Below are 457,147 nucleotides of genomic sequence, written 5' to 3'. Positions count from 1 at the left end.
ACCACTCGGCCCGTTGCGCCTGCCGCAGGTAAAGTTCCTGCAACCGCTGCTGCCTGGGGAGGAAGCGCGCATCGAACTCGAAGGGACAGCGCCGCGCTGGCGTTTCCGCATCCTGCGCGGCGACCTGCTGTTGGCGACCGGGGATGTGGTGGTAGACGTGGTGGTGGACGCATGAACGCGGCGGACTGGAAGCAGCGTCCCGAAGGCGGTGGTTTTGCCGCCATCTGGCTGATCCGCGCCATCGCGCGCGGCGGCGGCCGTCTGGTCGCGCGCAGCCTGCTGTGGCCGATCACGGCGTACTTCCTGATGCTGCGGGGACCCGAACGCCGCGCCTCGCGCGCCTACCTGCGCCGCGTCCTGGCGGTGCGGCCGAACCTGCTGCATGTCGCGCGGCACATCCATACCTTCGCTTCGACCATCCTCGACCGCGTGTTCCTGCTCAGCGGCCAGTTGCAGCGCTTCGATTTCACGGTGACGGGCCTGGCCGGGCTGGAGGCGCAACTCGAACGCGGCCAGGGCGTGCTGGTGCTGGGTTCGCACCTTGGCAGCTTCGACGCGCTGCGCGCGCTCGCCACGCGGCGGCCGGACGTGCGCGTGCGCGTGCTGCTCGACAAGGGCCACAACCCGGCGATGCAACAGCTGCTGGACACGCTGAATCCCGAGCTGGCGCGCGACATCATCGACGCGGGCCAACCCGGTCCCGCGATCGTGCTGGCGATGAAGGAAGCGCTCGACCAGGGCGCGCTGGTGGCGATGCTGGCCGATCGCGCGGTCGCGAACGAGGCCACGGTCAGCGCGGAATTCCTCGGCGACACGGTGCGCTTTCCCGCCGCGCCATGGCTGATCGCCGGCGTCCTGCACGTGCCCGTCACGCTGGCCTTCGGCCTGTACCGGGGCGGCAACCGCTACGAGCTGGTCTTCGAGCCGCTCAGCGACGGGCTTTCCCTGCCCCGCCATGAACGCCCCCAGGCCCTGTCCGGCCTCGTGCAGACTTACGCGACGCGGCTGCAGCATCATGCGCGGCGCGCGCCGTACAACTGGTTCAATTTCTACGACTTCTGGCAGACCCATGACGCGACTACCGTCCACGATGAAAACCCTGGGCATGGTCGTGCTCCTGCAGGCGATGATGGCGCCGCTGTACGCCGCCTCTCCTGAGCCGGCAGCCGCCGACAGCGACTGGATCCTCGCCCGGCTCGTGCAGCCGCCGCCGGCGCACACGTCCTTCGTCGAACTGCGCGGGTCGAAACTGCTGAAAAAGCCCCTGCGCCTGCAGGGCGAATACCTGCGTCCGGACGCCGACACGCTGGTGCGCAAGGTCGCCGTGCCCTATGCGGAAACCACCACTATCCGCGCCGGTGAGGTCGAGATCGCCCGCGAAGGCAAGACGCCGCGCCGCTTCTCGCTGGCGCGCGTGCCGGAGATGGCGGCGCTGCAGGCCAGCTTCGGCGCGCTGCTCTCCGGCGATCGCCACCTGCTCGAACAGCACTACCGCCTCGACACCCAGGGCACGCGCCAGCGCTGGACGTTGACGCTTACGCCCAAGGATCCTCTGGTGCTGCAGAAGCTCGAGGCGGTCACGCTGTATGGCAGCGGCTCCGAATTGCGCTGCATCGAAACCCAGCCGGTCAATGGCGAATCCCAGCGCACCCTCCTCGCCGGCGCCGCGCGCGCGGCCGGAACCGTCTTCGCGCCCGGTGCGCTGGCGACGTTGTGCTACGGCGGCGCCAAAGCGCAATGAAACTGCCGCCGATGACGCCGCGTTCGCGCCTGACGCTGGCATTGCTGTGGCTGGTGGTGCTGGCGCTCGCCGGCTGGTGGCTCGGCAGCCGCGTCGAGCTCAGTGGCGACCTGCGCAAGTTCATGCCGGCCGCGGAAACCCGCGCGCAGAAGCTGTTGATCGACGAGCTGGGCGAGGGCCCGGGTTCGCGCCTGCTGCTGGTGGCGTTGTCCGGCAGCGATGCGCAGACGCTCGCGATGCAGTCTTCGGCGCTGCGCGAACGGCTCCTGCCGCAACCGCAGTTCAAGCTGGTCGCCAACGGCGGCGATTCCGGCCTTGAAGCAATTCCCGAGGGCCTGCGTCCGTACCGCTACCTGCTCTCCGATACCGTCGACACGCATCGCTTCGACCGCTCTTTCCTTAGCGCCGAACTCGGCCAGCGCGTGCAGGACCTGGGGTCGCCCGCGGCGGCACTGGTCGAGCCGTTGCTGCCGCGCGATCCCACCCTGGAAACGATCAAGCTCGCGGAAGCCTGGCAACCCGCGAACGCGCCCCAGCGCCTGCACGGGGTCTGGTTCGACCGGGCCGGGCGCGAAGCGCTGCTGGCGATCGAAACGCGCGCCGCCGGTTTCGACCCCAAGGGCCAGCAGGCCGCGGTCGATGCGATCCGCGCCGCTTTCGCCGAGGTGGCCGGCAACAGCGGCAGCCGCCTCACCCTCAGCGGCCCGGGTGCGTTCTCGGTGGAGATCGGCGGCCGCACCGCGAAGGAGGCCGGTTGGATCGGCACCATCGACAGCGTGATTTTCGCCTTGCTGCTGTGGCTGGCGTACCGCAGCTGGAAGGCGCCACTGCTCGGCGGCCTGCCGCTGGCGAGCGGTGGCCTGGCGGGACTGGCCGCAGTCACCTTTTTCTTCGATGGCGTGCACGGCATCACCATCGCCTTCGGCTTCACCCTGATCGGCGTCGCCCAGGACTATCCGATCCACCTGTTCTCGCACCAGCGCGCCGGCCTGTCGCCGTGGGCGAGCGCGCGCGCGCTGTGGCCGACGCTGGGCACCGGCGTGGCATCGACCTGCATCGCCTACTTCACCTTCCTGGTGTCGGGGGTCGACGGCTTGAAGCAGCTGGCTGTGTTCACCATCGCCGGCCTCGGCGTGGCCGCGCTGACCACGCGCTTCCTGTTGCCGGGCCTGATCGACCCCACGCCGCGCGACGCCGCCGACTCCGTGCGCCTGGCCGGGTTGTGGGAGCGCTTCGCGCGCTGGCCGCGCCTTAGCGGCCCCGCGTATTACCTGCTCGCCGCCGCCGCGATCGCGATCGCCTGGTGGGCGCCGGGCCCGTTCTGGCAGAACGACCTGTCGCGCCTCACGCCCGTGCCGGCGCCCGCGCTCGCGCGCGATGCGCAGTTGCGCGGCGAACTCGGCGCACCCGACGTGCGTTACCTCGTCGCGGTGGAAGCACGCAATGCCGAAGTGGCACTGCAGGTGCTGGAACGCCTGCAGCCTGCGCTGGCCAAGTTGCGCGCGGACGGCGCGATCGCCGGCTTCGATTCCGCCGCGCGCTACCTGCCCAGCCAGGCGATGCAGCGTGCGCGCCAGGCCAGGCTGCCCGAACGCAGCGAGCTGCAGCGCGCCTTCAACGGCGCGGTCGCCGGCAGTGCGTTCACGGCCGACGCGTTCGACGGCTTCGTCGACGATGTCGAGACCGCGCGCACGGCGCCGCCGCTGGCGCCCCATGATCTCGATGGCACACCGCTGGCGGCCGCCATCGGCGGGCTGCTGCTCGAACACACCGACCACGCCACGGCACTCGTATCACTGAATGGATTGAAAGATCCGGCCGCCGTGGCGCGGGTGGCCAAAGAGCACGGCGCGGCGCTGCTCGATCTCAAGCAGGCCTCCGAATCGCTGGTCGCCGCTTACCGCGAACGCGTGCTGCTGGCGTTGGCGCTGGCGTGGGTGCTGCTGATCATCACGGTCTGGATCGCACTGGGCCAGCCGCAGCGCGTGCTGCGGGTGCTCTCGCCGATGGTGCTGACCACGCTGCTCATCCTCGCCGTGCTGCGCGGTTTTGGTGTCGAGCTCAACCTGTTCCACCTGGTCGCGTTGATCCTCGCGGCCGGCCTCGGCCTCGATTACGCGCTGTTCTTCGACCACGCCGGCGACGACCACGCCGAGCAGCTGCGCACCCTGCACGCGATCATCGTCTGCAGCCTCACCACGCTGCTGGTGTTCGCGTTGCTGGCGCTTTCCTCGATTCCCGTGCTGCGCGCGATCGGCAGCACGGTGGCGCTGGGCGTGGTCTGCAACTTCGTCCTGGCCCTGCTGCTGGTGCGGCAGCCGGCGACGCGGAAAGCGTTCAACACATGATCGGCCGCGCGGACATCCAGGCGCTGATTCCGCACCAGGGCGCGATGTGCCTGTGGGACGAAGTCGTCGCCTGGGATGACGCACGCGTCCACCTGCGTGCGCACGGTCATCGCGACCCCGCGCACCCGTTGCGCAGCGGTGGCCGGCTGCATGCCGTGCATCTGTGCGAATACGGCGCGCAGGCGATGGCGGTGCACGGCGGATTGCGTGCCCGCGCGGGCGCTGGCGTTGCCAGGGCGGGCATGCTGGTCGCATTGCGCGGGATCCACCTGCACGTGGCGCGCATCGATGACCTCGCCGGGGCCATCGAGTGCGAGGCGCAGCCGCTCGCGGAGAGCGAGCACAGCCAGCAGTACGCATTCCGCATCACCCATGCCGGCGCCCTGATCGCAGAGGGGCGGGCCGCGGTGATGCTGCACGGAGACACGGCATGAATGAGATCCGCAAGCGCGCGCTGGTCACCGGGGGCAGCGGCGACCTGGGGTCGGCGATCTGCATGCAACTCGCGGCCGCGGGCATCCACGTGATCGTGCATGCGCACGGCAATCTCGCCCGCGCGGAAGAGGTTGCCGCCGCGATCCGCGCCGCCGGTGGCACTGCCGACGCCGTGGCCTTCGACGTCACCGACGCCGACGCCAGCCGTGCGGCGATCGATGCGCTGCTCGAAACCGGGCCGGTCCAGATCATCGTCAACAATGCAGGCATCCACGACGACGCGCCCCTGGCGGGCATGACCGCGCAGCAATGGAAGCGCGTGATCGACGTGTCGCTGCACGGCTTCTTCCATGTCACCCAGCCACTGCTGTTGCCGATGGCGCGCACCCGCTGGGGCCGCATCGTGAGCGTGTCGAGCGTGGCCGCCGTGCTCGGCAACCGCGGCCAGGCCAACTACGCCGCCGCCAAGTCGGCATTGCACGGGGCGACCAAATCGCTGGCGCGCGAGATGGCGTCGCGCGGCATCACCGCCAATGTCGTCGCGCCCGGCGTGATCGCGGGGCGGATGACGTCGGAGCTGTTCCCGGCCGAAACGATCCGCCAGATGGTGCCCGCCGGCCGCGCCGGCACCCCTGAGGAAGTGGCGCACCTGGTGGCCTTCATCTGTTCAGATGCCGCCGGCTACATCAACGGCCAGGTGATCGGCATCAACGGCGGCATGGGCTAGCCACGACCGGGCCAGCGGCCGCGTGCTGGACCATTCACGCCAATGGGTGCAGGCTTCAGGGATCCGGAGCCACGAGAATCCCGCCATGCGCATCCTGTCCCTGCTCCTCCTGCTGGCCGCACTCACCGGTTGTGCCAGCACGTCCAAGGTCATGGTCGGCCAGACCCGCGCGCCGATCACGCCCGACCAGGTCCGCATCTATTCCCAGCCGCCGCCGCACTACCAGGAGATCGCGATGCTGGAGACGCAGAGCGGCGGGTTCACCTATGGCGAGCAGAAAAAGATGGACGAGGTGCTCGCCAACCTGCGCAAGTCCGCGGCCGAGCTCGGCGCCAACGGCGTGCTGCTGGAAGGCCACGGCAACGTGTACAGCGGCAGCAGTGTCGGCGTCGGTGTCGGCAGCTCCAACTACGGACACAGCAGCAGCACGGGCGTCGGCGTCGGCTTCAACATCAGCCCGTCGCCCAAGCACGCGAGTGCGATGGCGATCTGGGTCGATCCGGCCGATGTGCCGACCTTGCCGGCCACGCCCGCGCCGCCGACAACGCCTCCGCCGCCACCCCCGCCCCCGCATAAGCCCTGACGCGGCTCAACCGGCGCGCGGCATCCGCGTCGCGTCGAATACCGTGCCGAACCCACCGCCGGGATCGTGGATCACCGGCGGATGCGCGCGCGTGATGCGGTACTCATGCACGACGTTGCCGTAATCCCACACCTGCTTCATCACGTGCGAGGTGATGCGCCACACGAGCCGCGAAATGGCTGCAGCCACGGAGCGGTGACTCAGGGGTGCTCACTATGGTCGTAAGGGTTGTTCGTAAATTGCGACCCCGGCGTTGCTCGAATTGCTCTGGACGGACGCTGGATGGCATGGGAACGTCGTCGCTCAATCCGCAACGACCTGCCGATGACCATCGACGCTTCCACTCATGCAACGCCCCCGCTTTTGCCCGTCGACACACGTGAACAAGGTTGGAAGCCGCTAGCGCACTTCGGGCTGGACGCGCTGCTGGCCATCGTGTTGTCGCAGGGGCTCAGCCTGGTAGGGCTGGTGGGGTGGGCGGCGGCTCGCACGGTGCAGTTGAGTATCGAGCACCAAGGCGCGGTGGATCCTTCGAAAGTGGCATCGCAGCTGGGCATGCCAGGCGGCATGGCCATGCTATGGATAGTTCTGTTGGCGTACCCGCCGACGGCTGTGCTGCTCTACTTCTGGCGTCGCCGTGCCAGTGCAGCCGAACGTATCGCATCGGCGATCGCAGCGCGGCGTGCGCGCACTTTGCTGTGGGCAGTGATCGTCGGCCTTGCGACGGCCCTCGGTGGCGCATTGGTCGCCTGGCTCGCCCAGCGCAGTGGTTTGCGGATGGAGGCGAGCAATATCGCGATGATCAAGGAGATCGCCAGCCGCCCGTTGCTCTTGTTCGTGTTCGCGGTGCTGTTGGCGCCAGCCTATGAAGAACTGCTGTTCCGGCGCGTGCTTTTTGGCCGCCTGTGGGCCGCGGGCCGGCCATGGCTGGGGCTGCTGTTGAGCTCGATCGCCTTTGCGCTCACGCACGAGCCGCCGGGTTTGAGCGGCAATCGGGGCGGGGCGCTGGCGTTGCTGTTGCTCATCTACACCCTGATGGGCGCTGCCTTCGCTTGGCTCTATCGTCGCACCGGCACCTTGTGGGCGCCGGTGGTCGCGCATGCGACCAGCAACCTGATCGCATGCGGTCTGCTGTTGATGGGGCTGGATGCGTAGGAGCTTGCAGCCGAAGCCGTCGCGGCGCGGCCCCAGTCAAGCGCTACGCGAAGCGCGCTCCAGCGGCAGCTTGGCGAACTCCCCGCTGGGATCGTGGATCACCGGCGGGTGCGCGCGCGTGATGCGGTACTCGCGGACCACGTTGCCGTAGTTCCACACCTGCTTCACCACGTGCGAAGTGATCCGGTACAGGTCGCGCAGCGGGCGGAAGTGGCTTTTGCGGAACTGCGGGCCCTCGGGTTCCGCGCCCTGGTAGCGCGATTCGATCGGTACCGACACGCAGCGCACGCCGAGGCGGCGTGACGCGGTGATCAGGATCTGCGCTTCGTACACGAAATCCTCGCCCGGCACGTCGCGCAGCGCCGCCACGCTGGCCGGATAGAAGCGCTGGCCGCTCTGGGTGTCGGCAACGAGGAAGCCGCAGCCCCAGGAGATGCCCCAGTCGCCGAATTCATTGGCGAGGCGGCGATAGGCCGGCTGCGAGGCGCGCTTGCGCAGGCGTGCGCCGATGACGATGTGGTCGGGATAGGCATTCGCCGCCGCGATCAGGCGCGGAATGTCGGCGGCATCGTGCTGGCCGTCGCCGTCCATGGTGATGACGCCGCGTGCGCCGCGCCGCAATGCCTCGGCGAAACCGTCGCGCAATGCGGCGCCCTTGCCCATGCGCTGCGCATGGCGCAACACGGTCACCGGCAGGTCGGCGACCCGCTCGCCGGTGCCGTCGTCGGAGCCGTCGTCGACCACGATGACGTTGGGGCATTCGCGCAACGCGGCTTCGACCACGCCACGGATGCGCAACGCCTCGTTGAGGGCGGGAATCACGATATGGATATTGCTTCGATCGATCACCAGTGGATCCTGACGGTGAGGGCGCGGCCGGGGCCGGCCGGGAGTATCGCGGTATCTGGAATATCACGGATGCCGTCGAGGGCGAGTGCATCGAACAGCGGCAGCATCGGCGCCATCGCATTGCCTTCGGCATGTCGCGCCAACGGCCCGGTGCCGCGCGTCGTGCCGCCGGCGCCCAGTTCGACCGACAGTACCGGGGCGCCCGCGCGCTCGTGCTGCGACAGCACCAGCGCAGCGCCGAGCAGGCCCTGGCTGGGCGTGACCTGCCTGAGCGGACCCACGGAAGCGCTGTCGTAGGCGACCAGCAGCACCGCGTCGCTGCCGCTCTCGAGCTGCGCCAGAGCCTCGATCAGGGCCTGGGCGAAGCTGGCATCGCCGGCGCTGATCGCGGTGGCCGGCTGCATGGCGCCGGCGCCGATGGTCCAGTAACCCGCGGCCGCGTTGTGCACGCTGTTGTGGAAGCGCGTGGGCGACACGCTGCGCGGATCGCTGGCCAGCGTCGTGCACATGTAGTCGGTGATGGCGAGGTCGCCGTGCGCCGACGCGAACACCGATGGCAGCGCGGCCGGTTCGCGTCCCGCCGCGGTGCAGGCGGCGAGCGCGACATCGAGGGCGACGGCGACGGTTTCCGGGGCGCGGCGGCGTTCGTTGGCGGCGAGCAGTTGCGGTGCGGGCCGCACGGGGGCATCGGCGACGAGGACGCCGCCGTTCGCATACGCGCGCGCCGCCGTCCATGACGGCAAGCCGCCGGCCCAGAAACCGATGCCTTCGATCGTTGCGCGCAGTGGCTTCATGCGCGCGGCCGGCCGAAGACCAGCGAGCAGTTGTTGCCGCCGAAGCCGAAGGAGTTGTTCATCGCGAGCGCGATGTCGCGGCGCGCGTTGGCGAAACGGATCTGCGGGCCACAGGCGGGGTCGGGCGTGTCGCTGTTGAGGATGCCGGGCAGTTCGCCGTGCTCGAGCGCGAGCAGGGCGATCACCGATTCGACGATGCCCGCCGCGCCCAGGGTGTGGCCGGTCCAGCCCTTGGTGGAACTGGCGTGCAGCGAGTCGGGGAACAACGCCGCGACCGCCAGCGCCTCCACGCTGTCGTTGGCCGGCGTCGCGGTACCGTGCAGGTTGAGGTAGTCGATGTCGGCCGGCTCGACGCCCGCGCGCGCCAGCGCATCGCGCATGGCCAGCTGTGCGCCCAGGCCCTGCGGATGCGGCGTGGACATGTGGTGCGCGTCGCTGGACTCGCCGTAGCCGTGCAACTGCAGCGCGGTGTCGCCGTCGTGCGTGCGTTCCAGCAGGGCGTAGCCGCCGGCTTCACCCAGCGACAGGCCGTCGCGCGCCGCATCGAACGGCCGGCATGGATCCGCGGACACCAGCTGCAACGAGTTGAAGCCGAACAGCACGCTGCCGCACAGCGTGTCGATGCCGCCGACCAGCGCGGCATCGCACAGGTCGGCCGCCATCAGCCGCGAGGCCTGCGCGAACACCTTGGCGCTGGATGAGCACGCGGTCGCCACGGTCACGCACGGACCGCGCAGCCCGGTCATGGCCTGCACGAAGGCGCCGGGCGAGTGCGGCATGTGCACCATCGGCAACTGCAGGTCCGCGGGCATGGCGGCGTTCTCGAGCCGGGCGTAGCCCTCCTCGGTGGCGCCGATGCTGGCGGTGGACGTCCCGATCACCACCGCCACGCGTTCGGCACCGTGGCGCGCGGCGGCGGCCGCGACCGCTTCGCGCATGCCGTCCTGCTGCAGCGCCAGCCAGGCGAGGCGGTTGTTGCGGCATTCCCATTCAGCCCATTCAGGTGGCAACGCGGCGGCTTCGAGGCCGTCGACGCGGCCGATCCAGCAGTCCAGCGCGGTGTGTCCCGGGGCCAGCACGGGCAGGTCGTTGCGGCGCAGGCCACCGCGGCGTTCCCGCAGGGCCTGGAGCTGGGCGTCGCGGCCACGGCCCAGCGCCGTGGTGGCGGTGTACGCGCGGATCGCCAGCGGCGCCATCGGCGGCGGGCGGACATGCGACGACATCGGCGACACGCGAAACTCCTCAATGACAGGCGCGGGAGTATAGCCAGCGCTCACCGGAGGCACCGCGAACGGGTGCGTGGATTTATCCTGTGGCAGGGACGCGCGAACGCCGTTCCGACCAGCACCGTACCCGCCATGAGCAGCCGCACCTCCCATCGAATCTCCCTCGCGATCGACCGCGACGTGCTGCATGCCGGCGCGGTGGCCTTGTCGGCGTGCGTGCTGAGCGCGGGCCTGGTGTACGTCGGCTACCTCGTCCATGTCGTGCGCGTGGCCCGGCGCGCGCCGTGCGAACCCGTGGGCGGCGAGTGCGTGCTGCTGTTCGGCAAGGATGCGCCCGGCGGCCGCATCGACCGCGACTTCGCCGCGCGCCTGGATCGCGCGGTGTCGCTATGGCAGCACATGCCGCGACGCAGCCTGGTGCTCCTGGGCGGCGGCGCGCAGGGCGAAGCCAGCGAAGCCGAAGTGGCCCGCAATGGCCTGCACGCGCGCGGCTTCGCCCGTGATATTCCGCTGCAACTGGAGTCGCGCTCGCGCGACACGCTGCAGAACCTGCGCAACGCGCGCCAGCTGCTGGGCGACGGCATGCGCACGCGCGTCACCCTGCTCAGCAACCGCTACCACCTGGCGCGATGTGCGCTGTTCGCGCGCCAACTGGGCTTCGACTGGGAACTGTGCGCGGCCGAACCGGAGTTGCGCTTCGGCCCCCGCACGCTGTGGCGGCTGGCGGGCGAAGCGGCGTACCTGTGCTGGGCGGATCTCGGCACGCGCTGGGCGCGATTGATCGGCCATCGGCGGATGTTGGAGAGGGTGACCTGACCCATCGCGCTGATCACCGAAAAAAACGGGATGGCGACGCATGGCCGCCATCCCGTCGTGTGTTGCCGTGATGCGTTACTTAGCCTTCTGCGCCGGCACGAATTGTTCGCGCACCGCCTTCGCCAGCAACGCCGGCGGCAGCAGGCCCTGGTCGAGCAGGAAGTCGTTGAAGGCCTTGCGGTCGAACTTGTCGCCCAGCGCCACTTCGGTCTCCGCGCGCAGCTGCATGATCCGCGAGTAGCCGTAGAAGTAGCTGCCTGCCTGGCCCGGCGACTGCACCGAGTAACGGTCCACTTCCTGGCGCGCCATCGCCTTCGAGTAGCCGGCTTCTTCGGTCAGCACGCGGACCACGGTGTCGCGGTCGGTGAGGCCGAGGTTGATCATCGGGTCGAGCATCGCGCGCGCGGCGCGCAGCAGGCGGAACTGCAGCGCGATCAGCTGGCCTTCGAGCGGCTCGTACGGAACCATCTCGGCTTCGGCGTACAGCGCCCAGCCTTCGACGTTGACCGAGTTGAACGCATACATCGTGCGCGCCAGCGACACGCCGCGCTCGACCATCGCGGTGAACTGCAGCTCGTGGCCGGGGCGGCCTTCATGCGCGGTCAGCGTCCACGCGCCGGCCGGGTAGTTGAAGTCGTCGTACGGACCGTCCGCGCCCGCGTTGGGATTGCCCAGCGGCAGCACGAACGTGCCCTGCTGGCCGGTGTTGCCCACCAGTGGCGCGGGCAGGAAGTGCGGCGCGGGCTGCGCGGCGTTCTCCGCCGCCGAGCCCAGGCGCATCTGCATCGGGCGCTGCGGCAGCGACACCACTTTGTTCGCGGCGATCAGGCGATCGAGTTCCGGCATCACCACGTTGCGGTAATGCGGTTCGACCTGGTCGTCCTTGAACTGCGGGTGCTTGAGCTCGTTGATGACGCCGATGTAATCGGTCGACTTCAGGCCCTTCGCCTTGGCCACCAGCGGTGCCAGCTGCTGCATGGCGTTGCGGGTTTCCATGAACTCCAGCTGCGCGCGTTCGATCAGGATGCGCGGATCGATGTCGATGCCGAAGCCCTTCAGCTGCAGGGCGTACAGCTCATCGGGCAGCTTGTAGGTGGTGCGTGCGGTCGGCAGCACGGTCGACTTCGACCACGCCGCGTATTCGGTGAGCTGCTTGTCCAGCGCGTCGAGCGCGGCGGCCGCTTCGCCGTCGAGCTTGTACTTGGCGAAGAGGTCGCGGATGCCCTGCTGGTAGGTCTTCACGTTGTCGAGCGACTGCTGCACTTCGATCTGGGTCGGCTGCACCAGGCCCTTGTCGTTGCGCTCGTCGTAGCGCTGCTGCGCCAGCGTGGTCAGCGGCGTGGTGCCGGGCACCATGCCGACGTAGCGCTGCAGGCGCTGCACGGCCTTGGCGCGGCGGTCCTGCGGGGTCTGGTCGGAAAGCAGCGACTGGATGCCCGAGAAGATGGTCTGGCCGGCGTCGAGCCACGGCCGCGTCAGGCGCTCGTTGACCTCGCTCGCCTTGATCTGGTCGTCGGCGGCCTGCAGCAGGATGGCGATGTCCTGCTTCACGTTGGCGTCGGTTTCCTTCGCCGACTTCGCGACGAGTTCGGCCTTGGCCTTGGCCGTGGCGTCGCGGAAGCGCTTGGCATAGCCAGGACCGAAATCGAATACCTGGTCGTCGAAGCCCGGCACGCCGAAGAACGACACCTGCTCCGGCTGGAACGGCGCCTGCGCGAGGATCAGGATCTGGGTGTATTCGTTGCTCCTGGCCACCCAGGCCGGCGCGGATTTGGCGGCCGGCTTGGCCGGTGTGGACTTGGCCGCCGGCGCCTTCTGCGCCAGCACGACGGACGGCGCGAGCGCCAGGGAGACAGCGAAGAAGAGCGGCGCGAGAACGAGCGGCTTGGTCATGGGACACCCCAGTGGAAGACGCCGCAGCATGGGCCTGCGGGTCGAAGGCCGCCATGCGCCGAAGGTCATGAGGTCCTGTTTCGGCGGCAGGCTTGGCTGCCACCGCGATCACGTTTCGCCGTAGCAAACCTTTCACTGCCTCGCCCGCCGGCGCACGCGAAGCACGCCCATTGCCGTTACGCGGCTTGGCGGCGACGCGCCGGAGCGTCGTTTGCCTTGCTGCACGCACCTGCAGCGGACGTTCCGCACAACGCGATCTTCGAAGAGCCGAAGCGACTTTCGTTGGCGGCCAATCTCCTTCGCAACACACCCCCACCCCAACCCTCCCCCGCAAGCGGGGGAGGGAGCAACGCTTGCGGCTTGCTCCTTGGAGGAGGGAGCAATCTTTCCTTCGCGCTTGCGGCTTGCTCCTTCCCCCGCGCGCGGGGGAAGGCCGGGTTGGGGGCGCTCTGCAAGCACTACCCAGGGAAAAGTCTGATTTCCAGCAGCGCGTGATGCGAATCCCAGATCGTCGTGGCATTGAGGCGTTTCATTGGTCCCGCAGCAGGAGAACGCGCCAATGACCGCCGGCATCCCAGTACGCCATCGCAAAGATCACGTCGAACCAGCAGAGCGGTGGGTCCTGGGCGTTGCGCTGATCGCCGGCGTGCTCTGGGCGTTGATGCCAGGGGGCGCGCCACTCCCGCTGTTCTCATGATCCAGGGTGGTTGGGGTTGGGGGTGAGGCATGCCGCCGCGTATTGGGCGGCATGCCTCGGTGGGGTGGGACCCGACCAGCTCGGAGCGACGCATCGCCGGCGATGGCTTCCAGTGTCAGGTTGATCGGCGCCACTGCGTTGGGCCCGGTTTGGGCGTGCGCGCTCACGGCGAATGTGACGGCGGCAAGGAAAGCGGCCAGCGCATGCGATGCGATTCCGGTGGATGGGTAGGATGGCGGTCCTGGAGTGGCTGCGCGCTTTCTTTCCCATTGCGGCCACGGGAGTAATGCGCCATGCAATGGTTGATCTACGGTGCCAACGGCTACACCGGCCGCCTGATCGCCGCCGAAGCCGCCAAGCGCGGCCTGCAGCCGATCCTCGCGGGTCGCGACGAAGCCGCTGTGCGCGCGCTGGCCGATGAGCTGGGCCTGCGCTGGCGCCAATTCACCCTCGACCTTCCCAGTGCCGTGGTGGAAGGCCTGCGCGGCATCGACCTGGTGTTGCATTGCGCCGGCCCGTTTTCCGCGACCAGTGCACCGATGCTGGAAGGCTGCCTGGCCACGCGCACCCATTACCTCGATATCACCGGCGAGATCGACGTCTTCGCCCATTGCCACGCGCAACACGCGCGCGCGCAGGAGGCGAGCATCGTGGTCACGCCGGGCGTCGGCTTCGACGTCGTGCCCAGCGATTGCCTCGCCGCGCAGCTGCATCGCGATTGCCCGTGGGCGACGTCGCTGGTGCTCGGGTTCGAGGGCGGCGGCGGTTTCAGTCCCGGCACCGCGAAAACCAGTGTCGAAGGCCTGGGCAACGGCGGCCGCGTCCGCGAGAAGGGCGAGCTGAAGCGCGTGCCACTGGCGTGGAAGACGCGCACGTTCACCCGCGACGGCGCCGATCGCATGGCGATGACGATTCCGTGGGGCGATGTCTACACCGCCTTCGTCAGTACCGGCATTCCCGATATCGAGGTCTACACCACGGCCTCGCCGAAGGCGATCGCCCGTGTCCGCCGCCTGCGCCTGCTCGGGCCATTGCTGCGCATGCGGTTCGTACAGCGTTGGCTCAAGGCGCGGGTCGAACGCAGCGTCAAGGGGCCGGATGCGCAGACGCGCGACAGCACGCAGGCCTACTTCTGGGGCGAGGTGCGTGGCGGCGGCCGCGCGCAGGTGCGGCGCATGGTCACGCCGAACGGCTACGCGCTGACGGTGAGCGCATCGCTGGGCATCGTGCAGTGTTTCCTCGACAACCCGGCGCCCGACGGCGGCTACTACACGCCCTCGCAACTGATGGGCCCGGATTACGTGCTGGAGTTGCCGGGCGTGGCGATTGACGCGCCGCGCAACGACGGTCCACACGTGGCGACGGCATAGAACGCGCCGCAGCGCGTCGACGCACTGGCCTGCGGGCTTTGCCGTTTGTGCTGCAAACGCCTCGACTCGGCAGTGGCATGCGTGGTCGCGCTACCCTGCGGATTCCCCCGCTTTGCGTGCCGCCCATGTCCGATGTCCGCTCCGATGCCCGCCTCAATCCGCTGCCCGCGCTGATCTTCTCCTCGCGCTGGCTGCAGTTGCCCTTGTACCTGGGCCTGATCGTCGCGCAGGGCGTGTACGTGTTCCTGTTCGGCAAGGAGCTGTGGCACCTCATCCACGAGACGCCCAGGCTCAACGAGCAGGACATCATGCTGATCGTGCTGGGCCTGATCGACGTGGTGATGATCTCCAACCTGCTGATGATGGTGATAGTTGGGGGCTACGAAACCTTCGTCTCGCGCCTGCGCCTGGAAGGCCATCCGGACCAGCCGGAGTGGTTGAGCCATGTCAACGCCAGCGTGCTGAAGGTAAAGCTCGCGATGGCGATCATCGGCATCTCCTCGATCCACCTGCTCAAGAGCTTCATCGAAGTGGGCATGGTCAATGGCCTGCCGCTGTGCCAGTCGGTCGAAGGCCTGGCGGCGCTGCAGGCGATGGCCGCGAGCGCGCAGAACTTCAAGGCCTGCACCTCGGTCACCGCCGATGGCGTGATGTGGCAGACGATCATCCATGGCCTGTTCATCGTGTCCGCGATCGGCATCGCCTACACCGACAAACTCATGACCGGGACCACCAGCAAGCGCGAGCACGCGCACGCCCACTGAGGGCGTCAGCGCCGGCCCATCACGGCGCGCCGCAGGCGCACGGCGTCTTTCTGGTCGGAAAAGTGCAATTCACCGGCGGTGCCGCTGAGGCCGAGCTTCGCGTAGGCCGCGTCGAGCGACGGGAACTCCCGCGACGCGGCGTAGCGCCGGTAGGTCCGCGAGAAGATGTCACCGCCGGCGAGCCGGTCCAGCTGCGCGACGAAGTCCGCCGGCGCGACTTCGCCGCTGCCGCTCAGGCAGCAATCGGCGTAGCGCGAAAGCACGGCATCGAGGCTGCTGCCGCGTTCGCGCAGCGCCAGGTCCGTTTCCAGCCAATAGGCGGCGCCGGCCCAATACACGCGCATGGTGCCGTGGCGCGTGCCGGACAGTTCGTCCAGGCGCATCCCACTGTCCTCGCGACGGCCGCGGCCGAAACCGGCATCCAGCCGTCGCCAGGCCTCGGCTTCGTCCAGCAGGCCGCTGCGCGCGCGCAACACATTCTGGTAATAGCTCGCCAGACCCTCCGCCAGCCAGCGGCCGTCGTCGCCCAAGTAGGGATGGAACAGGTGCGAGAGCTCGTGCACCGCGGTCCAGTCCGCGCGCAATTCCGCGAGGCTGGCGCCCTTGCGCACGTACAGCAGCACGGCGACGGAGTTGCGCCGCGAGGTCTGCCCCCAAGGCACCGGGCTGCTGCCGCGATCGTCGACTTCGCTCACGCGGATCGTCGCATCGGCAAGCGGGAAGCGGCCGTAGGCGGCCAGCGTGGCCTGCGCCGTTTCCGCCAGCCAGGCGCGCAGCATGCGGGCGCGCTCAGGTTTGATGTCCGGCGCGATCTGAATATGCAGGACGTGATCGCCGCTGCGCAGTTCATCCTGGTCGATCCGCAGCCGCGCGGCGGTCGTGTCCGCGGCGGCGACCTGCCCGGCGCAGGCCAGCAGCAGCGCGATCAGGCACGGGATGGAAGGTCGCAGCGTGAGAAGTCGCAGGGTTAGAGCCGGTCGAGCCATGGACGGATCCGCGCTCCGGGGAACGACGGCCACACTGTGCCTGCGCATGCGTGAAGCCGGGCTTTCTCAGCCTGCGATACTCCATGGCCGGTAGAATGCGCGCATGGATGTTTCGCATTTGCTCGACGCGCTGAACCCCGCCCAGCGCGAGGCCGTCAGCGCACCGCCGGGCCACTATCTCGTGCTCGCCGGCGCCGGTTCCGGCAAGACCCGCGTGCTCACCCACCGCATCGCCTGGCTCAACGAGGCCTTTGGCGTGCCGGCGCACGGCATTCTCGCGGTGACCTTCACCAACAAAGCCTCGGGCGAGATGCGCGCGCGCGCCGAGCACCTGCTGCGCCATGGCGCGCGCGGCATGTGGATCGGCACCTTCCACGGCATCGCCCATCGCCTGCTCCGCCTGCACTGGCAGGAAGCCAAGCTGCCCGAAGGCTTCCAGGTGCTCGACAGCGACGACCAGCTGCGCCTGGTCAAGCGCGTGGTGCAGCAGCTGGAGCTGGACGATGCGCGCTTCCCGCCACGGCAGATCGTGTGGTGGATCAATGCGCAGAAGGACGAGGGCCGGCGCCCGCACAACATCCAGTCCGAACGCAACGACGAATGGCTGGACGTGATGCAGCGCTGCTACGCGCTGTACCAGGAGCGCTGCGACCGCGCCGGCCTGGTCGACTTCGCCGAGCTGCTGCTGCGCGCGCACGAGCTGCTGCGCGACAACCCGGCGCTGCTGGCCCATTACCGCCATCGCTTCCGCGAGATCCTGGTCGACGAGTTCCAGGACACCAACGCCATCCAGTACGCCTTCGTGCGCGTGCTGGCCGGAGATACCGGCCATGTGTTCGTGGTCGGCGACGACGACCAGTCGATCTATGGCTGGCGCGGCGCCAAGGTCGAGAACATGCAGCGCTTCCTGCGCGACTTCCACGATGCGCAGACGATCCGGCTGGAACAGAACTACCGCTCCAGCGCCACCATCCTGGACGCCGCCAACGCGGTGATCGCGCACAACCCGGACCGCCTGGGCAAGAAGCTGTGGACCGACATCGGCCATGGCGATCCGATCGACGTGTATGCCGCCTACAACGAGATGGACGAGGCCCGCTTCGTGGTCGAGCGCATCCGCCAGTGGGTCCGCGACGGCGGTGACCACGGCGATGTCGCCATCCTCTACCGCAGCAACGCGCAGTCGCGCGCCTACGAAGAGGTGCTGCAGGAAGAGCCGAAAATCCCGTTCCGCGTCTACGGCGGCATGCGCTTCTTCGAGCGCGCGGAAATCAAGGATTCGCTGGCCTACATGCGCCTGATCGCCTCGCGCCTGGACGATGCCGCGTTCGAACGCTCGGTCAACACGCCCGCGCGCGGCATCGGCGACCGCACGCTGGAGGAGGTGCGCAAGCGCGCCCGCGCCGACGGCGTCGCATTGTGGGAAGCCGCGCTGCGCATCACCCGCGACAACACCCTGGCGGCGCGCTCTCGCAATGCGCTGGCCGGGTTCCTGTTGCTGGTCGACGACCTCGCCAACGAGGTCGAAGCGCGTCCGCTGCCGGACAAGATCGACCATGTGCTCGGCCGCTCGGGCCTGCGCGAGCATTACGCCAACGAGTCGCGCGGGCAGCTGGATTCGCGCACCGACAACCTCGACGAGCTGGTGTCCGTGGCCTCGCGCTTCAGCGGCAGGGAGGACGAGGACGAGGCGGCGGCGATGCCCGAACTCGTGGCCTTCCTCAGCTACGCCGCGCTCGAGGCGGGCGAGGGCCAGGCCCAGGCCGGCGAGAACAGCGTGCAGCTGATGACGCTGCACAGCGCGAAGGGACTGGAGTTTCCGCTGGTGTTCCTCGGCGGGCTGGAAGAGGGCTTGTTCCCGAGCCTGAAGTCGACCGAGGAATCCGGGCGCGTGGAAGAGGAACGCCGTCTCGCGTACGTGGGCATCACCCGTGCGCGGCAGAAGCTGGTGCTCAGCTACGCCGAAACGCGGCGCATCCACGGCATGGACATGTACGGCACGCCGTCGCGGTTCCTGCGCGAGATCCCGGCGGCGCTGCTGCACGAGGTGCGGCCGAAGGTGCAGGTGTCGCGGCCCATGTATGCGCCGCAGCCGCGGCGCGACCTCGGCCATGCGGCCATCGACCTGCCCGCCTTCCGCCTCGGCCAGGACGTGGTGCACCCCAGCTACGGACATGGCGTGGTCACCGACTTCGTCGGCAGCGGCGCCTACGCCAACGTGCAGGTGAACTTCGAGAGCGCCGGCAGCAAGTGGTTGAAGCTGGCGTCGTCGAACCTGCAGCCGGCCTGAAAAACGGTATTGATGGGCGGCCAATCGCCGCCATCCGTCGCCGTGGCGCGAAAAAAAACCCGAAAAATGCGAAAAGACGCTTGGCGTCGCGGCTTTTGTGCCCTACATTCCGCTTGCCGAGGGGTTTTTCCAGGCATACCTCAAACCAACTCTCCATCCGGGGGATTTAGAAAAATGGCGAAGAAGAAAGCTGCTCCGAAGAAAGCCGCTGCCAAGCCGGCAGCCGTCAAGCCGATCAAGGAAGTGCTGGGCAAGTCCGGCCTGGTCGCTCACCTGTCCGAAACGACCGGCGTGGTCGCGAAGGACGTCCGTGCAGTGCTTGGCGCGCTCGAAGGCGCGGTGCACGCTTCGGTCAGCAAGAAGGGCGCGGGTGCATTCACCCTGCCGGGCCTGCTGAAGATCAACGTCGTGAACGTGCCGGCCAAGCCGAAGCGCAAGGGCGTCAACCCGTTCACCAAGGAAGAGCAGTGGTTCGCCGCCAAGCCGGCCACCGTCAAGATCAAGGTCCGCGCGCTGAAGAAGCTCAAGGACGCCGCAGCCTGATCTCCGGTTGCAACACCTGCTCCAGTAACAAGGCCCGCTTCGGCGGGCCTTGTTTTTTGCGGGATTCGCAGTGGTTTTGAAGCGGTGCGGTCAGTCCCGCCAGGCCTTCAATCCCACTGGAACAGCTTCCACATCACCGGCGACACCGGGCCTTCGCCCTTGCTGCTGTCGAGGCGGCCGTCGCCGTTGCGGTCGATGAGGTAATAGGGCGCGCCGCGCTTCGGCGTCACCTTGACCACCTGCAGCTGGCCCTGCACGCGGTATTCCTCGACCCGGTCGCCGTCGATCATGCGGCTGGTGACATCGGCGCCTTCCAGTCCGGCGGTGGGATCGCTGTCCATCGTGGCGCAACCGCCCAGGCACAGAACGAGCAGCAAGGGGGCTAGCGCACGCATGGCAGTTCTCCGGAAGAGGGCAGAGCGAAGCATACGCGTCCGGGTGTAATGCGGCCGCATGTGCCGCCGGGCATCCGGACGCGACGTGGCGCCATGCCCGCCCGCGTAGAATTCGAAGGATGAAACGACTCGTCCTGATCGATGGTTCCAGCTACCTCTACCGCGCCTTCCACGCGCTGCCACCACTGAACAACGAGGCGGGCGAACCGACCGGCGCCCTGTTCGGGGTGGTCAACATGCTGCGTGCGCACCTGAAGGAGCAACCCGATTACATCGCCTTCGTGGTCGATGCGCCCGGGCCGACCTTCCGCGACGACCTCTACCCGCAGTACAAGGCCAACCGCAAGGCCATGCCCGACGACCTGCGCGCGCAGGTCGAGCCGATGTGCGAGATCGTGCAGGCGCTGGGCTTCCGCATCCTGCGCGTGGGTGGCGTCGAGGCCGACGACGTGATCGGCACGCTGGCCATGCAGGGCGCGGGCGAGGGCCTCGAGGTAACGATCTCCACCGGCGACAAGGACTTCGCCCAGCTGGTGCGCCCGGGCATCGCCCTGGTCAACACCATGAGCGGCAGCCGCTACGACTCCGAAGCCAGCGTGGTGGACAAGTTCGGCGTGCGCCCGGAACAGATCATCGACTTCCTCGCCCTGATGGGGGATGCCGTCGACAACATTCCCGGCGTCGACAAGTGCGGCCCCAAGACCGCGGCCAAGTGGCTGGGCGAATACGGCACGCTCGATGGCGTCATCGCCCACGCGGACGCCATCAAGGGCAAGATCGGCGACAACCTGCGCGCCGCATTGCCACGCCTGCCGCTCAATCGCGAACTGACCACGATCAAGACCGACGTGGCCCTCGAGTACCGGCCGCAGGACCTGGTGCTGCAGCCACGCGCCACCGACGCGCTGCGCACGCTGTACGCCCGCTACGGCTTCAAGCAGGCCCTGCGCGAGCTGGAAGGAAGCGCTGCGGGGGCGGATGCCGACGCGGGCAGGATCAGCGTGCGTGGTACCGCGGCGGGCTATGCGCGCGCGCCTGCGCCGGCTTCCGCCGAACCGCTCGATCCGGCGCTGGCCACGCAGGGCGAATACGAATGCGTGCTCACCGACGCGCAACTCGCGGCGTGGATCGCGAAGCTGCAGGCGGCCGATGCGTTCGCCTTCGACACCGAAACCGATTCGCTCGACCCGATGCGTGCACGACTGGTCGGGATCAGCCTCGCGGTCGAGACCGGCCACGCTGCCTACGTGCCGCTGGGCCACACCTATCCCGGCGCGCCGGCGCAATTGCCGGGCGATACCGTGCTGGCGGCCTTGAAGCCGCTGTTCGCCGATCCGGCGAAAAGGAAGATCGGCCACCACGGCAAGTACGACCTGCACGTACTGCGCCGTCATGGCATCGAAGTCGCCGGTTATGCGCAGGACACGATGCTCGAGAGCTTCGTCCTCAACGCCACGGCCACCCGCCATGACATGGATTCGCTGGCCAGGCGCTATCTCGGCTACGACACCATCACGTACGAACAGGTCGCGGGCAAGGGCGCCAAGGCGATCTCCTTCGCCCAGGTCGCGCTGGACGACGCCACCCGCTATGCGGGCGAGGACGCCGACGTCACCCTGCGCCTGCACCATGCGCTCGCGACCAAGCTGGCCGCAGAACCCGCACTGGAGCGCGTCTACCGCGAGATCGAGATGCCGCTGGTGCCTGTGCTCGAGCGGGTCGAGGCGAACGGCGTGCTGATCGACGCCGACGAACTGCGCCGGCAATCCAACGACCTCGGCAAGCGCATGCTGGCCGCGCAGCAGAAGGCGACCGAACTGGCCGGCCGCAGTTTCAGCCTGGATTCGCCCAAGCAACTGGGCCAGTTGCTGTTCGAAGAGCTCAAGTTGCCCGCCCTGGTGAAGACCCCCAGCGGCCAGCCGTCGACGAACGAAGAAGCACTGGAGGCCATCGCCGAGCTGCACGAATTGCCGCGCGTGATCCTCGACTACCGCGGCCTGGCCAAGCTGCGCAGCACCTACACCGACAAATTGCCGGAAATGGTCAATGCCGATACCGGGCGCGTGCACACCAGCTACCACCAGGCTGGTGCGGCGACCGGCCGCCTTGCCTCCAACGACCCCAACCTGCAGAACATCCCGATCCGCACCGACGATGGCCGCCGCATCCGCAATGCCTTCGTGGCGCCGGCGGGGCGCAAAATCGTGTCCTGCGACTACTCGCAGATCGAACTGCGGATCATGGCCCACCTGTCGCAGGACGCGGGCCTGCTGCGCGCGTTCGAATCCGGCGCCGACATCCACCGCGCCACCGCGGCGGAAGTATTCGGCAAGACCCTGGACGAGGTGAGCGGCAACGAACGCCGCGCGGCCAAGGCAATCAACTTCGGCCTCATGTATGGCATGAGCGCGTTCGGCCTGGCGCGCAACCTCGGCATCGCCCGGGGCGAGGCGCAGGATTACATCGCGCTGTACTTCTCGCGCTATCCCGGCGTGCGCGAATTCATGGAGCGCACGCGCGAACAGGCGCGCGAGCGCGGCTACGTCGAAACCGTGTTCGGGCGGCGCCTGTACCTTGACAACATCACCGCGCGCAACCAGGGCCTGCGCGCCGGTGCCGAACGCGCGGCGATCAACGCGCCAATGCAGGGCACCGCCGCCGACATCATCAAGCGCGCGATGGTCGACATCGACGGCTGGCTGGCGGCGCATCGTGACCGTGCCTTGATGGTGCTTCAGGTACACGACGAACTGGTGTTCGAGGTCGACGCCGCCTTCCTGGACACGCTGCTGGCGGAGGTGCCACAGCGGATGGCGGCGGCGGCGCAATTGCGGGTCCCGCTGGTGGTCGACAGCGGGGTCGGCGACAACTGGGGGCAAGCCCATTAAGACCGCCAAACGCGGTCCCGGTGCGGACACGGCCGCCAAAAAATGGCACCTGACCGGGTGAGAGAAGGGTCGGGCGCGGGCATTGGCGGCTTTTGCCGGCCGCAATGCGCCGAAGGCTGCCGGTTGCGCGACGTTTGTAGAAGTTGGCGGAATGAATCAGTCCTGAACCCAACAAATTGTTAACTATCCTCTTCACGAACTATCCATGTGGAGGATGGTCTTATTACTCGCGACAGGTGCAACGCCTGTCGCTGATCTCTCCCTCCCCTGGAGTGATCCCAGGAGCGACGGCCCCTCCCCAGGCCCCGCTTCTCCAGCCCCGCCGGCCCCCCCTGCCTGCGGGGCTTTTTATTGCCTGCGCTTTTTGCGCAGGCAATAAAAACCCAAAGTTTCGCGTTGCAAAACTTTGGGCCCCGCTATGCGCTTCCAATCCCCGCGGCTGTCGCCGCGCCCCCTTACTAAGGGGGCTCCCCTCCAGAAAGGGGGCTCTCCTCCAGAAAGGGGGCTCTCCTTCAGGGAATTTCCCGCGAGAGAGAGAATTTCCCGCGAGAGAGCATGTCCCCTCTCCCCCGCTTGCGGGGAGAGGGCGCCCGAAGGGCGGGTGAGGGGGAGCGAGCGCAGCGAGCGTGCTCTTGCTGTTGCTCCTGTCCCACCGCCGGCTGTGCTTCCATCGCCGCTGCGTTACCTTCGCGGACAAACGGGGAGAATCGTATGAGCGATGGCGCTGCCAGCCTTTTGCAACTGAGTTTGCCCTGGTATCAGTTCGTGCTGCGGGCCGTGCTCGTGTACTTCGCGGTAATGGTGCTCGTGCGCCTGTCGGGCAAACGTGCGGTGGGGCAGTTCACGCCGTTCGACCTCGTGCTGCTGATCCTGATCGGCAACGCCGTGCAGAACGGGATGAACGGCGGCGACAACTCGCTGACGGCCGCCCTGATCCTTTCAGTGACCCTTATTGCGCTGAACTACGGCGTCGCCTTCTTCTCGGCGCGCGTCCCGGCGGTGCGCAAGTTTGTCGAGGGCGAATCCGTGGTGCTGGTGCGCGACGGGCACGTATTCCGCAACGTGCTCAAGCGCGAACTGGTCAGCCGGGCGGATTTCGACAAGGCGATGCGCGAAGCGGGTATCTCCGAGGTGGACGAGATCCAACTGGCCGAACTCGAGACCAACGGACACATCACGATCGTTCCGCGGGAAGCGCCTCGCCCGGAAGGTCCGGGCGCGCATTGAGCACGGTTCAGCCCAGCTCCGCGATCCAGTCGCGCGGCCGCAGGTAATCGGCCAGGCGCGCCTCTTCGCTGCCGGCTTCGGGCGCGAAGCCGTATTCCCAGCGCACCAGCGGAGGCAGGCTCATCAGGATCGATTCGGTGCGCCCGCCCGATTGCAGGCCGAACAGCGTGCCGCGATCGAACACCAGGTTGAATTCCACGTAGCGGCCGCGCCGGTACAACTGGAACTGGCGTTCGCGCTCGCCGTAAGGCGTATCGCGGCGGCGATCGACGATCGGCAGGTAGGCGTCGAGGAAACCGTCGCCGACCGCACGCAGGTAGGCGAAGTCGCGATCGAAGTCCGTGTGCAGGTCGTCGAAGAACAGCCCGCCGACGCCGCGCGTCTCGCCGCGATGCTTGAGCAGGAAGTAGTCGTCGCACCAGCGCTTGTGCGCGGCGTAGCGCGCGTCGCCGCCGAAGGGCTCGCACAGGTCGCGCGCGGTGCGGTGCCAGTGCAGCACGTCCTCGTCGAAGGGATAGAACGGGGTCAGGTCGAAGCCGCCGCCGAACCACCACGCCACGGTCTCGCCGTCGCGCTCGGCGCGGAAGTGGCGCACGTTGGCGTGGGTGGTCGGAAGGAACGGATTGCGCGGATGGAACACCAGCGACACGCCGACCGCGCGCCATGACGCACCGGCGAGCTCCGGCCGCGCCGCGCTCGCGGAGGGCGGCAGCTTGGTGCCCGATACGTCGGAAAATCCGATGCCTGCCTGCTCGAACACCGCGCCGTCGCGCAGGATGCGGGTGCGGCCACCGCCGCCTTCCTCGCGCTTCCACGGGTCTTCGATGAAGCGGGCGCCGCCGTCGGCGGTTTCGATGGCGTTGCAGATGCGGTCCTGCAACCCGGTGAGGTAATCGCGGACGCGTTCGAATTCCGGGGTGGAGGCAGGTGGCTTGGCGGTCATGGGCCCGCATTCTAGGCGGGAGCCACGAAACGCGTGCCATTCAATCGATGCAAGGTCGTGCCCGGACGCGTTGATTGCGTGCACGCGCGCGCCCGCGGCGCGCAGTCGTTCATGTCCATGTGAATCGGGATTTAACGACGCGGGGACTATGATCCGGCGGCAAATCGAAGCCTGTTCGAGCTCGATCCCGCTACTGCTGACGCCTCTGCGATGGGAGTTCCCAATGCGCATCCCGGCTCGTCATGTCCTGCTAGCCGCGCTGTTGGTGGTGGCCGCTTGTTCGAAGGAACCCGCTTCGACCCCAGCGGCATCGGCGCCTACCGCGACGCCGCCGCCACCGGCGACGGCGCCCGCACCAGCCGCGCCTGCCGCTCCCGCGGCGCCGACGCCGAGCGAGGAGGTGTTCAGCCGCGCCGAGCTCGATCAGATGGTGGCGCCCCTCGCGTTGTATCCGGACTCGCTGCTGGCCCAGGTGCTGATGGCCTCGACCTATCCGGGCGACGTGGCCGACGCGGTCGCCTGGTCGAAGGCGCATCCAAAGGAGGAAGGCGACGCGGCGGTGAAGCTGGTCGCCAATGAGCCCTGGGATCCGAGCGTGCAGGCACTCGTGGCCTTCCCGCAGGCGCTGGCCACCCTCGGGCAGGACCCGGGATGGGTGCAGCGCCTGGGCGACGCGTTCCTGGCCCAGCCCAGTGACGTGATGGATGCCGTGCAGCGCCTGCGCCACCAGGCCCAGGCCGCCGGCAACCTCGAATCCAACCAGTACCAGAAGGTGTCGATGGAACCGGCGCCAGCGCCGGCACCCGCTCCCGCCGCGGAACCGGCCATGGGCACCGTGGTCGAGCAGGCGCCGCCGCAGACCATCGTCATCGAGCCGACCGACCCCGAGGTCGTGTACGTGCCCAGCTACAACCCCACCCAGGTCTACGGCACCTGGGCCTATCCGTCGTATCCGCCGCCGTACTACCCGCCGACGCCGTACTGGTACCCGGGCAGCGCGCTGATGACCGGGCTCGCCTTCGGTACCGGTATCGCGATCGCCGACTCGCTGTGGGGTGATTGCGACTGGGGCGGCGGCGATATCGACATCGATGTCGACCGCTACAACAACATCAACAGCAACCGCCAGATCAACCGCACCGAGAACACCTTCCGCCACAACGCCGCCAACCGCGACGGCGTCCCCTATCGCGACCGCGCCAACCGCGAGCGCAACGGCCGGCAGCTGGCGGACAGCGGGCGCCGCGACTCATTCCGTGGCGACGACCCCGGCCGCGCGCGCCAGCGCGAACAGGCGCGCAGCTCGATGCAGCAACGCGGCATCGAGCCGGCCAGGAGCAACCGCGAAGCGCGCGACCGTGCGCAGACGGCGTCGCGGGACATGCGCGAGCGGCCGCAAGGGCAGGCGCGGGACCAGCAGCGGGAGCGGGCTGCGCAGACCACGCGCGACCGCCAGCAAGCCGGGGCGCGCGACCGGCAGCAGGCAGGCGCGCGCGACAGTCAGCGCGCGCAGGCCGCCCAGGCCAGCCGTCAGGGCGGCGACCGCGCACGCGCACAGCAGCAGTCGCGGTCGACATCGCAGGCTCGCCAGCAGCGCGGCCAAAACAACACGCAGGCGCGCAACACGGCGCGCCAGCAGCAGGCACGAAGCCAGGGTTCGCGCAACAACGCATTCGAAGGGTCGCGCAACCCGTCGCAGTCGCGTGCCCAGGCCAACCGCGGCCGCTCCAGCAGCGCCTCCGCGCAACGTTCGTCCGGATCCCGCGGCGGCGGTGGTGGTGGCCACCAGGTCCAGCGCCAAGCTCCGCAACGCCAAGGTGGCGGCGGGCGTCATCGTTGATAGGGGCCTTATGAATACGACTCTGCGCACTCTTCCTGTTGCTGCACTGGCGTTGCTGGGCCTGGCGTTGCCCGCGCTGGTCCGCGCCCAGCAGGCCTACCCCAGCCCCGATGCCGCCGCCGATGCCCTGGTCGCCGCGCTGGGGACAGACCATGCCGACGCCGACAAGCTGGCGGCCCTGCTCGGCAAGGACTGGCGCGACTACATCCCGCCTGCAGGCGGCCAGCGCGCCGACGTGGACGCGTTTCTCAGCGGCTATCGCGAGCGGCATTCGATCAAGACCGCTGCCGACGGCCACGCCAACCTGGTCGTCGGCAAGAACGACTGGAGCCTGCCGATCCCGTTGACCAAGGGAAAGGACGGCTGGCGTTTCGATCTCCGCGCCGGCGCCACGGAGATCCGCGAGCGTCGCATCGGCCGCGACGAGCTGGCCGCGGTGGAAGCGGCGCGCGCCTATGACGACGCGCAGATGGAATACGCCGAAGTCGATCGCGACGGCGATGGCGTGCTGGAGTACGCGCAGAAGATCCTCAGCACCGATGGCCAGCACGACGGCCTGTTCTGGGCCGACGACGACAGCGGTGAGATCAGCCCGCTCGGTCCGCTGTTCGCGGACGCCTCGCCCGGCAGCGACTGGCACGGCTACCACTACCGCATCCTCACCGCGCAGGGACCATCGGCGCCGGGCGGCGCCTATAACTACATGCTGGGCAAGAACATGAGCCGCGGCTTCGCCCTGATCGCGTGGCCGGCGAGGTACGGCGACAGCGGCGTGATGAGCTTCATGATCAGCCACGACGGCGAGGTCTTCGAGAAGGACCTCGGCCCCGGCAGCGAGAAGCTGGCGAAGGCGATGACCCGCTTCGATCCCGACAGCAGCTGGCAAGAAGTGAAGGACACGGACACTGCGGCCGCCGCCGCGCCCTAGCTGCACGACCCTGCGTCTCCCCGCACCGACGCGTCATGCGCGTCGGCGGATCGCTGGCTGATCGTTGGCCGATCGTGAACGACAGCTTGACCGGCAGGGACCAGACCTTCGCGCGTGGGATCAAAGTCCAATATCCCCGCATGCCTGCCCCGCACTAAGGTTTCCATCACGCCGGACGATCGGGTCCGGCCCGCAAAGTGCCGCCCGCGAATCCGCCTTCCGGTGTGTGTGGCGCCATCTGCGACTGGAGATTCCCAATGCGCATTCCAGGGCCGTATCTCACCGCATTTGCATTGATTTTCGCCGCGACCGCCGCGCATGCCGCGCCGCCGGCACCCATTCCCCTCGCGGCCGCGCAGGCGGCCGCCGCGCCCGCGTCGACGACCGCGTCCGAAAAAGTATTCGGCGTCGAGGAACTCGACCAGATGACGGCGCCCATCGCCCTGTATCCCGACGCGCTGCTCGCGCAGGTGCTGATGGCGTCGACCTACCCGGGTGATGTCGCCGACGCGGCCAAGTGGTCCAAGCAGCACAAGGACGTCAAGGGCGAGGAGGCCGTGAAACAGGTCGAGAACCAGGCCTGGGATCCGAGCGTGCAAGCGCTGGTCGCCTTCCCGCCGGTACTGGAGACGCTCAGCCAGGATGCGGCCTGGGTGCAGAAGCTGGGCGACGCCTTCCTCGCCCAGCCCGATGACGTGATGGGATCCGTGCAACGCCTGCGCAACAAGGCGCAGCAAGCCGGCAACCTCAAGACCACCGAGCAGCAGGTGGTCAAGACCGAACCGGCGACCGGCGCCGTCGCGGCGGAATCGGTACCGCAGACCATCATCATCGAATCGGCCGACCCGGAAGTCGTCTACGTACCCAGCTACAGCTCCAGCGTGTACGGCCCCTGGGCCTACCCGGCCTATCCGCCGTACTACTACGGCTACTACCCCGGCGCGGCGCTCTTCAGTTTCGGCGTCGGCATGGTCGTGGGCGGCGCGCTGTGGGGCAACTGCAACTGGGGCGGCGGCGACATCGACATCGACGTCAACAACAACTTCAACCGCAACACCAACCGCGAGCGCAACACCAATCGCACCACCAACCGCGGCGAGGGCGGCAAGTGGCAGCACAACGCCGCCAACCGCGACGGCGTGCCCTACCGCGACCAGCGCAGCCGCGACCAGTTCGGCAAGAGCCGCGAAGGCGTCGCGTCGCGCGATTCCTATCGCGGTCGCGATCCGGCGCGCAATGCAGAGCGCGATCGCGCCCGCCAATCGATGTCGAAGAGTGGTTTCGAGGCGCCGGCGGCGAGCAACCGGGAGGCGCGCGATCGCGCCGGCCAGGCCTCGCAGCAGATGGGCCAGGGCCAGGGGCGCGTCAGCGACTTCGATCGCGGCCAGCAGCAGCTGAGCCAGCAACGCAATGCGCAGGCGCGCCAGTCCTCGCGCGACTCGTTCAACGGCTCCCAGGGAGCGCAACGCAACAACGCGTTCTCCGGAGCGAGCAATCCCAATGCCTCGCGCGCCTCGTCGAACCGCGGCCGCAGCAGCTATGGCGCGTCGCAGCGTTCCGGCTCGCGCGGCGGTGGCCACCAGATGTCACGTCCCTCACGCGGCGGCGGCGGACGACGCCGTTGAACAGGAGATCGAGCATGACCGCTACCACTCGCTTGATTTCGTTCGCCGTCCTGGCATTGCTGGCGCCGGTGGTCTGGGCGCAGCAGGCCTATCCGTCGCCGGATGCCGCGGCCGAAGCGCTGGTCAGGGCCTTGGGCTCGTCGCAACGCGCGGAGAAGCCTGATGAACTCCGCCTCGCCGCGCTGTTGGGCGCGGACTGGCGCGATTACGTACCGGTCGGCAGCGTCGGCAGCGACGACGTCGACGCCTTCGTCGCGCGCTATCGCGCGCACCACGAGTTCAAGACCGATGCCGTTGGCCGCGAGATGCTCTCGGTCGGCAAGGATGCGTGGACCCTGCCGGTACCGCTGGAGAAGCGCAAGGGCGGCGGCTGGGCCTTCGACATGAAGGCAGGAGCGCAGGAAATCCGCGTTCGCCGCATCGGCCGCAACGAGTTGGCGGCGGAGCAGGCCGCGCGCGCCTACGAGGATGCGCAGGACGACTACGCCAAGGTCGACCGCGATGGCGACGGCGTACTCGAGTACGCGCAGAAATTCCTCAGCAGCGACGGCATGCATGACGGCCTGTATTGGCCCGACCAGCCCGGTGAGGAGGAAAGCCCGCTGGGACCGCTGTTCGGCGATGACACTCCGGGCGGTGACTGGCACGGCTACCACTACCGCATCCTCGCCGCGCAGGGGCCGTCGGCGCCGGGCGGCGCCTACGACTACATGCTCGGCAACAACATGAGCCGCGGCTTCGCCTTGGTGGCATGGCCGACGAAGTACGGCGACAGCGGCGTGATGAGCTTCATGATCAGCCACGAAGGCGAGCTGTTCGAGAAGGACCTCGGCCCCGACAGCGAACGCGTGGCGAAGGCGATGACCACCTTCGATCCGGACAGCAGCTGGCAGGAAGTGCCGGACACGGCCACCGCCGCCGGCGCGCCGAAATAAGCGCCGCGACTTCGGGGTTGCGGCGCCGGCGCGCTTACTTCAGCGTGCGCTCGAACAGTTCGTAGATGCGGCGGTACTCGTCGTACCACGCATCCGGATGCGCGAAGGTGTGCCGCTCCATCGGGTACGGCGCGATTTCCCACTTGTCCTTGTGCAGCTCGATCAGGCGCTGCGACAGCATCACCGAGTCCTTGAAGAACACGTTGTCGTCGATCATGCCGTGCGCGATCAGCAGGTGGTCCTGCAGTTTGTCGGCGTATTCGATCGGCGACGAGACGCGGTAGGCCTCGGGGTCGAGTTCGGGCGTATTGAGGATGTTGCTGGTGTATTCGTGGTTGTACTGCGACCAGTCGCTGACCGGGCGCAGCGCGGCGCCGGCCTTGAACGTGCCGGGCGCGCGGAACAGCGCCATGAAGGTCATGAAGCCGCCGTAGGAGCCGCCGTAGATGCCGGCGCGATCCTTGTCGCCCTGCTTGTTCGCGACCAGCCAGTCGAGGCCGTCGAGATAGTCCTCGAGCTCCGGATGGCCCATGTTGCGGTAGATCGCGGTGCGCCAGTCGCGGCCGTAGCCTTCCGAACCGCGGTAGTCGAGGTCGAGCACGACGTAGCCGTGTTCGACCAGCAGGTTGTGGAACATCTGCTCGCGGAAGTATTCCGGCCAGCGGTCGTCGACGTTCTGCAGGTAGCCCGCGCCGTGCACGAACATCACGATCGGATACTTCTTGCCGGCTTCGGGCTGCCTGGGACCGTAGTACTTGCCCCAGACGGTACCGGCGCCGTGCTTGCTGGGCACCTGCACGTATTCGGGCTGCATCCAGTCGCGGGACTTGAAGGCGTCCTTGCGCGTGTCGGTGAGCTGCCGGGCTTCACCGCCATTCGCCGGGACCACCGAGACCTGCGCCGGCATGTAGGCGCGCGAATGGCGCACGAGCACCTGGGTGCCATCGGGCGACAGTGCGAAGTCCTCGACGCCGCCGAGGTCGGTGAGCTCGCGCACGGCACCGCCCTTGCGGTCGGCGGCGCACACCTCGTAATCGCCAGGCCACTTGCGGTTGCACAGGAAATAGAAGGTGCTGCCGTCCGGCGACAACTGCGGCGCCGAGGCCTCCCACTTGCCCGTGGTCAGCGCGCGCGGCGTGCCGCCATCGCTGAGGTAGATGTGCGAATAGCCGCTCTGTTCCGACAGCAGCCAGAGCTGCCCGTCAGGGGTCCAGCCGAAATCGTTGAAGCCCCAGTTGATCCAGGCCGGATCGGTGAGGCGGTGGCGCGGCTGCAGCTTGGCGGTGGCGAGATCGACGCTGGCGATCCAGCGGTCCTTGTTGTCGATCGCGCGCACCATCATCGCGACGCTGTGGCCGTCGTCGCTCCAACGGATCGACGGCGCGCCGCTGTTGTCGCCACTGGTGAGCACCTGCACGGTGCGGTTGCCCTTGAGCGCGTCCTGCTTGGCCGCCTTGCGCAGCGCCGCCAGCGGGTCGTCCTTGATGCCGGGGAGCGTGTCGAACTTGAGTTCACTGACCTTGGCGGCGTTCACGTCCACCAGCCACGCCCGCTGCGGCAGCGACGCATTGCGGCCGACGCGGGTACGCACTTCCTCGAATTCCTCGTAACCCGACTCGGTCACGTACTTGGGCATCTTGCCGGCCTGTCCGGCATCGGCGTCCTTGGCGGTGGTGACGACCAGCAGCCAGCGCGCATCCGGCGACAGCAGGCTGTCGACGATGGCGACGTCATTGCCGAGATAGGCCGGCAGCGGCGCCCGCGTGGCATCGTCGCGCCGCCATTGTTCGTCCTGCACGCGTGCGGCGTCGCGCCGCGCCTTGTCGTCCTGCAGCGTGCGGATCATGTGCATCTGGCGATCGCGCAGGTCGTCGGCCTTGGGCGCGGCGGCGGGATCCTTCTCGGCCTTGACGACCGCGGCCTGGCTGACCCCGGCGCCGGCGCGCCAGCGGAACCAGTCGTTGCCGACGCGGAATACGAGGTTGCCATCGCGGCTCCACTGCGGCAGCGCTTCGGCGGCATCGGTGCGCGTCACCTGCGTCAGCGCACCGCTGCGCAGGTCGCGCACGAACACGTCGCCATTGCGGACGAAGGCCATGCGCGTGCGCGCCGCGTCATAGGCCGGGTTCGCCGCATCGAGTTCTGCGCGCGCGGCACCATCGACCCTCTGCGCCGGACCGCCGCCGACGGGCTGGCGCCAGGTGTCCTTGATCGTCGCGCCCTCGCGCTTGACCTGGTATTGCACCTGCTTGCCGTCCCACGACCACCAGGCCTGCTCGACCGGCGGCCCGATCCAGTCCGGATCGGCCATGACCTGTTCGAGCGTGAGCGGCGGGGTGGTCTGGGCCGCGACCGCGGCGGGCAGCAGGAGGAGCAGGGCGAAGGGCAGGACGGCAATACGCATCGGGCAGCGGACTGTAGGAAACCGGGGCCGCAGGGTAACAGTCCGGCGCTTTGCGCAATCGGGCCGTCGGTCATGCCCTGGCCGTGCCGGCGGCCCGGGCCTGCAAGCCCCGCGGGCCCGCGCCGGCTGCGCCGGTCCGGCCAGCCGGAACTGATCCTGTTCGTGGCCAATGGCGCGGCGCACAATACGCGCCGCGACGCACCCCCGCGCGTCGCGGAGTCGCTGCGTGGATGCACTGTTCTCGCCGCTGTTGCTGTCGCGGATCCAGTTCGGGTTCGTCATTTCCTGCCACATCCTGTTCCCGGCCTTCACCATCGGCCTCGCCAGCTGGCTGGCGTTCCTCGAATTCCGCTGGCTGCGCACGCGCGATGCCCTGTGGCGCGACCTCTACTTCTTCTGGCTGAAGATCTTCGCCGTGTCGTTCGGCATGGGCGTGGTCAGCGGCATCGTCATGAGCTTCCAGTTCGGCACCAACTGGGCCGTGCTGAGCGAGAAGGCCGGCAACATCCTCGGGCCGCTGCTGTCGTACGAGGTGCTGACCGCGTTCTTCCTCGAAGCGACATTCCTAGGCGTGATGCTGTTCGGTGCCAGGCGCGTATCCGACAAGCTGCATTTCTTCGCCACCTGCATGGTCGCGCTGGGCACCCTGATCTCGACGTTCTGGATCATCTCCGCCAACAGCTGGATGCAGACCCCGCAGGGCTACACGCTCACCGCCAACGGCGTGTTCGAGCCGGCGAGCTGGTGGGCGATCGTGTTCAACCCGTCGTTCCCGTACCGGCTCACGCACATGGTGCTGGCGGCGTTCATCACCACCTGCTTCGTGATCGGCGGCGTCAGTGCGGGCTATCTGCGCCGCGGCGTGCACGTCGAAGCGGGCAAGCGCATGCTCCGGCTCGCCGTGGTATTCGCGGCGATCGCGGTGCCGCTGCAGGTCTTCGTCGGCGACCAGCATGGCCTCAACGTCGGCGAGCACCAGCCGATCAAGCTCGCGGCGATGGAAGGACATTGGGAACAGGGTGAAAAGGGCGCCGGCGTGCCGCTGGTCCTGTTCGCGCTGCCCAACCAGAAGGCCGAGCGCAACGACTACGAGATCGCCGTGCCGAAACTCGGCAGCCTGATCCTGACCCATTCACTCGACGGCGAAATCCAGCCGCTGAAATCGGTGCCCGCCGACGACCGCCCGCCGGTGGCGCCGGTGTTCTTCGCCTTCCGGGCGATGGTCGGCCTCGGCACGGCGATGCTGCTGCTCGTGCTGGCCTCGCTGTGGATGTGGCGGCGGCGCCGGCTGTTCGAATCGGCGTGGCTGTTGAACGGCTGGCGCGCGATGACCTTGGCTGGTTTCGCCGCGATCCTCGCCGGCTGGTGGGTGGTCGAGATCGGCCGCCAGCCGTACGTGATCTACGGCCTGCTGCGCACCGCGGACGCGGTGACGCCGACGCTGGCCACTGGCAGCGTGCTGACGTCGCTGATCGTCTTTGCCGCGGTCTACTTCACCGTGTTCGGCGCCGGCATCTGGTACCTGCTCAAGCTCATCCGCAAGGGACCGCAGCCGCACGAGCCGGCGCCGCGGACCGAAGGCGGCGACAAGACGCCGGCACGGCCGCTGTCGGTGGGCGGTGCCGAAGGGGAGGGCGCGTGATGGCGTACTGGCTACCCGTGCTGTGGTTCGGCGTGATCGGCTTCGGCGTGCTGATGTACGTGCTGCTCGACGGCTTCGTGCTCGGACTCGGCATCCTCGCCCCATTCGCCGAGGACGAGCACCAGCTCGACCACATGATGAATACCGCCGCGCCGATCTGGGACGGCAACGAGACCTGGCTGGTACTCGGTGGCACGGGCCTGCTCGCGGCCTTCCCCAAGGCGTACGCAGTGGTGCTGTCGGCGCTGTACCTGCCGGTGCTGCTGATGCTGATCGCGCTGGTGTTCCGCGGCGTCGCCTTCGAATTCCGTTTCAAGGCGCACCGGTCGAAGCCGGCATGGGGCGCGGCGTTCGCGCTGGGCTCGATGTTCGCCGCATTCGCGCAGGGCGTGATCCTGGGCGCGCTGGTCGAGGGCATGCCGCTGCAGGGCGGCAAGTACATGGGCGGTGCGTTCGGCTGGTTCAGCCCGTTCTCGATGCTCACCGGCGTGGCGGTGGTGTTCGGCTACGCGCTGTTGGGATCCACCTGGCTGATCCTCAAGACCGAGGGCCGCATGCAGCTGATCGCGCGCACGCTGACGCGTCCGCTGGTGCTGGTGGTCGTCGCCTTCATGGGGCTGGTGAGCGCGTGGCTGCCGTTCCTCGACTCGCGGATCATGGCGCGCTGGTTCGAAAGCGGGAATTTCTGGTGGCTGGCGCCGGTGCCGGTGCTCGCGCTCATCAACGCTTTCGCGCTGTGGCAGGCGACGATGAAGCAGGGGCGCGACGCAGCGCCGTTCCTGCTGACGCTCAGCTTCTTCGTGCTCGGATTTGCCGGGCTGGTGCTGGGGATCTGGCCGAACATCGTGCCGCCGTCGCTGACGATCTGGGATGCGGCGTCGCCGGCGTCGTCGCAGGGTTTCGTCGGCGTCGGCCTGATCGTGCTGCTGCCGGCGATCCTCGGGTACACGTGGTGGTCGTACAGCGTGTTCAAGGGCAAGGTCGCGGCGGACGCCGGCTACCACTGAAGGCTCCCATTGCGGGGCGCTGAAAACCCCGCAAAAAAAGCCTGAACGCGCGTGTCGCGCAGCGGCGGGGCGGTTATGCTGTGTGCGTTGTCACGCGGCGAGCCGTCCCCCGAAGCATGCAAGCCTACGTTTACAAAAGCCTCCGCAAAGCCGACACCTACGTCTACCTCGGCGCCCGCGACGATTTCGAGCGCCTGCCCGCACCGCTGCGCTCGCAGCTGGGCAACCTGCAGTTCGTGCTGGAACTGGCGCTGACGCCGGAGCGCAAGCTCGCCCGCGGGGATGCGGCCGTGGTGCGCGAGAACCTCGCCCTGCGCGGCTTCCACCTGCAATACCCGCCGACGGTCGAAGACCCGATGACGGAGGACTGGGGCACCGATGCCTGACGCCATCGCGGCGACGCCAGATACGCCTGCGGCCATGCCAGCGGCTACGCCAGCACGCCGTGTCGGCCCGCGGCGGCTGCCATGGGCGACGCTGGCGGTCGCTGTCGCCCTGGCGGCGGTGGCCGGGTTCGGTGGCATCGCCGCCATTGCCGCCTTGCTGGCGCAGCCCGCCTTCGCGCTGGCCGTCGCCCAGTTCCGCGGACGCCGCTTCGCCACGCCGCGCGCGCTGCTGGGCGAAAGCGGCTGGCTCGCGCTGCTGTGGGGCGGGGCATTCGCGCTGGCGGTGGCCGTCGTCACCTGGCCCCTGTCGGCCCTGATCGAAGGCGGTTCGCTGTCGTCGGCGCTCGGCCTGAGCCTGATGGCCGGGGTGTTGCTGCTGGGCGCGTGGCGCCTGTGGCCGCTGTGGCACGGCATGGAAACCGAAGGCGGCACGCTGGCGCAGCATTGGAGTGAGCTGGGCGAACTCGACGCCGGTGCCTGGCGCGGCCTGGGCGTGGCCGGGATCGTGGTGGCGCTGCTCGGCGCGATCCTGGTGCTGGCGTGGCCGGGCCTGCTCGGCGCCAGCGCGCGCTGGGGCCTGGGCGTGTCGCTGGTCGTCGCTTCGCCGCTGCTGCACTGGCTGCTGCAGCGCACGGCGCCCGCCGATGCGTTGCCCGAGGCCGACGCTGTCGTCGAAACCGACAACGACAGCGCCGCCGAGTTGCCGCTCGGCGCGCTGCCGCTGGAAACCGAACTCTATGCCGCCGCCCGCGCCGGCCGCGTCGAACAGGCGCTGCAACTGATCGATGCGGGTGCCAACCTGCACGCGCCGCCGCCGCACGAGGAGCGCGACCAGCGCAACCTCGCCGTACTCGCGGCGGTACTGCCCGACCTGCGCCTGCTGCGCACACTGATCGCGCACGGCGTCGACCTCAACGCCACCCACGCCGGCATGACGCCCCTGCTCGCCGCCACCCGCGACAGCTGGCACGGCCGTCCCGATGCGGTGATGACGCTGCTCGCCAACGGCGCCGATCCGCGCGCCGTCGACCACGACGGCAACACCGCCCTGCACCACGCCGCGCGCAGCTCCGATCCCGGCGTCGCCGCGCTGCTGCGCGATGCCGCGGCGGAAGTCGACGCGCTCAATGCCGAGGGCCTGTCGCCGCTCGGCGTTGCCTGCGCCGCGGGCAACTGGCGCCTGGCGAAATTCCTGCTCGAGCGCGGCGCGAAACCCGAGCCAGCCGGTGGCCAGCCGGCGCTGCTCGCCGCCGCCGGCACCGAGGAAGACGACGCCGCGGGCGTGCAGCTGCTGCTCAAGCAGAAGGCCAAGGTCGACGCGCGCGACGCGCACGGCCGCAGCGCCCTCCACGAAGCGGCCTTCGCCGGTCACGCCGAGATCGTCGAGGTCCTGCTCGCCGCCGGTGCCGATGCCGCCGCCGCCGACCGCCTCGCCCGCACGCCGCTGCTCGAAGCAGCGCGAGGCGGCCGCGTCGCCGTGCTCGACCGCCTGCTCGCCCAGCTGCGCGACTCGTCCAGGACCGGTGGCGGCATGAGCGAAGCCGCCGCCGTCGATGCGCATGGCCGCGGTGCGCTGATGCTCGCGGCGATGTCGGAGAACGCCACGCCCGCCCTGATCGAACGCCTGCTCGCGCTCGGCCTCGATGCCGACGCGCGCGACTTCGACGACAAGCGTGCGATCGACCGCGCCGCCGAAGCCGGCCGTTGGGCGCTGGTCGCCGCGCTCGACCGCGCCTACCCGTTGCCGTCCGCGGTCAGCGACGCCGCGGAAACGCCGGACGCGCCCCTGCCCGACCGCGCCCCCGCCGCGCTGCTGCGCGAGGGCCTGCACGAACGCCGTGGCGCCGAGCTCACCGGCCTGGCGCAACTGCTCAGCGCCAGCGAACTCGGCGCCCTGCTGCACGACGAGGCGCCCGCACCCAGCGCGGAACAGGTCGAGCGCCTGCTGCACTGGGGTGCGGATCCGGGCGTGCGCGATGGACAGGGCGACACGCCGCTGTTCGCGCTGCTCACCCGTGGCCCCGCGGCGCTCCCGGCCCTGCAGGCGCTGGTGCGCCGCGGCGTTTCGCCAGCCGGCGGCGGTGGCCTCGCACGCTTCCTCGCCGCATGCTCGGCCAGTGAACAGGCCGCGCGCGGCCTCGAATATTTCGCCCTCGACCTGATCGAGCGCGGTGCCGACCCGTTCGCGGCATCGCCCGCCGGCGATCCGCCGCTGGCCCTCGCCGTGCGCCTGGGCTGGTCGCGCCTGGTCGATCGCCTGCTCGCCATCGGCGTCAGCCTCGACGGCCGCGACAGCCACGGCATGAGCGCGCTGCACCTCGCCGCCGCACTCGGCCGCGAGGCGATGCTGAGGAAACTGGTGGCGCAGGGCGCCGCCCCCGACCTGCTCGCCGCCGATGGACAGACGCCGCTGGGTGTCGCGCTGTCGTCCGGACGCCGCGATCTCGCCGACTGGCTCGACTGGCGCGGCTGGCCGTTGCCGAAGCGGCCGCTGCGCGCGCAGGACGTACCGGCCGCGGCGATCGTGGGGGACGCCGATGCGGTGCGCCGCCTGCTCGACCTCGGCCTGCCCGTCGATGCCGCCGACAGCCAGGGTTGCAGCGCGTTGCTGCGCGCGGCCGGTGGTGGCCATCGTGCCGTGGTCGACCTGCTGCTGGCGCGCGGCGCCGATCCGCAACTCGCCGCGCATTCCGGGGCCACGCCGCTGTCCGCCGCGGTGAGCATGCGCCATGCCGAAGTGGTCGACCGCCTGATCGCCGCGGGCGTCTCCCTGGAACAGCGCCTGCCCGGCGACCTCACCGTGTTGATGGTCGCGTGCGCGCTCGGCCTGCCCGACATGGCCGCGCGCCTGCTGGCGGCCGGTGCCGACGTGCATGCCACCGATGCCCAGGGCCGCACCGCGCTGCATTGCGCGGCGATGTTCGGCTTCACCGCGCGCGAGCGCGCACGCCTGGTCGCACTGCTCGACACCCTGCTGCTCGCCGGCGCCGAAGCCGACCTGCCCGCCGCCGGCGCGACGCCGTTGCTGCTGGTGCTCGGGGCGCGCGCTGAACCGGGCTCGGCCGCCGACGAGGACGTGCTGATGGCCGGCCTCGACCAGCTCCTCGACCACGACGCCCAGCTCGATGTGCAGGACCCGCGCGGTTTCGGTCCGTTGCACCTGGCCGCGCTGCACGGCTTGATGCGCGTGGTGCAGAAGCTGCTGCGTGCGGGTGCCGATCCCGCGTTGCGCGACACGCTCAACCGCACTCCGCGCGAGATCGCGGTGATGCGCGGCTTCGTCGACATCGCCGCGGAACTGGCGCCGGTGCCGTCCCCGGGTTCGGACGTGTCGATGGCGCGGTTCCTGCGCGAGCCGTGACGAGCCGGCGGCGAAGCCGGTAACCCGGCTCGCCGCGCAAGTCCTACTCCTCTTCTTCCTCGCTGGCGATCTCGCCGAGCACGCCTTCGCCCATGTCGGCGTTGAGCAGCTCCTCGAGCTCGCGCCGGGCATCCTGCACCGACTGCTTCAGTGCGTCTTCGTCGTCGCGCACGTGGTACTGCGCGTGCAGCAGGCGTTCGTCGAGCTCGCGGAAACGCTGCGCGTGCTGGCTCGCGATTTCCGGTGCGATGCCCAGCTCCGCCAGTACCTGCTCGCCGAGGAGGAGGCTGGAATGGAAGGTCTCGCGCATCGGTTCCGCGCCCAGGTCCATCAGCTCCCACGCGTGGCGGCGGTCGCGTGCACGCGCATGCACGATCGCATCGGGATACAGGCGGCGGATGACTTCCACGGTGCGCAGGTTGCGCTCCTGGTTGGCGATCGCGACCACGAACACCTTCACGCCCGCCGCGCCCGCCGAGCGCAGCAACTCGGGCTTGGTCGGGTCGCCGTAATAGATCTGGTTGCCGAAGCGGCGCGAGAAATCGACCTGGTCGATGTCGTCCTCGATCACGAGGAATGGTGTGCGATGCGCCGCGAGCAGGCGTGCGACGATCTGGCCGAAACGGCCGAAGCCCGCGATCAGCACCTGCGGGTGGTCATCGGGAATCTTGTCGAATGCGCGCTTGGCTTTTGGCACGGGATGCGCGGCCAGCGCGCGCGATACCGCCACCACCAGCAACGGGGTCAGTGCCATCGACACGCCGACCGCGGCTACCAGGCGATCGCGCAGGACATCGTCGAACAGGCCGGCCTTCTTCGCTTCGCCAAAGACCACGAAAGCGAATTCGCCGCCCAGCGCGAGTACCGCCGCGAGTTGCAGCGCGCCGCGCTTGCTCAGGCCGCCGGGGCGCAGGCCCACGGCGAACAGCAACGCGAACTTGATCGCCATGAAGCCCATGACGACCGTGGCGATCAGCAGCGGCTCCTGCAGCACGCGACGCAGGTCGATGCTCATGCCCACGGCCATGAAGAACAGGCCCAGCAGCAGGCCCTTGAAGGGGTCGATCTGCGATTCGAGCTCGTGCCGGTATTCCGAATCGGCCAGCAGCACGCCGGCGAGGAACGCGCCCAGGCCCGCCGACAATCCCGCCAGCTCCATCACCCAGGCCGCGCTGAGGACCGTCAGCAGCGTCGCACCGGTGAACACCTCCGGCGTCCGCGTGCGCGCGACGAAGCGGAGGAAATGCCGCAGCACGATGCGACCGCCGATCACCACCGCGGCGATCGCCGCCACCGCTTTGAGGATGGCGATCCCGATCGGCTCGCTGGTCTGCGAGTGCGCATGGCCCAGCAACGGAATCGCCGCGAGCAGCGGGATTGCGGCGAGATCCTGGAACAGCAGGATCGCGAAGGCGAGGCGGCCATGTTCGCTGGCCAGTGCCTTGCGCTCGGACAGCAGCTGCAGGCCCACCGCGGTGGACGACAGGGCGAGGCCCGCACCGGCGACCAGCGCCACCTTCCAGTCGAAGATGCTGGCGAGCGTCGCATCGCCCAGCAGTGTCGCCATGCCCATGGAGGCCGCGGCGAGCACGATCCCGGTCATCAGCACCTGCGCGCCGCCCGCGGCGAAGACCGGCTTGCGCATCACCCGCAGGCGCGAGGGCGACAATTCCAGCCCGATCACGAACAGCATCATCACCACGCCGATCTCGGACGCGGTCAGCACCGGATCGGCGTCGCGGATGATGCGGATGCCGTGGGGGCCCAGCACCACGCCCGCGACGAGGTAACCCAGCACCGCACCCAGGCCGAAACGCCGGAACACCGGTACCGCGATCACCGCGGCGAGCAGGAATACCAGGGCGAGCTCAAGACCGGCGTGCATGGGGGATACCTCCGTTGCCGCGATTATGCCGCCGCGACGAGGTTATGCTGCGCCGGTTGCCACTTAACAGGGACAAGGAGAAGCAATGAACATCCGCATTGGCGCAGGAGCGGTATTCGTCGCAATGTCATTGCTCGCCAGCGCCCCGGCCTTCGCCGCCGGCCCCGGAGCGGTGCGCAAGCAGATCGAAGCCAGCATGCTGGTCACCGGCAAGATCCAGGTCGACACCGACGGCAAAGTGGCCGGTTTCTCGCTGGACGAAAAGGACAAGCTGCCCGCGGGCGTAGTGAGCCTCATCGGCACAGCGGTGCCGACGTGGAAGTTCGAGCCCGTGCTGATCGATGGCAAGGCGGCGAACGTAACGACCGACATGAACATCCGTGTCGTGGCCAAGAAGGTCGACAAGGACAGCTTCACGATCACCATCCGCAGCGCCGGCTTTGGCAACAGGACGGGCAAGCCGGAAGAGAGCACGCGCCCGGTCAGCATGGAGCCGCCGAGCTATCCGGAGAGCGCGGCGCTGAATGGCGTGTCCGGCACCGTCTACCTCGTGGTCCGCGCAGGGCGCGATGGCAAGGTCAGTGACGTGTTTGTCGAACAGGTGAATCTGAAGGCGGTCGCGGACGAGACGACGATGGCGAGATGGCGCCGCATGTTCGAGGTCGCCTCGGTGTCGCAGGCCAAACGCTGGGCCTTCGCCCCGCCCACCGAAGGCGACGATGCGCGATCCGACTTCTGGGTGCTGCGCGTACCAGTGGTGTTCTCTTTGGATGATCCGCGCAGCGCGAAGGCGGCTTACGGTCGCTGGGAAGCCTACGTCCCCGGTCCGCGCCAAGCCAACCCCTGGAAAGAAGACAAGGAAGGCGCGGCGTTCAGCCCCGACACGCTGGCGCCGGGCGGGGCCTATCTCGCGGGATCGGGCCTGAAGCTGCTGACCCAGCTTTCCGAGAGCTGATCGATTACAGCCGCTTCGCTGCAATGCCCGAGCGGTGCATCATCGACGTACCCATCCATCATCCGTTGCCACGAGAAACACAATGCAGTCCAGCGGTCTGTCGTTCCACCATCCCATCGCCTTCTGGTTCGGCTGCACGCTGATCATCGCCGGCGTGTTCTCGCATGCACCGATGTTCCTGATGGGGCAGTACACGCACTGGCAGATGGTGGGCATGCCGATGGACAGCTGGATGCTGGCCGGCATGGCCGCGATTCCGGTGGGCCTGGGTTTCGCCGCCTACGGCCTGATGCCGCGGCTGGCATTGATGCAGCAGGCGCTGCACGGCGACGCGCGGCACCTGCACTTCCACATCGCCGACGGCGTGCCGCTCAACATCGAACACTGGAAGCTCGTCGGCGTGCTCGTCGTCGCGCTGGCGGTGGATGTGATGAAGCCGGCGACGCTCGGCTTCGTCATGCCGGGCATGAGCGCGGAATACGCGATCACCAAGCCGACCGCGAGCCTGCTCGCGCTGGTGGCGCTCACCGGCACCACGGTCGGTTCGGTGTTGTGGGGTCGCGTCGCCGACGCCTTCGGCCGCCGCGCCGCGATCCTGCTCGGCGCCCTGATGTTCATGGGCACCGCGATCTGCGGCGCGATGCCCTCGTTCGGCTGGAACCTGGCGATGTGCTTCCTGATGGGCGCATCCGCCGGCGGCCTGCTGCCGATCACTTTCACCCTGATGGCCGAAACCGTACCCGCCGCGCACCGCGGCTGGCTGCTGGTCGCGCTGGGCGGCATTGGTACGTCCGCGGGCTACCTGCTCGCGGCAGGCGCGGCGGCGACGCTGGAACCGATGTTCAGCTGGCGCGTGCTGTGGCTGCTCGGACTGCCGACCGGCGCGATCATCCTGGTGCTCTACCGCTTCATCCCCGAATCGCCGCGCTTCCTCTCCAACGCGGGTCTCGCCCACCAGGCGCGCGCGGTGCTGCGCAAGTTCTCCGGCCAGGCCGCCGATGCGCTCGAAATCGATGACGCCCAGCACCCGGGTGCACCGAGGATCGATGACCAGCATCCGGTCACCGGCATGCGCCAATTGCTGCGCGGACGCCATGCGCCGATCACCTGGGGGCTGGTGGTGTGCGGGCTGGCATGGGGCCTGGCGAACTTCGGCTTCCTGCTGTGGCTGCCGGTCAACCTCACCGAACTCGGCGTCGATCCGAAGGCCGCCAGCCGCCTGCTGGCGAAATCGGCGCTCTACGCGCTGCCGGGGATCGCAGTGGTGATCTGGCTGTACCACCGCTGGAGCAGTTTCAAGTCGCTGGTGGTGTTCATCGCCCTGACCACGCTGTCGCTGCTCGCCTTCTTCGCGATGGGAGTCCTGCAGATCCGCTCGGAGGCGCTGACCATCGTCGCCACCGCCTCGCTGCTGATCAGCATCAGCGGTGTCATCGCGATGCTGATTCCGTATGCGGCCGAGATCTACCCCGTGCATCTGCGCGGCACCGGCTCGGGCGTGATCGCCGCGAGCTCCAAGTTCGGCGGCATCCTCGGTGCGGGCCTGGGCGTGCTCGGTTTCTTCAGCCACTTCGCATGGTCCGCATTGCTGATCGCGGTGCCGATGGCGGTGTCGGGCGTGCTGCTGCTGCGCAGCGGAATCGAGACCCGCGGGCACCGGCTGGAAGAGATCCAGGACGCGTTGGCGGGCTGAGCGGCCTCGGGAAGACAGGGCTTATGGCGCGCGGCGGCGCGTTTGACGGCGTCGCGGCGTGAAGATCGTCGCGGCGCCGTGTAATCGTTTGCACCCGCGCCGTGGACGACCGCAGTATTAGGCTGTCGTGATCCTTTATGGAATCCCGCGATGCGCAGCCCCGCTTCCCTGCTGGTCATATTCGGCGCCACCGGCGATCTGGCGCAGCGGATGCTGTTTCCCTCGCTTTACGGCTTACAGGAAGACGTGCTGTGCCCGCAGGCGCTGCGCATCCTCGGCACCGGCCGCAGCGAGATGGACACGACGGCCTTTCGTGCGCTGGTCGCCGATGCGGTCCGTCGCAACACGCCAGCCGGCGAGTGCCACGAAGGCGCCCTGCAGGCACTGCTGGAACGCATCGACTACCACGCCGCTGATGTCTCCAATGACGCCTCGCTGCAGGCGCTGGGCCAACGCATCCACGAACTGCGCGCCACGGCGAGCGGCGATGTCGTCTACCACCTCAGCACCGCGCCGCGCTTCTACGCGCCGATCTGCGAGTCGCTCGGGCGCAGTGGCCTCGCCGGCCCCGGCACCCGCGTGATGCTGGAGAAGCCGATCGGCCACGACCTCGCCAGCGCGATCGCAATCAACGATGGCGTCACCCGCGTCTTCGACGAGGAACGCGTGTTCCGCGTCGACCATTACCTGGGCAAGGAAGGCGTGCAGAACCTGCTCGCGCTGCGCTTCGGCAACGCCATGTTCGAACCGCTGTGGAACGCGCGTCACATCCAGCAGGTGCAGATCACGGTGGCCGAGACCGTCGGCGTCGAAGGTCGCGGCGACTACTACGACCATTCCGGCGCGATGCGCGACATGCTGCAGAACCACATGCTGCAGCTGCTGTGCCTGACCGCGATGGAACCACCGGCGCGCTTCGAGCCGTCCGCGGTGCGCAACGAGAAGATCAAGGTGCTGCGCTCGCTGCGTCCGATCGGCCGCAACGAGGTGCTGACCGAGACCGTCGCCGGCCAGTACACCGCCGGCGCGGTCGATGGGAAAGTCGCGCCGGGCTACCTCGAGGAACTCGGCCGCCCCAGCCGCACCGAGACCTTCGTCGCCCTGCGCGCGCACGTCGACAACTGGCGCTGGTCGGGCGTGCCGTTCTACCTGCGCACGGGCAAGCGCATGCCCCGTCGCAGCACCGAGATCCACCTGCAGTTCCGCGCGGTGCCGCATTCGATCTTCCCCGGCGCGCAGGTCGAGCCCAACGCGCTGACCATCCGCCTGCAACCCGACGAGCGCATCGAACTCAAGCTGATGAGCAAGACGCCAGGCCTCGACCGTTCCGGGCTGCGCCTGTCGCAGGTCGCGCTCGACCTCGACATGCACGAGGAATTCGCCACCTTCCCGCGCCGTCCCGCCTACGAGCGGCTGTACCTGGACGCGATCGAGGGCAACAGCACGCTGTTCGTGCGCCGCGACGAGACTGAAGCGGCATGGGAATGGATCGACGCCATCTTCGACGGCTGGCGCCACGCCGACGTAACGCCCCGGCCGTACCCTGCGGGCACCTGGGGCCCGGCTGCCGCGGTGGCGATGGCCGAGCGCCACGGCCACAGCTGGCGCGAATGAACGCTGGCGCGCGCGGAGTGCGGTGATGGCCTGGATCGAACATCTGTACGTCGATGCCGACGCGCTGGCCGCGTCACTCGCGGCGCGGCTGGAGGACATCGTGCGCGAAGCGATTGCCGCGCGCGGCCACGCGATGCTTGCGCTCGCCGGCGGGCGCACGCCGTTGCCCGCTTACCGCACACTCGCGGCGTGCGCGCTGGACTGGCACAAGGTCGTGCTGATGCCCACCGACGAGCGCTGCGTTCCGCACGACCATCCCGCCTGCAACCTGCGCGAGATGCGTGCCGCGTTCGCGCCAGCCGAGGGCGTGCGCTTCGCTTCGCTGACCGTCGACGACGGCGATCCGGAGCGCTCGCTGGCGCAGGCACACACGCTGCTGTCGCAGCATGCCGGTGCCTTAGATGCGGTCGTGCTGGGCATGGGCAACGATGCGCATACGGCGTCGCTGTTCCCCGGCGCGGAACGGCTGGCGGAAGCGCTCGACATGGCCAAGCCGGTCGATGCGTGCCGGATCGATCCACGACCCCTGCCGGCGGAAGCGCCATTTCCACGCATCACCCTGTCGGCCGCACGCCTGCTGCACGCGCGTAGCATCCACCTGGCCATCACCGGCGAGGGCAAGCACGCCGTGCTGCGCGAGGCGCAAGCGACGAACGACCCGCTGCGGCATCCGGTCGCCGCGATCCTGCATGCGCCCGTGACCGTGCTCATCCATTGGAGCGAATGATGTCGCTGCATCCCGTACTCGAACGTGTCACCCGCCGCATCGCCGAGCGCAGCCACGCAACCCGCGCGGACTACCTGGCGCGCATGGACGCCGCGCGCGAGTCCTCGCCCGCACGCGCGCGCCTGGGCTGCGGCAACCTCGCCCATGGCTTCGCCGCCGCGGGCGAAGACAAACCCCGGTTGCGCGGCGCGCGCGGCGGCAACATCGGCATCGTCACCGCGTACAACGACATGCTGTCGGCGCACCAGCCCTACGAACCGTATCCGAGCCTGATCCGCATGGCGGCGCGCAATGCTGGCGGCAGCGCGCAGGTCGCCGGCGGCGTGCCGGCGATGTGCGACGGCGTGACCCAGGGCCGCACCGGCATGGAGCTGTCGCTGTTCTCGCGCGACACCATCTCGCTTGCCACCGCGGTATCGCTCTCGCACGACATGTTCGACGCGGTGCTCTGCCTGGGCATCTGCGACAAGATCGTGCCGGGCCTGCTGATCGGCGCGTTGAGCTTCGGCCACCTGCCGGTGATCTTCGTGCCCGGCGGGCCGATGCCATCGGGCCTGCCGAACAAGGAAAAGGCGGCGGTGCGCCAGCGCTACGCCGAAGGCAAGGCGACGCGCGAGGAACTGCTCGAAGCCGAGTCCGCGTCCTACCATTCGCCCGGCACCTGCACCTTCTACGGCACCGCCAATTCCAACCAGATGCTGATGGAGGTGATGGGCCTGCACATGCCCGGCAGCGCCTTCGTCAATCCGCACACGCCGCTCCGCGATGCACTGACCGTCGCGGCGACCGAGCAGGCCCTGCGCATCACCGCGCTGGGCGAGGACGGCGTCTCCGATAACTACCGCCCGCTCGCGCGCACCATCGACGAGAAGGCGATCGCGAATGCGATGGTCGGCCTCGCCGCCACCGGCGGCTCGACCAACCATGCCCTGCACCTGGTGGCGATGGCGCGTGCGGCGGGCCTGATCATCGACTGGGACGATCTCGACGAACTCTCGCGCGTCACCCCGTTGCTGGCACGCGTGTATCCCAACGGCAGTGCCGACGTGAACCACTTCCACGCGGCCGGCGGCATGGGCTTCGTCATCCGCGAGCTGCTCGATGCCGGCCTGATGCACGGCGACCTGCGCTGCGTGCACGGCGGCGACCTGCGCCAGCAGATGATGGAACCCTGGCTCGATGGCACCCAGCTGCGCTGGCGCGATCCGCCGCCACAATCGCGCGACGCCACGGTGGTGCGGCCGGCGGCGGAACCGTTCGACAGCGAGGGTGGCCTGCGGCGCCTGCAGGGCAACCTCGGCCGCGCCATCGCCAAGATTTCCGCGGTGGCGCCGGAGTTCCGCGTCATCACCGCGCCGGCGAAAGTGTTCGACACCCAGGACGCACTGCTCGATGCGTTCAAGCATGGCCAGCTCGAGGGCGATTTCGTCGCCGTGATCCGTGGCCAGGGCCCGCGCGCCAATGGCATGCCGGAACTGCACAAGCTCACGCCGCCGCTGGCGGTGCTGCAGGACCGCGGCCAACGCATCGCGCTGCTCACCGACGGGCGCATGTCGGGCGCATCGGGCAAGGTGCTCGCGGCGATCCATGTTTCGCCTGAAGCCGCCGATGCCGGTGCGATCGCGCGCATCCGCGACGGCGACATGCTTCGCATCGACGCCGAAGCGGGCACGATGGATGCGCTGGTCGACGCGTCCGAATGGAACGCGCGCACGCCGGAACTCGCATCGCTGCAGGGCAACCGCACCGGACTCGGTCGCGAACTGTTCGCGCTGATGCGCACGCAGGTCGGCACGGCGGAGCAGGGCGCCTGCAGCCTGTTCGTGGCGGAGGCGCCATGAAGGCCAATTCCCGCCCGCTCGCGCTGATCGCCGATGTCGGCGGCACCAATGCTCGCTTCGCCCTGACCGATCCGGCCTCAGCCAAGGCCGACATCATCGAGCCACGCGCGCTGATCAACGCCGAATTCGCCAGCCTGCAGCACGCGGCCGAACACTACCTCGCCGAGGTCGGTGCGCACCCGCGCAGCGCGGCGATCGCCGTGGCCTCGCCCGTGCACGGGGAGGAAATCCGCCTGACCAACCGGGCCTGGTCGTTCACCCGCAGCGAACTGAAGCAGGCGCTGGGCCTGCAACAACTCTCGGTGATCAACGATTTCGGCGCGGTGTCATGGGCGATCCCGGCGTTGCAGTCGACCGAATACGTCACCCTGCACGGCCGCGACGACGCGCCGCTGCGTGGACCGGTGAGCGTGATCGGCCCGGGCACCGGTCTCGGCGTCGCGTTGCTGGTCGGCGACGCGCAACGCGGTTGGGACGTGGTGGAAACCGAAGGCGGCCACGTCAGCTTCGCCCCGCTCGGCGACGAGGAGCAGACCATCGCGCGCTGGCTCACCGCGCGTTTCGGCCGCACCTCGACCGAGCGCGTGCTGTGCGGCGCGGGCCTGTCGCATGTCGATGCCGTCCTGCGCAGCAACGGCAATGCGCCGCACGATGTGGCACTGCGCGGTTTCGAGATGCGTGAACCTGCCGACATCGTCAAGGCCGCGCTCGAGGGTCATGACGTGGTCGCGCGCCGGGCGCTGGCGCGGTTCTGCGCGGTGCTCGGCAGCGTCTGCGGCGACACCGCGCTGATCCATGGCGCGCGCACGGTGATGATCGCCGGCGGCATGGTGCCGCGCTTCATCCCGTTCCTGCGCAGCAGCGCGTTCCGCGAACGCTTCCTCGCCAAGGGCCGCTTCGCTCCGTATCTCGAATCGGTGACGATCCGCGTCATCACCCACCCCAATCCCGGCCTGCTCGGAGCGGCCGTCGCCGCGCGTGCGGCCCTGCAGGCGGAGGCGTCGCGATGAACCCCCCCATGGAGCTGCATGCCCAGCGCATCGACCAGGTGCTGGCACGCGCGCCGGTCGTGCCGGTGCTGAGCATCGCCCGCGTCGAGGATGCGGTGCCGCTCGCCCGCGCGCTCGTCGACGGCGGCCTGCCCGTGCTGGAAGTGACACTGCGCACCGACGCCGCGATCGGTGCGATCCGCGCGATCCGCGAGCAAGTGCCCGGCGCGAGCGTCGGCGCCGGCACCGTGCTGAGTGCGCGCGACCTCTCCGCGGTCGAAGCCGCCGGTGCGCTGTTCGCGATCTCGCCCGGCGCCACCGATGCCCTGTACGCCGCAGCCAGCGATGCGCGCATCCCGCTGCTACCCGGCATCGCCACCGCCAGCGAACTGATGCACGGAATGGAGCTGGGCTACCAGCGCTTCAAGTTCTTCCCCGCCGAATCCAGCGGCGGCATCGCCGCGCTGAAATCGTTCGCCGGGCCATTCGCGCAGGCCAGGTTCTGCCCCACCGGCGGCATCGACGCGGCCAAGGCCCCGGCGTACCTGGCGCTGCCTAACGTGATCACCGTGGGTGGTTCGTGGATGGTGCCGGCGGATGCATTGGCTGCGGGCGACTGGCAGCGCATCGCCAACCTCGCGCGCGAAGCGGCGGTGCTGCGGGGGCGCTGAGCGGCGGCGTTAGCGCCACCCTAAAAAAGAAAAGCCCCGCCATGGCGGAATTTTGCATGTGCACAAAAAAGCCCTGCCGGTGGATGCCCAATGCGGGCGCGGCAGGGCTTTCGGCCCTGTGCGTACAGCAGAAGTGATCGGCACGCGTCCTGGCGCATCCCCGATCCAGTTACCGCTAACCGGCCCCTGCGGCTCATGGTCCCATTGCCCGGCTGTGGCGCCGACTCACCGCCGCCTGTCGCTCGTCCGGCCGCGCTTCCCATCGACGAGCACATACTCGCTGCCGGCGCCTTTCCACATCGGCGTGTCCTTGTCGACCCGGATGCACGGCCGACCGCCGCAGGACGTGATCTCGACGTGCCGGGAGGCCTCCTGTACTTCCGCCCGGACTTCCGTCGCATCGACACGTGTCTGTGCGGCCTTCAGCCGTTCGTTGGCATGACCCAACAACATCAGGAAGCCTCCGAACACCAGCACACCGACACCGGTCAGCGCCGCGAGCACCTGCCAGGCTCGGGTGATCTTCGGACGTAGCGCAGCCTCGGTCCGCTGCTGCTGCTCCTGAAACAGCGCCACCATCGACTGTTTGAATCGTGCCTCTTCCTGCTCCCGCGTCGCACGGATCGCGGCCTGTGTCTCCTGCGTTTGCTCGCGCAGATCGACACTCAACGTTTCCAGCCGGCCGGATGCCGCCATGATCCCTTCGAGCCAATCCTGTGTGTAATTCAAGGTCACTCTCCTTTTCAGCGCGACCGGCCAACGTGCTGTTGCTGCGCGCGTTCCTGCGTCCGCTGCATTTCCATCTGCGCCTGCCGCTGCGTCTCGTCCGCCAGCTGCTGCAGGCTTTGATCCAGCGGCTGTGTTGCCGCCTGCAGCTTGTCGACCGTGGCCTGTTGCCAGAAAACGTCGTGGATCGGATGTGTCCATGTCGCCACCAGCCCCCGGCCGTCGTGGGTCGGAACAAGGTCGTCGATGGCAGGCATCTGGCTGCGCTTGGCCTGGTACGCGATCGCGCCCGCCATGCCCTCCATCTCGGCACGGTCCAGGTAACCCGCCGTTGCCGGCCCGAGCCGTTCCAGGTGTTGCATGGCCTGCTCGAACAGCGGATGGTCGCGCCCCGGGAGTTGTTGCAGACGTGCCAGCGTTCGCTCCTGCGCATCGTTGAACAGTTGCTCGCCGCGCTCGGATTTCGCGAACGCCATGGTGGCAGCTCGCATCCCCTGCTCGTCTCCGGCCTTCACGGCGGCCAGGTACTGCGCGACCAGCGCATCGGCCTGCACTCGCGCGGGGTCGCGCGCGGGCTCGACGGTGAGTGCGTGCGCGCGGTGGGACACCCGCTCGACCAGCCCTTGGAGCTGCGCCTCTTCCTTGGGGTCGACTGGGCTGCGTTGGTATTCGAACTGCCCGGCCAGCGCGCGATTCATGGGCTCGGAATCCCGGCACGGATCGACGATCTTGCAGTTCGCCAGTTCGTCGCGCAGGTCACGATGGCCATCGTGGTCCATCCGCAAGCCGAAGGCAGCGGTCGCCCCCTGTGCCTGGTAGATGCTCATCATGGAGGGATCGTCGGGAGCGGCGCGCTTCTCGAACAGCGGTTCGTCACGCAGGCGATTGAGGTAATCCACCATGGCGTTGCCGACCAGGATTTCCAGCCCCGGCTCCTGGTTGCCGCCGCCGATATTGGAGTGCCCACCCGGCGCCGCCACGCTGAGCGCGCGGCCATCGGGCGTCATCCCGGCGTCGTTGATGGCCTGATGCGGAAACAACTCGCGCTGTTCGTTGGCGGCCAGGAACGACACCGACGAGATCACCGATGGCGGAAGGCGCGCGTCGTAGTTGTGCGGCATGTTGGTGGCGACCGGATCAAACAGCGCCGCCACCTGCGCCACCTGGCCGGGTGGCACCAGCGGTGGATAGGGACTGATGACGGTGATGTTGTCGTGCGGGTCGCGTCCGAATTTCAGGTCGGCCGGTTGTGCAACGCCATATTGATCCACGAGGCGGAGAAAACCGGCCGTCTGCACCGCACCGCGGCTGTAACCCACGCCGGCGACGCGGATCTGGGCTTGTGGATCGACATCAATCCACTTCTTCGCCTGATTGGCGAACTTCCGGTACGTCTCCTCGATGCCATCGGCCCAAGTAGCTGCCGCCATGCCATCGATTGCCCGGATCAGGCCATTGCTCTGGGAGCCGATGCCTTTGGCGTAATGTGTAGCGATCCGATTGGCTGGGTCGCTACGCAATTTGTCGGCCTGCTTCGCCAGCACACCAATATTCGTCGGCGGGCCCAGCTTAGGATTGTCGAGATCCTGGCCGGTGCCGTCGAGCAAGGCAAAGAACAGGTACTCGTGCGGATTGTCGCGATGCTGCAACGTAGGCACCGGTAGCTGCGACAACGCTTGTCGCATGGTTCCGATGGATTGCAGTTCCTCTGCCGTGGCGGGCCGGCTGCTGCCGCCGGAAAGCACCTGTCCCATTGCACTGCTCCTTGTGCTTAGTAGTTGTAGGTTTTGACCAGGATCACGTCATCGCGGTAATCGCTTTGTTTGCTTTCCGGACGTTGCAAATGCTTGGTAGGGATAAATGCGCTCATGTACACACGGATCGTGCGGTCGTTGACCTCCAGCAGAATGGACGGCGGGTCGTCATATTTTCCGTCCGTCAAGTCGAGGACTTCCTCGCGCGGCACGTTATGCCGGATCAGTTCATCCTTGAATATCTCGCCCATGTCGATCGAGGCTTCATGTGCCACGCCGTCCTTGGAACGCCAGATCACCTTGGCCGGCTCCGGGAAGTTGCGTATTCCGCCGAAACTTCCGGTCCATCCCTTCAGATAGTCCGGCCCATAGCTCGCGGAAGGAGGCGTAGGGTCATCGTCGCCATGTTCGAAATTGTCATAGATCACCTTGCAGCCCAGGGTGTCGTAACAGCGGGCACTGAAGTCATGGCTCTTGAATCGCAACGGCCATTCGACCGGCATGCGGTGAGTCGGGCCGGTGCCCGTGCTTGAAGTCGTCATGGCGGGTTCCTTCTGGGAAGTGGGCGCGGCAGCGGGCGCATGCAGGCATGCGGCGAGCACGAGCGCGAATGCGCCGCTGAGGGCCGAATATCGAAAAGGCAGATTCATCCGTGGCTCCGCTGGGTTAGGTTCTGGTTTTTAACCTCAGCTTGCCGCAGAGCGCGTTCGCGTGGGACGAACACGCCGTTGCGTTAACAGGAACAAGCGATCACCGCTCGCCCAAAGAACAGGTGCTCGTGCGGATTGTCGCGATGCGGCACCGTCGGCACCGGCACCGGCAGCTGCGGCAACGCTTCTCGCATGGTCCCGATGGATTGCAGTTCCTCTGCTGTGACTTTCGCTTCGTAGTTGGAAAGAAGAATGTGTTTCAGAAGGGACGGCCAACGACCAAATGTGGCCGCTCCTAAACGAGCTAGATCTCATGCGCAGGTGGCAGGCCCCAAAAAAGAAAAACCCTTGCCGGTGGAGAGACCCGGCAAGGGTTGTGTCTAACGGAGGCCCTTGGCTTAGAACTTGTACGTCACGCCGAACATATAGGTGCGGCCATATTCGGAGTGCTTCTGCGCCAGGCCGCTGCCATCGAAGTACTCGCGGTACGGTTCGTCGGTGGCATTGAGCACCTGGAACAGCAGCGAGACGCCGTTGAGTGCGGAGCTTTCCGCGAAGGAATAGCCGAACTGCAGGTCGACGATGTCCTCCTCGTTGATGAAGCGCTGCGAACGATCGGCGCCGAAGCCCTGGATCTCTCCCAGGAACGGTGAGCGATGGCGCTGGCTCACGCGGGCCTGGTAGCCGTTCTTCTCGTAGTACATCGTGATATTCCAGACCTTCTCGGACAGGCCTGCGATGGTGCGATCCTCGCCGGTGACCGGGTCCTTGATGTTGCTGGTCGTGTCCGAGTAGGAGCCCTGCAGGCCGAAGCCGTCGAGTGCGTCCCACGCCAGGTCGAACGGCACGGACGCCGCGAACTCCCAGCCGTAGATCGTGCCGCCCTCGCCGTTGACGGGCGTGGTGATCAGACCGATCGGGGAGGCCGGCGGCGGCGCATCGCCCGGGTCGTAGCCGGTGAAGTCATACGGAACGGTCGTTTCGGTGACCCAGGTGCGCAGGTCCTTGTAGAAGCCGGCCACGCTCACGTAGCCCTTGGTGCCGCCGAAGTACTTCTCGTAGGACACGTCGTAGGCGTTGGCTTCCCAGGGCTTCAGTTCCGGATTGCCGCCGGTGGCGACCCACAAGCCCGCGTTCTGGCCGCTTTGTGGGAGGTCGAGGTTCTGGTTGGCGCGCATCCAGTCCAGGCGCGGCCGTGCCAGCTGGCGACCGGCGGCCACGCGCAGCACCTGCTCCGCCGGGAACTCGAAGGACAGGTTCAGGCTGGGCAGGTAGTCGTCGTAGGTCGCCCCGCCCGAGATCGGCGTGGGCGAATCGACCGCGCTCAGCGGCACCAGGAAGCCATCCGAACTCTGGTCGGTGTGCACGGCCTGGATGCCGATGTTGCCGTGCACCGGCACCGAACCCAGGTCGGTATTGATGTTCAGCTGCGCATAGGCCGTGGTGACGTCCTCGTTGACCGTCCAGTTCTTGTTGGTGACGTCCTGGTGGACCAGCGGGGAGATGTTGTACAGCCCGAAGATGTCGTCGATGTCATAGCTGAGGGTGCCCGGGATGCCGGTGAAGCTCAGGTCGACTCCAGGATGCACGAGCGCCGACGAGGGCACGGTGGCCGTGGCGCCGCTCAGGTTGCCGTTGGCGTCGCGGCAGCCGCCGCCGTCCGGATTCGGTGCCAGGCACAGGAACGCTTCCAGGCCGCTGGCGCGGGTCTTCTCGCGGCTGGTGTAGTTCAGGCCAAACTCCACGCTGCTGAACATGCTCTCGTCGAAGGAGCGCTCGAAGTCCGCACGCACCGCCCACAGCTCGTCCTTGACGTGCGGGAACTTGACGAAGCCTTCCTGGCCCCAGCCGCCCGGATCGGTCAGCTTGACCTGGCTCGGATCGGTGTAGTCGCGGCCGTAGGTGAACTTCGGGTGGTCGCTGCCCATCACGAAATCGACGGTGTCGAAGGCGTTCGGATCGGTCGCCGGACCCAGGCCGGAGTAGGTCTCCAGCAGCATCTCGTCGCGCTCGCCCTTGGAGTAGCTCAGGTCGAACACGCCGGCCCAGTCGTCGTTGAACTGGAAGCGGTTGTTCCAGCCGGCGGCGAACAGCTTGTCGTCCTTGGTGTTGTTGTCGTTGCGCAGCACCGGGCGCACGCCGGTGAACGTGCCGGAGACGACGTTGCCGTTCTTGACCACGGGATTGCTCAGGGTCGCGCCCGACCAGCCCAGGCCGGTCTCCATGAAGCGCAGGGTCTCGTCGATCTTGAACTTGGAGTAATACAGGTCGAGCGTGGTCTCGTAGGACTCACTCGGCTTGTACTGGACCACGCCCATCAGGCCATCGCGCTTGTTCGTGCTGGAGAAGGCTTGCGACTTGCTGCCGCCGAGCAGATTGGCGGTCTCGCCGTTGACGGTGATGGTCGGGTAGCCCCAGGCCTCCCACTGGTTGGCCTGGCCCGGGGTGTCCAGGTGCGCGTAACCGATCGCCACGCCCAGGGTGTTGTCCAGGAACTGGTCGATGTAGGAGACGCTGAAGCGGTTGCCGTACGCGCTGACGTCCGAGTTGAGGTCGCCGTTCGAGTTGTGCTCGCCACGGGCGTTGAACACGACCTGGCGGTCGGTGTAGTCCAGCGGCCGCACGGTGTGCAGGTCGACGGTGCCGGACAGGCCCTGGCCCACCAGTTCCGCGCTCGGGGTCTTATAGACCACGACGCCGCTGATCAGCTCCGACGGATACTGGTCGAACTCGACGCCACGGTTGTGGCCGACGCTGACCTGCTCGCGGCCGTTGAGCAGCGTGGTGCTGAAGTCGTCGGACAGGCCACGGATGCTGACCGTAGAGGAGCGACCGGCGACGCGCTGCATGGCCAGGCCAGGCAGGCGCGCGATCGACTCGGCGATGCTGACGTCAGGCAGCTTGCCGATGTCCTCGGAGGAAATCGCTTCAACGATCTCGGTCGAAGCGCGCTTGGTGTCGATCGCGCGCTCGATACCGGCTCGGATGCCGGTAACCGTCACCGTATCCAGTGTCTTCGCGTCTTGCGTCTTGTCCTTTGTCTGGTCCTGTTGCGCCGGCGCCGGCGTCTGCTGGTCGGCAGACTGCGCATACGCATTGGCCGCAAGCATCATCGTTGCCGATGCCAGCGCCATGCTGAGCAAATTACGTTTCAACTGCACCATCACTCCCCCTCCGGAATGAAACTTTCTAATAGTCGCTGCGGTACACGTGTCACCACGGGTCCACGAGTCTTACGTACGGCCCCAAGTGGTTGCCGCGAACGCAGACCGATGGTAGTCCGGGGCGCAGCTGCACAATTTCCCTTGCATACGTATTCATCTGGCAGCGCGGAAAGAGCCTGACGTGGCGCTTAAACGGAGCGACGACCGTGTCGGCGGTTTGCTGGGCAGGCCGCGGGTGCCATCGTGCAGGCAGATCCGGAACCCGATCACACTTCGCCGCCGACAACCGCTGCATACGTATTCACTCGGACGCGCCGCGATGCGCGTGCGCATGATCGCCGGATGGCCGCGCTTCGCGGCATGCCAGCTGGCACGGAACCTTGGGAGGGGTGATGAGCAGCATCGAGACGATGGTGGGTGGTCAGGAACAGCACGCGACGCTACGCGTCCTGCTGATTTCGGCGGCGGCGGCGCTGGGCGGCTTCCTCTTTGGTTACGACACCGCGGTCATCAACGGCGCGGTGGACGCGATCCGCGGCAGCTTCGGTCTGAGTGCGGCGGCCACGGGGTTTGCAGTTTCCTGCGCGTTGCTCGGCTCGGCGCTGGGCGCCTGGTACGCCGGCCCGCTGGCCGACCGCCATGGCCGCGTGCAGACCATGCGCGTGGCCGCTGCGCTGCTGGCGATCAGCGCGGTGGGCGCCGGCTTCGCTTTCGGCGTGTGGGACCTGATCCTGTGGCGCGTCGTGGGCGGCATCGGTGTGGGCGTCGCTTCGGTAATCGCGCCGACCTATATCGCCGAGGTCTCGCCGGCGCACGTTCGCGGCCGTCTCGGTTCGCTGCAGCAGCTGGCGATCGTGCTGGGCATCTTCGCCTCGCTGCTCAGCGATGCGTGGCTGGCGGGTGCTGCGGGTGGCGCGTCGCAGTCGCTGTGGTTCGGGTTGGAGGCCTGGCGCTGGATGTTCCTGGTGGCGCTGGTGCCCGCGCTGGTCTACGGGGCGCTGGTGTTCGGCGTGCCCGAATCGCCGCGCCACCTGGTGGCGAAGGGCCGCCTGGCCGAAGCGCGCGGCGTGCTGCAGCAGGTGCTCGGGTTGCGCGATCCGGCCAGCCTGGACAGCAAGCTCCACGACATCGAGCACAGCCTGCGTCGGGAATACCGGCCGACGCTGCGCGACCTGCGCGGTCCGCGCGCCGGCCTGCTGCCGGTGGTGTGGATCGGCATCCTGCTGTCGGTGTTCCAGCAGTTCGTAGGCATCAACGTCATCTTCTATTACTCCTCGACGCTGTGGCACTCGGTGGGGTTCAGCGAAGCGGATTCGTTCTCGATCACCGTCGCCACCTCGATCGTCAACGTGCTGGTCACGCTGGTCGCGATCGCGCTGGTCGACAGGCTCGGGCGCAAGCCGTTGCTGGTGGTCGGTTCGGCCGGCATGGCGCTGACGCTCGCACTGATGGCCGTGTGCTTCGCCCACGCGACCGGTACCGGCGCGCAGTTGATCCTGCCGGGCGCGTGGGGCATGACCGCCCTGGTCGCGGCGAACGCCTACGTCGTGTTCTTCGGCCTGAGCTGGGGACCGATGGTGTGGGTGCTGCTGGGCGAGATGTTCCCCAACCGCATCCGCGCGATCGCGCTGGCGGTGGCTGCATCGGCGCAGTGGCTGGCCAACTTCCTGATCACCGCGACGTTCCCGTCGCTGGCCGAAATCGGCCTGACCTTCGCCTACGGCCTGTACGCCACCTTCGCGGTGTTGTCGCTGGTATTCGTGCTCCGCGCGGTGCGCGAGACCAGGGGCATGGAACTGGAAGCGATGCGCGACTGAAGGTGCGCCACCACCCGGGCAGGCACGCTTCCCCGGGGATCATTCACTTGCCGAGCAGGAATTCCAGCGGCACCTCGACGCGGGCGCTCCATGCCCGCTCAGAGTGCTCCGCGCCTTCGAACACGCGCGTGCTGAAGTTGCGGCCTTCGACGTAGCCGTGCGCGCGCACGATCGCGTCGACGCGTTGCTGGAAGGGCGCGTACTGCGCGTCGAGCGTGGCGGTGCCGTGGTCGAAATACAGCCGGTGCGTGCGCGGATCGGGCAGGTGTGTGCCCAGCCAGTCGATCATCACGCCGTTGCCGATCGGCCAGTGCGTCGACACCGCGCCGACGCCGCCGAATACGTCCGGATATTCCGCGGCTGCATACAGCGAGATCAGTCCCCCCATGCTCGAGCCCATGACGAAGGTGTCGTCGCGGCCACGGCGCGTGCGGTAGGTCGCATCGATGAACGGCTTGAGCTCATGGACGACGAAGTCGAGGTACTGGTCGGACACGATGCTGGACGCGGGCAGGTCGCCCATGCCTTCGACGCCGATCGCGAGCGACGCGCCGGTGACCGGCTTGCGCGGCATGTACTCCTGCAGGCGCAGCGGCGTGCTCCAGACGCCGACGACAATGGCCTCGCGCGCGCGGCCTTCGGCGATCAGCTTCGTCATCGCCTCGTCCACGCCCCAGTCGGTGTGCGAGTAGAACGAAAACGCGGGATCGAACAGGTTCTGGCCGTCCTGCATGTACAGCACCGGATAGCGCTTGTGCGGATGTGCGGCGTAACCCGGTGGCAGCCACACGTCGACAGAGCGGGCGGCGACATGCGCGGACGGGAAGTCCTGGTAACCCTCGACCGTGCCGGTGGCCATGATGCCTGGCGCCCGCACCGCGTAGGCCCAGCGCAGGAAGCCGGGCAGCATCCTGGCCCACGACGCCTGGTTGTGCTGGCCGCCGTCGAGCACGGCAAGGGCGACCTCGCTGCGCGCGGGATGCGCGACGTAGTCGAGGTTCACGCTGTGGCCGAGCTGGCGCAGGCCCTTGGCCTTCACCTCATCGCCCACGCGCCAGCCGTCGATCAGGTCGCGGGTGTCGTCGAGCGCGTCGTTGATGCCGTCGCCATCGCGGTCGTCGGTTTCCTCGTTGGTGCCGACGGCGAAATACTGCTGCAGTCCCCAATGGGGCGCGCTGCCTGCGACCATCTGTTGCGCCAGCCGTGTGCGCTGCACGGCCTGGCACGCGGCCAAACAGTTCCGGGTATTGCCAGCCCAGGTTGAACGCATTGAGCGCGCCCAGCGACCAGCCCAGCACCGCGCGCGCGTCCGGCGTGGTGCGTGTGCGGTAGCGCGCGTCGATCGTCGGCACCAGCGTCTTCGCCACCCACTCCGAATACGCGTGTGCCTGCGTGCCCACCGGTCCGTACTTCGTCACCGCGGGCAGGCTGCGCGCCTGCCCGCGGTCGGACAGGCCGTAGGCGCCCATGCGGTCGGGCGGCATGTCGATGGCAACGACGATGACCGGGCGGATCACCTTCTGCGCATACAGCGCGGCGAACGTGGCCTGCAGGCCGACCGCTTCCATGTCCTGGCCGTCGTTGACGTACAGCACGGGATAACCGATCGCAGCGTGTGGCTCGTAATCCGGCGGCAGGTACACGCGCACGCGCAAGGGCGCAGGCGCGACGCCCGGGGCATCGAGCTGCAACGTGTCGACCTTCGAGCGTTGTGCGATGTCCTCTGGCGTCACCATGGCTGCCGGTGCGACATGGGCACAGCCGCTGCCCAGCAGTGCGGCAATGAGAAAAATGGTGGAGCCGACGCGGGCAGGGTTCACGCGGGTTTCCTTCGACAGGTGGAACAGCACAGATCCGGATTCAACATCGCTCGCGCCATCACTTCTTACTGGGCAGGAAACGGATCGCCGCGCCACCGCCCGCGCCCAGCTTCAGCGTCAGCGTGTCGCCGCGCGTGACCTTGCGGGTCTCGCGCACGAAGGCGAAGGGATTGGTCTTCCAGTCCGCGCCGTCGCCATCGCGGTAGATCTGTGCGACGTAACTGCGCCCTGCATCGAGGAAGTCCAGCGGCACCTGCAGCGTGCGCGCGTTCTCGTCGGTCACGCTGCCCAGGTACCAGTCGGCGCTGTTGCGATCCTTGCGCACGATGGTCGCGTAGTCGCCGACTTCGCCGTTGAGCACGTGCGTCTCCTGCCAGTCCACGGGCACGTCGCGGATGAACTGGAACGCGTCCATGTGCTGCTCGTAGTGCTCGGGCAGGTCCGCGACCATGTGGATCGGGCTGTACAGCACCACGTAATCGGCGAGCTGGCGCGCCATAGTGTTCTGGATGGCCTGGCCATTGCGGCCCTTAAGGCTGAGCACGCCCGGGGTGAAATCCATCGGCCCGGCGAGCATGCGGGTGAAGATCAGGTTGGGCTCATGTTCGGGCGGATTGGGCGGAGTGCCCCAGGCGTTGAATTCCTGGCCGCGCGCGCCTTCGCGCGAGACCCAGTTCGGATACGTGCGGCGCAGGCCGGTGTCCTTGATCGGCTCGTGCGAGTCGATGGCGATGTGGTGCTTAGCCGCCTCCTGCACCACGCGCAGGTGGTGGTTGCTCATCCACTGGCCCTCGTGCCATTCGCGCACCACCGGGCCGCCGTCGGCGTCCTGCCGCTCGATCTGGCCGGCGTCGCAGACATAGCCGGTCTTCACCGCGTCGATGCCCAGGCGCTGGAACAGCGCGAACGCCGCGCCCATCTGCCGCTCGTAATGGCTGACCGCGCAGGCGGTCTCGTGGTGGCCGATCAGGTGCACGCCCTTCGCCTTCGCATACGCCGCGAGCGCTGCGATGTCGTAATCCGGCGTGGGTTTGCTGAAGTCGAAGTTCCAGCCGTTGGCGAACCAGTCGCCGTCCCAGCCCACGTTCCAGCCTTCCACCAGCACGCCGCGGAAACCGTACTTGGCGGCGAAGTCGATGTAGCGCTTCGTGTTCTGCGTGGTGGCTCCGTGCCTGGGCCCGGTGCCCCAGGTCTGCTCGTCCAGGTGCAGCGACCACCACACGCCGACGTACTTGGACGGCTTGAACCAGCTGACGTCGCCGAGCTTGTTGGGTTCGTTGAGGTTGAGGATCAGGTTCGACTCGACCAGCCCGCCGGCGCGGTCGGCGACCTGGATGGTGCGCCATGGCGTCGCGAACGGCGTGCGGCGCACGACCTTGGCCCCGTCGGTTCCGGGCGTCAGCACCGCGCGCAGCCGGCCGCCTTCGCCCTTCGCCAGGTTCATGCCGGCGTAGTCCACCAGCGCGGCCTCGTGCACGGTGAGGTGGGTGCCGTCGGCGGTGCGCAGGGTGATCGGGGTCTGCGCCACGCCCACTTCCGCCAGCGGCGTATGGTTGTACAGATATTCCTCGCGGTTCCATTCGAACGCGGGCAGCCACCACGCGGTGGCCGGCTGCGCGATGGCGAACTCGGTCAGCTCCTCCTGGATCTGGACCTCGTCCAGCGCCGGCTGCTTCGGCAGTTCGTAGCGGAAACCGACGCCGTCGTCGAACACACGGAACACCACGTCGAACTGGCGGTGGTCGCGATCGCTCTCGATGAAACTGGCGCGCAGTTCGTTGTAGTGGTTGCGGACGAAACGGCGCTCGCCCCACGGCTGCTCCCAGGTCTCGTCGAAGGCGCGCGCCGATTGCTGCTCGAGCTTGAGGTTGCGCAGCAGTTCGCGGCCGTTGCGCAGGAGGAAGCCGAGCCGGGAATCGCCGATCAGCGGCGTGCCCTTGTGTGCCACGCGATAGGCGAGCCGGCCTTCGCCGTTGAGGTCCAGTTCCACCTTCAGCGTGCCGTCGGGCGAGGCGACTGCGGCGACGGTTTCGGCATGGGCCGGAACGACCAGTGCCATCAGCAGGAGAGCGGGCAAACCAACGCGCATCGGGATTCCTTGGCAGATTTATCGGAGTTGAAACGCTTTACTCGACCACGAACACCACGGCCGTCCGCGGCGGCACCACGAAGCGGCCCTGGCGCGCATCGAAGCGTGCATCCGCGGCGCGTCTGTCGGCCGCACTTGCGGCGCGCTGCACCGGATGCAGCACGTAGCGCTTGCCGGCTTCTTCCGGCAGCACCAGCGCTTGTTGCTCGGGAGAGACATTCAGCAGGTACAGCACCTCGCGGAAGTTCGCACCGTCGCAGTCGCCGCCGTCCAGGTGACCGGTGATCACCAGTGGGTTCTGCGTGGGTCCGGTGTTACCGAAACGCAGCCGTTGTTTCACGTCATCCGCATTGCGCAGCCGGAACAAGGTGGAGCTGGCGCGGATGCGCAGCAGGTCGCGGAAGCCGTCCCGCATGAACGCGATGTCGCCGGGTGTCGGCTTGACGATATCGGTCAGCACCGGCCGCAGCAGGTCCCAGTCCTTGCCGTTGTCGCTGGCGGGCGGCAAGCCACTACCGAAGAAGTTGTCGCGGTAGCTCCAGTCGAGGCGGTTGAACCAGTCGCCCGAATCGAAGCTGTTGCGGTCCAGCGACTTGGACCGCAGCACGTCCATGCCGGCATGGAAGTAGGCCACGCCCTGGCTGAAGGCGACGAAGGCCGCGCCGAGCAGCTGCACGCGGGCGCGATCCGCCGGGGACGTATCGCGCGGCAGCTTCATCGCGTCGATGTCGAACAGGGTCTGGTTGTCGTGGTTCTCCACGTAGTTGACCACTTCCGCGGGCTGCGCCGCGTAGCCGGCGGGCTGGCCCTTGTAGTTGATCTCACGCAGCGGCTTCTCGGCGCCGTCAGCGGTCTGCAGGCGATAGTCGCGCAGCGTGCCGGCGAGGCCGATGCGGGCGAAGTCAGCCGCGCGCAGCAGGTCGGCGCGCGTGTGCTTGCCTGCACTCAGGGAATTGGGAGCGTAGAACAGGCCGTTGAGATAGCCCTGCGCAGTGACCAGGTCGGTGCCGCTGTCGCAGCAACCGCCACCGCGCAGTGCATCGCGGGCGCGGTCGCTGAAGGTGCCGATGCCCGAGTCCTGCAGCGACAACTGCGAGGCCTGGGCGAAGCGCTTGCCGTCGGCGATCTCGCCGAAGTTCCAGCCTTCGCCGATCAGGTTGATGTGGCGGCCGGCGGCGGCATCGGCGCGTTGCTGCACCTGTTCCATCGCCGCGCGCGGCTGGTGGCCCATCAGGTCGAAACGGAACGAGTCGATGCGGTACTGCCGGGCCCACAGCGCGACTGAATCTGCCATCAATTTGGCCATCATCAGGTGCTCGGTGGCGGTGTTGGCGCAGCAGGTCGAGCGCTCAACCTTGCCCTCGGCATCCAGGCGCTGGTAGTAGCCGGGCACGATGCGACCGAGCACCGAACGCTCCTGCTGCCCCGCCACCGTGGTGTGGTTGTAGACCACGTCCATGCCCACGCGCAGCCCCGCCGCATGCAACGCCATCACCATCGCGCGGAACTCGCGGATGCGCACCGCCGCGTCGCCGGCATCGCTCGCGTAGCTGCCCTCGGGCACGCTGTAGTGGTACGGGTCGTAGCCCCAGTTGAAGCAGTCGCGCGCGGCCTGCGCCATCACCGTCGCCTGCTGCTCCTCGCCGTCGGACGCCGCCGCAGGCACCGTGGGCGTGACACAGCCGGACTCGGGAATGGTCGCGATGTCGAACACCGGCAGCAGGTGGATATCGCTGAGCCCGGCTTCGCGCAACGCGTGCAAATGACGCATGCCGTTGGAGGCGGTGTCGGTGAAGGCGAGATACTTGCCGCGATGCCGCTGCGGAACGCTGGCATCGCCGATGGAGAAGTCGCGCACGTGCAACTCGTAGATCGACATGTCGGTCTGCACGGCCAGCGGCGCGGGGCGTGGCGCGTCGTCCCAGCCCGGCGGCTTTAGTGCGGCATCGTCGAGGTCGGCGATGTAGCTGCGCTTCGAATCGGTGGTGAGGCCGATCGAATACGGATCGGTGACGCGGTTGCGCACCATGCCGGTCCCTGGAACGAACACATCGACCAGGTAGGTGTAGTACTGCGTCCGCAAGTCGGCCTCGATGGTCGCGGACCATATGCCCGTCGTCGCATCGCGCTGCAATGGCGCGGCGCGGGTAGCCGGGCCCGTGCCGTCGCCGTAGACACAGAGCGCCACTGCCTGCGCCGTCGGTGCCCACAAACGGAAGCTGGTGCGGGCCGCGTTCGCCGACACACCGAGCGCGATGTCGTCGGCTGCGCGGGCGTACAGGCTGTCGAGCGCGCCCGGCGCCTGCACGTGGGTCGCGTCCAGTACACGGCCGGCCTCGTCTTCCTGCACCAGCAGCATCTGACCCGTCAGGAACCGCGGAACCTTGGCGAGGTCCTTGCGGGTGACTGCCAGTTCGACGCCGTCCGCAACGAAGCCGAAGCGCTCGAACAGCGATGCCGGCAAGGTATCGGGAACACCGACCTCGATGCTGTCGTCTGCGCCGCGCACCGGCTGGCCGCGTTCCGCGCGCAACCGCGCCTGCGCGGAGTGGTAGATCCGGTAGTTCCCCGGGCCGCTCGACCCCGGCCACTTCAGGAATTGCGCATCGAGCCAGTACGCGCGCGCATCGGTGGCGGCACGCGCGGCGGGATGCAGCACGGTGGCGTATCCGGGGGCGTCGCATGCGGCCGGCGTGGCCAACGCCGCGGCAGGCACCAGGGCCAGAAAAAACGCCACGGCAAGCCCGCAGGGCCCGCGACCAGGTTTCGCCCGGAGGTCCCTGAATACGGCTCTGAAATCGTAATCAGCGTTCATGGGATGCAGATCTCTTGGTAGCGGCGCCCGTCGACGGCATGCTGGCCGTCCACGACACTGCAATGGAAAAACAGGCGATGACCGAGCCACGCATCCGCAACATCGTCATCGTCGGTGGCGGCACCGCCGGCTGGATGGCCGCGGCCGCGCTGTCCAAGTTGCTGCAGGGTCAGGTCGACATCCGCCTGATCGAATCCGACGAGATCGGCATCGTCGGCGTCGGCGAGGCCACGATTCCGCAGATCCAGCTGTTCAACCAGGCGCTCGGCCTCGACGAAGACGACTTCATCCGCAAGACCCAGGGCACGTTCAAGCTCGGAATCGAGTTCGTGGACTGGTTTCGCCCGGGCCACTCCTACCACCACGCGTTCGGCGGGATCGGCGGGCGTCCCCTCGGCGTGGTGCCGTTCTACCAGTACTGGCTCAAGCTGCACCAGGCTGGCGCAGCGGGCGAACTGGGCGACTACACCTTCAACAGCATCGCCGCGCGGCAGAACAAGTTCATGCGCGCGGTGGCGATTCCGAACTCGCCGCTCTCCACCATCGCCCACGCTTTCCATTTCGATGCCGGCCTCTATGCCAAGTACCTGCGCGGCCATGCCGAGGCGCGGGGAGTGCGCCGCACCGAGGGCAAGGTGACGCAGACCCGCCTGCGCGGCGAGAACGGCTTCATCGAAGCAGTAGTGCTGGAAAGCGGCGAAGTCGTGGGCGGCGATCTGTTTATCGATTGCTCCGGCTTCCGCGGCCTGCTGATCGAGCAGGCGCTGCATACCGGTTACGAAGACTGGACCCACTGGTTGCTGTGCAATCGCGCCATGGCCGTGCCCTGCGAATCGGTCAGCCCGCTGACCCCATTCACGCGCTCGACCGCGCGCAAGGCCGGCTGGCAGTGGCGCATTCCGCTGCAGCACCGGATCGGCAACGGCATGGTCTATTCCGCCGACCACATCAGCGACGATGAAGCCGCGTCGATCCTGCTCGGCAGCCTCGACGGCGCACCGCTGGCCGATCCACGACCGCTGCGCTTCGTTACCGGCATGCGCAAACGCTTCTGGAACCGCAACTGCGTGGCGATGGGCTTGGCCAGCGGTTTCATGGAGCCGCTGGAGTCGACCAGCATCCACTTCATCCAGCAGAGCATTTCCAAGCTGGTTGCCTTCTTCCCGTCGGCCGGGTTCGACCAGGTCGACATCGACGAATTCAACCGGCAGGTGCAGTTCGAATACGAGCGCAGCCGCGATTTCATCGTGCTGCACTACATCGCCAACGAACGCCCCGGGCCGTTCTGGCGCCAGTGCAGGGAGATGGCCATCCCCGATACGTTGGCAGCCAAGATCGAGCTCTTCCGCAGCCACGGCCGCCTGTTCCGCGAGCACGAAGAACTCTTCACCGAGTCGAGCTGGGTCCAGGTGCTGCTGGGACAAGGCGTGATGCCGCGCAGCTATCACCCGATGGTTGACACGCTGCCGCACGACGAAGTCAGTCGCATGGTCACTGGCGTGCGCGGCGTGCATGAGGCCTGCGTCGCGGCCATGCCATCGCATGCCGAATTCATCGCCAAGCATTGCGCGGCCGGCGCCGTGGCGGTGCCGGCCTGATCGCATGCGCGGCGCCTCAATCGAGCGTGGCGTAGAACGCGCCATGCGCGGGTAGCTGCAGCACGTCGCTTGCGGTACGGCCGTTGGCGACGCCTGGCGCGGTGATCGCCTGCACGCGCACGTCGACCGGCGAGGGCATATCGATCGCGGCACCCGACAGGTTGAAGGCGACCAGCAGCCGTTGCGAATCGCATTCGCGCACGAAGGCCAGCACGGGCTCGGATGTATCGAGGAAATGGATCGCGCCCTCGCGCAGCGCCGGTTGTGTCCGGCGCCAACGCAGGAAGGCGCGTGCGGCGTTGAGCACCGAGTGCGGATCGGCATCCTGTGCGGCGACGTTGCGCGCGATGTGGTCGGCGGGAATCGGCAGCCACGGCTTGCCGTCGCTGAAGCCCGCCTGCGCCAAGTCGTTCCACGGCATCGGCGTGCGGCAGCCGTCGCGGCCCTTGAAGTTGGGCCAGAACGTCTTGCCGTAGGGATCCTGCAGCGCCTCGTACGGCACGTCGGCCTCGGGCAGGCCGAGTTCCTCGCCCTGGTACAGGCACACCGAGCCGCGCAGCGAGCACACCATCGCCACCAGTTGGGCGGCAAACGTCCCGCTGGCGCCGGCGCCGCCCCAGCGCGTCACCGCGCGCCGCACGTCGTGGTTGGAGATCGCCCAGCACGGCCAGCCTTCCGTCATCGTCGCTTCGAGCCGTTCGACCGTGCCGCGGATGTAGGCGACGCTGAAGTCGTCGGTCAGCAGCTCGAAGCTGTAGCCCATGTGCAGGCGCTGGTCGTTGCAGTACTCGGCCATGGTCGCCAGCGAGTCCTCCGAGGAGATCTCGCCGAGCGTGGTCGCATCGGGATAGCGGTCCAGCAGCGCGCGCAGCTCGCCGAGGAACTGCAGGTTTTCCGGCTGCGTGTTGTTGTAGTGGTGGTACTGGAATGCGTACGGGTTGTCGGGGCTGAAGCCACGCCCGGTGCGCAGTTCCGCCGGCTTGGGCGGGTTGTCGCGCAGTTGCGCGTCGTGGAAGCAGAAGTTGATCGCGTCCAGGCGCAGGCCGTCGACGCCCTTGTCGAGCCAGAAGCGCACGTTGTCGAGCGTGGCGGCGCGCACGTACGGGTTATGGAAGTTCAGGTCGGGCTGCGAGGACAGGAAGTTGTGCAGGTAGTACTGACCGCGTCGCGGTTCCCACGTCCACGCCATCCCGCCGAACAGCGACAGCCAGTTGTTGGGCGGCGTGCCGTCGGGCTTCGCGTCCGCCCACACGTACCAGTCGGAACGCGCATTGTCGCGGCTCTCGCGGCTCTGCCTGAACCAGTCATGTTCCATCGAGGTATGGCTGAGTACCTGGTCGATCATCACGCGCAGGCCCAGCGCATGCGCCTTCGCCAGCAGGCGCTCGAAGTCGGCCAGGGTGCCGAACAGCGGGTCGACATCGCGGTAGTCGGCGATGTCGTAGCCGAAGTCGGCCATCGGCGATTTGAAGAACGGCGAGATCCAGATCGCGTCCACGCCGAGGCTGGCGACATGATCGAGCCTGTCGACGATCCCCGGCAGGTCGCCGACGCCGTCACCGTTGGTGTCCAGGAAGCTGCGCGGGTAGATCTGGTAGATCACCGCGCCACGCCACCAGCGGTTCGTCGCCATCGGCCCTCGGCCCCAATTCCGTCAGAGCCGCGACTATTCCACGCCGCGGTACCCGGCGTGTGGGCGCATGGTCACGGCGACGCTTGAATACGATTACATTTCATTGTGCAGTGCGGGCACTGACTACGATGCGTGCCACCAAAGTTCAAGGAAACCAGATGAAGCAAAGCGCCGCGCAGCAGGGTGGGGGCATCGCCCACGGGAAGCCGCAGTTGTCGTTCTGGCAGATCTGGAACATGTGTTTCGGCTTCCTCGGCATCCAGTTCGGGTTTGCACTGCAGAACGCGAACGTCAGCCGCATCTTCCAGACGCTCGGCGCCGACATGGACACCCTGCCGGGCCTGTGGATCGCCGCGCCACTGACCGGACTGATCGTGCAGCCGATCGTGGGCTATCTGTCCGACCGGACGTGGACGGGACTGGGACGCCGGCGACCGTATTTCATGGTCGGCGCGGTGCTCGCTTCGATCGCGCTGTTGCTGTTCCCGAACGTGTCGGCGTTGTGGATGGCGGCGGGCCTGCTGTGGATGCTGGACGCGTCGATCAACATCTCGATGGAGCCGTTCCGCGCCTTCGTTGGCGACCAGTTGCCGGTCCGGCAGCGCGCCAGCGGTTATGCGATGCAGAGCTTCTTCATCGGCGTGGGCGCGGTGGTGGCGAGCCTGCTGCCGTGGTTGCTGGCGAAGTACGGCGTGTCGAATACCGCAGGCCCGGGCGAAGTGCCCGACACCGTGCGTTATGCCTTCTATGCCGGCGGCGCCGTGCTGCTGCTCGCGATCGCATGGACGGTGCTGCGCACCCGCGAATATCCGCCCGACAAACTGCATGCGTGGGACGAGGCGCCACCGCTGGCGCGCCGGCCGCGTGATGCCACGCGCGTGCGCCGCAATGCCCTGGCCTGGCTCCTGGCCGGCAGCATCGGCGTCATCGCCGTGGCGCTGGGCGGCTGGGATCGGCAGCTGTACATCTTCGCCGGCCTGCTCACCGCCTACGGAGTCGCCTTGCTGCTGCGTTCGCTGCGGCAGGGCGAGGGCGCCTTCAGCCACATCATGGACGACCTCTACGACATGCCGCCGACGATGCGGCAGCTCGCCGTGGTCCAGTTCTTCTCCTGGTTCGCGCTGTTCGCGATGTGGATCTACACCACCGGCGCGGTGACAAGCGTGCATTACGGCAGCGCCGACACGACCACGGCCGCATACAACGAAGGCGCGAACTGGGTCGGCGTGCTGTTTGCCGCCTACAACGGCTTCGCCGCACTGGCGGCGGTACTGATTCCGTGGATGGTGAAGCGCTGGGGCCTGCGCATCAGCCACCTGATCAACGCCACGCTCGGCGGCCTGGGCCTGCTGTCGTTCGCGGTCATCCGCGATCCGCAATGGCTGCTGCTGTCGATGGTCGGCGTCGGTTTTGCCTGGGCCTCGATCCTGTCGTTGCCGTATGCGTTGCTGTCCGACAGCGTGCCGGCGCAGAAGATGGGCGTGTACATGGGCATCTTCAATTTCTTCATCGTGATCCCGCAGCTGGTCGCGGCGAGCCTGCTCGGCGTGCTGCTGAAAGTGTTCTTCGGCAGCCAGCCGATCTACGCGCTGGTGATCGGTGGCATCAGCCTGCTGGTGGCCGGGTTGTGCGTGCTGCGCGTGCGCGAGCCCGCGCCCCATGCAGCCGTCGCGGCGGCCAATCCGTGAGGAATCCGCACATGGAACGTCGCCTGCTCACGGTGGTCTGTGCCCTGCTGCTCGCCGGATGTGCGCGTGAAGCCGCTGCGCCGTCGCCGGCCACCGATGCGTCGAAGCCGCGGGCGGAGCAGGCGGCGAGCGCGAACGACTACATCGGCACCGCCGAACCGCTGGCGGCCAACGCGGTGTACTTCGTCCTCACCGACCGCTTCGTCAACGGCGATCCGGGCAACGACCAGCGCGAGCAGGCGGCAGGGCCGAACCACACGTTCGACCGTCCGGTACCCGGCGCACCGGCGGGGCACAGCGACAACATCGGCTACCTCGGCGGCGACTTCAAAGGCCTGCTCGACAACGCCGACTACATCCGCGGCATGGGTTTCGGAGCGGTGTGGGTAACGCCGATCGTGGACCAACCTGACGAGGCCTTTACCGGCGGCGATCCGGTGACCTGGGGCAGCATGTTCACCGACCGCGGCAAGACCGGCTTCCATGGCTACTGGGGCGTGAATTTCTACAAGCTCGACGAACACCTGCCCAGCGCCAACCTCGATTTCGCCGGCCTCACCAAGGGCCTGAAGCAGCACGGCCTGAAGACGGTGCTCGACATCGTCTGCAACCACGGCTCGCCGTCCTACACGATGCCGGCGGACCAGCCGAAGTTCGGCGAGATTTACGGCAAGGACGGCAAGCTGCTCGCCGACCACCAGAACCTGGCTCCGGACAAGCTCGATCCCGCGCACAACCCGCTGCATGCGTTCTACAACACGCATCCGGGGCTGGCGCAGCTGTCGGACATCAACGAGAACAACCCGCAGGTACTGGAATATTTCGTCGGCGCGTACTCGCAGTGGATCGACCAGGGCGCGGACGCGTTCCGCATCGACACGATCCCGTGGATGCCGCATGCGTACTGGCATGCCTTCACCACGCGGATCCGCGCGAAGCACCCGGGCTTCTTCATGTTCGGCGAGGCCTTCGACTACGACGCCGCGACCATCGCCGCGCACACTCTGCCGCGCAACGCCGGCGTGAGCGTGCTCGACTTCCCACTGAAGGAGCGCGTGGCGGAAGTCTTCGGGCGCAAAGGCGGCGGCTTCGAACGCATCGCCGAGCGCCTGTACCTGGAGGACGGCCCGTACCAGAACCCGTACGAGCTGATGACCTTCTACGACAACCACGACATGGCGCGGCTCGACGCCAGCGATGACGGCTTCATCGACGCCAACAACTTCCTGTTCACCACGCGCGGCATCCCGGTCATCTACTACGGTTCGGAGACCGGCTTCGAGCGTGGCACCGCCGAGCACATGGGCAACCGCAACTACTTCGGCCAGGAACGCATCGACGCCGCACCGCGCAGCGCGATCTACCAGTCGCTCAAGCGCATCGGCTCCCTGCGCGCGGCCACGCCGGCATTGCAGCGCGGATTGCAGGTCAACGTGCTGATGCAGGGCGAACGCGCCGCGTTCTATCGCGTACTGCAGCAGGGCGACACGCACCAGATCGCACTGGTGCTGCTCAACAAGGGCACGGCGCCGGCGGCGTTCGCGGTCACGGACCTGCTGCAGGCGGGGCGCTGGCATGTGGCGCTAGGCGGTGGCGACGTCGATGTCGCCGAGGGCGGCGCGTTGCAGGCGACCGTGCCGGCGCACGGCGTCGAGGTCTACGTCCTCGATGCGACGGTGACCCAGCCGGCGTTGCGTGCGGCACTGGCGCGCGCACGCGACGGCGCACACCCGCGCGGTTGAGGCATGGCGGCTCCCTTCGCGTCGCGGAGGGAGCAGGCGGTCAGCCGACGGTGCTCGACCTTCGGACCACCAGCGACGGCGGCAGCATCACGCTGTCGACGGGCTCCGAACGGACCCGCTTGAGCAGCGTCTCCACCAGCAGTTCGCCGGCGCGCGAGGTGTCCTGGATCACCGAAGTCAGCGGCGGGCTGGCGACGCGCGCCATCGGGATGTCGTCGAAGCCGACCACCGCGACGTCCCACGGCACGTGGCGGCCGTGCTCGACCAGGGCGCGCATCGCGCCGATCGCGATGAGGTCGCTGGCGGCGAACAGCGCATCGAACGGGCGTCCGCGTTCCATCAACGCCAGCGCCGCGGCATAGCCGGCTTCCTCCGAACTCTCGGCGTCGACCTGCAGGTCGGCGTGCATCGATGCGCCGCCCTTCTGCAGCGCCGCGTCGCAACCGCGGTAGCGGTCGAAGAATTCGGGATAGTGGTTGGAGGCGTGGCCGAGGAAGGCGACGCGCTTGCGTCCCAGGCCGAGCAGGTGTTCGCCCACGAGCTGGCCGCCCTGGAAGTTGTCGCAACCGATCGAGATGCCCGGCTGGTCCGGCAGCACCGCGCCCCAGCGCACGAAGTGCGTGCCATGTTCGACCAGCTGCTCGAGCTTGCAGCGATAGGCCATGTAGTCGCCGTAGCCGAGCAGGATCAGGCCGTCGGCCTTCATGCTGTCTTCGTAATCGGCGTGCCAGTCGTCGGAGAGCTGCTGGAACGAGACCAGCAGGTCATGCCGGTGGCGCGCGCAGGCGCGCGTGATCGAACCGAGCATCGACAGGAAGAACGGGTTGATGTGCGACTCGTCCGGGGTCGGGTCCTCGAACAGCAACAGGGCCAGCGTGCCCGAACGCTGCGTGCGCAGACTCGAGGCGCGATGGTCGACCTTGTAGTTGAGTTCGCGCACCGCTTCGAGCACCCGCGCGCGGGTTTCCGGATTGACCAGCGGACTGCCGCGGAGGACGCGCGATACGGTCGCCTGCGAAACGCCGGCACGATGGGCGATGTCGACGGAGGTGGACCGGGATTTCTTGCTGCGCATGCGGACCGGGAAGCGTGGAAACGCCCCGAGTGTAGTCGGAAAGCGGCGGATCGCCGAAACCCGTGGCGGGGGGGTGGCAAAAACGACGACGCCGGCGCGAAGCCGGCGTCGTCGTTGTTGGAACCGCGTGCCGCGGAACCGGGTGTGGCGGCTCAGCGCTTCATCGAGCTGAAGAACTCGTCGTTCGACTTGGTGGTCTTCATCTTGTCGAGCAGGAACTCCATCGCGCCGATCTCGTCCATGCCGTGCAGCAGCTTGCGCAGGATCCAGATCTTCTGCAGCAGTTCGGGTTCGATCAGCAGGTCCTCGCGGCGGGTGCCCGAGCGGTTGATGTCGATGGCCGGGTAGACGCGCTTCTCGGCAATACGGCGGTTGAGGTGGACTTCGGAGTTGCCGGTGCCCTTGAACTCCTCGTAGATCACCTCGTCCATCTTGCTGCCGGTGTCGATCAGCGCAGTAGCAATAATGGTGAGCGAACCGCCTTCCTCGACGTTACGCGCGGCACCGAAGAAGCGCTTCGGACGGTGCAGTGCATTCGCGTCGACGCCGCCGGACAGGACCTTGCCCGAGGAGGGCACGACGTTGTTGTAGGCGCGGGCGAGGCGGGTGATGGAGTCGAGCAGGATGACGACGTCCTTCTTGTGCTCGACCAGGCGCTTGGCACGCTCGATCACCATTTCGGCGACCTGCACGTGGCGGGCGGCGGGCTCGTCGAAGGTCGACGACACCACTTCGCCGCGCACGGTGCGCTGCATTTCGGTCACTTCTTCCGGGCGCTCGTCCACCAGCAGCACGATCAGGTGCACGTCCGGGTGGTTGTGCGTGATGGCCGTGGCCACCTGCTGCATCATCATCGTCTTGCCGGCCTTGGGCGGGGAGACGATCAGCGCGCGCTGGCCTTTGCCCTGCGGTGCCATCAGGTCGAGGATGCGGCCGGTGATGTCCTCGGTCGAACCGTCGGCGCGCTCGAGCTTGAACTTGCGGCGCGGGAACAGCGGGGTCAGGTTCTCGAAGAGGACCTTGTTCTTCGACGCTTCCAGCGGCTCGCCGTTGATCGTGTCGACCACGGCCAGGGCGAAGTAGCGCTCGCCGTCCTTCGGCCAGCGGATGCGGCCGGACAGGTGGTCGCCAGTGCGCAGGTTGAAGCGGCGGATCTGGCTGGGCGAGATGTAGGTGTCGTCCGGGCCGGCCAGGTAGCTGGCCTCGTGCGAACGCAGGAAGCCGAAGCCGTCGGGCAGGATTTCCAGCACACCGTCGGCGGCGACGCCTTCAGCGTGACGGGTCAGGACCTTGAGGACGGCGAAGATGACGTCCTGCTTGCGGGCGCGGGCCACGCCTTCCTGGATCTGCAGCTGCTCGGCGATGTCCAGCAGGCGGTTCGCGGGCATGCGCTTGAGGTCGCCCAGCGAGTAGACCGGGAAGCCCTCGGGCACCTGCGGGTGCGGGCGCGGGACGAAAGTCTCGTTGCCGCCGGCGTCGTCCTGCATGCCGCCGTCGCGGTAGCGGTCGCGCTGGCGGTCGCGGCGGTTGCGGAAGCGGTCGCGGCGGTTGCCACCACCGCCCTTGTCGAAGTCACGGCCTTGCTGGCCGTGCTCGCCACCGCCGCCCTGGGCAGGCGCGGAATCGTTGGCAGCGGCGGCCGGGGCGGCTTCGCCCGAGGACGCGACCGGCGGCGGCGCGGATTCTCGCGGTGCCGACTCGCGCGGTGCGGGCGGCGGGATGGGCAGGGCGGACTGTTCGGCGGCGGCCGGCGCATCGGCCTTCACGACGCGTGCCTTGCGCACGCGCTTCTCGGCGGTTTCGCCGGAATCGGGGGTGTTATCGGACAAGCAGGGAATCCTCGCTAAGCGGCGAGCGCTCGCGGTCTGCGAGCGGGACGTCAGGGACGTGGGTCATTGAGAAGAGGGGCGCGGCGCCGAGTACATATCGGCATGCCTGCAGGGCGAAACTAGCACCGTGGCCGCGTCGCGGCAAGCGCGCCGCGGCACAAGTTCAGCCCTGATGATGATGAACGAGCCGCAGCGAGGGGTAAAAGCCGGCTACGGGTTGTTTCAGCGGTCCGCGGCAGGGTAGCCACGGACCTGTTCCAGCGGGTTCGCGGCAAGGGTTGCCACGGACCGGTTCAGCTGCGCAGGCCTTACAGCGCCTTGTCCAGCATCTGGCTCAGCTGGGCCTTGCCCACCGCGCCGATCTGCTGGGAGTGGATCTGGCCGTTCTTGAACAGCAGCAGCATCGGGATCGAGCGCACGTGGTACTTCATCGCGCTGGCGCGGTTGTGGTCGACGTTGACCTTCACGATCCTGGCCTTGCCGGCGTAGGTGTCGGCCAGCTCGTCGAGGGCCGGGGCGATCATCTTGCAGGGGCCGCACCATTCAGCCCAGAAATCGACGAGGACCGGCTCCGACGAGCCCAGCACGACGGCATCGAAATCGGCATCGCCGACATGCATCACTTTGTCGCTCACGCGTATCTCCTGGAGCTTGGGGCCCCAGCAGGGGCGCGGGGCGGGTAAGTAATGGGACCACGGACCGGGTGACCGGACCGGTGGGACCGCAGGCTGGGTTAAACTGGGGCGTTTCGCGCCGGCTTCAAGTCCTGGCGCCTACGTCAAACCGAGCCGGCAAGCCCGGCCCTGGCAGTCTGCGATGGCAGGCCGCCCCCATGCAAGCGCTGCCCAACGCAGCGCGGCCTTCGCGATGAAACACAGAAATCCATGAGCGACAAACCGCTAACCGACATCACGTTCGACTCGTTCGAACTGCACCCGTCCCTGCTGGCCGGCCTCGAAGCCGCCGGCTTCACCCGCTGCACCCCGATCCAGGCGCTGACCCTGCCGCTGGCCCTGAATGGCCGCGACGTCGCTGGCCAGGCCCAGACCGGCACCGGCAAGACCCTCGCCTTCCTGGTGGCGGTGATGAACCGCCTGCTGACCCGTCCCGCCCTGGCCGAGCGCAAGCCGGAAGACCCGCGCGCGCTGATCCTGGCCCCGACCCGGGAACTGGCGATCCAGATCCATAAGGACGCGGTCAAGTTCGGCAGCGACCTGGGCCTCAAGTTCGCCCTGGTCTACGGCGGCGTCGACTACGACAAGCAGCGCGAAATCCTGCAGAAGGGCGCCGACATCATCATCGCCACGCCCGGGCGCCTGATCGACTACGTCAAGCAGCATCGCGTCGTCTCCCTGCACGCCTGCGAGATGTGCGTGCTCGACGAGGCCGACCGCATGTTCGACCTCGGCTTCATCAAGGACATCCGCTTCCTGCTGCGGCGCATGCCCGAGCGCACCACGCGCCAGACCCTGCTGTTCTCGGCGACGCTGTCGCACCGCGTGCTGGAACTCGCCTACGAGCACATGAACGAGCCGGAAAAGCTCGTGGTCGAAACCGAATTCATCACCGCGGCCAAGGTTCGCCAGAAGGTCTACTTCCCGGCCGACGAGGAAAAACTGCCGCTGTTGATCGGCCTGCTCTCACGCTCCGAGGGCGCGCGCACGATGGTGTTCGTCAACACCAAGGCGTTCGTCGAGCGTGTGGCGCGCGCGCTGGAAAGGGCCGGCTACCGCGTCGGCGTGCTCAGCGGCGACGTACCGCAGAAGAAGCGCGAGTCGCTGTTGAAAAAATTCCAGGCCGGGCAGCTGGAGATCCTGGTCGCCACCGACGTGGCCGCGCGCGGCCTGCACATCGATGGCGTCTCCCACGTCTACAACTACGACCTGCCGTTCGATGCCGAGGACTACGTGCACCGCATCGGCCGCACGGCGCGACTGGGTGCGGAAGGCGACGCGATCAGCTTCGCCTGCGAGCGCTATGCGATGTCGCTGCCGGACATCGAGGCCTACATCGAGCAGAAGTTGCCGGTCGTGGCGGTCGACCCCGACCTGCTGATCGCCGTGCCGCGCGCGCCGCGCGAGGTCCCGGCCGGTGGCGAGGGCGACGAGGCCGGCGAAAGCATCGGCGCGATCTTCAAGGAAGCGCGCGAACAGCGCGCCGCCGATGAAGAACGTCGTGGCGGTGGCCGCAGCCGTGGTGGCAAGGACGGTGCCCGCAGCGGCGGTCGCCGCGAAGGCGGTTCCCGCACTGGCGCCCCGCGTGCGCGCAGTGAGCGCGCGCCCGGCGAAGCCCACGCGCCGCGTCCGCCGCGCGCCGAAGCGCCCGCCGCGCCGCACGCCGCACCGGCTGCTGCGGCCAATGTCGCCGCGAACGAGGCCGGGCACGCGCCGCGCAAGCGCCGTCGCCGTCGTGGCGGACGCAAGATCGAAGGCGCCGAGGGTGCCGTGCAGGTGGCGAAGTCACCGGCGAACGTCCCGGCCGCCAAGCCGGCCGCCAAGCCGGCTGCGGCGGGGGCGAAGCCGGGTCTGATTGCCCGCATCGGCCACGGCCTGAAGAAGCTGGTCACGCGCGCGCCCAGTTCGCAGCATTGAGGGGCCGCGGGTCGCACGCGATCCGCGCCACTCTCCGGCACGCATCCCGGCCAGGCCGGGATGCGGCGGCGGCGATCGCCTATCGCCTATCCCCGCCAACGACTAGCCATCGCCGCGTCCGGCCCCGATACTTGCCGCTGAACTGGCTGCACTTCCGGACCGAATGGCCGTCCTGCGCTTCGACAACGTCAGCAAACGCTACGACAGCGGTCACCACGCGTTGACCGACGTGAGTTTCGAAGTCGCCACGGGCGAGATGCTCTTCATCACCGGCCATTCCGGCGCCGGCAAGAGCACGCTGCTCAAGCTCATCCATCTCAGTGAACGCGCCAGCCGTGGCGCGGTGCTGTTCGGCGAGCGCAACCTGGCCAAGGTGCGCGGTGGTCGTATTGCCCTGCACCGGCGCGATGTCGGCGTGGTCTACCAGGACCACCGCCTGCTCACCGACCGCAGCGTTGCCGACAATGTCGGTTTGCCGCTGGTGCTGCGTGGCATGCGGCGTGGCGACATCGCCAAGCGCGTGCGCAGCGTGCTCGAAAAGGTCGGCCTCGGCGCGCGCGCGAATGCCCTGCCGGGCCAGCTCTCCGCAGGCGAGCAGCAGCGCGTGGGCATCGCCCGCGCGATCATCGGCGAGCCGAAGCTGCTGGTGGCCGACGAGCCCACCGGCAACCTGGATCCGACCCTGTCCGCGGAGATCCTCGACCTGTTCGCCTCGCTGCCCGAGCGCGGCACCAGCGTGCTCATCGCCAGCCACGACCTCAACCTGCTCAAGCGCATGAAGAAGCGCGTGCTGGTGCTCAACCAGGGCCGCCTCGTCGACGACATCTCGCCGCAGGACCTGGCCGAATGAACATCGAAGTCGACGCCATGAAGGCGCAGTCGCGCATCGGCATGTGGTTCGACCACCACGTCTACAGCCTGGTGGCCAGCCTCGGTCGCATGTTGCGCAAGCCATGGGCGACCGCACTCACCATCGGCGTGATGGCGGTGGCGCTGGCCCTGCCGTTGGGGTTGTGGGCCACGCTGCGGAACGTCGAACGTTTTGCCGGCGACATGCAGCAGTCGCGCCAGGTCAGCCTGTTCCTCAAGACGGATGTCAGCGTGGACCGCGCCAGGGCGCTGGCCGGGGAGTTGAAGGCACGCGGCGACGTCGCGCAGGTCGAACTGCGTACGCCGGAGCAGGGTCTCGAAGAGCTGCGCCAGCGCGGCCTCGGCGATGCGCTCGCCGCGCTCGAAGGCAATCCGTTGCCGAGCCTGTTGATCGTGACGCCCAAAGGCAGTGACAACGGTGCGGGCGATGAAGGCGCGCTCGCGGAATCGCTGCAGGCACTGCCCGAAGCCGACGTCGTCCGGCACGACGCTGGCTGGCGCCATCGCCTCGACCAGTGGCTGCGTTTCGGCGCGCGCCTGGCGTGGGTGCTTGCCGGCCTGCTGGGCCTGGGCGCGCTGCTGGTCGTGGGCAACACGGTGCGGCTCGACATCCAGTCGCGTCGCGACGAGATCGGCGTGCTGCAACTGCTGGGCGCGAGCGATGGATTCATCCGCCGGCCTTTCCTGTACCTGGGCGCGTGCTACGGGCTGCTGGCGGGCGCGTTCGCGCTCGCCCTGCTCACCGCCACCGATATCGCCCTGCGCGCGCCGCTCGCCGAACTCGCGCGCAGCTACGGCAGCAGCTTCGCCCTGCGCGGGTTCGACCCGTCGCAGGCAGCCGCGATCGTGCTCGTGGCCGGTCTCCTGGGCTGGCTCGGCGCCGGTTTCGTGACCGGTCATTACCTGCGCCAGACCCGTCCGACGGACATTTGAGTAGTCTGAAAGAGTCCCTCCGGGACATCTTCCAGACACGCCGGGCTCGAGCCAAGCTCGACCCCGGCTTACGCGGATCAAGCACTTGCGTGCTTGCCCGCGTGCGGCACATCCCGGTGCCGCAGGAATCGCCGAACTTCGTTCAGCGATTCCTTGATCGAAAAGCCGACCGGCGTCGCAACATCGCCGCGTAATCGCAGCAGGCAGCGCGTACACTCGCGACTCGCCCACTCCGCCGTCCTCGCAATCTCATGTCTTCGCAGGATCTGCGCCACCTCGACAAGGCCGCGCCACGCGTGATGGTGGTGGACGGCAGCAAGCTGGTGCGCAAGATGATCGGCGATGTGCTGGTGCGCGAAGTCGCCGATGCCGAACTCGTGGCATGCGGCAGCATCGGGGAAGCGCGCGACGCGCTGGCGCGGGGCGCGGTCAATCTGGTCACCACTTCGCTGGTGCTGCCCGATGGCGATGGCATCGCACTCGCGCGCACGGTGCGTGAAGCGTCGGGCCAGGCGTATGTGCCGATCATCGTCGTCTCCGGCAATGCCCAGGACGCACTGGAAGCGCGACGTTTCACCGAGGACGTCACCGACTACTTCGACAAGGGCCTGGGCTACAGCGCGCTCGCGGCCTTCATCCGCGGCTACGTGCAGCCCGAATCGATCCCGGGCGCCCGGGTGCTGTACGTGGAAGACAGCAAGGTGGTCGCACTCGCGACCAAGCGCATGCTGGAACGCAACGGCCTGGTCGTCGTGCACTTCGTCGGCGTCGAAGAGGCGCTGGAGTACCTCGAGCAGCACCGCGGCAACGACGATCCGGGCGCCGACCTGGTTCTCACCGACGTCTACCTCAAGGGCGAACTCGAAGGCAGCGACCTGCTCCACCGGATCCGCAATGACTTCGGCTACGGCAAGCGCCGCCTGCCGGTGCTGGTGATGACCGGCGACGCCAATCCGGACAACCAGAGCGAGCTGCTGCGCATGGGTGCGAACGATCTCGTGCTCAAGCCGATCGAGGAGCGCCTGCTGGTGACCAAGACGCTGTTCCAGCTGCGCGTGGCGAAGATGCCGGAGCAGCGCACGCTCGACGCGTAACGCGTAACGCGTAACGCGTAACGCGTAACGCGTAATCGGCGCGCGGCGCAGCGGTATCCTGTGCGCATGAACGACATCGGCGAACGCATCCGGCTCGACCCTTCCTGGAAATCGCGCATGGGCGACTACCTGCAGCGCGACGACATGCAGGCGTTGTCGACGTTCCTGCGCGAGCGCAGGGCGAGCGGCGCGCGCATCTTCCCGCCGGGACCGCAGATCTTCGCCGCGCTGGATGCGACGCCTTTCGACGCGGTGAAGGTGGTGATCCTCGGCCAGGATCCGTACCACGGCTTCGGCCAGGCGCATGGCCTGTGCTTTTCCGTACAACCCGGCGTCGCGGTACCGCCGTCGCTGGACAACATCTACAAGGAAATCCAGCGCGACCTGGGCATCGCGCGGCCCGGCCACGGGTGCCTCGGGCACTGGGCGGAACAGGGCGTGCTCCTGCTCAACGCCGTACTCACCGTCGAGGAGGGGCGCGCCGGCGCGCACCAGGGCAAGGGTTGGGAAGGCTTCACCGACCGCATCGTGGAAACGCTCAACCGCGAACGCGAGCACCTGGTGTTCATGCTCTGGGGCGCCTATGCGCAGGCCAAGGGCAAGGTCATCGATCCACGCCGGCACCTGGTGTTGAAGGCGCCGCATCCTTCGCCGCTGTCGGCGCATCGCGGGTTCATCGGCTGCGGACATTTCTCCGCTGCCAATCGCTACCTCGCGCAACACGGCATGGCGCCGATCGACTGGTCGCTGCCGCCGCGCGAGCGGATCGCGTAGCGGAGCTGCCAACGAAGATGCCGGGCGGGGCCCGGCATCTTCGGATGCGTCGTCGCGCTGCTTCAGTCGAACTACTTCAGTCGAACTGCAGGCGCGCATCGCCGGAGAACGACTTCAGCGATATCTCGCCGTCGCCGCTGCCGTAGCGGTGCTCGAAGTTCGAACCCGGGCCATGCTTGGGCCGGCTGATCTCCACGTCGGGTGCGGAGAGGTCGCCGCTGAAGCTGTCCCCGCGCACCTGCGCGGAAAGGTTCGCGGGCACGCGCAGGGTGAGATTGCCGCTCACGCTTTCCAGGCCGATGCGTCCGCCGGCGGTCAATGCGGTGTCGATACGCATGTCGCCGGACACCGTGTTGCCGCTGAACTTGCGCACGCTGCTCTGGTGGCCGGAGACGTCGATGTCGCCCGACACGGTTTCCACGTGCACCTCGTCGCTGAGGCGGCCGCGCAGGTCGATGTCACCGCTCACGCTCTCGGTGCTGACCTTCGGGCTGTTGAGGATCAGCTTGAGATCGCCGCTGACGCTGTCGATCGTCGCTTCGCGTGGTGCGCCGACGACGCTGATGTCGCCGCTGACGCTGTCGATGGAGAGTTCGTCCGAGGCCATGCCGCTGACGTCGATGTCGGCCGATACGGCGTCGATGTCGAGGTCGGCCTGCAAGGGCACCATCAGCCGCAGCTCCGAGGGTTCGCTCTTGTCGCTGCCGGAGAAGAAGCCCAGGCCGCCGTTCTTGGGGTACTTCACCTTCACCGACAGGTGCTGGGCGTCGCCGAGGATCTCCAGCTTCTCCACGCCCTGGCCGAGGCTGCCTTCGATCTTCACCTCGCGGCGGTCCCAGGCCCGCACTTCGATGCTGCCCTTGACGTTCTCGATGCTGAGGTGGCCGCGGGCATCGAACGCGCGGGTTTCGTTGATGGGCGTCGCGGCGAGTGCGTCGTGGAACAGCGCTGGGATGGCGAACAGGCCGACGGTCATCAGGGCGAGGGCGCGGGACATGGGACTTCTCCGGAACAGCAGGTAGGCGAAAGGATCAGGTGTAGGCGACGCGCTGGGCGAGCGCGAGGCGATGGGCGTAGGTGCGGCGCAGCTGTTCGAGCAGGCGGACCGAATCGGGGTCGCGGGTGAGTGCGGCGCGGATCAGGGCGACATCGCGGTCCAGCGCCTCGGCCGTGGGCTGCAGGCTCGGCGGCATCGGCACCTGCACTTCCTGCAATGCGGCCTGGTACTGGCGCGAAAGGCCGTCGGCTTCGCGTTGCACCAGGGTCGGCGACTGCGCCTGCGACGGCGCGGTGACGCCGGCGGTGCGGGCGAACCAGCCCACGCTGCCCACGGCCAGGACCAGGCTGGCGGCGAGTGCGACCGGTCCCAGCCACCGTGGCGACCGGCGCACCGGCGCCTGCTGCGTGGCCAGGCGCGCTGCGATGCCGGGCCACAGATCGTGCGACGGAGTGGTGTCCTGGCGCAGAGCGCGCAGTTGCCAGCGCAGGGCGTCGGGGAAGTCGTTGCTGTCGTGGGAGTTGTCGTGACCGGTATTCATGCGTGTGCCTCCAGCCGCGTCCGCAACAGATGGCGGGCGCGGTGCAATTGCGCTTTCGAGCTGCCGACCGCCATGCCGAGTTCGGCGGCGATTTCCTCGTGCTGCCAGCCTTCCACGTCGTACAGCACGAGTACCGCGCGGGCGCGCGGCGGCAGGCTGGCGACGGCGCGCTCCAGGTCCATCGACAGCGCGGTGCCGTAGCCGGCGGAATCGGGGACGCCCAGTCCGTCGAAGGCGTCCTCGCTGCCGTCGTCCTGCGGACGGCTCTTGCGGCTGCGCAGGTCCATCAGCGCCGTGTTGACCGCGAGCCGGTGCAGCCAGGTCGCGAAGGCCGATTCGAAACGGAAGGCCGGCAGCGCCTGCCAGGCGCGGACGAACGCGTCCTGGGTCAGGTCTTCGGCGCGGGCGCCATGACCGCCGACCAGCCGGGCGATCACGCCATGGATGCGGCCGGCGTGGCGCCGGTAGAGCGCCTCGAAGGCCGCCACTTCGCCCCGGGCGGCCGCGCCGACCAGGGCGCGGTCGTCGTCGGCCCCGGTGTCGGGGTGGTCGGTTTCGATGGGCATCACGGCGGCGAGCATAGCCATACAGATGCATGGGCGTCCCCAGGCGTTTAAGCGGGTCGCCGCGGCGGGCGTCCCATATTCAGGCCGCATCACGCCGCATCAGGCCGCATGCGCCTAGGCATCGCGTTTGCTTGGATATCCCCCGGTAAGCAAAAAGGCACGCGAATGAGCAATGGGGCCTCACGGCTTCATTACATGGATGCGCTGCGCAGCGTTTTGATGCTGCTGGGGGTGGTGCTCCATTCGGCGCGGCCGTACGACTCGGACGCCTGGCAGGTCAAGGACCAGGCCCGCCTGCCAGCGCTGGATTGGCTGGTGGCCGGCATCCATCTGTTCCGGATGCCGGCGTTCTTCGTCGTCGCCGGCTACTTCGCGATGTACCTGCTGGTCCGGTGGCCGGTGCGGGACTTCCTGCGCGACCGCATGCGCCGGGTGCTGGTCCCGCTGCTGGCGACGCTGCTGACCTTCAACCTGGTCCAGGTGCGGCTGGTGATCGGCGACGGAGGCGATGCCGGGTTTCTGCAGGGCGCGCTGCTGCCCGCCTGGGTCGGCGGGCACTGGGTTTCCCACCTGTGGTTCCTGGTTTCCCTGGTTTTCTATTTCGCTCTTGTCGCCATGTTGACGCCGTTTCTGCGCCGCCTGGCTGACCCCGATGGGATCGTCGCCTCCTGGCTGCGTGGACGCTGGGGCCTGCCCCTGGTGCTGCTCGCCCTGGTCGCAACCCCGATGACGGTAGGGATGTTGGGCCGGTTTGCCGGTCCCGGTTGGAATGAGCCCCTGCTGGGGAGCGCCAGTCCGGCGGAGCTGCTGGTCTACTTTCCCGCCTTCCTGACGGGGCTGTTGCTGTGCGCCAGTCCGGAGCTGCTCGACCGGTTCGCCCGGCGCGATTGGCTGGTGATCGCACTGGCCGTGGGCGGAGCGGCGGTGATGCTGCTGACCTACGGGCGCGCGGACTCCGTCTTCCGCGTCGCGTACTTCCTGGGCGAAGGCTTGTTGCGGTGGATGGTGGTGCGGGTTCTGTTCTCCCTGTTCCGCGAATGGGCGAACCGGCCGTCACGCACCTTCGCGTACCTGTCTTCCGCCAGCTACTCGATCTATCTGTTCCACCACGTGACGGTCATTGCCATGGCGACGGTGCTGCTGTCGGTGCCGCTGGCGGCCGGGATCAAGTTCCTGATCGTCCTGGCAGTCGCATCGATGGTGTCGCTGACGCTCCACCACTTCCTGGTCCGCCGCTACGCCGTGCTGGGTTATCTGTTCAATGGCCGCAAGCCGGCCCGGCACGATGTCCGGCCGATGGCCACGGCCCCGGAATGGGTGCCGCCGGCCTCCCCGGCGCCGGGAGCGCCGGAAAGCGGTAGCGCGGGCGGTTCCGGCGGTGGCTGAGCCCGGAAATCGGCCGCTACCGGGGCCGGGGACGGCCCAAACCGCGTTCCATGAATGCAACGCACCGGAACTTCCGAGGGGTTTAGCAGTCCCATAACCCGACTGCTAAGATGCCTGCCATGACCCAGAACACCGCCCTTATCGCCAATAACCTCCCGGTTCCGGCCTTCAATGGCCTGACCGCAATCGGCTCGCTGGATGCCTACATCGGCGCGGTGCACCAGATCCCGGTGCTCACCGCCGAAGACGAGCAGGCGCTTGCGCGCCGCTTCCGCGACGGAGAAGACCTCGACGCCGCGCGCGACCTGGTGCACTCACACCTGCGCTTCGTGGTCCATGTCGCCCGTGGCTACAACGGCTACGGCCTGCAGATGGGCGACCTGATCCAGGAAGGCAACATCGGCCTGATGAAGGCGGTCAAGCGCTTCGACCCGGAGCAGGGCGTGCGCCTGGTGTCCTTCGCGGTGCACTGGATCCGCGCCGAGATGCACGAGTTCATCCTCAAGAACTGGCGCATCGTCAAGGTCGCCACGACCAAGGCGCAGCGCAAGCTGTTCTTCAACCTGCGCAAGTCCAAGACCCGCCTGGGCTGGATGAATGCCGAGGAAGTGCGCGCCGTGGCCGCCGACCTCAACGTGTCCGAACGCGAAGTGCTGGAGATGGAATCGCGCCTGTCCGGCCGCGACATCGGCTTCGACGCGCCCACCGACGAGGACGACGACCACGCCCCGCCGTCGCCGGCCGCCTACCTGCGCACCGATGCCGAGGATCCGTCTCAGGCCTACGAGCGCGCGGACAGCGAGGACAACCAGCTCGAGCTGTTGCGCGAGGGCCTGGCCGGCCTCGACGCCCGCTCGCGCGACATCGTCAAGCGTCGCTGGCTCGATGCCGACAGCAAGATCACGCTGCAGGAACTGGCCGACGAATACGGCGTGTCCGCCGAACGCATCCGCCAGATCGAAGCCAACGCGCTGAAGAAGATGAAGGCGTTGTTCGCGGCGTAAGCAACGCATGCAGCATGAAAAGACGAACGGCCCGGGCAACCGGGCCGTTTTCTTTTGCCCGCATCATTCACGCGGCGCGTCGCCGCCCAGGATGATCCGCGCGTGCCGCTGGTAGCTCCAGTACGCCCACGCCCAGTTGACCAGCACGATCACGCGGTTGCGGAAGCCGATGAGGAAGAAGATGTGGATGAAGAGCCAGAACCACCATGCCAGCAGGCCGGAGAGCCTGAGCCTGCCGAAGTGCACGACCGCCGCCATGCGGCCGATGGTGGCGAGGTTGCCGAAGTCGCGGTAACGGAAGGGCGGCGCGGCCTCGTTGCGCAGGTGCGCACGGATGACGCGCGCGACATGCGCGCCCATCTGCTTGGCCGCGGGCGCGACGCCGGGCACCGGCTTGCCGTCCTGCTGCACGCTGGCGAGGTCGCCGGCGACGAAGATCCCCGGATGATCCGGCACGCTGAGGTCGGCGCCGACCTGCACGCGGCCGGCGCGGTCGCGCGGTGCGTCGAGCAGTGCGCCCAGCGGTGAGGCTGCCACGCCCGCCGCCCACAGCACGGTGCGTGCAGGCACGCGTTGCCCGCCCAATACGTAGCCGTCCGCGTCGATGGCCTCCACTGGCACGCCGGTCACGACCTCGACTCCGAGACGATCGAGTTGCGCGCGCGCCTTCGCCGACAACGACTCGGGGAACGACGACAGCACGCGTGGCCCGGCTTCGAGCAGGCGCACCTTCGCCTCAGCCGGATCGATGTGGCGGAATTCATTGCGCAGGGTGTGGCGCGCGATCTCCGCCAGCGTGCCGGCCAGTTCCACGCCGGTGGGACCGCCGCCGACCACGGCGAAGTTGAGCCAGGCGGTGCGTTCCTCGGCGGACTGCGCGGCTTCGGCGCGCTCGAACGCGAGCAGCAGGCGGCGCCGGATCGCGAGCGCATCATCGAGCGTCTTCAGCCCCGGCGCATGCGCGGCCCAGTCCGCGTGGCCGAAGTAGGCATGGGTGGCGCCGCTCGCCAGCACCAGGTAGTCGCAGGTGAGGACATCGCCATCGCCGAGCGTCACCGACTTCGCGCCGGCATCGATGCCGACGACTTCACCCAGGCGCACTTCCACGTTGCGCTGCGCGCGCAGGATATGGCGCAGCGGCGCGGCAATGTCCGGTGCCGAAAGCCCCGCGGTCGCGACCTGGTACAGCAATGGCTGGAACAGGTGGTGGTTGCGGCGGTCGACCAGGGTGATGCGAACCTGGTCGCGCGCCAGCGCGCGCGTGGTCCACAGGCCGGCGAAGCCGCCGCCGACGATTACGACATGGGGAGTTGGATGGCCGGGCGCATTGTCCATGGGGGCATTGTTTCAAAACACCGGCGTCTGTGCGGCAGGGCGATGCCATGCACCGGAGGCAGGGCGCCTATCGGGGCGCGTCGCGATCGATGCGCGAAGTGCGCTGCGTCTCCGGCATCCACAGGTAGACCAGCAACGACACGCCGATGCAGGCGGTGACGTACCAGTAGAAGCCGCTTTCGACGCCGGCGTTCTTGAACCACAGCGCCACGTATTCGGCGGTGCCGCCGAAGACGGCGACGGTCAGGGCGTACGGCAAGCCGACACCGAGCGCGCGCACCTCGACCGGGAACAGCTCCGCCTTCACCACCGCATTGATCGCGGTGTAGAAGCTGACGATGGCAAGCGCGGCCAGGATCAGCCAGAACGCCTGTGTCGTGGTCCGCACATCCTGCAGCGCGCTCAGGATCGGCACGGTCAGTGCCGTGCCCAGCACGCCGAATGCGATCAGCAACGGACGCCGGCCGATACGGTCGGACAGCGCGCCGACCACGGGCTGCATGAGCATGAACACGAACAGCGTCGCGGCGTTCAACGACGAGGCGGAACGCGTGTCGAGCCCGGCGCTGTTCACGAGGAACTTCTGCATGTAGGTCGTGTACGTATAGAACGCGAGCGTGCCGCCCATGGTCAGGCCGATCACGGTGGCGACGGCGCGCGGATGCTGCATCAGCGTGCGCACGGAGCCCTGGCATTGCCGGATTGCTGCGCCATCGTATTCGCCGCGATCGAAGACCGTCGTTTCCTGCATGGCGCGCCGCAACCACAGTGCGGTGACCGCCGCCAGCGCGCCGATGGCGAAGGGAATGCGCCAGCCCCACGCGTGCAACTGCGCTTCGGTGAGGAACAGCTGTTGCAGCGCGATCAGCACCATCAGGGCCAGCAGCTGGCCCATCACCAGTGTCACGTACTGGAAGCTGGACCAGAAGCCGCGGTGTTCGCGCGTGGCCATCTCGCTCAGGTATGTCGCCGAGGTGCCGTATTCACCGCCGACGCTGAGCCCCTGCAGCAATCGCGCGATCACCAGCAGCACCGGGGCGGCGACGCCGATCGATGCGTAGCCGGGGGTGAAGGTGATGAGCAGGGAACCGGCGCACATCATCAGCACCGACAGCATCAGCGCACGGCGGCGGCCGTGGCGGTCGGCATAGCGCCCCAGCAGCCAGCCGCCCAGCGGCCGCATCAGGAAGCCGACGGCGAAGATCGCGGCGGTGTTGAGCAGCTGCGAGGTGCGGTCGCCCTTGGGGAAGAACGCCTGCGCGAAATACAGCGAGAACGCGCTGTAGACGTACCAGTCGTACCACTCGACCAGGTTGCCGACCGAGCCGGAGAAGATGCTGCGCAGCCGGCGCGCGGGGGTGAGCGGCGTATCGCCGGCAGTCGAATCGCCGGCAGTCGAATCGCGGGTAGTCGCCACGCGCGTCACTGCCGCTGCGCGAGCAACTGTTCGAGCTTCACCTGGTCGGCCGCGAAGCGACGGATGCCGTCGGCGAGTTTTTCCGTGGCCATCGCGTCCTCGTTGTGCCGCCAGCGGAAGCCGGCTTCATCGAGTTGTCCTGGCGCATCGCCGCGGGCGCCGTCGTCGCTGAGCGCGCGCGGCACCGCGGAGTCGCTGGCTTCGAGCTGCGCCAGCAACTCCGGCGCAATCGTCAGCCGGTCGCAGCCGGCGAGCGCCAGCACCTGGCTGGTGTTGCGGAAGCTCGCGCCCATCACCACGGTGTCGTAGCGGTGGCGCCTGTAGTAGCGCCAGATGCGCGTGACCGACGCGACGCCCGGATCGTCCTGTGGCGTGGCCGGCGCTGGCAGGCCCTGGGCAAGGTGCCAGTCGAGGATGCGGCCGACGAATGGCGAGATCAGGAACACGCCCGCTTCCGCGCACGCGACCGCCTGCGCGAACGAGAACAGCAGGGTGAGATTGCAGTGGATGCCTTCGCGTTCGAGTTGCCGCGCGGCCTGGATGCCTTCCCACGTCGCCGCGATCTTGATCAGCAGGCGTTCGCGGCCGATGCCCCGGGCCTGGTAGAGCGCGACGAGCTTGCGCGCCTGCGCGAGCGTGGCATTGGCATCGAAGCTGTGGCGTGCGTCGCATTCGGTGGAGACGCGTCCGGGAATGAACCTGAGGATTTCCGCGCCGATGGCGACTGCAAGGCGATCGCCGGCATCGGCAAGGCGCGCGGGGGCGTCGGCGCCCTGGGCGCTGGCGAGCGCGGCATCGATCAGCGGGGCGTACGCCGGCAACATCGCGGCCTTCAACAGCAGCGAGGGATTGGTGGTGGCGTCGAGCGGTCGGAAGCGGGCAATGGCGTCGATGTCGCCGGTGTCGGCGACTACGGACGACAGGGTGCGCAGTTGTTCGAGTTGGGTGGTCATGCGTGGATTGTGCGTGAAGCGCGGGATGCCGTCATCGGCGCATGCACCGTTGCCGGGACGCTAACGGACAGGCGCCTACAGTCGCGCCATGCGAGGCGGATCTTCCATCGCCGGCATCGGCCAGTACTTGCTGCTGGCATGGCTGGTGTGCAGCCCGGGTGTGCACGCGCAGGATCCCTATGCGGCGCCGCGTGGTGCACTCATTGCCGAGTTGCGCGCGCAGAGCGATACGGAACCGGGCAGCTTCACCCGGATCGATCGCGACGTGCTGGCGGTGATGGGGCGCGTGCCACGGCATGACTACGTGCCGGTGGCCGGACGCGACTATGCCTACGAAAACCGCCCGCTGGGGATTGGTTATGGCCAGACCATCTCGCAGCCGTACGTCGTGGCGCTGATGACCACGCTGGCGCAGCCGCGCGCCGGACAGAAGGTCCTGGAAGTCGGTACCGGCTCGGGCTACCAGGCGGCAGTGCTGGCCGGGTTCGGCGTGCAGGTCTACACGATCGAGATCGTGGCGCCGCTCGCCGCGCAGGCGCGGCAACGGCTGCGCGGCCAGCGCAACATCACCACGCGCACCGGCGACGGCTATTACGGCTGGAAGGAGCAGGCGCCGTTCGATGCGATCGTGGTGACGGCGGCGGCATCGTCGATTCCGCCGCCGCTGTTGGCGCAGCTCAAGCCGGGCGGACGCATGGTGATTCCGGTCGGCAGCAGTTTCTTCACCCAGACGCTGTTGCTGGTGCAGAAGGACGCCGGCGGGCGCGTGCGCACGCGCCAGGTCCTGCCCGTGCGCTTCGTGCCGCTGACCGGCGAGCATTGAGCCGCGACCCCTTGCGATGCCTGCCGCACGCGAATGCGAGTTGATCGACGCCGCCGGCGATGCCCGCACGCCGTGGCGACTGGCGCTGGCCGTCGCGCTGATTTCCGCCGCGGCGCTGGCCTACCAGTTGTTGCTGATGCGCTGGCTCGCCATCGCGCACTGGTACCCGTTCGCCGCGATGATCATCAGTCTCGCCCTGCTCGGGCACGGAGCCAGCGGCACCTGGCTGAGCATGTGGCTGCGGGCGCGTCCGCACGCGTGGCTGGTCGCGCGGTTCGAGGCGACGTTTGCCGGCTGCGCGCTGTTGTATGCGTTGACTGCGGCGCTGGCCCTGGCGCTCGCCGCCCGCATTCCCTTCAACGGCCTGGAACTGGTGTGGAATCCACGCCAGTTGCTGTGGCTGGGCGCGCTGTTCCTGGCGTTGGCGGTGCCGTTCTTCTTTGCCGCCAGCTGTTTCGGCCTGGCGTTCGCCCGGCATGGCCAGCGCATCCCTTTGTTGTACGGCGCCGACCTCCTCGGTGCCGGGGTGGGAGCGCTGGCGGCGCTGGCGCTGGCATACCTGCCGGTCGAACGCGGCCTGGTGCTCGCCGCGTTGTGTGGTCCGGGCGCGGCGGTGCTGGTGATGAGGCGTCGTGGCGCTGCCTTCGCGGCAGTGGTGGCTGCGGCGGTGGTCGGTGCGGCGCTGCTGCTCGCCTTGTTGCCAAGCCATGCGCTGACGCCGCGACCGAACGAATTCAAGGGCCTGAGCAGGACCCTGCTGCTGCCCGGCGCGCGGATCCTGGTGCAGCGCTCGGGTCCTTATGGCTGGTTGGCGGTGCTCGACAGTCCGCGCGTGCCGCTGCGCCAGGCGCCGGGCCTGAGCCTGCAGTTCGCCGACGAACCGCCTCCGCAGTTGGGCCTCTACACCGACGGCGACGCGCTGTCGGTGATCGTGCACGACGACGGCTCGCGGCATTCGCGTGCATGGCTGGGTGCGATGACGTCGGCGCTGCCTTATCGCCTGGTCGCGCCGCGATCCGTGCTGGTACTCGGCGCCGGTGGCGGCCTCGAGGTATTGCAGGCACTGGCGCTCGGAGCGCAGCGGGTGGATGCGGTGGAACTCGATCCGCAGCGGCTGCGTTGGGTGCGGCGGGATTTCACCCGCTATGCCGGCGGCCTGTATCGCGATCCGCGCGTGCACGTCACGGCCGCCGAGCCGCGCGCCTTCGTGCGCGCCAGCGCCGCGCGCTACGACCTGATCGTGCTGGCCGGTGGCGATTCTTTCGCCAGCAGCGGCGCCGGCGTGCAGGCGGCGTCGGAGCAGTACGCGCTGACGGTCGAGGCGGTGCGCGATTACCTGGCGCGCCTGTCGCCGGATGGCATGCTCGCCGTCACGCGCTGGAGCAAGCAGCCGCCGCGCGACGAGCTCAAGCTTTTCGCCACCGCGATCGCGGCGTTGCGTGAGCGCGGCGTGGCCGATCCGGCGCCGCAACTGGCGGCGATCCGCAACTGGGACGCCAGCACGTGGTTGATCGCGCGTCGGCCGTTCACGGCGGCGCAGCTTGGGGCATTGCGCGACTTCGCCTCGGCGTACGGCTTCGATCCGGTCTACGCGGCGGGAATGCCCCTCGATCCGACGCAGCGTTTCCACGTGCTCGAACCGCCGTACCTGTTCGACGGCACGCAGGCGCTGTTGCCGCCGCGGGCGCGCGATTACGAGCGCGACTATCGCTTCGCGATCGTGCCCGCGCGCGACGACCGCCCCTACTTCGGCGACTATTTCCGCTGGCGCAGCCTGCCGGAACTGTGGCGGCTGCGCGGGCAGGGCAGCGCCGTGCTGCTGGACGCGGGTTATCTGCTGCTGGTCGCCGCACTGGTACAGGCGGTGCCGCTGGCGATACTGCTGGTGCTGCTGCCGCTGCGCTTCCTGCCGCGTTCGCATGACGTGCGAGCGGGGTCTTTGTCGCGCCTGCGCGCGGGCGGTTATTTCCTCGCCCTGGGACTGGCGTTCCTGCTGATCGAAATCGCCACGCTGTCGCGCCTGACCCTGCTGGTCGGGCATCCGCTGCTGGCGGCAGGCGTGGGACTGGCGGCGTTCCTGTTGTGCGCGGGCGCGGGCAGCGTGTACACGCAACGGTGGTTGTCGCGGCGCGCCGTGGTGGACGAGGTGGTGCTGGTCGCGCGCATCCGCTGGGCCGTGGGCGCCATCGCGCTCGGGCTGGCGTGGCAGTTCGCGCTGTTCTTTGTTGCATACGACTACGGCGCCGCGTGGCCGGCCGGGATGCGCGCGGCGCTGGGCGTGGCCGGCATCGCGCCGCTCGCCTTCGCCATGGGCATGCCATTCGCGCTTGGCCTGTCGCGGCTCGCGCGCACCGCGCCTGCGTTCGTGCCCTGGGCGTGGGGACTCAACGGCTGCGCTTCGGTGATCGCGGCGATCGTCGCGGTGCTGCTGGCGATGGCGTGCGGACTGCGCGCGACGCTGCTGATCGCGCTGGGGTTGTATCTGTTCGCGGCATGGGAATGGCCCGCCCCGCCCGCCGTAAATCTTCCAAAGCGACAGACCACGGGCCGCGCGCGCGGGTGATAGCAACGAATAGCCCGCGCTTTGTAAGGCCCGCTTTGTAAGACCAAGCGACCGCTAATACAAATCCACCGGATCCACATTCAGCGACCCGCCTGCGATCAACTTGAGGCGCGGCGGAATTGAAGCCGCGCGCGCGGCTGACGGCGAACGGCTTCGTTAATACAGATCGACAGGATCCACATCCAGCGACCCGCCTGCGATCAACTTGAAGCGCGGCGGAATTGGAGCCGCGCGCGCGGCTGATGACGGCGAACGGCTTCGTTAATACAGATCGACGGGATCCACATCCAGCGACCAGCGCACCTTGCGAGCCTCCGGCAGGGCATGAATCGCCGGCAGCGCCGCATCGAGCGCGGCATGCAGTGTTCGTCGCTCCGTGGCCGACAACAGCAGTTGCGCGCGCTGGTAGCCCGCGCGGCGCGGCATCGGCGCGGGCAAGGGACCGTGAAGTTCCAGCGATCCGCCAGCATCGCGCAGCGCCACCTTCGCCGCCTGCAGGAAGGCGTGGGTGACCTCGAGTTGCTTGGCTTCGGCGCGCATCAGGGCGAGATGCGCGAAGGGCGGAAAGGCGGCGGCCTCGCGCTGCGCGAGCTCGGCATCGGCGAAGGCGTGGTAACCGCCATTGAGCAGCGTCTCCAGCAGCGGATGCTGTGGATGGTGCGTCTGCAGCAGCACCTCGCCCGCGCGCGCGGCGCGGCCTGCGCGGCCGGCGACCTGGATCAGCAGCTGCGCGAGCTTTTCCGGCGCGCGGAAGTCGGCACTGAACAAGCCTTCGTCTACGCCGACCACGGCCACCAGGGTGAGGTTGGGCAGATCGTGGCCCTTGGCCAGCATCTGCGTGCCGACGAGGATGCCGGGGGCCTCGCCGAAATCGTGCAGCAGTTTCTCCAGCGCGTCGCGGCGCTGGGTGCTGCCGCGATCGATGCGCAGCACGGGCACGTCGGGAAACCGCTTGGCCAGCGCTTCCTCGATGCGCTCGGTGCCCGCGCCCTGCGACTGCAGCGCGAGGCCGCCGCAATCCGGGCAGGCATCCGGCGCGGGGCGACGCGCGCCGCAGTGATGGCACTGCAGGCGGCGGCCGCCCGCGTGCACGGTCATTGGGGCATCACAGCGAGAGCACTGCGCGCTCCAGCCGCAGTCGTGGCACAGCAGCACCGGCGCGTAGCCGCGGCGGTTCTTGAACACCAGCGCCTGCGAGCCGTTGCGCAGCGTGGCCGCGATCGCCTCGAACAGCTCCGGCGACATGCCCGCATCGAGCGGGCGCTTGCGCACGTCGCACACGCGGACGCGCGGTGGCTGCGCGACACCGGCGCGCGTGCGCAGGCGCAGGTGCGCGTAGCGACCCGTTTGTGCGTTGCGCAACGACTCCAGCGACGGCGTCGCGCTGCCGAGCACGATCGGCACGTCCAGCGCCTTCGCCCGCACCAGGGCGAAATCGCGGGCGTGGTAGCGGATGCCGTCGAGCTGCTTGAAGCTGCCGTCGTGTTCCTCGTCGATGACGATCAGGCCCGCGTCGGGCAGCGGCAGGAACACCGCCGAGCGCGTGCCGACCACGACCCGCGCCTCGCCGCGCAGGCACGCAGCCCAGGTACGCGCGCGCTCGCCGTCGCCGAGGCCGGAGTGCAACGCGTGTACCGGCACGCCCAGGCGTTCGCGGAAGCGCTTGAGCGTCTGCGGGGTCAGGCCGATCTCGGGCACCAGCACCAGCGCCTGACGCCCGCGCGCGACGCAGTCGCTGATCGCCTGCAGGTACACCTCGGTCTTGCCGCTGCCGGTGACGCCGTCGAGCAGGAACGGCGCGAAGCCGTCGCGCGCGGCGAGCAGCGCGTCGACGGCGGATTGCTGTTCGGGGTTGAGTACCGGCGCGCTGCGTACGGAGCCGGGCTCGCCGGCGCGGCGCGGCAGCGCGAAGCGTTCCAGCAGTCCGCGCCCGGCCAGCGCGCGGGCGGCTGCGCGCCAGTCGTCGAGCAGGTCGGCCAGCGCGTCCTCGTCGCGCGCGGTGTCGGCGAGCAGGTCCGCCAGCCGTCGCGGCTTGCCGCGCAGGCGCGGCAGTGCGGTCTGGCCGGCTTCCGTGAGGCGCCAGCCCCAGGCGAGGGTATCGGCGAGCGGCTCGCCATGGCGCAGCGGCGCCGGCATCGCGGTGGCGAAGACCTCGCCGAGCGGAGCGTGGGTGTAGCGGGCCAGCCAGCGCAGCGACTCGAGCAGCTCGCCGCGGAACAGCGGCGCATCGTCCAGACGGTGGCCGGCCTTGGCGGCGGGCGCATCGGCATCGGGACTGCCGATCCCGGCCACGACCCCGACCAGTTCGCGCGGACCGAACGGGACCCGCACCCGACACCCCACGTCGGCCGCCGTCACCCCACCATCGGCGGGCCGGTAGTCGAACAGGCGCGGCACCGGCACGGGCAGGGCCACGTGCCAGACCAGGGTGGGAGCAAGGGACGGAGCGGTCATCAGGGACAGTGTGCGCGGCGCCTCGCGCCGAGTCATGTTGGTGAAAATTACCCGTCCGGAAGCGGATTCAGGAAAGGGCGCGCGACCCCGGGCAAACGGCATGGCAGTTGCGCATCATTCTTCCCTCAAATATGACGTACATCACGTAACTGACGGATATGAAAGGGGATTCGGGCTTATCCACACCAGTTGTGGATAAGTCTGTGGAGTGAATCCCTTCACGCGCACGGAATGCAGGAAACGTAGGCCCCCCATATGGGTTGGCTAAAAAAGTGCCAATGCCGCTATGTTCTTTAAAATCAACAACTTGACCGTGAAACACGGTTGCAGCCGAAGCCTGGCAAGTGGGCCTTCGGGGGCGGGTGACGAAATTGTTACTGCTGTGCACAACTGATTTGCCCGCAGCCCGCGCCACGCTTGGAGGAGCACGAAATCGCGCGCTGTCAAGCCTCGATTTCCCCGAGTCAGCGCCGTGACGACAGGATGCCTTCACGGACACCTTTGGCGAGGGTCAGGACAGCGTTGCCAGCACCCGTCGTGACGCGGTGAAACGCCCGCCGAACCGGGCCATGCCGTCGGCGCGCAGACGCGGGGCGTGTTCGGCCAGATAGGCATCGAGCGCGGGTTGCCCGCTCAGCCGGTACTGCACGCACAGGCCAATCCGGCCCTGCGCGGCGGGAGGATCGGCGATCTCCATCACCTGCGCGCCCAGGAAGCCCGGCAGCGCACGGATCTCCTCGACGTGGGCCGCGAGCCAGTCGAGGTACTCCGCGCGGATCGTGGCATCGATGTCCAGGTTCACCTCGTAGATCACGCCGGCGGCTGGGCTCACGCCACGATCCCCGCCAGCACCGCGAACATGACCACGAACAGCACCAGGACCATGTAGATGGATCCGATCACCAGGTAACGGATGGCAGTCACCCCCCAGTGGTCGCCGTATACCCGGTGCTGCATGAGGAACAGGTAGACCGGAATCCAGATCCACAGCGCGGCATCGACCAGGGCGGTGACGACCGAGACCCAGGTGGCGGCGAAGGCATCGTCGATGGCGTTCATCAGGAACATCACGAGCCCCACCAGCAGCAGCCACGCATGGCTGTACAGGGCGACGACGAAGTGCTCGAGGTAGTGCCGTCCTGATCCGAGATAGGCCAGTTTGAGCAGCAGCGCGAACACCGGCATCAGGAGGAACAGCGCCGTGGGGACGGCGCCGAGCGAGGCCTGCACGAACTGGTCCGGGTTGTCGTCCATGTGCTCCAGGTTTTCCTGGGCGCGCGCGATCTTGTGGTTGACCCAGCGATCCACGAAGGCCGGCATCAGCGGCACGTTGACCGGATTGGTCTTCTCGTCCCACGGGCGGTTGTTGAAACTCCATTGGTCGTCGCGGTCGGCCTTGGCCGGCGCCGGTTTTGCCGCGGCAGTGGTTGTCGCGGCGCTAGCCGGGGCGGGTGGGCCACTGGCGGCCGCCTTTGCCGGGGCCGGTGTGTTTGCCGCCGCCTTTGGCGCGTTGCCGGTCTTGCCGCCGGTCTTTCCGTCTTTGGCCGCCTTGGCTTCAAGTTCGGCGATGCGCGAGGCCGCTTCGCCCTGGATGCGCGCGCGCGTTGCGATCAGGGCGGCGTTGACGCCCGGCACCTTCGCGGCCTTGGCTTCCTCGACCGCGAGCTTCTTGAGCAACCGGTCCTCGACCTGGCGGACTTCCTCCGCGGTCTTCGCCTGGGCCATGGCGGCCCCGCCTTCGCCGCCGAACTGGATCGCGGGCTCGTCCATGTGCACGACGAGCTTGCCCACGAAGAACGTCAGCAGGCTGACGATCACGAACAGGCGCAACGGCGCGATGTAACGCATGCGCTGCCCGGCGAGGTAGTTCAGGGCGATGCGACCGGGGACGAGCAGGTCGCGCAGCGTGCGGAACACGCGGCCATCGAGGTGCCAGAAGGACTCGAGTATCTCTTCCAGCGCGTGGCCGAAGTGTCGCGTCGGGCTGTGCACCGACTGCCCGCACTCGTGGCAATAGTGGCCCTGCAACGGCGTGCCGCAGTTCTCGCAGTGTGTTGGCGTGTGTTGCGCGTCCGTACCAGCCATGCCCCGTGTCCCCGTGCCGTCATATGGCATCGTCATCAGGCGGCTAAGATAGCGATCCCTCGTGACCCGGCGCCAGCGGCCCCCGGTTCAACCCTACGGCCGATGATCCGCAAGCCGCTGGCCTGTTGGAATGGAGCGTGTCGGAACGGCGCGTTGCCACGTTGCATGGAGTTCCGGTTCCATCCCCCGCATGAGCATTGAATCCACCCTGCCGGCAGCGCCGCGCTTCGCCAGCGAAGTGCGCACCACGGCCGTGCTCGCCGCTCCGCTGGTGGGCGGGCACGTCTCCACCGGCCTGATCGGCTTCGTCGACAGCGTCATCGCCGGCCACCACGGCACGGCGACGCTGGCGTCGGTCGCGGTCGGCACTGCGTTGTTCTGGCTGCCGATGATGATTGCGATGGGCACGCTGATGTCGTTGCCACCGGCGGTATCGCAACTCGATGGCGCGTCACGGCGACCCGAAATCGGCGCGCTGTTCCGCCAGGGACTGTGGCTGGCGGCGATGCTCGGCGTGCCGCTGTTCGCCTTCCTCACCGTCAGCGTGCACGCGCTGGAGCCGATGGGGATCGCGGCGGAGATCCGTCCGGGCGCGATCGCGTTCCTGCACGGCATCCGCTGGGGCGTGCCGGGTCTCACGCTGTACCTGACCATGCGTTACCTCAGCGATGGCCTGCATTTCACGTTGCCGACGATGCTGCTGGGCTTCGGTGGCCTGCTGGTGCTGGTGCCGCTGGGGTACGCGCTGACCTACGGTGTCGGCCCGTTTCCAGAGCTTGGCGCGGGCGGCCTGGGCATCGCGTCCGCGCTGATGATGTGGGCGCAGGCGCTGACCTTCGCGCTGTACCTGTGGCGGGCGAAGCGCTTTGCCGACCTCGAACTGTTCGATCACTTCGATCCTCCGCACGGTCCCACGCTGCGCACGCTGCTGCGCACGGGCCTGCCGATCGGCGTGACGGTGACGATGGAGGGCGGCCTGTTCATCGCCACCGCCCTGCTGATCGGGCGCCTGGGCGAGATCCCCGCCGCCGCCCACCAGATCGCGATCAACGTGTCCGCGCTGTGTTTCATGGTGCCGATGGGCATCGCCGAAGCCACGACCGTGCGCATCGGCCATGCGCTGGGTCGCGACGATGGCTCCGGCCTGCGCCGCGCGGCGCTGGCGGGCTACGTCATCGTCCTGGCCACGCAGGCGATGTCGGCGCTGCTGCTGCTCACCGGCAACGAATACGTGGTCGGCTTCTACACCGCCGATGGCACGGTGGCGGCGCTGGCGGCGTCGCTGCTGCTGTACGCGGCGGCGTTCCAGTTCCCCGACGGCGTGCAGGTGCTTTCAGCGGGTGCGCTGCGCGGACTGAAGGACACGCGCGTGCCGATGGTGCTGGCCGCCCTGGCTTACTGGGGCATCGGCATGCCGGTGGGCGCGGGGCTGGGATTGGGCCTGGGATGGGGCCCGCGCGGCATGTGGGTGGGGCTGATCTGCGGCCTGACCGTGGCCGCGGTGCTGCTGGCGGGGCGATTCTGGCGCTCGAGCCGCCGCCTGTAGCCAACGCCGGCTTTACCGGCATGAGGTCACGATGACGTGTGGCGGGTGAAACCCCGGCAGCAGGCGGGTAACCTGCTCCTATCGTTCCGGAGTCAAGTGCATGAATACCCCAACAGGACCCAGCGCCCGTCGCGGCCCCATCGCCGAATTCTTCGTCGGCCTGTGGAACGTGATGAACTTCACCCGAAAGCTGGTCCTCAACATCCTCTTCTTCGGCCTGCTGCTGCTGTTGTTGGCCATCGTGCTGATCATTGCGGGCGCCGGAGGTACAAAACCGCTGCTCGACGAGACCGCGCTGGTGATCGAACCCACCGGCCCGCTGGTGGAGCAGTTCACATCCGATCCGGCCGAACGCGCGTTCAAGCGCGCCGTCGGTGATCGCGATGGCGACGAGATCCAGTTGCGCGACGTGCTGCGCGCGCTGGACGCGGCCAAGGACGACAAGCGCATCGACCGCGTCGTGCTCAAACTCGATCGCCTGCAGGGCGGCGGCATGGCTTCGCTGCGCGAAGTCGCCAGCGCCATCGCCAAGGTCAAGGCCAGTGGCAAGGAAGTCGTCGCCTACAGCGAGACGATGGACCAGAAGCAGTACCTGCTCGCCGCGCAGGCGAACGAGATCTATCTGGATCCGATGGGCGGCATGCTGCTCGAGGGCCTGGGCCGTTATCGCCAGTACTACCGCCAGGGCCTGCAGGACAAGCTCGGCGTCGACGTGCACCTGTTCAAGGTCGGCGAATACAAGTCCGCGGCCGAACCCTACGTGCTCGATGCCGCTTCGCCACAGGCGAAGGAAGCGGACCTGTACTGGATGAACGACGTGTGGCAGCGCTACCTTGCCGACATCGCCAAGGCGCGCAAGCTCGACGCCAAAAAACTCGCCGAGGGCATCGACCAGTTGCCGGCCGGCATCACCGCGGTACAGGGCGACATCGCCAGGTACGCGATGCAGCAGAAGCTCGTCGACGGGCTGAAGACGGCCGAGGAAGTCGGCGACCTGCTGGCCGAACGCGGCGCGAGCGACGCCGATGCCGAGGACGGGTACCGCCAGGTCTCGCTCGACGACTACCTCGGCCACCTCAACGCCCGCATGAATCCGATCGACGAGCGTCCGCAGGTGGCCGTGGTGGTGGCCGAGGGCGAAATCAGCAGTGGCGAGCAGCCGCCCGGCCGCATCGGTGGCGTGTCCACCGCGGAACTGCTGCGCGACGCGCGCGACGACGACCACGTCAAGGCACTGGTGCTGCGGGTGAATTCGCCCGGTGGCGAAGTCTTCGCCAGCGAACAGATCCGCCGCGAGATCGCCGGCCTCAAGAAGGCGGGCAAGCCGGTGGTGGTGTCGATGGGCGACCTCGCCGCGTCGGGCGGTTACTGGATCTCGATGAATGCCGACAAGATCTACGCCGACGAATCGACCATCACCGGCTCGATCGGCATCTTCGGCCTGATTCCGACCTTCCAGCGCTCGCTCGACAAGATCGGCGTGCACAGCGACGGCGTGGGCACCACCAAGTACGCCGGTGCGTTCGACATCACCCGGTCGCTGCAGCCGGAAGTCGGCCAGGTCATCCAGACCGTGATCGACAAGGGCTACCGGGACTTCACCGGTCGCGTCGCCAGTGCGCGCAAGCGCAGCGTCGAGCAGATCGACGAAGTCGCGCGCGGCCGCGTGTGGAGTGGCGCGCAGGCGAAGGAGCGCGGCCTGGTCGATGATTTCGGCGGCTTGCAGGTCGCGATCGACGATGTCGCGAAGCGCGCCAAGCTCGGCAAGGCGGACAGCTACCGCGTCCGCTATCTCGAGAAGGAAGTGCCGCCGTTCGCGCAGCTGTTCTCCAGCTTCGTCGGCAGCCGCCTCGGCGCGCAGTGGTTGCAGCACTCGTCGTTCGCGCAGGGCATGGCGCAGACGCTGCTGCCGCGTGCCCTGCCACAGACCGCCAAGGACCTGCGCTTCCTCGAAAGCGCGATCGAGCCGACCCGCGGCGTGCCGGTGAAGTCGCTCGCGTACTGCTTCTGCGGCCTGTAGGCGCCGGGCTGTAGGCGCGCATCGCAGCAAGCAAAACGCCCGGCATCGCCGGGCGTTCTTGTTTACGGCTGGCAGCGCCGCCCGCGGCTCAGCCGCCAGTGGCTTCGTCGATCGCCTTGCGCTGCTCGTCCGCCGCTTTCTGCATTTCGTCGTCGACGGCCTTGGCCTTGTCGAGCGGCGCCTGGATCGACTTGCCCAGGTCGCTCTGCGGACCCTCGGCCCGCGGCTTGGGCGGACGCTCCTTTTCCGGGGGCTCCGGCTTGGAGCACGCAGCCAGCAAGAGCAACACGCAACACAGCAACGGTCGAACCATTGGCACTTCTCCGGTCGGGGCTGCGGCTATGCTACGCCGGTCGCGCAGGCCGGGCAGCCCGCGCCGTCCAAGACAAGAACGGAGAGCTCATGGATCCCAAGCGTTGGCGGTTGGACGGGCAGCTGGCCCTGGTCACCGGTGGCAGCGCGGGCATCGGCCGCGCGATCGCACGCGAACTGCTCGGTTTCGGTGCCGACGTGCTGCTGGCCGCGCGCGATGCGACCGGCCTGGAAACCGCGCGCGCGGAGCTGCTGGAAGACTTCCCCGAACGCGACGTCAGCACCTTCGTTGCCGACGTCGCCGATGACGAACAGCGGCGCGAACTGCTCGACTGGGTCGAGGATTTCGGCGAAGGCCTGCACATCCTCGTCAACAACGCCGGCGGCAACGTCACCAAGCCGGCGACCGACTACACCGAGGACGAATGGCGGCAGATCTTCGAGATCAACCTGTTCTCCGCCTTTGAACTCTCGCGCTACGCCCATCCGCTGCTTGCCCGCCATGCGGCGTCGAGCATCGTCAACGTCGGCAGCGTGTCCGGCGTGACCCACGTACGCAGCGGCGCACCCTATGGCATGAGCAAGGCGGCGATGCACCAGATGACGCGCAACCTCGCGGTGGAATGGGCGGAGGACGGCGTGCGCGTCAACTGCGTGGCGCCGTGGTACATCCGCACGCGCCGCACCTCCGACAAGCTCGCCGATCCGGATTACCTCGACGAGGTGTTGCTGCGCACGCCGCTGGGCCGCATCGGCGAACCCGAGGAAGTCGCGGGGGCCGTTGCCTTCCTGTGCCTGCCGGCGTCGAGCTACGTCACCGGCGAATGCATCGCCGTGGACGGCGGTTTCCTGCGTTACGGCTTCTAGTCGCGCGGTCCGGGCGGCGCTGCGGCGTTCACTTCAGCAGCGGATCGAGCGCGCGCCAGACATGGTCGCGCAGCAGCGGCTGCGCTGCCGCCACCGGGTGCATGTTGTCGGCCTGGAAGTAGCTGCGGTCGCGCGCGATCGGTTCGAGCAGGAAGGGCAGCAGGGCGGTATCGAACAGCTTCGCCAGGTCGCGATAGTTCTGCTCGAAGGCGTGGGTGTACTCGCTGCCGTAGTTCGGCGGCAGGCGCATGCCCACCAGCAGCACCTTCGCGCCGACACCCTGTGCCGCACCGATCATGCGCGCGAGGTTGCGGCGCGTTTCCCGTGGCGGCAGTCCGCGCAACCCGTCGTTGGCACCCAGCGCGATCACCACGACCGTCGGCCGCACGCGCGCCACTTCGTTCACTACGCGGGCGGCGCCACCCGCGCTGGTCTCGCCACTGATGCTGGCGTTGACCATGCGCCATCCCGGTTTCGCCCGGGCCAGGCGCTGTGCGGTCAGCGCGACCCAGCCCTCGCTGGCGTCCAGCCCGTACGCGGCCGACAGTGAATCGCCGAACACCATCACCGTGGGCGGCGGCAGCGGCTCCAGCTTGTGCGGGGCCGCGGCATGCGCGGTGGCGAACAGAGCGAGGGCCAAGGCCAGCAGGACGAGTTGCACCCGGACTTTCGGCCATTGAAGCCAGCGCAGCGGCGCCTTATCTCTTGATTTCATCCACTTCTCCCGTCGAACCCGCGGTGGCGCGACCCCGACACCGGGGTCGCCCGCCATGATGGACACCCGCGATGAATAGAGCCGATCCGCTGTCCGTTCAAGCCGATGCCGCCTCGGCGATCGCCGCGCACGCGGGACACGCGCTGGAAGTGAGCGGTCTTGGCAAGCACGTGCCGCTGCCTGCCGGCGAACTGACCATCCTCGAGGGCGTCGGCTTCACCATCGAGCGCGGTGATGCGGTCGCGATAGTGGGCGCCTCCGGCTCCGGCAAGAGCACGCTGCTGGCCTTGATGGCGGGACTCGACGTGCCCAGCAGCGGTCGCGTCGTGCTCGAGGGCGAGCCGATGTCCGAGCTCGACGAGGATGGCCGCGCGCGCGTGCGCGGCGAGAAGGTTGGCTTCGTGTTTCAGAGTTTCCAGCTGCTGCCCTCGCTGACCGCACTGGAGAACGTGATGCTGCCGCTGGAACTGCGCGGCGATGCCGACGTGGAGACACCGGCGCGCGCGATCCTCGCGCAGGTCGGGCTGGGCGAACGGCTGGGCCATTACCCGCGCCAGCTCTCCGGTGGCGAGCAGCAGCGCGTGGCGCTGGCGCGTGCGTTCGTGACGCGGCCGGCGCTGCTGTTCGCGGACGAACCCACCGGTAACCTCGACACGCGCACCGGGCAGGCGATCATCGAACTGCTGTTCGACCTCAATGCCGCGGCCGGCACCACGCTGGTGCTGGTGACGCATGACGAACACCTGGCGCAGCGCTGCAATCGCATGCTGCGGCTGGACTGCGGCCGGCTGGTGCCGGCGTGAAGGGCTCCGCGCTCGCGCTTGCCTGGCGCCAGCTGCGGCGCGACCTGAAGTCCGGCGACATCCGCATCCTGCTGGCAGCGCTGGCGCTCGCCGTGTTCGCGGTGACCGCGGTCGGCTTCGTCACCGATCGCGCCGAGCGCGCGCTCGCGATCGAAGCCAATCGCCTGATGGGCGGCGATGCCGTAGTGCGCGGCGATGCGCCGATCACCGGCGAGGTGCGCAAGGCGGCGACCATGCGTGGCCTGCGTTCGACCGAGACCGTCGAACTCAATTCGATGATCCGCGTTGCCCGTGCCGGGCACGATGCGCAGGCCGATGCGGACAGCCTGCGCCTGGGCGACCTGCGCGCCCTCGCTCCCGGCTTCCCGCTGCGCGGGACGTTTCGCGTGCTCGACGGACGCGGCGCGGAGCGCAATGCCGACGATATTCCCGCACGCGGCACGGTGTGGATGAGCCGCGCGGGCGCCGACACGCTCGGCGCCGCGATCGGCGACACGGTGCGCCTGGGCGATGCGTCGCTGCGCCTGGCCGCGCTGGTGGCGCAGGAGCCCGATGCCGCGCTGGATTACTTCAACGTCGCGCCCAAGGTGTTTCTCAACCTTGCCGACCTGCCGGCGACCGGGCTGGTGCAGGAAGGCAGCCGGGTCGGCTATCGGCTGGTCGTCGCCGGTGATGCCGGTGCGGTCGAGCGCTTCGTCGCCACCGCGCGCGCTTCGCTCGGGCGGGGCCAACGCCTGGAAACCATCGGCCAGGTGCGCCCGGAAATCCGCTCCGCGCTCGAACGCGCCTCGCGTTTCCTTGGCCTGGCCGCACTGGTGTCGGTGGTGCTCGCCGCGATCGCGGTGGCGATGGCCGCACGCCGGCACAGTGCGCGCCACCTGTCCGGCGCTGCGGTGATGCGGTGCCTCGGTGCGAGCCAACGCACCCTGGTGGGCATCCATGTCGGTGAGCTGCTCCTGCTTGGCGTGATGGCGAGTGTGCTCGGCGTGGCGCTCGCATTCGCCGCGCAATGGGCGCTGAGCGACTGGCTGGGGCGCGTGCTGTCGCTGTCGATCCCTCCCAGCGGTTGGCTGCCGGCGATGCAGGGTTTTGGCGTCGGTCTGGTGGTGCTGCTCGCCTTCGGCGCACCGCCGGTGCTGGCGCTGCGACGCGTGTCGGCGCTGCGCGTGCTGCGCCACGACCTCGACGCGACCGAGCCCAGCGCATGGTTCGTCGCCCTCGCCGGCATCACCGGGCTGGCCGCACTGCTGTGGTGGAAGGCGGGCTCGGCGACGCTGGGCGGCGCGATGCTGGTCGGCATCGGCGCCACCTTCGCCGTGCTCGCCTTGCTGGCGTGGCTGCTGATCGTCGTCGTGCGCCGCTTGCGTCCGCGCCTGCGCGGCAGCCTGCGCTATGGGCTGGCCAACGTCAGCCGCCGCGCGGCCACCAGCGTCGCGCAGGTGACCGCGCTGGGACTCGGGCTGATGGCGCTGCTGCTGCTCACGTTCGTGCGCACCGACCTGCTCGACCGCTGGCAGCTCTCGCTCGCGCAGGACGCGCCCAACCGTTTCATCATCAACGTGCAGGACGACCAGGTGCAGCCGGTGCGCGACTTCATCGCCGCCCAGGGCCTGGCCACGCCGACGCTGTTCCCGATGGTGCGCGCGCGCCTGGTCGCGCATAACGGCGCGCCGGTCGCGAATGCCGCAGCCCAGGCGCAAACCGCCCGCGGCGACACGGATGCCGATGAAGCGCGCGCGCGACGCCGCAGCGAGCGCGAATTCAATCTGTCCACGACGGATGTCCTGCGTGACGACAACAAGGTGGTTGCAGGCACGTTCTGGAAGGAGGGTACGCGTGTCGCGCCGCAGTTCTCGGTCGAGGAGGATTTCGCCGCGTCGCTGGGCTGGAAGGTCGGTGACCGCATCGCCTTCGACATCGCCGGACAACGCCTGGAAGCGCCGATCACCAGCGTGCGCAGCGTGGAATGGGAAAGCTTCCGTCCCAACTTCTTCGTCGTCGCCGCGCCGGGCACGCTCGACGGCTTCCCCGCGAGCCACATCACCGCGGTCAGCGTGCCGGAGGCGAAGACCCGCTTCACTGCCGACCTGGTGGCACGCTTTCCCAATGTTTCGGTGATCGATGTCGCCGCCGTGCTTGCGCAGGTACGCGCCACCGGCGACCAGGTCTCGCGGGTGGTGCAGGTGGTGTTCTGGCTATCGCTCGCGGCCGGCGTGCTGGTGCTGATGGCGGCGATCAGCGCCAGCCAGGACGAGCGCCTGCTCGAGGGCGGCGTGATGCGCGTGCTGGGCGGCAGCCGCTTGCAACTGCGCCTGGCGCAGGCGTCCGAATTCGCGGCGATCGGCCTGCTCGCGGGACTGGTCGCGGCGATCGCGGCGTCGGTGCTGTCCGGCGTCATCGCGGAGCGCGTGTTCGACCTGCCGTGGGAGCCGGACTGGATGCTTGCCGTCGCCGGCGGTGGCCTGGGCATGCTCGCCGCCCTCGCCGCGGGCCTGTTCGCGACACGGCGCGTGCTGGACGCACCGCCCAGCGTGACCTTGCGCGAATTGCAAGGGTGAGGATGGCCTGCTTGCGCGGCATGCCGCGCAGGCCATCCGAACGCCCGGCGCGCTGCGCCGGGCCGGGGACGCATGAGGGTGCGTCAGGCGCGAACGAAGCGCGCGAATCCCTGCACGAACTCGCTCAGCAGCTTGCGCGTGGCTTCGTCGGCGAGTTCGCCATCGGCATCCATCAGCGTGGCCGCGCGCGATACCTGCAGGCGCCCGCCCGCCCAGTAGCGCACGCGCAGCGTGCGCAGCACCGGCAGCCATGCGTTCTGCGCGAGGATGGTGCCGAAGCCGCCGGGAGAGGCGCCGATCACGGCGAAGGGACGATCACCGAACACGCGGGGAATGTCGTCGGCCGGGCGCGACAGCCAGTCGATCGCGTTCTTGAACACGCCGGGGATGCCGTTGTTGTACTCGGGCGTGCACAGCAGTACACCGTCGCTGGCGACGACGCGCTCCTTGAGTGCGAGCACCGCGGCGGGCAGGCCGTCGCGCTGCTCGGCGTCGCCGTCGTAGAGGGGGATGCCGTGCAGGGTGGCGGCATCGAACTGCACATCGGGACCGGCAAGCGATTGCGCCGCGCGCAACAGCGCCGTGTTGAAGGAGCGGGCACGCAGACTGCCGGAAATGCCGAGAATCCTGGCCATGGTGGTTCCTCGCTGGAGTTGGACGCGCTGAATCTGGACGAATTTGCTTGGATCTGGATCAGCCGGTGAGGCTGGTATCGATGCGCACTTCGCCCACCAGCACGTTGTGGATCGGGCAGGCGTTGGCGATCTGCAGCAGGCGCGTGCGTTGTTCTTCGCTCAGCTCGCCCCGCAGCGTGATGCGGCGGGTGATGTCGGTGCCGCTCTTCGGCTTGCCGGCCGGATTGAACTGCAGTTCGGCCTCGACGCCCGTCAGCGGCCACTGCTTGCGGGCCGCATACATCTGCAAGGTGATCACGGTGCAGGCGCCCAGGCTGGACAGCAGCAGGCGGGTCGGATCGGGCCCCTGGTTGGCGCCGCCCCGGTCCGCCGGCTCGTCGCCCAGCCAGGTGTGCGCCAGGTCGTCGCTGAGCGTGACGGTGAAGGGAACCGCGCCGCTGCGGGCGTGGACGGTGGAAATGCTCATGAAGGGTGCCTTCGCATGTTCAGGCCCCGCGCTCGCTGGTAATGACGGCGCCGTCGCGCATGGCCTTGGTGACGGGGGTGTTGGCTACGATCTCCAGCAGCCGGTTCCATTGTTCGTTGCTGAGTGGCTGGTCGGAATGCAGGGTGCGATGCACGTGCGGCTTGCCGTCGTCGTCGAAGCTCAAGGCGAGTTCGGCGCGGAATTCGCCCAGGTTCCAGCCCTTGCGCTCGGCATACATGCGCAACGTGATCGCGGTGCAGGCCGATAACGAGGCGAGGTAGTAGTCGAAGGGTGCGGGTGCCTGCCCCTGCCCGCCCAGCGAGCGGCCTTCATCGGCGTCCAGGTCGAAATGGCCGACATGGATGCGATGCAGGTAATGCGTGTCGGTGGACACCACCGTAGCCGTGTTGACCTTGCGCATCCCGTGCTCCCGTGGCGTGCAGCGCATCACGCTAACACGGCCGATGTAGGTGTCCGTATGCGGCTACTGCTTCCCGCAGGTGCTTTCCCGCACGATGCGCTCGAGGCGTTGCACCTCGGCCTGGTCGCGCTCGCGGTCGTCGGTCACACCGAACTTGAGCGCCGACTGGGCCTCGCGCAGGCGCTGGCGCCAGCCATCGCACAGGACACCGTCGGGGACGCGTTGGCACTGGTCTGTTTTCATCTCGCAGGCGGACACATTGGTGCTCTCGATGTAGCCGCTGAGTCCGGTGGGGTTGAGCGTCACGCAGCGCGGCGCCGGTGCCCCGTTCTCGCTCAGGTAGGTGTCGTCGTTGTAGGTGCGGCACTCGAACAGCCACGGCGGCGGCAGGCGATCGGAGTCGGCGATGACGGGTTCCGCCTCGGCGGGCGGCTCGGCAGGGGCCGGGCGTGCAGGCCGCGCTGCCACGGGTGGTGCGGCCGGCGCCCGCGCCGGTGCCGACGGGGCGGAGGCCGGCGCGGACACGGCTGGTGTCGCGGTCATCACCCTGCGCACCTGCTTGCTGCCTTTCGGACAGGGCACGTCGTTCTGGATGGTGAGGGCGCCGTTCGCGTCCGTGCAGCGGTAGATGACGACGCCCTGCGCGAGCGTTGCCTGCGGTGCGGACAGGGCGAACGCGAGCAGCACGATGGCCGGCTTCCAGAGTCTCGTTGCGATGCCATGCTGCGAGCGCAGGGAAACGCGATGGGCAACGGGCATCAACTCTCTCCACAGTCGTTGGCGAGGCGCGCATCGATGCCGCGGGTCTCGCGATCGATGTCCGCGCGCTCGCTGGGTTGCGCGATGTTCCAGCGCCGGTTCAATTCGTGGCGCTCATCGCGCAGGCGGCCGCATACCTCGGCCTGCGGCAGGCGATGGCATTCGTCATACAGGTATTGCCCATAGGGAATGGCCGGTACCAGGACCGGCCGCCGGAACTGGTGGGAATCGCCGATGCGCACGCTGCCGCTGACGTTGCCACTGCGTGCGTCCATGGTGGCGCTGACGCCGCCACCGTCGCGGCGTGGCAGCGCGGGATAGCCGAACATCCACGATTCCTCCCAGCGGACATGGCCCTCGCTGGTGTCGCTGGTATAGCGCTCGCCGTCGGGAGTGATGCATTCGTACAGCGGTTGCGGTGGGGTGACAACGACATAGCGCGGCGCGGGCCCGTAGGACTCCTTCGCCGCGGGGGCCGGTGCCGGGGTGGCGCGCGGCGGCGGGTCCGTCGGTCGCACCATGGTGCGCGCTTCCTGCTTCTCGCCGGCGCGGCAGGGCGTGTCGCGCAGGGCGAGCTGGCCCTTGGCATCGGTGCAGCGGTAGATGGTGACTTCGCCGGCGTGCACGGACGCGGTGGCCAGCAGGGCCAGGGCGGACAGCAGAAGGCGGCACGGCCGGATCATGGCGGCATCTTGCGCCCCGCGGCGGGTGCAGGGAAGGCGGACGCCGCCGGTGTTGGTGCGGATTCAGGCCTGCAGGACGCCGCTATGACGCAGGCATCGCGGCGGCAATGGAAAAGACCGGCAAAAGCCGGCCTTTTCAAACGCGGTAAGCCGCGGCGCGGCTACTTCGCCCGCGTGTACTCGATCTGCATGGACTTGTTTTCCTTGCCATCGCGCGTTTCGTACATCTCGAACACGGCGTGGTCCTTGTCCACGATGCGCATAGTCTGGCGTACCGGAACGACGGTGCCCGGCTTCATCGGATCGTGCATCTGCGCGCGGTAGCTGTAGCTCTTGCTGGCCGGGTCGTACTCGCCTTCGGACACGAACAGGCCGGTCGACATGTTGTCCGACCAGGTGCTGAAGTACTTGCCGGTGACATTGTCGAAACCGAGGTAGCCCAGGCCTTGGAACGGCTGCCCCATGTACTGGCCGCTGTAGTCCATGCGCAGCTGGCGACCGCCGAGCACGGCGGTGTTGACCGACTTGCCGGTTTCCATCGAGGGAGGTGCGGACGGATCCATCCACGACGACATCTTCGTGTCCCAGGTGCCTTCGAACTCGGAGATCAGCTGCTTGTGCCGCTCGCCGGGCGTCGCCGCCTTCTGCCAGGCTTCCATCATCGCCTTCTGTTCGGGGCTCATCTGGGGCGGGGCAGTTGCCTTCGCCTTGTCCTGGGCGAAAGCCGGCATGGCGATGAGGAGGCCGAGCGACAGCGCGGCCAGGTGGCGAATTTTCATTGATCCTCTCCGTTGGAAGGGCCGCGGCCGCGGCCAGCGGGCGCACCCTACGCGCGGCTCCGTTAACGCGGCGTGGGCTGTGCGCCCGTTTCAGAGGCGCAGCACGGCACCCGTGCGCGCATCGCGGATCGCAGTGGGCGCGGCCAGGCCGCCGGTTTCGCCTTCGCTGGCGCCATCGAGCAGCGCGAGCAGGACGGGATCGAGCGCGTCGCGATGGAACGCGGGCGCTTCGCCGGTGCGGTTGGCGCTGGTGGATACCAGCGCGGCGCCAAACTTTCCACACAATGCGGCCACGATCGGATGGGCGCTGATGCGCACGGCGACACCGGCATGCGCACCTGTGATCCAGCGCGGCACGCGCGCCGTGGCGGGCACGATCCAGGTGTGCGGACCTGGCCAGCTCGCCTCGACGGCAGCGATGCGGTCGGCGGGCAGCGCGTCCCAGTCCAGCAGGCCGTCGAAGTGGGCACGATCGCCGGCAATGAGGATCAGGCCCTTGCCGACTTCGCGCTGCTTGATGGCGAGCAGGCGCATCACCGCGGCTTCGTTGAAGGGATCGCAGCCCAGTCCCCACACCGCCTCGGTCGGATAGGCGAGGACGCCGCCGCGTTGCAACGCGACGACGGATTCGCTGATCGAAAGTGCGGCCGTGCTCATCCTTGCCCGGACACCCTTCAGAACGGCGGCTTGTCGGCCGCCGCCTTCTTGACGGCTTTCTTCGTGACCTTCTTGGCCACTTTCTTCGTCGCCACCTTGGTGGCCTTCTTCACCGCTTTCTTGGCCGCCTTCTTGGTCGCCTTCTTTGCGGCCTTCTTCGCTGGCGCCTTCTTCGCGGGGGCCTTTGTCGCCGCCGCCTTCTTCGCTGCCGGTTCCTTCTTGGCCGCGGCTTTCTTGCCGAAGCGGCCGCGCATCGGCTTGCCGGTCGTCTCCATGAGTTCCTGCGCTTCCGCCAGCGTCAGCGATGCCGGCTCGCGGTCCTTGGGGATGCGGCCGTTGAGCTTGCCATCGGACAGGTACGGACCGAAGCGGCCGTTGAGCACCTGGATGTCGCTGCCCTCGAATTCCTTGATGATGCGGTTGCGCGCGATCTCTTCCTTCTCATCGATCAGGAAAACGGCGCGGGCGAGGTCGATCGTGTACGGGTCGTCCTCTTTCTTCAGCGACGCATACACACTGCCACGCTTGGCGAACGGGCCGAAGCGGCCGACGCCGACGCTGACCTCATGGCCGCCGCTCTCGCCGAGCTTGCGCGGCAGCTTGAACAGCTCCAGCGCGTCGGCGAGTTCGATGGTGTGCATCGACTGGCCCGGACGCAGCGAGGCGAACTCCAGCTTCTCGTCGGTGTCCTTGTTGCCGATCTGCGCATAGGGCCCGTATCGGCCCAGGCGCACGCTCACCGGCTTGCCCGACTTGGGATCGGTGCCGAGCTCGCGCGCACCGGTGGCTTCGCTGCGATCCACCGACTCGGTCTTCTCGGTCACCAGTTCCTTGAACGGACCCCAGAACTTCTCCATCAGCGGAATCCATTCCTCTTCGCCGCGCGAGACGGCATCGAGCTCGTCCTCGAGCTTGGCGGTGAAGTCGTAATCGACGTACTGGGTGAAGTGGCTGCTGAGGAAATTCGACACCGCGCGGCCGACGTCGGACGGGCGGAAGCTGCGGCCTTCCATTTCGGCGTACTTGCGGAACAGCAGGGTCTGGATGATCGAGGCGTAGGTGGAGGGCCGGCCGATGCCGTATTCCTCGAGCGCCTTGACCAGCGCCGCTTCGGTGAAGCGCGGCGGCGGCTGGGTGAAATGCTGGTCCGCATGGATGCGCTCGAGCGGCACGCGGTCGCCGGTCTTCATCGCCGGCAGCTTGCGGCCTTCGTCCTCGTCCTCCGAGGACTTGGTGTCCTTGCCTTCCTCGTACACGGCGAGGAAGCCCGGATCCACGACCGTGGTGCCGGACGCGCGGAAGCTGTGCTCGTTGCCGGCGGCGAGATCGACGCTGACGGTGTTGAGCGTGGCCGGAACCATCTGCGAGGCGACGGCGCGCTTCCAGATCAGGTCGTAGAGCTTGCGCTCGTCGTCGGTGAGGTGGCGCGACACCTGTTGCGGCGTGCGCAGCGCGGAGGTCGGGCGCACCGCTTCGTGCGCTTCCTGTGCGTTCTTCGACTTGGTGGTGTAGACGTTGGGCTTGTCCGGCAGCGCGCGGGTGCCGTAGTCGCGGGCGATGACGTCGCGGATCTCGCCGAGCGCGTCCTGGGACAGGGCGACAGAGTCGGTACGCATGTAGCTGATCAGGCCGACGGTGCCTTCCTCGCCGATCGCCACGCCTTCGTACAGTTTCTGCGCTACCTGCATGGTCTTGCGCGTGGTGAAGCCGAGCTTGCGCGCGGCTTCCTGCTGCAGCGTCGAGGTGGTGAACGGCGGTGCGGGGCGGCGCTTGCGTTCCTTGCTGGTGACGTCGGTGACGTGCAGCGCGCCGGCGGCCGCCTTGACGATGCGCTGGCGCGCGGCTTCGGCGGTGTCGCCATCGGTTACGGTGAACTGCTCGAACTTCTTGCCGTCGAGCTTGGTGAGCTTGGCGGTGAACGCCTGCGACGGATGCGTGCACTCGGCCTCGATCGACCAGTACTCGCGGGCGATGAAGGCTTCGATCTCTTCTTCGCGCTCGACGATCATGCGCAGCGCCGGCGACTGCACGCGGCCGGCGGAGAGGCCGCGCTGCACCTTGCGCCACAGCACCGGCGAGAGGTTGAAGCCGACCAGGTAGTCCAGCGCGCGCCGCGCCTGCTGCGCATCGACCAGGTCGCTGGCGATGTCGCGCGGCTGGGTCATCGCTTCCTTGATCGCGCGCGGCGTGATTTCGGTGAACACCACGCGCTGCAGCGTCTTGCCCTTGAGCAGCCCACGCTCCTTGAGGATCTCGGCGATGTGCCAGCTGATCGCCTCGCCTTCGCGGTCCGGGTCGGTCGCCAGGAACAGGGCGTCGGCGCCCTTGGCGGCCTTGGCGATGGCGTCGACGTGTTTCTCGTTCTTGTCGATCAGGTCGTAACGCATGGCGAAGCCGTTGTCCGGGTCCACCGCCCCCTCCTTGGGCACCAGGTCGCGCACATGGCCGTACGAGGCCAGGACGGTGAAGTCCTTGCCCAGGTACTTGTTGATCGTCTTGGCCTTGGCAGGCGACTCGACGATGAGGAGGTTCTTGGCCATGGGGGAGTCCGGTTCCGGGCGTTCCCCGGGGGCAACGGGGAGAACGCCAAACGACAGTAGAGAAGGCAACGCCCGGGGCTGGGCCACGGGCGTCGAAGGGGGCTTTTCCTTTTTTAGTGGAATCACGAGGCGGCCGCGGCTGTCAAGCCGAGGCCGCTCCGACCCGCAATTGGGAGGCTCGGCGCCCCGAGGGCCGTCAGTGAGCCATCGAGGCCAGGCCCGCGATGATCACCGCGATCAGGGCGATGTAGGCCAGGACCCCCACCGCCCCGATGACCAGGGTGACCACGGTGACGGTGCCCAGCTCCTGGCGCTGGCGCTCAGGGTGGGCGGTATAGGCCCATTTGTCGACGACAAGGGTGCCGCAGATCATGTCGTGCAGCGCGCGCTTGCGATCGGTGAAGGCCGCCATGAGGTAGCCGATGAGAAGCACCAGGCTGCTCAGCAGGTAGGCGAAGTAGCGACCGAAGCCACGCCAGAAGGTGATGCGCTGCCCGTCGTCGTCGGTGACCTTGATGCCCACGGCCAGCTTGCCGAGCGTGGCCTGCAGACTGGATGCGTGCATCAGGGCGTAATACAGGGCGAGCCCGAAGATCTCGAGCAGATAGAACACGCCCAGCGAAATCATGCTTCCACTCGAGATCCCGCTGCCCAGTTGGCTGGCGGCACCGAGCACGCCGAGGGAAGCGGCGAGGATGAAGATGACCACCATCAGCACCAGCGAATCGATGATCGAGGCGGCGACGCGCTTCCAGAAGCCGGCGTAGACGATGTCGCCGCCGGCGACGAAGTCGCTGCCGCTGCGCAGCGCTGCGCGCGGCGGGGCATAGGGCGAATGCGGTTGGGCCGATGCATATGGATTCATACCCGCGGACAGTGTTCCCGCCGTGCCCGGCGACTGACCGGTTCCGCTCGATGCGACCCCGCTCGATGGCAGGGGTTCAGCCATCGCGTAGGGATTGACGCCTGCCGACAAGGGCACGGCGTCCGCGGCCGGTAGTGTGCGACCTTCGGCTTCGTTCAGCGCCTGGGTCATCACCTCGTTCCATGGGCGCCACTGCGGCATGCCTTCGCGCCACACCAGGGTGTCGGGCTGCAGCTGGCCGGCGTGGTGCAGGTCGGCCAGATCGCGCGCGGCAACGGGCCCGTGGCGGTTGCGTTCGTAATCGCTGTAATACCAATCGCTCATGTCATGAAACCCTGGTGAGTAGGCGTGGACTAGCCACAGTTCGGTGGCCGGAATTCAGCCGCGATATCCGTAGTCGAGCAGCGCACTTCGACGCTTTCCCCCGACGGAATCGCGTCATAACGCAGTGCCTTGCCCTCGATCATGGGACCCTGGTGCAGGAAGGTGACCCGGTATCCGCAGTGCTGTCCGGCGTTGCTGTCCAGGTCGACGGTGTAATTGCCGGCGAGACCGGGATCGCGGACCTGCAGGCTCTCGAATTCGAAGGTATCGGGGCACTCGCGCCGCTGCGGGTAGTAGGTCGTCATGGCTCGTGCGACCAGGGTGCGCACCTGCGCATCGGATTGGGCCATCGCGTCCTTGTCGTAGGCGGGCGCCGCGGCGGATGCATGGCGTGCGCGTTCGACGTAATCGCGGTACGCCGGGATCGCGATGGCCGCGAGGATGCCTGCCAACGGCACCGCGGCGGCGCCGCAGACAATCAGTGCGATGAGGCAGCCGGACATGCCTTTCTGCTGCGATCGCGTGGGCGGACGCGATGCATGCGCTGTGACGCGTGCAGGCAGGGGCGGTGGCATCGCGGCGACGGGCGTGATCGAGTCGATGTCGAGTTCGACGGCCACGCGTTCGAGCGCTACCCACTGCACCATGCCGTCGCACCAGACCAGGCTGTCACGGCTCAGGCGGCGCTGGCGATAGTGTTCGCGCAGCTCGTCCGCGGTCAGTGGTCCGACGCGGTTGCGCGCACCGTCGACGTAATGCCAGCGGGTCATGGCCACGGATTCCGTGCAGGCAGCGGCACTGCGCGGCCCTCATTCGGGTCATCGTGATAGCAGTCGATCATCGCCTCTCCCCCGAGGCCATCCCTGCAGCCGGAGTCCTGGTTACGTCTGCCGGTCGCAGGTACGCCGGCAGCGATGCGGCTAATGTACCGGCTCGGGTTCGTCCGCGAACATCTGCGTTTCCATCCAGGCGTACGCGGCCTCGCTGCCGGGCTGGTTGAACAGCACCATCAGCACGACCCACTTGAGGTCGTCGAGGTCGAGTTCGTCCTGGTCCAGCGCCATCGCGCGGTCGAGCACGAGTTCGCGCTGGTCGGCGTCGAGGATGCCGTGCTGCTCCAGGAACAGCAGGAAGCCGCGGCACTCCACGTCCAGTTTGTCCAGTTCGGGTCCGAAATAGACGCGGGTGGGACCGCCTGCGCGGGGCGTCGACGTGCTGGGGCGCTGCGAGGCGAGCGCGTCCAGCCATTCGAAGGCCTTGTTGATTTCGGCCGGACTGAAGCCGGCCTGGCCGAGTTCCTCGAAGAGGGGGCCGCTGCGGAGCGAATCGTGGTCGCGGACGAGATCGGCGTCCTCGGTGAAGTAGTGCTCGAACAGGTACAGCAGGACGTCCAGGATGCTCTCTTTCATTTCCCTCGGCCTGCGCCGCAAGCGGCGCGATGGGCGGGTTGGGGCTTACTTGGGGGTGCCGCAAGAACCATGCCTCACAGGCGGATTCATCGACTCCGGTGGTACCGGCCGTGTTGCGTTGTTACCTGGCCGTCAAGCTCCATGATCAGGAGCATGGAGGACAGTTCGGCGGGCGTCAATCCGGTTCGTTGAACCAGTTGCTCCATACCTGTTGGGTCATGGCCGAGCGCCTTCCACAACTTCTGGTAGTCGGCGTTATGGCTTGGTGGATCGCCGGAAGTTGCGCCGGCACCCGTGAAGGCGGGGCGCGTGACCGCGCTATGGTCGCTCGGATCCGCGGCAGATGTGGGGCCGCCAAGGCGTAGCCGCAAGTCGCTGGCCAACTCCTGCGCGACAGGTGCCAGGGCCGCGATCACCTCGGTGGCGGTCTCGACCAGGGTGGCGCCTTCCCGGATCAGGCGGTGGCAGCCGCGCGCGAGCGGGTTGTGGATCGAGCCGGGAACCGCGAACACCTCGCGCCCGGCGTCGGCGGCCTGCCGGGCGGTGATCAGCGCGCCCGAACGGTCGGCGGCTTCCACCACCAGCGTGCCGAGCGAGAGCCCGGCCAGGATGCGGTTGCGGCTGGGGAAGTGCTCGGCGCGCGCGCCGGTGCCGGGCAGATGCTCGCTGACGATGGTGCCGGTCGCGGCGATGCGCGCGTGCAGGCCGGCATGGCTGCGGGGATAGGGCACGTCGGGGCCGGTACCGAGGACGGCGAGGGTGAGGCCGCCGGCGTCGAGGACCGCTTCATGCGCGGCGGCATCGATACCGGCAGCGAGCCCGCTGGCCACCCCGAAGCCGGCCACCGCGAGGGCGCGGGCGAACGCGGCGGCATTGTCACGACCGCCCGGCGTGGCGGCGCGGCTGCCGACGATGGCGAGCGAGGGATGCCACAGCAGCGACGGCTCGCCGGCAACGAACAGGGCAAGCGGTGCGTTCGCAGTGCGGCGGAGCAGGGAGGGATAGTCGGGGTCGTTCCAGCCAAGCAGGTGGTGGTTGGAATGCGCGAGCCATTGCCGGGCGCGTTCGAGCGCCGCAGGGTCCGGATTCCGCAGCGCGCTTGTCTGCGCATCCGAGAGCCCGCAGGCGCGCCAGAACGAGACTCCTGCCGTGAGCGCTCCGGCGGCGCCGGCGTGGTCGAGCAGGCTCTTGCGCGGCGCCGCAGCGCCACCGGCCACGACCAGGCGCAATAACGCGTCGATGTCATCGTTGTGCATCGCTACAGGCTACGTGGCGCGCGACGCCGGCGAATCCGGCCGGGTCCGCAATCCGCGGTAGGAATTGCCTGAAATCTACGCGGCACCTCGCGACGCACCGGCTGCCTCGCTGTCACCAGCGACGAAGTGCGCCAGGAGAAAAAACAACGGCGCCTTTCGGCGCCGTTGCATGTCGCGGAGTGAGCGTCGGTCAGTACGGCGCGTCGGGATGCTTCAGTTCGTAGCCCACCCGGGTCGGGCGGACACTGTCCATCACCAGCGCGTAGCTGACCTTGTCGAAGGTGCGGAACACCACCATGTGGCCGGCATATTCGTCCGGCAGGCGCACGGTATTGCCATGGCCGACGGTGTCGTAGCTGCGGTCATCGCCCACTGCCACGCGATCGACCTTGTCGGTGCCCACGCGCCAGCTGGAGAACACGGTGCCGTTGTCGACGCCATCGCGCGAGCCGACCGACAGCGCCACCACATCACGCGGGCCGCCGGTGCGGAGCATGTCGGCGACGGCAAGCACCTTGGCCTTGCCGTAGGCGAATTCCTGCTTCGGTGCATGCGGGAAGAACTGCAGGTCGTAAGGCTGCGCTTCGACCGGGATCAGGCGGTCGCCGACGCGTACTTCGCGGCCGCTCTGGTCCACCACCAGCGTGCTGGCCTCGGCCTGGCCGACTTCGCCGCGGCTGACCGTGGCCGTCGTGATCTGCATCAGTTCATAGCCGAGGAATTCGCCGCGCGTCGCCGGCATCTGGTGATTCCACAGCTGCTCGGTGCCCTTGGTCATGTCGCCGCGGAAATCGAGATCGTCCGCCTTCTGCACGGTGACATCGCAGCAGCGCTTCGGATTGATGCCGGTGTAGCGCTGGGTCGGGCGCACGATCGCGTAGCGCTGGCCGGCTTCGGCGCCGGACAGGCCACGCACGTAGGCGACCTGGTCCAGCGAAGCGCGCAGGCGGTCTTCTTCCAGGCCGACCACGTAGGGCAGGTCCTCGAACTCGTCGACCACGCGCAGGTTCTTCAGGAACGGCTCCACCTGCGAGAGCGGGACGCCGGTGGCCGGCGCTTCCTCGCGCGGGCCGGGGGTCACCGCGACGCGGTCGAGGTAGGCCAGCGAGATGACGTCGCCGGGGTAGATCAGGTGCGGATTCTTGATCTGCGGGTTGGCCTGCCAGATCTCCGGCCACAGCCACGGTCGCTTGAGGAACTTGCCGGCAATGTCCCACAGCGTGTCGCCTCGGCGCACGGTGTAGGTATCGGGATGATCACCGTTCATCTCGGCGGCGACGCCGACGGTAGCGATGGTCAGGAGCGCAGCGGTAAGAACCGTGCGGATTGGTTTAAGCATGGCGGCCATGTATCTGATTCCCCTTGCCAGTTTCCCCACGGGCCCGGGCACTATAGCCCAGAAGATGCGCGCCTTTGCAAGCTTTCCACGGCCTTCGCAGGGTTACAATTCGACCTGTCATTGACGATGTGACCGTGGCCCCCATTTTTCCGGGATGCCATCCGCCGCAGCGCACAGCGCTTCAGTGACCGGCTGCATGTTTCCCCAACCGCCGTGTTGTCCCGCGACAACCCGGCATCCCTTCGACGCGAAGGGTCCAGAGACTTCGTACCATGGCCCTGCTCCCCATACTTGAATTTCCCGACCCGCGGCTGCGTACCAAGGCCGGTCCGGTCGACCCGGCCATGATCGGCGACGGCGCCTTCCAGCGCCTGCTCGACGACATGTTCGAAACCATGTACGAAGCCCCCGGCATCGGTCTGGCGGCGAGCCAGGTCGACGTCCACCAGACCTTCATGGTCATAGACGTGAGCGACGATAAAACCCGGCCGCTGGTCTTCATCAACCCGGTGATCACCGCGCGCGCCGGCGACCAGGTCTACCAGGAAGGCTGCCTGTCGGTGCCGGGCATCTTTGCCGATGTCACCCGCGCCAACGAGATCACCGTGCAGGCCCTGGACCGCGAAGGCCAGCCGTTCGAGATGCACGTCGACGGCCTGCTCGCGGTGTGCATCCAGCATGAGATGGACCATCTGATCGGCAAGCTGTTCGTCGACTACCTCTCGCCGCTCAAGCGCGAGATGGTGCGCAAGAAGCTGGCCAAGGCTCGCCGCCAGGCGGCCGCCTGACTGTCCGGGGCCGGTGGAACGCCGGGCCCGGATGATGGCGCACGTCCCCCGGGGCGTGCGGCCGGAATTGCCGCTGCGGCACACCGCAGATGAAGTTCGTGTTGTCGGGCGAAGGTGCAAGGCGCTTCGCTTATCGCACCCTACGGGTTACCCATGACTCTGAGAATCGTCTTCGCCGGCACGCCGGATTTCGCCGTGCCCAGCCTGCGCGCCGCCGCGCAACGCAATGAAGTGGTCGCGGTCTACACCCAGCCCGACCGCCCCGCGGGCCGCGGCCGCGAACTGACGCCCTCGCCGGTCAAGCGCGAGGCGCTGCTGCGCGGCATCGAGGTGGTGCAGCCGGAGAACTTCAAGCCGGTCGTGTCGAAGGACGCGCTGCGGGCATTGCAGCCGGACCTGATGATCGTTGTCGCCTACGGCCTGATCCTGCCGCAGTCGGTGCTCGACATTCCGACCTACGGTTGCTGGAACGTGCACGCCTCGCTGCTGCCGCGCTGGCGCGGCGCCGCGCCGATCCAGCGTGCGATCGAAGCGGGCGACCGCGAATCGGGCGTGTGCCTGATGCAGATGGAGAAGGGCCTCGACACCGGGCCGGTGCTGCTGTCGCAGGCGCTGGAGATCGGCGCGGACGAGGGCGGTGGCCAGTTGCACGAGCGCCTCGCCGCGCTGGGCGCGCAGGTCCTCGCCGATGGCCTTGGACTGCTCCGCGCCGGCGTCCGTCCGCAACCGCGGCCGCAGCCCGACGTGGGCGTCACCTACGCGCACAAGCTCGACAAGGCCGAAGCCAGGCTCGACTGGTCGCAAGCGTCGGGCGTGCTCGCCAATAAAGTGCGGGCGTTCAATCCCTGGCCGATGGCCGAGGCGATCGTCGCCGGCGAGCGCCTGCGCCTGCACGGCGCGGTGGCGCTGGCGGAACGTCACGACGCCGCGCCCGGCACCCTGCTGCGCGCGGGCCGCGATGGACTCGATGTCGCCTGCGGCGAAGGTGTCCTGCGCATCCGCGTGCTGCAGCGGGAAGGCGGCAAGGCGATCAGCGCCGCCGATTACCTCAACGGCCGCCCTGACCTGAGGGGCGCGTGAGCAGCGGTGCCGCGTCGCGGGTCGTGGCGGCGCGTGTGCTCGACGCGGTGCTGCATCGCGGCCGTTCGCTCAAGGCCGAGCTGTCCGCGCACTTGTCGACGCTGGGCGACACGCGTGATCGCGCCCTGGTCGAGGCGATCTGCTTCGCGGTGCTGCGCCATCCATCGCGTTTCGAAGGCGCATTGAAGGCATGGATTCCGCGTCCGCTCGGCCGGCGCGACGACGAACTGCGCGCGCTGCTGTACGTCGGCTTCGCCCAGCTCGATCCGCTCGCATTGCCTGCGCACGCCGCGGTCGCCTCGACGGTGGAAGCCGCGCGATCGCTCGGCCGCGCCCACCAGGCAGGCATGGTCAACGCGCTGCTGCGCCGCGCGCAACGCGATGGCCTGCCGTCCGGCGATCCCGCCGCGCATTGGCCGCAATGGCTGCGAAAGCGCCTGCAGCAGGACTGGCCGCAGGAGCACGCGCGCATCCTCGAAGCCAGCGCGCAGATGCCGCCCTTGTGGTTGCGTGTCAACCGGCTGCAGCAATCGCGCGATGCCTACCGCCAGTGCCTGCTCGAAGCCGGCATTGCATCGCACGTCGATGACAGCGCCGCCGATGCGCTGCGCCTCGATGCCAGCCTCGCCGTCGCCCAGTTGCCGGGCTTCGGCGAGGGCGCGGTATCGGTGCAGGACCTGTCCGCACAGCGTGTCGCCGATGCGTTGCCGCTCGTGCCCGGTACGCGCGTGCTCGACGCCTGCGCCGCGCCGGGAGGCAAGTCGGCGCATCTGCTGGAACGGGACCCCGCGCTGCGCCTGATCGCGCTGGACGTGGATGCCTCCCGGCTGGAGCGTGTGCGCAGCACCTTTGCGCGGGTGCGGGTCGGCGCCGATGCGCGCCTGATCGCCGCCGACGCGACCCGCCTGGAAACCTGGTGGGATGGCACGCCGCTCGACGCCGTGCTGATCGACGCGCCGTGCTCGGCGACGGGCATCGTGCGGCGCCAACCCGACGTGCTGTTGCACCGGCGCGAAACCGACCTGGCGCCGTTGCTTGCCACCCAGGCGCGGCTGCTGGATGCGTTGTGGACGACGCTCGCGCCGGGTGGAGTGCTGGTGTATGCCACCTGTTCGGTACTCAAGGCGGAGAACGAACAGCAGGTAGCGGCGTTCCTGGCGCGCACGCCGGATGCCACCGCCGATGCACTGGATGAGGGGTTCGGCGACCACGCCAGCCCGTTCGAACGTGGCGGCGCGGGCCGGCAGCGCCTGCCGGGCGAGCAGGGCGGCGATGGCTTCTACTACGCCCGCCTGCGCAAGGCGGCGTGACGCTCCCGGGTCTGCGCAGTACGGACCGGCGCAGGCGCAACCGACAAGAACCCGACATCCCCCGACTATGATCCGCGCATGCTGAAAACGAACCGATCCCGCGAAACCTGGATGTTCTGGATCCTCGCCGTGCTGGTGCTCGGCGCCGGCCTTGGCCTGCGCGATCCGTGGCCCGCCGACGAACCGCGCTTCGCGCTCGTCGCCAAGCACATGATCGAGAGCGGCGAGTGGTTGTTCCCGCACCGCGGTGCCGAGCTGTATTCGGACAAGCCGCCGACGTTCATGTGGCTGCAGGCGCTGGCCTACTCGCTGTTCGGCAACTGGCGCGTGGCGTTCCTGCTGCCCTCGCTGCTCGCCGCGCTGGGCACCCTGTGGTGCGTGGTCGACCTGGGCAAGCGGCTGTGGACGCGCCGCGTCGGCCTGTATGCCGGCTATGCGCTGCTGTTCGCGTTGCAGTTCACCTACCAGGCGAAGAAGGCGCAGATCGATCCGACGGTGATGTTCTGGATCACCCTCGCCAACTACGGCCTGATCCGCCACTTCCTGCGCGGGCCGGACTGGCGCATGTGGACGCTGGCCTGGTTCGCGGCGGGCGTGGGAACCATCACGAAGGGCGTCGGGGTGCTCGCGCTGCTGATGCTGGCGCCGGCGATTTTCGCGGCGAGCCGCGGCTGGGCGGGGGCCCACGTGCATCGGCGCGACTGGCGCCTGCTGCTCGGCCCGTTGGCGCTGGTGGTCGCGATGTCGCTATGGCTGGTGCCAATGGTGACCATGGCGTTGCACCATCACGACCCGGCCTACCGCGCCTACCTGGAAGACATCCTGTTCCGCCAGACCGCGGGGCGTTACACGCGATCCTGGGACCATCCGCATCCGCCCTGGTACTTCATCGGCGTGATGCTGACGATGTGGCTGCCTCCCCTGCTGGCATTGCCGTGGGCGCTGCCGGCCTGGAAGCGGCGCCTGCAGCGACGCGATGCGCGCTATCTGCTGCCATTGGCGTGGTGGGTATTGGTCGTCCTGTTCTTCTCGGTTCCCCACGGCAAGCGCGACGTCTACATCATGCCGGCGCTGCCGATGGCCTGCCTCGCGCTCGCGCCGTTGCTGCCGGGCATCGTGCGCAAGTTGTGGGCGCGACGACTGGCACTCGGATTCGCACTTGCGTTCACCCTGGCGATGACGGGTGCCGGGCTGGCCATGCTGCTGGGCCATACCGGCTTCGTGGACAAACTGGTCGGCGAGCGCGGCCTGCAGCGCGATGCGGCGCCGTTTGGCTGGATGCTGCTGGCGATGGGGGTGGGCGGGTTGGGCAGCCTGCTGTGGTTCGGCCTGCGCCGGCCGATCGCGGTGCTGCTGTCGACGCTCACCTTCATCTGGGTGCTGTATGGCCTGGTCGCCTATCCGCTGTTGAATCCGTCCAGCTCCGCGAGTGGCCTGATGGCCGAGATCGACGGCCGGCTCGCCCCGGATGCGCAGCTTGGTCTCGTTGCCTGGAAGGAGCAGATCCTGCTGATGTCGCGGCGGCCGGCGATGACGTTCGGCTTCAAGGTGCCGATCGCTGAGCAGCTCCGGCGCGGCCTGGCCTGGCAGGAACAGGCCCCGCGGCAGCGCTGGCTGCTGGTGCAGGAACCGGCGATGTCGAAATGCATCGATCGCGGCAAGGTCACGCTCGGCGGTCGCTCCAACCGCCGGATCTGGTGGCTGGTGCCGGCCACGGCCGTGGTGCCCGGTTGCGTGGTCACGGACGAGCTGCAGGACACCGACGGGGATTGAGCGGGGATCGGCGGGCGACCGTGCCGCGCCGCAAGCTGCGCGCTACAGCGGCCGGCCGTTCTGCAGCAGCCACAGCATGACGGTCTTCTGCCGCACGTAGTTGGCGCGTACATAGGCGTAGACCAGCCCGTGCCAGCCGTCGAGGAAACCGCCGCGCAGCACGTAGCCGCGCCAGAACCGCCACGCCGGCGCGAGTACCAGCTTGCCCAGCGTGGCGCGCTTGCCACGGGCGAAGTCGTGCTCGGCCATCATCCTCGCGTAGCGCTGCGTCTTCGCCAGTTGCTGCTCGAGTGAGCGATAGGGGTAATGGATCAGGTCGCCCCTGAGCGTGCGGACTTCGCCTTCCACGCTCGCCGCCTCATGCACTTCGCGCGTGCCGCGCCAGCCGCCGCGGCGGCGGTCGAACAGGCGCAGGACGCGGTCCGGATAGGCGTTGCCGTGGCGCAGGAACTTGCCGAAATACTCGCTCAGCCGGGCGAAACGGTAGCCGGCCGCGGTGGTGAAGCCGCGCTCGCGTTCCGCCTCGATCGCCGCACGCAACTCCGGGCTGACGCGCTCGTCGGCGTCCAGGCACAGGACCCAGTCGTGGGTGGCCTGTTCGATCGCGAACTGTTTCTGGCTGCGGAAACCATCGAACGGCCGCGCAATCACGCGTGCACCCAGCGACTCGGCGATCGCGCGCGTGGCATCGGTCGAATGCGAGTCGACCACCACGACCTCATCGCAGAACGCGAGCGAGGCGAGGCAGTCGCCAATGCGGTCGGCCTCGTTGAACGTGATAATGCACGCGGAAATCGGCACGCGCGCCGAACGGGTCTGGGAAGTAGTGATGGCGGATTACCTGTTGTTCGCGACCGAGCGCTATGCACTGCCCATCCTGCAGCCGCTGGCGGATGCGCTGCAAGCCTTGGGGCACGGCGTGCACGCGTGGTTCGTGGACGGCGCCGCCGGGTCGACGCTGCCGGCACCGGTGCGGATGGTGGGAATGCGGGAAGCCGTCGCGCTCAGGCCGCGGGCGGTGTTCAGCGCCGCCAACTGGGTGCCGACGTTCGTGGATGGCGCCAAGGTACAGCTCTTCCATGGGTTCAATGTGGAGAAGCGTTCCGACGAGCGCGGCCACTTCCGCGTGCGCGGTCTGTTCGACCTGTACTGCACGCAGGGACCGGCGACGACCGGACCGTTCAGCGCGCTGGCCGCGCGCGAACGGCATTTCGCGGTCGTCGAAACCGGCTGGCCCAAGCTCGATCCGCTGTTCCGCGACGATGACGGAAGTGCGGCGGCCCTGCGCGCGCTGGCGGGTGGGCGTCCGCTGGTGATGTTCGCCTCCACGTTCACCGAACGGCTCAGCGCCGCGCCGCACCTGCTCGACGCGATCGCGGCCGAGGTCGCACGCGGCGATCGCTATTGGCTGCTGACCCTGCATCCGAAGTGCCCGCCGGAACTGTTCGCGCGCTATCGCGCTCTCGCCGGCGCGAACGCGGCCTTCATCGAAACCGAGCAGCTGGTCGCCGCGGAGCGCGCCGCCGACGTGCTGCTGGCGGACACGACGTCGGTGGTGTCGGAGTTCGTCGTGCAACGCAAACCCGTGGTGACCTTCCGCAACCGCGCACCGAAACCGCACATGCTCGACTTCGCCGAGCCTTCGCGCTTGCCGGAGATGCTCGCGCAGGCCTTCGCCCCGGATGCGCGCCTGCAGGCGGCATTGGCTGACTACGCCGATGCGATCCACCCCTGGCGCGACGGTCGCTCGTCGGAGCGGGTGATCGCCGCGACCGACGCGCTGCTGGCAGGGCAACTGGGCACGCTGCGAAACAAGCCGCTGTCGTCTGTGTGGCGCCGTCTGCAGATCCGTCGCGAGCTGGGGTACTGGGGACGCTGAACCGTCGTTACCAGCGCAGCGGACGTTGCGCCAGGGTGCGTGACAGCTGCTCGCACAGTGCGCGCGCTTCGGCGTCCGGCAGGAACCGGATGCGCAGCGGCGGAGACGTCGTGCCCGCACCGGCCGTGTCCAGCCACAGCGTGGCCGTGCCGCAGCGCCGGTCGAGGGGATTGCGCGTGAGCTGCAGCGCCTGCAGTTTGTCGAGTTCGGCGAAGCGCCAGTGGCGGCTCCACCAGCCTTCGCGCACGGCAACCAGCTCGTCGTTGACGGCGTAGCCGGCGGCGCGGACATGCCGGCGGGCGACATACCCGGACCAGGGCAGCCACAGCAGGGCCAGCAATCCCCACCATCCCAGGCCCCACGCGGCCAGCGCCATCAACAGCAACGCGATGGGCAGGCCGGGAAGCGCGAGCCGCCACCACGCGTTGCGCGGCTGCGGCCGCCATTCGAGCCGCGTCCACGCCGAATGCGGCAGCAGGTGTTCGATGAGCGAGTCGCATGCGGCCGGCGTCGCCACCGGCGCGAGTTCGCGCAGCGCGCGCTGCTGGTTGTGCTGTTCGGCCACGGCCGTATCGATGTCGAGGCTGCGGGGGCCGAGCAGGCGGTGCATGACGTTCTCGCGCAACGTCCATGCCTGGATGCGCCGACGCGAGGCGCTGGTGCGCCAGCGTGCAAGCAGGCCGCGTTCCACCGTGAGGCGGCGGCCGCTCTCGCTCAGGGTGAAGCCGTGGTATTGCAACAGCGCGAGCAGGATCGAGAACAGGCGCAGCAGCACGATCGCGACCAGGGCGAGGCTGATGCCGGCCACGGCGACGTGCACGGATCCCTGCATGCCATTTTGCGAAGCCCAGCCCAGGAGCCACTGGCCCCAACGCTCCAGCAGGTTGGGCAGCATCCGCGGGCTGTATTGCGAGAGGCCGCCGATCGCGGCGCCGACGACGATCAGGCCACGGTTCGAGATCATGCCGAGGCGGATGACTTCGCCAGGCGGCAGCGCAAGCAGCGGCGCGGCCGTTGCAGGCGCCTGGGTGGCCGGCCCGGCATGGACACCGCGCCGGCGCACGAGGGTCTCCAGCGCCAGTGCATCGGCCAGCTTGAGCACGCGCATTTCCGCTTCCGGCTTCTGCCCACCCGCGGATTCCAGCCGCACCTCGGCGACACCGAACATGCGGTGCAGCAGCGACTGCTGCAGGGCGACGTTGTGGATGCGCGCGAACGGAATGACCCGTACGCTGCGTTCGAGCACACCGCTGCGCACGATCAGCGCCTCGTCGCTGAAGCCATAGCGATACGTGAAGTATCGCCACACCGATACCAGGGCGAGCACGCCGACGCCGATCAGCGGCCACAGTTCATTGCGGTCCCCGCCGAAGAAGAATGCCGCGACCAGTGGCACGACGAATTGCCTGAGCTGCTGCAGCAACGCGAACAGCCAGGACATCGGGTGCAGGCGATGGCTGGCGTGGGCGACGTCGGTCATGGGCACGGTCATGGGCCGCGTTGGCGGAATTCAGGCGCCCTGCGGGCCGTCGTCGTCGTCGCGGTCGATCTGCCGGCCGAGGGTGTCGCGCAGGCGTTCGGCATCGGCTTCGTCCAGGTGCGCCAGCGTCACCGCGCTGTGTCGCGTGCCCGCGGTGTGGACCACGAGCGTGGCGAGCCGGCGCCTGCGCTGCCACGGCCCGCGCTTGAGGTCGAGGTGTTGCACGCGGGTAGCCGGCACGCGGGTCTCGCGCTGGAACAGGCGGCCGCGCCGTATCGCAAGGCCCGTCGAATCGAGCCGCCATGCGACGTGGCGGAACTGGCGGACGCCCAGCCATAGCGCGAGCGCGCCCGCCATTACCGCGGCGGCGATCCCGCCGGCGATGGCCGGCAGCCCCACCAGGCGGAACACGACGAATCCGGCCACCGCCACCGGCAGCGCCACGCCGGTGCGCGAAACGGCAAACAGCAGGCGTGCACGCGCGGGCAGTGGCTGCCAATCCGTGTTGTCCCGGGTGGCGGTGTCGAGCTCCATCGGGGCTGCTTCCATGGTCATCGGATTCCGCGGTACGGATTGTCCTCACCGCGCCCGGACGGCCGCAGCGTGTAGCGCTTGTAGGTCCATTGGTACTGGCTCGGATCGCGCCGCGCAATGCGTTCGAGTGCGCTGTTGAGCGCGGTCACCGCGAGCACAGGGTCGGCGTCGGCAACGGCTTCCGGCGCGGCATCGATATGCAGGGCAAACGCGGGGCGACCCTCGCGGCCGCCGTCGATGCGCTCGCAGTAGGCGAACATCACCGCGGCGCCCGTGCGATTTGCCAAGCGTCCCAGCAGCGTCATCGTCAGCGCGGGCACGTCGAAGAACGGGGCGAACTCGCCGTCGCCCTGCTTGGGCTGCTGGTCGGGCAGGATGCCGACCACGCCGCCGTCCTTGAGGATCTTGAACAGCTGGCGCACGCCCGGACCTTCCGCGCGCACCTGCGTCACGCGGTGCGCGTTGGCGTCGTCGGCGCGGACGCGGCGCAGGAAGGCGTCTCCGATCTCCGATTCCGGCGGTGCGTACAGGATCGCGAGCGGCGTGTGGGAGGCGAGCCACTGGTTCAGCAGTTCCCAGTTGCCGTAATGCGGCGCGGCGACGATCACGCCGCGGCCGGCATTGATCGCCGCATTGAACTGTTCGATGCCGTGGTGCTCCCGGATCAGCCCGAGATTCTCGGTGTGCGGCCGCGTCCAGAACCGCAGCGTCTCGATCGCCTGGCGTGCGGTGGTGCGCACGATGCGCTGCTGCAGTTCCTCGCGTTGCGCCGGAAGCAGGCCCGGCTCGATGAGTTCGAGGTTGCGGCGTGCCACCCGCGCCTCGCGCGAATCCCGGCGCAGCATGAGCGTCGCGACGCCGTCGCCCAGGCGCATCAGCCAGGGCCAGGGCAGGCGGGCGAGGAGGGCGGCGCAGAAGTAGAGGAAGCGGGCGAGGAAGTCGGGCATCGCATTCAGTGTAGCCGCCGACCCTTGCGATCCACTCGCGGCGATCCCACCACGCTGCATTCGGGAAGCCAGCGCTTAGCCCGTACGATTCCCGGATCCCATTCGCGATCGCCGCCCATGCTTGCCCTGATCCAGCGCGTCACCGAAGCCCGTGTCACCGTCGACGGCGAAATCGTCGGCGCCATCGGTCCTGGCCTGCTGGCCCTGGTGGGGGTCGAGCCTGGCGACGGCGACGCGCAGGTCGCGCGCATGGCCGACCGCCTGCTCGGCTACCGCGTCTTCGCCGACGCCGAGGGGCGGATGAACCTCGGCCTGGCACAGACCGGTGGCGGCCTGCTGCTGGTCAGCCAGTTCACCCTCGCCGCCGATACCGCCAGCGGCATGCGTCCGGGCTTCTCCACCGCGGCGGAGCCCGGGCTGGCTGAACCCGTGTTCAACCGGCTGCTGTCAACGTGTCGGCAAAAGCACGCGTCCGGGGTGGAAACCGGGCGGTTCGGCGCCCATATGGTGATCAGCCTGGTCAACGACGGCCCCGTGACTTTCCTGCTCAAGGCGTAAGCCGAAGCCGATGGGTCCGGAGCACCGCCGCTACCCCTGATGCTGCGAGCCGGACGGCGCGCGGCGACTTGCAGGGACCAGGCGCTTATGACCGGGCAGTACCCGCTTCCGCTGGTATAATGCTTGGTTCCCTTAGTACCCCTCCCGGTGTCCACTCCATGGCCAACGAACGTCCGGCGCCTCAGTCCGACATCAAGCAGCTCATCAGCAAGGGCCTGGAACAGGGCTACCTGACCTACGCCGAAGTCAACGATCACCTGCCCGACGATCTCGTCGATGCGGAGCAGATCGAAGACATCATCGGCATGATCAACGGCATGGGCATCGAGGTGCATGAAGTTGCGCCTGATGCCGAAACCCTGCTGCTCGCCGGCGAAGCCGCCGGCGGTGGTCGCGAGGTCGATGAAACCGCTGCCGAAGAAGCCGCCGCGGCGCTGACCGCGCTCGATGGCGAAGGTGGCCGCACCACCGACCCGGTGCGCATGTACATGCGCGAGATGGGCACCGTCGAGCTGCTGACGCGCGAAGGCGAAATCGCCATCGCCAAGCGCATCGAGGAAGGCCTGAACCAGATGCAGGCCGCGCTGGCTTCGTTCCCGGCCACGATCGCCCACATCCTCGCCGACTACGAGACCCACAAAACCGGCAAGAAGCGCCTGGCCGAAATCGTGGTCGGTTTCCTCGACGCCGAGCCCGAACCCGAGCCCGTGCCGGTCGTGGCCGCTGAAGTCGACGCCGACGAGGAAGATGAAGAAGTCGAAGTCGCCGGTGCCGACGAAGAAGCCGCGGAAGAGGGCCCGACCGGCCCGGATCCGGTCGAAGTCGCCGATCGCATGGGCAAGATCGCCGAGGCCTATGGCCGCTTCGAGAAGGCCTATGCCAAGCACGGCCCGAGCCACAAGAGCGTGCTCAAGGCGCGCGAGGAAATGGCGGAAGTCTTCGTCACCCTCAAGCTGCCGCTTGGCCTGACCGACACGCTGGTCCGGAACCTGCGCGACGTGCAGAACAAGATCAAGGAACACGAGCGCCGCATCCTCGACCTGTCCACGCGCGTCGCCCGCATGCCGCGCAAGGATTTCATCCGCGCCTGGGAAGGCAACCAGACCAACCTCGGTTGGGTCGACGACGTGCTCAAGCGCAAGCAGAAGTGGTCGTCGGGCCTGCGCGACGTCAAGGACCAGATCATTTCCGAGCAGGAAGCGACCATCGCCATCGAGCAGGTCAACTTCCTGACCCTGGCGGACATGAAGGAAATCAGCCGTGCGATGGCCTATGGCGAAGCCAAGGCGCGCAAGGCGAAGAAGGAAATGGTCGAGGCCAATCTGCGCCTGGTGATCTCGATCGCCAAGAAGTACACCAACCGCGGCCTGCAGTTCCTCGACCTGATCCAGGAAGGCAACATCGGCCTGATGAAGGCGGTCGACAAGTTCGAATACCGTCGCGGCTACAAGTTCTCGACCTATGCGACCTGGTGGATCCGCCAGGCCATCACCCGCTCGATCGCCGACCAGGCGCGCACCATCCGCATCCCGGTGCACATGATCGAGACGATCAACAAGCTCAACCGCATTTCCCGCCAGATGCTTCAGCAGTACGGCCGCGAGGCCACGCCGGAGGAGCTGGCCAAGGAAATGGACATGCCGGAAGACAAGATCCGCAAGGTCATGAAGATCGCGAAGGAACCGATCTCCATGGAAACCCCGATCGGCGACGACGAGGATTCGCACCTGGGCGACTTCATCGAAGACACCAACGTGGAGTCCCCGGTGGATGCGACCACCAACATCAACCTGTCGGAAACCGTGCGTGACGTGCTCGCCGGCCTGACTCCGCGGGAAGCCAAGGTGCTGCGCATGCGCTTCGGCATCGACATGAACACCGACCACACGCTGGAAGAAGTCGGCAAGCAGTTCGACGTCACCCGCGAGCGCATCCGCCAGATCGAAGCCAAGGCGCTGCGCAAGCTGCGCCACCCGAGCCGTTCCGAACAGTTGCGCAGCTTCCTCGACATCGACTGATCTGCGCGTCCGAGTGCGACACCCGAAGGCTCGCCATGTGCGGGCCTTCGCTTTTCTGACGAGCGCAGCCTGACCGTGCTCCTCACGCGCTGTTAACGCGCATTGGCGGGAGGATGGCCGGAGACGTGTGGCAGTGTGCGTTCACTCCTCAGTGACCCCGGATGGGCCGGGGCGTATACCCGGGAAACGACCATGAAACGAATCCTCGCCTTGTGCATTGCGCTCGCCTTGGCGGCGTGCGCCAGCGATCCGGGCACACGCACGACGCAGAAGCAGACGGGCTCCGTCGTGGCGGGCGCAGTGGTCGGTGGCCTGGTCGGCAGCGCTTTCGGCGGCGGCACCGGCAAGGTGCTGATGACAGCGGCCGGCGCGGTCGCCGGCGGCTTCATCGGCAACCACATATTCAAGAAGCACGCCAAGTCCGAGTACGAAAAGGACGCCGCGCAGCGTGCGCTCAACAACGCGGCCTCCGGACAGAAAGTGACGTGGACGGATGCGCGCACCAACGAGTCCGGCTATTTCGTCGCGCTCAACACCAAGCAGATGTCCGATGGCCGCATATGCCGCGATTTCCGTCGCGGCTTGACCGTGGGCGGCGAGCAGGTCGACGAGACCAGCGGCACCGCCTGCAAGAAATCCAATGGCCAATGGGATGCGTCCTGACCGGAGCGAGCAACGATGAAAAAGTTCATGCGAATCACCTTCGCCGTGGCCGCGCTCGCGCTGGCGGCATCCGCCATGGCGCAAGTCACTCCCGATCCAGCGCCGGACCGTTTCGACGAAGCCGACACCAACCACGACGGCAAGGTCGACCGGGCCGAATACGATGGCTTCGTCACGGAGCTGGTGCTGCTCTACGACGCCGACCGCGACGGCAAGCTCAGTCGCACCGAGGTCGCCACTGCCCGCGACCCGAGCAAGTTCGACACCATCGACGCCAACCACGACCAGTCCCTCGTACTCGGGGAGATCGCCGCCTTCAGTGACAACGATTTCAAGGTGATGGATGCCAACGGCGATGGCGTGATCGATCGCGAGGAATCCAAGCGCGGGAAATGAGTGCCCGGAATTCCGGACCGCGACGGCCGCCTCGGCGGCCGTCGTCGTTTTCGCCAACGCTCGTGCCGCCGCGCCGGCGGCCCTTGTGCTGATACCGTTTCCAGGGGACGCCGGCAATCCGCCCCGAGCGCGATGAGTTTCTCCACCGCGACGCCAGCCCGTATCATCTGCGTCCTGCAGCGGGCCTATAGCTCAATGGTTAGAGCAGAGGACTCATAATCCTTTGGTTCCAGGTTCGAGTCCTGGTGGGCCCACCACAAAGGCGTTCGGCACCGTTCGGTGACGTCCAACTGAGAAGAAGACCCCGCAAAACGCGGGGTTTTTTGTTTTTCGCTGTTCGAGGATGTTCATTGACAGCCCAGCGGATTGTGAGTCAGCCTGTGAGTCAAGGAGCGGCCGGCGCCCCTCTGACTCACATTTGCCTGACTCACACCCATGTTGACCGACACCCGCATCCGTAGCCTGAAGCCGAAAGCTGTTGCGTATCCACGGCCGACACGAACGGGCTGGTTATCGAAGGGCGTCCCACTGGCGCCAAGGTCTGGCGCTACCGCTACCGGTGCATCTAGCTGAACGCCGCAAGATGATGCTTGCATGGGCGGATTACCTCGACAACCTACGAACGGATACCAGTAAGAAGATTGTGTCGATCGCTTTCGCCAAAGGCCGGAAAAGCGGCGCGGCCAGCTAGGAGTTCGAAGGCAATGATTAAAAATAATGAAGACTCAAAAATTGACTGGCTGGGGGAAGATTCGATTCAAGCCTCCATCGATCTGTCTGAGGCTGGGGATGTCGATGCGTCCTGGGAGCTGATTGACGCCTTGAATATTCGTCTTGCCGAGCAATGCAGATCAGGATGTCCATATTCAGTGCTTAGTGCGAAGTTCACTGAAGCGCTGGAGCAAATATGGAATCAGGCTTCAGGCCGAGCCGAAGCAACTCGATCTGAAAATCAAACCCGAGTGTCGATGAGAGACCTTGCCCCTGCGCTATCTGCGCTGGGCATTACGCGGCCTAAGGGACGGCCCCAGAAGTCACGGCCCGATGACTCTGTTGTCTGGAAGGAAGTGGAAAAACTATTCGACAAGCTCAATTTGGGGGCGCTAGAAGAAAGGTGGCTTGCAAAATTCTTCCGGGAGCTCATTCAGATAAGGAGAGCGAAGGGCGCGGGGGTCACAGGCAATGATCTCCTTTCTGCTTTCGGTTGCTTGCATTTGTGCGCACAGCCAGGGCGCCCAAGGGATGATGATATGACTGTTATGTCGGCATTGGCGCGTGAAGAGCTCGCTCGTCGTAGTTCCTCTGCAGGGATGGCGCGTGCACAAATCGCCAGCCAAGAAGGCAGTCTTACGGACCTAAAACTGAAAACGCTACGGACGAAGCATCCGGATATCGCGCGCATCGTAAGCCCAAGTCGACGCAAGAATGTCAGGTCCGAACCATGGCTCACCGATGCTGAGTTGAAAGCGCTCGCGGATAATTCCGCAGAATAAAGTGGACCTAACGCTGGGCCCCAGCGCCTAATCTCCTTGTCCGAAACCGCCCACATTGGAGCGGTAAGGACTAGAGAAATGCGACAGCTTCCCGAAACTGGCGGCAATCCGAAGGGCCGCCCCCGAGGCGTGGTCGACCGTCGCAATGAGTGGCGCGAGGCGCTGGCCTCGCACCTCCCGGCTCTAATCGATCAGTTGGTCGCCAAGGCCAAAGCTGGGGATAAGTTTGCGATCAAGTTGATCCTGGAGCGTGTGGCGCCGCCACTGCGGCCGCACAGCCAGCCGATCCTGATAGCGGGCATGGAGAACGTGAGCCTCACAACTAAGGCAGAGGCCGTTCTAAAGGCTATTGGCGCTGGGCAGGTGCCGGTAGATGCCGGTCGCGGCCTGCTCGACGCCATCAGCGTGGTGGCCAAGATCACTGAAATCGACGACCTACTGAAGCGGGTCCAGGCACTGGAACAGAAAAAGGAAACAACCCCATGAGCCTAAAAACCCGCATCGAACGCCTTGAGGCCGAAATCGGACCCAGCGAGGAGGTGGTGGACATTGACCTAGGAAACGGCGCCAAGATTCGTATTGCGCGTGCAGAACTCAGGAAGATCCTGCGCGAAATCAACGGCGCGGGCATCGGGCCCGCCCCGTCCGCTTCGCGCCGTCAATTGCTTGCCTCCCCGTTGGGGCGGGAATAGCACCATCCGACCCACTCCGGCAGGATCCATCTGGGCGTGGCCGTTGCCGACGAAGTCCACTAAGTCGCTAAAAATCAGTGTTAGGTATTGGCGTCTCGGCGTCTCGGCGTCTCGGCGTCTCGGCGTCGCGATGGTGCCGGCCGCGTCCACCTGTCGGCACTGATGCTCATGCTGGCGATGACGGTGGCCAGCGTGCTCGACCCCTCGTTATGTCCGCATCCGCCGGGGCCGCTGATCAAGAACGTCCCCTCAGCAGGCCGCACCCTTCTCGGTTGCCCCCAAAGTCAGCCCGATTGGTCAGCTAGGACTTGGCGCCCATGTTCGCTTCGACGAGGTTTACGATATCGCCGAGGGTCGGATTCTTCACGAGGTTCAGGTCTTTGAACGTGACGCCCAAGCGCTCTTCTACATCCATCATCAGGTCTACCATCAGTATCGAATCGATACCCAGGTCGGACTGCGTGGTCGTGAGGGTCAGGTCGTTGCCGTCGAGGTCGAACCGCTCGGCCACCAGTTCTTTCAGACTTTCGAAGATATCTTCGCGTTCCATGTAAGGCGCCTCCGTTGCACCCACATCGTACAAGCAATAGGGACCTGAAACGGATGGACGAGGTCAGCCCGGAACAGATTCACAAGAGCGTACTGATCCAGTCGGGGATCAGGGTCAAGCTCGGCGTTCCGGTCGCCCTCATCGCGATTCTGATCAACGTCTGGTCGCAACCCGGCGGCGCGCATGCGTCGACGACCGGGGTGGGCGTGGTGACGGCCTACATCCTCTACGCCTTCGTCACTTTCTTCGTATCGCGGCACCCCGGTCCGCTTTCATGGCGGGACATCGCCATCGGCACCGCCATCCTCGATCCGGTGATCCTCTCTGCCTGGTTGTTCGCCGAGGGCGAGTCGGCCATCCTGGTCATGGGGTTCTATCTCTTCACGATCCTTGGATTCGGCTTCCGGATCGGTCCGAACATCATGCGCGTGTGCCAGGGCGTATCGATCCTCGGATTCGCCTGGGTCCTGATCGTGTCGCCGTTCTGGAACAACCACCCGTTCTTCGGGCTATCGCATCTGATCCTGCTGGTTGCCGTTCCGATGTATGCCGGCTCTCTGATGCGCGACCTGCGCGACGCCAAAGCCCTTGCTGAGCACGAAAGCAAGGCGAAGACGCAACTCCTGGCCAACGTCAGTCACGAGCTTCGGACTCCCCTGACCGGCATCGTGTCGGCCGCCCAGCTTCTGGAAGGGCACGTCGCGGCTTCCGAGGCCAAGCTCGTGCAATCCATCCTGCAGCTCTCCGGATCCCTCGATACCGAGATCAGCCAGCTCCTCGATCTTTCCAAGCAGGGAGTGCAGCCCGCTGCGGGCCCGCCTGTGCCGTTCGAGGTGACTGCCATTACCGGCCATGTGCTCACGGCATTGGGGGAAAGCGCCGCGGCAAAGGAAATCAAGTTCAACGTTGTCGTGGACGAACGCATCGACCGGCCCGTTCTGGGGCAACCCCGCGACCTGACGAGTGTGCTGATGAACCTTGCCGGCAACGCCGTCAAGTTCACGCATGAGGGCAGCGTGACGCTCGAGATCAAACTGACGGCTTCCGACGACCGAAGCTATGCATTGTGGTTCGGCGTGACCGATACGGGAATAGGCATTGCGCCGGAACACCAGGGCAAACTGTTCGAGCCGTTCTATCGCGTTGAAACCGGCGACCGGCGGCAATACCGCGGCACGGGGCTGGGCACGACGATCGCACGAGAGTATGTGCGCCGCATGGGCGGAGAGCTGCAGTTGTCCAGTTCCGTCGGCAAGGGGACCGTGTTCTGGTTCGAGGTGGAGTTGCCCATCGCCCAAGCGGTGGCGCCCGCATCGGAGCAGTCCTTTGCGCCGGTACTCTCGCCCAAGCGCATTCTCGTTGCCGACGACAATGCACTGAATCTGGAATTGCTGCAGAAGATGCTGGCGAAGGATGGCCATGTCGTCTCCGTGGCTCACGGTGGCAACGAGGCGCTGCAGCAGCTTGCCTCCGCTCCGTTCGACGTCGTCATGCTGGACTTCAACATGGACGACCTGGACGGTTTGACCGTCTTCCAGACGTACTGCTTTGGCCGCATCAATCCGGCGCCCACTTTTTTCGTCACCGCCGATACGTCAAGCGCCACCGCCTCCAAGTTGAACAAGGCCGGCGCTTCGGGCGTGATCTACAAGCCGCTTACGTTCGAAAAGCTGCGCGGCGCCCTGGTGTCCGTATTTCCCGCCGAAGCAGGCGTGGAGGCCGCGCGGCTGGATGTCGGGTTCGAACGCGCATCCGTCAAACTCGCGGCAGTCCCCGTCGAGCACGTGGACGTCGCCATCCTGGAGACCCTGCGCGAGATCAAGGACGATCCGAAGTTCATCCATTCCATCATCGGCGACGGCATTTCGGACATCAACGCTCTGTTGCAGCAGCTGTCGCTGGCGACTGCCGGCAAAGATCTCCGCTCGGTGCATCACCTGGCTCATGCGCTGAGAGGCGTGGGGCTCAACATCGGTGCGGTGAGGCTGGGCGCCCAGTGCGAGCGCCTGATGTCCCTGACCGGCAGTCAGCTCAACTCGTCCAATGAAAAGCTGCGCGCTGACCTCGCCAGTACGGGCGAGGCAACGCTAGCCGCACTTGAAGAGCTGCGCGCTCCCTTCGCCGACGCGAGTCTTACCGCCTGAAGCCCGCTCAGGCGGCCAGCTGCCGGTTCGAGGCGGGCTCGTTCTTTTGCATGAGCATGAGCATTTCCAGCGTCCGGATTTCTTCCGCGCTCAGGCTCATGGCCGTCTCGACCCAGTCGTCCACCACGGTGCGGCCTTCCTTGTAATCCAGGGCCGTGTGCCGGTAGCGGCTCTGCTGCACCTTGAATAGGGCCTTTTGCCGGCGCGTGTGCTCGTCGATATACCGCTCGACGGCCCTCTCGCCGTCGCCGTCGTCGCAGAGCTCGTCGATCAACCCCATCGCATGCAATTCAGCGGCCGAATAGATCTTCTTGTTGGTCATCATTCTTTCGGCCTGCCTTGCACCCACCCTGCTTGCCAGCAGCCCCATGGCTCCGGTGCAGGGGAACAACCCGAACATGATTTCGGGGAAGCCGAACGAGCTGCGCTGCTCTGCAATCACATAGTCGGTGCTCAACACCATCTCGAAGCCGCCACCCAATGCGCGTCCCTGCACGAGGGCGATTGAAGTGTTGTGCCCCTTCAGCTTGGTTGCCCAGGCATACATCAGGTTGAGGCACTTCATGGAGTAGTCATGCAAACGCTTCGCATCGCGGGCCTCGATGCACGTCCGGAAGAAGCGCAGGTCGCCGCCGACGCTGAAGTACTCCGGGTGCGACGACTGCAAGACCGTATAGCGCGGTGCATTTGCCACCGGCGCCTTGGCGCCGACCGGATAAAGCGAATCCAAAACGTGCTGGAACTCATCGACCAGCGACGACGTGAAGTTCTGCAATCCCGTTGCGGAGTCCGGGTCGAATCTGACCCACAACGTTTCTGATGCCATCCTGCGCAGTTCGGTTACGACGCGCCGGCTGAAACGGGGATGCGGTAGAGCGAGAACGGATGAAGCATCGGGGTATGACGGCGAAGCGCTCATGGGAATTCCTCGTGAGATAGGCGTGGAGTTACAGGAGGCTGCGCCGGCTGCCCAGCACCAGTGCAGCGTTGGTTCCGCCAAACCCGCAAGAGAAGCTCACTGCCACATCGATCTGGCTATTCGCGCGCGGATGTTCTCCTACATGGTTCAGGCTACAGCGCTCATCCGCGATGCCGATGTTGCCGCTTGCCGGCAGCAGGGATTCGTTGATGGCTACAACGGTGATCAGACACTCCAGCGCGCTGGTAGCGCCGAGAAGGTGGCCGTGTACCGACTTGGTCGAGCTGACAGCGGCCGAACCTTCGGAGTCGCCGAATACGGTTCGGATCGCCGCTGCCTCGATCATGTCGCCGCCATCCGTGGCGGTTGCATGGGCATTTACGTATTGAACGTCACCAGCATTGACTCCTGCATTCTCCAGAGCCTGGACGAGGCATTGGACCTGCCCCTGGCTCTCTGGCATGCCGATGTGGTGCGCATCGCACGAGACGCCATACCCTCGGACATAACCATAGTGTTTCGAAGCACCGCGCCGCTCCGCGCTTTCTTCCGCCTCGAGCACCAGGAAAGCCGCGCCCTCTCCGAGGACCAGCCCGGAGCGATCGCGCGAAAACGGCTTGCAGGTTCGCGAAGGATCGCCCTGGTCCGCCTTGGACAGAGCTCTGGTTCCATCGAACACGCCGATCAGCGCCGCGGTAAGGGGAGCCTCCGCTCCGCCGACGACGGCGACATCGAGATAGCCATCTGCGATCGCGCGCATCGCCTCGCCGATGGCGACGCCCGAGGATGCACAGGCACTCGCATGGGTCACTACGGGACCGAGGATCTTGTGCCGTATGGCGACCTGCGCCGCGCCGCTGTTCGACATGATCGACATGGCCGTGAACGGGCGGGACTTGTGTTTGCCATGCACCAGCACGTCTTCGCACCAGTTCTGCACCGAGACGGCGCCGCCGTTGACATTGCCGTAGTACAAGCCTGAGCGCGGTCCATGCGCCGCAAACGACTCCAGTCCGGCATCCTCGATAGCTTGGCGCGCTGCGACTATCGCCATCTCGTGGCATCGATCGAGAAACGGCTGCTCAAGCCTGGTAAAGCGGTCGGAGAAGGTGCCGTCGACAACGCCGGCGGGATAAGCTCCCGGAAGTTTCGGCACGTCCAGCAACCTGATGCCGGACCTGCCTGTCCGCAGAGCAGCGGTCAGCTCGGGCACGGAAAGGCCCAGAGGGGACAAGACGCCCATCCCTGTTATCGCAACGCGTCGCTTCGGCACGGTCAGACCCCCTGTGGAGCCTACGCAGTAGTGCGGTCCCAGCTCTGCCCCGATCCGAGCCCGGCCCTCAATGGTCAGACTTCACAGTAGGCGTCATCTTCAGCATTTGGCAACTGCCTGTCCCTCTTTCCGTGGGCCCCGCCCCGGATGCGACGGGGTGGGCGGGAAGTGTCCTCGTCCGGTGCCGACCCACGCTGCCACCTCAAGCCCCTCAGTCGGAAACCATGACGCGTCTCATCTCTTCACCGCGTGGCGGCATGCCCCTACCGACGCAACGGACTGCGAGTTGCAACGGCATAGTCGCAAGACGAGTAGCGCTGGATGCGCCTTCCCCAAGGAACAGGGGGTTCGCCATTTAACAAGGATTTCGCCGGGACGTTTCGACCGTGCAGAACGCATGCGGCTACCCAAACTGGCAAATGACTTCGATGACGGTGGTCGATCGCCGCCGCGGGCGACATCACTTGGCGGGTTCGAGCGTCACCGTCACCATGCCGCCGCCGTAGCTCAGTCCAACGCCTTCGGCCTTGCCCTGAAGGACCATGGTCACGCCCTTGTCGTTCTTGTAGCTCGCCGTCACTTCGCTCGACCCGGCCATCGCGGTTTTGGTGAGGCTGGTGTATTTGCCCGCGAAGTCTTCCACTCGGCTCAGGGAATAGACCTTGCCGCTCGCCGTCACTTTGTTCACCAGTTTGGCGCCCACGCCCGCACTGGCGCTCTTATAGGTGAACGGGTAATCGGTGCCCTGGAAATGCAGTACGCCCTTGCCGGAGGTGCCGCCCATGAGCATGCGGGTCTTCTCCGATTCGACTTCCAGCGTGGCGCTCGGTTCGGCGGCCTCGGTCGCGGCATCGACCGCGGTCTCCTGCTGCTTGCCGCCTTCGGTGACCGCCGGCTGCGCGAATGCAGTTGCCATCACGGCACACAACACTGCGACCGCCAATGTTCGCTGCTGCATGGGGTTCTCCAACCACGTCGACGGAGGCCCGTCGCTTAGGCCAACGTCGCTCCCGGGAGCCTGCGGCCACCCGGGGAGCGACCGCCCTTCATCGGCCCGCCGCGCCTGTCTGGCGTCGAGTTCCCCGGCCCTCATGTGCAACCATGGCGCGAATCGCGGCAGGAGACAGGCGCATGGCGACGACTCCCGAAGGCCAGGGCAGGGCGTCACGTTCTGCTCACACTGCTGGAACGTCCCTGCCGCGGCGTTGGCTGCGACGAATCGCTATCGGCATCGGCAGGTTGGCGCGCAAGGGCGCCGCGGTGGCAATTCTGGCCGTGCTGCTGGTGGTGGGCATTCGCGCCTATCAATCGACCCAGGGTCCCGCGCTGCGTCCATGGCACACCTTCGTGCCGGCCGAACCGGGCGCGCAAACCATTGCCCATGGCGACTGGCAGGCCTATGTCGCGGCAGAGAACACCCTGTTCGATCAGCTTCATCGTCGCCTGCAGCGCGAGATGGAGCCGGGCGACCGCACGCCGTTGAACCGCTATTACGATCCCAGCCGGACTTCACCCGTGGCGTTCGGCCGGGATTGGAACCGCTCTTTCGTGCTCGAACCCGCGGGCCCCGTCCGTGGCGTGGTCGTGCTGTTGCATGGACTCACCGATTCCCCGTACAGCATGCGCAGCCTGGCCGAGTTGTATCGGCAGCAGGGATTCGTCGCGCTCGCGCCACGCATGCCCGGCCACGGCACCGTGCCCGCGGGGCTCACGCACGAAGGCCGCAAGCAATGGGAGGCGGCGGTCGAGATGGCGATGGCCGAAGCCCGCCGCCGCGCAGGTGGCCACGCGCCGGTGCACCTGGTCGGATACTCGAACGGCGGTGCATTGTCGCTGCTGCACGTGATGCGGCGCATCGAACGCGGCGAGCCGCGCGACGTCGACCGCATCGTGTTGCTGTCGCCGATGATCGAGGTCAACGGGTTCGCGCGCTACGCAGGCGTGGCGGGATGGCCCGCCTTGTTCCCTCGCTACGCCAAGGCCGCGTGGTTGGACTTGCTGCCGGAGTACAACCCCTTCAAGTACAACTCGTTCCCGGTGCGCGCGGCGCGCGAATCGTACCTGGTGACCAATGACCTGCACGCGGCCATCGAGGCGGTGGCGAAGCAGCAGCGCATGGGCGAAGTGCCGCCGATCCTGGCGTTCCAGTCGGTGGTCGACGACACCGTCGACGCCCACGGCGTGATGACGCAGCTGTTCGACAAGTTGGGCGCCAACGGAAGCGAACTGGTGCTGTTCGATGTCAACCGCAACCGGGTCATTGGCCCAATGTTGCGCATGGCTGCGACCGACTGGCCGCGCAACGCGCTGCTGGGCCCGCCACGATCCTACACGCTTACCCTGGTCGGTGCGGCTTCGGACAACGATGCGTCGGTGGTGGCGCGCTCGCGACGGGCCGGCACGAATGCGGTGCAGGTACAGGCCACGGGGCTGGACTATCCGTCCGATGTGTATTCGTTGTCGCATATCGCGCTGCCGTTCCCGGCCGACGATCCCCTTTACGGCAATCGTCCTTCGGGGCGCAGGATCGTGCAGCTGGGCGCGGTCGCCGTGCGCGGCGAGCGCAATGCGCTGGTGGTGTCGGAGGACAGCCTCACCCGGCTCAGCTACAACCCGTTCTACGGGTACATGGCGGCGCGCATCTCGGCGAATCTGCATGACGTGACGCGGTAGCTGCCGACTTCATGGTGGTGCACGCCCGACTTCATCTCCGCCGGTGATGCCGACGCCGAGGCGACTGGCGATCGAAACGGCTTCGCCACGCGATCGCGCATCCAGTTTGCGCAGGATCGCCGAGATGTGGTGATCGACTGTCTTCTCCGAGCGCACGAGCTTGCCCGCGATCTGCGCGTTGCTCAGGCCGTCCGTCAGCAACGCGAGGATCTCGACCTCGCGTGAGGTCAGTCCCGCCGGATTGGCCGAGGTCGTTGCCCGTGGTCCGCGCGCGACCCCGCGCACACCGGCGCAGCGCAGGTGTTCACGGCACCGCCGCACGGTTGCCGTCGCGCCAAGCGATTCGAATATGGCCAATGCCTCGCGCATGGCGGCCTCGTCGCCATCGAGCAGGGCCAGGGCGCGCTCGTAGGGGCAGCCGAGCCGGTCCCAGGCCTGCGCCGCTTCCCGCCATTGCCCCGAGAGTTGCAAGGCATACGGCGCCTCCGTGCCCTCCGGGCCGGCGTCGGCCAGCCCGAGCTTCTGGCACCAGTAGCGCAGCTCGCCGCGTGAGCGTGGGTCCTGTCGCTGTTCCGCCATCGTGTAGGCCTGGAGCACCAGCGGATCCACCGAATCGGCGGCGTCGCGCAGGCAGGCATCCTCGGCCAGGGCCGCGGCCACGGGTGCCAGTCGCTGCAATTCGCCGGACGCGCTGGCCAGCGTCTTCAGCTCTTCCATCAACTCCTTCACCCCCGGGTCGCCGCGTCGCAGCCGCAGACGCACCAGCACCGACAAGGCGCACATGCGCGTGACCGGTGCGACGCCATGGCTGTTGGCCAGCCGTATCGCCGTCGTTGCGGCGGCGTCCCACTGGCCCTGCTCGAAATCCATTCGCGCCTGCCAGACTTCGATGTAGTTCGACCACGAATCCAGGTCGCGCGCGGTGAAGTAGCGTGTCGCCGCGGCAATCTGCAGCCGGGCTTCCGCATAGTCGCGGTTCTTGATCGCGGTGCTCACGAAGTTGGCGTAGCAGCGCGCGACGTGCTCCTCGTAGTCGTGGGCGAGCGAGATCTCCAGGCTGCGTTCGATCATGGGCCTGCCGTCGGACAGACCGGCGGAATAGCGCGCCGTGCCGACGTTATTCAGCGCATGCGCCAGGACTTCGTGGCTGCCGGTGCGCGTGGCTAGGTCGATCGCACGCATGCCCCATTCCACGGACTCGTCCGTGTGCCCGGACAGCATGTACAGCTGCGAGCGATTGCTCAGGGCCCAGGCATACGCCTCGTCATCGGGCAGGTCCTGCAGCAGCTCCACGGCCTGGCTGGCGTATTCCTCGGCTTCCTGCTTGTGCCCGCCGAACCAGTGCAGGCGCGAAAGCCAGCGCAGCGTGAGCCCTTCGTGTTGCAGGTCGCCGAGTTCGCGCCAGATCGGCAGCGCCGCCGCACGTGCGGCGATCGCTTTGTCGTTCTGGTCGATGAGGTAGCACTGGTACGAGAGACGTTCGAACAGCCCGGCGCGCTCCGCTGGCGCCAATGCATCGGCATGGGCGAGCGCGGTCGCGTAGAGCGAGGCCGCCTCGCGGTGCGCGCCATGCGACGCCGCCTCGTCGCCGGCGTGGAGTGCGTACTTGAGTACGGCGCTCGAGTCGCCGGCACCGGATGCGTGATGAACCAGGCGCGATGTTGCGACCGCCGGCTCGCGCTGCTCCAGGCACGCCAGCATTTTTCCGTGCAGTGTCGCTGCCAGCGGTGCAGGCAAGGCCTGTTCGATCGCGAAGCGGGCCAGCTCATGCCGGAACGCATAGGAACGGCCGTCGGCCGTCAGCAGGCCCGAAGCGAGGGCGGCGGTAATGTCCGCCCGGTCCGGTGCGAGGATCGCGTCGACAAGGTCGGCTTCGATGCGCGCCGGCACGATCGCCGCGAGGTCCAGCAGCGCGCGCACCGCCGGCGTTTGCCGCGCGGCCCGCGCGAGTACCGCGTCGCGCACCGTGGCCGGCATGCCTTCCGCGCGCAGTGCCTCGGTGACGAAGAACGGATTACCGCCGGTCGCGGCGTAGACGCCGTCGGCGGAATGACGGGCCCGTCGCGCCAGTTCGGCCACGCCGGCTTCCGATAGCGGCAGCAGTGGCACGCGTACTACCGCATCCGCTGGCAAGTCGCCCAGGACCATCTGCAGCGGATGGCGCTCGCCCAGTTCGTCATCGCGGTAGCTCAGCACCAGCAGCGCGCGCACGCGTTGTATGCGCCGGCCCAGGAACTTGACGAGGTCGAGCGTGGCTGCGTCGGCCCAATGCAGGTCCTCGAGCACGATGACGGTGGTCTCGTGCGATTCCTGCAGGTTGGCGAGAAACGAGGTGAACAGTTCGACGCGGCGTCCTTCCAGGCCGAGCATCGCTTTCAGTTTCGAGCCGAGTGCGTCGGCCATGTCGTAGAGCGGGCCGAGTGGGCGTGGCGAGAACAGCGCCTCGCAGCCACCCCACAGCACGCGGCTGTCACGCAGTTCCGCCACCAGCTGCGTCACCAGCGACGTCTTGCCGATGCCCGCCTCGCCAGAGACCAGCGCGGTACGACCGGCGCCCTGGCCGGCGACGTCGAATGCGCCCTGCAGCAGCTGCAAAGCGGGGCCTCGTTCGATCAGTTCCAATGCACCGGCTCCGAAGGATCACGGCGATTATCCGCTCATGACGGGAACGGAGGGCGGCAGTGGCGAGGGCATCCCCGCGCTGGCCGCCGGCCGCATTCAGTAATAGAAATACGGCGTCAGCACCGATACCTCGGTGATGCTGGTCACCGGCAGGCCGTTGCGGCGGGCTACCAGCCGTATCGCCTCGGGTGCGACTGCGTCGTAGATGCAGAACGTCTTGCGGCGGTCGGCGCTGACATAGGAATGCAGCCAGGTGACACCGCTGTTGCCGTTGACGCCGACGATCTGCGCGCATGCCTGCGCGCCGTCGGCGTTCGCCGGTATGGCAAGCCCGTCGGGGAAGCTGCGCTCGACCAGGTATCGGGGCATGGCAGGCGCCTCGGGCGGGAGTCCAGGCTGCAATTCAGCAGCAGCGGAAGCGCTGCGGCGACCATTCGGAGACGTAGTGGCGGTCGGCGGCGTAACCGGAGCTGTTGCCGTAGCCGACGCCGAATTCACTGTTGCGGTCGCGATGGACATGGCGGATCGGAGCGGAGAACGGGATCGCTGCGGCGGCAAGGACCGCGAGTTCGCTCGGGCTGTTCAGGGTGGTGACCAGGCCGGCGCTGGAGAAGAGTTCGACCATGTAGCGGGACATGACAGGTTCCTCGTCTGGATCTCGCAGCCCGGTGCTGGACTGCGACGCCAGACTAGGTGTCCGCGCTTTTTCCCACATCGGGAAGGATCCCCAGATTGCGGGTGGCGCTTCCCCATCTTTCGTGGACCGTGCCCGGAACCCGCTGGCACGGAAGTTGTCGTGGAATGGCGGGGCGCCGTGGTCTTCGTTGTAAGCTGAGGATGAAGTACTTCGAGTACTGCCATGTATAGGCGATCAGCGACGAGCGTATGCGCCCCAGGTATCTGTTTGGCGAATTCGAGCTTAATCCGGCATCTCGGGAACTCCTGCGGAACGGGGAGTTGGTTGCTCTGCGTCCCAGGGCGTTGGAGTGCCTGGTCTATCTGATCGAGCATCGCGATCGTGCAGTGGGGCGCGACGAACTGATTGCGGCGGTCTGGGGGCGAGTCGATGCCAGCGACACAGTCGTGGCCCAAACGATGTTGCGCGCGCGAAAGGCGCTGGACGACACCGGCAACCAGCAGGTAATGATCCGGACGCTGCCGCGATTCGGTTATCGCTGGGTTGCTCCGATCAGGGAAGTGGCGATCCCGTCGCATGCCGACGTGGCCGCAACGGCTGACGCTGGCGGCTACGGTGCCGTTGCGGTGCTGCCTTCTGTTTCGGCGCAATACGTCGAAGCCGACGGCGAAACCGACACGGATGCCGACACGCTCGATGTCGATGAGAGCCTGGAGGTCGGGCCACCGGAGACGATCGGGGCGGATGTCGAGGAGGCGATGGACCGTTCTCCGGCGTCCGGAAAACGACGCCACCTGCTGCGCGTTGGCCTGCCGCTACTGATCGCACTCGTCGTAGCGGTCGGCCTTGGCTTCCTTGTCTATTCGCGTCACAGAGGCGAAAGTCCGACGCAGGCGGCGGATGACGCGGTGCTGGTCATGCCGGTCGCCGTCGTTCCGATGGACTCCGAGAATGCGTGGGCCCGATTGGGCGCCATGGACTACATGGCAGCACGCCTGCGCGCCAGCGGCGTCAATGTGCTTCCCAGCGAACAGGCCATGCGTCTGAGCGTGGCGATCGAAGGCGATGCGCCCGCGGCCGCTCACAAGGAACTGCGCTCTCTCAGTGGCGCGCGCTGGATTGTCGTGCCGGCAATGCAGCGGGAGGGCAGCGGCTGGCTGGTCGTGCTGCGCGTATTCGAGGACGGCCAGGAACAACAGCTACAGGCGCGAGGCAATACGGCGCTGGTGGCCGTCGCCAACGCGGCCGACGCATGGCTGCGGCGACTGGGCGGACAGGGCGAAACGGGGCCGCCGCCAGGCCCCTTGGCCGAGCGCCTGCAGCGGCTCGACGCGGAAATCCTGGCGGGCCGGCTGCAGGAAGCGACCCGTCTTCTCAGGACCTCGTTGCCGGCCGAACGCCGCGATCCCCGCTTTCTCTATCGCGAGGCCAAGCTCGAATTTCGCGCCGGGCACGTCGACGCGTCGGCGACCTTGTTCCGGCAGGCTCTGGATCAGGCGGCGGACGCTGACACGCCCACGAAGATCGGCGCGCTGCAAGGATTGGCCGGAGCCGAACGTGCCCGCAACAACCTGGGCGCCGCTGAGCTCCGCTTTAACCAGGCGTTGGCGCTGCTGCAGTCGTTGCCCTCCGATCGCATCAATTCGCGCCTGACCGGGCTGGTCTATCAAGGGCTGGGCATCATCCGCGCCCAGCACGGCGACGTCGACGGCGGCATGAAGTACCTGGGCCAGTCCCGTGTCTGGATCCAGCGCTCCGGAGATCTCGTCTTATTGGGGGTGATTGGGCACAACATCGGCCTGGCCGAGATCCTGCGCGGGAACTATGCGCAGGCCCTGAGCGAATTCGACCGTTCGATCGAGACGTTCGAGCGGTTCCGGGTCAACGACTATCTCGTGAATTCATTGAGCGAAAAGGCGCAGTTGCTGCTGGCACTGGGTCGGCCCACCGATGCCGGGGACACCATTCGCCGCGCGCAGCTGCTTCTGCCCAAGCTGGAAGACAACCGCCTGGTGGTCGAAGTCCTGGTGAGGACGGCCAGGATCCAGATGGCGCAAGGGCGGATGCGCGACGCCGGCGACACGCTGGCCCGCCTCCGATCGCGTGGCGTGCGCGACACCGATCCCGCTCTCCTCGAGTTGTTGCTGCGCCTGCACCTGGCACGAGGCGAGTTGGCCGAGGCGAGGAAGCTTGCCGGGAATGGTCCGTCCTCGACGGGTGCCGGCGATGGATTGATGTTGGCGGCCGTCCAGGTCGCGTTGCGCGTTGGCGATCTGCCATTGGCGAAATCGTGGCTGGCCGGCGACGCGTCGGTTGGCGAGCAGGATGCCCGTTATCACGCAGTGGCCCTCGAGCTGGCGCGCGCACTTATTGCGCGAAGCGAAGGCCATGGGGCGACCGCTCTCGAGCATGTGGAGCGGGCCGCGGGCGTGGCCGGAGTGTCCCCCGAAGCAGAGATACAGACGGGTGTCGTGCAGGTGGGTGTCCTGCTCGATGCGCGGCAGTACGACGCTGCGTCGGCCATCATGGGAAGGCTGGAGAAGTACGCGGAGACGGACTATCGCGTCGCCTGGGCGATGCTGGCGCTCTATAGGGCGCTGGGAGACCAGCAAGTGGCTGCCGCGGCGCTCGAACGCGCGAACACGCTTGGCGGCGATCGTGATGTTGCGGTTGAGCCAGTGCTGTGACTTGAGGTTTGAAGGGGCATCGCCGGCGCGACGCCGGATCGATCCGCAGAGATTGAGTAAAGGCTGAGTACGCCGCCGTACGGCGGCGTCGAACATCCCGTTACGTCCCGATATCCGAGCGCGGCGAGGGATCTGCTTCAACCCAGTAAGGCCACAACGACAGGTCCATCCCTGGTCGGGCGAAAGCCCGAACCCCGTGAATGAGTACGCCGGCGTACGGCGACATCAGGCGTCAACTTGATCCCGTATCTGCCTGGGCAAGGCCGGGCCCCTCACCGAGGTTTTGAACCAGCCCGGCATCACCCACGCGTGAGCGCTCCCGACCCGGTCTGACCGGGGCATCTCCGTTCCATTTCCTTTCCATGACCTTGCCGCTTTCCCCTCTTGTGGGGCTGACGGGCTGGGGCGGAACGTTGATCCACTTGCGATTCCGCACAGACGGGACGCCGTGATGCAGCGCCACTGCACTGCATCGGAATTCGACTCCGGGGAGCCTTCATGCATCTGAATACCAAGCCGTATGCAGCAGCTGTACTCGCCATTGCCGTGGGTACCGCGCTGGCGGCGGCCAAGCCATCGCCCACCGGGCGCGCCTTCGACCTGCTGCGCAGCCACGCGCCCGCGGTCAGGTCTTCCGTCAATGACCAATATGTCGTGCGGGATGTGACCGTCGACAGGGACGGGACCGAGCACGTCCGCTTCGACCGCACCTACGCGGGACTGAAGGTGATCGGCGGCGACCTGGTCATGCACTCGCGCAACGGCCAGTACAGGGGAATTTCCATGACCCAGGGCGCGCCGCTGTCCCTGTCGGTCCGGCCCAGCTTCGACTCGAACGCTGCGGTCGTCGCCGCCGGCGTGGAGTTCGGCTCCGATTTCGCGGGCGTTCCGGAGAGCACGCTGGTGGTCTACGCCCGCGGTGGCGCGCCCCGGCTGGCCTGGCAGATCCACCTGCATAACGAGCGGGCGGACATGACCTATATCGTCGATGCGCACGGCGGCCGGGTGCTGGATCGCTGGAGCAACCGCGAGACCGCTGTCGCCAACGGGACGGCCAGGACCCTGTACTCGGGCGCTGTCCCGATGACCACCAACTCCATCTTCGGCGGCTACGAGATGCGCGACCCGACGCGCGGCGGCACCCGCACCATCGACGCCTCCAACAGCCGCACCTCTGGCCAGGTCTACAAGGATGCCGACAACGTCTGGGGGAACCACGCCGTCTCCGACGTGGCCACCGCCGCCACCGATGCGCAGTACGGCTCGAACGTCACTTGGGACTACTACAAGAACACGCACGGCCGTAACGGCATCGGCAACGATGGCAAGGGTGCTTACAACCGTGTGCACTACGGCTTTTCCTACAGCAACGCCTATTGGTCCGACGGCTGCTTCTGCATGACCTATGGCGACGGCGACGGCGCCAACATCGGCCCGCTCGTAGCGCTCGACATCGCCGGCCACGAGATGAGCCACGGCGTCACTGCCCGCACCGCGGGCCTCATTTACTCCGGTGAATCCGGCGGCCTGAACGAGGCGAACTCGGACATCATGGGCACGATGGTCGAGTTCTATGCCGGCAATCCCCAGGACACCCCGGACTATCTGATCGGCGAGGAAGTCTTCGCAGCCAACGTGCCCGGCAGTCCCAACCAGCGTGCGCTGCGCTACATGTTCAATCCGTCCGCCGACCACGCCTCGCCCAACTGCTACTACAACGGCATCGGCAATCTGGACGTGCACTACTCCTCGGGCATCGCCAACCTGTTCTTCTACCTGTTGGCCGAAGGCACCGGCGCCAAGATCTACAGCGGTGTGAACCACACGCCGGCACCGACCTGCAACGCATCGACATTCGCGGGTATCGGCCGCGCCAAGGCCGAGAAGATCTGGTACCGCGCACTGACCGTGTACTTCACTTCCAGCACCGACTACCCCGGTGCGCGCACGGCCACGATCAACGCTGCGAACGACCTGTACGGCGCCGCTTCGGCCGAAGCGAGCGCGGTTGCGACCGCCTGGTCCGCCGTCAGCGTCAACTGATCCCTGACAGGGGGAGCTTCGGGGTGCCCGGAAGACTGGGCACCCCGTGGCGCTTGCACATGTCCGGCACACAACAAGAACTCAAACGCTCAGCCCAGGGGAAGCAATGACTGGATCCAGCCAGCACCACACCGGTGCGCGCAAGCCGCGCGCTCGCACGACCCCTGCGGTCGCCCCCGTTACGCGCGCCATCCGCGCGGCCCTGGCCGTGTCGGCCACGATGCTGGTGTTGTCCGCGCCGGCGTTGGCGGCCCGTCCCTGCAGCTTCGCGGAGGTTGTGGGCAACGGCTACGTTTGCGACGGCGGTTTCGTCCAGGTCGGTCCGGATGCAGCCTTGTTGTCGCCGGTCGATCTGACCCGGGTGCGGGGCGAAGGCGAGATTCCTGCCAGCGTCATTCCGGCGGTGGGGGCCGCCGGTTGGGCCGGCGATGTCTCGCGCCCCCACCCGGGCAGCCTCGACGAGGAGGCTGCCGCGAGCATCGCAATCTGGGAGGCCGGCGCGGTCGACGATGTTTCGGTGATCGGCGGTGGCAGCGGCGGCGGCATTGGCGCCGCGAGCGCGGCCGAGCTCCTCTCGATCGACAACAGCAATGCCATCAATGTCAGCGGCTCCGACTGGCAATACGGCATCCGCGAGCACGACTTCTACGACGACGTCACCGTCGTCAACAGTGGCGACCTCAATGTCGATTCGTCGGGTGCCGGTAGCCCGTACACGCCCGGCAATCATGCGTTCGGCATCCGCGCGAGCTCTTTCTACGGCGACGTCGAAGTAGCCAACACCAGCGCGATCACTGCCCACGCCAGCAATGATCCCGACTTTGGCTACTCATATGCCCGAGGCATCGTCAGCCTGTCCTATTACGGGGACGCCAGGACCAACAACGCAGGCAGCATCGATGTCGCCGCCGGTGGCGAGGACTGGGCGCTCGCGTTCGGTATCTACAACATCGCCTCGGGCTTCCATGCATCGACGGTGGACAACAGCGCGTCGATCTCCGCGAGCGCCACCACCGATGGCAGCGGCGATTTCCAGTGGGCCTGGGCCGCCGGTGCGAGGGCCACGGCCATCTATCCCGCTTATGGCGCCGTTGCGGGGTACGACGACGTGCTGCTGCACAACTCCGGCGACATCTCCGCCTTGGCCAGCGTCGAAGGACATGACGGCAATGCCGTGGCCTGGGGTGCCTACACGATGTCGCTGAATCCGGGCGGCACATCCACGCTCGAGAACGACGGCACGATCTCAAGCTACGCCCATGCCGGCTTCGCGGATTCCAGCTACAGCTACGCCGCCGGCATCATCGCCGCCAATCGCGACGGCAGCGCGGTAGCCGCGAATCACGGCCATGTGGATGCCGTTGCCCGCAACGACGCTGACGACGGCGTCGCCCAGGCCATCGGCGTCAAGGCGACATACCTCAGCATCGGCTACGGCGACTCGACCATCACCAACGACGGGGACGTCGAAGCGCATGCCTCGGGCCATGGTGGCCGGGCCTTGTCGACCGGCCTCTCCACGGGTGGCTACTACAGCGGCAGAACCAGCACGATCGACAACGCCGGCAGCGTGATCAGCACGGCCGACATCGACGCGTCCGGCATCGCCTACGCAACCGGCATCAGCGGCCGCAGCAAGTACGGCGCCAGCGTCGTGAACAGCGACGACATCAGTGCGCACGCGACCGTCGTCGACGGTGCCGCCATCGCCATGGGTGTTTACGCCAGCAGCGACAACGGCGGTTATGCCGCAGTGACCAACCAGGGCGACATCAGCGCTGCCGTGGTCGTCACCGGCAGCGACACCTACAACATGGGTCACGCCTCAGGCGTCCGCGCCGCGGGCTACGACGCGGCATCCGTCAACAACACGGGTTTCATCGACGCCAGCGCCATCGCCAACACGGCCAACGTCACGGCCTATGGCGCGATCAGTTCCTCGGATCACCTCTCCTATCTGACCAACGATGCCGACGGCATCATCGACGCCACTGCCGGCACCCTGGACGGCAACGCACTCGCCGTCGGTGCCCTGGCCTCCGGCTGGGATGCGGCGACGCTGAGCAACTACGGCGGCATTTCCGCCCTGGCCACCACCGGGAACGGTGACGCGCAGGCGTATGCAGCCGTCGTCAACGGCACCTATTCGGGCATCGGCCTGCTGATCAACGGCGGCGACCTCAGCGCCGAGGCGGCAGCCGGTGCTGGCGGTCGCGCGTACGCCACGGGCGCGTACGTGTATGCGAATGTCGCAAGCATCTTCAATGACGCCAGCAGCAGTGCCACGGCCACCGCCGGCGCTGGCGGCACGGCCATTGCCCGCGGCGCACGCGCCTACGGCATGTACACGTCTGTCTCCAACTACGACGCACTCACGGCCAGCGCTACCGCCGACGGCGGTACCGCCATGGCCAGGGGCATCGACTCGCTCGGCTATCTCGGTTCGTCCGTCGACAACGCCGCGGACATCCTGGCGGTCGCCGACGCGGATGGCGGCACAGCCACGGCGATGGGCAGCTATTCGCTGGGCCTCATCTTCAGCTCCTACACCACCAACACGGGGACGATCGTCGCCGATGCCAGCGGCGCCAGCGCCGATGTGCTGGGCGTCCTCAATGCCGCCCTGTACCTCGGGGATGCGGTCACAACCAACGACGGCAGCATCACTGCCTTCGCTGAAGGCACTATTGCGCCTTACGGAGAAGCAGAGGCCGTAGCCATCGGCGTCTACAACTTCGCGATGTACTACGACTCCATGGTGGACAACCGCGGCTCGATCTCCGCCACGGCCCTGGCGACGGAGGACATCTTCGGCACCTACGGGTTCCTCCAGGCCAAGGCGCTGGGCGTGCAGGCGCTGGCCGCGTACGGCTACGGCGAGACGTCGATCGTCAATACCGGCGACATCCACGCGGCGGCCGTCACCAGTCAGGGCTATGCATCCGCATGGGGCGCCGTCGCCCAGTCGGGCATGTACGGTTCCGCGTCGATCGAGAACGACAATCTGATCGCCAGCTATGCCCATGCCGACATCGGCGTGGGCATGGCCCTCGGCGCCTACGCGGTCAGCCTGGCCGGCACTTCGCAGATCGTGAATCACGGCGACATCGTCGCCACCGCGGACGCCGAGCGCGGCATCGTCGGTGTGGCCGTCGATTACGCGGACGCCACCGGCGTGCGGCTGATGAGTGTTCCGTACGGCGGCGGCGAGGCCATCCTCGAGAACTACGGCAATATCCGGGCGAGCACCACCATCCTGGGCGGCATCGGCTACGCCACCGGCGTCGAGGCGTATAGCCTGGACACCTCGATCCACAACGCCGTCGGCGCGCACATCACAGCAACCGTCGATGCCGAACTCTTCGGTGGTGCATTCGCCACGGCCGTCAACGCGGGCGGCATGTACGGCGTCGACCTCGTCAACGACGGCGCCATCACCGCCTACGGCCACGCCAATGCGCACTCGGAAGGCGCCTACGGCTTCTACGGCGCCGCCGGCGCGACCGGCATCTATCTCAACGCCAGCCTCCAGGGCGATGCGATGGTGCAGAACAATGGCGACATCAATGCGATTGCGATTGCCGGGAACAGCGTCAGCTGGGCCCAGGGCGGTGCCGGCGCGACCGGCGTCAACGTCTACGCCAAGTACGACGCGAGCATCGTCAATGCAGGCGATATCAATGTCATCGCGGAGTCCCAGTTCGGCAACGTCGCCGCTTACGGTGCGGTCGCCCGTGGCAAGTACAGCAGCCACATCGTCAATGAAGCCGGTTCCAGCATCGTGGCGTCCGCTGCGGTAGGCAGCCTGGCGGGCGACCAGTACGCGGGGCGTGCCGTCTCGTTCGGAACCCAGATCTTCAAGCGCGGGATGGACGATGCCGTCACCTACAACGCGGGCAGCATTGTTTCCCATGCCGTGGTCACGCCGGACGGGACGGGCGCAGCGATCGGCAGCATCGCCACCGCCTTCGGTAGTTCCATCGGATACAACTCCGCGGTAATCAGTGGAGAGGTGATCAACGTCGGCGCCATCGAGGCCGCCGCCAGCGCCGATTTCGGCTACGCATCGGCGTACGGCGCCTTCGTGGCCACCGACCACGACGCGCTCATCACCAATGATGGCGACATCCAGGCGGGCGCCTCAGCGACCGGCGGCAATGCCTTCGCGGTCGGCAGCTACGCGTTCTCGCTGCACCAGACAGTTACCTACAACTGCGACTACTACGGCTGCGACTATGCGAACCCCAACATTGTGGTGGACGACGGCAGGTCGCTGATCGACAACAGCGACCAGATCACGGCGGCGGCGACGGCGCAGGGCGGCGTGGGCTACGCCTACGGCGCGGTCGCGATCGGTGCATTCAGCGCCGGCATCACCAACGCGGGCCAGATCAGAGCGAGTACCGACGCTGACGATGCCCTGGCGATCGGTGTCCTCGCCAACAGCCTCTATGGATCGGCCGGATTGCAGAACGACGGCGACATCGTCGCCACCGCCGATGGCGACGTCGCGAATGCCTACGGTGCGCGCATCCTGGGTGCCTACGGCGACGTCGACAACGGCTACCTCGCGGCAACGATCACCAACTCCCGCAACATCCGCGCCCGCTCGGACGGCACGACCGCAACCGCGACCGGCGTGGAGGCTACCGGCCGCAACGGCGACGGCATCCGGATCGACAACGCCGGCACGATCCTGGCGGCTGCTTATGGCACCGATGCGACGGCCACCGCAGTCGCGATGGATTCCTACGGCAACAACACGCTGACCAACACCGGCACCATCGCCGCGCTCGGTGATGGCATGCGGATCGCCATCGCTTCGGGCAGCGGGGCGACCGCGAACATCACCAATGGCGGCTCGATCACCGGCGCCATCCTCACCGGTGGCCTGGACGACAGCTTCGACAACGCCGCGGGTGCCACCTGGCATGTTTTGGGCGACACCGACTCCGACTTCGGCGCCGGTGACGATCACATCGTCAACAACGGCACGATCTTCCTGGACAACGCTGCGATCCGCCTGGGTGGCTACGTCAACGGCAACACGTTCGACAACTTCGGTCTGATCGGCGTCTCGGGCAGCAACGTGCTCGACATGGACAATCCCTTCCCGGTCTACAACAACGGGACGATCAGCTTCGTCGATGGCGTGCCCGACGACATGCTGACCATCGTCGGCGACTTCGCCGGCGACGGTGTCCTCAACCTCGATGTCAGCGTGCTGAACCAGGCCAGCGACCGGCTCTATGTCGACGGCAGCGTGATCGAGCCGATGACGCAGACGATCAACGTCAACCTGCTGGACGTGCCGAACGCGCCCAGCATCGATATCCCGCTGGTGAACGTGAGCGGCAGCGCGGCGGCCGGCGACTTCGTACTGGGCAATGTCAGCTACAACACGGGCGGCTTCCTGACCCTGGGCTTCGGCCTGAGCTCCAGCATCGATTCCGCCAACGCGCGTGACGATGTCTACGCGCTCCGCGTGGACGCGACCGGCCTGAACGGCACGGGCTCGCTCGCCGCCGCCGTGGCGCCGGGTGCGCAGAGCCTGGTCAATGCCCAGGTCGGGACCTGGCGCCAGCGCATGGGCGTGGTGCCGGAAAAGGGCGACACCGTGGTGGCGCCGTGGATGCGCGTGTTCACCAGCAGCGGCGACGAGGAGGCTCGCCACAGCTCCAACTTCGGCAGCGGCGGCACCTTCGGTTTCCACCAGTCGAACCACGGTTGGGAACTGGGCCTGGATGTCCGCCCGACCGAGCACATCGCCCTGGGCGTGCTGCTCGGCAAGTCGGATGGCAGTCAGCGCGTGGGCGGCGGCGCCGGCAGCGACCGCTTCGACGGCAGCACCGTCGGTCTGTATGGCACGTGGCTGGGTTCCAACGGCTTCTACGTCGACCTGTCGCAGCGCTGGATCGATGTCGATGCACGCCTGCGTGCGGCGACGGGAGCCGTCACGACCAAGGCGACGGCCGATGGATTCAACGTCGAGACGGGCTTCACCGCCTGGACGCTGGCGGGCATCAACGTGGTGCCTCAGTTGCAGTACACGCGCACCCGCGTCGACGACATCAGGCCGGTGCAGGACGCCGGCTCCACCTTCACCAGTGACGGTGGGGCGTCCTCGCGTGGCCGGTTGGGCGTGGCTTTCGACAAGAGCTTCCAGGCCTCCGGCTTCACGATGACTCCGTACGGCTCGCTCAACGTCGTGCGCGAGTTCGATGGCGATTACGACTACTCGATCAACGACGGTCTGTCGGGTTCGACGCGCATCGAAGGCACCAGCGCCATGCTCGAACTTGGCATGGGCGCGCACAAGGGCGGGTTGTCGGTCAGCGGTGGCCTGAGTTGGACCGACGGCGGCGCGCAGCAGGGCGTCGTGGGTGGGCAGCTCGTGCTGCGTTACGGCTTTTAAGTGAACGAGGGGGGCCGGCGAAGTGTTTGCCGGCCCCCGACACCGCTGCGTGCGGTGATTTCCAGGCAAGGCCCGGCGCTGTCGTCTGGCCGGACATGAGGAGTGGCAAGACGTGGTCAGCAAGCATCCGCCCGAGGGCGTCCAGGACAACGACATCAAGGACGGAAGCGAAGAAGCGCAACTGCAAACGGTAGGCGCTGAGCCGGCCGCCACTGCAGCGCAGGCCCGCGCGGCCAGACCGCCGCTGAACCTGGCGCAGCTGAAGGTAGAGAAGAGCTGCTCGCGCGGGCTGGCCGGATGGCTGGCCGGCAACCGCATCTCGCTCGCGATCACGTCCTACCAGACCGGGCGCGTGTACCTGGTCGGAAGCGACAAGCAGGGCCGCGTGTCCTTCTTCGAGCGCATCTTCGAGCGCGCGATGGGCATCGTCGGCAACGCGCAGCGCATCTATCTTGGTGGCCTGTACCAGCTGTGGCGCTTCGAGAACGTGCTGCGTCCCAACGAGACGATCCGCCAGCAGTTCGACAAGTGCTACGTGCCGCGCAACGCGCAGACCATCGGCGATCTCGACATCCACGAGCTGGGGATCCGCAAGAACGGCAAGGTGGTGTTCGTCAACACCAAGTACTCGTGCCTGGCCGAACTCAGCCAGACGCACAGCTTCAAGGCGATCTGGAAACCGGATTTCATCAGCAAGCTCGCACCCGAGGACCGTTGCCACCTCAACGGCCTGGCGATGGTCGATGGCGAACCGCGCTACGTGACCGCGGTGTGCCGTAGCGACACCGTCGACGGCTGGCGCGATCGTCGCCACGACGGCGGTGTCGTGATCGACGTCACCACCAATGAGATCGTGTGCGAGGGCCTGTCGATGCCGCATTCGCCGCGCTGGGCGAATGGAAAACTGTGGGTGCTCAACGCCGGTACCGGCCACCTTGGCTGGGTCGACTTGGCAACGAAGAAGTTCGTGCCGCTGGTCTTCGTGCCCGGCTTCGCGCGCGGTCTGTCGATCGTCGGCAACGTCGCTGCGGTTGGCCTGTCCAAGCCGCGCAACCAGCGCTTCGAGGGGCTGCAGCTCGACGCAGAACTCGGCAAGCGGGACGCCGATCCGTGGTGCGGCGTCCAGATCATTTCGCTGGCCACCGGCGACGTGATGAACTGGATCCGCTTCGAGGGCGACATCAGCGAGATCTTCGACATCAGCTTCCTGCCCAACGTGCGCAACCCGATGATGGTGGGCCTGCGCACGGCGGAAATCCGCGAACTCATCACGTTCGAATCGGCGCTGGATGCGGTGGAGGCCGAAGTCGCATGAGAATCATGGACAGGTTCGTCACCGCGGTGGCGGTGGGCACGGTGTTGTGTGGGATTGCGGTAGCGGGCCTCCTCTTGCTTACCGGGACCTCCACGCCGGCCCACGCCGCGGAAGGGGCTGCGTCCGCGGCGACAGCGCAGGCCGCGGCGCCGCGTTTGTTCGACACGCTCGACGCCAACAAGGACCAGGTGCTGTCGCGCCAGGAATTCCAGTCGGGCTTCGCCGTATTGCAGCGCCTGGTCGCGATGCAGGTCCGTCTTCGGGAACAATTCGGCGTGCTGGACGCAAATCGCAGCGGTGCGATCGAAGCCAGCGAGTATGCAAACCTCGAACTGATCAGGAGCCAGGGCAAGGCGGCACCATCGCTCGCCGCCTTCGATGCCGATCACGACAAGAAGCTCGGTTTTGCCGAGTACGCAACGCTGGTACGCACACTCGCCACCGGGCAGGCCTCGGCGAAGAAGTAGCAGATGCACAGCACCGATGTTGTCCAGGAGCCGCACTTGAGTACCGAAATATCGTTCGAGACCGTTCCGGTCTGGAAGCAAGTCACCGCGGAACTTTCCGCGGAGTTGATCGACCTGTGGGGGCGCTCGCAGGCCATTCCCGACCCGGAGCAGGCGGTCCGGCGTGCCCGCCAGGCCGTCTGCATCGCCCGTGACAAGTCCGGCGCGGTTTGCGGCGTCGGCACGGCCGTCATCCGCGTCCTGCCGCGGCTGCGGCAACCGTTGTACTACTACCGCCAGTTCTTCGCTCCGGAGTTCCGCGGGCAGAAGCAGGCGGTCCCGTTCTTGAACGAGTCCCGCAAATTGCTGGAGGAGTACAACGAGTCGCTCGCCGAGCCCGAAAGTCTCGGGATACTGCTGGAACTCGAGAACCGGCAGCTCATGGCGCGCTACGCGCGCGCCTATGAGCCGGCGGCGGACTCGACCTTCATCGGCTATTCGCGAAGGGGGTTGCCGCTGCGGGTTTCCTACTTCAAGGACGCGCGCTTGTTGCCGCAGCCGTCGCAGGCTGGCACGTCCTGACCAGGGTCGCGCAGGCCGCGGCCCGGGTCTAGAACGAATCGCCCGGGACGCGCACCCAGCCTTCCATCAGCACGCGTGCACTGCGGCTCATCACCGCCTTGGTCACGGTCCACTCACCATTCACTTGCCGTGCTTCGGCGCCGACGCGCAGGGCGCCGGAGGGATGGCCGAAGCGCACCGCGGAACGATCGCCGCCGCCTGCAGCCAGATTGACCAGCGTGCCGGGAATCGAGGCCGCCGTGCCGATGGCGACGGCGGCGGTGCCCATCATCGCGTGGTGCAGCTTGCCCATCGACAGCGCGCGCGCGTGCAGGTCGATCTCGCCCGCGGCGATGTGCTTGCCGCTGGAGGAAACGTAATCCTGGGCCGGTGCGACGAAGGCGACCTTCGGTGTGTGCTGGCGCGTGGCGGCCTGCGTCACATCCGCGATCAATCCCATGCGCACCGCGCCGTGCGCGCGGATCGCCTCGAACTTGGCCAATGCGGCCTTGTCGTCGTTGATCGCGCCCTGCAACTCGGTGCCGGCGTAACCGAGGTCGGCGGCGTTGAGGAAAATGGTCGGGATGCCGGCGTTGATCAGCGTCGCCTTGAACGTGCCCACGCCGGGGACCTCGAGATCGTCGACCAGGTTGCCGGTCGGGAACATCGCACCGCCGCCTTCGCCCTCGTCGGCGGGATCGAGGAACTCCAGTTGGATCTCCGCGGCCGGGAACGTCACGCCATCGAGTTCGAAATCGCCGGTTTCCTGGACCTGCCCATTCGTCATCGGCACATGCGCGACGATGGTCTTGCCGATGTTGGCCTGCCAGATGCGCACGGTGGCGATGCCGTCATGCGGCACGCGCGCGGGATCGATCAGGCCGTTGGCGATCGCGAACGGGCCGACCGCCGACGACAGGTTGCCGCAGTTGCCGCTCCAGTCGACGAAGGCGGTGTCGATGGAGACCTGCCCATACAGGTAATCGACGTCGTGATCGGCCACGTCGGATTTCGCGATGATCACGCACTTGCTGGTGCTCGACGTCGCCCCGCCCATGCCGTCGGTGTGCTTGCCGTAAGGATCGGGCGAACCGATCACGCGCATCAGCAACGCGTCGCGCGCCGGGCCCGGGAGCCGTGCGGCTTCGGGCAGGTCCTGCAGGCGGAAGAAAACGCCCTTGCTGGTGCCGCCACGCATGTAGGTGGCGGGGATGCGGAGTTGCGGTGCGTGGGCCATGGTTACGTTCCGGTGTTGGTGCTGTTCTCCCTCTCCCGCTTGCGGCGCCCGAAGGGTGTCCAAGGGTGAGAGGGTTGGGGTGAGGGTAGGAGGCGGTCGTAATGCAGGAGCACCCCCATCCGCCCCTTCGGGGCACCTTCCCCCGCAGGCGGGAGAAGGGCGGTGATATCAGGCGTTGTCGGGGATCGTCGGCTCGACCAGCTGCGCGAGCAGGGCCAGCGATTCCTGCCAGCCCAGGTAGCAGAACTCGACCGGGATCGCGTCGGGGATGCCCTGCTGGACGATGTGCAGTTCGGTGCCGCAGAGCACCGGCTTGAGCGTCACCGTCACTTCCATCTCGCCGGGCAGGCCCGGATTGTCGAAGCGGTCGTTGTAGCGGAGCTTCTCGCCCGGCACGAGTTCCAGGTAGGTGCCGCCGAACGAATGGCTGCTGCCGGTGCCGAAGTTGGTGAACGACATGCGATAGCCGCCGCCCACGCGCGCGTCCATCTCATGGACCTTGCCGGTGAATCCGTGCGGCGGCAGCCACTTCGCCATCGCATCGGCATCGAGGAACGCGCGATAGACGCGGTCGGCGGGGGCCTTCACTACGCGGTGCAGGGTGACGGTTCCGGGCATGGTGCAAGCTCCTTTGCGGGTGGGGATCGAACTGTAATCAGGCTGCCTGGGCGGATTCGAGGAAATCGTTGGCGAACCGCTGCAGCACGCCGCCGGCCTCGTAGATCGATACTTCTTCGGCCGTGTCGAGGCGGCAGGTCACCGGCACCTCCACGCGCTCGCCGTCGCGGCGATGGATCACCAGCGTGAGCGTCGCGCGCGGCGTGCGTGCGCCGACCACGTCGAAGGTTTCGGTGCCGTCGATGCCGAGCGTGGTGCGGTTCGTACCAGGCAGGAATTCCAGCGGCAGAACGCCCATGCCGATCAGGTTGGTACGATGGATCCGTTCAAAACCTTCGGCGGCGATCGCCTCCACGCCGGCCAGGCGCACGCCCTTGGCGGCCCAGTCGCGCGAGGAACCCTGGCCGTAGTCGGCGCCGGCAATGATGATCAGCGGCTGGCGGCGTTCCATGTAGGTCTCGATCGCTTCCCACATGCGGGTCACCTGGCCCTCGGGTTCGACGCGAGCGAGCGAGCCCTGCTTCACGTTGCCGGCGTCGTCGCGCACCATCTCGTTGAGCAGCTTCGGATTGGCGAAGGTCGCGCGCTGCGCGGTGAGGTGGTCGCCACGGTGCGTCGCGTACGAATTGAAGTCCTCTTCCGGCAGGCCCATCTTCGCCAGGTATTCGCCGGCTGCGCTGTCGAGCAGGATCGCGTTCGACGGCGACAGGTGGTCGGTGGTGATGTTGTCGCCGAGCACCGCCAGCGGGCGCATGCCGGCGAGCGCGCGTTCGCCGGCCAGCGCGCCTTCCCAGTACGGCGGACGACGGATGTAGGTGCTCTGCGGGCGCCAGTCGTACAGCGGGCTGATCTTCTCGCCATGTTCGACGCTGAACTTGAACATCGGCTCGTACACGGCGCGGAACTGCTCCGGCTTCACGCTGCTGGCGACGATCGCGTCGATCTCCTCGTCGCTCGGCCAGATGTCCTTGAGCGTGACCGCATTGCCCTGCGCATCGGTGCCGAGAACATCCTTCTCGATGTCGAAGCGCACGGTGCCGGCGATGGCATACGCCACCACCAGCGGCGGCGATGCGAGGAACGCCTGCTTCGCGTACGGGTGGATGCGGCCATCGAAGTTGCGGTTGCCCGACAGCACGGCGGTCGCATAGAGGTCGCGTTCGATCACTTCCTTCTGGATCATCGGATCCAGTGCGCCGCTCATGCCATTGCAGGTGGTGCAGGCGAAGCCGACGATGCCGAAACCGAGCTGCTCGAGCTCCGGCAGCAGTTTCGCTTCCTCCAGGTACAGCTGCACCGCTTTCGAGCCCGGTGCGAGCGAGGTCTTCACCCACGGCTTGCGCGTCAGCCCGCGTGCGTTGGCGTTGCGTGCGAGCAGGCCGGCCGCGATGACGTTGCGCGGGTTGCTGGTGTTGGTGCAGCTGGTGATCGCGGCGATGATCACGGCGCCATCGGGCATCAGGCCCTGTGCTTCCTGCGCGCGCGCTGCGTCGAGGCCCGTGGCGATGCCACGCGCGGCCAGTTCCGAGGTCGGCAGGCGCTTGTGCGGGTTGGACGGGCCGGCCATGTTGCGGACCACCGTCGACAGGTCGAACGTCAGCGTGCGTTCGTACTGCGCGCTCTTCAATGCGTCGGCCCACAGGCCGGTCTGCTTCGCGTAGGTCTCCACCAGCCTGACCTGCGCGTCGTCGCGGCCGGTGAGGCGCAGGTAGTCGATGGTCTTGTCGTCGATGAAGAACATCGCCGCGGTTGCGCCGTACTCGGGCGCCATGTTGGAGATGGTGGCGCGATCGCCCAGCGTCAGCGCCGCCGCGCCTTCGCCGCGGAATTCCAGGTAGGCGCCGACCACTTTCGACTGGCGCAGGAATTCAGTCAGAGCAAGCACGATATCGGTGGCGGTGATGCCCGGCGCAGGCTTGCCGGTCAGTTCGACGCCGGTGATGTCGGGCAGGCGCATCCACGAGGCGCGACCGAGCATCACGCTCTCCGCCTCCAGGCCACCTACACCTATCGCGATCACGCCCAGTGCATCGACATGCGGCGTGTGGCTGTCGGTGCCGACCAGGGTGTCGGGGAACGCCACGCCGTCGCGCGCGTGCACGACCGGCGACATCCGCTCCAGGTTGATCTGATGCATGATCCCGTTGCCCGGCGGAATCACGTCGACATTCTTGAATGCCTTCTTCGTCCAGTTGATGAAGTGGAAGCGGTCCTCGTTGCGGCGGTCCTCGATGGCGCGGTTCTTCGCGAACGACTCCTTGTCGAAGCCGGGCGCTTCCACCGCCAGCGAGTGGTCGACGATCAGCTGCGTCGGCACCACCGGATTGATCTGCGCCGGATCGCCACCGCGCTCGGCGATGGCGTCGCGCAGGCCGGCCAGGTCCACCAGCGCGGTCTGGCCGAGGATGTCGTGGCACACCACGCGCGCCGGGAACCACGGGAAATCGAGGTCGCGGCGATTCTCGATCAACTGCGTCAGGTACGCGTCAAGCATTGCCGGATCGGCACGTCGCACCAGGTTCTCCGCGTGTACGCGCGAGGTGTACGGCAACCGGTCCCATGCACCGGGCGCAATCGCGTCGACCGCGGCCCTCGCGTCGAAGTAATCGAGCGTGGTGCCCGGAAGCGGCTTGCGGTATTGAATGTTCATGGTCGGCAACTGGAGTGTTGTACTGGGAGTGGGACGGCGCGCAGGCGCGGATGATGGTGCGGCCATGCGATAACCACGGCTGGCGGGGTGGCGCGGACGCCGGATCGTGCCCGGCACCGGCAATTATCCCGCATTCGCACCGGGGCCGTGCGAACTACCGTCGACCGGGGCGCCGCGTTCGCCTCCATAATTGCCTGAGTGCGTTCAGGCTCCGGCATGCCCGCGAAGCACGTCGATCCCCTCGCTACCGTGCCGGCAGGACCGGCCGGGGACGAAACCTGTTGGAGAAGTGTGTGACGGCGAAGGCGGCAATGCGGTGGTTTGATTCCGCGGCGGATTTCCGGCAATTCGAAGACTCCCTGGTCGACGCGGCCGTCGCGGCGCAGGCGCTCGCCGACCGCGACACCGTTCCCGGGCGATGCCTCGCATGCGAACGCGACGCTTCCTTCATCGTCACCACCGGTGCGCGCTTCGAAGAGCGACCCAACCTGCGGGAAGGGCTGCTGTGCAGCCGCTGCCGCCTCACCGCGCGACAACGCACGCTGCTGTTGGCGGTGCGGGAAACACTGGGGCGCAACGCGGCGGGAGGCGGTGCTGTCCTGGAGCGCTTCTCGCGGCTGTATCGCATGCTGCGTCGGGAATACCCGAACATGACCGGCTCCGAGTTCCTGTCGCCCCGGCACGAGAGCGGGCGACGCTACCTCTGGCATCCACCAGGCCGCTGGTGGCGCGCGGCCCCGGTGCGGCACGAATCCATTACCGCGCTCTCCTACCGGGACGAGTCACTGGACTTTGTAATCCACACCGACGTGCTCGAACACGTGCCGGATACGCGGATGGCGCTGCGCGAGTGCCGGCGCGTGCTCAAGCGGGAGCGGCCGGTCGTCTTCACCGTTCCGTTCTTCACCACGCAGGCACGAAACACGATCCGCGGTCGCCTCGACGAGGAGGGCAACCTCATCGAACTGCTGCCGACCGAGTTGCATGGCGATGGCCTGAACTCGCGCGGCATCTACACCTTCTACAACTTCGGCTGGGAATTCTTCGAGCAGTTGAAGGAGGTTTTCGGCCGTACCCAGATCGGCGCGATACACGCACCGGAACATGGGTTCGTCTACGCGGACGCGAAGCCCGGTCCCTGGAACATGCTCCCGATCGTGTTCCGTGCGTACCGCTGAGGCCGTGGCAGCCGCTTCGACGCGAAGCTAGCCGCGCAGTCGCCCGTTCTCCATCGCCAGTACCCGGTCCCCGAGGTACTCCACTTCGGCGCGGGCGTGGGTCACGTACAGCATCGGGATCCGGGTTTCGTCCTTCACGCGCCGCAGGAAGGGCAGGATCTGCTGCTTCAGGCGGTCGTCCAGCGACGACAGGGGCTCGTCCAGCAACAGCAGGCGCGGCGAATAGAGCAGGGCGCGGCCGAGGGCGACGCGCTGGCGCTCGCCACCGGAGAGCATGGCCGGGCGGCGATCGAGCAGGTGGCCGATCTCGAGCAGCTGCAGCACGGTGTCCAGCGGGAACAGGCGCCCCTCCGCGGCGAGGCGGGCATGGCCGTAGAGCAGGTTGTCGCGCACGCTCATGTGCGGGAACAACTGGCCGTCCTGGAACACCAGGCCGAAGTGGCGACGCCAGGCGGGCACGAACACGCGGCGGGCACGATCGACCAGCATCTCGTCGCCGAAGTGCAGCGAACCGGCCTGCGGCTTCAGCAATCCCGCGATCAGCAGCAGCAAGGTGCTCTTGCCTGAACCTGAGGGCCCGCAGATGCCGGTGACGCCACCGGCGATCTGCGCGGACGCGTCGAGCCGGAACTCGCCGCGTGCATAGGCGAGATCAAAGTTCAGCATGCGCGCCCCGGTGGTCGGAGAAGCCCAGGCGGCGCTCGGCGCGCGCGCTGATCCAATGGCTGACCAGCAGTGCGGCCACCGCGAGCGCGATCGAGAGCAGGGTGAGGCGCAGGGCGCCGGCCTCGCCATTGGGCACGTGGGTGAGCGAATAGATCGCCAGTGGCAGGGTGCGGGTTTCCCCGGGAATATTGCCGACGAAGGCCATGGTCGCGCCGAATTCGCCGAGGCTGCGCGAGAAGCACAGCACGCAGCCGGCGATCAGCCCCGGCGCGGCGAGTGGCAGCGTGATCGTGGCGAAAACGCGCCATGGCCGCGCGCCCAGCGTGGCGGCGGCGTGTTCCAGGCGTGCATCGATCAGGCGGAAGGCGAGCCGGATCGGCTGCACCATCAACGGAAACGCCATCACCGCCGAGGCGAGCACCGCGCCCTTCCAGGTGAACGCAACCACGACCCCGAAGGTCGCTTCCAGCCAATGCCCGAGCGGTCCCTGCGTGCCGAGCAGCAACAACAGCAGATAGCCCGGCACCACCGGCGGCAACACCATCGGCAGCTGCACCAGCGCATCGACCAGGAAACGACCGGGAAAGCGGCGTCGCTCCAGCCACCAGGCCAGGGTGATGGCGGGAGGCAGGCAGACGACGGTGGCGCATAGCGCGACCTTGGCCGAGAGCCAGAGCGCCTGCGATTCCTCCGCCGAAAGCCAGGTCGTCATATCAGGGCTTCAGCACCGTGAAGCCGTGGCGGCGGAAGATCGCCGCGGCCTGCGAGGTGTGTAGAAAACGCAGGAAGGCGAGCGTCTCGGGCCGCGCATTCTTCACTGCGGCGAAGGGATACACGATAGGCGCATGCGTCTGCGCCGGAAACGCCGCGACAGTGACGACCGCGCCGCTGATGCGCGCATCCGTCGCATACACAATGCCGGCGCCGCATTCGCCGCGTTCGACGAAGGCCAGCGCGGTGCGTACGTCGTCGGTGCCGACGATGCGGCCCTGCAGTGCCGGCCACCAGCCCAGTTTTTCCAGCGCTTCCTTCGCATAGATGCCGACGGGTACGACACCGGGTTCGCCGGTGCACAGGCGGCCCTGGAACGCATTGGCGATGGCGAAGCCCGGCTGCATGCGCGCCTGGAACGGCTTGTCTTTCGGCGCGATCAGCACCAGCGTGTTGCCGAGCAGGTTGGTGCGCGACGCGGTGTCGATGCGGCCGCGCTGATCCAGGTAGTCCATCCACTTCAGGTCGGCCGATGCGAACACATCGGCAGGCGCGCCCGCTTCGACCTGCTTGGCGAGCGTCGACGACGCGCCGAAGGCGAGGCTGGGTTGCGGATGGCCGGCGCGGCGCCAATGGGCCGCGACCTCGTTGAGCGCATCGGTCAGGCTGGCGGCGGCGAAGACGCGGACAGGCGCTTCAGAGGATCCGGCGGCCTGCAGGGGACCGCAGAGCAGCAGTGCGCTCAGAAGCAGAAAACGGAGGATGCGCATGGGGGAAGCGCCATCGGGAGGTCCGGGGATTCTGCCGCAGTGCCGGGCCCGGGGCCATGACAAGCCCTTGGACAGACCTCATTCGGTAGCAGAGGGCTCAGGGCACGCCCACCCTCAACGCCGTTTGAACGAGGCCCCGATGCCGGGGCATTGGGGCCTCGCAGAGCCTTACTTGCTCGGGTGCTTCGCGAAGAGACCTGCAGGCACCTTGCGGCCGTTGGCCTCATAGATGCCCTTGATCGACTTGTACGACTCGAGCTCCGAGATGTAACCGTCGTGGTTCGTATCCTTCGTGTCGAACAGGGCGTTCTGGCCCGGCGCGACGACGAGGAACTCGGCAAGCGAGACGCGAGCGTCGTGGTCGGTGTCGATGGAATTGAACTTCGCGTCGCCACACTTGCCTTCGCCGCACTTGCCTTCCGGCGCGACCTTGGCAGTGCCCGCCGCGTAGCCCTGGGCGAGCGGCTGCACTGCGAACGAGGAACCGGCGAAGACCAGGCCGGTGAGGGCGACGCCGAGCGCGGCGACGGTGGAGTTGCGGTTATTGCGTGACATTGATGTAGCTCCGGTGGGGAAGGGTCGGGAAGGCGCGACATGCGTCTTCCTCGGGCGGCATTCCGCCGGTGTGCGGTATCGCGCTTGTGTCCAGCCGTCGCGTTTTTGTCTGGAAGTGTGGCGGCACAGGCTCCGCATACAGACCGCTACAAACACTCGATCCTGGCAGCGACCATTCTTCCACCGAGTGGAAGACTGTGCTTCGCCATGCGGTCTTTTTGCACTCCACCGACGCGAGTAGCTTCGAATCGCAGGCCGCTCTCCGAACGAGCGTGCTTGCCGCCACTCCCCGAGGAAGCCTCATGAACATCGACAACGCACACATCGACAGCACGCAGCGGCGCGTCCCTGCAATCCGGATCATCGGGGGCGCGCGATGAATTCCCTCCTGGCCAATGCCATCGATGCCCATGGCGGGCTGACTCGCTGGAAGCGGCATGACGCCCTTTCCGCCACGGTCGTTACCGGCGGCGGATTCTGGCCCCTGAAGGGACTGCTCCAGGATCCGACGCCCCGCACGGTCCGGGTATCACTGCATGAGGAGCGTGCGTCGGTCGCCCCCTTTGGAAAGCCGGAGTGGCGAAGCGTCTTCACGGCGGATCGCGTTGCCGTCGAAACCATCGACGCCGAGCTGGTTCGGGAACGCCTGGACCCGAGAGGGGCGTTCGAAGGCCACGGCATGAACACACCGTGGGATCCGCTGCACCGTGCCTACTTCAGTGGATACGCGCTGTGGACTTATCTGACCGCGCCCTTCTCCTTGGCGATGCCTGGTTTCGAGGCCGAAGAGATCGACCCCTGGAAAGAGGGCGATGAAACATGGCGCGGCCTGCGAATGAGATTTCCAGACCACATCGCCAGCCACAGCACGCAGCAGGACTTCTACTTCGGTCCCGACTTCCTGCTGCGCAGGCACGACTACCAGGTCGACGTCGCCGGTGGCTTCGGCGCGGTGCAATACGTCCACGATATCGTCGACGTGGATGGGCTGAAATTCCCGAGCCGGCGCCGGGTGTACCTACGCGGCCCCGATCTGCATCCGGTGCGCGATCTGCTGATGGTCTCGATCGATCTGAGTCGCTTCCGCCTGGAGTGACTCGACGGCCTTACGCTTCCATGCCGTAAAAGAACTGCTCGTGCACGATCTTGCCGTCGCGGACGCGATACACACAGATTTCGGCGATCTGTGAGCGGCCCACGCCCTTGAAGGTCGCATCCAGGGTCATCGCGACGCTGAACCAGTCGCCCGCGATCACCGGATCGCTGCAGCCGGCGCTGTGGACCGCCTCGACGCCCTCTGCGAACTTGCGGGTCTTCTCGAAGATGGCCGGCAGGCCCTTGGCATTGCCGAGCGATCCCGCCGGGGCCCAAGGCGGTTCGATGCTGACGGCATCTTGTGCATACAGTTCGCGCTGCGCCTGTTCGTACTGTCCGGTGCGGCACAACTCGACCAGGCGATGGGCTACGGATTCGATGTCCATTGCGATGTCCATGGCGGGCTGATCGGGAAGGGTGCGCCGGGCGCTGCTATCGGGATGACAGGATTTCGTCCGTCTGTCCGTCACGTCGGTTTAACGAGTGACAGCATGTCCGCCAGGACGTTGCGCGAAACACTACCGGGCAAGCACCTTGGACGCTTGCGAATCAAACCTCCGGCCGCTGCGGGCCGGTCGCAATCGCATCGACCCGCTCGTCGATCCAGGCGCGGACATCCGCCGACAGATCCAGGGCAGCCGAATACATATCCGGTTCGCGCATCAATACCTTGTGCGCGCCGCGTTGCTCGGCGGCAGGCAGTTCGGTGAGCCAGGCCACTTCGCCGGCGACCAGCGTCGCCACGGGCATGCCGTCGCGCCACAGCACCCGCGCGCCCAGTTGGCGCGGCACCTTGGCGCCGGCGACCACGGTGCCGACCAGGTTGAGCGGATCCAGCGCGGACAACGCGAGCCACTCGCCGTCGGGCGCGCGCTTGCGTATCTGCCGCAATGACGTGATGGCCTCGGGCAGCGCGAACTGTTCGCCCGCGAGCCCGGCGATGAAACGACCGCCGCGGATTTCGCCACGCGCCTCGAGGCGATGGTAGACACGCAACAGCTCGCGCCAAGGCGGCAGCCACGACGCCTCGCGGTCGAGCAGGCGCCAGCTCACCACGCCGTAGCGGCGCAGCAGGGTGCGGGCGATGTGCTCAATGCTGTCCGGGTCAATACGGCTTCCCCCACCTGCGCCAACATTCCTTCCCCCGCCCGCATCAACACTCCTTCCCCCGCCTGCGGGGGAAGGCTGGGATGGGGGCGCGCGCCGCGTCAACGTCCAGCGCCCCGCATCCTCGATACCCAGCAATGCGGTGCGCCGCCCGCGACGACCACGGCCGTCGAAGGCACTCGGCCGCTTCGACTGGGGCACCAGCAGCGCGCGCAGACCGGCATAGCTGTCGCAGGTCACGCGGCCGCGCGCGACGAGTTCGGCCAGCGCGTCTTCCAGCTCGGTGTGCAGCAGGTGCGCGCCGACGACCAGTTCGTCGAAGAACGACGCGCCGTGATCCTTGAGGTGATCGGCCACGCGCTGCGCACGCGACGACAGTTCCGGACCGTCGTCGAGCGACTGGGCGGTGAGCGGCGACCACAGCGGCAGGTGCCGGCGCGGCAACAACACGATCGGCGTGGCGCGCACCGGTGCCGAGCGCCCGTTGCCGCTGGATTCGGGACTGGCACCCCGCAGGCGCGTCCAGGCGACGCGACCCGCCGTGCACAGATCGTCCAGCCAGGAAATCGAATAGTCGCTGACGCGTGCCGGCAGCAGTTCACCTTCCCACGCGGCGGCGGGCGCCTCGAAGCCTTCCAGCTGCGCGAGCACGCCGGCCAGCGCTTCCGGTCCGCTCACCCGCGACGCCTTCGACACCCGTTGCCATTCGAACAGGAAGCGCATGAAGTCGCGCGGCTCGACCGGTTCGATCTCGCGACGCAGCTTGCCGATGGTGTAACGGTGGATGCGCGCGAGCAGGTGGCGTTCGCACCACTCCTCCTCGATCGCGTCGGGCGAGAAGCGACCGCGCATCACGTAGCCTTCGCCTTCCAGCTTGAGCAGGGCGAAGTCGACGTCGGATTGCGGCAGCGCCAGCGCTGTTGTCAGCGCGGCGACCGGCGTCGGGCCGAGGCCGGTGAGGCGCGAGCGCAGCAGCTCGACCAGTGCGTCCTCGCGGCTCCAGGTTTCCTGCGCGAATTCCGCGGGGGCTTCGATCACCGGTTCGCGCACAGTCAGCGGATGCAGCACGGCGGCCTGCGGCAAACGCTCCGCGGCGAACCACAGGCCCGAGCCGATCTGCAGGCGCGTGGCGCGGTGGTCCTTCGCCAGCCGGCGCAGCCATTCCGTCCAGGCATTCGATTCGGCTTCATCCTGGGTGACGCAGCCCAGCCCCATCAGCGCATCGTGCATCTCGTCGGCATTGCGCACCTGTGGCCACGCCTGTTCGCGTACTTCCTCGATCGCGCCTGGATCCAGACGACCCAGATCATCCGCGCTATCCGCATCGGCATAGCGGCGCGCCATCACCGCCTGCGTGCGGCGCTCCTCCAGCGGCGCGTCGTCGAGGAAGGCGTACGGCCGTGCATTCAGGGCCTCGGCAGCGAACGGCGAGGGCGCGGTGAGGTCGCGCGCGACGACCTCGACTTCGCCGCTTTCCATGCGTTGCAGCAGCGCGAGCCAGCCTTCGGTATCCATCGCCTCGTGCAGGCAGTCGTCCATCGTCTGCGCGACGAGCGGGTGGTCGGGGACCTCGCGCTCGCCGACGATGTTCTCCTGGCAGGCGACCTGGTCCGGGAACACCGTCGCCAGCAGGTCTTCCGACTTCATCCGCTGCAGTTGCGGCGCGACCTTCTTGCCGCCGACGAAGCGCGGCAGCGCCAGCGCGGTGGTCGCGTTCCAGCGCCAGCGCACGCCGAACAGCGGCGCGTCGAGCAGGGCCTGCACCAGCACGTGCTCGGCCGAGGACGAATGCAGGTACTTGGCGACTTCGATCAGCGGGAAGCTGTGGCTGGTCGAGAGCGACAGCACGATCGCGTCCTCGGTCGCCGCCGCCTGCAGTTCGAAATTGAACTTGCGGCAGAAGCGCTTGCGCAGCGCCAGGCCCCAGGCGCGGTTGAGGCGGCTGCCGTAGGGCGAATGGATGACCAGCTGGGTGCCGCCGGATTCGTCGAAGAAACGCTCCAGCGCGATCGTCTGCTGCGTCGGCATCATCCCGAACGCGGCCTGCTGGCGGCCGAGGTAATCGGCCAGCTGCAACGCGGCTTCAGGCGTGAGACCCACATCATCGACCAGCCAGCGTGCGGCGGCAGCCGTCGCGCCCTCGTTGCTGAGGACATCGGCGACCTGCGCCGCCTCGCTGCCGGAACTGGCGAAGTTCAGGCGCGAGGCGACCTCCGCGCGCAGGCGCGATACGCCATGCGACAGCTCATCGCTGCGTCCCGGCGCCTCGCCGAGCCAGAACGGAATGCTCGGAGGCATGCCCTGCGCATCTTCCACGCGCACGCGGCCGGGCTCGACGCGCAGGATGCGGTAGCTGGCATTGCCGAGCTGGAAGATGTCGCCGGCGATGCTCTCGATGGCGAAGTCTTCATTGATGGTGCCGATGTTCTGCGACTGCGGCTCGAGGATGACGTTGTAGTCGGCGGTATCGGGAATCGTGCCGCCCGACATCACCGCGGTCATGCGTCCGCCGGCGCGGCCGCGCAGGCGCTTGTGCACGGCGTCGCGGTGCAGGTAGCCGGCGCGCGTGCCACGGCGGGTGGTGAAACCCTCCGACAACATCTTCACCACCGCGTCGAAGTCCTTGCGTTCCAGCTGCGCATAGGGCCAGGCGCGACGGAACCAGTCGTACAGCGCGTCCTCTTCCCACTCGCGCGCGGCGACTTCGGCGACGATCTGCTGCGCGAGCACATCGAGGGGTGCGCGCGGCATCACCAGGGCGTCGAGTTCGCCGCGGCGCACGCAGTCGAGCAGCGCGGCGCATTCGGCGAGGTCGTCGCGCGAGGACGGAAACAGTCGGCCCTTGGGCACGCCGCCGACGTGGTGGCCGGAACGGCCGACGCGCTGCAGGAAGGCGGCGATCGCGCGCGGCGAGCCGAGCTGGCAGACCAGGTCGACATCGCCGATGTCGATGCCGAGCTCCAGCGACGCGGTCGCGACCAGCACCTTGAGCTGGCCGCTCTTCAAGCGCTGCTCGGCATCCAGGCGCAGTTCCTTGGCGAGGCTGCCGTGGTGGGCGGCGACGTGCTCCTTGCCCAGGCGTTCGCCCAGATGGCGCGCCGCGCGTTCGGCCATGCGCCGGGTGTTGACGAAGACCAGCGTCGTCGAATGCTGTTCGACGAGCTCGGCCAGGCGCGTATAGACCTGTTCCCACTGGTCGTTCGACATCACCGCCTGCAGCGGCGTAGGCGGCACTTCGAGCGCGAGGTCGCGCTGCTTGGCATAGCCGATGTCGATGATTTCGCAGTCGGCGATTGCCCCTCCCTCCGCGCAGCGGGGGGAGGTTGGGAGGGGGGCTTCCCCGCATGCGGGGGAGGGAGCTACGTTGCTGGCTCCGACCAGGAAGCGCGCCACTTCGTCGATCGGCTTCTGCGTGGCCGACAGGCCGATGCGCGTGAGGCGCCGTCCGCACAGCGCTTCCAGGCGTTCCAGCGAGAGCGCGAGGTGGCTGCCGCGCTTGCTCGAGGCGACCGCATGGATTTCGTCGACGATCATCGTGCGCGCGGTCGCCAGCATCGCGCGGCCGGAATCGGAGCCGAGCAGCACGTACAGCGATTCGGGCGTGGTGACCAGGATGTGCGGCGGCTTCTTGCGCAATTGCGCGCGCTCGCCCTGCGGCGTGTCGCCGGTGCGCACGGCGGTGCGGATCTCCACGTCCGGCAGGCCCTGGCGCGCGAGTTCCTCGCGGATGCCTTCCAGCGGCGCTTCCAGGTTGAGGTGGATGTCGTTGGACAGCGCCTTCAACGGCGAGACGTAGATGACGTGGGTCTCGTCGGCCAGGCCCTGGGCCAGGCCTTCGCGCACCAGCGCATCGATCGCGGACAGGAAGGCGGTGAGGGTCTTGCCCGAGCCGGTCGGCGCGGCCACCAGGGTATTGCGGCCGGAGCGGATCGCCGGCCACGCCAGCGCCTGTGCTTCGGTCGGGCCCGGGAAGGCGCGTTCGAACCAGGCGGAGACCGCGGGATGGAAGCCGGATAGCGACACCGGGCCATTATCCAGCCGCGGGGGCGGCGGGGCCTGAATGGTGCGGGTGAAGTTCAGGCGGATCTGGCCTTGCATCGAGGGAGGATGCGGGCAGGCAGTCTCAGTCGGTGAGACTGCCAGGCGGCCGGCAAGGGGTGGTTTGCCGGGGGTGATGGACGGTGGTTCGCCCTTATCGGCCGCTGCGGCAGCTTCGAATGTGCAGTCGATTGGATTCGATCGCGGCGCCCCCGCACAATGCCTGCATGAACGAGTCAGTCGCCACCCTCCTCGAAACCGTCGAACACGAAACCGGCCCAGGGCCGCAATGGAGCGTGCTGTGGCTCCACGGCCTCGGCGCCGACGGCCACGACTTCGCCCCGATCGTGCCCGAACTGGTGCGCAAGGACTGGCCGGCACTGCGCTTCGTCTTTCCACACGCACCCGTGCGCGCGGTGACCATCAACAACGGTATGCGCATGCGTGCCTGGTACGACATCCGCGACATGAACCTGGCCAACCGCGCCGACGAAACCGGCGTGGATGAATCGGTCGCGCAGACCGAGGCGCTGATCGCGCGCGAAGTGGCACGCGGCATTCCCGCTTCACGCGTGCTGCTGGCGGGCTTCTCGCAGGGCGGCGCGATCGCGCTGGCGACGGCGCTGCGCCGCACGCAGCCCTTGGGCGGCGTGGTTGCGCTGTCGACCTACCTGCCCATGGTCGATCGGCTGATGCAGGAGGCCACGGCGACGGCGCACACGCAGCCGCTGTTCATGGCCCACGGACAGTTCGATCCGGTCGTGCCGTATGCGGGTGGCGACTTCAGCGCCCGCAAGCTGCGCGAACTCGGGTTCAACGTCGACTGGCACGCATATCCGATGGCGCACCAGGTCTGCGCGGAAGAAATCCGCGACCTCGGCGACTGGATGGAACGTCGCTTCGCCGCCGCGGACGGCAGCGGCTGATCCGCGCGCCCATGAGTGTCCGCGATCCGAGCGAACCCTGGTTGCCCGACCTGTGCCGGCTGCCGCGTCTCGCCGTGATGCTGGGCATGGCCGAACTCGTGGTGGTGGTGCTGGCGCTCGCTCCGGGCGGCGCGCATTGGGACCTGCAACGCTTCGTTACCGCCAGTGGCTTCGCGCTGTGGCTCGCGCTCGCCGCCTCGGTGCTGTTGTGCGTCTCGCGGCAACGGCTCTCGAGGCTGCCGCAACCGGTGGGCACGACGCTGGCCTTGCTGGGCGGCGGTGCCATTGCCGCGCTGGGCGCATCGCTGGCGCACGTGATCGATGCCAGCCTCGGCTACGGGCTGGTGCCGAGCAACGTGTCGATGCTGCGCTTCGTCTGGGGCTCGGCCGCGGTGACCACGCTGATCGTCGCGGTGGTGCTGCGCTACCTCTACGTCAACGATGGCTGGGCGGCACAGGTGCGGGCGAGCGCGCGCGCCGAAGCCGACGCCCTGCAGGCGCGGATCAAGCCGCATTTCCTCTTCAACAGCATGAACACCATCGCCGGCCTGGTCCGTAGCGATCCGGCGGTGGCCGAGCGCGCGGTGCTTGATCTCTCCGACCTGTTCCGCGCCGCATTGGGCGCGGGCGAGTCGGATTCCACCCTGCGCGAGGAAATCGAGCTGTGCGAGCGCTATTTCGCCATCGAACAACTGCGCCTGGGCAACCGGCTGCGGGTGGTCTGGCGCAAGGGTGAACCGTTGCCATGGCGGATGCCGATGCCACGCCTGGTGCTGCAGCCGTTGCTCGAGAACGCCGTGCTGCACGGCATTTCGCGCTTGCCGGGGGGCGGCGAGATCGAAATCGAACTGGGGCAGGTCGGCGACGAGCTCGCGATCAGCCTGCGCAACCCGGCACCGGCGCCGCGCGAGGGCGACATCCTGCCCACACTGGGCGGCGGATCCATCCAGGGCGGCAACCGCCACGCACAGTTCAGCATCGCGCAACGCCTGCGCTATGCCTACGGCCCGCGTGTCCGGATGGCCGCGGCGTGGAACGAGGGCTACTATCAGGTAGACCTGAGGTTGCCGGTCACCACCGGCCGCCTCGCCCCCGCGGAATCAGGCAGCAAGGGAATGGCAAGCAAGAGGACCGCATGAAAGTAGTCATCGCCGACGACGAGCCCTTGGCACGCGAGCGACTGCGCGGCCTGCTGGCCGACATCAAGGGCGTGGAAATCGTGGCCGATGCCGCGGACGGCCACGAGGCGCTGCATGCCTGCGCCACCTACCATCCGGACCTGGTGCTGCTCGACATCGCCATGCCCGGCATCGACGGCCTGGAAGCGGCGCGCCATCTTGCCGCGTTCGAACCGCGCCCCGCCGTCGTCTTCTGCACGGCCTACGACGCGCACGCGCTCTCGGCGTTCGAGGCCGAGGCTATCGACTACCTGGTCAAGCCGGTGCGCCCGGAGCGACTGGCGGCCGCGATCGATCGCGTGCGCACCTTCGCCGCCGGACGCGTCCAGGGCACGACCGCCTCCGCCGCCGCGCCCACGCAACGGCGCACCCACCTGTGCGCGCGCCTGCGCGGCAGCCTGCGCCTGATCCCGGTCGAGGACGTGCACTACCTCCACGCCGAGGAAAAGTACGTCATCGTCCACCACGCGCGCGGCGAGGACCTGATCGAGGAATCGCTGAAGTCGCTGGAAGAGGAGTTCGGCGAGCGCTTCGTCCGCATCCACCGCAACTGCCTGGTGGCGCGCCACGAGATCGTCGAACTCAAGCGCAGCGCCGATGGCCACGTGCAGGCGATCCTGCGCCATGGCAAACAGCCGCTGGAAGTCAGCCGCCGCTGCGTGGCGGGGCTGCGCGACACCCTCAAGCATCTCTGAATCACGGCGTGGGGCAGGCAGGGCGCTCCCTGGGCGCTTTGATGGCGCTTTGGCGGGTGCTTTGACAGGCGATAATGTGCCCATGAACCGCCTCCTCCGCATCGCTACCCGCAAGAGCCCGCTCGCCCTGTGGCAGAGCGAACACGTCGCCGACGCCCTGCGCGCCGCGCATCCCGGCCTCGAGGTGGAGCTGGTGCCCATGAGCACCCGCGGCGACGAGGTTCTGGACCGCTCGCTCGCGGCGATCGGTGGCAAGGGCCTGTTCCTCAAGGAGCTCGAGCTGGCGATGCTGCGGGGCGAAGCCGATTGCGCCGTGCACTCGCTCAAGGACGTGCCGATGGAATTGGAGCCGGGCTTCGCCCTGCCGGCGATCCTGGAGCGCGCCGACCATGCCGATGCCTTCGTCAGTAACCGCCATGACGACATCGCGGCGCTGCCGCAGGGCGCCGTGGTCGGCACCTCCTCGCTGCGCCGACAGGCGCAGCTGCGCGCGCTGCGCCCCGACCTGCAGCTGCGCGACCTGCGCGGCAACGTCAACACGCGCCTGGCCAAGCTCGATGCCGGTGAGTACGACGCGATCGTATTGGCCTGCGCGGGCCTGCAGCGGCTCGGTTTCGATGCGCGCATCCGCTCGCGCCTGGATGCGCCGCAGTGGCTGCCGGCACCGGCGCAGGGTGCGATCGCCATCGAAACCCGTGCCGACGACGAGGCCACCCGCGCGTTGTGCGCCGCGCTCGACCACGTCGCCACGCGCACGTGTGTCGAAGCCGAGCGGGCGATGAACCGCGCCTTGCACGGCAGCTGCCACGTGCCGGTCGCCGCGTTCGCGCAACTGGATGGCGAGCACCTGCAGCTGCACGGCCTGGTCGGCTCCGCCAGCGACGGCCGTGCGGTCCGCGCAGGGATGTTGGGCCGCGGCGATGCGCCCGAATGCCTGGGGCTCGAGGTGGCCGACGCGCTGTTGGCGCAGGGCGCACGCGAGCTGATCGGGGATGCCGGCTGAGGCGCAGCCTCAGTAGTACAGTGTCACCAGGTGCTTCGCCTCGGCGAAGAACAGCCAGCGTTCGACGAAGGCGCCGACCAGCGCGCTGAGCGCCGCGGCAGCGAACCAAGGTGCCGCGTCCAGATGCACGAATAGCCACACCGGCAGCAGCAACAGGACCGGCACCAGGGCAAACAGCACGAGCGCGATCCGGCGCAGCCGGCGCGCATGTTTGCGCGCGACGATGAAGCCCATCTCGCGGGTAAGGTAATTCGACTCGGTGTGCGGGCGTTCGAACACGCTGACGTTGCGGCCCGGCAGGCCGACGGCGTCGGCGCGGGTCTGCGTCAATGGCGTGCTGTCGATGTCGCGCCAGTAGCGCCACTTCACCACGCCCAGCACGATCGCCACCAGGATGCCGCCTATCGCCACGCTGTTGCCTACCGTGCCTAGCAAGCCGGCCACCGTCGCGCACAGCAGTCCGCCGGTCAGCAGCGCAAACAGCAGGTAGACCGGCGTAACGAATGAATGGCACCACGCAGGGATCGGCTTGAGCGATGCGTAGATCATCGCGGTGCAGTACACCGTCAACGGGGTCAGCACGAGCAACAGCGAGCAGGCGATGATTCTCGGTACGCCCAAGTGCAATGCGTCGTGCGCGGGCAAGTTGCCAAGCAATACCAGCAACAGCGCCACGGCGGGGACGTAGGTCGCCACCGCCATCACGCCTTCGCGCGAGAGCCATGAAGTCCGCCACTGTGAGAACGCGCGCCACGCGCGTTGCGGCTTGCCCAGGTGTCCCACCGAACTGAGCAGGCCGATCGTCACCAGCAACAACCCCAGTACTACTGCAGCCAGCAGGGGGATCGGGCGCATCCAGTTGAACAATGCAGCGAGCGCGCTCCAGAACAGCAGGCCATAGCCCGCGCCGGAGAGCGAAGTGAAGAAGATGACGGAAAGCGCGGGGTTCATGCGATCCTCGCTTGCGCGGCACTGCCGCGCGGATCGCATGAACGGGCAGGCAGGAAGCCTGCACCGGGCGATCCGGAGTTCGGAGTGTTCCGCCAGGGATGGCGGCGATGAGATGGAACGAAGATGGACATGCGCTTCAGCGGCTCAACACTCGGTCGAGCCAGCGCAGGACCGGTGGCAGTGCGGTGGTGTCGAGCGATTCGCGTGGCGTTTCATTGGATGGGGTCTTCTGTCCGTCCTGGCCCGCGCGCCGTGGCCGCGGCGGCAGGTAGCGGTTGACCGGGGCATAGCCCAGCTCCGGCATCAGCGCCACGCCGCCACGTTCGGCGACCAGCTTCGACACCTTCGATTCGGGATCGCCGAGGTCGCCGAAATGACGCGCGCGCGTCGGGCACACCTGCACGCAGGCGGGTTCGCGCTCGGCTTCGGGCAGGTTCTCGTTGTAGATGCGGTCGATGCACAGCGTGCATTTCTTCATCACGCCTTCGACGTGCGAATACTCGCGCGCACCGTACGGACAGGCCCAAGAGCACAGCTTGCAGCCGATGCACTTGTCCTCGTCGACCAGCACGATGCCATCCTCGGCGCGCTTGTAACTGGCGCCGGTGGGGCACACGGTCACGCAGGCCGGGGTCTCGCAGTGCAGGCAGGAGCGCGGGAAGTGCAGGGTCATCGCCGGCTGCGCGGCGATCTGCGCGAGGCTCGGGCCGGAACTGCACGCCGTCTGCGGCTGGCCCGCCTGCAGGTTCAATGCGTCGTGGGCGCCGGGGTCGTGCGCCGGCGTGGTGAAGTCGGTGGCGGCGATCTCGTAGCTGTGCACGCGGTTGAACCACACGCCGCTGGGATCCTTGCCATAGGGCTTCTCGTCGGTCAGCGGCGCGGCGAAGCCGCCGGCGTTCCACTCCTTGCAGCCGACCGCGCACGCGTGGCAACCCACGCAGGTGTCGAGGTCGATGACCAGGCCAAGTTTCTTCCGGGAGGGCGGTGGCAGCGCGGTCATTTCTTTCCCTTGAGCAGCCACAGGCCGATGGCGAAGGTGCCCAGCGCCAGCAGCACGCTGGGCATCAGGCCGATCAGCACATCGCGCATCGAGGTGGCCTGTGCCGGCGAAGCGCCGATCGGATCGATCACGCCGTAACCCAGCAGCAGGATCAGGGCGAAGCTGGCCGCGACGCACAGGTAACCGGCAATCCGACGCGGCGTCATGCCTGCTCCTCCCGTTTGCGCGCGGCCCGGAAATCCGCGCCGTAGCGTAGCGGGCGATTGTCGGCTTCGCCCAGGTTCAAGGATGCGAACTGCGGCGCGCTCTGGTCCGTCGCGACGTCCGCCTTGGCGATGCGCACGCGCAGGTCGAACCACGCGGCCTGTCCGGTGACCGGGTCGGCGTTGAAGTAATCGCCGCGCGGGGTGATGTCGCTGATCAGGTGGTTGAGCAGGAAGCCCTGGTTGCCTTCCGGCGCGTCCTTGCCCAGCCGCCACGCGCCCTTGCGCTTGCCGATCGCGTTCCACGTCCACACGGTGTCGGGCTGCACGTTGGCGGCGAACTTCGCCTGCACGGTGATGGTGCCGTGGTGCGAGGTCACCGTGATCCAGTCCTCGTCGGCGAGACCATGCTTCACGCCGGTGGCCGGATGCAGGTACAGGTAATTGCGCGTGGCGATCTGCCGCAGCCACGCGTTCTGCGAACCCCACGCGTGGTACATGAACATCGGCCGCTGGGTGATCGCGCTGAGCGGGAAGTCGCGGTTCACGTCCGCGATCTGGTCGCCCTCGAAGGGCTCGTACCAGATCGGCAGCGGATCGAAATAGGTCGCCACGCGTTCGCGGTGCTGCGCCGGCGGCTGCTGGGCGCCAAACCCGAGTGCGGCCAGGCGGAACTTCTGCAGCGTCTCCGAATACAGCTGCAGCGTGATCGGCGCGGTACCGGCGAGGAAGCCCATGCGCTGCGCCCATTCGAGGTAGCCGCGGTTGGCCATCTTGTAATAGCGCGCGTCCTCGGGGATCTCGCTGCGCCAGAAGCCGTCGTTCTCGATGTAGCGTTGCAGCTGTTCGGGATTCGGCGCGCCCTTGGCTTCCAGCGTGCCGTCCTCGCCGCGCCAGCCCGCGAGCAGGCCCACGCCCGGCGCACGTTCATGGCGCTGGATGTAGTCGGCGTAGTCGCGGTACTTCGGCGAGCCGTCCTCGTTGCACAGGCCGGGCAGGCCGAGGCGTGCGCCGAGGTCGATCAGCACGCTCTGGAAGCCGCGCACGTCGCGGCCCTCGCGCTGCTCCGCGGAATCCAGTACCGGATGGCGGATCGCATCGATGGCCGCATCGGCATCGGAAATCGGCCGGTCGAGCAGCGAGATCGCATCGAAGCGTTCGAGGTAGGTCGTATCGGGCAGCACCAGGTCCGCGTAGGCGACCATCTCCGACGCATACGCATCGGCGTAGATGATCCGCGGGATCCGGTAGTCCCCGGCTTCGTCCTTGTCGGTGAGCATGGCCATGGTCTGCGCCGTGTTCATCGACGAGTTCCAGCTCATGTTCGCCATGAACATCAGCAGCGTGTCGATCTTGTAGGGATCGCCGGCCCAGGCGTTGCGGATCACGCTGTGCATCATCCCGTGCGCGGACAGCGGATACGCCCAGGAGAACGCGTGGTCGATGCGGCGCGGGTTGCCCTCCGCATCGACGACGAGGTCCTCGGGCGCATGCACGAAGCCCAGCGGCGCGGCATCGAGCACGCCGTTGGCCTGGCGCGTCTTGCCAGGCCGGTTCGGCGGCGCGATCGGCTTGGGGAACGGCGGCTGGTAGCGGAACGATCCCGGCGTATCCACCGCGCCGAGCAGCAACTGCAACAGATGCAGCGCGCGGCAGGTGTGGAAGCCGTTGCTGTGCGCGCTGATCCCGCGCATGGCGTGCATGGCGACGGGCCGGCCGACCATCTCGCTATGGGCGCGGCCGTACGCGTCGGTCCACGCGACCGGCAGGCGGATTTCGTTGTCGAACGCGGCTTCCGCCAGTTCGCGCGCGATGCGCCGGATGGTGTCGGAGGGGATGCCGCAACGTTCGCTCACCGCGTCGGGCGAGTATTGCGGGTCGAGATAGCGCTCGACCACGAGGTGGAACACCGGCACGGCACGGCGGCCATCGGCCAGCGTGACTTCGCCGACCACGGCGGGCGCGACGTCGATGGAGTTCGCGTCCGCCGGCGCATTCGTGCGCTTGTCGAAGCATTGCGGCTTGCCGTCGCCATCGCGCGCGAACAGGCCGTCATCGGCGCTGTGGGGATTGCGGACCACCAGCCAGTGCGCATTCGTGTAGCGCACCAGGTAGTCGAGGTCGATGCGGTCCGCCTTCAGCAGTTCGTGGATCAACGCGAAGGCGAACAGGCCGTCGGTGCCGGGGCGGATGCCGATCCACTCGTCCGCGATCGCGCCGTAGCCGGTGCGCACCGGATTCACCGCGACGATCTTGGCGCCGTGCGCCTTCAGCTTGCCCAGGCCGAGCTTGATCGGGTTGGAGTCGTGGTCTTCGGCCACGCCCCACATCATCAGGTACTTGGCGTTTTCCCAGTCGGGCTCGCCGAATTCCCAGAACGAGCCGCCCAGCGTATAGAGCCCGCCCGCGGCCATGTTCACCGAGCAGAAGCCGCCGTGCGCGGCGTAGTTGATGGTGCCGAACTGCTGTGCCCACCAGCCGGTCAGTGCCTGCGACTGGTCGCGGCCGGTGAAGAAGGCGAGTTCATCCGGATTGCGTTCGCGGATCGGCGCCAGCCATGACGTGGCGAGCTCCAGTGCTTCATCCCACTCGATCTCGCGGAACTCACCCGTGCCGCGCTCGCCCACGCGCAGCAGCGGCTTGTCCAGCCGCGCCGGCGAGTAGTGCTGCATGATCCCGGCCGAACCCTTGGCGCACAGCACGCCCTTGTTGACCGGGTGCGCGGGATTGCCCTGGATGTAGCGGATCATCTTGCCATGGGGCCCGCCGTCGGCCAGCCACACCTTGATGCCGCAACGGCAGGCGCACATGTAGCAGGTGGTGGTCTTGACCTCGTCGCCGGGCGAAGGCGAGTAATCAATTACGGGCTCGGCGGGCGTGCGCATGGCCGCATTGTAGGGCGGCTTTTGGCTCGCCGCGCGCGCTACCGCGGCGGATCGATGCGGATCGCCGGATCGTTGAAGCGCGAATAGCGGATCGATGTGTGCGCGACCTGGCCGTTGGCGTCGCCGGTGACTTCGATTTTCAGCGGATAGCCGTCGGCGCCCACCCACAATGTCGATTCGCTGGGATGCGGCCGGGTATTGAGGATCCGGTACTTCTTCGCCATCTGGCCATCGACCGCTTCGTTGCCCAGCAGCCGCACCGTCATCGTCGCCTTGTTCTCCTCGAGCCGGACGGGATCGCGGTAGCCCGTCATCTCGCCCTTGGGCAGCGGCATTTTCGTGGTGGCCCCGTTCATCGTCATGTACATGGTGTCGCCGATGACGTACTGCGTGCCCATCGGCGTCTTCAAGCGGTAGCGGTCGGGAGCGACGAAGTCGACGTCCATGGTCTGGCCGCCTTTCGGCGTCGAGGTATCCATGTCGACGTGATAGCTCTTCAGGCTGAAGAAGTGCTCCATCACGCTGCCGATCTCGTCCCTGGCATCGAGTGGATGGGTCGCGCTGGCCGCCGTTGCCAGCGCTGCGGGCGCGCCGGCAAGCGGCGCGGTGGCCTCGGCAGCGGAGGGGATGCGCGCGGCCGCGCTGTCGCGCTGGCAGGCGCCCATGGCGGCAAGCGCGCAGGCGGCAAGCAGCAGCGGCACGGGTGAGCACGGCGAGTTCATGAAAGGGCCTGGAATTAGGTCACGGACTGCTACAGGTAACGCCAAACGCGGATCCGATCCGGTCAGTCCTGATCCTGACCGCGTTTTTTTCGCCATACTTGGGCGCGCTGCGGCACCTCGCCACGCGCGCCGGCTCGGCGTCGCACCGCCGCACTCCCCACGCCCAACAGACCGCCATGGAACGCATCGAACGCATCCACGCCCTGCATCGCATCCTCAGCGCCGCGCGCTATCCGGTGACCGTGCAACGCCTTCAGGAAGACCTGGAATGCTCGCGCGCGACGGTCTACCGCGACCTTGCCTACCTGCGCGATTACCTGATGGCACCGGTGGTCGGCAATGGCGAGGCCGGCTTCCGTTACGACCACAACGACGACGCGCAGCGCTTCGAGCTGCCGGGACTGTGGCTGAGCTCGGAGGAACTGCACGCGCTGCTCGCCGCGCAGCAATTGCTGGTCCGCAGCGGCGGCGGCGTGCTGTCGAACGCATTGGCGCCGTTGCAGCAGCGCATCGAGAAGCTGCTCGATGAGCACGCCGGCGGCCGCCGCCTGCCGGTCGAGCGCGTGCGCGTGGTGCCGCACCGCACCCGCAAGCTCGACGAAACCGCCTTCCGTGCCGTCGCCACCGCGGTGCTGGACCGCAAGCAGCTCAGCTTCGAGTACCGCGCCCGCTCGACCGACGAGCGCACGCGCCGCAACGTGTCGCCGCAGCGGCTGACCCATTACCGCGACAACTGGTACCTGGATGCCTGGGACCACGACCGCGATGCGCTGCGCAGCTTCTCCGTCGACCGCATCACCGCGGCGAAGGTGTTGGATGACGCCGCGCGCGACGTGGCCGAAGACGAGCTCGACCGCCACCTCGCCTCCAGCTACGGCATCTTCTCCGGCACGCCCAAGGGTTGGGCGACGATCCTGTTCAGCGCCAAGGCCGCGCGCTGGGTCGCCGACGAGCACTGGCATTCGCAGCAGCAGGGCCGCTACCTGCCCGACGGACGCTATGAACTGAAGGTGCCCTACAGCGCGGGGCGCGAACTGCTGATGGACGTGATGCATTACGGCAGCGATGCCGAGATCGCGGAGCCCGCGTCGTTGCGCGAGCAGGCGCGCTCGCTGCTGGGGCTGGCGTTGAGCAACTACGAGCGCTGAGCGGTCGCTTCATCCTTCGTGGCGGGGGAATCCCCCCGCTATTCGCCGCCACCCACGCGCAACACCACGTTGCCGATCACGCCGCCGGACTCCACGACCTCGTGCGCGTGTGCGATCTGCTCCAGCGGCAGGCGCAGCGCAATGGTGTGCTGCAATGACCCGGCTTCGAGCCAGGCGTGCAGCTCCCGCATCGCGTGGGCGCGCGCGTCGATGGACAGGTTGTAGACGATGAAGAACGACATGCGCGCGTTCTTCACGATCGCGGGCACGAACGGTACCGACATGTCGGAGGCACCGCTGCCGTAGACGACGATGCGGCCCTCGGGTGCGAGCACGGAGAGGTCCAGGGCGGCGTTGGCGGCGAAATCCACCTCGATGATGCAGTCGACGCCGTGGTCCTGCGTGGCCTGCATCACGCGCGCGACGACGTCCTCGCGGCGATAGTCGATGACGACATCGGCACCGGCGGCGCGTGCGTGCGCGGCCTTCTCTTCCGAACTCACCGTGGCGATCACGCAGCTGGCACCGGACAGGCGAGCCATCTGCACCGCGTAATGCCCGACTGCGCCCGCACCACCGGCGACCAGCACGCGTTTGCCGGCCACGCCGCCATCGACAGCGACCGCATGGCATGCGGTCAATGCGGGAATGCCCAGGCAGGCACCCACGTCCAGCGGCACGCCTTCGGGCAACACCACCGCCTGCGCCGAGGGCAGCACGATCCATTCGGCGGCGGTGCCGTCGGCGCGGCCCCAGGCGGCGTTCCAGATCCACACGCGTTCACCCATGCGGCGGGCGGGTACGCCGTCGCCGACCGCATCGATGATGCCGGCGCCGTCGCTGTGCGGAACGATCTGCGCGAATGGCAATGTCTTCGAACGCGTGCCCGCTCGGCTCTTGACGTCCGATGGATTGACGCCCGACCAGGCGACATGGACGCGGACTTCGCCGGGGCCGGGTTCGGGACGATCCAGCTGGAGGAGTTCGAGGACCTCGCGGGCGGGTCCGGTGCGCGAATAGGCTGCGGCTTGCATGGGGTTTCCTGCGTGTGTCGGAGAGAAAAGCGGGCTCGTTTTCAACGCCGGCTGTACGTGCCGGCCTTCGGTGCCGCCTGGTTGAGCGTTTTGAGTGCGCCAACGCTGGCTGCCGGCATCGGGACGCGCGCGAACAACGCGGCGAGGCTTGCGTACGGCCCGTGCACGCGGCGCTCTTCGATGATGCGGTCGGCCGTCGCCGCATCGATTCCGGGCAATGCCGACAGGCCTTCGCGCTCGGCGGTATTCACATCCACCGCGAGGCCATCGCGATACGCATCGCCGGCGTCGCCGGACGCAGCTTCGAACAGCCAGATCGGCGTCGACAGCGCCGCATCCAGGCGATCCGGTGTCGTCGTCTCGATGCTCCTGGCCAGCGCGGCGCGCGCGGCCTTCAGCTGCGTTACGTAGGCCTCCACGTTCATTCCGCCGACGCGTCCGACGGCCGCCAACGCCTCGGTCTGGCGTGCGATGGCCGGGTCGACCGTGGCCGCATAGGTGGTCTCGAGGAAGAGCTTCATGAGCGATGCGCTCTCCTGCGGATACTCGGCCGCGTACGCCTGCAGCACCCGGACCAGCACCGGCGAATCCGGTTCGAGGCGCTTGCGGTTGAGATCCGCCAGGGCCGTGAACAGGCGGCCATAACGCTCGACCAGGGCCGCGGTGCCGGTATCGCCCGGCACCAGCCAGCGATAGAAGACCGTGGCGACCACGCCCTCCGAGGCCATCATCTGGTCGCCGGATTTCAGGCGCGCGGTGTCGAAGAGCGTGCTGTGGTCGCGCAGGGTGATCGCATCGCCCTCGCCTGGCAGGACCAGCTGGGATTGCACGAACACATTGCGACGCACGCCGTCGATCCGTGCAGTGCGGTCCAGGTTGCTGGCCCAGTACGACAGGAAGGGCTTGCTGGTGAGCCCATGGTCCTCGAGGCGCAGGCGTTCGTTGCGGGTCAGGTGCCGCGCGAGCCCCTGGAAATGGGTGGCGAAGCCCTCATCGAATGCGGTCGGCCGGTCGGTGATGCTGAGGCTGGCGTGCGGCGTGCGGGAGTAGCCTTCCGGCAGGCGCGCCAGCAGTCGCCGCAACAACACATGGCCGAGTTCGTGCGCGAAGATCTCCTCGAAGTCGCCCTTGTCGATGCTGTCGGCATCGACGATCAGGTCGACGAAGGGCTCGGCCACGTAGCGCAACGCGCCCGCGTCCTGCAGCCAGAATCCGGAGCGCGGAAAGCCGCCGTCCTCCTGCGACAGATAGAGCCAGGTTGGACGGACCCGGGTCTGGCCGGCTGCGCGCTGCGCGCGTTCATCGAGCGCCAGCATCGAGGCGGTGAAGCCCTCGTGCGCCTCGCGTTGGAGCTGGTCGAACAGCGCGCCGCTGGAAACCCGTTCCACGACCGGCGCCATGCCGCCGTCGGGAGCGGCCCGTTCCATCACCTTGCCGTCGGCGAGCACGGGGCTGAGCACGCCCAGTTCCGCGGCGTGGCTGAGGCGAGGCAGGGCCAGCAGCAGCGCGAGCAAAAGAGTGAGCGTTCTCATGGTGGCGAGTGAAGCGGTCATGGGGAGTCTCGTCGGGAATGCGGAGAGGCGGGTCAATGGATTGAGTTGGGTTATGGCACCGACCGGAATGACGGCGCGCAGGATGCGCCGGATTCCGGGAATCGCCGCGGACGTTTCCTGAACACTGCGGTCCGAACCAGGGTGCGCATGGGCGTCAGTACCGTGGATACCGCAGGGTCGCGGTCTGGCGCAGTCCCCGGTCGGGGGCGCCTTCGGCCTGCCCAAAAAAGCCGGACCCCGTCAGGGGAGGGCCGGGGTCCGGCGTGATCAACGGCGATCAATCGTTCAGGCGGTGCTCTTCTCATCGCGCGCGGACGCGCCGGTGGGAGCCGCGAAGCGCGGAAACAGCTTCAGCGCGTTGTCGCGGTCGATCGCCTGGCGCGTGGTGGCATCGAGCACGCGGCTGCTTTCGAGCATGTGGGTTTCCATGCTCACCACGGTCTCGTTCACCAGCGGCCAATCGCTGCCGAACAGCACCTGGCTGGTCGGCACGAACTGCTGCAGCCCCGCCAGCACCGTCTCCGACGTCGACAACGTCGTGTCGTAGTACAGCTTCTGCAGGTAGTGCATCGTGCCCAGCGGAATGCGGTCGCCCACGCCCGGTATCTCCTCGCCGATGCGCAGGCGCAGGGAGATGTACGGGATCGTGCCGCCGGCGTGCGAGACGATGAAGCGGATATCCGGATAGCGATCGAGCGTGCCGCTGAACAGCAGGTTGGCGACGGCGCGCGTGGTGTCGAACACGAACTCGGTCAGTCCCCAGGGAATCGTGAGCTTGGGAACGATCGCACCTGGCGGTGCAGTGCAAGGATGGATGAGCACCACCGCCTTGCGCCGGTTCAGCTCCTGGAACAGTTCCTCGAACGCGGGATCGCCCGGGTACTGGTCGCCGAAGCTGGAGAACATGATCACGCCGTCGAGCTTGAGCGTGTCCAGTGCGTACTCCAGTTCATGCAATGCCGCGCGCGTGTCCGGCAGGGGCAGCGTGGCGAGCGCACCGAAGCGGACCGGATCCTCCTGCACCATCTTCGCGGAGAACTCGTTGCAGTGCCGCGCCCAGCGCGCGGCGAAGGCGGTGTCGCCCCAGTAGACCTGCGGGACCACCGAGGCCATGGCCTGCGCGATGCCGTGCCGGTCCATGGTTTCGCGCGCGATGTCGAGGTTCCACTCGGGCACCGGCGGGCCGCCGGTCCAGTGGATGCCAATGCGCTTGAGTTCGGCGATGTACTCGGGCGGCTGGAAATGGTGGTGGACGTCGATGCGTTGCGGACGGTAGGTCATGTGCGTGCTCCCGAGTGGAGTGGAGGTGTGTGAGCGCCGCTCACCAGGTGAAAGCGACGCCGAGCGCGGGGCCGCTGAATTGCAGGTTGTCGATCATCCGGTCGCGGCCGAAGTCGTAGTCGAGGTGGCGCCAGATCAGGAACATGTCGCCCCAGCCGGCGGAGTAGCCGATGCCGGTGGCCGCCTGCCAGGTGAAGTCCGAAGCGCCGGTGCCGGCATCGACGTAGTAGGGGACGAACCACTGGCGGCGCGCGCCGAAACGGTGGCGGCCCTTGATGCCGACGATGCCGTCCCAGCCATCCTTGCTTGCTTCGCCCCTGCCTTGTCCCAGCGGCGGCGGCAGCGGGCCCATCGGGGTGTTGAACTGCCACTTGAGCTCGGTCTTTGCGTCGAGCAGGCGGGCGCCGCCGAACACGTCGAAGGTGTCGGTCGCAGTCGCGATCGCGCGGTAGTTGGCGGCGATGGTGAACGCCGTTGCTTCGACATCGAGCGAAGCATCGGCGGTCACGCCAGGCGGAAGCGGCAGGCTGCCCTGGCCTATGGTCGGAGAGTTCGAGATCGAATCGCCGACGTTCATGTAGAGCACGTCCGCGAACAGGCCCCAGCGTCCCTTCTGTGCTTCGAAGCGACCCATGGCGGCGAACTTGGTGTTCTTGATCAGATCATCGGCCGCGATGGCGAAGTCGTTGCCGGCGGGGGTGGCCGCATGCAGGTCGCCGGTGATCCTGGGAACGAAGGCGTAAATGCTGGCGCCGTAATGCCATTGGCCATCGGTGAATTCGGTTTCGGGATCGGATCCGGCGGCGGCGATGCCAGGCGCCAGCAGGCACAGGGCCAGCGTCGCGAATGGCAGCCGCTTTGGGGAGGTGGGGGATTTCACGTGGTGCGCTCCGGGGATGGGTATCCCTTACAGAGCACATCGCGTGCCAGTTGAAGATTCGCGCTGCTTGCGCGCACAAGTCATTGAAGTGCTTGGAGTTCAAGGCCTCTCGCTGCATTGGCCGCGATGCCAACTGCACGGAATTGGTGGCTGGAAATCGCCAATGTTGGCGATCGCCATGGTCGCAACCACACCCGATGCAGCGATGTGCGCGGGCTAGAACTCAAACCTTTGCCGTCAGCCCATATTTTTCGATGCGTGAACGCAGCTGCGCGCGGGTGAGCCCCAGCATGCGCGCGGCCTTGGACTTGTTGTCGCCGCATTGGGCCAGCGCCTGCACGATCATTTCGCGTTCGGTCTCGGGCAACGACAGGGCCTTGCCGGTGGTCGCGGCGCCGGCGTCCACGCTGGTGGACAGCGTCAGCGGCAGGTGCTCGACCGAGATCAGGCCGCCCTCGCTCAGGATGACGGCGCGTTCGATCACGTTGCGCAGCTCGCGGACGTTGCCCGGCCAGTGATAGGCGTTGAGCCGCGCGCGCGCTTCCTTGGTGATGCCGGCGGCCGGGCGGCCGATGCCACGGCCGATTTCATCGAGGAAGGCATCCACCATCAGCGGAATGTCGTCGGCGCGCTCGCGCAGCGGCGGCAGTTCGATGTCGAAGACGGCGAGCCGGTAATACAGGTCCTCGCGGAACATGCCGCGCGCGATCGCGGCCTTGAGGTCGCGGTTGGTCGCGGCGAGCACGCGGATGTCGGCCCTGAGCGTGCGCACCCCGCCCAGGCGCTGGTATTCGCGCTCCTGCAATACGCGCAGCAGCTTGGCCTGCACGATCGCGCTCATTTCCGCGACCTCGTCGAGGAACAACGCGCCGCCCGTGGCCTGCTCAATCCGGCCTGGCCGGGTGGCCTGTGCGCCGGTGAATGCGCCGCGCTCGTGGCCGAACAGTTCCGATTCGAGCAGTTGTTCCGGCAATGCCGCGCAATTGAGCGCCACGAATGGCCCGTTCTTGCGCAACGAGCCGCGATGGATGAAGCGGGCCACGACTTCCTTGCCGGTGCCCGACTCGCCGGTCAGCAGCACGGTCGTGTCGGTGGGCGCGACCTTGGCCGCCTGTGCGAGGACGTCGCGCCAGGGGCGCGAGATGCCCAGTACGCGGTGCGTACTCAGCGTGTCCAGTTCCTGCGAGAGGGCCTGCACGCGCTGCTCAAGCAGTTCGGCACGCTCGTGCGCCGCGGCAGTACGCCGTGTTTCCTCGGCGAGCGTGATCGCCAGCTGTTCGTGTGCAAGCGCTAGCGACGCCATTTCGGCGATCACCTTCAGGGCGTGGCCGTGGGACTCGGTAAAACAATGGTGCTTTCGCGACACCAGCAGGACCGAGCCCAGGCACTTGCCGGCATGGCCCAGCGGCACGCGCAGCGCCGAGCGGTAACCGCGCTCGACGGTGGTGCGATCAAGCGGGTAGGACAGGTCGAGCTCGTTCTCGGCATCGCCGATGACGACCAGGAACTCGTCGGCGTCCGGCCACAGTTGCGGCGAATAACCGGAACGTGGAAACACCCGGTCGACCAGATCCTCGGTACCTTCGCCCGCCGCCGCAACGGCACGCACCTGTCCGCCATCCTCGATGCGGACGATGCCCATGGCGTCGAATGGCACGACCGTGTGGCACGCGTCGGCGACGCGGTCCCAGACATCCCTGACCTCCAGCGAAGTGGCGATCGCGCGCGCAACGGCCGCGAGTGCGGCCTGCAGCGCGTCTGGTCCATTCGCCGACATGCGGGCGATTGTACGCCGGCATCGGAAGCCGCCCGGGAGTGCCTCCGTCGCGTCGCAGTCTCTGAGATGAGCGCGCGCCACGCTCGCTCCACACCGACCGGAGACTGCAATGAACCGCAACGACACCCGCGACGAATCCGATGTCCGCATCGACGATGTGCTCCGCTACGCGCTGGCGATCGGGGCGGTACTGGTCCTGCTGTTGCCGGCGGCGCGCGGCTTCAGCGAAACCCTGGGCTGGCTGCCGCTGTGGCTGCTGGCCATGCCGGCCGTGGCGCTGTGGGCCGTGCGCGGGTTTCCCTTGCCGAAGGCGGCGGGCGCCGCGCCCGTCGTGTTCGCCGCCCGCCGTCGCCGTGCGGGTCCGCAGGCCCGCCGGCGTGGGCGCGGGGTCGTGCGTCGCGTCCTTTCGCGCGCGGCCTAAGTCACTGAAAACAGTCGGAATAGTGGGGCTCGCCGGCTCGCGCACGGCGCCGGATTGGGCAAGCCCACCATGACCTCGGGCACGGCGGCCACGCCGTGCCCCCGTGCTAGCGTCGGGTCTTTCCCATCACCCCGAATGCCCATGCCTGCAGCACCGAAGGCCCGCAAGGCCCCGTTCCTCAAGACCGCCATACTGTCCGTCGGCATCGTTGCGACCATGGGCGTCGCCCACGCCGAGGACGCCCCCCAGATGAAAGACGCCGCCGACCCGTTTGCCTGGCTGGAAGCCGTCGACGCCCGCCAGTCCCTCGATTGGGTGCGCGCGCAGAACGCGAAGACGGAAACGGCGCTCGCCGCCACGCCGCAGTTCAAGCAACTGGAAGGCGACATCCGCGGGATCCTCGACTCCAACGCCAAGATTCCCGGCGTCGAGAAGATCGGCGCGTACTACTACAACTTCTGGAAGGACGCGCAGCACCAGCGTGGCGTGTGGCGCCGCACCACGCTCGACGAGTACCGCAAGGCGGAGCCGACGTGGGAAACCGTGCTCGACATCGACGCACTCAATGAAGCCGAGCAGCGCGCCGACGGCGAGAAGTGGGTATGGCATGGCGCGTCGTGCCTGAAGCCGGCCTATGAGCGCTGCCTGATCGCACTCTCGCCCGGTGGTTCGGACGCCGATGTCACCCGCGAATTCGACCTCACCACCAAGACCTGGGTGAAGGACGGCTTCTACCGTGCGCAGGCCAAGGGCGGCCTGGGCTGGATCGACCAGGACCGCGTCTACGTCTACACCGACTTCGGCGCCGGCTCGATGACGCCGTCGGGCTATCCGCGCATCGTCAAGGAATGGAAGCGCGGCACCCCGATGAGCGCCGCGACCACCGTCTACGAAGGCCAGGCCGACGACATGTATATCGCCGCCTTCCATGACGACACGCCCGGCTTCGAACGCGACTTCGCCAATCGCACGCTCGCCTTCTACAACGACGAGCTCTACCTGCGCGGCACCGACGGCAAGCTGGCGAAGATCGATGCGCCGAATTCGGCCAACAAGTCGGTGCACAAGGAGTGGCTGCTGCTGGAGCTGCGCGATCCCTACCAGGCCGGCGGCAAGACCTATGCGTCGGGCAGCCTGATCGCTACGAAGTTCGACGACTTCATGGCCGGCAAGCGCGAGTTCACCGTGCTGTTCGCTCCGAGCGAGCGGACCTCGCTGTCCAGCTATGCGTGGACGAAGAGCCACCTCGTCCTCAATGTGCTCGAGGACGTGAAGAACCGCATCAGCGTGCTCACGCCGGCCCCGCTTTCGGACAGCAAGGGCGAATGGAAGCGCGAGCCCTTCGTCGGTGCGCCGACCCTCGGCACCGTCAGCGTCGGCCCGGTCGATGCGGACGAAAGCGACGCGGTGTGGATGACCGCGACCGACTACCTCACGCCGACCACGCTGGCCATTGCCGACATCGGCAAGGCTCCTGAGGTGCTGAAGACCAACCCGGTCTTCTTCGATGGCAGCAACAACGTGGTCGAACAGCACTTCGCCACCAGCAAGGACGGCACCAAGGTGCCCTACTTCCTGGTCAAGCCGAAGAACCTCAAGCGCGACGGCAAGGCGCCGACGCTGCTGTACGGCTACGGCGGCTTCGAGATCTCGCTGACCCCTGGCTATTCCGGCAGCGTCGGCAAGGGCTGGCTGGAGAAGGGCGGCGTGTACGTCGTCGCCAACATCCGCGGTGGCGGCGAGTACGGCCCGCGCTGGCACCAGGCGGCGCTCAAGGCCAACCGCCACAAGGCCTACGAGGACTTCGCCGCGGTCGCGCAGGACCTGATCGCCAACAAGATCACCTCGACGAAGCACCTCGGCGTGCAGGGCGGCAGCAACGGCGGCCTGCTCACCGGCAACATGCTCACGCAGTATCCCGACCTGTTCGGTGCCGTCGTGGTGCAGGTGCCGCTGCTCGACATGAAGCGTTACAGCCACCTGCTCGCGGGTGCGTCGTGGATGGCCGAGTACGGCGACCCGGATACCGCCGACTGGGAATTCATCCGGACCTTCTCGCCCTACCACCTGTTCGACGCGAAGCGCACCTACCCGCCGGTGATCTTCATGACCTCGACCAAGGACGACCGCGTGCACCCGGGCCACGCCCGCAAGATGGCGGCGAAGATGCTCGAGGCCGGCAAGGACGTGACCTACTACGAGAACATCGAAGGCGGCCACGGCGGTTCGGCCAACAACGCGCAGGCGGCGCACATGAGCGCCCTGGCCTACACGTTCCTGTGGGAAAAGCTGAAGTAATACGGTCCTGAAGCCGCGGACCGGCCGATCCGAAGCGGTATCCTCAGGCGGGCGCTAACGGCGCCCGTCTGTCGTTCCGGCCTCCGTCCGCCCCATTGCGCACTGCCTATCCGGACCCCATTCCATGAAGCATTCCGTTCTGCTGGCCACGCTTCTCACGAGTACCCGCTTCTCACGAGCACGTTTCTGATGACCACCATGCCCGCCCAAGCCGCCGATGTTCCGAGTCCGCCCGATGCCGCCAGGAAGCCGCATGCGGTGAAGGCGCCGCACGGCGCGACGCGCTTCGACGACTACTACTGGTTGCGCGACGACAGCCGCAAGAATCCGGAAATGCTGGCGTACCTCAATGCCGAGAACGCCTATGCCGATACGGTGATGCAGCCGCTGCGGCCGCTGCAGGAGAAGCTGTACGAAGAGATCGTCGCGCGCATCAAGCAGGACGACGCGTCGGTGCCGGCTCGCGAGCGCGGCTGGTGGTACTACTCCCGTTTCGAGAAGGGCAAGGACTACCCGGTGCACGCGCGCCGCAAGGACGGCGCGGGCGTCGATGCCACCTCGATCCAGCAGGCCAACACCGGCGCCGACTTCGCCACCGAGCAGGTGCTGCTCGATGTCAACGCGATGGCTATGGGGAAGGAATACTTCAGCGTCGGCGACTACGAGGTCACCCAGGACAACCGCATCCTCGCCTGGGCCGAGGACGATGTGGGCCGCCGCCAGTACACGATCCGCTTCAGGAACCTGGACACCGGCGAGGTCTACGCAGATGCGGTGAAGGGCGTCTCGCCCAACCTGGTCTGGGCCGACGACAACAAGACGCTGTTCTACGTCGAAAACGACCCGGAAACCCTGCTCACCGTGCGGGTGAAGAAGCATGTGCTGGGCACGCCGGCAACAGCGGACGTGCTCGTGTACGAGGAGCACGACGACAGTTTCTACATGGGCGTCTCGCGTAGCCGCGACGACAAGTTCATCTGCATCGGCGTGAGCAGCACCGTGTCCGACGAGCTGCGCTATGCGCCGGCCGCCGACCCGAAGGAATTCGTGGTGCTGGCGCCGCGCACGCGCGACGTCGAATACGACGCCGACCATCACGGCGGCCGCTGGGTGATCCGCACCAACGCGCCGGGCGCCGACGGCAAGCCGGCAAAGAACTTCAAGATCGTCACCGCGCCCACCGCGGCGACCTCGCGCAAGGAATGGAAGGACTGGATCGCGGCGCGCGACGACGTGTACATCGACGGCTTCGAGCTGTTCGACGGCTTCACCGCCATAGCGGAACGCTCCGAAGGGCTGGAGCGCGTGCGCGTGCTCGGCAACGACGGCAAGTCCGAAAACGTGAAGGCCGACGAGCCGGCGTATTCGATGGGCCTGTCGACGAATCCCGAGCCCGAGTCCGAGTGGCTGCGCTACAGCTACACCTCGATGACCACGCCGAACACGACGTACGAGCTCAACACGCGTACCGGCGAGCGCCGCCTGCTCAAGCGCGATCCGGTGCCGGGCTACGACCCGAGCCAGTACACGACCGAACGCCTGTGGGCGACGGCGCGCGACGGCACCAGGATTCCGGTGTCTCTGGTCTACAAGAAGGGCTTCAGGAAGGATGGCACCGCCGCGCTCCTGCAGTACGGCTACGGCAGTTACGGCGCCTCGATGGACCCGGGCTTCAACAATGCGGTGACCAGCCTGCTCGACCGCGGCATGGTCTACGCCATCGCCCACATCCGCGGCGGCGAGGAAATGGGCCGCGCCTGGTACGACGATGGCAAGCTGTTCAAGAAGAAGAACACCTTCACCGACTTCATCGACGTCACCGACTTCCTGGTGAAGGAAGGCTATGCGGCCAGGGATCGCGTCGCCGCGCATGGCGGCAGCGCCGGCGGCCTGCTCATGGGCGCGATCAGCAACATGGCGCCGGACCGCTACCGCGTGATCCTGACCGAAGTGCCGTTCGTGGACGTCGTCACCACCATGCTCGATGCCAGCATTCCGCTGACCACCAACGAATACGACGAGTGGGGCAATCCGGAGAAGAAGGACTACTATGACTACATGCTGTCGTACTCGCCCTACGACAACCTGAGCGCGCAGGCCTATCCGGCCATGTTCGTCGGCACCGGCCTGTGGGACTCGCAGGTGCAGTACTACGAACCGGCGAAGTACGTGGCCAAACTGCGCGACCTCGATACCTCGGGGCGCACCGTGGTCTTCCGCACCAACATGGACGCGGGCCACGGCGGCAAGTCGGGCCGCTTCCGCCGCCACAAGGAGCGCGCCGAGATGTATGCGTTCATGCTGGACCAGCTCGGCGTGAAGTAAGCCGGGCCGGGCAGGGCGGTTCTGCAGAACCGCCCGTGCCCCCGCGTTACACTCCCCGCATGAATCGCACACTCCGCATCGTCTTCATCGCCGCCGCACTGGCCACGCTGGCCGGGTGCGGCAACAAGGGCCCGCTGGTGCTGCCGTCCGCCCCGCCGCCGACCGAGCCGGTCACGCTGCCGGAGCCTCCGGCGGAAGCCGCGCCGGCCGAACCCGCGCCTGACAGCGTCCAGCCGCCGCCCGCAACGCCGCCCGCGCCGGAAACGCCTGAACCACCGGAAATCCCACCCCCTCCGCCCGCACCCGGCGGCGACGGCAATGGCTGAAGTGGCTGCATCGCCGGCCGCGTCCGCGCGCGACGGTCGTGCCCTGCGCTTCAGCAAGATGCACGGCGCCGGCAACGACTTCGTCGTGGTCGACCTGCGCGACGGCCTGGTCTCGCTCGACGCCATGCTGTGCTGCGCCCTGGGCGACCGCCACACCGGGGTGGGCTGCGACCAGATCCTGACCATCGAGCCGCCGCGCAGCGCGAGTGCGGTGGCGAGCTACCGCATCTGGAACTCCGACGGCTCGCTCGCGCGCCAGTGCGGCAACGGCGCCCGCTGCGTGGCGGCCTGGCTGCTGCGCGACGGCACCGCGAGCGGCGATGCCTTCGACGTCGACAGTCCGGTCGATACGCACCACGTCACACGACTGGCCGACGGGCGCTTCCGCATCGCCATGGGCGTGCCGCGTTTCGCCCCCACGGACGTCCCGATGAGCGGTTTCGAGCATGCCCAGGACGAATACGTGCTCAGCCACGACGATCGGGCGTTCGCCTTCGGCGCCGTGTCGATGGGCAATCCGCACGCGGTGCTCGAAGTCGCCGACGTGGCCAGCGCACCGGTGGAGACCGCCGGTCCGATGCTGCAATCGCTGCCGGTGTTCCCGGACAGCGCCAACATCGGTTTTGCCCAGGTCGAATCGCGCCAGCGCGTGCGCCTGCGCGTATACGAGCGCGGCGCCGGCGAGACCCTGGCCTGCGGCAGCGGCGCCTGCGCGGCCGCCGCCGTGCTGATGAAACGCGGCCGCGTCGATCGCGACGTGACCATCGCATTGCCCGGCGGCGAGCTGCAGATCGCCTGGCCGGACGACGACGCACCGATCACCATGGCCGGACCGGCCGCATTCGTATTCGAGGGGGAGTGGCTGGCATGACAGACGTAACCGAAAAGCTCGGCGCGCACGAAGTCGCCGCCTGGCTGCGCCGGCATCCGCAGTTCCTCAAGCAGTTCCCCGACCTCGCCCTGAGCCTGGTCGTGCCGCGCGACGAGGGCCCGGCCGCATCGCTGGCCAGCTACCAGCTCGAAGTGCTGCGCGACAAGAACCGCGAGCTTGCGCGCCGCCTGCAGGAACTGTTCGGCAACGCGCAGGAGAACGAGCGCCTGGCCGTACGCACGCACCAGTTCACGCTGGCATTGATGAAGCAGGGCAACGCCGCCGATACGCTGCGCGCGCTGGCGGCGGCGCTGGCCGAGGACTTCAACGGCGATCTAGTGCGGGTCGTGATGTTCGAAGCGGTCGCGGGCCTCGAGCAGGCCGAATGGCTGCAGCACATTCCAGCCAACGACGCGCGCCTGCAACCGTTCCGCGACTGCATCGCCGAAGGCGAGCCGCTGTGCGGCCGCCTGCAGCCGGAGAAGCACGCCCTGCTCTACGGCGCACGCGCGGAGGAAGTGCAGTCGACGGCGTTGCTGCCCGTGGCCGGCATCGGCCTCGTCGCCGTGGGCAGCCATGACGCCAACCGCTTCTTCCCGGGCATGGGCACCCTGTTCCTGCGCATGATGGGCGAAGCCCTGGCGGTGGCGTTGAAGCGGTATGCGCCCGCGGTGTAACCGCATCTTTGTCGTCATCCCGGCGAAAGCCGGGATCCATTTTGCGGTTGCTTTTGACTTTGCATCGAAACAACAACGGCAAAATCAAATGGATCCCGGCTTTCGCCGGGATGACGGTCCGGTTACATGATGCCCTCCGCCCTCGACGACTTCCTCGCCTACCTCGCCGTCGAACGGCAGATGTCGGCGCATACGCTCGATGCCTATCGCCGCGACCTCGAGGCATTGAGTGCATGGGCGCAGCCGCAGGCCGCCGATCCCGTCACGCTGCAGGCAGACCAGCTGCGCCTGTTCGTCGCCGCCGAACACCGCCGTGGACTGTCGCCCAAGTCGCTGCAGCGCCGCCTCTCCGCCTGCCGCAGCTTCTACACCTGGCTGCTCAGGCATGGCCGCATCGGCGCCAACCCCGCGGCCGCGATCCGCGCGCCCAAGGCGCCGCGCAAGCTGCCGCAGGTGCTAGATCCGGATGAAGCCAAGGCGCTGGTGGAAGTGCCCACGGACGCGCCGTTGGGCCTGCGCGACCGCGCGCTGCTGGAGCTGTTCTATTCCTCCGGCCTGCGCCTGAGCGAACTGTGCGGGTTGCGCTGGCGCGACCTCGATCTCGACGAGGCGCTGGTGACGGTGCTCGGCAAGGGCCGCAAGCAGCGCAGCGTGCCCTTGGGGTCGCACGCACGCAACGCACTGCGCGAATGGCGCGCGTCGACCAGCGCGATGCCCGAAGCACCGGTGTTCCCGGGCCGCAACGGGACCATCACGCCGCGCGCGATCCAGCTGCGCGTGCGCCAGCTCGCCCAGCAGCAGGGCCTGTTCAAGCGCGTGCATCCGCACCTGCTGCGGCATTCCTTCGCCAGCCACATCCTCGAGTCGTCCGGCGACCTGCGCGGCGTGCAGGAACTGCTGGGCCATGCCGACATCGCGACCACGCAGATCTACACCCACCTGGATTACCAGCACCTCGCCAAGGTGTACGACGCCGCGCATCCGCGGGCGAAGCGGAAAACGGAAAAGAGCGGGAAGTAGCCGGCGCTGTATCGACGCTGAAGCGCACCGCGCGGTCGCGCGGCACGCCGCTGCGACGGCAATCCGGGTGAGGTGGCCGGGAAGTCGCCGGCCGGAGCGCTTGAACAGCGCCGCCACGCCCCCAATTCGGTGGGACCCCACGGAGAAACCCATGGATCCCAGCCGCAACCCCGACGTCTTCCACGCCACCACCATCGTTTCGGTGCGCCGCAACGGCCACGTCGCCGTCGCCGGTGACGGCCAGGTGACGCTCGGCCACACCGTCATGAAATCCAACGCGCGCAAGGTGCGCCGCCTCGGCCGCGATGGCCAGGTGCTGGCCGGCTTCGCCGGCGCGGCGGCCGATGCCTTCACCTTGTTCGAACTGTTCGAGGCCAAGCTCGAGAAGCACGGCCAGCTCACGCGCGCTGCGGTAGAGCTGGCCAAGGAATGGCGCACCGAACGCCGCCTCGGCAAGCTCGAGGCGCTGCTGATCGTCGCCGACAAGGAAACCTCGCTGATCGTCGGCGGTACCGGCGACGTGATCGAGCCGGAGGACGGCATCGTCGCGATCGGCTCCGGCGGGCCGTATGCGTTGTCGGCCGCGCGCGCGCTCGCCGCGCACACCGCACTGGACGCGAAGTCGATCGCCACCGAAGCGCTCAACATCGCCGGTGACATCTGCATCTATACCAACCGCAACATCGTGGTGGAAGAACTGTGATGGGCAAGCTCCTGAATACCTCCGCCACCATGACCCCGCGCGAGATCGTGCAGGAACTCGACCGCCACATCGTCGGCCAGCACGCCGCCAAGCGCGCCGTCGCCATCGCCCTGCGCAACCGCTGGCGCCGCATGCAGCTGGCGCCGGAAATGCGCGACGAGGTGATGCCGAAGAACATCCTGATGATCGGCCCGACCGGCGTGGGCAAGACTGAAATCGCACGCCGCCTCGCCACGCTCGCCAACGCCCCGTTCGTCAAGGTCGAAGCCACGCGCTTCACCGAAGTCGGCTACGTGGGCAAGGACGTCGAGCAGATCGTGCGCGACCTCGCCGACACCGCGGTGAAGATGTACCGCGAGCAGGCCAAGCAGCGCGTGCGCACGCAGGCCGAGGACCGCGCGGAAGACCGCATCCTCGACGCCCTGTTGCCGCGGCGCGCGGTCACGCTGTTCGGTTTCCAGGGCGATCCCGAAGGCGCGCAGCAGGCCGCGCCGCCGGAGCGGACGCCACAGGAGTCCGAAAGCGACGAGAAGACCCGGACCAAGCTGCGCAAGCAATTGCGCGCCGGCGAGCTGGATGAGCGCGAGATCGAACTCGACTTCGCCATGAACGTCGGCGTCGACATCATGGCTCCGCCCGGCATGGAGGAGATGGGCCAACAGCTGCGGCAGATGTTCTCGCAGGTGTCCGGTGGCAAGACCCACAAGCGCACCGCGACGATCAAGGCCGCGCGTGCGCAGCTGATCGAGGAAGAGGCGGCCAAGCTGGTCAACGAGGACGACGTGCGCGATGCCGCGATCGAGGCCTGCGAACAGCACGGCATCGTCTTCATCGACGAGATCGACAAGGTCGCCAAGCGCAGCGACGCCGGAACGATCGGCGGCGATGTCAGCCGCGAGGGCGTGCAGCGCGACCTGCTGCCGCTGGTCGAAGGTTCCACCGTCAGTACCAAGTACGGCTCGGTGAAGACCGACCACATCCTGTTCATCGCCTCGGGTGCGTTCCACCTCGCCAAGCCTTCCGACCTGATCCCGGAACTGCAGGGCCGCTTCCCGATCCGGGTCGAGCTGGGCGCGCTGAGCAAGGACGACTTCGTCCGCATCCTGACCGAACCCAAGGCGGCACTGACCACGCAGTACGTCGAGTTGCTCAATACCGAAGGGGTGACGCTGTCGTTCACTCCCGATGCGATCGACCGCCTCGCCGAGATCGCCGCGCAGGTCAACGAGCGCCAGGAAAACATCGGCGCGCGCCGCCTGCATACGGTACTGGAACGCCTGCTCGACTCGCTCAGCTTCGAGGCGCCCGATCGCGACGGCGCATCGGTGGCTATCGACCGTGAATATGTCGACGCGAATCTCAACGAGCTGGTGAAAGACCCCGATCTGAGCCGCTACATCCTCTGAGCACGCCGGATCCGCGCCGCAGGCAGCGGGGCGGCTTACCGGTTTTCGTCGCGCGGGTGGCTGGCGGTATCGAGGTCGACCACCACCGACATTCCCGGGCGCAGCCGCGCCGCGGCCGCCTGCCCGGGATCGATCGCGATCTTGACCGGGATGCGCTGGGCGATCTTCACGAAGTTGCCGGTGGCATTGTCCGCGGGCAGCACGCTGAACTCGGAGCCCGCGGCGGGGGAGATCTCCTGGACGCGGCCGGTGAGCCGGCTGCCGCCCAGGGCGTCGACGCTGAAGCGCGCGGCCTGGCCAATGCGCACGTCGCGCATCTGCGTCTCCTTGAAGTTGGCCACCACCCAGAACGCGCCCGGCACCAACGCCATCAGCTGCGTACCGTTGGTGACGTAGGCGCCCTCGCGCACGGACACCTGGCTGAGCTGGCCGTCGCGCGGGGCTTCGATGCGGGTGTGGTCGAGATTGATCTGGGCCAGCTTCACGGCGGCCTCGGCGCCAGCCACGGCGGCTTTCAGTGCGGCGTGATTGACGCTGACGCTGCGCACGCCCTGTTCCGCCGCATCGAGCGCGGCGCGCGCCTGGTTCACGCTGGCCACCGCCTGCGCATTGGCGGCGAAAGCGGTGTCGCGATCCTGCGCCGACAGCAGTTTCTCCCCCGACAGTTGCTCGATGCGCCGCAAACTCGCCGCGGTGCGCACATGCTGGGCGTCGCTGCTGGCCAGGTTCGCACGCGCCTGCCCAGTACTGGCCTGGGCGCTGCGAAGCTGCTGCGTCCAGTTGGCGAGGCTGGCCTGCGCGGCCTGCAACTGCGCGCGGGCCTGGTCGACCTGCTGGTGGTAGATGCGGTCGTCGATCTGCGCCAGCAGCTGGCCCCTGCGCACGCGTTGGAAGTCGCGTACCGGTACCTGCATGACGTAGCCGCTGACCTGCGGGCTGATCAGGGTGACCTGGCCGCGCACATAGGCGTTCTCGGTGCTCTGGATGGCGCTGCGGAACGGTGGCAGCCGCCACGCGTAGAGCACGACCAGCGCGCCGCCCAGGGCCACCGCCGCGAAGGCCACGATCTGCCACCGCGGGCGCGGCGGCAGTACCGGCGGAGCGGCCGGAGCGGGTGCGGGCGGGGCGGCCGGAGCGGCCGGAGCGGGTGAGGGAGTGCTCATGTGGCGGGTGCTGGAGTCGCTTGGGCGGAAAGGAGGCGCTCGCGCCGGGCGCGCAGCCGCGACCGGACGGCGATGTAGGTCAACCAGATCATCGTCATCAGGGCGATGGCGGCGATCGCGAGATACACATCGTTATAGGCAAGGACATTGGCTTCGCGTGATGCCGTCGCCCCCAAGGCGCGCACGCCCAGTGCGGTGCGCAGCGCCGGGTCGGTGACGGCCTGTCCGTAACTCGCAGCGCCCGACTGGATGCGCGCGGCCACCTGGGGGTCGAGCAGGGTCAGGTGCTCGACGATCTGGCTGGAGTGGTACTTCTCCCGGATCACCTGGAGCGTCCCCAGGAACGCCGAGCCCAGCAGGCTGCCCACGTTCTGGGCGATGTTGAACATCACGAAAAAACTGATCAGGTTGCGTGGCTGCGCGATCACGCTGCCGACGCCGGCGATCAGCGCCGGCGCCAGGAAGAACGTGCTGCCAAAACCGATCAGGAACTGGCTGACCATCAGCTGCGCCGGACGGGTCAGGCTGTTGGAGGACGCATCCATCAACGCACCGGTCATGACGCAGGTCAGCGCGATCAGGGCCGGGAGCCGGGTCAGCACCGGTTTCACCGTCATGGCGCTGACGGCGATGCCGAGCAGGCAGCCGAGCAGCACCACGGCGAACAGGCCGCGCATCTGCTCGTTGGTCAGTCCCATCGCCTGCAGGAAGCCCACGGCGCCGACGCTCTGCTCCGACAGCGCCATGCGCAGCAGGATGATCGCCACGCCCAGCCGCAGCATCAGGCCGCTGCCGAGCCAACGCGTGTTGATCAATGGATTGGCGCGGAAATGTTCGATCGCGATGCCGGACACCACCAGCACGATGGCGCCCGCCAACGCCCACCCGATCCACGGCGCTTCCAGCCACCATTCGATGCGACCCAGCGACAGCACGGCACACAGCAGAGCCATGCCGATGGACAGCAGCGTGATGCTCAACAGGTCCAGCTTTTCAAAGACCTTGTAGCGATCGCCCGGCGGTAGCCTGAGCAGCAGCACGCCACCCAGCGACAGCAGGGCCAGGCCGAGTTCGAACAGGTACAGGCCGCGCCATTCGCCGAATTCCAGCAGGTTCGGCGAGATCACCCGCGCCAGCGGCGTGCCGATCTGGGTCAGGCCGATGCCGACCGCCAGGGAGCGCAGGCGGTGCTGCGCCGGAAACGCCTGGATCATGTAGAAAATGCCCAGCGTGGTCAGCGCCGCGCCGACGATGCCGTGCGCGGCGCGCACCGCGATCGCCGATCCGAGCTGGTGCACGAACAGGTGCCCGAACGTCACCAGTGCATACAGCACCAGGCTGATCTCGGTGAACAGCCGCAGCCCGAACTGCTGGCGGAACTTGATCAGGATGAGGTTGGCCGAGACGTTGGTCATCACGTAGGCGGCCGGCAGCCAGGCGATCTCGGCCGCGGTCACGCCCAGGGCCCCCTGCAGCTGGAGCTGGTTGGTCGTGACCATCGCATTGCCGAGGCTGCCGGTGATGGCGACGAGCGTGCCGAGCAGGGCGAAGACCCAGCGCAGGGCGAGGGGATGGCTCGGGGTCGAAGGCGAGCCCGGGAAGAGCGGCCGCTCGTGGGGCAGCCATTCGCGTGGTCCGTAAGCGCTCATCGACGAGGTGGTCCTCGGCACGGCACGTTGGCGTGGCGGCGGAATTGTCGCACGCGCGATGCGTGACCCGAGCCAGGCGGGGTGCGGGCAAGGGCATGCCGGAATCTGCCTCGCAGTAGCGCGCAACCGGCCCTACGGATCATCCGCCGGAGACATTCATCCGCCGATGACGCGTGAGGTACGGCTAGTGCTTGCCTTCCACCGCTTTCGCCGCGGCCTGCTTGCGCGGGTCGTCCGCCGGGTTGATGTAATTGACCTCGAATGGCCCGGTGCTGTTGATCTGCAGGATCGCGCCATCGCGGGTGGTCGCCTCGTGCTGCATTTTCGCCGGCAGCAGCACGTAGTCGCCCGCCACGAAGTCGGCCGCGTGCGCGTTGCTGCCATCGCCCATCGACAGGCTGAGGCCGCCTTCGATCACCGTGACCTGTTCGTCGGTGGGATGCCAGTGACGCGGGACGCGGTAACCGGCGGGCGCTTTCAAGCGGATGGTGAATGCACCGGGTTTGCCGGGATCACCCGAGAGCACCGCCGCCTGCGCACCGCGTGGCAGGGCGGCGGGTGCGTCGCCCCACTGGGTGGCGGCAGCGCGCACCATCACGTGCGGGGAAGTCGTGGCGCTCGATCCCGGTTGCGGTTCCGCCGCCAGCACGCAGACGGGCAACAGGCAAAGGCTGAAGAAGATCGACTGTTTCATCTGGAGATCTCCATGTGGGTGATCCCTCGGGTTGACCTGCGATCCGCTGGAAGGCGGACGTCCGCAGCCGCGCCGTGGCCCGGCCTGCGCATTGTTCCCCGCCGCCGTTAACACGGTGCGATTATCGGCGCGCAGCATGCGATCACCGCAGGGCTACGGCTCAGCGCAGGAGCTGTGCTCCGGACCAGCGCCCGCCCGGCACAAGCTGCACCGGCTGCAATACCTGTCCGGCTTCGACGCAGACGAAGTGCCGGTGTTCGTCCGGCGCGAGATCGCCGATGCCGGCCGCCAGCGCCGAACCCGGATTCCACACCACGGTGTCGGCGAATCCGCGCTGGCTGATCGTGGTGCGCCGCGGTCCATCGCGAAGTTCGATGGAATGCGACGGCGATGAATAGATACGGTCGACTTCACCGTCGAAGCGCAGCAGCTCGTCTTCCTGCCGCAGGATCGCGCCCGCGTTGGCGCTGTCCTCGTAACGACAATCCCGCAGGCCGTGCAGTGTCGTGATGTCCAGTGCATCGACCGCAAGGTAGGTATGCAGCGCTGCGGTGAACGCGAACCCGGAGGAACCGTTGTTGTCGACTTCGAGCTCGAGGTCCAGGGCCGTGGGATCCAGGCGGATGTGCAGGCGGACGGTGAAGGCGTGCGGCCAGGAAGCCGTCGCCGGGCCGCTGTCCAGTTCGAAGACCGCGCGCTCGTCGGCGCCCACGAAGCGCCACGGCAACGTGCGCGCGAATCCGTGCTTGCGCAGTGGCCCGCGGCCGGCGAACTGCGGAAAGATCACCGGCACGCCACCGCGGATGGCCGCGCCTTCGTCGTAGCAGGCGCGTTGGCCGAGGAACAGGCGCTCGCGCCCGTCGGCGGGAGTCCAGGACAGCAGGTGCGCACCGTGCAACGCGACCAGCGCGCCGGCTCCGCCTTCGCCATGCAGGAGCACGCAGGGCGTGCCGTGGTGATCGATACGCGTGGATCGCAGTGACATGCGTTTCAGTCCTCGCCGATGTCTTCGTTCCAGACCTCGGGATTGGCGGCGATCCAGCTTCCCAGCATCTCGACGCATTCCGCGTCGGCGAGGTCGACCACGTTCACGCCGTTCTCGCGCAGCCAGTCGATGCCGCCGCGGAAGTTGACGGATTCACCGACCACCACGGTGCCGATGTTGAACTGGCGCACGAGCCCGCTGCAGTACCAGCACGGCGCCAGCGTGGTCACCATGATCGTGTCGCGGTAGCGGCGCTGGCGGCCGGCCTTGCGGAAGGCGTCGGTTTCGCCATGCACGGATGGATCGCCTTCCTGGATGCGGCGGTTATGCCCGCAACCGAGCAACTGGCCATCGTTGCGGTACAGCGCGGCACCGATCGGGATGCCGCCTTCGGCGATGCCCTGGCGGGCTTCGGCCACGGCCGTGGCGAGCAGGGCGCGGTAATCCGGGGTCTCGATCATGCGGGGTCCTGGCAGGGGCGGGCGCCATGATGCCGCATTCGTCGATCCATGCGCCGCGGCTCCGGGCCACCGCCGATCAGTGGACGGGATGCGATAATCCCGGCATGAGCGAACACGACAACCAGCCCGGCACCACCCACTTCGGTTTCCGCGATGTTCCGGTCGGCGAGAAGCAGAAGCTGGTCGGCGAAGTGTTTTCATCGGTCGCCGGCAAATACGACCTGATGAACGACCTGATGTCGCTGGGCATCCACCGCGTGTGGAAGCGCTACTTCGTCGGCACCTGCCAGGTGAAGCGTGGCGACCGCGTGCTCGACCTCGCCGGCGGCACCGGCGACATCGCCCTGCTGCTGCGCGACCGCGTCGGTACCACCGGCAGCGTCGTGCTCGGCGACATCAACGGTGAGATGCTGAAGGTCGGGCGCGACCGCATGACCGACCGCGGCGTGGTATCCGGCGTCGAGTTCGTCGAATGCAATGCGGAGAAGCTGCCGTTCCCCGATGCCAGTTTCGACCTGGTCACCATCGCCTTCGGCCTGCGCAACGTCACCGACAAGGACGCCGCGCTGCGCGAGATGCAGCGCGTGCTCAAGGTCGGCGGACAGGCACGCGTGCTCGAATTTTCGGAAGTGAAGGCGGAGTGGTTCAAGCCCGTCTACGACTTCCATTCGTTCAACATCCTGCCGAAGCTGGGCAAGCTGTTCGCCAATGATGCCGACAGCTATCAATACCTGGCGGAATCGATCCGCAAGCATCCGCCGCAGGACGAGCTCAAGGCCATGATGGAAGCTGCTGGCTTCGCGCGTTGCGGCTATCGCAACCTGTCCGCGGGAATCGTCGCCATCCACACCGGCTACAAGGTCTGACCTCACCCGATCGGGGGATGGGGTCATACGTCACTGGGCTTTGTGACACCAGTCGTTATCCTCGGGTCAGGTAACACCTTCCCGGCGGTGCGTAAAAAATGGCTGGCCTCGGCGTCTATCGCACGCTTTCACGGGTGTTCCCGCACTCGTTCCGGGCCAAGCTCATGGCAGTCGTGGTGGGATGCACGCTGGTGCCGATCAGCGTCTTCGTCATCTGGCTGCTGTTCTACCGGCACCTGAGCCCGGCGCAACTGGCCATGGGCGTGGGCGTGGCTGTCGTCGCCACCCTGGCCGGCGTGCTGATCGCGCTGGTCCTGCTCTATCACCTGCTGACGCCGCTGCGCATGATGGCGGATGTCGTCGAGGCATATTTCCGCGAACATCGCCTGCCGGAACTGCCCGAGGACGGCCGCGACGAAATGGGCCTGCTGATGCGTGGCATCAACTGCGGCTTGCGCGAGATCGACGACGGCATCCGCGAGCTGGAACGTGTCGCGCTGGAGGATCCGCTGACTCACGCGCTCAGCCGGCGTGGCAGCGACCGCGAGCTGGGCGCCTGCGTGGAGCGTGCCGGGCAGGGCCATCCGCTCGTGCTCTACGTGCTCGACGTCGACAACCTCAAGCCGGTCAACGACGAATACGGCCACGCCGCCGGCGACCGCATGCTGATCGATCTCGTCGAGCATTCGCGCAAATGGCTGCGCGACGGCGACTGGATCGGTCGCTGGGGCGGTGATGAATTCCTGATCTGCCTCCATGACACGCCAACGGGCGCCAACAGGCGGGTGCAGTCATGGCTGGACGAACTCGCCATGCCCCGCGCCGACGGCATCCCGATCCGTGTCAGCGTCGGTTGTGCGCCGCACCGTCCCGGCACGGATGTGATGCAGTTGTACCGGGAGGCGGACGCCGCCATGTATGCCGCCAAGGCCCAGGGCGGCGGGCAGCTGGTCTGCAACGAGGGGCATCTGCCGCCGGGCACGCCGGCGGCCAGGGCCAGTGGTCAGGCCTGGGGCTGCCAGGCGTAGCTCAGCTTGAGGAACAGGCTGCGGTTGCTGGTGAACAGCTGCTGGAACTCGTCGTCGGAATATCCGCCCTGCGAATAGCCCGCATACAGCGCGCTGCGCGGATTGAGCTTGTACGAATACAGCAGCTGTGCCGCGACATCGTGGAAGCGCTCGTCGACCGCGGTGGCATACAGCGCCTGGTCGCGGTCGATGTGACTGCCCTGCACCGACAGGCGCAGGCGCTGGCGCGGGTCGAACTGCCAGGCCAGGCGGCTGTCGACGACCTGGGCATCGAATGCCGTGCCGCCATCGCGCGTGAGGCGCTGCTGCGTGTAGCTGATGTTGAGGTTCACGCCGCGGCCGACATCCCATTGCACCGACGGTTGCAACTCGATGATGTGGCCCATGCGCGACGCCAGCAGGTCGAGCTGCTGGCCGGCGCGCACGAATGCGATGAGCTTGAATCCCGCCAGGGGCGTGATTTCGACGTAGCCGGTGCCCCAGTGCTCGTCGAACATCTGGCCGTCCCAGAAACGCACGCGGGTGAGGCCGCCGAGTTCGTAGTAACCCTGGTGCGAGGCGCGCGCGCTGAGGTACCCCTCGAGTTCGCGTTCGAGCAGCTGGCCGTCGAAGCGGTGGGTAATGTCCCAGTCGCCATACAGCTCGATCCGGTTGATCGCGCTCCCTTCCTTGAAGAACCAGGTGTGGGCGCCGCCGACCGTCGACTTGTCGTAGCCGACCTGGGCGATGAAGCCGAGGTCGGAGCGGAAGCCTGGATCGATGTCGGTGTGCTGCAGGTTGCCGCGCCAGTTCTTGTTGCCGTAGCTGTAGTTGAGAAACAGCGCATCGCCGCTCGGCGCGGTGTCCGGCAGTGCGAGTCCGTCCGGGTAGCGCGAATCGCTGTGCAGCCATTGGCCGCGCAGCGTGTGCTCGTCCTTCTGCCAGCGCGCATCCACGCCGGCGAGGGCGTTGTGGTAATCGTCGCCGCCGCGGTAGGTGGCGATCGCACCCACGCTGGTGTGCGCATCGACGTCGTAGCGGTAGCGGCCGACGAGATCGTCCGCTTCCTGGTCGAGGAAGCGGAACGAGGAACCCAGAACGCCCGGGACCAGCAGCTGCGTCGTCGCGTCGCGTGCGGCGATGACGCCGTAGGCCTGCTTGCCGCTGCGGCCGGTCGTGCGCAGGCCGTAGTCGGGATCGGCGATCTGGCGCGTGTAGAGCACCTGCAGCGGAGTGCTGAAGTAGTCCGCGCCTTCGAGGAAGAACGGCCGCTTCTCCGGGAAGAACAGCGCGAAGCTGGTGTTGAGGTCGAGCTGCGCCTGGTCGGTTTCGACCTGGGAGAAATCGGGATTGAGGGTGCCGTTGAGGGTGAGGTTGGGGCTGGGCGCCCACGCCACGTCGAGGCCGGGCTCGATGTCCGTGCCGTCGCTGGTCCACGGCGCATCCGGCGCCACGCGCTCCTCGTCGTGGCTCATGGTGAGCGTCGGCACGATCTCGAGGTTGCGCCCCTGCCGGACGCCCGCGAAGCCTTCGACCTTGCCGAAGGTGCAGGTCAGGCAGCGCGAACCGCGCTCGACGCGGTTGCTGAAGTACTGGTAGCGGAAGTCGCGCGGGCGGACGCGCAGGAAGGTGGCGCCCCAGCGGCGCGCGCCGTCGGTGTCGCGGAAGCGCAGGGTCGCGAACGGGATGCGCAACTCCACGTCATAGCCGTTCGCGGTGATCTGCGCCGCGCTCGTCCACAGGCCGTCCCACGAGTCGTCCTCGTTGCCGGTGGCTTCCTCCTTGATCAGGTCGGCCTGCACGCCGAGCGGATTGACGAAGAATTCGTAGGCGCGGCGCTGGTCGTCGAAGGTGTCGAGCATCACGCCGGCGAAGTCGTCGCTGTACAGCGCATCGCGATCGCGCAGGAAGGCGCGGATCTTCGCCGGGTCCGGATCCTCGGCGTGGAAGGACACCAGCAGGGCATCGTCGGTATGGGCGATGCGCGCGGTGGTCTTCACGGCGGCGGGCAGGTTGTCGCCAGGCGTGACCTCGTAGCCTAGGTCGACGCTGGCGGCGTGGGCCCAGAGGGGGTCGTCGAGCTTGCCGTCGACGACGATGTCGCCGTCGACGCGGGGGATGGTCAGGGTTTCGGACGCAAACGCGGGCAGGACGGCCAGCGCGAGCAGGCCGCCAAAAAGGTAAGTCGGGTGCATCCGCCCATTGTCCCGGACCCGGTGCCTTGCCGACCCTGTCGAAAGTACGGGGCGGGTGCGAAAACGCTCACGGTCGGGGCGCTAAACTCCGCGCTTCCTTCCCGCGGGCACGACCCATGCGCCATTCGATCCTGATGCTGTCCCTCGCGGCCGTGCTGGCCGTCACCGCCGGCTGCAAGCGCGACGCCGCGCCGGCCGATGCCAACCAGCCGACCGCCACCGCCACGTCCGCCACTGCCGCTGCCGCGCACATGATCGACGAGCACTCATACGCCGAACCCGACAAGGTCAAGGTCAAGGACCTCGCCCTCGACCTCAAAGTCGACTTCGACCGGAAGGTGATCGACGGCAGCGCCACGCTGGCGCTGGACTGGCTCGACCAGACCGCCACGCACCTCAACCTGGACACGCGCGACCTGACCATCAGCAAGATCGTCGGCGAGCGCAGCGACGGCAAATGGGAAGACCTCAAGTACGCGCTGGCGCCGGCCGACAAGGTCCTTGGCAGCAAGCTGACCATCGAGACGCCCAAGCGTAACCCGCGCGTGCGCATCACCTACACCACGTCGCCGGGCGCTTCGGGCCTGCAATGGCTCACCGCGGCGATGACCGAGGGCAAGAAGACGCCCTTCATGTTCAGCCAGTCGCAGCAGATCCACGCGCGTTCGTGGGTGCCGCTGCAGGACACGCCGTCGGTGCGCTTCACCTACACCGCGCACGTGCTCACGCCGAAGGACGCGATGGCGGTGATGAGCGCGGCATTCGAGCCGGGCGCCGACAACAGCGGCAACAAGCGCGACGGCGACTACAGCTTCAAGATGTCGAACGCGATTCCGTCCTACCTGCTCGCGATCGGCGTGGGCGACCTGGTGTTCAAGCCGATCAGCAACCGCAGCGGCATCTGGGCCGAACCGTCCTCCGTCGACCGCGCGGCGAACGAGTTCTCCGATACCGAGAAGATGATCCAGACGGCGGAGAAGTTGTACGGCCCCTATCGCTGGGAGCGCTACGACATGCTGCTGCTGCCGCCGTCGTTCCCGTACGGCGGCATGGAAAACCCGCGCATGACCTTCCTCACCCCGACCGCGATCGTCGGCGACAAGTCGCTGGTGTCGCTGATCGCGCATGAGTTGGCGCACAGCTGGTCGGGCAACCTGGTGACCTTCTCCACCGCCAAGGACGCCTGGCTCAACGAGGGCGTCACCACCTATGTCGAGGGCCGCATCGACGAGGAGCTGTACGGCAAGGATCGCGCCGACATGGAGCGCGTGATCGCGCGCAACGAACTGAAGCAGGAATTCACCGAAGAGAACAAGGCGCTGCAGGTGCTCGCCGGCAAGCCGGGCGAGCTGAAGGATCCGGACGACAACCTGGGCTCGACGGTCTACGCCAAGGGCGCGTGGTTCATGCAGTTCCTCGAGCAGCGTATCGGCCGCGCCGACTTCGATGCGTTCCTGCGCGGCTACTTCGACCACTTCGCGTTCCAGTCGATCTCCTCGCAGCAGTTCGCCGACTACGCCAAGGCCAACCTGCTCGACAAGTATCCGGGCAAGGTCACCCAGGCCGAGTTCGACGAATGGCTGCATGAGCCGGGCATCCCGGCGACCGCGCCGCAGGTCACCTCGGCGCGCTTTGACGCCGTCGACGCGGCCCGCAAGGGCTTCCTCGACGCCGGCACGCTGCCGGCCGCCGCCGCGACGAAGCAGTGGAGCACGCAGGAGTGGGTGCACTTCATCGAAGGCATGCCGGAGACGTTGAAGCCCGAACAGCTCGCCGCGCTCGACGCCGCCTACCACTTCACCGGCACGCCCAACGGCGAGATCGCGCAGCGCTGGTATCCGCTCGCGGTGCGCAGCGGTTACACGCAGGCCAATGCCGAGATCGCGAAGTTCCTCGAGCGCGTCGGCCGGCGCAAGCTGATCATGCCGACCTACAAGGAGCTGGTGAAGACGCCGGCCGGCCTGGCGCTGGCGGAAGAGACCTTCGCGAAGGCGAAGCCGGGTTATCACCCGATCACCACCGGTTCGGTCGAGTCCACGATTGCGGACGCGAAAGCGGCCGCGACCAAGACCACGCAGCCGGCGTCGAAGTAAGAACCACGGGCAGTGATGCGCACGCATCGCCCCCTGCGAACGGCCGCCCGCGTGGCGGCCGTTCTGCTTGCGCTGGCCGCCGGCATTGCCGTCGTCGCGGTGGCGCTCGATCCGTATCGGCTGGTGCGCCTGGAATTCAGCCGCCAACGCCTCGGCGCCGGGCTTTCGCGTGGCAGCATCGAGGTCGCCGGCCACCGCTGGGTATACGCCTTCAGCGACGAAGCACCGGCGGATGCGCCGGTCGTGGTGATGCTGCATGGCTTCACCGGCAGCAAGGAGAACTGGTATCCCGTCGCGCGCCGCCTGCGTGGCCATTACCGGCTGCTCATTCCGGACCTGCCGGGCTGGGGCGAGAGCGAACGCAGGCCGGGCGAGGACTATGGCTTCGTCGCGCAAAGCACGCGCGTGGATGCGTTCGTGCGCGCGTTGTCGCCGGGCAGGCCGGTGGTGCTGCTCGGGCATTCGATGGGCGGCGGCGTGGCCGCGCTGGTGGCGGCGCGCCATCCGCGCGATGTCGCGAGCGTGGGGCTGCTGGATGCGGCCGGCGTGCGCTTCCATGACAACCGTTTCGGCGTCGACGTGCTCGCGGGGCGGAATCCCTTCGCCGTTGCCGATGACGCATCGCTGCAGCGTTACCTCGACATCGTTTTCCACGACCCGGCGGCCAAGCCCTCCATTCCGTGGCCCGCGTCGCGCGGCCTGATCGCGCGGCGTCGCCACGACGCCGCCTTCGAGCAGGCCGTGCTCGATCGCATCGGCCGCAGGCCCGAGCGTTTCCTGCCCGGCGACGAAGCCACGAACATCCACCAGCCCGCGCTGTTGCTGTGGTGCCGGCAGGATGCCGTGATCGATCCGAGTGCGCTGGCGCTGTACGCTGCGCGCATGCCGCAGGCCGCGCAGGTGATGCTCGACGACTGCGGCCACATGTCCATCGTGGAGCGCCCCGATGCCGTCGCCGCCGCGGTGACCGCATTGATCGAAAGGCCCTCCGCGCCACGCCCATAGAGCCAGCCACAGAGCCAGCCACCATGAAGCCGACCCGCCTCGCCCTCGTTCTCGCCGCCGCCCTTGCCCTGGCCGCGTGCGATTCCGCCGAAAAGCAGCAGGCGGCCGCGCAGGCCGCCGCCACCGCGCAGGCCGCGGCGAAGGAGCAGAAGGCGCAGGAGATCGGCAAGCAGTTCGACGCGCAGTACGCGCAGCACAACTGGGAGCTCGCGCGGGCGCACGGCGAGGAACTGGTGGTGATGCATCCGGACAGTCCGGTCACCGCGCGCATCAAGCCGCAGTACGAAGAAGCCAAGGTCAAGGCGGACGAGGTGCGCGAGCAGCGGCGCATGGCCGGCCTGTGGGAGTACCAGAGCGTCGCGGTGAAGGGCGGCCAGCAGTTGTCGGCCGCGATCTACTCGAAGAAGCCGATCGACACCGGCGGCGGCACGGCGTATCCGGTGCGCCTGATCTTCCGCGACCATCCCGAGTGGGGGCGCAGCAGCTACCTCGTGCTGGAGAACGGCGACTTCAACTGCTACGGCGGTTGCAAGGTGCAGGTGATGCTGGACGACAAGGCGCCGAAGGCGATGGCTGCCTCGCGTCCCAAAACCGATGAAGCCATCGCCATGTTCATCGAGGACGAACGCGCGCTGTGGCGCATGGCGCATGGCGCGAAGACGATGGCGATCGAGTTCCCGGTCAAGGCCGGCGGCAAGCGCACGGCGGTGTTCGAAGTGGGTGGACTGGATCCGGGCAAGTTGCCGAAGTGGTGAGGGGGCCCGCGACGCAGCTGAAGCTGCGGTGTTGCTGAAGCCGCGCCGGCCCGCGACGCACCTGAAGCTGCGGTGTTGCTGAAGCCGCGCCCGCGGCTGACCGCGGAGAACTACCAGTTTTTGCTGCGCGCTTGATGATCGTGCCCCCGCAGTTAAAACCCGCTTCACGCCATCCCAAGACCGCGGGAGTAAGCTCGCCACGAAGGCGTCGACGCAGCGCCATGGGCGAGCGGCGCCGGGACGGCGCGCGAAGGAAGCGCGCGCTGCGTCCACCAGCGGCGCCGCCGCACGGGACGAAAGGCGGAAGCCTCGCGGAGGGAGTCATGTTGTCCCCACGCCTGCACAACCTGCTTGACGAGCATCACTCGGCCTACCAGACCCTCGTCCACGATCGCACCGTCACCGCGCACGAAACCGCCGCTGCATCGCACATACGCCAGCAGCAATTCGCCAAGACGGTGATGCTCAAGGTCGACGGCAAGCTGGCGATGATGGTGATGCCCGCGGCTTATCGCATCGACCTCACCCGGCTGTCGCGCGCCCTCGGTGGCGACGTGGTCGAGCTGGCCGGCGAAACCGAATTCAAGGACGCCTTCAGCGATTGCGAAGTCGGCGCGATGCCACCGTTCGGGCATCTCTACGGGATGCCGGTCTACGTCGATTCGCGCCTGGCCCAGCAACCGGAGATCGCGTTCAACGCGGGCTCGCACACCGATGCCGTGCGCATGCCCTACGCCGAGTTCGAGAAGCTGGCGCAGCCGGAGCTGCTGTGGCTGGCGCATGTGATGTAGCGAACCGGGCCGGTCGGGGCGATGGTCCCGGCCGGCCGCTTTTCCCAGCGCCGGCGGGAGGCTACATGCTTCGACCGTGGCCGCGCGCTTGCTGCTGTTGCTGCTGCTGCACAAACGCCTCGTGCCTCTCCGCCTTGAGCTGGTCCTTGATCTGCACTGCCTCCATCGAGGCTTGAATCGACGGGGCTGGCTGATCCAGCGGCACGGTCACACCCGAGCTGGCGTAGTTCCAATAGTCCAGCGCTAAGACCTTGTCGTCCCTGACCTTGATCGGTCCATCCCAGCCGGCCTTGGTGCCACTGTTGTGCAGCGCGGCGGTGATCTGGGTCAGGCGGTCTTCCGGGAAGTGCTGGCCCTGGTCCGCGAGGCGTTCGCGCACGTCCTCGTACAGCGCGTGCTGCGGATGCCGTGCATCGCTGAAAGGCAGCAGCGGGGCGTGCACTGGCTCGCGTAGCGGCGCATGCAGCCCATCCGGGTTCAGGTAGTCCGGCAACGGGATGCCAGACCGGATGGGATCGCGCTGCATACCCTGCCGCATGCCGTGGTCCTGGCGCGCCAGGAGTTCTGCAAACGCCCGCTGCTGTGCTTCATGCGCGTCGTGCGCGGCCGGCGCACCGGGCACCAGCGTGCCGCGCAGCGAGTCGTAGCCGTCCTGCACCCATCCCGCGGGGCCGCGGGCCGACAGCGTGATGACGCCGCGCGTCAGCGCCACGTCGCCGCGGTAGCGGTCAATCATCGGGTCGAACAGCTGCGCCAGCTGCTGCGCATGCGGGTTGGCCAGCACCGAGCGGTGATGATCATCATTGAGGAAGTTGTGCATCTCGTGATACCCGACCGACGCACCAGCCGCCAGCACGGCGGTGCGCTCATTGAACAGGACGTCGCGGTCGTTCTCGTAGCCGTAGCGGGCCAGCGTGGCGATCTGCTGCGGCGTGGCATACACCCGCACCTGCCCGTAGTGCGCACCGGCCGCGCTCACCGGATCGGCTGCCATGACGTGGTTTATGACCGCATTGCCGCCTTCGGGAATGCGCAGATGCCCGAGGCTGACGGCCCCGTAGGCGTTGAAGGTCTCGCCCTTGAGGTTGAAGTAATGCGCGGTGACCTGGGTCAGGCAGCCGCCAAGGGAGTGGCCGGTGACGGTGACCTCGGGCGCGTGGCCCGTACGCCGTCCTGTTGCCTCTGCACGTTCCACTGCCCGCCGGGTCAACGCGATGGCGTCCGCGGCTTGCAGGTTGGCCCGCGCCAGCACCATGCCGCCATCGGCCAATGCCCCATCCTGGAGCATCTGCTCCGTGCCGCGATGCGCGACCACGATGTCGCCGGTGTCCACACGCTGATACATCGTGCCTTGGTAGCCCGTGCGCGGGTTGTCGAAGTGCTCAAGGATCTTGTAGGTGATGCCTTCGATCGGCACCCCCTTGCTGTTGTTTGGCGGACGAATGCCCGCCGGACGATCCTTGTAGGCATCCTTTGCCAGACCGGCGTACTGCTGCGAGGTCAGGCTCATGGCTGCACCTTCTTAGCCGTCAGGACCATGGCGAAGAGGTCGCCGCGCAGCTCAGGCTTGAACTTGGCGACATCCGTCTCGCCCCCGTCGGTGTAGTTGTCGAAGTCATCGCGTGGATAGCCGCCTTTCCAGAAATAGAGCGTTTTCGATTGCTCTGTCCGGATCGCGTCCGACGAGATGTAGGGAGCGAATCCGGTCTCGCCATCCGCACCGGTGGCCAGCAGCCCCACACGCGCCTCCGTGAGCTGCCAATGGCACACGCCGCGCCCGAGGTAATCCTCATCGCGCATCAGGTCGGCGTGGATGATGCCTTCGTACTGATTGGCCGAGACCTGCGTCAGCGCGAAAGGCTCATCGGTATCGAGGCTATAGGTGTACCCCTCAAGATTGCTGTCCGAAGGCGGCAGGCACCCTTCATTCACCACGTTGTACTGCGCCACGGCCCGCATGTACGCGAACGGCCCGGGCGGATGGACCAGCATCAGGCTGATCTTGTAGGCCTGCTTTGGCTGCGGGTTCTTCTGGATTTTTATGCTTGCCATCTGCGCGTCGCCGCTGAAGCGATGGCAGGCGGTCAATGTCAACAGCAGGCAACCGAGGGTGGCGTATCGAGCTAGGGGATTCATCGTGCACTCCATGCAAGGGTCTCTTCGCCCCATGCAAGAGTGACTTCAGTTGCCCTAAGTGGCGTTCTCGATTTACGAACGACTGGTTGCAGTGTGAGCAACCAAAAGAAGGCGGTGCCGAGCTGGCGCGCAAACACTGCATGCCCGGCCTCGGAAACAGGCCCGCACCAGAATCCGGAAACAAAAAAAACCGCCCTGTTGGGCGGTTTTTCTTCGGTGCGCGAGGCGCCTTCCGTCAGAGCGCGTAACCAAACTGCTGCTTGAACTGCTCGGCAAATTCCTCGTAGTCGAAACGCTGGTTCTGCGTTCCCGGATGCTCGACCTTCAATGCGCCCATCAGGTTGCCGATGCGGCCGATGGTCATCCAGTCGTAGCCCTTCTCGATGCCGAAGATCAGGCCGGCGCGGAAGGCGTCGCCGCAGCCGGTCGGATCGGTCACGCGGCGCTCGTGCGCCGGTGCGATATCGAAGGTCTTTTCCTTCGTGTGGATTTCCGCGCCCTTGGGGCCGCGCGTGGTGATGTAGGCCTTCACCCGCGACACGATGTCCTGCTCGCTCCAGCCGGTGCGTTCCTGCAGCAGGTTGGATTCGTAGTCGTTGACGGTGACGTAGTCGGCCAGTTCGATGAAGTCGCGCAGCTCGGCGCCGTTGAACAGCGGCATCGCCTGGCCCGGATCGAAGATGAAGGGTGTGCCGGACTCGGCGAATTCCTTCGCGTTCTGCAGCATGCCTTCGCGGCCATCGGGGCTGACGATGCCGAAGGTGACGCCTGGCACGTCCTTCACGTGGTTCTCGTACGACCGCATCATCGCGCCCGGGTGGAAGGCGGTGATCTGGTTGTTGTCGTGGTCGGTGGTGATGAACGCCTGCGGGGTGAACAGCTCGTCGATCACCTTGATGCGGTCCAGGCGCACGCCCATCTGCTCGAAATGCTCGCGGTAGGGGCCGAAGTCCTGGCCCACCGTCGCCATCGGGATCGGCTCGCCGCCCAGCAGCTTGAGGTTGTAGGCGATGTTGCCGGCGCAGCCGCCGAATTCGCGGCGCATGCGCGGCACCAGGAAGGACACATTGAGGATGTGCACCTTGTCCGGAAGGATGTGGTTCTTGAACTGGTCCGGGAACACCATGATGGTGTCGTAGGCCAGCGAGCCGCAGATCAAGGCTGCCATCGGCAAATCGTCCTGGGTGGGGAGCCCCCGGGAGGGGCGGAGCGAGGAGTTCCGGAACCTGTCCGGGGCGGCGGGACGCCGCGCGGCGCGTAGGGTAGCCGCTGGGCCCGGGCCGGGCCAGCTTCAATACAGCTTTTTGGGCAAAAGTTCCTTGTCTGGACAAGGGGCGGGGCGTAGTCTACCCGGCTCCTTGCGCCCCCTTTCCCCCCGGCAAAAAACGGCTGATTTCCTGATGTTCAAGAAGTTCCGCGGCATGTTCTCCAATGACCTGTCCATCGACCTGGGCACGGCCAACACCCTTATCTATGTCCGCGGCCAGGGGATCGTGCTGAATGAGCCGTCCGTGGTGGCGGTGCGCCAGGACCGCCTGGTGGGCGGCAACCGCTCGGTGGCGGCGGTCGGTTCGGAGGCCAAGCAGATGCTCGGCCGCACCCCGGGCCACATCAACACGATCCGCCCGATGAAGGACGGCGTCATCGCCGACTTCACCTATACCGAGGAAATGCTCAAGTACTTCATCCGCAAGGTGCACAAGTCGCGCTTCCTGCGCCCCAGCCCGCGCGTGCTGGTCTGCGTGCCCTGCGGCTCGACCCAGGTCGAGCGCCGCGCGATCAAGGAATCGGCCGAAGAGGCCGGTGCCCGCGAGGTCTACCTGATCGAGGAACCGATGGCCGCCGCGATTGGCGCCGGCATGCCGGTGACCGAGGCCCGCGGCTCGATGGTCGTGGACGTCGGCGGCGGCACCACCGAAGTCGCGGTGATCGCCCTGAACGGCATCGTCTATTCGCAGTCGGTCCGCATCGGCGGCGACCGCTTCGACGAGGCCATCATCAGCTACGTGCGCCGCACCTACGGCACCCTGATCGGCGAAACCACCGCCGAGCGGATCAAGCTCGAGATCGGCTGCGCCACGCCGCAGAAGGACCCGCGCTCGATGGAGGTCTCCGGCCGCAACCTCGCCGAGGGCGTGCCGAAGATGGTCAAGCTGAACTCGAACGAGGTCTACGAGGCCCTGCGCGAACCGCTGTCCGGCATCGTCGCCGCAATCCGGCTGGCGCTGGAGCAGACCCCGCCGGAACTGTGCGCCGACGTCGCCGAGCGCGGCATCGTCCTCACCGGCGGCGGTGCGCTGCTGCGCGACCTCGACCGCCTGATCAGCGAGGAAACCGGCCTGCACGTGCAGGTCGCCGACGATCCGCTGACCTGCGTGGCCCGCGGTGGCGGCCGCGCGCTGGAGCTGGTCGACATGCACGGCAACGAGTTCTTCGCGCCGGAATGAGTCGGCATGCGGGAGACGGCAGGCGGAAAGCAAGACATCCGCCACACACTGTCTGCGTGCTTTTAGAAAATGATGCAATGCCCGCGACGCGCCCTGCCGCGTCGCCTCCCCCGACTCCTGCCTCCTGTTGATCTGACGTGCCTTCCTACGCCGGTCCCTCCGCAAGCCGCTCCGGCGACATCGCCGACACCCTGCGGCTGCTGGCGTACCTCGCCATGGCCGTCGTCCTGATCGTGCTCGATCACCGCGGAGGCTGGCTCAGCCTTGTGCGGCAACAGGCCCAGGTGCTGACCCAGCCGGTGCGGGCCGTGGCCGGCCTGCCCGGACGCGTGGTCGAAACCGTTTCCAACGACGCCGGCACGCTCAGCCAGCTCACTGCCGAGAATCGCCGCCTGCGCAACGAGTTGCTGGTGACCCACGCGCGCATGGCGCGGCTGGCCACGGTCAATGCCGACAACGCGCGCCTGCGCGGCCTGCTCGGCGCGTCGGAGCAGGGCAGCCTCGACGTGCAGCTCGCGCCGGTGCTGGACATCGACCTCGATCCCACCCGCCAGCGCCTGGTCCTGCGCGCGGGCAGCAACAACGGCGTCCATACCGGGCAGACGGTGATCGATGCCGGCGGCGTGGTCGGCCAGATCATCGAAGTCGGGCCGCTGCAGTCGACGGTACTGCTGCTCACCGATCCCGACCATGCGATGCCGGTGGCGATCGCCCGCAACGGCGTGCGCCTGGTCGCCTACGGCACCGGTCGCGCCGACCAGCTCGCCCTCGCCAGCGTGCCGCTGTCGAGCGACGTGAAGGTGGGCGACATCCTGGTCACCTCGGGCCTGGGCGGACGTTTCGCCGCGGGCTTTCCGGTCGGCACCATCACCGCGCTGCGGCCGGACGAAAGCCGCGCGTTCCTCGTCGGCGACGTGAAGCCGGCGGCCCAGCTGGATCGCGGCCGCGATGTGCTGCTGCTGCGCACCCTGCCGGCGCGGCCGGTCATCGGTCCGGCGGCTCCGGGCACCGTGGCTTCCGCCCCCGTTACCGGGAGCGCGACGCCGCCGACGGACGCAACGCAGCCCGCTGGCGCACCCAAGTCCTCCGGCACGGGCCCCGCATCCGCGTCGGCGGCGAAGGTGCCGCGTCCCGCCGCATCGGCGGCGAAGACTCCCGCCCAGCCCGCGGACGCCGCCGTCAAGCGCGAACCCGCGCCCGCTCCGCCCACCCCGGAGGAGCATCGCTGATGCGCGCGCGTTCGCCCTGGATCCTGCCCTTGAGCCTGCTGGCCGCGCTGCTGCTGGCACTGCTGCCGGTGCCGCCGCAGCTGCAGGGCCTGCGGCCCTATTGGCTGGCCCTCGTGCTCGCGTACTGGGTGATGGAAGAGCCCGACCGGGTCGGCCTGGGCTTCGCCTTCCTGATTGGACTGGCCGCTGACCTGGTCGTCGGCAGCGTGCTGGGCGAACAGGCGCTGCGGCTGGTCGTGATCACCTTCATCCTGCAACGCTTCCGCGCGCGCCTGCGTTTCTTCCCGATGTCCCAGCAGGCCCTCGCGATCGGCGCGCTGCTGCTCAACGACCGCATCGTGACGATGGCGGTCCGCGTGACGCTGGGCGAGCCGGTACAGGCATCGCTGGCGTGGGTCTCGCCGCTGCTCGGCATGCTGCTGTGGATTCCGGTGTTCATGCTGCTGGACGGCCTGCGCATGGGCGGCTGGCGCAGGCGCTGATGGGCATACCCTGATGTCCTCACTGCGCCCGCGCCGCCGTGTACTGAAGAACGCCGCGCTGGAGGCCGACCAGTTCCGCCGCCGCGCGTTCGTCGCGTTCACCGGCGTGCTGCTGGCGCTCTCCGGCCTGGCGCTCTGGTACTTCCGCCTGCAGGTGTGGCAGCACAGCGAATACGCCACGCGCTCGGAGGAAAACCGCATCAAGCTGCGCCCGGTGGTGCCGGCGCGCGGGCTGATCTACGACCGCAAGGGCCGCATCCTCGCCGACAACGTGCCCGCGTTCCGGCTCGACGTCACTCCGTATGAGGCTGGCGACAGCAAGAAGTGGCTGCCGGAACTGGCGAAGATCGTCGAGCTCTCGCCCGAGGACATCGCCAGCTACGAGGCCAGCCGCCACGTCGCGCGCGGCTACAAGCCGGTCACGCTGAAGCTGCGCCTGAGCGAGGAGGAAACCGCGCGCTTCGCCGTCGACCGCTGGCGGTTCCCGGGCATCGAGCTGCAGGCCTACCTCAATCGCCGCTATCTCTACGGCGAACTGCTTTCGCACGTGATCGGCTACGTCGGCCGCGTCGACGCCAACGACCTCAAGACGATGAGCGAAAGCGACGCCGCGCTGAGCCATGTCGGCAAGACCGGGCTGGAGCGTTTCTACGAACAGGACCTGCGCGGCAAGGTCGGCTACGAGAAGATCGTGACGAACGTCGATGGCCGTCCGATGTATTCGGCCGGTCGCGTTCCGGCGCAGCCCGGCGCGGACCTGCGCCTGAGCATCGACCTCGACCTGCAGCAGGCGATGGTCACCGCGTTCGGCGACATGGATGGATCGGCGGTCGCGATCGATCCGCGCACCGGCGAGATCCTCGCCATGGTGAGCCTGCCCGGGTACGACACCAACCTCTTCGTCAACGGCATCTCGCACAACGATTACCGCGCGCTGATGGACAACGTGTCGCGGCCGCTGTTCAACCGCAACGTGCTGGGCGGCGGGCCGCCGGGTTCGACGGTGAAGCCGCTGATCGGCCTGGCCGGCCTCGACAGCGGCCTGCGCACGCCCGAATACAAGGTCTTCTCGACCGGCACGTTCTACATTCCCGGCCAGCGCCGCGGCTGGCGCGACGCGCACGGCGGCGCGGGCTGGACCGATCTTCGCAAGTCGATCTCGCAGTCGGTGAACTTCTACTACTACAAGCTTGCCTACGAGATGGGCATCGATCGCTTCGACCAGTACATGTACAAGTACGGGTTCGGGGGCAAGACGGGCATCGACCTTTCCGGCGAGAACATCGGCGTGGTGCCGTCGCCGGAATGGAAGCGCAAGCGTTCGAAGGAAGGCTGGTATCCGGGCGAAACGGTGAACGCCGGCATCGGCCAGGGCTACTGGGTCGCGACCGTCCTGCAGCTGGTGCGCGGCACGGCAGCTATTGCCGATGGCGGCAACCTGCGGCGCCTGCACCTGGTCGACGACCGGCGCGATGGCTATGACCGGCCCTGGACACCGCTGCCGCAGCCCGAGCCCGTGCGCATCACCGACAGCGCGAGCAACCTGCGTGCGGTGCAGGAGGGCATGATCGACACCATCCACGGTGGCGGCACCGGTGCGTCGATGGCGCGCGGTGCGCCATACATGATGGCGGGCAAGACCGGCACCGCGCAGAAGATCAGCCGCAAGGGCAACATCAGCTTCGATCCCCACTCGCTGCCGTACAACCTGCGCCACCAGGCGCTGTTCGTCGGTTACGCACCAGCGGACAACCCGACCATCGCGATCGCGGTATCGGTGGAGCACGGCGGCTTCGGCGCGTCGTCCGCGGGCCCGATCGCGCGCAAGGTGTTCGATGCGTGGCTGCTGGGCAAGATGCCGGAGCCGGCAGAAGGTGTGACGCGTTCGCCGCAGGGCGGGATGCTGATGCCGGGTCGGGCCCCGCCGGCGGCGGTACAGCCGGCGGTTGTGGCGCCCACGGCGCCGGCCGCCACGAACGTGGTTGCCACGGCGCCGGGCACGCAGTCGCAACAGGCACCAAAGCAGGCACCAAAGCAGGTACCGCAGCAGCAGACTCCGCAGCAGCAGACTCCGCAGCAGCAGACTCCGCAGCAGCAGGCACCGCAGCAGCAGGCACCGCAGCAGCAGGCACCGCAGCAGCAGGCACCGCAGCAGCAGGCACCGCAGCAGGCACCGCAGCAACAGAACCCGCAACAGACTCAGCAACAGACTCCGCAACAGATGCCACAGCAACCGCCGCCGTCGACGGAGCCCACGCGATGAGGCTCATCTTGCGCTGGCTGTTCGACATGCTGGTGCGCTTCACGCGCACACTCGACCTGCCGCTGCTCGGAGCGCTGCTGGCCTTGATGGCCATCGGCCTCGCCGTGCTGTACAGCGCTGGCGACCAGTCCATGCGGCTGGTGGTGGCGCAGGGCACCCGCTTCGCGATGGGCCTGGGCGTGATGTGGGCACTCTCGCGGCTGCCGCCGACGCAGCTGCGCAACTGGACGCCGCTGGTCTACGCACTGTCGATCATCCCGCTGCTGATCGTGCTGGCGATCGGGCAGGGCAAGCACGGCAACCTGTGGATCAACCTCGGCGTCTTCTATTTCCAGCCGGCCGAAGTGCTCAAGCTGAGCCTGCCGATGATGGTCGCGTGGTACCTCAATCGCCGGCCGTTGCCGCCGCGCTTCAACGTCGTGCTGGTGGCGGCGGTGATCATCGGCGTGCCCACCGGATTGATCCTGCTGCAACCCGACTTCGGTACCGCGATGCTGGTGGGCATCAGCGGCGCCTTCGTGCTGTACTTGGCGGGTTTGCCATGGTGGTGGTTCGGCGCGGCGTTCAGCGCGATCGCGGCGGTCGCGCCGGTGGCGTGGTTCTGGCTGCTGCGGCCGTACCAGAAGGACCGCATCCTCACCTTCCTCAATCCCGAGTCCGATCCGCTCGGTACCGGCTGGAACATCATCCAGTCGAAGATCGCGATCGGCGCCGGTGGTTTCTTCGGCAAGGGCTGGGGCGAGGGCTCGCAGTCGCACCTCAACTACATACCCGAGCACACCACGGACTTCATCTTCGCCGTGCTCAGCGAAGAATTCGGCTGGTTCGGCGTGCTGCTCGTGCTCACGCTGTACCTGTTCGTGATCGGCCGTTGCCTGTGGATCGCGTCGGGTGCGCGCGACGGCTATTCGCGCCTGGTGGCGGGCGCGCTCGGCCTGGCGTTCTGCGTCTACGTGATCGTCAATGGCGGCATGATCGCGGGCCTGCTGCCCGTAGTCGGCGTGCCGATGCCGCTGCTCAGTTACGGCGGCACCTCGGCCGTTTCGCTGCTCGCGGGGCTGGGCGTGGTGATGGCGGTGCATGCGCATCGGCCGGTGCACGCGCGCTGATGCTTCGCGCGCACTACATACGCGAAGCTGACCGGCGCGTTCATCCAGCGGAAAACAAAGGTTTTTCGCTGCCGGGCCGCATGCTACCCTCGGCCGCGATGACCCGATGCCCGTCCCCTTCACGCGCGTGGCTCAAGGTGCGGCCTGCGCTCACTTGCGCACTGGCCCTCGCACTTGCCGCCTGCGCCACCCAGGCACCGCCTCCAGTAAGCACGCCAACGCCCACGCCGGCTCCGCCGTCGGCGCCCGGCATGACCGCGTCCGATGCGATCACCACGCCGTTGCCGGTCGCGCGTCCGCCCAGCGACGAAGTGCGCGCGGCCTTCGTAAAGGAAACAGCGGTGAAGTACGGCCTGGACGCCGCCTACATCGAATCCGTGCTCGCACGCGCGCAGATCCGCGAAAGCACGCTCACGGCGATGTCGCGCCCGGCCGAGACCAAGCCGTGGCGCGACTACCGCCCGATCTTCATCACCCAGCAGCGCATCGACGGCGGCCGCGCCTTCCTCGCCGAGCACCGCGACCAGCTGGCGAAAGTGGAAGCGCAGTACGGCGTACCCGCCGAAGTCATCGTCGCCATCCTCGGCGTGGAAACCATGTGGGGCGGCAACACCGGCAAGACGCCGGTGCTCGATGCGCTGTACACGCTCGCCTTCAACTATCCGCGCACCAATGCGCCGGACAAGATCGAGCGCGAGAACCAGCGCGAAGCCTACTTCCGCGATGAATTCGCGCAGTTGATGAAGCTGGGCAAGGAGACCGGGCTCGACATCGCCACGCTCAATGGCAGCTATGCCGGGGCGATGGGATGGGGCCAGTTCATGCCGTCGAGCTATCGCGCCTACGCCGTGGACGGCGATGGCGATGGCATGCGCAACCTGTTCACCGACCCCGACGACGTGTTCGCTTCGGTCGCCAACTATTTCGTGAAGAAGGGCGGCTGGCTGCGTGGGCAGCCGGTGATGGTGCGTGCGAGCTTCACGCCCGGCCCGGTGGCGCTGGTCGACTCCAACGGCGACCCGATCCACTCCCTCGCGACGCTCGAGCAGGCCGGCTACAGGCCGCTGGAGCCGGTGCCGGCTGGCCTCACCGCCGCGCCGATCCTGCTCGATGGCGAAACCGCCGAGTACTGGCTGACCTTCCGCAATTTCCGCGCGATCTGGAGCTACAACAACTCCATCCGCTATGCGACCGCGGTGTACCAGCTGTCGCAGCTGATCGCGCAGCCGGCGGAAAACGTCGCGCCGGTCGCCGCGCCGCCCACCGACGGACAACCGGGCGCATGAGGTCCTTCGACAGGCTCGGGATGAGCGGAGTTGTGGTGGCGCTGGTACTGGGCCTCGCGGCCTGCGCCGGTGCTCCGAAGAAATCCGCGCCCCCCGCGGCTGCGGCTGCCAAGCCCGAGGCGCGCGCCGCCGCTGCTGCTGCGCCCACGGCGCGAAAGAAGTCGCCGTATGCGGCCGCGCAGGAGGATCCCGGCAAGCGTGGCAACTACGTCGCCGGTGGCCTCTACGCGCCGGGCGAGCGCGACAGCGTGCCGGACGAGATTCCCGACGTGGACGCGATTCCCGAACCGGAAGTCACCAACGAACCGCGCTCCGCGGTCGGCAACCGCAAGACCTACGCCGTGCTCGGAAAGAAGTACGAGGTGCTCGACCATCCGGGCGGCTACGTCGAAACCGGCATCGCCTCGTTCTATGGCAAGAAATTCCATGGTCGCCGCACCTCCAACCTCGAGGTGTACGACATGTACGCCTTCAGTGCCGCGCACAAGACGCTGCCCCTGCCGAGCTTTGCCCGGGTGACCAACCTCGACAACGGCAAGTCGGTGGTCGTGCGCGTCAACGACCGCGGCCCGTTCCATCCCGGCCGCATCATCGACCTCAGCTACGCAGCCGCGACCAAGCTCGGCTATGTCAGCAAGGGCACCGCGCGCGTGGAAGTGCGCGCATTGCTGCCCGGCGATGAGCAGGACGATCGCGCCGTGGCGAAACACGCCCCGCCAGCGCAGGAAGCTGCCGCACCCAGCGCCATCGACAGCCTGGTCGCGGCGATGCCCGTGGCGACCGCGGCGGCCGCCGACAAGCCGGGTGCGCGCATGGACCGTCCGGCACCAGGCGACTACCGCTTCGACATGCGCGGGGACGGCAAGGCCATGAGCGCGGCCGAATTCGACGCGTGGATGAAGGCGCGGCAGGTGCGCATCGCCACCGGCAAGCCCGGCAAGCCCGATGCACGCGCGCCGCAGGGCGAGGTCGTCCCCGGCCCGGACGCCCCGAGCCAGCCAGCCGCGCCGCTGGCCACCGAGGTCGTGAAGGCAGACGGCGTGGTCCTGCAGGTTGCCTCCTTCGCAGCGCGCGCCAACGCCGATCGCGCCCTGGCGATGCTGCACGGGGCCGGTATCGACGCGGCGTCCCTGTCCGACGGCGACGCCAACGGCCACAAGGTCTGGCGCCTGCGGGTGGGTCCGCTGGCGGCCACGGTGGCCCCGGAACTCGCCGCCCGCATCGCCGGCCTGGGCTTCGGGACGCCGCAACGCGTGCCGGGGTCCGCGGCAAACGGGCCCGCGTTGGACCTGGAGACGCGGTAAAAGTGATGCCGCGCCCGCGGCTGATAAAGGCAAGCAACGGGCTGTTGAGAACCCCCCCCAATTCGCCGTCTTCACATCGGACGTGGAGCCCGGCGCGACACTGCACTACGATTCGCCCAGTTTTCCGACTCATCCAAGTCGTCGACGTTTTTCCTTCCGCAGCACACAGGCCAGACCCCGGCCGCCGGAGCCACTCCCGCAATGAAATCCCGCTTCGCCCTCGCCGCCGCCTTCCTGCTCACCTCGACGCTCGGGCTCGCCGTGGCGCAGACACCCGCGCCCAAGCCGGCGCTGCCGCCCGCCAGCGACGCCCTGCCGGTCCCGCCGCCGCCGAAAGTGACGGGCACATCGTGGGTGCTGGTCGACTACGCCAGCGGCAACGTGCTGGCCGGCGACGCCTATGACACCCGCCTCGAGCCGGCGAGCATCACCAAGGTCATGACCAGCTATGTGGTGGCCGCGGAAATCGCCGGCGGCAAGGTCAAGGCCACCGACCAGGTGATGATGAGCGAGAACGCGTGGCGCACCGGCGGCGCCGGCACCGATGGCAGCTATAGCGGCTTCGAGGTCAACAAGACCGCGCCGCTGGAGCAGATGGAAAAGGGCATGGCGATCCAGTCGGGCAACGATGCCGCGATCGCGCTCGCCGAACACGTCGCCGGCAGCGAGGATAGTTTCGCCTCGCTGATGAACGCCTATGCCGCGCGCATCGGCATGAAGAATTCGCACTTCGTCAACGCCACCGGCCTGTCCGCGCCGGACCACTTCTCGACCGCGCACGACCTCGCGCTGCTCGGCCGCGCCTTCATCCGCGATTACCCCGAGACCTACGCCTACAACAAGATCAAGGAATTCACCGTCGGTCCGATCACGCAGCCCAATCGCAACCTGCTGCTGTGGCGCGATCCGACCGTCGACGGCATCAAGACTGGCCACCATTCCAGCGCGGGCTACTGCCTGATGGCCTCGGCCAAACGCGGCGACCAGCGCCTGATCAGCGTGGTGATGGGTTCGACCTCGGAGAACCAGCGTGCGAGCGACTCGCTGGCGCTGCTCAACTGGGGTTTCCGCTTCTTCGAGACCCACAAGCTGTACGACGCCGGCAAGGCGATCGCCAAGCAGAAGGTGTGGAAGGGCGCGGCCGACCAGGTCAACCTCGGCGTGGCCGAGCCGATGCTCGTGACCGTGCCGCGCGGCCGCTATGCGCAGCTGAAGCCGTCGATGGACGTGCCCAAGAGCCTGGTCGCGCCGATCAAGAAGGGCCAGAAGATCGGCACGGTCAAGGTCGTGCTCGACGGCAAGGTGATCGCGCAGCGTCCCCTGGTGGCGATCAGCGCGGTGGAAGAGGGCGGTTTCTTCAAGCGCCTGTGGGATGAATTCTGGATGTGGTGGGAATCCGAATAAGGCCCCCTGGGCGCACATCCTTTCAAAAAAAGGCTGCCTTCCGGCAGCCTTTTTCCTTTGCGAAGCGGGTACGCGCAGGCGCGGTTACAGGCGCACGAAGTAGGGAATCGCCATCAGGCCCGCGCCCACCAGCACCAGGGTCCAGGCGCTCGACACGAAGTAGGGGAACACCATCAGGGCGAGCCCGCAGACCAGCGGAATTGGCGCCTGCTGGCGCTTGCCATAGATGAAGTAGCCCAGCCCGATGGAGCTGAACAACACTCCCCACAACAACAAGCCGGTGTCCATCTTCATTGGTCCGTCCGCGCGATTAGGCGCATCCTACGCCCCTTGGATATTCCGCCCCTGTCCCCATTTCCGGCCCATGGAAATCAAGTCAGACAACCCCGAGCACGGCTTCCAGTTCCCCGGCTCCTTCGAGCTCAGCGCCATGGGTTCGGCCGAAATCGGCCTGGAGCGTGAATTGCCGCAGCGGCTGCTGGATGCCGGCATCGAGGTGCAAACCGAAACGGTGCAGTGGAAGCACTCGTCCAACGGCAAGTACGTGTCGGTGCGCATCAGCTTCCGCGCCGAAAGCCGCGAGCAGTACGACCTGGCCCACCAGGTGCTGCGCGACCATCCGGAAGTGAAGTGGACCCTGTAACGGCCGCGGCCTGCCCGCTCCCGCAAGCGAGCGACGCCGTCCCGGCGGCGCCAGCATTCCTGCGCGATCTCGGCCGGCAAGCGTACGAGCCGGTGTGGCGTGCGATGCAGCGCTATACCGACACGCGCGACGACCGCACGCCCGACGAGCTGTGGCTGGTCGAGCACGATCCCGTCTTCACCCTGGGCCAGGCCGGCAAGGACGAGCACGTGCTCATGCCCGGCGACATCCCGGTCCTGCACGTCGATCGCGGCGGCCAGGTGACCTACCACGGCCCCGGGCAGATCGTGCTCTACCCGCTGCTGGACCTGCGCCGGCTCAAGATCGGCGTGAAGGACTACGTCTGCAAAATCGAGCAGGCGATGATCGACACCCTGGCCGACTGGAACATCCACGCCCAACGCCGCGAGGGCGCCCCCGGGGTCTACGTCAACGGCGCCAAGATCGGCGCGCTGGGCATCCGCGTGCGCCACGGCTGCACTTTCCACGGCCTCGCCTTCAACATCGCGATGGACCTGGAGCCGTTCAGCCGCATCAACCCCTGCGGTTACCAGGGGCTGCAAGTGACCTCGATGCTAGACTTGGGCGGCCCGTCCAGCCTGGACGCGGTGAAACCGGCGCTGGTCGCGCACATCGCCCGCCTGTTCGGGCTGGATGTCGAATCCGCCGCACCGCAACTGCCTGCCTGACCCCCTCCGCTTCCCATCCCGACACCATGACCGAGTCCGCTTCCAAGACCATTCCGCTTGCGGTGGTGAGCAGCGATGCGCCTGCACAGCAACCGGCCGGCCGGCTCCAGGAAGGGGTGAAGCAGCTCGGTGGCGACAAGATCAACCGTTCGCCGGTGCAATTCGCCGACGCGCCGGTGCTGCGCAAGCCGTCGTGGATCCGCGTGCGCATCCCCAGCGACAACTCGGTGGCGCGGCTCAAGGCCAAGCTGCGCGAGAACCGCCTCGTGACCGTGTGCGAGGAGGCCAGCTGTCCGAACATCCACGAGTGCTTCAGCCACGGCACCGCGACCTTCATGATCCTCGGCGAGGTGTGCACGCGCCGCTGCTCGTTCTGCGACGTGGCCCATGGCCGTCCGAAGCCGCCGGATGCGGAAGAACCCATGCACCTGGCCACCACCGTCGCCGACATGGGCCTGAAATACGTCGTCGTCACCAGCGTCGACCGCGATGACCTGCGCGATGGCGGTGCCCAGCACTTCGTCGACTGCATCCGCGCCATCCGCGAGCACAGCCCGAAGACCAAGATCGAGACGCTGACGCCGGACTTCCGCGGCAAGGGCCGCATGGAGCGCGCGCTGGAGATCTTCGCGGCCGACCCGCCGGACGTGTTCAACCACAACATCGAGACGGTGCCGGCCCTGTACACCAATGTGCGTCCGGGCGCCGACTACCAGTGGTCGCTGACCCTGCTGCAGAAGTTCAAGGCGCAGCATCCGGATGTGGCCACCAAGAGCGGCATCATGCTGGGCCTGGGCGAAACCATGGAGCAGGTGCAGGCGACGCTGCGCGACCTGCGCGCGCACGACGTCGACATGATCACCATCGGCCAATACCTGCAGCCGACCGCGCACCACCATCCGGTGATGCGTTACTGGACGCCGGACGAATTCAAGCAACTGGAAACGTACGGCTACGAACTGGGCTTCAGCCACGTCGCCTCGGGTCCGCTGGTGCGTTCCTCGTACCACGCCGACCGTTCCGCGATCGAAGCGGGTTACGCCGAAGCGTGAACAGGGATGGCCGGGCTTCGCCCCGCCTTCCGTGACGACAAGCATGGTGCTTACGCAATACGCGTGCCGACCCCGGTCGACGCACGCGCGATGCGGCGAAACTGAACCTTTCCTGCGGACCGGCGCGCAAGGCCGGCAAATCGCACGCTTTGGTGCCATTTTCGCAGTCGACAGCGCATGCAACTTCCGGCACTGTGGACCGGTCGAATTCCGCGACATCCTTGATCCGGGCCACATGGGCCCGCGAAGCCCACGCGATGAATATCAAGACCCCACGTGCCGCGACCGTACTGGTTGCTTTCCTCCTCACCACCCCGCTCGCGCTGCTTGCCGCGGATGGTGCCAAGACCGCACAGCTGCCGACGCCGCCGCAAAGCGACAAGGCGCTGCTGAAGTCGGTCGATGCGAAGACGCTGCCGAATGCGCCGACCACCGACCAGACCACGGCGGCCAAGCTCGTGTACGGGCTGCTGTCCGACAGCCGCTACGCCTATCGCCCGCGCGCGCTGGACGACACGCTGTCGGCCGACATGTACAAGCGCTATCTCGAGGCGCTCGACGGCGGCAAGCAGTTCTTCACCGCGCAGGACATCGCCAGGTTCGATGCCTACAAGTTCAAGTTCGACGACGCGATCAAGTCGGGCAACCTCGATCCCGCCTACGCGATCTTCGGCACGTATCGCCAGCGTTTCGATGCGCGCGTCACGTATGCGCGCAACCTGCTCAAGCAGGACATCTTCACTTTCACCGGCAACGACCGCTTCGAGTACGACCGCGAGGACGCACCGTGGGTCGCGGACGAAGCCGCGCTCGACGCGCTGTGGAAGCAGACCGTGCGCAACGACTGGCTGCGACTGAAGCTGGCCGGCAAGCAGCCCGAGGACATTCGCAAGACGCTCGACAAGCGCTACCTCAACATGGCCAAGGGCGTGGCCGAACTGAAGGGCGAGGACGTCTTCCAGACCTTCCTCAACAGCTACGCCAACGCGATCGACCCGCACACCGATTACTTCACCCCGCGCTCGGCCGACAACTTCAACATGACCATGTCGCTGTCGCTGGAAGGCATCGGCGCGGTGCTGCAGAAGCAGGACGACGTGGTGGCGATCCGCGAGATCGTGCCGGGCGGTCCGGCCGGCAAGTCGCACAAGCTCAAGCCCGGCGACCGCATCGTCGCCGTCGGCCAGGGCGACAGCGGCGTGATGGAAGACGTGATCGGCTGGCGCATCGATGATGTCGTCGGCAAGATCCGCGGCGACAAGGGCACCAAGGTGCGCCTCGACGTGATCCCGGCCGAGGCCGGCCTGGACAGCCACCCCAACCGCCTCGTGCTGGTGCGCGACAAGGTGCGGCTGGAAGACCAGGCGGCGAAGTCGGAAATCATCACGCTGCCCGCCGCCAACGGCACGCCCGCGCGCCGCATCGGCGTGGTCAAGCTGCCCGGTTTCTACCAGGACTTCGAGGGCCGCCGCCGCAACGACGGCGACTACGCGTCGGCCACGCGCGACGTAGCCAAGCTGCTCACCAAGCTGCGCGGCGACAAGGTGGACGGCGTCGTCCTCGACCTGCGCAACAACGGCGGTGGTTCGCTCGACGAAGCCATCGACCTCACCGGCCTGTTCATCGAACGCGGCCCGGTCGTGCAGCAGCGCGAATCCGGCGGTCGCGTGCAGGTGTACGGCGACGAGGATTCCGGGATCGCGTGGGAAGGCCCGCTCGCGGTCCTGATCAACCGCGGTTCGGCCTCGGCGTCGGAAATCTTCGCCGGTGCGATCCAGGATTACGGTCGCGGCCTCGTCATCGGCGAGACCAGCTTCGGCAAGGGCACGGTGCAGAACCTCGTCGACCTCGATCGCTGGCCGGCCAATGAGACCGCGCGCTTCGGCCAGGTCAAGCTGACCATCGCGCAGTTCTTCCGCGTCAGCGGCGGCAGCACGCAGAACAAGGGCGTGGTGCCGGACATCGCCTTCCCGGTGTCGGTCGACGCCAGCGAATTCGGCGAGAGCACCTACGACAACGCGCTGCCGTGGACCCGCATCGCGGGCGTGCAGCACACGCGCTACGGCAACTTCGCGCCGCTGCTGCCGAAGCTGGAAACGATGCATTCCGCGCGCATCGCCAAGGACAAGGAATTCCAGTGGTGGAGCGAGGACGTCGCGCAGTTCCGCGAGGAGCGTGCGAAGAAGTCGGTGTCGCTGAACGAAGCCGAGCGCCGCGCCGAACGCGACCGCGACGACGCCAAGCGCAAGCTGCGCCAGGAACAGCGCAAAGCGCTGGGCCTCGCCATCGACCCGCTGGCCGACGACAACGCCGACGACGGCCTGGCTTCGAGCGAGCGCGACATCGCCAAGGACGCCGCCCGCGAGAAGCTCGCCGACCAGCGTCCCGACCCGCTGCTGCGCGAATCGGCCGCGATCCTGGCCGACGCCGTGCAACTGCTCAACGCCGACGGCAAGTTGTCCGCCACCGTGTTGCCGCAGGCGGCGACGCCAGGCCACTGGGCGGATTAACCGGCCGCGGCGCCACCACAAGAATCGGATAGCGGGCACCTTCGGGTGCCCGCTACGCTTGGGGCCATGAACGCCATGGTCAAGACATTTCCCAACCCGGCCAGCGGTTCCCGCGACAAGCTCGAGCGCGTGCGCGCGCTGCTCGACGCCGGCGAACCCTCGTTGAACGAACTGGCGGACGCCGTCGGGCTCAGCCCGTCCCATCTGCAGCGCAGTTTCACCGCGCGCTTCGGGATCAGTCCGGCCGAGTACCTGGCCCAGCGCAAGCTCGGCACCCTGAAGTCGGCGCTGCGCGAGGGCCGCGACGTCAGTGCCGCGCTGTACGACGCGGGCTATGGCTCGCCCTCGCGCGTGTACGAACGCGGTGCCGCGAAACTGGGCATGACCCCGGCCCGCTATCGAGCCGGCGGCGAAGGCGAGCAGATCCGCTGGAGCCTGCTCGACACCGCACTGGGCACCGCGCTGGTGGCGACCACGCAACGCGGCATCTGCATGATCGAACTCGGCGACGACATCGCCGCGCTGGAAGCGAAGCTGCGCAGCGAGTTCCCACGCGCGGCGCTGGAACGCGTGGACGCCGGCCGCGACGAATTCCTCGCCCCGCGCCTGCGCGCGGTGGCCGACGCGCTCGCGGGCAAACAGGCCCGCGTCGACACCGACCTGATCGGCACCGCCTTCCAGAAAAAGGTGTGGGACGCGCTGATGCGCATCCCGCCCGGCGAAACCCGCAGCTATGCCGAGGTCGCGGCGCAACTGGGCGCCCCGCGTGGCGCGCGCGCGGTGGCGAGCGCCTGCGCGCACAACCGCGTCGCGATAGTAGTGCCGTGCCATCGCGTGGTGCGTGGCGATGGTTCGCTCGGCGGCTATCGCTGGGGCCTGCCGCTGAAGGAAAAAGTGCTGCAGCGCGAGCGCGCGGCGTGACGCGCTAGCGCTTGCGTCGTCCCGGCGGCCGTGTCGGCAGCGCCAGCCCCTGCTTGACCGGTTCGAACACCATCCGCGTCTCGTAGCGCTTGAGGTTGTCGTCGCCGCCGAACAGGCGCTCGGCGACTTCACGCGTATGCGCCAGGCCGGTCGTCGCCAGGATCACCAGGTAGTCCCATTCGCCGGCGAGCACGTAGCACTGCTGCACCTCCGGTGCCGCGCGCAGGCGGGCGTGCAGCGCGGCGTGGTGGCGCGCGGATTCGCGTTCCAGCGCGACCAGCACGGTGGCGAGAGTGATGTTGCCCAGCTGCGATGGATTCAGCACCGCCACCGTGCGCATCAGGCCGCTTTCGCGATAGCGCTTGATCCGCCGCTGCACGGCGCTCGCCGACAGCCCCACCGCCTCGCCAAGCGCGGTCAGGGTGACGCCGGCATCGCGCTGCAGCAGGTCGAGCAGGCGGTGGTCGAATTCATCGAGGGCGAGGGAATTGGTCACGCAAAATTCTTGCGCGATCGCGGGTTTATTTTCAAGCGCGATGCTTGGCGCGTCGATACGCTGTTTGTATCCCCCGTCGTGAAGCCCGTTCGCTCATGGTCCCGATCGAGCAATTGCTGCTGTTCGCCGCCACCGCGCTGGTCATGGTGCTGACCCCGGGCCCGAACATGATCTACCTGGTCTCGCGTTCGGTGAGCCAGGGGCCGCGTGCGGGGGTGGTGTCGCTGTTGGGCGTGGTGTGCGCCTTCCTGGTGCACATGACGGCCGCCGCGGCCGGACTCACCGCACTGTTCGTGGCGGTGCCGCTGGCCTACGACACGCTCAAGGTCGCCGGTGCCGCGTACCTGCTGTACCTGGCGTGGCAGGCGGTCAAGCCGGGCGCGCGATCCCCCCTGCAACCGGCGCTATTGCCGCCGGACTCGCCGGGCAGGTTGTTCCGCATGGGCTTCCTCACCTGCCTGCTGAATCCGAAGGCGGCTGTGCTGTACCTGTCGATCCTGCCGCAGTTCGTCGATCCGCATCGCGGCTCGGTGTTCGCCCAGAGCGTATTGCTAGGCAGCTTGCAGATCGCGATCAGCTTCACCTTCAACCTGCTGATTGCGCTCTCGGCGGCCGGCCTGGCGGCATGGTTCGCGCGCAAGCCGGCGTGGATGGCGGCGCAGCGCTACCTCATGGGCAGCGTGCTCGGCGGCTTGGCCGTGCGCATGGTGCTCGAACCACGCCGGTTGGCCTGAGGAGAAGGCGATGACGATCGAAGTGACCTTGCAGGCGCTCGCCGCCTTCCCGCAGCAACTGGCGGCGCACTACGCCGCCGTGCCCACGGGCTTCGTACAGTGGGCGCCGACGTCCTGGGACGGCGTGCCCAGCGAGCGGTTCACGCCCCTGCAGCAGGTGTTGCACGTCCGCGACATCGAGGTCGACGGCTACCACGTGCGTTTCCAGCGTACGCTGCACGAAACGCATCCCCTGCTGGCCGACATCGACAGCTATGCCCTGGCGGCGGAACGGCGCTATGCGCAGGCCGCGGATGCGACGGCTGCACTGGCGGAATTCCGCGTTGCACGGACGCGCACAGTGGCCATGCTGGCGGCGCTGCATCCTGACGACTGGTCCCGCACGGCCCAGTTCGATGGATACGGCCCGGTCACGATGCGTGGCCTGGCGCATTACCTGTGCAGCCACGACCAGCAACATCTCGCCGGGCTGCAATGGCTGCTGGGGCAGATCGAGGCCTCGCGCGTCGCCATCGCCACTTCCTGAAGCCTTCCATTCCGTTACTTCTCCCATGACCGCCATCGCCTCCACTCCCGAACGCACCGCCTCCGCGCTTGCAATCGCCCTGGCACTGGCCGCGGTGTATGTGCTGTGGGGCTCGACCTACCTGGCGATCCGCTTCGCGCTGGAGGGCTATCCGCCGTTCCTGCTCGGCGCCATCCGCATGGCCATCGCCGGCGCACTGATGTTCGCGGTGCTGCGCTGGCGCGGCGTGAAGCCGCCCACGAAGAAGCAGTGGCGCACGCTGGCCGTGCTGTCGATCTTCATGGTGCTGTTGTCGAACGGGCTGGTGAACCTCGCCGAGACCCAGGTGGGTTCCGGCCTCGCCGCGATCGCCGTCGCTTCGATGCCGCTGTTCGCCGGCGTGTTCGCGATGCTGCGCGGGCGCCATCCGACGAAGATCGAGTGGGTCGGGACGATCATCGGCTTCCTCGGCGTGATCTGGCTCAACGCGGGCAGCGAGTTGTCCTCGTCGGTGCTGGGCGTGGTCTGCCTGGCGACGGCCGCCATCTCGTGGGCCTGGGGCTCGATCTGGAGCCGCGACCAGGACCTGCCCGAGCCCTTCATGTCGGCGGCCGTGCAGATGCTGACGGGTAGCGTGTGGATGCTGGTCGCGGCGCTCGTCACCGGCGAGCGCTTTGCCGGCGTGCCCTCGATGGGCGCCACGGCGGCCATGCTGTATCTCGTCGTTGCCGGCTCGATCTTCGGCTTCACTGCCTATATCTGGCTGCTGCACCACGTGCGCCCGGCGCTGGCGACAAGCTACGCCTACGTGAATCCGCCGATCGCGGTGTTCTTCGGCTTCATGCTTGGTGGCGAAAGCTTCACCACGCACGATCTCGGTGCGATGGCCGTGATCCTGGCCGGCGTCGTCATCATCACGCTGGCGAAGGCGCGGGCCACGACACCGGTGCCTGCCGCGGCCTCCGCCGACGCATCCGCCAGCGAGCCCGCCGCATGAATCCGGCTGCCGAAAATCGCAGCGGCCTGTGGGTGGCGGTCGCCTCGTTCGTACTGTGGGGCTTGATGCCGCTGTACTGGCATCTGCTCAAGGCGGTGCCGTCGATGCAGGTGGTCGCGCATCGCGTGGTGTGGAGCACGCTGCTGGTGGTGGCGTGGCTGTTGTGGAAGAACGGCCGCGGCTGGCTGCGCGTCGCGCTGACGCGGCCACGCGCGGCGTGGATGCTGGCGCTGAGCGGCGCACTGATCGGCTTCAACTGGAGCCTGTACATCTGGGCGGTGAACGCCGGCCACGTGGTCGAGAGCAGCCTGGGCTACTTCATCAATCCGCTGTTGAACGTGGTGCTCGGCGTGGTGTTCCTGCACGAACGCCTGAGCCGCGCGCAGTGGGCCGCGGTGACGCTCGCCGCGGCGGGCGTGGTCTGGCTGACCGTGAACTTCGGCCAGCCGCCGTGGATCGCGATCTGCCTGGCGTTGTCGTTCGCCCTGTATGGCCTGTTGCGCAAGCTGCTGGCGATCGATGCGGTGACCGGTCTCGGGATCGAAAGCGTCTACCTGTTCCTGCCTGCACTGGCGATGCTGGTATGGGGCGAGGCGCACGGGCAGGGCGGCTTCCTGCCGTTGGGTGGCGCGCCCGGTTGGGGCATGGGCATGGATGCGCTGCTGATCCTCGGCGGCGCGCTCACCGCGCTGCCGCTGATCGGCTTCGCCTTCGCGGTGCGACGCGTGCCGCTGTCGGTGGTGGGGTTGTTGCAGTACATCGCGCCGACGCTGCAGTTCCTCACCGGCGTGTTCGTGTTCCACGAAGCCTTCGACCAGCAGCGCCTGGTCGGCTTCGTCTTCATCTGGATCGGACTGGCGATCTTCGCGCTCGAAGGGCTGCTGCGTTCGCGGCGGCGGGCGGCGCCGGTCGTGGCCGCGCCGGTGACTGCACGCGAGGCGTGAACCCACGAGGTTTGATCCCGATGATCGATTTCCTGCGAGCCGAAAGCGACGACGAAATCGCTTCGACCTTCGACGTCATGCACCAGCTGCGACCTCACCTGCAGCGCGAGCAGTACGTCGCCATGGTGCGCGACATGCAGGCCAGCGACGGATTCCGGCTGCTGGCGCTCCGCGATGCCGGCCAGGTCCGCGCCGTCGCCGGCTATCGCATCATGAACATGCTTTATTGCGGGAAGCTGCTCTACGTCGACGACCTGGTCACGGACGAGCGCGCGCGTTCGCGTGGCCATGGCGCACGACTGCTGGCGCGGCTGAAGGACGAGGCTCGTGTGCTGGGCTGCAGCCAGCTCCAGCTGATCTCCCACGTGAAGCGGGAAGACGCGCATCGCTTCTATTTCCGCGAAGGCCTCGGCATCGAGTGCTTCCATTTCCGCGCGAACGTCACTGAAGCCTGACGTGCACCAAAAAAACAGGCCGCATTGCTGCGGCCTGTCGATGTTGCGAACGAGAGCCCGGGCCTACGCCGTGCGCAACGCCGTGGTCACCGGCATCCGCGCCGCACGCCACGCCGGCAGCAACCCGCCGAAGAAGCCGATGACCAGCGCGATGATCAAGCCGGTCATCACCAGCCCCGGCGTCACCTTGAACGCGAACACCACCTGGGTGAAGTTCTGTCCCAGCGTCGACACCGAGAAGTTGTTGAACAGCAGGTAGGCGATCACCGCCCCGAGCACGCCGCCGACCAGCGACAGCACCATCGACTCGATCATCACCGATGCGAGTACGGGCAGGCCGCCGAAGCCGATCGCGCGCAGCGTGGCGATTTCCTTGCCACGCGCGGCGACGGCCGCATACATGGTGTTGAGCGCGGCGAAGATCGCACCGAGTGCCATGACGAGGGTCACGAAGCCGGCGAGCACGCCGATCTGCTGGCGGAACTGCTTGGTCTGGGCGCTGTAGTAGTCCTGTTCGCGCTGCACGTCCACGCTCATGCGCGGATCAGCCTTGAGCGCATCCTTGAGCGTCTGGAACGCGTTGTCGCCATCGAGCTGCACCAGCAGCGAGCTGAAGCCACCCCGCCCGAACGTCGTCTGCGCGACCTCGGCATCGGCCCACAGCTCGCTGTCGTGCGAATCGCCGGACTCGAACACGCCCACCACTTTCCAGTCCGAGCCGCGCATGCGCAGGGTCTGGCCCAGCGCCGCGCCCTGGAACTGCCTGGTGACGCCGCGTCCGACGATCAGTTCGCGCAGGCCGGGCTTGAACGCGCGGCCTTCGACGATCTTCAGCTGCGGGCGCAGCGCGAAGGCTTCCGGCTGCACGCCGCGCACGGTGATGTTCGCGCCGTTGGTGGTGTCGCCCTTGCGCACCAGCTCGGCGATCACGATCACTTCCGACGAAGCCATCGGCAGGCCGTCCGCGCCCTTGCGAATGCCCGGCGCCTGCTTGATCAGCGTGGCCGTATCGCGGGACAGGCCGGAGTTCAGTTCGGTGTCCGAACCGCCGCGCAGGATGATCGCCGCGTCGTTGCGGCCGTTGGCCTTGAGCGTGCTTTCGAAGCCGACGGCCATGGCCAGCAGCGCCGTGAACACCGCGACCACGCCGGCCAGGCCGACGACGATGACCAGCGACGAGGCCCAGCGCTCCGGAATGCTCTTGAGGTTCAGGCCGGTTATGGCAGTGATTTGGCTCAACATGGGGTTGTCTCCTTAGCGGCCGGCCAGCGCATCGACGATCTTCAACCGCTGCGCACGCAACGCCGGCAGCAGGCCCACGGCAATACTCATCACCACGATCGCAAGCAGGCCCATGCCCCACACTGGTGGGCTCAGCGCGATGTTGAACTGGCCGCCGCTGGCGCGCTCCAGGAAGGCGCCGAGCAGCGTCGCCAGCCCCATGCCGATCACGCCGCCGATGAAGCACAGCGCTCCGGCTTCGGCGAGCACGAAGCCCAGCACCGTGCTGTCGCGGAACCCCAGGGTCTTGAGCACCGCCAGCTCCGGAATGCGTTCGCGCACGCTCTGAGCCATGGTGTTGCCCACCACCAGGAGCAGGGTGAAGAACACCGCGAACAGGATCCAGCGCACGATCATGCCGATATCGCCGATCTGCTTGGCAAAGCCGATGTTGAAATCCTTCTCGGTCATCGTCTTGGTTTCGTCCGGCGAGTTCTCGAACATCGCATCGACGGTCCGCGCGACCTGGCCCGCATCCGCGCCGGGCTTCAGCTTGAGCGCGTAGAAGTTGGTGCGCCCGTGGCTGAACTGATTGGCCTCGTCGAAATACTCGTGGTTGATGAAGACGGTGATCGTGCGCTTCTGGAAGTCCTGGTCCTTGCCGTCGTAGATGCCGACCAGGTCGAAGGCCCACGCCTTGCTGCCGTTGCTCTTCTGCGGATAGATGTTGGAGCTGATCGGGATCTTCTGGCCGATCTTCCAACCGTACTGGTTGGCGAGGTTGCGCCCTACGATCATGCCGGTGCGGGTCTGTTCAAAGGCCTTCCACTGCGCGTCGGGCATGATCCACTCGGGATACACCTCGTGCTGGCGCTGCGGGTCGACCGCGAACACGAACAGTGGGGTGTTCTCCTGCCATACGCCGCCGAACCACTGCGAATGCGTGGCGCGCTCGACGCCCGGCGTGCTCTCCAGCTTGGGCAGCATCGACAGCGGGATGGGTTGGGTGAACGACACGCGCGCCTGCGTGATCAGGCGGGTGGCGCCGAGGAAGTCGGGGCCGGCGTTGAAGATGTGGTTCAGCGACTGCAACAGGCCGAACAGCAGGAAGGCCACGATTATCGACAGCAGTGTCAGCGTCGTGCGCGTCTTCTTGCGGAACAGGTTGGCGAAAACGAATCCGGTCTTGGTCATGGACTGATCCTCCGGTGGCCGGCGCGCATCACGCGCCTACCTGTTCGGCGAGACGACCCTTGTCGAGGTGCAGGGTGCGGTTGGCGAAGCCGGCGGCGAGCGGGTCATGGGTGACCATGACGATCGTCTTGCCGTGTTCGCGGTTGAGTGCCTGCAGCAGCTTGAGGATCTCGTCCGCGGTGTTGCGATCGAGATCGCCGGTCGGTTCGTCGCAGACCAGCAGATGGGGGTCGGAGACGATCGCGCGGGCAATCGCGACGCGTTGCTCCTGGCCACCGGACAGCTCGCGCGGCTTGTGCTTGGCGCGATCGGCCAGGCCCACGACCTGCAGCGCGACCTGCACACTCTTCTTGCGCTGCGCCGCGGACAGCTTGGTGAGCAGCAGCGGCAGTTCGACATTGCCCTCGGCGGTAAGCACGGGCATCAGGTTGTAGAACTGGAATACGAAGCCGACGTTGTGGCTGCGCCAGTGTGCGAGCTGGCCGCCCTTGAGCTGGTCGATGCGCTGGCCGTCGACGCTGATCTCGCCCGAGGTGGGCGTGTCGAGGCCGCCGATCAGGTTCAGCAGGGTGGTCTTGCCGGAGCCCGATGGACCCATCAGGGCGACGAAGTCGCCGGGCGGTACGTCGATGCTGAGGCCATGCAGTACTTCCACCTTCTGCTTGCCGCGCTCGTACGACTTGGTGACGTTGCGGATCTGGATCATCGCGTCTCGGTTGCTCATGTCGTTCATCGCGGGGCCTCGCGGAAGGTTTTAGGGGAATGACGTCTTGGGGATATGCGGTTTGGGGCTATGCGGGTAAGGCGGGAAGAAACGGGGGAAATCAGTTCTTGTCGGTGGCAATGCGCACCGCGTCGCCATCCTTCAGCGTCGCCGGTGCCTCGGTGATCACCTGTTCGCCGGCGCTCACGCCGGCCAATACCTGGCGGTTGTCGCCGAGGTTGCCGCCCAGGCGCACGGCGCGGCGCTCGGCCTTGTCGCCGTGGACGACGAAGACGATGTCCTGTTCGCCGTCCTTGCGCAGCGCCGCGGCGGGCAGCTGCGTGCGCGGCGCCGCCTGCGCCACGGCTGCGACCTTCTTGTCTTCCTGCTCCAGGAACGAGACGCGCACGCCCATGTCCGGCACGATGCGCGGGTCCTTCGACTTCAGCGCGATACGCACCTTGACCGTGGCCTTGGCGCGGTCGGCGGTCGGGATGATCGCGATCACCTCGGCGGGGATGCGCCAGTCCGGATAGGCGTTGAGCACCGCTTCCACCGGCATCTTCGGCTGCACGCGACCGATGTAGGCCTCGCTGACGTCGACTTCGACTTCCAGCGAATCCATGTCGACGATGGTGCCGATGCCGGTGCGGGTGAAACCACCGCCCGCGGACAGCGGCGACACGATTTCGCCCGGCTGCGCCGCCTTGGCGATCACGACGCCCGCGAACGGCGCGCGCACGATGGTGTTGTCCACGCCCTGCGAAGCGATGCGCAGGCCGCTGCCGGCGACCTGGGAATTGCGCTGCGCGGTCTGCAGCTGCGCGCGCAGGGCGTCGCGGGCGGCGATGGCCTGGTCGTACTGCGCCTTCGACACCAGCTGCTGCTGCACCAGGCCGCTGAGGCGATCGGCATTGGCTTCGGCTTCATGCAGTTGCGCTTGCACCATGTTGATCTGGCTGCGCGAAGCGGAGAGCTGCGACGCGGCGAGGTCGCGCTGGGCATCGGCATCGATCGGATCGAGCGTGGCCATGACCTGGCCGGCTTCGACGCGCTGGCCTTCCTCGATCAGCACTTCGCGCACCTTGCCGGTGATCTTGGCGGACACCGTGGCCATGCGCCGGGCGACGACATAACCGGTGGCGTCGAGCACCGAGGCGCTGCCGCCGCCGCTGTCGAGCGCGGTCACCTGCGCGGTCTTCACTTCAATAGCGTCGTCGCGGCCGAAGATCATCCAGCCGACCACTGCGAGCACGAGCAGCGCGGCGGCGCTGCCCAGGCCGATCCACAGGCCGGTGCGCGACGGTGCAGGCGGCGGCGCGCTGCGGTCGATGCGGAGTTCCTTGAGCAAGTCGGAATTGTTCATCCGGACGGACCTTTATCCTTGGATCTGGGGCGGGCGCAAACGGGCGGCATGTCGGGAAGACGAACGGGCGAGGCCCGTTTCGACCGCCCGGTTTCAAGGCGGCGCCAGTGTGAACGCGTCGTCCGTCATGCGCCAACCTGCCGGAAGTAAGTTTCTCGCGCACGACAGAGCGCCGGTCCCTGGCGTGAGGGCCCAGTGTGGCGGGTCGGCGTGTCGCCGCCAAGCGTGGCGACGGGGGCGTGCACGGCGGATCCGCAAGCCGTGCACATCATCAGGCCATGATCAGCCCAGGCACCTAAATGCGTGGGATGCGCGCCTTCAGCATCGCGTACGCGGCGCGCAGTCCCTGCGCCTCGCCGCCCGTGGGCTTGCCGGGGCGGTCGCTGTCGTTCCACGCATAGACGTCGAGGTGCGCCCACTTCTGCTGCAGGGGCACGAAGCGTTCCAGGTAGAGCGCGGCGGTGATGCTGCCGGCCATCTTCGAGGGGCCACCGTTGGCGATGTCGGCGACGGTGCTGGTGAGGTAGCGCCAGTACGGACGCCACAGCGGCATGCGCCACAGCGGGTCGCGCAGCTGCGCACCGGCATCGAGCCAGGCGGCGGCGACGGCTTCGTCGTTCGAATACACGGCGGGCAGGTCGGGGCCGAGCGCGATGCGCGCGGCGCCGGTGAGGGTGGCGAAGTCGAGCAGCAGCTCCGGCTGCTGTTCGGCGGCGTAGGCGAGGGCATCGCACAGCACGACGCGGCCTTCGGCATCGGTGTTGTCGATCTCGACGTTGATGCCGGCGCGCGTCGCGACCACTTCGCCCGGACGAAACGCGTTGGGGCCAATGGCATTCTCGACCGCCGGCACCAGCAGGGTGATGCGCAGCGGCAGCTCGCGCGACATGATCAGCTCGGCCAGGGCGATCGCGTGCGCGGCGCCGCCCATGTCCTTCTTCATGTTGCGCATGCCGTCGGCAGGCTTGAGGTCGAGGCCGCCGGTGTCGAAGCACACACCCTTGCCGCAGATGGCGATATGCGGATGAGCGGCGTTGCCCCAGGTCAGCGAGATCAGGCGCGGCGCGCGGTGGGAGGCGCGGCCGACGGAGTGGATGGCCGGAAAATTCCTGGTCAGCAGGTCGTCGCCGCTGACTACGTCGATATGCGCGCCGAAGCGTTCGGCGATCTCGCAGCACACCTGCTCGAGCTGGTCCGGGCCCATGTGCTCGGTCGGCGTGTTGACCAGGTCGCGCACGCGCAGGCAGGCGGCCAGTTCGGCGAGCATGTCGTCGGCATCGCCCTCGATTTCCAGCGTCGCGGGTGCGCGCAGCGGCTGCTTGTAGCGGTTGAAGCGATAGCTGCCCAGGCCCCAGCCCAGTTGCAGGGCGGCGGTCTCGGCCGGGTCGAGGCGGTCGGCGAGGCGCCACGCACAGGCCGGCAGCGCGAACGGTGCGTGCCCGTAGGAGGCCGGATCGAGGCGGTCGCCCACGCCGATCACCGCGGCGGCGATGCTGCCGTCGGTATCGGGCACGACCAGCGCGGTATACGCGCTGCCATCGAAGCCCTGTGCATCGAGCCAGGTACCGACCGCGGCCGGTTGCGCTGAGCGCCATTCGGCGAAATCCGCGCGGGTGACCACATGCAACGGGACGGCGACGGCGGAATCACGGGTGAGGCCAGCGGGCAAGGTCATGCGGCGACTTCTTCCTGTTGATGCTGCGCATCCAGCCAGTCGGCCAGTGCGGCAAGGGAGGCGAATTGCAGGTCCGGGCGCACATCGTCGTGCGGCCAGGCGAGGTTCTCACGATTGAGCCAGCAGGTGCGCAGACCGGCGCGGTGGGCACCGACCACGTCCATGTCGATGTCGTCGCCCACGTGCAGCACCTGCGCGGGCGGCGCATCGAGGCGCGCGCAGGCGGCGTGGAAGATGCTGGCGACGGGCTTTGGCGCGCCGTGTTCGCGCGCGCCGAGCTGGAAGGCGAAGTGCACGTGCACGCCGATGCGCGACAGGTCGGCGTTGCCGTTGCTCAGCGCCGCCAGCGGTACCCGCGCGGCCAGGCGCTGCAGCGCGGCGAGCGTGTCGGGATAGAACTCGACGCGATTGCGTTCGGCGAAGAAGGCTTCGAAGGCGGCATCGACGTGCACCGGGTCGTCGCCGGCCAGCCGCATCGCGTGCTCCAGCGTCATCCGCCGCATCGCGCTGAAGTCGTGGACCAGGTGCGGGTGCTGCGCGTTGAGTTCGTCGCGCAGCTCGCGCATGCGCAGGATCGGGAACTGCGCGGCGGTGCGCGGGCAGTTCGCCACCAGCCAGTCGTGCAGCACCTGTTCGACCCGCGCCCCGATCGGCGCGAAGGGCCAGAGGGTGTCGTCGAGGTCGAGGGTGATGGCGCGGATCGGGAAGCTCACCTGCCTATTGTAGCGGCGGACGGCGGGTGCCCTGAATTGCGGGTTGCGCGGGTGTTCTGGCCACTACAGCCGGTTGTTTGCCGACATCAGCCGCCCGCGCGGCACGGGACGCGCGGCCGATTCATTCTTGTCATGGGCGGGGCGCATTCATTCAAGCAGCCGCGCCCACCCATCCATGCCCTGGGTGCGCTCCAGGACCAGTTTCACGCATACCAGCAGCGGTACCGCCAGCAACAGGCCGACGAGGCCCCAGAGTGCGCCGAACACCATCAGCCCGAGGATCAGTACCAGCGGCGACAGCCGCATGCGCCGGCCCAGCACGATCGGGGTGACGATCTGGCCTTCCAGCGTGTGCAGCAGCAGATAGATGCCGGAGGGCAGCAGCGCCGCGAGGCCATCGAATGCCGCGAGGCCGATCAGCAGCATGACCGTGATCCCGACGAGCGGGCCGACATAGGGCGCGTAGTTGAGCAGCGTGGCCATCGTGCCCCACAACAGTGCTTCGGGCAGCGGCAGGCCGAGGAAGTACAACGAAGCGGCGAGTGCCAACCCGACCACCGCGTTGATCACGCTGATGGTCAGCACGTAGCGCGACAGCTCGGCTTCGATCGACTGCAGCACCTCGACGGTGAACTTCTTCTGTTGCCGGCTCTGCAGCAGCGCGATCGCGTTGCGTTGCAGGCCCTCGCCATAGACCATGAAGAAGAACGTCAGCAGCACCACCGCGAGTACCGAGGCGAGCATGCGCGGCGTGGTGGTGAGGGCGCGATAGGGGTCGTTGACCTCGGTGCGCACCACCTGCACCGGCCTGGATTCGCCGCCGGCGGCGCGGGCGAAATTCTCCGCGGCCTTGTTCGCCTCCTGCATCGGCTTGACCATCTCGCGCAGCTTCGGCGCGAGCTCCTTGAGTTCACGCGGCGCCTGGCGCACCCATTCGCCCGCGGGCTCGATCAGCTGGTTGCCCAGCACGCCCGCCAGGAACAGGCCACCGGCCAGCACCAGCAGCGCGCCGAAGAAGCGCGGAATCCACAGCCGCTGCAGCACGCGGATGATCGGGTTGCCGATCAGGGCGAAGAACATCGCCAGCAGCACCGGCAGGATCAGGTCCTGCGCCGCCCACAGCACCGTGCCCACCGCGATGGTGGCGAGTACGAGCGCGGCCGCGGACGAGCGTGGACGCGAGGGGGAAGGATCGTTAACAGGATCGGTAACGGGATCGGATGCCGGGCCGGCGTCGCTCTTTGCTGCAGGTTTGATGACGGTTTCGGACAGGGGCACGGCTCAGGGCTCGGAAGGTGGGACATCTTGCGCAGCGGCAGCTTGCGACGGTGTGTGCGACGGCGGTGTCTGCGCCGCTGGCGCCTGCGCGGACTCCGGCGCCGTGGTTCCCGACGGCGTGCCCGCCTGCGGCGCGACCGCATCGGCGACGCCTTCGGCAGTGTCCGCCGCGTGTTCCGCCTCGGTCGCCGCGGCCTGCGCGCTGCCACCGGCGAACAGGCCGGACAGCATCGTCACCAGTTGCATGATCTGTCCGCTGCGCGCGGCGGCGCGCACGGGCGCGGCGCGGCCCACGACGAAGCCGCTGACCAGTCCCGCGATGATCACGCGCCCGGGCGTCCACCCTTCCTTCCACGTGACCTTCAACCGCTGCCACTCGGCGCCGACGCGGCGCTCGCGTGCCTCGAGTGCGGCTTCGGCCTGTTGCACCTTGGTGAGGAGTTGCTTGAAGCCCATGCGTGGCTCGAAGTGGAAGCGGGGCGGAACGGCGGTCGTGCGGCTGATCAGGGCGGCGTGACGTCGATGCCCAGTCCCTTCTTCACGGGCGTGCCATTGGTCGCGTCGGCCACGCGTTCGGCGGCGTGCCGGGTGGATTCGTCCGAATCCGCATCGGGCATGAAGCTGGCCAGTTCGCCGATCCCCAGGCGTGCCAGCTGCCGCCGTGTCGCCTGCATGCGCGTGTGCTCGAAGTAGTGCATCGCACGCCACATGCCCAGCGCCGTGATCACCAGGCTCGTCGCCGCGCACACGGCCAGCGACAGCGTCCACGACCAGCCCAGCCCGTCGTGCAACACCGCTGTGACGGTGGCCATCAGCAGCATCCAGGCGGAGGCGCCGAACGCGATCGCCACGCTGGTGAAAGCGAGGGCACGGCCCAAGGCGCTGCGTGCGAGCGACAGATCGGCGCTGACCAGCACGCGCAACGCCTTGGCGGCATCGTTGGCGGCCTTCAGTCCGGCCCGGCCGGCGTCACCGACCTGGCGCAGCGAATCGGCCAGGTCGGGCGCAGGCGGCTTGCCCGCACCAGGATTCGGAGTGGTGTCGTCGCTATGCGGTTCGTCCATCGCCTGCCCGCTGGCCGACATGGCCCTGTTCGCCGTGGAGAGTAGCCCGGGCGAGCGATGCCTGCGCAGGGATGTTCCCGACAACGTCCATGCGGCTGGCGCCCGGACTCGCCCGGGCTACATTCGAGGCTTACTTGTCGCCGCTGCGGGCGAGCTTGGCGATGATCCAGCCCGCGGCGAAGGCGACGCCGAACGAGGCCAGCGGCCGCTCGCGGATCAGGTCCGCCGCGCTGTCGATCAGGTCGCGGCCCTTGTCCATCAGCGCGTCCACCTGCTCGCGCGCCACGCCGCCGGCGTGTTCGGCGGCGGTGAGCCCGGCCAGCGCGCCGTCGGCCAGGTCGGCCTTGACGTTGGCCTTGCCCAGGCGCAACTCGTCGGCTGCCGCGCTGGCGGCGCTGCGCAGCGCATCACCCGTATCCGCGGCGGCCTGCTTGAGGTGGCCGCCGGCTTCGCCGAGATGGGACTTCATGCCATCGGTATTCGTGGGGGACATGCTCTTTCTCCTGGGGTGGCGAAGCGGACAAGCGCGGCATTACTACAGCATCTCGATATCGCCGCGCCCGCCGCCACGGATGACACGGAACACCAACCTTGCGGGTGACCGTGTGAAGCTGGCGCGGAAGCCGGGCAGGTCGTCGAAGTCGCCGCTGGTCGCGGCCACCACCACGTCGCCCTTCTGCAGGCCGTTACGGGCGGCGCGGCTGCCGCCGGTCACCGTCTCGACCAGCACGCCACCGGCGCCGGACTGGCGCAGCGAGGCCGGCAGTTCGGCGAAGGTCGCGCCGTCCAGGCGCGGATCGAGTTCGGCCCCGGCCAGCGCACGCGGCTGTTCGCGCAGGCTGGCGCTCAGCTGCAGCGGCTTGCCGTCGCGCACCACGTCCAGGGTCGCGCGGCTGCCGACCGACTGCAGGCCTTCGAAGTTGCGCAAGGCATTGCGGTCGTCGATGCGCTCGCCGTTGGCGCCGACGATCACGTCGCCCGGCTTCAAGCCCGCGGCCGCCGCGGCCGAACCGGAAAACACGCGCGTCACCGCGGCGCCGCGCGCTTCGTCCAGGCCCAGCCCCTTCGCGAGGCTCGGATCGACGTCCTGCGCTTCCAGGCCCAGCGTGCCGCGGCGCACCTCGCCGGTGGCGACCAGCTGGTTCATCACCCCGCGCGCGATGCTGGTGGGAATGGCGAAGCCCAGGCCGATGTTGCCGGCCATCGAACCGCGCGGATTGAAACTGGCGGTGTTGATGCCGACCAGCTCGCCGTTGAGGTTGACCAGTGCGCCGCCGGAATTGCCCGGATTGATCGAGGCGTCGGTCTGGATGAAGTTCTGGTAGCCCAGCCCGCGCAGGCCGCTGCGGCCCACCGCGGACACAATTCCCGAGGTGACGGTCTGGCCGATGCCGAACGGATTGCCGACCGCGACCACGAAGTCGCCGACCTTGAGCTGGCTGGAATCGGCCAGCGGCAAGGCACTGAGGTTGCTGGCCTTGATCCTCATCACCGCGACATCGGTGTCGGGATCGGAGCCGACGAATTCGGCCTTGAAGGTGCGCTCGTCGGACAGCGTCACTGAGACCTCGTCCGCGCCTTCGATGACGTGGTGGTTGGTGAGGATCAGCCCGCGCGCCGCATCGACGATCACGCCCGAACCCAGCGACTCGTTGATCCGCTCCTGGGTGAGCTGCGGAAACATGCGGCGGAACACCGGATCGTTGGCGAACGGCCCCACGCCCACCTGCACGCGCTGCTTGGTGTGCACGCTGACCACCGCGGGCGTGACCCGGGCCAGCATCGGTGCGAGCGAGGGCACAGGCGTGGTGCCGACCGCGGCCGGCAACGCGGCAACGGTGGGCACGGCGGCAGCGGGGAGCGGCGCGGCCTCGGCCGGCGCCTCGAACGCATCGCGCAGCGCGGTTGCGGCGAAGCCGCCGAACGCGGCGGCGGCTGTGAGGGCGAGCAGGGTCTTGGTGGAGGTCTTCATTGCAAGCATGGCGCCGTGAACCGAAGGGGTTCAGTTTCGGCGGAAATCGTGCAATCGATCCTGAAGACGAGCAATGCCCCGCACTCGCGCCTGCCGGCCGCGCCCCGGCGGGCGCGCCGGACCGCATTCACAGGCTCCCGGCGCGGCCGGTGGCCGGCGTTGGCGCGCGGCCCCGCCGCTCAGAAGTCGCGGCGTACGCCGAGGAGCCAGCCGGAGTCGTCGATGTTCGCGCCGAACTGGCGGTCGTAGTCCAGCGACCACTGCCAGTGCCGGTCGAATCCGCCGGTGAAGCCCAGGGTCATGGCACTGCTGCCGAGGGGCTGCCAGGCGGCAAGTTCGAAGGCGACGTCCGGGGTGCCGACGAACGCGGCCTGCGGGTCATCACCGTAGTCGGCGACGCGCCGCTGGTAGCGCGCGTCCAGGTCCAGGCGCAGCCATCGGTTGCCTTCGAAACGCCAGTCCTGGGCGAAGCGCAGCCCGAGCGAGCCTGACAGCAGGCCAGTGGCCGCCGGGGCCGCGGCCAATTCGAAGCCGGTGTCGCCCTGTTCGATGAAGCCGTCGTCGCGACGGTATGCGTAGTCCAGCCCCACGAACGGCGACAGCCGACCGCGCCCGACGTTCACCCTGCCACCGACTTCGCCGTGGATCTGCAGTTCCCCGACCCGGCGCCGCGATTGCGCGTCGTGCAGGCCTGCAATGCCCAGGTCGATCTGGCGCCGCGTCTGCAACGACGTGCTGGCCACTCCTGCCACGCCGGTCGCGTACCAGTGCGTGTCGCGGTAGTACGCATAGGCATTGGCCATTGGCGTCTGCCCGTCCACTTCGCCGCCGAGGCGGTCGAAATGCATCGAGGACTGGCTGCTCGCGACGCTCCCGCCCACCAGCCAGTTGGGGGACAGCCATGCCTCGTATCCGCTCGCGACGCCGTCAGTGGCATGGGCACCGCTGAGCCGTCCCGAGTCCGCGAAGGTTTCGGACCACATGCGTGGAGTGGCGGCTCCCGGAGCCAGTGCATCCAGACGCGTGCGCAGGCGCGCCGTGCTGGAAGCGAACTGATCGTCCAATGCTGCCGCCGCGAGCGCATGCGCACGACCGCTCAGGCTGTCCAGGCTGCGGCGGGCCTGTTCGACATCGCCGATGTGCTGGATCGATGCGGCCGACGCCACGAACCGGCGCTGCGTCTCGCTCAGTGCACTGGCCGGACCCGCGGCAAAGCCATCGGCGCGGCCGAACGAGCGATCCAGGCGCGAGGCGACGTCCAGGGTCTCTGCATCCTGGCCGGCACTGGCCATGGCGGCTTGCACGGAGATGCGCGTCGCATCGAAGAACACATCGTTCGGCGTGTAGCGGACGGTGCCGTCGACAAACAGGGCTTCGCTACCCCAACTGGCGAATTGCCCGGCAATGCCGCCGTTCGCGTGCAGGACCAGCACACTGGCCCCCGCGGTCGGCAACACATAGGACTGCGATGTGCCGCGCAGCAGCGTCAACTTGCCATCCAGCGCCGCGCTCCCGGTGATCTGCAGGTCCCAGCCGAGCACGGCTTCGAGTTCGGCGGTTGCGCCCTGCGTGTAATTGCCTTCGATGCGGCTGTGGCGGTCCTCGATGCATGCGTTGAGGCCCGTGCCGCACTTGTGCCGCAGGCTCAGCAAGTCGTCGTTGGTCACGTTGCCGCGCACCGTGCCCGTCAGCCAGAGCGAGGTCTTGCCCTGGTACGAGGCGTCGTGCAGCACGAATACATCGGAGATCAGCGTGTCCCAGACCACGAGACTTGCGCCGCTGATGCTGGTGCGGCTGAAGCGGTATTCACCGCCTCGCAGGTTCAGCCAACCGCCGCCGGTGACGTTCAACTCGAAGTCGCTCTGGCGACCGCCCGTCATCCCGAATTCGTTCCACGCCAGCACGCCGGGCGTGGTGACATTGCAGGGACCGGTCACGGGAGCCTGGCAGGGTCCGGTCTGGGCCGGTGCAGGAGGGGGCGGAGGTGGAGGCGGAGGCGGCTGCGCCGCGGGCGCGGGATCGGACCGGGTCATGCCACCCCCGCCGCAGGCCGACAACAGCAGCGACGGCGCGATGCACAGCGAAAGCAGTGCATGCCGTGAACGGATGTCCATGCTGGTCTCCTCGTGGCGACTCGCGCGGTCGCCACCGGTGGGGGAGTCATGCCGCACAACACGCGGAGTTGAAGCGTGCGGAGTTGAAGCGCCGGCCCGCAGGCTTCGCGACCCGGGCACGGACCGTGCGCTTCGAGTCGCGGATTGACGCAGTCAGAAAGAAAAAACGGGCTAGGCCAGGTGCATCGGCCGAAAAAACGGCCCCCCCGCGTGGGTAGCCGCACCCACCCGCAACGATGCAAAAAAACGGTTGACTTGGTTTGGGGGCAGGTTTAGGTTTGATTCCTGTCCGGCCACTACATCTTGTGGTTTGGTCGGCGGAAGGAGCCCAAGCTTAGGGGTAAGCTGGGTAGTAAAGGCAACGGTCGCAAGGCGCGGGGGAGCGGCTTGCGGCGGGAGCGGAACGGGTCGGCAAGGGCCCGGACGACCAACAAAACCAACGGCTACGCGACGCAATCGGCATCTCCAACGGAGTGGTCAGAAAGCGACGCGGGCCACGCTGTCGGTGGCGTCGGTGAATGTGACACGCAACACACAATCATAAGAACAGCATGGGCGGCCGGCCTGAACCTGCCACCCGATTCACAGGAGACAGGACAGGCATGAGCACCGTACGCCTCGAAGCGGTCAAGACGAAGATGGCCGAACAGGAAATCCCGATGCAGCCCGCGTCCCAGGACATCTGGGACAAGAAGTACCGGCTGAAGACCAAGTCGGGCGAGGCGGTGGATGCGGACATCGACGCGACCTACCAGCGCGTCGCCAAGGCCCTGGCCGAAGCCGAGCCGAATTCCGAGAAGCAGGCCTACTGGTACGACCGCTTCGTCTGGGCGCTGCGCCGCGGGGCGATCCCGGCCGGCCGCATCACGTCCAACGCCGGCGCGCTCGAGCACAAGCCGGCGACCTCGACGATCAACTGCACCGTGTCCGGCACCATCGAGGACTCGATGGACGGCATCCTCGACAAGGTCCACGAAGCGGGCCTGACGCTGAAGGCCGGCTGCGGCATCGGCTACGAATTCTCGACCCTGCGTCCGCGCGGCGCGTTCGTCGCCGGTGCCGGCGCGTACACCTCGGGTCCGATGTCCTTCATGGATATCTACGACAAGATGTGTTTCACCGTGTCCTCGGCCGGTGGCCGCCGCGGCGCGCAGATGGGCACCTTCGACGTGTCGCATCCGGACGTGAAGGACTTCATCCGCGCCAAGCGCGAAGACGGCCGCCTGCGCCAGTTCAACCTGTCGCTGCTGATCACCGACGGCTTCATGGACGCGGTCAAGAACGACGCCGACTGGCCGCTGGTGTTCCCGGTCAACGAAAAGGAACGCGGCGACATCGACCTCAAGAACGCCGAGCAGGTCGTGTGGCGCGAGTGGCCGACCCACCGCAACTACATCACCCGCGACGACGGCCTGGTCGCCTGCAAGATCTACGGCCACATCCGTGCCCGTCATCTGTGGGACATGATCATGGTCTCGACGTACGACTACGCCGAGCCGGGCTTCATCCTGATCGACCGCGTCAACGAGATGAACAACAACTGGTGGTGCGAGTCCATCCGCGCGACCAATCCCTGCGGCGAGCAGCCGCTGCCGCCGTACGGCGCCTGCCTGCTGGGCTCGGTCAACCTGACCAAGTTCGTGCGCCAGCCGTTCACCGCGGAAGCGTCGTTCGACTGGGAGGAATACAAGGAAGTCGTGCGCGTGTTCACCCGCATGCTCGACAACGTGGTCGAAGTGAACGGCCTGCCGCTGGAACAGCAGCGCGCCGAGATCATGCGCAAGCGCCGCCACGGCATGGGCTTCCTCGGCCTGGGTTCGACCGTGACCATGTTGCAGATGAAGTACGGCTCGAAGGATTCTTGCGAATTCACCGAGCGCATCGCCCGCGAGATGGCCGTGGCCGGCTGGGAAATGGGCCTGGCCCTCGCCAAGGAGAAGGGCGCCGCCCCGATCATGGAAGAGCGCTTCGACGTCACCGCCGAGATGCTGCGCAAGCGCCCGGAAATGGTGAAGGACGGCTGGAAGATCGGCCAGGAAATCGAAGGCAAGACCCTGCACGCGCGCTACAGCCGCTACATGCAGCGCGTCGCCTCGGTCGCGCCGGAACTGGTGGACGAGCTCGCCGAAGTCGGCGCGCGCTTCACCCACCACAGCTCGATCGCCCCGACCGGCACGATCTCGCTGTCGCTGGCCAACAACGCCTCCAACGGCATCGAGCCCAGCTTCGCGCACCACTACAGCCGCAACGTGATCCGCGAAGGCAAGAAGTCCAAGGAAAAGGTCGACGTCTACTCGTTCGAACTGCTCGCCTACCGCGAGCTGGTCAACGCCAAGGCGATGCCGTTCAGCGAGGAAGCCGAGGCTCGACTGCCCGACTACTTCATCTCCGCCGACGACATCACCCCGAAGGAGCACGTCGACGTCCAGGCCGCCGCGCAGAAGTGGGTGGACTCCTCGATCTCCAAGACCGCGAACGTCCCCACGGACTACCCGTACGAGGACTTCAAGGACATCTACCGCTACGCCCACGAGCAGGGCCTGAAGGGCTGCACCACCTTCCGCTTCAACCCCGCCGCGTTCCAGGGCGTGCTGGTGAAGGAAGCCGACCTGGAGAACACCACCTACCGCTTCGAACTCGAAGACGGCAGCGTGGTCGAGGTCAAGGGCAACGAGCAGATCGAATACGACGGCGAGATGCACACCGCCGCCAACCTGTTCGACGCGCTCAAGGAAGGCTATTACGGCAAGTTCTGACCGCTCTTCTCCCTTTCCCGCTTGCGGCGCCCGAAGGGTGTCCAAGGGTGAGAGGGCCGGGGTGAGGGCCCGCGCGTTTCATCTCCCTCTCCCGCTCGCGGGAGAGGGTTGGGGTGAGGGCCCGAGCGCCGAAGGCGCGAGGAAAACCCCAACCTGAAAATCGATTCAGCCCCACCGCCCCACTTCACCAAGCTTTCGATTCCACCCAGGTATAGCATCAAGCCGCAACACCGCATCCGATTGATTTGTCCCGATTAGAACCAACCAGGCACACACGCCCGCGAGGAGGGCACATGAGCAACGGGAATGGAGTGACCGCGACCTTGTCGCAGGCCGCTGAAACTGTGAAGGAAACCGCAACCAACGTCGGCACCGCGATCGCCACCACCGCCGAAGGCGCCGTGAAGGCCGTGAAGAAGCGCGCGAGCTCGGCGACGAAGGCCGTGAAGAAGAGTGCAGGCAAGGCCACCAAGGCGGCGAGCAAGGCCGTCACCAAGGCCAAGAAGAAGCTCGCCTCCGCATCGGCCGCGGCAAAGAAGGAAGCCACCGCACTGAAGGCCAAGGTCGCCGGCAAGAAGGCAGCGAAGAAGGCCACCAAGAAGGCCACCAAGAAAGCCGCGAAGAAGGCGACCCGCAAGACCGCCGTGAAGAAGGCCGTGAAGAAGGCCGCCGCGAAGCGCGCAGTGAAGAAGGCCGTCCGCAAGACCGCAGTGAAGAAGGCCGCCGCGAAGAGGGCCGTGAAGAAGGCAGTCCGCAAGGCTGCGGTAAAGAAGGCAGTCCGCAAGGCTGCCGTAAAGAAGGCCGTTAAGAAGGCCGCACGCAAGTAGCAACACTTGAAAGACTGAAGGGCCAATCGTCCCCGGGCACTTGCCTGGGGCGATGCAACAAACAAGCACCACCCAAAACAGCAAGCCCCGATTGGTCACCGCGCCCCGCGCGGGCGCGGTGACCGCACTGAACCGGCTTCAAATTCAAACAACACGCTCCACGCACCACCAGGAACCCAGGCGATGACCGTCAAGATCTCGAAGAAAATCAAGGGCTACAGCGTCGTCTCCGCCGACGACAAGGCGAAGGAAGCGATCCGCGCCGAGTCCGTCTCGCGCGCCGTCGCCGAGATCGAAGCCAAGCCGATGGCTGACGTCATCCAGATGCACGAGCGCGTCGAGCGCCCGGAAGTGCTGATCGGTTCCACCTACAAGATCAAGACGCCGCTGGTCGAACACGCCATGTACGTGACGATCAACGACATCGTGCTGAACCCCGGCACGGAGCACGAGCTGCGCCGCCCGTTCGAGGTGTTCATCAACTCCAAGAACATGGACCACTTCCAGTGGATCGTGGCCCTGACCCGCATCATGTCCGCCGTGTTCCGCAAGGGCGGCGACGTCACCTTCCTGGTCGACGAGATGAAGGCCGTGTTCGACCCCAAGGGCGGCTACTTCAAGGCCGGCGGCGTGTACATGCCCTCCCTGGTCGCCGAGATCGGCGCCGTGGTCGAGGAACACCTCAAGTCGATCGGCCTGATGCACGACCCCGAGATGAGCGACGCCACCCGCGCCCTCATCGCCGAGAAGCGCAAGGCCTTCGAAGACCGCTCAAAAAAAAACCCTGACGTAACCACCCCTTCCCCCGCCCCAGCGGGGGAAGGCTGGGATGGGGGCAGCGACCGCCCCGAAGAAGTCATCGAAGTCACCGGCGAAGGCGCGTCCTTCCCGCCGTCCGCGACCATGTGCCACAAGTGCAGCACCAAGGCCGTGGTGATCATGGACGGGTGCGCTACTTGCTTGAATTGTGGGTATAGCAAGTGTGGGTGAGCGCTTAGAGCGAAAGAGCAAGGCAGGTCGCTGTGAGCGCTGTGGAAAGCCGAAACTTTTGGTGAGAAGGTGAAAGCCCGAGCCCACTCGGACGCTATTTGTTCCCGCGTGGTGGGCTGAAAAAATCATGAAAGGGCGCCCGACACCCAGTAGGGCGCCAAGTCCCCTCTCGGGGTTCGGTTCCCAACGCAATGCCCCCACCGACGCCCATTTCGTCTCCATGCCTAAGGCAACGGGTATGGTCGAAAGCCGGCGTCGTTGACAATCTGGCTACGATCGGAAGAACAGTTAAAGGGGTTCAGGATGGTCGAGAAGATTCGCTTGTCACTGTGGGATGTCTTTACCTTCTTCATGGTGGGGTTTCTGGCCATCCTTGCAGCCACGGCGCTGCTTTCACTACGCATCACTGGCTTCCACGACTCGCTATTTAGTGCATTGAAAGCTGCGCCGGCCGCTCTGTCGCTGAGTGCCTTGGCCGTCGCCTGCACGCTCCTGGGGATGCTCATCGAGCCGTTTGCAAACTTCGTTAATCGGTACTTTCTTTCCAAGATTTTCGCGTGGAACAGGGTGAGTTCCGATCTAAAGAGCGACGACGCGGTGATTCGCGATTTTGTTGCACAAAACTGCCTGGGAGCACTTTCCGGCAAAATCCAGAATCCTTACCACCTTTGTAAGGATTACGTGGAGTACAAGCAGTCCGGACCTACGGTGATGATCTTCTTGTCCAGGTTCGGCTTCTACCGAAGCTGCGCGTTCATTGCACTAACAATCGGTGTGGCGGCGAGCGTCACTGCTACGACATGTCTGGAGGCCGCGATTGCCCTGATCTCCGGTCTAATGGTTGCGGGAGTGCTTAAACGTCGCGGTGACGAGTTCTACAGCTACATGGCCCCCGCCGTCTTCCGCGCGTTCGCCCTCGACAAGCTGCATTGGCTTGCTGCGAGCGGTGGCGGTGATTCTTCTACGGCCGCAGGAGCGCGGGAATGATTACCCGCGAAGAGATTGATCACTGCGCGCAGGCGATGGATGTGCATGTCGCCAATGTGCAGCGCGATTATGTCTTTGGTTGGATGCTCAAGGCGATCTCCGAAGATCCGTACCTTGGTTCAATTTTGGTGCTCAAAGGTGGAACTTGTCTGCGAAAGGTGTACGTCCGCGATGCAAGGTTCTCGGCAGACTTGGACTTCTCGACAAATTTCGCACTCGACGCAACAAAGTTTGAAGAATCTCTAAAACGCTGTTGCCACGACATTCAAGGAGTAACTGGAGTCAAGTTCGATGAGGGTCGCAGCACCGTCGACAAGCCAAGCCCGACGCGGATTCCCGATGCTAGGACCATTTACAGGGCGCGCGTGCACTTCCAGGACTTCTACGAGGTGGAAGAAGTCCTGACGATTGCCATCCACATGGATGTAGCGGAGTTCGATTTGATCTCGCCTTCCAACGAGGCGACTCCCGCTGATCCATCCGTATTCCGATTCATCAGCCTGCCAGGCTGAGATCCATTGCATCGCACTAGAGGAAGTCGTCGCTGGCAAGATGAAGTGTCTACTTCAACGGCGTCATGTGATGGACCTTTTCGACATGGCGCTGACCTATTTGGTGCGGAACGAAGTTGGGCTGGATCGGCAGCAGGCGCTGAACGCGTTCCTCAAAAAAACCATCTTCTCATCGAGCCCAAGTTCGGCGCGAGGCATCCTCCTTGGTCTTCCATTCGAACGTTTCCGGGACGCGTGGCGCACGCATGTCGTATGTCCGGTAGCAAGTCGTTTCAATTTCGATGACGCGGCCGCACACTTCCGTGGATTCCTTGAAGAACTATTCAAGCCTGTTGGAACAAGTGCGTCGCACAATAATGCTTTTTTTCCAGCGGAGTTGCGCTTTCCGATTCTAGAAGCCGGGGGCAATCGGAAGCTGCTTGAGCTGACGTACAGTGGAGTGACCCGAAAGGTCGAGCCATACGCGCTAGCATTCAAGCGAAACGATAAGGGGGTTGCCCAGGAGTACTTCTACTGCTGGGACCGCACTGGAGGCCGCACGTCGGCGCCCGGAATTCGAACGCTGCTCAACACCGGAATTACTTCACTTCGCGTTACCGATGAAGACTTTGAGCCCCAGTTTCCCATCGAGCTTTCGAAGGCGGGGGAGCATCGGCCGCGCGATCAGCGTGATTTTCGGAATAGGGCGCCCAGCCGCGGTATTCAGCGGGCGTCCTCCATCACGAAGCCGAAGAAGGCACCAAAGTCACCATTTGGGAGCCCATTCAAGCAGACGTATACGATTCAGTGTCCGTACTGTTTGCGGAAGTTCAAGCGCGAAACCAACGACTTAGCGTTGCGTAAGCACAAATCCCCGCATGGATCCGAGTGTCATGCGCGCAAAGGCATGCTGATCTGGTGATGACATCCTATTGGCCTGCGGCCTTACCCGGACTACGAGCTGTCAAGGCATAGCAGAGCGCCTCGTCGGTCATCAGAAGTTTGGCTACGTGCCTATAGGCCGTGGCACTTCCGTGGCGAAGGTCCAAACTCCCAGCGGTGTCATCTGCGGCGCGACGTGCCCGCTGAAGGAGTCGTGATGCGCAAAAGGCCAGCCGCCCCAATGGCGTATCAGCTACCCGAAGAGGAATACCACGCCTTGCAGCGAGCCCGCGACCACCTGCGTCTGCTCGCCCGCCTGAGCGAACCGCGCAACTTCGCCGACGACCAGGACCTGCGGCTGTCGCCACTGGCGCTGACCGATTGCTTCCAGCGGCTGGCCGATGACCTGGACGATATCGTCCGCGTCGCCTGGTGGCCGGGAGGTTGAACGCGCGGCTCATCGCGCTCGCTATCATCCAGCGTGGCCGGGGTAGGCGAAGCGTCCCTGTTGTACGGTGCCAAAAAGAGGGCGGGGTAATTTCATGATTCAGGAAGAAGTGCGCGAGGAGATCCTCCGTCGCTTGAAGAATGCGGAAGCCGAGCACGGCGTCCGCATTCTGTTTGCCATCGAGTCGGGTAGCCGCGCGTGGGGCTTTGCTTCGCCCAATAGCGATTACGACGTCCGGTTTGTCTACATGCGCGAACCGGCGTGGTACCAGGCCGTGGACCTGGAGGAACGCCGGGATGTCATCGAATATCCGATTGTCGATGACATCGACTTGAATGGCTGGGATGTGCGCAAGGCGCTGCGGCTGTTCTGGAAATCCAATCCGGCGTTTGTCGAATGGATCCAGTCGCCGATCACTTACCTGGAGCCGAGTACGTTTCGGGCCGACGCGCTGGGCGTTCTATCGGATATCTACGCGCCCGAGAAAGGCATCTACCACTATCGAAGCATGGCGAAGACCAACTATCGCGGCTATCTGCGCGAGCCGGTCGTGCGCCTGAAGAAATACTTCTACGTCCTGCGGCCGCTGCTGGCGGCACGTTGGGTGGCCAATACCGGCGGTGCCGCCCCTATCGAGTTCGAGAAGCTGCTCACGCTGCTGCAGGGTGAGCCGACCGTGCTGGAAGCGGTGCGCAAGCTGCTGGAACAGAAGCGCCACGCGCCCGAGCTTGGCTTGGCGCCGGCCGTGCCGGTGCTGAACGATTTCATCGAGGCCGAGTTGGACAAGGAGCCCGTCGAGGTTCCGCAGAAATCCAGCTCCCCGCGGGTTGTCGATCAGCTCAATGCGCTGTTTCATGGTGCGATCAAGGAATACGCAGCCGGACCCAGCGGGTCACTCGGTCCGTTACAGCCAGCGTAGCCCGGATAAGCGCAGCGCACCCGGGTGCCTTTCGTAACCCATGAGATTCTAAGAGTTTTTCTTACCCTTCCGAATGTAGCGCAAGTAGGCCTGAACAAGGACTGTGCCGAGAACGCCAGAAATCAGAGAGGTCCCGGCAATGTCCGCGAGGCTTTGCCCCCAATCGGCGAACTGTCGAAGAACGACCATTGTTATAAAGCAACCGCCGGCCAGGAACAGGAACATTGCCAAAAATTTCATCTATTACCTCCTTCAATTAGTTGGTCACTCCCGTTTGGGAGTGACCTTGGTTAAGCGCGTAGACCCTACCAAAATCATTAATCGAGCATGTCTTTGATCGTTTCGAAAAGCATGTATCCAGCGACAGTAGTGATTGCTCCTGCCAAAGCGCCGGGACCCGCACCAATGCCGCCAACCAGAGCACCAGTCGCCCCACCCACGGCGGCGCCTGAGATCGCGCTTGCCACGATGCCTCCTCTAGTAACTTCTGCGCCGGAAACCGCTTCAATTTCATTGAAAGTTAGCTCGCGCATCTAATATCTCCTTATGTTTAACGCAGTCCCCCTGCGTTGTAGGGCCGAGCGAGTCCCGGCGAATCTTGTAAATGTGAGGCTCTGGAACGCGTTGATCGTGCTGCAGTCATTGCTGCCAGACTCCTCAATGGGTTGACGCTAACCTGACTTTCGCAGCCGCTACTAGCCTGCAAATGACGAACTTGATGTTCGTTTTTTGCGAACAAAGGCCCTGCGCCGTAACATCGCTCGGGCTCGCAGCGGGCGCGATCGAAGGAGAGGTAGGCATGTGGAAGGCGTTTGCTGTAGTGGCGGCACTGCTTGCATCGGCCACAGTCGCGGCGGGTGACGAGCAAGAACGCTACGTGGCCTTTTCCGCGCACATATCGGTGGCCGCAGATGGTCGCGCGACTATCGGCGAATTGACGGGGCCGACGGGCGCGCTCGCGCAGGCGATCCAAGCAAGGCTCGCCGAAACCAGGTTCGCGCCGGCCAAGCAGGACGGCGCCCCCGTGGTGGCTGATGCCCTGGTCCACGGACGCGCGGTGCTGGTGCCTGTCAACGCGGACGAGTACGAAATTTCGCTGCGAGGACTTACGACCAGACCTGCTTTTCGTAGCGCGTCGGTACCGATCTATCCGCCCGATCGGGTGCGGGCCGGTGCATCGGGAACGGTCGAGCTCCTGGTGCACATCGATGCACGGGGTCACGTACGCGATACCACAGTCGTGTCGAGCAGCCATCCGTCCTTCACGCAGTCGGTCCTCAGCGCGAGCAAGCCTTGGCATTTCGGGCCGCAAGTCGGCGATATCTCGGTCGTTGTTCCCATCATCTTCCGGAACGCGTCATTCCCGCGTGGGAACAGCGCCGAACCCAAGTTCGAATGCGCTCTGGATGAGTCGCGCCCGAACGCAGTGGGCGACACCGGCTGCACTGATTTCATTGAAGTCGTAGGGACGCAGATAAGGCGCTAAGGACCGTAGGCCGGGTTGGCTCCATTAATTAAGAGAGGCTAATTGCCCCCATCCCTTTTCTGGTCGGACTCTTCGCCGCGCTGCTCGTACAGCGAGGGTGTCACGCCGGCACTGGCCAGGTAGCCGCGTAGGCTGCGTACGGCATTGCGGTCGAGGACGTTGCCTCGATGCGGGCGATGCAGGACCGCCTCGACCTGCTTGATGCGAAAGCGGATGCGATTGCCACTCAAGGTTTCGACTTCCGCACCCAGGTGGTGCAGCAACGATTCCACTTCACGCCAATGGATATTGCCGCTGACCGGGTCGTGGAAGATGGTGCGAATCAATGCGCCGTGATGATGGCTCATAGCCCCTCCGATCGCGTTCGCGGTGTGCCGGGAACCGACGCAACCCGCCGGCTCCTTTTCTTACTCCATCCCGGGTGAAAACAGGGGGCAGAGTCGACTTGGGAAAGTGCACTCTGCCCCCTTTGCCATGCGCTCGCGCATTCGCGATATCGTTCGCGCATCTCCGTTGCTCCGCTGCCCATGCCCACTGCGATCGACGAGCTGGACTTCACCCGGCAACCCATCAGCCTCGACGCGCTGACCGCAGGGGGGCGCCCCAAGGTCCTGCGCGGTGTGTGCCGGCACTGGCCCATCGTGCAGAAGGCACGGGAATCCGAAACCGCCTTCGCCCAGGCGCTGGTCGCCCATGACAACGGCAGCCCGGTCGATGTGCTGCACATGCCGCCCGAGGTGCGCGGCGTGGTGGGCTACAACGCCACGATGGACGCATTCAACTACCGGCACTTCAAGGTGTCGGTGACCGACGTGCTGCAGCGCCTGGCCGCCTATAGCCGTCACGACAACGTGCCCGGCCTGGCGATGCAGAGCGCACTGATCCAGGGCTGCCTCCCCGGCTTCGCCGAAGCGCATCCGATGCCGCTGCTCGACCCGTCCGTGCAGCCGCGCCTGTGGATCGGCAACACCGTCACCACGCCCGCGCATTTCGACAGTTCGCACAACATCGCCGTCGTCGTCTGCGGCCGCCGCCGCTTCACGCTGTTTCCGCCGGAGCAGGTGGCGAATCTCTATGTGGGTCCCATCGACTTCGCACCCACCGTTGCCGCGATGAGCCTGCCCCGCCTCGACGAGGCAGGCGATCCGCGCTATCCGCGACTGGAGGAGGCGCTGCGCCACGCGCTCGTCGCGGAGCTGGAACCCGGCGACGCGATCTACATGCCACCGGTGTGGTGGCACCACGTCCAGTCCCTGGAACGGCTCAACGCGCTGGTCAATTACTGGTGGCGGCCAGGCGCCTACGCGGGCCACGTGCCCGAACCCGCGCTGGAAGCGCTGATGCACGCGATCCTGGCCTACAAGGCATTGCCGAAGTCCGAACGCGATGCCTGGAAAGCGATGCTGGAGCACTATGTGTTCAACGACGCCGATCCCGCCGAACACATACCCATGGAACGGCGCGGCGTGCTCGGCCCGTTGGATGCCAACCGCGCGGCAAAGCTGCGGCAGCTGGCGGGCAAGGACAAGAAAGGACCGTAGGCTGGGTTGGCTCCATCAACCCGTTGGGGCTTCGCTGCCTGTTATCGAAGGCGGCTCCGCTACTCACGCGACCTTTACGACTTTCCTTCCATAAGGGCGCAGGCATTCCGCCCGCTGCGGTGCAGGCCCGCCATGAAGATGCAGATCCGCACCGCTGTCCTCGCTGTCCTTGTCGCGACGAGTTGGACCGCGCCGGCCGCGCAACCAGCCCGCGGCGTCACCGCGGCGGAAGTGGCCAGGATCCTCCAGGACGCCGGCTACAGCGCGAAGATCGGCAAGGCCGGCGATGGCGGCCCCCGCATCGACTCGATCATGGCCGACGTGGACGTCGTCATCGACTTCTACGATTGCGAGGCCGACCGCTGCGGCTCGCTCCGCTTCACCACGGCCCTCGACCTGGAACACGGCACGACCTGGCAGGCCATCAACGAGTTCAACTCGGAGTACCGCTACGCCAGCGCCTATCTCGACGATGCGATGGATCCGTTCATCGAATACGACTTCGAGGTCGTGAACACCGACCATGCGGCGTACATCCGCAGCCAGATCGAGCTGTGGGTGGAAGTGCTGGGCGATTTCGTCGAGGCCGTCGACCGCGACAGCGCCAACCCGACGAAGTAGGCGCGCACCAACCCGGCAACCGGCGCAAGGCGGGCTTGAGCCGGGAGCCGCCCCCCCCGACGAGGGCGTTGACACCCCCTGTGCCATGCCGCAATTTCGGCGCGCGGGCCGTTGCGCGCCCGGATCAATCGTTACAGGGGAAATCATGAAGCGTTTTTCGTTCGCCGCGCTGGCAGCGGCGCTGGTCGCTGCGTGCCCGCAGGGTGCTGTTGCCGCCTCGTATTACCAGATCGCCTCCAGGGGCGACCACGACCGCGACGGCTACTACGTCGACGTCGATTCGGAAAGCCGGCCCAAGGGCTACGTGCGGATCAACGTGTTCGAACGCAAGCACTTCATGGATATGGAGATGTCCCTGCTGTACACGATGGAGTTCGACTGCAGCGGGCGACGCAGCCGCGAAATCAGGTCGGTCCAGTTCGGCTCGGATGGAGACAAGATCGGGGAGAGCATCGACTTCCACGGTTTCAGCGACGACGTCCCGGACGACCAGAAGCTCGCGATGGAGCAAGTGCGGGGTGACCATGCCTTGCAGGAGCCGGTCGAGGGCATGGTGCTGGACTTCGTGTGCGGCTCGAGCGAATACCGCGAGCGTCATCCGTATGTGGGCAGGAAGCCCTGACCAGGTGCACCCGCGCCCGTTGCCCGAGGCGGCTCCGCGGCCTATCCAGAATCCACTCAGGAGGCAGGCAGTGAAGACATGTTTCGCGATTTTGACGGCGATGGTATCGGCATGCGCGGCGCTGCCGTGCGCCGCCGCGGACGGCGAGCCCTGGATGTGCCGGTACAAGGGTTATACGGAAGCGGGCGAGTACTACTACATCGCGGTGAAGCCCTTCGACGGCGACGCCGGACAGGGGCAGCAGCTCAACAACCACGACTTCGCCGAGGCGCTGTTCGACGACTTGGCACCGGGCAAGCGTTTCTCCGGCGAGACCGCCTGTGCCCAGCGCCCGCGCGACGTTACCGAGCAATGGTTCAAGAAGCTGCTCGCAGGCGATGACATGTTCAGCTCGCCCTACAACACGACGCTGGCCGAATGGCGCGATGGCCGCATCGTCAAGCTGCCCTGGCCCAAGTCGGCGAAGTAGGCGCCGCGAAGCCGCGTGCAAGGCCCGCTACGCGGGCCTTTTGCATGCGGTCAGCGTGGCCCGAAGCTCTGCGCATTCGCCATGACGCCATCAGCACGCACCCGCGGCAAGAATGGATCGTCCACACGGATCGATCCCGATGCCGAAATCCGCCACCCTGCTGGTCATCCGCCACGCCGAGAAGTCCGACGATCCCGATGACACCGGCCTGACGCCCGCGGGACAGGCGCGGGCGCATGCCTACATCGCCTACTTCCAGACACTCACCCTCGACTCGGAACAGATCGCGCCGCCGTCGTGGTTGATCGCCAAGGCCAATGAGGCGGAGAGCCGGCGCGCGGTGCTGACGCTGGAGCCGCTGGCGGCCGCGCTCGGCTTGCCGATCGACAGCGAGCTGCGCGAAGAGCAGACCCGGGAGCTGGCCCAACGCCTGCGCGAGGAGGCGCGCTACGACGGCGCCACCACGCTGGTGTGCTGGTCCCACAAGCACCTGCCGAAGCTGGCCAAGGCGCTGGGCGCGCCGAAGTCATTGCTGCCCGACGACTGGCCGGAGGACGTGTTCGACTGGCTGCTGCGCCTGGATTACGACGCCGCCGGCGAGCTCGCCTCGGCGACGCGGCACGCACAGCGATTGATGTTCGGCGACTGCGCCACTTTGCAGTGAGGCGCGAGGGACAGCCATCCCAGTGACGGAGGTTGGCTGGCCTCCATCGCGTAGACGCGATGGGTGTCGATTTCCTCATTCGTCAGTTGACCGCGCCCGGCCCGCTCCAGCGGGCCGGCGACAGCACCCGTGTTACCGGGGCGCTGGTGCACTCACTTGGCCAGAACTACCAGTGGTTTCCCTTTTTCGACGATATACGTCGCGAGTTCCGAGCCTTTGCCACTGCCGACGTTCTTCGCCCCGTGTTTCACTCCAGCCGGGATGAACAAGACCTCGCCGGCTTTGAGCCTCATCGCTCCCTTGCCCTCGACCTGATACTCCCATTCGCCTTCGAGCACATAGATGATCTCCTCGCCGGGATGCGAGTGCAGTGGGAACGTCACTCCCGGGTCAAGATCGACGCGCACCTGGATCATCTCGCGCCCGGGGGCGCTCAGGTCATGCCTTTGCAGCTCGGTGCGTTTGACTCCCTGCTGCTGGGCTGACGCAGCGTTCACCGCCAAACCGCTCGCGACGACCAGCGTCGTTACCGCAATGATTCGAGTCGCTTTCACATGAGTCTCCTTGACAGGGCTGGAGCACCAGCCAGGTAAGGCCGGCGGGGCTCCCATGGGCGATCTTGCGTTTGCTAATGGCGAACAGGAGTAATGCTGAAGCTCAGGATGTTCTCGTCTTTCGATAGTTGTTCCGCCATATGGGCTGGAGACAAAGCGCGGGACCGCTCAAGCGCTACGACTCCAAATCTCCATACCGCTTGCTTGTCGCTGACAGTAATGGTCAGGCTCTCCTTGAGCACGCGGTAGCCCCGGACTTCGCCTCTATGGACAACCTCTTCCAGATCGGGTGGATGCCCCTCGCGGAACTTGACCGTGATGTCCAGCGACGCTCGACCTGGAAGCCGAGCTTCTATCTTTTGCAGGAACGACATGGACGCGGCGCATAGCAGGGCCAGCAAAAGGGCGGCAGGGTAAAAACCCGTGCCGAGCAGGATGCCAACAGCAGAAACCGCCCAGATGGATGCCGCGGTCGTAAGGCCCCTGATGCTCAGGCCATCCTTCACGATGACGCCGGCGCACAGAAAGCCGATGCCGGTGACGATGCCCTGGACGATGCGAGTCGGGTCGGCCGTGGCACGTACGTTCATGCCGCCGTACCACAGCGGCGCGAAGCCAACGAATATGGTCAACGCCGTCGAAGCCATGCACACCAATCCGTAGGTGCGCATCCCAGCCGCCCTGCCCTGATAGGAACGCTCATACCCGACCAGCATCCCGAGCAGCAGGGCGCCCACCATGTTCAATCCAATGAAGGCGTTGGCGGCGAGGATGTCGCCTCCCCAATACTGGTACAGAGACTGGGAAAACATCGGAAGTCTCCCTGACGCAGGGCGCTCGCTCATTATCAGCAGAAATGAGTGGAACCTGCGTGTTCGGTGAAGAAATGGGAGTCCGCGTACCCCGGGTAAGCGCAGCGCACCCGGGTACTCGTCATGCTGCAGGCAGAGCGAACCGCCTAGGGTTCATATCTCCCACGCGCGGCGGCGCGGCTCGGAATTCCGGTGCATTGTTCTTGTCGCAGCGGAGTTACGATCCCGGATATAGCACGGAGAACCGCTGTGCCCGATCTCCACGAACGCGTCTCCACCAGTTTCTCCGCCCAGGGGTTGATGACGACCTTGGGCGCGCAACTGGTTCACGTCGCCCCGGGTGAAGTGCGGATCGCGCTGCTGCCCCGCCCGGAGCTGTCGCAGCAACACGGCTACATCCATGCCGGAGCCATCACCAGCGTGCTGGACAGTGCCTGCGGCTACGCCGCTTTGACTGTCGCGCCGGCAGGCTGTGACGTACTCACCGTCGAGTTCAAGATCAACTTCGTCCGCCCCGCCGTTGCCGACCGGTTCGTGGCCGTCGGCAAGGTCACGAAAGCGGGCAAGACCCTGACGGTCTGCCAGGGCGAGGTGATCGGCGAACAGGGCTCGCGCCAGGAAATCATCGCAGTGATGCAAGCCACGATCATCAACTTGCCGGCCACTAATTGAGCGAGTCCCGATAGCAAAAGGCCCCGCACCTGCGGGGCCTTCATTGCGTCATGCGGGAGACGTGTTGAAGCGCGAACGCCGCGACGTCACTTTCCCGCCTGCCGATTCGTCGCCGGCGCCGGCGCATACCCTTCCACTCCGAACTGCCAGAGCATGAAGCTGATCAGGTCGGCGCGCTCGCGGTTGACCGAGCTCTGCGTCGAGCCGATGCCGTGGCCGGAGTCGTAGTCGATATTGAGCAGCACCGGTTTGCCGCTGTTGCTGGCGTGTTGCAGCCGCGACGCCATCTTCGCCGAGTGCCACACCGCCACGCGCGGATCGTTGAAGCCGTGCGACAGCATCACCGCGGGGAACGGCGTGCCGTCGTGCACCTTCTGGTACGCGCTCATGCCGACCAGTGACTTGAAGCCATCCTCGGTGTTGGGATCGCCGAACTCGGGCCAGTTCACCGGCCCGTTGGGATCGCGCAGCGCGGCGCCCACCGAATCCAGCACGCCCACCTGCGGCATCACTGCACCGAACAGGTCGGGGCGTTCGATCAGCGCGTTACCGATCAGGATGCCGCCGGCGCTGCCGCCGGAGATGCCCAGGTGCGAGGGCGAGGTGTACTTCTCGCGCACCAGGTAGTCGGCGCAGGCGATGAAGTCCTTCCAGGTGTTGGCCTTGGTCGCCTGGAAGCCGGCGCGGTACCAGGCCTCTCCTTTCTCGCCGCCGCCGCGCACGTGGCAGAACGCGCGCACGAAGCCGCGATCGAAGTAGGCGAAGTGCGCCGGCACCAGCGCCGGGTTGGTGCTGATGCCATAGGCGCCATAGCCCTGCAGGAACGTGGGATTGTTGCCATCGCGCTTGAGGTCGCGGCGATGCACGATCGACAGCGGCACCAGCGCGCCGTCGTAGCTGGGCACCTGCACGATCGTCGCTTCCAGTTGACTGGCGTCCATGCCGGCCGGTGGCGGCTGCAGGTTGGTGGCGTGCACGCGGCCTGCGCCGTCGATGCGCATCACGTCGGCGAAGTGCGCCCAGCCCACGCCGCCAACCACGATCCCGTCGACCTTGTCCTGCACCGCGTAGGGAAACACCGAGTCCATCCCCGGCAGCGCGACCACGCTGGGCTTGCCGCCCTGCCACGGCAGGCGGTCGAGCTCCATGCCCACGCCGCTGGCGGTCTTGGCCGTGTAGTACAACGCGTTGCCACTGTAATAGACCTCGTCCAGCGGCAGCGCGCCTTCGGCGACCACGGTCGTGCGCTTGCCGTCCGCCAGCGCGAAGCGTTCGATCTCGCGGTTGGGTTTGCGCGCGGTGAGCAGGTACAGCGCGTTGTCGTGGATGACGAAGCTGCGCGCCTGCTCGTCGCTGCCCACGAGCTTGCGCCAGTGGATGCGCTCGCCGCCGAGTTCGGAGCGCGGCGCGGCGAACAGGGTCAGCCGGTTGTCGACCGAGGCGGGCATGCCGATCAGCCAGTCGCTTTCGGCGCTGGCGATGACGATGGGCAACTGCCCCGGTGCAATGCCCAGCGACGCGTCGTAGCGGTTACCGAATACGAGGCGGTCGCGGGCGATGTCCTGGCCCAGGGTGTGCAGGTAGGCCTGGCTGTTGAGCTGGTGCTCGGCCTGGTTCATGCCGGGGCCGACTTCGTTCTCGCGGTTGTAGAAGAAGGCGCTCGAATCGGGCAGCCAGGAAATGCCGAAACGCACGCGGCTGATCGGCCCCTCCACGACCTTGCCGGTGGCCAGGTCGATGACGTAGGCCGAGGCCATCTCGGAGCCCGATTCCGACAGACCGACGACGGCGTGGCGACCATCGGGCGAGGGCTCGGCGTAGTTCATGGCGTGCGGCTTGCCAGTGCGCTTGCGCCAGTCTTCCGGATCCAACAGCAGCCTATCCTTGCCTTCCCAGCCCTCGCGCAGGTACAGCTTGGCGACGTCCTGTCCTGCGTCCTGGCGCTGGATCAGCAGGCGTTCGCCGCGCATCAGCACGACGGCGTCGACGTTGCTGGCGGTGGTGTTCTCGAGCCGCTCGACGTCGGCCAGCACCTGGGCGCGGGCCGGGATCGCATCGAGGACCGAACGCGTGCGATCCGCCTGGGCGCGGATCCAGTCCTGTGCATCCTTGCTCTTGAGGTCTTCCAACCAGCGGTCGGGGTCCTGCAGGGTGATGCCGAAATGGGTCTCGCTGGCCGCGTGCACCGAGGGCGGAGCAGCGGGCGGGGGCGGAACGGCGGATGCGGCGGCCAGCTGGCCGGCAAGCAACAGCGTGAGCATGGGCATGGTGGTGTACTCCTCGGGAGAGTGGCTGCGGGTTGCTTGAATACCCAACGATCAGCGGGCGCGCGATCGGCCAGCCCGCGGCGGCGGCAGTGCTCGTCGCGGCCATCGGCTGCGCCGCCTGCGGATCCCGCCCGAGAACAACAACTCGCTCCGGCTCAGGACTTCTTTTTCTTCTTGCCGTGCTTCGCCTTCTTCTCAGCGGCCCGTTTCTCCGCGGCCTGCCGCGCACGCACGCTTTCGATTTCTGCCGGCAGCTCCCGTTGCAGCAGGACGAGGAACTCCGCCACCGCGTCGCTGTCGATCGGCGCGCCGCGCGATGAGGTGGCGGTGACCTTCGTCGTCAAGCGCGTGATCGTCGCGGACGCCGGCAATGCCTTCGTGAGGACCAGGAACTCCTCTCCGCGGTAGCGCAGGGCGTAGAGGTCGAGCATCTGCGCGCGGCCCTGGTACTCCACGCCCAGCGTGCGCACCGCGATCTGACCGACCGCGTTCCAGGTGTCGAGCTTCTCCGCTTCGATGGTGAATTCGCCGCGCGTGGTGGTCGGCGGCGGCAAGACGATCTCGACCGGCGGCGCCACGGCCTCCGGCGCACGCGCTTGCTTGCCGACCGTGTCGCAGCCGGCGGCCACGCTGGCGAACAGGAGCAGCAGGGCAAGGCGTACTGGCATCGGGTGGGTTCGTCCGGGTCGGAGGATGGAGCGCATGGGGATCTCTTTGCGATGCGCCGGCGTTGCGAGGGGAGGGAGTGAGGGCTCAGGCGAAGAATGAGGGGGCTCGGGCGAAGGCGCCGTTGACGCGCGTGCCGGGAGATTCCGGCCATCCACCTGGCATTGCCGGTCGCCGGCGTTCCCCCTGACTGACGCCGGGTGTATTTTCCGATGGCCGAGGTGGTGGTCCCGCTTGTTGGGTCCCCGGAAAGGATTCAGCCGGCACAGGACCCGAACAGAACACACACATGCCGCCCGTAGACGCGAATCCACGCTTGCTCGAAGTGATCCGGACCCAGACCGAGATCGCCAAGCTCGGCCATGACCTGGGCAGCGTGATGGATCTGGTGGCAGAACGGACCCAGCACCTGACCGGCGCGGACGGCGCGGTGGTGGAGCTCGCCGAGGAGACCGACATGGTCTATCGCGCGGCGACCGGCTCGGCGACCGCGCACCTCGGGATGCGCCTTGCGCGCGACAACAGCCTGTCCGGCTTGTGCATCGCCGCCGGCGCGCCGTTGAACTGCACGGACTCCGAAACCGATCCCAGGGTGAATGTCGAAGCCTGCCGCAAGATCGGCTTGCGCTCGATGATCGTGGTGCCGTTGCATCACCACAACACCGTGGTCGGCGTGCTCAAGGTGCTTTCCTCCCGACCCAACAAGTTCGATGACGACGACCTGCACCTGCTTGGGCTGATGTCCGGACTGATCGCCGCCGCGATGTTCCATGCCACCCGGTTGGGCGCGAGCGAGTTGTTCATCCAGGCCACGCACGATGCGCTCACGGGCCTGCCCAATCGCGCGCTCTTCTTCGAGCGGTTGCAGCTGTGCCTCGCACAGGCCCGACGCGAGAATCGTCGCTTCGGCGTGCTCAACCTCGACATGGACGGCCTCAAGCAGATCAACGACAACCTCGGTCACCGCGCGGGCGATGCGGCGTTGCAGGCATTTGCCACGCGCCTGCGCCAATGCGCACGTGCAGTCGACACCGTGGCCAGGGTGGGGGGCGATGAGTTCGCCGTCATCCTGTCGCAGGTGGAAAGCCGCGACGTCGCGGCCACTTGCGTCCAGCGCTACGCCGAAGCCATCAGGCGCGAAGGCTTCGCGTTCGAGAACACGCCGTTGCCGCTCGACGCCAGCATCGGCCAGGCGCTCTATCCAGACGATGCTGAAGACCTGGCGAGCCTGCTCGACCGGGCGGACCAGGCCATGTACGCGACCAAGCGGGCGAAGAAGGCTGCCCTGGCGGGCGCGTAGTCTGTGTGCGGGCTGGTCGGTATATCTCTCGCGCGCACCACGCCACCCATTCCCGCATGAGCGAAACCAACGTCGAAGATCTGTTCGTCGAAGTCCCGGGTGGGCAGGTGTTCGTGCGCCGATGGGGACGCGGGCACGCATCGTCGCTCCCGGTCGTGCTGCTGCACGACTCGCTCGGCAGCGTGGAGCAATGGCGCGACTTTCCGGCCCTGCTGGTGCATCGCCTGGACCGGTCGGTGATCGCGTACGACAGGCTCGGCTTCGGCCGATCCTCCGCGCGCGGCGAACGGCCATCGATCCATTTCATCGCGGAAGAGGCCGACCTCCATTTTCCCGCGCTGTGCCGTGGGCTCGGACTGGAGGCCTATGGGTTGTTCGGCCATAGCGTGGGTGGTGCGATGGCGCTGGCGATCGCGGCGGCGCAGGGCGACCGGTGCCGGTTCGTGGTGACGGAGTCGGCGCAGGCATTCGTCGAACAGCGCACGCTGGATGGCATCGTCGCCGCCAAGGCGCAGTTCGCGCGCGACGAACAGTTCGCGCGGCTCGCGCGATGGCACGGCGACAAGGCGGCGTGGGTGCTGGATGCGTGGACGCAGGTGTGGCTCGATCCGGCATTCGCCGCGTGGAGCCTGGACCGTTGGTTGCCGCAGGTCCGCTGCCCCGTGCTGGCGATCCATGGCGACCGCGACGAATTCGGTTCGGTGGCGTTTCCCGAGCGCATCGCACGCGGCGTGCAGGGCCCGGCGCAGCGGGTGGTGCTCGAGGCTTGTGGCCATGTTCCCCACCGCGAGCAGCCCGAGCGGATGCTGCAGCTGGTATCGCACTTCATCGCGGCGATAGGCGAACAGGCGGTCGGCGAATAAGAGCCGGATCGATCACCCGTGGGGCGTGGCCGTGATCGCCGCGACCAGCGTCCGCACCGCGTCGGCGGGCGCGAGCGCGCTGTCGCGCACGAGGCTGCGCCAACCGAAGAAACTGAGGGCGAGCCGCAACAGCGCACGCGGTGCGGGGGCGAAGCCGCCGCCGAGCACCTCGTCGTACGCCGCCAGGAACGGCCCCCACCTCAGTTCGACGATCTCGCGCACCAGCGGATGCGATTCGGCATCGCGCAGCACGCAGCCGGCCAGGTCGGCGTTGCGGCCATACCAGGCGTACAGCGCGGAGAGGCCAGCCGTGAGGCGCTCGGCGCGGTCGCCGATGTCGCGCCATGTGGCGGCGTCGGGCAGCGGGTCGCGCTCCAGGGAACGCGCGGAGCAGGCCAGCAGCAGGCTGCGCTCGTCCGGGAAATGCGAATAGAAGGTGTTGCGCTGCACGCCGGCGCGCTCGGCGATCAGGCTGAATGTGGTGAACGCGGGGCCGATCTCGCCATGCAGGGCCACGGCCGCCTCGACGATCCGTTGCCGGGTTTCCGCCTGCTGCTCCGCGCGCCGTTTGAGGGTGTAGGTACGGGCCATGTATTCACTATACACGCGTGTGCATCCATATTGACAGCCCGTAATATTGGGAGCACAGTTCTGTTCGCCCAATATTCGGGCGCGTCCGGGCGAGTTCCGGCCGGGCGCCCTCCCTTCCCCCAAGGCAGGTCTCCCATGAATACCCGCGTCGATGAAATCGCTGATGGCATCTTCCGGCTGTCGACCTTCGTGCCCGAAGTGGCGGCGCCCGCCGGCTTCACCTTCAACCAGTTCCTGATCCTCGGGGACGAGCCGCTGCTGTTCCACACCGGGCCGCGCCGGATGTTTCCCCTGGTGCGCGAAGCCGTGGGCCGGCTCATGCCGCCGGAGAAACTGCGCTGGCTCTCGTTCGGGCATGTGGAAGCCGATGAGTGCGGAGCCATGAACGAGTGGCTCGCAATCGCGCCTCACGCGCTGGTGGCGCACGGCGAAACCGCCGTCTCGGTGTCGTTGAACGACCTGGCGGACCGCGCGCCGCGCATGCTTCGGGACGGCGAAGTCATCGATCTGGGCGGCGGCAAGCGGGTGCGCTACCTCGACACGCCGCATACGCCCCACGCGTGGGAAGCGGCCGTGGTGTACGAGGAGTCGACCGGCACCCTGCTGTGCGGCGACCTGTTCACGCAGGTGGGCGACGGCCCGGCGCTGGTATCCGGCGATATCGTCGGCCCGGCCATCGTTGCCGAAGACCTGTTCCGCTATTCCTCGCTCAATCCGAACATGGGCACGACGATCCGCTCGCTCGCAGGACTGTCCCCGCGCACGCTGGGGCTGATGCACGGCCCCGCGTTTTCAGGCGACGGCGGCACGGCTTTGCGCGCGTTGGCGGATGACTACGATCGTCGGGCGCAACTGCGGGAAGTTGCTGCGGAGGCGGCGTAGCGGTCACGGCGCTGATGCCCGGGATATCGCCTGAATCAAGCCGGGCCGCGAAGCGGCTTCGGCTTGCTTGAATATTTGTCAGTCCTTCGAGCGGTTGCGGGTGGCAGTAAACAACCACGACGCCAAAGCGAGGGACGGAAGCACCAGGAAGGTCAAGGCGTGCGGAGCCTGAAGCACGGCGGAGGCAACGATCGCGGAGGCCCACAACAGCGAGTTCGTGATTTGCAGCTCTTTGCTCACGACGATCTCCAATGGATGAGGCGGCAGAAGCCCGCGTGTTGAGCAGGCGGGTCGTACAGCGCGGTTATACAGGCGCGTTTGTACAGGTGCGTTGTACAGGTGCCTTACGGGAGCAGCGTCATCGGCGCTCGATGGCGGCGCGTCAGCCCAGCCCCGCCAGTTGGCGGGTCACATCGGCCGCGGCCATCGCGGGAAAGCCGCCGGGCCGGGTGCCTGACCACAGCGGGGTGAAGTCATCCAGTCCGCGTGCCTCCGCCGTGGCGCGCAATGGCGCCAGCGCCTGCGCCGCCCACGGAAATGCCGGGGGCAGGGCCGATACCGCGCCCAGGTCGCGCATGAGGCGATTGACCAGGCCGCGTGCAGGTCGACCGGTGAACAGATTGGTGATCGCGGTGTCGCGTCCGGACTGCAGCAGCGCCGCCCGGTGCACCGCCGTGGTGGTCGCTTCGGGACACAACAGATAAGCCGAGCCGGCCTGGACGGCGGCTGCGCCCGCCACGAGCAGGGCTTGCACTTCGGCTCGGCTTCCCACGCCGCCGGCGGCGATCACCGGCACCGTAAGGTTGCGGCACAACGCGGTAACGAGTTCGATCGTCGACGGTTGCCCGACCAGGTCGTCGGCGAGGAAGTGCCCGCGGTGGCCGCCGGCTTCGATGCCCTGGGCGATGACGGCATCGACACCGTGGCGCTGCAGCCAAAGACCCTCGGCCAATGTCGTGGCCGAAGCCAATACCACCGCGCCCCAGGCCTTGATCCGCGCAAGCAGCGGCGCCTCCGGCAGACCGAAATGGAAACTGACCACCTGGGGGCGGAACGGCGCGAGCAGATCCACGGTCGCCGCATCGATCGGTAGACGCGCGCCGGCCTGTGACGGCGCAGGGGGCTCGATGCCGAACTCCTGGTAATACGGGGCGAGCGTGTGCTGCCAGCGCTGCGCTTCCACGGGATCGGGCGCTGCCATGGCGTGGCAGAAAAAGTTGAGATTGATCGGCCGCGGATGCGCGGCGAACTTCTGCAGCGTGATCTGGAGCTGGTCCGGACTCAGCAGCGCGCACGGCATGGAACCGAGCCCCCCGGCCCCGGACACCGCGAGCGCCAGTGCCTCGTCCTGGACGCCCGCCATGGGCGCCTGCACGAGCGGCAAATCAACACCGAGCATCGAGGTGATGGCGCTCATCGCGGCTCCCTGTAGATCGGGTGTGCAAGCTTACGACCGGCGACCGCCTGATGCCGAAAGCGGGCAGGGAATACGGATCCGGCTGGCAGGAACCCAAAGAATTCATGGCCTTGTAGCGCGGCTGTCATCGAAATGTGATGGCCCGCGGGGGCTTGTGATGGCGTGTTCAAGCCGCCGGTGGCGGGCGTGGTCACGGTAGGAGCAGGGGAGTTCGGCAGGGGCGGCGTTGCCGTCGGGAGCCGCCCCCGTTCCCTTCAACCGAGAACCGCCATGTCTGCGACGCCCAATAAACTGCAACGCCGTTTTCTCACCGTAGCGCTCCTGTCCGTCCTGGCCTCGCCGGTCTATGCAGGCACCAACTGCCAGCTCGTCGACGACGCCGGCGTTCCGCTTCCCATCGACAGCACCGCCCCGGGCGCCGAGGCGCTGGCCTGCGGTCCGGACGCCAAGGCCAACGGTGCCGGCGCTACGGCGATCGGCGACGAGACCACCGCCAGTGGCAAGAACACCACGGCGATCGGTTCCTGGATCGACCTCGACGGTGACGGCCTGGTCGACCCGAACGAGATCACCTGGGCCAACGGCAACAACGCCACCGCCGTCGGCGCCGCCGCCCAGGCGCTGGGCACCGGAACCGTGGCCGTGGGCGTGCAGTCGGTGGCCACCGGCAACAACAGCATTGCGGTGGGCAACCAGGCCCAGACCCAGTCGCTGAACACCACCACCACCAAGACCACCGTGCAGGGCACGCCCAACACGGTCACCACGACGACCACGACCAGCAACGGTCCGGCCAGCAATGCCAACAGCATCGCGATCGGCAACGCTTCGCGTGCGAACGGCAACAGCGACATCGCGATGGGCAACGGCGCGACGGTGGAGAACACCATCAACTCGGTGACTGCGACCACCACCGCCGGCGTGACCACGATGGTGCAGACCACGCTCTCGACGCCCACGCAGAACGCCATCGCCATCGGCACCTCGGCCAAGGCGAACGGCAACAGCACCGTCGTCATCGGCAACGGTGCACGCGCCGATGCGCGCGTCGGCACGCTCATCACCGGGTTCGGTGATGTCAGCCCGGTCTACACCTCGGGCGTGGCCACCAACTCGACGGTCATCGGCGCCGGTGCGGCATCGCAGGGCACCAACAACGTCGTGATCGGCGCGGGCGCTACGACGTCGGGCGACACCATCCTGAGGCAGGTCGATGCCTCCGGAAATCCCCTCAAGGATCCGGTCACCGGCTACACGCTCTACCTGCCCATCATGAAGGACACGAACTCCACCGTGGTCGGCTTCTCCGCCGGCGCGGCGCGCGGGTGGGGCACGGCATTCGGCAACGGTGCGATCGCCTACGGATGGCAGTCCCAGGCCATCGGTACGTACGCCTACTCCGTTGGCCAGGGCTCGAGCGCCGTCGGCAGCTACCTCGATTGGGGTACGGCGTTCGGCAGTCCGGCGCGGCCCAATCCCAGCTTCAGTGGCCAGTACGGCCGCGCGGTGGCACTGGGCATCGGCGCGCAATCCTTCGGCAGCGCCACCTACACGTGGGGCAACTACGACACGGCCGTCGGCCCCGCTGCCTCCACCAGCGACTTCGACAGCACGCAGGGCGGCACCGGCAAGTACAACTCGCTGGATCCGACCGTCATCAACGGCGCGGCCGCGCTGGGCTTCAAGGCGGACGCGCACGGCCATTCCAGCGTCGCGATCGGCCTGCTGAGCGAGGCCCACGACGTCAAGGCGATCGCCGTTGGCTCGGAAAGCGTGGCCTGGGGCATCGACAGCATCGCGCTCGGTGATTCCGCCATCGCCACCTGGCACCAGGACATCGCCATCGGCATGGGCGCGGAGGCGTGGGGCGGTTTCGGCATCGCGAATACCGCGTTCGGTATCGGCGCCCACGTGGGCGTGGCTGGTGGTGCGGACATCAACAACGCCATGGCCTTCGGCACCGATGCCGCCGCCATGGCCGACGGTGCCGTCGCCTTCGGCAACGTCGCACAGGCCATGGGTGCATCCGCCTCGGCCTATGGCGACGGCAGCCAGGCGATGAACCTGTACTCCTCGGCGTTCGGCGCCTACGCCTATGCCGGCGGCGACTACGCCACCGCCATGGGCACCAACGCGTTCGCCATCGGCCTCAACAGTGTGGCCGCCGGCTACAACAGCGCCGCCAATGGCGATGACAGCGTCGCGCTGGGCAGCTTTGCCGTGGCCGACGCAGCCTCCGCCACCGCGCTCGGCAACGGCGCGATGGTCCTGGCGGACAACGCCATCGCGATCGGCTCCAACTCGCTGGCCGATCGTGTCGGCACGGTGTCGGTGGGCGCCATTGGGGCCGAACGTCAGGTCACCAACGTCGCGGCCGGTACTGAGGCGACCGATGCGGTCAACAAGGGCCAGCTCGACGTGGTGAGCGATGCGGCGAACACCGCGCAGACGACGGCGGACACCGCATTGGCGGCGGCGAACACGGCGCAGACGACGGCGGATACCGCGCAGACGACGGCGGACACCGCATTGACGGCGGCCAACACCGCGCAGGCGACGGCGGACACCGCGCTGACGGCGGCGAACACCGCGCAGACGACGGCCAACAATGCGCAGACGACGGCGGACAACGCACTGGCCGCGGCCGGGGGTGCGCAGACGACGGCGGACGCTGCACAGAGCGTCGCAGGCACCGCGTTGACGGCGGCGAACACCGCACAGACGACAGCGGACACCGCGCTGGCGGCGGCGAACACCGCGCAGACGACGGCGGACACCGCACTGGCCGCGGCCGGGGGTGCGCAGACGACGGCGGACGCTGCACAGAGCGTCGCAGGCACCGCGTTGACGGCGGCGAATACCGCGCAGACGACAGCGGACACCGCGCTGACGGCGGCGAACACCGCACAAACGACAGCAGACACCGCGCTGACAGTGGCGGGCAATGCGCAATCGACTGCGGACACCGCGCTGACAGCGGCGGGCAATGCACAAGCGACTGCGGACAACGCCATGTCTGCTGCCAGCAACGCAGTGGGCACCGCCGTGACGCAGGCCAACGCCTACACCGACCAGCAGGTTGCCGGCGTACTCGACACGGCGGTGGCCAGTGCTACCGCGGTGGCCGCTACCGGGGATGCCGCCACGCTGACCTCGGCCAATGCCCATACCGACTCCACCGCAGTGCAGACGCTGGCTTCGGCCAATACCCATACCGACTCCACCGCAGTGCAGACGCTGGCTTCGGCCAATGCCCATACCGACTCAGCCGCAGTGCAGACGCTGACTTCGGCCAATGCCCATACCGACTCCGCCGCAGTGCAGACGCTGGCGTCGGCCAATGCCCATGCCGACTCCACCGCAGTGCAGACGCTGGCTTCGGCCAATGCCCATACCAACTCCACCGCAGTGCAGACGCTGTCGTCGGCCAATGCCTACACGGACTCCACCGCAGTACAGACGCTGGCCTCGGCCAATGTCTACACCGACAGCACGGCCACGCAGACGCTGACCCGCGCCAACGCCTACACCGATAGCCGCCTCCAGGCGATGGATGACCAGTTCCTGGATATCAGCAATCGCCTGGGCCAGCAGGACCAGCGCATCGACCGCGAGGGCGCAATGAACGCCGCGATGATGAACATGGCGATCAATGCGGCCAACAGCCGCAGCCCGCGTGGCCGCATCGGCGTGGGTGCCGGCTGGCAGAACGGCGAGAGCGCGTTGTCGGTCGGCTACTCCAAGCAGATCGGCGAACGTGCCTCGTTCTCGCTCGGCGGCGCCTTCAGCAGCGACGACACCTCGGCCGGCATCGGCTTCGGTATCGATCTGTAACCCATCCGTACACGCGGCGCCCGATCCCGGGCGCCGCGATCAATCGCATACCCAGGAATTCCAGTCATGACTCTTCGTCGCACTGTTCTGAGTGTTCTCCTCGCCAGCGCCTGCGCGCCGGCCCTGGCCGCCAGCGCCACCATCGACCTGTCGTCGTTGAACGACGCCACGGTGTCGCCGCGCTTCATCGTCAAGTACCGCAACGGCAGCGCCGAGCGCGTGCAGCCGGCCGCACGCCAGCGCGCGCTCGATGCCGCCACCGATCGCGCGCGTCCCGGCATGGGCGCGCAGATCGCCGGCCTGAAAGGCTCCGCCGCGCTGCACGTCAGCACCCTGCGCGAGACCGCGAACGGCAAGCACGTGATCAGGGCGTCCCAGCGCCTCAGCCGCAGCCAAGCCGAAACGCTGATGCGCGCGATCGCCGCCGATCCGAACGTCGAATCCATCAAGGTCGACGCCATCATGCATCCGGCCGCCATGCCCAACGATCCCGTGCTGGCCACGCACCAGATGTGGCATTACGGCACCGGCACCGGCGGTGCTCGCGTTACCACGGCGTGGGACACGGGCGCCACGGGTGCGGGCGTGGTGGTGGCGGTGATCGATACCGGCGCGACCCATCACCCGGACCTGGAGCCGAACCTGTTGCCGGGCTATGACTTCATCTCCGACGCGTTCATTTCCGGCCGCGCCACCGACGAACGCGTGCCGGGCGGTTGGGATCTCGGCGACGCCTCACCGGCCGGCTATTGCGGCGCGGGTTCGCCGGCCAGCAACAGCAGCTGGCACGGCACGCACGTGTCCGGCACGATCGCCGAAGTGACCAACAATGCCGTCGGTGGTGCCGGCATCGCCTACGACGCGCGCGTCGTGCCGTTGCGTGTATTGGGCAAGTGCGGTGGCTACACCTCCGACATCAACGACGCCATCGTCTGGGCCGCGGGCGGCACTGTCCCGGGCATGCCGGCCAATCCTTACCCGGCCGAAGTCATCAACATGAGCCTGGGTGGCAACCATGCCTGCGATACCGACACGCAGGCGGCCATCAACACGGCGGTGTCGCTTGGCACGACCGTGGTGGTCGCAGCCGGCAACGACAACTCCGACGTGACGGGGCATTCGCCGGCCAGCTGCCCGAACGTCGTCTCCGTCGGCGCCAGTGGCTATGGCGGCCAGCGCGCGGGCTATTCCAACTACGGCGCCGGCGTCGATCTTTCCGCGCCTGGCGGTGCCGGCGTGGAAGGCAATCCCAACGGCTACATCTGGTCGACCCTCAACAACGGCACCTCGGCTCCCAACGCTCCGATCTACGCGGGTTACACCGGTACCTCGATGGCGAGCCCGCATGTCGCCGGCGTGGTCGCGCTGATGCAGAGCGTGGCCCCGCAACCGCTGACGCCGGCCGTGGTCGAAGGACTGCTGAAGGCCTCGACGCGTCCGTTCGTGATCAAGCCGCCAGTGGCCGAGGGCACCGGCATCCTCGACGCTGCAGCCGCCGTCGATCGCGCCAAGAACTTCGGCCAGCCGCTGACGGGTACGCCGCTGGTTCCGAACGTCGCGCAGGCGATGCCGGCGTTGGGTGCGGGCCTGAGCGTGATGTTTGTGGTCGACGTTCCGGTCGGCGCCACCGGGCTCGAGTTCACCATGTACGGCGGCCGCGGCACGCTCGCGGCGTACGCCAACTACGAGGCCGAACCGATGCCCGCTGCCAACATCGGCATGTCGGCGCGCCCGGGTACGAACCAGATCATCACCATCAGCGGGCCTGCCGCCGGCCACTACTACCTCAAGGTGACCGCATCCGCCGCCGCGTCGGGTGTGATGGTGCGCGCGAAGGTGTACTGACCTCCGCGGACGGTCAGGGAGACGGCCGGGGCGGTGACGCCCCGGCCGTACCAAGGGTTCCATGGAGAGTTGCATGTTTTTTCGACGACGCTGGCTCGGTCTGTCGGTCGTCCTGCTGGCGGCCTGCCAGGTCGGCGACGACCTTCGCGGGCCGTGGACAGATGCCGCCGCCGCAACGGTCGCGAGCGCGCCGGATCGCACGGCGCACCAGCAACAGGATTGCGCAGGCGACGCCGATCACCGCGAGCGAGCGGCCTCAACGAATGAACTGGACATCGGTCCGACCGATGCCGCTGCGCCCATCTGCATCCAGACCGGGCAGATCCTGCGCATTCATCTTCCGGCGAGTCCCGCCACGGGCTACCGCTGGGTGCTGGAGCGCGAAGTGGGTTCGATGCTGCGCATGGAGAGCGATCCCGGCGTAGAGCCGGTAACCGGTGGGCGCATCCATACCTGGGGTTTCCGCGCCGAGCAGCCCGGACGCGCGGTGCTCCGCTTCGCCTATCAGCAACCGCTGGGCGTCGAGTCCGCATCTGCGCGCGTGGTCCAGTTCGAGATCACCGTCCGCCAGTAGCGGGTGTCCGCCATTGGCGGCACAGAATCGGCGGCGCAGATCGCTTAGCATGCGCGACGCGCAGCCCGTTGCATGGTGTGTCGGGGCGTCAAGAGGCAGGGCCGGCGCGATGCGCCTTCCGAGATACCGGTTTGGCGAATTTGAGCTCGACCCGGCGTCCCGCGAACTCCTGCGGCGCGGCGAGCGCATCGCTTTGCCTCCGAAATCGTTCGAATGCCTGGTGCACCTGATCGCCAACCGCAATCGCGCGGTCGGACGCGATGAGCTCATCAGCGCCGTGTGGGGACGCGTCGAAGTCAGTGACACGGTGGTGGCGCAGACGTTGCTGCGCGCACGCAAGGCGCTCGACGACACCGGCGACCGGCAATCGCTCATCCGCACGGTTCCACGCTTCGGTTATCGCTGGGTAGCACCGGTGCAGGAAGTCGCTGCTTCCGTGGACACGGTGTCCGATGACTCGGCGACCGGGGCAGCTGCAGTCGCGTTGCCGGACAACGAGGCCATGCCCACAGGCAATGAGACACCGGCAGCAGCCGTACGTGCGCGCGCGCCATGGTCCTGGCTGGTTCTGTTACTGGTTGCGGTCGTCGTCGCGGGCTGGGCGTTGCACCGCTATTGGCCCGGCGCTCGCCCGGGATCGGCGCCGCAATCGCACGGCAATGTAGCGCTGGTGCTTCCGGTCGTGGTCACGCCGAGCGAAGGCGAGGACGACTGGGTTCGCCTGGGCGCCATGGATTACCTCGCCAGCCGCCTGCGCCGCAGTGGTTTGAAGGTGCTTCCCAGCGACCAGGCGATGCACCTGAGTGCGCAGGTCGGCGATTCGAAGCCGATCACCGCGGACGGTTTGCAGAAGCTGCAGTCGATCAGCGCTGCGCATTGGATCGTCGCGCCGGAAGCGCTGCACGATCGACAGGGATGGCGCATGCGCCTCAACCTGCACGAAGCGGGGCGGCAGCCGCAAATCATCGAGGCACGCGGCGCGACCGCGCTGACCGCCGCGGCCGCGGTGTCCGATTCATGGCTTCGACGCCTTGGCCTGGACAGCAAGGCCAGGGAAGCCACGCCCAGTCCGATGGTCGAGCGGGTGCAGCAGATCGATGCCGAGCTCCTCGCCGGACAGATCGCCAACGCGCGCCGCCTGATCGAGGGCGCGCCGGCGAAGGAGCGCGACGAACCCGCGCTGCGCGTGCGCGAAGGCCAGATCGAATATCGCGCCGGACGCATCGATGAGGCGGCCGCGATCTTCCAGAAGGTGCTCGGCGGCCAGCGCGCGATGACCGATGGAATCCGCGCCAAGGCGCTCATGGGCCAGGGCGCCGTCGAGATCCGCCGCGGCAATTTCCCCGCTGCCGAATCCCGCTACACCGAGGCGTTGACGGTGCTGGAATCGCGCGCGAGCGATGTCGACGATCCCGCATTGCTAGGAAACGCCTACAACGGGCGCGGCGTCGCGCGCGTACAGCAGGGCAAGATGGATGCGGCGGTGCAGGACATGGGCCGTGCCCGGATCGCGATGCAGCGCTCCGGCAACCTGATCGAAGCCGCCACGGTCGGCAGCAACCTCGGTCAGATGGAAACCAGGCGCGGACACTATTCGCAGGCCTTGCAGGAATTCGACCGCGCGATAGCGGTGTTCGAACGCTTCGACGTGAGCGACTATCTCGCCGTCACCCTGATGTCCAAGGCTGCAACGCAACTGCAGCTCGTGCAGCCGGCGGATGCCGCCGCTTCGATCCAGCGCGCCGACGCCTTGGTGAAAACGCTGGAAGACCCTGAGCTGACCATCCGGATTGCTACGGTCAGGACCCTGGTCCTGCTGGCGAACGGACGAATCAGTGCGGCCGCGCAGAGCATCGCCGGACTCCGGGCGCTGGGTGTGGAAGAGACCAGCCCGGGGCTGCAGGAATTGATGCTGCGATTGCAGTTGGCCCGGAATGCACGGACCGAAGCGGGAGCGTTGGCGCGGCACCACCCCAATGCGGGCCGGGTACCGGGTTCCCTGGCGCTCACCGCGGTCCAGGCGGCACTTCGCAATGGCGATGCCGGCACGGCGCGTTACTGGTTGTCGCGATCGCCGACGCAGGGCGCCACCACTTCGGATGGCGCCACGACATCGTGGGATGTGGCCCGTGCGCTGGTAGCCCAGAGCGAAGGGCGCGCCGAGCACGCCTTGCAGATGGCACGCCTGGCGCAGGCCGGCGCCGAACGCACGGGCAGTCCGGACGACCGGGTCCGGACCGGACTACTGCAGGCCAGACTGCTGCTGGATCGGGGCCAGCCCGATGCCGCCGCGGCCGTGCTCGGCGACCTGGATGCTTTCGCCGCTTCGGACTACCGCGTGGCATGGACGACACTCGCGCTTTACCGCGCGCTGGGTGATCCGGGCATGGCCGCCAATGCCCTCGAGCGCGTGCAGGCACTGCGGGGCGAACGGGACATCGCCGTGGAACCGGTGTTGTAGCGCACCGAATGGTCCTGGCGTGGTCAGAGACCACCGTTGCGCAGTGTCCCGGCGAGTTGGGATCACTGACTGATTGGCGATGGCCTGCAGGCCGACTGACGACATGGCAAAGGCCACGGCAGACATGTTCCCAAAACGCGAACCGCATGTTCTCGGCTCAGATCTGGGCAGCACTGCCAAGAGCGGGTACATCTGAATACGACGGCAAGCAGGGGCTTCCGTCGCGTTCCAGCCTGATTCGCGGCGCACTCAGACGGTTTCATCGCTCACGCGCAGTGGCATGGAAGTCCCACGGCGAGTTGCCGTGCTCGAAGGTCTTTGGAACGAGCGTAAGGAAACCGTGCCCTCACTGTCTCAGGAGGGACACCCGAAACTGGAGGGAACGACAGTCATGAAAGCAATAAAGCCCGCACTCTTGTCAGCCATTCTCTATGTGCTCGTATTAGCGCTCATTGTTTTCAAACATGCCTACAATGAAAGGAGCTACATCAACATGGTCTTTTCCGCGTCATCCGTACTGGTGATTGTTTCCCTGGTCAAGGTGATTGCGGTTTCGTCGAGGCAGTAGGACTCGCATGATGGTTCAAGGGCGCCAATCCACCAGCGCCCTGGACCAACCAACACTCCAAAAGGCAAACCAAGTGAAGTTTTCTGTCCGTCGTTTCATGATGCTCGCCATCCTGCCGTGCATGACCCTTCTCACCATTGGCTGCACCGTCGCCCAGCCCGATCCGGGTGACGTCGCCGTCTACCAGGATCGCCCGTACTTCGTCGGCCATGAAGGCATCCGGCCCGACGTCCTGACCGAAGGTCGCGACGTGACCTGGCCGTCCACCACGATCATCTACGTCACCACCGCGCCGCAGACCCTGCACGTACCGTTCCAGGACCTCTCGTCGATGGACAACATCCTGCTCGACTTCGACACCAGCGTGCAGCTGCGCGTCGTCGATGCGGCGGACACCCTGAAGCGCTTCGGTCCGCACTGGTGGGAGAACAATGTGGTGTCGCCCTACAACTCGATCGTGCGCAGGGCGGTGAAGTCCGAGAAGATGGCGCAGATGATGTCCGACCCCGTGGCGGCCGAGAAGGTCGACCAGGAAGTGACCGACGCGTTGCGTGCGCTGGTCAAGGCGTCCGGCATTCGGGTGGAGGTGATGGCGGTCAATCTCGGCAAGGCCAAGCCGAACGACAACGTGCTGGCGCAGATGAACAATACGGCGGCCGAACAGCAGCGCAACCTGACGCTGGTGGCCGCCACGATCGCCGAGCAGCAGCGCAAGCTGGAACAGGAAGCCACGGCCGAAGCCGACAACGCCTACCGCAACAAGATGGGCCTGTCGCCCGAGCAGTATCTTGCGCGCCAGTTGGCCGAGATCCAGGCCGAAGCGTGCAAGAAGGCAGCCGCGTGCTACCTCGTGCCGCAGGGCACGAACGTCGTCGTCAGGTGAACCGCCGGCGGCTTCCTTCGGGAGCCGCTGAGAGTGTCCGCTTCAGGGCCCGGAGCGGACTGCCAGTACTGACTTCGCTCAATAGGACGCCATGGCCTTTTGATGGCACGCGCCCAGGCGGTACGCCACGTAGCGGTCATACAACGTGGTGTGCAGGTTGTGCAGCGCGAGTTCGATGCGGAACGGAGTGCGCGGATTCCGGTCGAGCAGGCGGGCGATATGGAAGCCGACCGGCTTGATGCCCTGCTTATGCACGTAGATCTGAAAATCGCGGTAGAAGGGATCGGCGAGCTCGGCATCGAGCTGGGCGACCGTCGCTCTGGCCTCCGTGGACAGGCCCGCCCACAGGGCGGGATCGCGCTCGATCAGCAGGCGCTGGAAGTATCGCGGTGGTTTGCGGCCCGGTAGCGACTGGGCGAGTGACCAGATCGTCTGGTTGCGTGTGTTGTAGAACTCGAAGCCGCCATGGCTTCGTAACGCCGCGGCAGCCTCGGCGCCGACGTCGTAGACAACGAAGTTCTCGGCCTGGTTGTTGAGGTCATCCAGCGTGCTGCGGTCAAACGCGGGGAAGATGAAGCCAGGCAGGCCCATGAAAGCCTGGCGACCGGAAGCCGCAGCAGCGATGGCGTGGCCGTCCCTGGTGAAGCGACCCGCGGATGTTCCGAGCAGGATGCTGCGACTGGGGTGCAGACGATTGAACGTGCCGATGACGATTTCGTCTGCATCGAACGCTGTGTCGAACCCCTTGCTGCCATACAACTCCGCCTGCGTCGCGTACTGGGCGATCTGCCGCCCCAAGCCGCACTCACCGCGCACCTGCCCGGTGTAGAACGCTTCGATCGCGCGCGAATTGGCGCCGCGTGGTTGGTAGCCACGTCCGAACCAAGCGATTGGCTCCCAGCCATCGTGCGCCGAACCCGTGGGGCCGAAGCCGATCCACCCGATCTGCATGGCGGAGAAGCGGAAGCCGTGGTTTTCGACCAGTCGGTCGACCGCTCGGCGCGTCGCCGCGCCCAGCTCGAATCCGTACGCACACAGGGTCGCCGGATGATGGAGCAATGTTTCGCTCAGTTGCGCGCGCGCCGTGGCGTCGAGGCGTTGGGGAATGCGGACAACGAGGTCGCCTGCGGCCTGTGCTTCGGGCAGGCTGGCGCGATCGCAGGGCGTGCCCGGCTGGATCTCAACCGACGCCCCATCGGAAGGAAGGAAGCGCCAGCCCAGTTCCTGCAGGAAGTATTGCGCGCAATCCTGCGTGTCCGGAGCCGCGACTGCGGCTGTGCTCACGAGCAGCAGCATCCAGGCCGTCGCAGAATGGATGCACGGACCAACGCGTTGCGATCGAGGCTTGTGCGACATCGCGGCAGCATGAAGAGGTGCTGTGCCAGCGTACTCTTTCCGGTGATGAAGGCGACGTGGATCAACCCGGCGCGCGTGCCGTAGCCGTCGAGCCATTCGTTTCCCGCGCTTGCGGTATTTCAGTGAACCTCGCGTTTCTGCATGGCCTGCTTCGTGGCCAGGCTGAAGCGCGGTTCGGCCGGCGCGTCATTGAGCATGCGCTCGACCAGGTACGCGCCCACCGCCGGGCCGTGCTTGAAGCCGTGGCCGGAGCCGCCGCCAGCGATCCAGACGTTGTCGAAGGACGGATGGCGGTCGATGACGAAGTCGCCGTTCCAGGTGTTCTCGTATTGGCAGACTTCGGCCTTGAGCAGCGGTGCCGCGGCCAACGCAGGAAAGCGCAGGGCCAGAAAGTCGCGCGCGTGCGCGATCCGCGCCGGGGTGGGTCGACGCTCGAGCGTGTCGGGATCGAACGCTTCGCCGTGCGCATCGTGCGCGAGCTTGAAGCCACGACTATCGAGATCCGGGAATCCGTAGTAGTCGCGCCCGAAATCGAGCCAGATCGGCAGGGTGGGCGAAGAAAAAAGCCGATCGCCCTGAGTATCGAAATAGAACACTTCCTGGCGGGTGGGAAAGATGCGTCCGCCGAGCACGTCCGGCAGCACGCCGCCCAGCCATGGACCGCATGCAAACACGAAACGATCGGCGCGGATCGCTTCGCCCGCATCGGTCCTGATTTCCGCAAGGTGCGTGTCGCCGTCTGGAGCATTGACTGCAGCGATGCAAAGCTCGGCCCCGGCACGCAGGTTGTCTTCGACGGCGGCCTGGACGGCGCGACGCGCGAATAGTCCGCCGCTATCCGGTTCGAAGATCGCCCAGCCGTCGGGCGCAATCACGATCTGCGGATAGCGCCGCGCAAGCGCATCGTGATCGAGCACCTGGTGCCGGATGCCGTTCCGAGTCAGCACTGCAACCGACTGCGCGGCTGCCGCGTCTTCGGCCGCTGCCAGCCACAGCACACCGGTTTCGCGGAACAACCCGGGGTTCCCGATCCGTGCGAAGAATTCCTTCCACAGGGGCAACGACTGCCGCGACATGCGGGTGTAGATCTCGTCCTGCCCATAGGCCATGCGGATCACCCGCGTTTCTCCGCCGGAACTGGCGCGCGCGCTGGCCGGCCCATACTTGTCGATCAGCAGCACCCGCTGGCCGGCGCGCAGCAGATGCCAGGCGGTCCATGCGCCGAACACGCCAGCGCCAATCACCACTGTGTCGTAGGTCCTGCTCATGGAGGGAATGCCTTCGCCTGCCGACGCCCTTTGTGTTTCAGGGCTTCCAATCCACCGCGTGCTCCGCGAGGTAGGCGTCGACGGCGGCGCCGATGGTGGGCTGGAACTCGCCGAAACGGTCCAGCATCTCGAAGCGTTTCAGCGTGTCCTTCACCGGATCCTTCATCTCCGCGAACCGCAGTTCGATGCCGGATCCGCGCAGGGATTGCTCAAGCTCGGCCAGCATGTCCGCCGAGGTCACGTCGATGCTGGTGACCGGCTCGGCGGCGATGACGATGCGCCGCACCTGTGTCGGCGATTGCGCCACGGCCTCGAGCACGCGCTGGTGGAACAGCTCGGCATTGGCGAAGAACAGGGGCGCGTCCCAGCGGAACAGCACCAGGCCCGGCACCAGCCGCGCCTCGGGATAGCGCTGGATGTCGTGGTAGCCGCGGATGCCGTCGACCCGTCCCATCACGGCGTGGTGCGGCCGCCAGGCGTCCCAGAGGAATTCGATGACCGCGATGGCGATCGCGATGCCGATGCCAGGGATCACGCCCCAGACGGCGACACCGACGAAGCAGGCGATCGAGAGCCAGAACTCCCATTGCTGGATACGGAAGATGCGGCCGAGATCGGCGAACTCGAACAGCCCGATGGCCGCGGCGATCACGACCGCCGCCAGCGCGCTGCTGGGCAGGTGCTGCAGCAGGTTCGGCGCAAACAGCAGCAGCAGGGCCACCGCCACCGCGCCGGCCACGCCGGTGAGTTGGGTCTTCGAGCCCGCGGCTCCGGCGACGGGCGTGCGCGAGGAACTGCTGCTGATCGGAAAGCCCTGGAACAGCCCGGCCGCCAGGTTCGCGGCGCCCAGGCCGATCATCTCCTGGTTCGGATCGACCGGTACGCCGGTCTTGGCCGCGTACGTGCGCGACAGCACGCTGGTATCGGCGAACGCCACCATGGCGACCGCACAGCCGCCGATCACCACCTGTGCAAGCTGGGCGGGGTCGATCCAGGGCAGGTCGAAGGACGGCAGGCCCTGCGGCAGCGGACCGAGCACCTTCACCCCGGCGCTGTCGTCGAGGCCGAACGCACCGACCACGACCGTGGCGGCCACCACCGCGATCAGGAGGCCGGGGATGCGCTTGTAGGGCTTGAGCAGCAGGATCAGCGCCAGCGTGCCGGCACCGACGGCGGACGCCGTCCAGTTGGCCTGGCCGTCCAGGATCGCCCGCGCGATCCGCACGAGGCCGCGCAGCGGCCCGGTGCTTTCGATCGAGAAGCCGAACAGTTTGGGCAGCTGGCTGACCAGCACGGTGAGCGCGATGCCGTTCATGTAGCCGTAGCGGATCGGCTTGGACAGCAATTCGGTGACGAACCCCAGGCGCATGAGGCCGATCAGGATGCACACCAGCCCGGACACCACCGCCATCAGGCTTGCCACGATCACGGCGCGCGCCGGGTCGCCGGCGGAGAGCGGCAGCACCACGGCGAGGATCACCGGGGCCAGCGCGGAATCCGGGCCCAGCACCAGGATGCGGCTGGGGCCGAACAGCGCATACGCGAGCAGCGGGACGATGGTGGCGTAGAGGCCGTAGATCCCGGGGACGCCCGAGGCCACGGCGTAGGCGATTCCGACCGGCACCAGCATCGTGGTCAGCACCAGGCCGGCCATCAGGTCGCGCGGCAGCCAGGCGGCTTCGTACCGGCTGAGGATCTGCAGCCCGGGCAGCCAACGCTTCCAGCCGTTCATGCGAATCGTCGTCACCCGGGGCCTGCAGGTCGGGGATGCTCAGTAATGCTCATCGACGTACCGGAACGGATGCTCCGGTTCGGCGTAGTCGCCGCGTTTCTGCCGCTTGGGAAACTTGATCTTCTTGCGCGGAAGTTCCTCGTAGGGGATGTGGTCGAGGATGTGCCGGATGATGTTGAGGCGTCCTCGCCGCTTGTCGTCGGTCCGCGCCACGTACCACGGTGCATGCGATGTGTCCGTGGCGGCGAACATGTCATCGCGCGCCCGCGAATAGTCGTACCAGCGGCTGTACGACTCCAGGTCCATCGGCGTCAGCTTCCAGATCTTGCGCTCGTCGTCCGCCCGGTCTTTAAGGCGCCGGATCTGTTCCTCCTCGCTGACCTCCAGCCAGTATTTCAGCAGGATGATTCCCGAGCCGACCATCGCCCGTTCCACCAGCGGCGTGGTGTCGAGGAACTTGCGTACTTTGTCCTCCGACGCGAACCCCATTACCCGCTCCACACCCGCCCGGTTGTACCAGCTGCGGTCGAAGATCACGACCTGGCCCCCCGCCGGCAGGTGCCGCATGTAGCGCTGCATGTACATCTGGGTCTTCTCGCGCTCCGTCGGGGCGGGTAGCGCCACCACCCGGAACACGCGCGGGCTCACCCTCTCCATGATCGCCTTGATCGTCCCGCCCTTGCCCGCGGTATCGCGCCCCTCGAACACGATGCAGACCTTGAGTCCTTCCGCGACCACCCACTGCTGCAGCTTGACGAGCTCGGCGTGGAGCTTTTCCAGCTCCGCCTCGTACTCCTTGCGCTTCATCGGCTCGGTTTCGGCGCCAGGCGCTTCGGTTTGGTCGTCACGTTTCATGCCGCCTGCTCCGTTCGTGCGTAGTGGGGGTGACTACGCCGCTGTCGCCGCGCTCCCGATTCGTCCGGTCCGCTGGCACGCCACGTTGCGTCATGCCCCTTTCTCGTTCTCGGTGGCCTTGCGGACGATGTCGTCGTAGAGCCCGATGATCTGCGAGCCCAATACCTGGAACTCCGGATTCCGCGCCACGTACTTCAGCGCGTGGTGGCCGTCCTCGAGCGCGTTCTTCAGGAATGCGATGTCGGCGTCGGTCAGGCGCTCGCCGGCGTCGACCCGCTTCTTGATCTCCATGGCCCGCGGCAGGCGGAAATTCACCAGCCGGTCCAGTAGCGCCTGGATGGTGCCCGCGTCGTCGGTCTGGTTGGGCATGCTGGTTCTCTGCTGGCGAGCGAGGCGATTGTGGGCCGCGTCGCGTCGCGTCGGCGTCACGACGGTTCCACGCCCGATGCAGGTCGTGCGCTGTGGAACGTGGTCCGGCAGTTGATCAAACACCGCCCCGCGCTGCCGCGATATTGGCCCTTGGGCTTATGGCGTAGAGCGCGTCCGAAGGGGATTCGCGTCAAGCCTCGGCCGTCCGCGGCGTGTCCGCATTGGCCGGAGCCACTGGCTGAACCATGCCCGCAGGCTGCTGCCAATTTGGCAAGAATGAAGTGGGATCGAAGTCGTCCGATGGCTCCAGCACCACCACGCCGGCGCCGGCGAGCTTGTGCAGAAGGCTGCGATCGGCCATCGCGGCGAAGGTCTCGTTGCAGCCACCGATGTGCTGGTTGCCGACGAAGACCTGCGGAATCGTCGACTTCCCGAGGCGTCGTGCGAGCGCGCGCCGCAGGCGCCCACCACGATCGCCGGCCTGCATGTCGGGCGCGTCCAGGATCACCGCCTGGTAGGGAACGCCGAGATGCGCGAACAGCCGGCGTACTGCCCGGGCGTATTCGCACCAGGCGAAACCAAACAGCAGTACCGGTTGCTCCCGATCCGTGAGCAGGGCCTCGAGTTCCGCATCCGCCGCCGCATCGCCGGGTTGCAGTTGCACGCCGGTTGCCGGCGACGGGGCAACCGCCGGTGCCGCGCCGAATTGTGCGAACGGGGTGGCATGGGACAGCGCCACCTCCGCGTCGTTCATGGCGTCGTCGATCTCTTCGAACAATGCCGTGCTCAGGTAGCGATCGGCCGCGTCGGGCAGCATCACCAGCACGCGGCTGCCCGGCGCGAGCGTGGCGCAGACGTGCAGCGCACCGGCCACGGCCGCACCGCCGGAAATGCCCGACAGAATCCCTTCTTCGCTGGCCAGTGCGCGGGTGACGCGGATGGCTTCGTCGCCATCGACCGCCTGCACATGGTCGATCGTGCCGGCCGCGACCGCCGCCGCGGTGAGCCCGGGTATGAAATCCGGCGTCCAGCCCTGCATCAGATGCGGGCGGAACGCCGGATGGCTGGAACCGTCCCGTGGCTGCGCGCGACCACTGGCCAGCACCGGTGCATTGTCCGGCTCGCACACGACGATGCGGGTGTGGGGGCTTTCCTTGCGCAGCACCGCGCCGACGCCGCGCAACGTGCCGCCGGTACCCGCGCCGGTGACGAAGCAATCCAGCGGCCGGTCGGCGAAGCTGGCGAGGATCTCGCGCGCGGTACCCAGTTCGTGGGCGCGTGCGTTCGCGGGATTGTCGAACTGTTCGACCAGGAAGCCATCCAGGTGCGCGGCCAGTTCCCGCGCCTTGGCCAGCATGCCCGAACCCTTCAGCGCGGCCGGCGTGAGCACGACCCGTGCACCGAGCAGGCGCATGAGTCGTCGCCGCTCGATGCTGAAGTTTTCCGCCATGACCACGACCAACGGATAGCCCTTGGCGGCACAGACCATCGCCAATGCAATACCGGTATTGCCGCTGGTGGCCTCGACCACGGTCTGGCCGGGGCGCAGGACGCCGCGTTGTTCCGCATCCTCGATCGCGGCCACGGCCATACGGTCCTTGATCGAGCCACCCGGGTTGCGCGACTCGAGTTTGACGTACAGCTCGATGCCCGGCGGCGCCAGCCGCTGCAATCGAACGATGGGTGTGTTGCCGATGGTGTCGAGGACGGTCGGGTGCATGGTGGAACTCCGGTGCATGGCTCGGGCGGCGACGCCCGCGGCTGCGAAGACGCGCGGCCGGTGTTACGCCACCGCCATCAGCGGGGCGAGCGCGGTGCCGATGCGTTGCATCTGCGCGGGGGTGACCAGCTCGCCCAATATTTTCTGGAAGCGGGGTTCCTGCACGCCAGACACGATGTACTGCCAGCGATACGCGGCCAGCGTCTTGGCCGCGAGAAGGTCACGTTCGGCGGCCGTCGTGGAGCGTGGGACGATCAGGGAAAAGTAGTCGGCGTCGGCGCGCGCCTGTGCCTGCAGGATGCCGTCGACGGCGCCGACCAGGGCAATCAGGTCGTCCACCGCCGCGTCGCGTTGGGCCGGCGAGAGTTGTGCGTCGATGCGGCGCCACTCCAGCTCGTCGAGGATCGCGTGCTGCGATTCCTCGCGCCAGTGGAACAGGAACACGTCCTTGTACAGCGCCGACAGCGATGCGTCCGGCTCGATGCTCTGGCGGTAGTGCGCCTGGGTAAACAGCTCGATATGGCAGGTCAGGCCCAGCACCGCCCACGTGCTCTTGCCCAGCACGACCTGGGCAACGGCATTCGGATCGGCCGCGCTCCTGTAACCGGCGGGCATGGCGGCGGCGATCATCGTTTCGATCCGGCGGAACAGCTCCTGGTGCTTGAGCTCCTCGTCGCTGAAACGAATCAGCGCTTCCAGCGCGACCTGGTCGCCCAGCCAGTGGTCCCGGCTCAACTCCAGCACCTTGGCATTGATGAAGCGCTCCACCAGGCCAAAGATGTTGGCGTAACTGCGGCCCTGGATCTGGCTCATCAAGCGACGCTCATCGCTGTTCTTCAGGATCGAGCGGTCGAGCAGGCTCAAGCCGTCGGGCAGGAACTTGTTGTCGAAATCGAACTGGCGGTCGCGGATGACGTCGCGATCGATCTCCCAGCGGACGCGCTTGGATACTTCGATGCACTTGGCGTAGCGACTGTGGTCGGCGATGTAGTCAGGGAAATCAATGGAAACGGCGTTCACGTTGTCATTCCTGTGCGGGGCGGGGAGGGTGGCCATTGTTCGATGGCCCCTGCGACCCGCGCTCCACCGGTCGTCCTCCACGCTTGCCCGAAAGTCCGGCATTGATGCGCACGCGCCAGTGGCGCATCGGCGGAACCCGCTCGTTTGTAGATTGGCGGCGCCGCGATGCACGCCGCCGATTCAGGACGTGCCGATTCAGGCGCCCGATTCTGGACGTGCCGATTCAGGCGCCCGATTCAGATCAGGGCGCGGCCAACTGCCCTTGCCTGCGCCGCCACGCGGCGGGTGGCATGCCCACCAGGCGCTTGAAGGCGCGGCCGAAGGCGGCCTCGGATTCGTAGCCGGTCTTGAGGGCGATCGACAGCACGCTCGACTGGCTGTCGAGCAGCATTCGCGATGCCAGCTGCATTCGCCACTGCGTCAGGTATTGCATCGGCGGTTGGGCGATGAGTTCGACAAAACGTTCGTGCAGGGCCGAACGCGAAAGGCCCACCTGGTTGCTGAGCTCGTCGATGCTCCACGCGGCGGCGGGATTCTCGTGCATCAACGCGAGGGCGCGGCCGACGAAGCGGTCGCGCAATCCCGCCAGCCAGCCGGTGGACTGCTCGGGCATGCTGTCGATGTGGCGGCTCACGGCGTCGACGAACATCATTTCGCTCATGCGCTCGAGCAGCACCTCACTGCCAGGGCGTTGGCTGCCGGAGACAGTGGCCGCCAGTTGCGCGAATTGCGCGCCCCAGGCGCTGCCCGCGGCGGCTGGCAGGTGCAGCAAGCGGGGCAAGGTCGCGAGCAGGGGATTGAAAGGGCGTTTGTCGCAGCCGATGAAACCGCAGACCAGGGACGTGTCCGTCTCATGGTCGACGCCCGGTGCCAGCGTGCATGCCTCGCGATCCGGTGTTGCTGCCACGCCATCCTGGGCGAGCCGGAATGGCCGCTTGTGCAGTCTCATCTCCTCGTACCAGTCCACGTTCGGCTCCGGTCGCATACCCGGCGCACTCGACACCACGTGCGGGTCGCCCTGCGGCAGGATCACGATGTCGCCGCGCCGCAGTCGCAACGGCTGTTCTCCCTGCAGGCCGATCCAGCATTCACCCGCGGTGACCACGTGGTACGGGATCACCTGGTCGACGTCGGACATCACCGCGCCGGCGATGTCACCGGAAGCCGGTGCCTCGGCCAGCCATTTTCCCGCGCAGGAAAGATCGTAGAAGAGCGCGCTGCGCAGTCGCACCGTGCGTAGTACATCGGAGAGGGTGTCGTGGCTCATGGGGCTGCCTGCCAGCATCGATCACGCAAGCCGATTCTGGCAGACGCGCGATCAACCGGCGCATGCCCGGGCCATTGCCGGATGCCGGGACGAATCGCGGGGAGTTTCGATCAAGCGGCGGGCGGTGGCGCTGCAGACAATGACCCTGCGCCCACACTCCGGAGAACTTCCATGTCATTGGCACGAGACCTTCCCAAACACGTCGCCGTGGCCATGCCCGATCTACGCGCCATCAAGACCACGCAACAGGCGACCTGGGCGAGCGGAGACTTTGCGGTGATCGGCACGACCCTGCAGGTCGTGGGTGAAACCCTGGCCGAGGCCGTCGATATCCGCGCCGGCGAACGCGTGCTCGATGTCGCCGCCGGCAACGGCAACGCCACCCTCGCTGCGGCGCGCCGGTTTGCCCATGTCACCTCCACCGACTACGTGCCGTCGCTACTGGAAAAAGGCGCGGCGCGCGCCAGCGCCGAAGGACTCCGGGTCGAATTCGAAGTGGCCGACGCCGAGGCATTGCCTTACCGCGACGGCAGCTTCGATGCGGCCCTGTCCACGTTCGGCGCGATGTTCACCCCCGATCACCGGCGCCCCGCTGACGAAATGCTGCGGGTCGTGCGCCACGGCGGCCGGATCGGCCTGGCCAACTGGACACCGGAAGGCTTCGTCGGTGAGCTGTTCAAGATCATCGGCCGGCAACTGCCGCCACCGGCTGGCCTGGAATCGCCCGCGCTGTGGGGCACGGAGCCGCACATCGTGCGCCTGTTCGGCCGCAACGCCGCCGACATCCGCTGCGAGCGGAAGCTGTTCAATTTCCGCTATGAATCGGCCGCGCACTGGCTGCAGATCTTCCGCGAGTTCTATGGCCCGACGCACAAGGCGTTCGCCGCACTCGACGCGGCCGGGCAACGCACGCTCGCTGAGGACATCACCGAGCTGCTCGAGCAACGCAATGTCGGCGGTCGCCACTCGCTGGTGGTGCCGGCGGAGTACATGGAAGTCGTCATCGTCAAGCAATAACCAGGTGCGTGCGGAAAGGACGTTCTTGTCGGCACGCGCCACGCTTGGATGCCAGGCGACGCACTCGAAACGAGGAGACGTGCCATGTCATTTCCACTTTGGATGCTGCTGGGGTTCGCGATCTGGACCGTGGCCGTGTTGGTCTGCACCATTGGTGTCTATCGCTTGAGCCGGGTTTTTACCGGGCGCGCTGGCATGGCTGCTTTCCCCGCCGATGCACCCGAGGGCGCTGCGTGGTACCTGCGGGCGATGCGGGCCCATGCGAACTGCGTCGAGAACCTGCCGATATTTGCCGTCGTGGTGTTCGCCCTTTATGCGAGTGGCATCTCGACCCACGCCACCGACACCATGGCGGGCATGGTGCTCGTGGCACGAATGGCCCAATCCGTCGTGCATGTTTCCACCGTCCAGACGGACCGGATTGTTTCCGTGCGATTCACCTTCTTCTTCGTGCAGCTGGCCTGCTTCCTGGGCATCGCGGCAGTCGTCATCGCGCACGCGCTGTGAGGCGTCCGGGCCGGATCGCGGGCGTTTCCGACGTCTCCCGGGACGTCCGCGACTCGGTTCCACGCGTCCGTGACGCCCGCTGTGACCCCGCAGCAGCGCCGGGCGCAGGGGAGGCGGAGAATATTCCACCAAGTGGTTGACAATGGCCCGGGCTGGCGTATATTCAACCGCATGGTTGATAAATCCCCCATCCCGCTCGACGACGTCTTCCACGCCCTCGCGGACCCGACCCGGCGCGCGATGCTGCGCGACCTCGCCAGGCAGCCGCGCACCGTCGGCGAGCTCGCCGCGCCCTTCGACATCTCGCTGGCGGGCGCTTCCAAGCACATCCAGGTGCTCGAACGTGCCGGCCTGATCCAGCGCGAAGTGCAGGGCCGGGTGCACACCTGCCGGCTCGACGCGCGTCCGCTGCACGCCGGCGCGGAATGGATCCGCCACTACGAACGCTTCTGGAACCAGAAACTCGACGCCCTCGAAGCCCTGCTCAGGGCCGAGGACGCTGCCAAAGCCGCTGCCAAACCCGCGGCGAAACCCGCCCGCAAGTCCCGCCCCCCACGGAGAAAGTCATGAACACTGCAGTCGCAGAATCCGATTACGCCGTCCTCATCGCATCCGATACCGTTCGCATCGAACGCCTGCTGCCAGGTCCGATCGAGCGCGTCTGGGCCCACCTCACCGATAGCGACCTGCGCCGCAAGTGGCTGGCGTCGGGCGCCATGCAGCAGCAGGCGGGCACGTCCTTCGAACTCGTGTGGCACAACGACGAGCTCACCGATCCGCCGGGTGCGCGCCCGCCGGGTTTCGAATCCGAGCATCGGATGCAGAGCAAGATCACCGAGTTCGACCCGCCCCGCAAGCTCGCCTTCACCTGGAATGGCAGCTCGGGCGGCGATGTCTCCATCGAACTCGAACCGAAGGGCGATGCAGTACTGCTCACCCTGATCCATCGCAATTTGCGCAACCGCGACGGCATGCTGATGGTCGGTGCCGGCTGGCACATGCACCTCGACATCCTCGTCGCGCGCCTCACGGGTGGGAAACCGGCACCGTTCTGGGACGGCTGGAGCCGGCTGCGCACGGAATACGGCCGCCGCATTCCCGCCTGACGCTCGTCCCGCGCGACCAGAAAGGGGCCAGGTTCACGCCTGGCTCCTTTTTTGTTGTCCGCACATGTCGGGCTACGATGCGAAATGTCGGCAAGCGTTCGTACCATCGCGGAGCCGGCCCGTTAAATTTTTTGGAGCGCCATGACGGCGCGGGACGACAGATGCAGGCCACCGATCCAATCCGGCAACGCGCGCAGTTATGGTTACCGGCGTTCCTCGCCACCGGCATGTCGGCCTTCGTCGCCGCGGTGGTGACGGCAATCAATACCGGGATCGATGGCGGCTTTCCCGTGCGCTGGCTGCTCGCATGGAGCGTCGCGTGCCCGGCCGCCATCGTGGCGGCCTACCTGTTTCGGCCACTGGCATGGCGCGCCGCGTGCCTGGTTTCGCGCCTGTCCCTGTGAAGTGACCGGGCTTGCGACGCAGGCGATGATCGGTCGCCGACTCCGCGCACCCGACCCTGTGGCGATACTGTGCGCGTGCCGCACCGAAAGGCCCGCTGGTTGATGGCGAGCGTTCCCGTCCCTGCTGAAACACGCTACCTGCTGCTTGCGCGCGGCATGCGCGCATTCGTGGACGGCTATGTCGCCGTGCTGCTTCCGGTCTACCTGTTGGCCCTGGGCCTGGGCACCTGGGAAGTGGGGTTGTTGAGCACCGCGACGCTGCTGGGTTCGTCGCTGATGACGGTGGCGGTCGGCGTGTGGGGTCATCGTTTCCATCATCGCCACCTGCTGCGCGCGGCGAGCGTGCTGATGCTGCTCACGGGACTGGGCTTCGCCGCGTTGTCCGATCTGTGGCCCTTGCTGGTGGTCGCGTTCGTCGGAACCCTGAATCCCAGTTCGGGCGACGTCAGCGTGTTCCTGCCACTGGAACACGCGCGCCTGGCGCACTCCGGCGATGGACACGCGCGTACGTCGATCTTCGCGCGCTACAGCCTGGTAGGCGCATTGTGCGCGGCGATCGGTTCCCTCGCAGCCGCGGTCCCGGACCAGCTGGCGAAGCTGGGCGTCGGCACGCTGCCGGCGTTGCGCGGCATGTTCGTCGTCTATGCGCTCGCGGGCCTGGTGATCTGGTTGCTGTACCGGCGATTGCCGCGTCCGGACGAGCCGTTGCCGGTTCCGCCCGCGCCGCTGGGTGCGTCCCGTGGTGTCGTCGCCCGGCTGGCGGCGTTGTTCTCGGTCGATGCCTTCGCCGGCGGTTTGATGGTGCAGTCGCTGCTGGCTCTGTGGTTGTTCAAGCGTTTCGACATGTCGCTTGCCGCGGCCGGCGCCTTCTTCTTCTGGACCGGGTTGTTGTCCGCGGCCTCACAACTGGCTGCGCCATGGGTGGCGCGCCGCATCGGCCTGCTCAACACCATGGTGTTCACGCACATACCGTCCAGCGTGGCGCTGATCGCTGCCGCTTTCGCTCCGCGCGTGGAAGTCGCACTGGGTCTGCTGCTGGTGCGCGCAGCACTGTCGCAGATGGACGTGCCGACCCGCTCCGCGTTCGTGATGTCGGTGGTGACGCCATCGGAGCGGGTGGCCGCGGCAAGCTACACCGCCGTGCCACGCAGCCTCGCCGCCTCGCTGAGCCCGTCACTCGGTGGTGCGCTGCTCGCCGCCGGTTGGATGGCGGCGCCGCTGGTGCTCTGCGGCGCGCTCAAGATCGGCTACGACCTGGTCCTGCTTGCGGCGTTCCGCGGCGTCGAGAGGGGAAGCAGGCAATCACCGTAGGCCTTGGCAACAAGCGATGGCGCAGGAAAAAAGAAAGGCCGGTGTGAAGCCGGCCTTTCGCCTTCATCGCCGCAGCGTCATTCCTGCGGCTTCACGCCCAGGTACGCGCCGGCCATGTGCTCGGTCATCCAGGGGTCGTCATTCTCGATGGCGAGTGCCTGGTCGAACAGGCGTTCGGCGGTGGCGCGGTCGCCCTGCAGCAGGTAGTGCGCACCGACTTCAGCGAAGCCCTTGCCATCCTTGGGGTTGGCGGCAAGGAAGCTGTCGAACATCGGTTTCGCCTTGGCCCAATCCCCGGCCTCGGCGTACACGCGCGCGATGCGGTATTCGTCGCTGCCTTCATGCTTGCCGGCGAGGATCTCGTCGAAGATGGCCTGGCCCTCGGGCTTGAATCCGCCGAGGTAATACACGCGGCCTGCGCCGATGCGCTCCCAACTGCCCTTCTTGCCCGCCTGCTCCAGCGCCAGCACGAGCAGCGCCTTCGCGGCGTCCTGCGGCGCCTTGTCGTGGTAGGTCGCGGGCGTGGGGCGCAGCTTCTGCGCGCCATAGCCCACGCCGATACCGGCAACGAACAGGATCGCGGCAGCGGCCGCGGCAATGCGTTTCGTCATGACAATCTCCCGTTGTGAGGTCTGGTTCCATTTCCCGGCGGCCAGGGCCGCGGCGGGAGTCTAGCCTGCGACTGCATTCGGCGTGCCGCCACGACACTCGGGCATTGCGGCCCGGAGTCGAAGAAGCCGGCATGGCATCGCCTCCGTTGTTGCTCGAAGCAATGCTCGCGCGCAACGCTGGCCGGGAACATGCGACCAAGGGCCTACAGGGCCGTGTTTGTGGCATAAAGCGCGCAGGACACATCAGGGCGACATGCTCCATGACGTCTGCAATCCCTCCGGCTGACGTGCAGTTGCCTGTTCGCGCCGCCGTGGCGGCGGCGCTGGCCGTCGCCGCCGCGCAGGCATTGCAGCTCGAATTTCCGCTCTACGCCCTGGTGGGTGCGGTGATCGTCACCGATCTGTCGCCTTCGCAAACGCGCAAGCTGAGTTTGTGGCGGGTGATCGGCACCGTGTTGGGCGCATCGATCGGGGCCACGCTGAGTACGTTCTTCCCGCATGGTCCAGTGGTGATCGGGGTCGGGGTGTTGTCCGCCATGTTCCTGTGTCATGTGTTGCGCCTGCGTGGTGCGGCCAAGGTCAGCGGATATGTCTGCGGCATCGTCCTGCTCGATTTCCACACGCAGCCGTGGTTCTACGCGGTCCATCGCCTGGTGGAGACGCTGCTGGGCATCGCCATGGCCATGCTGGTGAGCCTGATCCCGCTGCTGCTATCCACCGACAAGAACAAGTAACCGGGTCATCCTGATCGCCGACGCCAGTGATGTGCTGGGTCTGCAGCGGAGCGGCCCGTCGTGGATCAGCGCCCGGATATCGTGAAGGCCCCGGCGCTCATCGCCGGCAACAGATGGCGTTCGGCCCACGCCATCGCCTCCCGGATCTGCGGCTCGAATGTTTCCGCCAGCCGCGACGCTTCGCTCCGGCGCGTCGCCACGTCGAAATGGTGTTCGGTTTCCTTGGAATGACGCGAGGCGTTGATCGCCACGCTGTCGCGCAACGCCGCTTCGGGAATGCCCAAGTCGAGCCAGCGTGCGCATTCCAACGTCGACGTGGTGATGTCGTCCTGCAGGTCGGCCCAGTCGATCATGCGCATGCGCTCAGGCCCCGTCGACTCCAGCAACTCGCTTGCTAGCTCACGTTGCGCGGCCCACTGCAGGGCGACGCCGGCGAGCGTGGAGGGCGGTTCGAAGGCGGCGGGACCCAGTTTCCTCAACAGGCGGGTAGCGCCCATGGCGCGTTCCACCAGCTGCGGAACCTTGCTCAGCGTCGCGGGCGGCTTCTTCACGTTGGAGATGAGGAAGTCCTCCAGCGACGACGTCAGCACGATGCCGCGGCTGCGGTCGTCGCATGCCATGGCCGCACGGGCGATGTTCAACGCCGCGTGCGTGGGTTTGATGAGCACGCGTCCTTCCGCGTGCCAGGGCCGCGACAGCAGCGGCAGCAGTATGCGCAACGATTCGTCGATCGCGCTGCCTGCATGGGCGGCGTCGCCGAGGCGTCGGAGTACCAATGGCTCTTTCAGCGCCACGGCATGCGGCGCGACGTGGAGCATGCGTGCCAGCAGCGTCGAACCGCAGAACGAGGTGTGCCACAGCCAGGCGGCCGGTCGCGTCGCAGGCGGCAGGGCCACTGCCTCGTAGGAACACATGTGGCCTGCGCGCCAGTCGACGTCCAGGCGGGTGTCCAGGAAGGGCGCACGACCGAGGATTTGTGGGTCGAGGTGCAGGAACTGGATCCGGCGCGCCGCGACGTCGACATCGGCCGGGAACCACTCCGGCGAACGGCACAGCTCGTCCGTGGAGAAGGTCGGGTGGTTGTCGAGAGAGGTCATGGCGGATTGAGGATCGAGCGCCCGGTAAGGGTGGCGGCGGGAAGGCCTTTCGCGCCGGCATTCGCTTTGATCAGCGTCATCGGCGCGACATTGTGCGGCATGCACATGCAGGACGCGACGTGGCCGTCCCGCCGGAACAGTCCCCCTGGAAGCGTGGCGATGACGGCAGCACCGCAGGCGGCCGCGATAGCCGTGCCGGGCAGACGAAGCGCCGCCGTTTCATGACACATTAGGCCCAGGTCGCCAACGAGGAGGTGGCCGCGGAGGGCATATGGGCAAGAGCAGGCTCGAGGCGTTCAGCGACGGTGTCATCGCCATCATCATCACCATCATGGTGCTGGAGCTGAAGGTGCCGCACGGCGACTCGCTGGATGCATTGCGGCCGCTGCTGCCGGTATTCCTGAGCTATGTGCTGAGCTTCGTGTACGTCGGCATCTACTGGAACAACCACCACCACATGCTGCATGCATCGGTGAAGGTGTCCGGGGCCGTGCTATGGGCCAACCTGCATCTGCTGTTCTGGCTGTCGCTGTTTCCCTTCGCCACCGGCTGGATGGGCGAGAACCAGTTCGCTGCCGGGCCCACAGCGGTGTACGGCGTCGTGCTGCTGATGGCCGCCATCGCATACCTGGTGCTGCAGCACACGATCATCGCGTCGGAGGGCGCGTCCTCGGTACTCAAGGAGGCGCTCGGCAACGACTGGAAAGGCAAGCTGTCGCCGCTGCTCTACTTTCTCGCCATCGTGTCGACGTTCTGGCAGGCGTGGCTGGCGCAGCTGATCTACGTGGCGGCCGCGTTGTTGTGGCTGGTGCCCGACCGGCGCATCGAGCACACGCTGCAGCGCCACGAACAGGAAGACAAGCGCGGTTGAACCGTTTGAACCCGTAGTCGGTTGAACTCGAGGTCGAAGCCTCGCGCCTGGCGTGAGCGCAGGGCTCAGCGCGCCGAAACGGATGCGTTGGCGCCGAGGGCGGGAAATTCTTCCGTCGCCCGGCCGGGGCGCAGGCGCAGCTCTTCCAGGAGCTGTTCGCCCATGGGCGTAAGCCGCACGGGATCGCCCGCTTCGATCAGGCCCCGCTCGACGAGCGCAAAGCGCACCGACGGCCCGATGGATCCTGCCTGGTCCCGGATCTTGTCCAGGATCCGCAGCAGGCCGCGCTCTTCGAAACTAAGTCTTGCCATGTCCAGCCCCCGTCAGCTGGCGCCATCTTACGAAGGCGCGCGCTCAAGCCAGGGTGAAATCACCCCTGCAATTCCGGATGTGTGATCGACGACCACTCTGCCTGGCGATCACGCCGCGCGCTGCCGCGGCGCCCGTCACAGGAAGTAGCCGGCTCCCAGCAATGCCAACGCCACGAGCAGGGCCACGACCGTTGTCGGTATCAGCCAGTCGCCGCCGCTTCGCCGGCGCGGCGCGAGGGCCGGCGCGGCCCGCGCGGTGTCGGTCGGGCTGGCGGCGCTGCCCGCTAGGCGGAAGCGAACCTTGTCGAAGTCGATCTCGTCACCGACATGCGCCTTGTGTCGGTGCACGCGGTGGTCGTTGACGAAGCTGCCGTTGGTCGAATTCAGATCCTCGATCAGGACGCCGTCGTCGCATGGCACCAGGCGGGCGTGCAGCCGCGACAGGCCGGTGCCATCGAGGTGCACGTCGCATTCGGGCGAGCGGCCCACGGTGATCGGTCCGTGCAAGGGATAGCTGCGTCCGAACGCGCCGCCGGACAGGCCACGCAGCACGTACATCGGCATCACCTGGCGCACGGTGGTCGCGCCCGGGTCGTCGTTGGCGGCGCGATGCGGGCCGGGCTGGTGGGCAGCGGAGGCCGGAGTGATGGTGTCGATCACCGCCAGCCGGGCCAGGACATGGTCGAAGGTGACGCTGTCGCCCGCGCGCAACGCGATCAATCCATCCACGCGCCGGCCATTCACCGCCACCGTCGTGCCGTGCGGCACCTCCAGCATCACGCCGGTCTCGCTCACGTGCAGCTGGCAGTGCTGTGGCCGCACGCCCGGCTGGTCGAGGACGATGTTGGCCTGCGGGTCGGAGCCGATGCGGCTCACGCCCTGGTCCAGCATCACGTGTGGGTGCTCCCCGCCCGGGAATACGAGTTTCATGGACATCTGACCCCCCCTTCCAACTGCCGCGCCGAAGCGGGCATTCCTTGGTGGACTCCGGATGGTGGACTCCGGACCCGGAACGCTAGCGCCGGCCCTGCATGGGTGGCGTGAACGTGGGCACGGTGGCCGTGGTGCGCAGGTAACACGTGCGGCGACACCCGGGAATCGCCCGCCCGGGGAAGGGCGGCGGGGCGCCGGACGCGCCTATATTGGCGGCGGACGCCCGACCCTGCGCGTGGCCGATAGCGAATGGCCACCGCATCGCTTTCCCCGCAACCGATGAGGTGCGCGTCATGAAAGCCAGCACGCTGCCTGCTGCCTTCCTGCTCGTGGTTTTTTCGGCATCCGCGCTTGCTGCGGCCGGCCGGCTCGCCGAGATCCGCCTGCAGCAGGAGGAGATCCGCCGGCAGACCGAGGACTCCGATGGCCGCTATGTCCGCTTCGACAAGGGCGAACTGGCCAAGCTGCGCACGGCCCAGGACACCGTATTCGAGCTGCTCGACGGCGTCAGCGAGGTGAGCGAGCTCAGACCTTCGCAACAGGTCGATCTGTTCAATGCGCTGGAGACGGTCAAGGCGGTGCTGGCGGCGAACGACGCCGATCGCCAGCTGTGCTGGCGCGAACAGCGCCTGGGTTCGCACCGCATCGAGACCGTCTGCGCCACGGTGGCCGAACGCCAGCAGATCCGTGAGGGTGGCCAGGAATGGCATGGCGCGCCCTCGATCTGCGGCAGTGCGTCTGCAAACGCAACCTCGCAGTCCTGTCTGCCGGCGAGGGGTGGTTTCTGAGCTGAAAGGCGGCTGTACCGGATCGCGAGCGTTCTTCCAGGAAGGGATCGCGCCTTCTAACTAATGCCGTGGTCGGCGCCGCGCGCGGGCGAGTGCCTCGATGTCGCTGACGCGCAGTTCCACCGTGACGCGGCTTCCCGGCATCACGCCCCAGCGGATGCCGATACGGGCGAGCCGTACTTCGATGGCAGCGCGCTTGTCCGGCGGTACCAGGGCCATGATCGCGTCGTAGCGTTCGGCCCACGCGCTTGCGAGCGCGAACACCGTTCCGTGCCGCAGGTACATGCCAGGCATGTCCTGTTCGAGTTCGCGCATGCGCGCTTCCACGACTGCGTCGGTTGCATCGTCGGTCGCATCAATGGGATCCATGGATTCCCCCGGGCGGCGGTCGGACGGTCCCTGTCGCGTGGTGAGCGTCGTTGCAAGGGCGGAGCTTATGCCACCGCCTGCGGGATGTCTGCAGGCCAGCGCGGATGGGGGAATCCGTCGTGCTGGCATTCACTCTTCGAGCGTGAAGCCCACCTTGAGCGTCACCTGCCAGTGGGCGACCTTGCCATTCTCGACGTGGCCGCGGGTCTCGAGGACCTGGAACCAGCGGATGTTCCGCATCGAGTTGGAAGCGCGTTCGATGGCGGTGCGGATGGCGTCGTCGCTGCTGGTCTTCGACGAGCCGGTGAGCTCGAGCGACTTGTAGACGTGGTCGGTCATGACGGTGTTCCGTTCGCGGGCAGGGCACCTTGGATCAACGCAGGGATGCCCCGCCGGCGGTCACGAGCGGGCGGGCGAACGCACCGCAACCTGCTCGTGAAGTCTGAACCGGCGCTCCGTTGCGGAGCGCCGGGATGAAGCGATCAGCCGCCGTTGCCTGCCGCCGCACGTTCCCTGGCGATCAGGTGATCGGCGATGCGCAGCTTGTCTTCCCAGCCGCGGCCGCCAGTGACGCGGTACTTACCATTGATGACGAGGGTGGGCGTGGCCTCGACGCCGGCGCGGAGCATGAACTGCTTGCCACGGTTCACCTTGGAGGAAACTGCGAAGCTGTTCATCGCCGCCAGGAACTGGGCGGCGTTGGCGCCGTAACCGGCATAGAAGTTGGCGATCTTCTGTTCGTCGGGCTTGTCGCCCTCGCCGGGCATGGTGTGCTGCGCGTGGATGGCGTTGATCAGCGCGTCATGCGAACGCTTGACCAGGCCCATCGACTCGGCGACGTAGAAGCCCTTGGCGTAGGGAATCCATTCCGGGCCGAACGGCGCGGGCACATAGGTGAACCGTACGTCGGCGGGCAGCTTCTTCTCCCATTCGCTCACGACGGGATGGAAGCTGGCGCACGCCGGGCATACGTAGCCGAAGACTTCGACCACTTCGATCTTGCCGTCGAGCGGCAGGTACGGCTGGCCGCCGGCGATTTCCTCGTAATCGGTACCCGCGACCGGCTCAGGGCCCTGCGGGGGCACGATCGGATTGGTGTTGGGCGCCTCGGGTTCCGCAGCGACCGGTGTAGCGGCCGGTGCCGGCGTAGCGGCGGTCGGCGCAGGCGCCGTGGTCGCTGCCGGGGCGGTGGCGGTGGGAGCCGCGGGAGCCGCGGTTTCGGGAGCCTTCTGCTCGGAGCAGGCGGCCATGGTCAGCACGGCAAGGAGGAGGGAAGCCAGGCGCAAGTTCATGGGACGAAATCTCTGCGTGGGAAGGCGGGTGATGGCGCTTGGCGCCACGTGGATGGCAAGGATAGCCGTCGCGCGCAGCGGCCGCGAATCTCCCGGCGCCTGGCCGTGCAGCGGACGGACAAAAAAACGCCCGGCGAGTGCCGGGCGTCGATGCGCGATGCGCGGCTGCGATCAGTAGGGCCGCAGGTTGAGGATGGACTGCAGTACCGAGCCGAGGATCGTGTAGTTGCCGTCGTCGTAGCGGCCATAACGGTAGCTGCGTCCGTACCCGTCCTCGTAACCGCGCTGGAAGCCCTGGCGGAAGTAGTGGTTGTATTCGCCCTGGTCCAGGTAATAGCCGTAATAGCCGTAGTTGGCGTCCATGTAGGCGTAGTTGTTGCGGAAGTCGTAACGCCAGCCGTCGTAGCGGTCCGCTTCGCCGGCCCGGTAGCCCTGTTCGTAGCCCATACGGATGGCCTGCTGCAACAGGTCGGCGGCGTAACGGTTGACTTCGTAGTAGCGGCCTCCGCGCAGGTAGCGGTAGCTGACAGGCGTGTAGTAGTAGGGATCGTTGTAGTAGCTGTAGTCGCGCGAGTACCAACGCTGCTGCAATTCACGCTGGCGCTGCCAGTACTGCTGCTGGTAGCGGTATTGCTGCATCCGGCGCTGCTGCTGCAAGGCGAAGGTGCGATCGCGCTCCGCGGCGCGGCGCGCGACGGCCTCGCGCTGGTACAACGCCACGCGTTGCTGCTGGAGGGCGATCTGGCGCTGGCGTTCCTGTTCGCTCAGGCGGTTGCGGCGCTCCTCGTTGCGGCGGCCCTGGTCGAGACGGTTCTGGTCGCGACGGTCCTGGTCGAAACGATCCTGGTCGCGGCGCTCATCGAGGCGGCGCGCCTGCTCGCGACGGACATTGGCCTGCTGCTGTTCCAGCGCGCGGCGCTGCGCGGTCTCCATGGCGCTGACGCGATCGTGCTCGCGGTCGCGATCGAGGTCGCGGCGTGCGTCGTCGCGGCGTGCGTCGTCGCGTCGCGTGGCTTCCTGCAGCATGGCTGCGCGGCGCTGCTCTGCCTGCCGTTGTTCGTCCGTACGACCGCGCTCGATGCGCGCCTGCTGCTCGCGCGCGTCATCCCGCACGCGATCTTCGCGGACCTGGCGGATACGGTCCTGCTGCATCCGCTGCTCGGCGCGCTGCACTGCTTCCTGTCGCTGCGCCTCGCCCCGGGCCTGTGCGGCTTCGCGCTGGCGGTAGTCGTCCTGCGTTCGGGTCTGTTCGACCTGTCGCGCGGCGTTGCGTGCCTGCGCGTCCTCGCGTTCGCGCTGCTGCAGCGCGCGCGGATCCGGACGTGATGGTGCGAAGGTCTGGTCCTGGCGCCCGGAGGCGGCGCGTTGCGCATCCTCGTGCGCCTTGCGGGCCTTCCCGCGTGCTTCATCCTGTTGTTCCTGATCCTGTTGGCGCTCGTCCTGGCTGCCGTGTTCGCGCGCGAACACGGGGCTGACCAGCATGGGGCTCGCCAGGGTGATCGCCAGCGCAAGCAGCATCGCGCGGCTCAACAGCGGCGTCTCGTTCGTATTCATTCTTCCCACCTGCGGTGCGACCCAGATGTCGCTGCGTGCAGTTAGCGGCTCGCGGGCTTAATCCTTTCTGAGAATTTCCGCCGCGCCCGGCGCCTGTTCAGCTGCCATCCGGGATGGGCTTCGCGCGGCGCCGGTGGGCGCGCTGTCCGATTCGCACTTACGCCGCGCCGCTGAGGTGTTCGTGCAGGATTGCCGCGCCGACGAGGATCAGGATCACGCCGCCCGCGATTTCGGCGCGGCGGCCGATGATCACGCCCAGGGCACGGCCGAGCATGATGCCGATGGTGACCATGGTGAAGGTGCACAGGCCGATCACGACCGCCACCACGGCGATCTTTACGTCGGCGAAGGCCAGGCCCACGCCCACCGCCATTGCATCGATGCTCGTGGCCAGGCCGGCGATGGCGAGGCTGATCACGCTGCCGTTGCCCTTGCCCTCGTCGCCGGGGTTGTCGGCTGCGGGATGCAGTGCCTGCCAGATCATGTGCAGCCCCAGCGCGGAGAGCAGGCCGAAGGCGATCCAGTGGTCCCAGGCCGATATGAAGCGCGACGCCGCGGTACCCAGCAGCCAACCGATCACCGGCGTGATGGCTTCGACCACGCCGAAGATCAGGCCTGCGCGCAGGGCCTGGGGCAGGCGTGGCCGCGTCATCGCCGCGCCCTTGCCGACGGCGGCGGCGAAGGCGTCGGTGGACATGGCCAGGCCGATCAGCAGGATCGAAAGCGGATTCATGACGGCGCGCCGGGTGCAAAGGGCGCATGATCGCCCAGGGCGGGCGCCGGCGCGATGACCAAGTCAGGCGATCGGCGCCGGGGCATCATCGCCGCGCGCCGGCCGACGCCTTAGGATGCACGCCCCCGCAGGTCAGGTGGCAACGAGAAGCGAGATGTCCCGGAATTCGAAAGTGAAGCGCGATGCACGCATCAAGAAGGAGCCCAAGCGGCCCATCCGCCGCCTCGGTGCGGCGTTGCAGCCGCATGCGCAGCTGGAGACCGACGACGGCAATACCATCGGCGGCGCCGGCTGGCGCGATGGCGAGTGGCTGACGGTCCTGGGCGGCAAGGTGGCTGCCCGCACGCCGAGCGCGGCGATGACCCTGGCGATGCTGCGGCATGTCGTCGCGCTGAAGGAGCAGGCCGGGCAGGAATTGAAGCTGACATACTCGCCGGCGATGGCAACCGCGGCGACGCGCGAGGCCGCGGCGCTGGGGCATACGCTGGAGGATTACCTGCAACTGCTCGAACAGGAACGGGCCGAACGCGCGGCGCCTGCGTCGGATACGGCCGGAGATCAGCGCACCACGCACTGAGCTGGCTGCGATCTGACCGGCACCCGGCAACTGCCCGGCCCGACGCGATGAACGTCGGGACGGGTTTGCGAGCCTCAGGCCGCCGCGGCGAACTGTTCGCGTGTCAGGTTGAGCGGGTCGCCATCGGTGCACACCACATCGTCCTCGATGCGGATGCCGCCGAAGGGCTTGAACGCGGCAACGCGATCCCAGTTCACGCTCGGGCCAAGCCCCTTGTCCTTCAGTTCCTCGAGCAGCATGTCGATGAAGTACAGGCCGGGTTCGATGGTGACGGCCATGCCTGGTTCGAGCACGCGGGTCAGGCGCAGGTAGGGATGGCCCTGGGGCTTGGGAATCGTGCCGCCGCGATCGCTTTCGGCGAAACCGGCGACATCGTGTACCTGCAGGCCGATGCCATGGCCGATGCCATGCGGGAAGAAGGCGCTGCTGACGCCGGTTTCCACCGCGACTTCCGGCGCCACGTTGATCAGGCGGAAGTCGCGCAGGATGCGGGCGAGGGACAGGTGCGCATCCAGGTGCAGCTGTTTGTAGTCGAAGCCGGCCCGGACGTGCGCGCACATCGTCTGCTGCGCATTGTCGACCGCGTTGATCAGCGCCTGGAATTCGCCGTTGCGGTCGTGCGCGTAGGTGCGGGTGATGTCGCAGGCATAACCATGGTGGCTGGCGCCGGCGTCGATCAGGAAGCTGCGGGCCTGGCGCGGCGGAAGGCGGTCGCGGTCGGTGTAGTGGAGCACCGCGCCGTGCTCGTTGAGCGCGACGATGTTGTTGTACGGCAGGTCGTTGGCGTCCTGCATCGCGGACTGGCAATACACGAGGTGGATGCCGAATTCGCTGGCGCCGGCCCGGAATGCGCGCTCGGCGGCGCGATGCGCGCGGGCGCCGACACGCGAGGCTTCGCGCATCATCGCCACTTCATACGGCGTCTTGTACGCGCGCTGGTAGTCGAGGTAGGCCAGCACGGCCGGCGGATTGTTCGGGACGAAGTCACCGACCGCGCTCTGCCCCTCGCCGAGAATCGCGCAGCGCGCGGCGTTGCCCGGCAGGTGCTGCAGGGCCTCGTCCGGCGTGCGGATCACGACGATGTCGAAATGCTCGGTCCAATAACCGCGCGGCGCCTCCGGCACGACGTGCCAGTAGTCGAACGGCTGCAGGTAGATGAGCTTGGGTCGGCGGCCCGGAGTGGCCACCAGCCAACTGCCGGGATTGCGCGTCAGCGGCGCCCAGTGCTTGAACTGGGGGTTGGTCGCGTAGGGATAGTCGCGGTCGTCGAAGAGCTGGTAATGGGACGTGCCGCTGGGCACGACCAGATGGTCGAAGCCGCCGCGTTGCAGGGCTTCCGCGGTGCGCTGTTGCAGGGTGTCGAGATGCTGCGAGTACAGCGCAGCGACGGTGCTCTGGTTCGGACTCATGCGCGATTGGCCATGTGGGGGTGACGGCATTCTACGCAGCGACCCGAGGACGCCGCATGCACGCGGGCCAGGGCCGTCAGGCGGCCGTCAGGCGTACTGGCTGCCCGGCGCGTCGATCCAGCGGCGCAGCTGCTGCATCTGCTGGTCGCTCATGGTGATGAAGCGGAAGCCGACCCACGCCTGTCCCGGCGCGCTGGCGTGGTCGTGCCAGAGCAGGTGCGCGCCGACTTCGAAAGCGGTCCTGCCACCGCCATCGGGCAGGGCGAAGCGCAGCTGGTACAGCGCGTCGGATACCAGCGGTGCATTCGACATCACCAGCATCCCGGTTTCCGAGACGTTGCCGATGTGGCCGATCACCACCTCGGTCATGCTGTCGGTCACCTGGGTGGCTTCGCCCACCTGGCGTCGACGGCTGCGGCGGAATTCCTTCATGCCTGCGATTCTCCTGGCTGTGCCTCGACACCTTTGCTGCCGATAAAGCCACGCAGCACCTTCAGCGCGCTGTGCCAGGCGCGATCGACCAGGCTGCTGTGCTCGACCGTGACGATGCGCGCCTGCCCGCCGGCAACCGCGCGTGCGAGGCTGTCGAGCGACTGTTCGCCGACGCGCTGGCCGCGCTGGTTTACGAACAGCGCGTGGTCGGTCATGGGGCTGAACCAGGACAGGCGCCGGCGAATGACGTCGCCCTGCTGGTTGGTGACGAATTCGAACCAGGTGCCGAACGGCAGCGAACGCAGCACGTCATAGGCGGCCTGTTCGCGTTGGGTGCGTGGCACCACCACGGGCTTTTCGGGCGCGGCTTCCTGGCCCAGGCGACCGCGGGCCTTGAGTCGCAGCGCGAGTTCGGTGCGCGAGGCCGGATCGCTTTCGTCGTCGACGACGTGGGCAGTGAGGCGGCGGGCGATGTCGCCGGCCTCGCTGCTGTGGTAGCCGACGAGCATGAGCGCATGCTCGATCTGAGCGGCCAGGGCCGGTGGCGGCGACTCCGGATGGTTGAGGGAGGTGGCCCGGACAATTGCCGTCGTTGCGTCGACCTGCTGCTGCCATTCCTCCGACTCGTCGCCGCTGCGCAGTTGCACCAGCGTCAACACGTCCGTCCAGGAATTGGCGAGCAGGGTCTGTACGAAGCGCGGCAGCGTGTGGTCCCGCGACGCATCGGCGATGACCTCGGCGGCTCGGCGCTTGGCGAGTTCCAGCTTCTCCTTGCCGCGCGCCGCGTCGACGTGGCGGCGCTCGGCGACTTCGGCGCGGCGCGCCATGGTCTGCAGGTGCTGCTGTATGCGCTGGTTGGCGGCGTCGAAGACGGTGGCATCGCCTTCGTAATGGGCGACGACGTCGTCGACCGCGTGGCTGAGCTGTTCACCCAATTGCGGGTCGACTTCGTCTTCAGCGGCCCAGGCGGCGCCGGATTCGGCAACGGCGTTGAGCAGTTGCCGCGCCGGATGGCTCTGCTGGACGAAGAAGCCGCGGTCCTTGAGCACCAGGCGCAGCAGCGGCACCACCAGCTTGTGCACCAGGCGGTTGCCGGGCGCATCCTGGCGCAGCTCGCGCTGGATCTCCGTCATGAGGATCGCGAGCAATTCGAAGGCGTCGTTGTCCTCGCGCGACAGCGCGGCCGCCTGCCCTCGTGTCTGCCGGCTCTGCGCGAGCAGCGCCTGGCGTACTTCCTGGACGCTGCGGGGAGGGCGCGGCGCGGCGTCGCCGGACGGCGGCTCGCGCACGCTGCCCTGCATGCGCGCGAGCGCCTGCATGACGTCCTCGGTGCTGAGCTGGGCTTTCGACGGCGGCGCGGCATTGCTGCCGGGAACGAGCTTGTTGAGCAGGTCGCGGCGCGAGGACAACATTTCCTGCAGCAGCGTGAAGCTCTCGGGGTCGTCCTGTTCGTCGTTGTCGCCGCCGAACCAGCCGGTGTAGGGACGATCACCACCGGATGCGTTGCGCTGGCGGGCGGCCTGTTCGCGGCGTTCCCGCACGGCATCGCCGGTGAGTTCGGACTGCAGCGCCGGTCGCGCACGCAGCGGCACGTAGGCGAGATTGGGCAGGATGCCCTCGCGCGCCAGCGTGGCGTTCATGGTCTCCACCAGCTGGACGTAACCATGGAGCCCGTAATGCTCGAAGCAGCGGAACAGGTCCAGGCGCGGCTGCAGCTCGATCTGGAGGACGCGGCTGGCCTGGGCGAGGATACTGCCCAGTTGCCGGGGGCCGACCGGCAGGCGATCGACGTCGAAGGCGGGGGCGCCGGCGAGCACGCCAAAGCGCTGCCCCAGCAGGTGCAAGGGCAGGCTGGTGCGCGACTCGTGCCGCGAGGCGATGGCGCGTAACACGCTCACTTCGTCGAGCTCGTGGTCCTCGACCAGGCGCAGGTCGCCAAAGTGCACGTGGCTGATGGTCTTGCTCGGCGCGGGCGCCGGGTTGCGGATGCCGGCCAGGGCGGCTTCCAGGCCGCTGAGGAATTCGGGGATCAGGTCGGCGCGGTTCTGCCGCACCAGTCGCAGGGTGTCGAAGTAGGCCTGCTGCACGCCCGGATTGGCGGCCTGGTCGGCCAGGCGGAACTGCTGCTGCTCGAATTCGGCCAGCATCCGCTCCAGGGCGCGTGCCATCTCATCGGCGGCGATCGCGTAGACCTGCTCGAGGGCACGGCGCACCCGGCGCGGGAGCTGCGCGGAGGCCAGGGTGGGGTGCAGGGCTGAGTGTTCGAATGTCACCGACATGCATCCTTCCCGAGTCGCCCGATTGGGTGAGGCGATCTGACGACGATCTTAATCACGTGGGCGGCCTCGCTGCCAGCAGCTAATGCAGACAGTGATGCAAAAACCGGGCCGCCGGGTCCGGAGGCCCCGGTCGGACGTTCAGAGGAACAACGAGACCAGGTCGTTGTTGAAGCGGCGACCGGCGTCGGTGGGGCGGACATGGCCGCCCTCGATCTCCAGCCAGCCGTAGTCGAGGGCCCGCTGCAGCGGCGCGGCGATGGCGTCCTGCGCCAGCCCGGTGCGCAGGCTGAACAGGTCCAGCTCGAAGCCGTCGACCAGGCGCAGCGCATTGAGCATGAATTCGAACGGCCGGCGCTCGGGGTCGATACGGTCGTCACCGCCGATGGCGTCGGCCTTGCCGGCGCCCGCCAGGTACGTTGCCGGATGCTTGACCTTCCAGCGGCGCAGGATGCTGGCGTCGTGCCCCAGGGTGAGCTTGCCGTGCGCCCCCGCGCCGATGCCGAGGTAGTCGCCGTAGCGCCAGTAGTTCAGGTTGTGCGCGCTCTGGCGCCCCGGCCGGGCATACGCACTGACCTCGTACTGCGCATAGCCGCGCGCTGCGAGCAGGGCCTGGCAGTGCTCCTGCATGTCCCAGCTGGCATCGTCGTCGGGGATGCCTTGCGGCGGCTTCGCCGCGAACATCGTGTTGGGCTCCAGCGTCAGCTGGTAGTGGCTGATGTGGGCCGGCTGCAGGGCGAAGGCGCGCTCCAGGTCGTACTCGGCCATCGCCAGCGTCTGCTGCGGCAGCGCGTACATGAGGTCGAGGTTGATGTTGTCGAAGCCAGCGTCCTGCGCCAACTTCACCGCCGCGTCCGCCTCCTTGCTGTCGTGGATGCGGCCAAGGCGTTGCAGGCAGCCATCGTCGAAGCTCTGGATGCCGAAGCTCAGGCGGTTGACGCCGGCAGCGCGGTAGAGCTCGAAGCGGCCGTGTTCGGCGGTGCCGGGATTGGTCTCCAGGGTGATCTCGCAGCCGGGCGCGAAACGCAGGCGGCTGCTGGCGCCCTGCAGGAAGCGCTCGATGTGTTCCGGCGGAAAGAGGCTGGGCGTGCCGCCGCCGAAGAACACCGTCTGCACGGTGCGGCCCCATACCAGCGGCAGGTCATGGTCGAGGTCGGCGAGCAACGCATCGATGTAGGCGGCGAACGGCAGCGCGCCACGCCCCTCGTGCGAATTGAAATCGCAGTATGGGCATTTGCGCACGCACCACGGCAGGTGCACGTAGAGCGAGAGCGGCGGCGGGTGGAGCGGCACGCTTGCGGATCGCGGGTCCGCGCGCTCCTGAACGCCCGACGGCTGTGCCGGCGGGCCGGAGATCGGAGCGGAAGAATGTCCGTTCATGGTGTGGTGTATGCGCCGATGCGGCGCTCGGCGAGGGTGAGTGCGTCGCCGGAGGCATCAATGTGCGCGTAGCGGGATTGCGCCGCGGTGAGGAAGGCGTCGTAGGCGTCCTGCGACGACCATCGGTCGATGGTCAACCAGCGCGTGGAATCCGCATCGGCGGGACGCACGTCGCGCAGCAGTTCGGTGTCGACAAAGCCCGGGTATTCGCGGAACAGCGCGACCCATTCGCCTTCGTTGCCGTACAGCGCGGCGAACGCGGCTTCGCAACCGGCGCGCACATCGAATTCCCAGATCACCGCGAACATGGATTACAGCCAGGTATCCGCCAGCTTCTGCCGCAACGCCGCCAGCGCGCGGCCTCGGTGGCTGAGGCGGTTCTTGATCGCGGGCTCGAATTCGGCCGCGGACAGGTTGTTCTCCGGATCGAGGAACACCGGGTCGTAACCGAAGCCGCCGTCGCCGCGCGGGGTTTCCAGGATCAGTCCCGACCACCGGCCTTCCGCGATGACCGGTTGCGGATCGTCGGCGTGGCGCAGCAGTACGATCACGGCATGGAAATGCGCGGTGCGTTGCGCCGCCGGCACGTCCTTCATCGCCGCCAGCAGCTTGGCGATGTTGGCTTGCGCATCGCCGTGTACGCCGGCATAGCGCGCCGAATACAAACCGGGGGCGCCGCCGAGCGCGTCCACGCACAGGCCGGAATCATCGGCCAGCGCCGGCAGGCCGGTGGCACGCGCGGCGTGGCGCGCCTTCAGCAATGCGTTCTCGACGAACGTCAGGCCGGTTTCCGCGGCGTCTTCCACGCCGAGTTCGCCCTGGGTGACGAATGCGTAGCCGGCGGCGCCGAGCAGGTCGCGGAATTCCGCGAGCTTGCCGGCGTTGCTGCTGGCGACGACGAATTTCACCGGGCTCATGCGTGCAGTTCGACCAGGTCCCAGCGGTTGCCGTACAGGTCGACGAACACGGCGACCGTGCCGTAGGGCTCGCGGCGAGGCTCCTCGGCGAAACGCACGCCGCGTTCGCACATGGCCGCATAGTCGCGGGCGAAGTCATCGGTATGCAGGAAGAAGCCGACGCGGCCGCCGACCTGGTCGCCGACGCGGGTGCGCTGCGCCTCGGTGACGGCCTGCGCGAGCAGCAGGGCGGTGCCACCGGGGGGGCCTGGGGGCGCAATGCGGACCCAGCGCTTGCCGTCGCCCAGATCGTTGTCCTGCAGCAGGGTGAAGCCGAGCACCTGGGTGTACCAGGCGACGGCTTCGTCGTAGTCGCCGACGAGCAGCGCGATGTTGGCGAGATGTTGCTTCATGGGGAGTCCTTCTACGGCGGCAGGACATGGCGTCCTCCGCTGCGGGTTGCATCGCAGTCTTCGAGGCGCGGGCCCGGCGATTCGTGCCTTCCGGGTCAACGCCGTGGCTTGGGTCAGGCGGCCAGCGCCTCGCGCTGTTTCGCGATCAGGGCGGCGATCCCGGCCTCGGCCAGGCCGAGCAGGGCATCGAGTTCGTCGCGGCGGAACGCGTGGCCCTCGGCCGTGCCCTGCAGCTCGATGAAGCCGCCGCCGTCGTTCATCACCACGTTCATGTCGGTGTCGCAGGCGCTGTCCTCGGCATAGTCGAGGTCGAGGACCGGCACGCCCCGATACACGCCGACCGAGACCGCGGCGACCGCGCCCACGACCGGATTCGTCGCGATCATCCGCTTCGCCTGCATCCAGCGTACGGCGTCGACCAGCGCGACATAGGCGCCGGTGATCGCCGCGGTGCGGGTGCCGCCGTCGGCCTGCAGCACGTCGCAGTCGAGGGTGATGGTGCGTTCGCCCAGCGCCTTGCGGTCGACGCAGGCGCGCAGCGCCCGGCCGATCAGGCGCTGGATCTCCAGCGTGCGCCCGCCCTGCTTGCCGCGCGCGGCCTCGCGGTCGTTGCGGGTGTTGGTGGAGCGCGGGAGCATGCCGTACTCGGCGGTGATCCAGCCCTCGCCCTTGCCGCGCAGGAAGGCGGGCACGCGGTCGTCGACGCTGGCGGTACACAACACGCGCGTGTCGCCGAAGCTGACCAGGACCGAGCCCTCGGCGTGGCGCGTGTAGCCACGCTCGATGCGCACGTCGCGCAGCTGGTCGGCGACGCGGCCGCTGGGACGGAGGGGGGAGGTATTCATTGCACGCAGTCTAGCAGCGAGGGGTGCCGGCCGGCCCGGCCCGGCCGCGCGACCCCCGGCTCTGCACTCCCGGCGTTGCACCCCCGCAGTGGCATACTGCGCGCCCGCAACCGGCCGGAGTACCGCATGATCCGCAGCATGACCGCCTTCGCCAGTGGCGAACGCGCCACGCCCTGGGGCACGCTCGGCTGCGAACTGCGCTCGGTCAACCATCGCTTCCTCGAGGTCGGCGTGCGCCTGCACGACGAGCTGCGGTCGCTGGAGCCGGTGTTGCGTGAACGCGTCGCCACCCGCATCACGCGCGGCAAGCTCGACCTGACCCTGCGCCTGCGCGCGCCGGAGGGCGGCAATGGCCTGCAACTGGATCCCACCCGCCTGCGCGAGTTGAGCGAGCTGGCGATCGACATGGCCGCGCGCTTCCCCGGCCTGCACACCGAGTTCACCCAGCTGCTGCAGTTCCCCGGCGTGCTGCAGGCGGCGGCGACGGATACGGCGGCGCTGCAGGAGCAGGCGCTGGCCCTGCTCGACGAGGTCCTGGACGAATTCGTCGCCTCGCGCGAACGCGAAGGCGGCAAGCTCGCGGCGGTGATCGGCGAACGCGTCGACGGCATCGCCCGCATCGCTGGCGAAGTGCGCGCGCTGATGCCGGCGATCCGCACCGGCCAGCGGCTGAAGATGGAAGCGCGCCTGGCCGACCTGCCGCAGCCGCTGGATCCGGGCCGGCTCGAGCAGGAACTGGTGCTGTGGCTGCAGAAGCTCGATGTAGAGGAAGAACTCGACCGCCTCGATGCGCACGTCAGCGAAGCGCGACGCGTGCTCAAGCTGAAGGAGGCCGTCGGTCGCCGGCTCGACTTCCTGCTGCAGGAATTCAACCGCGAAGCCAATACGCTCGGCTCAAAGTCGGTCGATGCGCGCAGCTCCGCCGCGGCGGTGGAGCTGAAGGTGCTGATCGACCAGGTGCGCGAGCAGATCCAGAACATCGAATAACCGATAACGAGCACGCCAACCGATCATGCGCGGAACCCTCTACATCGTCGCGGCGCCTTCCGGCGCCGGCAAATCCAGCATCGTGAATGCAGTGCTGGCGCGCGATCCGAACATCCGCCTGTCGATTTCGTTCACCTCGCGCCAGCCGCGACCGGGCGAACGCCACGCCGAGCATTACCACTTCGTCAGCGCGGCCGAGTTCGAGTCGATGGTGGAGGCCGGCGACTTCTTCGAGCACGCCCTCGTCCACGGCGACTGGAAGGGCACGGCGCGGCAGTCGGTGGAGCCGCAGCTGGCTTCGGGCAAGGACGTGCTGCTGGAAATCGACTGGCAGGGCGCGCGCCAGGTGCGCAGCAAGGTGCCGGATGCGGTCAGCGTGTTCATCCTGCCGCCCTCGCGCCAGGCGCTGGAGCACCGCATGCGTGTCCGCGCCCAGGACAGCGACGAGGTGATCCGGCAGCGGCTCGACGCCGCGCGCGAGGAGTTGTCGCACTACACCGAGTTCGACTACGTCATCGTCAACGAACACTTCAATACCGCCGTCGACGAGATGTGCGCGATCTTCACCGCCAGCCGGCTGCGCCGCGAAGCCCAGGTGGCCCGCCATTCGCGCCTGATCACGCAACTGCTGGCGGACGAATAACGACCCGCCTGCCGTACCAAGTGGCGGCCGGCCAGGGTGAATGCCGCGCGCGCGGCTGGATCTCGTGAACAATCCGCCCTGCAAATACAAGTACAGCCCCCAGATTGAGCGGAATCCAGCCTAACTGGCTGATTCATAAGGCTTGGCTTGCTTTTGTCGCGGCGGGCACCCTACAATCCACGCCCCCTCAAAGCCTGATGGACGGCCCGACCGGCCGCCCGGGAGTCCCATGGCCCGCATCACCGTAGAAGATTGCCTGGAAGTGGTCGATAACCGCTTCGAACTCGTCATGATGGCCGCCAAGCGCGCGCGCCAGCTGGCCAACGGCGTCGAGCCGCTGATCGACAACAGCGAGGCCCAGGACAAGCCGACCGTGCTGGCGCTGCGTGAAATCGCCGCACGCCGCATCGACACCGGCTACATCGACGCCGTCGAGAAGTCCGAGCGCGAGCGCAAGGAGCGCGAGGCCCTGGAATGGGCCGCTGCCGAAGTGGTCGCCGACGACGACATGTCCAAGGGCGACGACTGAGCCCAGCGGGCACCTTCTCCGCTTTTGTTACAGCACGACCCCGCTCCGGCGGGGTCGTTTGTTTTTGCCGGCGTGCAGTTCGCCCCATCGGTTCAGGTGGAATCCGTTGCGCCACAACCAGCGCGCCCTTAGATTCGGGTCATGAGTCCCCTTTCGCCCGTGCTGGACCCGGCCGCACCCGCTTCCGAAGAGGCGGAGCTGCCCGATTACGTGCGCGAACTGGAGCAGGCCGCCCAATACCTGCCGAAGTCGCAGCGTGAACAGCTGCGACGGGCGTGGAGCATCGGCGCCGCCGCGCACGCGGGGCAGACGCGCAAATCGGGCGAGCCCTACATCACCCACCCGGTCGCGGTCGCCAAGGTGCTGGCCGACCAGGGCCTGGATATCGAAACACTGGTCGCCGCCATCCTCCACGACACCCTGGAGGACACGCCGCTCACGCCGGACGCGATCACCACCGAATTCGGCGCCACCGTCACCGAACTGGTCGACGGCGTCACCAAGCTGGACAAGCTGCAGTTCCGCGATCGCCAGGAAGCCAATGCGGAAAGTTTCCGCAAGATGCTGCTGGCGATGTCGCGCGACCTGCGGGTGATCCTGATCAAGCTCGCCGACCGCCTGCACAACATGCGCACGCTCGGCGCGCAGAGCGTCGAGGCGCGCCGCCGCATCGCCGCGGAGACGCTGGAGATCTTCGCCCCGATCGCCCAGCGCCTGGGCATGAACCTGATCAAGGCGGAGCTGCAGGACCTGGGCTTCCGCGCGCTGCATCCCTGGCGCCACGCGGTGCTGGAGAAGCGCATACGCACCCAGCCGGTGATGCGCCGCGAGTCGATGGTGCAGATCGAGGCGCAACTGGCGCAGAAGCTGGCCAAGGAAAAACTGCAGCACCGCCTGATCAGCCGGGTGAAGTCGCCCTGGAGCATCTACGGCAAGATGCGCGCGGAGCACAAGAACTTCACCCAGGTGATGGATGTGTTCGGTTTCCGCATCGTGGTGGGCACCGTGGCCGATTGCTACCACGCACTGGGCGTGGTGCATGCGGCTTACAAACCGCTCGACGCGCGCTTCCGCGACTTCATCGCCATTCCGAAGGCCAACGGCTACCAGTCGCTGCACACGGTGCTGTTCGGTCCGTACGGTTCGCCCATCGAGGTGCAGATCCGCACCGAGGACATGGACCTGATCGCCGAGCGCGGCATCGCCGCGCACTGGTCGTACAAGCACGGCGGCCGCGACATGCCGTCCAGCGCGCAGAGTCGCGCGCAGGGCTGGATCACCAGCCTGGTCGAATCGCAGCGCGCCACCGGCTCGTCGCTGGAATTCCTCGAGAACGTCAAGGTCGACCTGTTCCCGGACGAGGTCTACCTGTTCACGCCCAAGGGCGACATCCTGTCGTTGCCGCGCAACGCCACCACGCTCGACTTCGCCTACGCCGTGCACACCGATGTCGGCAACCACGCCGTGGCCGCGCGCGTCGACGGCAAGCTGGTGCCGCTGCGCAGCAAGCTTTCCAGCGGCCAACGCGTGGAGATCATCACCGCGAAGTCGTCCGCGCCGAAGCCGCAGTGGCTGGAGTTCGTGGTCTCGGGCAAGGCGCGCACCTCGATCCGCCAGCAGCTCAAGCAGCTGGAACACGAGGACGCCGTGCAGCTCGGTCACCGCATGCTCGACCGCGCGCTGGAAGCGCTGGCGACCTCGCTCGAGCGGGTGCCGGCGCAGCGCGTGGACTCCTTCCTCGCCGAACACCGTTATCCGCGCCTGGAATCGCTCCTGGCGGACATTGCGCTGGGCAACCGCATGCCGCAGCACGTCGCACAGGCGCTGACCCGGGAAGCCACGGCCAAGACCAAGCGCCGCGTCGTTCCCCAGCCGATGCCGCGCAGCGAGGACAAGATCCTCATCACCGGCGCCGAGCGCGGCGTCATCAGCTTCGCCCAGTGCTGCCTGCCGATCCCCGGCGACGAGATCATGGGTTACCACACCACCGGCAAGGGCATCGTCGTGCACCGGCTCGACTGTCCCAATGTCGCCGAGTACCGCAAGTCGCCCGATCGTTGGGTCACGATCGGCTGGGACCGCGAAGTCAGCGGCGATTTCCCCACCGCGATGCGCATCGAACTCGACAACCGCCCCGGCGCGCTGGCCCAGGTGGCCGCCGCGATTGCTGAAGCCGAATCGAACATCGACCGCCTCGAATACATCGAGCGCGATACCAACGTCTCGGCGATCCGCTTCCAGATCGAGGTGCGCGACCGCAAGCACGTGGCGGAAGTGATGCGGCGCGTGCGCCGGCTCAAGGTAGTGCTGGCCGTGCAGCGGATCTGAGGGGTGCTCGGGTAAGCTGCGCGCAGCTTTCGACCGGAGAATCCCATGCCCCGCGACATCATCCACACCGACCGCGCCCCCGCCGCCATCGGCCCGTACTCGCAGGCCGTGCGCGTCGGTTCCACCGTCTACCTGTCCGGTCAGATTCCGCTCGATCCCAACACCGGCCTGGTCATCGAGGGCGACGTCGAGGCGCAGGCGCGCCGGGCCTTCGAGAACCTCAAGGCCGTGTGCGAAGCCGCGGGCGGCTCGCTCGACAACATCGTGCGGGCGGGGCTGTTCCTCACCAACCTCGGCGATTTCGGCAAGGTCAATGCGGTGATGGCCGAGTACTTCAGTGCGCCGTTTCCCGCGCGTTCGACCGTCGAGGTTTCCGCGTTGCCGCGCGGCGTGCAGTTCGAAGTCGACGCGATCATGGTGCTGGACTGATTCCCAGGCTGCGCCTGGGAATCCCCAAAGTTTTTGCCGCGCAAAACTTTGGGCCCCGTCAGTCGCCGCCATACCCCCATTCGCGCTGCGCGCGAATCGCCCCCTGACTCAGGGGGCTGGTGTGGCGTTGGGCCCAGCAGTCGCTGCCTGACTCAGAGGGCTTGCGCCGCGTCCCTTCCGATCAGCCGGATGGACGCAGTGCACGCGGCGCCACCCCCGACCAGCGCTTGAAGGCACGGCGGAATTCGCGCGCGTCGTGGAAACCGACCGCCATGCCGACCTGCGCGATGCTCAGGCGCGATTCGGCCAGCAGGCGCCGCGCGGAGTCGTTGCGCACGCGGTCATGGATCGAGGTGAAGCTGGTTTGCGCCGCCTGCAGCTGGCGGCGCAGCGTGCGTTCGGTCATGTGCAGCTCTGCGGCGATGTCGACGAGACGCGGGTTGTCGGCGACACGAGCCTGCAGCAGGCGCTCCACCACCGCGACGATCTCGCTGCTGTCGCGGTTGCTGGACAGTTGCGCGTCACACAAGGCCAGCACCTGCCGTGCGCTCACCGGGTTGTGCGCAGGCATCATCCGGGCCAGCCAGGCGCGATCGATCACGACGCGATTGCGCTCGCGGCCGAACTGGACCTCGCACTCGAACGCATCGGTGTACTTGTCGGCATAGCCCGGTGCCGGATAGGCGAATTCGACCCGGTGCGGCCGGAATTCCGGGCCGAGCAGGCCACGGCAGAGCCACAGCGAGCTGACGAACAGTTCCTCGCACAGGAACGGTTCCAGTTCGCCGCTTCGATCGCTGCCGTCGCGCATGCGAGCGATGACGGCAACGCCGTCGCGGTCCTCTTCCAGTTCCAGCTCGACCATCGATCCGGTGATCGGGGCGTAGTGGATGGCCAGCCCCAATGCCCGGGCGAAATCGGGCGCGGTGAGCATCGCCAGGCCGAGCAGGCCGAAGCTGCCGATGTCCTGTCTTCCCCCCAGCACGAGCCCGTGGCCGCGCCCGGGCAGGCTGCGCAGGGCGCGCCGGATCACCAGCGCCGCCTGCCGGTACGACAAGTAGGGCAGCGCCTCCAGCGAGAACTGGGCCGGGCCCAGGCGCAGGCCGGCGAACCAGGGCTCGCTCGCAACCCCTTGTTCGTGGGCCAGCGCCACCAGCCCGGCCACGATCGTGCTCTTGATGTTGGCGACGTTGAGGCGCGGGTCCCCGGTGTCGAGGCTGTGCGGTTCCTGCATGGCGAGACTTACCTTGTCCGTTTTGCCCCCCACAGTATGCCGCGCCTGCCCTCCACGCGGGCCGCGACGCACCACAGACTCGGGGAAATCAGGCGCGGGGGGCGTTACGGATGAAGCGGATCGTGTTGGGCGTGGCCATGGCGGCGGTGCTGGTGGGTTGTGAGAGGCAGGGGCCGGCGCCCGTGGCCGTCGACCGCGACTACCAGAAGGTTCTGATCGAGCGCCTGCTGGACGCCAAGCCGGGCGACGTGATCGAGATTCCCGCCGGCAACTTCGCTTTCGACCGGAGCCTCAACCTGCGCGCGGACGGCGTGACGATCCGCGGCGCCGGCATGGACAAGACGGTGTTGAGCTTCAAGGGACAAAAGAGCGGCGCCGAGGGGCTGCTGGTCAACGCCGGCAATTTCACGATCGAGAACCTCGCGATCGAAGACACCAAGGGCGATGGCCTCAAGGTCAACGAAGGCGAGAACATCGTCATCCGTGGCGTGCGCGTGGAATGGACGCGCGGCCCGCATACCGACAACGGCGCCTATGGCCTGTATCCGGTGCAGACGAAGAACGTGCTGATCGAGGACTGCGTGGTGATCGGCGCCTCCGACGCCGGCCTGTACGTCGGCCAGTCGGACACGATCGTCGTTCGCCGCAATCGCGTGGAACGCAACGTCGCCGGCATCGAGATCGAGAACAGCAAGAACGCGGACGTCCACGACAACGTCGCCACGCAGAACACCGGCGGCATCCTCGTCTTCGACATGCCCAACCTGCCGCGGCGCGGCCACAGCACGCGCGTGTTCAAGAACAAGGTGTTCGACAACAACACCGACAACTTCGCGCGCAAGGGCGCGGCGGTGGCGAGCGTGCCGGCCGGCTCCGGCGTGGTGCTCAATTCCGCCGACAAGGTGGAGATCTTCGATAACGACATCGGCAGCAACAAGACCGCGAACGTGATCATCTCCAGCTACTGGTCCACCGGTTACATGAACAAATACGGTATTTCCAAGGACTACGATCCTTATCCGGAAGAGGTCTACGTGCACGGCAACCGTTTCAAGGGCGGCGGTGATTCCCCCGACGGCCTCGACCTCAAGACGCTGAAGGTCGCGCTGTTCGGCCTGGGCGGGAGCCTGCCGGACGTGCTGTGGGATGGTTACGTCAACGCGCAGCGCGCCCAGGGCCCGCAGATCTGCGTCGAAGGCGCGTCCGGCGTGCTCAATGCCGACGGTCCGCACAAGTACAAGAATCCCGGCCTCGTCGGAGATGCCGTGCGCTGCACGTTGCCGGCGTTGCCGGCGATCGTGCTGCCGGGTGCGACGCAGGCAGGCGCGCCGCCGGCCGCCAAGGCAGCGTCCAAGTCATGAAATGTTGGCGATTCCTCCTGGCGGCGCTGGTGTCGCTGCTGGCCTGCAGTGCGTGCAACCGGAGCGGCGATGCGGGCGTGACCTTCCACGCCCAGGGTCGTCCGGAAAAACTCAGCGACTGGCATGTCGTGATCGCGGATGGCAAGCGCCTGCGCCTGAATGACGGCGTCGAGCCCTTTGCGCTCAACACGGCGTTGTTCAGCGACTATGCCCACAAGCTGCGCACGATCTGGCTGCCACCCGGCACCAGGGCGAAGTACCACGCCACCGATGCCTTCGAGTTTCCGGTCGGCACCATCATCAGCAAGACCTTCTACTACCCGCGCGCGGCGGGCAGCGACAACGCGGTGCTGCGCATCGCCGAACAGCCCGGCGAAAGCCGAGACGGCCTGGACCTGGCGAAGATGCGCATGATCGAGACGCGCCTGCTGGTGCGGCGCGAGCAGGGCTGGGTGGCGATGGCGTATGTCTGGAATGCCGGACAGACCGAAGCCACGTTGGCGCGCGCCGGCGAGATCGTCCCGCTCGAGCTGCGCAAGGCCGACGCTCCCGTCGGCGAGGGCGTGAAGCAGATCGGCTATCTGGTTCCCGACGAAAACCAGTGCGCGGGTTGCCATGCCACCGACAACAGTTCGCATGAGATCCACCCGATCGGTCCGCGGGCACGCCATCTCAACCGCGACGATCCCTGGCACCCTGGCACGAACCAGCTGGCGCGCATGGCGGCGCTCGGGCGGCTCGAAGGCCTGCCGGCGACCGGCGTGCCGCGCAATGCACGGCTCGACGATGCCAGCGCGACGCTGGACGCTCGCGCCCGTGCCTACCTCGACGTCAATTGCGGCCACTGCCACAGCCCGAAGGGACCCGCAGACACCTCCGGCCTCTGGCTCGACGCATCGACAAACGATCCGATCCACCTGGGCGAATGCAAGCCGCCGGTGGCAGCCGGGCAGGGGACGGGCGACCACACCTTCGACATCGTGCCGGGGCGGCCCGATGACTCGATCCTGGTCTACCGCATGAGCAGCCTCGATCCCGGCGCGATGATGCCGGAGGTCGGTCGCGCCACGGTGCACGAGGAGGGGGTGGCCCTGGTCCGCGACTGGATCACGGCTTGGCTGGGCAGTTGCAGCAGCACTGCCACCGCCGCGCGATAGCAAGACGAGGACATGGCGGGCGGCGCACGGCATCGCCGGTGGCAGCACGCCCGTCCAATAACGCTTCATCAACGGAAATATCTGGGGAGAGTATTCCGATGTCGCCACGCAAGAACCGGCTAGCGGTTTCGCTTGCCTATGCCCTGTTCGGTTGTGTTTCTCTGGCGGCGATGCCGCAGGCCTTCGCGCAGGATGCTCCGGCATCGAAGGCCGATACGGCCGCGCAGAAGGCGACCGACCTGGACGCCATCACGGTCACCGCGCAGAGCCGCGAGCAGGAACTGCAGGATGTGCCGATCGCGTTGCAGGTGGTGACCGAGCAGCTGCTTGACGATGTCGCCGCCGAGGACCTGGGCGACATCGACAGCTTCGTGCCGGGCCTGAAGGTCAACAGCCAGCAGCCGACGCAGCCGAGCTTCGAGCTGCGCGGCATCAGCACCGACGACTTCGGCATCGGCACCGATCCGGCCGTGGGCGTGTACGTCGACGGCGTCTATGCCGGTCGCGGCGGCGGCGTGCTGCTGCCGTTCACCGACGTGCAGCGCATCGAGGTGCTCAAGGGCCCGCAGGGCACGCTGTTCGGCCGCAACACCGCGGCCGGTGCGATCTCGATCATCACCAACCGTCCCGGTAACGAGACCGCGGCTGCAGGCAAGCTGCGCGTGGGCAACGACAACAAGACCTACTTCGAGGGCATGGCCAACGTCGCGGTAAGCGACGATTCCGCGTTCCGCTTCAACGGCATCTTCAATCACAGCGATGGCTGGCTGCAGGACTCGGTCACCGGCAAGGACCTGAACCCGGAGAACAACTGGGCGACCCGCGCCGCGTTCCAGACCCGCTTCGGCGACAACACCCGCGCCTGGATCAGCTGGGACCACGAGAGCCTCGACCAGCAGGGCCAGGCCACCACCGGCATCGTGCTGATACCGGCGCTGCCCGCGCTGCCCACCGCGCCGGTCGACGAGACCGCGTTCCTCGATCCGTTGAAGGTGCCGACCGCGTCCGACGCCGCGAATGGCGAGACCCGCGAGTTCGACGGCGTGACCCTGACCGTCGACCACAGCTTCGAGTGGGGCAACCTGACCTCGACCACGGCCTGGCACCAGTACGACTCGATGAACCGCGTCGAGGAAGACGGCACCAACCTCAGCTATCTCTACGTCGATTCCACCAATACCGAGAGCAACGAGAACTTCTACCAGGAGTTCAAGTTCAGCGGCAGCACCGATCGCCTCGACTGGATCGCCGGCGCGAGCTACTTCCAGGAAGAAGCCGACCAGACCAGCGAGGTCAACGTGTTGACCGACTCGGTCGATACGCTGGCGCAGAACCTCGGCCTTGCCCCTCCGGGTGGACTGTTCGGCCCGATCAGCGACCTCGCCAACTCTTTCGGCATCCCGGTCAACCTGCACGGGCTGCCGTGGAACGAGAAGTTCGTCAACTCGCTCGACACCAAGGCCTACGCCGCCTTCGGCGACGTGATCTGGCACGTCAATGACAAGCTCAACCTGACCGCCGGCCTGCGCTACACCCGCGACGAGAAGGACTTCACCTGGTTCAACGACCTGCGCAGCGCGCCGGAACTGGACGCGCAGCTCGATCTGCTCGATGCGGTCGGGTTCTTCGATGCGATCGGCATTCCCAAGGAGGCCTTCATCTTCGACGTCGCCTTCATCGATCCGCCGGCGCTGTTGAACAAGGGCGTGCTCAACCGCGCGGAGAAGTCCTGGGACGACCTCAGTCCGCGCTTCGTCGTCGACTATCACTTCAATGACGACCTGATGGGCTTCGCCTCGCTGGCCAAGGGCTACAAGGCCGGCGGTTTCAACGCGCTGCAGATCGGCAGCGAGTTCGAGAACGAAGACGTGTGGAATTTCGAGGCCGGCATCAAGCAGTCGTTCCCCGAGCACCGCCTGGCCTACAACGCCTCCGCCTTCTATTACGTCTACGACAACCGCCAGGCCGTGACGCTGGACATGTCGACGCAGATCCCGCGCTTCATCGTCGACACCTCCGACCAGGAGGCCTGGGGCGTCGATTTCGATGCGCGCTGGCAGGCTACCGAAGGGCTCGGCCTCGACTTCAACGCCGAGTACCTGGACGCGACCTACAAGAACTACACCAACCCGCAGGGCATCGATCTGGACGGCCAGACGACCGGCGCGCCGGAGTGGTCGATGTCGGCCGGCGCCAACTACGTCTGGCACCTGGGCGACAACGGCGACCTGCGTCCGGCCCTGCGTTATTCCTACATCGGTTCCTGCCGCCGCAACGACGAGTCGGTGAACCAGCTCAGCTGCGGCCAGTTCGGCGCGATCGACCTCGGCGAGGCGCAGGAAATCCTGGATGCGCGCATCGGCTGGACGTCGCCGAACGGACATTGGGGCTGGGCGGTGTACGGCAACAACCTGCTCGACAACCAGTACGTCAACTCGCTGGGTACCTATGGGGCCACCGTGCTCGGCACCGTCGGCGCGCGCGTAACCGCGCCGCGCACCTATGGAATGGAGATCAGCGCGAAGTTCTGACCGCATGTGTGTGTGGAGGCTCTCCACCCCCGGCATTCGTGCCGGGGTTTTTTTTTGCACGCGATCCCGGCAGGCTGTGGCGATGCAGACCCCCAAGGGCGGGCCTACCGTCGCATTCCAGTCGCCACCGATCAGCAGCCTGCACGGGGTGGGCCCGCGCGTGGCGGAGAAGCTCGCCGCCCGCGGCCTGCTCACCGTGCATGACCTCTGGCTGCACCTGCCACGGCAGTACGAGGACCGTACATCGCTGACGCCGATCCGCGCGTTGCAGGCGGGTGTCGCGGCGCAGGTCGAAGGCCGCGTCGATGCGATCGAACGCGGTTTCCGCTATCGGCCCATGCTGCGGGTAGCCCTCAGTGATGACTCGCATGCCACCCTGGTGTTGCGCTTCTTCCATTTCCGCGCCGCGCAGGTCGCGCAATTTGCTCCTGGCGCGCGCATCCGCTGTTACGGGACCCCGCGCGCGGGCCAACACGGCCTGGAAATCGTCCACCCCAGCTACCGCATGCTCGACGACTCGGCCGAAGTCGAACTCGGCAGCGCGCTGGATCCGGTGTATCCCGCGATCGAGGGTATCGGCCCGGCGTCGCTGCGCAAGCTGATCGGCCTGGCGCTCGACCGCCTGCCGCAGGACGAATCACTGGAGTTGCTGCCGCGCGCACTGCGCGAGTCGCTGGACCTGCCATCGCTGCGCCAGGCCCTGCTTACCGTGCATCGCCCGCAGGCCGGCGAGGACATCGCCGCACTGCTCGCCGGCCGCCATCCGGCGCAACGGCGTCTGGCACTGGAGGAACTCCTCGCCCATCACCTGAGCCTGCGCCGCCAGCGCCTGGCGCAGCAGGCGCATGCGGCGCCCGCGCTGCGCCGGGCGACGCTGGCCGGCAAGTTGCGCAAGTCCCTGCCCTTCAAACTCACCGGTGCGCAGCAGCGCGTCTTCGACGAGATCCAGGCGGACCTCGGCAAACCCTCGCCCATGCTGCGGCTGGTGCAGGGCGACGTCGGCAGCGGCAAGACCGTAGTGGCCGCGCTCGCCGCGATGCAGGCAGTGGAAGTCGGCAAGCAGGCCGCCTTGATGGCGCCGACCGAGTTGCTGGCCGAACAGCATCTCAACAACCTGCGTGGCTGGCTGGAGCCCCTGGGCGTGCGGGTGGCATGGCTCGCAGGCAAGGTCACGGGCAAGGCGCGCAGCAAGGTGCTGGAGGAGGTCGCATCCGGCGACGCGCAGGTCGTGGTCGGCACCCATGCACTGATGCAGGAAGGTGTCGCCTTCCGCGACCTCGCACTGGCCATCGTCGACGAACAGCATCGCTTCGGCGTGCACCAGCGCCTTGCGCTGCGCGACAAGGGCACGGGCGGCACCGGCAATGGCGACAGCATCGTCCCGCATCAACTGGTGATGACGGCAACACCGATCCCCCGCACGTTGGCGATGGCCGCGTATGCGGACCTCGATGTCTCGGCCATCGATGAACTGCCGCCGGGACGCACGCCCGTGCAGACCGTCGCCCTGAATGCCGAGCGTCGCCCCGAACTGGTCGAGCGCATCCGCACGGCCTGCGCGGAAGGGCGGCAGGCGTACTGGGTGTGCACGTTGATCGACGACAGCGACGAGGTGGTCGCGCAGGCCGCGCAAAGCACCTTCGAGGATCTGTCGAAGCAGTTGCCGAAACTGCGGGTCGGGCTCGTGCACGGCCGCATGAAGGCCAGCGACAAGCAATCCACGATGCGCGCCTTCAAGGAGGGTGCGATCGACCTGCTCGTCGCCACCACCGTGATTGAAGTCGGCGTCGACGTTCCCAACGCCTCGCTGATGATCATCGAGAACGCGGAGCGACTGGGACTGGCCCAGCTGCACCAGTTGCGTGGACGCGTGGGGCGGGGCAGCGCAGCTTCCAGCTGCGTGCTCCTGTACCAGTCGCCGCTGTCGCAACTGGCGAAGCAGCGCCTGGAGACCATGCGGCAGACGCACGACGGATTCGTGATCGCGGAAAAAGACCTGGAGCTGCGCGGCCCCGGCGAACTGCTGGGCACCCGCCAGACCGGGCTGGCCGGCTTCCGTGTCGCCGACCTGGCCCGCGATGCCGATCTGTTGCCGCTGGTGCAGCAGGTCGGCGCGCAGCTGCTCGCCGAGGCGCCCGACATCGCCGAGCGCATCATCGCCCGCTGGGTCGGTGGCGCGGCGCGTTATGCGTCCGCCTGACGGCACACCTTGGTCATAATGTCGGCATGACCCGCATCCCTCTGCTGATCGACACCGATCCGGGCGTCGACGACGCCCTCGCCATACTCATGGCCCTCAACGCCCCGGGCCACGAAGTCGTGGGCCTCACCATCGCGGCCGGCAATGTCGGCCTGCAGCACACCGTCGCCAACGCACTGAAGCTGTGCGAAGTCGCCGGCAGCGACGTGCCGGTGTACGCCGGTTGCGCGGCGCCGCTGCTGCATCCGGCGCGTGACGCGGCCTACGTGCATGGCCGCGACGGCTTCGGCGATATCGGCTACGCGCCGGCGCAGCGCCAACCCGGCAACGAACACGCCGCACTGGCCATCCTGCGCCTGTCGCACGAATACGCCGGGCGCCTGCTGCTGGTAGCGCTGGGACCACTGACGAACCTGGCGCTGGCACTGAAGCTCGACCCGACCCTGCCGTCGCGCATCGCGCGCTGCGTGGTCATGGGCGGTGCCGTCACCGCGCACGGCAACATCACCCCGGCGGCCGAATTCAACATCGCCTTCGACCCCGAAGCGGCGCACATCGTCTTCAGCGCCTTCCCGCACATCGACCTGGGTGACTGGGAGGCGACCATGGCACACGGCCTGCTGGATACGGATGTCGATCGCTGGCTGGCCGCCGAGTCACCGCGCGCACGCTTCTACGAGGCGATTTCACGGCAGACCCGGGCCTGGTCCGGCGAACGCCGCGGCAACCGCTGGTATTCCGCCGATGGGCTGGCCATGGCCTTTGCCCTGGCGCCGGAAGGGGCGCTGGAAACCGCCGAACGCCCGCTGGCCGTGGAAACCGAAGGCCGGCATGCCCGCGGGGCCAGCATCGTCGACTGGCGCCGCGAAAGCGGGCAGGCGGACAACGTCCGCATCCTGCTGCGCTACGACCAGGCGCGGTTCGAGGCACTGGTCGAGGCGGCCCTGGCCGCCGGTTGACGCGCCGAAGACCGGGCTTGCCACGGACCGCAGCGGGCCGCTATACTGCCCAGCTTTCCCGAAGCTATTGGCGCGTTGTCATGAAGACCGGCATCCATCCCGAATACCGTGAAGTCATTTTCCAGGATGTGACCACGGATTTCGCATTCCTGACCCGCTCGACCCTTGGCAGCAAGGAAACGATCAAGTGGGAAGACGGCAACGAATACCCGCTGATCAAGCTGGATATCACGTCGGCCTCGCACCCGTTCTACACGGGCAAGCACAAGATCATGGATATCAGCGGTCGCGTCGACAAGTTCCGCAAGCGTTACGCGCAGAAGTGATGTCGACGCTCGCGCGCTGAGCGCGAGTACAGGTGGTCCGGCGCACGCGCCGCCACCGACGCACAAGAAGCCCGCCTTTCCATGGCGGGCTTTTTGCGTTTCCGGTCGGTTGGATGGTGGCGATCAGTCGGTTGGATGCGGCGATCAGGGCGCAGGAAATTGGTGGCGCCATCGCGGGGCGGCCCCGCTTTTCACGGCCTCCACAGGCCGCCCTGGTTTCTTGAGCATCCGCTCTATTTCCGCACGGTGCATGCGACTTTGGTACCACCCTGCGGCACCGAATGCTTGTGCGATAATTCGCCGTCGCGGCCAGGCCGCGAACGACTACAGAGTTAGTTTCCCTCCAACCGCCGCGGCGATGCCTGCGGCGTGCAGATACCAGGAGCGTTACGTGTCCGAGTCCTCCAAGTCCGGCCTCGATCAGGTCACCCTGACCGCGGGCGACAAGAGCGTCACCCTGCCGGTACACCATCCGACCTTGGGTGCCCCCTGCATCGACATCGGCAAGCTGCCCAAGGAAACCGGCTGCTTCACCTACGACAACGGATTCACCGCTACCGCCAGTTGCCGTTCGGCCATCACCTACATCGATGGTGATGCAGGCGTGCTGCTGTATCGCGGTTACCCGATCGAGCAGCTCGCCGAGAAGTCGAACTTCCTCGAAGTCGCCTACCTGCTCATGAACGGCGAACTCCCGACCCAGGACGAGTTCGCGAAGTTCGAGCACGAAGTCACGCATCACACGATGATGCACGAGGCCTTCCGCACGTTCCTGTATGGCTTCCGCCACGACGCGCATCCGATGGCGATGCTCACGGGCATGCTCGGATCGCTGGCGAGCTTCTATCACAACGACCTCGACATCGAGGATCCGGAGCATCGCCGCCTGGCAGCGATCCGCCTGATCGCGAAGGTCCCGACCATTGCCGCAGCGTGTTACCGCTACTCGATCGGCTGGCCGATCCGCTACCCGCGCAACAACCTCGAATACACCACGCGCTTCCTGCACATGATGAAGGAAGTGCCGAGCGAGCCGCTGGAACTCGATCCGGTCGCGGCCAAGGCGATGGACCTGCTGTTCATCCTGCACGCCGACCACGAGCAGAATGCCTCGACGTCGACCGTTCGCCTGGTTGGTTCCACTGGCGCCAATCCGTACGTGAGCGTCGCCGCCGGCGTCGCAGCGCTGTGGGGCCCGGCGCACGGCGGTGCGAACGAAGCCGTGCTGAAGATGCTGGCCGAGATCGGCAGGCCGGAGAACGTCGGTTCCGCCGTGGAGAAGGCCAAGGACAAGGAATCCGGCTTCCGCCTGATGGGCTTCGGCCACCGCGTCTACAAGAACTACGACCCGCGCGCGGCGCTGGTGCGCAAGATGACCCACGAAGTCCTCGGCGCGCTCCACATCAACGATCCGTTGCTGGAAGTCGCGCTGCGCCTGGAAGAAGCGGCGCTGAAGGACGAGTACTTCATCCAGCGCAAGCTCTACCCGAACGTCGACTTCTATTCCGGCATCATCTACAAGGCGCTGGGTATCCCGACCGAGATGTTCACGGTGATGTTCGCCATCGCCCGCACCGCCGGCTGGGTCTCGCACTGGCTGGAACAGCAGAACGATCCGGAAAACAAGATCGGCCGACCGCGCCAGATCTATACCGGTTCGGCGACGCGCGACTATCGCGGGATGGACCAGCGCTGATTGCGCGTCGCGTCCCTCGCGTCCGCACGAACAAGAACGCCCCGATTCGTCGGGGCGTTCTTTTTTAGTCGGCCCGGCGCGGGGTCAGTTCGCGAGCTCGTACAGATATTCGACGAAGGACATGGTCGCTCCGTCGATGCCTTGCAGCTTGGGGTTGGCGGATTCGATCAGGTAGTACTCGTCCGGGCCATGTGCGCCGCTGCCATGGCCGAGGCCGAAATGGCCGGCGGCCAGCTTCAGCGGCGCACCGGTGAACACGTAGCCAGGATATGAGCCCGCGTTGCGTGGCCACAGCAAGGGATCGATGCCGGCTTTCTTGAGCGTGGCGATCTGGGCCTGGATGAGCGGGGCGTCGGGGGAGGTGCTGGTGGGGTCGTAGCCGCCGGACACGTTGACTTCGATATCGCCGAAACCGCGCTTGGCCAGATGGGCCTTCAACGCGGCCACGGCTTCGTCCCTGGTCATGCCGGGCACCAGGCGCATGTCGATCTTGGCCACGGCGCGGTGGGGCAGCACGGTCTTGCCGCCGACGCCGGTATAGCCGCCGACGAGACCTTCGATGTTGATGGTCGGCTGCGATTCCAGCCGCTCGTTGGCCTGTTGCCACGGCAGGTCGTCGATCCAGCGTTGCACGCCGAGCTGCTGCTTGGCCTGCGCCTCGCTGCGGCGCTGGGATGCCATGGCAATCATGCGGCGCTCGGACTCGCTGAGCGGCAGCGGCTTGGGATAGCCATCGACGGCGATGGTGTTGCCATCATCGGACACCAGGGTGTCGAGTGCCTTCACCAGGTGCCAGGCCGGGCTATCCACCATGGCCTTGAGCGAGGAGTGGATGTCCTTGCCGGGGCCGCGTCCCCATTTCTCGCCGCTCGACACCAGCTCCAGTTCGACCACGCCCTTCGAGCCCAGGTTGACGGTGACCACGCCGTCGATGCCCTGCATTGCCGAGGGCATGAACACGCCGACGGTCCTGGCGAGTGCGGCCTGCACTTCGGGACGCTGCACGATCTGGCCGATGTGCGGCGAGCCGATTTCCTCTTCGCCTTCCGCCACCAGCACCAGGTTCACGGGCGACTTCCCGCCGGCAGCGCGGATGGCGTGCAGGGCGGCCAGGAATGCCGCCTCCGGACCTTTCTGGTTGACCGCGCCGCGGCCGATCAGCACCTTGCCCAGGCCCGGCTTGTCGACCAGGCGAGCCTCCAGCGGGGGCGAGGTCCATTCCGCCGGATCGAATTGTTTGACGTCGTACATGAAGTACAGGCCCACCGTCCTGGCGGCGCCGGCGTCGAGCGTGGCGAAGACGCCCGGCTTGCCCTCGGTGTTCACGATCGATACCTGCTGGAAGCCGGCATCGCGCGCGAGTTTCGCCATGTATTCCGCGCCGGCGGGATAGCCCCGGTCCTCCGCGGCTATCGCCGGTTGCGCGATCCAGTCCTGGAGGCGTTTGACCGTTTCGCCATGGTGTCGGGCAACCTCCGCGCGGATCGCGGACAGCTCGCTGCTGTCGCTGGCGTGGACCGGGGCGGCAACCGATGCGGCACTCGCGACGAAGGTGGCTGCGACAGCGGCCATTTCCTTCCCGCGCAAGGAAAACCTCACGTACATGCGTTCACTCCTGGGTTGGCTGCACAACAATCCGAGGCGGGCACGACGACGTCCCCGCACAAGCCCCGCACAAGCCCCGCTCAGCGATGCTCGTGCTCGTAACCGGCAATTTCCTCATCGGCCAGCAGCTGGCGCAGTTGCGCCAGCGAGGCGCGCCTCATCGGCTTCTCGTCGATGCCGGACAGCGGCGCCTGGCGCAGCACGTCGCGCGGCAGCACGGTGAGATCGATGGGCAGGTCCTCGGCACTGAACACCCACACCGGAAAGTCCTCGCTGCGTTCGCGGTCGAGGCGGATGCGGCGGTTGCGCGACTCCGCGGGAATGCCGCTGTGCTCGAGATGGCGATGCACGGCCTCGGGATCGTCGCTGTGCAGGTGCAGGGCAACGGCGCTGCGCGCATCGGCGGTGCCTTCGAGCACCGGGCCGACCAGGCGCGGATCGAAGTCGGCAAAGAACTCGAGCGCGCGCAAAGCCGCTTCGCGGCGAATCCGCAATTCGACGACGTTCTCGCGCTGGAACAGGCGCTGGTATTCGCGCAGCGCGTCCTCGATCTCGCGGTTACGAGGCAGCGAGGCATCGTCGAAGATTCCCAGGCGCTGCGCCGCCTTGAGCTTGGCCTGGTGGTAGTCACGGATGCCACCTTCGGCCATCAGGCGCGCGGCTTCATGGGCGAGGCTGCGGCGCCGCTCATGCGTGCGGCTCTGCGCATGTTGCTGGGCGTGCTGTCGGGCGTGGCGCATGACGTCCCTCCGCGGCTGGCACGACGACGGCGAGCGGTTTCGCCGCGGCCAGCAGGAGCTGGCGAGGGTCAACGCTAGCATGGGAGACGTGAATCAGGAATCGCCGAACGGCCGGTTGCGGCCCTGCCAGGAATCGCTGCGGCGAAAACAACAAAGCGGGCCGGAGCCCGCTTCGCGTGTCTGGTGCCGCGCCCCCGGCAAGGGCAGTTGCGGGCATGCCGAACGCGCCGCAGCGCGTGTCTGCGGCGAACCACTAGATGGGACTCAGAAGATGTCGAAGGATTCCTCGGCCGGCACGGCGTCCTGTGGGCCGTAGTCGACGTAGGTTTCCATGCGGTCGAGGTCCTCGGCCTTCACCCACTCGAGCACGCCGCCCGTGCCTTCCGGCAACAACGCGCCATTGGCGGCAACCGATACCTTGACCATGCCATTGGGCGGCTCGTTGACCGCGATGGGTTTGCCATCGAGGGCAACGCGCATGTAGTCGATCCAGATCGGCAATGCGGCCTTGCCGCCATATTCACGATAGCCCAGCGACTTGTAGTCGTCGCGGCCCACCCAGACCGTGGTGACGAACGGGCCGCCGATGCCGGAGAACCAGGCGTCGCGGTGGTCGTTGGTGGAACCGGTCTTGCCGCCGATGTCCTCGCGCCCCAGCACCTTGGCCGGCGTGCCGGTACCGCGCAGCACCACGTCGCGCAGCATCGAAACGATCTGGTAGGCGATGCGATTGTCGATGGCGCGCGGCGCCACCACCATGTCTGCCGGCGGTGCCTTGATGTCTTTCGGCTTGCTCTTGTCGGCTTCCTTGACGGCCGGCGTGCCGCCGCCGCGTGGACCGAGGTCGAAGCCATCGACGTCCGTGGACGAGGCGGCTGTCGCCGCAACCACCTTGCCGGCAGAGCCGAAGTCGCAGTCGGGGCATGCGGTGGCCGGCTTCTCCTTGAAAAGCACGGCGCCGTTGCTGTCGCGCACTTCATCGATGAACCACGGCGTCACCAGGAAGCCGCCGTTGGCGAACACCGAGAAACCGCGCGCCACCGAAAGCGGCGTCAATGAAGCGGTGCCCAGCGACATCGACAGGTTCGGCGGCAGTTCCTTTTCCTCGAAGCCGAGGTGGCTTATGTACTTGCGCGCATAGTCGACACCGATCGCGTCGAGCAGGCGCACCGACACCAGGTTGCGGGACTGCACCATCGCTTCGCGCAGGCGCATCGGGCCGGCGAAGTTGCCGGTGTCGTTCTGCGGGCGCCACAGGTGGCCGCGCCGGTCCTTGAAGACGACGGGCGCGTCGAGTACGACCGACGCCGGATTGAAGCCGCGCTCGAAGGCCGCCGCATATACAAACGGCTTGAAACTGGAGCCGGGCTGGCGGCGCGCCTGCGTGGCGCGATTGAATTTGTTGCCCGCGAAGCTGTAGCCGCCAGACAGCGCGCGCAATGCGCCATTGCCAGGCTCAAGCGATACGAGGGCCGACTGCGCACGCGGCAGCTGGTTGAGCGAGTAGCGGATGGCGGCTGGGCCGGCGGGCTTGCTTGCAGTGCCCGCCGGAGCATCGGAGGCAGCGGCGGCCGTTTCGCTGCGAAGCACCCGGACGAGATCGCCGCGCTTCACGAGCGTGGCGGGTGCCTGGCCATTCCAGCCCTGGTCGGCGCCCAGCTCGATCTGGCGGCCGTCGGCGAGCATCACCCGCGCGCCGCCGTCGGCGACGTTGAGTACCAGCGCCGGCAGCAGGTCCGCCTGGGGGGAGACGTCCCGAAAGCGGGCGAGCATCGTGGCTTCATCCTCGCCGTCGGCCAGGTCGAAGTGCTGCTCGACACCGTGCCAGCCGTGGCGCAGGTCGTAGATGCGCAGGCCCGCGCGGATCGCCCGGTCGGCCGCGGCCTGCAGGGTCGGGTCGATGGTGGTGGTGACGTGGTAGCCCTTGGTCAGCGCCTCGGCGCCGTACCGGGCGACCATTTCCTGCCGCACCATTTCGGCCACGTACGGCGCGTTGACCTCGACCGGGCGTTCGTGCGGCGACGCATGCATCGGCACCGCCATGGCGGCGTCTGCTTCGGCCTGGCTGATGTACTTCAGCTGCGCCATCCGCTGCAGGATGTATACGTCGCGGCGTTCCTTGGCGCGGGCAGGGTTGCTGAGCGGATTCGCGGTGGACGGGAACTTGGGGATGGCCGCAAGCGATGCCATTTCGTCCAGCGAAAGCTGGTTCAACTTCTTGCCGTAATAGAACTCGGCTGCCGCTCCCACGCCGTAGGCACGGTGGCCGAAGAAGCTCTTGTTGAGATACAGCTCGAAAATCTCGTCCTTGCTCAGCTCGTTCTCGATGCGCATTGCCAGCATCATCTCGGCGAGCTTGCGCTTGTAGCTGTACTCCTGGCTCAGGAAGAACTGGCGTGCGACCTGCTGGGTGATGGTGGAGCCGCCCGGCACGCGCTTGTCGCTGGTGGTCGCCAGCAGCCACATCGCGCGGGCGATGCCCTTGTAGTCGACGCCATGATGCTTATAGAAGCGGGCATCCTCGGCGGCCAGGAAGGCCTGCTTGAGATGGTTGGGCACTTCTTCGATGTTGATCGGATAGCGCCGGGTCTCGCCGAAGAGGGCCATCAACCGGCCGTCGCGCGAGTAGACGTACATCGGCTCCTGCAACTCGACCGTGCGCAGGGTTTCCACGTCCGGCAGCTTGGGAGCGATAAGGAAGTACAGGATGCCCAGCGCGGTGGCGCCAAGCAGGACCACGCTGGCGGCCGCGATCAGCGACCAGCGCAGCAAGCGACGTAAACGGGGCATCAAAGCGAAATTCCTGTGCAGCGAGGATTGCGGGTGTTGTAGGCGAGGAGTATAGAGGAGGCGAGTAAGGGCACCGGAATGGATTGCCCGGAATGGAATGCAACGTGCGTTGCCCGGCGACTGCAATCGCCGGCTGCACACGGGCAAGTGAACGGTGCCGCGTTGCGCAGATCGGGGGGAGCGGCAGTGGGAGAAGCCGCTGCCGGCGAAACCCGCGCTCCCTGCGGGGCTCCGGGATCGCGGCGCTGGCGCGATGGCACGGGTTGGGTGGACCCGGGCCGGAAGGGGGTTCTTGTTGGGGTTGCTGGGCTGTCGAGGCCGTTCCGGTTCCGGTTCGGCGTTCAGAGGAAAAGCGGTCTGGTTGGCAGTTCCTGGTAGGGGGGAGTTGCCAGCCCGGGGAAAGTCCGATATTTAAGGCAGGGCCACACGAAGTGCGCGTAAGCGCTTGTGGCATGGGGAGAAAAATCGTGGGGATTGTCACAAAAGGCCAGCCGACCCTCGTCGGCGTGGATATCAGTTCGACTGCGGTCAAGCTGTTGCAGCTCTCCCGGGCTGGCGACCGCTACCGGGTCGAGCACTATGCGGTCGAGCCGCTGCCGCCTAACGCCGTGGTCGAGAAGAACATCGTCGAAGTCGAGGCGGTGGGCGAAGCGATCAAGCGCGCGGTCAACCGCTCGGGCACCAGGATCAAATACGCCGCCGCTGCTGTCGCGGGGTCATCGGTCATCACCAAGGTGATCCCGATGCCGGCCGACCTGGATGAGGACGACCTCGAGTCCCAGGTCGAACTCGAAGCGGTCAACTACGTGCCGTACCCCATCGAGGAAGTGAACCTCGACTTCGAGGTGCTCGGCCCGATGCCGAACAACCCCGGAACCCTGCAGGTGCTGCTTGCCGCCTCGCGTTCTGAAAACGTCGAGTTGCGCTCGTCTGCCCTGGAAATCGGCGGCCTGACCCCGAAGGTCATGGACGTCGAGGCGTTCGCGATCGAAAACGCATTCGCGCTGCTTGCCAACCAGCTCAGTGGGCCGCGCGACGGCCTCACCGCGCTGATCGACTCCGGCGCGACCATGACCACGCTCAACGTGCTTCGCAATGGCCGCAGCCTCTACAGCCGCGAGCAGGTCTTCGGCGGGAAGCAACTCACCGACGAAGTCATGCGCCGGTATGGCCTGAGCTACGAAGAAGCCGGCCTGGCCAAGCGCCAGGGTGGCTTGCCGGAAAGCTACCAGGCCGAAGTGCTCGAGCCTTTCAAGGAAGCCATGGTCCAGCAGGTCAGCCGCCTGCTGCAGTTCTTCTATGCGGGCAGTGAATTCAATCGTGTCGACCAGATCGTGCTCGCCGGCGGCAATGCGGCCATACCGGGCATCGCCCAGATGGTCGAGGAGCAACTCGGCGTCCCGACGCTCGTCGCCAATCCGCTGGCGCACATGACGCTCGGTCCCCGCGTGCAGGCGCACGCGCTGGCGCAGGATGCCCCCGCGCTGATGATTGCCTGCGGCCTCGCCCTGAGGAGCTTCGACTGATGGCACGGATCAACCTCCTCCCTTGGCGCGCCGAACGGCGCAAGCAGCGCCAGAAGGAATTCAGCATCCTGCTCGCCATGTCGGCGCTGGGTGCGGTCCTGCTGTCGTTCCTCCTGGTCGGTTACTACAAGGCGCAGATCAGCGGCCAGAACGAACGCAACCAGTACCTGACCGACCAGATCACGCTGGTGCAGAAGCAGATCGACGAAATCAAGCTGCTCGACGAGAAGAAGGCCAAGCTCCTTGCGCGCAAGGAAATCATCGAGAAGCTGCAGGCCAACCGCTCGCAGATGGTCCATCTGTTCGATTCGCTGGTCCGCACCATTCCCGATGGCGTGATCCTGACTTCGATCAAACAGGACGAGGACACCCTGACGCTGGAGGGCCGCGCGCAGTCCAACGCCCGCGTCAGTACCTACATGCGCAACCTCGAAGGCTCGGGCTGGATGACCAAGCCGGACCTGTCGATCATCGAAGCCAAGGGTGAGGACAAGGCGCTGCCGAACGAGTTCAAGCTGACGGTCAAGCTGGCCGACCCGAACGCGCCCAAGGACGAGAACGGCGATGGCGTGCCGGATGCCCCGAAGGCTCCGCCTGCCGGTGCGGCACCCGCACCCACCACTCCTCCGGCTGCAGCCCCAGTGAAACAAGGAGCCGCCTCGTGAGCGCCAAGAAATTCTCGCTGCGGGAACTCGACTTCAACAACATGGGCTCCTGGCCGCAGCAGGCCAAGGTGGGCTTCTGCGTCATCGTCGCCCTACTGATCATTTTCCTGGGCTGGTGGGTCTTCGTCCGCGACAAGCTGGACGAGCTGAAGGGCCTCGAAAGCAAGGAAACCGAACTGCGCCAGGAATTCGAAACCAAGCAGGGCCGCGCCGCCAACCTCGAGCCGCTCAAGCAGCAGCTCGCGCAAATGGAAGAGCAGCTCAAGCAGATGTTGCGCCAGTTGCCCAGCAAGACGGAGATGCCCGACCTGATCGTCGACATTTCGCAGACGGCGTTGGCGACCGGCATCACCAACGAGCTGTTCCAGCCCGGCCCGGAAATCCCCAAGGAGTTCTACGCCGAGAAGCCGATCGCACTGCGCATGGTGGGCACCTACCACCAGTTTGGCGGCTTCGTAAGCGGCGTGGCGACGCTGCCGCGCGTGGTCATCATGACCATGCACGACATCTCGCTGAAGCCTCGCGACAAGGACAAATCCGGCAAGCCCATTCCGATTACGCCCAACAGCCCGCTGGAGCTCGCCGGTACGGTGAAAACGTATCGATACCTGGACGAAGAAGAAGTCGCCGAACAGGAAGCTGCTGCCAAGACTACCGGCACCACCGGCGGCCAGGGGGGGACCTGAGATGCTTGGACATCCTGATAGCCTGAGCAACGTGGGACGCCGAATCCTCTTCGGTGCCGCGCTGGCGCTGGCCCTCGTGGGCTGCACCCGTGGTATCACCAGCACGCCGGGCGATGCACCGAACCTAGAAAAGTGGGTGGCCGAGGTCAAGGCACGTCCGGCGCCGCCGCTCGAGCCGCTGCCGGTAATGCAGCAATTCGAGACATTCGAATACGCCGCCTATGCGCTGCGCGATCCGTTCAGCACCGCCTTCACGGATTCCGACTCGGGCTCGGGTCCCCGACCCGATCGCGCGCGCCGCAGGCAGACGCTCGAACAGTTCCCGCTCGACAGCCTGGACATGGTGGGCACGTTGGGCCACGGCGCGGGCGTCGTGGCGTTGGTGATGGCACCGGACAAGGTTACGTATCGCGTCCGCCCCGGGGACTACATGGGGCAGAGCGACGGACGCGTGACCGGTGTGTTTGAAGACCGCATCGAGTTGGTGGAACTGGTGCCGGATGGCGCGGGTGGCTGGCTGGAACGTCCAGCGTCGGTCGCATTAGAAGATCAATGATTGGGGGATGACACGATGACCGTTTTCAACGCCAACCGCTCCAAGCGCACCGGCATCGGCCTCGCAATCGGGCTGCTCGCCGGGTTCGGTGCCGTACACGCTGCGACGCCGGCGCCGCAAGGCAGCTTCACGCCGACCTTCGTCGCCCAGCTTGCGCCGGCGACCGCACCCATGCCCAGCAACGACCCGGCCAAGCAATTGCCGGGCGCGATCTCGGTGTCGAACATCGACTTCAAGCGCGGCGACGGCGGCGCGGGCAAGCTGATCCTGCGCTTCAGCGGCGATGGCGCCGCACCGGATCTGCGCAGCACGGGCTCGACCGTCACCATCAACGTCGGCAACGCGCAATTGCCGGCAAACCTGCAGAAGCCCCTCAACGTGACCGACTTCGCCACGCCGGTGCAGTCGATCGACGCGCGCTCGGCGGGCACGGGTACGCAGCTGGTACTGAATACCAACGGCGCCTATGAGTCGATGGCGTACCAGACCGGCCGCGACTACATCGTGGAGATCATTCCGCGCGCAGCCGGAGCGAAGCAGCGTGCAGTGGGCGCCCCCGCTGCCGCCACCACGCCTGCGCGCGCGTACAGCGGCCGCCCGGTGACCTTCAACTTCCAGGACGTGCCGGTGCGTACCGTCCTGCAGCTGATCGCTGAAGAGTCGGGCCTGAATGTCGTAGCGGCCGATACGGTCCAGGGCAATGTCACCCTGCGCCTGGTCAACGTGCCGTGGGACCAGGCGCTGGACATCGTCCTGCAGGCCAAGGGACTGGACAAGCGCCGTAGCGGCAATGTCGTGTGGATCGCGCCGCAGTCGGAAATCGCCAAGTACGAGCAGGACAAGGAAGACGCGCGCATCGCGCTCGACAACCGCGTCGATCTCGTCACCGAATACATCCAGGTCAACTACCACAACGCAGCGGCGATCTACAAAGCCCTGACCGAGGCCAAGGGTATCGGCAATTCGGGTGGTGGCCAGGGCGGGGGTGGCGGCTCAGGCAACAGCAACCAGAACGACAACGGCTTCCTGTCCCAGCGTGGCCGTCTGGTTGCAGACGAGCGCACCAATACCCTGATGGTGAGCGACATTCCGAAGAAGGTCGCCCAGATCAGGGAGCTGGTGAAGATCATCGACCGTCCGGTCGACCAGGTCATCATCGAGGCGCGCATCGTGATCGCGACCGAGACGTTCGCCCGTGAAGTCGGTGCCAAGTTCGGCATCAACGGTGCCTCCGGCAAGGACGGCGATCGCAGCTCGCTCGGGTTCGGTGGCAGTGCGGAGGCGTCCGCGGCGAATGCGGTTGCGCGCTCCAATGCGGTGATGGCGGGCACGGGCTTCACGGCAACGCGTGACCTGAACGTCAATCTGCCGGTCTCGAATCCGGCCGGATCGTTGGGCCTGTCGATCCTCAACGCGGGTTATCTCCTGGACGTGGAGCTGTCCGCGATGCAGGAAGAAGGCCGCGGTGAGGTCATCTCCAATCCGCGAGTCGTCACGAGCAACCAGCGTGAAGCGGTCATCCGTCAAGGCCAGGAAGTCGGCTACGTGACGGTGACCCAGGGCGCGGGCGCGGGCGGCAACGTCGCGCAGCAGACCGTGCAGTTCAAGGACGTCCTGCTGGAAATGAAGGTCACCCCGACCATCACCAACGACGGCCGCGTCTTCCTCAACATGAACGTGAAGAAGGACGAGGTCGAAGATTTCGTCGAGGCCTCCATCGGCAGCGTGCCGCTGATCAACAAGCGCGAAGTCAACACCGCGGTGCTGATCGAAGACGGGCAGACCGTTGTGATCGGCGGCGTGTACGAATTCCGCGATCGCAGCGACATCCAGAAGGTTCCTTTCCTCGGCGACATTCCCTTCCTTGGCAATCTGTTCAAGAAGAAGGGCAAGAACCGGGAGAAGGCGGAACTGCTCATCTTCGTGACGCCGAAGGTCCTGCAGGTCGCACAGCGCTGATCGCGCGCAAATCCGAATCGTCAGCAACGGGGGCCGCAAGGCCCCCGTTTGTTTTTTGGCGCAGCCACGACTGTCGCCTGCCTGAATCCGGCACGGCCGCGCGAACTCGGTGCCGATTCTTCGGTCAAAATGGCCACAACCCGGCAGAGAGCGACCGATGGACAGCAGCATCCCGCAGATTCCCGGCAGTGCCCGCGGCGGCGCCGTGGGCCGGCTGCACGACGCGTTCCGCGATCTGCGCGCGGCCCTGTCCGCCGAGATCGTGGGGCAGTCCGCCCTGATCGAACGGCTGCTGGTTGCCCTGCTCGCCGATGGGCACCTGCTGGTGGAGGGCGCCCCGGGCCTGGCGAAGACCAGCGCGATCCGTGCACTGGCCGAACGCCTGGACGCCGACTTCGCCCGCGTCCAGTTCACGCCCGACCTGCTGCCGGCGGACCTGACCGGCACCGAGGTATGGCGTCCCCATGATGGCCGCTTCGAATTCCAGGCGGGGCCGATCTTCCACCCGCTGCTGCTCGCCGATGAAATCAACCGCGCACCCGCCAAGGTGCAATCGGCCCTGCTCGAGGCCATGGGCGAGCGCCAGGTCACCGTGGGCAGGCAGACGTATGCATTGCCGCCGCTGTTCCTGGTGATGGCGACGCAGAATCCGATCGAACAGGAAGGAACCTTTCCCCTGCCCGAGGCGCAGCTCGACCGCTTCCTGATGCATGTGCGCATCGGCTATCCCGAGGCGGCGACCGAAACCGAGATCCTGCGCCTCGCGCGCGACCGCGCTCGTGCGAGCGCGCGTGCGACGCCGTCCTCGATCCCGCGCATGCCGCAGGCAGATGTCTTCGCCGCCCGCGCGGCCGTACTCGACCTGCATGTCGCACCCGCGGTGGAGCGCTATCTCATCGAGCTCGTCCTCGCGTCGCGTGATGCGCGGCGGTACGACGCCACGCTGGCGCGCCGCATCGCCTGGGGCGCGAGCCCGCGAGGTTCGATCGCGCTTGAACGGTGCGCACGTGCGCACGCCTGGCTGGCTGGGCGTGACTTCGTAACGCCCGACGACGTCCGCGCGATCGCGCCCGACGTCTTGCGTCATCGCATCCTGCCCAGCTATGAGGCGACCGCCGAGGGCTGGGATGGCGATCGCCTGGTCGCCGAACTGCTGCGGCAGGTGCCGCTGCCCTGAGCATGCGCGCGCACGACGTCCAACCGGGGCCTTTGCAGACAGACGCCGCCACGGCGGGCGACGGCATCACGCCGACGCTGGCGGAACTGGTGGCCCTGCGCGGCAGCACCAGCGGCCGCCGCAATGCGCGCCTGGGACGCCACGGTACGAGCGGGCACGCGCTTTCGCCGCTACGCGGCCGGGGTATGGAATACGCTGAGTCGCGGGACTACGTCGCCGGCGACGACGCGCGCCACATCGACTGGCGCCTCACCGCACGGACCGGACGCGCGCATACCAAGTTGTTCCAGGCCGAACGCGAGCGACTGACCCTGATCGTCGCGGATACCGCGCCCTCCCTTTACTTCGGTACCCGCGTGCGCTTCAAGTCGGTCCAGGCGGCACGCGCCGGCGCCGTGGCGGCATGGGCGGCCGCGCGCGACGGCGACCGCATCGCCGCATTGCGCGGCAGCCTGCGGGATGCGCCCCTTACGCCAGCATCCGGAGCGCGCGGCGCGCTGCGCGTGCTGGATGCCATGGTGCGCTGGTATGCCCAGCCGCCCTCCGAAGACACGGGCCTCGCCGTCGCGCTCGACCATGCGCAACGACTGCTGCGGCCGGGTTCGCGCCTCGTCCTACTGGCTGATCCACGCAGTGTTGCCGCGCTGCCGGAGCAACGCTGGCCCGCGCTGGCGCAGCACCATGAAGTCATCGTCCTGCTGCTGACCGATCCGCTCGAAACGGCGCCGCCGAAGTGCGTGCTGCCTTTCAGCAGCAACGGCCATCGTTTTGAACTGGACCTGGCGGCAGCCGCGCAACACCAGCGTTGGCTGCGCGAATTCGCGAGCCCGGTCGAAGCCGCGATCGCATCGCTGCCTGCGCGTGGCATACGCGTGCAGGCCTTGCCGACCGATGCGCCCAGTGAATCATGGCTGCCGCTGCTAGGCCATGCGCGGCCGATGGTGGCGTGATGACGGATCCCACGCTCGTGCTGCGGGATATCCACCAGGGCATCGCTCCGCCGTGGTGGCCGCCGGCGCCGGGCTGGTGGATCGCTGGCGCGCTGGTGCTGGCGCTCGGCGCGGCCTATGCGGCGTGGCGCAACCACGAGCGCAGGAAACAGCGTCGCGTCGCAAACCTGTTCGATAGCGCGATGGAAGCAGCGAACGATCTGCCGGCGCAGGTCGCCGCGATGTCGGAACTGCTACGTCGCGCCGGGCGCCGCGGCAATCCGCTTGCCGACAAGCTGCAGGGCGAGGCCTGGCTCGCATGGCTCGACACGGGCGACGCGCGCCAATCCTTCAGCCTGGGCGCCGGGCGCCTGCTGTTGGATGGTGGCTTCAGGCGCGATGTCGATGCTGGGGACGTCGCCGCGCTGCGGGCGTTGGCGCGCGCGCGCTTCATCGCCTGGATGGTGAAGTGACCATGCCATCGTTGGCCTTCCTCGATGGGTTGCGGGACTGGTTTGCATGGCCATGGCTGCTGCTGGCGTTGCCATTGCCGCTGCTGGCCCGATGGTTATTGCCGGCATCGCGTACGACCGGTGCCGCCCTCAAGGTGCCTTACGGCGCGCGCCTCGACGCGATCGCGCAGCTCGGCGGGCACGCCCTGCGCGGCAGCGGCATGAACCCGCTGATTGCACTCGCGTGGATCCTGTTGTGCCTCGCCGCCGCGCGCCCACAGCAATTCGGCGAAGCGGTGCAGCCACCGCAGGTTGGCCGCGACCTGATGCTTGCCCTCGACCTTTCCGGCAGCATGAGCGAACCCGACATGGAACTCGGCGGCCGTCCCGTCGATCGCCTTACCGCCGCGAAGGCGGTGCTTGCCGACTTCCTCGACCGGCGCGCCGGCGACCGCGTCGGCCTGCTGGTGTTCGGTCGCCGCGCCTATGCATTGACGCCACTCACGCTCGACCGCGATTCGGTACGCGAGCAGCTCGACGACAGTGTGGTCGGGCTGGCGGGACAGGAAACCGCCATCGGCGACGCTATCGGCCTGGCCGTGAAACGGCTGCGCACACAACCGGCGGAACAGCGCGTACTGATCATGCTGACGGATGGCGTCAACACCGCCGGGGTGCTCGATCCACGCAAAGCGGCCGAACTGGCGCGGGGCGAGCACGTGCGCGTGCACGCCATCGCGTTCGGCGGCGAAGGCTCGCTGTCGGTGTTCGGCTTCAAGCTGCCGCTGCCCGGTGCCGGCGACGAGATCGACGAAGCGACCCTGCGCATGGTGGCCAAGCAGACCGGCGGTCGTTTCTTCCGTGCGCGCGACACCGCCGAATTGGCCGGCATCTACGCGGAGATCGACCGCCTGGAGCCGATCCGTCGCCCCGGCAAGGCCGTGCGACCGAAACTGGAGCGCTATGCATGGCCGCTGTCGGCGGCACTCGCGTGCGCCCTGTTTGCGTTTGCGTGGCCGCGGAGGCGCGCATGAACTACGCGGAGCTGCTGCAGGATCTGGGCTCGCTGCACTTCCTGCGTCCGGGTTGGCTGGGTGCATTGCTGTTACTGCCCCTGCTCGCATGGTGGTGGAAAAAGCGCCAGCGGCAGCAGAGTGCCTGGCGTGGACTGGTCGACCCGCACCTGCTGCCGCATCTGCTCGATGCACGTGGCGATCGCCGCAGCCGCCATGGCATCTGGTTGGCGGCGGCCGGCTATCTGCTGGCCGTGCTCGCGCTGGCGGGGCCGAGTTGGCGCCAGTCCACGCAACCGCTGTGGCAGAGCCGCACTCCCGTGGTCGTCGCGCTGGACCTGTCGAGCGCGTCGCTCGCTGCCGACATGCCGCCGTCCCGGCTGGCGCAGGCGCGCGCCAAGCTCGCCACCCTGCTGCGCGAACGCAGCGGCGGGCCGATCGCCCTCGTCGCCTTTGCCGGCGACGCCTTTACCGTGGCGCCGTTGACGGACGATGCCGCGAATGTCGCCCTGTTCCTCGATGCGTTGCAGCCCGATGTGATGCCACGCGACGGGCAACGTCCGGGCGATGCGATCGCATGGTCCGCGCAACTGTTGCAGCGGGCCGGGGCCACGCGCGGCGACATCGTCGTGCTGACCGATCACGCCGACACGGCCGCCATCGGCGCCGCTGCCGACGCGGCAGGCATGGGCTATCGCGTGTCCGCCCTGGGGCTGGGTAGCGAAGCCGGCGCCGCTTACCGGCGTAGCGCCGGTGAGATCGCGAATGCGCGCCTGGACGCGGCTTCGTTGCGCAGGCTCGCGGCAAGCGGCAATGGCCGCTATGTGGCGCTTGCCAGCGACGATGCCGATTTGCGCGCGCTGGGCCTGCTCGAGCCGGGCCTGCGCGAGCTGGGCCGGACCGACGCCGCCGGCAGGGGCACGGCCGGACGGGCGTGGCGCGACGAGGGCTATTGGCTGTTGCCGCCATTGCTGCTGCTGGCACTGCTGGCGTTCCGCCGTCGCGGCGGCGGCGCCGTGGCGGTGCTCGTGTTGTCCTTCGCACTGCCACTGGGCAAGGCGCAAGCGACGGATCTGTGGAAGCGGCCCGACCAGGCCGAATACGCGCGGATGCAGCGCGGCAACCAGGCGTATCGCAGCGGCGATTACCCATCCGCCGCCAGGCAATACCAGGGCATCGACAACGCCACCGCGCACTACAACCGCGGCAATGCATTGGCGAAGGCGGGGCAGTATCCGCAGGCGATCGAGGCCTACGACCGGGCACTGCGCGAGCAGCCCGGCATGGCCGATGCCATCGCCAACCGGCGCGCGGTGGAAGCCGCGATGAAGCGCCAGCAGCAATCCGGATCGCAGCAGGGCGAGCAGTCGCAGAGCGGGCAGTCGCAGGGCGGGCAGGGGCAAGGCCAATCCACCCAGCCTTCGTCCGCGCAGCCGGATGCCGCCTCGAAGGCGGGTTCGCAGCAGCAACCATCGCAACGACAGCAGCAGGGCACGCCGCCACAGGGCAAGCCGGAGCAGGCACAGGACAAAGCGCAGCAGGCGCAACCCTCCGCCGCTTCGCCGCAGGATGCGCAGGCCCAGCAGCAGGCCGACCGGGCCCAGCGCGAACGCATGCAACGCGCGCTGCAGCAGGCGCGCGAACACGATGGCAAGCAGGCATCGCAGGCCCGGGCCCGCGTCGAGGAAACCCCGGAACAACGCGAGCGACGGCTCGCCAACGAAGCCTGGCTCAAGCGCGTACCGGACGATCCGGGCGGGCTGCTGCGGGCGAAATTCCGCCTCGAGTACGAACGCCGCGTGGCGCAGGGCAGGGCCACACCATGAAGCCGATGTCATCACGCGTGCAGCGCGCGTTTGCCTTCCTGCTGTTGTTGCTGGCCGCGCTGCCGGCTTTCGCGCAGACGCGCGCGTGGCTCGATCGCGATCGCATCGGCGCCAATGAAACCGTCACCCTCAACATCCAGAGCGACAGCATGGCGCGCCCGGACTACGACCCGTTGCTGCGCGACTTCAACATCAGCGGACGCAGCAGCCGTACCGGAATGGACAACACCGGCGTGCACAGTCTGTTTGCCGTCGCCCTGCAGCCGCGCCGCGCCGGCCGGATCGTGATTCCCTCGCTCGATGTCGGCGGCGCGCGTACCCAGCCGCTCACCCTGCAGGTGGAGGCCGTCGCAGCGCCTGTGCCCACGCACGCGGGCGATGACGTCTTCATCGAAAGCGAGCCCGACGCCACCAGTCCCTATGTGCAGCAGACAGTGGGCTGGGTGGTGCGCCTGTACTCGGCGGCGCCGCTGCTTTCGGGCCAGCTCGACCAGGCCGAACCGGACGGGGCCTCGCTGCAGCAGGTGGGCGAGGACGCGCGCTATTCGCGCGAAGTCGCCGGCCGCCGCTACGAAGTGATCGAGCGCCGCTACCAGCTCATTCCCGAACGCAGCGGCGAACTGCGCATCCCCGGCGCGGTGTTCGAAGGTCGTGGCACCGGCGGCTTCTTCGATGAGCTGTTTGGCGATCGCGGCGGCGCGCTCAATGCGCAGGCGCCCGTCCGCGTCCTGCAGGTACAGCCCATACCCGCCAATGCCCCCCAGCCATGGTTGCCGTTGCGCGACCTGCAGTTGCGCTACGCGACCTCGCCCCGCGACCTGCGCGCGGGCAATGCCGGCGCCCTTGTCATCGAGGCCGTCGCCGACGGCGTCACCGCGGCGCAGATGCCGGAGCTGCAGCTACCGCCGATCGACGGCGTGCAGGTGTTCGCCGATCCGGTGCAGGCCGACGAGACGTTCCGCGATGGCCGTCCACGCGTGAAGCTCACCCGCCGCTTCTCGCTGGTGCCCTCGCGCGCAGGCGCGGCGCGCCTGTCGGGCCTGCGCATCGACTGGTGGGACGTGGGCGCGGGTGCGAGACGTACAGCCGCGTTGCCGCCACTGGCGTGGACCGTGGCCGCGGCCGATGGCACGCCGGCGCCCGCCACGGTGGCGAATACGACCGCCGCGACAGCGGCAACCGCGGCGACCCCAGCGCCGACCGGCATCCAGGGTGCAGATCGCGGCTGGGTGCTGGCCACGCTGCTGTTCGCGGCGCTGTGGCTGTTCACCCTGGTGTGGGGGCTGCACGAGCGCGCCCAACACGCACCGCGTTCGCGTGCCGGCGCGCCGGGCGATGCGCCATCGCCCCCGGCACCATCACGCACCTCGACCGAACTCAAACGCGCCCTGGAAACCGGCAGTCTTGGCGACGTCGCCGACGTCCTCCAGGCCATGGCGGCGCCGCCCGCGCGCGACCTCGACGAACTGCTCGCCCGACTGGACGACCCCCGGCAGCGCGATGCACTCGATGCGCTGCAACGCGCGCGCTGGGGCAACGGGGACGGCGTGCGTGCCCGCCAAGTGCTGAAAAGTGCCTTCGCCCACGGGCCGCGCTGGCGTGGTGCATCCGCGCCCCCCCCATCGCTGCTGCCCCCGCTGTATCCGGAAGGGTGACATAGGCAAAAACTGAACAGGGCGGCCTTGCTGTACTCTCGCGGCTGTTTTGCCCATGAGAACCAGCGAATGAGCCACATCAGTCTGCCCGCAGTCACGTCCAAGGGCCTCCCGCTGCACGTCAAGGTGCTGATCGGTTTCGTGCTCGGCGCGGTGCTGGGATTGATCGCTCACGCCTCGGGCGCCGATACGCCCTTCATCAATGGCGTCATCGAATACGTGACGCGTCCCGCCGGGCAGATCTTCCTCAACCTGCTCTTCATGCTGGTGTTGCCGCTGATGTTTTCCGCGCTGGTGCTGGGCGTCGCCGAACTGGGCGACATCGCCAGCCTCGGCCGCCTCGGCTGGCGCACGCTGACCTACACCGCTGCCGTGACCGGCGCGGCCGTGGCGATCGGCCTGCTGATGGTCAACCTGATCCAGCCCGGCCTGCACATGGATCCGGCGCTGGTGCAGAAGGCGATGAGCAGCAATGCCGGCAAGGTCGGCGACATCGTCGCCAGCGGCCAGCAGCTCAAGGTGCTCGACCTGCTGGTCAACATCGTCCCGCACAACGTGCTCGCGGCCGGCGGCGACGACAAGCAGAAGCTGGGCATCGTGTTCTTCGCGCTGATGATCGGCATCGGCCTGGTGCTGACGCCGTCGCCGGCGACGCAGGCGTTCAAGCACGCGCTGCAGGGCCTGTTCGAGATCAGCATGCGCCTGATCGGCTTGTTCATCCGCCTCGCGCCGTACGCGGTGGCCTGCTTCATGTTCGGCCTGTGCGCGCAGCTGGGCTTTGACGTGCTCGCGGGCCTGGCGTACTTCGTGGTCACGGTGGTGCTGGCATTGGCCATCCACATGTTCGTGGTGTTGCCGCTGTGGGTGAAGTTCATGGGCGGCATGTCGCCGCGCACCTTCTTCCGCGGCAGCCAGGAAGCCGTGCTGACCGCATTCGCCACCGCGTCATCCACCGCCACCCTGCCGGTGACCCTGCGGGTGGCCGAGGAAAACCTGCGCCTGCCGCGCAAGGTCAGCCGCTTCGTGCTGACCGTCGGCGCCTCGGCCAACCATCACGGCACCGCGCTGTTCGAAGGCGTGACCGTGCTGTTCCTGGCGCAGGTGTTCGGCCTGCACCTGCCTTTGGCCGAGCAGCTGATGGTGCTGGGGCTGTGCATCCTCGGCGGCATCGGCACCGCCGGCATCCCCTCCGGTTCGCTGCCGGTGATCGCGATGATCTGCGGCATCATCGGCCTCAACCCGGCGGGCATCGGCATCATCCTGGGCGTCAACAGCTTCCTCGACATGTGCCGGACCTCGCTCAATGTCACCGGCGACCTGGCGACTGCGGTCGTCGTCTCCGCACGCAGCGGCGAAGTGGCCGAAGCCGAATTGCAGGCGACCGAAACCACGGCCTGAGCATTCCCGCCCCGCGGCTGCGGGGCTGTTGTCCCGGGCGCCGCCCGCGCGGTGCGTTGACCGTCCCCAAAGCGCGGGCTTGGTAAGCTCCGGCATCCGCCGCCGGAGCAGGGACCATGAGCGAAACCAACCGCTCCGCTTCACGGAAGCTGCCGCTGCACTGGAAGATGCTGATCGGCTTCCTCGTCGGCCTGGTCGCGGGGCTGGTCGTGCACTACACCGTTGGCGGCGATGCCGGCTGGGTGAAAGTGCTCACCACTTATGTCACCCAGCCTGCCGCGACGATCTTCCTGCGCCTGATCTTCATGCTGGTGATCCCGCTGCTGTTCGCGGCGCTGGTCATCGGCGTGGCGGAGATGGGCGACATACGTGCGTTCGGGCGCGTCGGCTGGCGCACGCTGGCCTACACGGTCGTGATGTCGGCGCTCGCCGTCGTCCTGGGCCTGGTGCTGGTGAACCTGTTCAAGCCAGGTGCCGGCGTCGACGAGGCGCAGGCGTTGAAGCTGCTCAGCGACAACGCCGAGCGCGCGCGCAGCATCGTCAGCAACGCCGGCGAGCAGCCCAAGGGCATCGACATGCTGGTGTCGATCGTCCCGGACAACATCGTCGCCGCCGCATCGAGCAACAACACCATCCTGTCGGTCATGTTCTTCGCGCTGATGCTCGGCATCGGTCTGGTGATTACCCGCAACGAGGCGACCGAGACGCTCAAGCGCGGCATCCAGGGGCTGTTCGACGTATCGATGGTGCTGATCGGCATGGTGATCAGGCTCGCGCCCTACGCCGTGGCGTGCCTGATGTTCAACATGACCGTGGTGTTCGGTTGGGACCTGCTGGGCAAGCTCGCCGAATACGTGCTCGTGGTCGTGCTGGCGCTCGCCCTGCACCTGTTCGTGACCTACTCGATCGCACTGAAGCTGGTCGGCGGCTGGTCGCCGCTGAAGTTCTTCCGCGGCGCGCAGGAAGCGATGCTGCTCGCGTTCTCCACTGCCTCGAGCAACGCCACCCTGCCGACCTCGCTGCGCATCGCCGACGAACTTGGCCTGCCCAAGCGCATCTCGCGCTTCGTGCTCACCGTCGGTGCCACCGCCAACCAGAACGGCACCGCGCTGTTCGAGGGCGTCACTGTGATCTTCCTCGCCCAGTTCTTCGGCGTGGACCTGTCGCTGACCCAGCAGGTGACGGTGATGTTCGTCTGCATCCTCGGCGGCATCGGCACCGCCGGCGTCCCGTCCGGCTCGCTGCCGGTGGTGGCGCTGATCTGCGCGATGGTCGGCGTGAAACCCGAGGGCATCGGCCTGATCCTGGGTGTCAACCACTTCCTCGACATGTGCCGGACGACGCTGAACGTGACCGGCGACCTCGCCATTGCGGCGATGGTGTCGCGCGGGGAGAGCGACGTCCCGGCCGCGGAAGCGCGCGTCGAGGCCGCATAGCGGGACTTCGACCCGCGCAAGGCCCCAGCACCCGTCCGGGCCGGGAGCGCTTCGCCGCCGTGTGGGACAATGCGCCTCCCGACGGCCCATGGACGACCGGCCGCCGCACCCTTTCCGCCTCGATCCCCGACCGCCCATGACGACGCCTGCCTCCGAAAAGCCTGGCCGCCGCGACCTCGCCAACGCCATCCGTTTTCTCGCCATCGACGCGGTCCAGGCCGCCAACTCCGGCCATCCGGGCATGCCCATGGGCATGGCCGACATCGCCGAAGTGCTGTGGAACGACTACCTGCGCCACAGCCCCGACAACCCGACGTGGTTCAACCGCGACCGCTTCCTGCTTTCCAACGGCCACGGCTCGATGCTGCAGTACGCGCTGTTGCACCTGGCCGGCTATGACCTGTCGATCGACGACCTGAAGAAGTTCCGCCAGCTCGAGTCGAAGACCCCGGGCCATCCGGAGAACTTCATGACCCCGGGCGTGGAAACCACCACCGGTCCGCTCGGCCAGGGTTTCGCCAACGCGGTCGGCATGGCACTCGCGGAGAAGCTGCTGGCGCAGCGCTTCAACCAGCCCGAGTTCGAGGTCGTCGATCACCACACTTACGTGTTCATGGGCGACGGTTGCCTGATGGAAGGCATCTCGCACGAGGCCGCTTCGCTGGCCGGCACCTGGGGCCTACACAAGCTGATCGCGTTCTGGGACGACAACAAGATCTCGATCGACGGCAACACCGACGGCTGGTTCACCGACAACACGCCGGCACGCTTCGAGGCCTACGGCTGGAACGTCGTGCGCGGCGTCAACGGCCATGATCCGGTCGAGATCAAGACCGCGATCGAGACCGCGCTGAAGTCCGGCGACAAGCCGACCCTGATCTGCTGCCGCACCACGATTGGTTTTGGTTCGCCCGGCAAGGCCGGCAAGGAATCCAGCCACGGCGCGCCGCTGGGCAAGGACGAAGTCGCCGCCACGCGCGAGGCGCTGAACTGGCCGCACGCCGCGTTCGATATCCCACGGGAGATCGGTGAGGCGTGGCGCGCCAACCGCGCCGGCCTGGTGCGCGAGGAGCAGTGGAACACCCTGTTCGAAAAGTACGCGAACCGGTATCCGCAGCTTGCCGACGAGTTGATGCGGCGCAACCGCAACGAGCTGCCGGAAGGGTTCATCGCCGCCGCCGACGCCTACATCGCCAAGCTGCAGGCAGAGGGCCCGGTCGTCGCCTCGCGCAAGGCCTCGCAGATGGCGATCGAAGCCTTCGCGCCGCTGCTGCCGGAACTGATCGGCGGCTCCGCCGACCTCGCGCATTCCAACCTCACCCTGTGGAAGGGCAGCAAGTCGGTCGCCACCGACGACCCGAACGCCAACTACGTCTATTACGGCGTGCGCGAATTCGCGATGACCGCGATCAGCAATGGCCTCGGCCTGCACGAGTGCTTCATCCCGTACGACGCCACCTTCCTCGTCTTCAGCGATTACGCACGCAACGCCGTGCGCATGAGCGCGCTGATGGGCGCGCACGCGATCCACGTCTACACGCATGACTCGATCGGCCTGGGCGAGGACGGCCCGACCCACCAGCCGATCGAACACCTCGCCTCGCTGCGCTACATCCCCGGCAACGACGTGTGGCGTCCGTGCGACGCGGTCGAATCCGCGGTGTGCTGGAAGAAGGCGATCGAGCGCTACAACGGACCCAGCTGCCTGGTCTTCTCGCGCCAGAACCTGCCGCACCAGCCGCGCACCGCGCAGCAGGTCGCCGACATCGAACGCGGTGGCTACGTGCTGAGGGATTCGGTCGGCGCGCCGGAGATCATCCTGATCGCGACGGGCTCGGAAGTCGGTCTCGCCATGCAGGCCGCCGAGCAACTCGGCGACAAGGCCCGCGTTGTATCGATGCCGTCCAGCGACGTGTTCGAGCGCCAGGACGCGCAGTATCGCGAAAGCGTGCTGCCCAGGGCCTGCCGCAAGCGCATCGCCATCGAAGCCGGCGTCACCGGTTTCTGGCGCCAGTACGTCGGCCTGGACGGCGCCGTCGTCGGCATCGACAGCTACGGCGCCAGCGCGCCGATCGAACAGCTGCTGCCGCACTTCGGCTTCACCGTGGAGAAGGTGGTCGCGGCGGCGCAGTCGCTGGGCTGAGCCTCCCCATGCGGTCATGAAAACGGCGCCCGAGGGCGCCGTTTTTGTTTGCGGCCAACGCCTGGTGCGGGAGGCCGGAATGCGGCGCGTCCCCCTTGTGGCCCCGGGTTTTTCCCGGCACCCTGCGCGATCCATACGCAAGCGTACGCGTGCATGACCGTCCCCGCGCCACATTCCCGCTTCCCCCATCTGTTCGCACCGCTCGACCTCGGCTTCTGCACGCTGCCCAACCGCGTGTTGATGGGCTCGATGCATACCGGGCTGGAGGACAAGGCGCGCGACTTCCCCAGGCTCGCCGCGTACTTCGCCGAGCGCGCGGCAGGCGGTGTCGGGCTGATGGTCACCGGCGGCTTCTCGCCGAACATCGAAGGCTGGCTCAAACCGTTCGGCGGCACGCTGCGCTGGCCGTGGGACGTGGGCAAGCATCGCCAGGTCACGCGCGCGGTGCACGCGCACGGCGGTCGCATCTGCCTGCAGATCCTGCATGCCGGCCGCTACGGCTACCAACCGCTGCAGGTGGCGCCGTCGAAGCTGAAGGCGCCGATCAATCCGTTCACCCCGCGCCCGCTGTCGGCCGGCGGCATCGAGCGCCAGATCAGGGCGTTCGTGCGCACCGCGAAGCTCGCACGCGATGGCGGCTACGACGGCGTCGAGGTGATGGGTTCGGAAGGCTACCTGCTCAACCAGTTCACCGTGCCGCGCACCAACAAGCGCAACGACGCCTGGGGCGGCGATACGGCCAGGCGCATGCGCTTCGCGGTGGAGATCGTGCGCCGCATCCGCGAGGCCTGCGGGCCGGACTTCATCATCATCTACCGCCTGTCGATGCTCGACCTGGTCGACGACGGCGGTGCCTGGGACGACGTGGTCGCGCAGGCCAGGGCGGTGGAAGCTGCCGGCGCGACGATCATCAACACCGGCATCGGCTGGCACGAGGCGCGCATTCCCACCATCGCCACCTCGGTGCCGCGTGGCGCTTTCACCGGCATCACCGCGCGCCTGAAGCCGCACGTAAGCCTGCCGCTGGTCACCACCAACCGCATCAACATGCCGGATGTCGCCGAGCGCATCCTCGCCGCCGGCGAAGCCGACATGGTGTCGATGGCGCGGCCGCTGCTGGCCGATCCGCAGTGGGTGGAGAAGGCGCGCGCCCGGCGCGTCGACGAGATCAACACCTGCATCGCCTGCAACCAGGCCTGCCTGGACCATGTCTTCCAGAACAAGACCGCAAGCTGCCTGGTCAATCCGCGTGCATGCGCGGAAACCGAGCTCGTGTATGCGCCGACCACGTCGCCGAAGAAGATCGCCGTGGTCGGCGCCGGCCCCGCCGGGCTGGCCGCGGCCACCGTCGCGGCCGAACGCGGCCACCGCGTCACCCTGTTCGATGCCGCCGGCGAAATCGGCGGCCAGTTCAACCTTGCCAAGCGGATTCCCGGCAAGGAAGAGTTCTTCGAGACGCTGCGCTACTTCCGCCGCAAGCTCGAGCTGGCGAAGGTCGAGGTCCGCCTCAACACGCGCGCCGATGCGACCACGCTGGCGACCTCGTTCGACGAGGTAGTGCTGGCCAGCGGCATCCGCCCGCGCGCGGTCGACTTCCCCGGTTCGACGCATCCCAAGGTGCTCAGTTACATCGACGTGCTGACCGGCCGCGTCGTGCCCGGTGCGAAGGTGGCGATCGTGGGCGCAGGCGGCATCGGCTTCGACGTGGCCGAGTTCCTCGTGCACGAAGGGCGCGCCCCGGATGCGGGCATGCCGGCGCTGGATGCGCAACGCTGGCGTGCCGAATGGGGCGTGGACATCGCCTACGAGGGCAACCGCGGCGGTCTGCGCGAGGCGGTCCCCGAGCCACCGGCGCGTGCGGTGTGGCTGCTGCAACGCAGTCCAGGCAAGCCGGGCGCGAAACTCGGCAAGACCACCGGCTGGATCCACCGCGCCACGCTCAAGGCAAAGCAGGTGCGGATGCTGGGTGGCGTGGAATACGTCGGTATCGACGACGAGGGCTTCCACATCCGTGTGGACGGCGCGCAGCAGACGCTGGCGGTCGACCACGTTGTGATCTGTGCGGGACAGGAGCCCTACAAGCCGCTCGCCGAAGACCTACGCGCTGCAGGCGTGCCCGTGCACGTCATCGGCGGCGCCGACGTCGCCGTCGAACTCGATGCCAAGCGTGCGATCGACCAGGGTAGCCGGGTCGCGGCGGCGCTCTAGAACGGCAACAGGCAGCAATGAAAACGGCGCCCGGGCGCCGTCCTCTTATCTACTGCGCGGGTCCGAAGTCTCGCGCAGCGCCAGAGCGAGCAAGCGGGCTTCCAGCCTTTCCGCGATTCCGCGTGGCGCCAGCAGCCCCATGCGTTGCAGCGATTCACGGTCCTGTGCCGCGGGCGAAACCGAGGCACGCAATACCGTCCGCAGTTTGCCGCCGCGCGAGGCGGTAGCCGCCTTGAGCCAGCCCAATGCCTTGACCAGCCGTTGCTCGACCGGGGTGAAGTCGCTGCCCAACGGGTAGTCGGGCAGGGCGCCATTGCGGCGGAACGCGGACAGGGACTCGCGCAGGTGGTCCGGCGTATTGCGATGGGCGCGAGCAGGCAACGCCGCATCGCGCCGCAACTTGCCGTTGGCGACCGCGGTGGCCTGGAGTTCGTGCTGGAAGCGGGTGTCGGTGATGGCGAGCATGGCCGCGATGCAGTCCTCGTCGCTGCGCCCGCGCACGTCGGCGATGCCGTACTCGCTGATGTAGACATCGCGCAGGTGGCGCGGGATGGTGGTGTGGCCGTAGTTCCACACGATGTTGGAGCGGGTGCGTCCGCCGGCATCGCGGGTCGCGCGCAGCAGCAGTGCCGAACGCCCATCGGGCAGGGCATGGGCCATGGCGACGAAGTTGTACTGGCCGCCGACACCCGAAACCACGTGGCCGTCGGACAGCGCGTCGGATACGGCGGCGCCGAGCGCCGTCGCCATCATGCAGGTATTGAAGAAGCGGGCATCGCGCCGTTGCAGGCGTTCCAGCGCTTCGTTGCCGCCGTAGAGTTCGTTGACCGCGCTCACGCGCTTCATGCCTATGGCGCGGCGCTCGTCGGCGGACAGGTCGCGCAACCACTGGTAGAGGTCCGGCGAACCCAGGTAGAACGCGCCGTGCAGGTACTCGCCTTCGCGCAGCAGGCGCGCACGGTCGTCGGCGGTCGCGAAGCCGTCGGCCAGGCGCTGCATCAGGCCGATGTCGTCGACCACCCTGCGCTTGATGACGCCGGTTTCGACGAGGCGGCGGAAGCCTTCGTTGATCATTTCGCTGCAGCCGTACAGGCCCTGCGTGAACGGCGACAGCCCGGCGTTCTCCGCCGCGGGCGAGCCCAGCGCATGCAGCACCGCGCGGTACGCGCCGTTGTCCGTATGGCGCAGCACCAGCGCGTGGCACAGGGCATCGGCCAGCGCACCGATGCCGATCTGCAACGTGCCGCCGTCGCGCACCAGGGTGCTGGCGTGGAAGCCGATGGCGTAGTCGGCGTCGTTCACCGGCTGGCGCGGCAGTCCGAACAGCCGCGGATACGGGCCGGGCGGGACGACGACGATGTCGAAGAAGCCGGACTCCACCGCGGCATCGCCATCGAGCCACGGCAATTCCGGATCGACTTCCGCCACCAGCACGGGTCGTGGCAGGCCGCGCGCGACGATGGCGTCGATCGCATCGAAGGTCAGGTCGGTGTTGCAGGAGAGCGACAGGTGCGTGCCGTCGGCCGAGCGCGCCACCTTCTGCACGATCGCGTTGACACCGCGGTCGCCGAGCGCGCGCGCGACGTGGGTGTAGTTGAGGCTTGCGTAGCGTCGTTGCGCCTGCTTCGAGTGCAGAAGCGCACCCGACTGCATGTAGAACTCCTCGACTTCGATGTGCGCGGGCAGCGCGTCGCGCTTGAGCGCCTGCACGTAGGCCAGGCGCGGAAAGTCATCGCCGAAGTGGCGTTGCGCGAAGGGTTTCAGGAAGCGTGCTTCCAGGCCCTTGCCGCCACCGGGCGGATCCAGCGACAGCGCGGTATAGAGGTGCAGCGGACGCGAGGCGTCGGATTCGATGCGGGCATACAGCGCGTTGAGCAGCCGGTGCGGCTTGCCCAGGCCGAGCGGTGCGCCGACATGCAACGGGCCATCGATGCGCGACAGCAGCAGGTCGACGGCCGCGTCGACCGAGTCAAGATGCGCGGGTTGGCTCATGCGCGGAGTATGACTCCGGGGTCCCGCGCGGCGGTAGTTCGTTACCGGTTGGCGGGCGCCGGCAGCAGGCGTGCCAGTCGTGATCCCGCCAGCAGCGCGATGACGAAGACGATGGCTTCGGCCGCGTGTGTGAGATTGGCGAGCGCGGGCCCGGGGCAGTAGCCCGCGATGCCCCAGCCGATCCCGAACAGTGCGCTGCCCACCAGCAGGCGCGCATCGAGTCGCGAGGAGGGTGGTGCAGGCAGCGCTTCGTTTGCCAGTGTGCGTCCGCGCCGCCGCAGCCATGCGAAGCCCGGCACCGAAACCGTCAGCGCGCCGCCCATGACCAGGGCTAGGGACGGATCCCATTGACCCGCGAGATCGAGGAAGTTGAGCACCTTGTCCGGATTGGTCATGCCGGATACGGCAAGCCCCAGGCCGAACAACAGTCCCGCAGCCACGGCGAATGCGATCCGCTTCATGCAATGCCTCCGATGACATGCCGTAGCACGTATACGGTGAGTGCGCCGAAGCCCATGAAAACAATCACGGCGACGAGCGATCGTCGGGATAGCCGGGAGAGCCCGCAGATTCCGTGCCCACTGGTGCAGCCGCTGCCCAGCCGGGTGCCGAAGCCCACCAGCAATCCCGCGGCGATAAGCCACGGCAACGGAAAGCCGGTGCGTGGCACGGCGCCGCTGGCGGCGAGCCACAGCCCCCCAGCGAGGATCAGGCCGAGCAGGAATCCGATCCGCCAGCCGCGTTCCGATTCCTGTTCGACCGCCGCGGTGACGATACCGCTGATGCCGGCGATGCGTCCCAGCGTGGCATAGAGCAGGGTCGCGGCGAGTCCGATCAGTGCGCCGCCAATCAACGCGGAAACAGGCGTGAACGCGGTCGGCATGGCGGTGATCAGAACTGGTCCAGTGGCATCCGCAGGTAACGGATGCCGTTGACCGAAGGGCTCGGCAGCACGCCTGCGCGCAGGTTGACCTGCAATGCCGGGATGATCAGTGCGGGCGTGGCAAGCGTGGCATCGCGCGCTTCGCGCAGCGCGACGAATTCGGCCTCGCTGACGCCTTCGCGCACGTGGGTGTTGCTGCGCTTCTGCTCGCCGATCGTGGTTTCGCAGGCGACGGGACGTCCACCCGGGCCGTAGTCGTGGCAGACGAAGATGCGCGTCGAATCCGGCAACTGGTACAGGCGTTCGATCGAGCGGTACAGCATCGCGGCGTCGCCGCCGGGGAAATCGCAGCGCGCGGTGCCGGCATCGGGCATGAACAGCGAGTCGCCGGTGAACAAGGCATCGCCGATCAGGTAGGCCAGGCTGTCGCGGGTGTGGCCGGGTACCGGGATCGCGCTGGCGCGCACCGCACCCAAGGTGAATTCGTCGTCGTCACTGAACAGGCAGTCGAAATGTCCGGCCGCCGTTTCCGGGTTCAACTCGAACAGGGGGGCGAACGTGCGTTGCACCTCGCGGATGCCCTGGCCGATGGCGACCATCGCGTCGGGCAATTGCGCGGCGAGCCATTGCGCCGCGGTGAGGTGGTCGGCGTGGGCATGGGTCTCCAGCAGCCAGCGCACCTGGAACCCGTGCTCGTTGACGCAATCGAGCAGCTTCTGCGCCGAGACGTGCGTGATATGCGCGGACTTGGCATCGAAATCCAGCACCGGATCGATGATCGCCGCCTGCCGGCTGGCGGGATCCGCGACGACGTAGCTCCACGTGCCGGTGTCGGCATGGTGGAACGGGAATACCTGTACAGCCGCCTGCACTGTCGTCGCGGTCGTGTTCATTGCTGCGGAGCCAGGGATTCGTTGAGCAGCGTCGCCAGGCGCCAGGCGGCGATGCGGATGCGCTGTTCGGCCAGCGCGCGGTGCTTTTCGGAATAGCTGCGATCGAGCTTGTGCACTTCCTGGCCATTCTGCACCGGATAGAGCTGGCGCAATTCGGTGAGGCGGCAGGATTCCCCGGCCCACGCGGCCGGCGTCAGTGCGTTCCGGTCCATGGTCGGCGGCCACGGCTCGTGGTCGAGGCGGTCGGCGTATTGCGCGAGGTCGAGACCGCGTTCGGCGAGCACGTAGTAATCCCACACCGAATGCAGGTTGGTGCCCATGACCCCGCCGACGTAGCGGTCGCGGGCATAGGCCTCGGGCTCGAGGTCGGTGCGCAGGCTGATCTGGTACTTGTTGCCGCCCTGGTCATTGCGCGCATTCGCGTGCAGCGGCTGGTGCACGTCGCCGACCAGGTGGACGACGAACTTGAGCGCATCGCGGCGCGCTGCAAGGGGTTGGCTGCGGTCGGCGAGGATCGCGCGCTGCGCATCGATCGCGGCGATCACGCATTGACCGTCCTTGCAGTCGCGCTCGGGCGCATAGCGGCAGCTGTCGCTCGACAGGTTGACGTAGTGCCAGCGCGAGGTCTGCTTGAAGCGTTCCGGGTCGCTGTCGCGCAGGGTGTCCGCCCAGGTGGCGACACCGGCGAGGGTGGGGTCCGGTTCGCCGGCCAGCAGCCGGGCGACCTCGGCCCGGGCCGCGGGGGTGAGATGGCGCTGCGCCAGTTCGCCCACGAGCTTGTGGCCCAGCGCGCTCCACGCGATGACCGGACCGGCCACCAGCAGGCCCAGCAGGGCAATCGCGGCCACGGCACGGGGCCAGCGGCGGGGGCGGAAATGGGAGGGGCGGAGGGCGCCAGGCAGGCGCGTCGGGGGGTTCGGGCTCATGGCCGCCACTCTACCGGAGCCGCATGGCGGCCCCGGTTGCCGTTCCGGCCGCGTTGGCCCGCTCCTGAGTGGGCCCAGCCCGGAGGCCGGGAGGCGCCTGCTAAAATGACGGGCTATCTATCCCGCCCGCGCCCCCGCAGGCCCGCTCTCCCAGGAGGTCTTCCGCAATGACGATCAAGGTTGGCATCAATGGCTTCGGCCGCATCGGACGCAACGTCCTGCGTTCCGCCGTGCAGAACTTCGGCAACGACATCGAGATCGTCGCCATCAACGATCTGCTGGAACCGGACTACCTGGCCTACATGCTGAGCTACGACTCCGTGCACGGCCGCTTCAAGGGCGACGTCAAGGTCGAAGGCAACACCCTCATCGTCAACGGCAAGAAGATCCGCCTGACCCAGGAACGCGATCCGGCCAACCTCAAGTGGGACGAGGTCGGCGCCGACGTCGTCATCGAGTCCACCGGGCTGTTCCTCGACAAGGCCACCGCGCAGAAGCACCTCGATGCCGGCGCGAAGAAGGTCGTGCTGTCGGCGCCGTCGAAGGACGACACGCCGATGTTCGTCTACGGCGTGAACCACGCCAAGTACAACGGCGAGGCGATCATCTCCAACGCTTCGTGCACCACCAACTGCCTGGCGCCGATCGCCAAGGTCATCAACGACAAGTGGGGCATCAAGCGCGGCTTGATGACCACCGTGCACGCGGCCACCGCGACGCAGAAGACCGTCGACGGCCCGAGCAACAAGGACTGGCGCGGCGGCCGCGGCATCCTCGAGAACATCATTCCGTCGAGCACCGGCGCGGCCAAGGCCGTCGGCGTGGTGATCCCGGAACTCAACAAGAAGCTCACCGGCATGGCGTTCCGCGTGCCGACCTCGGACGTGTCGGTGGTCGACCTCACCGTCGAACTGGAAAAGCCGGCCACCTATGCCGAGATCTGCGCGGAAATGAAGGCGCAGTCGGAAGGCGCGCTGAAGGGCGTCCTCGGCTATACCGAAGACAAGGTCGTCGCCACCGACTTCCGCGGCGACGTGCGCACTTCCATCTTCGATGCCGAAGCCGGCATCGCCCTCGATGGCACCTTCGTCAAGCTGGTCAGCTGGTACGACAACGAGTGGGGCTACTCGAACAAGTGCCTCGAAATGGTCAAGGTCGTCGCCGGCAAGTAAGCGACGGTTGTTGGACGTTCCACACGCGATAGATGCGCGTCTGCGGGACCAAGTTCACAAAAAGCCCCGCCTCGCGCGGGGTTTTTTGTTTTTCACTTTTGCTCGTCATCCCGGCGAACGCCGGGATCCAGTTTTTGATAGCGACGGTTGTTGCCAGTTCACAAAAAGCCCCGCCTCGCGCGGGGTTTTTTGTTTTTGCTTTTGCTCGTCATCCCGGCGAACGCCGGGATCCAGTTTTTGATTTTGCCGTTCGCATTTAAGGCAATGGCAGCAGCTGGATCCCGGCGTTCGCCGGGATGACGAGCCAAGGCAAAGCAACGACCAAGGCGAAGCAGCCCTCAGCGCCGTGGTGTAACGTTCCCGCCAAAGCACAGGTCTCGGCTATTGCTTGAGCGACTTCTTGAGCTTCTGCAGTTCGATGAAATTCATGACCGAGATCAGGAACGCAGTAGCGGACAGGATGCTCGCAGTCCCCATGGACAGTTACCTCGAAAGAGTGGCGTGTCTCGAGATGTATCCGATTTTCGCAAGGTCACCACCCCCAATTCTTGCGCCCTGTTGTTCGTAAAATACGAACAGAAACCAGGGTGATACAGTCCTGCCACCAAACGGGGGAGCGGGGCGGCGATGGAAGGATGGATCGTGCTGTTGGTGCTTGCGTTGCTGGCGGTGCCGGTGCTGCTGATCGCGGCGCTGGTGATGATCGGCGGACTCAAGCGGCGCGTGAGCCAGCTTGAAGGCGACGTCGCTCAGTTGCGCACGGCGCGCACCCCCGAAGCCACGATCGCCGGGGAGCCGACGCTGGCTGACTGGATGCGCGAGCAGGGCGCCAAGGCGCCAGGCGTGGAGACGCCGACACCGGCGTCGCCCCCGCCGGCACCCATGCCGCCAGCGCCCGAGCCGGCGACAGCGGCGCGATCGACGCCGCCACCGCTTCCGGATACGCCGCCTCCGACGCCAACACGCCCATTGCCGCGCGTGCCGTCACCGCGTCCGCAGCTGCCTTCGCGTCCCGATCCGCTGACCCTGGCGGCACGAGCGATCCGCCACTGGTTCACCGAAGGCAACGTGCCGGTGAAGGTCGGCGTGCTGGTGCTGTTCGCCGGCGTGGCCGCGCTGCTCAAGTACGCCAGCGACCAGGGCTGGATGACGTTCCCGGTCGAGTTGCGCCTGGCCGGTATCGCCGTGGCTGCGCTGGCGGGGCTGGTGTTCGGCTGGCGCCAGCGCGAGGACAAGCGCGGCTTCGCGCTGAGCCTGCAGGGCGGCGCGGTCGGCGTGCTGCTTCTGGTGGTGTTCGCGGCCTTCAAGCTCTATCACCTGATTCCCGCGAGTGGCGCGTTTGCGCTGAGCGTGGCGATCGTCGCCGGCGCCGGTGTGCTCGCGGTGGTGCAGAACGCGCTGGCACTGGCGTTGCTGGCGGTGCTCGCCGGTTTCCTCGCGCCGATCTGGCTGTCCACGGGCGGCGGCAACCACGTTGCCTTGTTCGGTTATTACGCCGTGCTCAACGCAGCGATCTTCGCGATCGCGTGGTGGCGACCGTGGCGTGCGCTCAACGTGCTGGGTTTCGTCTTCACCTTCGGCATCGGGACGATGTGGGGCCTGGGGGATTACGCGCCGGAGAAGTTCGCGACCACCGAACCCTTCCTGCTGCTGTTCTTCGCCTTCTACCTGTTGATCCCGATCCTGTATGCGCGACGCCGCGCGGCGGGCCGGCGCGACCTGGTCGATGGTTGCCTGGTGTTCGGCACGCCCCTGGTCGCGTTCTCGCTGCAGGCAGGCCTGCTGCGTGGCGACGGCTGGCAGGACGTGCGCATGCCGCTGGCGTACTGCGCGCTGGGACTGGGCGCGTTGTATGCCGTGCTGGCGTGGCTGTTGCAGAAGCGCGAGCACTTCGCGGCATTGGCGACGTCGTACGCCGTGCTCGCCGTGGGCTTCGCCACCTTGGCGGTGCCGTTGGCATTGTCGGCGCACGCCACCGCCAGCGTGTTCGCGCTGGAAGGCGCCGCGCTGATCTGGCTGGGGCTGCGCCAGGGCCGGCGCCTGCCGCAACTGTCGGGCCTGCTGTTGCAGTTGCTCGCCGCGGGCAGTTTCGCGATCGGCGTGGGCAACGCCGTGCCGTCGCCGGAAGCGGTGTTGAACGCGCGCTTCATGGGAGCGCTGCTGATTGCGCTGGCCGGTTTCTTCAGCGCGTGGAGCTATCGGCGCAGCGAGTGGATGCCGCGACCCGCGTTGCCTTACTACCTGTGGGGCCTCGCCTGGTGGGGCGGCAACGGGTTCACCGAGATCGGGCGCCATGTCGTCCACGACGTGCAACCGGATGCAGCATTGATGTTCGCGATCGCGAGTGGTTGGATCGCCGCGGAATTCCATCGCCGCGGACCCGCGCGCGCGTTGGCCTGGACCGCGGCCCTGGCGCTGGCCTCGGCCTTCCCGCTGGCCATGGTCCAGGACGCACTCCATGCGCATCCCTTCCGCGACTTCGGTCTCGCGGCGTGGGCGGTGTATGCGGTCGCGGGCTGGCGCAGCCTGTGTTGCCTGCGCGATGCGATCGGCAGCCGTCACGACGAAGCCGGCCACGCTGCCGCTGCGGGCTTCGCCCACTTCGCCTGGCTGTGGTCGTGGCCGCTGGCGATCGGCTTGTCATTGGAGCAGTCCGCCGGCGATGCACGCCTGGGCGAAGGCTGGCACATCGCGGCATTCGGCCTGCCATGGCTGGCGATGACGGCGCTGTTGCAATGGCGCGAAGACGTGGCAGCCGCGCCGTTCGGCGAACGTTTCCAGCGCTGGGGTGCGCTCGTGCAGGCCTCGTTCGTGGCCGCGCTCGTGCTGGCGGCGTCGTTCGCACTGTTCGCCGCAGGCGACAGCCAGCCCCTGCAGTGGATTCCGCTGTTCAATCCGCTCGACCTGGCGCAACTGGCCGTGCTCGGGCTGGCGCTGAAATGGCTGGGTTCGGGCGCCGCGCCCGACGACCTCGAAGCGCGGCGCATTCCGATCATCGCCGCGGCGGCCTTCACCCTGGTCACGGTGATCACGCTGCGCGCGACCCATCATTGGGGCGGCGTGCCGTGGAACGGCAGCATGTTCTCCACGAGCCTGGTGCAAACCAGCCTGACCATCGTGTGGAGCGTACTGGGCGTGCTGGGCTGGATCATCGGGTCGCGCCGCGGCCAGCGCGGCCTGTGGTTGGCCGGTGCGGTGTTGATGGCGGTGGTGCTGGCCAAGCTGGTGCTCGTCGATCGCGGTCATCTCGGTAACCTGCTCGGCATTGCCTCGTTCATGGCCTACGGCCTGCTGTGCACGGCGGTGGGCTATTTCGCACCCGCGCCGCCACGCACGCTGTCGCCCGGTCATCCGGCGGAGGAATTCCAATGAAGCGTTTCGCTTGCCCGTTGCTGCTCATGCTGCTTGTGCCGCTGGCCGTGTGCGCCGCGCCGCGCGAGGAATACGCGCAGCAATGGCCGCTGACGCTGGGGCGCGACGGTGCCGGCGCCTATCGGGTCACGCTCGACGAAAGCGTGTATCGGCAGCTGCGCGATCCCGCGGTGGCCGATGCCGTCGTCCTCGACCGCAATGGCGTCGCCGTGCCGACCGATGTGTTCGCACCCGAAGCGCCGTTGGCGAAATCCGCGCCGCGGGTGGCGTTGCCATGGTTCGCCCTGCCGACCACGCCAGCGGGCAGCGCCGCGCAGGGTTGGGAACTCGTGAGCCAGGCCGATGCCGATGGCCGCCTGCGCCGTGTCGAGGTGCGCACCAGCGATGCCGCCGCCGCGGCCATGCCGCGCAATGCACTGCTGGTGGACCTGAGTCGCGTGCACGAGGCGTTGTCGGCGCTCGAACTGCAATGGCAGCCGCTGGAGTCGCTCGACCTCGGCTACAGCGTCGAAGCCAGCGACGACCTGGAGCACTGGCAGGTGCTGGCCACGCGCGGACGCTTGGTCGACCTGCAACGCGAAGACCGTCGCCTGCTGCATCGGCGCATCGAGCTGTACGGATTGCTGCCGCAGTACCAGAAGGCGCGTTACCTGCGCCTTACCCCGGATCGCAACGACCAGCCCATCGCCATCACCGGCGTCTTCGCCGAACTGGCGACACGCACGGCCACGGCGCCGGAGTGGATCGAGCTCACGGGACGCAGCGTCGAGATCCGTGGCAGCAGCACGAACACTGCCTTCGAGTTCGACATCGATGGGCGCTTCCCCGTGCAGCAGGCGAATGTCGTGCTGCCCGGCAACCATGCCGTCGAGTGGACGCTGGAGAGCCGCGACAGCGACGACGCCGACTGGCGTCACCGCGCCGGGCCATGGGTCGCGTTCCAGGTCGGATCCGGCGGGGCGAGCGATGCCCAATCGCCCGCGCGCGAATTGAGCGGCATCGTGCGTGATCGTCATTGGCGATTGCGCGCCAGTGCACCGGTGACCGGCGAACCCCTCCTGCGGCTGGGCTACCGGCCCGAAGTCGCGGTCTTCGTTGCGCAGGGCGACGCACCCTATGCACTCGCTGCCGGCAGCACGCACGCGCGCCGCGCCGAATCGCCGCTGCCCCAGCTGGTGGCGGAAATGCGCCGGCAACGGGGCGAGGAATGGCAACCGGCGCCGGCGTATCTCGGCACGGCGCAGGTCCTTGCCGGTGATGCCGCGGTGAGCGCGGTCCGTGACTGGAAGTCGTGGCTGCTGTGGGGCGTGCTGGGCCTGGGCGCGCTGGTGATCGCCGGCTTCGCGATCACGCTGTTGCGGACATCCAGGCCGCCGGAGTCGCCACGCGAGGCGCCCGCCCCTGCCGGGGATGCCGAGTCCGGCTGAGTCTTTCCGATGCCGCAGATGCGGCCGGCCAGCGCGATTCCATCGGATCGGCACCGGCCGCGGTTTGAAACCGCGGCCGCGCGGACCGACAATGTGCGCCCTTTTTTGCTGCTGCTCCGGCCAGGAATCCCATGTCCATCGTCCGCATGACCGACCTCGACCTCGCCGGCAAGCGCGTGCTGATCCGCCAGGATCTGAACGTGCCCGTCGCTGCGGGCAAGGTCACCTCCGACCAGCGCCTGACCGCGTCGATCCCGACCCTGAAGCTCGCGCTGGAAAAGGGCGCGGCGGTGATGGTGATGTCGCACCTTGGCCGGCCGAAGGAAGGTGTGTGGACCCAGGAGGATTCGCTGGCGCCGGTCGCCGCGCGCCTGGGCGAATTGCTGGGCCGCGACGTGCCGCTGGTGAAGGACTGGGTCGACGGTGTCGACGTGGCGCCGGGCCAGCTGGTGCTGCTCGAGAACTGCCGCATGAATCCCGGTGAGGGCAAGGACGACGAGGCCCTGTCGAAGAAGTACGCCGCGTTGTGCGACGTGTTCGTCATGGACGCCTTCGGCACCGCGCACCGCGCGCAGGCCTCGACCCACGGTGTCATCCGGTTCGCGAAGGTGGCCGCCGGCGGCCCGCTGCTGATGGCCGAACTCGATGCGCTGGCCAAGGCGCTCGAACATCCGGCGCGCCCGCTGCTCGCGATCGTCGCGGGCTCCAAGGTCAGCACCAAGCTCGAACTGTTGTCGTCGCTGGTCGGCAAGGTCGACCAGCTGATCGTCGGCGGCGGCATCGCCAACACCTTCATCGCAGCGATGGGCCATGGCGTGGGCAAGTCGCTGGTCGAGATGGACCTGCTCGATACCGCGAAGAAGATCATGGCCGACGCCAAGTCGCGCGGCGCCGACATCCCGGTGCCCAGCGACGTGGTGGTCGCGCCCGCGTTCGCCGCGGATGCGCCGGCGACGATCAAGGCCGTCGACGCGGTCGGCGCCGAGGACATGATCCTCGACATCGGCCCCGACACCGCAGCGCGCTACGCGCAGATGATCAAGGACGCCGGCACGGTGGTGTGGAACGGTCCGGTCGGCGTGTTCGAGTTCGACGCGTTCGGCAAGGGCACCGAAACCCTGGCACGCGCGATCGCCGCGTCGAAGGCGTTCTCGATCGCCGGCGGCGGCGACACCCTGGCCGCGGTCGACAAGTACGGAATCGAAGACGATGTCTCCTACATCTCCACCGGTGGCGGCGCGTTCCTGGAATTCCTGGAAGGCAAGGAACTGCCGGCGGTCGCCGCACTCAAGGCGCGTGCGTGAGTTCCACCGCCGCGACTTCCGGATTTCCGCATCGGCGGTAGAGTAGTCCCCACACGAAGGAAGGGGACGATCGTCGATGCGGATGCTCTGGGGGATGCTCGCGCTGCTGGCCGCGAGCGTGGCGTGTGCCAAGGAAGTCGAGTACAAGCGCGGCGAATTCAGCTTTTCGGTGGTGTCCGAACCTGCCTTCGCTGCGCCGCAGGACGTGCCGGCGCAGTGGGATCCGAAGGCGCCGGGCAATGCCGGCGCACCCTGGCGCGTGTGGTTGTTCGAGGAGCAGGTCGATAGGCGCGCTGGTAGCAACCACGCGTACTTCGACTACGTGTACGAGGTGAAGGACGCCTCGCTGCTCGGCAGTGCGGGGCGCTACCAGATCGTCTTCAACCCTGCGTACCAGCGGCTGCTGATCCATCGGGTCGAGCTCCGTCGTGGCGGCAAGTGGCAGGACCGCCTGGCGCCCGATCGCATTTCGCTGGCGCGCCGCGAGCAGGACTTCGAGAAGGACATGGCGGACGGCAACGTCACCGCCCTGATCGTGCTCGACGACGTGCGCGTCGACGACGTGATCCGTTTGCGGTATTCGATCGTCGGCAGCAACCCGATCCTGGCGGGAAAGGTGCTGGACGGCAACCGCTTCGGCTGGAACAGCCCGATCCTGCGGAACCGCCTGCGCGTGCTGTATCCGCCTGGCCAGGCGACCACGGTCCATCGTGAGAACGACGCGCCGGCACCGGTCATCCGCAACACGGACGTGGCGACCGAGGTGGTGTTCGAGGCCCAGCGCATTCGCGCCTACGTCGATGAAGGGACTTACCCGGTGTGGTACCAGCCGTATCCGCAGGTGCTGGTCTCCGAGGCGCGCAGCTGGGCCGATGTCGTGGCCTGGGCCGTGCCGCTGTATCCCAAGGCCGACACGCTACCGGCCGATCTCGAATCACTGCTGGCGCAATGGTCGAAGCTCGGCGATCCCTACGCGAAGATCGATGCGGCCCTGCGTGCGGTCCAGGAACAGGTCCGCTATTTCGGCGTGGAGATGGGCGAGAACACCCATCGCCCAACGCCGCCGGGCGAAACCTGGACGCGCCGCTACGGCGACTGCAAGGACAAGACCTATCTGCTGACCACGCTGCTGGGACGGATGGGCATCAGCGCCGTGCCGGCGCTCCTTTCCACTTCGCGGGGCCGCGCCATCGCGGATTCGCCGCCGGCTACCTCGGTGTTCGACCATGTCGTCGTACGCGCGCAGGTCGACGGCCACACGCTGTGGCTGGACCCGACGGTGACCGGTGAAGGCGGCGATCCGCGCCAGAGCGACCTGAGTTTCTACGGTGTCGCCCTCCCCGTCGCACCGGGTGTCGGCGCGCTGGAGACCATTGTGCCGCCGGGCGGCATCAAGCCCTCGACGCGAATCAGCGAGCGTTACGAGCCGGCGAGTGATGGCCAGCAGGTCAAGCTCATCGTCGAGACCACCTGGCAGGGAAGATCCGCCGACTACGCGCGACGCTCCCTTGCCGGCGCGCGCATCGACCAGGTCTCGCGTCATTACGCCGAGTACTACCGCAAGCGATTCGGCGACCTGGACGTCGTCGGCGTCCCTTCCATCCTTGACGACCGCCAATCCAACACGCTCAAGCTCGCCGAACATTACCTGCTGAAGGCTCCGTTCGACGCCAACGGTGGCGTCCGCACGCTGGAGGTGTATGGCGAGGCGCTGTCCAGCGTGGCGCAGCTTCCCGATTCCATCGAACGCACCGGGCCGTTGAACGTCGGCTTGCCGACGCATTACCGGCATGAGGTGGAGGTCAGCCTGCCCGAACGATGGGCTGTCAGCCTGGGCGACGAATCCGTGCACTACAAAGGCGACGCTTTCACCTACGAGCGCGAGGTGAAGGTGCAGGACCGCAGCGTCCGCATCGTCTACGACCTGGACGTGCTGGCCCGGGACGTGGCCTCGGACAAGGTCGCCGCGCACCTGGGCGAACTGCGCAAGGTCCGCGACAGCCTGTCCGCCCGTTTGCCGCTGCAGCTGCCCGCGGGACAAGCCAACAAGGAACGCGACACGCGTTTGAAAGCGCTGTTGAAGAGCGCAATGGAGGAGGGAACCCAATGAGAATGCACGACTATTGCGCGCCGCTGATGCTGGGAATTGCGGGAATGCTCGCGCCTGGTGTTTCCTTCGCCGCTGACGCGGCCAAGCCCGACGTGGCCGGCATGTGGCGCGCGTTCCTGGCCACGGGCGAGTATGCCAAGGCCATCGCGGCCTTCGACGTCCTGCCGAACCTGGGTTACACGGGAGAAACGGTCGATCCGGTCCGCTGCACCTCGGAGGCGGCCGCGCTCGACGCCGCGCTCGAGGCGGCGCCGGTCAGTATCGCCCTGCGCCGTGCCGCTTACCTCTGCGCGGCCGCCGGCACGGATTCCGCGGCTGCCGAACGCGCCCTGGAAATGCTGGCCGCCCTCTCACGCCATGCGCTCAAGCAGGCCGGCGATCCGCGCCTGTCGCCGCCCATCCCGATCGTCGCGCCGGTCGACGGCTATGCATTGCTGATGAGCAGCGGATGGGAGCCGCGCTACGAGTACTACGCGCAGTTTCGTCCGGAGCGGCATTTCCCGCTGGTGATCGTCGGATGGGATGAAGAAGCCAAAGTCGAGCGGCATCTGGCGTTCGACTACGTCAATCCGCTGCTGGCGACCACGCGCGACATGGATTTCCACGGCATGCCCGTCATGCGCACGTGGCTGGCGAACGCGTTCGTCCAGGGCAGGTCGCTGGCCTCGGTGGACCTGTCCGCAGTTCGGGCCGCCGGCGAAGCGGCGAGCCTGGATGACAAGGTCGCGAAGCTGCGTGCGGCGGCTGCGAACGGCGGCATCCTGTCGGCCGGCCTGTGGCTGATGGTGTGCGGCGAGCAGGGCAGTTCGAAGCGTTGCGGCGAAGGGCTGGTCGATGCCCTGCTTCCGCAGGCGGAAAAAAAGCAGGCATTGCCGATGGCGTTGCTCGCAGTCGCCCAATTCGAGGGCATTGGCACCAAGGCCGACCCGAAGGCCGCATGGCGCCTGCTCGATGCGGCAGAACGCCGCTGGCCCCTCGGCGGCGCGCTCATCCATTTCGCCGACCTGTGGGAATCATTGCACGGCGACGCAGCGTTGCCGAAGGCGCTGGTTGAGCGGATCGAACGGGCGCCGGAGAATCGCGCGCTGCGGATGTGGATGATCCAGCGCAGCATCCGTGCTGACAAACCACACCTGGAGGCGGGCGACGTGGCCTTCCTGCAGGAAGCAGCACAGAACGAACTCGGCCTGGGCTACGGAGCGCTCGCCGACTACTACGAAAAGCTTGGCCAGGAGCGCGAGTACCTGGACTGGACGGTCAAGGCCGCCAAAGCGGGAAGTGCGCGACATCAGGCGCTGTATGCGTCCGCGCTGCTGTTCGGCGACCACGACAAGTTCGTGCCGGTCGATCGGGCCAATGGCCAGAAGCTGGCTACGGAAGCCGCACAAGGCGGCGACGCGTGGGCAGCGCGGTGGCTGTCGCATGAAAGCTTCCTGGCCGGCGACCGAAAGGCCGCCGAAGGCTGGCTGCTGGGCCCCGCCGCCGCTGGAGACCTCGATGCCGCCATGCGGCTGGCGGAGCTGTATGCCGAAGAATGGCCCGAGTTGTCAGGAGACGCGACGCGCGCCATCGAGATTTACCGCATGATCTCCGACATCGGCGACAAGGGCGCGACCGCGCGGCGTGAGCTCGCGGAACTGGCCTTGAAGGGAATCGGCATGCCCAGGGACACGGCGCAGGCCATGGCCTGGTTGAAGCCGGATGCCGAGCGAGGCGATACCGCATCCCAGATCGCGCTGGGTGCCCACTACCTGGAGGGCGATTTCGGCGCGCGCGACGAGGCCGAAGGTGCGCGCTGGCTCGATCGCGCGATCAAGGCGGGCGACCGTGACGCAATGGCCGACTATGGCTCGTGGTTGTTCTACAAGAAGAACACGCCGCAGTCCCGCGCCCAGGGCATGGACATGCTTGCCCGCGCCGACGCCGAGGGCAACAAGGGGGGGACCAACAACTATGCGTGGATGCTCTGCACCTCGCCGCTCAAGGAGGTCTACGATCCCAAGCGCGGCTTGGAGGTGAGCAAGCGCCTCGGCGAAGACATGGAGGAAATGCCTGCCGGCTGGGTCGATACGGTTGCAGCCTGTTACGCTGCCAATGGCGATTTCGTGCGCGCGGTCGAGCTGCAGACCCGCGCGGTCAAGGAAATGAACGCTTACGAATCCCCGCGCGTGGCGAAGGAACGCAATGGCAAGGAGTCCGGCCGCGCGCGCCGCCTTGGCTTGTACAAGGCCGGCAAGCGTTACGAGGAACTGGAGCAGGACGAGTAAGGCGCAGACGACGATACGGGCAGTACACGAAATGGCCACACTGTTCTTCGACATGGACGGCACGCTGATCAATTCGGAGGTCGGCATCACCCGCTGCGTGGCGCATGCGCTCACGCAGATGGGGCTGGAAGTGCCGCCGGAGTCCGAGCTGCGGCGCTGGATCGGCCCGTCGCTGCGCACCAGCTTCGCGCCGTTGCTGCGCGACGACGGGAAGGTGGAGCAGGCGGTGCTGCATTACCGCGACCGCTTCGAGACGCACGGCTGGACCGAGCATGAGGTCTACGACGGCATCGCCGACACGATAGAAATGCTGCATGCCGCCGGCCACCGTCTCGCGGTGGTCACGGCGAAGAACGAGCCGCACGCGCGCAAGATCGCCGCGCACCTGCCGTTCGGCCACCGCTTCGTCGACGTCATCGGCGCGACGATCGACGGCAGCCGCAGCGACAAGCCGGAGCTGATCGCCGAAGCGCTGCATCGCCTCGAGGCCTCGCCGGACGAGTGCTGGATGATCGGCGACCGCCGCATGGATATCGAAGGCGCGCTGCACCATGGCATGCGCAACGTCGGCGTGCTGTGGGGATTCGGCGGCGTGGACGAGCTGCGCGGCGCCGGTGCGCAGCGGCTGGTGTCGCGTCCGGACGAGCTGCCGGGGCTGCTTGCGGCCTGACTTCGTATTCAGCGGGCGGCACCCCGTCGCCTGCAATCGTGGCTGTGCTAGGTTTCGGCGATCCACGTACTCCGTGCCCGGAACCCGCGCCGCATGTCCAACACTCGCCGCCGCACCAAGATCCTCGCCACCCTCGGTCCCGCCACCGATGCACCGGGCGTGCTCGACGCCATCCTCGGCGCCGGCGTCGACGTGGTGCGGCTCAACTTCTCCCACGGCGATCCTTCCGCACAGATCGCCCGCGCCAATGCCGTGCGCGAAGCGGCGCATCGCGCCGGCCGCGAAGTCGGCATCCTCGCCGACCTGCCCGGCCCCAAGATCCGCATCGAACGCTTCGCCGAAGGCCGCGTGATGCTGAAGGCCGGCGACCGCTTCGACCTCGTCGCGTCGACCACCGCACCGCCCGGCACCACCAGCGAAATCGGCGTGAGCTACCTCGGCTTGCCCGGCGACGTGGTTCCCGGCGACGTGCTGCTGCTCGACGACGGCCTGCTGCAACTGCGCGTGGAGCGGATCGAGGGCGAGCGCATCGTCAACACCGTGCTCAACGATGGCGCCCTGTCGGATCGCAAGGGCCTGAACAAGCAGGGCGGTGGCCTGTCGCTGGGCGCGCTGACCGAGCGCGACCGCGAGTTGATCAAGGTGGCCGCCGAACTCCGCGCGGACTTCATCGCGGTGTCGTTCTGCCGCAACGCCGAGGACATGGAAGAGGCGCGCCGCATCGCCCGCGCCGCCGGCAGCGATGCCGCGCTGGTGTCGAAGATCGAGCGCGCCGAGGCGATCGAGAACCTCCACGAGATCATCCTGGCCAGCGACGTGGTGATGGTCGCGCGCGGCGACCTGGGCGTGGAGATCGGCGACGCCGAACTGCCCGGGCTGCAGAAGAAGATCATCCGCGAATCGCTGGAGCGCGGCCGCGTGGTGATCACCGCGACGCAGATGCTGCAGTCGATGGTCGACAGCCCGATCCCGACCCGCGCGGAAGTGCTCGACGTCGCCAACGCCGTCATCGATGGCACCGACACGGTGATGCTGTCGCAGGAATCCGCCGCGGGCCGTTATCCGGTCAAGGCGGTCGAAGCGATGGCGCGCATCTGCCTCGGCGCCGAACGCCAGTTCGAATTCGACACCGACTTCGAGGAGGCACCGCGCAACCTCGAGCGCGCCGACCAGGCGATCGCGATGGCGGCGATGTTCCTGTCGGAGCACATCGGCGTGCGCGCGATCCTCGCCGCCACCGAATCCGGCGGCACCGCGCGCTTCCTGTCGCGCTTTCGTTCATCGGTGCCGATCTATGGCCTGTCGCGCCACGACGGCGCACGCCGGCGCATGGCGATGATGCGCGACGTGTTCCCGGTCGATTTCGACAGTCGCGGCCTGGCCTCGCGCGATGCCGCCCGGCTGTCGATCAAGCAGCTGTTCGACGCCGGTTTCCTCGCCGAGGGCGAGCGCGTGATCTTCACCAGCGGCGATCACATGGAACACCACGGCGCGACCAACACCCTGCGTTTGCTGCAGGTGGGCGAGGGCGGGAAAGCCGAGGGGCTTGGCGAGTTGTAAGGGTCGACATGCTTAAGGCGTTTTCGACCCACACCCGAACGGGTGATGCGTTTGCAGACTGATCGTACTCATCAAGCCGTGCGCTCTGTAACACAGGCTTCATGACGAATTTACTTTTCCCTGAACACCGCTGGCATCTGCTGGCGGTTCCGTAGAAGTTGGCCGAACGCGGACCTGCAGCGCGTTGGCGATAGCACACCCACGGAACAAGGGGAGTGCCATGTTCGCCACGCTTGTCGAAGGATTGATCGCGGCGCCGCGCATGCGCAGCACCCTGGCCTTGGCCGCGAGGGTTGCGGTTTCCTTGTTCGTGGCTTGCCTTTGCGCATGCACCAGTGTCGGCGTGCGTACACAGAACGAGTACGCCCACGACTACGGCCAGACCGCGCAACTACGCGTTTGTTTCCTGCGCGCGGGCGGCGTCAGTCCGCAGCGCGTCGACCAGCTCGTTGCCGCGGTGAACGAGGAGTTCAAGACTTACGGCATCGAGATCGTGGTGCCATGGGTGCGTTCGTGGGAACGTCCGGGGTTCGGCCATGACAGCCTGCTGGACGATGTGGTCGCGCGCGAGCTCGAGCCGCCATGCGACCGCCTGGTCGCACTTGTCGACCGCAATGCCGGCGACGCGCTGTGGGGGCTGCTGATGCCGGAGGTGCTCGGCGCCGTCGACGATTCCACCCATACCCGCGGCTTCATCGTGGCGAACCGTGCCTCGGTGAACCAGTTGTTCATGCCGCCCTCGAAAGTGAGCGTGCACGAGTTCTACCACCTGCTCGGATGCCCGCATTCGCGCACTCTGACGAACTGCTATGCGCAGATCGAACGGATCAAGCGCCAGATCAATACGCGGCATCCCGAGTTCTTCCCGGGCATCGATGGCAACGGGACCCTGCTGGTGACCCGCGACGAAGCCAACGACGTGCTGCGCCAGACGCTGGCGTTGAAATAGGGTCCCGGGCCGGGAACGGGCGTCGGACGGGCTGGAGTCCCCCTGGTCCATACGGGGCCGTGCCGGCCAATGGGGCGCGCGGGCTATAATTCCGCCTTTCCCCAGGCGCCGCAGGACCCCCTCACATGAGCATCGAACAGCTTGCTGAAATCGCCCAGGCCATGGTCGCCCCAGGCAAGGGCATCATCGCGATCGACGAATCCACCGCCACCTGCGCCAAGCGCTTCGCTGGCGTCGGCGTCGAGAACACGGAAGAGAACCGTCGCCGCTACCGCGAGCTGCTGCTCACCACGCCGAACCTGAGCGACTACATCTCCGGCGCGATCCTGTTCGACGAGACCATCCGTCAGTCCACCAGCGACGGCGTGCCGTTCGCGAAGTACATGATGGACCACGGCATGATCCCGGGCATCAAGGTCGACAAGGGCACGCACAACCTCGCTGGCTGCCCGGGCGAAGTGGTCACCGAAGGCCTCGACGGCCTGCGCGACCGCCTGGCCGAGTACTACAAGCTCGGTGCCCGCTTCGCCAAGTGGCGCGCGGTCATCAACATCGGCGACGACATCCCGTCGGGCACCTGCATCGAAGCCAACGCGCACGCGCTCGCGCGCTACGCCGCGCTGTGCCAGGAGCAGGGCCTGGTGCCGATGGTCGAGCCCGAAATCATCATGGACGGCTCGCACGACATCGACGAATGCTTCCAGGTCACCGAGGTGATGCTGCGTTCGCTGTTCGCCTCGCTGGTCGAGCACAACGTCGTGCTGGAAGGCTGCATCCTCAAGGCCTCGATGGTCGTGCCGGGCACCACCAGCGGCGAGAAGGTCGCGGTCGAGGAAGTCGCCGCCGCCACGCTGCAGTGCCTGAAGTCGACCGTGCCGGCGATCCTGCCGGGCATCGTGTTCCTCTCGGGCGGCCAGTCGGACGAGGACGCCACCGCGCACCTCAACGCCATGAACCAGATGGGCCCGAACCCGTGGCCGCTGTCGTTCTCCTACGGCCGTGCCATGCAGGCCGCCGCGCTCAAGCTGTGGTCGCAGGACCTGGTCGGCAACTTCGCCAAGGCGCAGCAGACCGTGTACGCGCGCGCCAAGGACAATGGCCTGGCGGCGCTGGGCCAGTGGCAGAAGGCGGCGTAAGCCTTTCGCCCCGCGCGATGCGAAAACGCCGGCCTCGTGCCGGCGTTTTTGTTTTGAGGCGCCTTGATCACACGCCGCGACTTCGCGGCGCTGGCGCCGCCTGCAGCCAGCGGTGCGCGATCTTGTGCATCAGCACTCCAGTGCGTTCAGGTAATGCCTTTCCATGCGGGCATCGAAGCAGCACAGCACGATCCGTTGCGGTCGGGCATCCCGCGCCAGCCACGCGCGGATCGCCGCCACCGCCACTTGTGCTGCCTGTGCGGGTGGGTAGCCGAATACGCCGCAGCTGATGGCGGGAAAGGCGATGGATTCGACGAGATGACGTTCCGCGAGCAGCAGCGACTGCCGATAGCAGCTCGCCAGTAGCAAGGCCTCGTCGGCGCCACCGCCGTGCCACACCGGGCCGACGGTATGGATGACGTGGCGGGCGGGCAGGTCGTGGCCGCCGGTGATGCGGGCTTCGCCGGTGGGACAGCGCACATACGGACGAACGAAGGGAATATCGCGACATTCCCGCGCCAGCCCGGGACCGGCCGCGCGGTGGATCGCGCCGTCGACCCCGCCGCCGCCGGCCAGGGCCTGGTTGGCGGCGTTGACGATGGCGTCCACGCGCAAGCGCGTAATGTCGCCCTGGATGACTTCGATCGCCATGGCCGGCGGGAGCCTGCTGAATGCGTCGATTTTGCCGCATCGGGGGGCAACCATCGGGCCATACGTGGGCTCGGGTCCGGCCCGTAGAATCGGCCCCTCCGTTCGCCGCCCCCCTTCTCCATGCCCGCCTTCCTGTCCTCACGCCCGTATCGCGCCCTGGTTGTGCTCGGCCTGGTCAGCCTGGTTGTCGCCTGCGGCAAGAAGGGCGGGGCGGAAGGCGACAAGGGCGGCCAGCCGCCGGCGACCGTGACGACCGCGCAGGTGCAGCCGGTGCGCTGGAGCGATGAGCTCAAGGCGCTGGGCACGGCCAATGCGCGCGAATCGGTGACGATCACCGCCAGCGTCAGCCAGACCATCGCCAGCGTCGAGTTCGACAGCGGCCAGTACGTGAAGAAGGGCCAGCCGCTGGTCACCCTGGTGCAGGGGCAGCAGGCGGCCAACGTCGACCAGGCACAGGCGCAGCTGCGCAACGCCGAGCAGCTCTACGAACGCAGCCGCAAGCTTGCCGACCAGCAGCTGATCGCGCGCTCCGACCTGGACACGCAACGTTCCGCGCTGGAAGCCGCGCGTGCGCAGGTGGCGACGCAGCGCGCCACCGTTGCCGACCGGGTGATCCGCGCGCCGTTCTCCGGCGTGCTGGGGTTGCGCCTGGTCAGCGCCGGGTCGCTGGTCACGCTGGGCACGCCGATCACCACGCTCGACGATGTCTCCCTGATCAAGCTCGACTTCACCTTCCCCGAATCAGCGCTGTCGCAGCTCGCCCTCGGCCAGCGCGTCAATGCGCGCAGCGAGGCATGGCCGGGCGAAACCTTCGTCGGCAGAGTGGCCTCGATCGATTCGCGCGTGGATCCGGTCTCGCGCGCGATCACCGTGCGTGCGGAAATCCCCAACGCCGATGGCCGGCTGCGGCCTGGCATGCTGCTCGACGTCGGCGTCGAGCGCGCCACGCGCGACACCCTCGCGATCCCCGAACTCGCCCTGCAGCAGAACGGCACGGTGGCCAGCGTGTTCCGCGTCGAGCCGGGCAATCAGGTCAAGGAAGTACCGGTGAAGATCGGCTCGCGCCGGTTCGGCGAGGTCGAGGTGGTCTCCGGCCTCAAGCCCGGCGATCGGATCGTGGTCGAAGGCACGGTAAAGCTGCGCGACGGATCGAAGATCAAGGACGTCGGCGCAAAGGCGACCACGGACCAGGACGGCGCGCGATCGGGCGACGGCGCGGACGGCGCCAGGCCCGCGAAGGAAGGCTGAGCCATGCTGCTCTCCGACGTCTCGATCAAGCGTCCCGTCTTCGCGACAGTGATGTCGCTGATCCTGATCGTGCTCGGCGTGGTGTCGTTCACGCGGCTGCCGCTGCGCGAACTGCCCGACGTCGATCCGCCGGTGGTGTCGGTGACCACCACCTACACCGGTGCGTCGGCGGCGGTGGTGGAGAGCCGCATCACCCAGGTGCTGGAAGACGCGATCAGCGGCATCGAGGGCGTGGACCTGATCACCGCCGCCAGCCGCAACGGCCGCTCCGACATCACCATCGAGTTCACGCTGACGCGTGACATCGAGGGCGCCGCCAACGACGTGCGCGACGCGATCAGCCGCGTCAGCAACCGCCTGCCCGAAGACGTCGATCCGCCGCAGGTCGCCAAGCAGGACAGCGACTCCGCGCCGATCATGTTCCTCAACCTCAGCGAACCGAAGCTGAGTGCGCAGGAGCTGACCGACTACGCCGAACGCAACCTGGTCGACCAGTTCTCCGCGATCGACGGCGTGTCCTCGGTGAACGTCGGCGGCGGCCAGCGCTACGCAATGCGCGTGTGGCTGGACGCGAAGGCACTGAGCGCGCGCGGACTGACCCCCGACGACATCGGCACCGCGTTGCGCCGCGAGAACATCGAGTTGCCCGGTGGCAGCATCGAGTCGCAGACGCGCGAGTTCTCGCTGCGGGTCATGCGCGGCTACGAGACGCAGGAGAGCTTCGCCGGCCTCGTGGTCGGCAAGGGCAGAGACGGTCACGTCATCACGCTGGGCGAGGTGGCGAAGGTCGAGCTGGCCACCGAAGAGCGCCGCGCCTACTACCATGGCAACGGCGTGCCCCAGATCGGCCTGGGCATCGTCGCGACGTCCACGGCGAATTCGCTGGAGGTCGCGCAGAAGGTCCGCGCGCTGGTGGACCAGGTGTCGAAGACCTTGCCCAAAGGCATGCAGCTGTCGGTGCCCTATGACACCACCGTGTTCACCGAAGCAGCCGTGCACGAGGTCTACAAGACCCTGGCCGAGGCGATCGTGCTGGTGCTGCTGGTGGTGTTCGTGTTCCTGGGCAGCGCGCGCGCGGCTTTGATTCCGGCGGTGACCGTGCCGGTGTGCATCACCGCCGCGTTCATGGCGCTGTACGCCTGCGGCTTCTCGATCAACCAGCTCACCCTGCTGTCGCTGGTGCTGTCGATCGGCCTGGTGGTGGACGATGCCATCGTCGTGCTGGAGAACTGCCAGCGCCGCACCGACCTCGGCGAACCGCCGCTGCTCGCCGCGACGCGCGGCACGCGCCAGGTCGCTTTCGCGGTGATCGCCACCACGGTGGTACTGATCGCGGTGTTCCTGCCGATCGCCTTCATGGAGGGCAATACCGGCCGCCTGTTCCGCGAGCTGGCGGTCGCGGTCGCCGGTGCGGTCGCCATTTCGGGCTTCGTCGCGCTGACGCTGACGCCGATGATGTGCTCGATCCTGCTGCGCCCGCATACCCACGGCATCGCCGGTAAAAGCCGTGGCTTCAACAACTGGGTGAACGGGCGCCTCGACAAGCTTACGAGCTGGTATCGCGCCCTCGTCGGCAAAGTGGTCGGCCGCGGCTGGCTGCTGGCCGCGGCGATGGTGACGACCTTCGTCGCCAGCGGCCTGCTGTTCAAGCTGGTGCCGTCGGAACTGGCGCCGGCCGAGGATCGAGGCGACTTCAACGTCTCTGTCACCGGACCGGAAGGCGCAGGCTACGACTACATGGTCCGGCAGATGGCCGGAATCGAGAAGCGGCTGCTCGAATACACAGGCGGCGGCAAACCGGTGTCGCGCGTGATCACGCGCGTGCCGGGCGGCTTCGGCGGCCAGAGCAGTGGATTCAATACCGGTCGCGCGACTGTGTTCCTGGAGCCGTGGGACGACCGCGAGGCGACCACGCAGGACGTGATGGACGACGTGCGCAAGGCGATGTCCGGGATCCCCGGAGTACGCATCACCACCGAGGTCCGGCAGGGCTTGGTGCGCGGTTTCGGTCGTCCGGTGCAGTTCGTCCTGCGCGGCCCGACCTACGAGACCGTGGCTCAGTGGCGCAACCGCATGCTGCTGCGGATGGAGGAAAACCCGCGCCTGCTCAACGTCGACTCCGACTACAAGGAAACCCTGCCGCAGATCCGCGTCGACATCGACAAGGCGCGCGCCGCCGACCTTGGCGTGCCGGTGCAGGCGATCGGCAACGCGCTGCAGACCATGCTCGGCTCGCTGCGCGCGGGCACCTATGAGAAGGACGGCGAGGAGTACTACGTCATCATGCAGGCGCCGCTGGAGAGCCGCCGCGACCCGACCGACATCACCGGTCTGTACGTGCGCTCCACCACCACCGGCAAGCTGATACCGCTGTCGAACCTGGTGAAGCTGAGCGAGAACGCCGAGGCGGGCACGTTGAGCCGCTTCAACCGCATGCGCGCGATCACCCTGAGCGCTGGCCTGGCGCCGGGATACACCGTCGGCGAGGCGCTGGAGTACCTGCGCGGCATCGCCGCCGAGGAGCTGCCGCCGGAGGCGCAGGTCGACTACAAGGGCGAATCGCGCGAGTTCATGAAGTCGAGCGGCGCGATCTTCTTCACCTTCGCCATGGCGTTGTTGGTCGTGTTCCTGGTGCTGGCGGCGCAGTTCGAAAGCTTCCTGCATCCGCTGGTGATCATGCTCACCGTGCCGCTGGCGATGCTCGGTGCGCTGCTCGGCCTGACGATCTGGGGCGTCAGCCTGAATCTCTACAGCCAGATCGGCATCGTCATGCTGGTCGGCCTGGCGGCGAAGAACGGCATCCTGATCGTCGAGTTCGCCAACCAGTTGCGCGACGAGGGCCGATCCGTGCGCGAGGCGATCGTCGAAGCGGCGACCGTGCGCCTGCGGCCGATCCTGATGACCTCGGTGGCGATGATCTGTGGTGCGATCCCGCTGATGCTTTCCAGTGGCGCCGGCGCCGCCAGCCGGGCCAGCATCGGCGTGGTGATCGTGTTCGGCGTGGCGTTCTCCACGCTGCTGTCGCTGCTGGTGGTTCCAGCGTTCTATGCGCTGCTCGCGCCGTACACCAGATCGCCGGACGCGGTGGCACACGAGCTGCAGAAGCTGGAAGACGCGACGCCGCAGGCCGGCGGCCACGCCTGAGGCGAGGGCCGGCGGCGGCGCCGCCGGCAAAACCGCGCGTCCCTCCGCCCTGAGGGGTAAGCTTTCGCCATGTCCGATCATCGATCACGTCCGCCGCGCAGGCCCGAAACCGGCGCCGGCCCCTGGAAGTCCGCGCCGTCGCCACCCGCGCGGGAGCGCACGCCGCAACAACACGACGATTCCCGTCCTCGCCCGCCGCGCGGACCTGAAGCGGCGCGCCCGCGTCCGCCGCGCGCGTTCGAGGAGCAGCGTCCGCGCGCGCCTCACCCGCGCGACGTGCCGCATGCGGGCTCGCGCGCCCCGCGTCGCGATGAGCCCTGGGGTGACGCGGCGCCAGACGACGGCGCCCAGCATCCCTCGCGTGCACGCCGCGACGTCGAACTGCGCCTGTATGGCCTCAACGCGGTGCACGCGGTGTTCGCCCGCCGTCCGCAGGCGATCCGCAAGCTGTACCTGATCGAGGCGCGCATTCCGGCGCTGCAGCCGCTGTTGAAGTGGTGCGTCGCCAACCGCGTCGGCTACCGCGTGGTGGAAGAAGAGGACCTCGATCGCCTCGCCGCCAGCACCCACCACGAAGGTGTGGTCGCCGACGTCCTGCGCGAGGAGCTGCACTCGCTGTCGAACTGGCTGCGCGACCTGCCCGAAGGGCCGCAGTGCGCCTTGTGGCTGGACGGCGTCGGCAATCCGCACAACTTCGGCGCCATCCTGCGTTCGGCCGCGCATTTCGGCATCGGCGCGATCCTGCTGCCCAAGCACTCGCCGCTCGCGCTGTCGGGCGCCGCGGCGCGCGTGGCCGAGGGCGGTGCGGAAGTGGTGCCGATGGTGCGGCTGGGCCGCCAGGACAATGCGCTTGCGCAGTTGCGTAGCGCCGGCTTCGTGTTGGCCGCGACGGTGGTGAAGGGCGGCAGCGACGTGTTCGATGTCTCGTTGCCGCAGCGCGCGGTATTCGTACTCGGCAGCGAAGGCGAGGGCATGGATCGCGAACTCGCCGCGGCCTGCGACCTGCGCGTGTCGATTCCCGGCACCGGCGCGGTGGAAAGCCTCAACGTCGCGGCGGCTACCGCCGTGCTGCTGGCGGCCTGGCGCGCGCGTCTGTAGCAGCAGCGCAGATGCAAAAAAGCCCGGGAAATCCCGGGCTTTTTTACTTTGCGCCGCGGGTCATTCCTGCGGCGGCGTGACCTTCTTCGCTTCGCTGCCGAAATCGCCGTCGGCGTTCGCCGCGAGGTAGGCGAACACTGCGTACGCCGCGACGTTCTGCGCCAGCGCCTTGGGATCGATCTTGTCGAGCGTGTCGTCCGGCGTGTGGTGGTAGTCGAAATAGTCGGTGCCGTCCTGTCGCAGCGACGCCCATGCCACGCCCTGCGTTGCGGACGGACCGACGTCCGGGCCCGGGCCGCCTTCGTCCGGCGTATGCGCGATGCCCAGCGGAGCCAGCACGTCGGCGATCTGCTTCACCGCGCCCTGCGCGTACTCCGGCGCGCCGCTACGGAAAGCGTAGACGCGACCGGCGCCGAAATCGCTTTCCGCCGCGATCTGGTGCTTGGCGATGTCGCCGATGTGTTTGGCCGCGTAGGCCTTGCCGCCGTACAGGCCCTGCTCCTCGTTCGCGAAGGCGACGACGCGGATGGTGCGCGCCGGGCGCTGCTTCATCTCGCCGATCAGGGCGCCCGCTGCCATGGTCAGGCCGACGCCCGCGCCATCGTCGATGGCGCCGGTGCCCGGATCCCAGGAATCCAGGTGTCCGCCGATCAGCACGACCTCACCCGGCTTGCTGCGGCCGCGGATCTCGCCGACCACGTTGTACGACGTGGCCTCGCCATCCCAGCCGCAATCCAGCGCGACGCGCACGCGCACCGGGCCGAGCGCGAGCAGGCGTGTGAGCTGTTCGGCATCGGGCGTCGCCAATGCCGCGGCGGGAATTGGCGTCAGGCCTTCGTCGAAGCGGGTGATGCCGGTGTGCGGATTGCGATGCGAATCGGTGCCTGCCGAACGCATCAGGTAGGCCGCGGCACCGGCGCGCACCGCCGCGGACGGGCCGCGACCGCGCACCTTGCTGCCCATGCCATAGCCGGCGCCATCGCGTGCGCGTTCCATGTGGTGGTCGATGAAGGCGATCTTGCCGGCGAGCGAACCCGCGGGCGCGGCTTCCAGCGAGGCGAGGTCGGCGAAGCGCACCACTTCGGCTTCCACGGTGCCGCCCGGGCTGCCGCCGAGCGCGATCAGCGACAGCGGCTGCGCGTGGTCGCCGATGATCGCGGCGTGCTCGCTACGGCGCTCCCACTTGGGGAAATGCACTTCTTCCAGCCAGACCTTGTCGTAGCCCAGTGCCTTGAACTTCGCCTGCGCCCACTGCACGGCGTGCGCATCGGCCTCGCTGCCAGCCAGGCGCGGGCCGACCTCGGTGGTCAGCGATTCGGTGATCTCGTAGCCCAGGTTGCTGGCCAGCGCCTGCTCGCGCAGTTGCGTGGCGGCCGCAATCGCCTTGGCGGGAATGACGGTGGCGCGCGGTCCGGCGTGGAGCGTGCCGGCAACAAGCAGGGAGGAAGCGAGGAACCACGGCACAGCGCGCATCACGACTCCTGGTGCGATAGGAAGGGGCGGAAAAAAGACGAAGCCGCGAGCTTAACCGCCGGCGGCTTCGATACGCTGTGCTCCACGTCAACGCAGGCGTGACAGTTTTTGGCGGCAGCCACGAGCACGGCTCGTGGCTGCGGATGACCTTCAGCGCTTGAGCGAATCGCGGATTTCGCGCAGGAGCAGGACGTCTTCCGGCGTGGCAGCCGGGGCGGCTTCGGCCGGCTTGCGCAGGCGGTTGTAGGCCTTCAGGACCATGAAGATGACGAAGGCGACGATCACGAAGTCGATGACCGTCTGCAGGAACATGCCGTACTTGATCGCGACTTCCGCGGCCACCTGTTTGCCGGTGGCGTCGAGTTGCGCCGGGGTGATCACGTGCTTCCAGTCGGCGACGCTCACGCCGCCGGTGGCCATGCTGATGACCGGCATCACGATGCCGTCGACCATCGCGGTGACGATCTTGCCGAACGCCGCGCCGATGACCACGCCGACCGCGAGGTCGACCACGTTGCCGCGCGCGACGAATTCCTTGAATTCCGCAATCAGACCCATCTTGACCCTCCCGGAATGGATGGCACCAGGTGCCGCGCCCGACTATACCCAAGCGCACCAGGAAGGATGTGGTGCCTAGGCGAGGATGTGGCCCTGCAGCACCACGGCCGCCTGCTGGCGGGCGTCGTCCAGCCGCGCCTCGAACACGTCGCCCGGCTGCAACGGTCCGACCCCGGCGGGCGTACCCATGAAGACGAGGTCGCCGGCGCGCAGGTCGTACAGCTTCGACAACTCGTGGAGGATGTCTGCGACGTTCCAGATCAGGTCGCTGAGCGAACCGTGCTGACGCAGTTCGCCGTTGATGCGCAGGGCGAGCGTATGGCCTTCGAGCGCGCCGAGGTCCGCAGCGGGAACGATCGCGCTGATCGGCGCGGCGTGCTCGAAGGACTTGCTGGTGTCCCATGGCAGGCTCTTGGCCTTGGCCGCGGCCTGCAGGTCGCGACGGGTGAGGTCCAGTCCGACCGCGTAGCCGTACACCAGCGCCATTGCATCCTCGACAGCGACGACGCCTGGACGCGCATCCTGGCCCAGCGCAGCGACGAGTTCGACTTCGTGGTGCAACTCGCGCGTGCCGCGCGGATACCTCACCGCACCGTCGGTGACGATGGCATCGGCGGGTTTGAGGAAGAAGGTGGGATTGCCGCGCTCGGCGGCCGAGGCGGGCGCCGTCGCGCCCATTTCGCGGGCATGGTCGGCGAAGTTGCGGCCGACGCAGTAGATGCGGTGGACGGGGAAGCTGCTGCCTGCGTCGATGCCGGTGCCACGCACCGGAACGCGGGGCTGCGGCGCTGCGGCGACGACGTCGCGCACGGTCAGCGTGGCAGCGAGGCGGGATCGACGACGCGGAATTCGCCGTCGAGCACGCGCGCATCGCGCGTAGCCAGGGCCGGCTTGCCGCGCTGCTTCCACAGCTTGAACAGCAGGCCGGTGGCGATCATGGCCGCACCGACGAACAGGCCGAACATCACCAGCACCGCCAGCAACGCCACGCCGACGATGCCGAGAACCACCCGCAGCACGCGGTGGCGCGGCTTGCGCGGTGCCGAAAACGCATTACGCATGCGCACGTTGAACTGGTCGAAGCGGAAGGCGTGGGCAAACATTCGTCGGACATCCCCGGTGGTGACACAATCCCGGTCGCGGGGACCGGGCGCGCAGTATCGACCGGGCGTCCCGACCGAGTGTGAGAACTCCGTTAAACAATGAGACCGTGGACACACCCAGCCCTTCGACGCGCGTGGCGCTGATCACACTTGACGGCATTGCCGATGGCGGCTTTGCCGAAACCGAGGCCGTGATCGCAGGCGATGCCGAATCCCTGATCCTTTATCGCCAGGGCGAGGCGGTACGCGCGTGGCTCAACATCTGCCCCCATGCGGGGCGTCGCCTCGACTGGGCGCCGGGGCAGTTCCTCAAAAGCAAGGAAGGCCTGCTGGTGTGCGCGGCACACGGCGCGAGTTTCGAACTGGTGCAGGGCGAATGCGTCGGCGGTCCCTGCCGTGGCGAAGCCCTGCGCGTGGTGCCGGTGGAAGTGCGCGACGGCCAGGTGTGGCTGGCGCCATAGCGACGGCGCGGATCAGCGGAACAGCAGTTCCACCATCAACACGATCACGCCGGTGTACAGCAGCGAGAGCGGCGCGCCGATGCGCCACAGCTCTTTGCCGGTGTAGCCCGCGGGTCCCATGATCATCGAGATCACCGGATTCGATGCCGTCATGAAATTGTTCGACGCCGACAGCGCCACGATCAGGGCGAACGCCGTGGGATTCCCTTCCGCGGCCAGCGCGAGGTTGATCGCCAGCGGCACGACAACGATCGTCGCGCCGACATGGCTGATCACCAGCGAGAACGCGGTGGTCAACAGGCCCACGACCAGTTCGAGCAGCCATACCGGCGTGCCGCGCGGCAACTGTTCGAGCGAATGTCCCGCCACCCACGCCGCGGCGCCGCTGGAATCCATGGCCCAGCCCAGCGGGATCAGGCAGGCCATCAGGAACACGGTGCGCCAGTTGATCGCCGCGTAGGCCTCGTCGATGTGCAGCACGCCCGCGATCAGCATGCCGGCGACGCCGGTCATCAGCGCGATCGACACCGGCAGGCGCGAGGACAGCGCCAGCAGCATCGACACGGTGAAGATCGCCAGCGCGATCTTGAGCTTGTGCGGGCGTTGTTCGCCCTTGGGATAGTCGGTGACGACGACCAGGTCCTTGCTCTCGGACGCTTCGGCGAGGTCGGTCCAGATGCTGTGCAGCACCAGCATGTCGCCACTGCGCAGGGTGATGCTGCGCAGGTCTTCGCGCAGGACCTGCTTGTCGCGGTTCACCGCCAGCAGGCTGAGGCCGAGGTTCTTGCGCAGGCCGAGGTCGCCGGCCTTCATGCCCAGGAACTTCGATGTGGGTGGCAACACCGCTTCGGAAATGCCGGCGCGGCTGGGATTGAACAGGTCGGCGAAGTTGCGCAGGCGCGTGCTGAGGCGCAGGAAATGGTTCTGCGCGAAATCGGAAATGCCCTGCTTGTCGCCCATCGCGCCGAGCACGCTGCCGACCCAGATGCGGGCATCGGCGGGCGGGGCGAGGCGGGACTCGTCGCCGGTCTTGAGCGCCAGCAGCAACGGTGCGCCGCGGATGGCTTCGGCTTCGCCGACCGACATGCCCACCAGCGGGCTGTCGGCGCTGACCGTCAGCTCGTACACGTCGCCCTCGATGCCGTAGGTCTTGGCGAAGTAGCTCTGCGTGCGCGCAGGCGTGGCGCCGCCGCCGGTTTCTTCCTTCTCGCGCAGGCGCTTGTCGCCGAAGAAATGGAAGTAGGCCAGCGAGGTCGCCAGCAACGCCACGCCGATCGGCAACGGCGCGAACATCTTCAACGGCTCGATGGTCGCCGCGCCCGAAGGCAGGTTGGCATTGGCGGCGACCAGCAGGTCGTTGAGCAGCATCAGGGGCGAGTTGCCGACCATCGTCAGTGCGCCACCCATGACGATGGCCGCGGCGATCGGCAGCAGCAGGCGCGGCAGCGACACGCCCGTGCGCGAGGACAAGCGCGAGGCGACGGGCATGTACAGCGCCATCACCGACGGGTTCTGCATGAAGGACGAATTCAGGCCGGCGACGGCCGTGGTGAACAGCAGCAGGCGCTGCTCGATGCCGTTGGCACGCCGCAGCAGCCAGGCGGCCAGGCGGTTCAATGCGCCGGTCCGATCCAGGCCGGCACCGAGGATCATCGTCGCGACGATGCTGATGACGGCATTACCGGAGAAGCCGTTGAACAGCAGTTCGGGTTCGACCAGGCCGGACAGGCCGAGCAGCACCAGCACGACCAGCGCGACCACGTCCGCGCGGATCCGTTCGAACAGGAACATCACCATCGTGAACCCCACCAGCCCGAGGACGAGCTTCATGTCGGTGGTGAGCGGGAGGGCGGTGTCCATTCGTCAGGCTGGTCGCTTGAGACTTCTCGTTCGTGAGCGGAGTTTCGATCCGCCGCATTGCTTAGTAGTTCCCAAGGCCATGACGCGCTGCGTTCCTTTTGGGGAAAACAGTGGCCAGGCCGGTCTACGGCTTGTCGTACAGCAGGTCCCACACCCCGTGGCCGAGCTTCTGGCCGCGGGTTTCGAAATGCGTCTGCGGCCGCCACTCCGGTCGCGGCACGCAGCCGCGCTCCCCAGCGCGATTGACGATGCCCGGTGTTGCATCGAGCACGTCCCACATCTGCTCGGCATAGTCGTGCCAATCGGTGGCGAGGTGCAAGCGGCCCCCGGGGGCGATTTTGCCGACGATCAGCTTCGCGAAATCGGGCTGCACCAGGCGCCGCTTGTTGTGGCGCTTCTTGTGCCATGGATCCGGGAAGTAGATGCGGACCTCATCGAGCGAGGCGTCGGCGATCTCATGGGTCAGCACTTCGACCGCGTCGTGGTGGTACAGGCGGACATGGTCGCTGCTGTCCTCCGCGAGTGCGTTGAGCAGGCGGCCCACGCCGGGCGCATGCACTTCGATGCCGATGTAGTTGCGGTCCGGGTCGTGCCGGGCGGCGTAGCGCAGGGCCTCGCCATTGCCGAAGCCGATCTCGACCACGCGTTTCGCGCTGCGGCCGAACGCCGTGTCGAAATCACGCGGCACGCCCGCATAGTCCAGGCCGAAACGCGGCCACAGCTCGTCGAACGCGCGTTGCTGCGCCGGCGTGAAGCGTCCCTGGCGCAGCACGAAGCTGCGGACCTTGCGATGGCCTTCCTCGATGGTGAAGGGCTTGGGCGGGGCCTTGCGGGCGTCCTGCTCAGACATCAGCCGATCAGCCCGTCCAACGGCGACGATGCGCTCGCGTAGCGCTTGCGCGGGATACGCCCGGCCTTGAACGCCGCGCGTCCGGCTTCGACGGCGAGCCGCATCGCATGCGCCATCAGCACCGGATCCCTGGCGCCGGCGATGGCGGTGTTCATCAGCACGCCATCGCAGCCGAGTTCCATCGCGATCGACGCGTCCGATGCCGTACCCACGCCAGCGTCGACGATGATCGGCACCTTCGCGTTTTCGATGATCTCGATCAGGTTGTAGCGGTTCTGCACGCCCAGGCCCGAACCGATCGGCGCGGCCAGCGGCATCACCGCGACGCAGCCGATCTCCTCCAGGCGCCGGCACAGGATCGGGTCGTCGCTGGTGTAGACCATGACGTCGAAGCCGTCCTTCACCAGCGTTTCGGCGGCGGCCAGCGTCTGCACCACGTCGGGGTACAGCGTCTTCTGGTCGCCCAGCACTTCGAGCTTCACCAGGGTGTGGCCGTCGAGCAGTTCGCGGGCGAGGCGGCAGGTACGCACCGCGTCGTCGGCGGTGTAGCAGCCGGCGGTGTTGGGCAGGATGGTGAAGCGGTCCGGCGGCAGCACGTCGAGCAGGTTGGGCTCGCCGGGGTTCTGGCCGATGTTGGTCCGGCGGATGGCCACGGTGATGATCTGCGCGCCGGCGGCATCGCTGGCGCGGCGGGTCTCGTCGAGGTCCTTGAACTTGCCCGTGCCGGTGAGCAGCCGGGAGGAATAAGCCTTGCCGGCGATGATCAATGGATCCGCGGGCGGCGTGAACAGGGCGGGAAGCGTCATCCCGGGATTTTAGCAGTGGTGCTTTGGCAACGGCGCTGGTGATGCCGCTGCGCCGACTGAGCGCGCCGGGCGCTCCGCTCCGCCTACCGTTCGTCGATTGGAGCAGGGATCTGCAGCGAGAGTGGCCGTTCCGACTGCGCGGACGCGTTGGGTTCATGCAGCAGGATGCATCGGGCCCGGCACGGCGAGCGTTCCCCTGCGTCTCCCCCCGGCGAAGAGGTCCCTGCTACGCGCGGTTTACACCGTCGGTATGTACAAGAGCACACCCGGTGCGAGCCGGGGCCGCAAAGCCGAGGATCCGGGCGACTCCCTCCGCCCCGATGGCCGGGTTCCCACTACCGCGGTGTTCACCGCGCGTCTTGACTGGCCCGACTGGCTCTCTCCCCAGCCGGGTTTTTTGTTTCCGGGGTACGCATCGCCGCGACGCCGGTTCAGCCGCCGCCCAGGGCGTGCACGATCTCGATGCGGTCGCCCTCGTGCAGCGCGCGTTCGCCGTGGCGGCTGCGCGGCACGATCTCGCCGTTCACCTCGACCGCGACACGGCGCTCACCGAGTCCTTCGGCCTGCAGCAGCTCGAGCACGGTAATGGGATTGGCGAGGGCGCGTTGCTCGCCGTTCAAAACGATGTCCATGCGGGCATTGTCGCGGCACTCGCGGGCCGGGGCCAGTGTTGTGCGCCATGCCGCAGTGCCCCTTGTGGAGCGCGTCACGGCATGGTTCGATGCGTGCGCCATGCGTGGGCGTATTGCGCCCCGCCAGAAGCCAACCATAAGAAAGTCCACTCTGGGGAGAGAACCGATGAAGAAGCCCGTCCGCCGATTGCTTGCCGCCGCCCTGGCGCTGGCCACGGCTCCAGCGTTTGCAGGAACCTTTTCCAATACGATCTTTTTCGGCGACAGCCTGACCGATTCGGGTTTCTACCGGAACTTCCTCATCCAGCCGTCGCCGCTGGCGCCGCCCAATCCGTCCAACGCCCTGGTCGGCCGCTTCACCACCAATCCTGGCCTGGTGTGGTCCGAGTACCTGGCCAACTACTACGGCACCAACGCGGCACCGGCATGGTCGCTGACCAACACCGGCACGCGCATCCCGGGCACCGGCAGCAATTACGCCGCTGGCGGCGCCACCGTCGTGCCGGGTCCGGGTTTTCCGCCCAGCCCGCCGACAAGCTTCGCCCCCTCGCTGACCACCCAGGTCAATGCCTACCTCGGCGGCGGTGCGGCTGATCCGAATGCGCTGTACACGGTCTGGGGCGGCGCCAACGATCTGTTCTTCACCCTCAACGGCGCCACCACGCCGGCACAGTTCCTCGGTTCGGCGGCGGCACAGGTCGGGCTGGTCGGTGCCTTGGAGAATGCTGGCGCGCGCTATGTCCTCGTGCCGACCATGCCCGACGTCGGCCTGACGCCGTTCGGCCTGTCGCAGGGTGCGGCTGGCTCGGCCGGCATCACCGCACTGGTGAACGGCTACAACCAGACCCTGTTCGGTGGCCTCGCCCAGCAGAACCTGCGCGTGATTCCGCTGGACACCTACCACCTGCTGCACGAAATCAGTGCCGATCCCGGCGCTTACGGTTTCAACAGCGCGACCATCCCCGCCTGCGCCGGTACCTCGCTGACCTGCGTGAGCACCGGCAGCGGCCGTGCCTTCGCCGACGGCGTGCATCCCAGTACCGAAGCCCACCAGATCATCGCGGAGTACGCAGTATCGATCCTCGAGGCCCCGCGCCAGATGGCGCTGCTGCCGAATTCGGCGTCGATGGTGGGCCGCTCGCGCGCCGAACGCGTCGCCGCGCACACCGGCAAGCCGGCCGCGGACGGCATGAAGTGGTGGAGCGACCTGCGCGGCGACTTCCAGCGCTATGACGACGGCGACATCTATGACGGCGCCGGCCCGACGCTGAGCTTCGGCGTCGACTGGAGCAGCGGTGACCTCGTCTACGGCGCGTTCGCCGGCTACGGCCGCCAGTCAGAGGACTTCGGCCACAACGGCGGCAGCTTCGACCAGACCGACCTGAGCCTGGGCGGCTTCATCGGCTGGTACGCCGACAACGGCGCCTGGGCGAATGGCCAGCTGAGTTGGAGCCAGGTCGACTTCGACATCGATCGCAAAGTCACGCTCGGCCAGTCCGTGCGCAAGCACAGCAGTTCGGCCGACGGTGACAACCTCACCGCCGGCGTCAGCGCGGGCTGGGACTTCGGCGATGGCGCGCTGCGCCATGGCCCGGTGCTGAGCCTGCTGGCGCAGCGCATCGAGATCGACGGGTTCAAGGAGAACCACGCCGACCAGTCCACCTCGCTCGCCTATCCGGACCAGAATTTCGATTCGCTGATCGGCAGCGTCGGCTGGCAGGCGACCTACGCCATCAGCGAGCAATTCCAGCCGTATGCGCGCCTGACCGTGGACCGCGAGTTCGAGGACGCGGACGCGGAGGCCCAGGCACAGCTGCAGTCGATGCCTGATACCGCGCCGTACGCCGTGCCCGGCGTGCAGTTCGACCAGGACTACGGCACGCTGACCTTCGGTGCGCGCACCAAGGTCTTCGGGTTGCAAGCCAACATCGGTACCAGCCTGACCGTGGGCCAGAGCAACGCCGACCATGCGACGGTGTTCGCTACGGTCGGCGCGGATTTCTGACGCACATCGATCGATGAACCAGGCGAAGGGCCCCTCGGGGCCCTTTGCTTTTGTGGCCGGGCGGCCCGCCATGCCGCGTTGCCAAGCGCGTAACCCGGGGCATAGACTGCCGTCCGTCAGCGGGTGTAGTTCAATGGTAGAACTTCGGCTTCCCAAGCCGATAGCGTGGGTTCGATTCCCATCACCCGCTCCAGTTCGATGCTCGTGGAGCTTTGCAAACCGCGGCAACAAAACCGTAACGGCAGTCGCGTCACAGTGACTGCCGTTTTTCTTTTTTCCGCAGGTGTTTGGCATGGCACGACATATTCCTCGCGAGCGGATCATGCTCGGCTGGCGCGAGTGGGCCAGCTTGCCGCGGCTGGGCTTGCCCGCCGTGCGATGCAAGATCGACAGCGGTGCGCGCAGCTCGGCGCTGCATGTCGACCGCTATTGGCGGTTCAGCGAACGCGGTGGGCCGTGGGTCGGTTTCCGTCTCAGCAACGACGGCCACGGCGAGGCGACGGTGCAGGCAGCGGCACCCGTGTTCGACGAACGCGACGTCATCGACTCCGGCGGCCATCGCACGCGGCGCATCTTCCTGCGCACGACGCTGGCCCTGGCCGGCGTCGAACGCGAAATCGAAATAAACCTGACCGATCGGCAGGGCATGCTGTTTCCGATGCTGCTCGGCCGCACGGCGATGGCGGGATGGTTCGCGGTGGACCCGGCGCGATCGTTCCTCCATGGGCGACGCGAAGTCGGTACACCGGCCATCGCCCGGCCCGTTTCCCAGTCGCGGGTTTCCGCCATCCATTCACCGATTCGCGCCTCCCATTCCAGGCTCCCATGAAAATCGCGATCCTTTCGCGCAACAGCAAGCTGTACTCCACCCGCCGCCTGGTCGAGGCGGCGCGTGAACGCGGGCACAGCGTGCGTGTGCTCGATCCGCTGCGCTGCTACATGCGTATCGCCAGCGACGGTTTCTCCATGCATTACAAGGGCCGGCAGATCACCGATTACGACGCGGTGATCCCGCGCGTCGGCGCTTCCATCACCCGCTATGGCTCCGTCGTGCTGCGCCAGTTCGAACTGATGGGCACCTACACGCCCAATTCCTCCGACGCGATCCTGAAGGCGCGCGACAAGCTGCGTTGCCACCAGTTGCTTGCGGCCGAAGGCATCGGCATGCCGATCACCGTGTTCGGCGACAACCCCGATGACACCCAGGACCTGCTGGCGATGCTGGGCCCGCCGCCGCACGTCATAAAGCTCAATGAGGGCACGCAGGGCGCGGGCGTGATGCTGACCGAGAAGCCGTCTGCATCGCGCGGCGTGATCGAGGCACTGCGTGGCCTGTACGCCAACTTCCTGGTGCAGGAATTCGTCGCCGAGGCCAAGGGCGCCGACCTGCGCTGCTTCGTGGTCGGCAATTCGGTGGTCGCGGCGATGAAGCGGCAGGCGCCGAAGGGCGACTTCCGCTCCAACCTGCATCGTGGCGGCAGCGCCAAGGGCGTGCGCGTGAGCGCCACCGAACAGGACGTGGCGATTCGCGCAGCGCACGCATTGGGCCTGGGCGTGGCAGGTGTCGATCTCATCCGCTCCAAGCGCGGACCACTGATACTCGAGGTCAATGCTTCGCCTGGCCTGGAAGGCATCGAGGCCGCCAGCGAGGTGGACGTGGCCGGGGCCGTGCTCGACTACGTCGGGGCCCGGTTCAAGCGGGGCGGACCGCGCCACGCGTCCACGGGGCGGGCGCTCCATGAAAAAACCGCCGGTGAAAGTTATCTATTGAAATCAGCAAGTTAATTGTTAAATGCTGATTCTGCGCCGGCGCGGGCGCGGCTAAATAACGAAATTTTACGTGCCCTTTTTAACGGACTTTTAGTCCCGGCAGGCGTAGCCTGCGCAGACCGGAATCCCGCTGCTTCCTCGTCAGTAGTCGGTCGCAGGATGACGGTAATCGGGGCAACACCCTTTTTGACCCGGATGCGGCGGCCCCGCATCCGGGTCTTTCTTTTGGGTGGCTGGGGACACGTCGCGCACGGTCACAAGACCATCGCGAACAGATTTGTTAAAACAAATTTGTTAAAACGGATTTGTTAAAACAGATTTGTTAATTTCAACTCCTTGACGCTCCGGTCGCGCGCCACGCGCCTCCGGAACCCGGCAGCGGCCGCACGGTCGAAGCCTTACCTGAAGGAACGGATGGTCCCAATGCGCATCCTCGTCATCGAAGATCACCAGGACATCGCCGCCAACCTTGGCGACTTTCTCGAGGAACGCGGGCACACCGTGGACTTCGCCGCGGACGGCATCACCGGGCTGCACCTGGCAGTAGTGCACGAATTCGACGCGATCGTGCTCGATCTCAACCTGCCGGGCCTCGATGGCCTCGAGGTCTGTCGCAAGCTGCGCAACGAAGCGCGCAAGCAGACGCCCGTGCTGGTACTGACCGCGCGCGATTCCCTCGACAACAAGCTGGCCGGCTTCGACAGCGGCGCCGACGATTACCTGATCAAGCCGTTCGCGCTGCAGGAAGTCGAAGTCCGGCTGAATGCACTCGCGCGGCGCGGTCGCGGCGTGCAGACCCGCGTGCTCAACGTCGCCGACCTCGAATACAACCTGGATACGCTGGAAGTGCGTCGCGTGGGCAAGCTCCTGCAACTCAATCCGACCGCGCTGAAGATCCTGCAGGCACTGATGGAAGCCTCGCCGGCGGTGGTCACGCGGCAGGAACTGGAAACCCGGGTGTGGGGCGAGGAGCTGCCGGATTCGGATTCCCTGCGCGTGCATATCCACGGCCTGCGCGCGGTCGTCGACAAGCCGTTCGATATTCCGCTGATCCAGACCCGCCATGGCATTGGCTATCGCATCGCACCGCCGGAAAACGCTTGAACCCCGGCGCTGCCGTGCGCGGGCATGAGGGAGCAATGGGGACGTAATCGCGAAGCGCAGTGATTCCTGAAATCCCGCCGGTGGCGCCACCGGCGTGCCGCGCGCTCCCCGCGCTCCCGACCCTTGCCTGACCATGCCCATCGAACCCGGCCCCGTCCGCAAAGCCAAGACCCGCTACCGGCGCCAGCTGCGCAGCCGCATCATCCTGGCCTTCGTGTTGCTGGGCTTCGGCCTGACCGCGCTGTTTGCGTACGCGACCAACTGGACGCGGTCGCGCGTCGAGAATGCGCTGGTCGAGGACGTGATGAACCGCAACATCGACGAGTACGCGCGGCGGTTCTATTCGGATCCCAATCGCAATCCGGAGGTGCCGATCCAGCAGATCAGAGCCTACGTCTTTTCCCCGGAAAGCGAGAGATTGCGGAGGGATTTCCCGGAGTGGGGCCGTCTGCCCGATGGAATCCAGAACATCTCTGGTACCAATCGAGATGGAACACCATTCGTCTACAAGCTGGCGGTCCGCAAGACCCCGAACGAGTGGTTCTTCCTCGCTTACGACATGACCCAGACTATGCGCGGGGAGGAACAGTTCAATCGCGCCATCTACATCTCGGTGGTGGTGTTCACCCTGCTGTCGCTCGTCGTCGGGCTGTGGGCCGCGTCGCGCGTGATGAGCCCGGTCACCGAGCTCGCCACCCGCCTGAAGCAGTCCGGCAGCAGCGCCGAACCGGAAGCGCTGGCCTCGCACTTCCCCGATGACGAAGTCGGCCAGCTCGCCGAGGCGCTCGACGACTATGCCGAACGCCTCACCCACGTCGTCCAGCGCGACCGGGAGTTCAATGCCGACGTCAGCCATGAACTGCGCACGCCCTTGGCCGTGATCCGCGGCGCGGTGGAACTGTTGCTGTCGAAGCCGGATCTGGAGGAACGCACCCGCGCGCGCCTGCAGCGCATCCAGCGCGCCGAGCAGCAGTGCACCGACCTGATCAGCGCGTTGTTGCTGCTCTCGCGCAACGAACGCGGCCACGGCGCGACCGATGTCGCCAAGGTGGCCGAGCAGCTGCTGGATGCGCATCGGGCGCAGTTGGGCGGCAAGCCGCTTCAACTGCTGCTGGAAGGTCCACGCGGGCTGGTGGTGGATGCGCCGGAGTCCGCCGTGTCGGTGGCGCTGGGCAACCTCATCGGCAATGCGGTGAAGTACACGCCCCAGGGCCAGGTCGTCGTACGCATGCATCCAAAGGCTGTGGAAGTGATCGACTCCGGCCCGGGGCTGAGCGCGGAAGATGCTGCCAAATTGTTCGAACGCGGCTATCGCGGCACACATGCCGGTCATTCGCAGGGCGGCGGTATTGGCCTATCGATCGTCCGGCGTCTGTGCGATCTGTACGATTGGGAAGTACGAGTGCTGCCGGGCGGCGCGAAAGGTGTCGTAGCTATCCTTACCTTCGGTCGCGAACCACGCGCGATCCTCTGATCGCTGCCGACCGCTAAGCAACTTTGCTGCATGGACGGCGAAAATCGCCGTCCATGGCAGTGACTCCTGATCTGACGATCAGGAGGCGCATCTCAGATCGGCTGCTTCGGTGGCTGGGAGAACGGGTTATAGGTGCTCTGGTGCCCGGGACAATGACTACCTCCGGTATACAGATCCCACAGGTCCGACCAGAAGCCGGCGCCATTAACGTTTTCGATTTCGGAATCGGTGAGCTCACGCATCGTCATAGTTCCTTTATGCCTTGACTGTATGGATGCTTAGTCCGTTTTCGGACGCTTCGAATCATGCATACGTCGCAACGAAGCCCGCCTCATCAAATTTGACGATGCAAAACCGAAAATCTTGCATAAGCCACTGAAGAGTTACAGCGGCTCCAGCCAGCCGTGCTTGTCCGGCGTCCGGCCGTCGAACAGGCCGAAGAACAGGTCCTGGATCCGGCGCGTGACCGAGCCCGGCTTGCCGGTGCCGACTTGGCGGCCATCTACCGAGCGGATCGGGGTGATCTCCGCGGCGGTGCCGCACATGAAGAGTTCGTCGCACAGGTACAGGTACTCGCGCGGCAGGTCGCGTTCGACCACTTCGATGCCGTTGGCGCGGGCCAGGGTGATGATGGTGTTGCGGGTCAGGCCATTGAGCAGCGCGGCGCTGACCGGCGAGGTGTGCAGCACGCCGTCGAACACCAGGAACAGGTTTTCGCCCGCGCCTTCGCTGAGCAGGCCGGTGGAGGCCAGGGCGATGCCTTCGCCGAAGCCGAGCCGGCGTGCCTCGCGCGCGACCAGTTGCCCGGACAGGTAGTTGCCGCCGGCCTTGGCGCCGGCCGGGATGGTGTTCGGGGCGAAGCGCTGCCAGCTCGACACGCAGGCGTCGATGCCCTCGTCGACCACGCTGGCACCGAGATACTGGCCCATCTTCCACGTCGCCACCGCCACTTCGACCGGCGTGTCGGCGGACAGGCCGAAGCCGCCCAGGCCGCGGTACGCGACCGGACGCAGGTAATCGGTGGTGTTCTCGTTCGCCTTCAACACTTCGCGGCAGGCGGCATTGATCTGTTCCAGCGAGTACGGAATCGCCATGTCGTAGATCTTGGCCGACGCGAACAGGCGCTTGTTGTGGTCGGTGAGGCGGAAGATCACCGGTCCGCTGGGCGTCTGGTAGCTGCGGATGCCCTCGAACACGGACGAGCCGTAATGCACGACGTGCGCCATGACGTGCGTGGTGGCCTCGGCCCAGCGCTTGATCGCGCCGTTGTGCCAGATCCATTCGGGGTAGTGCATGGCCATTCGGGTTCTCGGTGGGGACAAAGACTGCGTAGTTTAACGCCCCGCCCATGGCGGCACTGAACCCCGGGGATGGGGGGTATGAAAAAGGCCGAGTGGTCTCCCGCGCGGCCCTGGATCACGGGTGGGTCGTTGAGCGGAAGCCGGCGACCGTGGCCTATTCCGGTACGGCCTCAGAACCGCAGCCACCAGCAGCCGAAGTAATGGGTCAGCCCGAACACCGTGCGCGCCGGCGTCGCGCTGTGGTCCAGGGTCTGCTCCACGCGCAGGGCGACCGGGTTGCGGCCCACGGCGGTCTGCGGGTACAGCTCGGCATCCACAGGTTTGGCCGGCGCGGCGGTGCCGGCATCGTTGCTGGCATCGTTGCTGGTGCCTTCACTGCCGGCGTCGGGGCGGTTAGGCATCACCGGCACGATGTCCACCAGCGGCCGGTTCGCCACCACATCCAGTCGCGTCCAGATGCGATAGCCCTCATCCGCGGAGGTGCCGGGCCAGTGATACACCCCGGCGAGACGGTTGGCGTCGCGGGTTTCGATGGCGCCGTTCACTTCGAAGACCAGGTCCTGCAGCGTGCGTGCGCAGCCGCCGACGCGGCGCACCGCCGCGGCGGGCGGCGCTTCGACATGGGCCGGGCGCTCGACCGCATCCACTTCGCTGCACATGCGGTCGGTGAAGATGGTCTGGCCGCTGGCGGTCACGCAGCGACGCACGTCGGCACGCGCCACCTGCGGCCACAGTGCCGCGAGCGTGCAGGCCAGGACGAGAAGCGGGAGCGGGCGAAGCAACATGTCCCGCAGCCTAGCGCCGGGGTCCGGAGGCGAAAAGTGAGGCCCGGCCCAGATCGCGCAGCCGTGGGTGGAGGGGCAGGCGGAGTTCAGGAAGCGATGAAATAGCAGCCCGCGTACCGGCGTACTTCGAAATCGACGATGCGCCTGCTGCCACCGGCGAACACCAGTTGCATCAGGCCGGCATCCTGCGGGATCACGGTCTGCTGTCCCGATCCGATCCAGGCGGAGAGGAAGCGTGCATCCGACAGCGGCTGGGCGGACAGTCGTTCGAGTTGCTTCATCACTGGCAGCGCGCTGCGGTTGCTCATGCCAGCCCAGTGATAGCTTTCGGCGACGCGGTTGACGTCGTGCAGTGCGAATGCGCCGACGAGGTCCTGCGACAACTGCTCGGGGGATCGCGCACAACCCGCGGCGGCGGAGCGACGACCAGGGATGGCTTCGTGCAGTGGTTCGGACGCGTCGCGATAGACACTCCCGAGCGTCGCCTGTTCGTCGCCCGTGTCGGCCATCGCGAGGCGGAATGCAAGTTCCTCGGAGATGCGCGTCGGTTGCGCGCGGAATGCCGCGCAGGGTTTGTCGGTGTAGACCGCGTTGCCGTCTGGCGCCTGGCATCGCTGGAGGATGGGACTCTCGCCGGCGCGTGCTACGTGCGGCGGCGCGGCGCTGAATGCGGCCAATGCTGCGACTACGGTGAACAGCGCGGAACGAAGGGGTTTCACGACGCGACCGATGAATCCGGGACACGCGTGATGCTCCGGTTCGCTTGGTCAACGTGGTGTGTGAGCGCCCCCGTTCATGCTGAACCTCCGCTGTTGGAGCGGCTGTAGTTCAGCAATGTCACCGCAGCTGGTCATCCCAGCCGGGCGAGCACGCTCGAGGTCGGCTTGGACAGGTTGAGCGTGTAGAAATGCAATCCCGGCGCGCCGCCATCGAGCAGGCGCTGGCACAGTGCGGCGACGAAGTCGGAAGCGAAGTCGCGCACGCTGTCGACGTCATCGCCGAAGGCCTGCATGCGCTTGCCGATCCAGCGCGGGATTTCCGCGCCGCAGGCCTCGGAGAAACGCCGCAGCTGGGTGAAGTTGGAGATCGGCATGATGCCGGGCACGATCGGCACTTCGACGCCGAGCTTGCGCACGTCGTCGACGAAGCGGAAGTACGCATCGGCGTTGTAGAAATACTGGGTGATCGCGCCGTTCGCGCCGGCGTCGACCTTGCGCTTGAAGTTGCGCAGGTCGGCGAATGCATCGTCGGCCTGCGGGTGGCATTCGGGATAGGCCGCCACTTCGATGTGGAAGAAGCCGTCGTATTCGGTGCGGATGAATTCGACCAGGTCCGACGCATAGCGGAAATCACCGGCCTGGCCCATGCCGGAGGGCAGGTCGCCACGCAGCGCGACGATGCGGCGGCAACCCATCGCCTTGTAACGCAGCAACAGTTCGCCCAGTTCGGCGCGCGTGCCGCCCACGCAGGACAGGTGCGGGGCGGCGTCGAGGCCGTGGTGGGCGTGCAGGCGTTCCACCGTCTCCGGCGTGTACGACAGCGTGGAACCGCCCGCGCCGAAGGTGCAGGAAACGTAGTCGGGGTTGTGCGATTTGAGTTTCGCCGCGGCCTTGTCCAGTTGCGCGCGTTGTTCGTCGGTCTTCGGCGGATAGAACTCGAAGCTGATCGAGGGGCTGGACATGCGGCAGGCCGTTTACGGGATTTCCGACAGTCTATCGCTTCATCGCGATGATAGGAAATAACAAACCGGGTGGAACGTCCTCCGCCGTTCGTCCCCGGGCGCTGCCGCCCGCCACGGCGTGCGGCCACTCGTCATTTATCCCGCGCGGCGCAGCGGCCGTGCGGCCACGCTGTGGCCACACCCAACGCAAGGAGCCCGTCATGCAATTGATCGCCCGGTCGATCTTCCGCACCGCTTTCCGGATCTTCGCTGCCAGCTTCGCCCTGTCGTTCGCGGTCTGGCACGCCGCGAACGCCGCCACCGCGCCGCGGACCTTCCACGACCTGAAGATCGAAGTCGTCGGCAAGGGCCGCCCGGTGCTGATGATCCCGGGGCTCAACAGCGCCGGCGAAACCTGGACCGAAACCTGCGCGGCGCTGCAGGCGGACCACGTGCAGTGCCACATCGTCACCCTGCCGGGCTTCGCCGGCCTGCCGTCGGCCGCGGATGCCAGCAAGGACGCGTGGCTGGACGACATGCGCGATCGCCTGCTCGCCTACGTCGATGCACGCAAGCTCAAGCACCCGGTAGTGATGGGGCACAGCCTGGGCGGCTTCCTCGCCCTGCAGATGGCGATCAAGCAGCCGCAGCGGTTCGACCGCGTGGTGATCGTCGACGCGCTTTCCTTCCTGGGTGCGGTCCGCAACCCGGCTGCGACGGCCAACGACGTCAGGCCGATGGCCGAAGCCATGCGCAAGCAGATGCTGGCGCAGGATGAGGCGGGGTACCGGGCCGGCGTGTCGGCGAACCTCCAGGGCATGGTGCACGCCCCCAGGCGCGTGGAGACCCTGGCCGCGTGGGGCAATGCCAGCGACCGCACGATCACCGCGCAGGCGATGTACGAAATGATGGTGACCGACCTGCGCGGTGAGCTGGTCAAGGTCCGCGTCCCGACCCTGGTACTCGGCGCCTGGGCCGCCTACGCGCCTTATGGCTCCACGAAGGAATCCACCGCCGCCATCTACAAGGCGCAATACGCGAACCTCGACGGCGTGCGCATCGAGATGAGCGAAGGCGGCTACCATTTCCTGATGTGGGACGATCCGCAGTGGTTGCAGCAGCAGGTGCGCGGGTTCATTGCCGCCAGCAAGTGATGCAACCGCTTCGCGACGGCCAGCGCTTGCTGGCCGTCGCATTGTCCAGAGCACCGAGCCGAATCCAGGAAGGAGAACCGATTCGATGATGCGCGCCGATGTCCGCTTTGCCCTGCTGAACCTGATTCCGGCCGTGCTCTATGCCGGCTTCATCATCATGAGTTTCACCATGATGGGCGGGCCCACCGCAGCAGCATGGTGGCTGGCCTGCAGCCTGGGCGCCGGGCTGTGGCTGGCGACCGGCATCCTGCGCACGGTGGCGCTGCGCCGGAACTGGTTCGCACTGGGCGCTGGCGCTCTGCTGGCGCGCCTGACCGCGAGCGTCGTGGTCGGCGCTTTCGTCGTGCAGTTCGGCGTGCGCGTGGTGATCGAAACCGCGGACATGCTCGGGTTCTACCGCCTGCCGCCGAGCGACACCTACGGCGTGCGCGAAGCGGTCGTCTACGCGGTCCAGGTCGCGCTGATCCTGTGGCTCTGGGTCGCCGCGTGGGCGGGCTGGCACCTGCTGCGCCATCGCCGCCAGAGCGAGATGGCCCGGCTGCGCGCCGAGTCGCAAAGCAACGCGCTCGAACTGGATGCGCTGCGGGCCCGGCTGAACCCGCATTTCGTCTTCAACGCACTGAACAACGTGCGTGCGCTGATCAACGAGGAGCCGGGGCGGGCCCGCGAGGTGGTGACGCGGCTGTCGAACATCCTGCGCCATGCACTGGAACACAGCCAGCGCGAATCGGCGTCGCTGGGCGAGGAGCTGGCCGTCGTGGACGACTACCTCGCCGTGGAGAGCGTGCACTACGAAGAGCGCCTGAAAGTGCATCGCGACATCGCCCGTGATGCGCTCGATGCGCAGTTGCCGCCGATGCTGCTGCAGCTGCTGGTCGAGAACGCGATCAAGCACGGCATTGCGCGCACGCCGGGCGGTGGCGAGCTGGGCGTCTCGGCGTGGCGCCACCAGGGCAAGCTGGCGATCGAAGTCAGTAACCCGGGCCGCGTGGAGCACTCCGGCAGGGGCCATGGCGTTGGCCTGGCTTACCTGCGTGCCCGGTTGGCGCGCGAACCGGGAAGCGACTTCCACCTGCAGCAGAACGGTCCACGCGTGCTGGCGCGGTTGGAGATCGCGCAATGAGCGCGCCCCTGCGGACGCTGGCAGCGAAGATGCAGCCGATGAAAGTATTGATTGTCGACGACACCCGGCTGGCGCGGCAGGAACTGCGCACGCTGCTGGCGGAGCTGCCGGATGTCGAATGCGTTGGCGAGGCGGACGATGTGCCGGCGGCACAGGCCGCGATCGAGATGCTGCAGCCGGACCTGGTGCTGCTCGACATCCAGATGCCCTCGGGCACCGGCTTCGACGTGCTCGAAGGCCTCGATCACGCACCTCTGGTGGTGTTCACCACGGCCTACGACCATTACGCGGTGCAGGCATTCGAGGCCAATGCCCTCGACTACCTGGTCAAGCCCGTGGTGCCCGAACGCCTGGGCGCGGCGATCGACCGCGCCCGCGTGCGTCGTGCCGCCGCGGAACCGGTCGACACCGACCCGCGCGGCCTGTTGGGACTCGACGACCAGGTCTTCCTGCGCGACGGCGAGCGTTGCTGGTTCGTGGCGCTGCACGAGGTCAGCCGGATCGTGGTGGACGGCAACTACGCCCGGGTCTGGTTCCGCGACGAGAAGGCGATGCTGGCGCGCAGCCTGAGCGCGCTGGAGGCGCGACTCGATCCGGCCCTGTTCTTCCGCGCCAACCGCAATACGCTGGTCAACCTGCGCATGGTCAAGAACATCGACCTGGCGGTGGGCGAGGGCTACGACCTGACACTGAAGGACGGCAGCACGGTGGAGGTGTCGCGGCGCCAGGCGCGCGAGTTGCGGGAACGGCTGGCGTTGTAGGCCGCCGGCGGGACGCTCCCACTGCCGTCATCCCGGCGCATGCCGGGATCCAGCTTCTGCTGTTGTTGGCCGCCGGCAGGACGCTCTCACTGCCGTCATCCCGGCGCAAGCCGGGATCCAGCTTCTGCCGTTGTAGGCAGCCGGCAGGACGCTCCCGCTGCCGTCATCCCGGCTTACGCCGGGATGACGAGCAAAACGTGGCAAATAAAAACGGGCGCCGAAGCGCCCGTTTTTGTTTGAAGCAATTGCCGATCAGAATCCGCTGATCAGAATCCGCCGATCAAAATCAGCCGATCAAAATCAGCCGATCAAAATCAGCCGATCAAATCGGCCGATCAAATCGGCCGGTCAAAATCGGCCGATCAGTAGCGGTAATGATCCGGCTTGTACGGACCATCCACCGACACGCCGAGGTAATCGGCCTGCTCGGCGGTCAGCTTGGTCAGCTTCACGCCGATCTTCTCGAGGTGCAGGCGCGCCACTTCCTCGTCCAGCTTCTTCGGCAGGATGTAGACCTTGTTCTCGTAGCTGTCCTTGTTCGCCCACAAGTCCATCTGCGCGAGGGTCTGGTTGGAGAACGAGTTCGACATCACGAAGCTCGGATGGCCGGTGGCGCAGCCGAGGTTGACGAGGCGGCCTTCGGCCAGCAGGAAGATCGAGTTGCCGCTGGCGAAGGTGTACTTGTCGACCTGCGGCTTGATGTTGAGCTTCTTCGCGCCGGAGGCGGCCAGCGCATCGACCTGGATCTCGTTGTCGAAGTGGCCGATGTTGCAGACGATGGCCTGGTCCTTCATCTGGGCCATGTGCGAGAGCGTCAGCACGTCCTTGTTGCCGGTGGTGGTGACATAGATGTCGCCACGGCCCAGCGTCGATTCGACGGTGTTGACCTCGAAGCCTTCCATCGCGGCCTGCAGGGCGTTGATCGGATCGATCTCGGTGACCACGACGCGCGCACCGTAGGCGCGCAGCGAGTGCGCCGAGCCCTTGCCGACGTCGCCATAACCGCACACCACGGCAACCTTGCCCGCGAGCATCACGTCCATCGCGCGCTTGAGGCCGTCGGCCAGGGATTCGCGGCAGCCGTAGAGGTTGTCGAACTTCGACTTCGTCACCGAGTCGTTGACGTTGATCGCCGGCACCAGCAGCTTGCCCTGTTCGGCGAGCTGGTAGAGGCGGTGCACGCCGGTGGTGGTCTCTTCCGACACGCCCTTCCAGTCCTTGACGACACCGGCGAAGAAGCCGGGGCGTTCGGCATGGACGCGCTTGAGCAGGTTCTTGATGACCTGTTCCTCGTGGTTCGACGACGGGGTGTTGACCCAGTCGGAACCGTTCTCGAGTTCGAAGCCCTTGTGGATCAGCAGGGTCACGTCGCCGCCGTCGTCGACGACGAGTTCGGGACCCTTGTTACCCGGGAAGGTCAGCGCGTCGAGCGTGCAGTCCCAGTATTCCTCCAGCGACTCGCCCTTCCATGCGAATACCGGCGTGCCCGACTTGGCGATCGCGGCGGCGGCGTGGTCCTGGGTCGAGAAGATGTTGCACGAGGCCCAGCGCACGTCGGCGCCGAGGTCGCGCAGCGTCTCGATCAGCACCGCGGTCTGGATGGTCATGTGCAGCGAGCCGGTCACGCGCACGCCCTTGAGCGGCTTGACTGGTGCGTACTTGTGGCGGATCGACATCAGGCCCGGCATCTCGTGCTCGGCGATGTCGATTTCCTTGCGGCCCCAATCGGCCAGCGAGATGTCGGCAACCTTGTAGTCGCCTTCGGTGGAGAAGGTCTTCGGTACGGCGTTCATGTGTTGCTCCGTTGTTTGGAAGTCGCAGCCCCTGTGGAAGCGGTGGACTTGCATTAACGGGCGCCGTTGTTGCGTTTGGAACCTCGCCGAGCCTGGCCGCAAGTGACTTCATTGCGGTCGCAGCGCCCCTCGGCGGGGCAGGGGCGGAATTCTACCGCGTCGGGTGGTCGATGGCTGGATGAACAGGCGGGATTGCGCGGGGAGGCCGGAAAAAGCAACGGGCCGCGGATGCGGCCCGTTCCCTCACCCCAACCCTCTCCCGCTCGCGGGAGAGGGAGCAGGGCGGTGCTTACTTCTTCAGGCCGGCATCCTTGCGCAGCGCCTCGGCACGATCGGTCCTCTCCCACGAGAACGCGGTGGCCTTGTGCTTCTTGCCGGCGCCGTCGGTGTAGCTGATTTCCTTCGGCTTGCGGCCGAAGTGGCCGTAGCTGGCGGTCGCCTGGTAGATCGGGTGCTCCAGGTCCAGCATCTTCGTGATGCCGTACGGACGCAGGTCGAAGTGCTTGCGGATCAGCTTCTCGATCTTGTCGTCGGAGATGTGGCCCGTGCCGAAGGTGGTGACCGAGATCGAGGTCGGATCGGCCACGCCGATCGCGTACGACACCTGCACTTCGCACTTGTCGGCGAGGCCCGCGGCGACGATGTTCTTGGCGACGTAACGCGCGGCGTAGGCGGCCGAACGGTCGACCTTCGACGGATCCTTGCCCGAGAACGCACCACCGCCGTGGCGGGCCATGCCGCCGTAGCTGTCGACGATGATCTTGCGGCCGGTCAGGCCGCAGTCGCCCACCGGGCCGCCGATGACGAACTTGCCGGTCGGGTTGATGTGCACCTTGTTCTTCGACAGCGCGTCCAGCCACTTCTTCGGCAGCACCGGCACGAGGATCTCCGAACGCACGGCCTCGATCAGGTCCTTCTGCTTGATGTCCGGATCGTGCTGGGTGGAAAGCACGACGGCATCGAGGCCGAGGACCTTGTTGCCTTCATAGCGCAGGGTGACCTGCGACTTCGCGTCGGGGCGCAGCCACTTGAGCTTGCCGCTCTTGCGGACCTTGGCCTGCTGCTCGACCAGGCGGTGCGAGTAGTACAGCGGCGCCGGCATGAATTCCGGGGCTTCGTTGCAGGCGTAGCCGAACATCAGGCCCTGGTCGCCCGCGCCCTGTTCTTCAGGCTTCTTGCGGTCGACGCCCTGGTTGATGTCGGGCGACTGCTTGCCGAGCATGTTGATGATCGCGCAGGTGTGGCCGTCGAAGCCGACTTCGGAATTGTTGTAGCCGATGTCGTTGATGACCTTGCGCGCGAGCGCTTCGATGTCGACCCATGCCGACGTGGTGACTTCGCCGGCGACGATCGCGGCGCCGGTCTTCACCATCGTTTCGCAGGCCACGCGGGCGCGCTTGTCCTGCGCGAGGATCGCGTCGAGGACGGCGTCGGAGATCTGGTCGGCGATCTTGTCGGGATGGCCTTCGGAAACGGATTCGGAGGTGAAGAGGTAGCTGGTGGACATCGAGGCTTCCTTGGTGAATATCCCTTCATGGGGATGAAAAGATGGCCGCGCATGATACAGCCTGAAGCTGGCCAGTGCATGAAGGGGGCATTGTGCGCCCGCCTGCGGCGCACTCAAAGCGCGACACCGGTAATGCTGCGCGCGGCTGGGAACGGCCAAACCCCCGGGTTTTCCCGGTCAGGCGAAACCGGGCTCCATCCGCTGTCACATCCCTGTCGCCCTGACGCCGCCTGACTGTCGCATCGCCCCGGCAGGCTGCCGGGCGAAAGGGGGGCGACGGGCGATGCGCAAGTTCGAGCAGCAGCTGCAGCAGCGGTTTCCACACTGGTTCCGCGGTCGCCGCGCGACGCTGGCGCGGCCATTGCTGCGGGCCATCGGGCGCTGGTCGAAGTTCGATGCCATCGCCGGGCACCTGGAGGCCCACGGCCACCTGCGCGACTTCGACTTCGTGCGCTCTTCGCTGGAGTTCCTGCAGGCGCGTTATCTCGCCGATCCGGCCGAACTGCGGCGCATTCCCGCGAGCGGCCGCCTGCTGATCGTCGCCAACCATCCCTCCGGCGCGCTGGATGCGCTGGCGCTGCTCGACGCCGTCAGCCAGGTGCGGCGCGATGTGAAGATCGTCGCCAACGACCTGCTCAGCGCACTCGAGCCGCTGTCGGGCCTGCTGCTGCCGATCCGCATCGTCGGCGGCCGGGCGGGCGCGCAGAGTCTCGGCGCGGTCGAGCAGGCGTTGCGCGAGGAGTGCTGTGTGATCGTGTTCCCCGCCGGCGAAGTCGCGCGGCTGGGCCTGCGCGGGGTCACCGACGGACGCTGGCGGCGCGGCTTCCTGCGCTTCGCGCGCACGACGGACACGCCGGTGCTGCCCGTGCGCATCGAGGCCCGCAATTCCGCGTTGTTCTATGGAGCCTCCGTGCTGTTCAGGCCGGCGGGCACCGCACTGCTGGCGCGCGAGATGTTCGCCCGCCGCGCCAGGCGCATCGCGCTGCGCATCGGCCATCCGCTGCGGTTGCCCGCGGGCGGCAAGCCGACCGAACTGCTGCGCCGGGTGCGCCGCGAGCTGCATGCGATCGGCACTCCGCGTGAATGCGCCGCGCCGGTCGGCTCCGAGCCGCTGATCGACGCCATCGATCCGGCGCTGGTGCGTGCGGGCGTCGAGGCGCTGCACTCGCTGGGACAGACCTTGGACGGCAAGCAGATCCGCCTCGGCCGCCTCGCCGCGGGTTCGCCCTTGCTGCGCGAGATCGGCCGCCTGCGCGAACTCACGTTCCGCGCGGTGGGCGAGGGCACCGGCCTCCGCCTCGATGTCGATCTCTATGACAGCTGGTACGAGCACATCGTGTTGTGGGACGACGCCGCGTCGAAGATCGCCGGCGCGTATCGGCTCGCGCGCGGTTCGGCCGTGCTGCCCGAGCGCGGGTTGGCCGGCCTGTACACGGCTTCGCTGTTCGAATACGGCGACGATGCCCTGCCGCGGTTGCAGCAGGGCATGGAGCTGGGGCGCAGCTTTGTCGCCCCCGAATACTGGGGCAGCCGCAGCATCGACTACCTGTGGCAGGGCATCGGTGCCTACCTGCAGGCCCATCCCGAAGTGCGCTACCTGTTCGGCCCGGTGTCGATCAGCGCGGCATTGCCGGTCGATGCGCGCGAACAGATCGTCGCCTACTACGCGCGCTACTACGGCGCGCGCGAGCGCTGCGCGCAATCGCGGCAGCCGTTCGTCTACCGCGCCGCGCCGCCACGGTTCGGCGACGAACTCGATGCTGCCACGGCGTTCCGCGTGCTCAGGGACAACCTCGACGCGCTAGGCGCGACGCTGCCGATGCTCTACAAGCAGTACACCGAGCTGTGTGAACCGGGTGGGGCGCGCTTCCTCGCCTTCGGCGTCGATCCGGCGTTCAGCGACTCGGTCGACGGCCTGATCGAAGTCGACACGCACTGCCTGCGTCCAAGAAAGCGCGACCGCTACCTCACGCCGGCCCGGCCGCGCGTCGCTGAGATCGTGGCCGAGGTGGTGGAATGACGTCGATGATCGCGCCGCTGGCTGTACGTCGGCGCGCGGTCTTCGTCTCCGACGTCCATCTGGGTTCCAGGCATTGCCACGCGGCGGAATTCGCCGACTTCCTCACCACGCTGCGGTGCGAGCGCCTCTACCTGGTGGGCGACATCGTCGATCTGTGGTGGATGGCGTCGCGGCGTGCGAACTGGAACGCCGCGCATAACCGCGTGGTCGAGGCGCTGCACGCGCTGCGCCGGGACGGTACCGAGATCATCTACGTGCCGGGCAACCACGATCGCCCGGTTCGCCGCTTCTGTGGCCTGGTCCTGCCACGGATGACGATCCGGCGACGCTCCATCCACGTCACCGCCGATGGCCGCCGCCTGCTGGTCGTGCACGGGGACGATTACGATGCGGTCACCCACTTCGGCGGCCTGCAGGAGCGGTTCGGCGACTGGCTGTATTACCGCATCCTCACCGGCAACCGCCTGCTCAACTTCGCACGACGGCGCTGCGGCCTGCGCTACTGGTCGCTGGCCGAATTCCTCAAGCGCCGCAGCGGCGCGGCCGAACGTTACATCGCCCGCTTCGTCGAGGCCGGTGTCGACGACGCCAGGCGTCGCGGCTTGGACGGCATCGTCTGCGGCCATATCCATCGTGCCGCGTTGTTCGAACGCGACGGCTGCGTGTACGCGAACGATGGCGATTGGGTGGAGAGCCTGACCGCGCTCGTCGAAGACCCCGACGGGACCCTGCGCCTGCTCGGACACAACGGCGAGACCCGCTCGCTGCTGCCACCGCGGGCGCTGGCGCCGACACGTGCGACGGTATTGCCGCAAGCCGCCTGACTTGGCCAGGCGTTGGAGCCAGTCGCCGCCGATCCGCCGACGCGGACATGGCCTGGGAATGCGGAACGGAAACGTTGCATGCACTCGTTCGGAAGTGCGGCGTGCAGACAGGCAGCAACAGACCGACGAGTCGGGGACTCGTCGGTCTCGCGTGGAGCGTCCCTGCTACGTGCTTGCGGCGATCCGGCAGCTTCCGCTCGCTAGCGCGTCGTTGCCACTCTCACTTCGCTTTCGCGACCAGCTTGGGGTCCTGCTGCTGGCGGGCATCCGCCGCCGCCAACCGCGCCAGCGCTTCACGGACGCGGACTTCCTTGCGGTCGTACGCGGTGCGGTATTGCGAAAACGTGGTGCGGCCCCCCAGCACCATGCGTACGTCGTTGATCGAAACGCCGGCTTCATGGGCGATCAGTTGGAGCTGGTCGCGTTCGCTGGCGACGCAATAGCCGGAAACGCCGAGAAAAATCAGTCCGGCGAGCAATGGATAGAAGTGCTTCATGGTGATCTCCGGGCCGCGCAAACGGGCGCTTGCCGGCAGCGGCATGTCCTCTGCGACGTTTCCTACGACCCGTCCGTGTCGAAATTACTGACTGCGCGGGCGCCTGGACTCACTGGAATGTGTGCTGGATGCGCAGATACCAGAACCGGCCCGGTACGTCGTAGCTGGGGTCGTAGGAGTTGGCGACGGACGTGTACGCGACCGGCGGATCGCGATCGAAGGCGTTGTCGAGGCCGACGGCGAATTGCGTGCCTGGCCACGGCTCCCAGCGCAGCTGAAGGTCGGTGTAGGTGCGGGCGTCGATGACGTGCTCGGGATCGCCGTTGAAGGTCGGACTCTCGAAGTCGGAGCGGTCGCAGAGCGAAGGCATGCCGAACTCAGCCGGAAGGAAGCAGCTTTCGTCCAGGGGCGAGTAGTAGCGCAGGCGCAAGGTGGCGCCGAAGGGCGCGCGATTCCAGTCCAGCGACAGCAGCGATCGCACCCGCCAGCCCGGATCCCACTGGAAGTAGTTGCCGACCGTCGATAGCAGGGCGCCTTTGGGCACCTCCTTCAAGTAACGGCTCAGGTAGACGCTGTCCCAACGCAATGCAAACTCACCCAATCGGGTGTCGCGACGGTAGCCCAGGCTGACGTCGTAGCCTTCGATCTCGTAGGTGCCGTAATTGTGCTGGCGCGCGTCGATCAGGGTCAGCACGCCGGTTACCGGATCGCGGGCAAGTTGCTCGCAGGCGCCGGTCGCGCCCTGGCGATAGCACAGGATCGGCAGCAGGTAGTCGGGGATGGCATCGATCGCGTCGCGCAGGGTGATGTGCCACCAATCCAGCGATGCATCCAGGCCCTCGATCGTGCGCGGACTCCAGACCACTCCGAGCGTGCGGTTGCGCGCCCGTTCCGGCTGCAGGTCGGGATTGGAGCCGAAGCGGATCGCCGGGCCCACCTGAGGATCGAAACCATCGAGCGGCACGCCGGCGGCCAGGCAGCGCTCGGCCACGACGCCGGTCGGTTGCTGGGCGCAGGGATCGAAGAATGGCGCATCCAGTCCCGTAATCTGGAAGGCCCCAGTGAGCGCATACAGTTCGCTCGCGGACGGGGCCCGGAAGCCCTGCGACCACGTCGCGCGCAGCAGCCAGGAGGCAGTGGGCCTCCAGCCCAGGCCGAGCTTGGCGTTGCTGGTGGATCCGAACGTCGAATAATCGGAATAGCGCGCCGCCACCGTGAGGTCGAGTGCGTCGGCCCCACGCCGGTTCGCCAGCAATGGCACCGCGAGTTCCGCGAACGCCTCGTTGATCCGGGTTTCGCCTTGCAATGGCTCCGGGATGCTGCTGCCGAAGTCGAAGGCCTTGTCGGTCAGCAGGGGATCCAGCGCAACGCGGACGCGCTCGCGCCGGTGTTCCAGCCCGAACGCCGCCGTCAGCGGGCCGGACGGAAGGTCGAGCAACGCGCCACTCACGTTGAAGGTGAAATCGCCCAGGCGCTGCGTGGTTTCGGAATCGCCTTCAGTGGAGGAGATGTAGTCGTACATCGCGTCGGTGAAGCCGTCCAGGCCATGCGCGAAATCCAGCGGCACGCAGTCGTCCACGGGCGCGCTCGGCGTACCGCAGCGTGCCGCGCCGGAAGCATCGAGGAAGGAAGGGCCAACGCCGAGACCCAGGCGCTGCAGGTTGTAGCCGCCGGAGATGTGCTGCTGATTGTCGGCTCGCGCCACGATGCCGTGCAGTTCCCAGTTGAAGGAACGCGCACCGAGTGCGAACGCGCCCTCCAGTCCCAGCGTGAGATACCAGGTGTCGACGAGCTGGGTGAAGCGCCGGGGGCGGTTGAGCGGACGGAAGCTGAAGAAGGTGACTGGCTGGCCGAAGGGGTTGTACAGGCTGTCGGTCGCGATATCGAAGTTGTAGGGACCTCCCTCCGCGCCGAGTTGGATCAATGGTGTCGGCGCGAGTTGCTGGCTGGAGCGGCGCCGGTGCAGCAGCAGTTCGGAGCGCAAACTCAATTGCCCGCCTAACTGGTAATCCGCCTGGCCGAACAGGGCGGTGCGCTCGTAGGGCGTGCGCAGGTAGTTCTCGGGTGCGAAGTTGTAGCCGTCGCTGCGAAAGTCGAACGGGCGATGCGCTGCCAGCGCGGGGTCCCAGGTCAACTGTCCTTTGCTGCCATCGGGCAACTGAGCGCCATGGGGACCGAAGCCCAGGCGTCCCTGGGGAGTGTTCCGCGATGCCCCTGCGTCCGTGTCGTTGGCGGGCAGGTTGAAGGTCGGCACGGCGGAAATGGCACGGTCGCCCGCCCAGATCGGTTGCTGGTCGGCGAACGACAGGTTCAGCGCGATTCCGCCACGCTCGCCTTGCCGCCCCCAGGTGATGTCCGCCGCGCGCCGTTCACCGTCGCCATGGTCGTTGCTTGCGTAGTAGGCGCTGGCCTCCACGCCGGCATAGTCGTCGCGGGTGATGATGTTGACCACGCCGGCAATGGCGTCGGAGCCGTAGATCGCGGACGCGCCATCGGTGAGCACTTCGATGCGGTCGACGATCGGAAGCGGGATGCTGGCCACGTCCACCGTGCCGTCGAGCGCGGTGACATAGCGGTGGCCGTTGAGCAGGACCAGCGTGCGCCGGGCGCCGAGGTTGCGCAGGTCGACGCGAGTCTCGCCATTGCCGCCGTTGTTGTAGTCGCTGTTGAGGTCGGAGACGTGCTGGGGCAGCTGCTGCAGGATCTCGCCGACGCTGGTCAGGCCGGTGCGCTGCAGGTCCTGGCGATCGAGCACGATCAGCGGTTGCGAGGTTTCGAATCCGGCGCGACCGATATGCGAGCCGGTGACGACGATCCCGGGAAGGTCGATCGGGCGATTGCTTGTTGCTTCCTGCGAGCAGGCGAAACCCGGCAGCAGGACGAGCGAAATAGCCGTACCCGCCAGACGGCGTCCGTGCGGCGGTTGGGGGCGGGCGGCTGCCTGCATACAGCTGGATCAACGCGCGCCAGTTCGCGAAGTGGCCAAGCCGGGCGGGCTCGCGCCTCCGGCCACACCGTTCCCCAACGTGACAGCCAGCACCAGTGGACTGCTCCAGGCATAGTCGGTCGCGGCGAGTGCCAGCGATTGGACCTCGCGTTCGGGATGCGGATTTTCCAGGTGCACTGCATAGAGCCGCGCGACATAACCCGTCGTGTACGCAAGCTGGGACAGGTAGGCGAGCGGCTGCTCCGGCAGGTCGGTGCCGTCGTGCCAGAACGCCCAGACCTCACTGCGGGAATGGATGGGCAACTTCGCCACGCTGCCATCCCGATAGTGCAATTCGATCAGCGCATAGGGCACGGCGGCGAATCCCGGCGTGGTCGTGCGTCCCGTCAGGAGGACATCGAGCGCGGCGAAGCGCCGCATGCCGATCGCAATATCGTCGACGCGCTCGGGGTAGGGCGCGTTCAAGCTGGCGAGTGACGCCGCGACCCCGCAATCGATCCAGAAATCATGACCCAGCAGCGTCTGTCGGCCACGCGGCAGGCTGCGCGACAGGATGCGCTCGTCCAAGAACTCGAAGTTGCCATCGGTGCGGAAGTTGCAGTGCGGGCGCAGGTCGACGAAGCGCGGTTCACTGGGACGCAGTGTGGTCTGACTCCGCGTGGGTGCAGGGAACGGCGCCATCGACGTGACGCCAGGATCGACCTGATGCGGGTCAAGGCCTGCGGCAGGGCCTGCCACCGTCGGAGACACCGGATTCAATGCATCGACGGGGCGCCAGAGCGACGCCAACCTCACCACGTCGGTGGGCGCGCGCTCCTCGCTCGCCAGACGCACGACAAAACGACGCGCGAGGCTTTGCACGAGCAGGGTCTCGCCGTGCTGGTCCAGGGCCAGCTGCAAGGGCGGATCCTGCGGGTCGTCGATGAGTTGCAGCGGTGGCGTCAACCACTGGCCGCTCGCTGCGTCGAACAGCATGGCGCCGTGCCCGGTGCTGATTGCGAGGCGACGGCCGTCGCCGCTGCGGGCAAGCACACCTATCTCCACGTTGTCGGCGCTTCGCGCCAGCGAACGCAGGCCGTTGCTGGCGTTGAACCGCAACAGGCCCTGGTCTTCGGACAGCACGAATGCGCCCTTGGTGGCGGCCTCGACCCGCGAAGCGTGTCCGACCGGCACCTTCTGCTCACGCACCATCATGCCGTCGGCATAGCGCACGCACTTCAGCTCGTACTCACCAAGCAATACCCACACCAGGCCACCGGCGCGATCGACATCGGCGTCCATGATCTGCTTGCCCCAGAAGGCATCCGGATCGGTCACTTCGATCGGACCATTGCTCGCATAGAGCGCGCGCCGCGCCGCCAGCTGGTCAGGGCCGAATCGTTGCATCGACCGCTGCCGGACGAGCGTGCGCGCATCGAACACGTGCAGCTCGCCGAAGTGCCAGGCCAGCAGGTCGCGCCCGTCCGACGACAGGCGCATGCCGTGCAGTGGCGCGTCGAGCTCGATCGAACCCAGGCGCTTGCCGTCCTTGATGCCATAGCTCGCGATGCGTGCGCGGCTGCGATTGCCGCTGCGGATGATTTCGCTGGTGATCAAAACCGCACCATCGGGCGTGGCGAGCAGCCGGACCGGAGAGTTTTGCAGCACGATCGGCGCCATGCGTGCCATGCCGCGCTGCCAGTCGAGCACGTGCAGGGCGCGTCCGGCGCTTGCCACCAGGGTTCGCCCGTCGCCGAGCAGCAGGGCGAACCCGACTGGCTGCGGAAGGTCGATGCGCGGACCAGCAGCATGACGCGACAGTGCATCCATCACCCGGACATGATTGCCATCCGCGGCAACCACGTGGCGGCCATCGAAGGCGGTTTCGCTGGGTTGCGGTGGCCCCAGCCATGGCAGCGGCTGTTCCTGGTGCGTGCGCCACACCCGGATCTCACCGGTCAGCGTGCCGGCGGCGAGCAGGCCGGATTGCGGGGCCCAGGCATTGGAGCGGCCGTATCGCGTCGTCGGCAGCCCCGGGCGCCGGTACAGGCGCAATGCAGGCCCCGGCGTTTCCGGAATGCGCCAGACTTCCGCCTCGAGTTGGTCGCGGCTGAACAGCGTCCGCGACGCATTGTCGACCTCGACGCTGAAAACTCCGCTGCCCAAGGGCACGGGTTCGGAAAGCAGTTCGCGCCGTTGCAGGTCCCATACCAGGGCATGCCCATCCTCGTAGGAGGCCGCGAGCCACGCGCCGTCGCGGCTGATGCGCATCCACCCTACGCTGGCGGGTCGCTGCGGCTGCAAGGGTGTGAGCACCCCGCTGCGCGTATCGACCAGCGAGATCTGGCCATCGCGATGGCCCAGGACCAGATACCTGGCGTCGGGTGTAAAGATCCACGAGCGGACCATGCGGGCTTCTTCGAACTCGAACTTGAAGCGCGCCTGCAGCGTTTCCGGCGCCCACAGCTCGATCTTGCGGCCGCCGCCCCCCGTGGCGGCCGCGACATGCCTTCCCAGCGGCGCGAGCAGCCAGAGCGGATTGCCGGCGTCGAATGACCGCCAGGGGCTGACGGGGCGGCCGTCGGGCACATGCACCAGCCGGGTCCGCAGGCCGTTGGTTCGAATCAGGGCGAAGCCGCCATCCGGGCTGAAGGTCGCGTCGCGGAAATCCGGATCCGCAGGTGTCCACAGGGCGCCGGTCTGCAGATCGAACAGCAGCTGGTTGGCCCCGCTCGGGTAGGCGGCTTCGTCGGGAGCCGGGCGGGCGCCGAGCAGATGCCTGCCGTCGGTCGCCTTCCAGAGTTCCCCCACGTGTAGCGCCTGCACCATGAAGTGGGTCGCGTTGCGCGTCTGGGTCGTCCAGCGAACGCGCCCGGAAGGCACCTCGATCAGGCGCACCGCGCCGTCGTCACTGCCCGCCGCCACCCAGCTGCCGTCGTCCGCGAGCGCGAGGGTGAAGATCGGCGCATGCGCATCGAACACGCCGATCAATGCCGGCGACCGCGCGAGCAGGCTGCCGATGCGCGCGCGAGAGATGGCGGTGGCGTCATGGGCGCCGGCCGCCTCCTGTTCGATCAGGTTCTGCGCCAGCGGTGCCAATGCGTCCAGCAGTCCGCCCTCGCCGATGCTGCTCCAGGCCTTGTCGCTGCGCTGCGACCAGAGCTGCCTGCGGGCCTCGTCGGCGTTGCCCTCGGCCCGCCGCCATTGCTGGGTGGTCGCGAGCAGGCCGGCCACGAGCAACAGCACGGCGCTGCCGGCGGCCGTCGCCAGCCTGGGGTCGCGCCGCATCCAGCGGCCGACGCGCTGGAAGACATTCAGCGGCAACACGCTGACCGCGCGGCCCTCGAGGAAGCGGCCCAGGTCGTCAGCAAGCTCGCGCGCGCTGGCATAGCGCCGGGTCGGCTCCCGCTGCAGGCAGTGCAGGCAGATCGCCTCGAGTTCCGCCGGTATCCGCGCATAACGAGAGGGCCTGCGGATTTCGCCGTCGTGCAGCAGGCGCAATACGTCGGCGGTGTCCTTCGCCTCAAACGGCGGATGCCCGGTGAGCATCTCGTAGAGCACCGCCCCCAATCCCCATACATCGGTAGCGGGCGACAACGCGGGGCCGTTGACCTGCGCCTGCTCCGGCGCCATGTAGCTGGGCGTGCCGGCAATGCTGTCGTTGACCAGCGCCTGCTCGAGCCGTCGCGCGAGGCCGAAGTCGGCCACCAGTGGTTCGCCGCCTTCGTTGATCAGGATGTTGCCGGGCTTGAGATCCAGATGGAGCACGCCGAGGCGATGGGCGTAGTCCACGGCTTCGGCGATGGTCCGCAACATGCGCGCGGCCTCGCGCGGTGGCAGTGGCCCGTCGTGGTCGAGACGCTGCGACAGACTGCGTCCCCGCACCAGTTGCATCGCGTAGTAGATGAGGCCGGCGTGCTCGCCCATTTCGTGCACGACGACGATATTGGGGTGCTGCAGCAATGCGGCGTTCCGGGCCTCGCGACGGAAGCCTTCGACGAATTTCTCGTCCGCCCAGTCACCGGCCGACAGCAGCTTCAGCGCCACCTCGCGATCCAGATCGCGTTGGCGCGCGCGGTACACCACGCCCATGCCGCCGCGTCCGGCGACGTCGATCAGTTCGTAATCGCCGAACTCGCGTTGGGCCGGATCGGACAGGTCTATTTCGAGGATCGCCGCCGGTGGAAACGTGGACCGGGTCGCGTGCGTGGCCTGCGTCGCGTCGCCGAAGGCGAGTCGCGCCAGCGCCGGATTGAGCCACCAGCGCGTGGTTGATTTGCGATCGACGTCGCCTTCGCTCATGACACGTCAGGCAGAACGCTGCGCAACTCGGCCAGCTCCTGCTCCAGTGCCTCGCGGCTGCCCACGGTCTGCATCAGCTCCAGGCGCACCAGTTGCCGCAGCCGCTGACGCATACGGTGCGTCTGCACCGCCAATGTGTTCGGCCTCACATCCAGCCTGGCGGCCAGGGCATGCAGTTCGGCGGAGTCCGCGCGCTCACCCAACAGTGCGGAGAGCTGTGCGAACTGTTCGCGCTTGCCCGCGCGCTCCCACTCCGCCTCCAGGTGCGCGTAGGCGTTGGCGATGACGGTGCCGACCCACTCGCGGGTGAAGGCCTGTTCCGGTGAATCCACGGTTGCACCGGGTTGCGACAGCTCATCGAATTCCACGGTCCGCGCGATGTCGCGTTTGGCGGCGTGGTCGGCATTGCGCTGGTCGATCAGGAAGCGGCGCAACGAGACCAGCAGCAACGACCGGAACCGGCCGCGCTCGGGATCGGCTTCGCCATACCAGCCACGTTCGATGAAGCGCAGAAAGAAGGCCTGGGTGAGGTCTTCGGCATCGGCGGGCGCGTAACCGCTGTGGCGCACGAAGGCGAGTACCGGCGGACGGTAAGCCCGACACAGCTGTTCGAGCGCGTTGCGGGCCTGCGAGGGATGATCGCGCGCCGCGTCGATCAGGCTCCAGCGTGTGGTCTGGAAGCGGCTCATCAGGGTGGTGTCCGTTCCTCTACCCAGCGGGATGGGTGGCCGCGTCCTGTGCACGGGCACGCAGGCACTAGCAACAACGGGGGGCGGATGTGGCAGCGGCCATGCATGGATCCGGTATTCGCGTCCGCAAAGCAGCCATCCATGATGTCTATTCCCGGGTGGGCGGCGCCTGCTGCCTGCGCTCCGCATGCGGTGTGGCGCTTGCAGGCAATGCCGCGAGCTGCGCGCGAACGGCCTTGGCCCAGGGATGCGACGCGCCCCATCCTTCAGTGAAGATCGCTTCCGCGATGGCGTAGTGGTCGCGCGCTTCCGCGTAGCGGCCCTGGCGCGCGCGCAACTGGCCCATGCTGCGTTCGATGATGCCGCGGCGGACGTTGTTGTGCGGCAGCGTGTCGCGGGCCAGGCGCCATCCCTCCAGAAGATAGGGTTCTGCACGCGCGGGATCGTCGCGCTTGAGGTAGGCGCGGCCGAACGTGTCGAGGATGAGGACCACGTAGGCCCGTTGCCGGCGGCCGGTGCGATCGATCGACTGCAACGCCTGCTGCAGCAGCGGAATGGCCTCGTCCGTGCGGCCGAGCTCGACCAGCGCTTCGGCGACGCGATTCATCGAATAGTGCGTCCAGTTGTGATCGGGGCCCTGCACGCGCAGGCGTTCCCTCAGCGCGTGCTGCAGCAAGGGCAGGGCCTTGGCCGGCTGTCCGCGCTCCAGCTGGGTCAGGCCGAGGAAGTGGATGGCGGTCAGGGTCCTGGGGTGGCTGTCGCCGAGGGTCTCGGCCAGGCCTTCGTGGACGTTGCTGAAGATCGCATCGGCCTCATCCCACTTTCCACGCATCATGAGCATGTCGCCGAGCGACATCTCCTGCCACAGGTACTCGGGATGATTCGCTCCGAGCCGCTCGCGCGAGCGTGCCAGTGCTCCCTGCAGCATCGCCATGGCTTCGTCCCAGCGGTTGGTCTCGGTGTAGAGCTCGCCCAGCGTCGCATCGATCTCCGGCAGCATCGCCGGGGCATGCGCCGCGGCGTCGACGCGCAGCGCGCTGAGCTCCTTCACCGCCGGCTCGAAGCGGTCGATCTCATACAGCATCATCGCGTGGCTGCGACGCACGCGCAGGGTCGTTGGATCGGTGGGACCCAACCGGCGCAGCAGGACCGGGAGCGTCTGGCCATACACGCGTTCGGCTTCGGCGTATTGCGCGTCATAGGTCAGCGACTGCGCGAGGTACTCGGCGGCAGCCAGGGTGAGCGGATGTAGCGGGCCGAGTGAGCGGCGGGCGTCGGCGTAGGTACGGTCCATGCGCAGTCGCGCCTGGTGCCAATGGCCCTGGCCGATGTACGCGCGGCCGATCGACAAGCCGATCTGGGCGCGCGTTTCCGGCTGTTCGGCCAGGCCGCTGTCGAGTCTTGCTTCCGCCTTGGCCAGCATGGCGGCGACGCTCTCGTCGGAGCGGTACGGGTCGGCGGCCGCAAGCAGATCCTCGCTGATGAAGCGGCTGACCTCGCGCGCCGATGCCGCGCTGCGTTCCGCGCGTTGCCACTGCAGCGAAGTCGCCGCGATACCTGTTATCAGCGCCACCATCATGGCCCCGACCGCAAAGGCCAGCCTGGGCTCGCGCTGCATCCAGTGGCCGAAGCGTTGCCAGGCATGCAGCGGCCGCGCGCGTACCGGGCGTCCCTCTATGAAGCGGCCCAGGTCATCCGCCAGCGCGCGTGCACTGATGTAACGGTGCATCGGTGAGCGTGCCAGGCATTTCAGGCAGATCGCTTCGAGGTCGCGCGGCACCGAAGCGGAGCGGCTCAGCTTGCGCACATGGCCTTCGCGCACCAGGCGCAGGGTTTCTTCCGCGGTTGCCGCCAGGAACGGCGGCGTGCCGGTGACACACTCGTACAGGATGGTGCCCAGTCCCCAGACGTCGGTCGCGGGCGACAGCACGCCGCGCCGCGCCGCCGCCTGTTCCGGCGCCATGTAGCTCGGCGTGCCCGCCACGCGTTCGTTCTGCACGCTCAACGCCTCGCCGAGCTGGCGGGCCAGGCCGAAGTCGGCGATCTTCGGCATGCCGATGCTGTCCAGCAGGATGTTGGAAGGCTTGAGGTCGAGATGCAGCACGCCCAGCCGGTGGGCGTAGTCGACTGCTTCGGCAACGGTGCGCACCAGCGTCGCGGCATCGCGCGTGGGCAATCCCTTGAGGCGCGCGATGCGCTCGTCGAGGGTTTCGCCGAGGATCAGCTCCATCGCGTAGTAGAGCAGGCCTTCCTGCTCGCCGATCGCGTACACGCCGACGATGTTGGGATGGTGCAGGCCCGCGGCATTCCGCGCCTCGCGCTTGAAGCCGGCGATGAACTCCGGTGACGCCCACGGCCCCGCGGACAGCAGCTTCACGGCGACATCGCGATCCAGGGACAGCTGGCGGGCGCGATAGACGGCGCCCATGCCGCCCTCACCGATCCGCTCCAGCAATTCGAAGTCGTCGAAGAAGCGCTGCCCCGGATCGCGCAGGTCGAGTTCGAGCATCTCGACTGCGGATTTGCGTGAGTCGTTGGAACGGGGAGTGATGTTGCCGTCGCTGTGCGAGCTCATCAGCCACTGCGCCATCCGCGCCAGCCGCGCGTCGAAACTGCGCTTGGCACCGGGAGACGAGTCGCCACGGCGGTCGCCCGCGGTCATGGCGGCGGCTCGTGGGGTGGTGGCGGCGGCGACATGGGCTGGGCCTCGCGCTGGCTCAGCCCGTCACGTGGTTGAGGGTGTCGCGCAATGCGTGCAGCTCGGCATCGATCTCCTCGGGCCCGCTGCAGGTCTCGGCCAGCTCCTCGCGCACCACCTCGCGCAACCGCGCGCGCAGGCGATGGACGGCAACGGCGACCGTGTTCGCCCGCAGTCCCAGCTCTTCGGCGATGCGATGGTATTCGTCCGCCATCGGGCGTTCGGCCACGTAGGGGCTGAGCTGGTTGAACAGCTCCTCCTTGCCTGCGTGCCGGGCCTCGTTGCGCAGGCGGGCGAAGCTGCGCTCGAGCACGGTCAGGGCCCACACGCGCTGGAACACCCGTTCGGGGCTCTCCGTGTGCGGCGCCTCCAGCGCTTCGAGCTGGTCGCCAGCATCGAGGCGGACCATTCCGCCGCCGCGCTTGATCGCATGCGCGGCTTCATCGGCCGTGATGAGGAAGCGCTTGATCGCCAGCAGCAGGAACGCGCGGAAGTGGCCGCGCATCGGGTCGAGTTCGGCATCCCAGCGCCGCTCGAGGAAACGGGCGAAGAAGTCCTGGGTCAGGTCCTCGGCGTCCGCCGGCGAGTAGCCGTGGCGACGCACATAGGCGAGTACCGGCGCGCGATAGGCACGGCAGATTTCCTCGAGCGCGCCGCGGGACGTCTCCGCCTGGCGGGCATCCAGGATCAGGCTCCAGCGTGTCGTTGCGAATCGAGTCACGACTTCTCCGGATGCGTGCCATTCCCGCATCCGTGCGACGTATCGCGCCGTCGTCCTTAAGAAGAAAAACGAATTTGCAAAAGGGTGGAGGCCGTATTGATGGTGACTGAATCGGGTGACACCCGCCGCTGGGGCGGGGTGGCGGGGCGCATCGACCATCCTCGTCAATACGGGAAAGCGTGCCGCCGATTGCAAGCGCCGTTAGCATTCAACCATGGACTCGGTTACCCATCTGTTTGTTGGCGGCGCGATCGCCGCCGCCATCGCCCCCGCTTCGCAACGTCGTGCCGCCCTGCTGGCCGGCGCGCTGCTCAACAGCCTGCCCGATGCGGACGTGCTGCCGTTGCTGTTCAGCGGTGATCCCGTCACGCGCATGGTCTGGCATCGCGGCATGACCCATTCGCTGCTGTTGCTGCCGCTTGTCGCATGGGCTCTGTGGGCCTGGTTCAAGCGTCGCGACGGCCGCGTGGCAAGCGCGCCTCGCCAATGGTTCTGGATTTTCCAATGCACGTTGCTGGCGCATCCATTGCTGGATGCCTTCACCGTCTATGGCACGCAACTGTTCTGGCCGTTGCCGGTGCCGCCGGCGATGTGGTCCAGCCTCTTCATCATCGACCCCGTGTTCAGTCTCCTGCTGATCGTGCCGTGCGTGGTCGCCTGGTTCGCGCGCGCACGGCCGCTTGCCCGGCATGTCCTCGCCGCGGGCCTGGTGATGGCCGCGGCTTATCTCAGCCTGTCGCAGGTGGCGAAGTGGAAGGTGGAGCGCGATGCCGGCCGCGCACTGGCCGCGAGCGGCCTCGGCGATGCACCGCGTTTTTCCGTGCCGATGCCGTTCAACATCCTGCTGTGGCGCGTGGTGGCGATGACGCCGGGCGGCTTCGTCGAAGGCGAGCGCTCATTGGTGGCCGACCGCGGGCCGATGCAGTTCCGCGCGTTCGCCAGCGACGTGGAGGCGCTGGATGCCGTGCGCGACTACAGGGCCGTGCAGCGCCTGCACTGGTTCAACCACGGCTTCATGAAGGCGCAGCAGCGCGGAGGACTGCTCGTCCTGTCCGACCTGCGCATGGGAGCGGAACCCGATTACACGTTCCGCTTCGCGGTTGCCGAGCGCAACCGCGGAGGCTGGCGCGAGATCGCGCCGCAACAACTGCAATGGCCGTGGGAGGCCCGTCAACGGCTGGGCGCGATGTGGCAGCGAATTTGGATATCGCCACCGGCGAAGTCGCCGCCAACATCGCAACCCATTCCGGCATCGCGTGGAGGCTAGCCGGGCTGCCGGACCGTAACCCGGTCCCCTCGGGACCGACCCAGGGGACCGACCTTTACGGAGTAACGCCCTTTACGGGGTGAAGCTGTTCCTGTTCTCTTCGAGTGCCGCGAGCATGGCGCGAGCCTTGACGTCGGTCGAAGCGGAAATCAGGTTTCCTTCGTTCATGAGTTGCTCGTAGCGCCCTTCGCCGATGGCCTCGCGCAGCTTATCGACGCTGCGTGCATAGGTGTAGGGATATTCGGCGTACGAGGTGCGGTTGCCGAGGATCATCTCGACCTTGCGTTGGGTCAGACCAGTTTCCTGGGCGAGTTGCTTGCACGGATCATCACCACCGGCGAATGCCGGCGCGGCAACGACCATCAGTGCAACTGACAGACTTGCGAGCCTGATGTTCATGATTGCCTCCAGTGTCTTCTTCGTCCGGGATCCTGTGGGACGGGTTTGCCGCAAAGCCGATCCCGGCAAGTGGTATTTCGGCAAATCCGCGACGCGATTACATCGCCCGAACGACGGTATTACTTCTGGCTGCAGGAACAAGGATTTCGGTCGGCCCGACAACGCTGGTATGTCGATCGAGCAAGAACGATCAACGATTGGACGAATTGTTGCGCCAGAGGTGATGCATCGCACGCAACTCGTTTCAATTGCGACTTTTCTCGCATGACTTTGGTCATGCGTGCAACGGCATGGCATGGAAAATGCCGTAGAGCTTGCGCTCTAGGCGACGGCCGGAAGTTCCGGCATTACGCCCGCGACCAGCGCGTCGAAGTAATCGCGCGTGAGGCGCAGCTGCGCTTCCGCCGATTCAGCGAGGTTCACCACTGCGCGAAACGCCGCGTTTTCAGGCCGATCCTTCGCATACCAGCCCAGATGCTTGCGTGCGATGCGCACGCCGGCCTGTTCACCATAGAACGCATGCAGGTGGTGCAGGTGCGCGAGCAGGATGTCGCGCACTTCTTCCAGCGTAGGCGCGGCGAGGAATTCACCCGTGGCAAGGTGGTGTGCGACTTCGCGGAAGATCCATGGCCGGCCCTGCGCCGCGCGTCCGACCATCACCGCGTCGGCGCCGGTATGGCGCAGCACCAGCGCCGCCTTCCGCGGCGAATCGATGTCGCCGTTGGCGACGATGGGGATCGACAGTTGCGACTTGATTTCCGCGATCGTGTCGTACTCGGCGAAACCGCTGTACTGCTGGTCGCGCGTGCGGCCGTGCACGGCCAACGCGGCGATGCCCGCGGCCTGGGCGATGCGTGCGATGGCCAGGGCGTTGCGCTGGCCGGCGGCCCAGCCGGTGCGGATCTTCAACGTCACCGGCACCTGGACGGCCGAGACCACCGCTTCGAGGATGCGCGCCACCAGCGCTTCGTCGCGCATCAGCGCGGAACCGGCCCAGGCGTTGCACACCTTCTTTGCCGGGCAGCCCATGTTGATGTCGATGAGCTGGGCGCCATGGTCGACGTTGTAGCGCGCGGCTTCGGCCATCACCTCGGGCACGGTGCCGGCGATCTGCACGCTGACCGGGGCGGGTTCGCCCTCGTGGTCCATGCGATGGCGCGACTTGGCGGTGTTCCAGAAGCGTGGATCGGACGTGGTCATCTCCGACACGCACAGACCCGCGCCCAGGCGCTTGCACAGCACCCGGAACGGTTTGTCGGTGACGCCCGCCATGGGGGCGAGGATCACCTTGGGTGTGATGTCGAAAGCGCCGATCCGCATGCGCGCATTGTAGCGGGCACGCCACGGGCGCCCGTTCTGGTCATCGGCGCTGCGATGCCGACGCTGCAAAAGAAAACGGGCCGCGAGGCGGCCCGTTGTGGTCCTTGCGTGGCCGGATCAGCTGCCGAAGCTGGTCAGCACGCCCGCGATGGTCGCCGTCATGAATGTGGCGATGGAGCCGCCCAGCACGGCTTTCAGGCCAAGGCGCGCGAGGTCGTGGCGGCGTTCCGGGGCGAGGCCGCCGATGCCACCGATCTGGATCGCGATCGAGCTGAAGTTGGCGAAGCCGCACAGCGCGTAGGTCGCGATCAGCTTGCCATGTTCGGTCAGTACCACGCCCGGCGTCTTGCCGTTGATGATGTCGGACAGCTGCAGGTAGGCGATGAATTCGTTGAGCACGATCTTCTGCCCGATCAGGCCGCCGACCGTCGTCGCGTCCTGCCACGGCACGCCGATCACCCAGGCGACCGGCGCCAGCACGTAACCCAGCAGGGTGCCCATGTCGGTCGGCCTGCCCAGCATCGACGCGATGCCGCTGACTTCGCCCAGCCAGGTCAGCGGGGCATTGAGCATCGCGATGAGTGCGGTGAAGGCGAGCAGCATCGCGCCCACGTTCAGGGCCAGTCGCAGGCCATCGCCCGCGCCCGCGGCGGCGGCGTCGATGACGTTCGCCGTGCTCTTCTCGACTTCCATCTTCACCGTGCCGCGCGTGAGCGGTTCGCCCACTTCCGGCATCAGGATCTTGGAGATCACCAGCGTCGCCGGCGCGGCCATGATCGACGCGGTGAGCAGGTGCTTGGCGTAGTACGCCTGCTGCACCGGATCGCTGCCGCCGAGCATGCCCACGTACGCCGCGAGCACGCCGCCGGCGATGTGGGCCATGCCGCCGACCATGATCGTCAGCAGTTCGGACTGGGTCATGCGGCCGAGGTAGGGCCGGATCGTCAACGGTGCCTCGGTCTGGCCGATGAACACGCTGGCGCAGACGCTGGTGGTTTCCGCGCCCGACACGCGCATCACCTTGGTGATCGCCCAGGCCATGCCGCGCACGATCCACTGCATCACGCCGAGGTGGTAGAGCATGCCCATCAGCGCGGCGAAGAAGATGATCGTCGGCAGCACCTGGAAGGCGAAGATGAAACCGAACTTCGCCGGCTGGGACAGGTCGCCGAAGATCAGCTGGGTGCCGACGCCGGTGAACTCCAGCAGCTTGACGAAGCCGCGGCCGAGCGCATCGAACACATCCTTGCCGCCGGGCACCAGCAGCACGAGCGCAGCGAAGGCGATCTGCAAGGTGACGCCCGTCCCGACCAGCTTCCAGTCGACCGATTTCTTGTTGGCGGAAAACAGCCAGGCAATGCTGATCAATACGGCCAGGCCAAACAGGCCGAAGGCGACGCGCGCAAGTGCTTCCACTGATTTCCCCTGTGCCAGTGACGGCGTGAATGCGGCAGGGTAGCGGCGGCCGCTGGTACGGGCAACCAAGCCTTGCCGTTGCCGGCGTCGGGCCGCTGGATCCGGGCTCGAAGCGGTCGCGCCGGGGCTGATCCTTCAGCCGTCGCGCGCCACGACCCGGTTCCTGCCTTCGCGCTTGGCTTCCTGCAGGCGCTGGTCGGCGCGGCGCAGCAGGCGCGAGAGGTCCGTGCCTTCCTGCGGACAGGAGGCCAGGCCGGCACTGAGGCTGAGGCGGAAGGGTTCGCCGCCGCGCTCGGGTTCGAAGGGCCGCTGCAGCAGTTGCCGGCGCAGGAAGTCGACGCGCTCCCACGCGCTGCCGATCGGCTTGCGCATCAGCAGCACGAATTCCTGGCCGCCGATGCGCACCAGGTTCTCCCCGGGTTCGGCCGCCTCGCGCAGGATCGACACCACGTGCTTGAGGGCGCGATCGCCCGCGCGGTGGCCGACTTCATCGTTGACCCGCTTGAAGTTGTCGAGGTCGATCAGGGCCAGCGACAGGCTGCTGCCGTCGCGTTGCACGGCATCGATCACGCGCGGGAAGCGATGCAGCAGCCACACCCGGTTGGGCAGGCCGGTCAGGCCGTCGGTACCCGACATTTCCACCACGCGTTGCATGCGGAACGTCACCATCACGGTGATCAGCGTGGTGATCGCCAGCAGCACCACCCGCTGGCCCTGGGTGCCAAGGGTCACCGCGCCGTAGTCGGCCGAGATCAGTTGTTCGGGCGAGCTGGCCGAGGAAATCGCGATGGTCGCCAGCACGATGTATTCGACCAGTGCCAGCACGCCCGCGAACAGCGTCACGCGCGCGTCGCCGCGCAGGGCGGTGAGCACGATGGCGAGCAGGTAGCCGCACCACACCACCATGCTGTTGAGGCCCGACGGCAGGTGATTGAGCGCCAGCACCACCAGCACGGCGCTGGCGGCCGTCACGTCGAACGCGGAACTGGCGAACGGCAACCAGCGGTGCCGCCGTTGCCGGCGTGCAAGCGCGAGCCATACCAGGGCGAAGACGTTGACCAGGACCGCGCCACCCAGCCCGATCATCGTTTCGCGCACGCTGCCACCGCCGGCTGCGTTGATCAGGGGCAGCAGCAACAACAGCAGTGCGATCACGGAACGCAGGCGGGCGACGATGAGCTCGCCACCGGACCCGACCTCGAGCATCACCTCGTCGGGTTGCGCGAAGAGCAGACGCAGCGTGTCGCGGATCTGGCGGGCAAGGTGCACGTAGGTCTCCACGCGGGTCGGGGCGGGCGTAGCATGCACGCCATCTTGGCCGATTTCACGGAGTTCCTGATGCATTACCGCCGCCTGGGCTCGTCCGGCCTGCAACTATCGGCCCTGTCGTTCGGCGCCTGGCTGACCTTCGGCGCACAGGTGGGGCGCGGTGTATCGCGCGACCTGGTGGCCGCGGCCTGGGATCACGGCATCAACTTCTTCGACAACGCCGAGGGCTACGCGAACGGCAATGCCGAGACGGTCATGGGCGACGTGATCGCCGACCTGCGCCTGCCGCGCGACGGCTACTGCGTGTCGAGCAAGGTGCTGTTCGGTTCGGCGGTCGACCCCAATCCGACCCAGAAAGGACTCTCCCGCAAGCACGTCACCGACGCCTGCCATGCCGCGCTCCGGCGCCTGCGCGTGGACTACCTCGACCTTTACTACTGCCATCGGCCGGATCCGGATACGCCGGTCGAGGAAACCGTGTGGGCGATGGATGCGCTGATCCGCCAGGGCAAGGTGCTGTACTGGGGAACGTCGGAATGGCCGGCAGCGCTGATCCGGGAGGCGCACCGGATTGCCCGCGCATCGCACCTGCACGCACCGACGATGGAGCAGCCGCAGTACAACCTGCTGCATCGCGAACGCGTCGAGCTGGAATACGCACCGCTGTATGCGGAACTGGGCCTGGGCACCACGACTTTCTCGCCGCTGGCCTCCGGCCTGTTGACCGGCAAATACGCCGGCGGCATGAGCGAAGACGCCCGCCTCGGACGTGAAGGCATGGGCTGGTTGCAGCGCATCGTTGTCGGTGACGGCGACGCGCACCGCATCGAGCGCTCCGCACGTTTCGCCGCGGCGGCGAAGGAGCTGGGCCATGCGCCGGCCACGCTGGCGATCGCCTGGTGCCTGCGCAACCCGCATGTGTCGAGCGTGATTCTCGGCGCCAGCCGGGTCGAGCAACTCCTGCAGAACCTGCAGGCCCTGGAACTCGAGCGGCAGCTAGGCGAGGACGAATGGGCGAGGGTGGAAGCCGCCGCGGCGTGATCGCTCTTGGCGTGATCACCCTTGAACCGGCGCGTGGTGCGACGCGGTCCGCAACGCCGCCATGAAAAGCAAAGCCCCGCACCGTTGACCGGTACGGGGCTCTCTATGTATGGCCTACAGCAAGGTCAGCGGTGCCGGCGGCGGGGGTGACGGCGGCGCCGGTGCGTCCGGCTCGGCGGGTGGTGCCGGCGGTGCGGGCGGAGCCGGTGGTGCGGCCATCGGAGCCGGCACGGCCTGCGCATGTGGTGCCGCGGGCGGCGCTGGCGGTGCGGGCGGTGCGGGCGGTGCCAGCAGGCGCAGTGCGCGGCGTTCGGGCAGCGTCAGTTTGGTCGTCATGCGCTTGCGATCGCGCAGGTATTCGACCGCGACCGCGGTGCCCGGCGAATGCGCATGCGCCGCCGCCATTGCTTCGCGCGGCGTGTCCACGGCCTTGCCGTCCACCTTCTGCAGGACATCGCCCGGCTTCAGCCCCCCCATGTCTTCGGGAACGCTGATCACGAGCACGCCGCGATCGGTGCCGAAATAGTGGCCGAGGTCCTTGTCGATGGAAGCGAGGTTGAGGCCGTTCCAGCGGAATGCCTCGGCCAGCATCGGGCGTCGGCAATCGGCATCGTCGTCGCAGAGGTCCTCGCGGATTATTTCGCGCCGGATCTGCGGCGCGACGCCACCGGGCGCGAGGTGCATGCGGCCCGCGCCACCGGGGCCGATGTGCATGCCGGGCTCGCCGCCGAATTCGAAGGGGCCATCGCCGTCATGCAGCATGATCAGCTGGTCGCCGGCGCTCGGCGTGACCTTGACGCTGGCCGTGCGGCCGTCGCGCACGTAGCCGAGCGCTACCGGTGTCTTGTCATCCAACGCACGCAGCTGCGCGCGCGCGGCCGCCAGGCGGGCATCGCCATCGGCACCGGGCAGGGCCTTGCCGTCGATCGCGGTGATGCGATCACCGCTGCGCAGGCCGGCCTTGGCCGCACCGCTTTCCGGTGTGACCGCGGCGATGCGGACGCCGGCACCGCTGTCGCCCTCGAGGATCACGCCCAGCACCGGGCGCTGCAGCATGCGGCGCTCGATGACCATCTGGCGCGTGCCATCCATGGCCATGCCCGTGTCGCCGGAGAGCTCGGCGACGCGGCGCGCGGCACGGTGCAGGTCTTCGCGCGCGGCGGCCAGCTCTTTCTGCTTGGCTGCGTCGGGCGCCGCCTGCGCGAGCGCGCCGAAGGCCAGCGCGAACGCGAGCGCGCAGGCGAGCGGGGTAGTGATGGCAGGCAGGCGTTTCATGGGAACTCTCCGCTTGTTCGATGGGGATGATGGGTGTGGAAGAGGGCGGCTCAGTCGACGCTGACCAGCGCGGTGTCGTTGGACGTGCCGTGCGCGGCGAGCCAGCGCGAGGTGGCTTCGACCCCGGCGAGCTGTTGCAACAGGTCCACGCGTTGTCGCCACAGATCCTGTTGGCGGGTGGCGGTCAGGTCGGACTGCGACAGCGAGGCATCGATCGTGGCGATGCCGGCGTCGAGCTCGCCACTGAGCAGTTCAAGGCCGGCATTGCCGACGCGGTCGTCGCGCGCGAGGGCGACGAGGGCTTCGAGTTGCGCGGACTGCGCTTTCAGTTTCTGCAGCGGGTCGGCATCGCTGGCCGCTGCCGTCATCGTGGCAACACCGCGATCCGGGCCCGGAGCAGGCGGTTGGGTCGCGGCGGTGGCCAGGCGCGACGTCGCGGCGTCGGAGGCGGCGTGCGGCACCTTCGGCATGGCGCGCGCGCTGCGTGCGTGCGGACGGTGGGACGGCACTACGCGCGTCGACTGGGCGATCGCATCCGATGCCGCCTTTGTCTCGCTCGTCGCGACGGCAACGCGCGCTTCCGCGGGTTCGGCGCGAATGGGAGCGGCCGGTCCACGCAATCCCTGCGTTGTCGCGACCAAGGCCGGTGTCGCTGTGTCGTCGCCTGCCGACTGCAGCCAGCGCGACAGCGGCGACCATGCGGCAAGTACCAGCACGGCCGCGCTCGCCATGCCGATGAGCCAGGTCGCGCGGCGCTCGCGCCGTGCGTTGCGATGACGGGAAGACGGGGCATCGAGCCTGCGGCTGATCTGCGTCCAGCCATCGCCCGGCGGGGTTTCCATCGGCAGGGCGGCGAACGCCGCGCTCCAGTCCTGTGGCGCCGCGGCCAGGGCGCCGTTGTCTGCACCGGAATGGGAGTTGTCAGGCATGACGCACCTCGAGTGTCGCGGCCACGGCGAGGATGTCGTTTCGCGCGGCGGATGACGGCTCCCTGGCGGGGCCTTCCAGCAGCAGGCGCAGGCGGCGACTGCCGCGCGCGAGCTGTGATTTGGAGAAGCTCGCGGTGCGCTGCATCAGCGTCGCGATCTCCTCGTGGGTATAGCCTTCGGCGTGATACAGCCACAGCACGCTGCGGGTGACGGCGGGCAGCTGCGCCAGCGCGCGCTGCAGTTGCGCGGCGTCGGCAGCGGCAGGCGGGGGCGGCGCGTGATCTTCCAGCGCATGGTCGTCGTCGATCGCCACTTCGCCACCATGGGCGCGCCGGCTGCGCAACCGCATCAGCGCTTCGTTCACCGCGATCTGCCGCAGCCACGCCCAGAACGGACTGCCATCGGCGCCGCTGCCACAGCCGCGGAAATCCGCGACCCGGTTGAGCACCTTCAGCATCGTGTCCTGCAGCACCTCCGCCGCCTCCTCGCGGTCGCCGCAGATGCGCAGCGCCAATGTGAAGACCGGCCGCTCGAACCAGCGGTACAACTGCTCGAATGCCGGGCGCTCGCCGGCGCGCGCACGGGCGAGCAGGGCGTCGGGAACGTCGATGGCGAAGGAGGAGTTGGCGGGCATCCAGTGACTAAGGATGCGCCCTGGGGGCAAACCGTCGCACGGGCCGGCCCGAGATCACTACCCGACGCGCCACGAACCGGGCCGCGCCGGCGGGTAGCCATGGCGAACCGGCCCGCGACCAATTTTCCGGCGCGGGACGAATCAGGCCGCGCCGGCGGGTAGCCATGGCAAACCACCGGCTTTGATTCCCCCCAGATGTCCCGCCCCTGCGTCTCCGCGCTCAAAGCCTATACTCGCCCCACTTCAGGGAGGGGTTCGAGATGACGCTGGGTTCGCTGTTGGCCGCGGTACTGCTGTTCGCATTCGTGATCGTGCTGTTCAAAGCCGTCCGCATGGTGCCGCAGGGTTACGAATGGACGGTGGAAACGTTCGGCAAGTACACGCACACGCTGACGCCCGGACTGCACTTCCTGATGCCGATCTACCAGGGCGTCGGCCGCAAGATCAACATGATGGAGCAGGTGCTGGAGGTCCCCAGCCAGGACGTCATCACCAAGGACAACGCGGTGGTGAAGGTCGACGGCATCGTGTTCTTCTCGGCGCTGGACGCGGCCAAGGCGGCCTACGAGGTCGCGACCCTGGAGATCGCCATCCTCAACCTGGTGATGACCAATATCCGTACCGCGATCGGTTCGCTGGACCTGGACGAATCCCTGTCCAAGCGCGACGAGATCAACGCCAAGGTGCTGGTCGCGGTGGACCAGGCGACGCATCCGTGGGGCATCAAGGTCAACCGCATCGAGCTGAAGGACATCCAGCCGCCGCGCGACCTGGTCGACTCGATGGCACGGCAGATGAAAGCCGAGCGCGAGAAGCGCGCCAATATCCTCGAGGCCGAGGGCTTCCGCCAGGCCGCGATCCTCAAGGCCGAAGGCGAGAAGCAGTCGGTGATCCTGGAAGCCGAGGGCAACCGCGAAGCCGCGTTCCGCGCCGCCGAGGCGCGCGAGCGCCTGGCCGAGGCCGAAGCCAAGGCGACCCAGCTCGTGTCCGATGCAATCGCCGGCGGCAACGTGCAGGCGATCAATTACTTCGTCGCGCAGAAGTACATCGAGGCGTTCAAGGCGCTGGCCGAGGCGCCCAACCAGAAGTTCGTGCTGATGCCGATGGAGTCGGCGGGTGTGATCGGCTCGCTCGCCGGCATCGCCGAACTGGCGAAGGACGCGTTGGGCAAGTCGCCGCCGCCGATGCCGGGTCGGAGCTGAGCCATGCGCTGGGACTGGCAGGTAGTGGCGTGGGCGGCGGCAGCCTTGGTGCTGTTCGCCCTGGAAACGATGGCGCCGGGCGCCTTCATGTTGTGGCTGGGCTTCGCGGCGGCGGCGGTGTTCGTGGTGGTGTTGCTGTTCGACCTCCCGGTGCTGGCACAGGTCGCGCTGTTCGTCGTGCTCAGCTTCATCTCGATCCAGGTCTACCGGCGCTGGTTCCGTGGACGCGCGCGCAGCAGCGACGAGCCCCTGCTCAACCGCCGCGCCCAGGCGCTGGTCGGTCGCGTGGTGCCGCTGGAGCGGGCGATCGTCAATGGGCGTGGGCGCGTGCAGATCGCCGATGCGTTCTGGGAGGTCAAGGGTTCCGATCTCGCCGTGGGCACGCCGGTGCGGATCGTGGCCGTGGACGGCATGAGCCTGAGGGTCGAAGCCGCCTGAGTCCGGCGTCACCCGCTGATGCGGGCGTACACGGCACCGTACGGCCCGGCACTGCTTGCCGGGCCCGTCAGCGCGCGGCGGCGCGCCTGATTCCTTCGGCGCGCATATTTCAGCGCGGCGCGGGATAATTGCCGGCTTCCTCCCCACGTTCCCGCCGCCATGACGCAGAAGACCATCCTCAACGACACCCATCGCGCCCTCGGCGCCAAGATGGTCGACTTCGGCGGCTGGGACATGCCGATCCACTACGGCTCGCAGATCGACGAGCACCACCTGGTGCGCCAAGACGCCGGCATGTTCGACGTCTCCCACATGACCGTGGTCGACCTGCGCGGCGCGAAGGTGCGCGACTTCCTGCGCAGGCTGGTCGCCAACTCGGTCGACAAGCTGCAGAAGCCTGGCAAGGCGCTGTACACCTGCATGCTCAACGAGCAGGGCGGGGTGATCGACGACCTGATCGTGTACTTCCGCGACGAGGAGTTCTTCCGCCTGGTCGTCAATGCCGCCACCCGCGACAAGGACCTGGCGTGGATCACCCGGCAGGCAAAGGCCTTCGACGTTGCCGTCACCGAGCGCCCGGAGTTCGGCATGGTCGCCGTGCAGGGCCCGAATGCGCGCGACAAGGTCCTGGGCCTGCTGCGCGCGGAAGACCGCGCCGCGATCGGCAAGCTCGGCAAGTTCGCGGCCGGCGAGGCGAAGACGGTCGATGGCGTCGATGTCTTCGTTGCCCGCACCGGCTACACCGGCGAGGACGGCTTCGAGATCATCGTGCCGGAGGCGCAGACCGTCGCGTTCTGGAATGCATTGCTGGCCGCGGGCGTGAAGCCCGCCGGCCTGGGTGCGCGCGACACGCTGCGCCTGGAGGCCGGCATGAACCTCTATGGCCAGGACATGGACGAAACCGTATCGCCGTACGAGGCCGCATTGGCGTGGACTGTTGCGCTCGACGAGGGGCGCGACTTCACCGGTCGCAGCGTGCTCGAGGCGCAGAAAGCAAATGGCGTGCCGAGGCAGATGATCGCCCTCGTCATGGACGAGAAGGGCGTGCTGCGCCACGGCCAGAAGGTGCTCACCGCGAACGGCGAGGGCGAGATCCTGTCGGGCACGTTCTCGCCGACGCTGGGCAAGGCGATCGCGTTCGCGCGCGTGCCGGCGGGCGACATCCCGCTGGGCGCGGAGGGCAACGTCCGCGTCGACATCCGCGGCAAGGAAGTGCCGGTGCGCGTCGTGAAGTTTCCGTTCGTGCGCGACGGCAAGCCGCAGGAAGGCATCTGACCGCAGCACCTGTCCGGCGGGCGCGCCAGGAGAGGCTTGATCCGACGCGCCCCTGCTTCGCTACACTACGCCTCCACGCGCTCTTGCCAGCGACGTATCCTTTAATCCCCCACGCGTCAGACGCATCCACGGAGCACCCCATGAGCGAGATCCCCGGCGACCTCAAGTTCCTCAAGTCCCACGAGTGGGCACGCGTCGAAGGCGATGGCAAGGTCACCGTAGGCATCTCGGATCACGCCCAGGGCCTGCTTGGCGACCTGGTGTATGTCGAGCTGCCCAACGTCGGCGACCGCGTCGAAGTCGGCAATGCCTGCGCAGTCGTCGAATCGGTGAAGGCCGCCTCCGACGTCTACGCACCCGTCAGCGGCACCGTCACCGCCGTGAACAGCGCGCTCTCGGACAAGCCGGAAACGATCAACGAGGACGCCTACGGCGAAGGCTGGCTGTTCACGATGGAGATCGAGGACGCCGAGCAGCTCAATGAGCTGCTGGGTCCGGACGACTACGCCGAGCTGCTGGAAGACGAGGACCACTGAGTCCCGCGCGGTCGCGGCGATGTCGCGGCCTCCGCAAGCAGTACACACGATGCCGGCCGGGCAACCGCGCCGGCATCGCCGTTTCTGCGGCCGGCGAATCACGGCCAAGTGCCGACCCGTACTTAACGAATGCGAGCGCAGCGGTGCGACTCGCGCCCGTTCGCCGCGCCCATCGATGCTCCGCCGCCATCTGATGGAAGCGGTTCGTCAGGCCGCTTCCGTAGACGCGCGACACCGCCGCTCGACGTGTCGGTGCATCACGATGCGGGGTCGAACATGCCGGAATAGTTCGCGCAGTTTTTGCGCAAATGGACCGATGCGACGCCAAATCGGGTGGCCGGTCGTCGGCGCGCGGCGAGTGTGAAAAGGGATGCCGGTCGGCATCGTCACGCGGATGCGCCGCTCGCGCCGCGCCGCCGTCGCCTTTGCAGCGGGCGAATGCGCGCGTTGCGAAATGCCTTTTTTTTAGTGCTTTGCGAATTCGTCGCGGATGACATCGGCAAATCCGTTGCGGTCGCAATGCACGTCGTCGTCGTCGATCCGGGCGGCATGCGTCGGGCCGCCCGGATCGGGGCCCGAAAAAAAATTGCTCCGGATTGTTGACAGGCCAAAAAACCGTGATTAGGTTTCGCCCAGCAGACGATACCTGCGGAATAGAGTGAGTCGAGCGATCGCGACAACGCGCAGCAATAAACGGACCTCCGCCCGGAACATAAAAACGGTGGACGTTGGCGCCCTGTCCTCTGCGAAAACGCAGCTCACCTACTCGCAAACGAGTGACCGCATCCAGCCCGGTTCGCCCAAAGCGGATCGGGTTTTTGTTTGTGGTGCTATCGGAACCGGCCCGTCACGCGCCTCCGGGCGTGGAATCGGGCCAACCCATCGGGCGCGGGTGAGCCGACCTGTGACGATGGGGCAAGGCATTCGCCTTGGTACGCCTGGCGTACCGGCGTTTGGTCGCGGGTTCACCCGCGGCAGGGTTTGAACTGGGCTGTTGTTAACCCGAAAGACCGAGCTGTACGACCGTTACACAACTGACGAGGAGCCATACCATGGCCATGAAGAAAGCTGCGAAGAAAAAGGTCGCCAAGAAGGCAGTCCGCAAGGCTGTCGCCAAGAAGGCCGTCCGCAAGGCTGCTGGCAAGAAGGTCGCCAAGAAGGCCGTCCGCAAGGCTGTTGCCAAGAAGGCCGTCCGCAAGGCTGTAGCCAAGAAGGCCGTCCGCAAGGCCGCCGCCAAGAAGGCCGTCCGCAAGGCCGTTGCCAAGAAGGCCGTGAAGAGGGCGCTGCTGAAGAAGGCCGTCCGCAAGGCTGCCGTGAAGAAGGCCGTCCGCAAGGCTGCCGTGAAGAAGGCCGTCCGCAAGGGCGCCGCCAAGAAGGCCGTCCGCAAGGCCGTTGCCAAGAAGGCCGTGAAGAAGGCTGTGAAGCGCAAGCGCGTAGCCAAGAAGGTCGCGGCCGCCATGCCGGCAACCCCGGCACCGATGATCTAAGTCATCGAAAAAAACAGAAAGTCCCGATTGCCGTAACACCAGCTCTCTCCCCGCAGCCCAGGCGGGGGGAGAGTTTTTTTATGGCGCCGCCGAAAGAGCAGGCGTGCGCGCGCAGTCACCGCTCCGCCGCGCGCCGCAGCAGTCGGCTGCGGGCTGTGAATCCATAACCAACCCCGAGCGAGCTTGAAGCGCCTTCCCGCTCGATGGTTGCCATCCCTCAACCCATCAGAGCCCTGACATGGGCCACGCTGCTCTCGCGCAGCGCCGTGAGGTCGTAGCCACCCTCAAGCATCGACACCAGGCGTCCGCGCGCGTGCTTGTCGGCCAGCGCCACCAGTTCGGTGGTGAGCCAGGCGTAGTCGTCGGCCTCCAGCTGCAACTGCGCCAACGGATCGAGCCGGTGCGCGTCGAAGCCGGCCGAAACCAGCAGCAGTTGCGGACGGAACGCGTCGATGACCGGCAGCAGTGTCTGTGCCCAGGTCGCACGGAAGGCCTCGCCACCCGAGCCGGTGCGCAGCGGCGCGTTGACGACGTTGCCGACGCCGCGTTCGCTCGGGTAGCCGGTATCCGGGTACAGCGGCATCTGGTGCGAGCTCACAAAGAGCACGTGCGGATCGCCGTCGAAGATGGCCTGCGTGCCGTTGCCGTGGTGCACGTCGAAGTCGATGATCGCCACCCGGGACAGCCCATGGGCGTCCAGGGCGTGCGCGGCGGCCACCGCGATGTTGTTGAACAGGCAGAAACCCATCGCCACCGAAGGGGTGGCGTGGTGCCCCGGTGGCCGCACGGCGCAGAACGCGCGCGGCAGGGAACCGGGTGCGCTGGCCATCGCCGCGTCCACCGCGGCCACGCCGGCACCGGCGGCGCGCAGGGCGGCCTCAGCCGAGCCTTTCGACAACACCGTGTCCGCATCCAGTGCGACCGATTCCGCCACCGGTGTGTCCAGCACCAGCCGCAGCAACGCATCGTCGTGCACGCGCAGCAGCTGCCCACGCGTGGCACGCGGCGCGTCGAACCAGGCGACCTGCGGGAAGGACTCGCGCAGCGCCGCGGTGACCGCTTCCAGGCGTGCCGGCCGCTCGGCGTGCCCGGCGCCGGTATCGTGCTGCAGGCAGGCGGTGTGGGTGAAGAAGTGCACGGTGGTCGGAGTGGCAGCGATGCTGCGAGGGTAGCGGGGAAGCGGTGGGTGGGCGTGAAGCGTCTGGTCTCGCACGCCTGCTGAACTGGCGCGTGGCGACGCGGTTAGTAGTCCGCACGCCTGCCTATGCCGCGGCGCGGCGCGTGGCGACGGCTAGCAGTCCGCACGCCTGCCTGTGCCACGGCGCGGCGCGTGGCGACGCGGTTAGTAGTCCGCACGCCTGCCTGTGCCGTGGCGCGCCGTGCGCCTACTTCTGTGGCGGCGCCCCTTTGCGGCGCTCGTGGTTCCACAGCACCTCGCCGTGCCCGCTCGCGCGTGCCAGCACACGGGCCAGCACGAACAGCAGGTCGGAGAGGCGGTTGAGGTAGCGGATCGCCTCGGGGCGCACCGCATCCTGGCGCGAGAGGGCGATGGTCTCGCGTTCGGCGCGGCGCACCACGGTGCGCGCGACATGGCAGCGCGCCGCGGCCTCGCCGCCACCGGGCAGGATGAAATCCTTCAGTGCCGGCAGGGGTTCGTTGAAGGCGTCGAGGTGCTGTTCCAGGCGCTCGACGTCCCCGTCGAAGATCGCCGCGTGGCCGGGAATGCACAGCTCGCCGCCGAGATCGAACATCTGGTGCTGCACCGATACGAGCAGCGAGCGCACGGCGTCGGGGAAGGTGCTGTCCGAAGCCGCGCTCGCCAGCACCAGGCCGATGCAGGAATTGGCTTCGTCGACCGTGCCATAGGCGGCGACGCGGGCGGAGTCCTTGGCGACGCGGCTGCCGTCACCGAGCCCGGTGGTGCCGTCGTCGCCGGTCTTGGTATAGATCTTGGAAAGGCGATTGCCCACGGTGTGAACGGTGCTTGCTTACACCGTCTGCACGCGCAGCGCCGGCATGCGGTGGCGCAGCAGGCTGAAGCCACCGAACAGCAGCGCCGAGAAGAACAGCGTGCCCAGCAGCGTGCCCTGGAAGAACGGGATGCCGGCGATGTAGGCGGCCATCAGGCCGGCCGCGTTCTGCGGGTACATCGACGAACCGATCCAGGCGCTGAAGTTGGTCACCAGGAAGAACAGCACCGAGCCCGCCAGCGAATAGCCCAGCACGCGCACGCCATTCACCTTGCCGCGCAGGCCGAAGCCGAGCACGGTCGAGAGCGCGATACAGGCATACACGAGCCAGAAGCTGGTGCTGAAGAAGTAGCTCGAATAGGTGCCGCCATGGACGGCCGCCAGGATCAGGTCGGAGGCAGCCATCGCCGCCAGCGGTACCACTATCGCGAGCGAGCGCGAGGCGAAGTAGGCACCGCCGAACAGGGCGATCGCTTCCACCGGCGAGAAGTTCCACGGATGCGGGACCACGCGCGTCAGCGCGGCGACCAGGATCATGGCACCCAGGATCAGCGGGCCGGGTGCGAAGGAGGACGTCGGACGGTTCGGGCTGTTCATGGGCTGCGTTCTTGCGGTGGCTGGCCGGTGGCGGCCGTAGGTCCGTTAGCATAACGCAATGCCCCAGACCGACCTGTCATCACAGTCCGCGTCGCCCGCGACCGGCCCCCTGCAACAAGCCGGCACGCACGACGTCCTGATCATCGGCGGGGGCCTGGTCGGCGCCAGCCTGGCGATCGCACTGGATCGGCTGGGCCTCGATGTCGGCCTGGTCGAAGCCGCGCCGGCCGGCGCGCTTCCCACGGTATTCGACGAGCGCAACCTCAGCTTCGCCGAAGCCACCGTCAACGCCCTCACCGCGCTCGGCGTGATGCAGAAGCTGCGCGCCCCGACCGGCGCGATCGAACGCATCCATGTCAGCCGCAGCGGCGACTTCGGCCGCACCGTGCTGGATGCGGCGAAACACGGTCGCAGCGAATTCGGCCGGGTCGTCATTGCCCGCGACTTCGGCGAGGCGCTGGAAGCAAGGCTGGCCGAACTGCAGCACGTGCGCCGCTATCGGCCGATGCGTTTCGTCGGGGTGGATGCCGCCAGCGAGGACCTGCGCGTCGTCCGCGTCGCCAACGAGCGCGGCGAACAGCAGTTGCGGACACGCCTGCTGGTCGCTGCCGACGGCACCCGCAGCGGCGTGCGCGACGCGCTGGGCATCGGTTGCGATGAGCACGACTACGCGCAGACACTCTTCGTCTCCCGCCTGCTCGCCGAACGCGCGCCTGATGGCACCGCCTACGAGCGCCTCGGCGCGAACGGCCCCACCGCCCTGCTGCCGCGCGGCGACCGCCACTTCGGCCTCATCCATGGCGTGGCACGCGAGGATGCCGATGCCGTCGCGGCCCTGGATGACGCGGCCTTCCTGGCCCGCGTGCAGGACGCATTCGGCTGGCGCGCCGGCCGCTTCCTCGCCTGCGGTGCCCGCACCGCGTACCCGGTGGCCCGGGTGATGGCGCAGGCGCTGACGGCGCCGCGCGCGGTGCTCGTCGGCAATGCCGCGCAGACGATCCATCCGGTCGGCGCACAGGGTTTCAATCTCGGCCTGCGCGATGCGCTGACGCTTGCCGAGCTGATCGAGGCCGGTTGTCCCGGTACGCGCGCCGCCTCCGGTTTCGACTGCGGCGATTCCGCACTGCTGGCGCGGTACGAGCAGCGCCGCCGCGAGGATCGCGAACGCACCGTTGCGTTCTCCGATGGCCTTGCCCGTTTCACCGCCAACGGCTCGGCCCTGCTGCGGCCGCTGCGCAGCGTCGGACTGCTCGCCGCCGATCGCCTGCCGTCCATGCAGGCGTTCCTGGTCGGGGCGGCGATGGGTTACCGCGGCGACGTGCCCGCGTTGTGCCGCGGCGAGACCACGACCGTGGGGGCCGCATGAGCCGTCGCGACCTGCTCGATGTCGCCATCGTCGGTGCCGGCGTGGTCGGGGCTGCCGCCGCCCTCGCGCTCGCGCGTGACGGCTGGCAGGTGGCGCTGATCGAAGCGCGCGAACCGCCCCGCTGGCGCGCGGACCAGCCCGACCTGCGCGTGTATGCCTTCGCGCCCGACAATGCCGCGCTGCTGGCCGACCTCGGCGTGTGGCCTTCGATCATCGATGCACGCGCGCAGCCCTACCGCGGCATGCGCGTGTGGGATGCGGCCGGCGGCGACGAATTGCGCTTCGATGCCGACGTCTTCGGGCGACGCGAGCTGGGCTGGATCGTCGAGAACGCGCTGCTGGTCGATCGCCTCTGGGCCGCGCTGCCGGCCGCGGGCGTGCGGCTGCGCTGCCCCGCCCAGGTGGTCGCGTTGCAGCAGGACGAGGGCGCGGACCACGCCGCGCTCGAGCTCGACGACGGCACCCGCCTGCGCGCGCGGCTCGTGCTCGCGGCCGATGGCGGCGACTCGAAGCTGCGCTCGCTCGCCGGCATCGATACCTACACCCACGATTACGGCCAGAACGCGCTGGTCGCCTTCGTCGACCATGCGCGTCCGCACGAGGCCACGTGCTGGCAGCGCTTCCTGCCTACCGGGCCGCTCGCGTTCCTGCCATTTGCAGGCGCCAGCGGCCACCGCAGTTCGATCGTGTGGACGTTGCCCGAGGCCGAAGCGGCGCGCCTGCTGCAGGTCGACGAGTCGGACTTCCTGCGCGAACTCGACAATGCCTTTGCCGGCAGCCTGGGCACGCTCGGCGCGGTGTCGAAGCGCGTGGCGTTCCCCCTCCGCAGGCAACTCGCGCAGGCACATGTCGCCGGCCGCGTTGCGGTGATCGGCGATGCCGCGCACGTGGTGCATCCACTCGCGGGGCAGGGCGTGAACCTGGGGCTGCGTGATGTCGCCGCGCTGCGTACGCTGCTGTTGCACCAGCGCACGGCCAGCCGCGATCCGGGTGCGCCCGTGGCGTTGGCGCGCTGGGCCCGGCAGCGGCGCAGCGAGAATGCCGTGGCCGCCTATTCGTTCGACGGTCTCAACCGGCTGTTTTCGAACGACAAGCTGCTGGCGACGCTGGTGCGCGGTCCCCTGCTGGGACTCGTTGGAAAGTTGCCGTCGTTGCGGCACGCCTTGTGGAAGCACGCGGCCGGGCTGTAGCCCGGAGGTTGTTGGTCCGGACGAAAAACGCCCCGCCGAAGCGGGGCGTGGTGCTTCCCTGCCGTCCCAACTTTCAATCCGTCCCGACCCTCAATGGTTCCAGCCCTTCAATTCGTCCTTCGACAGGCGGCCGTTGTGGTTGCTGTCGATCGCACCGAAATCGCGGATCAGGTCGGCATCGCCGCTGGCGTTCACTTCGCCTTGCGACAAGCTGCCATCGCTGTTCTTGTCCAGCGCCGCGAAGTCGACCTTGTGCGAGGTCGCCGCAGCGGCTGCGGCGTCATTGCTGGTCATCGGCGCCGCGGTCATCGGCGCCTCGGTCGGCGGGGTCGCCTGCATCGCGTCGGCGGCATCGTTGCTGGTCATGGGGGTTGTGTGCTGTAGGCGCTCGTCCTCGGCCTTCATCTGCGCCTGCTCATCGGCGGACTGCCCCATCGTGGTGGCGGGCGGCGCGTCCTGCGCGAATGCGGGCGCTGTCAGCAGCGCCGCGAAAAGAGTCAATGCAACGGTCTTGTTCATGAGAGGTCTCGTGTGTGGAGACCGGGGAACCGTAGTACCCCACACATCAAGCGCGCGTAAAACTCCGCAATACAGGATGAACAAAAAGGGAAGCCGCATGCCGCCCACGCATGAAGACCCGCGCGTAGCCATATTCAGCATCGCGCTGGAGCGTTCACTGCCCGGGCGCCCCGCATGAAACAAGGCGCCCGGCGCTGTCCTGGCTCAATGGATCACATTCTCGGTTTCAGCGCGCGACAGTTTTCCATCGTGGTTCGTGTCCATGGCGGAGAACTGTTGCTGCAGCTTCGGATTGCCGCGGGCTTCGGCGCGCGACAACATGCCATCCTGGTCGGTGTCCAGTGCGCGGAACTCGGGGCGATAGCCGCTGGGATCGCCCGGATGCGAGGTGAAGGTGACGTTGGCGGCGGCCGGCATGGCGCTGGCGGCGCCTGTTGCCGCCGCGGCCGTGGCCGCACCGGTCGACTGCATCGCCTCCGACGCATCATTGCTGGTCATCGGCGTGCCGGCATCCGTCGATGCATTCGTGGTGGCATCGGTCGTCGTCGTGCCACTCCAGCGGTCAGACTGTGGCGTGGCTTGCTGCTTCGCGTCCTCGGCCTGGGCCTTGGCCTGTGCCTGCGCATCGGTGGACTGTTCCATCGAAGTGGCGGGCGGCGCGTACTGGGCGAGCGCCGGAGCAGCCAGCAGCGTTGCCAGGAAAGTAAGTGCAACGGTCTTGTTCATGAGCGAGCCTCATGCGGTGGAAACCCGGGACCGTACTAGTACCCAACGCATAAAACGCGCGTAAAAACGCGCGATTCAGGCTGAACGGAAACGAACGGGCGGCCGTTGATGGACGCGATCGGATCGGTCTGTCATCGATGCGCTGCGCTGGCGAAGACGGTGATCTCCTCGCGGTCGTGGTACAGCTGCCGCGCGCGTACCAGCAGCGGCTTGCGCGCCTGCTGTTCGAACAGTTCCAGGCACAGCTGTGTCTCGTCCCAGCGCTTCTTCATCGGCAGCTTGAGGTTGAAGATCGCGTGCCGGCACCAGCCCTCGCGCAGCCACGTCGCCATTCGCTCGGCGACGCGTCGCGGCTGCTCGACCATGTCGCACACCATCCAGTCGAGGGGCGCCTTCGGTTGCCACTGGAAACCGTCGGCGCGCAGGTGGTCGACGCGGCCACTGTCGAGCAGGTGCTGGCGCAGCGGGCCATTGTCGACCGAAGTGACATGCAGGCCGTTGCGCACCAGCACCCAGGTCCAGCCACCCGGCGCGGCGCCGAGGTCGGCGCTGCGCATGCCATCGCGCAGCAGGCGCTGCCGCTCCTCGTCGCTGAGCAACGTGAGCAGCGCCTCTTCCAGCTTCAGCGCGGAACGGCTCGGCGCATCGGCATGCATGCGCAGGCGCGGGATGCCCAGCGGCCATGGCGCGCTGTCGCGCGGCTCGCTGCGCGCGAGCACGACGTGGTCGCCGTCGAGGAAGACGACGTGCAGGCGCGGCTTGCCCGCATCGTCCACGCGCGTCAGCCAGCCGGCCTTGCGCAGCGCCGGCCGCAGCGCATTGCCGAAACTGCGGGCCAGGCCGGCCAGGGGCTTGCCGGCGTCGGAATCCGGGTGTTCCACCCACAACTCGCCGAAGACCTGCTTCGGCAGCGTTTCCAGGGCAGATAGGATGGGCGTGATGCGGTCCTTCGGGTCGATGCCGCGCAGCTCGGCGAGGCGCAGCAGCTTCTGCCGCGCGAAGATCAGTCCGCTGAAGGGCAGCGCGCGCGACAGCGCGGGCGCGTCTTCGCAGATGAATTCGACGTATCCGCTGTTGCGCTCGGTGCGGGCGTAACCCGGCAGGTTCGCCTGCGCGGCGCGCTCGGACAGCTCGCCCGCCAGTTCCGGTTCGAAGCCGGCGCGGCACCAGCAGAACAATCCATCCAAAGGCAGGGCATCGGCTGCCATCAGTAGTGTTCGCCGCCGGATGCGCCGTAGGCGCGCAGGACCGCGCGCGCGGCATCGCGCTGCACGTCGCGCGTCACCGTGATGCCGCGGCGCTCGAGTTCCCCGACCCAGTCCGCGGGCAGCGGACCCTCGTCGAATTCTGTGAGTTCCTCCACGTCCTCGCTGCGCGCGCCGATCAGCAGGCGATCGATGCCGGCCCACACGGTCGCGCCATAGCACTGGCAGCACGGTTGCGAGGACGTCGCCAGCGTGATCGGGCCGATGGGTTCGTCGGCTTCGTTGCGGTTGAGGCGCGGGCGCTGGGTGCGCAGCTGCGCGAGCATGTAGGCCATCATCTCGGCATGCGCGACCGAACACGCATGCGGCAGCACCCGGTTCACGCCCACCGCGATGATGCGGTCGTCGGGGCCGAATACCGCCGCGCCGAACGGGCCGCCACTTCTTTCCTCGATGTTGATGCGCGACAGCTCGATCGCCAGCGCGACCTTGTCGTCATCGCTGGCGTAACTGCGCGAAGTGTCGACCGCGTCGTGCACCCAGGCCGGCAGGGTCAGGTGGACCTGCGCATACAGCATCACTGCACCAGCCCGGACGAAGCGGCTTCGCACTTGCCCTGCCTGCAGCTGCAGGAGGAAATTTCGGGGAAGCCGCAGACCGACATCATTCCCTTCTTCGCGCACTCCGCCTGGACGCCCTTCGGGTCGGTCGGGCTGTTGACGTTGACGCAGGCCGGGTAATAGCCGCAGCAGTTGCCGACGTTCTTGACGGTGCAGTCGGCGTCGGTCTTGCAGGCCAGGTCGACGGCGCCCGGCGCCACCGCTGGCGCTTCGACCGGATCGGCTGGCAGCCGGCCGCCCGTGTGCATGGGCTTGTGGGCCGGAGATGCCGGCGATGTCGCCGCAGGTGCCGCCGCGTCGTTCCCGGCGGGGGCGACGCCATTCGGCGACGGTGCCGCGCAGGCGCCAACGGCGACCGTGACGAGTGCGAGTACGAATACGAACGACGCGGCGCGCAGGCGGCGGCGGAGTCTGCTCAGCGCGCGCATGGCATCGTGCCTCAGGCCTTGCCCGACCAGGTGTCGCGCAGGGTGACGCTGCGGTTGAACACCGGCTTGGCGGTGGCATGGTCGTAGCGGTCGGCGACGAAGTAGCCGATGCGTTCGAACTGGAACGACTGCTCGGGCGCGGCTTGCGCGGCCGCCGGCTCGACGTAGCCGGTGACGACGCGGCGCGAATCGGGGTTCATGTAGTCCTTGTAGGTCTTGCCGCCTTCCTCGTTGTCGGGATCGGCGACGACGAACAAGCGGTCGTACAGGCGCACTTCCGCCGCTACGGCATGCTTCGCGCTGACCCAGTGGATGGTGCCCTTCACCTTGCGGTTGGCGCCTTCCATGCCGGGGCGCGATTCCGGATCGAGCGTGCAGCGCAGTTCGACTACCTTGCCCGCAGCGTCCTTCACCACTTCGTCGCAGCGGATGATGCCGGCGCCACGCAGGCGCACGTCGCCGCCCACGGTCAGGCGCTTGAAGCCCGGCGGCGGCACTTCCTCGAAGTCCTCGCGCTCGATCCAGAGTTCGCGCGCGAACGGCACCTGGCGCTCGCCCTGCGCCGCGTCCTTGGGATGGTTGGAGAACGTGAGCGATTCCTCGTGCGATTCCGGCAGGTTGGTCAGCACCAGCTTGAGCGGATCGATCACCGCCATGCGCCGCGGTGCGTGCGCGTCGAGGTCGTCACGCAGCGCGCCCTCGAGAATGGAGATGTCGAGCAGCGAGTTCTGCTTGCTGATGCCGACGCGGTCGACCATCAGGCGCAAGGCCGACGGCGTGTAGCCGCGGCGACGGATGCCCTGCAGCGTCGGCATGCGCGGATCGTTCCAGCCGTCGACCAGGCCTTCGTTGACCATCGCCAGCAGCTTGCGCTTGCTCATGACCAGGAAGTTGAAGTTCAGGCGCGAGAACTCGATCTGGCGCGGCTTGCTGGCCTCGAACGGCAGGCCCTTGCCAGTCAGCGGCGCGACCAGTTCCGGCGAGTGGGCGAGGTCGACCTTGTCCACGCACCAGTCGTACAGCGGGCGGTGGTCCTCGAATTCCAGCGTGCACAGCGAGTGGGTGATGCCTTCCACCGCGTCGCTGAGCGAATGCGCGTAGTCGTACATCGGGTAGATCGGCCAGTCGTTGCCGGTGTTCTGGTGCTCGACGTGCTTGATCCGGTACAGCGCCGGATCGCGCAGGTTGATGTTGCCGCTGGCCATGTCGATCTTGGCGCGCAGCGTGCGCGCGCCGTCGGGGAACTCGCCCGCGCGCATGCGCCGGAACAGGTCGAGGTTCTCCTCGACGCTACGATCGCGATAGGGCGAATTGCGGCCCGGCTCGGTCAGGGTGCCGCGGTATTCGCGCACCTGCTCGGCGCTGAGGTCGCAGACGAAGGCGTCGCCCTGGCGGATCAGCTTCTCGCCGGCCAGGTACAGCACCTCGAAATAGTCGGAGGCATGGCGAAGGTCGTGCCACTCGAAGCCGAGCCAGTGCACGTCGTCCTGGATCGCACGGACGTACTCGGGGTCTTCCTTGGCCGGGTTGGTGTCGTCCAGGCGCAGGTTGCACTCGCCGCCGAATTCGCGGGCGACGCCGAAATCCAGGCAGATCGCCTTGGCGTGGCCGATGTGCAGGTAGCCGTTGGGCTCCGGCGGGAAACGGGTCTTGATCGCCGCGTGCTTGCCGCTGGCGAGGTCCTCGCGAACGATCTGCCGGATGAAGTCGTTCTTTTCCGGCGGGGAGGACGGGGCGGCGGAGGCGGGCGTGGCGGACATGCGGGAAGGGGGAAGCGAGGGAGACCGTGCAGTTTAACGGGGTGCCGCCATTTCCACGCGAAACGGCCCGCTGCCGCCGATCCCCGGCCGCGGGCGCGGCATCAGGCAATCCTGGCGTTTGGGTGATACCGCGGGCCAGACGTAAGCTCCGTCCATGAACAGCCTCCGCACCCTGATTCGCGACGTCCCCGACTTCCCCAGGCCCGGCGTCGTCTTCAAGGACATCGGCCCGCTGCTGGCCGATCCCACCGGCTTCACCGCTTGCATCACCGCGCTGGCGGCGCCGTGGCGCGACGTCCCCATCGACGCGGTGTGCGGCATCGAGTCGCGCGGTTTCATCTTCGGCGCGGCGATGGCGCTGGCGATGAAGACCGGTTTCGTCCCGCTGCGCAAGGTCGGCAAGCTGCCACCGCCCACCCTCGGCATCGACTACGACCTCGAGTACGGCAGCGCCCGGCTGGAAATCAGCTCGGGAGAGCTGGGCGCGCCGGGGCTGCCCGCCGGCGCCCGTGTATTGCTGGTGGACGATGTGCTGGCCACCGGCGGCACGCTGGACGCCGGCCGCCGCCTGCTGGAGCAGGCCGGTGCGCAGGTGGTCGGTGCCGGGGTGGTGATCGAGATCGACGCCCTGCGCGGCCGCATGCGCTGGCCGGAGGAGATCCCACTGCGCACGCTGCTGCGTTGCTGAAGCGTATGCTGGCTGCGCAACCCGGAGCCGCGATGAAAGTCGTCTACGAAGCCGCCAACCTGATCGATGCCCACCTCGTCCGCCATGCGCTGGAGGCCGCGGAGATCCCGGTGTTCCTGCGCGGCGAGCAACTGCTCGGCGGCATGGGCGAATTGCCGCTGTTCGGGGTGATCGCGGTGTGCGTGCCGGACGTGGTCTGGCCGCAGGCACGCGAGATAGTCGAAGCCTTGCCCTTGAACGAGCCACCCGCCGCCGCGGACGACGAAGTGGGCGAGGGCGGCTGGCAACCTGCGTAGACGCGCCGTCCTGGCGACGGGTCCTGGTTCCATTGATGCGGCCAACGCGGCCGCCTGTCACGCGACAATATCCATACTCTCCCGTGCTCCGAGGACCGCGCCTCCATGCCCCTGCTCGTCATCGGCAACAAGAACTATTCGTCCTGGTCGCTGCGCCCGTGGTTGCTGATGCGCCATTTCGGCGTGGCCTTCGACGAGCTGCGGCTGAACCTCGACACGCCCGAGTTCGACGCAGAGATCGGCCGCTGGTCGCCGACGCGCACGGTGCCGGTGCTGCACCACGACGGCCTGGTCGTGCCCGATTCGCTGGCGATCTGCGAATACGTCAACGAACGTTGGCTCGACGGCCGTGGCTGGCCCGCGGACCTGCGCGCGCGGGCGAAGGCGCGTGCCGCCGCGGCGGAAATGCATTCGGGCTTCCGCGCGCTGCGTACGCAGATGCCAATGAACTGCCGGCGCCAGCCCGACGCATATCGCGGCGACGAAAAGGCGCAGGCCGACATCGACCGCATCCAGCAGCTCTGGCAGGAACTGCGCGCTGAATTCGCGGCAGACGGAGACTTCCTCTGCGGCGGCTTCGGCATCGTCGATGCGATGTTCGCGCCGGTGGTGATGCGCTTCCTCGGCTACGGCGTCGCCATTGACGACAACGCGCGTCGTTATGTCGAGGCGATCACCGCGCTGCCGGCCGTGCGCGAATGGCGCGCGGCCGCGGCCGCCGAACCCGAATACCTGCCCGACACCGACAAGCTGGTGCAGGCATGACCCATGCGGCTCGGGATTACACACGCGGCTCGCTGGCCGCGATGGCGCTGGGCGCCGCGCTGATCAGCACCTCGGCGGTGTTCGTGAAATGGGTCGGGATCGGGCCGACCGCATCGGCGTTCTGGCGCATGGGGCTGGCGTCCGTGCTGCTGCTGGCCTGGTTCGTCCGACCGAAGGTGCGCGCGGGCTGGAAGCCGGATGCGCGCGTGCTCGGCCTGCTGGCGGTCGCGGCGCTGTTCTTCGCCATCGACCTGTGGATGTGGCACCGGAGCATCCTCTACGTCGGCGTCGGATTGGCCACGTTGCTCGGCAACTTCCAGGTATTCGCGCTCGCCGGCTACGGCGCGTTCGTGCTCGGCGAGCGCGGCGGCTGGCGCCTGTGGGTGGGCCTGTTGCTGGCGCTGTTCGGACTCGCGCTGCTGCTGGCGCCGGGCTGGGAGGGCTTCGACGCGCGCTTCCGTACCGGCATCGCGTTCGGATTGGGCACCGCGGTGGCGTATGCCGGTTTCCTGATCTTCTTCCGCGCGGCGCAGGGGCAACGCGCGCACGTGGCGAACGAGGCGCTGCTGTGGTGGATGTGCGTGTTCAGCGCGGCGTTGCTGCTGGCGATGACGCTGGCGGGTGGCGAGTCCCTGTCGCCGCGCGGCATGCGCGACTGGAGCGCGTTGCTGGCCTATGCGCTGATCGCGCAGGTGTTCGGCTGGCTGGTGATCGGCCGGGTGATGCCGAAGCTGCCCGCCGGCGTGCTCGGCCTGTGCCTGCTGCTGCAGCCGCTCCTGTCATACGTGTGGGATGCGTTGCTGTTCGGCACGCGGCTCGGCCCGGTGGAAATGCTGGGGCTGGCCTTGTCGCTGGCAGGCATCTTCCTGGGCCTGGTGCGCGGGCAGCGCAAGCCGGCGGAAACGGCGATGGATGCCGCGGCCTGAAGACTGCGGTTGATGGGACGTTGTTTCAGGTGCGCTGTGAACCTGCTGCCGCACGCAGAGAGACCGCCAAGGCTTACAGCCGCGTGACCGCGCACACGTAGACGAGTTCGCAGGCGCCCGCGCCGGTGTCCTCGCGTGAGGTCGAGCTGCGCCAGCGCCAGCCGTCAGGGGCCTGCGCTTCCACCAGCCAGCCGTCGATGCGCACGCGTTCGCCCGCTTCCACTCGTGCGAGTGCGGAGGCGATGGCTGCACTGCCGGGGATCATGTGCATGTTCGCGGCGGAGCGGTCGATCTCGGCCTGCGGGATGGGCGGCTGGTCGCTATAGCGGTAGCGGTACCAGCGCGCCGATTGGGTGATGGTCAGGCGCGCGAGCACCGCGTCGTCGCGCATGCGGCCCCAGCCCAGCGCCAGGTCGGTCGGTGCAAGTTGCGACTCGCGATCGGAGCGGTAATCGCGGCGCGAAAGCACTTTCGCATCGATGCTGAAGCCGGCGAGCGGTGTCAGCGTGGCGGCGCGCAGGTGGAAGGGCGCGAGCGTCGCAGGCGTCGAGCTTTGCAACGGCGGATCGAAAGCCCCCACGCGCGGCGGCAGCTGGCAGGCGATGGCCGTGGCACGTTCCGCGGCGCCCGAGGTTGCCGGCAGCGGACTGGGATCGATGGACGCATAGCCGGGCGGCTTGCGCGGCGACACCGGCGAATACCACCAGCCGATCGCGGCGACGAGCAGCAACAACGCCACCCATGCACGACCACTCACGCCTTCGCCTCGCCTCGTTTGGTCTTGCCCACGGGTGGTGTAGCGGGCGGCTTGAGCAGCGACTTCGGCAGGTTGCGCAGTTCCGCCGCCAGCTGCCCGAGGAACTCGCCCATCGCCGAACTGCGCCGCCACACCATCGCGATCTCGCGATGCGGCGCGTCACCGCGGAACGGCAGCAGGCGGATGTCGGGCGAGGCCGGTACCGGCGGCTGCACCGCCAGCATCGGCAGCAGGGTGATGCCCACGCCGGCGGCGACCATCTGCCGCAGGGTTTCCAGCGAAGTCGCGCGGAAGCCGTCGCGCTCGTCCGCACCGCCCATGCGGCACACGTCGAGTGCCTGGTCGCGCAGGCAATGGCCTTCCTCGAGCAGCAGCAGGTGCTGGTTGTCGAGGTCATTGACCTTCAGCGACGCCTGCCTGGCGAATGCGTGCTGCTGCGGCACCGCGAGCAGGAAGGGCTCCTCGAACAGCGGTTCAACATGCAGCTGGTCGTCGTGGATGGGCAACGCGAGCAGGCCCGCATCGAGGCGGCCATCGCGCAGGCGCGCGAGGATCTGGTCGGTCTTCTCTTCGACCAGCAACAGTTCGAGGCGTGGAAAGCGCTTGCGCAGGCCGGGCACCACGTGCGGCAGCAGGTACGGGCCGAGCGTGGGGAACAGGCCCAGTCGCACCGTGCCCGCTTCCGGGTCCTGGCTGCGGCGTGCGATCTGCGTCATCTGCTCGACATCGCTGATCACCTTGCGCGCGCGTTCGGCGATCTCCCGACCCACTGGCGTGAGCATCACCTTGCGGGGCGCGCGCTCGACCAGGGCGACGCCGAGTTCGTCCTCGAGCTTGCGGATCTGCGTGGACAGCGTCGGCTGGCTGACGAAGCTGGCCGCGGCGGCACGGCCGAAGTGCTTGTGGTCGGCAAGGGCGACGAGGTACTTGAGGTCGCGCAGGTTCATGCGGCCGATCTTAGCGGCAGCCAACCGGGCGCGCCCTTGCGCGCCCGGAGGGTGGGATTCCCGGTCGCGGTCAGGCGGCGGCCTGCTGCGGCTCCGCCGGCGCCGAGGTGCGGATTAGGTGGTCGAACGCGCTCAGCGCCGCCGTCGAACCCGCGCCCATCGCGATCACGATCTGCTTGAACGGCACCGTGGTCGCGTCGCCCGCGGCGAACACGCCCGGCAGCGAGGTCGCGCCGCGGTCGTCGATGACGATCTCGCCGTGCGGTGACAGTTCGATCGCGCCCTTCAGCCATTCGGTGTTCGGCAGGAGGCCGATCTGCACGAAGATGCCTTCCAGCTCGACCGTGCGCGATTCGCCGTTGGTGCGGTCCTTGTAGACCAGGCCGGTGACCTTGCTGCCGTCGCCGAGCACTTCGGTGGTCTGGCCGCTGATGACGACGTCGACGTTGGGCAGGCTGCGCAGCTTGCGCTGCAGCACTTCGTCGGCGCGCAGCTGGTTGTCGAACTCGATCAGGGTGACGTGGGACACGATGCCGGCAAGGTCGATCGCGGCTTCCACGCCGGAGTTGCCGCCGCCGATCACCGCCACGCGCTTGCCCTTGAACAGCGGGCCGTCGCAGTGCGGACAGTAGGCCACGCCCTTGTTGCGGTACTGGTCCTCGCCGGGCACGTTCATCTGGCGCCAGCGCGCGCCGGTGGCGAGGATCACCGACTTCGCCTTCAGCGACGCGCCGCTTTCCAGTTGCACTTCGATCAGGCCGCCCGGGGTCTTGGCCGGCACGAGCCTGCTCGCGCGCTGCAGGTTCATCACGTCGACTTCGTAGTCGCGCACGTGCTGCTCCAGCGCCACCGCGAATTTCGGGCCTTCGGTGTAGGAGACGGAGATGAAGTTCTCGATCGCCAGCGTGTCCAGCACCTGGCCGCCGAAACGTTCGGCGGCGATGCCGGTGCGGATGCCCTTGCGCGCCGCGTAGATCGCGGCCGCGGCGCCCGCGGGGCCGCCGCCGACGATCAGCATGTCGAAGGCTTCCTTCTTCGCGATCTGCTCGGCCGCGCGCGCGGTGGCGCCGGTATCCAGCTTCGCCACGACCTGCTCGACCGTCATGCGGCCCTGGTCGAAGGGCTGGCCATTGAGGAAGACCGTCGGCACCGACATCACTTCGCGTGCCTGCACCTCGTCCTGGTACAGCGCGCCGTCGATGGCGACGTGGGTGATGTTGGGGTTGAGCGCGCTCATGAGGTTGAGCGCCTGTACGGTGTCCGGGCAGCTCTGGCAGGACAGCGACATGAAGGTCTCGAAGTGGAACTCGCCTTCGAGCCCGCGCACCTGGTTGGCCAGCGCTTCCTCGATCCGCGGCGGATGGCCGCCGACCTGCAGCAGGGCGAGCACCAGCGAGGTGAACTCGTGGCCCAGCGGGATGGCGGCGAAGCGGACTTCGATATCGGTACCGGTGCGCACGATCGCGAACGACGGCCGGCGCGCGTCGTCGTCGCGGCGCGCGTAGCTGATCTTGTCGGACATCGAGGCGATGTCCTGCAGCAGCGCTTCGAGCTCACGCGACTTGGCGCCGTCGTCGAGCGAGGCGATGAGTTCGATCGGCTGCTGCAGCTTGGTGAGATAGGCCTGCAGTTGGGTCTTCAGGTCGGCGTCGAGCATGGGGACTCCACGATTGCGAATGGGGGAAGGAAAACATCTGGCAACACGACACCGGTGCGGCCCGGATCCGGGAGCACGGTCGGTGCAGACGCTTGCAGGAGCGGCCTGGGCCGGAGGGGAGGGAGCCGGTAGGGGGAGAGAGCCGGCACGACCCAAGCCGCTGATGCAAACATCCGGTGTGAGGGCGGGACGGCCCTCACCCCGACCCTCTCCCGCAAGCGGGAGAGGGAGTGGAACGAACGCTTAGATCTTGCCGACCAGGTCCAGCGACGGCTTCAGGGTCTTCTCGCCCTCGTGCCACTTGGCCGGGCACACCTCGCCCGGATGCGAGGCGACGTACTGCGCGGCCTTGACCTTGCGCAGCAGTTCCGACGCGTCACGGCCGATGCCGTTGTCGTGGATCTCGCACAGCTTGATCTGGCCTTCCGGGTTGATCACGAAGGTACCGCGCAGCGCCAGGCCTTCCTCTTCGATCATCACGTCGAAGTTGCGGGTCAGCGTGCCGGTCGGGTCGCCCACCAGCGGGTAGGTCACCTTCTTGATCGCCTCGGAGGTGTCGTGCCACGCCTTGTGCGAGAAGTGGGTGTCGGTGGAAACGCCGTAGACCTCGACGCCCAGCTTCTGGAACTCGGCGTAATGGTCGGCCAGGTCTTCCAGTTCGGTCGGGCAGACGAAGGTGAAGTCGGCCGGATAGAACACGACCACCGACCACTTGCCCTTGAGGCTGGTGTCGGTGACTTCGACGAACTTGCCGTTGTGGAAGGCCTGGGCCTTGAACGGCTTGATGACGGTGTTGATCAAAGACATTGCGGTTTCGTCCTTGGTGGAGGGGTGGGTTGGGAAGACAGGGGGAATGCTAGGTCCGGCTATCGAATTGATCAATTCGATTGATGTTATGACTACAATAGTCTACGCCTATCGACAGTCGAGCCTGGCCGGGCCTGTCGGGCGGGCCTGTGGGGCGGGCCTGTGGGGTGTACCCGATCCCACGTTGCGCCGACGTGTGCGGCAGTGTGGCTGGTCGCCGGCCGCTACCATTCGCGCATGGAAACCCCAGCCCCAACCCCAATGCCCGGCGCGCGGCGCCTCGATGCCCTGTTGCTGGCCGCGCGTGCCCGGATCGATGCCGTCGATGCGGAGTTCCTGCTCGCGCACGCGCTGGGCAAGCCGCGCAGCTGGTTGTTCGCGCATCGCGATGACCTGGCATCGGACGCCACCGTGGCGGCCTTCGAGGCCCTCGTGCAGCGGCGTGGCGCGGGCGAGCCGGTTGCCTATCTCACCGGGCAACGGGGTTTCTGGCGTTTCGACCTTGCAGTCACGCCGGCGACGCTCATTCCACGGCCGGAAACCGAACTGCTGGTGGAGCTGGCGCTGTCGCGGTTGCCGTCCGGTCGCGCGCTGCGCGTGGCCGACCTCGGCACCGGCAGCGGCGCCATCGCGTTGGCGCTGGCATTGGAACGGCCGCGCGCGCAGGTGGTCGCTACCGATGCGAGTGCGCCGGCCCTGGCCGTGGCACGCGCCAATGCGCAGGCGCTGCGCCTTGCCAATGTCGAATTCCGCGAAGGCGACTGGCTGGCGCCGCTGGCCGGCGAGCGCTTCGACCTGATCGCCAGCAATCCACCGTACATCGCCGTCGAGGACCCCCATCTGGGCGAGGGTGACCTGCGCTTCGAACCGGCGTCGGCGCTGTCGTCGGGTATCGATGGCCTTGATGCGATCCGCGCGATCGTGGCGGCCGCGCCCCGGCACCTGGAGGCCGGTGGGTGGCTGCTGATGGAGCATGGTTGGGACCAGGGCGCCGCAGTGCGCGAACTATTGACGGACGCTGGCTTCGCCGAGGTCGCCACCGAGCGCGACCTCGAGGACCGCGACCGGGTTTCCCTCGGACGATGGTCACGGGCACTGGGCTAGAATTTCCCCGTTAGCCGAACGGATGCCAGCGATGCGCACTCTCTTTCCCGAGATCCAGCCCTACGACACTGGCACCCTCAAGGTCGACGATCGACACACGCTCTACTACGAACAGTGCGGCAATCCAAACGGCAAGCCGGTGGTGATGCTGCACGGCGGGCCCGGCGCGGGCTGCAGCGACAAGATGCGGCGTTTCCACGATCCGGCGAAGTACCGCATCGTCCTGTTCGACCAGCGCGGCAGCGGACGCTCCACGCCGCACGCGGATCTCGTCGACAACACCACCTGGGACCTCGTCGCGGACATCGAGAAGCTGCGCAGCCAGCTCGGCATCGAACGCTGGCAGGTGTTCGGCGGCTCGTGGGGTTCCACCCTGGCGCTCGCCTATGCGGAAACACATCCGCAGCGGGTCAGCGAACTCGTGCTGCGCGGCATCTTCATGCTGCGTCGCTGGGAGCTGGAATGGTTCTACCAGGAAGGCGCCTCGCGCCTGTTCCCGGACGCGTGGGAGCACTACATCAGCGCGATCCCGCCGGTCGAACGCCACGACCTGATCTCATCCTTCCATCGCCGCCTGACCTCGGACGACGAAGCCACGCGCCTGGCTGCCGCACGCGCATGGAGCGTATGGGAGGGCGCGACCAGCTTCCTGCACGTCGACCAGGATTTCGTTTCCGGGCACGAGGATGCCGCGTTCGCGCTGGCCTTCGCGCGCATCGAGAACCATTACTTCGTCAACGGTGGCTTCTTCGAGGTCGAAGACCAATTGCTGCGCGATGCCGGCAGGATCAAGGACATTCCCGGCGTGATCGTGCACGGCCGCTACGACGTGGTCTGCCCGGTGCAGAACGCGTGGGAGCTGCACAAGGCCTGGCCGAAGGGCGAACTGGTGATCACTCCGGCGTCCGGCCACTCCGCCTTCGAGGCGGAGAACATCGATGCGCTGGTGGCGGCGACAGAACAGTTCGCCTGAATCAAGATGTCTGAATCACACTTCCGAAACAGCTGATTCGGCAAAAGCCCGAGCCCCTATCCTGCGATAATTTTCCGTTAAGGGGATGGCCCCCCGCGGTAGGGGGTGCACGTCATTTGCCCGGTGTGCAAGCGCCGAGGGCACGGATTTGTCGTAAGGACGGGGTCGATGCGGTTCACAAGGGGAAGGATTGATCTGGAGCCCACGCACCAGATCACAGTCTACGAAGCCGCAGGGCAACTGAAGTACGAATCCGAGGGGGACGACCCGCAATTCGAGCTGTTCGTCGAAGGCGCGCCGCTGCGGATATCTCCTGGCTGGTATCGGATCCGGCTCCGGGTGGCGCTTGCCGAAGGAAGCATCACCTCGCCTTGCCTGTATCCCGATTTCGGCGCGGGGATGTACGAGGCACAGAAGATTCCGCTGCCGGAGCCGGACGGCAAGGGGTGGATTGAAACCGTCGTTGCCATCTCGCGCCCGGTCCACAGGCTGCGCTTCGACCCAACCATCCGGCCGGCTCGATTCACCATCGACCGGCTGACGATCCGGAACATATCCCGCCCGCGCGCATTCTTCCTGATGCTGGCCGGCATTCAACGCGCCAGGAAGCAGCTCTTTTTCGATTCCGCGCTGGCTGCGCTCTGGGGTTTCCTGCGACTGCTGGTGCTGGGCAGGATGACGGAGGGGGCACAACTGCTTGTGCGCCATTATGTCGATGCCTCTCGCGAAGACATACGCGGCTATACGCGATGGGTGGCGTTGTTCGACAACACCCTGCAGAAGCAGCGGCGGAAGAAAGAGGTCGCCCCGCTCGCCAGGCGACCACTGATATCGGTGATCCTGCCGACGTACCACACGCCGCTTCCTTTGCTGCGCAAGTGCATAGACAGCGTCATTGCCCAGACCTATTCCAATTGGCAGCTATGCATTGCAGATGATGCGTCGCCTTCATCCGTCAGGAAGCTCCTCGCGGAATATGCCCGGCAGGACTCGCGCATCGTGTTGCACCTTCGCGAGAATCGCGGGCATATCAGCGAAACGAGCAACGACGCCCTGGCACTGGCCACCGGGGATTTTGTCGCGTTCCTGGATCACGACGACGAGCTCACTCCGGATGCCCTGTTCGAGGTGGCGCGGGCGATCGAGCACAACCCCCAGGGCAGGTTGTTCTATTCGGACGAGGACAAGATCGACGAAGACGGAAAGCGCTTCGACCCGAATTTCAAGCCAGCATGGAATCCGGAACTGCTGCGGTCCCAGAACTACATCTGTCACCTGGCGGTCCTGGATGCGGCGCTGGTCTCCAGCCACGGCGGGCTGAGGCCTGGATTCGAAGGGGCACAGGATCACGATCTGCTCCTGCGCTGTACCGAAAGGCTGCTTCCGTCCGAAGTGGTTCACATCCCCAAGGTGCTCTATCACTGGCGCCAGGTCGAGGGATCCACGGCTGCGGGCGTCTCCCAGAAATCCTATGCGCTGGAGACCGGACGGCGTGCCGTCGAGTCCCACATGGCGCGGATTGGCATAAAGGGCCGCGTCGAAGTCACGCCTGCCGGGTATTACCGGGCGCGCCGGGAGCTGGGCGACGCGATCCCCCGGGTGGCCATCATCATTCCTTCGCGGGACAGGAAGGATTTGCTGGCCACTTGTGTCGACAGCATCCTGCAAAAGACCACCTACGGGAATTATCGGGTGATCGTGGTGGACAACGGCTCCGAGGAAGTGGAGGCGTTGGCCTACCTTGCCGAGCTCGAGAAACACGAGTGGATTTCGGTCCTGCGCTATCCAGCGCCCTTCAATTTCTCGGCGATCATCAATCACGCAGCGCGCCATGCGGAAGGCGAAGTCTTCTGCATCCTCAACAACGACATCGAAGTCATCACGCCGGAGTGGCTTGACGAACTGGTGGGTCACGCCATCCGCA

General features: G+C 67.4%; 395 protein-coding genes, 2 tRNA genes, 3 pseudogenes and 2 riboswitches (2 of these 402 only partly in view). Of the genes and pseudogenes, 213 read left to right on the top strand and 187 right to left on the bottom strand.

The genetic code is table 11. The annotated features are described in order from the left end of the window. The 7 genes from ACYVGE_RS11405 to ACYVGE_RS11375 form a co-directional block, all read left to right on the top strand. Positions 1-175, top strand: the 3' portion of a protein-coding gene (locus ACYVGE_RS11405) for a hypothetical protein (protein ID WP_460729971.1). Its footprint begins 119 nt before the window's first position; 175 of the gene's 294 nt are visible here — the last part of the coding sequence; its start codon lies beyond the left edge, outside the window; the stop codon is at positions 173-175. After that, entirely contained in the window at positions 172-1,158 is a 987-nt protein-coding gene (locus ACYVGE_RS11400; RefSeq protein WP_460729970.1) for an LpxL/LpxP family acyltransferase, read from the top strand. Before ACYVGE_RS11405 ends, ACYVGE_RS11400 begins: the two co-directional genes overlap by 4 nt. After that, positions 1,106-1,741: a LolA-related protein gene (locus ACYVGE_RS11395; RefSeq protein ID WP_460729968.1), complete on the top strand. Its 636-nt coding sequence runs from the start codon at positions 1,106-1,108 to the stop codon at positions 1,739-1,741. The genes ACYVGE_RS11400 and ACYVGE_RS11395 overlap by 53 nt, the downstream gene beginning before the upstream one ends. Beyond that, positions 1,738-4,089: an MMPL family transporter gene (locus ACYVGE_RS11390; RefSeq protein ID WP_460729966.1), complete on the top strand. Its 2,352-nt coding sequence runs from the start codon at positions 1,738-1,740 to the stop codon at positions 4,087-4,089. Before ACYVGE_RS11395 ends, ACYVGE_RS11390 begins: the two co-directional genes overlap by 4 nt. Beyond that, positions 4,086-4,523: a phosphotransferase gene (locus ACYVGE_RS11385; RefSeq protein WP_460729964.1), complete on the top strand. Its 438-nt coding sequence runs from the start codon at positions 4,086-4,088 to the stop codon at positions 4,521-4,523. Before ACYVGE_RS11390 ends, ACYVGE_RS11385 begins: the two co-directional genes overlap by 4 nt. Continuing rightward, the gene (fabG, locus tag ACYVGE_RS11380; protein WP_460729962.1) at positions 4,520-5,251 is read left to right on the top strand and encodes a 3-oxoacyl-ACP reductase FabG; all 732 of its coding nucleotides are present in this window, start codon (positions 4,520-4,522) and stop codon (positions 5,249-5,251) included. Before ACYVGE_RS11385 ends, fabG begins: the two co-directional genes overlap by 4 nt. 85 nt (positions 5,252-5,336) lie before the next feature. Beyond that, positions 5,337-5,834, top strand: a complete 498-nt coding sequence (locus ACYVGE_RS11375) for a hypothetical protein (RefSeq protein ID WP_460729960.1) — start codon at positions 5,337-5,339, stop codon at positions 5,832-5,834. Positions 5,835-5,840: 6 nt separating this feature from the next. On the opposite strand, the gene ACYVGE_RS11370 is transcribed toward ACYVGE_RS11375, so the two are convergent. Then, the gene (locus ACYVGE_RS11370) at positions 5,841-6,023 is read right to left on the bottom strand and encodes a hypothetical protein (protein WP_460729958.1); all 183 of its coding nucleotides are present in this window, start codon (positions 6,021-6,023) and stop codon (positions 5,841-5,843) included. A 135-nt stretch (positions 6,024-6,158) separates the two neighbouring features. Between ACYVGE_RS11370 and ACYVGE_RS11365 the strand changes: the two genes are divergently transcribed. Next, a complete protein-coding gene (locus ACYVGE_RS11365) occupies positions 6,159-6,989 on the top strand; it encodes a lysostaphin resistance A-like protein (RefSeq protein WP_460729956.1) in 831 nt (276 codons plus the stop codon). 36 nt (positions 6,990-7,025) lie between these two features. Here the strand turns inward: ACYVGE_RS11365 and ACYVGE_RS11360 are convergent, their stop codons facing one another. From ACYVGE_RS11360 to ACYVGE_RS11350, 3 genes are read right to left on the bottom strand one after another with little or no spacing between them, the layout of a single operon-like run. After that, complete coding sequence (locus tag ACYVGE_RS11360) at positions 7,026-7,838, bottom strand: glycosyltransferase family 2 protein (RefSeq protein ID WP_460729954.1); 813 nt, start codon at positions 7,836-7,838, stop codon at positions 7,026-7,028. Further along, on the bottom strand, positions 7,835-8,632 hold the full coding sequence (locus ACYVGE_RS11355; protein WP_460729952.1) for a beta-ketoacyl synthase chain length factor: 798 nt from the start codon (positions 8,630-8,632) through the stop codon (positions 7,835-7,837). Before ACYVGE_RS11355 ends, ACYVGE_RS11360 begins: the two co-directional genes overlap by 4 nt. After that, positions 8,629-9,828 (bottom strand): beta-ketoacyl-[acyl-carrier-protein] synthase family protein, encoded by a 1,200-nt coding sequence (locus ACYVGE_RS11350; protein ID WP_460730569.1) that lies wholly within the window; start codon positions 9,826-9,828, stop codon positions 8,629-8,631. Before ACYVGE_RS11350 ends, ACYVGE_RS11355 begins: the two co-directional genes overlap by 4 nt. A 162-nt stretch (positions 9,829-9,990) precedes the next feature. On the opposite strand from ACYVGE_RS11350, the gene ACYVGE_RS11345 reads away from it, so the two are divergent. Beyond that, positions 9,991-10,674 (top strand): YdcF family protein, encoded by a 684-nt coding sequence (locus tag ACYVGE_RS11345; RefSeq protein WP_460729950.1) that lies wholly within the window; start codon positions 9,991-9,993, stop codon positions 10,672-10,674. 75 nt (positions 10,675-10,749) lie between these two features. Here the strand turns inward: ACYVGE_RS11345 and ACYVGE_RS11340 are convergent, their stop codons facing one another. Then, positions 10,750-12,567 (bottom strand): DUF885 domain-containing protein, encoded by a 1,818-nt coding sequence (locus tag ACYVGE_RS11340; RefSeq protein ID WP_460729948.1) that lies wholly within the window; start codon positions 12,565-12,567, stop codon positions 10,750-10,752. A gap of 990 nt (positions 12,568-13,557) precedes the next feature. Here ACYVGE_RS11340 and ACYVGE_RS11335 point away from each other — a divergent pair. Both ACYVGE_RS11335 and ACYVGE_RS11330 read left to right on the top strand, forming a co-directional pair. After that, complete coding sequence (locus ACYVGE_RS11335) at positions 13,558-14,634, top strand: saccharopine dehydrogenase family protein (RefSeq protein ID WP_460729946.1); 1,077 nt, start codon at positions 13,558-13,560, stop codon at positions 14,632-14,634. Between the two features lie 125 nt (positions 14,635-14,759). Then, positions 14,760-15,398 carry a TIGR00645 family protein gene (locus tag ACYVGE_RS11330; protein WP_460729944.1) on the top strand — a complete coding sequence of 213 codons (639 nt, stop codon included), beginning with the start codon at positions 14,760-14,762 and terminating at the stop codon, positions 15,396-15,398. 5 nt (positions 15,399-15,403) lie between these two features. Here the strand turns inward: ACYVGE_RS11330 and ACYVGE_RS11325 are convergent, their stop codons facing one another. Further along, a complete protein-coding gene (locus ACYVGE_RS11325) occupies positions 15,404-16,384 on the bottom strand; it encodes a M61 family metallopeptidase (protein WP_460729942.1) in 981 nt (326 codons plus the stop codon). 103 nt (positions 16,385-16,487) lie between these two features. Between ACYVGE_RS11325 and uvrD the strand changes: the two genes are divergently transcribed. Continuing rightward, on the top strand, positions 16,488-18,674 hold the full coding sequence (gene uvrD / locus ACYVGE_RS11320; protein WP_460729940.1) for a DNA helicase II: 2,187 nt from the start codon (positions 16,488-16,490) through the stop codon (positions 18,672-18,674). Between the two features lie 174 nt (positions 18,675-18,848). Continuing rightward, complete coding sequence (locus ACYVGE_RS11315) at positions 18,849-19,217, top strand: HU family DNA-binding protein (protein ID WP_310054525.1); 369 nt, start codon at positions 18,849-18,851, stop codon at positions 19,215-19,217. Between the two features lie 107 nt (positions 19,218-19,324). Here ACYVGE_RS11315 and ACYVGE_RS11310 read toward each other — a convergent pair whose 3' ends face one another. Continuing rightward, positions 19,325-19,612, bottom strand: coding sequence for a DUF2782 domain-containing protein (locus ACYVGE_RS11310; RefSeq protein WP_310054523.1), 288 nt, complete (start codon positions 19,610-19,612; stop codon positions 19,325-19,327). Between the two features lie 119 nt (positions 19,613-19,731). Here ACYVGE_RS11310 and polA point away from each other — a divergent pair, with 119 nt between their 5' ends. Then, positions 19,732-22,500, top strand: coding sequence for a DNA polymerase I (gene polA, locus ACYVGE_RS11305; protein WP_460729937.1), 2,769 nt, complete (start codon positions 19,732-19,734; stop codon positions 22,498-22,500). Positions 22,501-23,211: 711 nt separating this feature from the next. Further along, a complete protein-coding gene (locus ACYVGE_RS11300; protein ID WP_460729935.1) occupies positions 23,212-23,727 on the top strand; it encodes a DUF421 domain-containing protein in 516 nt (171 codons plus the stop codon). A gap of 7 nt (positions 23,728-23,734) precedes the next feature. On the opposite strand, the gene hemF is transcribed toward ACYVGE_RS11300, so the two are convergent. Further along, entirely contained in the window at positions 23,735-24,670 is a 936-nt protein-coding gene (gene hemF / locus ACYVGE_RS11295) for an oxygen-dependent coproporphyrinogen oxidase (RefSeq protein ID WP_460729933.1), read from the bottom strand. Positions 24,671-24,893: 223 nt separating this feature from the next. On the opposite strand from hemF, the gene ACYVGE_RS11290 reads away from it, so the two are divergent. The 4 genes from ACYVGE_RS11290 (at position 24,894) to ACYVGE_RS11275 (ending at position 29,998) form a co-directional block, all read left to right on the top strand. Continuing rightward, entirely contained in the window at positions 24,894-26,510 is a 1,617-nt protein-coding gene (locus ACYVGE_RS11290; protein ID WP_460729931.1) for a DUF3300 domain-containing protein, read from the top strand. A 10-nt stretch (positions 26,511-26,520) separates the two neighbouring features. Next, complete coding sequence (locus tag ACYVGE_RS11285) at positions 26,521-27,438, top strand: DUF2950 domain-containing protein (protein WP_460729929.1); 918 nt, start codon at positions 26,521-26,523, stop codon at positions 27,436-27,438. A gap of 257 nt (positions 27,439-27,695) precedes the next feature. Continuing rightward, positions 27,696-29,063 carry a DUF3300 domain-containing protein gene (locus ACYVGE_RS11280; protein ID WP_460729927.1) on the top strand — a complete coding sequence of 456 codons (1,368 nt, stop codon included), beginning with the start codon at positions 27,696-27,698 and terminating at the stop codon, positions 29,061-29,063. A gap of 14 nt (positions 29,064-29,077) precedes the next feature. Beyond that, entirely contained in the window at positions 29,078-29,998 is a 921-nt protein-coding gene (locus ACYVGE_RS11275; protein WP_460729925.1) for a DUF2950 domain-containing protein, read from the top strand. 34 nt (positions 29,999-30,032) lie between these two features. On the opposite strand, the gene ACYVGE_RS11270 is transcribed toward ACYVGE_RS11275, so the two are convergent. Further along, positions 30,033-32,402: a prolyl oligopeptidase family serine peptidase gene (locus ACYVGE_RS11270; protein WP_460729923.1), complete on the bottom strand. Its 2,370-nt coding sequence runs from the start codon at positions 32,400-32,402 to the stop codon at positions 30,033-30,035. Between the two features lie 226 nt (positions 32,403-32,628). Between ACYVGE_RS11270 and ACYVGE_RS11265 the strand changes: the two genes are divergently transcribed. The 4 genes from ACYVGE_RS11265 to ACYVGE_RS11250 all read left to right on the top strand — a co-directional run bounded on the left by ACYVGE_RS11265 (position 32,629) and on the right by ACYVGE_RS11250 (position 38,798). Further along, positions 32,629-34,044 carry a cytochrome ubiquinol oxidase subunit I gene (locus tag ACYVGE_RS11265; protein ID WP_460729921.1) on the top strand — a complete coding sequence of 472 codons (1,416 nt, stop codon included), beginning with the start codon at positions 32,629-32,631 and terminating at the stop codon, positions 34,042-34,044. After that, positions 34,044-35,051: a cytochrome d ubiquinol oxidase subunit II gene (gene cydB / locus ACYVGE_RS11260; RefSeq protein WP_460729919.1), complete on the top strand. Its 1,008-nt coding sequence runs from the start codon at positions 34,044-34,046 to the stop codon at positions 35,049-35,051. The genes ACYVGE_RS11265 and cydB overlap by 1 nt, the downstream gene beginning before the upstream one ends. Before the next feature lie 116 nt (positions 35,052-35,167). Then, on the top strand, positions 35,168-35,437 hold the full coding sequence (locus ACYVGE_RS11255) for a YcgL domain-containing protein (protein ID WP_460729917.1): 270 nt from the start codon (positions 35,168-35,170) through the stop codon (positions 35,435-35,437). A gap of 34 nt (positions 35,438-35,471) precedes the next feature. After that, a complete protein-coding gene (locus tag ACYVGE_RS11250) occupies positions 35,472-38,798 on the top strand; it encodes an ankyrin repeat domain-containing protein (protein WP_460730568.1) in 3,327 nt (1,108 codons plus the stop codon). A gap of 43 nt (positions 38,799-38,841) precedes the next feature. Here ACYVGE_RS11250 and ACYVGE_RS11245 read toward each other — a convergent pair whose 3' ends face one another. After that, positions 38,842-40,683 carry a monovalent cation:proton antiporter-2 (CPA2) family protein gene (locus ACYVGE_RS11245; protein ID WP_460729915.1) on the bottom strand — a complete coding sequence of 614 codons (1,842 nt, stop codon included), beginning with the start codon at positions 40,681-40,683 and terminating at the stop codon, positions 38,842-38,844. Between the two features lie 85 nt (positions 40,684-40,768). On the opposite strand from ACYVGE_RS11245, the gene ACYVGE_RS11240 reads away from it, so the two are divergent. The 7 genes from ACYVGE_RS11240 to ACYVGE_RS11210 all read left to right on the top strand — a co-directional run bounded on the left by ACYVGE_RS11240 (position 40,769) and on the right by ACYVGE_RS11210 (position 49,173). After that, the gene (locus tag ACYVGE_RS11240; protein WP_460729913.1) at positions 40,769-41,638 is read left to right on the top strand and encodes an energy transducer TonB; all 870 of its coding nucleotides are present in this window, start codon (positions 40,769-40,771) and stop codon (positions 41,636-41,638) included. Positions 41,639-41,720: 82 nt separating this feature from the next. Next, positions 41,721-43,331 carry an MFS transporter gene (locus ACYVGE_RS11235; RefSeq protein ID WP_460729911.1) on the top strand — a complete coding sequence of 537 codons (1,611 nt, stop codon included), beginning with the start codon at positions 41,721-41,723 and terminating at the stop codon, positions 43,329-43,331. A 150-nt stretch (positions 43,332-43,481) separates the two neighbouring features. Then, positions 43,482-44,945 (top strand): glucose-6-phosphate dehydrogenase, encoded by a 1,464-nt coding sequence (gene zwf, locus ACYVGE_RS11230; protein WP_460729909.1) that lies wholly within the window; start codon positions 43,482-43,484, stop codon positions 44,943-44,945. A gap of 25 nt (positions 44,946-44,970) precedes the next feature. Further along, on the top strand, positions 44,971-45,672 hold the full coding sequence (gene pgl / locus ACYVGE_RS11225; RefSeq protein WP_460729907.1) for a 6-phosphogluconolactonase: 702 nt from the start codon (positions 44,971-44,973) through the stop codon (positions 45,670-45,672). Beyond that, the gene (gene edd / locus ACYVGE_RS11220; RefSeq protein ID WP_460729905.1) at positions 45,672-47,513 is read left to right on the top strand and encodes a phosphogluconate dehydratase; all 1,842 of its coding nucleotides are present in this window, start codon (positions 45,672-45,674) and stop codon (positions 47,511-47,513) included. Before pgl ends, edd begins: the two co-directional genes overlap by 1 nt. Continuing rightward, positions 47,510-48,523: a glucokinase gene (glk, locus tag ACYVGE_RS11215; protein ID WP_460729903.1), complete on the top strand. Its 1,014-nt coding sequence runs from the start codon at positions 47,510-47,512 to the stop codon at positions 48,521-48,523. The genes edd and glk overlap by 4 nt, the downstream gene beginning before the upstream one ends. Then, positions 48,520-49,173, top strand: a complete 654-nt coding sequence (locus tag ACYVGE_RS11210) for a bifunctional 4-hydroxy-2-oxoglutarate aldolase/2-dehydro-3-deoxy-phosphogluconate aldolase (RefSeq protein ID WP_460729901.1) — start codon at positions 48,520-48,522, stop codon at positions 49,171-49,173. Before glk ends, ACYVGE_RS11210 begins: the two co-directional genes overlap by 4 nt. A gap of 225 nt (positions 49,174-49,398) precedes the next feature. Here the strand turns inward: ACYVGE_RS11210 and ACYVGE_RS11205 are convergent, their stop codons facing one another. The 4 genes from ACYVGE_RS11205 to ACYVGE_RS11190 form a co-directional block, all read right to left on the bottom strand. Beyond that, positions 49,399-49,902: a hypothetical protein gene (locus tag ACYVGE_RS11205; protein WP_460729899.1), complete on the bottom strand. Its 504-nt coding sequence runs from the start codon at positions 49,900-49,902 to the stop codon at positions 49,399-49,401. Between the two features lie 14 nt (positions 49,903-49,916). Then, complete coding sequence (locus ACYVGE_RS11200; RefSeq protein WP_460729897.1) at positions 49,917-51,644, bottom strand: XVIPCD domain-containing protein; 1,728 nt, start codon at positions 51,642-51,644, stop codon at positions 49,917-49,919. Positions 51,645-51,670: 26 nt separating this feature from the next. Continuing rightward, positions 51,671-52,303, bottom strand: coding sequence for a hypothetical protein (locus ACYVGE_RS11195; protein WP_460729895.1), 633 nt, complete (start codon positions 52,301-52,303; stop codon positions 51,671-51,673). A gap of 398 nt (positions 52,304-52,701) precedes the next feature. After that, the gene (locus ACYVGE_RS11190; RefSeq protein WP_460729893.1) at positions 52,702-55,467 is read right to left on the bottom strand and encodes a TonB-dependent receptor; all 2,766 of its coding nucleotides are present in this window, start codon (positions 55,465-55,467) and stop codon (positions 52,702-52,704) included. A gap of 392 nt (positions 55,468-55,859) precedes the next feature. On the opposite strand from ACYVGE_RS11190, the gene ACYVGE_RS11185 reads away from it, so the two are divergent. Beyond that, positions 55,860-57,284, top strand: coding sequence for a sugar porter family MFS transporter (locus ACYVGE_RS11185; protein WP_460729891.1), 1,425 nt, complete (start codon positions 55,860-55,862; stop codon positions 57,282-57,284). 43 nt (positions 57,285-57,327) lie between these two features. Here ACYVGE_RS11185 and ACYVGE_RS11180 read toward each other — a convergent pair whose 3' ends face one another. The 4 genes from ACYVGE_RS11180 to ACYVGE_RS11165 form a co-directional block, all read right to left on the bottom strand. Then, on the bottom strand, positions 57,328-58,143 hold the full coding sequence (locus ACYVGE_RS11180; RefSeq protein WP_460730567.1) for an alpha/beta hydrolase: 816 nt from the start codon (positions 58,141-58,143) through the stop codon (positions 57,328-57,330). Positions 58,144-58,324: 181 nt separating this feature from the next. Then, positions 58,325-59,104: an alpha/beta hydrolase gene (locus ACYVGE_RS11175; RefSeq protein ID WP_460729889.1), complete on the bottom strand. Its 780-nt coding sequence runs from the start codon at positions 59,102-59,104 to the stop codon at positions 58,325-58,327. Positions 59,105-59,162: 58 nt separating this feature from the next. Then, entirely contained in the window at positions 59,163-61,193 is a 2,031-nt protein-coding gene (locus ACYVGE_RS11170) for a glycoside hydrolase family 97 protein (RefSeq protein WP_460729886.1), read from the bottom strand. Positions 61,194-61,230: 37 nt separating this feature from the next. Further along, positions 61,231-63,930 carry an alpha-1,6-glucosidase domain-containing protein gene (locus ACYVGE_RS11165; protein ID WP_460729884.1) on the bottom strand — a complete coding sequence of 900 codons (2,700 nt, stop codon included), beginning with the start codon at positions 63,928-63,930 and terminating at the stop codon, positions 61,231-61,233. Positions 63,931-64,085: 155 nt separating this feature from the next. On the opposite strand from ACYVGE_RS11165, the gene ACYVGE_RS11160 reads away from it, so the two are divergent. Beyond that, positions 64,086-65,606, top strand: a complete 1,521-nt coding sequence (locus ACYVGE_RS11160; RefSeq protein WP_460730566.1) for a tryptophan halogenase family protein — start codon at positions 64,086-64,088, stop codon at positions 65,604-65,606. A gap of 16 nt (positions 65,607-65,622) precedes the next feature. Here the strand turns inward: ACYVGE_RS11160 and ACYVGE_RS11155 are convergent, their stop codons facing one another. Further along, positions 65,623-67,239 (bottom strand): alpha-glucosidase, encoded by a 1,617-nt coding sequence (locus tag ACYVGE_RS11155; RefSeq protein ID WP_460729882.1) that lies wholly within the window; start codon positions 67,237-67,239, stop codon positions 65,623-65,625. 158 nt (positions 67,240-67,397) lie between these two features. Between ACYVGE_RS11155 and ACYVGE_RS11150 the strand changes: the two genes are divergently transcribed. Together ACYVGE_RS11150 and ACYVGE_RS11145 are read left to right on the top strand one after the other, a co-directional pair. Further along, positions 67,398-68,927: an MFS transporter gene (locus tag ACYVGE_RS11150; RefSeq protein ID WP_460729880.1), complete on the top strand. Its 1,530-nt coding sequence runs from the start codon at positions 67,398-67,400 to the stop codon at positions 68,925-68,927. Between the two features lie 11 nt (positions 68,928-68,938). Continuing rightward, positions 68,939-70,669, top strand: coding sequence for an alpha-amylase family glycosyl hydrolase (locus ACYVGE_RS11145; protein ID WP_460729878.1), 1,731 nt, complete (start codon positions 68,939-68,941; stop codon positions 70,667-70,669). A gap of 40 nt (positions 70,670-70,709) precedes the next feature. On the opposite strand, the gene ACYVGE_RS11140 is transcribed toward ACYVGE_RS11145, so the two are convergent. From ACYVGE_RS11140 to trxA, 3 genes are all read right to left on the bottom strand, one after another. Continuing rightward, on the bottom strand, positions 70,710-71,744 hold the full coding sequence (locus ACYVGE_RS11140; protein WP_460729876.1) for a LacI family DNA-binding transcriptional regulator: 1,035 nt from the start codon (positions 71,742-71,744) through the stop codon (positions 70,710-70,712). 152 nt (positions 71,745-71,896) lie between these two features. Beyond that, the gene (gene rho, locus ACYVGE_RS11135) at positions 71,897-73,573 is read right to left on the bottom strand and encodes a transcription termination factor Rho (RefSeq protein WP_460729874.1); all 1,677 of its coding nucleotides are present in this window, start codon (positions 73,571-73,573) and stop codon (positions 71,897-71,899) included. A gap of 308 nt (positions 73,574-73,881) precedes the next feature. Continuing rightward, positions 73,882-74,208: a thioredoxin gene (gene trxA / locus ACYVGE_RS11130; RefSeq protein ID WP_310054471.1), complete on the bottom strand. Its 327-nt coding sequence runs from the start codon at positions 74,206-74,208 to the stop codon at positions 73,882-73,884. Between the two features lie 249 nt (positions 74,209-74,457). On the opposite strand from trxA, the gene rhlB reads away from it, so the two are divergent. From rhlB to ung, 5 genes are all read left to right on the top strand, one after another. Next, a complete protein-coding gene (gene rhlB, locus ACYVGE_RS11125; RefSeq protein ID WP_460729872.1) occupies positions 74,458-76,164 on the top strand; it encodes an ATP-dependent RNA helicase RhlB in 1,707 nt (568 codons plus the stop codon). Between the two features lie 163 nt (positions 76,165-76,327). Continuing rightward, positions 76,328-77,014: a cell division ATP-binding protein FtsE gene (ftsE, locus tag ACYVGE_RS11120; RefSeq protein ID WP_460729870.1), complete on the top strand. Its 687-nt coding sequence runs from the start codon at positions 76,328-76,330 to the stop codon at positions 77,012-77,014. Beyond that, positions 77,011-77,967, top strand: coding sequence for a permease-like cell division protein FtsX (gene ftsX / locus ACYVGE_RS11115; RefSeq protein WP_460729868.1), 957 nt, complete (start codon positions 77,011-77,013; stop codon positions 77,965-77,967). The genes ftsE and ftsX overlap by 4 nt, the downstream gene beginning before the upstream one ends. Before the next feature lie 251 nt (positions 77,968-78,218). Beyond that, a complete protein-coding gene (locus tag ACYVGE_RS11110) occupies positions 78,219-79,061 on the top strand; it encodes a response regulator (RefSeq protein WP_460729866.1) in 843 nt (280 codons plus the stop codon). Between the two features lie 66 nt (positions 79,062-79,127). Beyond that, positions 79,128-79,835: a uracil-DNA glycosylase gene (gene ung, locus ACYVGE_RS11105; protein WP_460729864.1), complete on the top strand. Its 708-nt coding sequence runs from the start codon at positions 79,128-79,130 to the stop codon at positions 79,833-79,835. Positions 79,836-79,911: 76 nt separating this feature from the next. Here ung and ACYVGE_RS11100 read toward each other — a convergent pair whose 3' ends face one another. The 3 genes from ACYVGE_RS11100 to ACYVGE_RS11090 are packed head-to-tail and all read right to left on the bottom strand — an operon-like array spanning position 79,912 to position 81,954. Next, positions 79,912-80,832: a DUF4097 family beta strand repeat-containing protein gene (locus tag ACYVGE_RS11100; protein WP_460729863.1), complete on the bottom strand. Its 921-nt coding sequence runs from the start codon at positions 80,830-80,832 to the stop codon at positions 79,912-79,914. Positions 80,833-80,866: 34 nt separating this feature from the next. Next, positions 80,867-81,373 carry a hypothetical protein gene (locus tag ACYVGE_RS11095; protein WP_460729861.1) on the bottom strand — a complete coding sequence of 169 codons (507 nt, stop codon included), beginning with the start codon at positions 81,371-81,373 and terminating at the stop codon, positions 80,867-80,869. After that, a complete protein-coding gene (locus ACYVGE_RS11090; RefSeq protein ID WP_460730565.1) occupies positions 81,370-81,954 on the bottom strand; it encodes an RNA polymerase sigma factor in 585 nt (194 codons plus the stop codon). Before ACYVGE_RS11090 ends, ACYVGE_RS11095 begins: the two co-directional genes overlap by 4 nt. Positions 81,955-82,134: 180 nt before the next feature. On the opposite strand from ACYVGE_RS11090, the gene ACYVGE_RS11085 reads away from it, so the two are divergent. Then, a complete protein-coding gene (locus ACYVGE_RS11085; RefSeq protein ID WP_460729859.1) occupies positions 82,135-83,325 on the top strand; it encodes an acyltransferase family protein in 1,191 nt (396 codons plus the stop codon). 119 nt (positions 83,326-83,444) lie between these two features. Continuing rightward, positions 83,445-84,329 (top strand): RNA polymerase sigma factor RpoH, encoded by an 885-nt coding sequence (gene rpoH / locus ACYVGE_RS11080; RefSeq protein WP_310054453.1) that lies wholly within the window; start codon positions 83,445-83,447, stop codon positions 84,327-84,329. Between the two features lie 63 nt (positions 84,330-84,392). Here the strand turns inward: rpoH and ACYVGE_RS11075 are convergent, their stop codons facing one another. The 3 genes from ACYVGE_RS11075 to tal form a co-directional block, all read right to left on the bottom strand. After that, a complete protein-coding gene (locus tag ACYVGE_RS11075) occupies positions 84,393-85,664 on the bottom strand; it encodes an NAD(P)/FAD-dependent oxidoreductase (RefSeq protein WP_460729857.1) in 1,272 nt (423 codons plus the stop codon). Between the two features lie 67 nt (positions 85,665-85,731). Further along, complete coding sequence (locus ACYVGE_RS11070) at positions 85,732-87,081, bottom strand: MFS transporter (RefSeq protein ID WP_460729855.1); 1,350 nt, start codon at positions 87,079-87,081, stop codon at positions 85,732-85,734. Positions 87,082-87,086: 5 nt separating this feature from the next. Continuing rightward, the gene (gene tal, locus ACYVGE_RS11065) at positions 87,087-88,034 is read right to left on the bottom strand and encodes a transaldolase (RefSeq protein WP_460729853.1); all 948 of its coding nucleotides are present in this window, start codon (positions 88,032-88,034) and stop codon (positions 87,087-87,089) included. Positions 88,035-88,122: 88 nt separating this feature from the next. Between tal and ACYVGE_RS11060 the strand changes: the two genes are divergently transcribed. Then, complete coding sequence (locus ACYVGE_RS11060; RefSeq protein ID WP_460729851.1) at positions 88,123-88,857, top strand: protein-L-isoaspartate(D-aspartate) O-methyltransferase; 735 nt, start codon at positions 88,123-88,125, stop codon at positions 88,855-88,857. A 16-nt stretch (positions 88,858-88,873) separates the two neighbouring features. Continuing rightward, positions 88,874-91,420, top strand: a complete 2,547-nt coding sequence (locus tag ACYVGE_RS11055; protein WP_460729849.1) for a spermidine synthase — start codon at positions 88,874-88,876, stop codon at positions 91,418-91,420. A 261-nt stretch (positions 91,421-91,681) separates the two neighbouring features. Here the strand turns inward: ACYVGE_RS11055 and ACYVGE_RS11050 are convergent, their stop codons facing one another. From ACYVGE_RS11050 to ACYVGE_RS11040, 3 genes are all read right to left on the bottom strand, one after another. Beyond that, on the bottom strand, positions 91,682-93,874 hold the full coding sequence (locus ACYVGE_RS11050) for a primosomal protein N' (protein ID WP_460729847.1): 2,193 nt from the start codon (positions 93,872-93,874) through the stop codon (positions 91,682-91,684). Positions 93,875-94,385: 511 nt separating this feature from the next. Further along, complete coding sequence (locus tag ACYVGE_RS11045) at positions 94,386-94,706, bottom strand: DUF4286 family protein (protein WP_460729845.1); 321 nt, start codon at positions 94,704-94,706, stop codon at positions 94,386-94,388. After that, positions 94,703-95,959 (bottom strand): DUF3667 domain-containing protein, encoded by a 1,257-nt coding sequence (locus ACYVGE_RS11040; RefSeq protein WP_460729843.1) that lies wholly within the window; start codon positions 95,957-95,959, stop codon positions 94,703-94,705. The genes ACYVGE_RS11045 and ACYVGE_RS11040 overlap by 4 nt, the downstream gene beginning before the upstream one ends. Before the next feature lie 190 nt (positions 95,960-96,149). Here ACYVGE_RS11040 and ACYVGE_RS11035 point away from each other — a divergent pair, with 190 nt between their 5' ends. Next, positions 96,150-97,505: an MATE family efflux transporter gene (locus ACYVGE_RS11035; protein ID WP_460729841.1), complete on the top strand. Its 1,356-nt coding sequence runs from the start codon at positions 96,150-96,152 to the stop codon at positions 97,503-97,505. Positions 97,506-97,605: 100 nt separating this feature from the next. Next, the gene (gene sppA, locus ACYVGE_RS11030) at positions 97,606-99,525 is read left to right on the top strand and encodes a signal peptide peptidase SppA (RefSeq protein WP_460729840.1); all 1,920 of its coding nucleotides are present in this window, start codon (positions 97,606-97,608) and stop codon (positions 99,523-99,525) included. Between the two features lie 88 nt (positions 99,526-99,613). On the opposite strand, the gene ACYVGE_RS11025 is transcribed toward sppA, so the two are convergent. After that, positions 99,614-99,838 (bottom strand): hypothetical protein, encoded by a 225-nt coding sequence (locus ACYVGE_RS11025; RefSeq protein ID WP_460729838.1) that lies wholly within the window; start codon positions 99,836-99,838, stop codon positions 99,614-99,616. Positions 99,839-99,927: 89 nt separating this feature from the next. Between ACYVGE_RS11025 and ACYVGE_RS11020 the strand changes: the two genes are divergently transcribed. Continuing rightward, a complete protein-coding gene (locus ACYVGE_RS11020; protein WP_457096271.1) occupies positions 99,928-100,704 on the top strand; it encodes an SDR family oxidoreductase in 777 nt (258 codons plus the stop codon). A gap of 28 nt (positions 100,705-100,732) precedes the next feature. Here ACYVGE_RS11020 and ACYVGE_RS11015 read toward each other — a convergent pair whose 3' ends face one another. Further along, positions 100,733-101,419, bottom strand: a complete 687-nt coding sequence (locus ACYVGE_RS11015) for an arylesterase (protein ID WP_460729836.1) — start codon at positions 101,417-101,419, stop codon at positions 100,733-100,735. Between the two features lie 71 nt (positions 101,420-101,490). On the opposite strand from ACYVGE_RS11015, the gene ACYVGE_RS11010 reads away from it, so the two are divergent. Then, complete coding sequence (locus ACYVGE_RS11010; protein ID WP_460729834.1) at positions 101,491-102,222, top strand: ABC transporter ATP-binding protein; 732 nt, start codon at positions 101,491-101,493, stop codon at positions 102,220-102,222. Continuing rightward, positions 102,219-104,780, top strand: coding sequence for an ABC transporter permease (locus ACYVGE_RS11005; RefSeq protein ID WP_460729832.1), 2,562 nt, complete (start codon positions 102,219-102,221; stop codon positions 104,778-104,780). Before ACYVGE_RS11010 ends, ACYVGE_RS11005 begins: the two co-directional genes overlap by 4 nt. Positions 104,781-104,863: 83 nt before the next feature. Here the strand turns inward: ACYVGE_RS11005 and ACYVGE_RS11000 are convergent, their stop codons facing one another. From ACYVGE_RS11000 to ACYVGE_RS10940, 13 genes are all read right to left on the bottom strand, one after another. Further along, entirely contained in the window at positions 104,864-105,415 is a 552-nt protein-coding gene (locus ACYVGE_RS11000) for an NADPH-dependent FMN reductase (protein ID WP_460729830.1), read from the bottom strand. A gap of 58 nt (positions 105,416-105,473) precedes the next feature. Next, the gene (locus tag ACYVGE_RS10995; protein WP_460729828.1) at positions 105,474-105,881 is read right to left on the bottom strand and encodes an OsmC family protein; all 408 of its coding nucleotides are present in this window, start codon (positions 105,879-105,881) and stop codon (positions 105,474-105,476) included. Positions 105,882-105,900: 19 nt separating this feature from the next. Then, positions 105,901-106,302 carry an OsmC family protein gene (locus tag ACYVGE_RS10990; RefSeq protein WP_460729826.1) on the bottom strand — a complete coding sequence of 134 codons (402 nt, stop codon included), beginning with the start codon at positions 106,300-106,302 and terminating at the stop codon, positions 105,901-105,903. A gap of 63 nt (positions 106,303-106,365) precedes the next feature. Further along, a complete protein-coding gene (locus ACYVGE_RS10985; protein WP_460729824.1) occupies positions 106,366-107,061 on the bottom strand; it encodes a DUF4124 domain-containing protein in 696 nt (231 codons plus the stop codon). After that, entirely contained in the window at positions 107,061-107,744 is a 684-nt protein-coding gene (locus ACYVGE_RS10980; RefSeq protein WP_460729822.1) for a DUF4124 domain-containing protein, read from the bottom strand. Before ACYVGE_RS10980 ends, ACYVGE_RS10985 begins: the two co-directional genes overlap by 1 nt. A 161-nt stretch (positions 107,745-107,905) precedes the next feature. Further along, positions 107,906-108,523 (bottom strand): DUF1579 domain-containing protein, encoded by a 618-nt coding sequence (locus tag ACYVGE_RS10975; RefSeq protein ID WP_460729820.1) that lies wholly within the window; start codon positions 108,521-108,523, stop codon positions 107,906-107,908. 90 nt (positions 108,524-108,613) lie between these two features. Further along, positions 108,614-109,180 (bottom strand): Sua5/YciO/YrdC/YwlC family protein, encoded by a 567-nt coding sequence (locus ACYVGE_RS10970; RefSeq protein ID WP_460729818.1) that lies wholly within the window; start codon positions 109,178-109,180, stop codon positions 108,614-108,616. A 17-nt stretch (positions 109,181-109,197) separates the two neighbouring features. Then, positions 109,198-111,720 (bottom strand): DNA topoisomerase I, encoded by a 2,523-nt coding sequence (locus tag ACYVGE_RS10965; RefSeq protein WP_460729815.1) that lies wholly within the window; start codon positions 111,718-111,720, stop codon positions 109,198-109,200. A gap of 196 nt (positions 111,721-111,916) precedes the next feature. Next, the gene (locus ACYVGE_RS10960) at positions 111,917-112,909 is read right to left on the bottom strand and encodes an RDD family protein (protein WP_460729813.1); all 993 of its coding nucleotides are present in this window, start codon (positions 112,907-112,909) and stop codon (positions 111,917-111,919) included. A gap of 29 nt (positions 112,910-112,938) precedes the next feature. After that, the gene (locus tag ACYVGE_RS10955; RefSeq protein WP_460729811.1) at positions 112,939-113,679 is read right to left on the bottom strand and encodes a GYF domain-containing protein; all 741 of its coding nucleotides are present in this window, start codon (positions 113,677-113,679) and stop codon (positions 112,939-112,941) included. A 150-nt stretch (positions 113,680-113,829) separates the two neighbouring features. After that, positions 113,830-114,318 carry a DUF494 family protein gene (locus ACYVGE_RS10950; protein ID WP_457096284.1) on the bottom strand — a complete coding sequence of 163 codons (489 nt, stop codon included), beginning with the start codon at positions 114,316-114,318 and terminating at the stop codon, positions 113,830-113,832. Between the two features lie 86 nt (positions 114,319-114,404). After that, positions 114,405-115,574, bottom strand: a complete 1,170-nt coding sequence (dprA, locus tag ACYVGE_RS10945; RefSeq protein ID WP_460729809.1) for a DNA-processing protein DprA — start codon at positions 115,572-115,574, stop codon at positions 114,405-114,407. 190 nt (positions 115,575-115,764) lie between these two features. After that, complete coding sequence (locus ACYVGE_RS10940; RefSeq protein ID WP_310054405.1) at positions 115,765-116,913, bottom strand: LysM peptidoglycan-binding domain-containing protein; 1,149 nt, start codon at positions 116,911-116,913, stop codon at positions 115,765-115,767. Positions 116,914-117,185: 272 nt separating this feature from the next. Here ACYVGE_RS10940 and def point away from each other — a divergent pair, with 272 nt between their 5' ends. From def to ACYVGE_RS10920, 4 genes are all read left to right on the top strand, one after another. After that, entirely contained in the window at positions 117,186-117,701 is a 516-nt protein-coding gene (gene def / locus ACYVGE_RS10935; protein WP_460729806.1) for a peptide deformylase, read from the top strand. Positions 117,702-117,860: 159 nt separating this feature from the next. After that, a complete protein-coding gene (gene fmt, locus ACYVGE_RS10930; protein ID WP_460730564.1) occupies positions 117,861-118,781 on the top strand; it encodes a methionyl-tRNA formyltransferase in 921 nt (306 codons plus the stop codon). After that, a complete protein-coding gene (gene rsmB / locus ACYVGE_RS10925; protein WP_460729804.1) occupies positions 118,778-120,091 on the top strand; it encodes a 16S rRNA (cytosine(967)-C(5))-methyltransferase RsmB in 1,314 nt (437 codons plus the stop codon). The genes fmt and rsmB overlap by 4 nt, the downstream gene beginning before the upstream one ends. A gap of 78 nt (positions 120,092-120,169) precedes the next feature. After that, a complete protein-coding gene (locus ACYVGE_RS10920) occupies positions 120,170-121,864 on the top strand; it encodes an ArnT family glycosyltransferase (RefSeq protein WP_460729802.1) in 1,695 nt (564 codons plus the stop codon). Between the two features lie 42 nt (positions 121,865-121,906). Here the strand turns inward: ACYVGE_RS10920 and ACYVGE_RS10915 are convergent, their stop codons facing one another. Continuing rightward, entirely contained in the window at positions 121,907-122,665 is a 759-nt protein-coding gene (locus ACYVGE_RS10915) for a glycosyltransferase family 2 protein (RefSeq protein WP_460729800.1), read from the bottom strand. 25 nt (positions 122,666-122,690) lie between these two features. Between ACYVGE_RS10915 and ACYVGE_RS10910 the strand changes: the two genes are divergently transcribed. Further along, positions 122,691-123,743 (top strand): CDP-glycerol glycerophosphotransferase family protein, encoded by a 1,053-nt coding sequence (locus tag ACYVGE_RS10910; protein ID WP_460730563.1) that lies wholly within the window; start codon positions 122,691-122,693, stop codon positions 123,741-123,743. 7 nt (positions 123,744-123,750) lie between these two features. On the opposite strand, the gene ACYVGE_RS10905 is transcribed toward ACYVGE_RS10910, so the two are convergent. Genes ACYVGE_RS10905 through ACYVGE_RS10895 form a run of 3 tightly spaced genes read right to left on the bottom strand, consistent with a single transcriptional unit; the run spans position 123,751 to position 126,704 of the window. Continuing rightward, positions 123,751-125,223 carry a PH domain-containing protein gene (locus tag ACYVGE_RS10905; protein WP_460729798.1) on the bottom strand — a complete coding sequence of 491 codons (1,473 nt, stop codon included), beginning with the start codon at positions 125,221-125,223 and terminating at the stop codon, positions 123,751-123,753. Between the two features lie 30 nt (positions 125,224-125,253). Then, positions 125,254-125,772, bottom strand: a complete 519-nt coding sequence (locus ACYVGE_RS10900; protein WP_460729796.1) for a PH domain-containing protein — start codon at positions 125,770-125,772, stop codon at positions 125,254-125,256. Positions 125,773-125,774: 2 nt separating this feature from the next. Then, a complete protein-coding gene (locus ACYVGE_RS10895) occupies positions 125,775-126,704 on the bottom strand; it encodes a lauroyl acyltransferase (protein WP_460729794.1) in 930 nt (309 codons plus the stop codon). A 117-nt stretch (positions 126,705-126,821) separates the two neighbouring features. On the opposite strand from ACYVGE_RS10895, the gene dtd reads away from it, so the two are divergent. The 8 genes from dtd (at position 126,822) to ACYVGE_RS10855 (ending at position 132,524) form a co-directional block, all read left to right on the top strand. Next, positions 126,822-127,262 carry a D-aminoacyl-tRNA deacylase gene (gene dtd, locus ACYVGE_RS10890; protein ID WP_460729792.1) on the top strand — a complete coding sequence of 147 codons (441 nt, stop codon included), beginning with the start codon at positions 126,822-126,824 and terminating at the stop codon, positions 127,260-127,262. A 158-nt stretch (positions 127,263-127,420) separates the two neighbouring features. Then, positions 127,421-129,280, top strand: coding sequence for an RNA polymerase sigma factor RpoD (gene rpoD / locus ACYVGE_RS10885; RefSeq protein WP_460729790.1), 1,860 nt, complete (start codon positions 127,421-127,423; stop codon positions 129,278-129,280). A gap of 192 nt (positions 129,281-129,472) precedes the next feature. Then, positions 129,473-129,943 carry an RT0821/Lpp0805 family surface protein gene (locus tag ACYVGE_RS10880; RefSeq protein WP_460729788.1) on the top strand — a complete coding sequence of 157 codons (471 nt, stop codon included), beginning with the start codon at positions 129,473-129,475 and terminating at the stop codon, positions 129,941-129,943. Positions 129,944-129,958: 15 nt separating this feature from the next. Further along, entirely contained in the window at positions 129,959-130,339 is a 381-nt protein-coding gene (locus ACYVGE_RS10875) for an EF-hand domain-containing protein (RefSeq protein ID WP_460729786.1), read from the top strand. A gap of 181 nt (positions 130,340-130,520) precedes the next feature. Then, positions 130,521-130,596, top strand: a tRNA-Ile gene (locus ACYVGE_RS10870). 447 nt (positions 130,597-131,043) lie between these two features. Then, positions 131,044-131,832 (top strand): hypothetical protein, encoded by a 789-nt coding sequence (locus ACYVGE_RS10865; RefSeq protein ID WP_460729784.1) that lies wholly within the window; start codon positions 131,044-131,046, stop codon positions 131,830-131,832. Between the two features lie 78 nt (positions 131,833-131,910). Next, positions 131,911-132,318 (top strand): DUF5681 domain-containing protein, encoded by a 408-nt coding sequence (locus ACYVGE_RS10860; protein WP_460729782.1) that lies wholly within the window; start codon positions 131,911-131,913, stop codon positions 132,316-132,318. Beyond that, entirely contained in the window at positions 132,315-132,524 is a 210-nt protein-coding gene (locus ACYVGE_RS10855; protein ID WP_460729780.1) for a hypothetical protein, read from the top strand. The genes ACYVGE_RS10860 and ACYVGE_RS10855 overlap by 4 nt, the downstream gene beginning before the upstream one ends. A gap of 301 nt (positions 132,525-132,825) precedes the next feature. Here ACYVGE_RS10855 and ACYVGE_RS10850 read toward each other — a convergent pair whose 3' ends face one another. Next, positions 132,826-133,074 carry an acyl carrier protein gene (locus tag ACYVGE_RS10850; RefSeq protein WP_460729779.1) on the bottom strand — a complete coding sequence of 83 codons (249 nt, stop codon included), beginning with the start codon at positions 133,072-133,074 and terminating at the stop codon, positions 132,826-132,828. Between the two features lie 53 nt (positions 133,075-133,127). Here ACYVGE_RS10850 and ACYVGE_RS10845 point away from each other — a divergent pair, with 53 nt between their 5' ends. Beyond that, positions 133,128-135,218, top strand: coding sequence for an ATP-binding protein (locus tag ACYVGE_RS10845; protein ID WP_460729777.1), 2,091 nt, complete (start codon positions 133,128-133,130; stop codon positions 135,216-135,218). A gap of 7 nt (positions 135,219-135,225) precedes the next feature. Here ACYVGE_RS10845 and ACYVGE_RS10840 read toward each other — a convergent pair whose 3' ends face one another. From ACYVGE_RS10840 to ACYVGE_RS10830, 3 genes are all read right to left on the bottom strand, one after another. Continuing rightward, the gene (locus tag ACYVGE_RS10840) at positions 135,226-136,137 is read right to left on the bottom strand and encodes a crotonase/enoyl-CoA hydratase family protein (RefSeq protein ID WP_460729775.1); all 912 of its coding nucleotides are present in this window, start codon (positions 136,135-136,137) and stop codon (positions 135,226-135,228) included. Positions 136,138-136,165: 28 nt separating this feature from the next. After that, positions 136,166-137,410, bottom strand: coding sequence for a beta-ketoacyl-[acyl-carrier-protein] synthase family protein (locus ACYVGE_RS10835; RefSeq protein WP_460729773.1), 1,245 nt, complete (start codon positions 137,408-137,410; stop codon positions 136,166-136,168). Positions 137,411-137,870: 460 nt separating this feature from the next. Continuing rightward, complete coding sequence (locus ACYVGE_RS10830) at positions 137,871-138,368, bottom strand: hypothetical protein (RefSeq protein ID WP_460729771.1); 498 nt, start codon at positions 138,366-138,368, stop codon at positions 137,871-137,873. A 302-nt stretch (positions 138,369-138,670) separates the two neighbouring features. Here ACYVGE_RS10830 and ACYVGE_RS10825 point away from each other — a divergent pair, with 302 nt between their 5' ends. Next, a complete protein-coding gene (locus tag ACYVGE_RS10825) occupies positions 138,671-140,083 on the top strand; it encodes an alpha/beta hydrolase (protein ID WP_460729769.1) in 1,413 nt (470 codons plus the stop codon). A 9-nt stretch (positions 140,084-140,092) separates the two neighbouring features. On the opposite strand, the gene ACYVGE_RS10820 is transcribed toward ACYVGE_RS10825, so the two are convergent. From ACYVGE_RS10820 to ACYVGE_RS10810, 3 genes are all read right to left on the bottom strand, one after another. Next, positions 140,093-142,705 carry an ATP-binding protein gene (locus tag ACYVGE_RS10820; RefSeq protein WP_460729767.1) on the bottom strand — a complete coding sequence of 871 codons (2,613 nt, stop codon included), beginning with the start codon at positions 142,703-142,705 and terminating at the stop codon, positions 140,093-140,095. A gap of 96 nt (positions 142,706-142,801) precedes the next feature. After that, entirely contained in the window at positions 142,802-143,074 is a 273-nt protein-coding gene (locus ACYVGE_RS10815) for a DUF4242 domain-containing protein (protein ID WP_457096318.1), read from the bottom strand. Between the two features lie 34 nt (positions 143,075-143,108). After that, a complete protein-coding gene (locus tag ACYVGE_RS10810) occupies positions 143,109-143,342 on the bottom strand; it encodes a hypothetical protein (protein ID WP_460729765.1) in 234 nt (77 codons plus the stop codon). 248 nt (positions 143,343-143,590) lie between these two features. Here ACYVGE_RS10810 and ACYVGE_RS10805 point away from each other — a divergent pair, with 248 nt between their 5' ends. The 6 genes from ACYVGE_RS10805 (at position 143,591) to ACYVGE_RS10780 (ending at position 156,830) form a co-directional block, all read left to right on the top strand. After that, positions 143,591-146,029, top strand: coding sequence for a winged helix-turn-helix domain-containing protein (locus ACYVGE_RS10805; RefSeq protein ID WP_460729763.1), 2,439 nt, complete (start codon positions 143,591-143,593; stop codon positions 146,027-146,029). Positions 146,030-146,527: 498 nt separating this feature from the next. Further along, on the top strand, positions 146,528-148,072 hold the full coding sequence (locus tag ACYVGE_RS10800; RefSeq protein WP_460729761.1) for a M4 family metallopeptidase: 1,545 nt from the start codon (positions 146,528-146,530) through the stop codon (positions 148,070-148,072). A 106-nt stretch (positions 148,073-148,178) separates the two neighbouring features. Continuing rightward, a complete protein-coding gene (locus ACYVGE_RS10795; RefSeq protein ID WP_460729759.1) occupies positions 148,179-154,487 on the top strand; it encodes an autotransporter outer membrane beta-barrel domain-containing protein in 6,309 nt (2,102 codons plus the stop codon). A gap of 112 nt (positions 154,488-154,599) precedes the next feature. Then, positions 154,600-155,802, top strand: coding sequence for a TIGR03032 family protein (locus ACYVGE_RS10790; RefSeq protein WP_460729757.1), 1,203 nt, complete (start codon positions 154,600-154,602; stop codon positions 155,800-155,802). A 5-nt stretch (positions 155,803-155,807) separates the two neighbouring features. Continuing rightward, positions 155,808-156,269, top strand: a complete 462-nt coding sequence (locus tag ACYVGE_RS10785) for an EF-hand domain-containing protein (protein WP_460729755.1) — start codon at positions 155,808-155,810, stop codon at positions 156,267-156,269. Between the two features lie 36 nt (positions 156,270-156,305). Next, positions 156,306-156,830 (top strand): hypothetical protein, encoded by a 525-nt coding sequence (locus tag ACYVGE_RS10780; protein WP_460729753.1) that lies wholly within the window; start codon positions 156,306-156,308, stop codon positions 156,828-156,830. Between the two features lie 28 nt (positions 156,831-156,858). On the opposite strand, the gene prpF is transcribed toward ACYVGE_RS10780, so the two are convergent. The 3 genes from prpF to acnD form a co-directional block, all read right to left on the bottom strand. After that, on the bottom strand, positions 156,859-158,046 hold the full coding sequence (gene prpF, locus ACYVGE_RS10775; protein ID WP_460729751.1) for a 2-methylaconitate cis-trans isomerase PrpF: 1,188 nt from the start codon (positions 158,044-158,046) through the stop codon (positions 156,859-156,861). A 168-nt stretch (positions 158,047-158,214) separates the two neighbouring features. Beyond that, a complete protein-coding gene (locus ACYVGE_RS10770; protein WP_460729749.1) occupies positions 158,215-158,664 on the bottom strand; it encodes an SRPBCC family protein in 450 nt (149 codons plus the stop codon). 37 nt (positions 158,665-158,701) lie between these two features. After that, positions 158,702-161,314, bottom strand: a complete 2,613-nt coding sequence (acnD, locus tag ACYVGE_RS10765; RefSeq protein WP_460729747.1) for a Fe/S-dependent 2-methylisocitrate dehydratase AcnD — start codon at positions 161,312-161,314, stop codon at positions 158,702-158,704. 311 nt (positions 161,315-161,625) lie between these two features. Here acnD and ACYVGE_RS10760 point away from each other — a divergent pair, with 311 nt between their 5' ends. Then, positions 161,626-162,492 carry a methyltransferase domain-containing protein gene (locus tag ACYVGE_RS10760; protein WP_460729745.1) on the top strand — a complete coding sequence of 289 codons (867 nt, stop codon included), beginning with the start codon at positions 161,626-161,628 and terminating at the stop codon, positions 162,490-162,492. Positions 162,493-162,519: 27 nt separating this feature from the next. Here the strand turns inward: ACYVGE_RS10760 and ACYVGE_RS10755 are convergent, their stop codons facing one another. The 4 genes from ACYVGE_RS10755 to ACYVGE_RS10740 all read right to left on the bottom strand — a co-directional run bounded on the left by ACYVGE_RS10755 (position 162,520) and on the right by ACYVGE_RS10740 (position 165,194). After that, the gene (locus tag ACYVGE_RS10755) at positions 162,520-163,158 is read right to left on the bottom strand and encodes an ATP-binding cassette domain-containing protein (protein ID WP_460729744.1); all 639 of its coding nucleotides are present in this window, start codon (positions 163,156-163,158) and stop codon (positions 162,520-162,522) included. After that, complete coding sequence (modB, locus tag ACYVGE_RS10750) at positions 163,145-163,870, bottom strand: molybdate ABC transporter permease subunit (protein ID WP_460729742.1); 726 nt, start codon at positions 163,868-163,870, stop codon at positions 163,145-163,147. Before modB ends, ACYVGE_RS10755 begins: the two co-directional genes overlap by 14 nt. A 1-nt stretch (position 163,871) precedes the next feature. Beyond that, positions 163,872-164,639, bottom strand: a complete 768-nt coding sequence (modA, locus tag ACYVGE_RS10745; RefSeq protein ID WP_460729739.1) for a molybdate ABC transporter substrate-binding protein — start codon at positions 164,637-164,639, stop codon at positions 163,872-163,874. Between the two features lie 168 nt (positions 164,640-164,807). Continuing rightward, positions 164,808-165,194 (bottom strand): HvfA family oxazolone/thioamide-modified RiPP metallophore, encoded by a 387-nt coding sequence (locus tag ACYVGE_RS10740; RefSeq protein WP_460729737.1) that lies wholly within the window; start codon positions 165,192-165,194, stop codon positions 164,808-164,810. 376 nt (positions 165,195-165,570) lie between these two features. Here ACYVGE_RS10740 and ACYVGE_RS10735 point away from each other — a divergent pair, with 376 nt between their 5' ends. After that, entirely contained in the window at positions 165,571-166,290 is a 720-nt protein-coding gene (locus ACYVGE_RS10735) for a hypothetical protein (protein WP_460729735.1), read from the top strand. A 10-nt stretch (positions 166,291-166,300) separates the two neighbouring features. Here the strand turns inward: ACYVGE_RS10735 and ACYVGE_RS10730 are convergent, their stop codons facing one another. Continuing rightward, positions 166,301-166,687: a SnoaL-like domain-containing protein gene (locus tag ACYVGE_RS10730; RefSeq protein ID WP_460729733.1), complete on the bottom strand. Its 387-nt coding sequence runs from the start codon at positions 166,685-166,687 to the stop codon at positions 166,301-166,303. Between the two features lie 151 nt (positions 166,688-166,838). Next, positions 166,839-171,419 (bottom strand): DEAD/DEAH box helicase, encoded by a 4,581-nt coding sequence (locus tag ACYVGE_RS10725; RefSeq protein WP_460730562.1) that lies wholly within the window; start codon positions 171,417-171,419, stop codon positions 166,839-166,841. 242 nt (positions 171,420-171,661) lie between these two features. On the opposite strand from ACYVGE_RS10725, the gene ACYVGE_RS10720 reads away from it, so the two are divergent. From ACYVGE_RS10720 to hemC, 4 genes are all read left to right on the top strand, one after another. Then, positions 171,662-172,360, top strand: coding sequence for an alpha/beta hydrolase (locus tag ACYVGE_RS10720; protein ID WP_460729731.1), 699 nt, complete (start codon positions 171,662-171,664; stop codon positions 172,358-172,360). Positions 172,361-172,371: 11 nt separating this feature from the next. Further along, complete coding sequence (locus ACYVGE_RS10715) at positions 172,372-173,499, top strand: sensor histidine kinase (protein ID WP_460729729.1); 1,128 nt, start codon at positions 172,372-172,374, stop codon at positions 173,497-173,499. Beyond that, positions 173,496-174,233, top strand: a complete 738-nt coding sequence (locus ACYVGE_RS10710) for a LytR/AlgR family response regulator transcription factor (protein WP_460729727.1) — start codon at positions 173,496-173,498, stop codon at positions 174,231-174,233. Before ACYVGE_RS10715 ends, ACYVGE_RS10710 begins: the two co-directional genes overlap by 4 nt. A gap of 82 nt (positions 174,234-174,315) precedes the next feature. Further along, positions 174,316-175,236 (top strand): hydroxymethylbilane synthase, encoded by a 921-nt coding sequence (hemC, locus tag ACYVGE_RS10705; RefSeq protein ID WP_460729725.1) that lies wholly within the window; start codon positions 174,316-174,318, stop codon positions 175,234-175,236. 9 nt (positions 175,237-175,245) lie between these two features. Here hemC and ACYVGE_RS10700 read toward each other — a convergent pair whose 3' ends face one another. From ACYVGE_RS10700 to ACYVGE_RS10680, 5 genes are all read right to left on the bottom strand, one after another. Continuing rightward, on the bottom strand, positions 175,246-176,187 hold the full coding sequence (locus ACYVGE_RS10700) for a dimethyl sulfoxide reductase anchor subunit family protein (protein ID WP_460729723.1): 942 nt from the start codon (positions 176,185-176,187) through the stop codon (positions 175,246-175,248). Between the two features lie 136 nt (positions 176,188-176,323). After that, on the bottom strand, positions 176,324-177,187 hold the full coding sequence (locus tag ACYVGE_RS10695; protein WP_460729721.1) for a 4Fe-4S dicluster domain-containing protein: 864 nt from the start codon (positions 177,185-177,187) through the stop codon (positions 176,324-176,326). Then, positions 177,184-177,393, bottom strand: a complete 210-nt coding sequence (locus tag ACYVGE_RS10690) for a hypothetical protein (protein ID WP_460729719.1) — start codon at positions 177,391-177,393, stop codon at positions 177,184-177,186. The genes ACYVGE_RS10695 and ACYVGE_RS10690 overlap by 4 nt, the downstream gene beginning before the upstream one ends. Next, on the bottom strand, positions 177,390-180,275 hold the full coding sequence (locus ACYVGE_RS10685) for a molybdopterin oxidoreductase family protein (RefSeq protein ID WP_460729717.1): 2,886 nt from the start codon (positions 180,273-180,275) through the stop codon (positions 177,390-177,392). The genes ACYVGE_RS10690 and ACYVGE_RS10685 overlap by 4 nt, the downstream gene beginning before the upstream one ends. Positions 180,276-180,313: 38 nt before the next feature. After that, positions 180,314-180,997, bottom strand: a complete 684-nt coding sequence (locus tag ACYVGE_RS10680; RefSeq protein ID WP_460729715.1) for a LolA family protein — start codon at positions 180,995-180,997, stop codon at positions 180,314-180,316. A 176-nt stretch (positions 180,998-181,173) separates the two neighbouring features. Here ACYVGE_RS10680 and ACYVGE_RS10675 point away from each other — a divergent pair, with 176 nt between their 5' ends. Further along, a complete protein-coding gene (locus tag ACYVGE_RS10675; RefSeq protein ID WP_460729713.1) occupies positions 181,174-182,145 on the top strand; it encodes a helix-turn-helix transcriptional regulator in 972 nt (323 codons plus the stop codon). Between the two features lie 38 nt (positions 182,146-182,183). On the opposite strand, the gene ACYVGE_RS10670 is transcribed toward ACYVGE_RS10675, so the two are convergent. From ACYVGE_RS10670 to ACYVGE_RS10650, 5 genes are all read right to left on the bottom strand, one after another. After that, positions 182,184-183,179 carry an NADPH:quinone reductase gene (locus ACYVGE_RS10670; RefSeq protein WP_460729711.1) on the bottom strand — a complete coding sequence of 332 codons (996 nt, stop codon included), beginning with the start codon at positions 183,177-183,179 and terminating at the stop codon, positions 182,184-182,186. A 41-nt stretch (positions 183,180-183,220) separates the two neighbouring features. Beyond that, entirely contained in the window at positions 183,221-184,732 is a 1,512-nt protein-coding gene (locus ACYVGE_RS10665; RefSeq protein ID WP_460729709.1) for a ComEA family DNA-binding protein, read from the bottom strand. A gap of 285 nt (positions 184,733-185,017) precedes the next feature. Beyond that, positions 185,018-186,013 carry an amidohydrolase family protein gene (locus ACYVGE_RS10660; RefSeq protein WP_460729707.1) on the bottom strand — a complete coding sequence of 332 codons (996 nt, stop codon included), beginning with the start codon at positions 186,011-186,013 and terminating at the stop codon, positions 185,018-185,020. Positions 186,014-186,053: 40 nt separating this feature from the next. Then, complete coding sequence (locus ACYVGE_RS10655) at positions 186,054-186,893, bottom strand: hypothetical protein (RefSeq protein ID WP_460729705.1); 840 nt, start codon at positions 186,891-186,893, stop codon at positions 186,054-186,056. A 223-nt stretch (positions 186,894-187,116) separates the two neighbouring features. After that, entirely contained in the window at positions 187,117-188,670 is a 1,554-nt protein-coding gene (locus ACYVGE_RS10650; protein WP_460729703.1) for a sigma-54-dependent Fis family transcriptional regulator, read from the bottom strand. Between the two features lie 109 nt (positions 188,671-188,779). Here ACYVGE_RS10650 and ACYVGE_RS10645 point away from each other — a divergent pair, with 109 nt between their 5' ends. The 9 genes from ACYVGE_RS10645 (at position 188,780) to hslU (ending at position 198,717) form a co-directional block, all read left to right on the top strand. Beyond that, positions 188,780-189,091, top strand: a complete 312-nt coding sequence (locus tag ACYVGE_RS10645; protein WP_460729701.1) for a hypothetical protein — start codon at positions 188,780-188,782, stop codon at positions 189,089-189,091. 216 nt (positions 189,092-189,307) lie between these two features. Continuing rightward, a complete protein-coding gene (locus tag ACYVGE_RS10640; protein ID WP_460730561.1) occupies positions 189,308-191,389 on the top strand; it encodes a prolyl oligopeptidase family serine peptidase in 2,082 nt (693 codons plus the stop codon). A 189-nt stretch (positions 191,390-191,578) separates the two neighbouring features. After that, positions 191,579-193,714, top strand: coding sequence for a S9 family peptidase (locus ACYVGE_RS10635; protein WP_460729699.1), 2,136 nt, complete (start codon positions 191,579-191,581; stop codon positions 193,712-193,714). Positions 193,715-193,773: 59 nt separating this feature from the next. Continuing rightward, positions 193,774-194,040, top strand: a complete 267-nt coding sequence (gene lptM, locus ACYVGE_RS10630; protein WP_460729697.1) for an LPS translocon maturation chaperone LptM — start codon at positions 193,774-193,776, stop codon at positions 194,038-194,040. Beyond that, on the top strand, positions 194,033-194,911 hold the full coding sequence (dapF, locus tag ACYVGE_RS10625; RefSeq protein WP_460729695.1) for a diaminopimelate epimerase: 879 nt from the start codon (positions 194,033-194,035) through the stop codon (positions 194,909-194,911). Before lptM ends, dapF begins: the two co-directional genes overlap by 8 nt. Next, positions 194,908-195,588, top strand: a complete 681-nt coding sequence (locus ACYVGE_RS10620) for a DUF484 family protein (RefSeq protein WP_460729693.1) — start codon at positions 194,908-194,910, stop codon at positions 195,586-195,588. The genes dapF and ACYVGE_RS10620 overlap by 4 nt, the downstream gene beginning before the upstream one ends. A gap of 129 nt (positions 195,589-195,717) precedes the next feature. Then, on the top strand, positions 195,718-196,608 hold the full coding sequence (gene xerC / locus ACYVGE_RS10615; RefSeq protein WP_460729691.1) for a tyrosine recombinase XerC: 891 nt from the start codon (positions 195,718-195,720) through the stop codon (positions 196,606-196,608). 151 nt (positions 196,609-196,759) lie between these two features. Then, positions 196,760-197,311: an ATP-dependent protease subunit HslV gene (gene hslV / locus ACYVGE_RS10610; protein WP_460729689.1), complete on the top strand. Its 552-nt coding sequence runs from the start codon at positions 196,760-196,762 to the stop codon at positions 197,309-197,311. Further along, complete coding sequence (hslU, locus tag ACYVGE_RS10605) at positions 197,311-198,717, top strand: ATP-dependent protease ATPase subunit HslU (RefSeq protein WP_460729687.1); 1,407 nt, start codon at positions 197,311-197,313, stop codon at positions 198,715-198,717. The genes hslV and hslU overlap by 1 nt, the downstream gene beginning before the upstream one ends. A gap of 35 nt (positions 198,718-198,752) precedes the next feature. Here hslU and ACYVGE_RS10600 read toward each other — a convergent pair whose 3' ends face one another. The 5 genes from ACYVGE_RS10600 to ACYVGE_RS10580 form a co-directional block, all read right to left on the bottom strand. After that, a complete protein-coding gene (locus ACYVGE_RS10600) occupies positions 198,753-199,880 on the bottom strand; it encodes an HlyD family secretion protein (protein ID WP_460729685.1) in 1,128 nt (375 codons plus the stop codon). Beyond that, positions 199,877-201,529, bottom strand: coding sequence for an MFS transporter (locus ACYVGE_RS10595; protein ID WP_460729683.1), 1,653 nt, complete (start codon positions 201,527-201,529; stop codon positions 199,877-199,879). The genes ACYVGE_RS10600 and ACYVGE_RS10595 overlap by 4 nt, the downstream gene beginning before the upstream one ends. A 184-nt stretch (positions 201,530-201,713) precedes the next feature. Beyond that, on the bottom strand, positions 201,714-202,223 hold the full coding sequence (locus ACYVGE_RS10590; RefSeq protein WP_457096341.1) for a cupin domain-containing protein: 510 nt from the start codon (positions 202,221-202,223) through the stop codon (positions 201,714-201,716). Positions 202,224-202,383: 160 nt separating this feature from the next. Continuing rightward, a complete protein-coding gene (locus ACYVGE_RS10585) occupies positions 202,384-203,208 on the bottom strand; it encodes a D-hexose-6-phosphate mutarotase (protein ID WP_460729680.1) in 825 nt (274 codons plus the stop codon). A 5-nt stretch (positions 203,209-203,213) separates the two neighbouring features. After that, positions 203,214-203,669, bottom strand: a complete 456-nt coding sequence (locus tag ACYVGE_RS10580) for a nucleoside deaminase (RefSeq protein WP_460729678.1) — start codon at positions 203,667-203,669, stop codon at positions 203,214-203,216. A gap of 104 nt (positions 203,670-203,773) precedes the next feature. Between ACYVGE_RS10580 and ubiE the strand changes: the two genes are divergently transcribed. Then, on the top strand, positions 203,774-204,535 hold the full coding sequence (gene ubiE / locus ACYVGE_RS10575) for a bifunctional demethylmenaquinone methyltransferase/2-methoxy-6-polyprenyl-1,4-benzoquinol methylase UbiE (RefSeq protein ID WP_460729676.1): 762 nt from the start codon (positions 203,774-203,776) through the stop codon (positions 204,533-204,535). 98 nt (positions 204,536-204,633) lie between these two features. Next, positions 204,634-205,563: a GGDEF domain-containing protein gene (locus ACYVGE_RS10570; RefSeq protein WP_460729674.1), complete on the top strand. Its 930-nt coding sequence runs from the start codon at positions 204,634-204,636 to the stop codon at positions 205,561-205,563. Here ACYVGE_RS10570 and ACYVGE_RS10565 read toward each other — a convergent pair. Continuing rightward, positions 205,539-207,737, bottom strand: coding sequence for a carbohydrate binding family 9 domain-containing protein (locus ACYVGE_RS10565; protein ID WP_460729672.1), 2,199 nt, complete (start codon positions 207,735-207,737; stop codon positions 205,539-205,541). The two genes, ACYVGE_RS10570 and ACYVGE_RS10565, sit on opposite strands and share 25 nt — an antisense overlap. 116 nt (positions 207,738-207,853) lie before the next feature. On the opposite strand from ACYVGE_RS10565, the gene ACYVGE_RS10560 reads away from it, so the two are divergent. From ACYVGE_RS10560 to ACYVGE_RS10545, 4 genes are all read left to right on the top strand, one after another. Further along, on the top strand, positions 207,854-209,830 hold the full coding sequence (locus ACYVGE_RS10560; protein ID WP_460729670.1) for a M1 family metallopeptidase: 1,977 nt from the start codon (positions 207,854-207,856) through the stop codon (positions 209,828-209,830). 51 nt (positions 209,831-209,881) lie between these two features. Beyond that, positions 209,882-210,835 carry an alpha/beta fold hydrolase gene (locus ACYVGE_RS10555; RefSeq protein ID WP_460729668.1) on the top strand — a complete coding sequence of 318 codons (954 nt, stop codon included), beginning with the start codon at positions 209,882-209,884 and terminating at the stop codon, positions 210,833-210,835. Positions 210,836-210,858: 23 nt separating this feature from the next. After that, a complete protein-coding gene (locus ACYVGE_RS10550; RefSeq protein ID WP_460729666.1) occupies positions 210,859-211,590 on the top strand; it encodes a hypothetical protein in 732 nt (243 codons plus the stop codon). Positions 211,591-211,913: 323 nt separating this feature from the next. Beyond that, positions 211,914-212,381 (top strand): aminoacyl-tRNA deacylase, encoded by a 468-nt coding sequence (locus ACYVGE_RS10545; RefSeq protein ID WP_460729664.1) that lies wholly within the window; start codon positions 211,914-211,916, stop codon positions 212,379-212,381. A 61-nt stretch (positions 212,382-212,442) separates the two neighbouring features. On the opposite strand, the gene ACYVGE_RS10540 is transcribed toward ACYVGE_RS10545, so the two are convergent. The 3 genes from ACYVGE_RS10540 to ACYVGE_RS10530 form a co-directional block, all read right to left on the bottom strand. Continuing rightward, entirely contained in the window at positions 212,443-213,891 is a 1,449-nt protein-coding gene (locus ACYVGE_RS10540) for an alpha/beta hydrolase family protein (RefSeq protein ID WP_460729662.1), read from the bottom strand. Further along, on the bottom strand, positions 213,888-214,517 hold the full coding sequence (locus ACYVGE_RS10535; protein ID WP_460729660.1) for a hypothetical protein: 630 nt from the start codon (positions 214,515-214,517) through the stop codon (positions 213,888-213,890). The genes ACYVGE_RS10540 and ACYVGE_RS10535 overlap by 4 nt, the downstream gene beginning before the upstream one ends. 235 nt (positions 214,518-214,752) lie before the next feature. After that, positions 214,753-215,685 (bottom strand): carbohydrate kinase family protein, encoded by a 933-nt coding sequence (locus ACYVGE_RS10530; protein ID WP_460729658.1) that lies wholly within the window; start codon positions 215,683-215,685, stop codon positions 214,753-214,755. 232 nt (positions 215,686-215,917) lie between these two features. Between ACYVGE_RS10530 and ACYVGE_RS10525 the strand changes: the two genes are divergently transcribed. The 8 genes and pseudogenes from ACYVGE_RS10525 to ACYVGE_RS10490 all read left to right on the top strand — a co-directional run bounded on the left by ACYVGE_RS10525 (position 215,918) and on the right by ACYVGE_RS10490 (position 226,041). Then, the gene (locus tag ACYVGE_RS10525; RefSeq protein ID WP_310054323.1) at positions 215,918-216,964 is read left to right on the top strand and encodes a rod shape-determining protein; all 1,047 of its coding nucleotides are present in this window, start codon (positions 215,918-215,920) and stop codon (positions 216,962-216,964) included. A gap of 137 nt (positions 216,965-217,101) precedes the next feature. Beyond that, entirely contained in the window at positions 217,102-218,193 is a 1,092-nt protein-coding gene (mreC, locus tag ACYVGE_RS10520; protein ID WP_460729656.1) for a rod shape-determining protein MreC, read from the top strand. After that, positions 218,190-218,675 carry a rod shape-determining protein MreD gene (mreD, locus tag ACYVGE_RS10515; RefSeq protein WP_457096594.1) on the top strand — a complete coding sequence of 162 codons (486 nt, stop codon included), beginning with the start codon at positions 218,190-218,192 and terminating at the stop codon, positions 218,673-218,675. The genes mreC and mreD overlap by 4 nt, the downstream gene beginning before the upstream one ends. A 13-nt stretch (positions 218,676-218,688) precedes the next feature. Next, positions 218,689-220,731, top strand: a pseudogene (gene mrdA / locus ACYVGE_RS10510) (penicillin-binding protein 2); the annotation flags it as partial. Between the two features lie 203 nt (positions 220,732-220,934). Next, the gene (gene rodA, locus ACYVGE_RS10505; protein WP_457096352.1) at positions 220,935-222,047 is read left to right on the top strand and encodes a rod shape-determining protein RodA; all 1,113 of its coding nucleotides are present in this window, start codon (positions 220,935-220,937) and stop codon (positions 222,045-222,047) included. A gap of 98 nt (positions 222,048-222,145) precedes the next feature. Next, positions 222,146-223,333: a lytic murein transglycosylase B gene (mltB, locus tag ACYVGE_RS10500; RefSeq protein WP_460729654.1), complete on the top strand. Its 1,188-nt coding sequence runs from the start codon at positions 222,146-222,148 to the stop codon at positions 223,331-223,333. Then, positions 223,330-224,637 (top strand): septal ring lytic transglycosylase RlpA family protein, encoded by a 1,308-nt coding sequence (locus ACYVGE_RS10495; RefSeq protein WP_460729652.1) that lies wholly within the window; start codon positions 223,330-223,332, stop codon positions 224,635-224,637. Before mltB ends, ACYVGE_RS10495 begins: the two co-directional genes overlap by 4 nt. A 201-nt stretch (positions 224,638-224,838) precedes the next feature. Continuing rightward, complete coding sequence (locus tag ACYVGE_RS10490) at positions 224,839-226,041, top strand: D-alanyl-D-alanine carboxypeptidase family protein (protein WP_460729650.1); 1,203 nt, start codon at positions 224,839-224,841, stop codon at positions 226,039-226,041. A gap of 84 nt (positions 226,042-226,125) precedes the next feature. On the opposite strand, the gene ACYVGE_RS10485 is transcribed toward ACYVGE_RS10490, so the two are convergent. Beyond that, positions 226,126-226,335: a hypothetical protein gene (locus ACYVGE_RS10485; RefSeq protein ID WP_460729648.1), complete on the bottom strand. Its 210-nt coding sequence runs from the start codon at positions 226,333-226,335 to the stop codon at positions 226,126-226,128. A gap of 70 nt (positions 226,336-226,405) precedes the next feature. Between ACYVGE_RS10485 and ACYVGE_RS10480 the strand changes: the two genes are divergently transcribed. The 5 genes from ACYVGE_RS10480 to ACYVGE_RS10460 all read left to right on the top strand — a co-directional run bounded on the left by ACYVGE_RS10480 (position 226,406) and on the right by ACYVGE_RS10460 (position 231,856). Then, positions 226,406-226,684 carry a DUF493 family protein gene (locus ACYVGE_RS10480; RefSeq protein WP_460729646.1) on the top strand — a complete coding sequence of 93 codons (279 nt, stop codon included), beginning with the start codon at positions 226,406-226,408 and terminating at the stop codon, positions 226,682-226,684. A gap of 59 nt (positions 226,685-226,743) precedes the next feature. After that, positions 226,744-227,373 carry a lipoyl(octanoyl) transferase LipB gene (gene lipB, locus ACYVGE_RS10475; RefSeq protein ID WP_460730560.1) on the top strand — a complete coding sequence of 210 codons (630 nt, stop codon included), beginning with the start codon at positions 226,744-226,746 and terminating at the stop codon, positions 227,371-227,373. Between the two features lie 26 nt (positions 227,374-227,399). Further along, complete coding sequence (gene lipA / locus ACYVGE_RS10470; RefSeq protein WP_460729644.1) at positions 227,400-228,425, top strand: lipoyl synthase; 1,026 nt, start codon at positions 227,400-227,402, stop codon at positions 228,423-228,425. Between the two features lie 257 nt (positions 228,426-228,682). After that, positions 228,683-230,935, top strand: coding sequence for a carboxy terminal-processing peptidase (locus ACYVGE_RS10465; RefSeq protein ID WP_460729642.1), 2,253 nt, complete (start codon positions 228,683-228,685; stop codon positions 230,933-230,935). A gap of 66 nt (positions 230,936-231,001) precedes the next feature. Then, a complete protein-coding gene (locus ACYVGE_RS10460; RefSeq protein ID WP_460729639.1) occupies positions 231,002-231,856 on the top strand; it encodes a methylated-DNA--[protein]-cysteine S-methyltransferase in 855 nt (284 codons plus the stop codon). 4 nt (positions 231,857-231,860) lie between these two features. Here the strand turns inward: ACYVGE_RS10460 and ACYVGE_RS10455 are convergent, their stop codons facing one another. Beyond that, positions 231,861-232,352, bottom strand: coding sequence for an Lrp/AsnC family transcriptional regulator (locus ACYVGE_RS10455; protein ID WP_310054304.1), 492 nt, complete (start codon positions 232,350-232,352; stop codon positions 231,861-231,863). A gap of 95 nt (positions 232,353-232,447) precedes the next feature. Here ACYVGE_RS10455 and ACYVGE_RS10450 point away from each other — a divergent pair, with 95 nt between their 5' ends. The 5 genes from ACYVGE_RS10450 to ACYVGE_RS10430 are packed head-to-tail and all read left to right on the top strand — an operon-like array spanning position 232,448 to position 235,987. Then, the gene (locus ACYVGE_RS10450; RefSeq protein ID WP_460729637.1) at positions 232,448-233,086 is read left to right on the top strand and encodes a LysE family translocator; all 639 of its coding nucleotides are present in this window, start codon (positions 232,448-232,450) and stop codon (positions 233,084-233,086) included. Between the two features lie 10 nt (positions 233,087-233,096). Beyond that, positions 233,097-233,612 (top strand): DinB family protein, encoded by a 516-nt coding sequence (locus ACYVGE_RS10445; RefSeq protein WP_460729634.1) that lies wholly within the window; start codon positions 233,097-233,099, stop codon positions 233,610-233,612. 25 nt (positions 233,613-233,637) lie between these two features. Further along, the gene (gene yedA, locus ACYVGE_RS10440; RefSeq protein ID WP_460729632.1) at positions 233,638-234,588 is read left to right on the top strand and encodes a drug/metabolite exporter YedA; all 951 of its coding nucleotides are present in this window, start codon (positions 233,638-233,640) and stop codon (positions 234,586-234,588) included. Further along, positions 234,585-235,532, top strand: a complete 948-nt coding sequence (gene rarD / locus ACYVGE_RS10435; protein WP_460729630.1) for an EamA family transporter RarD — start codon at positions 234,585-234,587, stop codon at positions 235,530-235,532. Before yedA ends, rarD begins: the two co-directional genes overlap by 4 nt. A gap of 20 nt (positions 235,533-235,552) precedes the next feature. Further along, complete coding sequence (locus ACYVGE_RS10430) at positions 235,553-235,987, top strand: GNAT family N-acetyltransferase (RefSeq protein ID WP_460729628.1); 435 nt, start codon at positions 235,553-235,555, stop codon at positions 235,985-235,987. A 63-nt stretch (positions 235,988-236,050) separates the two neighbouring features. Here ACYVGE_RS10430 and ACYVGE_RS10425 read toward each other — a convergent pair whose 3' ends face one another. From ACYVGE_RS10425 to ACYVGE_RS10370, 12 genes are all read right to left on the bottom strand, one after another. Next, on the bottom strand, positions 236,051-237,229 hold the full coding sequence (locus ACYVGE_RS10425) for an ABC transporter permease (RefSeq protein WP_460729626.1): 1,179 nt from the start codon (positions 237,227-237,229) through the stop codon (positions 236,051-236,053). A gap of 12 nt (positions 237,230-237,241) precedes the next feature. Continuing rightward, positions 237,242-238,402, bottom strand: coding sequence for an ABC transporter permease (locus tag ACYVGE_RS10420; protein ID WP_460729624.1), 1,161 nt, complete (start codon positions 238,400-238,402; stop codon positions 237,242-237,244). A gap of 28 nt (positions 238,403-238,430) precedes the next feature. Further along, positions 238,431-239,126, bottom strand: coding sequence for an ABC transporter ATP-binding protein (locus ACYVGE_RS10415; RefSeq protein ID WP_460729623.1), 696 nt, complete (start codon positions 239,124-239,126; stop codon positions 238,431-238,433). A 100-nt stretch (positions 239,127-239,226) separates the two neighbouring features. Then, positions 239,227-240,471: an efflux RND transporter periplasmic adaptor subunit gene (locus tag ACYVGE_RS10410; RefSeq protein ID WP_460729620.1), complete on the bottom strand. Its 1,245-nt coding sequence runs from the start codon at positions 240,469-240,471 to the stop codon at positions 239,227-239,229. 295 nt (positions 240,472-240,766) lie between these two features. Continuing rightward, complete coding sequence (locus tag ACYVGE_RS10405) at positions 240,767-242,146, bottom strand: leucyl aminopeptidase family protein (RefSeq protein WP_460729619.1); 1,380 nt, start codon at positions 242,144-242,146, stop codon at positions 240,767-240,769. Further along, positions 242,143-242,859, bottom strand: coding sequence for an HAD family hydrolase (locus ACYVGE_RS10400; RefSeq protein ID WP_460729617.1), 717 nt, complete (start codon positions 242,857-242,859; stop codon positions 242,143-242,145). Before ACYVGE_RS10400 ends, ACYVGE_RS10405 begins: the two co-directional genes overlap by 4 nt. A 147-nt stretch (positions 242,860-243,006) precedes the next feature. Further along, a complete protein-coding gene (locus ACYVGE_RS10395; RefSeq protein ID WP_460730559.1) occupies positions 243,007-244,131 on the bottom strand; it encodes an AI-2E family transporter in 1,125 nt (374 codons plus the stop codon). A gap of 9 nt (positions 244,132-244,140) precedes the next feature. Continuing rightward, positions 244,141-244,593 carry a hypothetical protein gene (locus ACYVGE_RS10390; RefSeq protein ID WP_460729615.1) on the bottom strand — a complete coding sequence of 151 codons (453 nt, stop codon included), beginning with the start codon at positions 244,591-244,593 and terminating at the stop codon, positions 244,141-244,143. Positions 244,594-244,640: 47 nt separating this feature from the next. After that, complete coding sequence (locus ACYVGE_RS10385; protein ID WP_460729613.1) at positions 244,641-245,222, bottom strand: phage holin family protein; 582 nt, start codon at positions 245,220-245,222, stop codon at positions 244,641-244,643. Between the two features lie 109 nt (positions 245,223-245,331). Then, positions 245,332-245,694 (bottom strand): hypothetical protein, encoded by a 363-nt coding sequence (locus tag ACYVGE_RS10380; RefSeq protein WP_457096373.1) that lies wholly within the window; start codon positions 245,692-245,694, stop codon positions 245,332-245,334. Positions 245,695-245,736: 42 nt separating this feature from the next. Then, on the bottom strand, positions 245,737-247,173 hold the full coding sequence (locus ACYVGE_RS10375; protein WP_460729611.1) for a Do family serine endopeptidase: 1,437 nt from the start codon (positions 247,171-247,173) through the stop codon (positions 245,737-245,739). A 179-nt stretch (positions 247,174-247,352) separates the two neighbouring features. Next, entirely contained in the window at positions 247,353-249,287 is a 1,935-nt protein-coding gene (locus ACYVGE_RS10370; protein ID WP_460729609.1) for an autotransporter outer membrane beta-barrel domain-containing protein, read from the bottom strand. A 602-nt stretch (positions 249,288-249,889) separates the two neighbouring features. On the opposite strand from ACYVGE_RS10370, the gene ACYVGE_RS10365 reads away from it, so the two are divergent. The 8 genes from ACYVGE_RS10365 to ACYVGE_RS10330 all read left to right on the top strand — a co-directional run bounded on the left by ACYVGE_RS10365 (position 249,890) and on the right by ACYVGE_RS10330 (position 257,587). Next, positions 249,890-252,043, top strand: a complete 2,154-nt coding sequence (locus ACYVGE_RS10365; protein WP_460729607.1) for an adenosylcobalamin-dependent ribonucleoside-diphosphate reductase — start codon at positions 249,890-249,892, stop codon at positions 252,041-252,043. A gap of 293 nt (positions 252,044-252,336) precedes the next feature. Beyond that, on the top strand, positions 252,337-252,870 hold the full coding sequence (locus tag ACYVGE_RS10360; protein ID WP_460729605.1) for a hypothetical protein: 534 nt from the start codon (positions 252,337-252,339) through the stop codon (positions 252,868-252,870). Positions 252,871-253,053: 183 nt separating this feature from the next. After that, positions 253,054-253,860, top strand: a complete 807-nt coding sequence (locus ACYVGE_RS10355; protein ID WP_460729603.1) for a TSCPD domain-containing protein — start codon at positions 253,054-253,056, stop codon at positions 253,858-253,860. Between the two features lie 303 nt (positions 253,861-254,163). Next, complete coding sequence (locus tag ACYVGE_RS10350) at positions 254,164-254,847, top strand: hypothetical protein (RefSeq protein WP_460729601.1); 684 nt, start codon at positions 254,164-254,166, stop codon at positions 254,845-254,847. Next, complete coding sequence (locus ACYVGE_RS10345) at positions 254,844-255,359, top strand: nucleotidyl transferase AbiEii/AbiGii toxin family protein (RefSeq protein WP_460729599.1); 516 nt, start codon at positions 254,844-254,846, stop codon at positions 255,357-255,359. The genes ACYVGE_RS10350 and ACYVGE_RS10345 overlap by 4 nt, the downstream gene beginning before the upstream one ends. 70 nt (positions 255,360-255,429) lie before the next feature. After that, entirely contained in the window at positions 255,430-256,260 is an 831-nt protein-coding gene (locus ACYVGE_RS10340; RefSeq protein WP_460729597.1) for a WYL domain-containing protein, read from the top strand. Positions 256,261-256,437: 177 nt separating this feature from the next. Beyond that, positions 256,438-256,668, top strand: coding sequence for an XAC0095 family protein (locus tag ACYVGE_RS10335; protein WP_460729595.1), 231 nt, complete (start codon positions 256,438-256,440; stop codon positions 256,666-256,668). A gap of 94 nt (positions 256,669-256,762) precedes the next feature. Continuing rightward, entirely contained in the window at positions 256,763-257,587 is an 825-nt protein-coding gene (locus tag ACYVGE_RS10330; protein WP_460729592.1) for a nucleotidyltransferase domain-containing protein, read from the top strand. Positions 257,588-257,635: 48 nt separating this feature from the next. On the opposite strand, the gene ACYVGE_RS10325 is transcribed toward ACYVGE_RS10330, so the two are convergent. Beyond that, positions 257,636-257,827 carry a hypothetical protein gene (locus ACYVGE_RS10325; RefSeq protein WP_460729590.1) on the bottom strand — a complete coding sequence of 64 codons (192 nt, stop codon included), beginning with the start codon at positions 257,825-257,827 and terminating at the stop codon, positions 257,636-257,638. 77 nt (positions 257,828-257,904) lie between these two features. Then, positions 257,905-258,120, bottom strand: a complete 216-nt coding sequence (locus tag ACYVGE_RS10320; RefSeq protein WP_460729588.1) for a hypothetical protein — start codon at positions 258,118-258,120, stop codon at positions 257,905-257,907. 173 nt (positions 258,121-258,293) lie between these two features. Here ACYVGE_RS10320 and ACYVGE_RS10315 point away from each other — a divergent pair, with 173 nt between their 5' ends. Next, the gene (locus tag ACYVGE_RS10315; RefSeq protein ID WP_460729586.1) at positions 258,294-259,073 is read left to right on the top strand and encodes an energy transducer TonB; all 780 of its coding nucleotides are present in this window, start codon (positions 258,294-258,296) and stop codon (positions 259,071-259,073) included. Between the two features lie 38 nt (positions 259,074-259,111). On the opposite strand, the gene ACYVGE_RS10310 is transcribed toward ACYVGE_RS10315, so the two are convergent. Beyond that, positions 259,112-259,420, bottom strand: a complete 309-nt coding sequence (locus ACYVGE_RS10310; protein WP_310054255.1) for a type II toxin-antitoxin system HicA family toxin — start codon at positions 259,418-259,420, stop codon at positions 259,112-259,114. Positions 259,421-259,600: 180 nt separating this feature from the next. On the opposite strand from ACYVGE_RS10310, the gene ACYVGE_RS10305 reads away from it, so the two are divergent. The 5 genes from ACYVGE_RS10305 (at position 259,601) to ACYVGE_RS10285 (ending at position 262,990) form a co-directional block, all read left to right on the top strand. After that, positions 259,601-260,614 (top strand): cupin-like domain-containing protein, encoded by a 1,014-nt coding sequence (locus ACYVGE_RS10305; protein ID WP_460729583.1) that lies wholly within the window; start codon positions 259,601-259,603, stop codon positions 260,612-260,614. Positions 260,615-260,746: 132 nt separating this feature from the next. Further along, positions 260,747-261,235, top strand: coding sequence for a YbjN domain-containing protein (locus ACYVGE_RS10300; RefSeq protein WP_460729581.1), 489 nt, complete (start codon positions 260,747-260,749; stop codon positions 261,233-261,235). Between the two features lie 145 nt (positions 261,236-261,380). Beyond that, on the top strand, positions 261,381-261,857 hold the full coding sequence (locus ACYVGE_RS10295) for a hypothetical protein (protein ID WP_460729579.1): 477 nt from the start codon (positions 261,381-261,383) through the stop codon (positions 261,855-261,857). Positions 261,858-261,927: 70 nt separating this feature from the next. Next, a complete protein-coding gene (locus tag ACYVGE_RS10290) occupies positions 261,928-262,326 on the top strand; it encodes a hypothetical protein (RefSeq protein ID WP_460729577.1) in 399 nt (132 codons plus the stop codon). A 139-nt stretch (positions 262,327-262,465) separates the two neighbouring features. Beyond that, positions 262,466-262,990, top strand: coding sequence for a flagellar basal body-associated protein FliL (locus ACYVGE_RS10285; protein WP_460729575.1), 525 nt, complete (start codon positions 262,466-262,468; stop codon positions 262,988-262,990). Positions 262,991-263,142: 152 nt separating this feature from the next. On the opposite strand, the gene ACYVGE_RS10280 is transcribed toward ACYVGE_RS10285, so the two are convergent. Together ACYVGE_RS10280 and ACYVGE_RS10275 are read right to left on the bottom strand one after the other, a co-directional pair. After that, the gene (locus tag ACYVGE_RS10280) at positions 263,143-263,544 is read right to left on the bottom strand and encodes a cupin domain-containing protein (protein ID WP_460729573.1); all 402 of its coding nucleotides are present in this window, start codon (positions 263,542-263,544) and stop codon (positions 263,143-263,145) included. 74 nt (positions 263,545-263,618) lie between these two features. Next, positions 263,619-264,356, bottom strand: coding sequence for an MgtC/SapB family protein (locus ACYVGE_RS10275; protein WP_460729571.1), 738 nt, complete (start codon positions 264,354-264,356; stop codon positions 263,619-263,621). Between the two features lie 249 nt (positions 264,357-264,605). On the opposite strand from ACYVGE_RS10275, the gene ACYVGE_RS10270 reads away from it, so the two are divergent. Beyond that, on the top strand, positions 264,606-265,028 hold the full coding sequence (locus tag ACYVGE_RS10270; RefSeq protein WP_460729569.1) for a PaaI family thioesterase: 423 nt from the start codon (positions 264,606-264,608) through the stop codon (positions 265,026-265,028). A gap of 86 nt (positions 265,029-265,114) precedes the next feature. On the opposite strand, the gene ACYVGE_RS10265 is transcribed toward ACYVGE_RS10270, so the two are convergent. Together ACYVGE_RS10265 and ACYVGE_RS10260 are read right to left on the bottom strand one after the other, a co-directional pair. Continuing rightward, positions 265,115-267,295 carry a prolyl oligopeptidase family serine peptidase gene (locus tag ACYVGE_RS10265; protein ID WP_460729567.1) on the bottom strand — a complete coding sequence of 727 codons (2,181 nt, stop codon included), beginning with the start codon at positions 267,293-267,295 and terminating at the stop codon, positions 265,115-265,117. Between the two features lie 155 nt (positions 267,296-267,450). Then, complete coding sequence (locus ACYVGE_RS10260) at positions 267,451-267,963, bottom strand: hypothetical protein (protein WP_460729565.1); 513 nt, start codon at positions 267,961-267,963, stop codon at positions 267,451-267,453. A 287-nt stretch (positions 267,964-268,250) separates the two neighbouring features. Here ACYVGE_RS10260 and ACYVGE_RS10255 point away from each other — a divergent pair, with 287 nt between their 5' ends. Together ACYVGE_RS10255 and ACYVGE_RS10250 are read left to right on the top strand one after the other, a co-directional pair. Further along, a complete protein-coding gene (locus ACYVGE_RS10255; protein ID WP_460729563.1) occupies positions 268,251-269,261 on the top strand; it encodes a diguanylate cyclase domain-containing protein in 1,011 nt (336 codons plus the stop codon). A 56-nt stretch (positions 269,262-269,317) separates the two neighbouring features. After that, on the top strand, positions 269,318-270,124 hold the full coding sequence (locus ACYVGE_RS10250) for an alpha/beta fold hydrolase (protein WP_460729561.1): 807 nt from the start codon (positions 269,318-269,320) through the stop codon (positions 270,122-270,124). 12 nt (positions 270,125-270,136) lie between these two features. On the opposite strand, the gene ACYVGE_RS10245 is transcribed toward ACYVGE_RS10250, so the two are convergent. Next, positions 270,137-270,715 (bottom strand): TetR/AcrR family transcriptional regulator, encoded by a 579-nt coding sequence (locus tag ACYVGE_RS10245; protein ID WP_460729559.1) that lies wholly within the window; start codon positions 270,713-270,715, stop codon positions 270,137-270,139. 135 nt (positions 270,716-270,850) lie between these two features. Here ACYVGE_RS10245 and ACYVGE_RS10240 point away from each other — a divergent pair, with 135 nt between their 5' ends. Further along, positions 270,851-271,597: an oxygen-binding di-iron domain-containing protein gene (locus ACYVGE_RS10240; RefSeq protein WP_460729557.1), complete on the top strand. Its 747-nt coding sequence runs from the start codon at positions 270,851-270,853 to the stop codon at positions 271,595-271,597. Between the two features lie 78 nt (positions 271,598-271,675). On the opposite strand, the gene ACYVGE_RS10235 is transcribed toward ACYVGE_RS10240, so the two are convergent. Beyond that, positions 271,676-271,837: a hypothetical protein gene (locus tag ACYVGE_RS10235; RefSeq protein ID WP_460729555.1), complete on the bottom strand. Its 162-nt coding sequence runs from the start codon at positions 271,835-271,837 to the stop codon at positions 271,676-271,678. Between the two features lie 142 nt (positions 271,838-271,979). Beyond that, positions 271,980-273,014 carry an NAD(P)H-dependent flavin oxidoreductase gene (locus tag ACYVGE_RS10230; protein WP_460729553.1) on the bottom strand — a complete coding sequence of 345 codons (1,035 nt, stop codon included), beginning with the start codon at positions 273,012-273,014 and terminating at the stop codon, positions 271,980-271,982. Positions 273,015-273,284: 270 nt separating this feature from the next. On the opposite strand from ACYVGE_RS10230, the gene ACYVGE_RS10225 reads away from it, so the two are divergent. From ACYVGE_RS10225 to ACYVGE_RS10200, 6 genes are all read left to right on the top strand, one after another. Beyond that, positions 273,285-276,848, top strand: coding sequence for a YadA-like family protein (locus ACYVGE_RS10225; protein WP_460729550.1), 3,564 nt, complete (start codon positions 273,285-273,287; stop codon positions 276,846-276,848). A 66-nt stretch (positions 276,849-276,914) separates the two neighbouring features. Continuing rightward, positions 276,915-278,693: a S8 family peptidase gene (locus tag ACYVGE_RS10220; RefSeq protein WP_460729548.1), complete on the top strand. Its 1,779-nt coding sequence runs from the start codon at positions 276,915-276,917 to the stop codon at positions 278,691-278,693. A 73-nt stretch (positions 278,694-278,766) separates the two neighbouring features. Continuing rightward, on the top strand, positions 278,767-279,267 hold the full coding sequence (locus ACYVGE_RS10215) for a protease inhibitor I42 family protein (protein WP_460729546.1): 501 nt from the start codon (positions 278,767-278,769) through the stop codon (positions 279,265-279,267). Between the two features lie 109 nt (positions 279,268-279,376). Beyond that, entirely contained in the window at positions 279,377-281,728 is a 2,352-nt protein-coding gene (locus ACYVGE_RS10210; RefSeq protein WP_460729545.1) for a winged helix-turn-helix domain-containing protein, read from the top strand. 304 nt (positions 281,729-282,032) lie between these two features. Then, the gene (locus ACYVGE_RS10205; RefSeq protein ID WP_460729543.1) at positions 282,033-282,296 is read left to right on the top strand and encodes a hypothetical protein; all 264 of its coding nucleotides are present in this window, start codon (positions 282,033-282,035) and stop codon (positions 282,294-282,296) included. A 121-nt stretch (positions 282,297-282,417) separates the two neighbouring features. Continuing rightward, a complete protein-coding gene (locus tag ACYVGE_RS10200; protein WP_460730558.1) occupies positions 282,418-283,179 on the top strand; it encodes an SPFH domain-containing protein in 762 nt (253 codons plus the stop codon). A gap of 78 nt (positions 283,180-283,257) precedes the next feature. On the opposite strand, the gene ACYVGE_RS10195 is transcribed toward ACYVGE_RS10200, so the two are convergent. The 9 genes and pseudogenes from ACYVGE_RS10195 to ACYVGE_RS10155 all read right to left on the bottom strand — a co-directional run bounded on the left by ACYVGE_RS10195 (position 283,258) and on the right by ACYVGE_RS10155 (position 292,766). Then, positions 283,258-284,475 carry a hypothetical protein gene (locus ACYVGE_RS10195; RefSeq protein WP_460729541.1) on the bottom strand — a complete coding sequence of 406 codons (1,218 nt, stop codon included), beginning with the start codon at positions 284,473-284,475 and terminating at the stop codon, positions 283,258-283,260. 179 nt (positions 284,476-284,654) lie between these two features. Continuing rightward, positions 284,655-285,803: an N-methyl-L-tryptophan oxidase gene (gene solA / locus ACYVGE_RS10190; protein ID WP_460729539.1), complete on the bottom strand. Its 1,149-nt coding sequence runs from the start codon at positions 285,801-285,803 to the stop codon at positions 284,655-284,657. Positions 285,804-285,840: 37 nt separating this feature from the next. Next, positions 285,841-287,535 (bottom strand): SulP family inorganic anion transporter, encoded by a 1,695-nt coding sequence (locus tag ACYVGE_RS10185; protein WP_460729537.1) that lies wholly within the window; start codon positions 287,533-287,535, stop codon positions 285,841-285,843. 39 nt (positions 287,536-287,574) lie between these two features. Next, positions 287,575-288,390 carry a polyphosphate kinase 2 gene (ppk2, locus tag ACYVGE_RS10180; protein WP_460729535.1) on the bottom strand — a complete coding sequence of 272 codons (816 nt, stop codon included), beginning with the start codon at positions 288,388-288,390 and terminating at the stop codon, positions 287,575-287,577. 90 nt (positions 288,391-288,480) lie between these two features. Then, a complete protein-coding gene (locus ACYVGE_RS10175; protein WP_460729533.1) occupies positions 288,481-288,759 on the bottom strand; it encodes a hypothetical protein in 279 nt (92 codons plus the stop codon). 190 nt (positions 288,760-288,949) lie between these two features. Then, positions 288,950-289,513, bottom strand: coding sequence for a glutaredoxin domain-containing protein (locus tag ACYVGE_RS10170; RefSeq protein WP_460730557.1), 564 nt, complete (start codon positions 289,511-289,513; stop codon positions 288,950-288,952). Continuing rightward, positions 289,505-290,497: pseudogene (locus tag ACYVGE_RS10165) on the bottom strand (PLP-dependent cysteine synthase family protein); the annotation flags it as partial. The pseudogene ACYVGE_RS10165 and the gene ACYVGE_RS10170, both read right to left, overlap by 9 nt. A 45-nt stretch (positions 290,498-290,542) precedes the next feature. Further along, positions 290,543-291,499, bottom strand: a complete 957-nt coding sequence (locus ACYVGE_RS10160) for a hypothetical protein (RefSeq protein WP_460729531.1) — start codon at positions 291,497-291,499, stop codon at positions 290,543-290,545. 241 nt (positions 291,500-291,740) lie between these two features. After that, positions 291,741-292,766 (bottom strand): AraC family transcriptional regulator, encoded by a 1,026-nt coding sequence (locus tag ACYVGE_RS10155; RefSeq protein WP_460729530.1) that lies wholly within the window; start codon positions 292,764-292,766, stop codon positions 291,741-291,743. A 171-nt stretch (positions 292,767-292,937) separates the two neighbouring features. Here ACYVGE_RS10155 and ACYVGE_RS10150 point away from each other — a divergent pair, with 171 nt between their 5' ends. The 6 genes from ACYVGE_RS10150 (at position 292,938) to ACYVGE_RS10125 (ending at position 297,111) form a co-directional block, all read left to right on the top strand. Beyond that, positions 292,938-293,783, top strand: a complete 846-nt coding sequence (locus ACYVGE_RS10150; protein WP_460729529.1) for a class I SAM-dependent methyltransferase — start codon at positions 292,938-292,940, stop codon at positions 293,781-293,783. A gap of 84 nt (positions 293,784-293,867) precedes the next feature. Then, positions 293,868-294,290 carry an MAPEG family protein gene (locus ACYVGE_RS10145; RefSeq protein ID WP_460729527.1) on the top strand — a complete coding sequence of 141 codons (423 nt, stop codon included), beginning with the start codon at positions 293,868-293,870 and terminating at the stop codon, positions 294,288-294,290. A gap of 171 nt (positions 294,291-294,461) precedes the next feature. Further along, the gene (locus ACYVGE_RS10140) at positions 294,462-294,860 is read left to right on the top strand and encodes an ArsR/SmtB family transcription factor (RefSeq protein ID WP_460729524.1); all 399 of its coding nucleotides are present in this window, start codon (positions 294,462-294,464) and stop codon (positions 294,858-294,860) included. Next, positions 294,857-295,396 (top strand): SRPBCC family protein, encoded by a 540-nt coding sequence (locus ACYVGE_RS10135; protein ID WP_460729522.1) that lies wholly within the window; start codon positions 294,857-294,859, stop codon positions 295,394-295,396. Before ACYVGE_RS10140 ends, ACYVGE_RS10135 begins: the two co-directional genes overlap by 4 nt. Before the next feature lie 161 nt (positions 295,397-295,557). Further along, complete coding sequence (locus tag ACYVGE_RS10130) at positions 295,558-295,800, top strand: DUF2798 domain-containing protein (protein ID WP_460729520.1); 243 nt, start codon at positions 295,558-295,560, stop codon at positions 295,798-295,800. A 102-nt stretch (positions 295,801-295,902) separates the two neighbouring features. Then, positions 295,903-297,111, top strand: coding sequence for an MFS transporter (locus tag ACYVGE_RS10125; RefSeq protein WP_460729518.1), 1,209 nt, complete (start codon positions 295,903-295,905; stop codon positions 297,109-297,111). 77 nt (positions 297,112-297,188) lie between these two features. Here ACYVGE_RS10125 and ACYVGE_RS10120 read toward each other — a convergent pair whose 3' ends face one another. Further along, positions 297,189-297,722: a tetratricopeptide repeat protein gene (locus tag ACYVGE_RS10120; RefSeq protein WP_460729516.1), complete on the bottom strand. Its 534-nt coding sequence runs from the start codon at positions 297,720-297,722 to the stop codon at positions 297,189-297,191. 260 nt (positions 297,723-297,982) lie between these two features. On the opposite strand from ACYVGE_RS10120, the gene ACYVGE_RS10115 reads away from it, so the two are divergent. Continuing rightward, on the top strand, positions 297,983-298,456 hold the full coding sequence (locus ACYVGE_RS10115; protein ID WP_460729514.1) for an FUSC family protein: 474 nt from the start codon (positions 297,983-297,985) through the stop codon (positions 298,454-298,456). A gap of 65 nt (positions 298,457-298,521) precedes the next feature. Here ACYVGE_RS10115 and ACYVGE_RS10110 read toward each other — a convergent pair whose 3' ends face one another. Together ACYVGE_RS10110 and ACYVGE_RS10105 are read right to left on the bottom strand one after the other, a co-directional pair. After that, entirely contained in the window at positions 298,522-299,553 is a 1,032-nt protein-coding gene (locus tag ACYVGE_RS10110) for a hypothetical protein (protein ID WP_460729512.1), read from the bottom strand. Further along, complete coding sequence (locus tag ACYVGE_RS10105) at positions 299,550-299,783, bottom strand: hypothetical protein (RefSeq protein ID WP_460729510.1); 234 nt, start codon at positions 299,781-299,783, stop codon at positions 299,550-299,552. The genes ACYVGE_RS10110 and ACYVGE_RS10105 overlap by 4 nt, the downstream gene beginning before the upstream one ends. Positions 299,784-299,824: 41 nt before the next feature. Here ACYVGE_RS10105 and ACYVGE_RS10100 point away from each other — a divergent pair, with 41 nt between their 5' ends. After that, a complete protein-coding gene (locus ACYVGE_RS10100) occupies positions 299,825-300,424 on the top strand; it encodes a TMEM175 family protein (RefSeq protein WP_460729508.1) in 600 nt (199 codons plus the stop codon). A 65-nt stretch (positions 300,425-300,489) separates the two neighbouring features. Here the strand turns inward: ACYVGE_RS10100 and ACYVGE_RS10095 are convergent, their stop codons facing one another. Together ACYVGE_RS10095 and ACYVGE_RS10090 are read right to left on the bottom strand one after the other, a co-directional pair. After that, on the bottom strand, positions 300,490-300,735 hold the full coding sequence (locus ACYVGE_RS10095) for a hypothetical protein (RefSeq protein WP_460729506.1): 246 nt from the start codon (positions 300,733-300,735) through the stop codon (positions 300,490-300,492). 135 nt (positions 300,736-300,870) lie between these two features. Further along, on the bottom strand, positions 300,871-301,665 hold the full coding sequence (locus ACYVGE_RS10090) for an FHA domain-containing protein (RefSeq protein ID WP_460729504.1): 795 nt from the start codon (positions 301,663-301,665) through the stop codon (positions 300,871-300,873). A gap of 296 nt (positions 301,666-301,961) precedes the next feature. Between ACYVGE_RS10090 and ACYVGE_RS10085 the strand changes: the two genes are divergently transcribed. Then, on the top strand, positions 301,962-302,456 hold the full coding sequence (locus ACYVGE_RS10085; RefSeq protein ID WP_460729502.1) for a hypothetical protein: 495 nt from the start codon (positions 301,962-301,964) through the stop codon (positions 302,454-302,456). Between the two features lie 60 nt (positions 302,457-302,516). Here the strand turns inward: ACYVGE_RS10085 and ACYVGE_RS10080 are convergent, their stop codons facing one another. From ACYVGE_RS10080 to ACYVGE_RS10060, 5 genes are all read right to left on the bottom strand, one after another. After that, entirely contained in the window at positions 302,517-302,825 is a 309-nt protein-coding gene (locus ACYVGE_RS10080; protein ID WP_457096421.1) for a hypothetical protein, read from the bottom strand. Positions 302,826-302,954: 129 nt separating this feature from the next. Next, positions 302,955-303,164: a dodecin gene (locus tag ACYVGE_RS10075; protein ID WP_457096422.1), complete on the bottom strand. Its 210-nt coding sequence runs from the start codon at positions 303,162-303,164 to the stop codon at positions 302,955-302,957. Positions 303,165-303,307: 143 nt separating this feature from the next. After that, a complete protein-coding gene (locus ACYVGE_RS10070) occupies positions 303,308-304,117 on the bottom strand; it encodes a thiol:disulfide interchange protein DsbA/DsbL (protein ID WP_460729499.1) in 810 nt (269 codons plus the stop codon). Between the two features lie 171 nt (positions 304,118-304,288). Then, positions 304,289-305,671, bottom strand: coding sequence for a hypothetical protein (locus ACYVGE_RS10065; protein ID WP_460729497.1), 1,383 nt, complete (start codon positions 305,669-305,671; stop codon positions 304,289-304,291). A 157-nt stretch (positions 305,672-305,828) separates the two neighbouring features. Continuing rightward, the gene (locus ACYVGE_RS10060) at positions 305,829-306,404 is read right to left on the bottom strand and encodes a manganese efflux pump MntP (RefSeq protein WP_460729495.1); all 576 of its coding nucleotides are present in this window, start codon (positions 306,402-306,404) and stop codon (positions 305,829-305,831) included. A gap of 154 nt (positions 306,405-306,558) precedes the next feature. Between ACYVGE_RS10060 and ACYVGE_RS10055 the strand changes: the two genes are divergently transcribed. Further along, positions 306,559-306,981: a hypothetical protein gene (locus tag ACYVGE_RS10055; protein WP_460729493.1), complete on the top strand. Its 423-nt coding sequence runs from the start codon at positions 306,559-306,561 to the stop codon at positions 306,979-306,981. A 74-nt stretch (positions 306,982-307,055) separates the two neighbouring features. Here ACYVGE_RS10055 and pepQ read toward each other — a convergent pair whose 3' ends face one another. The 8 genes from pepQ to rph all read right to left on the bottom strand — a co-directional run bounded on the left by pepQ (position 307,056) and on the right by rph (position 314,632). Further along, complete coding sequence (gene pepQ, locus ACYVGE_RS10050) at positions 307,056-308,390, bottom strand: Xaa-Pro dipeptidase (RefSeq protein ID WP_460729491.1); 1,335 nt, start codon at positions 308,388-308,390, stop codon at positions 307,056-307,058. A gap of 87 nt (positions 308,391-308,477) precedes the next feature. After that, positions 308,478-308,822, bottom strand: coding sequence for a PilZ domain-containing protein (locus ACYVGE_RS10045; protein WP_460729489.1), 345 nt, complete (start codon positions 308,820-308,822; stop codon positions 308,478-308,480). Continuing rightward, positions 308,819-311,101, bottom strand: coding sequence for a DUF1631 family protein (locus tag ACYVGE_RS10040; protein ID WP_460729487.1), 2,283 nt, complete (start codon positions 311,099-311,101; stop codon positions 308,819-308,821). The genes ACYVGE_RS10045 and ACYVGE_RS10040 overlap by 4 nt, the downstream gene beginning before the upstream one ends. A gap of 138 nt (positions 311,102-311,239) precedes the next feature. Then, positions 311,240-312,478, bottom strand: coding sequence for a radical SAM family heme chaperone HemW (hemW, locus tag ACYVGE_RS10035; RefSeq protein ID WP_460729485.1), 1,239 nt, complete (start codon positions 312,476-312,478; stop codon positions 311,240-311,242). After that, complete coding sequence (locus tag ACYVGE_RS10030) at positions 312,475-312,786, bottom strand: antibiotic biosynthesis monooxygenase family protein (RefSeq protein ID WP_460729483.1); 312 nt, start codon at positions 312,784-312,786, stop codon at positions 312,475-312,477. Before ACYVGE_RS10030 ends, hemW begins: the two co-directional genes overlap by 4 nt. A 3-nt stretch (positions 312,787-312,789) precedes the next feature. Continuing rightward, a complete protein-coding gene (gene rdgB, locus ACYVGE_RS10025) occupies positions 312,790-313,395 on the bottom strand; it encodes an RdgB/HAM1 family non-canonical purine NTP pyrophosphatase (RefSeq protein ID WP_460729481.1) in 606 nt (201 codons plus the stop codon). Next, complete coding sequence (locus ACYVGE_RS10020) at positions 313,392-313,787, bottom strand: VOC family protein (RefSeq protein WP_460729479.1); 396 nt, start codon at positions 313,785-313,787, stop codon at positions 313,392-313,394. Before ACYVGE_RS10020 ends, rdgB begins: the two co-directional genes overlap by 4 nt. Before the next feature lie 113 nt (positions 313,788-313,900). Next, entirely contained in the window at positions 313,901-314,632 is a 732-nt protein-coding gene (gene rph, locus ACYVGE_RS10015) for a ribonuclease PH (protein WP_310054156.1), read from the bottom strand. Positions 314,633-314,758: 126 nt separating this feature from the next. On the opposite strand from rph, the gene ACYVGE_RS10010 reads away from it, so the two are divergent. From ACYVGE_RS10010 to ACYVGE_RS09990, 5 genes are all read left to right on the top strand, one after another. Continuing rightward, positions 314,759-315,619, top strand: coding sequence for a YicC/YloC family endoribonuclease (locus ACYVGE_RS10010; protein WP_460729476.1), 861 nt, complete (start codon positions 314,759-314,761; stop codon positions 315,617-315,619). A 25-nt stretch (positions 315,620-315,644) separates the two neighbouring features. Further along, entirely contained in the window at positions 315,645-316,262 is a 618-nt protein-coding gene (gene gmk / locus ACYVGE_RS10005) for a guanylate kinase (protein ID WP_460729474.1), read from the top strand. 229 nt (positions 316,263-316,491) lie between these two features. Next, positions 316,492-316,791, top strand: coding sequence for a DNA-directed RNA polymerase subunit omega (gene rpoZ / locus ACYVGE_RS10000; RefSeq protein WP_310054152.1), 300 nt, complete (start codon positions 316,492-316,494; stop codon positions 316,789-316,791). Positions 316,792-316,932: 141 nt separating this feature from the next. Next, positions 316,933-319,119 carry a RelA/SpoT family protein gene (locus ACYVGE_RS09995; protein WP_460729472.1) on the top strand — a complete coding sequence of 729 codons (2,187 nt, stop codon included), beginning with the start codon at positions 316,933-316,935 and terminating at the stop codon, positions 319,117-319,119. Between the two features lie 45 nt (positions 319,120-319,164). Then, on the top strand, positions 319,165-319,548 hold the full coding sequence (locus ACYVGE_RS09990; protein ID WP_460729470.1) for a RidA family protein: 384 nt from the start codon (positions 319,165-319,167) through the stop codon (positions 319,546-319,548). Positions 319,549-319,729: 181 nt separating this feature from the next. Here the strand turns inward: ACYVGE_RS09990 and ACYVGE_RS09985 are convergent, their stop codons facing one another. Continuing rightward, positions 319,730-320,782, bottom strand: coding sequence for an AraC family transcriptional regulator (locus tag ACYVGE_RS09985; RefSeq protein WP_460729468.1), 1,053 nt, complete (start codon positions 320,780-320,782; stop codon positions 319,730-319,732). Positions 320,783-320,892: 110 nt separating this feature from the next. Between ACYVGE_RS09985 and ACYVGE_RS09980 the strand changes: the two genes are divergently transcribed. The 7 genes from ACYVGE_RS09980 to ACYVGE_RS09950 all read left to right on the top strand — a co-directional run bounded on the left by ACYVGE_RS09980 (position 320,893) and on the right by ACYVGE_RS09950 (position 331,012). Then, positions 320,893-322,143 carry a parallel beta-helix domain-containing protein gene (locus tag ACYVGE_RS09980; protein WP_460729466.1) on the top strand — a complete coding sequence of 417 codons (1,251 nt, stop codon included), beginning with the start codon at positions 320,893-320,895 and terminating at the stop codon, positions 322,141-322,143. Continuing rightward, a complete protein-coding gene (locus ACYVGE_RS09975) occupies positions 322,140-323,300 on the top strand; it encodes an SO2930 family diheme c-type cytochrome (protein WP_460729464.1) in 1,161 nt (386 codons plus the stop codon). Before ACYVGE_RS09980 ends, ACYVGE_RS09975 begins: the two co-directional genes overlap by 4 nt. 98 nt (positions 323,301-323,398) lie before the next feature. Beyond that, positions 323,399-325,831, top strand: a complete 2,433-nt coding sequence (locus tag ACYVGE_RS09970; RefSeq protein ID WP_460729462.1) for a TonB-dependent receptor — start codon at positions 323,399-323,401, stop codon at positions 325,829-325,831. Positions 325,832-325,913: 82 nt separating this feature from the next. Further along, a complete protein-coding gene (gene recG / locus ACYVGE_RS09965) occupies positions 325,914-328,031 on the top strand; it encodes an ATP-dependent DNA helicase RecG (protein ID WP_460729460.1) in 2,118 nt (705 codons plus the stop codon). Between the two features lie 26 nt (positions 328,032-328,057). Beyond that, complete coding sequence (locus ACYVGE_RS09960) at positions 328,058-328,990, top strand: nucleoside hydrolase (protein WP_460729458.1); 933 nt, start codon at positions 328,058-328,060, stop codon at positions 328,988-328,990. An 80-nt stretch (positions 328,991-329,070) separates the two neighbouring features. Continuing rightward, positions 329,071-329,316 (top strand): type B 50S ribosomal protein L31, encoded by a 246-nt coding sequence (locus ACYVGE_RS09955; RefSeq protein ID WP_310054140.1) that lies wholly within the window; start codon positions 329,071-329,073, stop codon positions 329,314-329,316. A gap of 391 nt (positions 329,317-329,707) precedes the next feature. Next, entirely contained in the window at positions 329,708-331,012 is a 1,305-nt protein-coding gene (locus ACYVGE_RS09950; protein ID WP_457096443.1) for a citrate synthase, read from the top strand. Between the two features lie 84 nt (positions 331,013-331,096). Here the strand turns inward: ACYVGE_RS09950 and ACYVGE_RS09945 are convergent, their stop codons facing one another. From ACYVGE_RS09945 to ACYVGE_RS09935, 3 genes are all read right to left on the bottom strand, one after another. Continuing rightward, positions 331,097-332,584: a M20/M25/M40 family metallo-hydrolase gene (locus tag ACYVGE_RS09945; RefSeq protein WP_460729455.1), complete on the bottom strand. Its 1,488-nt coding sequence runs from the start codon at positions 332,582-332,584 to the stop codon at positions 331,097-331,099. A gap of 113 nt (positions 332,585-332,697) precedes the next feature. After that, positions 332,698-333,357, bottom strand: a complete 660-nt coding sequence (locus ACYVGE_RS09940) for a hypothetical protein (protein WP_460729453.1) — start codon at positions 333,355-333,357, stop codon at positions 332,698-332,700. 264 nt (positions 333,358-333,621) lie between these two features. Beyond that, positions 333,622-336,147 (bottom strand): penicillin-binding protein 1A, encoded by a 2,526-nt coding sequence (locus ACYVGE_RS09935; RefSeq protein ID WP_460729451.1) that lies wholly within the window; start codon positions 336,145-336,147, stop codon positions 333,622-333,624. A 467-nt stretch (positions 336,148-336,614) separates the two neighbouring features. Between ACYVGE_RS09935 and ACYVGE_RS09930 the strand changes: the two genes are divergently transcribed. The 15 genes from ACYVGE_RS09930 (at position 336,615) to ACYVGE_RS09860 (ending at position 355,776) form a co-directional block, all read left to right on the top strand. Next, on the top strand, positions 336,615-337,673 hold the full coding sequence (locus ACYVGE_RS09930) for a pilus assembly protein PilM (RefSeq protein WP_460729449.1): 1,059 nt from the start codon (positions 336,615-336,617) through the stop codon (positions 337,671-337,673). Next, on the top strand, positions 337,673-338,338 hold the full coding sequence (locus tag ACYVGE_RS09925) for a PilN domain-containing protein (protein ID WP_460729447.1): 666 nt from the start codon (positions 337,673-337,675) through the stop codon (positions 338,336-338,338). The genes ACYVGE_RS09930 and ACYVGE_RS09925 overlap by 1 nt, the downstream gene beginning before the upstream one ends. Next, positions 338,335-339,024, top strand: coding sequence for a type IV pilus inner membrane component PilO (locus ACYVGE_RS09920; protein ID WP_460729445.1), 690 nt, complete (start codon positions 338,335-338,337; stop codon positions 339,022-339,024). The genes ACYVGE_RS09925 and ACYVGE_RS09920 overlap by 4 nt, the downstream gene beginning before the upstream one ends. Positions 339,025-339,055: 31 nt before the next feature. Further along, on the top strand, positions 339,056-339,580 hold the full coding sequence (locus ACYVGE_RS09915; RefSeq protein ID WP_460729443.1) for a pilus assembly protein PilP: 525 nt from the start codon (positions 339,056-339,058) through the stop codon (positions 339,578-339,580). Between the two features lie 15 nt (positions 339,581-339,595). Further along, positions 339,596-341,539, top strand: coding sequence for a type IV pilus secretin PilQ (locus ACYVGE_RS09910; protein WP_460729441.1), 1,944 nt, complete (start codon positions 339,596-339,598; stop codon positions 341,537-341,539). 157 nt (positions 341,540-341,696) lie between these two features. After that, a complete protein-coding gene (locus ACYVGE_RS09905; RefSeq protein ID WP_460729440.1) occupies positions 341,697-342,716 on the top strand; it encodes an AAA family ATPase in 1,020 nt (339 codons plus the stop codon). 2 nt (positions 342,717-342,718) lie between these two features. Then, positions 342,719-343,666 carry a DUF58 domain-containing protein gene (locus ACYVGE_RS09900; protein ID WP_460729439.1) on the top strand — a complete coding sequence of 316 codons (948 nt, stop codon included), beginning with the start codon at positions 342,719-342,721 and terminating at the stop codon, positions 343,664-343,666. After that, positions 343,666-344,118 carry a DUF4381 domain-containing protein gene (locus ACYVGE_RS09895; protein ID WP_460729437.1) on the top strand — a complete coding sequence of 151 codons (453 nt, stop codon included), beginning with the start codon at positions 343,666-343,668 and terminating at the stop codon, positions 344,116-344,118. Before ACYVGE_RS09900 ends, ACYVGE_RS09895 begins: the two co-directional genes overlap by 1 nt. 2 nt (positions 344,119-344,120) lie before the next feature. Continuing rightward, entirely contained in the window at positions 344,121-345,131 is a 1,011-nt protein-coding gene (locus ACYVGE_RS09890; RefSeq protein WP_460730556.1) for a vWA domain-containing protein, read from the top strand. Then, positions 345,128-346,936, top strand: coding sequence for a VWA domain-containing protein (locus ACYVGE_RS09885; RefSeq protein WP_460729434.1), 1,809 nt, complete (start codon positions 345,128-345,130; stop codon positions 346,934-346,936). Before ACYVGE_RS09890 ends, ACYVGE_RS09885 begins: the two co-directional genes overlap by 4 nt. Continuing rightward, entirely contained in the window at positions 346,933-348,591 is a 1,659-nt protein-coding gene (locus tag ACYVGE_RS09880; protein ID WP_460729432.1) for a BatD family protein, read from the top strand. The genes ACYVGE_RS09885 and ACYVGE_RS09880 overlap by 4 nt, the downstream gene beginning before the upstream one ends. 69 nt (positions 348,592-348,660) lie before the next feature. Next, positions 348,661-349,989 carry a dicarboxylate/amino acid:cation symporter gene (locus ACYVGE_RS09875; protein WP_460729430.1) on the top strand — a complete coding sequence of 443 codons (1,329 nt, stop codon included), beginning with the start codon at positions 348,661-348,663 and terminating at the stop codon, positions 349,987-349,989. 116 nt (positions 349,990-350,105) lie between these two features. Beyond that, positions 350,106-351,425 carry a dicarboxylate/amino acid:cation symporter gene (locus ACYVGE_RS09870; RefSeq protein ID WP_460729428.1) on the top strand — a complete coding sequence of 440 codons (1,320 nt, stop codon included), beginning with the start codon at positions 350,106-350,108 and terminating at the stop codon, positions 351,423-351,425. 136 nt (positions 351,426-351,561) lie between these two features. Next, positions 351,562-353,568: a transketolase gene (gene tkt, locus ACYVGE_RS09865; protein ID WP_460729426.1), complete on the top strand. Its 2,007-nt coding sequence runs from the start codon at positions 351,562-351,564 to the stop codon at positions 353,566-353,568. Positions 353,569-353,721: 153 nt separating this feature from the next. Beyond that, positions 353,722-355,776 carry an oxidoreductase gene (locus ACYVGE_RS09860; RefSeq protein ID WP_460729424.1) on the top strand — a complete coding sequence of 685 codons (2,055 nt, stop codon included), beginning with the start codon at positions 353,722-353,724 and terminating at the stop codon, positions 355,774-355,776. Positions 355,777-355,821: 45 nt separating this feature from the next. On the opposite strand, the gene ACYVGE_RS09855 is transcribed toward ACYVGE_RS09860, so the two are convergent. The 5 genes from ACYVGE_RS09855 to ACYVGE_RS09835 are packed head-to-tail and all read right to left on the bottom strand — an operon-like array spanning position 355,822 to position 360,392. Beyond that, positions 355,822-357,768: an acetyl-CoA hydrolase/transferase C-terminal domain-containing protein gene (locus tag ACYVGE_RS09855; RefSeq protein ID WP_460729421.1), complete on the bottom strand. Its 1,947-nt coding sequence runs from the start codon at positions 357,766-357,768 to the stop codon at positions 355,822-355,824. Between the two features lie 41 nt (positions 357,769-357,809). After that, positions 357,810-358,229, bottom strand: a complete 420-nt coding sequence (locus ACYVGE_RS09850; RefSeq protein WP_460729419.1) for a DUF6691 family protein — start codon at positions 358,227-358,229, stop codon at positions 357,810-357,812. Next, positions 358,226-358,651 carry a YeeE/YedE family protein gene (locus tag ACYVGE_RS09845; protein WP_460729418.1) on the bottom strand — a complete coding sequence of 142 codons (426 nt, stop codon included), beginning with the start codon at positions 358,649-358,651 and terminating at the stop codon, positions 358,226-358,228. The genes ACYVGE_RS09850 and ACYVGE_RS09845 overlap by 4 nt, the downstream gene beginning before the upstream one ends. A gap of 8 nt (positions 358,652-358,659) precedes the next feature. After that, complete coding sequence (locus tag ACYVGE_RS09840; protein ID WP_460729416.1) at positions 358,660-359,544, bottom strand: MBL fold metallo-hydrolase; 885 nt, start codon at positions 359,542-359,544, stop codon at positions 358,660-358,662. Further along, positions 359,541-360,392 (bottom strand): S1/P1 nuclease, encoded by an 852-nt coding sequence (locus ACYVGE_RS09835; RefSeq protein ID WP_460729414.1) that lies wholly within the window; start codon positions 360,390-360,392, stop codon positions 359,541-359,543. Before ACYVGE_RS09835 ends, ACYVGE_RS09840 begins: the two co-directional genes overlap by 4 nt. Before the next feature lie 245 nt (positions 360,393-360,637). Here ACYVGE_RS09835 and gap point away from each other — a divergent pair, with 245 nt between their 5' ends. The 10 genes from gap to ACYVGE_RS09785 all read left to right on the top strand — a co-directional run bounded on the left by gap (position 360,638) and on the right by ACYVGE_RS09785 (position 376,437). Continuing rightward, on the top strand, positions 360,638-361,642 hold the full coding sequence (gene gap / locus ACYVGE_RS09830; protein WP_310054096.1) for a type I glyceraldehyde-3-phosphate dehydrogenase: 1,005 nt from the start codon (positions 360,638-360,640) through the stop codon (positions 361,640-361,642). A gap of 627 nt (positions 361,643-362,269) precedes the next feature. Continuing rightward, positions 362,270-365,014, top strand: coding sequence for a DUF2339 domain-containing protein (locus tag ACYVGE_RS09825; protein ID WP_460729411.1), 2,745 nt, complete (start codon positions 362,270-362,272; stop codon positions 365,012-365,014). Next, entirely contained in the window at positions 365,011-366,441 is a 1,431-nt protein-coding gene (locus ACYVGE_RS09820; protein ID WP_460729409.1) for a DUF3999 domain-containing protein, read from the top strand. Before ACYVGE_RS09825 ends, ACYVGE_RS09820 begins: the two co-directional genes overlap by 4 nt. 131 nt (positions 366,442-366,572) lie before the next feature. Beyond that, positions 366,573-367,745 (top strand): phosphoglycerate kinase, encoded by a 1,173-nt coding sequence (locus ACYVGE_RS09815; RefSeq protein WP_460729407.1) that lies wholly within the window; start codon positions 366,573-366,575, stop codon positions 367,743-367,745. Between the two features lie 76 nt (positions 367,746-367,821). Beyond that, on the top strand, positions 367,822-369,855 hold the full coding sequence (locus ACYVGE_RS09810; protein WP_460729405.1) for a DUF3857 domain-containing transglutaminase family protein: 2,034 nt from the start codon (positions 367,822-367,824) through the stop codon (positions 369,853-369,855). Next, positions 369,852-372,122 carry a tetratricopeptide repeat protein gene (locus ACYVGE_RS09805; protein ID WP_460729403.1) on the top strand — a complete coding sequence of 757 codons (2,271 nt, stop codon included), beginning with the start codon at positions 369,852-369,854 and terminating at the stop codon, positions 372,120-372,122. The genes ACYVGE_RS09810 and ACYVGE_RS09805 overlap by 4 nt, the downstream gene beginning before the upstream one ends. 31 nt (positions 372,123-372,153) lie before the next feature. Then, positions 372,154-372,792, top strand: coding sequence for an HAD hydrolase-like protein (locus tag ACYVGE_RS09800; protein ID WP_460729401.1), 639 nt, complete (start codon positions 372,154-372,156; stop codon positions 372,790-372,792). 93 nt (positions 372,793-372,885) lie between these two features. Next, a complete protein-coding gene (gene pyk, locus ACYVGE_RS09795) occupies positions 372,886-374,352 on the top strand; it encodes a pyruvate kinase (protein ID WP_460729399.1) in 1,467 nt (488 codons plus the stop codon). Between the two features lie 220 nt (positions 374,353-374,572). Further along, the gene (locus ACYVGE_RS09790; protein ID WP_460729397.1) at positions 374,573-375,301 is read left to right on the top strand and encodes a hypothetical protein; all 729 of its coding nucleotides are present in this window, start codon (positions 374,573-374,575) and stop codon (positions 375,299-375,301) included. A 125-nt stretch (positions 375,302-375,426) separates the two neighbouring features. Next, complete coding sequence (locus ACYVGE_RS09785) at positions 375,427-376,437, top strand: class I fructose-bisphosphate aldolase (RefSeq protein WP_310054083.1); 1,011 nt, start codon at positions 375,427-375,429, stop codon at positions 376,435-376,437. Between the two features lie 129 nt (positions 376,438-376,566). Here the strand turns inward: ACYVGE_RS09785 and ACYVGE_RS09780 are convergent, their stop codons facing one another. After that, positions 376,567-377,088, bottom strand: coding sequence for an O-acetyl-ADP-ribose deacetylase (locus ACYVGE_RS09780; RefSeq protein ID WP_460729395.1), 522 nt, complete (start codon positions 377,086-377,088; stop codon positions 376,567-376,569). Positions 377,089-377,208: 120 nt separating this feature from the next. Between ACYVGE_RS09780 and ACYVGE_RS09775 the strand changes: the two genes are divergently transcribed. The 3 genes from ACYVGE_RS09775 to ACYVGE_RS09765 all read left to right on the top strand — a co-directional run bounded on the left by ACYVGE_RS09775 (position 377,209) and on the right by ACYVGE_RS09765 (position 382,578). Then, positions 377,209-378,336 carry an efflux RND transporter periplasmic adaptor subunit gene (locus tag ACYVGE_RS09775; RefSeq protein ID WP_460729393.1) on the top strand — a complete coding sequence of 376 codons (1,128 nt, stop codon included), beginning with the start codon at positions 377,209-377,211 and terminating at the stop codon, positions 378,334-378,336. 3 nt (positions 378,337-378,339) lie between these two features. After that, the gene (locus ACYVGE_RS09770) at positions 378,340-381,480 is read left to right on the top strand and encodes an efflux RND transporter permease subunit (protein ID WP_460729391.1); all 3,141 of its coding nucleotides are present in this window, start codon (positions 378,340-378,342) and stop codon (positions 381,478-381,480) included. 69 nt (positions 381,481-381,549) lie between these two features. Next, positions 381,550-382,578 (top strand): TrmH family RNA methyltransferase, encoded by a 1,029-nt coding sequence (locus ACYVGE_RS09765; protein ID WP_460729389.1) that lies wholly within the window; start codon positions 381,550-381,552, stop codon positions 382,576-382,578. Between the two features lie 60 nt (positions 382,579-382,638). Here ACYVGE_RS09765 and ACYVGE_RS09760 read toward each other — a convergent pair whose 3' ends face one another. The 4 genes from ACYVGE_RS09760 to ACYVGE_RS09745 all read right to left on the bottom strand — a co-directional run bounded on the left by ACYVGE_RS09760 (position 382,639) and on the right by ACYVGE_RS09745 (position 385,712). Next, a complete protein-coding gene (locus ACYVGE_RS09760) occupies positions 382,639-384,051 on the bottom strand; it encodes a M28 family peptidase (RefSeq protein WP_460729387.1) in 1,413 nt (470 codons plus the stop codon). A 150-nt stretch (positions 384,052-384,201) separates the two neighbouring features. Then, a complete protein-coding gene (gene mscL, locus ACYVGE_RS09755; RefSeq protein ID WP_460729385.1) occupies positions 384,202-384,609 on the bottom strand; it encodes a large-conductance mechanosensitive channel protein MscL in 408 nt (135 codons plus the stop codon). 75 nt (positions 384,610-384,684) lie between these two features. After that, a complete protein-coding gene (locus tag ACYVGE_RS09750) occupies positions 384,685-385,425 on the bottom strand; it encodes a fumarylacetoacetate hydrolase family protein (RefSeq protein ID WP_460730555.1) in 741 nt (246 codons plus the stop codon). Further along, complete coding sequence (locus ACYVGE_RS09745; protein ID WP_460729383.1) at positions 385,422-385,712, bottom strand: hypothetical protein; 291 nt, start codon at positions 385,710-385,712, stop codon at positions 385,422-385,424. The genes ACYVGE_RS09750 and ACYVGE_RS09745 overlap by 4 nt, the downstream gene beginning before the upstream one ends. Before the next feature lie 107 nt (positions 385,713-385,819). Here ACYVGE_RS09745 and ACYVGE_RS09740 point away from each other — a divergent pair, with 107 nt between their 5' ends. Next, a complete protein-coding gene (locus ACYVGE_RS09740) occupies positions 385,820-386,173 on the top strand; it encodes a Rieske (2Fe-2S) protein (protein ID WP_460729381.1) in 354 nt (117 codons plus the stop codon). Between the two features lie 12 nt (positions 386,174-386,185). Here ACYVGE_RS09740 and ACYVGE_RS09735 read toward each other — a convergent pair whose 3' ends face one another. The 4 genes from ACYVGE_RS09735 to thiS all read right to left on the bottom strand — a co-directional run bounded on the left by ACYVGE_RS09735 (position 386,186) and on the right by thiS (position 390,321). Beyond that, the gene (locus ACYVGE_RS09735; protein WP_460729379.1) at positions 386,186-388,033 is read right to left on the bottom strand and encodes an SLC13 family permease; all 1,848 of its coding nucleotides are present in this window, start codon (positions 388,031-388,033) and stop codon (positions 386,186-386,188) included. Between the two features lie 124 nt (positions 388,034-388,157). Continuing rightward, positions 388,158-388,883 carry a tRNA (guanosine(46)-N7)-methyltransferase TrmB gene (gene trmB / locus ACYVGE_RS09730; protein WP_460729376.1) on the bottom strand — a complete coding sequence of 242 codons (726 nt, stop codon included), beginning with the start codon at positions 388,881-388,883 and terminating at the stop codon, positions 388,158-388,160. After that, positions 388,883-389,689, bottom strand: a complete 807-nt coding sequence (locus ACYVGE_RS09725; RefSeq protein WP_460729375.1) for a thiazole synthase — start codon at positions 389,687-389,689, stop codon at positions 388,883-388,885. The genes trmB and ACYVGE_RS09725 overlap by 1 nt, the downstream gene beginning before the upstream one ends. 249 nt (positions 389,690-389,938) lie before the next feature. After that, positions 389,939-390,026: riboswitch (cyclic di-GMP riboswitch) on the top strand. A gap of 94 nt (positions 390,027-390,120) precedes the next feature. Continuing rightward, the gene (thiS, locus tag ACYVGE_RS09720; RefSeq protein ID WP_460729373.1) at positions 390,121-390,321 is read right to left on the bottom strand and encodes a sulfur carrier protein ThiS; all 201 of its coding nucleotides are present in this window, start codon (positions 390,319-390,321) and stop codon (positions 390,121-390,123) included. Positions 390,322-390,487: 166 nt separating this feature from the next. On the opposite strand from thiS, the gene ACYVGE_RS09715 reads away from it, so the two are divergent. From ACYVGE_RS09715 to ACYVGE_RS09690, 6 genes and pseudogenes are all read left to right on the top strand, one after another. Continuing rightward, on the top strand, positions 390,488-392,326 hold the full coding sequence (locus ACYVGE_RS09715) for an autotransporter domain-containing protein (RefSeq protein ID WP_460729371.1): 1,839 nt from the start codon (positions 390,488-390,490) through the stop codon (positions 392,324-392,326). Positions 392,327-392,445: 119 nt separating this feature from the next. After that, a tRNA-Gly gene (locus ACYVGE_RS09710) sits at positions 392,446-392,519 on the top strand. Between the two features lie 99 nt (positions 392,520-392,618). Further along, positions 392,619-393,155, top strand: a complete 537-nt coding sequence (locus tag ACYVGE_RS09705) for an ATP-dependent zinc protease family protein (protein ID WP_460729369.1) — start codon at positions 392,619-392,621, stop codon at positions 393,153-393,155. Continuing rightward, positions 393,152-394,009, top strand: a pseudogene (rimK, locus tag ACYVGE_RS09700) (30S ribosomal protein S6--L-glutamate ligase); the annotation flags it as partial. The gene ACYVGE_RS09705 and the pseudogene rimK, both read left to right, overlap by 4 nt. Positions 394,010-394,519: 510 nt before the next feature. Next, the gene (locus tag ACYVGE_RS09695) at positions 394,520-395,200 is read left to right on the top strand and encodes a response regulator transcription factor (protein WP_310054054.1); all 681 of its coding nucleotides are present in this window, start codon (positions 394,520-394,522) and stop codon (positions 395,198-395,200) included. Positions 395,201-395,333: 133 nt separating this feature from the next. Next, positions 395,334-396,674, top strand: a complete 1,341-nt coding sequence (locus tag ACYVGE_RS09690; protein WP_460729366.1) for a sensor histidine kinase — start codon at positions 395,334-395,336, stop codon at positions 396,672-396,674. 92 nt (positions 396,675-396,766) lie between these two features. On the opposite strand, the gene ACYVGE_RS09685 is transcribed toward ACYVGE_RS09690, so the two are convergent. From ACYVGE_RS09685 to metF, 5 genes are all read right to left on the bottom strand, one after another. Next, positions 396,767-396,916: a hypothetical protein gene (locus tag ACYVGE_RS09685; protein WP_460729364.1), complete on the bottom strand. Its 150-nt coding sequence runs from the start codon at positions 396,914-396,916 to the stop codon at positions 396,767-396,769. A gap of 141 nt (positions 396,917-397,057) precedes the next feature. Further along, positions 397,058-397,975 (bottom strand): branched-chain amino acid transaminase, encoded by a 918-nt coding sequence (locus ACYVGE_RS09680; RefSeq protein ID WP_460729362.1) that lies wholly within the window; start codon positions 397,973-397,975, stop codon positions 397,058-397,060. 170 nt (positions 397,976-398,145) lie between these two features. Next, on the bottom strand, positions 398,146-398,760 hold the full coding sequence (locus ACYVGE_RS09675; RefSeq protein ID WP_460729360.1) for a hypothetical protein: 615 nt from the start codon (positions 398,758-398,760) through the stop codon (positions 398,146-398,148). Between the two features lie 86 nt (positions 398,761-398,846). After that, entirely contained in the window at positions 398,847-399,479 is a 633-nt protein-coding gene (locus tag ACYVGE_RS09670) for a hypothetical protein (RefSeq protein ID WP_460729358.1), read from the bottom strand. A 131-nt stretch (positions 399,480-399,610) separates the two neighbouring features. After that, positions 399,611-400,441: a methylenetetrahydrofolate reductase [NAD(P)H] gene (gene metF / locus ACYVGE_RS09665; RefSeq protein WP_460729356.1), complete on the bottom strand. Its 831-nt coding sequence runs from the start codon at positions 400,439-400,441 to the stop codon at positions 399,611-399,613. Positions 400,442-400,641: 200 nt separating this feature from the next. On the opposite strand from metF, the gene ACYVGE_RS09660 reads away from it, so the two are divergent. From ACYVGE_RS09660 to ACYVGE_RS09650, 3 genes are all read left to right on the top strand, one after another. Further along, on the top strand, positions 400,642-401,574 hold the full coding sequence (locus ACYVGE_RS09660; RefSeq protein ID WP_460729354.1) for an alpha/beta fold hydrolase: 933 nt from the start codon (positions 400,642-400,644) through the stop codon (positions 401,572-401,574). Between the two features lie 85 nt (positions 401,575-401,659). Then, positions 401,660-402,697 (top strand): sensor histidine kinase, encoded by a 1,038-nt coding sequence (locus ACYVGE_RS09655; RefSeq protein ID WP_460729353.1) that lies wholly within the window; start codon positions 401,660-401,662, stop codon positions 402,695-402,697. Beyond that, positions 402,694-403,458 carry a LytR/AlgR family response regulator transcription factor gene (locus ACYVGE_RS09650; RefSeq protein WP_460729351.1) on the top strand — a complete coding sequence of 255 codons (765 nt, stop codon included), beginning with the start codon at positions 402,694-402,696 and terminating at the stop codon, positions 403,456-403,458. Before ACYVGE_RS09655 ends, ACYVGE_RS09650 begins: the two co-directional genes overlap by 4 nt. Positions 403,459-403,820: 362 nt before the next feature. Here the strand turns inward: ACYVGE_RS09650 and ahcY are convergent, their stop codons facing one another. Both ahcY and metK read right to left on the bottom strand, forming a co-directional pair. Further along, complete coding sequence (gene ahcY / locus ACYVGE_RS09645; protein WP_460729348.1) at positions 403,821-405,251, bottom strand: adenosylhomocysteinase; 1,431 nt, start codon at positions 405,249-405,251, stop codon at positions 403,821-403,823. 51 nt (positions 405,252-405,302) lie between these two features. After that, positions 405,303-405,388: riboswitch (S-adenosyl-L-homocysteine riboswitch) on the bottom strand. Positions 405,389-405,540: 152 nt separating this feature from the next. Beyond that, a complete protein-coding gene (metK, locus tag ACYVGE_RS09640; RefSeq protein ID WP_310054035.1) occupies positions 405,541-406,758 on the bottom strand; it encodes a methionine adenosyltransferase in 1,218 nt (405 codons plus the stop codon). Between the two features lie 283 nt (positions 406,759-407,041). Here metK and olsF point away from each other — a divergent pair, with 283 nt between their 5' ends. Both olsF and ACYVGE_RS09630 read left to right on the top strand, forming a co-directional pair. Beyond that, positions 407,042-408,778 carry a bifunctional ornithine lipid synthase OlsF gene (olsF, locus tag ACYVGE_RS09635; protein ID WP_460729346.1) on the top strand — a complete coding sequence of 579 codons (1,737 nt, stop codon included), beginning with the start codon at positions 407,042-407,044 and terminating at the stop codon, positions 408,776-408,778. Continuing rightward, positions 408,775-409,602 (top strand): UDP-2,3-diacylglucosamine diphosphatase, encoded by an 828-nt coding sequence (locus tag ACYVGE_RS09630; protein WP_460729344.1) that lies wholly within the window; start codon positions 408,775-408,777, stop codon positions 409,600-409,602. The genes olsF and ACYVGE_RS09630 overlap by 4 nt, the downstream gene beginning before the upstream one ends. A 220-nt stretch (positions 409,603-409,822) precedes the next feature. On the opposite strand, the gene ACYVGE_RS09625 is transcribed toward ACYVGE_RS09630, so the two are convergent. The 6 genes from ACYVGE_RS09625 to ACYVGE_RS09600 all read right to left on the bottom strand — a co-directional run bounded on the left by ACYVGE_RS09625 (position 409,823) and on the right by ACYVGE_RS09600 (position 421,434). Continuing rightward, positions 409,823-410,098 carry a hypothetical protein gene (locus tag ACYVGE_RS09625; RefSeq protein ID WP_460729342.1) on the bottom strand — a complete coding sequence of 92 codons (276 nt, stop codon included), beginning with the start codon at positions 410,096-410,098 and terminating at the stop codon, positions 409,823-409,825. 109 nt (positions 410,099-410,207) lie between these two features. Continuing rightward, positions 410,208-413,045, bottom strand: coding sequence for a TonB-dependent receptor plug domain-containing protein (locus ACYVGE_RS09620; protein ID WP_460729340.1), 2,838 nt, complete (start codon positions 413,043-413,045; stop codon positions 410,208-410,210). 9 nt (positions 413,046-413,054) lie between these two features. Further along, positions 413,055-417,326, bottom strand: a complete 4,272-nt coding sequence (locus ACYVGE_RS09615) for a protein kinase domain-containing protein (protein ID WP_460729338.1) — start codon at positions 417,324-417,326, stop codon at positions 413,055-413,057. Continuing rightward, entirely contained in the window at positions 417,323-418,015 is a 693-nt protein-coding gene (locus tag ACYVGE_RS09610) for an RNA polymerase sigma factor (RefSeq protein ID WP_460729336.1), read from the bottom strand. Before ACYVGE_RS09610 ends, ACYVGE_RS09615 begins: the two co-directional genes overlap by 4 nt. 148 nt (positions 418,016-418,163) lie before the next feature. Then, positions 418,164-420,677: a protein kinase domain-containing protein gene (locus ACYVGE_RS09605; RefSeq protein ID WP_460729334.1), complete on the bottom strand. Its 2,514-nt coding sequence runs from the start codon at positions 420,675-420,677 to the stop codon at positions 418,164-418,166. 55 nt (positions 420,678-420,732) lie between these two features. After that, complete coding sequence (locus tag ACYVGE_RS09600; RefSeq protein ID WP_460729332.1) at positions 420,733-421,434, bottom strand: RNA polymerase sigma factor; 702 nt, start codon at positions 421,432-421,434, stop codon at positions 420,733-420,735. Positions 421,435-421,648: 214 nt separating this feature from the next. Between ACYVGE_RS09600 and ACYVGE_RS09595 the strand changes: the two genes are divergently transcribed. Further along, positions 421,649-422,701, top strand: a complete 1,053-nt coding sequence (locus ACYVGE_RS09595; RefSeq protein ID WP_460729330.1) for a metal-dependent hydrolase — start codon at positions 421,649-421,651, stop codon at positions 422,699-422,701. 72 nt (positions 422,702-422,773) lie between these two features. Here the strand turns inward: ACYVGE_RS09595 and ACYVGE_RS09590 are convergent, their stop codons facing one another. After that, on the bottom strand, positions 422,774-423,100 hold the full coding sequence (locus ACYVGE_RS09590; RefSeq protein ID WP_310054017.1) for a hypothetical protein: 327 nt from the start codon (positions 423,098-423,100) through the stop codon (positions 422,774-422,776). Between ACYVGE_RS09590 and ACYVGE_RS09585 the strand changes: the two genes are divergently transcribed. Continuing rightward, positions 423,093-423,368, top strand: a complete 276-nt coding sequence (locus ACYVGE_RS09585) for a hypothetical protein (protein ID WP_460729328.1) — start codon at positions 423,093-423,095, stop codon at positions 423,366-423,368. The genes ACYVGE_RS09590 and ACYVGE_RS09585 overlap by 8 nt on opposite strands. 53 nt (positions 423,369-423,421) lie before the next feature. On the opposite strand, the gene dusB is transcribed toward ACYVGE_RS09585, so the two are convergent. From dusB to ACYVGE_RS09570, 3 genes are all read right to left on the bottom strand, one after another. Then, positions 423,422-424,420, bottom strand: coding sequence for a tRNA dihydrouridine synthase DusB (dusB, locus tag ACYVGE_RS09580; RefSeq protein ID WP_460729326.1), 999 nt, complete (start codon positions 424,418-424,420; stop codon positions 423,422-423,424). A 117-nt stretch (positions 424,421-424,537) separates the two neighbouring features. After that, positions 424,538-425,836, bottom strand: a complete 1,299-nt coding sequence (locus tag ACYVGE_RS09575) for a NupC/NupG family nucleoside CNT transporter (protein WP_460729324.1) — start codon at positions 425,834-425,836, stop codon at positions 424,538-424,540. 135 nt (positions 425,837-425,971) lie between these two features. After that, positions 425,972-427,180: a GGDEF domain-containing protein gene (locus ACYVGE_RS09570; RefSeq protein WP_460729322.1), complete on the bottom strand. Its 1,209-nt coding sequence runs from the start codon at positions 427,178-427,180 to the stop codon at positions 425,972-425,974. Here ACYVGE_RS09570 and ACYVGE_RS09565 point away from each other — a divergent pair. Beyond that, positions 427,175-428,146, top strand: coding sequence for an aldo/keto reductase (locus ACYVGE_RS09565; protein WP_457096602.1), 972 nt, complete (start codon positions 427,175-427,177; stop codon positions 428,144-428,146). The genes ACYVGE_RS09570 and ACYVGE_RS09565 overlap by 6 nt on opposite strands. A gap of 114 nt (positions 428,147-428,260) precedes the next feature. On the opposite strand, the gene ACYVGE_RS09560 is transcribed toward ACYVGE_RS09565, so the two are convergent. Genes ACYVGE_RS09560 through ACYVGE_RS09550 form a run of 3 tightly spaced genes read right to left on the bottom strand, consistent with a single transcriptional unit; the run spans position 428,261 to position 430,984 of the window. Continuing rightward, the gene (locus ACYVGE_RS09560; protein ID WP_460729319.1) at positions 428,261-429,421 is read right to left on the bottom strand and encodes a PDZ domain-containing protein; all 1,161 of its coding nucleotides are present in this window, start codon (positions 429,419-429,421) and stop codon (positions 428,261-428,263) included. Between the two features lie 50 nt (positions 429,422-429,471). Continuing rightward, positions 429,472-430,350, bottom strand: coding sequence for a hypothetical protein (locus ACYVGE_RS09555; RefSeq protein WP_460729317.1), 879 nt, complete (start codon positions 430,348-430,350; stop codon positions 429,472-429,474). Continuing rightward, positions 430,343-430,984: an RNA polymerase sigma factor gene (locus ACYVGE_RS09550; protein WP_460729315.1), complete on the bottom strand. Its 642-nt coding sequence runs from the start codon at positions 430,982-430,984 to the stop codon at positions 430,343-430,345. The genes ACYVGE_RS09555 and ACYVGE_RS09550 overlap by 8 nt, the downstream gene beginning before the upstream one ends. 260 nt (positions 430,985-431,244) lie before the next feature. Here ACYVGE_RS09550 and ACYVGE_RS09545 point away from each other — a divergent pair, with 260 nt between their 5' ends. The 6 genes from ACYVGE_RS09545 (at position 431,245) to ACYVGE_RS09520 (ending at position 435,922) form a co-directional block, all read left to right on the top strand. After that, entirely contained in the window at positions 431,245-432,186 is a 942-nt protein-coding gene (locus ACYVGE_RS09545) for an SPFH domain-containing protein (RefSeq protein ID WP_460729313.1), read from the top strand. Positions 432,187-432,189: 3 nt separating this feature from the next. Further along, positions 432,190-432,624 carry an NfeD family protein gene (locus ACYVGE_RS09540; RefSeq protein WP_460729311.1) on the top strand — a complete coding sequence of 145 codons (435 nt, stop codon included), beginning with the start codon at positions 432,190-432,192 and terminating at the stop codon, positions 432,622-432,624. Between the two features lie 159 nt (positions 432,625-432,783). After that, positions 432,784-433,899, top strand: coding sequence for a glycine cleavage system aminomethyltransferase GcvT (gene gcvT, locus ACYVGE_RS09535; RefSeq protein ID WP_457096513.1), 1,116 nt, complete (start codon positions 432,784-432,786; stop codon positions 433,897-433,899). Positions 433,900-434,039: 140 nt separating this feature from the next. Then, the gene (gcvH, locus tag ACYVGE_RS09530) at positions 434,040-434,435 is read left to right on the top strand and encodes a glycine cleavage system protein GcvH (protein ID WP_457096514.1); all 396 of its coding nucleotides are present in this window, start codon (positions 434,040-434,042) and stop codon (positions 434,433-434,435) included. 300 nt (positions 434,436-434,735) lie between these two features. Beyond that, positions 434,736-435,038: a hypothetical protein gene (locus tag ACYVGE_RS09525; protein WP_460729309.1), complete on the top strand. Its 303-nt coding sequence runs from the start codon at positions 434,736-434,738 to the stop codon at positions 435,036-435,038. A 449-nt stretch (positions 435,039-435,487) separates the two neighbouring features. Next, the gene (locus ACYVGE_RS09520) at positions 435,488-435,922 is read left to right on the top strand and encodes a hypothetical protein (protein WP_460729307.1); all 435 of its coding nucleotides are present in this window, start codon (positions 435,488-435,490) and stop codon (positions 435,920-435,922) included. A 217-nt stretch (positions 435,923-436,139) separates the two neighbouring features. On the opposite strand, the gene ACYVGE_RS09515 is transcribed toward ACYVGE_RS09520, so the two are convergent. From ACYVGE_RS09515 to ACYVGE_RS09505, 3 genes are all read right to left on the bottom strand, one after another. Continuing rightward, on the bottom strand, positions 436,140-437,060 hold the full coding sequence (locus ACYVGE_RS09515; RefSeq protein WP_460729305.1) for a histone deacetylase family protein: 921 nt from the start codon (positions 437,058-437,060) through the stop codon (positions 436,140-436,142). A gap of 247 nt (positions 437,061-437,307) precedes the next feature. Further along, positions 437,308-437,892 carry a cob(I)yrinic acid a,c-diamide adenosyltransferase gene (locus ACYVGE_RS09510; protein ID WP_460729303.1) on the bottom strand — a complete coding sequence of 195 codons (585 nt, stop codon included), beginning with the start codon at positions 437,890-437,892 and terminating at the stop codon, positions 437,308-437,310. Positions 437,893-437,910: 18 nt separating this feature from the next. Then, positions 437,911-438,489 (bottom strand): DUF6580 family putative transport protein, encoded by a 579-nt coding sequence (locus ACYVGE_RS09505; protein WP_457096518.1) that lies wholly within the window; start codon positions 438,487-438,489, stop codon positions 437,911-437,913. A gap of 58 nt (positions 438,490-438,547) precedes the next feature. Here ACYVGE_RS09505 and ubiH point away from each other — a divergent pair, with 58 nt between their 5' ends. Together ubiH and ACYVGE_RS09495 are read left to right on the top strand one after the other, a co-directional pair. Beyond that, the gene (gene ubiH, locus ACYVGE_RS09500) at positions 438,548-439,855 is read left to right on the top strand and encodes a 2-octaprenyl-6-methoxyphenyl hydroxylase (RefSeq protein ID WP_460729301.1); all 1,308 of its coding nucleotides are present in this window, start codon (positions 438,548-438,550) and stop codon (positions 439,853-439,855) included. Continuing rightward, positions 439,852-441,045, top strand: coding sequence for an FAD-dependent oxidoreductase (locus ACYVGE_RS09495; RefSeq protein ID WP_460729299.1), 1,194 nt, complete (start codon positions 439,852-439,854; stop codon positions 441,043-441,045). The genes ubiH and ACYVGE_RS09495 overlap by 4 nt, the downstream gene beginning before the upstream one ends. Positions 441,046-441,135: 90 nt before the next feature. Here the strand turns inward: ACYVGE_RS09495 and ACYVGE_RS09490 are convergent, their stop codons facing one another. The 6 genes from ACYVGE_RS09490 to ACYVGE_RS09465 all read right to left on the bottom strand — a co-directional run bounded on the left by ACYVGE_RS09490 (position 441,136) and on the right by ACYVGE_RS09465 (position 446,303). After that, complete coding sequence (locus ACYVGE_RS09490) at positions 441,136-441,564, bottom strand: EF-hand domain-containing protein (RefSeq protein ID WP_460729297.1); 429 nt, start codon at positions 441,562-441,564, stop codon at positions 441,136-441,138. 204 nt (positions 441,565-441,768) lie between these two features. Beyond that, complete coding sequence (locus ACYVGE_RS09485) at positions 441,769-442,290, bottom strand: EF-hand domain-containing protein (RefSeq protein WP_460729295.1); 522 nt, start codon at positions 442,288-442,290, stop codon at positions 441,769-441,771. Positions 442,291-442,421: 131 nt separating this feature from the next. Beyond that, entirely contained in the window at positions 442,422-443,477 is a 1,056-nt protein-coding gene (rlmM, locus tag ACYVGE_RS09480) for a 23S rRNA (cytidine(2498)-2'-O)-methyltransferase RlmM (protein WP_460730554.1), read from the bottom strand. A 20-nt stretch (positions 443,478-443,497) separates the two neighbouring features. Continuing rightward, a complete protein-coding gene (locus tag ACYVGE_RS09475) occupies positions 443,498-444,073 on the bottom strand; it encodes a nucleoside deaminase (protein ID WP_460729293.1) in 576 nt (191 codons plus the stop codon). Beyond that, positions 444,073-444,543 carry a hypothetical protein gene (locus ACYVGE_RS09470; protein WP_460729291.1) on the bottom strand — a complete coding sequence of 157 codons (471 nt, stop codon included), beginning with the start codon at positions 444,541-444,543 and terminating at the stop codon, positions 444,073-444,075. Before ACYVGE_RS09470 ends, ACYVGE_RS09475 begins: the two co-directional genes overlap by 1 nt. Before the next feature lie 11 nt (positions 444,544-444,554). Further along, complete coding sequence (locus ACYVGE_RS09465; RefSeq protein ID WP_460729289.1) at positions 444,555-446,303, bottom strand: glutamine--tRNA ligase/YqeY domain fusion protein; 1,749 nt, start codon at positions 446,301-446,303, stop codon at positions 444,555-444,557. Positions 446,304-446,457: 154 nt separating this feature from the next. On the opposite strand from ACYVGE_RS09465, the gene ACYVGE_RS09460 reads away from it, so the two are divergent. The 4 genes from ACYVGE_RS09460 to ACYVGE_RS09445 all read left to right on the top strand — a co-directional run bounded on the left by ACYVGE_RS09460 (position 446,458) and on the right by ACYVGE_RS09445 (position 448,978). Beyond that, positions 446,458-446,991, top strand: coding sequence for an adenine phosphoribosyltransferase (locus ACYVGE_RS09460; RefSeq protein ID WP_460729287.1), 534 nt, complete (start codon positions 446,458-446,460; stop codon positions 446,989-446,991). Between the two features lie 32 nt (positions 446,992-447,023). Further along, positions 447,024-447,287 (top strand): putative signal transducing protein, encoded by a 264-nt coding sequence (locus ACYVGE_RS09455; RefSeq protein ID WP_457096526.1) that lies wholly within the window; start codon positions 447,024-447,026, stop codon positions 447,285-447,287. Between the two features lie 105 nt (positions 447,288-447,392). After that, the gene (locus ACYVGE_RS09450; protein ID WP_460729285.1) at positions 447,393-448,052 is read left to right on the top strand and encodes a glutathione S-transferase family protein; all 660 of its coding nucleotides are present in this window, start codon (positions 447,393-447,395) and stop codon (positions 448,050-448,052) included. Then, positions 448,049-448,978, top strand: a complete 930-nt coding sequence (locus ACYVGE_RS09445; protein ID WP_460729283.1) for a DMT family transporter — start codon at positions 448,049-448,051, stop codon at positions 448,976-448,978. The genes ACYVGE_RS09450 and ACYVGE_RS09445 overlap by 4 nt, the downstream gene beginning before the upstream one ends. Positions 448,979-449,051: 73 nt before the next feature. On the opposite strand, the gene ACYVGE_RS09440 is transcribed toward ACYVGE_RS09445, so the two are convergent. The 4 genes from ACYVGE_RS09440 to ahpC all read right to left on the bottom strand — a co-directional run bounded on the left by ACYVGE_RS09440 (position 449,052) and on the right by ahpC (position 453,146). Then, positions 449,052-449,735, bottom strand: a complete 684-nt coding sequence (locus ACYVGE_RS09440; RefSeq protein WP_460729281.1) for a hypothetical protein — start codon at positions 449,733-449,735, stop codon at positions 449,052-449,054. Continuing rightward, positions 449,732-450,682, bottom strand: a complete 951-nt coding sequence (locus ACYVGE_RS09435) for a LysR substrate-binding domain-containing protein (protein ID WP_460729279.1) — start codon at positions 450,680-450,682, stop codon at positions 449,732-449,734. Before ACYVGE_RS09435 ends, ACYVGE_RS09440 begins: the two co-directional genes overlap by 4 nt. Positions 450,683-450,752: 70 nt before the next feature. Continuing rightward, entirely contained in the window at positions 450,753-452,339 is a 1,587-nt protein-coding gene (ahpF, locus tag ACYVGE_RS09430; RefSeq protein ID WP_460729277.1) for an alkyl hydroperoxide reductase subunit F, read from the bottom strand. Positions 452,340-452,582: 243 nt separating this feature from the next. Continuing rightward, on the bottom strand, positions 452,583-453,146 hold the full coding sequence (ahpC, locus tag ACYVGE_RS09425) for an alkyl hydroperoxide reductase subunit C (RefSeq protein ID WP_310053974.1): 564 nt from the start codon (positions 453,144-453,146) through the stop codon (positions 452,583-452,585). 261 nt (positions 453,147-453,407) lie between these two features. On the opposite strand from ahpC, the gene prmC reads away from it, so the two are divergent. From prmC to ACYVGE_RS09410, 3 genes are all read left to right on the top strand, one after another. Further along, positions 453,408-454,250, top strand: coding sequence for a peptide chain release factor N(5)-glutamine methyltransferase (prmC, locus tag ACYVGE_RS09420; RefSeq protein WP_460730553.1), 843 nt, complete (start codon positions 453,408-453,410; stop codon positions 454,248-454,250). A gap of 31 nt (positions 454,251-454,281) precedes the next feature. After that, positions 454,282-455,223, top strand: a complete 942-nt coding sequence (pip, locus tag ACYVGE_RS09415; protein WP_460729274.1) for a prolyl aminopeptidase — start codon at positions 454,282-454,284, stop codon at positions 455,221-455,223. A gap of 168 nt (positions 455,224-455,391) precedes the next feature. Next, positions 455,392-457,147, top strand: the 5' portion of a protein-coding gene (locus tag ACYVGE_RS09410) for a glycosyltransferase family 2 protein (RefSeq protein WP_460729272.1). 545 nt of this gene lie beyond the right edge of the window; the window shows 1,756 of its 2,301 coding nt (coding positions 1-1,756); the start codon lies at positions 455,392-455,394; its stop codon lies beyond the right edge, outside the window.

The sequence above is a fragment of the Lysobacter rhizosphaerae genome (assembly GCF_054779795.1).
This window is presented reverse-complemented; position numbering and strand designations above follow the sequence as displayed.

Excerpts from the sequence above, each read along its gene's own strand:
- ACYVGE_RS11400 (WP_460729970.1), top strand. The coding sequence starts at position 172 with ATGAACGCGGCGGACTGGAAGCAGCGTCCCGAAGGCGGTGGTTTTGCC.
- ACYVGE_RS11395 (WP_460729968.1), top strand. The coding sequence starts at position 1,106 with ATGGTCGTGCTCCTGCAGGCGATGATGGCGCCGCTGTACGCCGCCTCT.
- ACYVGE_RS11390 (WP_460729966.1), top strand. The coding sequence starts at position 1,738 with ATGAAACTGCCGCCGATGACGCCGCGTTCGCGCCTGACGCTGGCATTG.
- ACYVGE_RS11385 (WP_460729964.1), top strand. The coding sequence starts at position 4,086 with ATGATCGGCCGCGCGGACATCCAGGCGCTGATTCCGCACCAGGGCGCG.
- fabG (WP_460729962.1), top strand. The coding sequence starts at position 4,520 with ATGAATGAGATCCGCAAGCGCGCGCTGGTCACCGGGGGCAGCGGCGAC.
- ACYVGE_RS11375 (WP_460729960.1), top strand. The coding sequence starts at position 5,337 with ATGCGCATCCTGTCCCTGCTCCTCCTGCTGGCCGCACTCACCGGTTGT.
- ACYVGE_RS11365 (WP_460729956.1), top strand. The coding sequence starts at position 6,159 with ATGACCATCGACGCTTCCACTCATGCAACGCCCCCGCTTTTGCCCGTC.
- ACYVGE_RS11355 (WP_460729952.1), bottom strand. The coding sequence starts at position 8,632 with ATGAAGCCACTGCGCGCAACGATCGAAGGCATCGGTTTCTGGGCCGGC.
- ACYVGE_RS11350 (WP_460730569.1), bottom strand. The coding sequence starts at position 9,828 with ATGGCGCCGCTGGCGATCCGCGCGTACACCGCCACCACGGCGCTGGGC.
- ACYVGE_RS11345 (WP_460729950.1), top strand. The coding sequence starts at position 9,991 with ATGAGCAGCCGCACCTCCCATCGAATCTCCCTCGCGATCGACCGCGAC.
- ACYVGE_RS11340 (WP_460729948.1), bottom strand. The coding sequence starts at position 12,567 with ATGACCAAGCCGCTCGTTCTCGCGCCGCTCTTCTTCGCTGTCTCCCTG.
- ACYVGE_RS11335 (WP_460729946.1), top strand. The coding sequence starts at position 13,558 with ATGCAATGGTTGATCTACGGTGCCAACGGCTACACCGGCCGCCTGATC.
- ACYVGE_RS11330 (WP_460729944.1), top strand. The coding sequence starts at position 14,760 with ATGTCCGATGTCCGCTCCGATGCCCGCCTCAATCCGCTGCCCGCGCTG.
- ACYVGE_RS11325 (WP_460729942.1), bottom strand. The coding sequence starts at position 16,384 with ATGGCTCGACCGGCTCTAACCCTGCGACTTCTCACGCTGCGACCTTCC.
- uvrD (WP_460729940.1), top strand. The coding sequence starts at position 16,488 with ATGGATGTTTCGCATTTGCTCGACGCGCTGAACCCCGCCCAGCGCGAG.
- ACYVGE_RS11315 (WP_310054525.1), top strand. The coding sequence starts at position 18,849 with ATGGCGAAGAAGAAAGCTGCTCCGAAGAAAGCCGCTGCCAAGCCGGCA.
- ACYVGE_RS11310 (WP_310054523.1), bottom strand. The coding sequence starts at position 19,612 with ATGCGTGCGCTAGCCCCCTTGCTGCTCGTTCTGTGCCTGGGCGGTTGC.
- polA (WP_460729937.1), top strand. The coding sequence starts at position 19,732 with ATGAAACGACTCGTCCTGATCGATGGTTCCAGCTACCTCTACCGCGCC.
- ACYVGE_RS11300 (WP_460729935.1), top strand. The coding sequence starts at position 23,212 with ATGAGCGATGGCGCTGCCAGCCTTTTGCAACTGAGTTTGCCCTGGTAT.
- hemF (WP_460729933.1), bottom strand. The coding sequence starts at position 24,670 with ATGACCGCCAAGCCACCTGCCTCCACCCCGGAATTCGAACGCGTCCGC.
- ACYVGE_RS11290 (WP_460729931.1), top strand. The coding sequence starts at position 24,894 with ATGCGCATCCCGGCTCGTCATGTCCTGCTAGCCGCGCTGTTGGTGGTG.
- ACYVGE_RS11285 (WP_460729929.1), top strand. The coding sequence starts at position 26,521 with ATGAATACGACTCTGCGCACTCTTCCTGTTGCTGCACTGGCGTTGCTG.
- ACYVGE_RS11280 (WP_460729927.1), top strand. The coding sequence starts at position 27,696 with ATGCGCATTCCAGGGCCGTATCTCACCGCATTTGCATTGATTTTCGCC.
- ACYVGE_RS11275 (WP_460729925.1), top strand. The coding sequence starts at position 29,078 with ATGACCGCTACCACTCGCTTGATTTCGTTCGCCGTCCTGGCATTGCTG.
- ACYVGE_RS11270 (WP_460729923.1), bottom strand. The coding sequence starts at position 32,402 with ATGCGTATTGCCGTCCTGCCCTTCGCCCTGCTCCTCCTGCTGCCCGCC.
- cydB (WP_460729919.1), top strand. The coding sequence starts at position 34,044 with ATGGCGTACTGGCTACCCGTGCTGTGGTTCGGCGTGATCGGCTTCGGC.
- ACYVGE_RS11255 (WP_460729917.1), top strand. The coding sequence starts at position 35,168 with ATGCAAGCCTACGTTTACAAAAGCCTCCGCAAAGCCGACACCTACGTC.
- ACYVGE_RS11250 (WP_460730568.1), top strand. The coding sequence starts at position 35,472 with ATGCCAGCGGCTACGCCAGCACGCCGTGTCGGCCCGCGGCGGCTGCCA.
- ACYVGE_RS11245 (WP_460729915.1), bottom strand. The coding sequence starts at position 40,683 with ATGCACGCCGGTCTTGAGCTCGCCCTGGTATTCCTGCTCGCCGCGGTG.
- ACYVGE_RS11240 (WP_460729913.1), top strand. The coding sequence starts at position 40,769 with ATGAACATCCGCATTGGCGCAGGAGCGGTATTCGTCGCAATGTCATTG.
- ACYVGE_RS11235 (WP_460729911.1), top strand. The coding sequence starts at position 41,721 with ATGCAGTCCAGCGGTCTGTCGTTCCACCATCCCATCGCCTTCTGGTTC.
- zwf (WP_460729909.1), top strand. The coding sequence starts at position 43,482 with ATGCGCAGCCCCGCTTCCCTGCTGGTCATATTCGGCGCCACCGGCGAT.
- pgl (WP_460729907.1), top strand. The coding sequence starts at position 44,971 with ATGGCCTGGATCGAACATCTGTACGTCGATGCCGACGCGCTGGCCGCG.
- edd (WP_460729905.1), top strand. The coding sequence starts at position 45,672 with ATGTCGCTGCATCCCGTACTCGAACGTGTCACCCGCCGCATCGCCGAG.
- glk (WP_460729903.1), top strand. The coding sequence starts at position 47,510 with ATGAAGGCCAATTCCCGCCCGCTCGCGCTGATCGCCGATGTCGGCGGC.
- ACYVGE_RS11210 (WP_460729901.1), top strand. The coding sequence starts at position 48,520 with ATGAACCCCCCCATGGAGCTGCATGCCCAGCGCATCGACCAGGTGCTG.
- ACYVGE_RS11195 (WP_460729895.1), bottom strand. The coding sequence starts at position 52,303 with ATGAATCTGCCTTTTCGATATTCGGCCCTCAGCGGCGCATTCGCGCTC.
- ACYVGE_RS11190 (WP_460729893.1), bottom strand. The coding sequence starts at position 55,467 with ATGGTGCAGTTGAAACGTAATTTGCTCAGCATGGCGCTGGCATCGGCA.
- ACYVGE_RS11185 (WP_460729891.1), top strand. The coding sequence starts at position 55,860 with ATGAGCAGCATCGAGACGATGGTGGGTGGTCAGGAACAGCACGCGACG.
- ACYVGE_RS11180 (WP_460730567.1), bottom strand. The coding sequence starts at position 58,143 with ATGGCCACCGGCACGGTCGAGGGTTACCAGGACTTCCCGTCCGCGCAT.
- ACYVGE_RS11170 (WP_460729886.1), bottom strand. The coding sequence starts at position 61,193 with ATGCGCGTTGGTTTGCCCGCTCTCCTGCTGATGGCACTGGTCGTTCCG.
- ACYVGE_RS11160 (WP_460730566.1), top strand. The coding sequence starts at position 64,086 with ATGACCGAGCCACGCATCCGCAACATCGTCATCGTCGGTGGCGGCACC.
- ACYVGE_RS11155 (WP_460729882.1), bottom strand. The coding sequence starts at position 67,239 with ATGGCGACGAACCGCTGGTGGCGTGGCGCGGTGATCTACCAGATCTAC.
- ACYVGE_RS11150 (WP_460729880.1), top strand. The coding sequence starts at position 67,398 with ATGAAGCAAAGCGCCGCGCAGCAGGGTGGGGGCATCGCCCACGGGAAG.
- ACYVGE_RS11145 (WP_460729878.1), top strand. The coding sequence starts at position 68,939 with ATGGAACGTCGCCTGCTCACGGTGGTCTGTGCCCTGCTGCTCGCCGGA.
- ACYVGE_RS11140 (WP_460729876.1), bottom strand. The coding sequence starts at position 71,744 with ATGCGCAGCAAGAAATCCCGGTCCACCTCCGTCGACATCGCCCATCGT.
- rhlB (WP_460729872.1), top strand. The coding sequence starts at position 74,458 with ATGAGCGACAAACCGCTAACCGACATCACGTTCGACTCGTTCGAACTG.
- ftsE (WP_460729870.1), top strand. The coding sequence starts at position 76,328 with ATGGCCGTCCTGCGCTTCGACAACGTCAGCAAACGCTACGACAGCGGT.
- ftsX (WP_460729868.1), top strand. The coding sequence starts at position 77,011 with ATGAACATCGAAGTCGACGCCATGAAGGCGCAGTCGCGCATCGGCATG.
- ACYVGE_RS11110 (WP_460729866.1), top strand. The coding sequence starts at position 78,219 with ATGTCTTCGCAGGATCTGCGCCACCTCGACAAGGCCGCGCCACGCGTG.
- ung (WP_460729864.1), top strand. The coding sequence starts at position 79,128 with ATGAACGACATCGGCGAACGCATCCGGCTCGACCCTTCCTGGAAATCG.
- ACYVGE_RS11100 (WP_460729863.1), bottom strand. The coding sequence starts at position 80,832 with ATGTCCCGCGCCCTCGCCCTGATGACCGTCGGCCTGTTCGCCATCCCA.
- ACYVGE_RS11095 (WP_460729861.1), bottom strand. The coding sequence starts at position 81,373 with ATGAATACCGGTCACGACAACTCCCACGACAGCAACGACTTCCCCGAC.
- ACYVGE_RS11090 (WP_460730565.1), bottom strand. The coding sequence starts at position 81,954 with ATGCTCGCCGCCGTGATGCCCATCGAAACCGACCACCCCGACACCGGG.
- ACYVGE_RS11085 (WP_460729859.1), top strand. The coding sequence starts at position 82,135 with ATGGATGCGCTGCGCAGCGTTTTGATGCTGCTGGGGGTGGTGCTCCAT.
- rpoH (WP_310054453.1), top strand. The coding sequence starts at position 83,445 with ATGACCCAGAACACCGCCCTTATCGCCAATAACCTCCCGGTTCCGGCC.
- ACYVGE_RS11075 (WP_460729857.1), bottom strand. The coding sequence starts at position 85,664 with ATGGACAATGCGCCCGGCCATCCAACTCCCCATGTCGTAATCGTCGGC.
- tal (WP_460729853.1), bottom strand. The coding sequence starts at position 88,034 with ATGACCACCCAACTCGAACAACTGCGCACCCTGTCGTCCGTAGTCGCC.
- ACYVGE_RS11060 (WP_460729851.1), top strand. The coding sequence starts at position 88,123 with ATGCGAGGCGGATCTTCCATCGCCGGCATCGGCCAGTACTTGCTGCTG.
- ACYVGE_RS11055 (WP_460729849.1), top strand. The coding sequence starts at position 88,874 with ATGCCTGCCGCACGCGAATGCGAGTTGATCGACGCCGCCGGCGATGCC.
- ACYVGE_RS11050 (WP_460729847.1), bottom strand. The coding sequence starts at position 93,874 with ATGACCGCTCCGTCCCTTGCTCCCACCCTGGTCTGGCACGTGGCCCTG.
- ACYVGE_RS11040 (WP_460729843.1), bottom strand. The coding sequence starts at position 95,959 with ATGGCTGGTACGGACGCGCAACACACGCCAACACACTGCGAGAACTGC.
- ACYVGE_RS11035 (WP_460729841.1), top strand. The coding sequence starts at position 96,150 with ATGAGCATTGAATCCACCCTGCCGGCAGCGCCGCGCTTCGCCAGCGAA.
- sppA (WP_460729840.1), top strand. The coding sequence starts at position 97,606 with ATGAATACCCCAACAGGACCCAGCGCCCGTCGCGGCCCCATCGCCGAA.
- ACYVGE_RS11025 (WP_460729838.1), bottom strand. The coding sequence starts at position 99,838 with ATGGTTCGACCGTTGCTGTGTTGCGTGTTGCTCTTGCTGGCTGCGTGC.
- ACYVGE_RS11020 (WP_457096271.1), top strand. The coding sequence starts at position 99,928 with ATGGATCCCAAGCGTTGGCGGTTGGACGGGCAGCTGGCCCTGGTCACC.
- ACYVGE_RS11015 (WP_460729836.1), bottom strand. The coding sequence starts at position 101,419 with ATGAAATCAAGAGATAAGGCGCCGCTGCGCTGGCTTCAATGGCCGAAA.
- ACYVGE_RS11010 (WP_460729834.1), top strand. The coding sequence starts at position 101,491 with ATGAATAGAGCCGATCCGCTGTCCGTTCAAGCCGATGCCGCCTCGGCG.
- ACYVGE_RS11000 (WP_460729830.1), bottom strand. The coding sequence starts at position 105,415 with ATGGCCAGGATTCTCGGCATTTCCGGCAGTCTGCGTGCCCGCTCCTTC.
- ACYVGE_RS10995 (WP_460729828.1), bottom strand. The coding sequence starts at position 105,881 with ATGAGCATTTCCACCGTCCACGCCCGCAGCGGCGCGGTTCCCTTCACC.
- ACYVGE_RS10990 (WP_460729826.1), bottom strand. The coding sequence starts at position 106,302 with ATGCGCAAGGTCAACACGGCTACGGTGGTGTCCACCGACACGCATTAC.
- ACYVGE_RS10985 (WP_460729824.1), bottom strand. The coding sequence starts at position 107,061 with ATGCCCGTTGCCCATCGCGTTTCCCTGCGCTCGCAGCATGGCATCGCA.
- ACYVGE_RS10980 (WP_460729822.1), bottom strand. The coding sequence starts at position 107,744 with ATGATCCGGCCGTGCCGCCTTCTGCTGTCCGCCCTGGCCCTGCTGGCC.
- ACYVGE_RS10975 (WP_460729820.1), bottom strand. The coding sequence starts at position 108,523 with ATGAAAATTCGCCACCTGGCCGCGCTGTCGCTCGGCCTCCTCATCGCC.
- ACYVGE_RS10970 (WP_460729818.1), bottom strand. The coding sequence starts at position 109,180 with ATGAGCACGGCCGCACTTTCGATCAGCGAATCCGTCGTCGCGTTGCAA.
- ACYVGE_RS10965 (WP_460729815.1), bottom strand. The coding sequence starts at position 111,720 with ATGGCCAAGAACCTCCTCATCGTCGAGTCGCCTGCCAAGGCCAAGACG.
- ACYVGE_RS10960 (WP_460729813.1), bottom strand. The coding sequence starts at position 112,909 with ATGAGCGATTGGTATTACAGCGATTACGAACGCAACCGCCACGGGCCC.
- ACYVGE_RS10955 (WP_460729811.1), bottom strand. The coding sequence starts at position 113,679 with ATGACCCGCTGGCATTACGTCGACGGTGCGCGCAACCGCGTCGGACCA.
- ACYVGE_RS10950 (WP_457096284.1), bottom strand. The coding sequence starts at position 114,318 with ATGAAAGAGAGCATCCTGGACGTCCTGCTGTACCTGTTCGAGCACTAC.
- dprA (WP_460729809.1), bottom strand. The coding sequence starts at position 115,574 with ATGCACAACGATGACATCGACGCGTTATTGCGCCTGGTCGTGGCCGGT.
- ACYVGE_RS10940 (WP_310054405.1), bottom strand. The coding sequence starts at position 116,913 with ATGCTTAAACCAATCCGCACGGTTCTTACCGCTGCGCTCCTGACCATC.
- def (WP_460729806.1), top strand. The coding sequence starts at position 117,186 with ATGGCCCTGCTCCCCATACTTGAATTTCCCGACCCGCGGCTGCGTACC.
- ACYVGE_RS10920 (WP_460729802.1), top strand. The coding sequence starts at position 120,170 with ATGCTGAAAACGAACCGATCCCGCGAAACCTGGATGTTCTGGATCCTC.
- ACYVGE_RS10905 (WP_460729798.1), bottom strand. The coding sequence starts at position 125,223 with ATGACCGACGTCGCCCACGCCAGCCATCGCCTGCACCCGATGTCCTGG.
- ACYVGE_RS10900 (WP_460729796.1), bottom strand. The coding sequence starts at position 125,772 with ATGGAAGCAGCCCCGATGGAGCTCGACACCGCCACCCGGGACAACACG.
- ACYVGE_RS10895 (WP_460729794.1), bottom strand. The coding sequence starts at position 126,704 with ATGCCCGACTTCCTCGCCCGCTTCCTCTACTTCTGCGCCGCCCTCCTC.
- dtd (WP_460729792.1), top strand. The coding sequence starts at position 126,822 with ATGCTTGCCCTGATCCAGCGCGTCACCGAAGCCCGTGTCACCGTCGAC.
- rpoD (WP_460729790.1), top strand. The coding sequence starts at position 127,421 with ATGGCCAACGAACGTCCGGCGCCTCAGTCCGACATCAAGCAGCTCATC.
- ACYVGE_RS10880 (WP_460729788.1), top strand. The coding sequence starts at position 129,473 with ATGAAACGAATCCTCGCCTTGTGCATTGCGCTCGCCTTGGCGGCGTGC.
- ACYVGE_RS10875 (WP_460729786.1), top strand. The coding sequence starts at position 129,959 with ATGAAAAAGTTCATGCGAATCACCTTCGCCGTGGCCGCGCTCGCGCTG.
- ACYVGE_RS10865 (WP_460729784.1), top strand. The coding sequence starts at position 131,044 with ATGATTAAAAATAATGAAGACTCAAAAATTGACTGGCTGGGGGAAGAT.
- ACYVGE_RS10860 (WP_460729782.1), top strand. The coding sequence starts at position 131,911 with ATGCGACAGCTTCCCGAAACTGGCGGCAATCCGAAGGGCCGCCCCCGA.
- ACYVGE_RS10855 (WP_460729780.1), top strand. The coding sequence starts at position 132,315 with ATGAGCCTAAAAACCCGCATCGAACGCCTTGAGGCCGAAATCGGACCC.
- ACYVGE_RS10850 (WP_460729779.1), bottom strand. The coding sequence starts at position 133,074 with ATGGAACGCGAAGATATCTTCGAAAGTCTGAAAGAACTGGTGGCCGAG.
- ACYVGE_RS10845 (WP_460729777.1), top strand. The coding sequence starts at position 133,128 with ATGGACGAGGTCAGCCCGGAACAGATTCACAAGAGCGTACTGATCCAG.
- ACYVGE_RS10840 (WP_460729775.1), bottom strand. The coding sequence starts at position 136,137 with ATGAGCGCTTCGCCGTCATACCCCGATGCTTCATCCGTTCTCGCTCTA.
- ACYVGE_RS10830 (WP_460729771.1), bottom strand. The coding sequence starts at position 138,368 with ATGCAGCAGCGAACATTGGCGGTCGCAGTGTTGTGTGCCGTGATGGCA.
- ACYVGE_RS10815 (WP_457096318.1), bottom strand. The coding sequence starts at position 143,074 with ATGCCCCGATACCTGGTCGAGCGCAGCTTCCCCGACGGGCTTGCCATA.
- ACYVGE_RS10810 (WP_460729765.1), bottom strand. The coding sequence starts at position 143,342 with ATGTCCCGCTACATGGTCGAACTCTTCTCCAGCGCCGGCCTGGTCACC.
- ACYVGE_RS10805 (WP_460729763.1), top strand. The coding sequence starts at position 143,591 with ATGCGCCCCAGGTATCTGTTTGGCGAATTCGAGCTTAATCCGGCATCT.
- ACYVGE_RS10800 (WP_460729761.1), top strand. The coding sequence starts at position 146,528 with ATGCATCTGAATACCAAGCCGTATGCAGCAGCTGTACTCGCCATTGCC.
- ACYVGE_RS10795 (WP_460729759.1), top strand. The coding sequence starts at position 148,179 with ATGACTGGATCCAGCCAGCACCACACCGGTGCGCGCAAGCCGCGCGCT.
- ACYVGE_RS10785 (WP_460729755.1), top strand. The coding sequence starts at position 155,808 with ATGGACAGGTTCGTCACCGCGGTGGCGGTGGGCACGGTGTTGTGTGGG.
- prpF (WP_460729751.1), bottom strand. The coding sequence starts at position 158,046 with ATGGCCCACGCACCGCAACTCCGCATCCCCGCCACCTACATGCGTGGC.
- ACYVGE_RS10770 (WP_460729749.1), bottom strand. The coding sequence starts at position 158,664 with ATGCCCGGAACCGTCACCCTGCACCGCGTAGTGAAGGCCCCCGCCGAC.
- acnD (WP_460729747.1), bottom strand. The coding sequence starts at position 161,314 with ATGAACATTCAATACCGCAAGCCGCTTCCGGGCACCACGCTCGATTAC.
- ACYVGE_RS10760 (WP_460729745.1), top strand. The coding sequence starts at position 161,626 with ATGCGGTGGTTTGATTCCGCGGCGGATTTCCGGCAATTCGAAGACTCC.
- ACYVGE_RS10755 (WP_460729744.1), bottom strand. The coding sequence starts at position 163,158 with ATGCTGAACTTTGATCTCGCCTATGCACGCGGCGAGTTCCGGCTCGAC.
- modB (WP_460729742.1), bottom strand. The coding sequence starts at position 163,870 with ATGACGACCTGGCTTTCGGCGGAGGAATCGCAGGCGCTCTGGCTCTCG.
- modA (WP_460729739.1), bottom strand. The coding sequence starts at position 164,639 with ATGCGCATCCTCCGTTTTCTGCTTCTGAGCGCACTGCTGCTCTGCGGT.
- ACYVGE_RS10740 (WP_460729737.1), bottom strand. The coding sequence starts at position 165,194 with ATGTCACGCAATAACCGCAACTCCACCGTCGCCGCGCTCGGCGTCGCC.
- ACYVGE_RS10735 (WP_460729735.1), top strand. The coding sequence starts at position 165,571 with ATGAATTCCCTCCTGGCCAATGCCATCGATGCCCATGGCGGGCTGACT.
- ACYVGE_RS10730 (WP_460729733.1), bottom strand. The coding sequence starts at position 166,687 with ATGGACATCGCAATGGACATCGAATCCGTAGCCCATCGCCTGGTCGAG.
- ACYVGE_RS10720 (WP_460729731.1), top strand. The coding sequence starts at position 171,662 with ATGAACGAGTCAGTCGCCACCCTCCTCGAAACCGTCGAACACGAAACC.
- ACYVGE_RS10715 (WP_460729729.1), top strand. The coding sequence starts at position 172,372 with ATGAGTGTCCGCGATCCGAGCGAACCCTGGTTGCCCGACCTGTGCCGG.
- ACYVGE_RS10710 (WP_460729727.1), top strand. The coding sequence starts at position 173,496 with ATGAAAGTAGTCATCGCCGACGACGAGCCCTTGGCACGCGAGCGACTG.
- hemC (WP_460729725.1), top strand. The coding sequence starts at position 174,316 with ATGAACCGCCTCCTCCGCATCGCTACCCGCAAGAGCCCGCTCGCCCTG.
- ACYVGE_RS10700 (WP_460729723.1), bottom strand. The coding sequence starts at position 176,187 with ATGAACCCCGCGCTTTCCGTCATCTTCTTCACTTCGCTCTCCGGCGCG.
- ACYVGE_RS10695 (WP_460729721.1), bottom strand. The coding sequence starts at position 177,187 with ATGACCGCGCTGCCACCGCCCTCCCGGAAGAAACTTGGCCTGGTCATC.
- ACYVGE_RS10690 (WP_460729719.1), bottom strand. The coding sequence starts at position 177,393 with ATGACGCCGCGTCGGATTGCCGGTTACCTGTGCGTCGCGGCCAGCTTC.
- ACYVGE_RS10685 (WP_460729717.1), bottom strand. The coding sequence starts at position 180,275 with ATGCGCACGCCCGCCGAGCCCGTAATTGATTACTCGCCTTCGCCCGGC.
- ACYVGE_RS10680 (WP_460729715.1), bottom strand. The coding sequence starts at position 180,997 with ATGAACTCGCCGTGCTCACCCGTGCCGCTGCTGCTTGCCGCCTGCGCG.
- ACYVGE_RS10675 (WP_460729713.1), top strand. The coding sequence starts at position 181,174 with ATGGAACGCATCGAACGCATCCACGCCCTGCATCGCATCCTCAGCGCC.
- ACYVGE_RS10670 (WP_460729711.1), bottom strand. The coding sequence starts at position 183,179 with ATGCAAGCCGCAGCCTATTCGCGCACCGGACCCGCCCGCGAGGTCCTC.
- ACYVGE_RS10665 (WP_460729709.1), bottom strand. The coding sequence starts at position 184,732 with ATGACCGCTTCACTCGCCACCATGAGAACGCTCACTCTTTTGCTCGCG.
- ACYVGE_RS10660 (WP_460729707.1), bottom strand. The coding sequence starts at position 186,013 with ATGACCTACCGTCCGCAACGCATCGACGTCCACCACCATTTCCAGCCG.
- ACYVGE_RS10650 (WP_460729703.1), bottom strand. The coding sequence starts at position 188,670 with ATGTCGGCGAATGGACCAGACGCGCTGCAGGCCGCACTCGCGGCCGTT.
- ACYVGE_RS10645 (WP_460729701.1), top strand. The coding sequence starts at position 188,780 with ATGAACCGCAACGACACCCGCGACGAATCCGATGTCCGCATCGACGAT.
- ACYVGE_RS10640 (WP_460730561.1), top strand. The coding sequence starts at position 189,308 with ATGGGCGTCGCCCACGCCGAGGACGCCCCCCAGATGAAAGACGCCGCC.
- ACYVGE_RS10635 (WP_460729699.1), top strand. The coding sequence starts at position 191,579 with ATGACCACCATGCCCGCCCAAGCCGCCGATGTTCCGAGTCCGCCCGAT.
- lptM (WP_460729697.1), top strand. The coding sequence starts at position 193,774 with ATGAATCGCACACTCCGCATCGTCTTCATCGCCGCCGCACTGGCCACG.
- dapF (WP_460729695.1), top strand. The coding sequence starts at position 194,033 with ATGGCTGAAGTGGCTGCATCGCCGGCCGCGTCCGCGCGCGACGGTCGT.
- ACYVGE_RS10620 (WP_460729693.1), top strand. The coding sequence starts at position 194,908 with ATGACAGACGTAACCGAAAAGCTCGGCGCGCACGAAGTCGCCGCCTGG.
- xerC (WP_460729691.1), top strand. The coding sequence starts at position 195,718 with ATGCCCTCCGCCCTCGACGACTTCCTCGCCTACCTCGCCGTCGAACGG.
- hslV (WP_460729689.1), top strand. The coding sequence starts at position 196,760 with ATGGATCCCAGCCGCAACCCCGACGTCTTCCACGCCACCACCATCGTT.
- hslU (WP_460729687.1), top strand. The coding sequence starts at position 197,311 with ATGGGCAAGCTCCTGAATACCTCCGCCACCATGACCCCGCGCGAGATC.
- ACYVGE_RS10600 (WP_460729685.1), bottom strand. The coding sequence starts at position 199,880 with ATGAGCACTCCCTCACCCGCTCCGGCCGCTCCGGCCGCCCCGCCCGCA.
- ACYVGE_RS10595 (WP_460729683.1), bottom strand. The coding sequence starts at position 201,529 with ATGAGCGCTTACGGACCACGCGAATGGCTGCCCCACGAGCGGCCGCTC.
- ACYVGE_RS10590 (WP_457096341.1), bottom strand. The coding sequence starts at position 202,223 with ATGAAACAGTCGATCTTCTTCAGCCTTTGCCTGTTGCCCGTCTGCGTG.
- ACYVGE_RS10585 (WP_460729680.1), bottom strand. The coding sequence starts at position 203,208 with ATGTCACTGCGATCCACGCGTATCGATCACCACGGCACGCCCTGCGTG.
- ACYVGE_RS10580 (WP_460729678.1), bottom strand. The coding sequence starts at position 203,669 with ATGATCGAGACCCCGGATTACCGCGCCCTGCTCGCCACGGCCGTGGCC.
- ubiE (WP_460729676.1), top strand. The coding sequence starts at position 203,774 with ATGAGCGAACACGACAACCAGCCCGGCACCACCCACTTCGGTTTCCGC.
- ACYVGE_RS10570 (WP_460729674.1), top strand. The coding sequence starts at position 204,634 with ATGGCTGGCCTCGGCGTCTATCGCACGCTTTCACGGGTGTTCCCGCAC.
- ACYVGE_RS10565 (WP_460729672.1), bottom strand. The coding sequence starts at position 207,737 with ATGCACCCGACTTACCTTTTTGGCGGCCTGCTCGCGCTGGCCGTCCTG.
- ACYVGE_RS10560 (WP_460729670.1), top strand. The coding sequence starts at position 207,854 with ATGCGCCATTCGATCCTGATGCTGTCCCTCGCGGCCGTGCTGGCCGTC.
- ACYVGE_RS10550 (WP_460729666.1), top strand. The coding sequence starts at position 210,859 with ATGAAGCCGACCCGCCTCGCCCTCGTTCTCGCCGCCGCCCTTGCCCTG.
- ACYVGE_RS10545 (WP_460729664.1), top strand. The coding sequence starts at position 211,914 with ATGTTGTCCCCACGCCTGCACAACCTGCTTGACGAGCATCACTCGGCC.
- ACYVGE_RS10540 (WP_460729662.1), bottom strand. The coding sequence starts at position 213,891 with ATGAGCCTGACCTCGCAGCAGTACGCCGGTCTGGCAAAGGATGCCTAC.
- ACYVGE_RS10535 (WP_460729660.1), bottom strand. The coding sequence starts at position 214,517 with ATGAATCCCCTAGCTCGATACGCCACCCTCGGTTGCCTGCTGTTGACA.
- ACYVGE_RS10530 (WP_460729658.1), bottom strand. The coding sequence starts at position 215,685 with ATGGCAGCCTTGATCTGCGGCTCGCTGGCCTACGACACCATCATGGTG.
- ACYVGE_RS10525 (WP_310054323.1), top strand. The coding sequence starts at position 215,918 with ATGTTCAAGAAGTTCCGCGGCATGTTCTCCAATGACCTGTCCATCGAC.
- rodA (WP_457096352.1), top strand. The coding sequence starts at position 220,935 with ATGAGGCTCATCTTGCGCTGGCTGTTCGACATGCTGGTGCGCTTCACG.
- mltB (WP_460729654.1), top strand. The coding sequence starts at position 222,146 with ATGACCCGATGCCCGTCCCCTTCACGCGCGTGGCTCAAGGTGCGGCCT.
- ACYVGE_RS10495 (WP_460729652.1), top strand. The coding sequence starts at position 223,330 with ATGAGGTCCTTCGACAGGCTCGGGATGAGCGGAGTTGTGGTGGCGCTG.
- ACYVGE_RS10490 (WP_460729650.1), top strand. The coding sequence starts at position 224,839 with ATGAAATCCCGCTTCGCCCTCGCCGCCGCCTTCCTGCTCACCTCGACG.
- ACYVGE_RS10485 (WP_460729648.1), bottom strand. The coding sequence starts at position 226,335 with ATGAAGATGGACACCGGCTTGTTGTTGTGGGGAGTGTTGTTCAGCTCC.
- ACYVGE_RS10480 (WP_460729646.1), top strand. The coding sequence starts at position 226,406 with ATGGAAATCAAGTCAGACAACCCCGAGCACGGCTTCCAGTTCCCCGGC.
- lipA (WP_460729644.1), top strand. The coding sequence starts at position 227,400 with ATGACCGAGTCCGCTTCCAAGACCATTCCGCTTGCGGTGGTGAGCAGC.
- ACYVGE_RS10465 (WP_460729642.1), top strand. The coding sequence starts at position 228,683 with ATGAATATCAAGACCCCACGTGCCGCGACCGTACTGGTTGCTTTCCTC.
- ACYVGE_RS10460 (WP_460729639.1), top strand. The coding sequence starts at position 231,002 with ATGAACGCCATGGTCAAGACATTTCCCAACCCGGCCAGCGGTTCCCGC.
- ACYVGE_RS10450 (WP_460729637.1), top strand. The coding sequence starts at position 232,448 with ATGGTCCCGATCGAGCAATTGCTGCTGTTCGCCGCCACCGCGCTGGTC.
- ACYVGE_RS10445 (WP_460729634.1), top strand. The coding sequence starts at position 233,097 with ATGACGATCGAAGTGACCTTGCAGGCGCTCGCCGCCTTCCCGCAGCAA.
- yedA (WP_460729632.1), top strand. The coding sequence starts at position 233,638 with ATGACCGCCATCGCCTCCACTCCCGAACGCACCGCCTCCGCGCTTGCA.
- rarD (WP_460729630.1), top strand. The coding sequence starts at position 234,585 with ATGAATCCGGCTGCCGAAAATCGCAGCGGCCTGTGGGTGGCGGTCGCC.
- ACYVGE_RS10430 (WP_460729628.1), top strand. The coding sequence starts at position 235,553 with ATGATCGATTTCCTGCGAGCCGAAAGCGACGACGAAATCGCTTCGACC.
- ACYVGE_RS10425 (WP_460729626.1), bottom strand. The coding sequence starts at position 237,229 with ATGTTGAGCCAAATCACTGCCATAACCGGCCTGAACCTCAAGAGCATT.
- ACYVGE_RS10420 (WP_460729624.1), bottom strand. The coding sequence starts at position 238,402 with ATGACCAAGACCGGATTCGTTTTCGCCAACCTGTTCCGCAAGAAGACG.
- ACYVGE_RS10415 (WP_460729623.1), bottom strand. The coding sequence starts at position 239,126 with ATGAGCAACCGAGACGCGATGATCCAGATCCGCAACGTCACCAAGTCG.
- ACYVGE_RS10410 (WP_460729620.1), bottom strand. The coding sequence starts at position 240,471 with ATGAACAATTCCGACTTGCTCAAGGAACTCCGCATCGACCGCAGCGCG.
- ACYVGE_RS10405 (WP_460729619.1), bottom strand. The coding sequence starts at position 242,146 with ATGACCTTGCCCGCTGGCCTCACCCGTGATTCCGCCGTCGCCGTCCCG.
- ACYVGE_RS10390 (WP_460729615.1), bottom strand. The coding sequence starts at position 244,593 with ATGGGCTTCAAGCAACTCCTCACCAAGGTGCAACAGGCCGAAGCCGCA.
- ACYVGE_RS10385 (WP_460729613.1), bottom strand. The coding sequence starts at position 245,222 with ATGTCGGCCAGCGGGCAGGCGATGGACGAACCGCATAGCGACGACACC.
- ACYVGE_RS10380 (WP_457096373.1), bottom strand. The coding sequence starts at position 245,694 with ATGTCCCCCACGAATACCGATGGCATGAAGTCCCATCTCGGCGAAGCC.
- ACYVGE_RS10375 (WP_460729611.1), bottom strand. The coding sequence starts at position 247,173 with ATGAAGACCTCCACCAAGACCCTGCTCGCCCTCACAGCCGCCGCCGCG.
- ACYVGE_RS10370 (WP_460729609.1), bottom strand. The coding sequence starts at position 249,287 with ATGGACATCCGTTCACGGCATGCACTGCTTTCGCTGTGCATCGCGCCG.
- ACYVGE_RS10365 (WP_460729607.1), top strand. The coding sequence starts at position 249,890 with ATGAGCACCGTACGCCTCGAAGCGGTCAAGACGAAGATGGCCGAACAG.
- ACYVGE_RS10360 (WP_460729605.1), top strand. The coding sequence starts at position 252,337 with ATGAGCAACGGGAATGGAGTGACCGCGACCTTGTCGCAGGCCGCTGAA.
- ACYVGE_RS10355 (WP_460729603.1), top strand. The coding sequence starts at position 253,054 with ATGACCGTCAAGATCTCGAAGAAAATCAAGGGCTACAGCGTCGTCTCC.
- ACYVGE_RS10350 (WP_460729601.1), top strand. The coding sequence starts at position 254,164 with ATGGTCGAGAAGATTCGCTTGTCACTGTGGGATGTCTTTACCTTCTTC.
- ACYVGE_RS10345 (WP_460729599.1), top strand. The coding sequence starts at position 254,844 with ATGATTACCCGCGAAGAGATTGATCACTGCGCGCAGGCGATGGATGTG.
- ACYVGE_RS10340 (WP_460729597.1), top strand. The coding sequence starts at position 255,430 with ATGGACCTTTTCGACATGGCGCTGACCTATTTGGTGCGGAACGAAGTT.
- ACYVGE_RS10335 (WP_460729595.1), top strand. The coding sequence starts at position 256,438 with ATGCGCAAAAGGCCAGCCGCCCCAATGGCGTATCAGCTACCCGAAGAG.
- ACYVGE_RS10330 (WP_460729592.1), top strand. The coding sequence starts at position 256,763 with ATGATTCAGGAAGAAGTGCGCGAGGAGATCCTCCGTCGCTTGAAGAAT.
- ACYVGE_RS10325 (WP_460729590.1), bottom strand. The coding sequence starts at position 257,827 with ATGAAATTTTTGGCAATGTTCCTGTTCCTGGCCGGCGGTTGCTTTATA.
- ACYVGE_RS10320 (WP_460729588.1), bottom strand. The coding sequence starts at position 258,120 with ATGCGCGAGCTAACTTTCAATGAAATTGAAGCGGTTTCCGGCGCAGAA.
- ACYVGE_RS10315 (WP_460729586.1), top strand. The coding sequence starts at position 258,294 with ATGACGAACTTGATGTTCGTTTTTTGCGAACAAAGGCCCTGCGCCGTA.
- ACYVGE_RS10310 (WP_310054255.1), bottom strand. The coding sequence starts at position 259,420 with ATGAGCCATCATCACGGCGCATTGATTCGCACCATCTTCCACGACCCG.
- ACYVGE_RS10305 (WP_460729583.1), top strand. The coding sequence starts at position 259,601 with ATGCCCACTGCGATCGACGAGCTGGACTTCACCCGGCAACCCATCAGC.
- ACYVGE_RS10300 (WP_460729581.1), top strand. The coding sequence starts at position 260,747 with ATGAAGATGCAGATCCGCACCGCTGTCCTCGCTGTCCTTGTCGCGACG.
- ACYVGE_RS10295 (WP_460729579.1), top strand. The coding sequence starts at position 261,381 with ATGAAGCGTTTTTCGTTCGCCGCGCTGGCAGCGGCGCTGGTCGCTGCG.
- ACYVGE_RS10285 (WP_460729575.1), top strand. The coding sequence starts at position 262,466 with ATGCCGAAATCCGCCACCCTGCTGGTCATCCGCCACGCCGAGAAGTCC.
- ACYVGE_RS10275 (WP_460729571.1), bottom strand. The coding sequence starts at position 264,356 with ATGTTTTCCCAGTCTCTGTACCAGTATTGGGGAGGCGACATCCTCGCC.
- ACYVGE_RS10265 (WP_460729567.1), bottom strand. The coding sequence starts at position 267,295 with ATGCCCATGCTCACGCTGTTGCTTGCCGGCCAGCTGGCCGCCGCATCC.
- ACYVGE_RS10260 (WP_460729565.1), bottom strand. The coding sequence starts at position 267,963 with ATGCCAGTACGCCTTGCCCTGCTGCTCCTGTTCGCCAGCGTGGCCGCC.
- ACYVGE_RS10255 (WP_460729563.1), top strand. The coding sequence starts at position 268,251 with ATGCCGCCCGTAGACGCGAATCCACGCTTGCTCGAAGTGATCCGGACC.
- ACYVGE_RS10250 (WP_460729561.1), top strand. The coding sequence starts at position 269,318 with ATGAGCGAAACCAACGTCGAAGATCTGTTCGTCGAAGTCCCGGGTGGG.
- ACYVGE_RS10245 (WP_460729559.1), bottom strand. The coding sequence starts at position 270,715 with ATGGCCCGTACCTACACCCTCAAACGGCGCGCGGAGCAGCAGGCGGAA.
- ACYVGE_RS10240 (WP_460729557.1), top strand. The coding sequence starts at position 270,851 with ATGAATACCCGCGTCGATGAAATCGCTGATGGCATCTTCCGGCTGTCG.
- ACYVGE_RS10230 (WP_460729553.1), bottom strand. The coding sequence starts at position 273,014 with ATGAGCGCCATCACCTCGATGCTCGGTGTTGATTTGCCGCTCGTGCAG.
- ACYVGE_RS10225 (WP_460729550.1), top strand. The coding sequence starts at position 273,285 with ATGTCTGCGACGCCCAATAAACTGCAACGCCGTTTTCTCACCGTAGCG.
- ACYVGE_RS10220 (WP_460729548.1), top strand. The coding sequence starts at position 276,915 with ATGACTCTTCGTCGCACTGTTCTGAGTGTTCTCCTCGCCAGCGCCTGC.
- ACYVGE_RS10215 (WP_460729546.1), top strand. The coding sequence starts at position 278,767 with ATGTTTTTTCGACGACGCTGGCTCGGTCTGTCGGTCGTCCTGCTGGCG.
- ACYVGE_RS10210 (WP_460729545.1), top strand. The coding sequence starts at position 279,377 with ATGCGCCTTCCGAGATACCGGTTTGGCGAATTTGAGCTCGACCCGGCG.
- ACYVGE_RS10200 (WP_460730558.1), top strand. The coding sequence starts at position 282,418 with ATGACCCTTCTCACCATTGGCTGCACCGTCGCCCAGCCCGATCCGGGT.
- ACYVGE_RS10195 (WP_460729541.1), bottom strand. The coding sequence starts at position 284,475 with ATGCTGCTGCTCGTGAGCACAGCCGCAGTCGCGGCTCCGGACACGCAG.
- solA (WP_460729539.1), bottom strand. The coding sequence starts at position 285,803 with ATGAGCAGGACCTACGACACAGTGGTGATTGGCGCTGGCGTGTTCGGC.
- ACYVGE_RS10185 (WP_460729537.1), bottom strand. The coding sequence starts at position 287,535 with ATGAACGGCTGGAAGCGTTGGCTGCCCGGGCTGCAGATCCTCAGCCGG.
- ppk2 (WP_460729535.1), bottom strand. The coding sequence starts at position 288,390 with ATGAAACGTGACGACCAAACCGAAGCGCCTGGCGCCGAAACCGAGCCG.
- ACYVGE_RS10175 (WP_460729533.1), bottom strand. The coding sequence starts at position 288,759 with ATGCCCAACCAGACCGACGACGCGGGCACCATCCAGGCGCTACTGGAC.
- ACYVGE_RS10170 (WP_460730557.1), bottom strand. The coding sequence starts at position 289,513 with ATGAACGACGCGGAGGTGGCGCTGTCCCATGCCACCCCGTTCGCACAA.
- ACYVGE_RS10155 (WP_460729530.1), bottom strand. The coding sequence starts at position 292,766 with ATGAGCCACGACACCCTCTCCGATGTACTACGCACGGTGCGACTGCGC.
- ACYVGE_RS10150 (WP_460729529.1), top strand. The coding sequence starts at position 292,938 with ATGTCATTGGCACGAGACCTTCCCAAACACGTCGCCGTGGCCATGCCC.
- ACYVGE_RS10145 (WP_460729527.1), top strand. The coding sequence starts at position 293,868 with ATGTCATTTCCACTTTGGATGCTGCTGGGGTTCGCGATCTGGACCGTG.
- ACYVGE_RS10140 (WP_460729524.1), top strand. The coding sequence starts at position 294,462 with ATGGTTGATAAATCCCCCATCCCGCTCGACGACGTCTTCCACGCCCTC.
- ACYVGE_RS10135 (WP_460729522.1), top strand. The coding sequence starts at position 294,857 with ATGAACACTGCAGTCGCAGAATCCGATTACGCCGTCCTCATCGCATCC.
- ACYVGE_RS10130 (WP_460729520.1), top strand. The coding sequence starts at position 295,558 with ATGCAGGCCACCGATCCAATCCGGCAACGCGCGCAGTTATGGTTACCG.
- ACYVGE_RS10125 (WP_460729518.1), top strand. The coding sequence starts at position 295,903 with ATGGCGAGCGTTCCCGTCCCTGCTGAAACACGCTACCTGCTGCTTGCG.
- ACYVGE_RS10120 (WP_460729516.1), bottom strand. The coding sequence starts at position 297,722 with ATGACGAAACGCATTGCCGCGGCCGCTGCCGCGATCCTGTTCGTTGCC.
- ACYVGE_RS10115 (WP_460729514.1), top strand. The coding sequence starts at position 297,983 with ATGACGTCTGCAATCCCTCCGGCTGACGTGCAGTTGCCTGTTCGCGCC.
- ACYVGE_RS10110 (WP_460729512.1), bottom strand. The coding sequence starts at position 299,553 with ATGACCTCTCTCGACAACCACCCGACCTTCTCCACGGACGAGCTGTGC.
- ACYVGE_RS10105 (WP_460729510.1), bottom strand. The coding sequence starts at position 299,783 with ATGTGTCATGAAACGGCGGCGCTTCGTCTGCCCGGCACGGCTATCGCG.
- ACYVGE_RS10100 (WP_460729508.1), top strand. The coding sequence starts at position 299,825 with ATGGGCAAGAGCAGGCTCGAGGCGTTCAGCGACGGTGTCATCGCCATC.
- ACYVGE_RS10095 (WP_460729506.1), bottom strand. The coding sequence starts at position 300,735 with ATGGCAAGACTTAGTTTCGAAGAGCGCGGCCTGCTGCGGATCCTGGAC.
- ACYVGE_RS10090 (WP_460729504.1), bottom strand. The coding sequence starts at position 301,665 with ATGAAACTCGTATTCCCGGGCGGGGAGCACCCACACGTGATGCTGGAC.
- ACYVGE_RS10085 (WP_460729502.1), top strand. The coding sequence starts at position 301,962 with ATGAAAGCCAGCACGCTGCCTGCTGCCTTCCTGCTCGTGGTTTTTTCG.
- ACYVGE_RS10080 (WP_457096421.1), bottom strand. The coding sequence starts at position 302,825 with ATGGATCCCATTGATGCGACCGACGATGCAACCGACGCAGTCGTGGAA.
- ACYVGE_RS10075 (WP_457096422.1), bottom strand. The coding sequence starts at position 303,164 with ATGACCGACCACGTCTACAAGTCGCTCGAGCTCACCGGCTCGTCGAAG.
- ACYVGE_RS10070 (WP_460729499.1), bottom strand. The coding sequence starts at position 304,117 with ATGAACTTGCGCCTGGCTTCCCTCCTCCTTGCCGTGCTGACCATGGCC.
- ACYVGE_RS10065 (WP_460729497.1), bottom strand. The coding sequence starts at position 305,671 with ATGAATACGAACGAGACGCCGCTGTTGAGCCGCGCGATGCTGCTTGCG.
- ACYVGE_RS10060 (WP_460729495.1), bottom strand. The coding sequence starts at position 306,404 with ATGAATCCGCTTTCGATCCTGCTGATCGGCCTGGCCATGTCCACCGAC.
- ACYVGE_RS10055 (WP_460729493.1), top strand. The coding sequence starts at position 306,559 with ATGTCCCGGAATTCGAAAGTGAAGCGCGATGCACGCATCAAGAAGGAG.
- pepQ (WP_460729491.1), bottom strand. The coding sequence starts at position 308,390 with ATGAGTCCGAACCAGAGCACCGTCGCTGCGCTGTACTCGCAGCATCTC.
- ACYVGE_RS10045 (WP_460729489.1), bottom strand. The coding sequence starts at position 308,822 with ATGAAGGAATTCCGCCGCAGCCGTCGACGCCAGGTGGGCGAAGCCACC.
- ACYVGE_RS10040 (WP_460729487.1), bottom strand. The coding sequence starts at position 311,101 with ATGTCGGTGACATTCGAACACTCAGCCCTGCACCCCACCCTGGCCTCC.
- hemW (WP_460729485.1), bottom strand. The coding sequence starts at position 312,478 with ATGAACGGACATTCTTCCGCTCCGATCTCCGGCCCGCCGGCACAGCCG.
- ACYVGE_RS10030 (WP_460729483.1), bottom strand. The coding sequence starts at position 312,786 with ATGTTCGCGGTGATCTGGGAATTCGATGTGCGCGCCGGTTGCGAAGCC.
- rdgB (WP_460729481.1), bottom strand. The coding sequence starts at position 313,395 with ATGAGCCCGGTGAAATTCGTCGTCGCCAGCAGCAACGCCGGCAAGCTC.
- ACYVGE_RS10020 (WP_460729479.1), bottom strand. The coding sequence starts at position 313,787 with ATGAAGCAACATCTCGCCAACATCGCGCTGCTCGTCGGCGACTACGAC.
- rph (WP_310054156.1), bottom strand. The coding sequence starts at position 314,632 with ATGAATACCTCCCCCCTCCGTCCCAGCGGCCGCGTCGCCGACCAGCTG.
- ACYVGE_RS10010 (WP_460729476.1), top strand. The coding sequence starts at position 314,759 with ATGATCCGCAGCATGACCGCCTTCGCCAGTGGCGAACGCGCCACGCCC.
- gmk (WP_460729474.1), top strand. The coding sequence starts at position 315,645 with ATGCGCGGAACCCTCTACATCGTCGCGGCGCCTTCCGGCGCCGGCAAA.
- rpoZ (WP_310054152.1), top strand. The coding sequence starts at position 316,492 with ATGGCCCGCATCACCGTAGAAGATTGCCTGGAAGTGGTCGATAACCGC.
- ACYVGE_RS09995 (WP_460729472.1), top strand. The coding sequence starts at position 316,933 with ATGAGTCCCCTTTCGCCCGTGCTGGACCCGGCCGCACCCGCTTCCGAA.
- ACYVGE_RS09990 (WP_460729470.1), top strand. The coding sequence starts at position 319,165 with ATGCCCCGCGACATCATCCACACCGACCGCGCCCCCGCCGCCATCGGC.
- ACYVGE_RS09985 (WP_460729468.1), bottom strand. The coding sequence starts at position 320,782 with ATGCAGGAACCGCACAGCCTCGACACCGGGGACCCGCGCCTCAACGTC.
- ACYVGE_RS09980 (WP_460729466.1), top strand. The coding sequence starts at position 320,893 with ATGAAGCGGATCGTGTTGGGCGTGGCCATGGCGGCGGTGCTGGTGGGT.
- ACYVGE_RS09975 (WP_460729464.1), top strand. The coding sequence starts at position 322,140 with ATGAAATGTTGGCGATTCCTCCTGGCGGCGCTGGTGTCGCTGCTGGCC.
- ACYVGE_RS09970 (WP_460729462.1), top strand. The coding sequence starts at position 323,399 with ATGTCGCCACGCAAGAACCGGCTAGCGGTTTCGCTTGCCTATGCCCTG.
- recG (WP_460729460.1), top strand. The coding sequence starts at position 325,914 with ATGCAGACCCCCAAGGGCGGGCCTACCGTCGCATTCCAGTCGCCACCG.
- ACYVGE_RS09960 (WP_460729458.1), top strand. The coding sequence starts at position 328,058 with ATGACCCGCATCCCTCTGCTGATCGACACCGATCCGGGCGTCGACGAC.
- ACYVGE_RS09955 (WP_310054140.1), top strand. The coding sequence starts at position 329,071 with ATGAAGACCGGCATCCATCCCGAATACCGTGAAGTCATTTTCCAGGAT.
- ACYVGE_RS09945 (WP_460729455.1), bottom strand. The coding sequence starts at position 332,584 with ATGGCCGCTGTCGCAGCCACCTTCGTCGCGAGTGCCGCATCGGTTGCC.
- ACYVGE_RS09940 (WP_460729453.1), bottom strand. The coding sequence starts at position 333,357 with ATGCGCCACGCCCGACAGCACGCCCAGCAACATGCGCAGAGCCGCACG.
- ACYVGE_RS09935 (WP_460729451.1), bottom strand. The coding sequence starts at position 336,147 with ATGCCCCGTTTACGTCGCTTGCTGCGCTGGTCGCTGATCGCGGCCGCC.
- ACYVGE_RS09925 (WP_460729447.1), top strand. The coding sequence starts at position 337,673 with ATGGCACGGATCAACCTCCTCCCTTGGCGCGCCGAACGGCGCAAGCAG.
- ACYVGE_RS09910 (WP_460729441.1), top strand. The coding sequence starts at position 339,596 with ATGACCGTTTTCAACGCCAACCGCTCCAAGCGCACCGGCATCGGCCTC.
- ACYVGE_RS09905 (WP_460729440.1), top strand. The coding sequence starts at position 341,697 with ATGGACAGCAGCATCCCGCAGATTCCCGGCAGTGCCCGCGGCGGCGCC.
- ACYVGE_RS09900 (WP_460729439.1), top strand. The coding sequence starts at position 342,719 with ATGCGCGCGCACGACGTCCAACCGGGGCCTTTGCAGACAGACGCCGCC.
- ACYVGE_RS09895 (WP_460729437.1), top strand. The coding sequence starts at position 343,666 with ATGACGGATCCCACGCTCGTGCTGCGGGATATCCACCAGGGCATCGCT.
- ACYVGE_RS09890 (WP_460730556.1), top strand. The coding sequence starts at position 344,121 with ATGCCATCGTTGGCCTTCCTCGATGGGTTGCGGGACTGGTTTGCATGG.
- ACYVGE_RS09885 (WP_460729434.1), top strand. The coding sequence starts at position 345,128 with ATGAACTACGCGGAGCTGCTGCAGGATCTGGGCTCGCTGCACTTCCTG.
- ACYVGE_RS09880 (WP_460729432.1), top strand. The coding sequence starts at position 346,933 with ATGAAGCCGATGTCATCACGCGTGCAGCGCGCGTTTGCCTTCCTGCTG.
- ACYVGE_RS09875 (WP_460729430.1), top strand. The coding sequence starts at position 348,661 with ATGAGCCACATCAGTCTGCCCGCAGTCACGTCCAAGGGCCTCCCGCTG.
- ACYVGE_RS09870 (WP_460729428.1), top strand. The coding sequence starts at position 350,106 with ATGAGCGAAACCAACCGCTCCGCTTCACGGAAGCTGCCGCTGCACTGG.
- tkt (WP_460729426.1), top strand. The coding sequence starts at position 351,562 with ATGACGACGCCTGCCTCCGAAAAGCCTGGCCGCCGCGACCTCGCCAAC.
- ACYVGE_RS09860 (WP_460729424.1), top strand. The coding sequence starts at position 353,722 with ATGACCGTCCCCGCGCCACATTCCCGCTTCCCCCATCTGTTCGCACCG.
- ACYVGE_RS09855 (WP_460729421.1), bottom strand. The coding sequence starts at position 357,768 with ATGAGCCAACCCGCGCATCTTGACTCGGTCGACGCGGCCGTCGACCTG.
- ACYVGE_RS09850 (WP_460729419.1), bottom strand. The coding sequence starts at position 358,229 with ATGAAGCGGATCGCATTCGCCGTGGCTGCGGGACTGTTGTTCGGCCTG.
- ACYVGE_RS09845 (WP_460729418.1), bottom strand. The coding sequence starts at position 358,651 with ATGCCGACCGCGTTCACGCCTGTTTCCGCGTTGATTGGCGGCGCACTG.
- ACYVGE_RS09840 (WP_460729416.1), bottom strand. The coding sequence starts at position 359,544 with ATGAACACGACCGCGACGACAGTGCAGGCGGCTGTACAGGTATTCCCG.
- gap (WP_310054096.1), top strand. The coding sequence starts at position 360,638 with ATGACGATCAAGGTTGGCATCAATGGCTTCGGCCGCATCGGACGCAAC.
- ACYVGE_RS09825 (WP_460729411.1), top strand. The coding sequence starts at position 362,270 with ATGGAAGGATGGATCGTGCTGTTGGTGCTTGCGTTGCTGGCGGTGCCG.
- ACYVGE_RS09820 (WP_460729409.1), top strand. The coding sequence starts at position 365,011 with ATGAAGCGTTTCGCTTGCCCGTTGCTGCTCATGCTGCTTGTGCCGCTG.
- ACYVGE_RS09815 (WP_460729407.1), top strand. The coding sequence starts at position 366,573 with ATGTCCATCGTCCGCATGACCGACCTCGACCTCGCCGGCAAGCGCGTG.
- ACYVGE_RS09810 (WP_460729405.1), top strand. The coding sequence starts at position 367,822 with ATGCGGATGCTCTGGGGGATGCTCGCGCTGCTGGCCGCGAGCGTGGCG.
- ACYVGE_RS09805 (WP_460729403.1), top strand. The coding sequence starts at position 369,852 with ATGAGAATGCACGACTATTGCGCGCCGCTGATGCTGGGAATTGCGGGA.
- ACYVGE_RS09800 (WP_460729401.1), top strand. The coding sequence starts at position 372,154 with ATGGCCACACTGTTCTTCGACATGGACGGCACGCTGATCAATTCGGAG.
- pyk (WP_460729399.1), top strand. The coding sequence starts at position 372,886 with ATGTCCAACACTCGCCGCCGCACCAAGATCCTCGCCACCCTCGGTCCC.
- ACYVGE_RS09790 (WP_460729397.1), top strand. The coding sequence starts at position 374,573 with ATGTTCGCCACGCTTGTCGAAGGATTGATCGCGGCGCCGCGCATGCGC.
- ACYVGE_RS09785 (WP_310054083.1), top strand. The coding sequence starts at position 375,427 with ATGAGCATCGAACAGCTTGCTGAAATCGCCCAGGCCATGGTCGCCCCA.
- ACYVGE_RS09780 (WP_460729395.1), bottom strand. The coding sequence starts at position 377,088 with ATGGCGATCGAAGTCATCCAGGGCGACATTACGCGCTTGCGCGTGGAC.
- ACYVGE_RS09775 (WP_460729393.1), top strand. The coding sequence starts at position 377,209 with ATGCCCGCCTTCCTGTCCTCACGCCCGTATCGCGCCCTGGTTGTGCTC.
- ACYVGE_RS09770 (WP_460729391.1), top strand. The coding sequence starts at position 378,340 with ATGCTGCTCTCCGACGTCTCGATCAAGCGTCCCGTCTTCGCGACAGTG.
- ACYVGE_RS09765 (WP_460729389.1), top strand. The coding sequence starts at position 381,550 with ATGTCCGATCATCGATCACGTCCGCCGCGCAGGCCCGAAACCGGCGCC.
- ACYVGE_RS09760 (WP_460729387.1), bottom strand. The coding sequence starts at position 384,051 with ATGCGCGCTGTGCCGTGGTTCCTCGCTTCCTCCCTGCTTGTTGCCGGC.
- mscL (WP_460729385.1), bottom strand. The coding sequence starts at position 384,609 with ATGGGTCTGATTGCGGAATTCAAGGAATTCGTCGCGCGCGGCAACGTG.
- ACYVGE_RS09745 (WP_460729383.1), bottom strand. The coding sequence starts at position 385,712 with ATGTTTGCCCACGCCTTCCGCTTCGACCAGTTCAACGTGCGCATGCGT.
- ACYVGE_RS09735 (WP_460729379.1), bottom strand. The coding sequence starts at position 388,033 with ATGGACACCGCCCTCCCGCTCACCACCGACATGAAGCTCGTCCTCGGG.
- trmB (WP_460729376.1), bottom strand. The coding sequence starts at position 388,883 with ATGTCTGAGCAGGACGCCCGCAAGGCCCCGCCCAAGCCCTTCACCATC.
- ACYVGE_RS09725 (WP_460729375.1), bottom strand. The coding sequence starts at position 389,689 with ATGACGCTTCCCGCCCTGTTCACGCCGCCCGCGGATCCATTGATCATC.
- thiS (WP_460729373.1), bottom strand. The coding sequence starts at position 390,321 with ATGGACATCGTTTTGAACGGCGAGCAACGCGCCCTCGCCAATCCCATT.
- ACYVGE_RS09715 (WP_460729371.1), top strand. The coding sequence starts at position 390,488 with ATGAAGAAGCCCGTCCGCCGATTGCTTGCCGCCGCCCTGGCGCTGGCC.
- ACYVGE_RS09705 (WP_460729369.1), top strand. The coding sequence starts at position 392,619 with ATGGCACGACATATTCCTCGCGAGCGGATCATGCTCGGCTGGCGCGAG.
- ACYVGE_RS09695 (WP_310054054.1), top strand. The coding sequence starts at position 394,520 with ATGCGCATCCTCGTCATCGAAGATCACCAGGACATCGCCGCCAACCTT.
- ACYVGE_RS09690 (WP_460729366.1), top strand. The coding sequence starts at position 395,334 with ATGCCCATCGAACCCGGCCCCGTCCGCAAAGCCAAGACCCGCTACCGG.
- ACYVGE_RS09685 (WP_460729364.1), bottom strand. The coding sequence starts at position 396,916 with ATGCGTGAGCTCACCGATTCCGAAATCGAAAACGTTAATGGCGCCGGC.
- ACYVGE_RS09680 (WP_460729362.1), bottom strand. The coding sequence starts at position 397,975 with ATGGCCATGCACTACCCCGAATGGATCTGGCACAACGGCGCGATCAAG.
- ACYVGE_RS09675 (WP_460729360.1), bottom strand. The coding sequence starts at position 398,760 with ATGTTGCTTCGCCCGCTCCCGCTTCTCGTCCTGGCCTGCACGCTCGCG.
- metF (WP_460729356.1), bottom strand. The coding sequence starts at position 400,441 with ATGTCCAGCCCCTCGATCAGCTTCGAGTTCTATCCGCCGAAGACCGAC.
- ACYVGE_RS09660 (WP_460729354.1), top strand. The coding sequence starts at position 400,642 with ATGCAATTGATCGCCCGGTCGATCTTCCGCACCGCTTTCCGGATCTTC.
- ACYVGE_RS09655 (WP_460729353.1), top strand. The coding sequence starts at position 401,660 with ATGATGCGCGCCGATGTCCGCTTTGCCCTGCTGAACCTGATTCCGGCC.
- ACYVGE_RS09650 (WP_460729351.1), top strand. The coding sequence starts at position 402,694 with ATGAGCGCGCCCCTGCGGACGCTGGCAGCGAAGATGCAGCCGATGAAA.
- ahcY (WP_460729348.1), bottom strand. The coding sequence starts at position 405,251 with ATGAACGCCGTACCGAAGACCTTCTCCACCGAAGGCGACTACAAGGTT.
- metK (WP_310054035.1), bottom strand. The coding sequence starts at position 406,758 with ATGTCCACCAGCTACCTCTTCACCTCCGAATCCGTTTCCGAAGGCCAT.
- olsF (WP_460729346.1), top strand. The coding sequence starts at position 407,042 with ATGCGCAAGTTCGAGCAGCAGCTGCAGCAGCGGTTTCCACACTGGTTC.
- ACYVGE_RS09630 (WP_460729344.1), top strand. The coding sequence starts at position 408,775 with ATGACGTCGATGATCGCGCCGCTGGCTGTACGTCGGCGCGCGGTCTTC.
- ACYVGE_RS09625 (WP_460729342.1), bottom strand. The coding sequence starts at position 410,098 with ATGAAGCACTTCTATCCATTGCTCGCCGGACTGATTTTTCTCGGCGTT.
- ACYVGE_RS09620 (WP_460729340.1), bottom strand. The coding sequence starts at position 413,045 with ATGCAGGCAGCCGCCCGCCCCCAACCGCCGCACGGACGCCGTCTGGCG.
- ACYVGE_RS09615 (WP_460729338.1), bottom strand. The coding sequence starts at position 417,326 with ATGAGCGAAGGCGACGTCGATCGCAAATCAACCACGCGCTGGTGGCTC.
- ACYVGE_RS09610 (WP_460729336.1), bottom strand. The coding sequence starts at position 418,015 with ATGAGCCGCTTCCAGACCACACGCTGGAGCCTGATCGACGCGGCGCGC.
- ACYVGE_RS09605 (WP_460729334.1), bottom strand. The coding sequence starts at position 420,677 with ATGACCGCGGGCGACCGCCGTGGCGACTCGTCTCCCGGTGCCAAGCGC.
- ACYVGE_RS09595 (WP_460729330.1), top strand. The coding sequence starts at position 421,649 with ATGGACTCGGTTACCCATCTGTTTGTTGGCGGCGCGATCGCCGCCGCC.
- ACYVGE_RS09585 (WP_460729328.1), top strand. The coding sequence starts at position 423,093 with ATGTTCATGATTGCCTCCAGTGTCTTCTTCGTCCGGGATCCTGTGGGA.
- ACYVGE_RS09590 (WP_310054017.1), bottom strand. The coding sequence starts at position 423,100 with ATGAACATCAGGCTCGCAAGTCTGTCAGTTGCACTGATGGTCGTTGCC.
- dusB (WP_460729326.1), bottom strand. The coding sequence starts at position 424,420 with ATGCGGATCGGCGCTTTCGACATCACACCCAAGGTGATCCTCGCCCCC.
- ACYVGE_RS09565 (WP_457096602.1), top strand. The coding sequence starts at position 427,175 with ATGCATTACCGCCGCCTGGGCTCGTCCGGCCTGCAACTATCGGCCCTG.
- ACYVGE_RS09570 (WP_460729322.1), bottom strand. The coding sequence starts at position 427,180 with ATGCATCAGGAACTCCGTGAAATCGGCCAAGATGGCGTGCATGCTACG.
- ACYVGE_RS09560 (WP_460729319.1), bottom strand. The coding sequence starts at position 429,421 with ATGAAACGCCTGCCTGCCATCACTACCCCGCTCGCCTGCGCGCTCGCG.
- ACYVGE_RS09555 (WP_460729317.1), bottom strand. The coding sequence starts at position 430,350 with ATGCCTGACAACTCCCATTCCGGTGCAGACAACGGCGCCCTGGCCGCG.
- ACYVGE_RS09550 (WP_460729315.1), bottom strand. The coding sequence starts at position 430,984 with ATGCCCGCCAACTCCTCCTTCGCCATCGACGTTCCCGACGCCCTGCTC.
- ACYVGE_RS09545 (WP_460729313.1), top strand. The coding sequence starts at position 431,245 with ATGACGCTGGGTTCGCTGTTGGCCGCGGTACTGCTGTTCGCATTCGTG.
- ACYVGE_RS09540 (WP_460729311.1), top strand. The coding sequence starts at position 432,190 with ATGCGCTGGGACTGGCAGGTAGTGGCGTGGGCGGCGGCAGCCTTGGTG.
- gcvT (WP_457096513.1), top strand. The coding sequence starts at position 432,784 with ATGACGCAGAAGACCATCCTCAACGACACCCATCGCGCCCTCGGCGCC.
- gcvH (WP_457096514.1), top strand. The coding sequence starts at position 434,040 with ATGAGCGAGATCCCCGGCGACCTCAAGTTCCTCAAGTCCCACGAGTGG.
- ACYVGE_RS09520 (WP_460729307.1), top strand. The coding sequence starts at position 435,488 with ATGGCCATGAAGAAAGCTGCGAAGAAAAAGGTCGCCAAGAAGGCAGTC.
- ACYVGE_RS09505 (WP_457096518.1), bottom strand. The coding sequence starts at position 438,489 with ATGAACAGCCCGAACCGTCCGACGTCCTCCTTCGCACCCGGCCCGCTG.
- ubiH (WP_460729301.1), top strand. The coding sequence starts at position 438,548 with ATGCCCCAGACCGACCTGTCATCACAGTCCGCGTCGCCCGCGACCGGC.
- ACYVGE_RS09495 (WP_460729299.1), top strand. The coding sequence starts at position 439,852 with ATGAGCCGTCGCGACCTGCTCGATGTCGCCATCGTCGGTGCCGGCGTG.
- ACYVGE_RS09490 (WP_460729297.1), bottom strand. The coding sequence starts at position 441,564 with ATGAACAAGACCGTTGCATTGACTCTTTTCGCGGCGCTGCTGACAGCG.
- ACYVGE_RS09485 (WP_460729295.1), bottom strand. The coding sequence starts at position 442,290 with ATGAACAAGACCGTTGCACTTACTTTCCTGGCAACGCTGCTGGCTGCT.
- ACYVGE_RS09475 (WP_460729293.1), bottom strand. The coding sequence starts at position 444,073 with ATGCTGTATGCGCAGGTCCACCTGACCCTGCCGGCCTGGGTGCACGAC.
- ACYVGE_RS09470 (WP_460729291.1), bottom strand. The coding sequence starts at position 444,543 with ATGCGCGCGCTGAGCAGACTCCGCCGCCGCCTGCGCGCCGCGTCGTTC.
- ACYVGE_RS09465 (WP_460729289.1), bottom strand. The coding sequence starts at position 446,303 with ATGTCCGCCACGCCCGCCTCCGCCGCCCCGTCCTCCCCGCCGGAAAAG.
- ACYVGE_RS09460 (WP_460729287.1), top strand. The coding sequence starts at position 446,458 with ATGAACAGCCTCCGCACCCTGATTCGCGACGTCCCCGACTTCCCCAGG.
- ACYVGE_RS09455 (WP_457096526.1), top strand. The coding sequence starts at position 447,024 with ATGAAAGTCGTCTACGAAGCCGCCAACCTGATCGATGCCCACCTCGTC.
- ACYVGE_RS09450 (WP_460729285.1), top strand. The coding sequence starts at position 447,393 with ATGCCCCTGCTCGTCATCGGCAACAAGAACTATTCGTCCTGGTCGCTG.
- ACYVGE_RS09445 (WP_460729283.1), top strand. The coding sequence starts at position 448,049 with ATGACCCATGCGGCTCGGGATTACACACGCGGCTCGCTGGCCGCGATG.
- ACYVGE_RS09435 (WP_460729279.1), bottom strand. The coding sequence starts at position 450,682 with ATGAACCTGCGCGACCTCAAGTACCTCGTCGCCCTTGCCGACCACAAG.
- ahpF (WP_460729277.1), bottom strand. The coding sequence starts at position 452,339 with ATGCTCGACGCCGACCTGAAGACCCAACTGCAGGCCTATCTCACCAAG.
- ahpC (WP_310053974.1), bottom strand. The coding sequence starts at position 453,146 with ATGTCTTTGATCAACACCGTCATCAAGCCGTTCAAGGCCCAGGCCTTC.
- prmC (WP_460730553.1), top strand. The coding sequence starts at position 453,408 with ATGCCCGGCGCGCGGCGCCTCGATGCCCTGTTGCTGGCCGCGCGTGCC.
- pip (WP_460729274.1), top strand. The coding sequence starts at position 454,282 with ATGCGCACTCTCTTTCCCGAGATCCAGCCCTACGACACTGGCACCCTC.